The organism is Pseudomonas sp. FEN, assembly GCF_904067045.1.
Lineage (GTDB): Bacteria > Pseudomonadota > Gammaproteobacteria > Pseudomonadales > Pseudomonadaceae > Aquipseudomonas.
Genome location: NZ_CAJFDC010000016.1, coordinates 1 through 335,777, shown reverse-complemented (window position 1 = coordinate 335,777; position 335,777 = coordinate 1). Strand labels below are relative to the sequence as shown.

Genomic DNA, 335,777 nt, shown 5'->3' with positions numbered 1-335,777 from the left:
TTAGTGAGAATTATGGTCCGTTTCTTAGTATTTGTAATTGCTCTGATGTTGCGAGGCTAGAGGAGCTAATAGGTCGTAAGTATTATATTCCTTTCTGGACTGAGAAGAGGGGGCAGATTGATGGCGTTGATGTTATAGGATATTATTTTGGGCGTGCGGCTGACCCTAGAAAATTGCAAGAAATCTTGGATAGTGTTGATTAAGCAAGGTTGGTGTCCTTGGTGAGGTTTGTAGGGAAAGGTCTGACTGTTAGGTTAAATTAAGTATAAGTAGGGATTTAAGTAGGGATGGTGAGCTTTAATGGCTTCTATTTGTCGGTTAGCGGTCTGAGTTAAAGGTGGAGGTTGAATTGGTGGTCTTCTTGGTGATAGATCGCTAATAGGTCGAGCTGTGATTTCTATTTGGCCGGATTAAAGGTGATGATGTTGTTGTGAGTAAGCCTGATGGTTGGTTTGTAATCATTTTGAAAGATGGTTTGACTCAGGGCTCATCAGTAAAAAGTGCTCTTAAAGGAGTAGTGGAATAATGGCCGTCCCTGAACTGATAAGAACTTTGTTGCCAGGTGCTCTAGGCTAAATTTGTTATCGGTAAATATTTTGATGCATGTTTTTTCTGGGAAAAAAGATACATCTCCCCAGCAGGTGTGCCTTTTTTTTTGATGGTTACGTACCTATGCGAATGTATGGTGGTAACAATGGTGCGTCTCTGTGCTTGTCTTTGGGGGATGTTGTTGGAGTTGATCTTGGAGAGTATGGAGAACAGATTGTTGTTTGTGTTTCAGGTGAGCCTTGTTTTTCTCGTGTTGTGGGGCGATGCTTAGTGTCGGTTTCGACTATTCAATCATCAGTAGAAAATGAGTTAATTGGGTTGTTTTTTTTGTTTGATGATGAGGCGTGTTTGTCTATTCTGAATTTGGGTGATGAAATATTTGTTTATGGAAAAATTCCAGAGGATATTATCGCTGGTGAGGGGCTGAGTTTGACGTTGCTGAATTGATCGGTACAAAGGTTGCTGAGAATATCTAGACGCTGAAAGGGAGTTGTCTGGTTTTGTTGGGGGCAAGAGTCAGTCGTAAGCAGTTTTGAGGAATATTGATAGAGGTGGTTTTATGCCTAAATTTCGTGTTTTTTGTGGATTTTAGATTGCGACCGCCCAGACTATCGAGCTGCTTTCCGCGTCGTTGGCCGGTGGTGGAAGGAATAAATTTAGAGCTTATATTAAGGCGGAGTAAAGTTGACGCATTTGAATGGCGCTTGCTTAACCGTCATCGAGTATCAATTTTATCTGGTTAAGGCGAAAAGGAGACGCCCATTAGTTTGTCTCGAGTCAAGGCTGAAAGCCAACTCATCCTGCAGTTTTTAATTGCAGGACTTTCTCTCTTTCTCAACCTGACTGATTGAACCCGTCGAATCCGTTTCCTCGTCATTGGCTACGATCGAGTCGTGCCTGACACCCATGTGGATCAAGCAGTCGCGATACAGCGCGCGCCACCGTCCTCGAGACGCTGGTCCTGGAGCAGATAAGAGGGCTTCTGTGCAAGGACGACCTTGCGTTGATTGTGGGGCAGTATCAAGTCGTCAGGTTGCTGATCACATTGATCCACTTGTAGTGCAGTATTATCGGGATGGGGCGGTCGACTCGCAGGCTCAACGGTCGCTTGATGCTGTTCAGCCGCACTGCCCAAGTTGTTCGGCAAGCCAGGGCGGGCAGCTAGGGGCGTTTGGCAAGGCTATGAGAAAATATTTTGGATTCTGACGATGAAAGAGAATACGGAAGCGGTACAACGGGCAGTTTGTTTAAGGTTAGGCGTTGAATTTTTTTGGTGTGATCCGAATCATAAAGTTGGGATATCCCTTGACGTTAAGGATGGGGTACGTCCGTTGAATGGCATGCGAGTCAAACCCGAGCTTGGAACGTGCGGCTGGTATATATGGGCTGGAGAGGTACTTTCTGATGCTTCAGATTTTTTTGCTCCTTTGCATGTCTCGCACATTGAAAATTGGGAGCCCCTGCTGCTTCCATACTTGGGGCTTCCACCTGGATCAAGATTTCTCATCACGGAACAATACGAGGATGTCTGGTTCGACGACAAACTTCTCAGTATCTGACTGGTGATCGAGAAGACTAAAAAAGGAGGGACCGAAAAGGGGACGGATTTGAATGGCACTTACTTAACCCTTTCGGATTTCCATGTCTCCTGACCTCGCCCTTGCTGATCGACGCGTTTTCATCAGCATAGGGTAAGGCGTGGGTCTTCGCTTTGGAGTGCGTGGCTCAGCAGCGCTCAATCAATACGCGAAATGGCCTTCCGAAAAAACTCATATTTCCCACGCGTTTCAGTCGTGGGAGAATATTGCGTGCGCCAAACGCCAGGGCTACAGTCTGGTTGTCGCTGCAAATTCAGCGATACGGGTTTTGCAGCCCGGGTTTAAGAAGGCGCACAGTGCCGCGGAAGCGGTTTTTGTGCTCGCGTTATGGCGGGCTGTGCGCAGGAGGCTTCGGCCTACCGGTTCCTTCTTACCGGTCTGCAAACCTGTGTACGGCTCGCCACCTTTCGTTTTGCAGCGTGGAGATGACGAGTTCCCTAAGTTAAGAAGGAGCGTCACCATGTCAAAGAAAATCACCCCCGATCCACCGATCACCGGCAAAATCCGAAGTACCGCCGACAAAGACCTGTACCTGCGCAAACTCTCTGATACCTCTTCCAACGAGGCTGAGCCGGTCCCGACCGATACCCCTCGGCTGCTCGATACGCTGGCATTCACCTGCTCCAAACCCGTCACCCCTGAAGCCCCGTACAAACCCACGCTGTTCGCCATCCAACCCGGTATCAATGCCCAGGACGCGCTGACCTACGTGTCCAATCTGCTCGAAACGGCAGAACTCAATGGCGACGAAATCAGCCTGCATACCAACCCCGTCGAACGGGCGTTGTTCTGGGGCATGCTGCATTCGGTGGAAGTGGCCCGTGCGGTGGTGGATGCGCTGCTTGAGGACGCGCGCCCATCCAATCAGCCATCCCCCGGTAATGGACAACCAGCCAATTGATTGAACTCGTGAGAACATAAAACTGTTCACGGTTCTCCACTTATTAGAGAGATCAAGCGCTTGGCCGTTTGGTCTCTTTTTCGTTTAAGGTGGGTGCAACACTCCAACAAAAAACAAGGATCCGTTCATGACGTTCACTCTCCCTCGCACCGCACTGGCCACCACCCTCGGCCTGGCGCTCGCCTGTGGTTTCAGCGCCCCGGCCTGGAGCGCCGAACCTCACAAACCAATCCAGGCCGACGCCGAACAATACAAGGCCGAGGCTTTGAAGCTGCTGGAGCGCCTGGTGAATATCGATTCGGGTTCCGGCTACGAGCCGGGCCTGACCCAGGTGCGCGACATCGCCGTCGATGAGCTGAAAAAGCTCGGTGCCACTATCGAGTTGGTCCCCGACGCAAACGCCCACAACAGTCATGTACTCGCCACCCTCAAGGGCACCGGCAAGGCAAAAATCCTGTTGATGGCGCATATGGACACCGTGTTCAAGGAAGGCTCGGCCAGCGAGCGCCCATTTCACATCAAGGACGGCCGCGCCTATGGCCCCGGTGTGATGGATGACAAGGGCGGTATCGTCGCCGGGATCTATGCCCTCAAGGTGCTGAAGAACCAAGACTTCAAAGACTATGCGCAAATCACCTTCCTGCTCGACGCCAGCGAGGAAACCGGCTCGGAGAGCGCTTCCGAACTGATCCGGAAAACCGCCAAGGCCCACGATGTGACGCTGAACCTGGAACCCGGTCGTCCCGCCGATGGCCTGGTGGTCTGGCGCAAGGGCAGTGCCACTGCGCTGGTCGAGGTCAAGGGCAAGGCCGCGCATGCCGGCGTGGCCCCGGAACTGGGACGCAACGCGGCGATGGAGGCGGCCCATCAGATCCTGCAACTGAGCAAGCTGGGCGACGAAGAGAAGAAAACCACCATCAACTTCACCGTGCTCAAGGCCGGCGACCGGGTCAATGTGATTCCTGACCAGGCCACCGCCAAGGCCGATGTCCGGGCGGCCTTGCCGGAGGAGTTCGATCGGATCGAGAAGGATCTGGCGCGAGTCTCGGCCAACAAGCTGATTCCCGACACCGAGGTCAAGACCAGCTTGCTGCGCGGGCTACCGCCGATGCCGCAAACGCCTCAGTCCGACGCGCTGGTGACCATCGCCCAGGGCATCTACGGCGAACTCGGGCGCAAGCTGACCATCGAGGGCAGCGGCGGGGCGGCGGATGCCAGCCTGTCGGCCGGCGTGGGCACGCCGACGCTGGACGGCTTCGGGATTGTCGGCGGCAATATCCATACCCCCGAGGAATACGCCGAAGTGGAAAGCGTGGCCCCGCGTATCTATCTGCTGAGCCGGATGATCATGGAGCTGGCCAAGCGCTAGGTTTGGTTTTCTTGGATCGTTCCTGCTCAGCCGGGAACGATCTTGACGATGGGGCAGGGCGCGCCTCAGTTCACCTGGGCATAACGCTCGATAGGGGGTTGCTCACGATGTTCCGCCTGCCACAGATCGTAGTCTGCTTGGATGCTCAGCCAGAGACGTGCGGTACTGATCCCTGCACGCTCCAGTCTTACAGCGAGGTCCGGGCTGATGGGCGCATGACCATGTAAAATTCTCGAGAGCGTTTCTCGAGCAAAGCCCAGATGCCGAGCAAACTCGGTAATAGTGGTTCCCAGGCCAGGTATCACATCATCAAGAAGGATCCCACCAGGGTGAGGTGGATTGAACATGCCCATGAAGGACCTCCGTTCAGTGGTAGTCCAAGTAGTTGACCCATCCGACGCCTATTTCTCTTTCGAAGACCCTATGGGTTCCTTGAAAAGGGTTAACAACAAATCGAATTGATTCGAGCGAACCCATGATCCAGCCGAGACGGGCAGTTCCTCCATCAGACGCAGCCTAGGCCCTGGTGGAAATTTCTCTTATCGAAGCAGGCCAACGGTAAGTCGCGTGTAAGCCTCTTGTTGAGGACAGTGACGGGGCGGCGGATGCCAGCCTGTCGGCGGGACTGCCCCCTGAGCGCAGTTGCGATGCGCTATCAAATAGCGCCTTGGCCGCGTGCTATAGGGTGTACTATCAATATTCTGTCCATCAGATAGCCGTTAGCCATGTCCACGCTAAGCAAAGAGAGCCGCCAGATCGTAGCTTCTCTGGCGCACCGCGTTGGCCCCAACGCTGACATTGAAAAAGTCGCCCAGGCGATCATTGCCACCTTGCAAGAGATGGGCGCGGCCCTCACGCCTATCATTGGCCAGCAAGGCGTTGCCGCGCTTTATCGGCGCAGCCTCCACTTGTGCACCTCCACTCATCCACGCTTGGCCGGCACTTATGACAGTGCGCAGGCCGCCATGGAGCTGACGGTCCTCTCATCCGTACTCGTCGAGCAAAGCGAAACCGATGCGCTGTTTTTCGGTGAAGTGTTGCTGACCACTTATTACCAGTTGCTGACCACGCTGATCGGGCCCTCGCTTACCGCACGTTTGCTGAGTGGCGTGTGGGAACCTTCTTTGAGTGATACCCCTTCGCAGGAAAATTCCCCATGAGCTCCAAAGTGACTATCAACCGCCTGGCCACCGGCGTGCCAGGACTGGACGAGGTGCTGGGCGGAGGATTGCCGATTCGTTCCGCACCGTGGTGCTGGCCAGCCAGACCCAGGACAACCCGAACAACAACCTGCCGCAGTTCGTCCAGCAACTGGGCATGTTGATGACCACCTGGCAGGCGACGACCTTCCTGATCGGCGAGTACTTCACCGAAACCGATACCAAACCGATTTTTACCGTGGCCGACGGCCTGATAGCGCGGGGGTCAGTGTGTTGATGACCTCGGAGCTGGAAGACCGCTACACCGACCTGCGTTTCAGCCCTTACGGCACGGCGTTTCTCACCGATGCGATCATCGTCCAGCGCTATATTGAAGTACGGAGCCGCTTGTTGCGGATCATGGCCGTGGTCAAGGTTCGGGCCAGCGCCCACTCCGATGAGTTGCGTCTGTATCGAATCGACGATAACGGTTTGCAGATCGGCGAGATGTTGCCGGACCAGGAAGGCTTGCTGGGAGGGCGACCCACCTGGCGCGCGCCTCGAATCGACAAGGCGTGAGTCAAGCACATGAGCGAAGCCGATAGCAGGGAGGAAGGGGCGAAGACCATCGCCGTTCGCGAACTGCTCCTGCTCGGCCAGAAAACCGTTGAAGCACGCGCTGCGCTGGCGGCCCTGCAAAAGGAGTTGTGCGCTGTCAACAGCCGTCTGATTGACAGCCAGCAGGTCGAGCAACTGATCGAGGCCAACCAGCAATTGGTGTTGGCGATTCTCCTGGCGCAGTCCGATGCGCAAAAGCCCGAGCTTGCCTGGGAAGGACAGCGCTTGTACCTGGCGTTGCGCGAAGCCAACGAGCAATTGGTGATTGCCGCCCTCAGCGCCCAGCACCTGCAAGTCGCGGCCGAGCATGCGCTGGAACAGCAACGCAATGTGCTCACCCTGGTGGCCCATGAGCTGCGCAATCCACTGACCCCCATCAGCATGATTGCCGGTCGGCTGGTACGGGTGCCCAGCGAGGAACTGCCGCGCATGCAGCAGTTGCTCGAAGGCCAGGTGCGGCACATGTCTCGCTTGGTGGAAGACCTGCTCGACGTGTCACGTGCCAGTACCGGGAAGTTTCGCCTCGATCGTCGCCTGGTCGACATGGCACAGATTCTCCATGAAGCCATTGAAATCTGTAGCCCGGTGATGCTCGCTCACCACTTGCAGTTCAGCGCCGAGCTGCCCGAGTGCGGGTTGCTGATGGATGGCGATGCGGTCCGGCTCGCGCAGATTCTCGGCAACCTGCTGGGCAACGCGGCCAAATACACCCCCGCGGGGGGGACTGTCAGGCTTTCGGTCTCGACCGCGGCGGATGCGTTGGAGATCAGGATCTGTGATAGCGGCATCGGCATTTCCGCCAAGGCACTGCCCTTTATCTTTGAGCCTTTTGTGCAGGACGTTCATGCCATCGGTTTCAATGGCGCGGGCCTGGGTATCGGCCTGACGGTGGTGCGTGAGCTGGTCGAGGCCCACGGGGGAACCGTGACGGGCAAGAGCGAGGGTGATGGCAAGGGCAGCGAGTTTGTCGTGACGCTGCCGTTGGTGAAAGATTGAATTCTCATTAATACGAGCTGGCTGAAAGCCGCCGAGCGTCGCTGGCCGTGTTCAACCCGGATTGCTCGGCATCGGCTCCCGGGGCGCGGGGATCAGGTCGCGGGCGGCATAGAAGCCCTGCACCAGCCGGTTCTTGGCCCGGTACTCGCACAGCACCAGCAAGGTATCGGGGAGCTGGGAGATCGTCGAGCCGGGTCGGACCACCATGATCTTGCCGCCCGAGCGAAGTCGCACACGTGCCCCAGGTTCGAATGTCGTCATCTGCAATGACCTCACAAGGTTTTTTCGCTACGTTGCGTCCAGCCTCCGCCCAGTGCCTTGTACAGATTGACCTCGGCGGTCAGCTGGGCCAACCGGTCGGTGATCAGGGTCTGCCGGGCACTGAACAGCGAGCGCTGGGCGTCGAGAAAAGTCAGGCTGTTGTCGACGCCGATGCGATAGCGCCGTTCGGCCAGGCGGTAATATTCCTGGTTGGCCCGCACCAGATCGTTCTGCGCCTGCAACTGACTCTTGTAGGTCTGGCGTGCCGCCAGGCCATCGGAGACTTCCTGGAACGCGGTCTGGATCGATTTCTCGTACTGCGAGACGCGGATATCCTTCTGGATCTTCGAGTAATCCAGGCTCGCTCGCAGGCTGCCGGCGTTGAAAATCGGGAGATTGATCTGTGGTTGAAACAGCCAGCCTCCCGAGCCGCCCTTGAACAGTCCGGACAATTCGTTGCTGGAGGTGCCGGCGTTGGCGGTCAGGGTGATACTCGGGAAGAACGCCGCCCGCGCGGCACCGATGCTGGCGTTGGCCGATTGCAGCTGGTATTCGGCCTGGAGAATATCCGGGCGCCGTTGCAGCAGGTCCGAAGGCAGGCCCGCCGGCACTTCGGCCAGCCAGTCGGCGGCCAGTGGGCGGTCGGACGGGGTGTCCGCGACCGAGGCGCCGACCAGCAAGGTCAGGCTGTTGAGATCCTGGGCGACCTGGCGCTGAAAGGTCGCCAGGCTGGTCCTCGCGCTTTCCACCGAAGTGCGCGACTGGGCCAGGGCCAGGGCCGAAGTCGTACCGATCTGGTAGCTGCGCTCGGTCAGGCGCAGGCTCTGTTCGTAGGAGCCGAGAGTGTCCTGGGTCAATGCCAGCAGTTCCTGGTCGGCCCGCCAGGTCAGGTAGGCGTTGGCGACACTGGCCACCAGGCTCAACTGGGTACTGCGGCGCGCCTCTTCGCTGGACAGGTAGGTCAGGGCGGCCTGGTCACTGAGGCTGCGGATACGTCCGAACAAGTCCAGCTCGTAGGAACTGATACCCAGCGTTGCCGAGTAGCTGCCACTGGTCACCGCGCTGCCGGTTTGCGTCACGCTGGCCGGCTGGCGCTGGCGCGTGCCGGAACCCGTGGCGCTGATCGCCGGGAACAGGTCGGCGCGCTGGATGCGGTATTGCGCCTGATAGGCCTCGACATTGAGGGCCGCCACGCGCAAGTCGCGGTTGTTGAGCATGGCGCTTTCGATCAGTTGCTGCAGCAGCGGATCGCGGAACAGCTCGCGCCAGCCCACGTCCGCCGCCAGCGGGCCCGACAGGGCCGGGGCGTAGGCGGGGGCCTGGGGGTACTGTGCGGCGACCGGTGCAGTCGGGCGCTGGTAGTCGGGGATCAGCGAGCAACCGCCCAGGCTCAGCACGACGGCAACCCAGGGGCTCAGGGATCTGTTCATTATGCTCCTATCATCCACTTGGCCAAACCATGGCGCCCGCTGACACCCAGTTTGGCGGCGGAACGCTTGAGGTAGGTTTCGATGGAACTGTTCTTGACGCAGAGTTTTTCTGCGATCTCAGGTACCGTGCCGCCGGCCAGCAACCCCAGGCAGACCTCTTTTTCCCGCCCCGAAAGGTTGACCTCGCAGGCGTTCAGGCGCTCATTGAACTCGCGTTGCAGTTGCGTCTGTTCCACCGCCATCAAGGTGCGCGGGGTGGTCCCGGCAGGGCTTTTCGCAGTGGCTTGGCGGTGGGCACGGGCATGCCGCTCGGTCAACGGCAACAAGGTTTCCGAGAGGTATTTCAAAAAGGACAGCTCTTGCAGGGAGAAGTCGCGCTCCACCCGGGGGCGGTGCAGCGAGATCACACAACAACGGTTGGCCTTGCGCGAAATCAGGCTGCACTGATGGGAGGTGCCGAGGCAGTTATTGTCCTTCTCGTTTTTCATCCGCGCATTGAGGTGGATCAGCAGCGGGTCTTCCACTTCCAACACCCGCTTGACCAGGGGATGGTCGTTGCGGTGCTTGGCATTGGTCGGGCAAACCGCTTGCATTTGCGGGCTCAACTCCAGCCCCGCGGAGCCCAGCAGTTGTACATCGACAACCGCCGACTGGCTGTCGTCGACGGTCCATTCACTGAGTTCGACCCGGCTGACCGCCACCGAGGTGTTGATCAACTGGTGCATGTTGTTCAGAAAGTTCTCCTGTCCGACGCTGGAAACCAGTTTTCCCAGTTCCAGATAGAGATGGGCTTTCTCGACATCTTTGGTGTTCGTTCGTTGGTTCATATGCTGATCCTGCATATTTTAGAAGTGGCTTGCGATGCTGTCGTCGGGGTACGAAGTCCGTCCGTTCCCCCGGGACGCTCAAACCATTTCTTGCCTTGATACCCGGAAGTTCAGGTATCACCTGTGAATCCATCCACAAAAAACGATTCAGTCCGTAGTTGTAATTAAGCTCAGATAGGTAGGAAAAGTCTGTAGTGGAAAACAGGGACATCCTACGCTGCCGAGCTGGCGCTGTTTAGTTGTCGATGATTTTCTTGAGAATGAAAATTCTTCCCTGATACGACTCATGACCGGCCACCGTCTTTCAACGCCTGGGAAATGGCCTGCCCCAGCGCACTGACATAGGGCGTCTTGACCAACGTGTTGTGCGTCCCGGGCAGGGTTGTAAGGCTCACCGGGGTACCCAGCAGCGCGCCCCAACCGAGCATCGGGTCGTTGCGTTCCTGCCCACTCGCGGTAAACAGCGACAGCTTGAGCGGGGCGGGCGGGCTGACATAGGCGCCAATGGCCAGGCGTGTCGCATAGGCCACCGCGAGATGGCTGCGCAACAAACCGGCATCGACGTCCTGGGGCAGTTCCTCCGGCAGCAGGCGATGGGCCATGCACAGCGTCAGCATCGCCTCGATGGCCCCCTCCCGCGCCAGTTCGCGCAGTTGCCGGAGCAGCGTGGGATCGACCTGCTCGGGTAGCCAGGCCATCAGGAATTGCCCTTCGCTCAAGGACTCCGGCACCGCCTGATCCGGCCGGGCCGAGGCATCGATGATGCCGAGGAACTCCAAGGTCTCACCGCCGGCTTGCAGTTGACGGGCCATTTCATAGGCAATCAGGCCGCCGGCCGACCAGCCGCCAATCCGGTAGGGCCCTTGCGGCTGGACTTGACGAATCGCCGCCAGGTAGCGCGTCGCCATGGCCGCTACCTCGGTCAAGGGTATTTCTCCACTGGCCAAGCCACTGGCGGCGAGGCCGTAGACCGGCACCTGTGGGTCCAGCTCCGGGGCCAGATCGCGAACATATTGCACTTCGCCACCCAGGGGGTGGACCAGGAACAGCGGTCGCTGGGAGCCCGTGCGGCGGATCGGTACCAGGTTGCCGCGTGGACCCGAGCGGGCCTGGCCATCCAGGGTCCGGGCGAAACCGGCGATGGTCGGTTCGATGAACAGATCGCGCACCGCGATCGGCTTGCCGAGGACCTTGCGCAAGCGCGAGGCCATCTGCACCGCCATCAGCGAAATACCGCCGAGGCTGAAGAAATCATCATGCCGACTGACCTGTTCGAGCTTGAACAAGTCCAGCCAGAGGTTGGCGATGGCAATTTCGGTGTCGCCCCGGGGGGCTTCGTAAGGCTGTGCTTCGGACGGCGCGGCTTCGACAGTGGCGGGGAGCGCCATGGCATGGGCCGAGCGCGGCAGTGCCGGGGTGTTCTCCAGCACTTGGCCAATCGACTGCCGCGCGTCGCTCACCAGGTTTTCCAGGACCTTGGCAAACAGCTCGGCGATCGCCCGCGCGGTAGCGGTGTCGAACAGGTCGCTGGCGTATTGCAGGCTGCCGCCGATGTGTTCGGCGGTATCGACTAGCGACAACGACAGGTCGAATTGCGTGGTGCGGTGCGCGCTGTCCAGCGACTGCACTTGCAGCCCGGGCAGTTGCAGCGGCGCCGGTGGCGTGTTGTCCAGGCTCAGCATGACTTGGAACAGCGGGCTGTGGCTCATGCTGCGGGTCGGCTGCAGGGCGCTGACCACCTGTTCGAACGGCAGGTCCTGATGGCTGTAGGCCGCCAGGGTCAGGTCCTTGATCCGTCCGAGCAGGTCGCTGACCCGGGTGTCGCGTTCGGTGGCGACGCGCAGCGCCAGGGTGTTGGCGAAGAAACCGATCAAGGCTTCCAGCTCTGGACGCTGGCGGTTGGCGACCGGGGTGCCGACCACGATATCGGCCTGGCCGCTCAGGTGGCTCATCAGCACCGACCAGCCGGCCAGCAGCACCATGAACAGCGTGCTGCCCTGGGCCTGGCTGAAGGCCCGCAGATCGGCGCTCAAGGTCGGCGAGAAGACGCAGTTGACGATCCCCCCGGCATAGCTCTGGATGGCCGGACGCGGGCGATCCAGCGGCAGGTTCAGCAAGCTCGGCGCGCCTTCCAGGTGCTGGCGCCAGAAGTCGACCTGGGCTTGCAGCGCCGGGCCGTCGAGGGATTGGCGCTGCCAGGCGGCGTAATCCACGTATTGCAGGGCCAGGGCCGGCAACGGGTCCTTGTGGCCCTGGCTGAACGCGCTGTACAGCACGCTCACCTCATGGGCCAGGACGCTGTTGGACCAGCCGTCGGAGACGATGTGATGCAGGGTGATCAGCAGCACATGCTCGGCGTCGTCCATTTGCAGCAGCAGGCCGCGCAACAGTGGCCCCTGGTTCAGGTCGAACAGTTGGGTGGCATTGTCCTGGCCGAGACGCTCCAGAGTCGCCGCGCGTTTGTCTTGCGGCAGTGTGCGCAGGTCCTGCTGCGCCAGCGGGAAGCGGGTATCGGCCGGAGCGATTTTCTGCAGCGGTTCGCCATCCACCAGTTCAAAGCGGGTGCGCAGGGTTTCGTGGCGGGCCACCAGGCGATCCAGCGTGGCTTGCAGGGCCGCCTTGTCCAGCGAGCCGCTCAGGCGCAAGGCCATCGGCAGGTGGTAGGCGGCGCCGGCGGCGTGATCCAGGTGATCGAGGAACCACAGGCGTTGCTGGGAGAACGACAGCGGCAGACGCCCCGAGCGATTGGCCACGGGAATCGACTGTGCCTCGCTGGGTGCCGTGGCATTGACCAGCGCGGCCAGGCCGCGCACCGTCGGCGCATCGAACAGCTCACGCAGACTGATCCGCGCGCCGAGCTTGCGTCGCAGTCGCGAGAGCAACTGCACGGCCAGCAGCGAGTGACCGCCGAGTTCAAGGAAACCGTCGTTGCGCCCGACCTGATCCAGATGCAGCAAGCCTTTCCAGATTTCGGCGATAGCGATTTCGCTGTCGCCTTGCGGCGCCTCGTAGGCTTTGCTGGCCAGGGCGTCCTGGCCCGGCGCGGGCAGGGCACGACGGTCGAGCTTGCCATTGGCGGTCAGCGGCAGGGCTTCCAGATGGACGAAGGCGCTGGGCACCATGTACTCGGGCAGTCCGGCCAACAGCGCGCCGCGCAGTTGCTCGGCCGGCACCGGCTCGCCGCAGACATAGGCGACCAGGCGTTGGCTGTCCGATTCCCCCTGGCTGTCGTCGCGGGCGATCACCACCGCTTCGCGGATCCCCGGAACGGCCAGCAGGGCGTTTTCGATTTCACCCAGTTCAATCCGGAAACCACGGATCTTCACCTGGAAGTCGTTACGGCCCAGGTACTCGAGGGTGCCGTCGGCCAGCCAGCGGCCGAGGTCGCCGGTTTTGTACAAACGGGCATTCGCGACGTGGGAGAAGCGGTCGGCGATAAAACGCTCGGCACTCAGCTCAGCGCGATTGAGGTAACCACGGGCCACGCCGGCACCGCCGATATGGATTTCCCCGGCCACGCCCAGCGGCGCCGGTTCGCCACGGGCATCGAGGACATGCACCTGGACGTTGGCGATCGGCCGGCCGATGCTCGGTTTTTCACCGAGATCACGGATCAGGTCGAGGGTGGCGTCGACCGTGCATTCGGTCGGGCCGTACATGTTGTAGAAGCGGATGCTCGGGCAGTTGCGCAGCTTCTCCCAGGTGCTGGCATTGATCGCCTCGCCGCCCAGCAGCACGCTGATCGGCTGGTAGCTGCTGCGTTCCAGCAGGCCGGCGCAGAGCAGGGTATCGAGCTGCGACGGCGTGGAGTCGAAGGCGTGCACCTGATGTTGTTCGAGGAAGTCGAGCAACTCGCCGCCGCTGGCACGGATCAGTTGCGGGATGATCACCAGCTTGTGCCCGGAAAACAGCTGTGAGATGCCCTTGATCGACATGTCGAAGAAGAACCCGGCGTTGAGGGCCACGGTGGCTGGTGTCGGGCAATGCTGGTGGGTGGTGCGGCTCAGCACGTTCCAGAAGTTGAACACCGAACGGTGTTCGACCATCACGCCCTTGGACTGGCCGGTGGAGCCGGAGGTGTAGATGACGTAGGCGAGGTTTTCCGGCGTCAGGCCCGGGACTGTCGGGTTGTTATCGAAGGCTTCATCGTCGGCGGCACGCAGCGACTCGGCGGTATCGAGCCGCAACAGCGGCGTATCACCCGCTGGCAGGGTGAGTGCCGCCTGAGTCAGCAAGGCACGTGGCTGGCTGTCTTGCAGCATGAAGGCCATACGCTCGGCCGGGTGAGCTGGGTCGATCGGCACATAGGCGGCACCGGCCTTGAGCACGCCGAGCAGCCCGACAATCATCTCCAGGCTGCGTTCGGCGCAGATGGCCACGCGCTCGTCCGGTTGCACGCCGAGGGCCAGCAGTTGCCGGGCCAGATGGTTGGCGCGACGGTTGAGCTGGCGATAGCTGAGTTGGCGGTCTTCGCAAACCAGGGCGATGGCCTCGGGATTGGCGCGAACCTGGGTTTCGAACAAGGCATGGATCGGTTGGGCCTGGGCAAAGGTGCTGGCGGTGTTGTTGAAGTCCTTGAGCAGTAATTGCCGCTCGGCTTCGGGCAGCACTTCCAGGCTGCTGGCCAGGCGTGCCGGGTCTTGCTCAAGCGCATTGACCAACTCGGCAACGGCCTGGCCCAGATAGGCGGCGATGCGCCGTGGATCGATCCCGCTGATCGATTGCGCGGTCAGGGAGAAGCCGCTGGCCACGTTGGCCACGGCAATCTCGATCGGGTAGTTGGTGCGGGTTTCCGAGGCGATGAAGTGGATGCCCTCATGCTCGTCCATGTCCTCGACGTTCTCCCCGGAGGCGTTCACCAGGTCGCCGTGACGGCAGTTGAGGATCACCGTGAACAACGGCAACGACGCATCCACCGCGCTGCAACGCTGGGCCAGGGCCAATGGCGCCTGTTCGTGGGTCAAGAGTTCACTGAGCTGCTGGTAGGCGTCCTGGACGATATCGCGCACGCTGTGGTGTTGCAGGCGAATACGCATCGGCAAGGTATTGATGAACATCCCCAACGCATGGTCGGCACCGCTGGTGCCTTGGGAACGCCCGGACAGCACGGTGCCGAAAATCCCGTCGTCGCGTCCGCTGGTGGCCGCGACCACCAGGCCCCAGGCCGCATGGAACAGCACCGAGGTCGGTACCCCCTGGGCCCGCGCGGTGCGATAGACCCGGGCGCTGAGATCTTCACTCAAGTGCTGTACCGCGCGTTGGATCCCGGCGCCGTTGCCGTGCACATCGAGCACGCCATAGGGCGCGGTGGTAGCGTCGACATCGGCCAGCAGGCGGCGGAAGTAGGCCTCATGCTCGGCCTGGGAGACACTGGCGGCCTGGGCGATGAAGTTACGGTACGGCTGCGACGGCGGCAGGCTGTCGGCCTGGCCGGCGAGCACCGCCTGGATCTCCAGCATGATCAGGCGCAGGGTGACGTTGTCGCTGACCAGGTGATGGTCGAGCAACGCCAGCAGCCACTGTTCACGCTGGTCATCGTAGGTGATGTAGGCGGCAATCAGCGGCGCCTGTTGCAGGTCCAGGCGCAGATGATGGGTATCGGTGCGCTCGCGCAACTTCTCCAGGGCATCCTCACCGGGCGCGTTGTCCAGCGTGATCACCGGCAGTTGGGCGCGCCGATGGACCACCTGCACCGGTTGCGGCAGGCCGTGCCAGCGCAAGGCGCTGCGCAGGATGTCATGGCGGTCGATCACCACCTGCACCGCGGCGAGGAAGTTGTCGAGCAGCGCGCGGGTGCTGAAGGTCACCACGGTGCGCATCAGGTAGGCATCGCCTTCGGACTGCAACAGGTGGTGGAAGAGGATGCCTTCCTGCAAGGATGACAGCGGGTAGATGTCCTGTACGTTGGCCGCGCCGCCCGGAACATCGGCGGTTATTTGTTCTATTTCCTGCTGACTCAGCGTCACCAGCGGCAGCATCCGCGGGGTCAGCGCCGTGCAGTCGGCGGGGATCAGGTTGGCCGGGACCACCCGTTCGGCGCTGCCGCCGCCGGCGAGGACGGTGGCCATGCCTTGCAGGGTCGGCGCCGCGAACACGCTGCGCACATCCAGCAACAGGCCGGCCTGGCGCAGGCGCTCGATCAGGCTGATGACCAGGAAGGAATGACCGCCGAGTTCGAAGAAGTGATCCTGGCGACCGACCCGTTCGACACCGAGCAATTCCTGCCAGGCGCAGGCCAGGGTGGTTTCGATCGCCCCCAGCGGTGCTTCATAGTGGCGGCTGACGGCGGCGGACAGGTCCGGTGCCGGCAGGGCCGCGCGGTCAAGCTTGCCATTGGTGGTCAGCGGCCAGGCCGCGAGGGTCACGAAAGCGCTGGGCAGCATATGTTCGGCCAGCACGCTGGCCAGTTGGCTGCGCAGGGCCGAGGCCTCGGGAGCGCTACCGTCTTCGGCGATCAGGTAGGCCACCAGGCGTTTGTCGCCGGGCTGGTCCTCACGCACGATCACCAGGGCTTCGCGGACTTCGGCACAGGCCAGCAATTGCGCCTCGATCTCACCCAGCTCGATACGGAAGCCGCGAATCTTGATCTGCGAGTCGTTGCGGCCGACGTAGACCACGCCGCCATCGGCGCGGTAGCGGGCCACGTCGCCGGTGCGATACAGGCGCGCGCCGGGCACATCGGAGTAAGGGTCGGCGATAAAGCGTTCGGCGTTCAGCGCGTCACGGTTCAGGTAATGCCGGGCGACCCCGGCGCCACCGATGTAGATCTCGCCGTTGATGCCCACCGGCACCGGTTGCTGGTAGTCATCGAGGATGCGCAGGCACAGGTCCGGCAGTGCCGGGCCGATCAGGCTCGGCGCGCCGGCGTCGATCTCGGCCTGGCTGACCGGGTAGTAGGTGGCGTGCACGGTGATCTCGGTGATGCCGTACATATTCACCAGGCGGGTGCGCGACAGCGGGGTACTCGCGGTCCATGGCCGCAGGCTGCGGAAATCCAGGGCCTCGCCGCCGAAGATCACCTCGCGCAGGGCGTGCTCTTCCTCACTGCGGGCGCGGGCTTCGATAAACTGGCGGAAGGCACTCGGCGTCTGGTTCAACACGCTGACCTGTTGCTGGCAGACCAGCGCGTAGAAGTCATCCGGCGAACGGGCCACGTCGCTCGGCACGATCACCAGCTTGCCGCCATGACTCAGGGCGCCCCAGATTTCCCAGACCGAGAAGTCGAAGGCGAAGGAGTGGAACAGCGTCCAGGTGTCGTGGTGGTCGAAGTCGAACAGCTCGGCGCTGGCATCGAACAGCCGCGCGACGTTGCCGTGCTCCACCAGCACGCCTTTGGGCAAACCGGTGGAGCCCGAGGTGTAGATCACGTAAGCCAGGTGGCGCGGCGCCAGGCCCAGCTCTTGCGCTTGCGGGTTAAGGTCCAGGCTGCTGTCGGTGGCAGCGTCTTCGCGGTTCAGTTCGTCGAGTTTCAGTACCGGTACGTTGTGCGCCAGCAGGGTGTCAAGGCAGGCCGACTGGGCCAGCAGCGCCACTGGTGCGCTGTCGTCGAGCAGATAGCCGAGGCGCTCGGCCGGGTAGGCCGGGTCCAGCGGCAAGTAGGCGGCGCCGGCCTTGAGCACCGCGAGCACCGCGCAGAGCATGTCGACGCCACGCAAGGCGAGGATTGCCACCCGATCGTCCGGGCGCACCCCCTGGGCGAGCAGGGCACGGGCAATGCCGTTGGCACGGCGGTTGAGGGCCTGGTAAGTCAACGTCTGTTCGCCGAAGACCAGGGCGATTCGCTGCGGGTGATTGGCCGCCTGGGTTTCGAAGCGCTGGTGAATCAGTGGCCCCGTGCTGAATAGCGTCTTGGGTGGCAGCAGCGCCGGCGAGGCCAGGCGCTGCGCCGGGCTGAGCAATGGCAGCGCGAATACCGGCTGTGCGGCGTCGCTGATCATGGCGTCGAGGAGGATCTGGAAATGCTGGGCGAAGCGCTCGACGGTCGAACGGTCGAACAGGTCGCTGGCGTACTCGATCACCCCGGCCAGGCTGCCGTCGGCGTTGCCGAGTGTCAGCATCAGGTCGAATTGCGCGGTTTCATGGGCCTGGGCCACGGGCACCAGGCTCAAGCCCGGCAGGCTCAGTTCGCCGCCGGCCGGGGTATTGTCCAGCGACAGGGCGACCTGGCACAGCGGGTTGTGGCTCAGTGAGCGCGGTGGCTGCAAGGCCTCGATCACTTGCTCGAACGGAATATCCTGGTGTTCGTGGGCGGCCAGGGTGGTCTGGCGGACCTGTTCGAGCAGTTGCGCCACGCTCGGGTTCTGCCCCAGGTCGATGCGCAGGGCCAGGGTGTTGACGAAGAAACCGATCAGGTTTTCGGTTTCGCCGCGGCCACGGTTGGCGGTCGGCACGCCGATCACCACGTCGCGTTCGTTGCCCAGGCGTGCCATCAGCACCGACCAGGCGCTGAGCAGGGCCATGAACAGGGTGATGTTGTGGAACTGGCAGAAGCGTTCCAGGCGTTGGTACAGCGCCGCATCGATCTGCACCGGTACGTCGCCGCCACGGTAGCTCTGCACCGCCGGGCGTGGCCGGTCGGTGGGCAGGGACAGCAGCGCCGGGGCGCCGCCCAGGTGCCCGCGCCAGAACTCGGCTTGCTCGGCCAGGCGCTCGCCGGTGAAGGTGCGGCGCTGCCAGGCGGCGTAGTCGGCATACTGGATCGACAGGGCCGGCAGCGGGTCTTCCTGCTGTTGGCTGAAGGCCTGGTAGAGGGCGGCGAACTCCTTGACCAGCACTCCCACCGACCAGCCGTCGGAGATGATGTGGTGCTGGGTGATCAGCAGGATGTGCTCGTCATCCGCCAGGCGCAGCAGGCGCCCGCGAATCAGCGGGCCCTGGCCCAGGTCGAAGGGCGCCAGGGCCTCGCTGTTGCCGATGCGCGCGGCACTGAGGCTGGCCTGTTCGTAGGACAGCGTGCGCAGGTCCTGTTCGGCCAGGGTGAAACCGCAGTCCGCCGGGGCGATGACCTGCACCGGCTGTTCGCCGTGACGTGCGAAGGTAGTGCGCAGGCTTTCGTGACGCGCCACCAGGCGGTCGAGCGCGGCCTTGAGCGCGGCCCGCTCGAGATCGCCGCGCAGCAGCAGCGCCATCGGCATGTGGTAGGCGCTGCTGGCGTCGGGATCGAGCTGATCGAGGAACCACAGGCGTTGCTGGGAGAACGACAGCGCCAACGGCGCGTTACGCCCGATGGCTTCGATGCTGTCGCTCGCGGCCGCTGGCAGGCCGGTGACCACCCGTGCCAGTTCGGCCACGCTCGGATGACTGAACAGCTGGCGCAGCATCATCTCGCCGCCCAGTTGCTGGCGTACCCGGGCCACCAGTTGCGCGGCCAGCAGGGAGTGGCCGCCGAGTTCGAAAAAGCTGTCATGGCGGCCCACGCGCTCCAGGCCCAGCAGTTCCTGGAAGATCCGCGCCAGGGCCAGTTCGGTGGCGCCTTCGGGGGCGCTGTAGCCGCGTTCGGACATGGCGTCCAGGTCCGGTGCCGGCAGCGCGTCCTGGTCAAGCTTGCCGTTGCCGGTCAGCGGGTAGGCCGCCAGGCTGACAAAGGCACTCGGAATCATGTAGTCGGGCAGGGTCGCGCCCAGTTGCTTGCGCAACGCCGCCACTTCCAGGCGTACCGCCGCCCGGGGAATCAGGTAGGCGATCAGCCGCTTGCCCTGGCTGGCGTCATCGCGGGCCAGCACCCGGGCCTCGCGCACGCCGTCACAGGCCAGCAGCTTGGCCTCGATTTCCCCCAGTTCGATGCGGAAACCGCGAATTTTCACTTGGGCGTCCATCCGTCCCAGGTGAATGATCTCGCCGTTGTCGAGCAACTTGCCGAGGTCGCCGGAGCGGTACAGGCGCTCGCCGGGACGTAGCGGGTCGGCGATAAAGCGTTCGGCGCTCAGTTGCGCACGGTTCAGGTAACCACGACCGACCCCGAGCCCGCCGACGCAGATTTCCCCGGCCACGCCGATCGGCAGCAGGCGCTGCTGGGCGTCGAGGATATAGGCCACGGTGGTCGGGATCGGTTGGCCGACATTGGAGATGCCGGCGGCGATATCCGCCGCGTCGATGGCCTTGTAGGTCACGTGCACGCAGGTTTCGGTGATGCCGTACATGTTCACCAGCGCCACATGGGCGAAGGCCCGGTGGAAGGCGTCGAGCTTGCCCGGCTCCAGGCTTTCACCGCCAAAGATCACGTAGCGCAGGTGTTCCAGATGCACATCGGCGCGGGCCAGGGCGGCGGCGCTGAGCTGCAGGAAGGCTGATGGGGTCTGGTTGAGCACCGTCACCTGTTCGCGTTCGAGGAAATCCAGCAGTTGCGTCGGATCGCGACGCAGGGCCTCGGGGACCAGAGTCAGGCGGCCACCGTGGAGCAGGGCGCCGTACATCTCCCAGACCGAGAAGTCGAAGGCATTGGAGTGGAACAGCGACCAGACATCCCCTGCATTGAAGGCGAACTCCGAGCGACTGTTGTGCAGCAGGCGCACCACGTTGCGGTGCTCCAGCAGCGCGCCCTTGGGTTCGCCAGTGGAGCCCGAGGTATAGATCACGTAGCAGAGGTGGTCCGGGGCATTGCGGTTTGGCAGGTTGGCCGCGCCCTCGGCATTGTTGTATGCCGCTTCGCTCGACTCGGGGGCGAAGACTTCGATGCCGAGCGCCAGCAGGGCCGGGCTCATGTCCTGGCCAGCGACGGCCTTGCGGGCGCCGCTGTCGCGCAGCACATAGGCGATGCGCTCGGCCGGCGAGCCCGGGTCGATCGGCACATAGGCGGCGCCGGCCTTGAGCACCGCCAGGGTGGCGACGATCATCGCCAGCGAGCGCTCGAGGACAATCGCCACCAATTCCTGTGGCTGCACCCCGGCGTTACGCAAGCGATGCGCCAGGCGGTTGGCCTGCTCGTTGAGCTGGCGGTAGCTCAGGCGTTCCTCGCCGAGATTGACGGCGATATTGTCCGGGGTCAGGCGGGCCTGTTCCTCGAAGATCTGCTGCAGGGTCAGGCTGTCGGGCCAGGCGGCTTCGGTATTGTTGAAGTCGAGGATCTGCCGTTGGCGCTCGGCCGCATCCAGCAGGACAACGTCGTCGACGCGCTGTTGCGGCGTCTCGACAAAAGCCTGCAGCAGACGCACGTAATGGCGCATCAGCTGGCGAATGAATTCAGGGTCGAAGAAGTCGGCGTTGTAGGCCAGGTGGCCGTTCCAGTGCTGCTCGCCGGCACTGATCAGCAAGTGCAGGTCGTTCTTGCCGTAGCCCAGGTTGGTTTCCAGGCTGTTCACTTCCAGTCCGGCGACCAGGCTGCGGGTGTCGCGGCTGTACTGGAAGTTGAACAGCACATCGAACAGCGCGGTGCGGCTCATGTCCTTGGCCGGGTTGAGGGCCAGGACCAACTGGTCGAACTGCATATGCCGATGGCGGCGCGCATCGGCCAGGCTGCTGGCGGTCTGCTCGAGCAGGGCTTGCAGGGTGGTCTCGTTATCGCAGGCGGAGCGGATCACCAGCAGGTTATCGATGGGGCCGACCACGTCTCGCAGGACCGCTTCGCGGCAGGCCGCCGTGGTGCCGATGACCAATTCGGCATGCCCGGCGTAGCGTCGCAGCAGGGCGGTGAAGGCACTCAGGGCCAGGCTGTCGGCACTGACGCCGACTGCCCGGGCCAGGTCTTCCAGGCGCCGGGCCAGTACCGCCTCGATGACGAACTCGTGGGTGGCTTCGGCGAACACATGCACCGCCGCCCGTGGGCGGTTGAGTGGCAGTTCCAGGGCTTGCAGCTTGCCGCGCAGTTGATAGCGCCAATAGGCCCGCAGGTTTTCCTGTACGGCGGCCGGCAACTGGCGTTGCCAGGCGGCGAAGTCGCGGTAACCCAGGGACAGTTCCGGCAGCGTCGCCTCACGTTCGGCACAGGCGGCTTCATAGAGTGCCAGCAGGTCGCGTTTGATCAGTTGCATCGAAGTGCGGTCTGCCAGCAGGTGATGCACGGCTAGGGCCAGCACGGCGTTTTTCGCGTCGCCGCGTACCAGGGTCGCGCGCACCAGGCTGCCGCCATTCATCTCCAGCGGACGACGGGTTTCGGCCAGGGCGCGGCGGCTCATTTCTCCTGGGCTGCTCTGGAGCTGTTCCAGCGTGAGGCTGGCGCTACCATCGAAACTCTGCCAGGCGCTGGCGCCGTCGGAATGTACCCGGCAGCGCAGGATGGCGTGGCGCGCGAGCAACCCGTCGAGGGCGGTTTGCAGGGCCGCGACCTGCAGTTCGCCGTACAGCTCCAGCAACAGCGCGACGTTGTGGTAGACCGGGTTGGCCTCGTACAGGTAACCGCTTTCGAAGGTGTCGACGAACCAGACCCGTTCCTGGTGGTAGGACAGTGGCAGCCGCGCCGGGACCGGCGCCAGCGCGCTGATTTCTGGCAGGGCCAGGGCCGGGTCGAGCTCCAGGTCGCCGATACGGGTTTGCGCTGCTTCGGTGAAGCAGCGCAGCAGGCGCTCGAAGCGCGCCGCCAGGCGTTCGATGGTACTGGCGTCGAACAGCGCGGTGGCGTACGACAGGCTGCAGGACAGGCTCGAGCCGCCCTCGTCGATATGCAACGACAGGTCGTGCTGGGTGTTGTCCTTGTGCGATGACAGGAACTCCAGGCTCAGCCCCGGCAACTGCAACTGCCCGCCGGCACCGCCGGCGTTGGAGTAGAGCATGGTCTGGAACACCGGGCTGTGGCTGGCGCTGCGCGGTGGCTTGAGGGCTTCGACGATCTGTTCGAACGGCGTGTCCTGGCGGCTGGCGGACTCCAGCAGCAGTTCCTTGACCTGTTGCAGCACCTGGTCGAGGGTCGGGTTGGCGTCCAGGCGCACGCGCAGGGCCAGGGTATTGACGAAGCAGCCGATCAGCGCCTGCACGTCCTGGCGGTCGCGGTTGGCGGTCACGGTGCCGATCACCAGGTCCTGTTGGCCGCTGATCCGGCCGAGCAATACCGCCCAGGCGGCCATCAGGGTCATGAACGGGGTCGCGGCGCGGGACTGGGCGAAGCGCGTGATGGCCGCGGACAGTGCCACGGGCAGGTCGAAGCCGAGGGTTTCGCCACGGTAGCTCTGCACCGCCGGCCGTGGCCGGTCGGTGGGCAGCGAGAGCAAGGCCGGGGCCCCGGCCAGATGACTGCGCCAGAACTCCACGTGCTGGCTCAGGCGCTCACCTTCCAGGTGCCGACGTTGCCAGGCCGCGTAGTCGGCGTATTGCAGGGCCAGGGCCGGCAGGGGATCGGCCTGGCCGCTGCTGAAGGCCTGGTACAGCGCGGCGAATTCCTTGACCAGCACACCAATCGACCAACCGTCGGAGATGATGTGGTGCTGGGTGATCAGCAGGCGGTGCTCATCGTCGGCCAGGCGCAGCAGGCTGCCACGGATCAGCGGCCCGTGGAGCAAGTCGAACGCTGCCGTCGCTTCCTGTTCGCTCAGTTCGGCGGCCTGTGCTTCGGCCTGTTCCCGGGGCAGCTGGCGCAGATCGTGTTCCACCAGGCTGAAACCGCAATCGGCCGGGGCGATGACTTGCACCGGCTGCTCGCCGTCGCGGCGGAAGGTGGTGCGCAGGCTTTCATGACGGGCCACCAGGCGATCCAGGGCGGCCTTGAGTGCGTTGTGGTCAAGGCTGCCGCGCAGCACCAGGGATGCCGGCATGTGGTAGGCGGCGCTGGCCGTCGGGTCCAACTGGTCGAGGAACCACAGGCGTTGCTGGGCGAACGACAGCGCCAACGGACCTTCGCGGTCCACGGCAACCATGTCGTCCTGGGGGGTATCGACGCTCCGCGTCGCGCCGCGCTGCTTGAGCAGGCGCAGCATGGCGGCACGTTTCAACTGGTCGAGACTATCGTTATGTGAGTTCAATTTATCAAGCATCCTTGGAGACGATAGCGAGCAGTTCGCTTTCAGACAGCGAAGCCATTTCTTGTTGCAGGTCCAGCAGTTCGTCCGACTCGTACTGCGCCAGTTGCAGGGTGGTGACCAGGTCGGCCAGGGCCTGCAGCGACGGGTGTTCGAACAGGCCCCTCAGGGGCACTTCGACACCGAAGGTCTCGCGGGCCCGCAGGGTGACCTGCACCGCCAGCAGCGAATGCCCGCCGAGTTCGAAGAAGTCGTCATGCCGGCCGATGCGTTCCAGGCCCAGCAGGTCGGCCCAGATCGCCGCCAGCAGGGTTTCGGTCTCATCGTTCGGCGCTTCGTATTCGCGGTGGGCGAAGTCCTCGGCGGCCGGGGCCGGCAGGGCGCGACGGTCGAGCTTGCCGTTGGGGCTCAGCGGCAGTTGCTCGACCAGCACGAACGCCGACGGCAGCATGTAGTCCGGCAACCGCGAGCTGAGGTAAGGCCGCAATGTCTGGCTGGCATTGCGCCCGGCCAGATGCGGCTCGACGCTCAGGTAGGCCACCAGCCGCGTGCTGCCTGGAGCATCCTCGCGGGCAATCACCGCCGCCTCGCGCACACCCGGCAGGGTCAGCATCAGCGCTTCGATTTCACCGGGTTCGATACGGAAGCCGCGGATCTTCACCTGCTGGTCGTTGCGTCCGAGGAACTCGAGTACCCCGTCGGCGCGCATCCGCACCAGGTCGCCGGTGCGGTACATGCGTGCGTCGTCGCCGAGGCCGAACGGGTCGGCGAGGAAATGCTCGGCGTTCAATTGCGGTCGGTTCAGGTAGCCACGGGCAATCCCTTCACCACCGATGTACAACTCTCCCGAGACGCCCAGGGGCACGGGCTGGCGTTGCGGGTCGAGCAGGTACAGGCGGGTGTTGGGGATGGCTCGACCGATCGGCACCGTGCCTTGTTCATCGGCCGTGCAGCGGTGCACCGTGGCCCAGACCGTGGCCTCGGTGGGACCGTATTCGTTGTACAGGGTGATGGCCGGCTCGAAGTTGGCGCATTCCTGCACCAGCGATGGCGGACAGGCTTCACCGGCGACGATCATCTCGCGCAGGCTGGCGTGTCCCGGGCCGCTGGCCAGGCTGCCCAGTACCAGGCGGCCCAGGGATGGCACGCAGAGCAGGGTGGTAATCGCCTGGGCCGCGATGACACGGGCGACGGCTTCGGGGTCGCGGGCGGTCTCGGCATCCGCGATACACAAGGTGCCGCCGCTGAGCAGGGTGCCGAAGATCCCCGCCACCGAACTGTCGAAGGCAATCGACGACAGCAACAGGAAGCGTCGCTCCTCGTTCGCTGCGTACACCGCACGGCGAGCCAGGGTCGAAGCCACCAGGTTGCGGTGTTCGATCATCACGCCCTTCGGTTTGCCGGTGGAGCCGGAGGTGTAGATCACATAGGCCAGGTGCGCCGAGGTCAGGGCATCGCTGGCGAACCGGGGATTCTCCAGGTCGGTTGCCGGTGTCGGCGTATCGGCCTGTTCGAGTGCCAGGTAGCGGGTCGCGCCGCTCGGTTCGCCCACCGCCGCGCGTCCGAGCGGATCGGCCAGCAGCAAGCGCGGCTGGGCGTCCTCGACAATGGCCGCAAGGCGTTCGCCCGGGTAGGTCGGGTCCAGCGGTACGTAGGCGGCACCGGCCTTGAGGATGGCGAGGATGCCGACGATCATCGCCGCGCCGCGTTCGACGCAGATGGCGATCAGGTCACCCGGCCGGGTGCCGGCGTCGATCAGCCGTTGAGCCAGTTGGTTGGCCCGGGCGTTGAGCGTGGCATAGTCGAGGCTGCCCTGGGCGTCGACCAGGGCAATGGCCTCGGGCGTCCCGCGCGCCTGCTGTTCGAACAGTTGCTGGATGCAGACGTCCGTCGGGTAGTCCAGGCGGTTCTGGTTGAAGGTTTCCAGCACCAGGCTGCGTTCCGCGGGCGGCAGCACATCCAGTTGCGTGAGCGGGAGGTTCGGCGTGTCCATCAGCGCCTGGCTCAGTTGTTCCAGGGCGCGTTGCATCAGGGCGCAGAGGCGTCGCGGGGCCACCGGTTGGATGCTTTGCACCAACACACCAAAGTCATCGCCGTAATCGTTGACCGACAGGGTCAACGGGTAGTTGGTCCGTTCGGCGCTGTCGAGCATACGCATGCCCGGCCATTGCAACTGGCTGTCGTCACTCTGGTGGCGGTAGTTGAGCAGACTGGTGAACAGCGGCAGGGCCTTGGCCACGCCGCTGCAACGTTGGGCCAGGGCCAGGGACGCCTGCTCATGGGCCAGCAGTTCAGCGAGGTCGCGGTGGGTGGCCAGGAGCAGTTCATGGGCGCCTTGCGCGGCCAGTTGCACGCGTACCGGCAGGGTATTGATAAACACCCCGAGGGCCCGTTCGGCCCCCGCCGAACCCTGCAGGCGGCCAGCGACCACGGTGCCGAAGACCACGTCGTCGCGGTCGGTGCAACGGGCCAGGACCTGGGCCCAGGCGACATGGAACAGCACCGCCGGGGGCATCCCGCGTTCACGGGCCTGGGCCCGGATACGCCGGCTGAGCTCGTTGCTCAATCGCACCTCGGCCTCTTCGACGTGATTGCCGTCGCCCTGGACTTCCAGCAGGTCGAACGGCGCGGTGGGCGCCTCGACATCGGCCAGGCGGCGCCGGAAGTAGTCTTCATGGACTTCGGCCGGGGTGGCCTGGGTCTGGGCGATAAAGTCGCGATAGGGTTGCGGCGCCGGCAGGCTGTCGCCCTGGCCATGGAGGATCGCGTGGATTTCTTCCAGGACGATTTCCAGGGTCACATGGTCGCTGGCCATATGGTGATTGAGCAATGCCAGCAACCAGCGCTCGGAGTGCGGGTCACGGGCGATGCAGGCACGCATCAGCGGCGCCTGGCGCAGGTCCAGGCGCAATTGCCGTGGGTCGTTGAGGCTGCGCAACTGTTCCAGCGCGTCCTGGTCGCTGTCGAGGGTGACGCTGTGCACCGGCAGGCGTGCCTGGCGTTGCACCACTTGCACTGCCTGCGGCAGGCCATCCCAGTGCACGGCCGTGCGCAGGATGTCATGGCGTTCGATCACCTGCTGCAGGGCACTGATAAAGGCGTCCAGATTCGCGCGGTCGTCGAACTCGAGCAGCGAGCGCACCAGGTAGGCGTCGCCTTCATGGCCGAGCAGGTGATGGAAGAGAATGCCTTCCTGCAGCGGCGCCAGCGGATAAATATCCTGGATATTGGCGGCCCCACCGGGGACGGCGGCGACAATCCGTTCCAACTGCGCGGCGTTCAGGCTCATCAGCGTCAGCATGTCCGGGGTCAGTTGGGTGCAGTCGGCCGGGATACGGTTGGCCGGGGCCTGGAACCGCGCCGCACTGGTCTGGCCTACGGCCAGGGCCAACTCGCGCAGGCTCGGGGCACTGAACACCCGCCGGACATCGGCGTTCAGGCCTTGTTCGCGCAGGCGTTCGATCAGGCTGACCGCCATCAGCGAGTGACCGCCGAGTTCGAAGAAGCCGTCATGGCGACCGACGCGTTCCAGCCCGAGCAATTGCTGCCAGATCGCGGCGATGGCCTGTTCCACCGGGCCTTGAGGGGCCTCGTAGGCGCGGCTGGCATAGGCGTCCTGGCCCGGCTCCGGCAGGGCCCGACGGTCGAGCTTGCCGTTGGCGGTCAGAGGCAGGCTGTCCAGCACCACAAAGGCGCTCGGCACCATATGACTGGGCAGGTGGGTCAGCAGTTCGGCGCGCAACTGTTCGGCGCTGGCCGGTTCGCCACACAGGTAGGCAACCAGGCGCTTGCTGTCGGTTTGTCCGGTCTGCTGCTCGCGAGCGATTACCGCCGCCTCGCGAACCCCTGGCAGAGCGGCGAGGGCGGCCTCGATTTCCCCCAGTTCGACGCGCAGGCCACGGATCTTCACCTGATCGTCATTGCGCCCGAGGTATTCCAGAGTGCCGTCGGGCAGCCAGCGACCGATGTCGCCGGTCTTGTACAGGCGGGCGTTGGCCCGTGCGCGGAACGGGTCGGTAATAAAGCGCTCGGCACTCAGTTGCGGCAGATTGAGGTAGCCACGGGCGACGCCGACGCCGCCGATATGGATTTCGCCACGTACCCCGACGGGCAGCAACTGGCCGTGGCGGTCGAGCACATGCAATTGCATATTGCGGATGGGGCGGCCAATCGGGATCGGACGCTCCTGGTAGGTCGCCAGGTCCGTGTCCGCCGTGTGCCAGGCGACCACATCGCTGCACTCGGTGGGCCCGTAGCTGTTGATCACCGCCGGGCGTGGCTGGGCGAGTTTTTCCAGCATGGCGATCTGGATCGGCTCGCCTCCCAGGACCACGCGTTTCAGGCAGGCCAGGGCGTGCTCCGGGTCAGCGTCGACCAGGGCGTGGAAGGCACTCGGTGACAGGTTGAGGTGAGTGACGCCGGCCGCGGCGATCTGCGCGACGATGGCCGTGGGGTTGAACGGTTCTTCGGCCAGGTGCAGCGCCGCGCCGACCATCAGCGGTGCGAGGATGTTCTTCTGGGTCAGGTCGAAGTTGTAGGAGGAGGCCAGCAGCACCGCGTCCCCGGCATGCAGCGCGAGGTCGTCGAGGTACCAGTCGAGCAGATTGCGCAGGCCGCGATGTTCCACCATCACGCCCTTGGGCAAGCCGGTGGAGCCCGAGGTGTAGATCACATAGGCCAGGTGGTTGAAGTCCAGCGCGGGCACCTGCGGGTTGTGATCCGCCAGGTCGAGCAACGTCGGGTCGTTCAGTTCAAGGGTCGCCAGGCCCGCGGGCAGTGGCAGCTCGTCCAGCCCTTGCTGGAACACCAGGGCCCGTGGCGCGCTGTCGGCGAGCATATGGGCCAGGCGTTGCGCCGGGTATTGTGGATCCAGCGGCACGTAGGCGGCGCCGGCCTTGAGGATGCCGAGCAGGCCGATGACCATTTCCGGGCTGCGAGGGGCGCAGAGGCCGACGGTGTCGTCAGGCCGCACGCCGAGGGCGATCAGGCGATGGGCGATGCGGTTGGCCCGGGCATTGAGCGTGGCGTAATCGAGGGCCTGTCCGGCGCAGACCAGCGCCGTGGCGTGCGGGGTGAGCGCCGCCTGGGCCTCGAAGACCCGATGGGGCAAGCGCTGCGGCTGCTCGTCCAGGGGGGCTTGAGGCGGGTTGAAGGACGTCAGCAGTTGTTCGCGCTGCTCTGCATCGAGCCATGGCAGGCTGGCCAGCGCTTGCGTGGCGTCTTCGAGCAGGGCGCCGAGCAGGTGCAGCAGATGCCGGCTCCAGCGGGCGATGGTGCTGGCGTCGAACAGATCGGTGGCGTACTCGAACTGGCCACGGAGGGTTTCACCATCGTCGTTGAGCGACAGGCTCAGGTCGAACTGGGTGGTGCCGGTAGCCTGGGGCAGCGGGGTCAGTTCCAGGCCGGGCAGGGCCAGGGCCTGATCGCGTGGGGTATTGCCGAGTACCAGCATCGCTTGGAACAACGGGCTGTGGCCGAGGCTGCGCTCCGGTTGCAGGGTTTCGACCACTTGTTCGAACGGCAGGTCCTGGTGACTGTAGGCATCGAGGGTGATGGCCTTGATCCGTGCCAGCAACTGGTCGACGCGGTCATGGGCCTGGACATCGACGCGCAGGGCCAGGGTGTTGACGAAGAAGCCGATCAGCGCTTCGGTTTCCTGGCGCGGGCGGTTGGCCACCGGAGTACCGACCACCACTTCCGACTGGTTGCTCAGGCGCGACAGCAGGATCGACCAGGCGCCGAGCAGGGTCATGAATGGGGTCAGGCCTTGTTGCTGGCTGAACTGGCGTAGCTTGGCGCTCAGGTTCGCCGGCAGTTCCAGCGCCAGGGTCGCGCCGAGGTAGCTTTGCACCTGCGGCCGTGGATGGTCGCTGGGCAGCTCCAGCAGGCCCGGTGCACCGCCGAGGTGTTCGCGCCAGAAACGGGTCTGGGCTTGCAGACGTTCGCCTTGCAGGTGCTGTTGTTGCCAGGCCGCATAGTCGGCGTAGTGCAGGGCCAGGGGCGGTAGCGGATCGTCAAGACCCTGGCTGAAGGCGGCATACAGGCGGTTGAACTCGTCGATCAGCACGGCCACCGACCAGCCATCGGAGACGATATGGTGCTGGGTGACCAGCAGGATATGCTCGTCCTCGGCCAGTTGTAGCAGGCGTCCACGCACCAGCGGGCCCACGCTCAGGTCGAAAGGCGCGTGGGTCTCGGCCTGGCTCAGTTGCTCGACCTGCTGTTGCTGTGCCTCGCCAGCCAGGGCGCGCAGGTCGTGCTCGACCAGGGTAAAGCCGATATCGGTGGCGGCGATGCGTTGGCGGACTTCACCGTCAAGGCGTTCGAAGGTGGTACGCAGGCTTTCGTGACGCGCGACGATACGGTCGAGGGCGCGTTGCAGGGCGTTGCGGTCGAGCTGGCCGCGCAGGCGCAGGGCCGCGGGCATGTGGTAGGCGACGCTGGCGGCATGGTCCAGTTGATCGAGGAACCACAGGCGTTGCTGGGCCAGGGACAGTGGCAGGTCCTGGTCGCGGGATACCGCTGCAATCGGCTGGACCCGCGACTGGGCTGCCTGGTCCACGCACTCGGCCAGGCTCTGCAAGGAAGTCAGGCCGAACAGGCTGCGCAGGTCGATTTCGACGCCAAGGTCCTGGTGCAGGCGGGCTTGTAGTTGCACGGTGAGCAGCGAGTGGCCGCCGAGTTCGAGGAAACCGTCGTGCCGGCCAACCTGTTCCAGGCCGAGCAGGGTTTTCCAGATCTCGGCGATGGCCACTTCGGTATCGCCTTGCGGTGCCTCGTAGGCCTTGCTGGCCAGGGATCCCAGGCCAGGGGCGGGCAGGGCGCGGCGGTCGAGCTTGCCGTTGGCGGTCAGCGGCAGGGCGTCGAGGTGGACAAAGGCGCTGGGCACCATGTACTCGGGCAGGTGCTTGAGCAATTCGCCACGCAGCTGTTCGGCGGACGCCGGTTCGCCGCACAGGTACGCCACCAGCCGCTGGTCTTCCCGGGCGATAACCACGGCTTCGGTAATGCCGGCACTGTTCAGCAGTACATTTTCGATTTCACCCAGTTCAATCCGGAAACCACGGATCTTCACCTGGAAGTCGTTACGGCCCAGGTACTCGAGGGTGCCGTCGGCCAACCAGCGGCCGAGGTCGCCGGTTTTGTACAAACGGGCATTCGCGAAGTTGGAGAAACGGTCGACGATAAAACGTTCGGCACTCAGCTCAGCGCGATTGAGGTAACCACGGGCCACGCCGGCACCGCCGATATGGATTTCCCCGGCCACGCCCAGCGGCGCCGGTTCGCCACGGGCATCGAGGACATGCACCTGGACGTTGGCGATTGGCCGGCCGATGCTCGGTTTTTCACCGAGATCACGGATCAGGTCGAGGGTGGCGTCGACCGTGCATTCGGTCGGGCCGTACATGTTGTAGAAGCGGATGCTCGGGCAGTTGCGCAGCTTCTCCCAGGTGCTGGCATTGATCGCCTCGCCGCCCAGCAGCACGCTGATCGGCTGGTAGCTGCTGCGTTCCAGCAGGCCGGCGCAGAGCAGGGTATCGAGCTGCGACGGCGTGGAGTCGAAGGCATGGACCTGATGTTGTTCGAGGAAGTCGAGCAACTCGCCGCCGCTGGCACGGATCAGTTGCGGGATGATCACCAGCTTGTGCCCGGAAAACAGCTGTGAGATGCCCTTGATCGACATGTCGAAGAAGAACCCGGCGTTGAGGGCCACGGTGGCTGGTGTCGGGCAATGCTGGTGGGTGGTGCGGCTCAGCACGTTCCAGAAGTTGAACACCGAACGGTGTTCGACCATCACGCCCTTGGACTGGCCGGTGGAGCCGGAGGTGTAGATGACGTAGGCGAGGTTTTCCGGCGTCAGGCCCGGGACTGTCGGGTTGTTATCGAAGGCTTCATCGTCGGCGGCACGCAGCGACTCGGCGGTATCGAGCCGCAACAGCGGCGTATCACCCGCTGGCAGGGTGAGTGCCGCCTGAGTCAGCAAGGCACGTGGCTGGCTGTCTTGCAGCATGAAGGCCATACGCTCGGCCGGGTGAGCTGGGTCGATCGGCACATAGGCGGCACCGGCCTTGAGCACGCCGAGCAGCCCGACAATCATCTCCAGGCTGCGTTCGGCGCAGATGGCCACGCGCTCGTCCGGTTGCACGCCGAGGGCCAGCAGTTGCCGGGCCAGATGGTTGGCGCGACGGTTGAGCTGGCGATAGCTGAGTTGGCGGTCTTCGCAAACCAGGGCGATGGCCTCGGGATTGGCGCGAACCTGGGTTTCGAACAAGGCATGGATCGGCTCTGCCGGGGCGAACTCGGTGGCGGTGTTGTTGAAGTCCTTGAGCAGCAATTGCCGCTCGGCTTCGGGCAGCACTTCCAGGCTGCTGGCCAGGCGTGCCGGGTCTTGCTCAAGCGCATTGACCAACTCGGCAACGGCCTGGCCCAGATAGGCGGCGATACGCTGCGGATCGATGCCTTCGATGGCCTGGGCGGTCAGGGAAAAATCGACACCCTCATCGGCAACAGCCACTTCGATCGGGTAGTTGGTGCGCGCTTCGTTGCTCAGGAAGCGCACGCCGTCCCAGGCCAGTACCTGGTCCTGGTTGGCCAGGGAACCGCCATCGTTCGAATGACGGTAGTTGAACAGGCTGGTGAACAACGGCAGGCCCGCGGCCACGCCGCTGCAACGTTGGGCCAGGGCCAGGGAGGCCTGTTCGTGGACCAGCATTTCACTGAGATCGCGATAGGTTTCGTCGACCAGCGCGGCGACGCCGAACCGGGCCAGTTGCACCCGCACCGGCAAGGTATTGATAAACACCCCGAGGGCGCGATCCGCTCCGGCCGAGCCTTGCAGGCGGCCGGCGACCACGGTGCCGAACACCACATCGTCGCGCTCGGTGCAGCGCCCGAGCACCAGGGCCCAGGCTATATGGAACAACACCGCCGGCGTGACCCCGGCGGCCTGCGCGCGGGCGCGGACCTTGCGACTCAGGGCCGGATCGAGGCGCACGCTGGTTTCCGTGACCCGGGCTCCGTCGCCCTGGACATCCAGCACGCCAAAGGGCGCGGTAGGCTCATCGATGCTGGCCAGGCGGCGGCTGAAGTAGTCTTCGTGGACCTCGGCCGGCGTGGCGAGGATCTGCGCGACAAATTCGCGATAGGGTTGCGCGGCCGGCAGCTCGGCCGCCTGGCCCTGCATCAGGGCGCGGATTTCCTCGAGCACGATCCCCAGGGACACGTGGTCGCTGATCATATGGTGGTCGAGCAGCGCCAGCAGCCAGCGCTCGGAGTGCGGGTCGCGGGCGATGCAGGCACGCATCAGCGGGGCCTGTTGCAGGTCCAGGCGCAGGTGGCGTGGATCGCTCAGGCGCTCCAGCTGGCGACGTGGATCTTCATCCGGGCTCAGGGTAAGCGTCGCTACCGGCAGTTGCGCCCGGCGCTGGACCACCTGCACCGCTTGTGGCTGGCCGAGCCAATGCACCGCGCTGCGCAGGATGTCATGGCGGTCGATAACCGTTTGCAGGGCTTCGAGGAAGGCGTCGAGGCGCTGGCGCCCGTCGAATTCGATCAGCGAACGCACCAGGTAGGCGTCGCCTTCGTGACCCAGCAGGTGATGGAAGAGGATGCCTTGTTGCAGCGGCGCCAACGGGTAGATGTCCTGGATATTCGCGGCCCCGCCGGGCACGGCGCTGACGATCCGCTCCAGCTGCGCGGCGCTCAGTTCCACCAGCGGCAACATATCGGGCGTCAGTTCGTTGCAATCGAGCGGAATACGGTTGGCCGGGGCCTGGAACAGCGCCTGGCGGTCACGTCCGATGGCCTGGGCCATTTCCCGCACGCTGGGGGCGGTGAACACGCTGCGCACGCTGGCGTTCAGGCCGTGCTGGCGCAGGCGGTCGATCAGGCTGACGGCCAGCAGCGAGTGGCCGCCGAGTTCGAAGAAACGGTCGTGACGACCGACCTGCTCGATGCCCAGCAGATCTTGCCAGACAGCGGCGACAATCCGCTCGATCTCGCCGCGTGGTGCCTCATAGGCGCGGCTGGCAAAGGCGTCCTGGCCCGGTGCGGGCAGGGCCAGGCGGTCGAGCTTGCCATTGGGGGTCAAGGGCATGGCTTCCAGGTGGACATAGGCACTGGGCACCATGTAATCCGGCAGCGTCTCCAGCAACGCGGCACGCAATTGTTCGACCGGCACCGGCTCACCGCACAGGTAGGCGATCAGGCGCTTGCTGTCGGACTGACCGGGCTTGCTTTCCCGGGCCACCACCACGGCTTCGCGAACACCGGCACAAGCAGCGAGTACGGCTTCGATCTCGCCCAGCTCCACCCGGAAACCGCGAATCTTCACCTGGTCGTCATTGCGCCCCAGGTATTCCAGGGTGCCATCTGCACGCCAGCGCCCCAGATCGCCGGTTTTGTACAGGCGGGCGTCCGGGTCGGTGGTAAACGGGTCGGCAATAAAACGTTCGGCGCTCAGTTCGGCGCGATTGAGGTAGCCGCGGGCCACGCCAACGCCACCGATATGCAGCTCCCCGACCACGCCCAGCGGCGCCAGCTGGCCGGCGGCATCCAGTACATGCAGTTGAGTATTGCGCACCGGCGTGCCGATGGAGCGGAAATCCTCATTGTCGCGTTCCATCAGGCGGATCGAGGCGTTGACCGTGGCTTCGGTCGGACCGTAGGCGTTGAACAGCGCTGGGCGATGGCCCTCACGCTCGAACCACTGGGCCACGGCCTGCTTGCCCACCGCTTCGCCACCGATCATGAATTGACGCAGCGAGGTCGGCAGCGGTACATCGGCGTCGCGGCTCACCTGTTGCCAGAACACCGTCGGCAGGTTGGCCACGCTGATCGCGTACTGTTCGCAGAGGGCGGCAAAGGCGGCGGTGCCGGCGATCCAGGCATCGCTGCGCAGCACCAGGGTGGCACCGGAGAGCAACGCGCCGAAGATCTCTTCCACCGACATATCGAAGGTCATGGTGGCGAATTGCAGGACGCGGTCCCGCGGATTGAGGCCGTAGCGCTCTTGCAGGGCGCCGATCTGGTTGCACACCGAACGGTGTTCGAGCATCACGCCTTTGGGCTTGCCGGTGGAGCCGGAGGTGTACATCACATAGGCCAGGTGCCGTGAAGTCAGGCCGCTGACCCGTGGGTTGGCGTCGTTGCCCGGGCTGTCTTCCAGGCGCAGATGGGGAAGCGACAACTGCGGCAGTTGTTCGGCCAGGTCGCCCTGGCTCAGCAGGCCCCGTGGCGAACTGTCGTCGAGCATATGTTGCAGGCGGTCCTGCGGGTAGTTCGGGTCGAGCGGCACGTAGGCGCCACCGGCCTTGAGGATGGCGAGGATGCCGACGATCATTTCCGGGCCGCGCTCCACCAACAGCGCCACACGCTCGTCCGGGCGCAGGCCGGCGGCGATCAGGCGATGGGCGATACGGTTGGCCCGGGCGTTGAGTTCGGCATAGCTGAGGGCGATGCCTTCGGCCTGCACGGCAATGGCCTCGGGGCGTGCCTTGACCTGCTGCTCGAAAACTTCCTGCAACAGCAGGCTTTCAGGGAACGGCACCAGGGCCGGGTTGAAGTTGCCGAGCAGTTCGCGGCGTTGCTGGTTGTCCAGCAACGGCAGGCTGGCCAGCGCTTGCGTGGCGTCTTCGAGCAGGGCGTCGAGCAGGTGCAGCAGGTGACGGCTCCAACGAGCGATGGTGCTGGCGTCGAACAGATCGGTGGCGTACTCGAACTGGCCACGGATGCTTTCACCATCGTCGTTGAGCGACAGGCTCAGGTCGAACTGGGTGGTGCCGGTGACCTGGGGCAGCGGGGTCAGTTCCAGTCCGGGCAGGGCCAGGGCCTGGTCGCGTGGGGTATTGCCGAGTACCAGCATCGCCTGGAACAACGGGCTGTGGCCAAGGCTACGCTCCGGTTGCAGGGTTTCGACCACTTGTTCGAACGGCAGGTCCTGGTGACTGTAGGCATCGAGGGTGATGGCCTTGATCCGTGCCAGCAACTGGTCGACGCGGTCATGGGCCTGGACATCGACGCGCAGGGCCAGGGTGTTGACGAAGAAGCCGATCAGCGCTTCGGTTTCCTGGCGCGGGCGGTTGGCCACCGGAGTACCGACCACCACTTCCGACTGGTTGCTCAGGCGCGACAGCAGGATCGTCCAGGCGCCGAGCAGGGTCATGAATGGGGTCAGGCCCTGTTGCTGGCTGAACTGGCGTAGCTTGGCGCTCAGGTTCGCCGGCAGTTCCAGCGCCAGGGTCGCGCCGAGGTAGCTTTGCACCTGCGGCCGTGGATGGTCGCTGGGCAGTTCCAGCAGGCCCGGTGCACCGCTGAGGTGTTCGCGCCAGAAACGGGTCTGGGCTTGCAGACGTTCGCCTTGCAGGTGCTGTTGTTGCCAGGCCGCATAGTCGGCGTATTGCAGGGCCAGGGGCGGTAGCGGATCGTCAAGACCCTGGCTGAAGGCGGCATACAGGCGGTTGAACTCGTCGATCAGCACGGCCACCGACCAGCCATCGGAGACGATATGGTGCTGGGTGACCAGCAGGATATGCTCGTCCGCGGCCAGTTGCAGCAGTTGCCCGCGAATCAGCGGCCCCTGGCTCAGGTCGAAAGGCGCCAGGGCCTCGGTCCGGGTCAGTTGTTCGGCCGCCTGTTCACGGGCCTCGGCGGGCAGCTGGCGCAGGTCATGTTCGCCCAGGGCAAAGCCGCTATCGGTGGCGGCAAAGCGCTGACGGACTTCGCCTTCGTGGCGTTCGAAGGTGGTACGCAGGCTTTCGTGCCGCGCGACGATGCGGTCCAGGGCGCGTTGCAGGGCATTGCGGTCGAGTTGGCCGCGCAGGCGCAGGGCGGCCGGCATGTGGTAGGCGACGCTGGCGGCATGGTCCAACTGGTCGAGGAACCACAGGCGTTGCTGGGCCAGGGACAGCGGCAGATCCTGGTCGCGGGATACCGCTGCAATGGTCTGGACCGACGATTGCGCTGCCTGCTCCACGCACTCGGCCAGGGCTTGCAGGGACGTCAGGCCGAACAGGCTGCGCAGGTCGATTTCGACGCCAAGGTCCTGGTGCAGGCGGGCTTGCAGTTGCACGGTGAGCAGCGAGTGGCCGCCAAGTTCGAGGAAACCGTCGTGCCGGCCAACCTGTTCCAGGCCGAGCAGGGTTTTCCAGATCTCGGCGATGGCCACTTCGCTGTCGCCTTGCGGCGCCTCGTAGACCTTGCTGGCCAGGGATTCCAGGCCAGGGGCGGGCAGGGCGCGGCGGTCGAGCTTGCCGTTGGCGGTCAGCGGCAGGGCTTCCAGATGGACAAAGGCGCTGGGCACCATGTACTCGGGCAGGTGCTTGAGCAATTCGCCACGCAGCTGTTCGGCGGGCGCCGGTTCGCCGCACAGGTAGGCGACCAGGCGCTTGCTGTCTGCTTGGCTTGGGTCGTCCTCACGGGCAATGACCACCACTTCGCGAACACCCGCGCACAAGGCCAGGGCGGCCTCGACTTCGCCGATTTCGATGCGCAAGCCGCGGATCTTCACCTGGAAGTCATTACGGCCCAGGTATTCCAGGGCACCGTTGGCCAGCCAGCGGCCGAGATCGCCGGTCTTGTACAGGCGCGCTTGCGGGTCGCTGGAAAACGGGTCGGCGATAAAGCGTTCGGCGCTCAGTTGTGGCTGGTTCAGGTAACCCCGGGCCACGCCGATGCCGCCAATATGCAGTTCCCCGGCCACGCCCAGTGGTTGCACCTGGCCGAGAGCATCCAGCACATACATCCGGATATTGGCGATCGGCCGGCCGATCGGCACGCTTTCGCCCGGATCGCTTGGGCGGCACTGCCAGGCGGTGACGTCGATCGCCGCTTCGGTCGGGCCATACAGGTTATGCAGTTCGACCCCCGCCAGTTGCTGCTCGAAGCGCCGTTGCAGGCCACGGGGCAGGGCTTCGCCGCTGCACAGCACCCGACGCAGGTCGGGGAAGTCGCGGGCGGCGCGGTGTTCGAGGAACAGGTCGAGCATCGACGGCACGAAGTGCAGCAGGGTAATGCGGTTGTCGCGCATTGTCTGGGCCAGGTAGTCCGGTTCCTGGTGGCCACCCGGACGGGCCATGACCAGTTCGGCGCCGGCGAGTAGTGGCAGGAAGAATTCCCAGACCGAAACGTCGAAACCGAACGGGGTCTTTTGCAATATCCGATCATTGGCGTCGACGGCATATTCGTCGCGAGCCCAGAGCAGGCGGTTGACCACGCCGAGGTGTTCGTTCATCACCCCTTTCGGCGTGCCGGTGGAGCCCGAGGTATAGAGCACATAGGCCAGGTGGCTCGGCAGCAGGCCGAGGGCCCGGGAGTCCGGGTTGTGGCTGGGTTGCGCGGCCAGTTGCGCGCTGTCGGCGGTGTCGTCGAGGATCAGCACCGGCACCTTCGACGGCGGCAGGCTGTCGACCCACTCCTGGGTGGTGAGTAGCGCGCGTGGGGCGCTGTCGCCGAGCATATAGGCCTGGCGGGCGCTCGGCAGATCCGGGTCGATCGGCACATAGGCGCCGCCGGCCTTGAGAATCCCCAGCAGCGCCACGACCATTTCCGGGCCACGACGCAGGCTGACAGCGACGCGGCTATCCGGCGCCACACCCAGCTCGATCAGGCGATGGGCGAGCTGGTTGGCCTGGCGGTTGAGTTGCGCGTAGCTGAGCAACGGCCCGCCGTCGCCGCGCACGGCACAGGCGTCCGGACGCTGGGCGACCTGCTGTTCGATCAACTGGTGGATCAGCACATCGCGAGGATACTCGCGGGCGCTGGCGTTGAACTCGACCTGCAGGCGCTGGCGCTCGTCCTCGGCCATCAGCGGGAAGTGCGCCACCGGCGTGTCATATTGCTCCAGCACCGCTTCGAGCATCGCGAACAGGCGTTGCTGCAGGCGCTGGGCTTCTTCGAGGCTGTAGTAGGCGGTGTTGAAGTTGAAATCCAGGTGGACGTCTTCGAACGGGTGGTAATCGCGGACGAAGATCGCCATCGGCGTCTGTTCGTAGCCGTTGTCCATGGTGATTACCCGTGACGAGGTACCACCGAACTGATCGTCGCCGTCCAGGCTTTCGAACGACAGCGAAATATCGAACAGTTGCCGGCGCCCGGTCTGCGCCAGGCGCAGGGTGCGGTTGAGTTCGGCGATGGGGAAGCGCTGGTGGCGATAGCAGCGGCGCAGCTGTGCCCCGGCGGCGTTCATCAGGTCCAGCAGCGAGCCTCGCGGATCCACCGCCAGGCGAATCGGGCTGACCGAGGAAAACATCCCGGCGGTGGCCTTCTGGCGGGCGGTGGTGCGGTTGTGCACGGGCATGCCGATGACGATTTCATCGACCCCGACGGTGCGGCAGAAATAGGTGCCGACCACGCTGATCAGCACGTGGGCGACCGACAGGCCGCGCTCGCTGGCGAACTGCGTCAGGGCGTTGTAGAGCGCCCGTGGCAACATCGCCTGGACCTGCGCGCTGGGCGCCAGTTCGTTGGCCTTGCCGGCCTTGAAGTCGGCCCGGCGCTGCAGCAGCGACGGCGGCAACTGGGCGTAGGTCTCCTGCCAGAACTGGCGGTCGCGCTCATAGCGCGAGGACTGCAGGTAAGCCCGGTCTTCCTCGAGGAACGACAGGTAGGAATGACCTTCGGCGACCTCCTCGTTACCCGCCAGCAGACCGTTGTAGGCGGCGCCCACGGCGTGACCGATCAGGGCCACGCCGATACCGTCGGTGACCAGGTGATGGTAGCGGTTGAGCCAGTAATGGCGCTGCGGCCCGCAACGCACCAGGCGGGCTTCCCAGAGTTGTCCGGTCAGCGATTCAAAGGGTTGGCGAAAGGCCTCGCGCAGGTAGGCCATGGCCAGGCCGGCATCGTCGTCGGCCTCGGAAAACTCCACCACCTCCAGCTTGACCTTGACCGCGGGCAGGACCCGCTGGCGACCGATGCCGCCCTCGTGGCTGAAGCTCAGGCGCAGGGTGTCATTGCGGTTGGCGACCATCTCGATGGCCTTCTCGAACAATGGGATATTGATCTCGCCCTTGATCTCCAGGGACATGCCGATGTTGTAGTAGGGCAGGTCGGGGTGTGCGAGCTGATCGAGCCAGATGCCCTGCTGGACCGAGGCCAGTTCGTGGGACGCGCAGGCTTGCGCGGACAGCTTGTCGGTCGAGGAATCCATTTCGGCGCACCTGTTTGCAGAATTCAGTGGATTCGTCTCCGCTCAGGGGGCAGCGGTACGTAGGAGTCTGGACGACTGCCTGTAGGCGGGACGAAGGAGTAGCGTGGGAAAAAACTAGAGCATCCACTGGGCGATGTCTGTCATGGGAAGCAGGGACAACCCTGCGCGGCGGGCTATCGGCGCGTTTGGGAGGTCGCGCGCGAGTCTGTTATATCAACGGCCCTGAGTGTTCTTGCGAGGGTCGCACAATGTCATGGGTCGCCGAAGTGGATCGCCCTGAATCGAAGTTCTGGAGTCTGTCGCGTTTCCCCAATCATCCCCAGGCGGGATCGGTCGAGGTGATCGATGCGCTGACGATTACCCGGGAGCAATTCACCCGCCGCTACGTCAACCGCAATCGTCCGTGCCTGGTGAAAAATGCCGTGCGCCACTGGCCGGCGTTCGAGAAATGGCAGCGGCTGGACTACTTCAAGGCGCATTCGCGCAACAACCCGGTGGTGGTCCGTGCAAAGATTGTCTCGGAGGTCATCGGCTGGTCGAACCCCGAGGTCAAGGCGGCACTGACCGCGTATGCGAACACGGTCTACCGGGAGATGCCGTTTCACGAGTTTCTCGATAGCCTGAGTGAGGGCAGTGATCCGCTGGTGGCCGACAGTTGCCGTTTTTCCGAAGGGTCGGCCATCGAGCAGATGAAGGATGATGTCGGCGGACTGCCGTTCATGCCGCAATTGTCGAAGTCCCGGCACTACCCGACCCATCGCAGTTTTCTCTACCGCAACTCCTACACCGACTGGCATTTCCATGTCGTCGACGAGACCTTCATGGCCCAGGTGGTCGGGGCCAAGGAGGTGCTCCTGCTGCCGCCGGACGAGACCAGTTGGCGGGCGCTGCGACCGGTGATCGAGGAGGCGGGCTATCTGTATGACATCGATACCCGGCGCTTCCCTGGCGCTCGTGGTCTACAGGCGTTGCGCACGGTGGTGGAGCCGGGCGATGCGCTGTATATCCCGGTGTACTGGTGGCATGCGGTGCAGTCCATGGACGACGCGTTTGGCGCGACGGTTGCCGCGACCTTCCCGACCCCCTTGCATGTCAGTGGCGATATCCGTTCGCCGATTGCCCGGCGGGTGCTGCGCACCTATCTGTTTTCCCGCCTGGCGCCGCTGGTGCTGGGGGCCGTGGCCTACTCCCTGGCCTGGCGACTGGCGCAGCGGGTCAAGGGTGTGTTCACGCTTCGTGATGTGCGCCCATGAGCCGCGGGCGTCGTCAGCCAGCCTTTGACCTGGGGCGAAGTTTCTACTTCCTGTGGTGCGGTGAGTCCTTGGCGATCGTCGGCACGGCGCTGATGGAGTTCGCCCTCGGCGTCTGGGTCTATACCCACACCGGCTCGGCACTGGCCTTCGCCAACGTGGTGCTGGCGGCGACCTTGCCGGCGGTGGTGTTCCTGCCCCTGGCCGGGGGGCTGGCGGACCGGGTCAGTCACCGGCTGATCATTGTCTGTTGCGATGTGAGCCTGGCGCTGTTGCTGTTTGGGGTCATGGGCCTGCTCTGGTTCGACCGGCTGGAGCCGCTGCACCTGTATATCTTCAATTGCCTGGCCTCGATCGTCTCGGCGTTCCGCAAGCCAGCCTATCAGGCGGCGGTCAATTCGATTGTCGCCCCGGAGAAGTTCACCCGGGCCTCGGGCCTGATGGGCATCAGCAAGAACGCCTCGGCGCTGGTGGCGCCGTTGCTGGCCGGGGCGATCATGGCCCGCGCCGGCTTTGTGCCCATTCTGGCGGTGGACCTGATCACCTTCTGTTCGGGGACCTTGCTGGTGATCAAGGCGTTTTCCCACGTGCCGTGGGCGTCAGGAGCACCTGATGGGGTCGGCAAGGGCTCGGTGTTGCGCGGTTCGCTGAGCAATATCTCGGCCGCGCTGAAGTTCTTCGCCGCCAGCCATGTGATGGCCGGTTTGTTGTTCTACACCATGTTGCGCAACGCGCTGTTGTCATTGGCGACGCTGATGATGACACCGTTGCTGTTGTCCACCCTGGGCAGCCAGACCCTGGGCATGGCCTATACCTGGGCGGCCCTGGGCGGGCTGTCGGGTGCCGGGCTGCTGATTTCCATGGGCAATCCGCGGCGCCTGATGGTGTTGGTGGCGCTGGCCGATCTTATGTTGTCGATCTGCGTCGTTGCCATGGGGGTGGTCTCCCATGCCTTTGCCTATTGCGCTCTGGCTTTTGTCGCGATCACCGCGGCGAGTGTCGCCGATGCCAGCGTGAACTCGCTGTGGATGCGCAAGATCCCCAGCGGCAACCGCGCCAGTGTGTTTGCGCTGATCAGTATGTCGACCATTGCCACTACCAGCCTGGTGATCTTCGTCGCTGGCCTGCTGGTGGACCACTGGTTCCAGCCCGCATTGCTGCCCGGTGGCGCCTATGCCGAGTCGATCGGGCGCTGGCTCGGGGTGGGGGCGGGACGTGGCGTGGGCATGCTGTTCGTGGTGGCGGGGGCGTTCTTTGCGCTGTTGTCCCTGGCGGTCCTGCTCTACGGGCCGATGCGCCGCCTGGAGGGCGTGCCGGCGGCAGCGCCTCTGCGCGCGGGCGATACGCCCCAGGTCGACGCGCTGTGACAGCGGGTCGGGGCGGCCCTGTGCAACAGGTCGCCCCCACGGGTTGTACCGGATTCCCGTGACAGACAGGCCGGGTCTCGTGGGTCAACCTTTGCAAGCTCCCGCGCAAGCTCCCGGATTCGACAGGACTGCGCCCGCACCGCCATCCGAGCCGACAACAATCGATAAAGGAGGACCTATGCGTCCGTCGTTCTATGAACCCAGTCGCTTCCCCAAACTCAAGCATCTGGCCGATAACTGGGAAGTGATTCGTGAAGAGTTTCTCGCCCTCGATGCACCGACCCTGACCATCAACCGCGTGGGCAAGTCGATCACCGAGATCGTCGACGAAGTGGCCGCGCACATGGACGCTGGTGGCGAATATGGCTGGCTCTGGGGCTGGGGCGACGATATGGACGTCATGCCCGAGTGGACCCAGTACGGCCTGGTGGCCTACGACACGCCGATCCCCTATGCCCAGGCCGCCATGCCGGGGACCATCGAACTGTTGAAACAGATTCCCGGGATCAAACTGTGTGCCTTGCTGCGCATGGAGCCCAATGTGTTTCTCGGCACGCATTCCCATACGGGCACCTGGGAAGAGGGCCTGCTGCACATGCAGTTGACCATCGACGCACCCGTCACCCAGAACTATTCCTACCTGAACGTCAACGGCAGTTTCAACCAGAGTACCAATGGCAACCTGGTGATTTTCGACGGTTCCCTCGACCACTTCGCGGTCAATGCCTCGCGGGCATACCGCACTGTGCTCTACCTCGAATTCCATCGGGAAAAACACATGGTTGCCTGATATCCGGCGGAGCGGCCCGTGAGAGGGCCGCTCCTACAGAATCGGAGGCGTACCCCCTGTGGGCGGGGTTGTCAGGCGACAGCCGGCTGGAGGGTTTCTTCGAGGAAGCGAAAGGCGGTCTGCTTCGAGTACTGGGTGGAGGCGAAGAACGCCAGGTGGCTGCCGTCCTGTTCCACATGCAAGATGGCATCGTCGATCGACGCGGCGATATAGCGTGAGCCACCGATATGCGTGGTTTCATCGGCATCGCCGGCGACCACCAGGGTCGGCACCGCGATGCGGGCCAGCCGCGACGCCAGCTCGGTCTTGTTCAATGCGTTGTTCAGGCGTGCATAGCGATAGAACAGTTCCGGGTTGACGTAGGGGTAGAGCGCGACATGGGCAATCGGCTCTGGCGTGCTGGCCAGCGTCGCCTGGTCGAGGAACATCGCCTGCAGGTCGCTGGCCTCGTGGCGGTCATAGGCGGCGGCTTCCATCAGCCATTCGAAGTTCTGCTGATGGGTGGTGCGCAGGTTGTTGTCACCCAGATTGTAGTCGCCATGCCACAGACTCAGCGAGTTGACCCGGTCGCCGAGGGCGGCGGCGGCGCTGAGGGCGATCACCGCACCGCCACAGATACCCATCAGGTGCGCCGTCGACAGTTGGTAGTGATTCATTACACTGATCAGGTCGGCAACCTGGGCATCGGTGTCCACCGCGACCTGGTCGAAGGCCGCGCAGGAGCCGAACAGCCCGCGGGTCTCCCAGGTGACCACGAAGAAGCGCTCGCTGAGGGCGTTGAACCAGTCGCGACAAAGGTCAAAGGGCATGCCGCAGGGCAGGGCCAGGACAATTGCCTGACGTTCCCGGTCGGTGCTTGCATGCACCGACAGGGAGACGTTGTCGCGGGTGGTCAGGTGCAGTGTCTCAACCTCCGGCACCGCCCCACTGAACTCGAAGTGCTTGAGCAGTCGCCCGAACGCCTTGGTTGCTTCGGCACTGTCGAAGTGATCGTAGCGGTAATCGAGCGCCTGGCAGATTTTCCGGCTGATAAAGAATTCAAACGACGACAGTTGCGCCTCGCCGCCGTGCAGGTACTGCACGGTACGCACGCCGATCCGCGCAAAGGCGGCATTCACCGCCCGCTCCGTGGCCCTCACGCTGGGGGAGGCCTGCTCGGGGAGCAGGCCATTGTCCGCGGCGAGAAAACTCAGGCACATGGGGTCGGGCAGATGGATGGCAAGGTGCCTAAGCATCCTCACGGTCTCGCACAGGCGCATCGCGGCGTCGGTGGAAATAGTCATGGATTTCAACTCCTGTAGGCACGTTGCCAGGTCAACTGTCGCCTGGCGGATGCGGGTCAGACCGCTTCGAATTTCTTGCCGCGGGTGGTATGAGTGACGAGACGGTTGTATTCCGGTGTCTGGTTACCGATCACCTGCACCGCGCCGTATTTCTCCAGGCTGATGCGACCGCCGTACTCTTCGATATGCTCCGAGTCCGGGTAGATCTTCACGAACGATGGCACATAACGCGAGGCGAATCCCATGCGCATCTCCTCGGTTTCGCCGCTGTGCGGGTAGGAGGCGTGCATCAGGGTCGACCAGAAAATGATGAACTGGCCGGCCTTCATCTGCATTGGCACGGCTGACTCCTCGTCGGGCTTCCAGTCCTTGTCGATCTGCAACTGGCGATAGTCGTAGCCGAAGAAACCGCGGCGTACGCCATCCTTGACCACCGAGCTGTTGTTGGCTTCGGGGTCGTAGCTCATGCGCTTGGTTTCGTCGTAGTTCATGCTGTTCTGGGTGCCAGGAATGAACTGCAGGCAACCGTTGGAGATATTGGCATCGGTGAACGCGGTCCAGACGGTGATGGTGCCGCCAAAGTCCTCGTTTTCCGGCCAGAGGATCTGCGGCTTGCCGGAGGCGTTGGCAAAGGTGTCGGCCTGGTGCCAGTCGGTGCCTTCATCGCCGGGGTATTTGGGGAAGAACTCGGTGCGCCAGCACAGTACATCCGGGCCGAGGATGCTTTCGACGCGGTCGCAGATCTGCGCGCGGCAGATGTGGTTGGCGAGGAAGTCGTCATCCAGGTGGCGGTCGTAGTTGGCGATGTTGGTACCGGCGGAGATGGCGTCCAGGTCCTGGTAAGCCGCGGCGCTACGGTCGAGCAGGCGCAGGCGGGTACGTTTCCAGGCTTCTTTCATTTCTTCCGGCGAGTAGGCATCGAACGGGCCGATAAAACCATTCTTTTCAAACGAGGCTCGTTCTTCCGGGGTCAAGGCGAATTTTTTGCTCACGGGCTTTTCCTTTTCGGTCAATGGGCTTGAACAAGGGTGCGGGAGATGTAGCCGGCCAGGGCCTTGGCTGTTGCACCGTCCGCCAGGACAGCGGGATCGATGTTGATCCGGTAATGGTTTTTGAGCTTGCTCAGGGAGCGGATCAGGGCCAGGGAGGTGCCGCCGAAATCGAAGAAGTCATCGTTCAAGCCGATGTTCTTCAGGCCCAGGTCTTCACTCCATACCTTGAGCACGAACTGCTCCGGAGCAAGCGTGCGGGAGATGTAGTCGGCCAGGACCTTGGCGGTCGCGCCGTTCGCCAGGACACCCGGGTCGAGGTTGATCTGGTAGTGCGCCTTGAGCTTGCTCAGGGATCGGATCAGGGCCAGGGAGGTGCCGCCGAAATCGAAGAAGTCGTCATTCAGGCCGATGTTCTTCAGACCCAGGTCTTCGCTCCAGATCTTGAGGACGAACTGCTCCGGTTCGCTGAGACCCTGAGCGTTCATCGAGTGCGACGGGGTGATGCCGGCGGTGGGCGAGGGCAGCTGTTTCTTGTCGATCTTGCCGTGAGCGGTCACCGGTAGTTGTGTCAGCGCCAGATAGGCTGAGGGACGCATGTAGTCCGGCAGGCTGCCGGCCAGCAGGGCGGTAACTTCGGCGCGGGTCTGTTCGGTCCAGGCGTCGAGGCCCTGGGTCGGGACCACATAGGCCACCAGGCGCAGGTCGCCATCACCGTAGTCGTGCGCGCCGACATGGGCGGCGGCCACGCTCGGGCTGGTTTGCAGGCAGGCTTCGATTTCGCCCGGCTCAATGCGGAAACCGCGGATCTTCAGTTGTTCGTCGCAACGGCCGGCGTAGCGGTACTCACCGTCCTGGTCCAGGATCAGCAGGTCGCCGGTGCGGTAGGCACGGGTCGAGGTGCCGGGCAGTTGGATGAAGCGTTCGGCGTTGAGCGCGGCACGGTTCAGGTAACCCTGGGCCACGCCAGCCCCTTCGATGTACAACTCGCCGGCCGTGCCTTGCGGCACCGGCGCCTGGTTGGCATCGAGCAGGTGCAAGCACCAACCGTCCAGCGGTTTGCCGATGGAGACCATTGCGCGGCTTTCCAGGTCCTGGCCCAACACGCGCTTGAAGGTGCTGTGCACCGTCGCCTCGGTAATCCCGTACATGTTGATCAGCGCCGGCTTCTGGTCGCCATGGCGTTCGACCCAGGGGCGCAGCACGGTGGCTGGCAGCGCTTCGCCGCCGAAGACCACGTAGCGCAGGGCCAGGGGGCTATTGACACCGCGATCGGCCTCGTCGAGGCCACGGAAGGCCGACGGGGTCTGGCTGAGAACGGTCACCCGCTGCTGGGACAGCCATTGGCGCAGGGCGACGGGAGAGCGGGAGATATCATAAGGAACAATGGCCACTTGGCCGCCGTGGGCCAAGGCCCCCCAGATTTCCCAGACCGAGAAGTCGAAACCGATGGAGTGGAACATCGACCAGACGTCCTGGGCATTGAAGCCGTAGCTCCGTTGCGTGCTTTCCAGCAGGTGGCTGACGTTGCCGTGAGAAACCAGTACGCCCTTGGGTTCACCGGTGGAGCCGGAAGTGTAGATGACGTAGGCGGTGGACTGGTCCGGGTCGTGACGGTTGCCATCAACGCTCAGTTCCAGTTCCGGCGCGGATAGCAACTCATCGAGGGACAGCACGCGCAGCGAAGGGCTCTTCGGCAGGTTCGCGGCATCGCCGATCACCAGGCTCAGGCCGCTGTCGCGGATGATCTGTTCGACCCGCTTGCCCGGGTATTGCGGGTCGACCGGGACATAGGCGCCACCGGCCTTGAGGATGCCCAGCAGGCTGATGAGCAGATCGACGCTGCGCGGCAGGTACATGCCCACGCGCATGCCATGCTTGACGCCTTCATGGCACAGGCGCGCGGCCAGCTTCGACGACAGCGCGTCGAGCTGGGCATAGCTCAATGTCCGAGTAGCGTCGGACACTGCCGTTCGCTCTGGAAGTTCACGCGCCCGGGCACTGAATATCTCATGCAGGAAGGCCCCGGGCATGAGAGGGGCTGGCGCGGTGTTAACCGATTCGCCAGTGTTCTTGATCGGCATGACTAACGCTCCTGTGTAATAACCGGTGCGACCTGTTTTCGCCGTGGCGAAATGCGTTGCACTCGAGGCATCCCTGCGGCCTGGAGGATCCATTCGAAGAGCCGGCACGATCCGCAGTTGCCGCATTTCAGCACCGACCGCAGGCCTGCGTCTGTCGCGGGAAATGGGGACAAACCACGGCAGCGGCGATTGGCATGGATCAGCGCCGTGGGTGGTCGCTGTCCCGGTTTGCGGTGACAGACAGCCCCCCGCCATCGGTGTTTTTATCCTTGCGCGGCGGCGAAGCCTGTGATCTTGCCCCGTACAACGTGGATGTAAGGGGCTGTGGTCCAGGAGTTTTTTCATGAGTCTTCAAGCTAACGCTTCGCCGGTTTTCACCGCTGACCCACTGGCGGATGCGCCGGCCTGGCCCGATCGGACTGGCGATCCAGCGGTGCGTCTGTCCTTGCTGGCAGCCGGTATCAGCTTGCCCGTGGTGATCGAGCCGGCCGCGGCCGGTCTGGATCCGGTGCGTTGGGCCGGCGCGCAACGCGAGGCGATCGAGGCATTGTTGTGCCGTCACGGAGCGGTGTTGTTCCGCGGTTTCGACCTGGGTTCGGTGGCGGCCTTCGAGGCTTTTGCCGAGGCGCTGTCGCCCGGGTTGCACGGTAGTTATGGCGACCTGCCAAAGAAGGAAGGCGGACGCAATGTCTATCGCTCCACGCCTTATCCAGAGCGCGAGATGATCCTCTATCACAACGAGAGCTCGCACCTGGAAAGCTGGCCGCGCAAGCAATGGTTCTTCTGCGAACGGCCATCGCGGGTCGGTGGCGCGACGCCGCTGGCGGACATCCGCCAAGTACTCGCGCGGTTACCGGCCGAGGTGGTCGCGCGCTTCGAAAGCCAGGGCCTGATGTACAGCCGCACCTTTACCGCCGGGGTCGAACCGAGCTGGGAAGCGTTCTTCGGTACCTCCTCGCGTGACGTCGTCGAGCAGCGCTGCCGCGAACAGGGCACCGCCTTCGAGTGGCTTGACAGCGAGACCCTGCAAATTCGTACCCAGTGCCCGGCGGTGATCAGTCATCCGTTCACCGGCGAGCGTTGTTTCTTCAATCAGGTGCAACTGCACCACCCGTTCTGCCTGGGCGAGGAAATGCGCGAGGACCTGCTCGACATGTTCGGTGCCGATCGCTTGCCGCGGCTGGTCAGCTACGGCGACGGCTCGCCGATCGAAGACTCGGTCATGAGCTTGATCGGCGAAGCCTACGAGGCCTGTGCGGTGCGTTTCGACTGGCGCAGGGGCGATGTGGTGATGCTCGACAACATGCTCGCCGCCCATGCCCGGGACCCTTATGAAGAGCCCCGCCTGATCGTCGTCGCCATGGGTGAAATGACCGCCCGGGACGCTGTCTGGCAGCCGACCTGAGCGATCGAAGTCAAGTGTCCCAGGACTTTCAACGCCCGGCCATTACGCGGGCTAATGCATTCAAGGACAGCAACCAATGAAAAACGAGCAAGAGAAGAAGGCCAAACCTGGCTCGGTCATGCGTCTGCTGTGGAGCAACCATCCCTGGTTGACGTTCCTGACCCTGGTGACCGGGATCATCAGCGGCGTGGCGTCCATCGCGGTGATCAATGTGATCAACCAGGCGATTCACGAGGAAGGTTTCCAGAAACAGTCGTTGTACTGGTTCATCGGCCTGAGCGTGGTGGCGCTGTTGTTCCGTAATGGCGCCGCGCTGTTTCCGGCCTACGCCAGCATGCGCATCATGACCCGCCTGCGCATTGCCTTGTGCCGCAAGATTCTCGGCACGCCACTGGAAGAGGTCGACCGTCGGGGCCCGCCGAATGTCCTGACCATGCTCACCAGCGATATTCCGCAGTTGAACACTACCCTGGTGATCATGCCGACGGTGCTGGTGGAACTGGCGGTGTTTCTGTTCGGTATCGCGTACCTGGCCTACCTGTCCTGGGTGGTGTTCGCGGTGACCGTGGCCCTGATGGTGCTGGGGATTGCCCTGTACCTGTTCTTTTTTCTCAGTGGCGTGTCTTTCTCGCGCAAGGTGCGCGATGAGTTCACCTCATTCAACGAGTACACCCACGCCCTGGTCTTCGGTCTCAAGGAACTCAAGCTCAACGGCATTCGACGGCGCTGGTTCAGCCGCTCGGCGATCCAGGAGTCCTCGACCAAGGTGGCGCGCTACAACTTCACCGAGCGGCTCTGGTACACCGCCGCCGACAACGTCGGCCAGCTTACATTGTCGTTGCTGATCGGTTGCCTGCTGTTCGCCGCGCCGATGCTCGGGGCGATCGATGCCAAGACCATGACCGCCAGCGTGCTGGTGGTGTTGTACATCATGGGCCCGTTGTCGTTGTTGATCGGCGCCATGCCGCTGCTGGCCCAGGGGCGTATCGCCGGCAGTCGCCTGGCGGACTTCGGCTTCGCCATCAACGACCCGCACCCGGAACCGGAAGCGCTCGTCGGCGAAAGCGCCAATGTGCTGCTGCTGGATCACAAGCAGTCCTGGGACAGTATCCAGTTGCGGGACGTGCGGATGAACTACCTGGATCCGCTGGCGGTTGCGGGTTTTGCCCTGGGGCCCATCGACCTGACCGTGCGTGCCGGTGAACTGATCTACATCGTCGGTGGCAACGGCTGCGGCAAGAGCACCCTGGCCAAGGTCATTTGTGGCCTGTATATCCCGCAACAAGGGCAGGTGCTGCTCGATGGCACGGCGATCACCGAAGAGCTGCGCAGTGACTACCGCGACCTGTTCTCCGCGGTGTTCTCCGACTTCCATCTGTTCAACCGGCTGATCGGTCCCGACGAGGAGGGGGCCAGCACCGATCTGGCGCAAAAATACCTGGCGACCCTGGGCCTGGAAGACAAGATCAAGATCGAGGGACTCGGTTACTCCACCACCAAGGCCCTGTCCTACGGCCAGCAGAAACGTCTGGCCCTGGTCTGTGCCTACATGGAAGACCGGCCGATCTACCTGCTGGACGAGTGGGCGGCCGACCAGGATCCGCCGTTCAAGCGCTTCTTCTACGAGGAACTGTTGCCGGACCTCAAGCGTCGCGGCAAGACCGTGCTGATCATCACCCACGATGACCAGTACTTCCAGCTGGCCGACCGCATCATCAAGTTGGTCGACGGGCGCATCGTCTCCGACGTGAATTGCGCGGTGCAGGGCAAGCGCGCCTGATTTCCAGCGCTGTTTAACTTTTCCAGGGCCGGCTCTTCGCGAGGTTGAGCGAGGTCGGCCGGTGCCCTGGACCGGACTCAATTTCCAGCTGTCGCCGCCTTTTCGCGTGGTGAGGCTGACCCTTTGCGAGAAGAAATGTATGGCACTTGCCCTGACCGCCGCCCAACGCAATATCTGGCTGGACCAGATGACCCAGGGCGATTCGCCGTTATACAACATCGGCGGCTACCTGGAGATCGAAGGGCACCTCGATCCCGAGGTGTTCCAGCAGGCCGTGGACCTGTTGATCGAGACGCACGATGCCCTGCGCATGGTCTTGCTCGACCAATGTGACGCGCAGGGCATACCGCTACAGGCCTTTGCCGCGACACTGCCGGTGCGGGTGGCACCGCTGGACTTGCAGGGCCGGGCGGACCCGCGCGAGGCCGCCGCGAGCTGGATGCAGCGCCAGCTCGAACGGGTATTCAAGTTCGATGGTGGTCCGTTGTTCCGTTTCCATTTGCTCCAGCTCGAACCGCAGCGTTTCTACTTTGCCGTGCACGCCCACCATATCGTGCTCGATGGTTGGGGCATCGACGGGCTCTGCGCCTCTCTCAGCCAGATTTACAACGCCCTGTACGATCAGCGCACACCTGATCTGTCGGCACCTTCCTATGTCGATTTCATCCAGGATGATCTTGCCTATCGTCAGTCGCCGCGCTTTGGGCGGGACCGGGCGTACTGGTTGGAAAAGTACCGCGATATCCCCGAACCGTTGCTGCTCCCACGCTATCGCCAGGCCCATGATGCGGGCCCGAGCCGCAGCGGCCATTTCTCCTGCAGTTTTGCCCGCGACCTGGAGAACCGTATCGACGACCTGGCCGGGCGGCTGCAGGCCTCGCGCTTTCATGTCCTGCTGGCCGTGCTGTATGTGTATTTCACCCGGACCCATCAGCGCGATGAGTTGGTGATCGGCCTGCCGATCCTCAACCGCTCCAATGCCAGTTTCAAGAAGACTCTGGGGTTGTTCGCCCAACTCAGTGTGCTGCGCTTGCGGTTCAGCGCCGATCTGCCGTTCGCCGAGTTGGTGCAAGGCATCGCTCGGGCGGTCAAGCAGGATTACCGCAGCCAGCGTTTTCCGGTCAGCGATCTGAACCGCTTGCTGGAACTGCGCCGTACCGATCGCACGCAACTGTGCGACCTGACGTTCTCCTATGAGCAGCACCACCATCTGCTGCGCTTCGGGCCGGCGACCGCGCGCTCGGTGAAATGCTCGAACAATCATGAGCAAATGCCACTGGCGATTCACCTGCGCACCAACGCCTATGACGATGAGGCCCGGCTGCACTACATCTACAACGAGGCGTACTTCCAGGCGGATGAGATCGAGCCCATGGCCGAGCGTCTGCAGCATGTGCTGGACCAGGGGCTGGCGAATGAGCAGTTGTCCGTCCGTGCGTTCTCCCTGACAACCGTCGCTGAAACCCGGCAGTTGCAGGCATGGAATGCCGACCAGCGGTCGTTCGCCGCGGATCGCACGATCCATCGGCAATTCGAAGCCCGCGCCGCACAACGACCGCAAGCCGTGGCGCTGGTGTATCAGGAACAAAGCCTGAGCTACGGCGAACTCAATGCCCGCGCCAACCAGGTGGCCCATCGCCTGCTGGCCCTGGGGGTGCGCCCGGATGATCGGGTGGCGATCTGTGTCGAACGCGGGCCGGCGATGATCATCGGCCTGCTGGGGATCCTCAAGTCCGGCGCCGGTTACGTGCCGTTGGACCCGGCCTATCCGCGCGAGCGCCTGGCCTACACCCTCGGTGACAGCGCCCCGGTGGCCTTGCTGAGCCAGCGGGCGGTGCAGCAAGCCTTGCCAGCGGTGCGGGTGCCGGTGATCAATCTCGATGATGCGGATCTGCGGGACGAATCCGTCCAGAATCCGCAGGTGCCAGGGCTGACGGCTTCGCACCTGGCCTATGTGATCTACACCTCCGGTTCCACCGGCCTGCCCAAGGGCGTGATGGTCGAACACCGCAACGTCGCGCGGCTGTTCTCGGCCACCGAAGACTGGTTCGGCTTTGGCGAACAGGATGTCTGGGCGCTGTTCCACTCATTCGCCTTCGACTTCTCGGTCTGGGAAATCTGGGGCGCGCTGCTGCATGGCGGGCGCTTGCTGATTGTGCCGCAACTGGTCAGCCGCTCGCCCGAAGAGTGTTACGCGCTGCTGTGCAATGCTGGGGTGACGGTACTCAACCAGACCCCGAGCGCCTTCCGCCAACTGATCGCGGCCCAGGGCGAAAATGGCCAGCCGCATGCGTTGCGCCAGGTGATTTTTGGCGGTGAAGCACTCGAAACGGCGATGCTCAAGCCCTGGTATGCCCGGGCAGTGAACGCCGGCACGCAGTTGGTGAACATGTACGGCATCACCGAAACCACGGTGCATGTGACCTATTACCCGTTGCAGGCCGAAGACGCCCAGCGTGTCGGCGCCAGTCCGATCGGCAAGCGCATTCCCGACCTGCGCCTGTACCTGCTCGACGGCTACGGCCAGCCGGTGGCGCCAGGGGTGGTGGGGGAGTTGTACGTCGGCGGCGCGGGCGTGGCCCGAGGTTATCTCAACCGCGAGGAATTGAACGCCGAGCGCTTCCTCGACGATCCATTTGCCGCTACCCCCGGTGCGCGGATGTACCGTACCGGTGACCTGGGGCGCTGGCTGGCCGATGGCAGCCTGGAATACCTGGGGCGCAACGACGAACAGGTGAAGATTCGCGGTTTCCGTATCGAGCTGGGGGAGATCCAGGCACAGCTGGCGGCTTGCGAGGGCGTCCGCGATGCGCTGGTATTGGTGCGCGAGGACGAACCGGGCGACAAGCGCCTGGTGGCCTATGTCATCGGCACGGCCGGTGTCGAGCTGGACGCCGTGCAATTGCGCGAGCAACTGCGCCTGTCGTTGGCCGAATACATGCTGCCGAGCGCCTTTGTCAGCCTCGAGGCCTTCCCACTGACCGCCAACGGCAAGCTGGACCGCAAGGCCCTTCCTGTCCCGGCAATCGACGCCTATGCCCGGCGCGAATATGAGGCCCCCGAGGGCCCGGCGGAAACCCTCCTGGCCGGGCTGTGGGCCGAGTTGCTCGGTGTCGGGCAGATCGGTCGTCACGATCAGTTCTTCGAACTGGGCGGGCATTCGCTGCTGGCGGTGAAACTGATCGAGCGCATGCGCCAGGTCGGCCTGAATGCCGATGTCCGCGTGCTGTTCGGCCAGCCGACCCTGGCCGCGCTGGCGGCCGCCAGCGGTCATGCCGACGAGGTGCGGGTGCCGGCCAACGGCATTCCCGCCGGCTGCCGGCACATCACGCCGGATATGCTGCCGCTGGTGTCCTTGAGCCAGGTCGAGATCGACCGTGTGGTCGCCGGCGTGCCGGGCGGCGTGGGCAACGTGCAGGATATCTACGCGCTGGTGCCATTGCAGGAAGGCATCCTCTATCACCATCTGTCCAGTGACGAGGGCGATCCGTACCTGTTGCAGGCCCTGTTGCGGGTCGACAGTTTCGAGCAGTTGCTGGGTTTTGCCGAGTCCTTGCAGGCGGTGATCGACCGTCACGATATCCTGCGCACCGCCGTGGCCTGGGAAGACCTCGATGAGCCGCTGCAGGTGGTCTGGCGCGAGGCGCGGTTGCGGGTCGAAGCCTACTTGCCGCATCCGGACCAGGGCGACGTGGCCGCTCAGTTGCAGGCGCATTTCGACCCCCGGCGGATGCGCCTGGACCTGCGCCAGGCACCGATGATGCGCCTGCACTACGCCGAGGATGCCGTCGAGGGTGGCTGGGTCGCGGTATTGCTGTTTCATCACCTGATCGACGATGCCACCTCCCTGGCCTTGCTGGGCAAGGAGATCGAGGCCTTCAGCCAGGGGCGCGGCGGTGAGTTGCCAGCCTCGGTACCCTATCGCAACCATGTGGCCCAGACCCGGCTCGGGGTGAGCCGCGAACAGCACGAGGCGTTCTTCCGCGAGATGCTCGCGGATGTCGATGAACCGAGCTTGCCGTTCGGCCTGCAAGACGTGCAGGGCGATGGCAGCGGTGTCGAGGAAGCGCTGTTGCCGGTGGCCCCGGATCTGGCCCAGCGCCTGCGCGCCCAGGCCCGGCGCTTGGGGGTGAGCAACGCCAGCCTGCACCATCTGGCCTGGGGCCAGGTGGTGGCGCGTTTGTCCGGTCGTCGGGATGTGGTCTTCGGCACCGTGTTGATGGGCCGTTTGCACAGTGGTCAGGGCGCCGAGCGCGCGCTGGGCATGTTTATCAATACCCTGCCGTTGCGGGTCGACGCCGGCGGGCAAGGTGTCCAGGCGGCCGTGCGCATGACCCATGGGCGGCTGGCGGCGTTGCTCGGTCACGAACACGCGCCGTTATCGCTGGCCCAGGAGTGCAGCGGGGTGGCGGCGCCGACGCCGTTGTTCAGCGCCCTGATGAACTACCGGCATGTCGCCGTCGGCGCCCAGGAGCCGAAGGACGTCGGCCAGGCCCGGACCTGGGCCGGGGTCGAGGTGCTCGGCGGCGAGGAGCGGACCAACTATCCGTTGTCGCTGTCGGTGGATGACCTCGGCGAATCTTTCGGCCTGACCGTCCAGGCCGTGGCCGGGGTCGGTGCCGAACGGATCGCCGGTTACATGCATACCCTGCTGGAGCAACTGACCCAGGCTCTGGAGCAACAGCCCGAGGCACCCTTGCACAGCCTCGACTGGCTGCCGGCGAGCGAGCGCCGCCAGTTGTTGGAAGGCTTCAATGCCTTCGATTGTGCCTATCCGACGGACCTGCTGCTGCACCAACTGTTCGAAGCCCACGCGGCGGCTCGACCTGACGCGGTCGCTGTCACCTATGACGGACAGCGCCTGAGTTATGCCGAACTGAACCAGTGGGCCAACCAGATTGCCCATCGATTGATCGCCGAGGGCATCGGCGCCGACGACCGGGTGGCGATCTGCGTGGAACGCGGCCTGGAAATGATCGCCGGCCTGGTGGGCATTCTCAAGGCCGGTGCCGGCTACGTGCCGCTGGACCCCTCGTATCCGGCCGAGCGCCTGGCCTACATGCTGGAGGACAGCGCGCCCAAGGTGTTGCTGACCCAACGCGGCTTGCGCGAACGCTTTCCGCAGGCCGCCATGCCGGTACTGTTGCTGGAGGCCGAGGCCCGCGGCGAGAGTGGTATCGATAGCGCGCCCCGACACAATCCGCAACGGGCGGGGTTGACCAGGCAACACCTGGCCTACCTGATCTACACCTCGGGCTCCACCGGCCAGCCAAAGGGCGTGGCCATGCCCCACGGGCCGCTGGTCAACCTGATGCAATGGCAGATCGCCCAAACTGTCGAGCACGGCCGGCCGGGGCAACGGACCCTGCAGTTTGCCGCCCTGGGCTTTGACGTGGCCTTCCAGGAGGTTTTCAGCACCTTGTGCGCCGGCGGTGAACTGTCGTTGATCCACGGCGATCTGCGTCTGGATTTCCGCCGCCTGTTCCAGCATATCCGTCAGCAGCGCATCGAACGCCTGTATATGCCGTGCATCGCCCTGCAAGCCCTGGCCGAGGCCATGGCGGCCGAGCCGGAACAAGCGGCCTGCGCGTTGCAGGACGTGATCACCGCCGGCGAGCAACTGCGGATCACCGAACCGATGCGTCGCTTCTTCGCGCGCCTGGACGACGCGCGCCTGCACAACCACTACGGCCCGACCGAGTCCCACGTTGTCACGACGCTGACCCTGAGCGGCGATCCGCACGCCTGGCCGACCTTGCCCAGCATCGGTAGACCGGTGGCCAATACCCGCATCTACCTGCTCGACGAACAGTGCCGACCGGTGCCGGTGGGCGTGGCGGGGGAGATCCATATCGGCGGCGCCTGTGTCGCCCGTGGTTACCTGAACCGTGCGGAACTGACCGCCGAACGTTTTATCCGCGATCCGTTTACTGCAAGCGAAGGCGCGCGGTTGTACAAGACCGGCGACCTGGGGTGCTGGCAGCCCGACGGTCAGATCGAGTACCTGGGCCGTAACGACGATCAGATCAAGATCCGCGGCTTCCGTATTGAACTGGGTGAGGTCGAAGCTCGCCTCGGCCAGTACCCGGGCCTGCGGGACACGGCGGTGCTGGCCCGTGAAGACCGGCCCGGGGAAAAGCGCCTGGTGGCGTATTTCAGCGTGCAGGATGGCGGGACGCTGCCCACGGCCGACGACCTGCGTCTGCATTTGCAGGCGTTGTTGCCCGACTACATGATCCCGGTGGCCTATGTGCACCTGGATAAACTCCCGGTTTCACCCAACGGCAAGCTGGATCGCCGCGCGCTGCCGGAGCCTTCGGCCGATGCCTTCGTCAGCCGTGAATACCAGGCGCCGCTCGGTGATAGCGAAATCACCCTGGCCGCGCTCTGGTGCGACGTGCTGGGCGTGGAGCGGGTCGGTCGCCAGGATCATTTCTTCGAACTGGGCGGCCATTCGCTGCTGGCGGTGAAGCTGATCGAGCGCATGCGCCAGGTCGGCCTGAGTGCCGACGTGCGCGTGCTGTTTGGCCAGCCGACCCTGGCGGCGCTGGCGGCGGCCGTGGGCGGCGGGATCGAGATCGTGGTGCCGGCTAACGGCATTCACGCCGGCTGCGAACGTATTACCCCAGAGATGCTGACCCTGGTCAGCCTGGACCAGGACAGCATCGACCGGATCGTCGCCGGTGTTCCCGGCGGTATCGCCAATGTCCAGGATATCTACCCGCTGGCGCCGTTGCAGGAAGGCATTCTCTATCACCATATCGCCGCCGAGCAGGGCGATCCCTACCTGCTGCAAGCCACCTTCGCCTTGCGGGACCAGGAACAGCTCGGTGGTTTTGCCGAGGCCTTGCAGGCGGTGATCGACCGCCATGACATCCTGCGCACCGCGCTGATCTGGCAAGACCTCGAAGAACCGCTGCAAGTGGTCCTGCGCCACGCCGAACTGCCGCTGGAGCAGGTGTCGCTGGATCCGGCCGAGGGCGATATCCTCGGCCAGTTGCAGCAACGTTTCGATCCCCGCGAGTGCCGCCTGGATCTCGGCCAGGCGCCGCTGATGCGCCTGGCCTTTGCCCAGGACCCGGCCAACCAGCGCTGGGTGGCGATCCTGCTGTTCCACCATATCGCCCTCGATCACACCGCACTGGATGTGATGAGCGAAGAGATGCTTGCCCATCTGCATGGCGTGGCCGAGCGACTGCCGGCCGCGATGCCGTACCGCAACTATGTGGGGCAGACCCGTCTGGGCGTGAGCCGCGAGCAGCATGAGGCGTTCTTCCGCGAGATGCTCGGCGATGTCGATGAGCCGACCCTGCCGTTCGGCCTGTTGCAGGTGCAAGGCGACGGGCAGGGCCTCAGGGAGGTGCGTCGCGATCTCCCGGCGGACCTCTGTCAACGCCTGCGCGGCCAGGCCCGGCAACTGGGGGTGAGTGTCGCCAGCCTGCATCATCTGGCCTGGGCCCGGGTGTTGGGCAGTGTCAGCGGACGTGACGACGTGGTCTTCGGCACGGTGCTGCTGGGGCGCATGCAGAGCGGCCTGGGTGCCGACCGCGCACTGGGCATGTTCATCAACACCTTGCCATTGCGCGTGGATGTCGGTGCCGGCGCGGTACGCCAGGCGGTGCGCCAGACCCACGCCCGGCTGACCGCGCTGCTCGGCCACGAACATGCGTCGTTGGTGCTGGCCCAGCGTTGCAGCGCGGTGGCGGCTACGTCGCCGCTGTTCAGCGCACTGCTCAACTACCGTCACAGCCCGGTGCGCGAAGCCAGCGGTGGCGACTATTGGGCCGATACCCAGGTGCTCGGCGTCCGCGAGCGGACCAATTACCCCTGCACCTTGTCGGTGGACGACCAGGGCGAAGGCTTCCTGTTGAGCGTTCAGGTGGCTGCCGGGGTCGACGGCCAGCGCGTCTGTGGCTATATGCAGACCGTGTTGACCCATCTGGTCGAGGCCCTGGAATCCGCCCCCGATTCGGCGGTGCGCGACCTGCCGGTGTTGCCCGCCGCCGAGCGCGAGCAACTGCTGGAGGACTTCAACCGCAGTGTTGCGCCTTATCCGGCCGACCTGAGCATTGCCCGGCAGTTCGAAGCCCGGGTGCTGTCCAACCCCGATGCGCTCGCCGTGGTCCAGGCCGGCCGGAGCCTCACCTATGCCGAACTGAATCGTCAGGCCAACCAGTTGGCCCATCGGTTGCTCGGTCTCGGGGTGCGGCCGGACGACCGTATCGCTATCTGCGCCCGGCGTAGCCTCGATATGCTGGTCGGCCTGGTGGCGATCCTCAAGTCCGGGGCCTGCTATGTGCCGATCGATCCGTCCCATCCGGCGGAGCGCCTGGCCTATCTGTTGCGTGACAGCGCCCCACGGGTGTTGCTGACCCAAACCGAGTTGCAGGCGCGCCTGCCGGCGCTGGCGCTGCCGGTGTTGTTGCTCGACGCCGACGCGCGGACTGGCGCGGGTGTCGACGCGCTACCTGAGAGCAACCTGGACATAGCCGGGCTGACTCCGTCCAGCCTGGCCTATGTGATTTACACCTCGGGCTCCACCGGAGAGCCCAAGGGGGTGATGGTCGAGCACCGGCAACTGTCGAACCTGGTGAGCTGGCACTGTCAGGAATTCGCGCTGAGTGTGGGCAGCCACACCTCCAGCGTTGCCGGTGTCGGTTTCGATGCGATGGCCTGGGAAGTCTGGCCGGCGTTGTGCGCCGGTGCCACCTTGCACCTGCCACCGGCGGCTGCCGGCGGCGAAGACATCGACGGCCTGCTGAACTGGTGGCTGGCGCAGCCTTTGGATGTGAGCTTCCTGCCCACGCCGATTGCCGAATATGCCTTCAGCCAGTCGTTGCAACATCCGACGCTGCGGACCCTGCTGATCGGCGGCGACCGTTTGCGGCAGTTCCCTCAGGGGCAGCGTTTTGCGCTGATCAACAACTATGGCCCGACGGAAACCACGGTGGTGGCCACCTCGGGGCTGATCGACGAGCACGCCAGCACTCTGCATATCGGCAAGCCGGTGGCCAATACCCGGGTCTATCTGCTCGACGAGCACCTGCGCCCGGTGCCGATGGGGGTGGCCGGTGAGCTCTATGTCGGTGGCGCGGGGGTGGCCCGCGGCTACCTGAATCGCGCGGCACTGACCCGCGAACGCTTCCTCAGGGACCCGTTCAGCGGCGATCCCGAGGCCCGGATGTACAAGACCGGCGACCTGGCGCGCTGGCTGGACGACGGTCATCTCGACTACCTGGGGCGTAACGACGACCAGGTGAAGATCCGTGGCCTGCGTATCGAGCTGGGTGAAATCGAAACCCGTCTGGCCAGTCACCCGGCGATCCGCGAGGCGGTGGTCCTGGCTCGCGAAGACCAACCTGGCGAGCAGCGTCTGGTGGCCTATTACAGTTCCGCCGACGCGGGTCTGGAAATCGCAACCCTGCGGGCCTACCTGCAGGCGCGGCTACCGGACTATATGGTGCCGTCGGCCTATGTGGAACTGGACACGTTCCCGCTGACCGCCAATGGCAAGATCGATCGGCGGGCACTGCCGGCGCCAGATCTGGAGGCGTTGCCGAGCCGTGGCTACGAAGCGCCCACGGGCGATCTCGAGATCACCCTGGCGCGGCTCTGGGCCGAAGTGCTCAAGGTCGAGCGCATTGGCCGACATGACCACTTCTTCGAGCTCGGCGGTCACTCGTTGCTGGCGGTCAGCCTGATCGAGCGCATGCGTCAGGCGGGGCTGAGCACCGATGTGCGCGTGCTGTTCAGCCAACCGACCCTGGCGGCGCTGGCCGCTGCGGTGGGCGGTGGGCGGGAAGTGCTGGTTCCGCCCAGTGCCATCCCGTCCGGTTGCGAGTACATCACCCCGGACCTGCTACCGCTGGTCAATCTCGACCAGACAACTATCGATCGGATTGTGGCGAGCGTGCCGGGTGGCGCGGCGAACGTACAGGATATCTATCCGCTGGCGCCATTGCAGGAAGGTATCCTCTATCACCACCATCTGGCCGTGGACCACGCCGACCCCTACCTGCAACAGGCTTTGTTCACCTTCGACAGCCGGGCCCGGCTCGATGCCTTCGCCCTGGCCCTGCAAGGGGTGATCGCTCGCCACGACATCTTGCGTACCGCGATGGTCTGGGAAGGCCTCGACACACCGCTGCAAGTGGTCTGGCGCCAAGCCCCCCCGAGGCTGATCGAAGTAGCGCTGGAGCCACTTGTCGGCGATGTCGCCGAACACTTGCGCGCACACCTCGATTCCGCGCCGGTCCGCCTGGATATCCGCCGGGCCCCGATGCTGCAACTGGGCTATGCGCAGGATGTCTCCGATGGCCGTTGGCTCGGCGTGTTGCAGTTCCACCATCTGGTCAACGATGCCACCTCGCTGGGCGCGCTGGTGGCTGAAATCGAAGCCCATATGCGCGGGCGGCAGGCACAACTGCCGGCCTCGGTCCCATACCGCAACTATGTGGCCCAGTCCCGTCTGGGCGTGAGCCAGGCCGAGCACGAGCAGTTTTTCCGCGAGATGCTTGGCGATATCGACGAGCCGACTTTGCCATTTGGCTTGCAGGATGTGCAGGGGGACGGCCAGGACGTCGAAGAGGCGCAGTGTGCCGTTGACGCCGGACTCAGCCACCGGCTGCGGGTTCAGGCCCGGCAGTTGGGTGTCAGTGCCGCGAGTTTCTATCACCTGGCCTGGGCCCGCGTGCTGGGTTGTGTCTCGGGCAAGGACGAAGTGGTGTTCGGTACCGTCCTGCTCGGTCGCCTGCAAAGCGGCGAGGGCGCTGATCGGGCGTTGGGGATGTTCATCAACACCTTGCCGTTGCGGGTGACGCTGGGTGGATTGGGCGCGCGAGCGGGCGTCAAGGCCACCCATGCACGCCTCAGCGCCTTGCTCGGTCACGAGCATGCGCCGCTGAGCCTGGCGCAGCGTTGCAGCGGCGTGGCGGCACCGACGCCGCTGTTCAGCGCGCTGCTGAACTATCGGCACTTGGCAACGGCTGGCGCGGACCTGCCGCTCTGGGACGGGATCGAGGTACAGGGTGGCCAGGAGCGCACCAACTATCCGTTGGCACTCTCGGTGGACGATCTGGGTGAAGACTTCGCCCTGCGTGTCGGCACCCTGGCCGGCATTGGGGCGCAGCGGGTGTGCGACTACATGCTCAGTGCCCTGCAAAGCCTGGTCGAGGCATTGGAGCAGGCGCCACTGACACCGCTGTCCGCCCTGTCGGTGTTGCCGACTGCCGAGCGCGAGCAGTTGCTGGTGGGGTTCAACGCTACGGCGCTGGAATATCCGCAAGAGCAGACCATTCATGGCTTGTTCGAAGCGCAGGTTGAGCGCACCCCGGATGCCTTGGCGGTAGTGCATGGCGGGCAGCGCCTGAGTTATTGCGAGCTCAACGAGCAGGCCAACCGATTGGCCCATGCCTTGCGTAAACAGGGTGTGCAACCGGATTCGCGGGTGGGGATTTGCGTTGAACGTGGGGCGGAAATGGTCGTCGGCTTGCTGGCGATCCTCAAGGCGGGCGGCGGTTATGTACCGTTGGACCCGGCTTATCCGGCGGAACGGATTGCCTATATGTTGCAGGACAGTGCTCCGGCGGCCGTTCTCGCACAGACCGCGACCCAGGACCTGTTGGCGGGCGTTTCGGTGCCGGTGATCAATCTCGACCAAGGCACTTGGCAGGACGAATCCGTCCGGAATCCAGAGGTGCCGGGGCTGACCTCGGCGCACCTGGCGTACCTGATCTACACCTCGGGGTCGACTGGTTTGCCCAAGGGCGTGATGATCGAACACCGCAACACGGTGAACTTCCTGACCTGGGCCCATGCCGCTTTCAATGGCCTCCACACTAACGCGGGGCTGCTGGATCACAGGCAATCTAACTCGGCCTTGAGCAAGACGTTGTTCTCGACTTCGCTGAACTTTGACCTGGCGGTCTACGAGTGCTTCGCGCCCTTGACCTCCGGCGGCAGCATCGAGGTGGTGAAAAACGTCCTGGAGTTGCAACACGGCGAACACGATATCGGCCTGATCAACACCGTCCCCTCGGCCCTCAAGGCCCTGTTGGAAGTCGACGGCCTGCCGAAATCGGTGCACACGGTCAACGTCGCCGGCGAAGCCCTCAAGCGCAGCCTGGTGGAAAGCCTGTTCGAGAAAACCGCTGTCCAACGCCTGTGCAACCTCTACGGCCCCTCGGAAACCACCACCTACTCCAGCTGGGTGGCGATGGATCGCGAGGCGGGTTTCGCCCCTCACATCGGGAAACCGGTGGGCAACACCCAGTTCTACCTGCTGGACGAGCAACAACAACCCGTCCCACTGGGCGTCCCGGGTGAAATCTACATTGGCGGCGCGGGCGTGGCCCGAGGCTACCTGAACCGCGATGACCTGACCGCCGAACGCTTCCTCAAGGACCCGTTCAGCCCGGACAGCTCGGCCCGCATGTACCGCACTGGCGACCTTGGTCGCTACCTGGCGGACGGCAATATCGAATACCTGGGTCGCAACGACGACCAGGTAAAAATCCGCGGCTTCCGTATCGAACTCGGCGAGATCGATGCACGCCTGGCCAAACACCCGGCCATCCACGAAGCCGTGGTTACAGCCCGCGAAGACATCCCGGGCGACAAACGCCTGGTGGCCTATTACACCCTGGCCGCCGAGCCCACCTCGGTCGATATCGACAGCCTGCGTCGGCATCTGCAAGAGCAACTGCCGGAGTACATGGTCCCGGCCATCTACGTGCAGCTCGACGCGCTACCGCTGACCCCGAACGGCAAACTCGACCGCAAGGCCCTGCCGGCCCCGGATCTGGAAGCAATCATCAGCCGTGGCTACGAGGCCCCGCAAGGCGAAACCGAAACCACCCTGGCACGGATCTGGGCCGATGTGCTCAAGATCGAGCGGGTCGGTCGCCACGACCACTTCTTCGAACTGGGCGGCCATTCGTTGCTGGCGGTCAGCCTGATCGAACGGATGCGCCAGGCCGGCCTGAGTGCCGATGTGCGTGTGTTGTTCAGTCAGCCGACCCTGGCCGCGCTGGCCGCCGCCGTGGGTGGGGGCAACGAGGTACAGGTCCCGGCCAATGCCATCCCATCCGGTTGCGAGTACATCACCCCGGACATGCTGCCACTGGTCAACCTCAGCCAGGCGGCTATCGAGCAGATTGTCGCGAATGTGCCCGGTGGCGCGGCGAACGTGCAGGATATCTACCCGCTGGCACCGTTGCAGGAAGGGATTCTCTATCACCACCTGACGGCGGAGCAGGGCGATCCGTACGTTTTGCAGACGCTGTTCGAGATGGCCAGTCGCGAGCGCCTGAGTGCCTTTATCGATGCCTTGCAGAGCGTGATCGAGCGCCACGACATCCTGCGCAGCGCGGTGCTCTGGCAAGGTCTGGAGACACCGATGCAGGTGGTCTGGCGCCGGGCCCGGTTGTACTTGGAACAGGTAGAGCCTGATCCGGCTGGGGGCGAGATCGCCGAGCAACTGCATCGGTGCTTCGATGCCCAGCGCTCGCGCCTGGATCTGACCCAGGCGCCGCTGATGCGCCTGGTTTTCGCCGAGGATCTGGCGAACCAGCGCTGGGTGGCGATGCTGCTGTTCCACCACATGGTCCTGGATCACACCGCGATGGAGGTGGTTCGAGAGGATATGCAGGCGCACCTGCTGGGCCGGGCCGGGCAGCTTGATGCCGCCGTGCCATATCGTAACTACGTGGCCCAGGCCCTCCTGGGCGTGAGCCGCGAGGCCCATGAAGGGTTCTTCCGCGAAATGCTCGGCGATATCGACGAGCCGACCTTGCCGTTCGGGTTGCTCGATGTGCAGGGCGATGGTCGTGACATGGAGGAGGGTGTCCGGGCGTTGGACCGCCAGTTGGACCTGCGCCTGCGCGCCCAGGCCCGGCAATTGGGGGTGAGTGTCGCCAGCCTGGTGCACCTGGCCTGGGCCCAGGTGCTGGGCAAGGTCTCGGGTAAGCAGGAAGTGGTATTCGGTACCGTATTGATGGGGCGGATGCAGGGCGGCGAGGGGGCCGACCGGGCGTTGGGCATGTTTATCAATACCTTGCCGCTACGGGTGGACCTGGGGGTGGGGGTGCGGGACGGGGTCCGGGCGACCCATGCACGGTTGACCGCCTTGCTGGGGCACGAACATGCGTCCCTGGCCCTGGCCCAGCGCTGCAGTGGCGTGGCCGCGCCGCTGCCGCTGTTCAGCGCGCTGCTCAACTACCGCCATAGTGCTTCGCTTGAAAGTTCGAGCGAGGCCCTTGAGGCCTGGCGCGGTATCGAGGTACTGGGTGGCGATGAGCGCACCAACTATCCGTTGACCTTGAATGTCGATGACCTGGGCGATGGCTTCAAACTGACGGTGCTGGTGACCGGCACGGTCGGTGCCGGGCGGGTCTGCGGTTATATGCAGACGGCCTTGGAGCAGTTGGTCGAGGCCCTGGAGTCGGTGCCGATCTCGACACTCGACAGCCTGTCGATCCTGCCCGCCGATGAGCGCGAGCAGTTGCTGGTGGGGTTCAACGATACGGCACTGGAGTATCCGCGGGCGCAGACCATTCATGGGCTGTTCGAAGCGCAGGTTGAGCGTTCCCCGGATGCGTTGGCGGTGGTCCATGGCAGTCAGCGCCTGAGTTATCGGGAGCTCAACGAGCAGGCCAACCGATTGGCCCATGCCTTGCGTAAACAGGGTGTGCAACCGGATTCGCGGGTGGGGATCTGTGTTGAGCGTGGGGCGGAAATGGTCGTCGGCTTGCTGGCGATTCTCAAGGCGGGCGGCGGTTATGTACCGTTGGACCCGGCTTATCCGGTGGAGCGGATTGCCTATATGTTGCAGGACAGTGCTCCGGCGGCAGTTCTCGCACAGACCGCGACCCAGGACCTGTTGGCGGGTGTTTCGGTACCGGTGATCAATCTCGATCAGGGCACCTGGCAGGACGAATCCGTCCAGAATCCAGAGGTGCCGGGGCTGACCTCGGCGCACCTGGCGTACTTGATCTACACCTCGGGTTCGACCGGCTTGCCCAAGGGCGTGATGATCGAACACCGCAACACCGTGAACTTCCTGACCTGGGCCCATGCTGCTTTCAATGGCCTCAACGCTAACGCGGATCACACCAACCCTCTGGGATCCGGCTTGCCGGCGATGACGGCCGACCAGGCGATGCAAAACTCGCGGGCCTCATCGCCAGCAAGCTGGCTCCTACAGGGATCGGGGTCGGCCTTGAGCAAGACGTTGTTCTCGACTTCGCTGAACTTCGACCTGGCGGTCTACGAGTGCTTCGCGCCCTTGACCTCCGGCGGCAGCATCGAGGTAGTGAAGAACGTCCTGGAACTGCAACACGGCGAACACGATATCGGCCTGATCAACACCGTCCCCTCGGCCCTCAAGGCCCTGCTGGAAGTCGACGGCCTGCCGAAATCGGTGCACACGGTCAACGTCGCCGGCGAAGCCCTCAAGCGCAGCCTGGTGGAAAGCCTGTTCGAACAGACCAGCGTCCAACGCCTGTGCAACCTCTACGGTCCCTCGGAAACCACCACCTACTCCAGCTGGGTAGCGATGGATCGTGAAGCGGGCTTCGCCCCTCACATCGGCAAACCGGTGGGCAACACCCAGTTCTACCTGCTGGACGAGCAACAACAACCCGTCCCACTGGGCGTCCCGGGTGAAATCTACATCGGCGGTGCCGGCGTGGCCCGAGGTTACCTGAACCGCGATGACCTGACCGCCGAACGCTTCCTCAAGGACCCGTTCAGCCCGGACACCTCGGCTCGCATGTACCGCACCGGCGACCTCGGTCGTTATCTGGAGGACGGCAATATCGAATACCTGGGTCGCAACGACGACCAGGTGAAGATTCGCGGTTTCCGTATCGAACTGGGGGAAATCGACGCCCGCCTGGCCAAACACCCGGCCATCCACGAAGCCGTGGTCACGGCCCGCGAAGACATCCCGGGCGACAAACGTCTGGTGGCCTATTACACCGTCCAATCCACGGAAGCCGCGCCGGCTATCGACAGCCTGCGCGGCTGGTTACTGGGGCAACTGCCGGCCTACATGGTCCCGGTGGCCTACATGCGGCTCGACGCGCTACCGCTGACTCCGAACGGCAAGCTGGACCGCAAGGCCCTGCCGGCCCCGGACCTCGAAGCAGTCATCAGCCGTGGCTACGAAACCCCGCAAGGCGAAACCGAAACCCTGCTCGCCACCATCTGGCAAGAACTGCTGGGTGTCGCACAGGTCGGTCGCCACGATCATTTCTTCGAACTGGGCGGCCATTCGCTGCTTGCCGTCAGCCTGATGGAACGCATGCGCCAGGAAGGTCTGGAAGCCGATGTCAGGACCCTGTTCGAACACCCCACCCTCTCGGAATACGCGGCAACGACGGAAAGAATGGAGATTGTTCTGTGAGCGTGATCGAACTGTTGGCGATACTGAAAGAAAAGGATGTGCAACTTTCCGTCAAGGGCGACCAACTGGTCGTCAGCGGCAAGCGCCAGTCCCTTACCGAGCCCGCCGTGCTGGCGATGTTGCGCGAGCATAAACCGGCATTGATCGAACTGATCAACGCCGGCGGGTATCGCGCCGGCAAGGCCGGTCAGGTGGAGATTCCCGCCCAGGCGATCCCCGCCGGCTGCGTGCGTATCACCCCGGACATGCTGCCCCTGGTCAAGCTCGACCAGGCGGCTATCGAGCGCATTGTCGCCACGGTGCCCGGCGGGGTCGGTAATGTGCAGGATATCTACCCGCTGGCGCCGTTGCAGGAAGGCATTCTTTATCACCACGTCTCCAGCGAACGTGGCGACCCTTACGTTCTGCAGGCGCAGTTCGCGATTGCCAGCCGCGCCCGCTTCGAGGCGTTTACCCACGCCTTGCAGCAGGTGATCGACCGCCATGACATCCTGCGTACCGGCGTGGTCTGGGAAGGCCTCGACGAACCGGTGCAAGTGGTCTGGCGCCAGGCCCGGCTGGTGGTCGAGGAAATCGACATCGACCCTGCCGCCGGCCCGGCCACCGAGCAACTGCAACAACGTTTCGACCCTCGACACTACCGGCTCGACATCAGCCAGGCGCCCTTGCTGCGCCTGGCCTTTGCTCATGATGCGGTCAACCGGCGTTGGCTGGCGATGCTGCTGTTCCATCATATCGCCATTGACCACGCGGCCCTGGAAGTGGTGCAGCAGGAAATCCATGCACATCTTAACGACCAGGCCCAGGCGCTGGGCGCGCCGGTGCCTTACCGCAACTATGTGGCCCAGGCGCGTCTGGGCGTGAGCCAGGCTGAACACGAACAGTTCTTCCGTGACATGCTCGGCGATGTCGACGAGCCGACCTTGCCGTTCGGCCTGCAGGATGTCCGTGGTGATGGCCATGGTGTCGAAGAGGCGACTCGGGCGCTGCCCGCCGATCTGAGCCTGCGCTTGCGTGCCCAGGCCCGGCAACAAGGGGTGAGCGCGGCGAGCCTGCATCATCTGGCCTGGGCCCTGGTGCTCGGGCGCCTGTGCGGCCACGACGATGTGGTGTTCGGTACCGTGCTGCTGGGGCGGATGCAGGGCAGTCAAGGCGGCCAACGGGCGTTGGGCATGTTTATCAACACCTTGCCGTTGCGGGTTGCCGTGGGCGAGCAGGATGTGCGGGCCGGGGTCAAGGCGACCCATGCGCGCTTGACCGCGCTGCTCGGCCACGAACATGCGCCGCTGGCCCTGGCCCAGCGTTGCAGCGGGGTGGCCGCGCCGACACCGTTGTTCAGCGCCTTGCTCAACTATCGGCACAGTGCGGCGTCGGCGGTGAGCGGCGATGCGGGGCAGTTGTGGGAAGGTATTGAGGGGCTTGGTGGTGAAGAGCGCACCAACTATCCACTGATTCTGTCCCTGGATGACCTGGGTGAGGGTTTCAGCCTGAATGTGCAGGCTGTCGCCGGTATTGGCGCACAGCGGGTCTGCGGGTATATGCAGACGGCCTTGGAGCAGTTGGTCGAGGCCCTGGAGTCGGCGCCGACCTCGGCACTCGACAGCCTGTCGATCCTGCCCGCCGATGAGCGCGAGCAGTTGCTGGTGGGGTTCAACGCTACGGCGCTGGAATATCCGCAAGAGCAGACCATTCATGGCTTGTTCGAGGCGCAGGTTGAGCGCACCCCGGATGCCTTGGCGGTGGTCCATGGCGGGCAGCGCCTGAGTTATCGCGAGCTCAATGAGCAGGCCAACCGCCTGGCGCATGCCTTGCGCAAGCAGGGTGTGTTGCCGGATTCGCGGGTAGGGATCTGTGTTGAGCGTGGTACCGAGATGGTCGTCGGCTTGCTGGCGATCCTCAAGGCGGGTGGCGGTTATGTACCGCTGGATCCGGCTTATCCGGTGGAGCGGATTACCTATATGTTGCAGGACAGTGCTCCGGCGGCCGTTCTCGCACAGACCGCGACCCAGGACCTGTTGGCGGGCGTTTCGGTACCCGTGATCAACCTCGACCAAGGCACTTGGCAGGACGAATCCGTCCAGAATCCGCAGGTACTGGGGCTGACCTCGGCGCACCTGGCGTACTTGATCTACACCTCGGGGTCGACTGGTTTGCCCAAGGGCGTGATGATCGAACACCGCAACACGGTGAACTTCCTGACCTGGGCCCATGCTGCTTTCAACGGTCTCCACGATAATGCGGGGCTGCTGGATCACAGGCAATCTAATTCGGCCTTGAGCAAGACGTTGTTCTCGACTTCGCTGAACTTCGACCTGGCGGTCTACGAATGCTTCGCGCCCTTGACCTCCGGCGGCAGCATCGAGGTGGTGAAAAACGTCCTGGAACTGCAACACGGCGAGCACGATATCGGCCTGATCAACACCGTCCCCTCGGCCCTCAAGGCCCTGTTGGAAGTCGACGGCCTGCCGAAATCGGTGCACACGGTCAACGTCGCCGGTGAAGCCCTCAAGCGCAGCCTGGTGGAAAGCCTGTTCGAACAGACCAGCGTCCAACGCCTGTGCAACCTCTACGGCCCTTCGGAAACCACCACCTACTCCAGCTGGGTGGCGATGGATCGTGAAGCGGGCTTCTCCCCTCACATCGGCAAACCGGTGGGCAACACCCAGTTCTACCTGCTGGACGAGCAACAACAACCCGTCCCACTGGGCGTCCCGGGTGAAATCTACATCGGCGGCGCGGGCGTGGCCCGAGGCTACCTGAACCGCGATGACCTGACCGCTGAACGCTTCCTCAAGGACCCGTTCAGTCCAGATACCTCGGCCCGCATGTACCGCACCGGCGACCTCGGTCGTTATCTGGAGGACGGCAATATCGAATACCTGGGTCGCAACGACGACCAGGTAAAAATCCGCGGCTTCCGTATCGAACTCGGCGAGATTGATGCCCGCCTGGCCAAACACCCGGCCATCCACGAAGCCGTGGTTACAGCCCGCGAAGACATCCCGGGCGACAAACGCCTGGTGGCCTATTACACCCTGGCCGCCGAGCACACCTCGGTCGATATCGACAGCCTGCGTCGCCATCTGCAAGAACAACTGCCGGAGTACATGGTCCCGGCCATCTACGTGCAGCTCGACGCGCTACCGCTGACCCCGAACGGCAAACTCGACCGCAAGGCCCTGCCGGCCCCGGATCTGGAAGCAGTCATCAGCCGCGGCTACGAAGCCCCGCAAGGCGAAACCGAAACCACCCTGGCGCAAATCTGGGCCGAGTTGCTCAAGGTCGAGCGAGTGGGTCGTCATGATCACTTCTTCGAACTGGGCGGCCATTCGTTGCTGGCGGTCAGCCTGATCGGGCGCATGCGCCAGGTCGGTCTGAGTGCCGATGTACGCGTGCTGTTCAGCCAGCCGACCCTGGCCGCGCTGGCCGCCGCCGTGGGCAGTGGCCGTGAAATCGTGGTCCCGGCCAACGCCATTCCATCTGGCTGCGAGTACATCACCCCGGATATGCTGCCGCTGGTCAACCTCGACCAGGCGGCTATCGAGCAGATTGTCGCGAATGTGCCCGGTGGTGCGGCGAACGTGCAGGATATCTACCCGTTGGCGCCGTTGCAGGAAGGGATTCTCTATCACCATCTGGCGTCCGCGACAGGTGACCCCTACGTGCTGCATGCCCTGTTCACGGTGCCGGACCGCCAGCGCCTGGACGCTTTTGCCCAGGCACTGCAACAGGTGATCGAGCGCCATGACATCCTGCGCAGCGCGGTGCTCTGGCAAGGCCTGGACGAGCCGGTCCAGGTGGTTTGGCGCCAGGCCCGGCTGCATTGCGAAGCCCTGTCGCTGGACCCCCGCGCCGGTGACGTGGCGAGCCAGCTCAAGGCGCGCTTCGATACCCATCACTCGCGCCTGGACGTGAGCCGGGCACCGCTGATGCAACTGGTGTTTGCCGAGGACGAAGCCGAACGGCGCTGGGTGGCGATGCTGCGCTTCCACCATATGGCCCTGGACCATACCGCCCTGGAGGTGGTGCGCGACGAAATCCAGGCGCACCTGCTGGGGCAGGCCGCGCAGTTGGGGCGTCCGGTACCATACCGCAACTATGTGGCCCAGGCGCGGCTGGGGTCGCATCGGGAAGAACAGGAGGCGTTCTTCCGCGAGATGCTTGGCGATATCGACGAGCCGACGCTGCCGTTCGGTTTGCAGGATGTGCAGGGCGACGGTCACATCATCGAAGAAGCCACCCGGACCTTGCCGTCGGCCTTGAGCCTGCGCCTGCGGGCTCGGGCACGGCAATTGGGGGTAAGCGCCGCCAGCCTGCATCACCTGGCCTGGGCCCGGGTACTGGGCCAGGTTTCGGGGAAGCAGGATGTGGTGTTCGGCACCGTGTTGATGGGCCGGATGCAAGGCGGCGAGGGCGCCGATCGGGCGTTGGGGATGTTTATCAATACCTTGCCGCTGCGGGTTGCCGTGGGCGAGCAGGGTGTGCGCGCCGGAGTCAAGGCGACCCATGCGCGGCTGACCGCCTTGCTCGGTCACGAACACGCGTCCCTGGCCTTGGCCCAGCGTTGCAGCGGGGTGGCCGCGCCGACGCCACTGTTCAGCGCCTTGCTCAACTACCGGCACAGCGCTGTCGTCAGTGTTTCCGAACAGGCTGCGCAGGCCTGGCAGGGTATCGAGACCCTGGGGGCGGAGGAACGGACCAACTACCCCTTGACCTTGAACGTCGATGACCTGGGCGATGGCTTCAGCCTGAATGTGCAAGTCAGCGCCGAGATCGGGGCCATGCGGGTTTGTGGCTATATGGAGGCGGCGCTGGAGCATCTGCTGCAAGCGCTGGAGCAGGATCCAGAGGCGCCGCTGAGCAGTCTGTCGATCCTGCCCGTCGATGAGCGCGAGCAGTTGCTGGTGGGGTTCAACGCTACGGCACTGGAGTATCCGCGGGCGCAGACCATTCATGGGCTGTTCGAAGCGCAGGTTGAGCGTACCCCGGATGCTTTGGCGGTAGTGCATGGTGGGCAGCGCCTGAGTTATCGGGAACTCAACGAGCAGGCCAACCGCCTGGCGCATGCCTTGCGCAAGCAGGGTGTGTTGCCGGATTCGCGGGTAGGGATCTGTGTTGAGCGTGGTACCGAGATGGTCGTCGGCTTGCTGGCGATCCTCAAGGCGGGCGGCGGTTATGTACCGTTGGATCCGGCTTATCCGGTGGAGCGGATTGCCTATATGTTGCAGGACAGTGCTCCGGCGGCAGTTCTCGCACAGACCGCGACCCAGGACCTGTTGGCGGGTGTTTCGGTACCGGTGATCAATCTTGACCAGGGCACCTGGCAGGACGAATCCGTCCGGAATCCAGAGGTGCCGGGGCTGACCTCGGCGCACCTGGCGTACCTGATCTACACCTCGGGGTCGACTGGTTTGCCCAAGGGCGTGATGATCGAACACCGCAACACGGTGAACTTCCTGACCTGGGCCCATGCTGCTTTCAATGGCCTCAACGCTAACGCGGATCTGGGATCCGGCTTGCCGGCGATGACGGCCGACCAGGCGATGCAAGACTCGCGGGCCTCATCGCCAGCAAGCTGGCTCCTACAGGGATCGGGGTCGGCCTTGAGCAAGACGTTGTTCTCGACTTCGCTGAACTTCGACCTGGCGGTCTACGAGTGCTTCGCGCCCTTGACCTCCGGCGGCAGCATCGAGGTAGTGAAAAACGTCCTGGAACTGCAACACGGCGAGCACGATATCGGCCTGATCAACACCGTCCCCTCGGCCCTCAAGGCCCTGTTGGAAGTCGACGGCCTGCCGAAATCGGTGCACACGGTCAACGTCGCTGGCGAAGCCCTCAAGCGCAGCTTGGTGGAAACCCTGTTCGAACAGACCAGTGTCCAACGCCTGTGCAACCTCTACGGTCCCTCGGAAACCACCACCTACTCCAGCTGGGTGGCGATGGATCGCGAGGAGGGTTTCGCCCCTCACATCGGTAAACCGGTGGGCAACACCCAGTTCTACCTGCTGGACGAGCAACAACAACCCGTCCCACTGGGCGTCCCGGGTGAAATCTACATCGGCGGTGCCGGCGTGGCCCGAGGCTACCTGAACCGCGATGACCTGACCGCCGAACGCTTCCTCAAGGACCCGTTCAGCCCGGACACCTCGGCCCGCATGTACCGCACTGGCGACCTTGGTCGCTACCTGGCGGACGGCAATATCGAATACCTGGGCCGCAACGACGACCAGGTAAAAATCCGCGGCTTCCGTATCGAACTCGGCGAAATCGACGCCCGCCTGGCCAAACACCCGGCCATCCACGAAGCCGTGGTCACGGTCCGCGAAGACATCCCGGGCGACAAACGCCTGGTGGCCTATTACACCGTCCAATCCACGGAAGCCGCGCCGGCTATCGACAGCCTGCGCGGCTGGTTACTGGGGCAACTGCCGGCCTACATGGTCCCGGTGGCCTACATGCGGCTCGACGCGCTACCGCTGACTCCGAACGGCAAACTCGACCGCAAGGCCCTGCCGGCCCCGGACCTCGAAGCAGTCATCAGCCGTGGCTACGAGGCCCCGCAAGGCGAAACCGAAACCACCCTGGCGCAAATCTGGGCCGAGTTGCTCAAGGTCGAGCGAGTGGGGCGTCATGATCACTTCTTCGAACTGGGCGGCCATTCGTTGCTGGCGGTCAGCCTGATCGGGCGCATGCGCCAGGTCGGTCTGAGTGCCGATGTGCGTGTGTTGTTCAGTCAGCCGACCCTGGCCGCGCTGGCCGCCGCGGTGGGCGGTGGCCGTGAAATCGTGGTCCCGGCCAACGCCATCCCATCCGGTTGCGAGTACATCACCCCGGACATGCTGCCGCTGGTCAACCTCAGCCAGGCGGCTATCGAGCAGATTGTCGCGAATGTGCCCGGTGGTGCGGCGAACGTGCAGGATATCTACCCGCTGGCGCCGTTGCAGGAAGGGATTCTCTATCACCACCTGGCGGCCCGGGCCGGCGACCCCTATGTGTTGCAGACCCAGTTCGCCTTCGATAACCGCGAGCGCCTGGAGTCCTTTGTCCAGGCCCTGCAGATGGTCATCGATCGCCATGACATCCTGCGTACCGGGGTGGTCTGGGAAGGCCTCGATTCGCCCGTGCAAGTGGTCTGGCGTCAGGCGCGGTTGCATCTTGAAGCGCTCGAACTCGACCCGGCGGCCGGTGATATCGGTACGCAACTGCATAGCCGTTTCGATCCCCGTCACTATCGTCTGGACATCGGCCAGGCACCGCTGATGCGCCTGGTTTATGCCGAAGATCCGTGCAACCAGCGGATCAGCGCGATGCTGCTGTTCCATCACATGGCCCTGGACCATACCGCCCTGGAGGTGGTGCGCGATGAGATGCAGGCGCACCTGTTGGGGCAGGCCACGCGGTTGGGCAGTCCGGTGCCGTATCGCAACTATGTGGCCCAGGCACGCCTGGGTGTCAGCCAGGCCGATCACGAAGTCTTTTTCCGCGACATGCTCGGCAAGGTGGAGGAGCCGACCTTGCCGTTCGGCTTGCAGGATGTGCAGGGCGATGGTCACGATGTCGAGCAAGACAGCCTGGTGCTGGACCGCCAACTGGGGCGGCGCCTGCGGGCCCAGGCCCGGCAATTGGGGGTGAGCGCCGCCAGCCTGTATCACCTGGCCTGGGCCCGGGTGCTGGGCCAGGTTTCGGGGAAGCAGGATGTGGTGTTCGGCACCGTGTTGATGGGCCGGATGCAGGGCGGCGAGGGTGCCGACCGGGCGTTGGGGATGTTTATCAATACCTTGCCGCTGCGGGTTGCCGTCGCTGAGCAGGGTGTGCGGGCCGGAGTCAAGGCGACCCATGCGCGGCTGAGCGCCTTGCTCGGTCACGAACACGCGCCGCTGGCGCTGGCCCAGCGTTGCAGCGGGGTGGCCGCGCCGACGCCACTGTTCAGCGCCTTGCTCAACTACCGGCACAGCGCCGTTGGCAATGTTTCCGAACAGGCCGCGCAGGCTTGGCGGGGGATCGAGACCCTCGGTGGCGAAGAGCGCACCAACTATCCGCTGACGTTGAACGTCGACGACCTCGGCGATGGCTTCAAGCTGGATGTGCAGGCCGTCGCCGGTATCGGCGCACAGCGGATCTGCGGGTATATGCAGACAGTCTTGAGCCATCTGCTCGAGGCCCTGGAAAGCTCACCGGATTCGGCGCTGCGCGATCTGCCGGTGCTGCCGGCGGCCGAGCGCGAACAATTGCTGGTGGCGTTCAACGCCAGCTCCCGCGATTACCCACGCACACAGACCGTGCACGGCCTGTTCGAGGCCCAGGTCCGCGCCCGCCCCGAGGCGTGCGCGGCGATACACGATGGCGTGTCCCTGACCTATGCCGAGCTCAACACCCGGGCCAATCGCCTGGCCCGGCATCTGCGTGGCCTCGGCGTGCAACCGGGCGACAGCGTGGCGATCCTGCTGGCGCGCGGCCATGGGCTGCTGGTCAGCCAGTTGGCGGTACTCAAGTGCGCGGCGGTCTATGTTCCGCTGGACATCAACGCGCCGGTCGAGCGCCAGGGCTTCATGATCGAGGACAGCCAGGCTCGCGTCCTGTTGAGCGAAAGCCAGGTGCCTCTTGCCGCCAGCGTGCCGCGCGTGGACCTCGACCGCCTGGACCTGACACGCCTGGACGGCGCTGACCTGGAGGGTGCGCAGTCCAGCGAAAGCGTGGCCTACATCATGTACACCTCGGGTTCCACCGGCACCCCCAAGGGCGTGCTGGTGCCACATCGAGCGATCAGCCGCCTGGTGCTGAACAACGGCTATGCCGACTTCAATGCCCAGGACCGGGTGGCCTTCGCCTCCAACCCGGCGTTCGATGCCAGTACCCTCGACGTCTGGGCGCCGCTGCTCAATGGCGGCTGCGTGGTGGTGGTCGAGCAGGCGGTGTTGCTGAGCCTGGAGGATTTCCGTGCCTTGCTGCTGGCGCAGTCGGTGACGGTACTGTGGATGACCGCCGGGCTGTTCCATCAGTACGCTTGCGGCTTGGGCGAGGCCTTTTCGCGCCTGCGCTACCTGATCGTCGGCGGCGATGTGCTGGACCGGGCGGTGATCGCCCGGGTACTGGAAGACGGCACGCCCGAACATTTGCTTAACGGCTATGGCCCGACCGAGGCCACGACCTTTTCCACGACCTACGAGATCACTTCGGCTGGCGATGCTGCCATTCCCATCGGCCGGCCGGTTGGCAACAGCCAGGTCTATGTACTTGATACCCAGGGCCAACTGGTACCGCTGGGAGTGGTCGGCGAGTTGTATATCGGCGGCCAGGGCGTGGCCAAGGGGTACCTGAACCGGGAGGACCTGACCCGGGAGAAATTCGTTGCCGATCCGTTCGACAGCGACCCGCGGGCACGCCTGTACCGCACCGGCGACCTGGTGCGCTGGCGCGCCGACGGCAACCTGGAATACCTGGGGCGCAATGACGCCCAGGTGAAGATCCGTGGCTTCCGGGTCGAACTGGGCGAGATCGAAGCGCGCCTGGCTGAGCATCCCGAGGTCAGGGAGGCGGCGGTGTTGTGCCGCGAGGATATCCCCGGAGACAAACGCCTGGTGGCCTATATCGCCTCGACGGGCGAACCGACCCCGGTCGCGGCGCTGCACGGCTACCTGCAAGATCTGTTGCCGGAATACATGGTGCCCACGGCCTATGTGCACCTCGAGCGCCTGCCGCTGACGGCCAACGGCAAGCTGGACCGCAAGGCCCTGCCGGCGCCGGACGAGCACGCGCTGATCAGCCGTGGCTACGAAGCGCCGCAAGGCGAAGTGGAAACCCAGCTGGCGTCGATCTGGGCGGACGTGCTCAAGGTCGGACGGGTCGGGCGGCATGATCACTTCTTCGAACTGGGTGGTCATTCGCTGCTGGCGGTGACGCTGATCGAACGCATGCGCCAGGTAGGACTGAGCGCCGATGTGCGGGTGCTGTTCAGCCAGCCGACTCTGGCCGCGCTGGCCGCGGAGGTGGGCAGTGGCCGCGAGATCCAGGTGCCGGCCAATGATATCGGCCTCGATTGCGCGCGCATAACCCCGCGAATGTTGCCGCTGGCGGACCTCGACCAGGCCGCCATCGAGCGGATCGTCGCCACGGTCCCGGGCGGTGTCGCCAACGTCCAGGACATCTATGCCCTGGCGCCGTTGCAGGCGGGCATCCTCTACCACCACCTCAGCGCGGAGCACGGCGACCCCTACCTGCTACAAGCGCAATTCGGCTTTGACAGTCAGGAGCGCCTGGACGATTTCGCCAAGGCTTTGCAGTTCGTGATCCAGCGGCATGACATCCTGCGTACCGCGCTGGTCTGGGAAGGTCTCGACGAACCCGTGCAAGTGGTCTGGCGCCAGGCACGGCTGGTACGCGAAAGCCTCGAGCCGGACCCACTGGCCGGCGATGTGGCGAGCCAACTGCATCAGCGTTTCGATGCCCGGCACCATCGCCTGGATATTCGCCAGGCACCGATGCTGCGGTTGATCCAGGCCTGGGATGCGCCAAACCAGCGCTGGCTGGCACTGTTGCTGTTCCACCACCTGGCGATGGACCACACCGCGATGGACGTGGTGCAGCACGAGATGCAGGCCTATCTGCTGGGGCGGCAGGCACAATTGGGTGCGGCGGTGCCGTATCGCAACTATGTCGCCCAGGCCCGCCTGGGTGTGAGCCATGAAGAGCACGAGCGGTTTTTCCGTGAACGGCTTGGCGATGTCGACGAGCCGACCCTGCCGTTCGGCCTGCAGCAGGTACAAGGTGATGGCCAGGACATCGACGAAGCCCACCTGGCCGTGGGCGTGGGCCTCAGTCGCCGCTTGCGGGCGCAGGCCCGCCGGGCCGGGGTGAGTGCCGCCAGCCTGGTGCATCTGGCTTGGGCCCTGGTGCTGGGTCGGGCCGCGGGCCGCGACGATGTGGTGTTCGGCACGGTGCTGATGGGCCGGATGCAGGGCGGCGAAGGCGCCGATCGGGCCTTGGGGATGTTTATCAACACCCTGCCGTTGCGGGTGGTCCTTGGCGCTCGGAGTGCACGGGAAGGGGTCAAGACCACCCACGACGAACTGACCGCGCTGCTCGGACATGAACATGCTTCCCTGGCCCTGGCCCAGCGTTGCAGCGGCGTGAGCGCGCCGCTGCCGTTGTTCAGCGCCTTGCTCAACTATCGCCACAGCAGTATCGCCATGACCGACGAGGGGCTGACGGCCTGGCACGGCATGCAGTCCCTGGGGGGGGAGGAACGCACCAACTATCCGCTGACCCTCAATGTCGACGACCTGGGTGAGGACTTCCTGTTGGCCGCCCAGACCGTTGCGCCGATCGAGGCCGGACGGATCTGTGCCTATATGCATCAGGCCTTGCACAGTCTGGTCGATGCGCTGGAGCAATCGGGCGAAGCGCCGTTGCGGGACCTGTCGGTGCTGCCGGACGATGAACGTCGGCTGTTGCTGGAGGATTTCAATGCCACTGCGGTCGACTACCCGGGGGAACTGACCCTGCCGGGTCTGTTCGAGGCCCGGGTTGCCCTGTGTGGCGATGCGCTCGCGCTGGTGAGCGAGCAGGGCAGCCTGACCTATGACGCGCTTAATCGGCAGGCCAATCGTATCGCCCACCGCCTGATCGAGTTGGGGGTCGGCCCGGATGATCGGGTGGCGATCTGTGTCGAACGCGGCCTGGAAATGGTGGCGGGGCTGTTGGGGGTTCTCAAGGCCGGTGCGGCCTATGTGCCGCTGGACCCGTACTATCCGCTTGATCGTCTGGCCTATATGCTGGAGAGCTGTGCCCCGACGGTAATCCTCACCCAGGAAGCCTTGCTCCCGGTACTTCCGGCAGGTGCCGTGCCGGTGCTGTTGCTCGATCCCGAGCAGGCCGGGCGCGCGGGGTTCCTGGCGCAGCCCGAGGTCAATCCGCCGCGGGTTGGGATGCGCCCTGAACATCTGGCCTATGTGATTTACACATCGGGTTCCACCGGGCAGCCGAAGGGGGTGCAGGTAGCGCATCGGGGCTTGAGCAACTTCCTCCTGTCCATGGGCCGGGAACCGGGGCTTTCGGCGCAGGATCGCTTGCTGGCCGTCACCACGATTTGCTTCGACATCGCCGCGCTGGAGCTGTATTTGCCCTTGGTCAACGGCGCCTGTGTGGTCCTGGCCTCCCGCGAGGCGGCCATGGATGGCATGCAATTGCAGCGCCTGCTCGACGAGCAGCGGATCACGCTGATGCAGGCGACCCCGGCCACCTGGCACATGCTGGTGAGCAGTGGTTGGACCGGCAATCGGGAGCTGCGCATCCTCTGCGGTGGCGAGGCGCTGCCTCGCAGCCTGGCGCGTGAGCTGCTGTCGCGTGGCCGGGAACTGTGGAACCTCTACGGCCCCACGGAGGCCACCATCTGGGCCTGTGTCGAGCGCGTCGATGGACAGGGCGAATCGGTCATCGTGCCGATCGGCAAGCCGATGGCCAATACGCGGATCTATCTGCTCGACGCCAACCATCAGCCGGTGCCGCTGGGCGTGGCCGGTGAGCTGTATATCAGTGGTGTGCAAGTGGCCCGTGGCTACCTGAACCGCCCGGACCTGAGCGCCGAGCGCTTCCTCGACGATCCGTTCCATAGCGGGCGCATGTACCGCACCGGCGACCTCGGTCGCTATCTGCCGGACGGCACGCTGGAGTACCTGGGCCGCAACGACGACCAGGTGAAGATCCGTGGTTTCCGGATCGAACTGGGCGAAATCGAAGCCCGTCTGGCCGCTTGTCCCGGGGTCAAGGACAGCGTGGTCCTGGCACGGGAAGACCACCCGGGCGAAAAACGCCTGGTGGCCTATTTCACGGCACAACAACCCGAAACGCCGCTGGAAATCGAAAGCCTGCGCGATCATCTGCAAGGGGCGCTGCCGGAGTACATGATCCCGACGGCCTACGTGCAGCTCGATGCCTTGCCCTTGACGCCCAACCGCAAAGTCGACCGCAAGGCGCTGCCGGCGCCGGACGGTGCGGCACTGGTCAGCCGTGCATACGAAGCGCCGCAAGGTAAAACCGAAAGCGTGCTGGCACAGTTGTGGGCCGACCTGCTCAAGGTCGAGCGCGTAGGACGAAATGATCACTTCTTCGAACTGGGCGGCCACTCGCTGCTGGCGGTGACACTGATCGAACGGATGCGCCAGGCCGGTCTGAGCGCCGATGTCCGGGTGTTGTTCGGCCAGCCGACCCTGGCGGCGTTGGCGGCGGCGGTGGGCGTCAGCACGGAGATCGTGGTGCCGGCCAACCTGATCGCGCCGGGCTGCGCGCACATCACCCCGGAGCTGTTGCCACTGGTCAGCCTGACCCAGGCGCAGATCGACCGGGTGCTGGCGAGCGTGCCGGGCGGTGCGGCGAATGTGCAGGATATCTACCCGTTGGCCCCCTTGCAGGAGGGTATCCTGTTCCATCACCTGTCGGCCGGCGAAGGTGATCCTTATGTGCTGCAATCGCAGTTCGGTTTCGATAGCCGCGGTCGCCTGGAGGATTTCATCCAGGCGTTGCAACGCGTAATCGACCGTCACGATGTCCTGCGCACATCGATTGTCTGGGAAGGGTTGGAGACACCGCTGCAAGTGGTCTGGCGCCAGGCCCGGCTGGAGGTCGAGACACTCGGACTCGATCCGCGGGATGGCGAGCCGCTGGCGCAACTGCTGCAACGTTTCGATCCGGCGCACTACCGTTTGAATCTGCAGCAGGCGCCACTGCTGCACCTGGCCGTCAGCGAAGATGTGCTCAACCGGCGCTGGGTGGGTATCCTGCTGTTCCATCATATCGCCATTGACCACACCACCATGGCCGTGGTGCAACAGGAAATGCAGGCCTGCCTGCGTGGGCAGGCCCTGCCGCTGGCGCCGGCGGCGCCATATCGCAACTATGTGGCCCAGGCGCGCCTGGGGGTCAGCCAGCAGGAACATGAAGCTTTCTTCCGCGAGATGCTCGGTGATATCGACGAGCCGACCCTGCCGTTCGATCAGCAGGAGGTGCGTGATGAGGGGCGGGATGTCGCCGAAGTTCAGTTGGCGCTGGACCTTGGCCTGTCCCGGCGTCTGCGGGGGCGGGCCCGGCAGTCGGGTGTCAGTGCGGCAAGCCTGGTGCACCTGGCCTGGGGCCTGGTGCTGGGGCGCTTGTGCCGACGAGAGACGGTGGTGTTTGGTACGGTGTTGCTGGGGCGGATGCAGGGTGGCGAAGGTGCCGACCGGGCGTTGGGGATGTTTATCAATACCTTGCCGCTGCGGTTGGACCTCGGCGAACTGGGCACCCGGAGCGCGCTCAAGGCTGCCCATGGCCGGCTGACGGCGCTGCTCGGTCATGAGCATGCGTCCCTGGCGCTGGCCCAGCGCTGCAGCGGGGTGCCGGCGCCAACGCCATTGTTCAGCGCCTTGCTCAACTACCGGCATGCGGCCGCTGAGGTCAGCCAGCAGGCACTGGATGCCTGGCAGGGGATCGAGAGCCTGGGCGGTGGCGAGCGCACCAATTATCCGCTGATGCTTTCGGTGGACGATGACGGTGTCGGCTTGCGCCTGACGGTGCAGGCGACTGGCGGTATCGATGCGCGGCGGATCTGTGGGTATATGCAGGCCGCGTTGGCGAGTTTGGTGGGGGCGCTGGAGCAGGATAGCGACGTACCGTTGGGGCGACTGTCGATGCTGCCGGCGGTAGAGCGCGAGCAGTTGTTGTTCGGGTTCAACGCTACGGCGCTGGAGTACCCGCAAGAGCAGACTATTCATGGGCTGTTCGAAGCGCAGGTTGAGCGTACCCCGGATGCCTTGGCGGTAGTGCATGGCGGGCAGCGCCTGAGTTATCGCGAGCTCAATGAGCAGGCCAACCGATTGGCCCATGCCTTGCGTAAGCAGGGTGTGCAACCGGATTCGCGGGTAGGGATCTGTGTTGAGCGTGGTACCGAGATGGTCGTCGGCTTGCTGGCGATCCTCAAGGCGGGCGGCGGTTATGTACCGCTGGATCCGGCTTATCCGGTGGAGCGGATTGCCTATATGTTGCAGGACAGTGCTCCGGCGGCTGTTCTCGCACAGACCGCGACCCAGGACCTGTTGGCGGGCGTTTCGGTACCCGTGATCAACCTCGACCGAGGCACTTGGCAGGACGAATCCGTCCGGAATCCAGAGGTGCCGGGGCTGACCTCGGCGCACCTGGCGTACTTGATCTACACCTCGGGTTCGACCGGCTTGCCCAAGGGCGTGATGATCGAACACCGCAACACGGTGAACTTCCTGACCTGGGCCCATGCCGCTTTCAATACAGGCGCCACCCCTCCTGTAGGAGCGGTGGCGGGGTCGGCCTTGGGCAAGACGTTGTTCTCGACTTCGCTGAACTTCGACCTGGCGGTCTACGAGTGCTTCGCGCCCTTGACCTCCGGCGGCAGCATCGAGGTGGTGAAAAACGTCCTGGAGTTGCAACACGGCGAGCACGATATCGGCCTGATCAACACCGTCCCCTCGGCCCTCAAGGCCCTGCTGGAAGTCGACGGCCTGCCGAAATCAGTGCACACGGTCAACGTCGCTGGCGAAGCCCTCAAGCGCAGCCTGGTGGAAAGCCTGTTCGAGAAAACTGCTGTCCAACGCCTGTGCAACCTCTACGGCCCTTCGGAAACCACCACCTACTCCAGCTGGGTAGCGATGGACCGCGAGGCGGGTTTCGCCCTTCACATCGGCAAACCGGTGGGCAACACCCAGTTCTACCTGCTGGACGAGCAACAACAACCCGTCCCACTGGGCGTCCCGGGTGAAATCTACATCGGCGGCGCCGGCGTGGCCCGAGGCTACCTGAACCGCGATGACCTGACCGCCGAACGCTTCCTCAAGGACCCGTTCAGCCCGGATGCCTCGGCCCGCATGTACCGCACCGGCGACCTCGGTCGTTATCTGGAGGACGGTAATATCGAATACCTGGGCCGCAACGACGACCAGGTAAAAATCCGCGGCTTCCGTATCGAACTGGGAGAGATCGAAGCCCGCCTGGCCAAGCACCCCGAGGTGCGGGAGGCGGTGGTGATGGCCCGCGAGGATGTACCCGGCGAAACCCGCCTGGTGGCGTATTTCACTCCGGACAACAGCGCTGTGTTGCCGGACAGCGGTACTCTGCGCGCTTACCTGCAAGGACTGCTGCCGGACTACATGCTGCCGGCAGCCTATATGCCACTCGACGCCTTGCCGCTGACCCCCAACGGCAAGCTCGATCGCAAGGCCCTGCCGGTACCGGACAGCAGCGCCTACGCCTCGCGCGACTATGAAGCCCCGGTGGGTGAAGTCGAGACCCAACTGGCGGCGCTCTGGGTCGACCTGCTCAAGGTCGAGCGAGTGGGGCGTCATGATCACTTCTTCGAACTTGGCGGCCATTCGCTGTTGGCGGTGAGCCTGATCGAACGGATGCGCCAGGCAAACCTGGAGGCCGATGTCCGGGTGTTGTTCGGCCAGCCGACGCTATCCCAGGTGGCCGCTTCGGTGAGCCGCGTGCAACCGCGGGAGGTCCCGCGGACGAAGATTCCGACGCTCAATCGCAAACGCCGTATCTGAGGCCCAGGCAACGGCCCGTTCGATCGCGCATCGGTCGGGCCGTTGCCTTTCTCTTCCTTCCCTTCGCAATACCCCGGCCGGGCGCGCTCCTGAGGCGACTTGTCCCGGCTTCCCATGACAGACAGTCGCCCATGGATGCTCTAATTTTCGAGGCCTGTGGGGAGCATGGCGAATGGGATGTTTCGCATGTGTCAGTGGACCGCAACCCTTAGTTGCTGCGGACCCGATCACGCCTGCGCTCGGACTCCCGTGCTGTCTTCGATGCTCGAAGCCCCTCCATTTTTTATCGCGCGAAACGCTGTCTCCGACGCCGAACCTTTGGGTCGACAACCCTTTCCGAAATGATAAACAGCAGGTTATTCGATGCACTTCAGCGAATTGATGGCAGTTCTTTCCACGCACGCGATCCGTCTTCAGCAGGAAGAAGACGATCTGGTGATTCTCGGTGACGATGAGGGCCTTGATAGCGCCATACTCGACAGTCTCGGCGTGCACAAGGCGGAACTGCTCAAGCTGGTGGCTCGAAACGGTGGTGACTGGTTGAGCCCGGCGTTTCGCATAACCGCGGATATGCTGCCGTTGGCCAACCTCAGCCAGGCCGCGATCGACCGGATCGTCGACGTGGTCCCGGGCGGTGCCGGCAATGTGCAGGATATCTACCCGCTGGCGCCCCTGCAGGAAGGGATTCTCTACCATCACCTGGCTGCCGGGCAGGGTGATCCCTATGTGTTGCGGGCGTTGTTCGGGGCCGTGAGCCGCGAGCGTGTCGACGATTTCGCCCAAGCCCTGCAAGCGGTGATCGAGCGTCACGACATCCTGCGCACGGCCATGGTCTGGGAAGGTCTCGACGAACCGGTGCAGGTAGTGTTGCGCGAGGCGACGCTGGCGGTGGATGAGTTCGAGCTGGCGCCCGCCGACGGTGATATTGAAACCCAACTGCGTGAACGTTTCGATTCCCGGCACTATCGTCTCGACCTGCGCCAGGCCCCGCTGATGCGCCTGGTGTGCGCCGAGGACCGGGTCAACGCGCGCTGGGTCGCGATGCTGCTGTTCCATCACATCGCCATTGACCATGCGGCGCTGGAGCTGGTGAAGTACGAAATGCAGGCCTATCTGCTCGGTGAAGGTCACGCCTTGCCCGAAGCGGTGCCCTATCGCAACTATGTGGCACAGGTCCGGCTCGGTATCGGTGCTGATGTCCATGAAGGCTTTTTCCGCGACATGCTGGCGGATGTCGATGAGCCGACGCTGCCGTTTGGCGTGGTCGGAACCCCGGGCAGCGATGCGCTGATCGAAGAGGTCCACCTGCCCATCGCTACCGACTTGAGCCAGCGCCTGCGGATCCAGGCCCGGCAGTTGGGCGTCAGTGCCGCGAGCCTGCATCACCTGGCCTGGGCGCGGGTTGTTGGCGCGCTGTCGGGCAAGTCGGACGTGGTCTTCGGTACCGTGCTGATGGGCCGGATGCAGGGCGGCGAGGGTGCCGACCGGGCCCTGGGCATGTTCATCAATACCTTGCCGCTGCGGGTCAAGCTCGAAGGGCACGGGGTCCGCGAGGGGGTCAAGACCACCCATGCGCGTCTGACCGCGTTGCTCGGCCACGAGCATGCGTCCCTGGCGCTGGCCCAACGCTGCAGCGGCGTGGCCGCGCCGGCGCCGCTGTTCAGTTCGCTGCTCAACTACCGCCATAGCGGCAGCGAGGCGCTGGTTTCGGTCGAGACCGCCCGGGCCTGGTCCGGCTTGCGGAGCCTGGGCGGTGAAGAACGGAGTACCTATCCGATCACCCTGTCGGTGGATGACCTGGGCGAGGATTTCAGCCTGGCGGTCCAGGCCCTGGTGGAGATCGGTGCCCAGCGCGTCGGCGATTATATGCTGGCGGCCCTTGGTGCCTTGGTCGAGGCCCTGGAGCAGCAGCCACAAACGCCATTGCAGCATTTGGAGATCCTCTCGCCGGTCGAGCGCCAGCGAGTGCTGCACGGTTTCAACGCCACCGCGCGCGACTACCCGCGACATAGCAGCCTGCAAGCGTTGTTCGAACAGCAGGTGGCGGCGCGGCCCGACGCGCTCGCCGCAGTCCAGAATGAGCAGAGCCTGACCTACCGGCAACTCAACAATCGGGCCAACGCCCTGGCCCAACACCTGCTTGACCTCGGTGTGCAGCCGGGCGCGCGAGTGGCGCTGCTGCTGGAGCGCTCACTCGACCTGCTGGCCGGGCAGTTGGCGATCATCAAGTGTGGCGCGGCCTATGTGCCGCTGGATATCAACGCTCCGGCCGAACGCCAGGCATTCATGCTGCAAGACAGCGCCGCGCGGCTGCTGTTGACCCTGAGTGGCAACCGGGTGCCCGAAGGCATCCAGCGGCTTGACCTGGACCACCTGGCGCTGGACGCCGTCACAGCTGATCCGGCACTGGCCGCGGACGCCGAGTCGGTGGCCTATATCATGTACACCTCCGGCTCCACCGGTACGCCCAAAGGGGTCTTGGTGCCGCACCGGGCGGTCAGTCGCCTGGTGATCAACAACGGCTATGCCGACTTCAATGCCGGTGACCGCGTGGCCTTCGCCTCCAACCCGGCTTTCGATGCCAGCACCCTGGATATCTGGGCGCCGCTGCTCAACGGCGGTTGCGTGGTGGTGGTCGAACAGTCGGTATTGCTGTCCCTGGAGGCGTTCCGCGCGCTGTTGCTGGCGCAGTCGGTCAGCGTGTTGTGGATGACCGCGGGCCTGTTCCATCAATATGCCGGGGGCCTGATGCAGGCTTTCGGCCAGTTGCGTTATCTGATCGTCGGCGGCGATGTTCTGGACCCGGCAGTGATCGCTCGGGTGCTGGAAGAGGGCGCCCCTGAACATCTGCTCAACGGCTATGGCCCGACCGAGGCCACCACCTTTTCCACGACCTATGAAATCACCGTGGTCGGCAACGGCGGCATTCCCATCGGCCGGCCGATTGGCAACAGCCAGGTGTATGTCCTTGATGCCTTGCGTCAACCGGTGGCGGTGGGCGTGGCCGGCGAGTTGTATATCGGCGGGCAGGGCGTGGCCAAGGGGTATTTGAACCGCCCGGAACTGAATGCCACGCAGTTCGTCGCCGACCCCTTCACCGCCGAGGCCGGGGCACTGTTGTACCGTACCGGTGACCTTGCGCGCTGGACCATGGATGGGGTTGTCGAGTACCTGGGGCGTAACGACGATCAGGTGAAGATTCGCGGTTTCCGTATCGAACTGGGGGAAATCGAAGCACGCCTGTGCGCTTGCCCGGGTGTCAGGGAAGCCGTGGTGCTGGCCCGTCAGGACGAGCCTGGACACAAACGTCTGGTGGCCTACCTGGTCGGCGAGGATGAGCGTGCCTTGTCGGTAACGCAATTGCGTCGCGAACTGGCGGCGTCCCTGGCCGAATACATGGTGCCGAGCGCCTTCGTGGTCCTCGGGGCGTTCCCCCTGACCGCCAACGGCAAGCTGGATCGCCGGGCCTTGCCGACGCCGGATGCCGAGGCCTATGCCAGCCGTGAATTCCAGGCACCCGAGGGCGAGCTGGAAATCACCCTGGCGCGGTTGTGGAGCGAGTTGCTGAAGGTCGAACGGATCGGACGCCACGATCATTTCTTCGAATTGGGCGGCCACTCGTTGCTGGCGGTGAGTCTGATCGAACGCATGCGCCAGTTGGGCCTGAGTGCCGACGTGCGCGTGCTGTTCAGCCAGCCGACCTTGGCCGCGCTGGCCGCCGCCGTGGGCGGCGGCCGTGAAATCAGTGTGCCGGCCAACCTGATCGCGCGAGGTTGCGAGCGGATCACCCCGGACCTGCTGCCACTGGCCAAACTGACCCAGGCGCAGATCGACCGGGTGGTGGCGAGCGTGCCGGGCGGTACGGCCAATGTGCAGGATATCTACCCGCTGGCGCCGTTGCAGGAAGGGATTCTCTATCACCACCTGGCGGCCCGGGCCGGCGACCCCTATGTGTTGCAGACCCAGTTCGCCTTCGATAACCGCGAGCGCCTGGAGTCCTTTGTCCAGGCCCTGCAGATGGTCATCGATCGCCATGACATCCTGCGCACCGGGGTGGTCTGGGAAGGCCTCGATTCGCCCGTGCAAGTGGTCTGGCGTCAGGCGCGGTTGCATCTTGAAGCGCTCGAACTCGATCCGCAGGCCGGCGAAATGGGTGTGCAATTGCATAGTCGTTTCGACCCGCGTCACTATCGCCTGGACGTGACCCAGGCACCCTTGATGCGCCTGGCTTATGCCGAAGATCCACGCAACCAGCGGATCAGCGCGATGCTGCTGTTCCATCACATGGCCCTGGACCATATGGCGATGGAGGTGGTGCAGCACGAAATGCAGGCCTGGCTGCTTGGCGAAACCGCGGCCTTGTCGGCACCGGTGCCGTATCGCAACTATGTGGCCCAGGCACGCCTGGGCGTGAGCCAGGCCGATCACGAAGCGTTTTTCCGTGACATGCTCGGTGAGGTGGAAGAGCCGACCTTGCCGTTCGGCCTGCAGGATGTACAGGGTGATGGTCGTGATATCGAGGAAGCCGGTCAGGCGCTGGCGCGCGAGCTCGACCTGCGCCTGCGCGCCCAGGCCCGACAACTGGGGGTGAGCGTCGCCAGCCTGGTGCACCTGGCCTGGGCCCAGGTGCTGGGCAAGGTCTCGGGGCGCCGGGATGTGGTGTTCGGCACCGTGTTGATGGGCCGGATGCAGGGCGGCGAGGGTGCCGACCGGGCGTTGGGGATGTTTATCAATACCTTGCCGCTGCGGGTTGCCGTCGGCGGGCAGGGCGTGCGCGCCGGGGTCAAGGCGACCCATGCGCGGCTGACCGCATTACTGGGGCACGAACATGCTTCCCTGGCCCTGGCCCAGCGCTGCAGCGGGGTGGTCGCGCCGACGCCACTGTTCAGCGCCTTGCTCAACTACCGGCACAGTGCTGTCGGCAGTGTTTCCGAACAGGCCGTACAGGCTTGGCAGGGTATCCATGCCCTCAGTGGCGAAGAGCGGACCAACTACCCGTTGACCTTGAACGTCGATGATCTGGGCGATGGTCTCAACCTGACGGTTCTGGTGGCTACCGCGATTGGTGCGCGGCGGGTCTGCGGCTATATGCAGACGGCGCTGGAGCATCTGGTGATGGCCCTGGAGCAGACACCGCAAGCGTCGCTGCAAGGGCTGTCGATCTTGCCAACGGCTGAGCGTGAGCAGTTGCTGGTGGGGTTCAACGCTACGGCACTGGAGTATCCGCAAGAGCAGACCATTCATGGCTTGTTCGAGGCGCAGGTTGAGCGTACCCCGGATGCGTTGGCGGTAGTGCATGGTGGGCAGCGCCTGAGTTATCGGGAACTCAACGAGCAGGCCAACCGCCTGGCGCATGCCTTGCGCAAGCAGGGTGTGTTGCCGGATTCGCGGGTAGGGATCTGTGTTGAGCGTGGTACCGAGATGGTCGTCGGCTTGCTGGCGATCCTCAAGGCGGGCGGCGGTTATGTACCGTTGGACCCGGCTTATCCGGTGGAGCGGATTGCCTATATGTTGCAGGACAGTGCTCCGGCGGCTGTTCTCGCACAGACCGCGACCCAGGACCTGTTGGCGGGCGTTTCGGTACCCGTGATCAACCTCGACCGAGGCACTTGGCAGGACGAATCCGTCCGGAATCCAGAGGTGCCGGGGCTGACCTCGGCGCACCTGGCGTACTTGATCTACACCTCCGGTTCGACCGGCTTGCCCAAGGGCGTGATGATCGAACACCGCAACACGGTGAACTTCCTGACCTGGGCCCATGCCGCTTTCAATGGCCTCCACGATAACGCGGGGCTGCTGGATCACAGGCAATCTAATTCGGCCTTGAGCAAGACGTTGTTCTCGACTTCGCTGAACTTCGACCTGGCGGTCTACGAGTGCTTCGCGCCCTTGACCTCCGGCGGCAGCATCGAGGTGGTGAAGAACGTCCTGGAACTGCAACACGGCGAACACGATATCGGCCTGATCAACACCGTCCCCTCGGCCCTCAAGGCCCTGCTGGAAGTCGACGGCCTGCCGAAATCGGTGCACACGGTCAACGTCGCTGGCGAAGCCCTCAAGCGCAGCCTGGTGGAAACCCTGTTCGAGAAAACCGCCGTCCAACGCCTGTGCAACCTCTACGGCCCTTCGGAAACCACCACCTACTCCAGCTGGGTAGCGATGGACCGCGAGGAGGGCTTCGCCCCTCACATCGGCAAACCAGTTGGCAACACCCAGTTCTACCTGTTGGACGAGCAACAACAACCCGTCCCACTGGGCGTCCCGGGTGAAATCTACATCGGCGGCGCGGGCGTGGCCCGAGGCTACCTGAACCGCGATGACCTGACCGCCGAACGCTTCCTCAAGGACCCGTTCAGCCCGGACAGCTCGGCCCGCATGTACCGCACCGGCGACCTCGGTCGTTATCTGGAGGACGGCAATATCGAATACCTGGGTCGCAACGACGACCAGGTGAAGATTCGCGGTTTCCGTATCGAACTGGGGGAAATCGACGCCCGCCTGGCCAAACACCCGGCCATCCACGAAGCCGTGGTCACGGCCCGTGAGGACATCCCGGGCGACAAACGCCTGGTGGCCTATTACACCGTCCAATCCACGGAAGCCGCGCCGGCTATCGACAGCCTGCGCAACTGGCTGCAGGAGCAATTGCCAGCCTATATGGTCCCGGTGGCCTACATGCAGCTCGACGCGCTGCCGCTGACCCCGAACGGCAAGCTGGACCGCAAAGCCCTGCCGGCCCCGGACAGCGATGCACTGGTACGCCGTGGCTACGAGGCCCCGCAAGGTGAAGTCGAAACCCAGCTCGCCGCTATCTGGCAAGAACTGCTGGGTGTCGCACAGGTCGGTCGTCACGACCATTTCTTCGAACTGGGCGGCCATTCGTTGCTGGCCGTGAGCCTGATCGAGCGGATGCGCCAAGCCGGATTGAGCGCCGATGTGCGGGTATTGTTCGGTCAGCCAACCCTGGCCGCGCTGGCCGCCGCCGTGGGTGGCGGCCATGAAATCAGCGTGCCGGTCAACCTGATTGCACAAGGTTGCGAACAGATCACCCCGGACCTGCTGCCACTGGTCAGCCTGACCCAGGCGCAGATCGACCTGGTGGTGGCAAATGTGCCGGGTGGCGTAGCCAATGTGCAGGATATCTACCCGCTGGCACCGTTGCAGGAAGGGATTCTCTATCACCATCTGGCGTCCGCGACAGGTGACCCCTACGTGCTGCATGCCCTGTTCACGGTGCCGGACCGCCAGCGCCTGGACGCTTTTGCCCAGGCACTGCAACAGGTGATCGAGCGCCATGACATCCTGCGCAGCGCGGTGCTCTGGCAAGGCCTGGACGAGCCGGTCCAGGTGGTTTGGCGCCAGGCCCGGCTGCATTGCGAAGCCCTGTCGCTGGCCCCCCGCGCCGGTGACGTGGCGAGCCAGCTCAAGGCGCGTTTCGATACCCATCACTCGCGCCTGGATGTGAGCCGGGCGCCGCTGATGCAACTGGTGTTTGCCGAGGACGAAGCCGAACAGCGCTGGGTGGCGATGCTGCGCTTCCACCATATGGCCCTGGACCATACCGCCCTGGAGGTGGTGCGCGACGAAATCCAGGCGCACCTGCTGGGGCAGGCCGCGCAGTTGGACAGCCCGGTGCCGTATCGCAACTATGTGGCCCAGACGCGCCTGGGCGTGAGTCAGGCCGCTCACGAAGCATTTTTCCGCGACATGCTTGGCGATATCGACGAGCCGACGCTGCCGTTCGGTTTGCAGGATGTGCAGGGCGACGGTCACGCCATCGAGGAAGCCACTCGGACCTTGCCGTCGGCCTTGAGCCTGCGCCTGCGGGCTCGGGCACGGCAATTGGGGGTAAGCGCCGCCAGCCTGCATCACCTGGCCTGGGCCCGGGTACTGGGCCAGGTTTCGGGCAAACAGGATGTGGTCTTCGGCACCGTGTTGATGGGCCGTATGCAGGGCGGCGAGGGCGCCGATCGGGCGTTGGGGATGTTTATCAATACCTTGCCGCTGCGGGTTGCCGTCGGCGAGCAGGGTGTGCGCGCCGGAGTCAAGGCGACCCATGCGCGGCTGACCGCCTTGCTCGGTCACGAACACGCGTCCTTGGCCCTGGCCCAGCGTTGCAGTGGGGTGGCCGCGCCGACGCCACTGTTCAGTGCCTTGCTCAACTACCGGCATAGCGCCGTCGGCAGCGTTTCCGAACAAGCCGTGGAGGCTTGGCAGGGCATCGAAATGCTCGGCGGCGAAGAACGGACCAACTACCCCTTGACCTTGAGTGTCGATGACTTGGGCGAGGACTTCAGCCTGAATGTGCTGGTCAGCACCGAGATCGGGGCCATGCGGGTTTGTGGCTATATGGAGGCGGCGCTGGAGCATCTGCTGCAAGCGCTGGAGCAGGATCCAGAGGCGCCGCTGAGCAGTCTGTCGATCCTGCCGGCGGCCGAGCGCGAACAATTGCTGGTGGCGTTCAATGCCAGCTCCCGCGATTACCCACGCACACAGACCGTGCACGGCCTGTTCGAGGCCCAGGTCCGCGCCCGTCCCGAGGCGTGCGCGGCGATACACGATGGTGTGTCCCTGACCTATGCCGAGCTCAACACCCGGGCCAATCGCCTGGCCCGGCATCTGCGTGGCCTCGGCGTGCAACCGGGCGACAGCGTGGCGATCCTGCTGGAGCGCGGCCATGGGCTGCTGGTCAGCCAGTTGGCGGTACTCAAGTGCGCGGCGGTCTATGTTCCGCTGGATATCAACGCGCCGGTCGAGCGCCAGGGCTTCATGATCGAGGACAGCCAGGCTCGCGTCCTGTTGAGCGAAAGCCAACTGCCGTTCGCCGCCGGCGTGCCGCGCGTGGACCTCGACCGCCTGGACCTGACACGCCTGGACGGCACCGACCTGGAGGGCGCGCAGTCCAGCGAAAGCGTGGCCTACATCATGTACACCTCGGGTTCCACCGGCACCCCCAAGGGCGTGCTGGTGCCACATCGAGCGATCAGCCGCCTGGTGCTGAACAACGGCTATGCCGACTTCAATGCCCAGGACCGGGTGGCCTTCGCCTCCAACCCGGCGTTCGATGCCAGTACCCTCGACGTCTGGGCGCCGCTGCTCAATGGCGGCTGCGTGGTGGTGGTCGAGCAGGCGGTGTTGCTGAGCCTGGAGGATTTCCGTGCCTTGCTGCTGGCGCAGTCGGTGACGGTACTGTGGATGACCGCCGGGCTGTTCCATCAGTACGCTTGCGGCTTGGGCGAGGCCTTTTCGCGCCTGCGCTACCTGATCGTCGGCGGCGATGTGCTGGACCGGGCGGTGATCGCCCGGGTACTGGAAGACGGCACGCCCGAACATTTGCTTAACGGCTATGGCCCGACCGAGGCCACGACCTTTTCCACGACCTACGAGATCACTTCGGCTGGCGATGCTGCCATTCCCATCGGCCGGCCGGTTGGCAACAGCCAGGTCTATGTACTTGATACCCAGGGCCAACTGGTACCGCTGGGAGTGGTCGGCGAGTTGTATATCGGCGGCCAGGGCGTGGCCAAGGGGTACCTGAACCGGGAGGACCTGACCCGGGAGAAATTCGTTGCCGATCCGTTCGACAGCGACCCGCGGGCACGCCTGTACCGCACCGGCGACCTGGTGCGCTGGCGCGCCGACGGCAACCTGGAATACCTGGGGCGCAATGACGCCCAGGTGAAGATCCGTGGCTTCCGGGTCGAACTGGGCGAGATCGAAGCGCGCCTGGCTGAGCATCCCGAGGTCAGGGAGGCGGCGGTGTTGTGCCGCGAGGATATCCCCGGAGACAAACGCCTGGTGGCCTATATTGCCTCGACGGGCGAACCGACCCCGGTCGCGGCGCTGCACGGCTACCTGCAAGATCTGTTGCCGGAATACATGGTGCCCACGGCCTATGTGCACCTCGAGCGCCTGCCGCTGACGGCCAACGGCAAGCTGGACCGCAAGGCCCTGCCGGCGCCGGACGAGCACGCGCTGATCAGCCGTGGCTACGAAGCGCCGCAAGGCGAAGTGGAAACCCAGCTGGCGTCGATCTGGGCGGACGTGCTCAAGGTCGGACGGGTCGGGCGGCATGATCACTTCTTCGAACTGGGTGGTCATTCGCTGTTGGCGGTGACGCTGATCGAACGCATGCGCCAGGTAGGGCTGAGCGCCGATGTGCGGGTGCTGTTCAGTCAGCCGACCCTGGCCGCGCTGGCCGCCGCCGCGGGCACGCTCAGTGACCTGGCGGTCCCGGCCAACGGTATTGCCCCGGACTGCCGGCGGATCACCCCCGAGATGCTTCCACTGATCAGCCTGGACCAGGCCAGCATCGAGCGGATCGTTGCCGCGGTGCCGGGCGGCGCGGCGAACGTGCAGGACATCTATCCATTGGCGCCGTTGCAGGAAGGTATTCTTTACCATCACCTCAGCGCGGAACGCGGTGACCCCTATGTGCTGCAAGCGTATTTCGCCTTTGACAGTCGCGCTCACCTGGACGATTTCACCCAGGCGCTGCAAGCGGTCATCGAGCGGCACGATATCCTGCGCACCTCAATGCACTGGGAAAGCCTAGACGAGCCGGTGCAGGTGGTCTGGCGCCATGCCGAACTGAGCATCGAGGAGCTGCAGCCGGATCCGGGTGCCGGCGATATCGTCCGGCAATTGCAGGCGCACTCCGATCCCCGTCAGGTGCGCCTGGATATCCGCCGGGCGCCGATGCTGCGCCTGGTCTGCGCCGAGGACCCGGGCAACCAACGCTGGTTGGCCAGCTTGCTGTTCCACCATATGGTCCTCGACCATACCGCGCTGGACCAGGTACGCCATGAAATGCAGGCCTGGTTGCTCGGTCAGGCCGATCAACTGGGCGACTCCGTCCCCTATCGCAACTATGTCGCCCAGGCTCGCCTGGGAATGAGCGAACAGGACCACGAGGCGTTCTTCGAGGAAATGCTCGGCGATATCGACGAGTCGACCTTGCCGTTCGGCCTGCAGGATGTGCAAGGCGACGGCAATGCTATCGAACAGGCCCATCTGGCGCTGGACAGCGGCTTGAGCCAGCGCTTGCGAGCTCAGGCCCGTCAGCTCGGGGTCAGCGCGGCGAGTCTGGTGCACCTGGCTTTTGCGCAGATGCTGGGGCGGCTCAGTGGCCGTGACCAGGTGGTGTTCGGCACGGTGCTGCTCGGCCGGATGAAGGCCGGCGAGGGCGCCGAACGGGCCCTGGGCATGTTCATCAATACCTTGCCGCTGCGGGTGGATCTGGGCGAACAGGGTGTTCGCGACGGGGTCAAGGCCACGCATGCGCGGTTGACCGCCTTGCTCGGGCATGAACACGCGTCGCTGGCCTTGGCCCAGCGTTGCAGTGGCCTGGCCGCGCCGGCACCGTTGTTCAGCGCCTTGCTCAACTATCGCCACAGCAGCGTTGCCGTGACCGACGCGACGCTGGCGGCCTGGCACGGTATGCAGGCCCTGGCCTTGGGCGGCGAGGAACGGACCAACTATCCATTGACTGTCAACGTCGATGATCTGGGCGATGGCTTCTCCTTCACCGCGTTGGTAGCTGCAAGCATTGGTGCGCAACGTCTTTGTGGCTACCTGCAGGCGGCGCTGGACGGCCTGGTCCAGGCCCTGGAACAGGCGCCACAGAGCCCGTTGCAGGCGATCTCGATCTTGCCGGACGGCGAGCGCGAGCAGTTGCTCGAACACTGGAACCAGCCTGGCAAGACCCAGGCTGCCGAGGCGCTGATCCATCAGCAATTCGAAGCCCGCGCCGCACAACGACCGCAAGCCGTGGCGCTGGTGTATCAGGAACAAAGCCTGAGCTACGGCGAACTCAATGCCCGCGCCAACCAGGTGGCCCATCGCCTGCTGGCCCTGGGGGTGCGCCCGGATGATCGGGTGGCGATCTGTGTCGAACGCGGGCCGGCGATGATCATCGGCCTGCTGGGGATCCTCAAGTCCGGCGCCGGTTACGTGCCGTTGGACCCGGCCTATCCGCGCGAGCGCCTGGCCTACGCCCTCGGTGACAGCGCCCCGGTGGCCTTGCTGAGCCAGCGGGCGGTGCAGCAAGCCTTGCCAGCGGTGCGGGTGCCGGTGATCAATCTCGATGATGCGGATCTGCGGGACGAATCCGTCCAGAATCCGCAGGTGCCAGGGCTGACGGCTTCGCACCTGGCCTATGTGATCTACACCTCCGGTTCCACCGGCCTGCCCAAGGGCGTGATGGTCGAACACCGCAACGTCGCGCGGCTGTTCTCGGCCACCGAAGACTGGTTCGGCTTTGGCGAACAGGATGTCTGGGCGCTGTTCCACTCGTTCGCCTTCGACTTCTCGGTCTGGGAAATCTGGGGCGCGCTGCTGCATGGCGGGCGCTTGCTGATTGTGCCGCAACTGGTCAGCCGCTCGCCCGAAGAGTGTTACGCGCTGCTGTGCAATGCTGGGGTGACGGTACTCAACCAGACCCCGAGCGCCTTCCGCCAACTGATCGCGGTCCAGGGCGAAAATGGCCAGCCGCATGCGTTGCGCCAGGTGATTTTTGGCGGTGAAGCACTCGAAACGGCGATGCTCAAGCCCTGGTTCGCCCGGGCAGTGAACGCCGGCACGCAGTTGGTGAACATGTACGGCATCACCGAAACCACGGTGCATGTGACCTATTACCCGTTGCAGGCCGAAGACGCCCAGCGTGTCGGCGCCAGTCCGATCGGCAGGCGTATCCCCGACCTGCAGCTCTATGTCCTCGACAGCCGTCGTGAACCGGTACCGGTGGGCGTGGTGGGTGAGCTTTACGTCGGCGGTGCCGGGGTTGCCCGGGGCTATTTGAACCGTGCCGAACTCAGCGCCGAGCGTTTCCTCGACAACCCGTTCAGCGCCGAAGCGAACGCGCGGATGTACCGCACCGGCGACCTGGGGCGCTGGCTGGCCGATGGCAGCCTGGAATACCTGGGGCGCAACGACGAACAGGTGAAGATTCGCGGTTTCCGTATCGAGCTGGGGGAGATCCAGGCACAGCTGGCGGCTTGCGAGGGCGTCCGCGAAGCACTGGTATTGGTGCGCGAGGACGAACCGGGCGACAAGCGCCTGGTGGCCTATGTCATCGGTACGACCGATGTCGAGTTGGATGCCGCGCAATTGCGCGAGCAACTGCGCCTGTCGTTGGCCGAATACATGCTGCCGAGCGCCTTTGTCAGCCTCGAGGCCTTCCCACTGACCGCCAACGGCAAGCTGGACCGCAAGGCCTTGCCGGCTCCTGATCGTTCGGCGGTGGCCAGCCGTGGCTACGAGGCTCCCGAGGGTGACAGCGAGATCGCCATCGCACGGATCTGGCAGGATCTGTTGCAACTGGAGCAGGTCGGTCGCCATGATCACTTCTTCGAACTGGGCGGCCACTCGCTGCTGGCGGTGAAACTGATCGAGCGCATGCGCCAGATCGACCTCCGTGCCGACGTGCGCGTGCTGTTCGGCCAGCCGACTTTGTCGGCACTGGCCGCGGCGGTGGGTGGCAGCACGGAAATCGTGGTACCGGCCAACCTGATCCGACAAGGCTGCGAACGTATTACGCCGGATATGCTGCCGCTGGTGTCCCTGAGCCAGGACGATATCGACCGCGTGGTTGCGGCGGTGCCTGGCGGCGTGGCCAATGTGCAGGATATCTACGCCCTGGCGCCGTTGCAGGAGGGTATTTTGTATCACCACCTGGCGGCTGCCGAGGGTGATCCGTACCTGCAATACGTCCTGTTCGCCTTCGACAGTCTCGAGCGGCTGCACAGTTTCGCCCAGGCCTTGCAAGGTGTGGTGGCGCGGCACGATATCCTGCGTACCGCGGTACTCTGGGAAAGCCTGGATGCCCCGGTACAAGTGGTCTGGCGCGAAGCGACCCTGGGTCTTGAGCAGCTTGCACTGGAGCCATCGGAGGGCGATATCGCCGAACAGCTGCGCGAGCGCCTCGACCCACGGCATACTCGCCTGGATATTCGCCAGGCGCCGATGATGCGTATCGGCTACGCGCAGGACCCGGCGAACAATCGCTGGGTCGGCATGCTGCTGTTCCATCACCTGGTGGACGACGCCACCTCGCTGCGTATCCTCTGCGGCGAAATCGAGGCGCATATGCTGGGCCTGCAGGGCTCGCTGCCGGCCTCGGTGCCTTATCGCAATTACGTCGCCCAGGCCTGGTTGGGCGTCAGCCGCGAGGAACACGAAGCGTTCTTCCGCGAGATGCTCGGCGACATCGAGGAACCGACACTGCCATTCGGCCTGCGGGACGTGCAGGGTGACGGGCAGGGTATCGAGGAGGTCCGCCAGGTAGTGGACGGCGATTTGAGCCGGCGCCTGCGGTTGCAGGCCCGTCAGCTCGGGGTGAGCGCCGCGAGCCTCTATCATCTGGCCTGGGCCCGGGTGCTGGGGGCGGTGTCGGGCAAGGATGACGTGGTCTTCGGTACCGTGTTGCTCGGTCGCCTGCAGGGCGGCGCCGGGGCCGACCGGGCCCTGGGCATGTTCATCAACACCTTGCCGCTGCGGGTTACGCTGGGAGCACAGGGTGTGCGCAGTGGCTTGCAGGCCACCCATGCCCGACTCAGTGGACTGTTGGCCCACGAACACGCGTCGCTGGTGTTGGCGCAGCGCTGCAGCGGCGTGGCCGCCGCGACGCCGCTGTTCAGCTCCTTGCTCAATTATCGGCAGCTCGGCGGCGCCCCCGTGACCGAGCAGACGCTGGCTGCCTGGGAAGGGATCCAGACGCTGGACGGCGAAGAGCGCACCAACTACCCGTTGACCCTGTCGGTGGACGACCTCGGCGAGGGGTTCAACCTGACCGTCATGGCCGAAGGGCAGATCGGCGCCGGGCGAATCTGTGGCTATATGCACTGCGCCCTGGAAAATCTGGTGCAGGCGCTGGAGCATTCACCGCAAGCAGCGCTGGGCGGGGTGAATATCCTGCCGGCGAGCGAGCGCCAGCAATTGCTCGAAAGCTGGAACACCCCCCATGCGCTGTATGCCGATGACGCCCTGATTCACCGCACCTTCGAAGCTTGGGCGGTGGCGCAACCGGAGGCCGTGGCAGTGCAATATGAGGCGCGCACGCTGACCTATGGCGAGCTGAATGCCCGCGCCAACCAGGTCGCCCATCACTTGTTGGCACTGGGCGTGCGGCCGGATGACCGGGTGGCGATCTGTGTCGAGCGTGGCCTGGAGATGATTGTCGGCCTGCTGGGGATCCTCAAGTCCGGTGCCGGCTATGTGCCGATCGATCCGGCCTATCCGCTCGAGCGTATTACCTACCAGTTGCAGGACAGCAGCCCGGTGGCGGTGCTGGCCGATGCCGCCGGTCTTGCGTTGCTGGGCGGCTTCGACGGTCCCCGGGTGGATCTGCGCGGCCCGGCGCTGCAGGCTCGGCCGAGCAGCAATCCGCGGCTGGGCGGGCTCAGCCCGCATCACCTGGCCTATGTGATCTATACCTCGGGCTCCACTGGCCTGCCCAAGGGCGTGATGGTCGAGCACCGCAATGTCGCGCGGCTGTTCTCGGCCACCCAGGGTTGGTTCGAGTTCAATGAGCAGGATGTCTGGGCATTGTTCCACTCATTTGCCTTCGACTTCTCGGTCTGGGAAATCTGGGGCGCGCTGCTGCATGGCGGACGGTTGCTGGTGGTGCCGCAGTTGGTCAGCCGCTCGCCGCAAGAATGCTACGCGCTGCTGTGCGACGCCGGGGTGACGGTACTCAACCAGACCCCGAGCGCATTCCGTCAGTTGCTCAATGCCCAAGGCGAGAGCGACCTGCGTCATTCTCTGCGCCAGGTGATCTTCGGTGGCGAAGCCCTGGAGACCGGCATGCTCAAACCGTGGTACGCCCGGGTGGCCAACGCCGGCACGCAACTGGTGAACATGTATGGCATCACCGAAACCACGGTGCATGTGACCTACTGCCCGTTGGTGGCGGCGGATGCGCAGCGGTCGGGCGTGAGCCCCATCGGCGTGCGGATTCCCGATTTGCAATTGTACGTGCTCGACAGCCGGCGCGAACCGGTGCCGGTGGGTGCGGTCGGCGAACTGTATGTTGGCGGTGCCGGGGTCGCGCGGGGCTATCTGAATCGTGATGAGTTGACGGCCGAGCGCTTCCTGCCGAACCCCTTCAGCAAGGAGCCCCAGGCGCGGCTTTACAAGACTGGCGATTTGGGGCGCTGGATGGCCGATGGCAGTCTCGACTACCTGGGCCGTAACGACGATCAGGTGAAGATTCGTGGTTTCCGTATCGAGCTGGGAGAAATCGAAGCGGCACTGACGGCCTGCGAAACGGTCCGTGAGGCGGTGGTGCTGGCCCGCGAGGACGAACCGGGAGACAAGCGCCTGGTGGCCTACGTGATCGCCGCGCCAGGACAGGTCGTGGTGGCCGCCGAACTGCGTGCGCGGTTGTTGCTGTCGCTGGCCGACTACATGGTACCCAGCGCCTTCGTGACCCTGGAAACCTTCCCGTTGACCACCAATGGCAAGCTGAATCGCCAGGCGCTGCCGGCGCCGGATGCGCAAGCCCTGGTGCGGCGTGACTACGCGGCACCCGAGGGGGGCGTGGAGATTGCCATCGCGCAGATTTGGCAGGCCTTGCTACAGTTGCCGCAGGTCGGTCGCCATGACCACTTCTTCGAGCTGGGCGGGCATTCGCTGTTGGCGGTGAAGCTGATCGAGCGCATGCGCCAGGTCGGGCTGGCCGCCGATGTGCGGGTGCTGTTCAGCCAGCCGACCCTGGCGGCGTTGGCCGCGGCGGTGGGTGGACATCAGGATGTGCGGGTACCGGACAACCTGATCGTCCCGGGCTGCGAGCGGATTACTCCGGACATGCTGCCCCTGGCCGATCTGGACCAGGCGGCCATCGAGCGGATTATCGCCAGCGTGCCGGGCGGCGTGGCCAACGTGCAGGACATCTACGCCCTGGCGCCGTTGCAGGAAGGTATTCTCTACCATCACCTGGCGGCCCATGAGGGTGATCCCTATGTCTTGCAGGTGCTGTTCGCTTTCGACAACCGCGAGCGCCTGGGCGGTTTCGCCGAGGCCCTGCAGAGCGTGGTCGAGCGCCATGACATCCTGCGCACCAGCGTGGTCTGGGAAGGCCTGGACCAGCCGGTGCAGGTGGTCTGGCGCGATGCGCAACTGAGCCTGGAGGAGGTGACGGTCGAGCCGGCGGCCGATGTGCTGGAGCAACTGCATGAGCGCTTCGACCCGCGTCACTATCGCCTGGACATTGGCCAGGCACCGCTGATGCGCATTGCCTATGCCCGGGACCCGGCCAACCAGCGCTGGGTCGGCCTGTTGTTGTTCCACCACATGGCCCTGGATCACACTGCCCTGGAAGTGGTGGTGCAGGAAATGCAGGCCAGCCTGCAAGGCCTGGGCGGGCAATTATCGGCGCCCGTTCCTTACCGCAACCACGTGGCCCAGGCGCGCCTGGGGGTCAGTCAGCAGGAACATGAGGCGTTCTTCCGCGAAAGGCTCGGCGATATCGACGAGCCGACGCTGCCTTATGGCGTGCAGGATGTGCAGGGTGACGGCAGTGGTGTCGACGAAGTGCAACAGATGCTCGACCACGACCTGAGCCTGCGGCTGCGCGGCAGTGCGCGGCAGCTGGGGGTCAGTGCCGCGAGCCTGGTGCACCTGGCCTGGGCTCAGGTGGTGGGCCGGCTCTCGGGTCGTGAAGAAGTGGTCTTCGGTACCGTGCTGATGGGCCGGATGCAAGGCGGCGAGGGCAGCGACCGGGCCCTGGGCATGTTTATCAACACCTTGCCATTGCGCCTCAGCGTCGGCGCCCTGGGGGCGCTGGCCGGGGTCAAGGCCACTCATGAGCGGCTGTCGAGCCTGCTCTGGCACGAGCATGCCTCGTTGTCCCTGGCCCAGCGTTGCAGCGGCGTAGCGAGCTCGCTGCCACTGTTCAGTACCTTGTTGAACTATCGCCACAGCAGCAGTGGCGTGGCCTCGTCCGAGGCCTTGTCGGCCTGGCAGGGGATCCAGACCCTGAGCATGGAGGAACGGACCAACTATCCGTTGTGCTTGAACGTCGATGACCTGGGCGAGGACTTCATGCTCACGCTCCAGGCGGTGAAGCAGATCGATGCTCAACGGGTCGGCGGTTATATGCAGGCCGCCCTGGCGAGCCTGGTGGAAGCTTTGGAACAGCGACCACAGGCCGCGTTGAACAGCCTGTCGATCCTGCCCGCCGATGAGCGCGAGCAGTTGCTGGTGGGGTTCAACGCTACGGCACTGGAGTATCCGCGGGCGCAGACCATTCATGGCTTGTTCGAGGCGCAGGTTGAGCGTACCCCGGATGCTTTGGCGGTAGTGCATGGTGGGCAGCGCCTGAGTTATCGCGAGCTCAATGAGCAGGCCAACCGATTGGCCCATGCCTTGCGTAAGCAGGGTGTGCAACCGGATTCGCGGGTAGGGATCTGTGTTGAGCGTGGTACCGAGATGGTCGTCGGCTTGCTGGCGATCCTCAAGGCGGGCGGCGGTTATGTACCGTTGGACCCGGCTTATCCGGCGGAACGGATTGCCTATATGTTGCAGGACAGTGCTCCGGCGGCCGTTCTCGCACAGACCGCGACCCAGGACCTGTTGGCGGGCGTTTCGGTGCCGGTGATCAATCTCGACCAAGGCACTTGGCAGGACGAATCCGTCCGGAATCCAGAGGTGCCGGGGCTGACCTCGGCGCACCTGGCGTACCTGATCTACACCTCGGGGTCGACTGGTTTGCCCAAGGGCGTGATGATCGAACACCGCAACACGGTGAACTTCCTGACCTGGGCCCATGCTGCTTTCAACGGTCTCCACGATAATGCGGGGCTGCTGGATCACAGGCAATCTAATTCGGCCTTGAGCAAGACGTTGTTCTCGACTTCGCTGAACTTCGACCTGGCGGTCTACGAATGCTTCGCGCCCTTGACCTCCGGCGGCAGCATCGAGGTGGTGAAAAACGTCCTGGAACTGCAACACGGCGAGCACGATATCGGCCTGATCAACACCGTCCCCTCGGCCCTCAAGGCCCTGTTGGAAGTCGACGGCCTGCCGAAATCGGTGCACACGGTCAACGTCGCCGGCGAAGCCCTCAAGCGCAGCCTGGTGGAAAGCCTGTTCGAGAAAACCGCTGTCCAACGCCTGTGCAACCTCTACGGCCCCTCGGAAACCACCACCTACTCCAGCTGGGTGGCGATGGATCGCGAGGCGGGTTTCGCCCCTCACATCGGCAAACCGGTGGGCAACACCCAGTTCTACCTGCTGGACGAGCAACAACAACCCGTCCCACTGGGCGTCCCGGGTGAAATATATATCGGCGGCGCGGGCGTGGCCCGAGGCTACCTGAACCGCGATGACCTGACCGCCGAACGCTTCCTCAAGGACCCGTTCAGCCCGGACACCTCGGCCCGCATGTACCGCACTGGCGACCTTGGTCGCTACCTGGCGGACGGCAATATCGAATACCTGGGCCGCAACGACGACCAGGTAAAAATCCGCGGCTTCCGTATCGAACTCGGCGAAATCGACGCCCGCCTGGCCAAACACCCGGCCATCCACGAAGCCGTGGTCACGGCCCGCGAAGACATCCCGGGCGACAAACGCCTGGTGGCCTATTACACCCTGGCCGCCGAGCCCACCTCGGTCGATATCGACAGCCTGCGTCGGCATCTACAAGAGCAACTACCGGAGTACATGGTCCCGGCCATCTACGTGCAGCTCGACGCGCTACCGCTGACCCCGAACGGCAAGCTGGACCGCAAGGCCCTGCCAGCCCCGGACCTCGAAGCGGTCATCAGCCGTGGCTACGAGGCCCCCGAAGGCGATATCGAGATCGCCCTGGCCCGGCTCTGGGAAGAATTGCTCGGCCTGTCCCGGGTCGGCCGGCATGACCAGTTCTTCGAACTGGGCGGCCACTCGTTGCTGGCGATGCGTCTGATTTCGCAGATCCGCCAGCGCCTGGGCGTCGAATTGGGCCTGGCGCAGCTGTTTGCCCACCCGCAACTGACGGGCCTGGCCCAGGTTGTCGCCCAGGCCGGGCGCAGCACATTGCCGGAGATCGTACCGGTGGCGCGCGACCAGAGCTGGCCGTTGTCCTTCGCCCAGCAGCGCTTGTGGTTTCTCGCCCAGATGGAAGGCGCCAGCGCGGCCTACCATATGCCGGGCGGCCTCAGCCTGCGCGGCACGTTGGATCGCGCGGCCCTGCAACGGGCTCTGGAGCGCATCGTTGCGCGCCACGAAAGTTTGCGCACCACCTTTATCCTCGGCGCTGACGAACAGCCATTGCAACGGATCGGCTCGGCGGACGCCGGCTTCAGCCTGCAACTGCACGACTTGCAAGGGCTGCCGGCGGCCGCAGATAAACTCCAGGCCTTGGCCAGCGAGGAAACCGTGCAAGCCTTCGACCTGGAGCAGGGACCACTGATTCGTGGCCGCCTGATCCGTATGGCCGAGGACCACCATGTCCTGCTGCTGACCATGCACCACATTGTCTCCGATGGCTGGTCGATTGCCGTGCTGACCCGCGAGCTGGCCGCGCTCTATGCCGCGTTCAGCCAGGGCCGGGACGATCCGCTGGCCGCCTTGCCGCTGCAGTACCTGGATTACGCCGTCTGGCAGCGTCGTTGGCTCAGTGGCGAGCTGCTGCAACAGCAGTGCGGCTATTGGCAGCAAGCCCTGGCCGAGGCCCCGGCGCTGTTGATGTTGCCGACCGACCGGGTGCGCCCGGCGCAGCAGGACTATGCCGGCGCCGCGCTGCCGGTGGTCTTCGACGAACACCTCACCCGTGGCCTCAAGGCCCTCGGTCAGCGGCACGGCACCACCTTGTACATGACGGTCATGGCCGCCTGGGCGGCGTTGTTGGGACGTCTGGCCGGGCAGGAAGAAGTGGTGATCGGTTCGCCGGTGGCCAATCGCACGCGCAGTGAAGTCGAAGGCTTGATCGGTCTGTTCGTCAATACCCTGGCGATCCGCGTCGACCTCAGCGAACGCCCTACGACCGAGGCTCTGCTGGCACGGGTCAAGACCGCGACCCTGGGCGCCCAGGCGCATCAGGACCTGCCGTTCGAACAAGTGGTGGAAGTGATCAAGCCGGTACGCAGCCTGTCCCACAGTCCGGTGTTCCAGGCGATGCTGACCTGGCAGGACATGGGCGACGCGGACTTTGCCCTCGGCGATCTGCAACTGGAAAGCCTGAGTGCGAGCCAGACCCTGGCCAAGTTCGATATCTCGCTGGACCTGGGCGAAGCGCAAGGTTGCCTGTACGGTTCGCTGGAATACGCCACGGCGCTGTTCGACGAAGACACCATGGTTCGCTACCTGGGTTACTTCCAGCGTTTGCTGGAAGCCATGGTTGCCGATGACCGGCAAGTGCTGGAGCAGGTGTCGTTGCTCGATGCTATCGAGCGTGAGCACCTGCTGCAGGGGCTCAACGCCACCGAGGCGCCTTATCCGCGCGATTGCACGATTCATCGGTTGTTCGAAGAACAGGTCCGGGCACAGCCCGAGGCCATTGCGCTGGCCTTCCAGGCACAGCGCCTGAGTTATGCCGAACTGAACCGTCAGGCCAACCGTCTGGCCCACCACCTGATCGGCCTGGGCATCGGTCCGGATGATCGGGTGGCGATCTGCGTCGAGCGTGGCGTGGAAATGATGGTCGGCCTGCTCGGCGTGCTCAAGGCCGGTGCGGCTTATGTGCCGCTGGATCCGGCTTACCCGGCCGAACGCCTGGCCTACATGATCGAGGACAGTACGCCCTCGGCATTGCTGACCCAGCGCCTGCTGCGGGATCGTTTGCCCGCACTGGCCTTGCCGCGGGTGCTGCTCGACGACGATCAGCGCCAGGGCTTTGCCGAACGTGACGACAACCCCGTGGTGGCGAACCTCGGTGCGCGCAACCTGGCCTATGTGATCTACACCTCCGGCTCCACCGGCAATCCCAAGGGAGTGATGATCGAACACCGTGGTCTGGTCAACTACAGCGTCGATGCCGCGCGCCTGTTCGGCCTGAGCCCGGCGGACACCGTGTTGCAACAGAACACCTTGAACTTCGACCTGTCGGTGGAGGAAATCTTCCCGGCGCTGCTGGCCGGGGCCACTCTGGCGCCAAGCCGGGAGATCTTTGGCAGCGAGGGTACGGAGGATCACGGCATTCATCCGACCTTCCTGCACATGACCGCTGCTCACTGGCACACCCTGGCCGCCGAATGGCACAGCCAACCGCAGGTCGCTCAAGAGCGCCTGGCCGACGTGCGCCTGATCAACGTCACCGGCGATGCACTGTCGGCGCAGAAGCTCAGGCTCTGGGATGAAGTCCGCCCAGCGCACACTCGGTTGATCAACACCTATGGCCCGACCGAGGCGACGGTGTCCTGCACCGCCGCTTATGTCACCCATGATGCCGTGGCCGGCAGCGAAGGCAGCGGTAACGCAACCATTGGCAAGCCGATGGCCAACACCCGCATCTACCTGCTCGATGCTCATCAGCAACCGGTGCCGTACGGCGTGGCCGGGGAAATCTTTATCGGGGGCGATGGCGTGGCGCGAGGTTATCTGAATCTCGAGCAGGTCAACGCCGAGCGTTTCCTCGCTGATCCGTTCAGCGCCGGCCCGGATGCGCGGATGTACAAAACCGGCGACCTGGCGCGCTATATGGCCGATGGTCGTATCGAATACCTCGGCCGCAATGACTTCCAGGTCAAAGTCCGTGGTTTCCGTATCGAACTGGGGGAAATCGAGGCGCGTCTCGGCAGTTGCGCCGGGGTCAAGGAAGCGGTGGTGATCGCCCGGGAAGACCGTCCTGGAGAAAAACGCCTGGTGGCCTATGTGGTCGCCCAGCCCGAGGCGAGCCTGGATGCCGCCGGCTTGCGCGCCGAACTGGCGCCGCAACTGGCCGAATACATGCTGCCAAGTGCCTTTGTGATGCTCGACGCCTTGCCGTTGACGCCCAACCGCAAGCTCGATCGCAAGGCCCTGCCGGCCCCGCCGGACGATGCTTTTGCCAGTCGCGAACATGTTGCTCCGCAAGGCGCCGCCGAGACGGCCCTGGCGCAGATCTGGCAGAGCCTGCTGAACCTGGAGCAGGTGGGGCGTCACGACCACTTCTTTGAACGCGGTGGGCACTCGCTTTTGGCCATGCGCCTGATTTCCCAGGTGCGTCAACGCCTGGGCGTCGAGCTGAGCCTGACGGATATCTTCGCCCAGCCGGAACTGGCGGCGTTGGCCCGGATATTGGCGCAGGCCGCCGGCAGCAGCCAGCCGCCGATCGTGCCGGTATCCCGTGACCAGGCCTTGCCGTTGTCGTTTGCCCAGCAGCGTCTGTGGTTCCTCGCGCAACTGGACGGCGGCAGCGCCGCTTATCACATTCCGGCCGGGCTGCGTTTGCGCGGCGCCCTGGATCGTATCGCCCTCAAGCGTGCGCTGGATCGCATCGTCGCCCGTCATGAGTCGCTGCGCACCACCTTTGTCCAACTGCCGGGCCAGGACGCGGAGCAACGTATTGCTCCAGCCGATGTCGGCTTCAGCCTGCAATTGCACGTGCTGGCCGGGCAGGCGGAGGCAGAGGCCGAGCTCTTGTCCATCGCCGCCGAGGAGGCCGGTGAAAGCTTCGACCTGCTACGTGGACCGTTGGTGCGCGGGCGGCTGGTGCGCATGGCCGATGATGACCATGTGTTGCTGGTGACCCTGCACCACATCATCTCCGACGGCTGGTCCGCCGGGGTCCTGACCCGTGAACTCGGCGTGCTCTACGAAGCGTTCCGCCAGGGCGCGGACGATCCATTGCCGGCCTTGCCGGTGCAGTACGCCGACTATGCGCTGTGGCAGCGTTGCTGGCTGAGCGGTGAGGTCCTGCAACGCCAGGGGCACTATTGGCAGCAGGCTCTGGCCGGCGCGCCGGTGTTGCTGGCCTTGCCGAGCGACCGGCCACGTCCGGCGCAGCAGGACTACAGCGGGCATATGCTGGGTCTGGCCCTCGATGCCGAGCTGACCCGTGACCTCAAGGCCTTGAGCCAGCGCCAGGGCACCACCTTGTTCATGACGGTCATGGCCGCCTGGGCCGCGGTGCTGAGCCGGTTGTCCGGCCAGGATGACGTGGTGATCGGCACGCCGGCGGCCAACCGCCCGCGCGCCGAGGTGGAGGATCTGATCGGTTTCTTCGTCAACACCCTGGCGGTGCGCGTCGAGCTCTCGGTGCCGCTGAGCGTCGAAGCCTTGCTGCAACAGGTCAAGCGCCAGACCCTGGCCGCTCAGGCCAACCAGGACCTGCCGTTCGAGCAAGTGGTCGAGGTGGTCCGGCCCCAGCGCAGCCTGTCCCACAGCCCGATTTTCCAGGCGATGCTGTCGTGGCAGAACACCGAGGAGGTCGAGCTGGCGCTCGGCGATATGACTCTGCAAGGACTCGGGGTGACCAGCCGCACGGCCAAATTCGATGTGCTGCTGGACATGACCGAGGTCGGTGACCGTCTGTTCGGTGGCCTGGAATACGCCACCGCGTTGTTCGACGAAGCGACCATGCAGCGTTGCATCGGCTACCTGGAAGCGATGTTGCGCGGGATGGTTGCCGATGAGCGGGCGCTGGTCGCGCGGATTCCGTTGCTGGATGCGGATCAGCGCGGGCAGTTGCTGGAAGGCTTCAATACCACCACGGTCGCCTATCCGCGGGATCTCACCCTGCATGGCCTGTTCGAGGCGCGGGTGGCCACTTGCGGTGACGCGCTCGCGGTGGTGGCCGAGCAGGGCTGCCTGACCTATGACGCACTCAACCGTCAGGCCAACCGTATCGCTCACCGCTTGATCGGCCTGGGCATCGGTCCGGACGACCGGGTGGCGATCTGTGTCGAGCGCGGCCTGGAAATGGTGGCGGGGCTGCTGGGTATTCTCAAGGCCGGTGCGGCCTATGTGCCGCTGGATCCGGATTATCCGCGTGATCGCCTGACCTACATGCTGGAGAACTGTGCTCCAGCGCTGGTCCTGACCCAGGAAGCCTTGCGCGCGGTCCTGCCAACCAGCGCCGTGCCGGTGCTATTGCTCGATCCCGAGCATGCCGAGCGTGAAGGATTCCTCGCGCAGGCGGACAGCAATCCGCTGCGGGCCGAGGTCCGTCCCGAACATCTGGCCTATGTGATCTACACCTCCGGCTCCACCGGCCAGCCCAAGGGCGTGATGAACGAACACCGGGGCGTGGTCAACCGCCTGCTGTGGATGCAGGACGAATACGGCCTGGACGCTTCGGACCGGGTGCTGCAGAAGACCCCGTTCAGCTTCGACGTATCGGTCTGGGAGTTCTTCTGGCCGCTGTTCAACGGCGCGCGGCTGGTCATGGCGCGGCCGGGCGGCCATCGCGACCCGGGCTACCTGCGGCAAGTGATTCGCGAACAGGGCATCACCACCTTGCACTTCGTGCCGTCGATGCTCGATCTGTTCCTCGCCCATGGCGAGGCCGGGGACAGCGGCCTGTTGCGGGTGATGTGCAGCGGTGAAGCCTTGCCCGGGCATCTGGTTCGGCGCTTCAAGCAGCAGTTGCCGCAGGTTGGCCTGTTCAACCTGTATGGTCCGACCGAAGCGGCGGTGGACGTCACGGCCTGGGATTGCGCCGGGCCGCTGGAAGATACTCCGGACAACACGCCGATCGGCAAACCGGTGGCGAACACGCGGATTTACCTGCTCGACGCCAACCGTCAGCCGGTGCCGCTGGGTGTGGCCGGTGAGTTGTATATCGGCGGGGTGCAAGTGGCCCGTGGCTACCTGAACCGTCCGGAGCTGAGTGCCGAGCGCTTCCTCGACGATCCTTTCGATGCGCGGCAAGGCGCGCGCATGTACCGCACCGGCGACCTGGCGCGCTATCTGCCGGACGGCACGCTCGAGTACCTCGGGCGTAACGACGACCAGGTGAAGATCCGTGGTTTCCGGATCGAACTGGGCGAAATCGAAGCCCGTCTGGCCGCTTGTCCCGGGGTCAAGGACAGCGTGGTGCTGGCGCGGGAGGACAATCCTGGCGAGAAGCGCCTGGTGGCCTATTTCACGGCACAACAAGCCGAAACGCTGCTGGAGATCGAAAGCCTGCGCGGCCATCTGCAAGGGGCGTTGCCGGAGTATATGGTCCCGGCGGCCTATGTACGGCTCGATGCCTTGCCGCTGACGCCGAACGGCAAACTCGATCGCAAGGCCCTGCCGGCGCCGGATGGCGCGGCACTGATCAGCCGTGACTACGCGGCCCCGCAAGGCGAAACCGAACGGGTGCTGGCACAGTTGTGGGCCGAATTGCTCAAGGTCGAGCGTGTCGGACGGCATGACCACTTCTTCGAGCTGGGCGGCCACTCGCTGTTGGCGGTGACGCTGATCGAACGGATGCGCCAGGCCGGTCTGAGCGCCGATGTCCGGGTGTTGTTCGGCCAGCCGACCCTGGCGGCGTTGGCGGCGGCGGTGGGCGTCAGCACGGAGATCGTGGTGCCGGCCAACCTGATCGCGCCGGGATGCGCGCACATCACCCCGGAGCTGTTGCCACTGGTCAGCCTGACCCAGGCGCAGATCGACCGGGTGCTGGAGAGCGTGCCGGGCGGTGCGGCGAATGTGCAGGATATCTACCCGCTGGCACCGTTGCAGGAGGGGATTCTCTATCACCACCTGGCGGCGGAGCAGGGCGACCCCTATGTGCAGCAGGCGTTGTTCTACCTGGAGGACCGTGCGCGGCTGGCGGCTTTTGTCGAGGCTTTCGAGGCTGTGATCGAGCGCCACGATATCCTGCGTACCGCCGTATTGTGGGAAGGCCTGGAGCAGCCGCTGCAAGTAGTACTGCGCCGGGCGCCGATGGTACTGGAGAAATTGACCTTTGCCGCCGAGGACGGTGATATCGCCAGCCAGTTGCGTGGGCATTTCGATCCGCTGCACTACCGGCTCGATGTACGCCAGGCACCCTTGGTGCGTCTGGCCTGTACCTATGACGCCGCCCGGCAGCGCTGGGTCGCCTTGCTGCTCTACCATCACCTGGCTCTTGACCACGTCGCGCTGGACGTGGTGCAGCACGAAATGCAGGCTTATCTGCTGGGGCGCCAGGCGCAACTGGGGGCGGCGGTGCCCTACCGCAACTATGTGGCCCAGGCGCGCCTGGGTGTCAGCCAGGAAGCCCATGAAGCCTTCTTCCACGAGATGCTCGGTGATGTCGACGAATCGACCTTGCCGTTTGGCCTGCACGACGTACAGGGCAATGGCAGCGCCATCGACCAGGCCCGCGTGGTGGTCGACGAGGCCCTGAGCCTGCGCTTGCGCCAGCGTGCCCGTCAGCTCGGCGTCAGCGCCGCCAGCCTGCATCACCTGGCCTGGGCCCAGGTGATCGCCGCTGTCAGCGGTCGCGAGGACGTGGTGTTCGGTACCGTGCTGATGGGCCGGATGCAAGGGGGCGAGGGTGCGGATCGGGCGTTGGGGATGTTCATCAACACCTTGCCATTGCGCATCGAGGTCGGCGCGCAGGGGGCCCGGGCCGGTGTCCGGGCGACGCATGCGCGCCTGAGCGCCTTGCTCGGCCATGAACACGCTTCCCTGGCCCTGGCCCAGCGCTGCAGCGGGGTAGCCGCTCCGGCGCCACTGTTCAGCGCCTTGCTCAACTACCGGCACAGTGGCGGGCAGGTCGACAACGACGCCTTGGCGGCCTGGAACGGAATCGAAAGCCTGGGCGGTGACGAGTGGACCAACTATCCACTGGCCCTGAGTATCGACGATCTCGGCGAAGCCTTTGTGCTGAGCGTGCAGGTGGTGGCGGGAATTGGCGCCCAGCGTATCTGCGGTTACATGCATGCGGCGCTGGACAGCCTGGTGCAAGCCCTGGAGCTTACGCCGGAAAGACCGCTGCATGATCTGTCGATCCTGCCGCTGGCGGAACGTCGCCAGCTGTTGCTCGACTTCAACCGCACCGAGCGTGTCTATCCGCGGGGGCAACGGCTGCATCGGCTGTTCGAGGCCCAGGCAGCGGCACGACCACGGGCGCTGGCGGCGCGCCAGGGAGAGTTGACGGTGACCTACGGCGAACTCGATACCCGCGCCAACACGCTGGCCCACTACCTGCGCGAGCAGGGCGTGGTGCCGGGCGCCCGGGTGGCGATTCTGCTGGAGCGTTCGGTGGACCTGCTGGTGAGTTGGCTGGCGACGCTCAAATGCGGGGCCGCCTATCTGTCCCTGGATCACCTGGCCCCCGAGGACCGTCTGCGTTTCATGCTTGAGGACAGCGCGGCCATGCTGTTGCTGACCCATAGCCACCAGCCGGTACCCGAGGGCACGCCGCGGGTGAATCTGGACACCCTGGTATTGACGGCACCGGCCTTGGATCAGGCGCCGCCGGTGCTGGAAGACGGTACGGCGGGGCCGACGCCGGCCTGCATCATCTACACCTCCGGTTCCACCGGCCAGCCCAAGGGGGTGATGGTGACTCATAACGGTATCGCGCGGTTGGTCATCGACAATGGCTACTACGACTTCACCGCGCAGGACCGAGTCGTCTTCGCTTCCAACCCGGCCTTCGATGCCAGCACCTGGGAAGTCTGGGGGGCGCTGCTCAATGGCGGGCAGTCGGTGATTGTCGATCACCAGACCCTGCTGGAACCGCTGGCCTTCGCCGAACAGCTGGAGCGTTGCGAGGTGACGGTGATGATCCTGGCCACCGCGCTGTTCAACCTCTATGCCGGTCTGATTCCCGAGGCGCTGGCGCGTTCGCGCCTGGTGATGTCGGGGGGGGAACGGGCCGATCCGGAGTCGTTCCGCCGTGTGCGCGAATGCTCGCCAGGGGTACGCCTGATCAACGCCTACGGTCCGACCGAGACGACTACCTGCGCCAGTTGCCATACGGTGTCCGAGGTTCCGCCGGGGACACTCAGCTTGCCGATCGGCAAACCCAATGGCAATGCGCGCATCTATGTGCTCAATGCCCGGCGCGAGCCGGTGCCGGTGGGGGTGGTCGGCGAGATCCACATCGGTGGCGCCGGGGTGGCCCTGGGCTACCTGAATCGGCCGGAGTTGACCGCCGAACGCTTTATCGACGACCCCTTCGGCGAGCACGTCGGCGATCGGCTCTATCGTACCGGTGACCTGGCGCGCTGGCTACCGGATGGCAGCCTCGAGTACCTGGCGCGCAACGATGGGCAGGTCAAGATCCGTGGCTTCCGGGTGGAGCTCGGGGAAATCGAAGCCTGCCTGCATCGCTATGACGGTGTGCGCAACGCGGTGGCGGTGGCCCGTGAGGACAGTCCGGGGAATAAATACCTGGTGGCCTATTACACCGTGCAGCCTGACGGCGAAGTACCTGAGCCGGAGGTCCTGCGGGCGCGACTGGGCGCCGACTTGCCGGAATTCATGGTGCCGAGTGTCTGCATTCGTCTGGATGCCTTGCCCATGACGCTCAACGGCAAGCTGGATGTCCGCGCATTACCGGCACCGGAGGCGGATCAGTTCGCAACCCACGCCTTCGAGGCCGCGCAGGGCGATCTGGAACATCGGCTGGCGCGGGTCTGGGCCGAAGTGCTCGATCAGGAACGGGTCGGTCGGCACGACAACTTCTTCGCCCTGGGCGGTCATTCGTTGCTGGCCGTGCGGCTGGTCAGCCAGCTGTCCGCGGCGGGATTGCCAGTGTCGTTGGCCGAGCTGTTCCAGCACGCCAGTGTCGCGGCGCTGGCCGCGCTGCTGGATAGCCGCACCGCCGCGCCGCGCGTTGACGATCAAGTGGTACCGGTACGCACCACGGGTAGCCAGCGACCGCTGTTTCTGGTCCACGAGTTCACCGGCCTGGACTTGTACTTCCCGACACTGGGCCTGCACATCGACCACGATATCCCGGTCTATGGCCTGCCTGGCGTGGCTCTGGGGCAAGCACAGTTGCAGACCATGGAGTGCCTGGCGACCCGTCTGTTGAAGCTGATACGCGGCGTGCAGCCGCAAGGGCCGTATCGCCTGCTCGGCTGGTCATTTGGCGGGCTGTTGGCCTATGAGATCGCCATCCAGCTGGTTGGCCTCGACGAAGAGGTGGAGTTTGTCGGCCTGATCGACACCTATATGCCGCGCCTGGTGGATCAGGGCCGGGCTCGCTGGAATCCGGAAACCGCCCACGGACAGCATCTGCTGGAGCACTGCGAGCGGTTCTGGAACGGTCGTCCGGAAGGGGCGGATATCCTGGTTCTGCTTGAGGGCTTGCGTGCGACGTTGCCGTCCTTCGATTTCGAGGGGTTGCTACAGCGTTGCCGCGAGGGGGGAGTACTGCCACCGGCACTCGAGGTGTATGGGACCGACGCTATCTGGCAGTACCTGGATCGTGAAGTTGCCCATGGTCACGCCCAGGCCCATTACACGGTGTATGCCAACAGTGTGCCGGTGCATCTGTTCACCGCCAGCGAGCGGGCCCACGACGCCCCGGCACATAGTGGCTACCTGGGTTGGGACGAGGTGTTGCCGCTGAGCCAGTTGCACAGTATCAAGGTATCGGGCGATCACCAGAGCCTGATGCAGGCGCCGCACATCGAAGGCCTGGGGCAGGCGATCAACACGGCGTTGGCCGGTCTGGCCGGTCGTCCGCTACCGGCCCGCAGTGTCCACCAGCCATTGCTGACGATCCAGGGTGGCCGTGGCGATCACACGCCGCTGTTCTGCGTACCCGGGGCCGGCGACAGCGTGACGGGCTTTATCGGCCTGACCGATGCCTTCGGTCCGCACTGGCCGATCCACGGCCTGCAACCGCGCGGGCTGGATGGTCGCACAGTGCCGTACAGCCTGGTGGAGACCGCCGCCGAGGCTTATCTGCGGGCCATCGACAGCGTGCAGCCGCAAGGGCCGGTGCATCTGCTCGGTCACTCCTTTGGTGGTTGGGTGGCCTTCGAAATGGCCTTGCGCCTGACGGCGCGCGGTCGCCAGGTGGCTTCGCTGACCCTGATCGACAGCGAATCGCCGGGGGGCAACGGCGTGGTCGGTAAACCCTACACGGCGATCGGGGTTCTGGAGCGCCTGATCGAGACCATGCAACTGGCCGCCGGTAAGTCGTTGGGGGTTGATCGGGGCGCTTTCGCGGCGCAGGACGATGCCGGCCAGATGCGCTTGCTGCATGCCGGGATGGTGCGGGTCGGGTTATTGCCGCAACGCTCGGCGGTGGACTCGATGCGTGGGCCGGCGCGGGCTTTCGGTACCGCCTTGCGCACCCGCTATCAGCCGTCGGCGATCTACACCGGAGCGGTGCGTCTGGTGCTGGCCGACGACCCGGTGCTCGACGCGGCGGGCAACCAGCGCGAGCAGCAGTCAATGGTCGACGGCTGGCGCCGTTGTGCCCCGGACCTCACGGTCTGGCGTGGGCCGGGCAACCATTTCACCCTCCTCAAGGCGCCACATGTGCAGCATCTGGCGAGTTGGTGGCATGCCAATCAATAGCTCACGCTCTTCAAGCCCGGCGGCGGCTGCGCCGGGTCAACCCTCAACACATTCGTGGCTTTCTATGAAAAAGTTGAAGTTTCGCAAAGTGGTAATAGTGGTGGTGCTGCTGGTCCTGGCGGCAATTGTTCTCTACAGCGTACAAGCCCCGGCCAAACCGCCGGAGTACTTGACCGCCAAGGTCGAGCGCGCGGATATCGAGAACGCCGTCCTCGCCAGCGGGGTGCTGCAAGGCATCAAGCAGGTCGATGTCGGTGCGCAGGTTTCGGGTCAGCTCAAGTCGCTGAAGGTCAAGCTCGGTGACAAGGTTACCCAGGGCCAGTGGCTGGCGGAAATCGATCCGGTGGTGCTGCAGAATTCCCTGCGTCAGGCCCAGGTCAATGAAGAGAACCTGATCGCACAGAAGCAGGCCGCCGCTTCACAACTCAAGGATGCCAAGGCCACCTACGAGCGCTACAAGCTGCTGCGCCTGGATGATGCGATTTCCAAGCAGGACTTCGAGACCGCGCAATCGAACTTCGAGGTCAAGGGGGCCAACCTGCTGTCGCTGGAAGCTCAGGTCAGGGATGCGCGGATCCAGGTCGAGACCGCCCGGGTCAATCTGGGCTACACCCGTATCGCCGCGCCTATCAGCGGTGATGTGGTGGGTATCGTGACCCAGGAAGGCCAGACCGTGATCGCCAGCCAACTGACCCCGGTCATCCTCAAACTCGCTGACCTGGACACCATGACTGTCAAGGCCCAGGTCTCCGAAGCCGACGTGATTCATATCGTCCCGGGCCAGGAAGTGTATTTCACCATCCTCGGTGACGCCGACAAACGTTATTACGCCAAGTTGAGGGGCACCGAGCCCGCGCCGCAGAATTTCCTCGATGCCCAGGCCACCAGCGCCAGCAAGCAGAACACCGCGGTGTTCTACAACGCCCTGTTCGATGTGCCAAACCCGGATCACCGCCTGCGCATCTCCATGACCGCCCAGGTGCATATCGTCCGTGACCAGGGCAAGGCCGTGCTGACAGTGCCGGTCGCGGCGCTGGGCGACAAGAACCAGGACGGCAGCTTCCCGGTGCGGGTGGTGGACGACCAGGGGCAGGCGCAGATCCGCAACGTGCAGACCGGTATCAACAACAACGTCCGGGTCGAAATCAAGAGCGGCCTGGCCGAAGGTGACAAGGTGGTCATCGGCGAGCCGTCGGCAACGCCAGCGGTAGCGGGAGCCTGACCATGAGCCGACCTCTGCTGGAACTCAAGGGCATTACCCGCCGGTTCGTCGCCGGCGAGAAGGACTTTATCGCCCTCAAGGACATCAACCTGACGATCAATGCCGGCGAGCTGGTGGCCATTACCGGCGCCTCGGGCTCGGGCAAGTCGACCTTGATGAACGTGCTCGGTTGCCTGGACCACGCCAACAGCGGCAGCTACCAGGTCGATGGCCGTGAAACCAGTACTTTGAGCGATGATGAACTGGCGGAGTTGCGCCGCGATCATTTCGGTTTCATTTTCCAGCGCTATCACCTGTTGCCGCATCTGGGGGCGACCCACAACGTCGAGATGCCGGCGGTGTATGCCGGTACCGGCGAGAGCAAGCGCTACGGTCGCGCCCAGGAGTTGCTGGAGCGCCTGGGCCTGGCGGGACATCTGGGCCATCGGCCAAGCCAGTTGTCGGGTGGCCAGCAACAGCGGGTCAGTATCGCCCGGGCGCTGATGAATGGCGGCGAGATCATCCTTGCCGACGAACCCACCGGGGCCCTGGACAGCGTCAGCGGCAAGGAGGTGATGAAGATCCTGCTGGAGCTCAACAGCGCCGGGCACACGGTGATCCTGGTGACCCATGATGACAAGGTGGCGGCCCATGCCGAGCGCATCATCGAGATGCGTGACGGTGAGATCGTCAGCGACCGGGTCAACCCGAATCGCCCGCTGGGCAATGAAAAAACCACCCAGCGCCTGCCGGCCAAGCCCAAGCAGGGCAACCGGCTGATGGCCCGTTTCGCGCTGTTCCAGGAAGCCTTCGCGATGGCCTGGGTGGCGCTGATTTCGCACCGCATGCGTACTTTGTTGACCATGCTCGGGATCATCATCGGCATCACCTCGGTGGTGTCGATCGTGGCCATTGGCGAAGGGGCCAAGCGTTATGTGCTCAAGGACATCGAGGCCATCGGCAGCAACACCATCGAGATTTTTCCCGGCAACGACTGGGGCGACAGCAAATCGGGGGGCATCGAGACCCTGGCGCTGTCCGATGTGGCGGCCTTGAGCAGCCAGTACTACATCGACAGTGCCTCGCCGAACATCGGCCGCAACCTGTTGGTGCGCTACCGCAACATCGACGTGACGGCGACGGTCAGTGGGGTCAGCCCGAGTTACTTCCAGGTCCGCGGGATCAAGATGGGCTCGGGGGTGGCGTTCAACAAGGACGATGCCCGGCGCCAGGCGCAGATGGTGGTGATCGACCACAACACCCGGACCCGCCTGTTCGGCCCGACGGTTGATCCGCTGGGCCAGGTGATCCTGGTGGATAACCTGCCGTGCACGGTGATCGGCGTGACCGAGGACAAGAAGAGCATCTTCAACACCAGCAAGAACCTGAATATCTGGATGCCTTACGAGACCGCGGCGGGCCGGGTGCTGGGCCAGCGCTACCTGGACAGCATCACGGTGCGGATCAAGGATGGGCAGCCGAGCAAGGTGGTCGAGGACAACGTCAACAAGCTGATGGAGAAGCGCCACGGGACCAAGGATTTCTTCACCTACAACCTCGACAGCGTGATGCAGACGGTGCAGAAGACCAGCCAGTCGCTGGCCTTGCTGTTGTCGTTGATCGCGGTGATCTCGCTGGCGGTGGGGGGCATCGGGGTGATGAATATCATGCTGGTGTCGGTGACCGAGCGGACCCGTGAGATCGGCATTCGCATGGCCGTGGGGGCACGTCAGTCGGATATTCGCCAGCAGTTCCTGGTGGAGGCGGTGATGGTCTGCCTGATCGGTGGGGTGATCGGTATTACCCTGTCGTTCGGTATCGGCTATGTGTTTTCCCTGCTGGTCAAGGAGTGGCAGATGGTGTTCTCGGTCAGCTCGATTGTCACCGCGTTCATCTGTTCGACGTTGATTGGTATCGTGTTCGGCTTCGTCCCGGCGCGCAACGCCGCCCGACTGGATCCGATCGAGGCGCTGGCGCGGGATTGAGGGGGGGCTCCTACAGGTCTTGGCCCAGCGCGCCGATGTTGGAGACCCGGGCCGCGCTGCTGCGCTTGAGGGCCTGTTCGAAGCGATCGAGGACCATGCCGACTTCCGTTTCGGTAATGGTCAGCGGCGGCAGGAAGCGCAGGACCGCGCTGTGGCGTCCGCCGGTCTCGATCATCATGCCGTTGTCGAAGCACTCGAGCTTGATCGCCCGCGCCCGCGCACCATCGCCCAGTCCCGGCCGCGCGGCGCTGCCCGGCTTGACGATTTCCACCCCGAGCATCAACCCGCGTCCACGCACATCGCCAATAAACGGGAAGTGCCGGGCGATGTCTTCCAACCCGCTTTGCAACTGCTCGCCACGGCGCGCGGCCTGGGCCGCCAGGTCATGCTGCTTGATATAGCGCAGGGTGGCGGTGCCGGCGACCATGGCCACCTGGTTGCCGCGAAAGGTCCCGGCATGCATGCCCGGGCCCCAGGTGTCCAGGTGCTCGGCATAGACGATCACCGACATCGGGTAGCCACCGCCGATGGCCTTGGACAACACTAGAATATCGGGGGTGATGCCCGCGTGTTCGATGGCGAACAGGCTGCCGGTGCGTCCCAGCCCGGTTTGCACTTCGTCGACGATCAACAGGATGTCCTGTTCCCGGGTGATCTCGCGCAGGGCCCTGAGCCACTCGGCCGAGGCCGGTATGCAACCGCCTTCACCCTGGATCACCTCGACCACCACCGCCGCCGGTTTCGGTACACCGCTTTCCGGGTCGCGGAGCACGGTGCGGATGTAGTCGATGGAAAGCCGGTCGGTGTGCTCGCCGTCGGTGCCGAACGGGCAGCGGAAGCGGTAGGGGAAGGGCAGGAAGTGGGTGCCCTGGGGCACCAGGCCGACCTTGGGATTGAGGTTGCCCATGGCCGATAACGCCCCGGCGGTCATGCCGTGGTAGCCGCCGTGGAAGGCCATCAGCGTCGAGCGTCGGGTGTAATGGCGGGCCAGTTTGATCGCTGCTTCGACCGCGTCCGAACCGCTGGGGCCGCAGAACAGTATTTTGCTGTTATCCCGCAGACCGGCCGGTAGCGTCGCGAACAGTTCCTGCACGAACGCGTGCTTGGCCGGCGTGGCCAGGTCCAGCGCCTGTTGCAGATGATCGCTGTTGAGGAACTCGATCACCGCGTCACGTACCACGGGTGGATTGTGACCCAACGCCAGGGTGCCGGCATTCGACAGGCAATCGAGGTACTCCTGACCGTTGGCATCCTTGACCCGCATGCCCTTGCCGCTGACAAACAGACGTTGGAACGTCGCCGCGTAGGTGCGCGCGTTCGACTCCAATTTCTTGAGATTACTTAACTCATCCATAGTCGATCACTCATTGGCCCAGGTGCGAATTCATTGGCGGCTCATTTCGAGCTGAGCCCGATTCTGTATGGAGCCCATCGCTGATCGCCACTTTATCGCGCCCGGGATGTCCCCGTTTTCCATGTCAGACAGGTCGCCGGCCCTGGGATTAAATGCGTGCCACGAAAGGACTTTATGGCGTGGGGAAGAAAACCCCGGGTCTGCCTTCGTAGCCGTCTGCGCCGCCATCTGTTTTCCTATTTCCCAGGGTACCTGCACTCAGGTGTCTCCGAGAGCGTTATGCCTATCGCCAAACCTACTGCCCGCCACCTGCTGTCGATGTTGTTCGCGACGCTGCTGGGCGGCTGCACGCTGGGGCCGGATTACCGCCTGCCGGCGGTGCCAGTGGCCCGCCAGTGGTATGCGCCGTTGCCCCATGGCGCCTCGGTGGTTGGGTTGAACGATTGGTGGCAACAGTTCAATGACCCGGCGCTGGCGACCCTGTTGCGCCTGGCCGAGGCGGACAGCCCCTCCCTGGACCAGGCGCTGGCGCGTATTGCCGAGGCCCGGGCGACCCTGGATGGCAGCGTCGCCGCTGGCCAACCACAACTCAATGGCGGCTTGAGCAAGGCCCGCGCGGGCCTGCGCCAGAGCGGGCAGAATCAGCGCGGTAGCACCTCCGGTGCCACGCTTGACGCGACCTGGGAACTGGATCTGTTCGGCAAGTTGCGGCGCAACGACGAAGCCTCGCGCAGTTTGCTGCAGGCGCGGGTCGATGACTGGCATGAGGCGCGGGTGTCCCTGGCCGCCGAGGTCGGTGATGACTTCGTGCAGTACCGTGGCTGCCAGATGCTGGTGAACGCCTATCGCGACCAGGCGCAATCCCAGGACCAGACCGCGCGCCTGACGCGCTTGTCGTTCCAGGCCGGTTTCACCGCCGCCGCCGATGCCGCGCTGACCGATGCCAGTGCCGCCGCCAGTAACGCGACTCTGAACAATCAGCAAAGCGAATGTGATGTGCTGCTCAAGAGCCTGGTGGCCCTGACCGGCAGCCGTGAGGAGCAACTGCGTGAAGTGCTTGGCCAGACGCCAGGGCGTTTGCCGGAACCGGCACTGTTGGACGTGCGGGAAATACCCGCCAACCTGCTGCGCCAGCGCCCGGACCTGGCCTCCAGCGAACGCGAGCTGGCCGCGGCGAATGCACGGATCGGCGCGGCCCAGGCCGACCGCCTGCCCAGCCTGGGCCTGGTCGGCTCCTTTGTCGTGGGCAACACCACCGGTGCCTACAGCCGGACCTGGAGCCTCGGTCCGCAACTCAGCGTCCCGCTATTCGATGGCGGCAAGCGGCGTGCCGCGGTGGACACGGCCCGGGCCGGCTATGACACGGCCCTGGCGACCTATCGGCAGACCCTGCGCAAGGCGGTGATGGAAGTCGAGCAATCGCTGGTACGCCTGGATGCCGCACGGCGTTCGGAAACCGATGCGCAGCGCGCCACCGATGGTTACCAGGAATATTTCCAGGCTATCGATCGCAACTGGCACGCCGGCAATGCCAGCTTGCTGGATCGCGAACTGGCCCGGCGCTCGGCGCTGTCGGCGCAGATCGAGTTGATCACCCTGCAGCAGAATCAGGTGCGTTACTGGATTGCACTGTACAAGGCCCTGGGCGGTGGCTGGCGGGACACTCCTGACAGGTTGGCCAGCGGTGCGCCGGCACGAGGCGGGGCATGAAGGCGACTTTGGGTTATGGAGTGCTGGCGGCAGCCGCGCTGATAGTGTCGGGGTGGCTGATCTTTGGCCGCGCCGGGCTGGCGCCAGCGGCGCTACCCGCGCCGGCCACCAGCCTGAGCGTCGAGGCGGTGCAGCCACACCCTGAAGACTGGCCGCAGGAGTTGGTGGCCAGCGGAGCACTGGCGCCCTGGCAGGAAGCGGTGATCAGTGCCGAAACCGGCAGCCTGCGTATCGCCAGCCTGAACGCCGATATCGGCGACCGAGTGAAGAAGGGCCAGGTCCTGGCGACCCTGGCCGCTGACAGTGTGCTGGCCGAGGAAAACAAGCAGCAGGCCGCGGTCGCCCAGGCCCGCGCACAATTGCAGGAGGCTCGCTCCAACGCACGGCGGGCGGCGTTGGTCGGGCAGAGCGGGGCTTTGTCGGAGCAGCAACTGGAAGAGTATCGGGTCAAGGTGCAGACCGCCGAAGCCAACCTGGCCTCGGCGAACGCCGACCTGCGCAGCACCCGCATCAAACTGGCGCAGACCCGCATCGTAGCGGTGGACGATGGGGTCATCTCCGGCCGCAAGGCCTTGCTCGGGGATGTGGTGGCGGCCGGTGCCGAACTGTTCCGGATGATCCGCGATGGCCGTATCGAATGGCAGGCCGAACTGGACGCGCGGCAGCTGTCACGGGTGCGAGTCGGCCAGACCGCGCGCCTGCAGCTGCCGGGTGGAATAGCGGTCGAAGGTCGGGTGCGGCTGGTTTCGCCGATGCTCGACAGCAAGACCAGTCGGGCGCTGGTCTATGTATCCTTGCCCGTGGGATCGATGGCGCGGGCCGGCATGTACGCCAGTGGGCGCATCGAACTGGCGCCCAGCATGGCGCTGAGTGTTCCGGACACCGCGGTGGTGTTGCGCGATGGTCGCTCCTACGTGTTCGTGCTCGGCCCGGACCTGCACGTCAGCCAGCAGGGTGTCGAGGTCGGGCGCCGCCGCGGGCGGGCGGTGGAGATCGTCGCGGGCCTGGCGGAACAGGAGCAGATCGTCCGTAGCGGCGCGGCCTTTCTCAGTGACGGCGCCAGTGTGACCCTGGTCCGGGCCGAGGCACAGGCTCGATGAATATCTCGGCGCTGTCGATTCGCTATCCGGTCCCGGCGGTCATGCTGTTCGTGCTGCTGACAGTGTTCGGTGTGTTCGGCCTGGATCGACTCGGCATCCAGGACTTTCCGGATACCGACCTGCCCACCGTGGTCATCAGTGCCGCCCTGGAGGGGGCGGCACCCGAGCAGTTGGAAACCGAGGTGGCACGCAAGATCGAGGACAAACTGACGTCGCTGCGCTTGTTGCGGCATGTCACCACGTTGATTGCCGACGGCAGCGTGAGCATCAGCGTGAACTTTGCCATCGACAAGGATGGCAACGAGGCCCTCAATGAAGTGCGCAATGCGGTGGACAGCGCCATGCCGGAGTTGCCGGCGAACCTCAATACACCATCGGTATCACGCTTGACCAGCAATACCTCGGCCTTGCTGACCTATGTTGTGGCGGCCCCGCGGTTGGACGAAGAGGCCTTGTCATGGTTTGTCGACAATGAACTGAGCAAACAACTCCTGGCGGTGCGCGGGGTGGCGAAGATCGTCCGGGTCGGTGGCGTGGACCGCGAAGTCCAGGTCGATCTCGATCCGGCGATGATGGCCGGCCTGGGCCTGAGCGTGACGGACGTGGCCAGTCGCTTGCGGGCGATGCAGAAAGACAACTCCGGTGGCCAGGGCGACCTGGGCAGTGGCCAGCAGGCGGTACGCATCCTCGGCGCCATTGACGATCCGGCGGCTCTCGGCGACATCCGCATACCCATCGGCGAGGGGCGCATGCTGGCCTTGCAGCAGCTGGCCACGGTGCGTGACACCCATGCCGAGCGCAGCACTCGGGCTTACCGTGATGGCCAGCCGGTCATCGGCTTCCAGGTGATCCGTTCCCTGGGCTTTTCCGATGTCGGGGTGACGGCGGATGTGCGCCAGGCGATCAGCCGCTTTTCCCGGCAACACACCGATGTCCGATTCGAGGAGGCGAGCAATACCGTCGAGCCGGTGCTGGAAAACTATCGCGGTTCCATGGCGCTGCTGTACGAAGGGATGTTGCTGGCGGTATTGGTGGTCTGGTGGTTCCTGCGTGACTGGCGGGCGACCCTGGTCGTGGCCACGGCACTGCCGCTGTCGATCATCCCGACTTTCGGCGTGATGTATTTCGCCGGGTTCAGCCTCAACGCCATTTCCCTGCTGGCCCTGGCCCTGGTGATCGGCGTCCTGGTGGATGATGCCATTGTCGAAGTCGAGAATATCGCGCGGCACCTGCGCCAAGGTAAAAGCCCGCGTCAGGCGGCCATCGAGGCTTCCGCCGAAATCGGCCTGGCGGTGCTGGCTACCACCGTGACCCTGGTGGCGGTGTTCCTGCCCACCGCTTTCATGGGTGGGGTTTCCGGCAAGCTGTTCCGACAGTTCGGCGTGACCGCCAGCGCGGCGCTGTTGTTTTCTCTGCTGGTGGCCCGCTTGCTGACACCAATGATGGCCGCGTATGTGCTCAAGGCCAGGCCTCATGTCGAGCCCGACAGTGTCTTGATGACCCGCTATCTGGGCTGGATCCGGGCGAGCCTGAATCGGCGAAGGACCACCCTGGCCCTGGTCGGCGTGCTGTTCCTCGGCTCCCTGGCCCTGATCCCACTGCTGCCCACCAGCTTTCTGCCGGCCCAGGACAATGCGCGCAGTACCGTCAGCCTGGAACTGACGCCGGGCAGCAGCCTGGCGCAGACCGGCGCGATGACCTTGCGGGCCGACGCACGCTTGCGCGCCATTGCCGAAGTGGCCCATGTTTTCGCCGCGGTGGGCAGTGGCGATGTCGCCGGCGGTGGTAATCGCAAGGCGGTCCTGACCGTCGACCTGCTGCCGCGCGGTGAGCGTGCGCTGAAACAGTCCGTGGTCGAGGCGAAGATGCGCGACGCACTGCGTGGCTTGCCTGGGGTGCGGGTCAATGTCGGGGGGGACCGCAGCGGTGAACGCCTGGACATTGTCCTGGCCAGCGACGATGGTGATTTGCTCGAGCGTACCGCCGCCGCCCTTGAGCCCCAGCTGCGCCAGCTCAAGGGGATCGGCAACGTGACGTCGAGCACGGCGACGCAGCGCCCGGAAATCCAGATGCGCCCGGATTTTGCCCGGGCGGCCGAGCAAGGTATCAGCAGCCAGGATATCGCCGACACCTTGCGCATGGCTACCTACGGCGAATATTCATCATCCCTGGGCAAGATCAATCTGTCCCAGCGGCAAGTGGATGTACGGGTGCGCATGCAACCGCAAGTACGCAGCGACCTGGACAATATCGCCCAACTGCGGGTCAAGGGCCGTGACGGTCAGGTCGCGCTCGCGTCCTTGGGCGAAATCAGCATGGGCAGCGGGCCGGCGCAGATCGATCGGCTGGACCGCCTGCGCAATGTCAGCCTGTCCATCGAACTCAATGGTCGCAATCTGGGTGAGGTGATGGAGCAGGTCAGGCAGTTGCCGGTGATGCAACACCTGCCGGCACAAATAAAATGGGTGGAGCAGGGCGAGCTGCAGTTGATGAGCGAACTGTTCGGCAATTTCAGCCTGGCCATGGCCGTCGGCGTGTTCTGCATTTACTCGGTGCTGGTACTGCTGTTTCACGATTTCATGCAACCGCTGACCATCCTCTCGGCCTTGCCGCTGTCGCTGGGCGGCGCTTTGTTGGCATTGTTGATCGGCGGGATGAGCTTTTCCCTGGCCTCGGTCATCGGCTTGCTGATGTTGATGGGGATCGTGACCAAGAATTCGATCCTGTTGGTGGAGTACGCGATCATGGCTCGTCGGGACCAGGGCCTGAGCCGCTATGACGCCTTGATGGATGCTTGCCACAAGCGCGCCCAGCCGATTCTGATGACCACTATCGCCATGGGCGCGGGCATGTTGCCGACGGCTCTCGGATGGGGTGGGGAATCGAGTTTTCGCCAGCCGATGGCGGTGGTGGTGATCGGGGGCCTGCTCGCTTCGACGGTGCTGAGCCTGTTGGTGGTGCCAGTGATCTTTACTTATATCGATGATGGGCTTGAAGGGGTCAAGCGGTTTTTCCGCACACCTCGATAGTCGATACGGGCCGCTATCGAGGTGTTTTCACGAATGAGATCGAGATGTCAGAGGGCGTTTTGCAGAGGGGTGGAGGTCTCCAGGCCGGCCTTGGACTCCGCTGAATGCATCCAGCGGATCAACGAGCGTCGGCCGCCGATCCCCATCTTGATCGAAGCACGCTTGAGATAGCTTTCCACGGTATTGACCCGTAGCGCCAACTGCTCGGCCAGTTCCGGAGCCGTGCGCCCGGCGAGCAGGCCGACGCAGACTTCGGTTTCCCGGGAGGACAGATTCAGCCCGGACATCTCCAGGCGTTCGACGAAACGTTGACGCAACGCATCCATGCCACCGTTTTCCAGTTCCTGGGTTATCGAATAGGCTTCCTGGTGGACCGGAATCGGTAGCATGGCCTCGATATGCTCGCCGATCATGGGTAACAACAGACAGGAAAACTCCTGGAGGAACGCGCATTCCTGGGTAGAAAAACCCTGGGACGGATTGGACCGATAGACCGACAGTGCATAGCAGCGACTTTTCGTTCGACAGATCAGGTGCAGATGGTTCGGGGAGCTGTGCGATGTGGACGCGCGCTGGCAGCAAGCCAGCTCTGTCTGTGGCTGCGGGCAACTGCCTTCGTCGCCCGGCAGAAGCGGATGTTTGAGTGACGAAGCATTCCTTAGGGTGTCGATGCAGATCGGACTGATACCCACGCCGCCGATACTCGAAGTGATCGACTGTGTCGCATTCGTTGCATCGAGCTGTAACTCGGTGATGTGCGTGGCATCGACAGGTAGTTGCGCAACGATCAGCTCATGCAGCGCGCGCGGGAAATTGCGGTTACCGGTATTGGCAATCACTTTGCCGATAGATGGGAAAAGTCTTTGTAAGTTCATCCGCTCTCCATTTTATTCTGTGCGCAACGGCTGGCGCTGCCCACGGTTCCATGAGATTTTCTTGGTACGTATCGGTTGATTCAGGTCGCCGCGTGAGTCGAGGTGATTGAGTGGGTGACACCATAGTCGATAGTCGGCAATGCGACCATGCTCGGCAGGTCGTCATTCAGAGGTTGCATCTGATTTATCTTGAGCATGTTGTCGTAGATTCTTGACGTGCATTCCAGCGTGCCATAGATGACTTTTTCGCCTTTGCTGCCTTGCGCAACATTTCGTCGATGGAGGACCCAGCCGGAGCGCCTTAGAACTTTTTCCATCATGGAGTCGACAATAACTTCATAAGTATCGACCTCTTGAGTGCTGGCAAATTGTAACATTGCCAGGAAAAGTGCGGCGGTGCGAAAGTCAACTTTGGTCTTGGTAAAATCGCTGCTCGAGGTTTGGGTACTCAGCAGCGCAAATCGGGTGGCTTCCCAGCAGTCCATCGGATTGGGTCTGGACTGGCCATCGCTGAGCATGAAGCTCAAGGCACCACAAATCAGGGTGGGCTTATAGGAAGGGCGAAGTCTGACACAGCCGGTCACCTGCGAGCCTTTGTGGCTGTAGATATAGATCGCGTCATCATTGTCATACTCATCGAATTCATAGTCGCTGCCGGAGTAGCTTTCAATATCCCATTTTCTGCGGTCAATAAAGGCAGCTTTGCGGATGCTGAGTATTTGCTCTAATGCGCGTGAGGGGAGTTCGGAGTAGCTGGCGATAGCGATATGCACGTGGGAGGAGCTGTGCGAGTGGTCGGAGAAGGTGTACGAGTGAGGGAAATAGCCAATCATAAGTACATCGCAAATAGCGGAAAGGGGGAGGTATTTATAGGGGGCCTGTATACGTGCGGCAACTGTACTTAAGTGCAGGTGGCTGGCAGGGCCAAAGTGCTGTTTAATAGTCGCTGTGAGACTTTTGCGGATGCGTATATTTATCAGGGCCATGACAGTTGTACGATAACTGTGGGGGTATGGACGAATTCAAAGGCTGGCCTGCCAAAAGCGATGATATCACTCGCGAGTTGGTCCTCAGTTTGAATAGGCTGCTGTTGTTTCATCAAGTTGAAATAAAAGCAAGGGTGTTTCGCTTTTAAGAGTGCGGTAAGGAAACGCAAATTTCCAGTCTGGAAAATAAGTTGATTGGAAAATAAATCTATTTTGGAATGCACGGAGGAGCGACCATGTATTATATTGCAATTGCAATGCTCACGGTATTGTTGGTACCGGGGCCGACCAATTCGCTGCTGCTGCAATCAGGGGTCAGCCGCGGCCTGGGGGGCTATTCGTTGAAGTTGATCCTGGCCGAATGGGCGGCCTATCTGATCCAGATCAGCGCCTGGGGTCTATCCATTGATGCACTGACGGAGAATTACGGCTGGGTGGTGCTGGTAACGAAGATCCTGGCGGTAATCTTCCTGTTCTACATTTCGCTGAAGCTGTGGTTTTCGGTGCGGCTGGATACGTCTGGAAAGCCTTCTGCCATCTCGGTACCGGCGCTGTTCCTGGCGACACTGACCAATCCGAAGGGGCTATTTTTTGCCTCGTTCGTGGCCCCCGCTGGAACCTTCATGCAGCTGGACAGTTATCTTTCATTCATGGCGGTCTTTTCCCTGGTTATTCTTCCCGTGGGTATTGTCTGGGTGGGACTGGGGGCCGTTTTTGGACGTAACCTTCCATCGATAATATCGGGTAATCGAGTCAATAGATTTGTTTCATTGGTCATTGGGCTGTTTGCCAGTATGGCGTTGTATAACCTGGCCTCAAACGTGATATTGGCTTGAGCAGGGCTTGCGAGCCAACCTCACAAGTGATCAATCTGTGAGGCGCGGAATAGAGCTGGCTCGAACGGGATAAGTTAGAAAATATTGTGCCGAATGGCCTTGACCATGGCTTGCTTGATGTTGGTACAGCCCATTTTTTCAGTGATTTTCTTGGCGTAGAATTTCACCGTCCTTTCAGTGATATTCATAATCAGGCCGATTTCCTGGTAGTTCTTGCCGAGGGCCAGCCAGTGAAGGAATTCGATTTCCCTGGGACTCAGTGAGAGAAGTTCTTCCTGGCTGGCCTCAACAGGGCGGTATTGATGGGCAATGGTGCCGATGGCTTTGATCAGGAACATGTTCGACTGGACGATACGGTCAAAATCAAGGTCACCCTCAACGCACGGCAAATGCAGGGAGCCAAAGGCGCTACCGGGCTCATGAATGGGAATACTGAAGCCATGCTCAATGCCATAGCGAGCGGATTGTTCGAAGACTTTGTTGGGCGCATGAGTGCGGTCGTTTACAGCGCTCCAGAAAAATGGCCACGACGTGACGGCAGCATTGGCCATGACCGGGTCGGACTTGTAGAGGGCCTGCCTACGGTAGGTGTCGACCCACTCGTCGGGGTAGCTGCTATGGATGGAGATATCGCCATTATCAATTAAATGAGAATCGGCGTAGACATAGGCAAATCGCGTTATCTCCAGTTTGTAAAATACCCAGGTCAAGACATCTACATAGGTTTTTGCAGTCGCCCCAGGAATGTTGTTTTCAACTTCTCTAACCAAGTCAAACGTATGTTTGATTGTGCGGAGTTTAGGCATGACAAGCGGGCTCCGATTGGCTGGATGTGCTCTGTTATATGGATCCAAATGGGGTGTGTCTGACTTATAGCATCGCCAGAAATCCATTTCAATATGTGTCAAATAGAAAACATAAAATAATGCAGTGGTGATTGAATCACTTATTTTTGACGCTTTGGCGTTTCGCCGGGGCGATCGGATGGTCAATTCTTCTTCGATTATTAAGGGGGTATTAAGAGGGAAATCCGTCGCCCCTCAGTCTCCGCTAAGTTTCCCTGCGTAGTCTCCTCCTTGCGCCGCTTGTGGCGCCGTTAAGGAGACGTCCCCACATGAAAGCGCTGACCACGGCCGACTGGCTCAACAAGGTCCCGGAAGTAACACTGTCCTTCTGGATCATCAAGATCATGTCCACCACCGTGGGCGAAACCGCTGCCGACTTCCTCGCCGTCGACGCCGGCCTGGGGCAGGGCCTGACCAGCATCGGCATGGCCGTATTGCTGGCCATCGCCTTGTTCGGCCAACTGCGCACTCGTGCCTACAGTCCCTGGATCTACTGGCTCAGCGTGGTGCTGGTCAGCGTGGTCGGGACCCAGATCACCGATTTGCTCACCGACAAGCTGGGTATCAGCCTGTACATCAGCACGGTGATATTTTCAGTGTTGCTGGCGATCAATTTCGGCATCTGGTATGCCCGCGAACGCAGCCTGTCCATCCATGAAATCGTCACGCCGCGCCGGGAGTTGTTCTATTGGACGACAGTGCTCTGCACCTTCGCCCTGGGCACGGCCGCGGGCGACCTGGCCACCGAGGCGCTGGGCCTGGGCTTCACTCTCGGCTCGCTGATTTTTTCCGGGCTGATTGCCTTGACCCTGGTTGCCTGGCGCCTGGGCGGCAACGCCGTCCTGACCTTCTGGATCGCCTACATCCTGAGCCGTCCGCTCGGTGCTTCCCTGGGTGATCTGCTGACTCAGGCCAAGACCTACGGCGGCCTGGGGATGGGCGCTGCCTGGACCAGCGCCATCTTCCTCAGCGTCATCCTGATCCTGGTGCTCGTCGCGCAGTTCGGCGCCAGCAATCGCAAGCTCGCCACCCAGTAATCCGTTCAAACATATCCAAGGAGTCATTATGCTCAACGTTCAAACTGTTATGCGCCAAGCCGCTGTCCTCTGTGCTATTGCCGTGCTCGGCCTGGCTGCCGGCTGCTCGAAACCCGACGCCGCCGCCAAGGCCGGCGCGACAGCAGGCACGGCCAACGCGGCGGCGCCTGCAAGCCAGGCTTCGGCCTCGAAACTGGGTGACCTGTCGGCGTTCCAGGGAGTTGCAGTCGATGTCGCCAGGCTGGTCGACAAGAGCGACCTGGCGGGCGCCAAGACACGGATCAAGGACCTGGAACTGGCCTGGGACTCCGCCGAAGCCGGTCTCAAACCGCGTGCCGCCAGCGACTGGCACGTGCTTGACAAGGCCATCGACAACGCGCTGGATGCCCTGCGCGCCGGCAGCCCGAAGCAGACCGAGTGCAAGTCGACCCTGGATGAGTTGCTGAAAACCTTCAATGCCCTGCAAGGCAAGCAATGACTTCAAACCACGCGTGCTTGTTCCGCTAGGCAGATAAATCGCTTCGCGCGCACGGGAACTGGTGCTTCAATGCCGGCTCGGCAATCATCACGCAGGCGGCGCCTGGTATGAGTGTCGGGCCTGTTTTTTTCAGCGGAGAGGGACATGCGGATATTACTGGTCGAAGACGATCCCATGATCGGCGAGGCGATCCAGGGGGCGCTCAATGATGCCAGTTACGCCGCCGACTGGGTCAATAACGGGGCGACTGCTCTCACTGCGTTGGACACCCAACATTACGACCTGGTGCTGCTCGACCTCGGCTTGCCCGGCAAGGACGGGCTGGAAATCCTGGGGTGTATTCGCGCCCGCGACAACGGCGTGCCGCTGCTGATCATCACCGCTCGTGACAGCCTCGACGATCGCCTGCGTGGCCTGGATGGTGGTGCCGACGATTATCTGCTCAAGCCCTTCGATATGGCCGAGTTGCTCGCGCGGATGCGTGCCGTGCTACGGCGCAAGGGCGGCAGTGCGCTACCGCTGCTGAGCAACGGCGTGGTCTCGCTCGACCTGATCTCGAAACAGGCCGGCACCGCGCAACAGCCTGAGGTCCAGCTCTCCAGTCGTGAGTTCGCGTTGTTGCAGGCGTTGCTGATCCGTCCGGGGGCGATTCTCTCGCGTGGCGATCTCGAAGACCGTATCTATGGCTGGGGCAACGAAGTGGAAAGCAACGCGGTGGAATTTCTGATCCATGGCTTGCGGCGCAAGCTGGGCAGTCAAGTGATCAAGAACGTCAGGGGTATGGGATGGATGGTTTCAAAAAACGCCTGAGTGAGTCGGTGCGGCTCAGGCTATCGGTTTCCCTGTCGCTGGCGATCCTGATCGTTGCGGTGCTGGCCGGTATTTTTGCTTTTGTCTCGGCCTTCGACGAGGCTCTGGAAATGCAGGACAACACCTTGTATCAGGTGGGTGTGCTGTTCGAGCGCCAGCAGATGACGCTGGTCTATCCGCGGTCAGAGGGCGGGATCGCCGGCGACGATGAAGAGTCGCGGGTGGTCGTGCAGTATCTGGGTGACGGTAACCGAGCCCCGACCAATGTCGAAACCGGTGGCCCGCTACCGTTACCGGCGACGCTGGCCGATGGCTTGTCGACGCTGACTGTTGGTGGCGAAGCGTTCCGGGTGTTGGTCAGGACCCTGGGCAGCGGCGAGCGCATCGCCGTGGCCCAGGAAACCGGTGCCCGTGACAGGGATGCCCGGGAGAGCGCCTGGCGCGGCCTGTTGCCGTTTCTCATTCTGTTACCCGTACTGCTGCTGGTGGTGGCTGACCTGCTGCGCAAGTTGTTCCAACCTATCGCGGTGCTGGCGGCGGAGATTGACCGACGCGGCGAGCAGGAGCTGCACCCCATCGATGAAAACCACCTGCCTGCCGAAGTCCGGCCCTTCGTGTTGGCGATCAATCGCCTGCTCGGTCGTGTTGCCCAGTCGATGGAAACCCAGCGGCGCTTCGTCGCCGACGCCGCCCACGAGTTGCGTTCGCCGCTGACGGCCTTGTCCCTGCAGGCCGAGCGGCTGGCCGCCGCCGATATGTCGAACCTGGCCCGCGAGCGTCTGTTTGCCTTGCGCCGGGGGATCGAACGCGGCAAGAGCCTGATTGAGCAACTATTGGCGCTGGCCACCGCACAGGTGAGCGCGCTGCCGCCCAGCGCGCCGCTGTCGGTGCACGCGGTCTACCGCCGGGTGCTGGAGGATTTGCTGCCGTTGGCCGAACTCAAGCAGATCGACATCGGCGTCGAGGAGGAAGAGGACGTGCGTTTGGCGCTCAACGAGATCGACCTGCTGGCGGTGGTCAAGAACCTGGTGGACAACGCTATTCGCTACACGCCCGCGGGTGGACGGGTCGACCTGTCGGTGGGCCTGGAGCAGGGCGGAGTGCTGTTGCGGGTCAGCGACAGCGGCCCGGGTATCGCCGTCGCGGAGCGCGAACGGGTGTTCGATCCGTTCTATCGCAGCCTGGGCAGCCAGGAAGTCGGATCCGGGTTGGGGCTGTCCATCGTCAAGGCCATTGTCGAGCGTACTGGAGCACGCATTTTCCTGGGATATTCCGATGAGGTGGCGCAGCGCGGGCTGTGTATTTCGCTGTGGTGGCCGGAGACGCTTATCTGTCACGCGGCGAACCGGACTTGAACACACCGCTGAGGACAAACGCGTAGCGCTCCGGGCGGATAAGGAACGTCGTCCGGTCACAGCAGCGGCCATCGGCAAAATACGAGGTGCGCTCCATCACCAGCAGCGCCGCGCCACGTTTGACGTTCAGCGTTCTGGCCAGGTGCTTGTCGGCGTCCTGGGCACGAATCGCCATATCGGCGCGGGTCACTGCGGAGCCGGTGACCGACTCCAGGATCGAATAGATAGGTCGATTCTCAGCCTCGCTCCAGACCACATCCGCCAGTCCGGCCGGCAGGTAGCTGCGGCCCAGGGCGATGGGTTCGTCATCGACAAGGTGCAGGCGCTCCAGCCGCAGGCACTGCTCGGCCCCCGCAAACAAACCGCATAACGCCTCGGGAACCGACTGCAACTGATGGTCGAGGACGCGCATGCTCGGCTTGAGACCTTGCAACAGCAGCGCTTCATGAAAGCTGCGCAGGGCGTCGAGGCCATGACGAACCTGCTTGGTCGCGACGAAGGTGCCCTTGCCTTGCTTGCGTTCCACCACCCCGTCATCGCAGAGCTTGCCCACGGCCAGGCGGATGGTCACGCGGCTGACCGCAAAACGCTGGCCCAACTCGGCCTCGGAGGGCAGCTTGCCGCTGGGGTCGTAGGCACCGCGCTGAATCTCTTCCAGCAACTGCTGGGCGATCTGTTCGTAGAGCGAGGTGCTGCTGTCGCGAAGAATGGGCGTGGACACTGAGCGGTTCCGTGACCGAAGAAGCGTGGCGCTCATGGGAGGCCATCACTTCTAAGGTTATAAAAATCGGTTATTGGGACGACTTGTATTAATACGTATTATGTCGAGTATCCCCATTCTAGACGACCTGATGACACTTGCCATGCCAAAAACCTTCCTTCGTGCGCTGCCGCCGACCGATGCGCTGAGTGTCGAGCGCATCAGCTTCAGCTACCCCAATGGGCACCGGGTATTTTCCTCGTTCAGCCTGAGCGCCGCTCCCGGTGAGTTCGTCGCGATCCTCGGACCTTCCGGTTGCGGCAAGACCACCTTGTTGAACTTGCTCTCGGGCTTCGTCCAGCCACAGGCAGGGCAGATTCGCCTGAACCAGAGCGTGGTGAGTCCGGAGCGTTCGGAGTTGGGTTATGTATTTCAGGCACCGCAGTTGTTTCCCTGGCTGACGGCCCTGGAAAACGTGCGTTTCGGTTTGCGCATGGCCGCTGATGCCAGCGAGTCGCAGCAGCGCGAACAGGCCATGCAGTACCTGCGCCTGGTCGGGCTGGAGCAGGCGGCGCAGCGCTTGCCTCATCAGCTTTCCGGCGGGATGCAGCAGCGTGTCTCGCTGGCTCGCACCCTGGCACTGGAGCCCGAGGTGTTGCTGATGGACGAACCGTTCGCGGCGCTGGACGCCATCAGCCGCAACCACATGAATGAAGAAACCCTGCGCATCTGGGCCGAGCTCGGCCAGACCGTGTTGTTCATTACCCACGATATCGATGAGGCGGTGTTCCTGGCGGATCGGGTCATTGTCCTCAATATCGCTCCGGGCGGTATTCACAGTGAACTGAAGATCCAGTTGCCACGCCCGCGCTCCAATCTGAAAACCCGCCGCTTGCCGGCTTTCCTCGATTACCGCAATGAGCTGATGGAACGCATTTCTCAGGTCATGGCGCTGTCCGAAGCCGGCATTTCTCCCTCTCTCGCCCTTGAAACCGAGTCAATCCAATGATTCTACGTACACTGCTGGTTCTTTCATTGTCTGTTGCCGCCGTGCTCGGTAGTTCATTGGCCGTTGCCAACGAAACCCGACCGTTGCGGGTGGGTTATGTCTTTGCCATGGCCAATGCCCCGGCGCTGATCGCGGACAAGCAAGGCTATTACCGTGAGGAAGGTTTGGCGGTGGATCTCAAGGCGTTGGGCGATGGTCCGGTGATCCAGCAGGCGTTGGCCGCCGGCGAGCTGGACGTGGCCTATGTCGGTACGCCGCCGGTGTACCAGTGGTTTTCCCGTGGCTTGCAGAGCCGGATCCTGGCCAAGGTCAATTACGGCCAGGCGGCGGTGATTGTCAACAGCAAAAGCCCGATCAACGCATTGGCCGACCTCAAGGGCAAGAAACTCGCCGGGGTGAAGAAGGGGAGTGGCATGGACGTGCTGCTACGCGGCTATGTGCTCAAGGAACAGGCCGGGCTCAACCCCGACCACGACCTCGACATTATCGACATGCCTCCGGGCAATATGAACGCGGCCCTGGAACGCGGCATCGTCGATGCGGCGTTCTCCTGGGAGCCCTTTGTCAGCCAGTCGCTGCTGCGCGGCTCGAGCCGGGTCCTGTTCGATGTGAACCAGGCTTTGCCGCAATACCCCTGGTACGTGGTGATTGCCTTGCCGAAAACGCTGCAGGAGCGGCCGGACGACGTGGTGAAACTGCTGCGCGCCCATCGCAAGGCCATCGCCTTTCTCAACGAGCATCCCGAGGAGTCGAACCGGATCATCGCCGAGGCGTTCAAGCTCGAAGCGCTGCAAGGGGCCGACGGCAAGCGCATCGCCCCGGAAACCATCGTCGCCCAGGCCCGCACCCGACTGGGCTGGTCGGCGGACCTGGAGGCCGCGGACATCCAGTTTATCCAGCGCCTGATGAACTACTCGCGTGACCTGGGCTTCATCGACACCACGCTCAAGACCGAGCAGATCGTCGACACCTCCTACCTGGAAAAAGCTTCGCGTTGAGTCTGCCCATGTCCTTGCCAAAACCGAATTGGGGATGGGCCTCGCTGCCGTTCCTGTTGTTGATCTGGGTGGCCCTGGCCAGCCGTTTTCCAACCTACATCCTGCCGCAACCCTGGGACGTCGCCCGCGAGACCCTGCGCTGGCTCGGCGACGGCTCGCTCTGGCAGCACCTGCAAGCCAGCGTCCTGGAGGAACTCGGCGGGTTCTGCGCGGCGGTCATCGTCGCCGTGCTGCTGGGGGCGGCGGGTGGATTGTCGGCGCGTTTTCGCGACTTCATAGCTCCGCTCAACAGCCTGTTCATGGCCATTCCACCGATCGCCTGGGCGCCGCTGATCATGATCATCTTCGGCCTGGGCTATATCTCCATCGTGCTGGTGATCTTCATTGCCGCGGTGTTTCCCATGGCGGTGACCATCCAGGAGGGCGTGCAGGGTATTCGCGGTGGAGAAGTGCGTGCCGCCCGGACCTTGGGAGCCAATCCCTGGCAATTGCTGGCCCATGTCTACCTGCCAGCGTCGCTGCCGTTCGTCACGGCGGCGCTGCGCATCGGTTTCAGCCAGGGCTGGCGGGCGTTGGTGGCGGCGGAAATGATCGGTGCCTCCCAGGGCATCGGCTGGATGGTCTCCACCGGAGGCCAGATCGGCAACAGCAGTCAGGTGCTGTTGGGTATCGTCCTGATCGGGCTGATCGCCTGGTTGATGGAGAGTTTCGTGTTCCGGCGTATCGAGCGTCACTACCAGCAATGGCGCGAGCAATAAGTAGCCGATGCTGCCTTCAAACCTTCAATGAACCTGTATGAGGTGTCATGTGAGTCAGACATTCGATCCCCGCGAAGCCGGGCATTACATCGCCCCGCTGGGCCTGTATGAGCGCAACAAGCAACGCCCGTTCCTGGGTACGATCAGCTGCGATCGCCAGACCCTGCTGGCCGGTCAATGGGACGAGATCACCCTGGTTTACGAAGTCGGCGGCAGCGGGCTGGCGGATGGAGCCTGGCTGAAGCTGGCGTTCAAGTTCTACTCCGATTGGGCGTTGTTCCAGACCTCGAATCCGTCGGGTCCCAATTACGTCAGTGCCGAGTATCAGGCCGCAGAGTTGGTGCCCGGCCAGAGCCAGGCCACGGTGCAGCACCTGAAAGTGCGCTTTGACCAGAAGGGCCATGAGCGGCCATTCCAGAAAGCCGTGATCATCGATATTGTCGATGGCTACCTCAATCCCGGCGACCGCATCGTCATCCGCCTCGGTGACCGGCGCCAGGGCGGGGCGGGTACGCGGGTGCAAAGCTTCGTCGAAAAAGATTTCCGCTTCCGCCTGTTCATCGACCCGCTGGGCAGCTCGAAGTTTGCCGAGGTACCCGGGGATCCGCTGTTGGACATCGTCCCGGGACCGGCGCAAAGCGTTCAACTGATCGTGCCGCGGCTGGTCAGTGCCGGCGAGGCCTTCGACGTGTTGCTGCGGGTCGATGATGCCTGGGGCAATACCTGCCGGCAGTTACCGCTCGATGGCTTGCTGACCTTCACCGGTCCCGAAGGCGAGCAGCGGCAACAGCCGTTCCGCCTGGCGGCCGAAGGTTGGGCGATTGCGCGCCTTGAGGGCTTGGTGTTCGGCGCGGTGGGTGAGTGGCGCCTGTCGGCGGAGGTGCAGGGGGTGTTTGTGCGCGGAGCCCAGGCCTTTGTCACGGTCGATCCGGCCGGTAGCGCATTGCGTCCGCTCTACGCCGACCTGCATGTGCACTCCGACGACACCGTGGGCACCAACGACACCTTGTACAACCTCAGCTACGGGCGTGATGTCGCCGGGCTCGATGTACTCGGCTATACCGCCAACGACTTCAACATCACCGAGCAACGCTGGGATCAGGCGGTCAGGTTGATTCACGAGCTCAACGAGCCGGGTCGATTCGTCTGTTATCCCGGCACCGAATGGTGCGGCAACTCCTGCGCCGGTGGTGACCGTAACGTGGTGTTCCTGCATGACAGAAAGCCAGAGTTTCCGTTCGACAATCAAGGGCGGCTGGTGCGCTCGTTCGAATGGAACGAGTTTACCGCCGGGACCATCAAGCCCGGCGCCTGGCCGGTGGACGAGCTGTATGCCGCCTATGCCAAGGACCCCGAGGGCCATCTGATGATGCCGCACGTGGGTGGGCGCCGCTGCAACCTCGATTGGCACCATCCGGAACTGGAGCGCCTGATTGAAGTAGGGTCGGCCTGGGGGCAGTTCCATTGGGTCTACGCCGAGGCCCTGCAACGTGGCTATCGGGTGGGGGCGGCCGCCAACAGCGATGAACACCAGGGCCGTTGTGGCGGTGGTGTGCCGGCCACGGCGGTGTTCGGTTCACGGGGCGGGCTGACCGGGGTGGTCGCCGACGGTTTCGACCGCGCCAGTGTCGGCAAGGCGCTGCGTGCCCGCCGCACCTTTGCCACCACCGGCGAGCGCTCGTTCGCCAGCCTGCGCCAGGGGACGCATTTCATGGGCGAGGTCTTTACCGCTCGGGCGGATGCGACCCTGGATTATCGCTTGCTGGGGGAGGCGGGTTGGGAGCAGGTGGATCTGTTCGACGGCGAGCAACGGGTCTGGTCGCGCAATCTGCATGAGGAGTTGGGGTTTTCTGGTCACGGCATTCGCCTGCGGTTGGGTGGCGCACGGATCAAGGACCGTTATCGTGGTGCCTACTGGACTGGCGAGATTCAGGTTACTGGCGCTGTGATCAAGGGCTTCCGCGCCTTGGGGCTCGATCATCCCGAGCAGACCGTATGGCGCAAGGACGCGACGACACTGGCGTTTCGTACCGATACCAATGGCGATACCGACAGTATCGAAATCGACCTGTCGCAACTGGCGGGCGCGACCTTGCGGATTCACAGCCGTATCGACAACTACGTCAAGGTTGGCGATCCATCCGAACCGCAGCCTTATGTGCATGCGCCGAAGGTGCTGATGGAGTTGTCCGGTGAGCAACTGCTGGCGCAAGGGCAGGTGATCGAGGAACTGCCGGGGGCGGAGTTGAAGGTGTCTCTGGAACGGACCACTGATGCACCGCTGCCCCGTGAGGTGCATGGGCAGATCGAGCTGGTGGCGTTGCAGTTGGAGGCGGGGCGCGAACATCCGTTGTTCATCTGTGCCCGGCAGCGGGATCAGTCGAGGGGCTGGACTTCGGCGTTGTTTTTGACGGTATAAGGGGCAGCCTGGAAGCCAAGCGTATGCCGCCGATCCTGCTCATCTGTATCTATCCAGCCGCCTGGCGGCTTGGTACGGTCTGCAGCTCTTTTCGGCAAGGAACCGCGCCATGGATCTTACTGCTATCCCCTTTGGTACGACTGATTGGTCGACTATCGAGCCCGTTGCCCATCCAGGCCAGACGGGGACCGCCTATTGGCGGACCTGTCAGTTTGGCAGTACCCGTGTGCGGATGGTCGAGTACAGTCCAGGATACCTGGCCGATCATTGGTGCTGGAGGGGGCATATTCTGTTGTGTCTGGAGGGGGTGCTGGACACAGAACTGGAGGATGGCCGCCGGTTTACCCTGTCCGCGGGGATGAGCTATCAGGTGGGCAACAATAACGAGGGGCATCGATCGTCCACTACGAGTGGCGCGAAGTTATTCATTGTGGATTGAGCACTTCAGCTATTTGCCAACGATATAATCGAAGGCCGTCTTGGTCAATGGCAGCACTAAAGTGACGATGATAATGCCGAGCTGCCAGTACACGAGCTTGAATTTTGACTCGACCTCTTTGATGGATGCCTCGAGTTTCACACCGTGCAGTTGGAGAGCATTCTCATGTTTCTCTCCCATTTTATTCATTGCAGTTTCCTGCTCTTTGATTGCTGCTTGGAGTTCGACGCCTTGGTCTTTGATCAAGGTGCGAAGCTCGCTGTCCTGGTTCTTGATTTCGGCGCGAAGTTCGTGGCTTTGTTTTTCCATGGACATCCGAAATTCATGGCCCTGTTTTTCCATTGCAAGCCGGAATTCGCTGCCTTGTTCCTTGATTTCGGCGCGTAGCTCACTGCTTTGCTTTTCCATGGCGGAGCGAAATTCATTGCCTTGATCTTTGATTTCGGCACGTAGCTCACTGCTTTGCTTTTCCATGGCGGAGCGAAATTCATTGCCTTGATCTCTGATTTCGGCACGTAGCTCACTGCTTTGCTTTTCCATGGCGGAGCGAAATTCATTGCCTTGATCTTTGATTTCAGCGCGTAGCTCACTGCTTTGTTTTTCCATGGCAGAACGAAATTCATTGCCTTGATCTTTGATTTCGGCACGTAGCTCAGTGCTTTGCTTTTCCATGGCGGAACGAAATTCATTGCCTTGATCTTTGATTTCAGCGCGTAGCTCGTTACTTTGTTTTTCCATCACTAGATTGAAGTGGACACCCTGCTTTTCCATTGAGTCGCGAAGGGCGCTCCCCTGATTAATCAAAGATTGGCCGAGAACACTTATCTGCGCTCCTTGGGCTTTTACCGTGTCGTCGAGCTCCTTGACCGAGTCGCGAAGGTCCTTGATCGAACCACGCAGCTCTCGACCCAGATCTACGGTTTTTTGAATCATTTGTTTTTCCGTTCGTATCAGAGCGGATTTTGATGCCAGATTCTGCACTTCGGCCTCCCAAACCTCTACGATGGCTTTGGTTTTTTCAGGTGACAGATGATCAATGTGCTAGTTAGCACACCGTGGTCTTGAAGATCACGGCCACTTGGGGTGGTGCTGCCAACGACAGCGAACCGGAGCAAATCATCAATCCAAACCCATTGGGTGAGATAGCCAGTCGCTTCTTAGGTGGTTGTAGGAAATGGCTTAGCTCATTGCATGCAGAGACACGTATGCCGTGCTCAGAAGTTGGTTTAAACAAAGAAGTTGCATGCGGATTACCCATGCTGCAAGCCGTGGAGCTTGCGGGCAGAGGCAAGCCAAGGGCATCCACTTTTCTGGCAAGCGGGATCCCCCGCCAATCGAGCAGGGGCTTGCGGATTTCTCGCGTTACTTTATGTTGGGCATATGGAGTATGGAGCGGATGAAGGTGTCGTCGGCGCCACTCATGAGTTCGTATACGAACCACTCGCCTTTTATTTGCCTGAAGCCTACATACACACCGACTAACTGCCCGTCGTCGCGCTCGATCAGATAAGCCCGGTTTTCAAACACTTCACCTTTGGTTTCTTTGGGGCCCAGGTGGACTTTGTAGAGGTCATGCTTGCCGATCCAGGTTGAAAGCACGCCTTGGCTTTTGGCGATCAGTTCTTTTTCCTTGAGTTGCCCCGGCTCAAAGTGTCCGGAAAAGACTTTCCCCCAGCAGTCCGAAGCCAGCTTGTCTTGAATGCACTGAACGTATTGGTTCTCGAATTCGTCTTTGTAGGCAATGGCTTCGTTGGCGTGGGCGGAGCTCGCCGTGGCCAGGAGTGACAGGCAAAAAAAGGCTTTCTTGAGCATTCTGATCTCATCTTGGATTTAGGGCTTTGTCTTTCGGTTCGCCCCGGTATTGCTTAGCCATCGGCATTCACTTTGGTTCGTGCGGCCGCCTATGGATCACGCGTATTCGTCCTACAGTACCTCACCAGGTTCAGGAGTGGATAGCGGGTTTCCGAAACCCGTGACGACAGCACGCCTGGTGCTCTCCCACGGGGTCGGATGGAAGGGTTCGATCAGGCCGCGTTGGCTTCTTTCTTCAGACTGTTCATATCGATCACGAAGCGGTATTTGACGTCGCCCTTGAGCATGCGGCCATAGGCCTGGTTGATGTCTTGGATATTGATCATCTCGATATCCGAAACAAGCCCGTGCTTGGCGCAGAAATCCAGCATTTCCTGGGTTTCCTGGATACCGCCGATCAGGGAACCGGCCAGGCTGCGGCGCTTGAAGATCAGGTTGAACACCGAAGGCGAAGGATGAGGGCTGTCGGGGGCGCCGACCAAGGTCATGGTGCCATCGCGTTTGAGCAGCACGAGGAATGCGTCCAGATCGTGGGGCGCGGCCACGGTGTTGAGAATGAAGTCCAGGGTGTTGGTGAACTTGGCCATTTCGTCCGGGTTCCTGGATACCACGACTTCATTGGCGCCCAGGCGCAGGCCATCTTCACGCTTGTTCGGCGAGGTGGTGAACAGCACCACATGCGCGCCCATGGCATGGGCGATTTTCACCGCCATGTGCCCCAGGCCGCCGAGACCGACCACTCCGACCTTTTTGCCCGGGCCGACTTTCCAATGGCGCAGTGGCGAATAGGTGGTGATACCGGCACACAGCAACGGTGCGACCGCCGCCAGGTTGGCGTCGCCGTGGGAGATGCGCAGGACGAACTTCTCCTTGACGACGATGTTGTCCGAATAGCCGCCGAAGGTATTTTCACCACCGAACACCGGGCCGTTGTAGGTGCCGGTGAAGCCGCTCTCGCAGTATTGCTCCTCGCCTTCGGCGCAGGACGCGCAGTGCTGGCAGCTGTCGACCATGCAACCGACGCCGGCCAGATCGCCGACCTTGAACGTACTGACATGGGCACCGACCGCGGTGACCCGCCCGACGATTTCATGCCCCGGCACCGAAGGGTACAGCGTGTTATGCCATTCATTGCGTACAGTATGGAGATCGGAGTGGCAGACGCCGCAGTAGAGAATGTCAATCTGCACATCGTCGGCCCCAGGAGCACGACGCTCGAAGGTGAACGGCTTGAGTGAATCCTTGGGATCCTGGGCCGCGTAGCTATAAGTCTTGGTCATGGCTTTGTCACCTTGGTTTCATGGGACAGGAACTAACTTGACCAGCATAGCCAGTGAATCGTTCCCGCGAATGGCCCTATGGGAAGTGCGGCAGACCAGGCCATTCGCTTGCGCAAGCCCGGCCCCCGGCTTCAGCCTTGCCACATGGACAGTTCAACATCTTCGGCGAATGGCGTGGACAGGTAACCCTCGGCGTGATTGCGCACGCGGGCAAGGTACTCGGGACTATGGTCGGCATTGTCGGCGATGATCAACGCCCCGGGCCGCAGGCGCTTCTCCAGCAGGCCCAGGATATCGGGGTAGAGCGACTTGGCACCGTCGAGAAGCACCAGATCGATGCTTTCCGGGAGATCGGCGCTGAGGGTCTGCAGGGCATCTCCGACCCGTATCTCCACCAGATCGACAAGCCCGCCCGCCACCAGGTTTTCTCGTGCCCGCAGCACCTTGGATGGCTCGAATTCACTGGTGATCAAGCGCCCGCCGCCATTGTCCCGCAACGCGGCGGCAAGGTGCAGGGTCGAGAGGCCGAACGAGGTGCCGAACTCGACAATGCTTCGTGCAGCGCAACTGCGTGCCAGCATATAGAGCAGTGTTCCGGTCTCCCGCGAGACCGCCAGCGGAAAATCCTTCAGGCGTGTATAGAAGTCGAGATAGCCGGTCTTGCTGCGCATCAGCCGCACGCGCTCTTCTTCCGACACATCGCCAAAGGTGGCAGCCATCGTCGACCACGATTGCGCGGCCTCGGCGAACAGGCGATCCAGCAATGGCGCGAGGGGGGCTTGGGTCAGGGTTGTCATGGGGTTTTCCTGGTGGGATCAGTGAAGGGTTATAATGCGAATAAACCTTCATATTTTCTATTCGCATTGCGAGTCCGCCCCATGACCCATCGCCCAAGCACGCGGATTACCTCGCGCAAACAGCCCAGACAGGCCCGCTCCAATGACCTTGTCGCATCGATTCTGCAAGCGGCCATTCAGGTTTTGGCGAAGGAGGGCATGCAACGCTTTACCACCACGCGGGTGGCCGAGCGAGCCGGTGTCAGCGTCGGATCGGTGTATCAGTATTTCCCGAACAAGGCGGCGATCCTGTTTCGGTTGCAAAGTGATGAGTGGCGCGAGACCACCGAGATGCTGCGCGGCATTCTTGAAGACGTGCGCAATCCGCCCCTGGAGCGGCTGCGTCTGCTTGTTCAGGTCTTTATCCGGTCCGAATGCGATGAGGCCGAGGTCCGCGTGGCACTGGATGACGCCGCGCCGTTTTATCGCGACGCGCCCGAGGCGTGGGAGGTGAGAGCCGCGGGAAAGCAGATTGTCGAGGTGTTCATGCGCGAGGTGCTGCCCGATGCCACGGACGCGACGCGTGCCGTGGCCGGCGATCTGATCAAGGTGACGCTCAGTTCGGTGGGCAAGCAGTTTTCGGAAAGTCCACGCACCTCGGCTCAGATTGAAGCTTACGCCGACGCCATGGCTGATATGTTTTGTAGCTACCTGCGAAGCCTCGGGCACGTTGGAGCGTCACTCGATGAATCAAGGACTATCTGACCGTGGTTTTCGACGAGGCGACCGGTCGCCCGCGATGTGGGATGCGCGCCGTCAGGCGGCCTGATCCTCCACGACCGGTTCATCGAGCTCGGTATCGCTGTCATCCTCAACCGAGCCACGATCGAGAAATAGAAACACCACGGCCGCCGTCAGCACGGTGATGGCTGTCAGCACCCGCAGCAAGGTGCTGAACGCGGCGCTGTAGCCCTCGGCCAGAGCGACGCGTCCGGTGGCCGGCAGCAGTTGCGTGGCACCGGCCAGGTCACCGGTGGCCAGATGCTGGGCGGCGCCAACGATGTCCGGCGTCGCGGCAGCACCCAGGTGGCCGGCGGCGAACGCCGACAGCAATGCGCTGACTATGGCAATGGCCACGCCTTCACCGGCCACCCGGGTCGTGCTGAAAATCCCGGTGGCCATGCCGGCGCGCTCCTTGGGCACCACGCTGACCGCCATGCCATCCATCAAGCCCCAGGGCAGGCTGATGCCGACGCCGATCACGAACATCGGCCAGGCCAGTACCGTCGCCGCGCTGCCCACCGGCACATGGCTCAACCAGTACAGCCCTGCGGCACACACCAGCAAGCCGCTGCCGCACAAGGTCGAGGCCGACAGCCAGCGGGTCAGGTAGCCGGCGACGATCGGCAGCACCAACAGCGGCGCCGATAAAGCGATCAGCAACCAGCCGGCGGCGACTTCGCTCATGCCTTCGATGCCGACGAAACGGATCGGCAGCAGTATCAGCAGCACCACGAAGGAGTAGGCCGGCGCGGCCGCCAGCAATTGCACGCCGACAAAGCGCGGGAAGCGGAACAGCGTCAGGTCGAGCATGGGCTGGGCGATACGGTTTTCGATCATGACGAAGGCCACGACGGACAGCAGCGCGACGGCGAACAGGCCGAGCACCAGCGGATCGGCCCAACCGCTTTCCGGTGCCTTGAGGATGGCAAAGGTGAAGATACCCAGTGCCCAGGTGAAGGTGATCGCGCCAGGCCAATCGATGCCGGCGGCGTCGGGATTACATGACTCCTCCATGTAACGGCTGGCCAGTACCAGGGATATCGCCGCCAGCGCGGTGATCAGCAGGAAGATCACCTGCCAGCCAAATGCTTCGATCATCGCGCCGGCCGCCACGGGGCCGAAGGCCAGGCCGATACCGAAGCTGGTCCCGACGAAGCTGAACGCACGGATGCGCCCCGGCCCGTCGAAGACTTGCGCCAGGGCGGCCATGCCGCCGGAAAAGGCGGCCGCGGCGGCCAGTCCCTGGGCCGCACGCAGGACGTCGAACAGCGCCAGGCTGGGGGCGAAGGGCAATGCCGCGGCGAGCAGGGCAAAAGCGCTGACGCCTGCGAGGAAGACTTTCTTGCGGCCATAGCTGTCAGCCAGTGCGCCGGCCAGCATCAGGCAGCTACCGAAGGTCAGCATGAAGGCGTTGGTGACCCAGTTCAGTTCCATTGGCGAGCCACCGAAGGTGCGACCGATGGCGGGCAGGGCAACAGCTGGCGCGGTGAAGTTGAAGGGCATGGTGATGGCTGTGATGCACACGGCCAGTAGAATCAGCCGCTGTTGTAGCAAGAGTGGGATGGACATATTGAAAATTCCTTGTAGCGGGTGGATGTAGGCACCCTGGGTGAGCGTAACGACGGCGGCGATTCGTGGGTTTGCCGGGGCTGACGGAATATGCAAGGATTTTAAAGAACGAGTAATCTGGCAAAAAGCGGCAAATATTCCGCCCATATCGGAATAAAAGGATCGAATAGGAGGGCAGGTGGATCGACTGAGTGGTTTGATGGCCTTTATCCGCACGGCCGAGCTCGGCAGTTTCGTCGCGGCGGGCAGGGCGCTGGGTCTGTCGGCTTCGGCGGTCGGCAAGGGCGTGACCCGACTTGAGCAGCAACTGGGCGTGCGTCTGTTTCAACGCTCGACCCGTAGCCTCAGCCTGACCGACGAGGGCCGGGTGTTCCAGGAGCGTTGTCGGCGCATCCTCGATGACCTCGACGATGCCCAGGCCACCGTGTCGCAGTCCACGGAAATCCCCCGGGGGCGCTTGCGGATCAGTATGCCGGCGGCCAGTTATCAACTGTTCCAGTCGGTACTGACGGCGTTCATGGCGCTGTATCCCGATATCGAACTGGACCTCGACTTCAGCGACAAACTGGTGGATGTGATCGAGGAAGGGATGGATATCGTCATTCGCAGTGGCGACCTGCCGGACTCGCGCCTGATGAGCCGCCCCTTGCCGGGCGTGCAACCGGTGCTGTGCGCCGCGCCGGCATATCTGGAGCGCCACGGCACGCCGCAAACCCCGGCGGAACTGGACGATCACCTGGCGGTACGTTTTCGCTACTTCAAGAATGGCAAGCTGCTGGACTTTCCGCTGTTACGCGAGGAGGGCGCGCGGGAGCCGCGGACCCGCACGGTGATGGTCAGCAACAATATGGAAATGGTGCTTGGGGCGCTGGTCAAGGGCTTTGGCCTGGGAGTCATCCCGGATTTCCTCGCTCGCGAGGCTCTGGCCGACGGTTCGTTGCGTTGTCTGCTGCATGGTTATCTGATCCCGCCGGACCCCATGAGCATCGTCTGGCCTTCGAGCCGTCAACTGTCGCGCAAGATTCGCGTGTTCGTCGATTTCATGTGCGAGCACCTGGAACAGGAGGCGGCGCAGTTACGCGCGACCATCGCACGGGAATGCCTTTTTTCCCATCGCAATAGAGGGGAGGGCGTGACAAGCTGAACGGCACTTATTACAATTTGATTATCATAAGCGACTTCAGAGCCTCGACACCTCCATGGAAAACAAGACCGCACGCCTGACCGTGCTCATTGATCCGGTCAAGAAAAAGGCCCTTGAAGAGCTTTGCGCTTCTCAGGACCTGACGCCGTCGCAGGTGGTTCGCCAGTTGATTCGGGACTATCTGGAAACCCACGGTGTTTCCTACTCGACCAGAAGCAAGGTTGCCGGCAAGGGGTAATGTGCGGGCATTCGGCGCCGGGCAGGCAGGCTTACTGCCCGGGTTCGTTGGCGGTGTTCAGTGCCGACTTGAAGTCGGCATGGTAATCCCCGGGGCCGAGCGCCTCAAGTATCCCGGCCTTGCGCAGCTTGCCGAGAACTTTCTCGTTGGCTTCGCAGAGCTTCACGACAATGCTGCGCTTGCGTAATTGCTCGATGACTTCGAGCAGGGTCTGCAAGCCGGTGATGTCCATGAACGGCACGTGATTCAGGCGAATGATCAGGGTTCCCGGATCGGTATGGGTTTGCGCCAGGACACGTTCGAAGGTTTCTGCCGCACCGAAGAACAACGGGCCCTCGATGCTGTACACCAGGACATTGGGCGGCAGCTCGACCTGGCCATTGAGCTGTAGTTCGATCTCCAGGTCCTTGCCGACCATTTTCTGTACTTCAACCGATGACGCCATTCGCCGCATGAATTGCAGCATGGCGAGAATGACGCCGATGTTCACGGCAATGGTCAGGTCGCTGAAGACGGTCAGTATGAAAGTGATCAGCAGGATCGCGATATCGGCGCGTGGCGCCCGCTGGAGCATGCGCTTGAAGTGTTTCAACTCGCTCATGTTGTAGGCCACGACAAACAGGATGGCCGCGAGGGCGCACAGCGGGATATTCGAAGCCAACGGCGCCAGGAAGGAAATCAGCAGTACCAGGGTCAGCGCGTGCACCAGGCCGGCGATCGGACTGTTACCACCGTTGCGGATATTGGTCGCGGTTCGCGCGATCGCCCCGGTCGCGGCAAAGCCGCCGAACAAGGGGCTGAACAGATTGGCGATGCCCTGGCCCATCAGTTCCTGGTTGGAGTCATGGCGGGTGCCGGCCATGCCGTCGGCCACCACCGCGGACAATAACGACTCAATGGCGCCCAGCATGGCGATGGCGAACGCCGGGCCGATCAGTTCGATGATTCGCGGCAGGGTCACTTCAGGCAGGCTGAAGGTGGGTAGCCCTTGAGGTATCCCGCCGAACGCGCTGCCGATGGTGGCCACCCCGGAAAACTGGAAAACCGACTGTATGACGGTTGCCACGACCATCGCGATCAAAGGGCCGGGCACGCGTTGCATGCCGGGTAGCCTGGGGGTGAGCAGGACCAGCAGCAGGCTCAGCAGCGCCAGCAGGGTGGTCGCCGGGTGAAGGTCGGGCAATGCTTCGAGCAGGTGCCAGAGTCGCTCATGGAAATGCCCATCGGCGACTTTCGGCAGGCCGAAAAAGTCTTTCCATTGCCCTACCCAGATAATCACGCCGATGCCGGCGGTGAATCCGACGATCACTGGGTCGGGGATGAACTTGATAATGGCGCCCAGCCGGGTGATACCGAGCAGCAGCAGGATCGCCCCGGCCATGAACGAGGCGATCTGCAAGCCGTCGATGCCGTAGCGGGCGGTGACGCTGGCCAGGATGACGATAAAGGCGCCCGTGGGACCGGCAACCTGCACGCGGCTGCCGCCGAACAAGGACACCAGCAGACCACCGACAATCGCGGTGTAGATGCCTTGCTCGGGCTTGACCCCCGAAGCGATGGCGAACGCCATGGATAACGGTAGCGCCACGATCCCCACGATAACGCCCGCGACCAGGTTGCGTGGCCAGTGCTTGCGCTGCAGCAATCCGGATTTCCACGCTTCTCGTATCGCAATCATGACGCTTACTCCACATTGGTCATGTGCGTAACATTAACATGTAGTGATAACCCTGGAGCAACAAGCCTCCTCATATATCCGCCGATACAGTAGCGATGGCCGTCCCTCGCGCGGAATCAGCCACGGGATCTGCCGGCATGGCCGCCAATCAGTCGCAGCCAGGGCGACAGATGGACGGCGGCCATGATCAGGTACATCGTCACCATACTGTTGAGCGGCCATGGTCCCTGCATGGAGGCGCAGGCCATATCGAGGTCGGTGTTGGCGGCGGTGAGCACCGCCATGCTGGCGAAGGTTGGCGCGGCAGCCAGGCAAAGCCAGTCGGCGATATTCACGGTAACGCCCCCTGGCGCGCCTGTCGATTGACCTTCCTTCGCGTGGTTGGACGAGAGCATGCGGGTTACTCCTGGCCGTATTCGTCGTGGCGGCGCCACCAGATACCCTGTTCGTTGCGGCCCTTGGGCGCCCTGTCGAGCCACTGGTACATGCCCCAGATGCCGTCCACTCCACGGGCATAGGCGGAATAGGTATGGTAGACCTCGCCGTCTTCGAGCACGAAGGCGCTGATGCCGGGCCTGTCGCGGGTGTAGGTGGCAATGTCGGTGCCGGTCATGGCGGCGATGCGGGCAATCGGGCTTTCGCTACCGTGCAGTTGCCATTCCTGGACGTTCTGGCCCCGCTGCGGCCCCGCCAAAGGCGCCTCGCGCAGATAGTTGTAGACGATGCCGCCGTCGTGCTGCTGCTCCTCGCTGAACCAGACGTTGAAGTCGCTGTTGAAGTCGCTGCCGAACGAGCTGGCCCAGTCAAAGCTCCAGCCCATGCGCTGTTTGAACGCTTGCAGCTTGGCCAACGGTGCCCGCGAGATGGCGCTGAAGGCGACATCATGGTTCTCGAGATGGACGACGATGCCATTGAAGCCATCGGCGATCGCCGAGCAGGACGGGCAGCCGGCACTGTAATCGGGCCCGAACATGAAGTGATAGACGAGCAACTGCGAGCGGCCCTTGAACAGATCCTGCAGCGAGGCGCCGCCAGTCGCGGTGTCGAAGCGGTATGGCTTGTCGATCCGCACCCAGGGCAACGCCTGGCGCCGTTGGGCCAGTGCGTCGCCGCGCCGGGTCAGTTCCTTTTCTTCCGCGAGCAGCTCAAGCCGCGACGCCAGCCATTCTTTGCGGGTTGCTATCTTCGCTGTGGTCATGAGGGTTCTCCATTTGCCATGGCTCGTCGTACCATCGGTCGTGCGAGCCGTTACCGGGTGGTCGTGAGCAGACTAGGGCGGGCCCAGCAGATGGTGGGAGTGACAAGTTTGACGCGATTGCCATGGACGCGATGATCAGCGTCGCCGCGCGGCTGCTGGCGAGTGGCGATATCCTTGGTGCCTTGAAGCGGGTTGCCCTGCGCGATGACGGGCCGGCGCTGGCGCTGCGTGGTATTGCCATGGCGCGGTTGGGCGACCTGGTTCGCGCCAGGGGGCTGCTCAAGCTGGCCGCCCGTGCCTTCGGCCCGCAAGAGGCGTTGGCAAAGGCCCGCTGCATCGTCGCCGAAGCCGAGATTGCGCTGGTCTCGCGTGACTTGGCTTGGCCGGCCAAGACCCTGGCGGGGGCGCGGGCGGTGCTCGAGGCGCATGGCGATCGCTTGAATGCCGCGCACGCACAGCATCTTGAAATCCGCTGCCTGCTGTTGACCGGTCAACTTGACGCGGCCGAGCGTCGGCTGGCCGAACTTGAGCCGACAAGGCTTGCGCCGCCATTGAAAACCGCATACGAGTTGCTCAGCGCCGGGATCGCGATCCGACGCTTGCACACCGGAGCGGCGCGGGTTGCGTTGCTGCGCGCGGAAAATGCCGCTCGTGAGGCGGGTATTGCCTCGCTCGTTGCCGAAGTCGAAAGCGCCTTCCAAGCGCTGAAGAGGCCTGCGGCACGTTCGATCACCCGGGGCGAGGAGCGCTGTCTGCTGCTGGAGGAAGTCGAGGCACTGTTTGCCTCGACTGCGCTGGTGGTGGATGCCTGCCGCCACGCGGTGCGTGGGGCGGGCACGCAGGTATCGCTCAACACTCGGCCGGTTTTGTTCGCGCTGCTGCGCACCCTCGCCGAGAGCTGGCCGCGGGCTGCTACACGGCAAGCACTTATCGCCAGTGCTTTTCGCGGCAAGGAGGCCGATGAGTCGCACCGGGTCCGCTTGCGGGTCGAAATCGGGCGGCTGCGGGGGGAGGTTGGCCGATTCGCTCAGGTGAGGGCGACCCGGGACGGCTTCGTGCTCATGCCGCGACAAGCCCTTGAGGTGGTGATTCTGGCGCCGCCTGTCGAGGCGCGACATGCCACGCTGTTGGCGCTATTGGCCGATGGCGAGTCGTGGTCGAGCTCAGCCCTGGCGATAGCGCTCGGGACCAGCCCGCGTACCGTGCAGCGGGCGCTCGATACCCTGGCGGCGACGGGCAAGGTGCAAGGCTTCGGCCGTGGGCCGGCCCGCCGCTGGATGGTTCCGTCAGTACCGGGATTCCCGTCAACTTTGTTACTCCCAGGCCCGCTGGCCAGCGGCTAGACTGAGCCCATGAAAAACTCTCAAGCTGAAATACTGCGTGAATATGGGCCTTTTCCCGGCGTCGACCATGTGGCCGGGGTCACCCATGATGGCCAGTACGTCTGGTTTGCCTCGGGCGACAGGCTCAACGCCCTCGACCCGGCAAGCGGGGCGGTCGTGCGCTCGATCGATGTCGTCGCCCAGGCCGGCACCGCCTTCGATGGCCGCTACCTGTTCCAGATCGCCGAGGGGCGTATCCAGAAGGTCGATCCGCTGACCGGCGAGGTGCTCACATCGATACCGGCACCCGGCAATGGCGCTGATTCCGGGCTTGCCTGGGCCGAGGGAACGCTCTGGGTCGGGCAGTATCAGGGCCGCAGGATCCATCAGGTCGATCCCGAAACGGGGGCGACTCTACGCATTATCGAGTCGGACCGTTTTGTTACGGGGGTCACCTGGGTTGATGACGAGCTGTGGCATGGCACCTGGGAGGACGAGCAGAGCGATGTTCGGCGGGTGCATCCGCAAACCGGAGAGCTGCTGGAGCGTATCGAGATGCCCGCTGGCGTGGGGGGTTCGGGGCTTGAGTCCGATGGACAAGGTCGGTTTTTCTGTGGCGGAGGGAACAGTGGCAGGATCCGGGCTGTGCGCCGACCAAAATGAAGTGTAGGCCAGCCGGCGATAAGGCCCTTGAGTCTGGTGGCGCCTGTCCGGGCAGCATCGCCTTCGGGCATCAAACCAGGATGAGCTCCTTGACCCTGGCGTTAAGTGCGTCGAGCGCCGTCTCGCCGCTGGCTCTCTGATTGGTGACCAACACATCGATACGCTCAGGCGGGCAGAAACTGATACGGCTTTGCACGCCGAGCTTGCTGTAGTCGGCCAGAATCACCACCCGTGCGGCGTGTTCGGCCATGGCGCGGGCCACCTCGCTCTCACGAGGGTCGTAGTTGCTGGCGCCGTGCTGGGCGTCCACCCCCACCGGTGACAGCAGGGCGAGGTCGGCGCGATAGCGGCCGATCTCCGCCACCGTGATGGCGCCCACCGTGGCCGGCGAACGCTCGCAGAGTGATCCCCCGAGGACGATCACCTCATTGTGCAAGCTGCCCGCGGCAGTGCTACCGCGCAGGTGCAGCGCGACGTTGAACGAGTTGGTGATCACGGTCAGCCCGCCGAGCCTGGCCAACTCCTGCGCGAGGATCTCGGTGGTGGTGCCGGCGTCGATGAACACCGTCTGGCCATGGGACAGCAGGCTGACCGCGGCCCGGGCCAGGTCACGCTTGAACTTGACGTTGATATGGGCGCGCTCGGCAATCGGCGCCTCATCCTCGACGGTAATCGCACCGCCGTGTATGCGCTTCAACTCGCCGAGGGCTTCCAGCGCCACCAGGTCGCGACGCACCGTTTCGCGGGAAACATTCAGCTCCGTGACGATGCGGTCGGTGGTCACGCGCTGCAAGGTCGCCAGCAATGCGCGAATCCGCTGGTAACGCTCTTCTTGCCACATGCCTCATGTCCTTGCTGTTGGGATGATTCTCCGAGCACGCATTGTGGGAGGCGTGGGGATGCTGTCAAGTTCGGCATTCCCATGACCACTGGTCGGAAAGTGTCAATGTGCCATAAATGTGTAATGTTGTGGCATTGTTGTATTTTTATGTATTTGACGCTAGCCTCATCGCCGGACGCTTGTCCCTCTTGCGCCCTTGTCTTGAAACACGCTCTCGCCGTCGCCCCGTTTGCGACCATTCTTCTAATTCCAGGAGTTATGCCATGCAGCGTCGCCAGTTTCTGAATACCCTTGCCGCCGTTTCCGTTGTCAGTCCCTTGCTGTTGAGCGGCCGTCTTGCCGAGGCCTCCACCGCCAAGGCCACGCCGAGTGCGCTTGACCCGGCGCGTTGGTCGCCGCTGAACCAGAAGCGCCTGCAGGCGGTGATCGACCAGCACGGCGTGAAGAGTGCGTCCTATCACCCGGACAAGCGTCCATACGCGGTGTTCGACTGGGACAACACCTGCATCATGAACGACTGCGAAGAGGCGCTGCTGGTCTACCAGATGAATCATTTGCAGTACAAACTCAGCCCCGACGAGTTTGCCGCCGTGTTGCGCCAGGATGTGCCGAACGGCCCGTTCATGAAGGACTACGTCACGGTCGACGGCAAGCCGGTGAACATGGAAGACATCGCCGCCGACGTCGAAGCCGACTACCGCTGGTTGCACGCCAATTACCAGGGCCTGGCCGGCAGCAAGAGCCTGGAGGAAATCCAGGCCAGCGATCAGTTCAAGGACTTCTTCACCAAGCTCTACTTCATGTACGACGCAATCTGCGACAGCTACCCGGTGGAGATCGGTTACAAGTGGATCATCTATTTCTACAAGAACATGACCACCGCCGAATTGCAGGCGATGGCCGAGGCGTCCAACAACCACGATCTCGGTGATGGCCTGCGCAAGGTCAAGTACGAGAGCCCGCGCAGCCTGCCGGGCAAGGCCGGAGTGGTCGCCGACACGCACTTCCACGGCATCCGTATCCACGAGGAAATCCGTGGTCTGATGCACACGTTGCGGGCCAACGGGATTGACGTATATGTCAGCACCGCGTCCATCGACGACGTGGTGCGGGTGTTCGCCGGCCATCCCAACTACGGTTATGGCGTGCCGCCGGAAAACGTGATCGGCCTGCGCCTGGCCATGACCGACGGCAAGTACGACAGCAGCTATCTGCCGGGCTGGCACTTCAACTATGGCCCGGGCAAGACCGTGGGCATCAAGAATGTGCTGGTGGCGAAGAAGGGTTATGGTCCGGTGTTGGTGGCCGGTGACAGCGACGGCGATGCCTGGATGCTGCGCGATTTCAAGGACACCGCCGTGGGTGTGATCGTCAACCGCATGAAAAAGGGCGAGATCGGGGCCGATAGCCAGAAGGCCGCCGAGCAGTTGGGCAAGGCGGACGCCCGTTTCGTCCTGCAAGGCCGTGACGAGCAGACCGGCCTGATGATCCCGGATGAAAAATCGATCAAGTACGGCAAGAACGAGCGCAAGCTGCTGGCGTAAGTGTCCTGGTTCGCGGGGGCCCCGGATCCGCCCGCGAATCTACGCTTGGTCTCGCTTCGAGGATGCCCGGGCGTTGAAACCGATCTTTTGCGAGGGACGCACTACACTGGTGGAGTGATTGGCGTTCCCCGCAATTGAAAGTTCAAGCAGCCTGGCCTCGGAGTAGTGTCATGAACACAAGGAACATCAGGTTGACCTTCAGATCCCTCCTCGGTTTCGGGGTGATCTGCCTGCTGCTGATCAGCCTCGGGCTGACTTCGCTGTATCGGATGAAGGAAATCCACGACGCATCGCTGGAGTTGCAAAGCAACTGGTTGCCGAGCGTACGCCAGGCCGGCCGCATTCAAGATGCCGGGCAACTCTACCGACTCGATGCCCGTCGCTTTGTCATGGATGAAGACCGCCAAAGCAAAAGCTCGCTGGACAAACTACAGGCGCTGAAGGTGGTCTTGAGCCAGGAAACCGAAAAATACGCTTCACGGGTTTCCAGTCCCGAAGAAAAACAGCTTTATGAGCAGGTGGTCGTCAATGTGCGCGATTATCAGGACCTGATCGATCGGCTGGTGAGCATGAGCCCGAGCGCATCCTTCGAGACCATGACCCACTTCATTCGTGACACTACCAGCGAAGCGGCGAAAAAACTGCAGACTTCGATTCAGACGCTGATCCACCTCAACGAGGTGGGCGCCGAGCGATCGGGGCAGGTGGCGAACGACAGCTATGGCATCGCGCTCATGCTGACGCTGGTGTTCATGGTGTTGGCCCTGGTGATTACGTGCGTCGTGGCACTGCTGTTTACCCGCAGTATCACGCAACCGATCAGTGCCTTGCGTCTTTCCATGCAGAAGATCGCCGACGGCGATCTGAAGAGTGAAGTGGAGGTCACCGGCCGGGATGAAATCACCGACTTGCAGACCGTCGCCGCCGCCATGCGCCTGAGCCTCAAGAACACCATTGAACATATCGCCGACTCATCCCGGCAACTGGCCTCGGCGGCGGAGCAGATGAGCGCGATCACCCACGAGTCGACAGTGGGTATTCAAAAGCAGAGTATTGAAACCGACCAGGCCGCCACCGCCGTCAACCAGATGACCGCCGCCGTCGAGGAGGTGGCCAGAAATGCCGTTTCGGCCTCACAGTCCACCCAGGTTTCGGAAAGCTCGGCCCGGATTGTCCAGGATCGCGTGGGTGAAACCATCGGTTCCATAGAGCGTTTGAGCAGCCGCGTCGAGCAGACCAAAACCGATATAGAAGGCTTGGCCGGGCAAGCCCTGCACATTGCCAAGGTCCTTGATGTGATCGGCTCCATTGCCGAGCAGACCAACCTGCTGGCATTGAACGCGGCCATCGAGGCCGCCCGGGCGGGGGAGCAGGGCCGCGGCTTTGCGGTGGTGGCGGATGAGGTGCGCGCGCTGGCCCATCGGACCCAGCAGTCGACCCAGGAAATCGAGCAGATGGTCAAAGGTATCCAGATCGATTCGAAGAAGGCCGTGGAGTCCATGAACCACAGCAGCGAAGAAACCCGGGTGACCCGTTCGCTGGCCCATGAGACCGGCCTGGCGATCAAGGAGGTGACCCTGTCGATTGCCGATATCAATGAAAAGAACCAACTGATCGCCACGGCTTCCGAACAACAGGCGCAGGTGGCGCGCTCGGTCGACCGCAACCTGGTGAGCATTCGCGATCTGTCCATTCAAAGCTCGTCGGCCGCCAGCCAGACCTCTATCGCCAGCGGCGAACTGTCCAAACTGGCCGGCAGCCTGAGTCATCTGATCGCGCGCTTTTCACTGTAGTTTCTGCTCCGGTCAGGCGCTTGGGTGGGCGCAGAGAGTTGGGCATCCGTTCAGGCCGTGGCTTCCACCGCCAGCGCCTTGACCAGGAACTCGATAAAGGCCCGGGTCTTCTGCGGCACCCGGCGTGCCGACGGGTAGACCGCGTTGATGCTGATGGCCGGGGCCTGCCATTCGCACAGCACCGCTACCAGGGTACCGGCGGCCAGGGCGTCCTCGACGATAAAGTCGGGTAGCAGGGCGATGCCCATGCCGGCTTGCGCGGCCTGGGCCAGCAGGTCGCCGTTGTTGGCGTGCAGGGGCCCGGTGACGTTGACCCGTTGGGTTTCCTTGCCGTTGCTCAGTTGCAGGCTGACGCCGCTTTGCAGGTAGCCATAGTTCAGGCATTGGTGGCTCGTCAGCTCCTTGGGCGTTCGTGGCGTGCCGGCCCGGGCCAGGTAGGCGGGCGAGGCCACCATGATGCGCGGTGCGGGTGCGAGCAAACGGGCGACCATGGACGAGTCCGGCAGGCTGGCAATCCGGATGGTGACATCGAAGCCACCGCGTACCGGATCGACTTGCTGGTCGCTGAGCACCAGTTGCAGTTCGACGTTCGGATGCTGCTGATGAAACAGCGGAATCAGCGGCCCCAACCGACGCAGACCGAAGGACATGGGCGCGTTGACCCGCAGTACGCCGCGTAGCTCGCCGACACCGTCACGGGCGCGTTGTTCGGTTTCGTCCAGGGACGCCAGCAGTTCGCGCGCCGCTTCGTAGTATTCGGCACCGGCTTCGGTCAGGTGCAGGCTGCGGGTGGTGCGTTGCAGCAGTTGCACGCCAATGGCCTCTTCCAGCGCCTGGATCTGCTTGCTGACTTTCGAACGTGGTACATCCATGGCCCGGGCCGCCGCGGCAAAGCCATTGGCGCCCACCGTGGCGACGAAGGCGCGCATGCAGTCGATACGATCCATATTGTCCCTTTTCCAGAATCAATGCCTGCCGATTCTAGGGCCTTGCATTGAGGTTATCCAGTCTGCGCAAGGGCTCGCCCCGATTGTTTTCTTCAGCTGAGTATCCTGTAAAAAAATTCATGTTGTGGGGAACAGGCTGAAATGCACCGCTCTATAGGATGAGTCCAAGTCAGCAAGAACAGCAGCTGACTCAACCAAACTATTGGAGAGTGACTGATGAAATCCCTTAAAGCATTGTTGATCGTAACCCTGATGACGGCCTCTGTTGCGGCCATGGCCGAAGGCGGCGGTGAAAAAGTCATGGCGCGCATGGAGGCCGCCCGTGATGCCTCCATGGCCCATTACCAGCAGTCTGAAAAGGCCCAGGCCGTGGCGGCCGGCAAGTCGGCACCGTCCGATAGCGTCGAACGTACCAACTGACGGTGGCGGTCGGCGGTCGGGCCGAGTGGCCGACCGGATCGCCCCATCGGTGTTTGACGTCGAGTGAGGGGCGCCGGGCCAGGAAAGAAGAGGTATCCAGCGGGTCGCTGACTGGCCGTGTGGCAGCAGGACCTGAAGTAATCAATGTCCCGGGGAGCGGCGTAGCCGACTGCCCAGGGGGGAGAGCGGTGCTTGTCGGATCACCGCACCGCCGCGAAGTTTTTCTCGACCTCGAGGGCCCTTTCGCGGCGGTGCGGCTCTCACAGACAGGTCTGTCGAGTGAACAGTATCGAGGCCTTGTCAGCGGCCCAGCAGCGCTTCCAGTTTTTCCTGATCGCGAGCGAACTGGCGAATGCCCTCGGCCAGTTTTTCGGTGGCCATGGCGTCTTCGTTGGAGGCCCAGCGGAACTGTGCTTCGTTCAGGCTCAGGTGCGCTTCACCGGCCGCGCCCGGCACCAGTCGACGTTCCAGTTTACCTTCGTCCAGGGACAGTTTTTCCAGCAGGTCGGGGCTGATGGTCAGGCGGTCGCAGCCGGCCAGTTGCTCGATCTGGTTGATGTTGCGGAAGCTTGCGCCCATGACCACGGTCTTGTAGTCGTTGGACTTGTAGTAGTTGTAGATGCGGGTCACCGATTGCACGCCCGGATCGTCGGCACCGCTGTACTCGTTGCCGGTGGACTTCTTGTACCAGTCGTAGATACGACCGACGAACGGCGAGATCAGGAACACCCCGGCATCGGCGCAGGCCGCGGCCTGGGCGAAGGAGAACAGCAGGGTCAGGTTGGTCTGGATGCCATCCTTTTCCAGCTTCTCGGCGGCGCGGATGCCTTCCCAGGTCGACGCCAACTTGATCAGCACGCGGTCACGGCCGACGCCGGCCTTGTCGTACAACTCGATCAACTGCCGGGCTTTGCCCAGCAGGGCGGCTTCGTCGAAGGACAGGCGTGCGTCGACTTCAGTGGAAATACGCCCCGGAATCGCCTTGAGAATGCCACTGCCCACGGACACCGCGAAATGGTCGCAGGCCAGGCCCACATCACCCTTGGCGTGGGCCACGGCAGCCTTGAGCAGGTCGGCGTAGCCTGGCAGCGCAGCGGCCTTGAGCAGCAGCGAAGGGTTGGTGGTGGCATCGACCGGCTTGAGGCGGGTAATGGCCTCGAGATCGCCGGTATCCGCGACCACGGTGGTGAACTGCTTGAGTTGTGCAAGCTTGGAAGTCATGAGCATCTCTGTCGGGAAGGGCGTGGATCCATGCACTGATTGAGTGCGGCCGAGGTGAAAAGTTCTGTCAGTCGAAGGTTTTCAAGAATGCCGCCGAACCAGGGGGTTGTGCAACCCAAACTGTAGGGTGGTTCAGGTTTGCGCGCTGGGTATCAGCGTGGCGATCAAGGCGCCGACGGTGTGAAGGCGTTCGACATGCTCGGGCGAAAAGCGCAGCCGGGTGCTGCCTTTGTACAGGCCGATGTTCTGCTACGCGAGGGTTGGCCGAGCATGGCGCAAGTCGATCGCCACAGGACCGCGGCTGCTTGAACACTTCTTCCCGAGGGGGCCGGGAGTGTCACTGGCCCGCTGCTGGCCGTTGTGGTTTCACTGACGTGCCAAAGGTATTGCCCATACGGATGCTGGTGGCGGCTGGGGTTGCCAGACCCAGTTTGTTGGGGGCTTTTCTGGTGATATCGGGGTTCAGCGCTTCCTGGTTTTTCTGCCGTGCCTGGGTCTGATCCGGGTCGCTCATCTGCTGGCTCAAGCAGTTGTAGTCCGGGGCTTTGTAGCCACCGACGCTGACGTCGATGCAGCCGACCGGTCGAGCCGCCGGCTCCGCCGCAAGAACCGACCCCGAGAGCGCGGCGGCGATCAGTAACAGGGCCCCGAGGGGCGAAGGACATTTCATTGAAGCCTCCTGGCTACCCCGAAGGCGGGGTTTCTCTGTTCCTTAGTCTAGAGCAAAGCCTTTGGCCAGCGGGTGATGGTTTTTTTGCAGTGAACGTAACATCAGGTTCATAAACAGCCCTCAGGATGACGATTTTCAGGAACACGTCAGCTGTGCAGGGACTTCGATCCGTGGCGGTGCGTCTGTCGTTCTTTCGCTTTCCTCTGGTGGGCCTGGTCCTGGCCGCTTGTCTGCTGGGCGGGTTGTTGCCCTGCCTGGCGGCGGAGCCGGTGCGACTCGACCCCGAGGTGCGCCTTGATCTGGATATCGCCGCCCAGGATCTGGCCAGCGCACTGGACACGTTCAGTCGCCTGACCGGGATGGCGGTGCTGGTGGATCGCGACCTGACCCGCGCGCGCCGCTCGTTTGCCGTGCACGGGCGCTATCGGGCCAGCGAAGCCCTGAGTCTGTTGCTGACCGGCAGTGGTTTGATGGCGCTTTACACCCGCGCCGACGCCTTTACCTTGCAAGTGGCTCGGATCAGCGAGGGGCCCGCGGCCAGAGGTGTCGAGGGCGCGGTCGCGAAAGCCATGGCGAGCAGTTATGCCCGGGCGATTCAGGTGGCGATCGAACAGGCCTTGTGTGCGTTGCCGCTGACCCGACCGGGGACCTACCGGGCGGTATTGCAGGTGTGGATCGGACGTACCGGCGAAATCCAGTACAGCCGCCTGGTCAGTTCCACTGGTGATGTTCAGCGCGACGGGGCGCTGGTGGCCCGTTTGAGCCGCGTGCGGGTCAGGCGTCCGGCCCCGACGTCGCTGCATCAACCGATAACTCTTCTAATAACACCGGATTCAGCAGGAACGAGCATGGAATGCATAGAGCGGGAAGGGGCCTGGGGGGTATGAAGAATATCGGGCATAGTCCGATGGTCCGGCTGTTCCTGACCTCCTATGATGACTTCAAGGTTCGGCTGCGCCGGCGCCTGGGCTCCGAAGACATGGCCAACGATGTCCTGCACGAAACCTACCTGCGGGTCGACCGCATGGAGACGCCGCTCAACCTCACCCAACCCAACGCCTACCTCTACCGCATGGCGCTGAACATCGCCGCCGATCGCCGCCAGGCCGACGCCCGCCTGCTGACCGGCGAGGAAATCGAGGAGTTGCTGCAGGTCAGCGACGAGGCCCAGGACCCTGAGCGGGTCGTGGGTGGACAGAAGGAAATCCAGTTGTTGCTCAGCGCCCTTTATGAATTACCGCCACGGCGTCGGCGGATTTTTATCGCTGCCCGCCTGGAAGAGGCCCCGCACCTGGAAATCTCCCAGCGTTTCGGGATTTCCACGCGTATGGTCGAGAAGGAGTTGAAGGCGGCCCTGGGGCATTGCGCGGCGCGTCTTGAAAGAAAAGTGATTCAGCGGTTCGGTCCCGGTGCGGGAAAACCGTCTAGGTAATAGACCAGCTAAATTTTCTTGAGTACCTGCGCGCTTGAACACGACTTCCCTCACTGATTCCCGGGCCGGCGAGACCGCCCGACTGTACAGCGAAGCCCAGGATTGGCTGATCCTCCTGACCTCGGGACGGGCGACCGCCGCCGATGCCCGGGCCCTGCGCCAGTGGTGCGCGCAGAGCCCGGAACACGCCCTGGCGTTCGAACGCAGCAAGTCGATGTGGCAGTCGCTCAAGCCTGCCGCCTTGCAACTACAGCACCCGCCCGCGGCCCGGCATTTCGGTCGACGGGCCTTTCTCGGCGCTGCCATTGCGGCGTCGGCGGCGTTTTTCCTGGTGCGCGAAACGGTGCCTGGAGGTTTTTCCGGGCTGGGCGCCGATTACGTCACCGAGGTCGGCGAGCAACGGCGCATCGACCTGAGCGACGGCATCCGCCTGGAGCTCAACACCCAGACCCGGATCAATCGCCTGTCTTCGTCGGGCGGCAGCCCGCAGATCGAACTGGTCAGCGGCGAAGTGGAAGTCGTGGCACATTCGCGCGAGTTGATCCGCGTTCAGGCCGGTCCTGGTTGGCTGCAGGCCGAGCAGGCACGCTTCAACTTGCGGCACATAGATCGGAGTATCTGTGTGACCTGTATCGAAGGCGTGCTGACGGTGCAGGTGCAGGGCCGCAATTTCCGTCTGGAAAGTGGCCGGCAACTGACCTACGACACTCAGCATACCGGCGAGTTGCAAACGGTCGACGCCGCGAGCGTGATTGCCTGGCGCAGCAAGATACTGGTGTTCAACGACGCAACCCTGGCGTCGGTGATCGACGAGATCAACCGGTATCGTCCGGGCATGCTGGTGTTGCTCAATACCGCGCTGGGCAAGCGCAAGGTCCAGGCGCGTTTCAGTCTCGATCAGTTGGCGGGGGTGGCGTTGTTGATTCGCGATGCCTACGGGGCCAAGTGCACCGAGTTGCCGGGGGGCGTGGTGTTGCTCAGCTGATTCCGCTCCCACAAAGTACGCGTCGCGTGAATCCTGGTATCGCTATTCCAGGGGGCCCAGCACCTGCCGATAACGCTCCGTCCCCTGGGGCGTGTCACGCACCAGGGTAATCTCCAGGCCCCGCGGATTGTCCTGGCGATTGCCGCCCAGGTTGCGCCAGCCCTTGCCCGGTTGCCAGACCCGCAATGTCATTGCCCGCACCTGGCCCAACACCGCCACGCCATCCCTGGCCACCGGCAGCGGGAAGTGTGCGCGCGCCGGCCCCTCGGCCCGATACAAGGTGTCGCCCTGCAACCACCAGCGCACCCGTTGCAGGCTGCCGTCCTGTTGCGGCGCGGCGCGGATCAGTTCCAGGCCAAAGCCCTTGCGCTCGGCACTGCGTACGCTGAGGGCCGTGGGGGCGGGCGGTGGCTCATGCTCGACATCCACCACCAGCGGCTCGACCAGTTCGATACCGGCGCGCAACGCCACATCACGCTCCAGTTGCCCCAGCGCGGCGAGCAGCTCGCGGGTCTGGCCGGCGCTGGCCTTGAGGTGCTCATCGGCGCGGTTGACGCTGTCCAGTCCGCGCCAGGCAATCACGCTGACAATCGCCATCAGCATGATCGCGACCATCACCTCGATCAGGGTAAAGCCGTCCTGGTGCCTGCTCATTGCACCTTGACCTCGCCGGTGGCACTGCGTAGCACACTGATGCTGTGCTGGCCGTCGGAGAGGGACAGACGCAGGGGGACTCCGATCCACTCGGCGGTCAGCAGCAGGCTTTTGCCCGGTTCGATACGCACTTGCATCGGCGTGCTCTGCCAGGCGCGGGGCCGCAATTGTGGATCGTGGGAGAACTGCTCGACGCCGCCCTGGTCGTCCCGGCGGCTGAATCGATAGCCCTTGCTGTTGCTCAACCAGCGAATCGGCCGGCCATCCGCCTGGACTTCGGCCTGGGCCACCTGCAGGGCCTGGGCCAGGCTTTCGGCGTCCTTGCGCAGCAGGTGCAGCGGGTCCGGCTTGATGTTCAGACCGATGGCGGCACTGGCGATACCAATGATGACCAGCACCACCATCAGTTCGATCAGGGTGAAACCGGCCTGGGGGCGCATGACATCCATTCGACAAGGGCTCCTTGGGGGTTATTGCATGCTGCACCGCAAAGATGATGGGCATGTGAAATAAAAACGTGAGAATTGACAGGTAGTCTGATGCGAGCGCGTTTCCGTGGGGCCGGCTTGCCGACGATAGCGATGTTGAATGTGACATCGCCATCGCTGGCAAGCCGGCTCCCATAGAGCTGTGCGTTCGGATCACTGTCGGAAGGATCTCACCCATGCAATGGACTCATCGTTTCTCCCCGCCGCAGCTCATCCAGGCGCTGGCCTTGCTCGTCGCCCTGGCGGGGGCGCTGACCTGGTCCGGGCTGTTGTTGAGGCCGGTGCCTTCGCTATTGCCCGAAAGCCTGCCGCCGGCAGCCGGCAGCCGCGGTGACAATCCCGCGCTGCACTGGTTTTCCAACCAGCCGGCGGTACTCGATATCAAGGTCTCGGGGGTCATGGCCGGGGGGCATGGGGCGGTGGCGATTCTCAGCCTCAACGACGGTCCGCCGCGCAGCTTCCTGGCCGGCGAGACCCTGAGTCAGGGCGTGCGCCTGCTGGCCATCGAGCCCGAGGGCATTGTGGTCGAACGGGGCACGGAAAAGCTCCAACTGAACGTGACCCGCCTCAGCGCTGCGCCGTTCCTGCCGAAACTGACCCGTCCTTGAGTGCCGGGGCCGTACCCAGTACGGTCTCCAGTCGCGCCAGTGGCGGTGCCTCGCGGCTGCGATCGAGGACCAGTATCTCGACCTTGAACAAACCGGCGCCAGCGAAGGCGCCGATCACCTGGTCGCAACGCAACGCCAGCCGCCCCTGGTCACATTCGAAGGACTTGCGTCCGACGGGCAGGCGGCCTTCCAGGCGCAATTCCGCCAGGCGGCTCTGGGCTGCCAGCAAGGCGATGGATTTGTCGCGCAACAGCCCGTTGCTCTGGGTCATCACCCCGGCCATGCGCACGGCGGCGGATAGGGCGACGGCGATGATCGTCAAGGCCACCAGCACTTCGATCAGAGTGAAACCGCCTTGGCGTGGACGGGGCATGAAGTCGACTCGAGAAGGGAACCAGGGTCAAAGACTAGACGGCTTGTTTGACCTCCTGCTGACCGAAGCTCCCGAGGATTTTCAATACCGGTGACATATCTTCTTGCAACAATCCGCGGCGAATCGAATCAAGCCAAGGAATGTCGAGATGGATATCGCGCACGTCAGCTCCCGCTCCCGGATGGGTGCCCAGCAAGGCTTCACGCTGATCGAGATCATGGTGGTGGTGGTCATTCTCGGGATCCTCGCGGCCATCGTGGTACCCAAGGTGCTCGACCGCCCAGACCAGGCCCGGGTCACCGCTGCCCGGCAGGATATCGGCAGCCTGATGCAGGCCCTCAAGCTCTATCGCCTTGACCATGGCACTTACCCGAGCCAGAACCAGGGCCTGAAGGTGCTGGCCGAGCGGCCGGCGAATGCCAAGGACAGCAATTGGCGCTCCTACCTCGAGCGCCTGCCCAACGACCCCTGGGGGCGTCCATACCAGTACCTCAATCCCGGGGCCAACGGTGAAGTCGACGTGTTCTCGTTGGGCGCCGACGGCAAGCCGGGCGGTGACGGGACCGATGCCGACATCGGCTCCTGGCAGTTGTAGTCCGGGCCATGACCAACCGCCCACTGACAGCCGCCGGGCAGCGCGGCATGGCGATTATCAGTGCCTTGCTGATCGCCGCCGTGGTGGCGGTGATCGCCGGTGGCATGCTTGCTCGCCAGAGCGTCTTCACCCGCAGTCTCGAAGCCGAGCAGGCGCGGGTCCAAGGGGGCTGGTTGCTGCGCGGCGGCCTGGAGCTGAGCCGGCAATTGCTCTGGGACGCCCGCCAGCACGACCCGTTGACCCGCCTCGACCAGGCCTGGGCGCGGCCGCTTGCCGCCGCCGACCTGAGCGAGCAGGGCGAACAGTTCAGTGGCCACCTGGAAGACGAGCAGGGCAAGTTCAACTTGCGCAACCTGGTCCGCGACAGCCGGATCGATCCCGAGCAGGTGCGGGCTTTCCAGCAGTTGTGCGAATGGATCGGCATCAAGCGTGCGCTGGGCCAGCGGATTGTCCAGCGGGTGACCGCCGCCTACCCGTTGCTACCGGATAACGTACCCGTCGCGCCAGCGCTCAAAGGCAGCTTCGACAGTGGGCGTCTGACCTCGCCGGCGACGGCGCTCAAGCTGTTGCCAGCATCACGTCCGATGTTGCATAGCCTGGATGACTTGAATGCCCTGGAGGGCGTGGACGAGCAGGCGCTGGCGCTGCTGGCGCCGTATGTGACCATTCTGCCAGCCAACACCTGGGTCAATGGCAATACCGCCAGCGCCGAAGTGCTGGCCTCCCAGGTGCCGGGGCTGGCACTGCCGCGCGCGCGCAGCCTGGTTGCCGAACGCGATGCGGGGCGCTGGTTCATCAATCGCGGCGACTTCGTCAATCGTCTGCACATGCCCGAGCTGGTGGTCAGCGATATCAAGGTCGGGATCACCAGCGACTGGTTTCGTCTCAATGCCCGCTCCCACGGCGATAGTCGGCGGGTCAGCCTGGCAGTGCTGTTGTACCGCCAGGAACTGCAGATGCCCCAGGTGATCTGGTCGCGGGTGGGCGTATGAGCCTGTTGCGCCTGGCATTGTCGCCTTTGCAAACGCTGAGCCTGGACAGCTCGCTGGAGTTCGCCTGGCTGGATCGCCAGGGCCGGCCAATGGAACAAGGCCGCGGCAGCCTGGCGCGATTGGGCCAGGCACGCAAGGGCGCCGCCGTGGAGTGCTTCCTGCATCCCTGCGACAGTCTGCTGGCGAGTATCGAATTACCCAACCTGTCGCCAGCCAGGATTCAGGCGGCAGTGGGGTGTGCGGCCCAGGCGCTGATCCTCGGCGGTTGCGAGTCGATGCATATAGTCCATAGTCCTCGCGATGCCGAGGGGCTGGTGCAGCTTGCCTGGTTGCAGCGGGCACTGCTGGAGCGGCTCGGCGCGCTGCTGTGCGAGGCCGGGCTCAAGCTTCGCGGCGTTTACCCAGCGGCCTACCGCCTGGCGGTGGAGCCCGCACAGACGCCCGTGGTGGCGGTGCTTGATGAGCATCTGCTGATACGTCGCAGCCAGGACCAGGCCCAGGTTCATCCGGCGGTCGAGGCTGCGCTGGCGGATGTGCTCAACAGCGGCGGCGTGGTGTATTGGGTCGGCGCCTCGGCGCCGGACAACGCCCTGATCCAGACCTTGCCCGAGGAGCGCGCCTGGTCCGGCAAGGCCCCGGGCTGGGGGTTGCACGGGGCAGCCCAGCCGAGCGCGGCGAATCCCGGCGGTTGGCCGCGAGCCGTGGCCTGCACGGTGCTCGCGGTGGCAGTCTGGGCGGTGGGACTGAACTTCTATGCCGCCCGACAGGTGACGCAGGGACAGCAACTCAAGGCCTGGATGACCCAGCGCGTCCAGCAGGCGTTTCCGGCTTTGCCGATGGTACTCAACCCGCTGCAACAGGCTCGCCAGCAACTGGCCTTGCGTGACAACGGCACGCCCGGGGGCAGCGGTTTTGCCCGTCTGGTCCAGCAGGCCGGGAGCGCCATGCCGTTCATGGTCGGTAGCCTACAGGCGCTGGTTTTCGAACACGGCGAATTGCACCTGAGCCCGCTGCCGGGCGCCCCGGGCGGCGGTCGCGACAAGGCCTGGCAGGCGAGCCTGAACCAGGCTGGCGTGGAGGTTGCCCCGGTCGCCGACGGCTGGGTCCTGAAAGCCAACGGCCAACAGCCACAACCGCTGGCGGAGAACGACAGTGAATAAGGCCCTCATACAGCGCTATCGCAGCCGCTGGCGGCAGTTGGCGAGCCAGGCCCGGTTGTATTGGCAAAGCCTGGCACAGCGCGAACGACAGCTGGTGCTGGGCATGGCGGCGGGCGTCTGTAGCCTGCTGGTGTGGCTTGTGCTGATTCAGCCAGCGTTGCGGAAAATCGACTTCTGGCGCCTGGAAACCCCCAGGTTGCGCACCCAGGCGCAGACACTCGACGGCCTGCTGCAAGGGCTGGCCGCGCCGAATGCCGGGAACCTCGAGGTCGGTTTGCGTAGCAGCCTGGACGCTGGTGGCCTGGCCGGGCACTACCAGTTGCAACACGCCGGCGCGGGCTGGCTGCTGACCTTCGACGAGGCTCCGGCGGATGGGCTGCTGGGCTGGCTGTTGGGTAATCCCGGTTCATTCACCCTGGAAGTGGTCGAGGCCCGTTTGCGGCGCACGGGCACGACCGAACCCGATGGCACGGCGGGCAAACTGTCCGGAACCGTTCGCATGGATCAGGCGCTTGGCGCTAAGGAAGCTTCATGAAGTGGTCAGGTTCTTTATCGGCCCTGCGTTGTCGGCAGGCCGCGGCGCCCTGGTTATTGATGGCCTTGAGCGCCTGCAGCAACACGCCGCCATCCTCAGCGCCGCCGTTACTGGTGGAAAGCGAGTTGGGCCGGCCCCTGGCCTCGACGGTCAAGGGCGGCGATGCCGTGGCTGACCGGCAGCGGGTCCAGGCCCAACTGGAACAGCAACACCGCTCGCCGCGCACGCCGCTCAATCCCGCGGCGGGTAAGGGCCTGGCGGCCAGGAGCGCAACGCCGGCCAATCCCTTGGGCGACCAGCCGGTGCAATTGAATTTCGTCGACGCCGATATCCAGGCGGTGGTGCGGGCGCTGTCGCGTTCCACCGGGCGGCAGTTCCTGGTGGATCCGCGGGTCAAGGGCAACCTGACCCTGGTTTCCGAAGGCGAGGTCCCGGCTCATCGGGCCTACGACATGCTGTTGGCGGCCTTGCGCATGCAGGGCTTCAGCGTGGTGGACGTCGGCGGGGTCAGCCAGGTGGTGCCGGAGGCCGATGCCAAGTTGCTCGGTGGACCGATCTACAGCCCTGACCGCCCGGCCGAGGGCGGCATGCTGACGCGCACCTTCCGCTTGCAATACGAAAACGCGGTGAACCTGATCCCGGTGCTGCGGCCCATCGTCTCGCCGAACAATCCAATCAATGCCTACCCGGGCAATAACACCGTGGTGATTACCGATTACGCGCAGAACCTGGAGCGGGTCGCCACGCTGATCGCCAGCATTGATACTCCCAGCGCCATCGACACCGACGTGGTGACGATCCAGAACGGCATCGCCAGTGATATTGCCGGTATGGTCGCCGAGCTGCTGGACAGCCCCGGCAATGATCCGACGCAGAAAATCACCGTGCTCGGTGACCCGCGTTCCAACTCGATCATCATTCGTTCCGGCAGCCCGGAGCGCACGCAACTGGCCCGGGAGTTGATCTACAAGCTGGACAATGCCCAGAGCAACCCGAGCAACCTGCACGTGGTGTACCTGCGCAACGCCCAGGCCGGCAAACTGGCCCAGGCCCTGCGTGGGCTGCTCACCGGGGAGAGCGACAGCGGCGACGGCAAGGCCGATCCAGCCCGGGCCATGCTCAATAACGGCGGGATGAACAGTAGTAACCAAAATGGCCAGGCCAACCCACAGACTGCCAGCGGCACCGCGAGCGGCACTACCACCAGCGGCAGTCCGGCCTATGCACAGGGCGCCCGCACCGGCGGCGCCAGCCCGGCCGCGGACCAGAGCGTGGCGTTTTCCGCGGGTGGAGTGACTATCCAGGCCGACGCCACCACCAATACCTTGCTGATCAGTGCGCCGGACCCGCTCTACCGCAACCTGCGGGAAGTCATCGACCTGCTGGATCAGCGCCGGGCCCAGGTGGTGATCGAAAGCCTGATCGTCGAAGTCAGCGAAGACGATGCCAATGAATTCGGCGTGCAATGGCAGGCCGGAAACCTGGCCGGCAATGGCGTGATCGGTGGGGTCAACCTGGGGGGGACCAACCTGGTCAGCACCGCCAAGAACAGTATCGACGTACTGCCCCAGGGGCTGAGCCTGGGCTTGGTCAAGGGCTCGGTAAACATCCCCGGCGTTGGCCAGGTCATGGATCTCAAGGTCCTGGCCCGGGCGTTGAAAAGCAAGGGCGGCTCCAACGTACTGTCGACGCCCAACCTGCTGACCCTGGACAACGAGGTGGCGAGCATCTTCGTCGGCCAGACCATTCCCTTTGTCAGCGGCCAGTACGTCACCAATGGCAGCAGTTCCAGCAACAACCCCTTCCAGACCATCCAGCGCGAGGAGGTGGGCCTCAAGCTCAACGTGCGGCCGCAGATTTCCGAAGGCGGCACGGTCAAGCTGGATATCTATCAGGAGGTCAGCTCGGTTGACGACCGTGCCACGGCGACGGCCGCCGGCACGGTGACCAACAAGCGCGCCATCGACACCAGCATCCTGCTCGATGATGGCCAGATCATGGTCCTCGGTGGGCTGTTGCAGGACGGTTATACCCAGGCCAACGATGGCGTGCCGTTCCTGTCGAGCATTCCAGGGATCGGCGCGCTGTTTCGTCACGAGCGGCGCACGACCAGCAAGACCAACCTGATGGTCTTCCTGCGGCCCTACATCATTCGCGACGGCGCGGCCGGGCGCAGTATCACCCTGAACCGTTATGACTTCATCCGCCGGGCCCAGGGCAACTTGCAGCCGGAGCGCAGCTGGGCCATGCCGGACATGCAGGCGCCACAGTTGCCGAATGCGGCCCAGGCGATCCCGGGCTCCGCGCCGTCGACCCCGCAAACGCCACGGGCGGCGATTCGCGCGGTGCCGTTATCGGTCAATGAGCGCGCACAACCATGAGCGCGTTGCCGTATGCGTGGGCCAAGGCGCAGCGGGTCCTGCTGCGCGAGGGCGAGGAGGGGGCGGTACTGATCCTGTGTCCGTCGACCCCGGGCTGGGCCATCAGCGAGGTGCGCCGGCAGTTCGGCCCGGCGCGGCTGGAGCGGGTGCGTGACGACGAACTCGATGGCCTGCTCGCCAGCGCCTATGCCGACACCGGCAGCGCGGCGGCGGTGGTCGGCGCGGCGGAAAACGAAGTGGATCTCGACCGCCTGATGCAGGACATCCCGGAAATCACCGACCTGCTCGACACCCAGGACGGCGCCCCGGTAATTCGCATGATCAACGCCTTGCTGACCCAGGCCGCGCGGGACGAGGCCAGTGATATCCATATCGAACCCTTCGAGACCCATTCGGTGGTGCGCTATCGGGTCGACGGTACCCTGCGCGACGTGGTCTCGCCGCGCAAGGCCCTGCACGGGGCGCTGGTGTCGCGGATCAAGATCATGGCCCAGTTGGATATCGCCGAGAAACGCTTGCCCCAGGATGGCCGCATTGCCTTGCGCGTGGCCGGTCGACCGATCGATATCCGTGTCTCCACCGTGCCCACCGGCCATGGCGAACGGGTGGTGATGCGTCTTCTGGACAAGCAGGCCGGGCGCCTGCAACTGGAAACCCTGGGCATGGACCCCGAGGTGCTGGCCCGGCTCGATCAACTGATCCGCCAGCCCCACGGCATCGTGCTGGTCACCGGACCCACCGGCAGTGGCAAGACCACCAGCCTCTACGCCGCCCTGGCCCGGCTCGACGCCAGCACCAGCAATATCCTCACCGTCGAGGACCCGGTGGAGTATGACCTGCCAGGCATCAGCCAGATCCAGGTCAACGCCAAGATCGACATGACCTTCGCCCTGGCCTTGCGGGCGATTCTGCGCCAGGACCCGGACATCATCATGATCGGCGAGATCCGCGACCTCGAAACCGCGCAGATTGCCGTGCAGGCCTCGCTCACCGGACACTTGGTGCTGGCGACCCTGCACACCAACGACGCGGTGTCGGCGGTCAACCGCTTGATCGACATGGGCGTCGAGCCGTTCCTGCTGGCCTCGTCGATGCTCGGCGTGTTGGCCCAGCGTCTGGTGCGACGGCTGTGCCAGCACTGTCGCCAGGAAGATCCGGCCGCGCCCGGCACCTGGCGGCCGCTGGGCTGCAGTGTATGCAATCACACCGGCTACAGCGGCCGCACCGGTATCCACGAGCTGTTCTGCATTGACGATGACATCCGCACGCTGATCCACCAGGGCGCCGGCGAGCAGGCCCTGCGCCTGGCCGCGCGCGCGGCGGGCATGTTGAGCATGCGCGAGGATGGCGAGCGCTGGGTACGCAGCGGCGCCACCGCGCCGGAAGAGATCCTTCGCGTGACACGGGACACCTGATGAATCGCTATCGCTTCGAAGCCGCCGACGCCCTGGGCAAGATCGAAACCGGCCATCTGGAAGCCGACAGCCAGGGTGCGGCCATGGGCGTATTGCGCAGTCGCGGGTTGACTGCCTTGCTGGTCCAGGCGGATGGCGTTCAAGGCGCTGGCGGCGCCAGCGGGATGTTCAGCGCCAAGCTGTCGGACAACGACCTGGCCTGGGCCACCCGGCAACTGGCGAGCCTGCTGGGCGCCAGCCTGCCGCTGGAAGCCGCGCTGAGTGCGGCGGTGGAGCAGGCCGAGCGCAAGCATATCGCCCAGACCCTGAGCGCGGTGCGTGCCGATGTGCGCGGCGGCATGCGCCTGGCTGAAGCCCTGGCCAAGCGGCCACGGGACTTTCCCGACATCTACCGGGCGTTGATCGCCGCGGGCGAGGAGTCCGGCGACCTGGCCCAGGTCATGGAGCGATTGGCCGACTATATCGAGGAGCGCAACAACCTGCGGGGCAAGATTCTTACCGCGTTCATCTACCCGGGGGTGGTGGGGTTGGTGTCGGTGGCGATTGTGATTTTCCTGCTCAGTTATGTGGTACCCCAGGTGGTCAGCGCCTTTTCCCAGGCCCGCCAGGATCTGCCCGGGCTGACCGTGGCCATGCTCAATGCCAGCGACTTCATCCGCGCCTGGGGTTGGCTGTGTTTCGCCGTCCTGGTCGCTGGGTTCTGGGGCTGGCGCCTGTATTTGCGCAATCCAGCGGCGCGATTGGGCTGGCACAGTCGGATCCTGCGTCTGCCGTTGATCGGCCGTTTCGTGCTGGGGCTGAACACCGCGCGCTTCGCCTCGACCCTGGCGATTCTCGGCGGGGCCGGGGTGCCGTTGCTGCGGGCGCTGGAGGCGGCGCGCCAGACGGTGTCCAACGACCGCCTGAGCCTGAGTGTGAGCGAGGCCACGGCGCGGGTCCGCGAAGGGGTGAACCTGGCGGCGGCGCTGAAGGTGGAAAAGGTGTTTCCACCGGTGTTGATCCATCTGATTGCCAGCGGCGAGAAAACCGGCTCATTGCCGCCGATGCTGGAGCGGGCGGCGCAGACCCTGTCACGGGACATCGAGCGACGGGCCATGGGCATGACCGCGTTGCTCGAACCACTGATGATCGTGGTGATGGGGGCGGTGGTGCTGTTGATCGTGATGGCGGTGTTGCTGCCGATCATCGAGATCAACCAGTTGGTGCAATAGCCGGGGCAGGTGGGTTGCCTGGGCCGGCCTCTTCGCGGGCAAGCCCTGCTCCTACAGTACGGCGTCGTACACCAGCTTTGTACACGACACGAAACTGTAGGAGCAGGGCTTGCCCGCGAAGAGGGCCTTGAGGTCAACCTATAATCATGCCCCCTTGCGCCTGGCCAGCTTCGTCACCACCACAAAGAACACTGGCACGAACAGCACCGCCAGCGTCGCCGTGATCATCCCGCCAATCACCCCGGTACCGATCGCCTGCTGGCTCGCCGAACTGGCACCGGTGGCGATCGCCAGCGGTACCACCCCGAGGATAAACGCCAGCGAGGTCATGATGATCGGCCGCAAGCGCAGGCGCGCCGCCTGTACCGTGGCGTCGAGCAGATCATGCCCCGCGTCATGGAGGCTCTTGGCGAACTCGATGATCAGGATCGCATTCTTCGCCGACAGGCCGATGATAGTGATCAGGCCGACTTTGAAGAACACATCGTTGGGCATCCCGCGCAAGGTCACCGCCAGGACCGCACCGAGCACCCCGAGCGGCACCACCAACAGTACCGAGGTCGGGATCGACCAGCTTTCATACAGCGCCGCCAGACAGAGGAACACCACCAGCAGCGACAGCCCCAGCAACATCGTCGCCTGGGAGCCGGACAAGCGCTCCTGCAACGACAACCCGGTCCACTCCAGGCCGAGCCCGGTTGGCAATTGTGTGACCAGTCGCTCAATCTCCTGCATCGCCTGCCCGGTGCTGTGCCCGGTCTTGGGTTCTCCGGAAATGGCAATTGCCGGGTAGCCGTTGTAGCGGGTCAGCTGAGCTGGGCCCTGGGTCCAGTGCGCCTGGACAAAGGCCGAGAGCGGCACCATTTTCCCGCTGCTGTTGCGCACATTGATCTTCAGCAGATCGGCCACCTGGCTGCGCTGGTCGCCTTCAGCCTGGATCACCACTCGCTGCATGCGTCCCTGGTTCGGGAAGTCGTTGACATAGGTCGAGCCCAGCGCGGTGGAGAGCAGGGCGCCAATATCGGCGAAGGACACGCCCAGCGCATTGGCCTGCTGTCGATCGACTTCCAGCTGTACTTGCGGCGCTTCGGCCAGGGCGCTTTCGCGGACATTGGCCAGCACCGGGCTCTTTTCCGCTGCCGCCAGCAACTGGCTGCGGGCGTTCATCAGCGCTTCATGACCAACGCCACCACGGTCCTGCAAGCGGAACTCGAAGCCGGCGGAGGTGCCTAGGCCATCCACCGGCGGTGGCAGAATGGCGTAGGCCACGGCATCCTTGACCTCGCCCAGGACCAGGTTGGCGCGCTCGGCAATGGCTTGCGCCGAGTCCTTGGCGCCACGCACCGACCAGTCCTTCAAGGTGGTGAAAGCCAGCGCGGCGTTCTGCCCGCTGCCGGAGAAGCTGAAACCGAGGATCATGGTGGTATCGCCAACACCCGGCTCCGTGGCGTTATGGGCTTCGATCTGTTCCACCACCTTGATCGTGCGGTTCTGGCTCGCCCCGGGCGGCAGCTGGATATCGGTGATGGTATAGCCCTGGTCTTCCACCGGCAGGAAGGAGGCGGGCAGACGCGTGAAGCACAACCCCAGCAGCACCAGCAGCAGGCCATAGACCAGCAGGTAGCGGCCGCTGCGTTTCAGGGCATACACCACCCAGCCTTCATATTTATTACCAAGCTGCTCGAAACGTCGGTTGAACGCGCCGAAGAAACCGCCCTTGGCGTGATGCTCGCCCTGGGCTATCGGCTTGAGCAGGGTGGCGCACAGCGCCGGGGTCAGGGTCAGGGCGAGGAAGGCCGAGAACAGGATCGAGGTCGCCATGGACAATGAGAACTGCTGGTAGATCACCCCCACCGAACCCTGCATGAAGGCCATGGGAATGAACACCGCCACCAGCACCAGGGTGATACCGACAATGGCGCCGCTGATCTGGCCCATCGCCTTGCGGGTGGCGTCCCGCGGTGACAGCCCTTCAGTGGCCATGATCCGCTCGACGTTTTCCACCACCACAATCGCATCGTCCACCAGGATACCGATGGCCAGCACCATGCCGAACATGGTCAGCACGTTGATCGAGAAGCCCAGGACCAGCATGGTGGCAAAGGTGCCCATCAGCGCCACCGGTACCACCAGGGTCGGGATCAGGGTGTAGCGGATGTTCTGCAGGAACAGGAACATTACCGCGAACACCAGCAGCATGGCTTCACCCAGGGTGTAGAGCACCTTGGTGATCGAGACCTTGACGAACGGCGAAGTGTCGTAGGGGATCTTGTATTCGACCCCGGCCGGGAAGTAGCGCGCCAGCTCGTCGAGCTTGGCGCGCACCAGAGTGGCGGTGCGCAGGGCATTGGCCCCGGGGCTCAATTGCACGCTGAAGGCCGTGGACGGCTTGCCGTTCAGGCGGGTGCCATACTGGTAATCCTGGCTGCCGATTTCCACCCGGGCGACATCGCCAATGCGCACGCTGGAGCCGTCGGAATTGGCCCGCAGGACAATATCGGCGAACTCCTGGGGCGTGCTCAATCGGCCCTTGACCAGCACCGCCGCAGTGATTTCCTGGGTTGGGCGGGCTGGCAGGTCGCCAATGCTGCCCGCCGAAACTTGAGCGTTCTGCCCGGCCACGGCGGCGCTGACGTCTGCCGGGGTCAGGTTGAAACCCACCAGCTTTTGCGGGTCGATCCAGATCCGCATGGCCCGTTCGGCGCCATACAGCTGGGCCTTGCCGACACCGTCGAGGCGCTTGATCTCGTTCATCACGTTGCGCGCCAGGTAGTCGCTGAGGGCGCTTTCGTCATACTTGCCGTCGCTGGAAGAGAGCGTCGCGAGCAACAGGAAGCCGGAGGAGACCTTTTGCACCTGCAGGCCTTGCTGGGTCACGGCGGCGGGCAAGCGCGACTCCACCGCTTTCAGGCGGTTCTGCACATCCACCTGGGCCATTTCCGGGTTGGTGCCCGGCTGAAAGGTGGCGGTAATCGTGGCACTGCCCAGGCTGCTCTGGGATTCGAAATACAACAGGTGATCGACGCCGTTGAGCTCCTGCTCGATCAGGCTGACCACACTTTCGTCCATGGTCTGTGCCGACGCGCCGGGGTAGACGGCATAGATTTCCACCTTCGGTGGCGCGACGTTAGGGTACTGCGCCACTGGCAACTGCGGGATAGCCAATACGCCCGCCAGCAGGATGAACAAAGCGACCACCCAGGCGAAGACCGGCCGGTCGATAAAGAAATGCGGCATGCTCACTGTCCTTTGGACTGGGCGAGGGGAAGAGGGCTGTCGTCGATCCGGACCTTCTCTCCGACACGGGCGTGTTGCAGACCCTCGACGACGACGCGGTCGCCAGGCTTGAGGCCTTCGTTGACGATCCAGTGATCGTCCTGCACCGCTCCCAGCTGCACCGGCTGTTGGCGGACCCGTTGTTCGGCGTCCACCAGCAGTACCTGGGCGATCCCGGCGCTGTCGCGCTGGATGGCTCGTTGCTGCACGGTAAGCGCTTCATGGTTCACCGCCTGCTCGACGCGCACCCGGACGAAACTACCGGGCAACAGGTCGAGGTCGGGGTTGGGGAATTCGCTGCGCAGGATCACCTGGCCGGTGCCGGGGTCGACGCTGATATCGGTGAACAGCAACTTGCCTGGCAACGGGTAGGCACTGCCGTCGTCCTGGATCAGCGTGGCTTTGGCCTGATTCTGCCCGACCTGCTGCAACTGCCCGGCGCGCAGGGCGCGGCGCAGCTTATTGAGCTCGCGAGTCGACTGGGTCAGGTCGGCGTGGATCGGATTCAACTGCTGGATCAGCGCCAGCGGCGTGGTTTCACTTTGGCCAACCAGGGCGCCTTCGGTTACCAGCGCCCGACCGATGCGCCCGGAAATCGGCGCGGTGACGGTGGCATAGCCGAGGTTGAGTCGGGCCCGTTGCACGGCGGCCTTGTTGGCGGCGACATCGGCGGCGCTCTGGCGCGCGGCGGCTATGGCGTTGTCATAGTCCTGGCGGCTGACAGCGTTGCTTTCCACCAGGTCGCGATAGCGCTGCTGCTGTAGCCGGGTCTGGAGGGCGTTGGCCTCGGCCTTTTGCAGACTGGCGACCGCGCTGTCGAGGTCGGCCTTGAACGGCGCCGGGTCGATGCGGAACAATACGTCGCCCTGCTTCACGTCGCTACCTTCGCGAAATACCTGTTGCAGCACCACACCGGCCACGCGGGCGCGGACTTGGGCAATGCGTGGCGCGGCAATGCGTCCGCTCAGTTCGCTATTGATGGACAGGCTGCGGCTTTTGAGTGTCTCGACCCGAACCGTGGGCGCTGGCGGTGTTTCCGGGGCTTTCGGGGATTTGTCACAGGCGCTCAGGACCAGCGCCAGGCCCGACACGCAAAGCGGGGCAAATAGCTTCTTCAACATAACAGAGTTCCAGTAATGACCTCCGCATGCTAAGGGGCGCGCCCAGACGGTGTTGTTAACCTATGTAGGGCGTTGGTGAAAAAGTGTGAAGCTTCTGCTCGTTGGGGCCTACAGGCGTATATCCTCCACGGTTTCCGCTTTGTAAATTTTACTATGCCTAACATTCTACTGGTCGAAGACGACAACGCCCTCAGTGAATTGATCGCCAGCTACCTGGAGCGCAACGGCTACCACGTCAATGTGCTGACCCGTGGCGACCAGGTGCGCGAACATGCTCGAAAGACTTCGCCGGACCTGGTGATCCTTGACTTGATGCTGCCGGGCCTCGACGGCCTGCAAGTGTGTCGCCTGTTGCGCGCCGAATCGGCGACGCTGCCGATCCTGATGCTCACCGCCCGCGATGACAGCCACGACCAGGTGCTGGGCCTGGAGATGGGCGCCGACGACTACGTGACCAAGCCCTGCGAACCACGAGTGCTGCTGGCCCGGGTGCGAACCCTGCTGCGCCGTAGCAGTCTGGGCGATTCTCCGCTGGCCAGCGACCGGATCCTGATGGGCAACCTGTGCATCGACCTGTCGGAGCGCACCGTGGTCTGGCGCGAGCAGACGGTGGAGCTGTCCAGTGGTGAGTACAACCTGCTGGTGGTGCTGGCCCGACACGCCGGCGAAGTGCTCAGTCGCGACCAGATTCTCCAGCGCCTGCGCGGTATCGAATTCAATGGCACCGACCGTTCGGTGGACGTGGCGATTTCCAAATTGCGCCGCAAGTTCGATGACCATGCGGGTGAAGCGCGCAAGATCAAGACCGTATGGGGCAAGGGCTACCTGTTCAGTCGCTCCGAGTGGGAGTACTGAAGCGATGCTGAAGATCCTCGTGCGGCTTTACCTGATCACCATTGTTACCTTTAGCGCGGCAAATTATCTGGTGCCCGTAGTGGTGATCGGGCTCTTCAACGATCGTTTCATGCGCTACAACCTGGAGCAGTCCCGGGGCTTTCAGAGTCTGTTGAACGAGCAGTTTCATCGCGTCCCGATAGATCAGTGGTCGGCACTGGCCAGCAGTCTGGACCAGCGTTTCGCACCCTTGCAGGTCAGCTTGATCCGCATTGATGACATGACTTTCAGCGAGCCGGAGCAAAAACGGCTGCGCAACGGCGAGGATGTGATGCGCCTGGGCGACTGGGGGACCACAACCCTCGGAGTATCGCCACTGGATAAGCAATGGGCGGTAGCCCTGCGGGTGCCGCCCGATCCGCTGGACATGAATCTGTTGTTCTGGAGCATGAATGTGTTGATCGGCGCCGCATTGCTGGCCTGCCTGTTGTTCTGGCTGCGCCCGCACTGGCGCGACCTGGAGCGTCTCAAGCAAACCGCCAGGTACCTTGGCCAGGGCCGGCTCAGCGAGCGCACGAACATCTCGCCACGTTCCAACATTGGTGAGCTGGCGGCGGTTTTCGACACCATGGCCGCCGATATCGAGCACCTGCTCAACCAGCAGCGTGATCTGCTCAACGCGGTGTCCCATGAACTGCGCACACCCTTGACCCGGCTGGATTTTGGCCTGGCCCTGGCCTTGTCCGAGGAGTTGCCGCTGGCATCCCGCGAGCGCCTGCAAGGGTTGGTGGCGCATATCCGTGAGCTGGACGAGTTGGTACTGGAGCTGTTGTCCTATAGCCGCTTGCAGAACCCGGCCCGGCAGCCGGAACGGGTCATGGTGTCGCTGGACGAGTTCGTCGACAGCATCCTCGGCAGCTTCGATGAAGAGCTGGAAGCGCCGGATACCGTGTTGGACGTGTTGATGCACGGGTCGCTGGAGCGCTTTGCCCTCGATCCGCGCCTGACCGCACGAGCGGTGCAGAACCTGTTGCGCAACGCCATGCGTTACTGCGAGCGACGGATCCAGATTGGCGTCAAGGTCAACCCGGAAGGCTGCGAGCTGTGGGTCGATGACGACGGCATCGGCATTCCCGAGTTGGATCGGGAGCGGATTTTCGAGCCGTTCTATCGCCTGGACCGCAGTCGCGATCGCGCCACCGGCGGTTTTGGCCTGGGCCTGGCCATCAGCCGGCGCGCACTGGAAGCCCAGGGTGGCACGCTGACCGCCGAGCAATCGCCGCTGGGGGGCGCGCGTTTCCGCTTGTGGCTGCCAACCGTGGCAGAGACTGCGGTATCTTGAGCGAGTCGCTGGCGGCGGCCTGGGAAGTTCAGCGCCGCGCCGCGAGCACCCGTTTCGCCCCTTCCAGCACCAATACCAACACCGCCAGCCAGATCGGCAGGTAGGTCAGCCATTCTTCCGGCCCGATGCTTTCCCCCAACAACAGGGCGACGATCACCAGCAACACCGGCTCCACATAGCCGAGCAAACCGAACAGCCCGAAGGCCAGCATCCGGCTCGCCAGCAAGTAGCAGATCAGCGCCGCGGCACTGATTGCGCCCAGCAACGGGATCAGCGCATACAGTGCCGGCCGCTGGTTGACCACGGCAAAACCCTGTTCGCCGTGCTGCACGAACCACCACGCCACCGGCAGCAGCAACATCATCTCGAGCCACAGGCCGCCGAGGTTGTCGGTTCTGTTGCGTCGCCGCAGCACAAAGTAAATCGGATAACCGATGGCCACCAGCAGAGTGGTCCAGGAAAAGCTGCCGACCCGATACAACTCGTTGAGCACGCCACAGAGGGCGAGCAGCGCGGCAATGGTTTGCAGCCGCGACAGACGTTCACCGTAGACGATGCGTCCGGTGAGCACCATGCTCAGTGGCAAGAGGAAATAGCCGAGGGACACATCCAGACTGTGTCCGTTGAGCGGCGCCCAGAGGAATACCCACAGCTGCAAGCCGAGCAGGGCCGCCGACAGCAGCAACTTGAGCGGCAACAGCGGCTCCCGGCGTACCCTGGTCAGGATGGCCGGCACGAGCTTCCAGTCGCCGGAGACCAGCATGAACACGGTCATGCAGGGCGCGGTCAGCAGCATACGCCAGCCGAAGATCTCTTCACCGTTGAGGGGGCTGAGTACGGACGTATAGAAATACATGATGGCGAACAGGCAGGACGCCAACACCGAAAAAACAATACCTCGGGACACTACAGCCTCACGAAACGCAGGGTTCGGTTTTTGTCGGCAGGATAGCACCCTGCTTGAACAACAAGGCCTTCAATCCGCTTTCGGCGTCGATATCGGGAAATTCCGGTGGGTTGTCCAGGCGTCGTTCGAACACCAGCCCCGGTGCTTCACGGGTCACGCCATCGATAAGAAAATCCGGGCCCACGGCCGGATCGTTCATGCAGGCGAGGACGCTGCCGTCGGGACCCAGCAGCTCCGGCAGGCGGCGCAAGACGCGCTGGTAATCCTTGCTCAGCAGGAAACTGCCTTTTTGGAAGGAGGGTGGGTCGATGATCACCAGGTCGAAAGGCCCGCTGCCGATGACCTTGCCCCAGGACTTGAACAGATCGTGGCCGAGAAAGCCGACCTTGCTCAGGTCATGCCCGTTCAGCCGATGATTGTCGCGCCCGCGGCTCAGGGCCGCACGGGACATATCCAGGTTGAGCACATGCTCGGCACCGCCGGCGAGCGCCGCCACGGAAAAGCCGCAGGTGTAGGCAAACAGGTTCAACACGCGCTTGCCCCGGGCGTTGGCCCGCACCCAGTCGCGACCATAACGCATGTCGAGAAACAGGCCGTTGTTCTGTTTCTTGCCCAGGTCCACCTGATAGCGCAGACCGCCTTCAGTGATCACCCACTCCTCGATGGCCTGGCCCACCAGCCATTCGGCGGGGCTAAGGGGCAGGTAGCGATGGTGCAGCAACAGGGTGTGCGCGCCGCTGGCCAGCCAGGCGGGCGCTTGGCCCGTCGCCATCAGCAGGTCCTTGAGGGCCTGGAGCTGCGCGGGCTCCGGCTCCTTGAACAGCGACACCAGCACCACGCCTTGCAGCCAATCGACGGTCAATTGCTCCAGCCCCGGCCAGCAGCGCCCGCGCCCGTGGAACAGGCGCCGGGTCTCCGAGGGGGCGGCTGTCAGGGCCGTGAGCAGGTGATGCTGGAGGAGGGACAAGGCGTCGGGGTTCATCAGGCGGTGCCGGCTGGGAAAGGGTCGGCATTTTAAGCATATTTGCCGGCGTGCGCCGGCTGGTGCTTGCAGAATATGCTGCGGTCACTGCGCCGCAGGCTATTGATTAATGCGCGCCCGCGCGCTTGAGCAAGCGCTTGCAGCGCTCGGACAAGTGCAACACGTGCAGTTGTTTGCCGGCCTTCGCGTAGCGCTCGCGCAGCGTCTTCAACGCGGCAATGGCCGAGTAGTCGATGAAGTTCAGATGGCGACAGTCGAGGGTCACCCGGGATGGATCGTTGACAGGCTCGAACTGCTCGAGAAACAGCGTCGTCGAGGCAAAAAACAGCGTGCCGTGCAGGCGATAGAGCTTGCTGCCGTCGGCTTCCAGATGTGTGTCGGCGTACAGCTCCCGGGCCTGCCGCCAGGCGAAGTTGAGCGCGGCGATGACGATCCCGCAGAGCACGGCGGTGGCGAGGTCGGTGAACACGGTAATGCCGGTCACCGCGACGATCACCAGGACGTCATTGAGCGGTACTTTGTTGAGCGCCCGCAGCGAGGCCCAGGCGAAGGTCTGTTGCGCGACCACGAACATGACTCCGACCAGGGCGGCCAGCGGAATGCGCTCGATAAAAGGTGACAGGAACAGGATAAACAGCAGGATCATCAGCCCGGCAACCACTCCTGAGAGCCGCCCCCGACCGCCGGAACTGAGGTTGATCACGGTCTGGCCGATCATGGCGCAGCCGCCCATGCCGCCAAACAGGCCGCTGACCATATTGGCCACGCCCAATGCCGCGCATTCGCGATCCGGATAGCCGCGGCTTTCGCTGATTTCATCGGTCAGGTTCAGGGTCAGCAGGGTTTCCAGCAGGCCGACCAGCGCCATCAAGAATGCATAGGGCGCGATGATCCGCAGGGTTTCCAGGCTCCACGGCAGTTGCGGCAGGGCCAGCACTGGCAAGCCGCCAGCGATATGCGCCATGTCGCCGAGGGTCCGGGTCGGCAGGTCGAGCAGGTACACCGCCAGGCCTACACCGAGGATTGCCACCAGCGCCGGTGGCACGCTGCGGGTCAGGCGCGGCAGCAGGTAGACAATGGCCATGGTCAGGGCCACCAGTCCCATCATCAGGTAGAGCGGCGTGCCGCTCAGCCAGCTTTCGCCGCTCTTGAAGTGTTCCAGCTGGGCCAGGGCAATGATGATTGCCAGGCCGTTGACGAAACCGAGCATCACCGGGTGCGGCACCATGCGCACCAGCTTGCCCAGGCGCAGAAGGCCGAAGGCAAGCATGATCAGTCCGCCCAGCAGTACCGTAGCGAGCAGGTACTGCACACCGTGCTGTACCACCAGCGCGACGATTACCACGGCCATTGAGCCAGCGGCGCCGGAGATCATGCCGGGCCGTCCACCCAGCAACGCGGTGAGGGTGCAGATAATGACGGCACCGTACAGTCCCATCAGCGGATTGAGATGGGCGACCAGGGCAAAGGCGATGCATTCGGGCAGCAGGGCGAAGGCGGTGGTCAGTCCAGCCAGGGCGTCGACGCGAAGGTGTTGGGGTTTCATGGCATACCTGAAAGACGTGCCGGCGGCAGCGGCGGTGAAAATAGGGGGGCGGATGGTACGCAGTTGAATGAGCGGCGGCCAGCTATCGGCGTTCGGCGAGGCTCGCCTGGATCAGCTCGGACAATTGTCGCACGGCGGCGGTTGGCGCTTCCGCGGCCTGGTGCAGTACATAGCCGAGCCTGGGCAGTGGGGGCAGGTCGTCAATCACGGCAAGGTGGGCGGGAAGACCGATGCGGGTACGCAAGGTGATACCGAGTCCGGCTGTCACGGCGGCCCAGATGCCACTGACGCTCGGGCTGGTGAGCGCCACACGCCAGGGGATGCGCGCCTGGTCCAGTGCCTGGGTGGCGATGCTACGCAAGATACACGGCGCGTCGAACACCACCAGGGGTAACGGCAGGTTGTCGGCCTGAGGCGGTGCGGACAGGTCGCGTGGGCCTATCCACTGCATTGGCGTTTCTCCGAGGCGCAGGGCGTGGGGCGTGCTCGCACCGGCGTCCCAGGCCAGCGCCAGATCCAGGCGACCACTCTCGATCAGTGCCAACAGCTCGGCGTTGCGGGCGATACTGACTTCCAGGCTGACCCCTGGATGGACCCGGGCAAAGCGCCGCAGTACGTCGCTGAGCAGGTGTTCGGCAAAATCGTCCTGCAACCCGATACGTAGCGTTCCTTCGATACGGGCCTCCTGCAAGTTGCTGAATATCTCGTCGTTCAACTCCAGCAACCGCCGGGCCTGGCCGAGCAAGGACTCGCCGGTCGGTGACAGGATCAAGCCGCGGCCTGACTTGACCAATACCGCACTGCCGACCTGGCTTTCGAGTTTCTTCAACTGGGCGCTGACCGCCGAGGTCGAACGGCCAAGACGCTCGGCTGCCTTGGCAAAGCTGCCGAGCTCGACACCAGCGACAAAGGTGCGCAGTACATCAAGATCGAAGGTGGGGTGACGCATGGGGGAGATCATCCACTTATTTAGGACTATATGTTCTATCTAATCTGATATTCGGAACTATCGTCGCTGGTTAACCTGCCTCCGTCAAATCGACAGTTCTGTTGGAGGTTGTATGCCTTTCGCCCGTATTTCCCTGCTTCGCGGCAAGTCCCCCGAGTACCTTCGCCAGCTATCCGAAGGGCTGCATGAGGCCCTGGTGGAAAACTTCGAGGTGCCGGCGGCCGACTGCTTCCAGGTCATTCACCAGCATGAGGTGGGTGAGTTGGTTTTCGACAGCCACTATCTCGGCGGACCCCGCAGTGCGGACTTTGTGCTGATCGCGATTACGGCTGGTCGCTCTCGAGATACCGCCACCAAACAGCGCTTTTATCGGCGGCTGGTTGAGCGCTTGAGTACGGCGCCGGGGATTGATCCGGAGGATGTCATGGTGGTGATCAGCACTACCCAGGCGGATGAGTGGTCGTTTGCGGGAGGGCGTGGTAACTGACGAGCCGAGCAACGCCATTCGCACCTTGTGGGCATCAGGACGGGTTATCATGCTCGCGCCCTTTGCTGCAGACTGCCAAGGGTGCGCCTCAACCCTCGGAGCCCGATGTTCGATGTCCACGATCACCTTGTTTGAAACCCCGCCCCCGGAGCCGATCCACAGCCAGATCCAGCAAATGGTCGTCGATTACGTCACCGATATCAGCCAGGTGGCCATCGCGCCGAGCAACCCACTCTACAACCTGTATCAATACGGCGTCGGGTATGAGGTTCATCTCTACTTGCAGGCGATGGAGGGCGGAAAGGGGCTTGCCGTTGAACTGATCGTCGCAACGGATGCGCAGGATCCCGGGAAGCTCGTGGGTTTCCTGCTTTATCTGCCGGTCAAGGATGATTCGCAGGCGTGCTCGGTGGCCTATATGGCGGTGCGCGAAGGTCATCGGCGCCAGGGTGTCGCGCGGGCGATGATGCGGCGGATGCTCGAACGCTATCCTCACGCGGAGCTGGCCTGCGTCGTCGGCAAGGTGCCGGTGTTCGAGGCCATGGGTTTCCAGGTGTTGGCCGCGCGTGGGCCGCAGGTGTTGATGAATACCCGCGACCATGGCACGGACGGCCTGGTGGCGGTGCTGGACATCGCGCCCATTTATCGTTCGCTGGAGGTACGGCAGATTCATGCCTACTTGCTGCAGCAACATGGCAAGCGCGCGATGGTCGACGCCGAGAAGCAGCGTGACCGCCAGCTCGACCAGATGACCCGCCATGCCAGGGCCTTTGTCCTGGAACGGCTGGGCGAGGCTGGATAAAACCGTCAGTCAGCCAGCGGGGGGCTTAGCCGCGCTATCCCTTGCCCCTTGCAGGAGCCAGCTTGCTGGCGATGAGGCCCTGGAGTCTTGCATCGCCCTTGCGGCCGCCATCGCCAGCAAGGGGGCGTTCCCCGAATATCTATTGGCTGCCGAACATCGCGGTCCAGTAGATCCCCGCATCGCTCTTCGGGTCCACCGCGTAGGCGGCGCCCAGCTCGCGGAATTGTGGATTCATCAGGTTGGCGCAGTGGCCGGGGCTGGCCAGCCAGCCGTCGACCACCTTGCGCGCGGTGTCTTGCCCGGCGGCGATGTTCTCGCCGATCAACTGGCCGTTGTAGCCTGCCAGCTCAGCCCGATCGCCGGGGGTACGACCGTCGCGGTCCTTGTGGTCGAAAAAGTTGTTGTTGGCCATGTTCCGCGTATGGCTTTCAGCGGCACTCGCCAGCACGGCGTTCCAGGCCAGGGGTGTCGTCGCGGCAAATGCCTGGCCGCCGCATTGGCGTGCTTGCGTACGGGCGCTATTGATCTGCTCGAGCAGCTTCTGGCCTTCCGCCTGCCAGTCACCCAGGCGCCCGCTCAGCAGCGGCCGCGCCAGCACAATGCGCCACTCCCGGCCTTCGCGGTTGACGCCAATATCGACGAACTGCGGGTTCAATACCACCTGGCAGAAACTCTCCTGCACCGCTTTCATGGCCGCCGCCGCGTCACGTGGTCCGGACAGGCTGATCGCCTGCACGGTGACCATTGGATAGGCATTGGCGGCCATCGCCTGCTGCAAGTCGCCCGGGTTGTCGATCGGCAGCACCAGGCGAGGATCGGCGACCAGTGGCGGCAACTCCAGCGATGCCTGGCTCGCGCAGCGCTGCGCCTGGCTGCGATAGTGGTTGATCGAGTCAACCAGTTGCGCCTGTTCGGGGGCCGCGGCGCTGGCGCTGAATGCCGGACCCAGTGCCAGTGTGACCAGACCGATAAGCGATGGTATGAAGCGCATGGGCATCTCCCTTGGACGAACTGCGGCCATGATGCCGGATTTTACAGGCCAGGAGCACTTGAACATCAGCTGGCTTATCCTACTTTTTAAGTAGGTTATTTCTTTGTAAAGACGAGGCATTTTCATCCACTCGAGTAGCTGAGGTATTATGTCGCAGCAAGGAAGCGTCTAGCGTGCCTATCCGAGGTGACCAAACGTCGAAGGATCCGCGAACAAGCCCGACGAGCTTCGTTGAACGAGCTGATTGACTCCGCTCTTTGACCAGGTTCGAGCAAGGGCTAACAAAATGAGTGTCACCCAACGTAGCTGAAGCCAATGACTAATAAAAAGTCAGCGCAGGAGGGACATGAAAGTGAGGCCGGTGGTTGCCATGGGCCTTGTGTGTCTACCTATCCTAGGTATTACTGAATGTTGAAGAAACTGAACACAGCGCTGCTGGGGCTGGCGGTGTCGATGGGCGCGATGTCCGCGCACGCGGCCGAGGCAAAGAAAGTCGATGTGTTGCTCATCGGCGGGGGCATCATGAGTTCGACCCTCGGGGTCTGGCTCAATGAGTTGCAGCCGGACTGGTCGATGGAAATGGTCGAGCGCCTGGATGCCGTCGCCGAGGAAAGCTCCAACGGCTGGAACAACGCCGGTACCGGCCACTCCGCGCTGGCCGAGTCGAACTACACGCCCTACGGCAAAGACGGCAAGATCGATATCTCCAAGGCGATCGAGATCAACGAATCGTTCCAGATCACTCGCCAGTTCCTGTCCTGGCAGGTCCGTCAGGGCGTATTGAAGAACCCGCATTCGTTCATCAATTCGACGCCGCACATGAGCTTCATGTGGGGTGATGACAACGTCAAGTTCCTCAAGGATCGCTACGCGGCCCTGCAGACCAGCCCGCTGTTCAGCGGCATGCAGTACAGCGAAGATCAGGAGCAGATCAAGAAGTGGGTCCCGCTGATGATGCAAGGGCGTGATCCGAAGCAGAAGATCGCCGCGACCTGGACCCCCATCGGCACCGACGTGAACTTCGGCGAGATCACTCGCCAGTATGTTGCCCATCTGCAGACCCAGCCGAATTTCAAGCTGCAGTTGTCCAGCGAAGTCGAGGACATCAAGCGCAACGAAGACGGCTCCTGGCGCGTGGTCTACAAGAACCTGAAAGACGGTACCCAGACTGAAACCGACGCCAAGTTCGTGTTCATCGGTGCTGGTGGCGGCGCGTTGCACCTGCTGCAGAAGTCCGGCATCCCTGAAGCCAACGACTACGCGGCGTTCCCGGTAGGCGGTTCGTTCCTGGTCACCGAGAACCAGGACATCGCCCTCAAACATATGGCCAAGGCTTATGGTATCGCCTCGACTGGCGCGCCACCCATGTCGGTTCCGCACCTGGATACCCGCGTGCTGGATGGCAAGCGCGTGATCCTGTTCGGGCCCTTCGCGACCTTCTCCACCAAGTTCCTGAAGAACGGTTCGTACTTCGATCTGCTGACCAGTACCACCACGCACAACGTCTGGCCGATGACCCGCGTTGGCATCGAGCAGTACCCGCTGGTCGAGTACCTCGCCGGTCAGCTGATGATGTCGGATGACGATCGCTTCAACGCCCTGAAGGAATACTTCCCCGAGGCGAAGAAGGAGGACTGGCGCCTGTGGCAGGCCGGTCAGCGCGTGCAGATCATCAAGCGTGACGAAGAGAAGGGCGGCGTGCTGAAACTCGGCACCGAAGTGGTGACCGCCAAGGACAACAGCATCGCCGGTCTGTTGGGGGCATCGCCAGGTGCTTCCACCGCTGCGCCGATCATGCTGACGGTTCTGGAAAAAGTCTTCAAGGACCAGGTCGCGACGCCTGCCTGGCAGGAAAAGCTGCACCAGATCGTTCCAAGCTACGGCACCAAGCTCAACAGCAGCCCCGAGGCGGTGCAGAAGGAATGGAACTATACCGCCGAGATCCTGCAACTGACCAAGCCTCCGCTGATCGGCCAGACCGTAGCTGCGCCTGCTGCGCCAGCGGCACCTGCCGCGGCCGCCAAGCCAAAGGCCGAGGGCAATCCAGCGGCTGACATGGCGCTGTAAGACCCCGCGGTGCCAGACAAGGTCTGGCGGGGATCCGGAAACACCCACTGAGCGGTCACCGCGCAGTGGGTGTTTTTTTTGGGCAAGAACTTTCGCCTGGCCGACGTCCGCGCGAAACGGAGTGCCTGTGAGCGACCGAGGGGCGCCCCAGCGTCAACATCATTTGCGCCCGGTCAGACGTTGGTCGTATTTGTCTGGATATTATTCGATGCCCGCGCAATGATCGACGGCAAAAGGCCATCCGAGTATGGCCGAGCGAACGAGTCAGATTGACGACTATGGGTACTGATGAGAAAACTCACGACAGTTGAGCAGATGTTGTTGCGCGATCGCGAAGAAGAGGAGCGGCTCGCCGCCCTGCATGCGTTCGACTTGATGGACGTAGCACGCGAAGAGTGTTTCGAGCGGATCTGTCGCTTGGTCGCCTCGCGATTTCAGGCGCCGGTGGCGATTGTCAGCCTGATCGACAAGGACCGGCAGTGTTTCCTGGCCACCACAGGCTTTTCCGGTCGGGAAACACCGGGGCTGGAACTGTCGTTCGGCGCCCACACGATCCGCCAGAGCGGCGTGTTCGTAGTGGATAACGCCCACCTGGACCCTCGCTTCGCGGATTTCCCCCAGGTCAAGGGTGAGGATGGCCTGAGGTTTTATGCCGGTGCGCCCTTGCGCACGGAAGGCGGCTACGCCATTGGCAGCGTCTGCATCCAGGATACCGTCTCGCACACATTGACGCCGGCCGACCACGCCGCCCTTGAGGATTTCGCCGCGCTGATCATGCAACTGATCGAGCGCCAGCACCTGCTCAAACGCGTGGATGCGGTCAGCGGCTTGCCCAATCGCACGCAGTTTCTTTCCGACCTGCAGGGCTTGCTCCAGGCCGGCGATGCGCGCAAGAGAGTGTTGGTCACGGTCGATGCCCTGGACACGGATTGGGCGCATCGGTTGACGGTGGCGGAGGGCATGCTGCCCTTCGAAGCGGTGCTGGGGGATATGGCCTCGCGCATCCAGGCGTTTATCGGCACGGGCATCAAGATCTATCACGTGACGGTCAAGGGGTTTGCCTTCACGATGCAGATGGACGCCGATGAGGCCCGCGGCTTTTTGCCCCGCCTGGTGGATTGGCTGCGGCGAGCGCCCATCAGCGAGAATCTGCCGATGGTTCCCACGGTTTGTGCGGGGTTGCTGGAGTTCGAGAACGACTCGGACACGGCCCGGGAATTGCTGCGCAAGGGCCTGTTCGCTCTGGAGACCGCGCGGCAGAAAGGCCAGCCCTATGCCTATTACAACCGGCACGACGATGCGGTGTTTCGGCGTCTGTTCAGCCTGCTGCCGGACATTACGCCGGCCCTGAAGTCCGATGATGTGTTCCTGGTCTACCAGCCCCGGTTCTTGTTGCGCGATGGCGCGCATGTCAGTGCCGAGGCGCTGATTCGTTGGAATCATCGACAGCATGGCTTTATCTCTCCGGCGGAGTTCATTCCGATTGTCGAGAAAAGCTCGCTGATCCATTCGGTGACGGACTGGGTGATCGAGCGGGTCGTGACGCTGATCGCCCGCACGGGCTACGCTCAGGACAAGAAAATCTCGCTCAACCTGTCATCCCGGGATTTTTATGGGCGCAACGTGGCCGATCTGATCGTGCAACGCTGCGCCGCCCACGGGGTCGACCCGGCAATGCTTGAAGTGGAAATTACCGAAGGCGAGTGGCTGCGTTCCAGCGCCGGGGTCATCGAGCAGCTCCAGCAACTGAGAAATATGGGGGTCGATGTGGCCATCGACGATTTCGGCACGGGCTATAGCAACTTCTCTTATCTGCACAAGATCCCGGCCAATATCCTCAAGCTCGACCAGTCGATGATTTTCGACCTGGAGCACAGCGCCCAGCATCAACGGGTCGCGAAGTCGATCATCGGCGTGGCCCGGGACCTGGGCTATCGAACGGTGGCCGAGGGGGTGGAAAGTTTCGCTTGCCTGGAAATACTCAAGCACTTCGGCTGCGACGAAGCGCAGGGTTACTTTCTTTCCAGGCCGGTCGAAGAGGTGCGTTATTTCCAGCAGGCGGCGCTGGATCGTTTCCCTCTGAAGGCCGGTTGACGGCGTTCTTCAGACCCCGCGAGGGACGCGCCCGACGCGTGGCAATGCTCTGACCGTTCGTCGGAACTGTTAATTATGACAAGTTGTTACCGCGGCTCGGTCTAAAGTCATATATAGCCAAGGAGCCCGCTTGTCCGGCGGGTGCTGCTGTAGTGGCCATCAGGACATAACCCCGTTCAAGATGGAGAGACATGATGCTCAATTCGAAACGTCTTAAGGCGCTGGCCATGGCGATCGTCGTTGCCCAGGCGGGCGTGGTCCCGATGGTGATGGCGCAGGCGCAGGTGGCGCCGACGACCCAAACCCAGAAGGTCACCGCCGAGAAGGGCGACATGCAGCTTGCTGCGAAGAAAAAGCACAAAAAACACAAGAAAGCCAAGAAGAGCGCCGCGATTCAAAGCGTGAGTGTGAACGCCACCGCCTGACAGTATTTATTGGGGGCGACGAGCCCGAGGGCGACAGCGATGTCGAACCTCGGGCTTTTTCATTGGCGCCGCTTCACGGCGCACGCAAGGTGCGGGTCATGCGCAGGGCCAACAGGCTGCCAGCGACGATCACCGCGGCCAATACATACAAGGCGGCGTCGGTGGAGCCGCTGGCATCCTTGACCCAACCGACCAGGTACGGGCTGAGGAAACCGGCCATCTGGCCCATGGAATTGATCAGCGCCAAGCCGCCGGCCGCCGCGCCAGCGCTGAGCAGGGCGGTAGGCACCGGCCAGAACATCGGCAGGCCGGTAAGGGCGCCCATGGTCGCAATCGTCAGGCCGAGAATCGCGATGGCCGGCGAGGTGGCGAAGTTGACCGCGATCAACAGGCCGATGGCGCCCATCAGCATCGGTATCACCAGGTGCCAACGGCGTTCCTTGCGCAGGTCGGCGGAGCGCCCCACCAGCAACATGAACAGCGCCGCCAGCAGGTAGGGAATCGCGCTGAGCCAGCCGATCACCAGATTGTCGGCAAAACCCAGGTTCTTGATGATCGACGGCAGCCAGAAGTTGATGGCGTAGACACCGCTCTGGATGCAGAAGTAGATCAGGCCGAACGCCCAGATGGCCGGGTTCTTGAACACTTCCCCGAGCGAGTCGCTGACGGTTTTCGGCTTGTTGGCCGCATCGAACGCCTGGTCGGCTTCCAGTACGGCGCGCTCCTCGGTGGTCAGCCACTTGGCGTTGGCAAACTTGTCCGCGAGCAGAAAAAACGCCCCAATGCCCAAGGCAATGGTCGGAATACCCTGCAACAGGAACATCCACTGCCAGCCAGCGAGTCCGCCCTGGCCGGCGCCAAAGTGGTTGAGGATCCAGCCGGAGAAAGGGCTGCCGAGCAGGCCCGAGACCGGGATCGCCGACATGAACAGGGCCATGATCCGCCCACGGCGGAAACTTGGGAACCACTGCGAGAGGTACAGCACCACACCCGGGAAGAACCCGGCTTCGGCGGCCCCGGTGAACAGGCGCAGGCTGTAGAACTGGGTCGGCGTACTGACGAACAGCAGACCGCTGGACAACATCCCCCAGGTAATCATCATCAGCGCGATCCAGCGCCGTGGACCGAAGCGGTTCAACGCCAGGTTGCTCGGTACGCCGCACAACACGTAGCCGATAAAGAAAATCCCGGCCCCGAGGCCATAGATGGTTTCGCTGAACTTCAATGCGTCGAGCATCTGCAGCTTGGCGAATCCAACATTGACCCGGTCGAGGTAGTTGAACAGGTAGCAGATGAAGATGAAGGGAATCAGGCGCAGGGTGATGCGCTTGTATACGGCGTCTTTCAAGTCAGCGCTGGCCTGGGATAACGCGGCACTCTGTGACATGGCGGTCTCTCTTTATTATGATTTTTTTGCGATGCAAGGGTAACGTTGATCGCCCTATGAGTCTCGGTCACCCCAGCCTGGCTGTCTTTGTGCTGGTGCACAGGGTTTGCCGGTGTACCCTGTGCTGCTGAACAAAGGCTTGCCGCCCCATCTGAACCAAGGACCTTACCGCTATGTTCGAGCTGGACCATGACCTTGCGCAGGATATCGTCGACCGGACGATGGCCATTCTGCCGTACAACGTCAATGTCATGGACAGCCAGGGCCTGATCCTGGGCAGTGGCGAGCCGGAGCGGATCAATACCCGCCACGAAGGCGCGCAACTGGTGCTGGCCAACGGTCGGGTGGTGGCGATCGATGAGCAGGCGGCCAAGTGCCTGAAGGGCGTGCAGCCGGGGATCAACCTGCCGTTGTTGCATGACGAACGGCTGATCGGCGTACTGGGCATTAGCGGTGAGCCGGAGCAATTGCGTACCTACGCCGAGTTGGTGCGGATGACCGCCGAGATGTTGGTGGGCCAACGTCACCAGCAAGCGGAACAACAATGGCGGCGCCAACGTTGTGACGATCTGCTGGCCTTGTTACTCAGTGATGAAGGCGACTCGCCGCGCTTGATCGACGAGGCCCGGCAGATGGGGCTCAAGCCGCAATTGTCGCGTATTCCCTACCTGTTCGAGCTGGACCCGGGGCAGAGTGCCGAAGCGCTGATGGCCTGGCTGCAATCGCGTTATCCCGACAGTTGGTGTGTGAGCGCCTCGACCGCCTCGCTATTGTGGTGTCGGCCGGCGACCGTGGTCCTGGACGATCAGCGCCTGCTGGAGAAACTCGACAGCCTGGGCTGGAAAGTCGCCCGAGTCGCCGCGGGCGGGCAGGCTGACGGTTTGCACGGTTTGCGCCGTTGCTATCGGCGAGTCGGTGATTTGCTGGCCTATGGGCGGGAGGTCCTGCCCCATAGCCGCCTGCTGCACCTCAATCGCTATCGCTTGCCGGTGATGCTCTGGCGGCATCGTAGCGACGACGCCCTGGAGGAACTGCTCAAGCCGTTGCGCAAGGTGATCGCCAAGGACAGTAACGGCCAGTTGCTCGCTACCCTGCGCAGTTGGTGCGAGCATGATGGCCAGAGCCAGGCCTGTGCCGAGGCGCTGGGGATCCACCGCAACAGCCTGCGCTACCGGATGGAGCGGATCGCCGAGGTCAGCGGTGTCGACCCGTTGCGTCTGGACGGAATGCTGGCATTGTACCTGGGGGTGCAATTGCTGCCGCACCGCGAATCGCCCTTGTAGGAGCCAGCTGGCTCCTGCAGGGGATTGCGCCGGTCGCGGATGAGCCGGTTTGTGGGAGTGAACAATAAAGCCCGTCCGGGCTTGTGCGGCGGACTGGCGTCATTCCCTGTTTCAACTGGCAGCATGGACGCCACAAGAACTGGAGATCATCCCCATGAAAATCATCATCGCCCCCGATTCGTTCAAGGACAGCCTCAGTGCCGAAGGCGTGGCCCAGGCGATTGCCGAAGGCCTGGCGCGGGTCCTGCCGGCGGCGCGGTTGATTCAATGCCCGATGGCCGACGGCGGCGAAGGCACGGTGGCCTCGGTGCTGGCGGCGTGCAACGGCGAGTTGCGCCAGGCACGGGTGCGTGGTCCCCTGGGCACTCCGGTGGACGCGCATTGGGGCTGGTTGCCGGCCACCGCCACGGCAATCATCGAGATGGCCGAGGCCAGTGGCTTGCAGTTGGTTCCGAGCGGTCAGCGCGACGCTTGCATCACCAGCACCTTCGGTACCGGCGAGTTGATCCGCGCGGCCCTGGATGCCGGGGCACAACGTATCATCCTGGCCATTGGCGGCAGCGCCACCAACGATGCCGGCGCCGGCGCCTTGCAGGCCCTGGGCGTCGGCTTGTTCGAGGTCCGCGGGCAGGTCGTGCAACCGGGTGGCCTGGCCCTGGCCGGGGTCGCGCGGGTAACGCTCGACGGTGTCGATCCGCGGCTTGCCCGGGTAAGTTTCGAGATTGCCGCCGACGTGAACAATCCGCTGTGCGGCGAGCATGGCGCCTCGGCGATCTTCGGCCCGCAGAAAGGCGCGACGCCGGCCCAGGTGCGTGAGCTGGATGCGGCCCTTGGGCATTTTGCCGACCTGTGCGCGCAGGTGCTGGGCCACGACAGGCGCGACGAGCCGGGCAGTGGCGCGGCGGGCGGCCTGGGCTTCGCGGCCAAGGCCTTCCTTGGGGCACGCTTTCGTCCCGGCGTCGAGGTGGTGGCGGAACTGGTGGGCCTGGCCGACGCGGTGCGCGGTGCCGACCTGGTGATTACCGGCGAGGGTCGCTTCGATGCCCAGACCCTGCGCGGCAAGACCCCGTTCGGCGTGGCGCGGATTGCCCGCGAGCAGGGCGTGCCGGTGATCGTGCTGGCGGGCACCCTCGGCGAAGGCTATGAGCAGATGTATGAGCACGGGGTCGATGCGGCCTTTGCCCTGGTGCCCGGGCCCATGAGCCTGGAACAGGCTTGTCGCGAGGCGCCACGCCTGCTGAGTGCGCGGGCCGGGGACATTGCCCGGGTCTGGAAGCTGGCGGCCGATTCGCGGAGCTGACGCATTGCTGTGAACGCTGGATCGCCTTGTAGGAGCCAGCTTGCTGGCGATGGCGACTTTTCAGGCGACGCTGATGTTGATCAGCAGATCGTATCGCCAGCAAGCTGGCTCCTACAGGGTCATCGACCTGGCGATGAAGAATGATGATGCGTGGTGTTTCCTTAGCCCATTCAGGGCTAAGCTTGCGCTCAGTCCAAGCTTTCGGACTTGTCTGCCTGGAGATGTTCAATGGCTCGTGCCCGCCCGCAACTGATCAGCGCAAAGCTTGCAAAACTGCATCCCACCCAAGTCACTGTCGGCCTGCAAGAGGTCGCCCTCAAGCAAGCCCAGTGGCAGCAACTCAAACGCAAGGAACGCGCCGCCGCCCTCGATAATCACTGGTTTCCCTGCGTCCTCGGGCCTGAAGGCCGCCACTACATCGTCGATCACCATCATTTCGGCCTGGCCCTGATGCAGGAGGAGGTGAAGACGGTGTCGTTGGTGGTGCTCAAGGACCTTTCGTTCGTCGAGCCCGCCAGCTTCTGGACCATCATGGATTTCCACCAGTGGGTCCATCCCTACGATGCCAAGGGCATCCGTCGCGGTTACGACAAGGTGCCCGAGCGTATCAGCGACCTGCAGGACGATCCCTATCGCAGCCTGGCGGGGGCCTTGCGCCGAGCCGGTGGTTTTGCCAAGGATGTCACGCCCTTCAGCGAGTTTCTCTGGGCCGACTTCTTCCGTACGCGCATTGCCGCCACTGAAATCAGCGCGCGGAGCGAGCAGGTGCAGGAAACCGCGCTGAAACTGGCGCGCAGTCAGGCTGCCCGTTACCTGCCGGGTTGGAGTGGTCCGATCGATGCCTGATCCGTCCAAGCCATCCATTGCCGTGCCTGCCAGCGAATCCAAACGCGGTTGGACAGATCTCATCGCCGGGCTGTCGATTGCCGGTCTGTTGCTGCCCGAAGCGGTCGCCTATTCGAGTATCGCCAACGTGCCGCCCCAGGCCGGGGTCATCGCGCTCTTCGCCGGGCTGCTGTGCTACGGCCTGTTCGGCACCAGCCGTTATGCGATTGTCTCCGCCACTTCGTCGTCGGCCGCGGTGTTGGCGGCGGCCACTGCCTCGGTGGCCGGCCCCGACATGGCGCTGCGCCTGATCATGGCCATCGGCCTGGTGATGATCACCGGCCTGATGTTCCTGCTCGCGGGGCTGTTCAAGTTGGGCAGCGTCACCTCGTTCATTGCCAAACCGGTGTTGCGGGGCTTTGCCTTCGGCCTGGCGGTGACCATCATCCTCAAACAGGTCGCGAGCATCGTCGATGTGCATCCCAGCCACGGCGACCTGATTCACTTCGTCCCCGAACTGCTTGGCCAGTTGCCGCGCTGGAACTGGGCCGGTGCCGCCGTGGCGTGCGTGGCCCTGGTGCTGCTCTCGGTCATGGGCCGCTACCGGCGCCTGCCGGGCGGGTTGTTGGTGGTGATGCTTGGCGTCGCCGCCGGCAAGTGGCTGGACCTGCCCAGCTACGGCGTCAGCCTGATTGGTGTGATCGATTTGCAACCGACAGTGCCGTCGCTGCCGCGCCTGCTGTTCGCCGACTGGCTGAAGCTGGTGGAACTGGGCTTTGCCATGGTGATGATTCTCTACGCCGAGTCCTACGGTTCCATCAGCGCCTTTGCCCTCAAGCATGGTGACCGGGTGACATCCAACCGCGACTTGTTGGTGCTGGGTGGTGCCAACCTGCTGTCCGGGCTGTTCCATGGCATGCCCACCGGCGCCGGCTACTCCGCGACCTCGGCGAATGAGGCCGCCGGCGCCACCTCGCGAATGGCTGGCGTGGTGGCGGCCTTGGTGGTGCTGCTGATCGTGCTGACCCTGTTGCCGCTGATCGCCCTGACGCCGGCGCCGGTGCTGGCGGCCATCGTGATCCATGCCTTGACCCGCGCCCTGAGCCTGGAGCCCTTGCATCGTTACTTCGTCTGGCGCCGGGATCGCTTCCTGGCGATCTGCGCGGTGGCCGCGGTGCTGGCGCTCGGGGTGCTGGACGGCTTGCTGGCGGCGGTGGCGATCAGCCTGATGCTGATGTTGCGACAAATGTCCTCGGCGTCCATCCAGGTGCTTGGGCATATCGCCGACGGCCATGATTTCGTCGATTGCCAGTTGCATCCGCTGGCACGGGAGGTGCCCGGATTGCTGATTGTGCGGCCGGGCGAGCCACTGTTTTTCGCCAACGCCGAACGTATCCTCGGCAGCGTCTCGCGGCTGGTTCGCCAGCAAGGCGCGGCGGTGCATTCGGTGATCCTCAGCCTGGAGGAATCACCGGATCTGGACGGCACCAGCCTGGAAGCCCTGCAGGACTTCATCGTGCGCTTCCAGGCCGAGGGCAAGCGTCTGTTGTTCGCACGCTTGAAGCACGAGGCGCACCAGGCCTTGCTGGCGATGCCGGCCGAGACACTGGCACAGGTGACGCTCAGTGACTTGAGCGTGTATGCGGTGGTGCAGCAGGTGAATCAACCACTCGAGACTGTCGACGGGCACTGATTCTGCCGAGCCTGCTCCCATCACGGCCTGGGGTCGACCGCTGATCATTGTCGTACCCAGGTCCCGGTAGGAGCCAGCTTGCTGGCGATAGCGGCGGTACAGCTGGCTCATCGCTGGCACGGCGCGCCTGGTTCAACTGGCGAAACGCTGTCTGAGCAGATCAGCCATGTTGTTCAGCTCCGCCACCGGGTTGTGTCCGATCAGCATGTAGGCATAGGTCGGCCCGGACCAGAACACCACGTTCATGCCATGGCGGACTTCCTGCGCGACGGCCCGGGCACCGGTTTGCGAACGGGTGATGCACAACGCCAACGGTCCGTGCCGAGGGTCCAGGTAGTTGATCTGGGCAATCGGTGTCTGTTCGTACTCCAGCATCTGTGCGCGCTTGAGTTGCACGACCGGCAGTTGCACCTGGACCGGTTCAAGCGTCAACCCCAGGCGCTGTTTGACACCCTGCAACTGGGCCCGGTGAGCCGCTTCGTCGCCGGGCAGGTTTTCCAGGGTTTGCGCCGTGTAGAGCGCCATATAGTCAGCCACCAGCCCGCGCCAGTTGCTGTCGCTGGGCGGCGCGGGCGTGCGCCAGGCCTGGAACAGCCGATCCGCGGCAATTCCCGCGAGCATGAAACTGGCGGCCACGGCGAGGAAACCGCGCCGACTCATGGGCGCCGCTGCCTGGTGTGCCGGCAGCGTCGCGAGCATCGCCGTCAATCGGGCCCGGGGCGCCTGTTCGAGCAGCTCGTCATAGGTCTCCTGGAACGGCAGCTCGCTGCGCATCAACCACTCGAGACGTTCGGCCACGGCTTCGTCATGGGCAAGGGCGGCTTCGATCCGGTTGCGCTCCTCGGCATCCACTTCGTCATCGAGAAAGGCCACCAGTTGTTCATCGGTCGGGGTGTAGTGCGAAAGCTGGTCGGTCATCGCCGTTCTCCGCTGTTTGTGCTGGGCACGGCACGCAGGGGTGGATGTTCCGCCAGCTTCACGCGCGCGGCGGCCAGTCGGCTCATGACCGTGCCGATGGGCACCTCGAGCACCTGCGCCACTTCCTTGTAGGACAGGCCTTCGACATAGGCGAGAAATACCGTTTCGCGCTGGGCGTCGGGCAGGGCATCGACGCGTTTGATGACCTGCGCGGCCAGGACGTGGGTCTGCGCCACCTGTTCGCCGTCGAAGCTCAGCGCTTGGTCGGCATCCACCTGGCCCTGGCCCCGGCGAACCCGCTGGGAGCGCACTTCATTGAGCCAGATCGAATGCAGGATGCTCAGCAACCAACGATCCATGCGCGTGCCCGAGACGAACTGTTCGCCTCGCTCCAGGGCGCGGACACAGGTGGCCTGCACCAGGTCTTCGGCGAGATGCCGCTGGCACGACAATACCAGCGCGTAACGCCACAGGCGCGGCAGGTGCTGGCCCATCTCGGTGCGTATTTCCTTGTCGCTGGCGATGACAACCTCCGCCTTTAACGGTGATCAGCTCTGGGTCGGGTGCGCGATGGCGTCGGCCAGGTCTTCATATTCCTCGCAACCGGTGCCGCAGAGCGACTTGATGGTCTGCAACTGCGCCTGGGCCAGGTCGATGCGACCTTTGATTACATAGGCTTCGCCGAGGTATTCACGTACCTGGGCGTAGGCCGGGTCCAGCTTCACAGCCTGCAGATAATAGCCGATGCCTTCGTCGGTGCGGCCCAGTTTGCGGGTGGCGTAGCCGCGATAGTTCAGGGCCTTGGCGGTATTGGGCTGCTTGAGGGTGTCGAGCAGGTCCAGGGCCTCCTGGTACTGACCGTCCTTGGCCAGGCGATAAGCGTAGTCGGCGCGGTCTTCGTCGGGCGTCAGGCCGCTGACCAGAGGGATGCAGGCTTTCTTGGCTTTGTTCCAGACCTGGCCCTTGGGGCAGATCGGTGGCATGGATTCGGTTTTTTCGCCTGACGCGAATGCTGGCGTGCTCGACAGGGCAACGCTCAGGCAACTGGCAATCAGCAAGGGAACCGCGAAGGTAGCTGTACGAATGTTCATCGGCAATACTCCGGTGTCTGCAGGGTAGTAAACGCTTGTGTAGCGGGTTCTATGCACGGCTGCTGAAAATTATTATCGACGGCATGTCGCAAACAGTCGTGATTGCTGCTGTGGCTTGAACACCCGGGGCGCGGAATTTATTCATCGCCGTGGAAAAAATGTTCCCCCGGCGAATTTTTTGCAAAGACGATCATTCCCACCCGAGGGCAGGAATGATCGGGTGTTGAGTTACAGTCCCAGCGCCGAAAGCCCGGGGTGATCGTCTGGACGACGTCCCAGCGGCCAGTGGAACTTGCGCTCCGAGGCCTTGATTGGCAGGTCGTTGATGCAGGCATAGCGGTTGGACATCAGGCCGTTCTGGTCGAACTCCCAGTTTTCGTTGCCATAGGAACGGAACCAGTTGCCCGAGTCGTCATGCCATTCATAGGCGTAGCGCACGGCGATGCGGTTGTCGGTAAAGGCCCAGAGTTCCTTGATCAGGCGGTAATCCAGTTCCTTGGCCCACTTGCGGGCCAGGAAACCCTTGGCTTCCTCGCGGTTATGGGCGAATTCGGCGCGGTTACGCCATTGGGTGTCCAGGGTATAGGCCAGCGATACCCGTTCCGGGTCCCGGGAGTTCCAGCCGTCTTCGGCCAGGCGGACCTTCTCGATCGCCGATTCACGGGTGAAGGGGGGAAGTGGCGGGCGAACGTCAGCGTCAGATGACATGGCAATGTCTCCAATTGAGTAGGGTTCAGACTAGTTGTCGCGCTTGGGTCAAGTGGTCGCGGGCCCGTCGGCCACTCGCTCATCCAGAGCGTAGTGGCGATTCGGGGCGCGACTCAGAGCGCCAATAACGTTCGCGCCATGCATTGCGCATTATCGGCTGCACCGAGGTCACCCATGACCAGTGCAACGGTAATGGCGCCGTCGATCAGGATCAGCAACTGTTTGCCGGTTGCCTGGGGATCGGCGATGCCATGTGCTTCACAGAGCTCGACCACATAGTCGAGCAACTTCTGTTTATGTTCCTTGGCCAGTTGACGCACCGGGTCCTGGGGGTCGCCCGTTTCACCGGCGGTATTGATAAAGGCGCAGCCGCGAAAGCCCTCGCTGGCGAACCAGCCGCCCAGCACGCTGAACAGGGCGAGCAAGCGCTCGCCGGAGCTGGGGGCCTGATCGACCTCGCCGCGATACCACTGCATCCAGCGGATATCTCGACGGCGCAAGGCTTCCAGGGTCAGCTCGTCCTTGGTACCGAAGTACTTGTAGAGGCTTTTGCGCGCCACGCCGGAGGTTCGTACCAGAAGATCGATGCCGGTGGCATGGATGCCACTCTGATAGATCAACTGCTCAGTGGTATCCAGCAGGTTTTCGCGGGTCTGATTCGGAGTGATTTCGTTCATGGGAAGGAGAGTAGAACGATCGTTCTCCATCGTCAATCGTCTTGTTCAAAACAATCCGTGAAAAGCGTGCGAGGCAAGGGTTGGGGGCCTGAAAATCCTTCCAGGGCCGCGGTGCGGGTTGTTGGCAAAGCCTGTTCGAAGGCAGATCCAAGAGCAGCGCATGGTGTAGACTTGCGGATCTTTCGCATTCGACCCTAGCGAGCCCTATGCCTTCGCTCTTCAAACGCTCTCTGTTGCCCAAACTGCGCGGCTTCCCGCTGGCTGCCGAGGACTTGACCATCCTGCCTTCGGCCACCGAGTTCCGGCGCTGCCTGCTGGAGAAGATCGCCACTGCCCGGCGACGCATCACGCTGGTGGCGTTGTACCTGCAGGAAGACGAAGCCGGTCAGGAAATCCTCGATGCCCTGCACGCGGCCAAAGCAGCCCGTCCGGAGCTGGATATCATCGTCGTGGTGGACTGGCTGCGGGCCCAACGTGGCCTGATCGGCGCCGGCAAGCAGCCGGGCAACAGTGCCTGGTATCAGGCGCAAACCCGCGACCACGGCACTGAAGTACCGATCTACGGAGTGCCGGTACAGACCCGCGAGCTGTTCGGCGTGTTGCACCTCAAGGGTTTCGTGATCGACGATTGCGTGATCTACAGCGGCGCGAGCTTGAACAACGTCTACCTGCACAAGTTCGACAAGTATCGTTTCGACCGTTACCACCTGCTGCACAACGCGGCCCTGGCCGACTCGATGCAGGGGCTGGTGCGCAACGAGTTGCTGGCCTCCCGCGCGGTACGCCGTCTCGACGTGCCGGAACTGCCGACGACCCGCAGCCTGCGTGGCGACATCGGCGATTTGCGCAGCCGACTGAAGAAGGCCGGCTATGACACCACGGCCGGCAGCGAGCCGACTTTCGGTCTGTCGGTCAGTCCACTGGTGGGGCTGGGCAAGAACAATCCGCTGAACCGCCTGGTCTGCGAGCTGATCGCCTCCAGCCAACAGCAACTGACCATCTGCACGCCGTATTTCAACCTGCCGCTGGCGGTGACCCGGGAAATCAACCGGGCCCTGGAGCGTGGGGTGAAGATCGATATCATCGTTGGCGACAAGACCGCCAACGACTTCTATATCCCGCCGAGCCAACCGTTCAAGGTGATCGCCGCCTTGCCGTATCTCTATGAGATCAGCCTGCGGCGCTTCGCCAAGCGTCACCAGGCGGTGATCGACAGCGGGCAGTTGAACCTGCACCTGTGGCGTGACGGCGACAACACCTATCACCTCAAGGGCATGTGGATCGACGAGCGCTATACCTTGCTGACGGGGAACAACCTCAACCCGCGAGCGTTCCGGCTCGATCTGGAAAATGCCTTGCTGATCGACGATCCGCGTCGCGAGCTGCTGGAGGCGCGGGCGAAGGAGTTGGCGTCGATCATGGAAAACACCCGGCGGGTCGACAGCTTCAAGAGCCTGGAAACCCTGGTCGACTACCCGGAAGCGGTGGGCAAGTTCCTGCGGCGGGTCAGTCGGGTAAGGATCGAGCGGTTGTTGTATCGGATGTTGTAAGGCGGGAGGACGGCAGGGGTACCGCGTTATCGTTCATCGCGAGCAAGCTCGCTCCTACAGTATTGGGTCGTTCGCGATAGCCGAGTTCAACCGAACCATTGGAGCCAGCTTGCTGGCGATGGGGCCATCCCAGGCGAAATCAATCCCCCGGGATGAATACCGGCCTCAGTTCAGGCCCAGCTTGCCACGCAGCGTCGAGAGGTCTTCGGCCAGGGTCGTGACCGGCCCCACCAGCGCCTTGCGGTCGGCGTCCTTGACCTTGTCATAGGTTTCAAAACCGCCATCCTTGGTCTTGTACTTGGCCAGGATCTTGTCCACGGCGGCGAAGTTCTTGTCCACCTTGGCGGCGAAAGCCTTGTCCTGCTTCTCGATCTGCGGACGGAACAGGTCGACGATCTTCTTTGCACCGTCGATGTTGCCCTGGAAGTCATACAAGTCGGTGTGGCTGTAGCGGTCTTCCTCGCCGGAGATCTTGGTCGCGGCCACTTCTTCCAGCAGCGCGGCGGCACCCCCCACCACTTTCTCTGGCGGGAAGGTCAAGCCGGCCACGCGGGCTTGCAGGTCCTTGACGTCCTTGTTCAGGCCGTCGGCCAGTTCACCCAGGCCATCGGTGCTGTTTTCCGAGAACAGGCTGTATTCGATGCGGTGGAAACCGGTGAAGTCTTCAGCCTTCACGCCTTTTTCATGGTCGTTGACGCGGGAGTCGATGGCGCCGTCCAGGTCGTTGAACAGCTCGGCGATCGGCTCGATCTTCTCGTAGTGCACGCGAGTCGGCGCGTAGAGCTTCTTGGCGGTGGCCAGGTCGCCTTTCTTAACCGCGTCGGTGAACTGCTGGGTCTTGCTCGCCAGTTCATCGAGTTCTTCGCTCACATAGATCTTGTAGTCGGACACCGGTCCCACCAGATCCAGCGGCGCGGTGGCCGCGAAAGCCGAAAGCGGTGTATGGAACAGGCCAAGGGCCAACAACAAAGCAAGAGGCGACTTCTTCATGGGACGTTTCCTGGTGAGTTAAGGGTCAAGCAGTGGTTTTTTGTTTTGCCGCTGAAAGCAGTGAGCGACCGATGAAGTCCTGATCGCCCGTGACCCCGGGCAAGGTGAAGAAATAGCCGCCGCCGATAGGCTTGAGGTATTCCTCCAGGGGCTCGCCATTGAGCCGGGTTTGTACGGCGATGAAGCCTTGCGAGAGGTCCGACTGATAGCAGATGAACAGCAGGCCCATTTCCAGTTGGCCGTTCTTGCTCACACCGTTGGAGTAGTTGAACGGGCGACGCAGGATCAGGTTGCGCTGGGTTTCGGCGGTGCGCGGGTTGGCCAGGCGGATATGGGCATCAAGCTTGGTCAGCTTGCCTTGCGGGTCCTTGGTGTAATCGGGAACCTGGGTTTCCTTTTGGCCATCCATGGGCGCGCCGCTGCTCTTGACCCGGCCGATGATGCTTTGTTGTTCCTGCAGGGGGGTACGGTCCCAGCGTTCCACCAGGTTGCGGATGATCCGCACCGCCTGATAGCTGCCGGCCACTGCCCAGGCCGGTTCGTTGGCGCCGGGCTGGACCCAGACAATGCGCTCCATGGTGCTGGCATCGTTGGAGTCCGGGTTGGCCGAACCGTCGCGAAAGCCGAGGAAGTTGCGTGCGCTCTGGGCCGGTTCGCCGGCCTTGAGTGGTGCCTGGGCCGGTACCGTGCCTTCCTGTTTCCAACGCACCAGCAGCAGGTCCGGGGTGTTCTTGACGATGTCGCGCAGGGCGTGGATGTTGGTGTCCGGGGTGTTGGAGCAGAACTGCAGGCTCAGGTCACCGTGACACAACTCCGCTTGCAGGGCGTCGTTGGGGAAGCCGACCATGCGGATCAGTTGCTTGGGCTTGACCGCGGCCAGGCCATAGCGTTCGTCGAACAGCGACTCACCCACCGCGACGGTGATGGTCAGGTTGTCCGGGGTGACCACCGGGCCGAGAATCCCGGAGTCCAGGGGCGGTAGTTTTTCATCAACCTGTTTCACCGCGCCGCCGCTCATGAGGAAGGCGATGCGCTTGTTCAGGGTACGGAACAGGCGTTCGAGCTCGTCGCGGTCGCTGGCCAGGACGTCGAAGGAGACGATCATGCCGGCGGCCGGACGTGGGGTGACGATCCCGGTCTGGTGCTTGCCGTGGAAATCGTGACGGTCCTGGGTCTTGTCACTGCTCGGGGCTTCGGTCACCTGGGCCTGGACCTGGTTGGCGGCCATGGCCGGGCAGCTCAAGGCGCTACCGGCCAGGGCGGCGCCGGCCACGCCCATGCCCAGCAGGACGCGACGGCGTTGGGCGGAAAATTCGGCGTTGCTGTGTTCTGAATCGCTCATATTCGTATCGTCTGCTTGGTTACAGGCCGGAAAGGCCGAGGGCGGGATCGATTCCATCGAGTGCATCGGCCAGAGCCTTGGCCTTGTCGCTGATTTGTTGGCGCCGCGCGGCAGCGACGGTGTCGTAGCTGACATAACCTTCGGCAGCGCGCAGGCCGTTGAACTGGGCGTCGAGAGCCGCGGCGGCGCTGTCGATTTTCATCAGCAGGTCGCCGGACGACCTGGCAAGCAGGGGGCGCAACAGCTCGATCACCTTGCGCACGGCTTGCAGATTGGCGGCGAAGCCGCCCAGGTCGACGTGGCTGTAGCGTTCTTCCTCGCCACTGCCGGCACGAGGATCGGCCATGCCGTGCAGGTTGCGGATGACGCCGCTGACCAGTTGTTCCGGTGACAGCGACTGGGCCAGCAGTTGCTGCTTGAGGCTGGCGACATCGGCTTGCAGGTGCTGGGCAACTGGCACCAGGCCGTCGAGGTCGCGCTGCTGGAACAGGCCATATTCGAGGCGGTGGAAGCCGCCGAAGCCCGGGTCCTGTTCGCGTTGTTCGTAATAGTCGGCGCGGGCGTTGATCGCGTTGTCCAACTCGGCGAAACGCTGCGCGGCCGGAGCCAGGCGCTGATAAGCGGCACGGGCCGGCGCATAGAGGGCCTGGGCCTGGCTCAGGTCGCCGGCGGCGATGGCCTGTTCCAGCGCATCGACCGCCTCGATCAGTGCGCTGCCCTGGCGACTCAAGTACACCCGGAACTCCGACAGTGGGCCGATGAAGGCCGTCATCGACGGGCGTGCCTTGGCCGCGGCCGTGGAAGCCGCCGTAGGCGTCACGTGCAGGGTGCCACGCGGATTGCTCAACAGCCCGCAGGTAATGCTGTAGTCACCGGGCATCAGGTTGGCATTGATCACCTGGCTCAGGCCCGGGGCGATATTCTCGCGTTCCTCGACCACCAGTACGCCATCGAGGATTTCCCACTCGACCGCGCGTTGCGAACCATTGAGGATGCGGAAGCTGTTCTGCCCGGCCGGCACCGTCAGGGCGTTCGGCTCACAGCCGTGGGCCTGGATGGTCACGGTGATTTCGTTGTGAAGGGCCTGACGTTTGCTCGCGGCCAATTGCGAGGCGTAATAGAACAGTCCACCGGCCGCGATCATCACGATCACCGAGCCGGCTACCGCCCAGCGCAGGGCCTGGGGCGGTTTGCCAGTTGCAGGGTTGGACATGGGTAACCTTACTGATTGGGAACTGAAGAGGTGTGCTTGGGCGCGGGGGGCGCGACCGGGATGAAGAACAGCAGCAGGGTGAACGCCAGGTAGAGCAGGTAGGCGCCCAGAACGCTGACCGTTGGCGCGTCCTGGTAACCGAACATACCGGCCAGTACCGAGCCCGCCGGGCCGTCCATCGGCAGCATGGCGCTGATGTCGAAGACCACGCTCTGCAGGTGGTTCCACAGGCCGGCCTCATGCAGGGCTTGCACCGAGTTGGCGAGGATGCCGGCGGCGACCACCAGGATGAACAGACCGGTCCAGCGGAAGAACCGGCCCAGGTTCAAGCGCATGCTGCCGCTGTAGATGGCGAAACCGGCGAAGATCGCCAGGGCCAGGCCGAGCAGGGCGCCGACGGGCGCACCCGGCCCTTCGCTCTGTTGGAACACCGCCAGCAGGAAGAACACGGTTTCCAGGCCTTCGCGAGCCACGGCGAAGAACACCATGGCGATCAACGCCCAGACCTGGTGCCTGGAACCGGCGAGCGCCTGGTCGAGGGATTCATGCAATGTGTGCTTGATGGAGCGGGCGACCTTGCGCATCCAGAACACCATCGAACTGAGGATGCCGACGGCGACCAGTCCGACAATGCCTTCGAAGAGTTCCTGCTGCTTTTGCGGGAATTCGGCACTCATCAGCTCCAGGCCTCCACCGACCAGCAGGGCGAGGGCGGCGGCGAGGAACACGCCGATCCACACGGCGGGCATCCACTGGCCGCGTCCGGTCTGCTTGAGGTAGCTGGCGATGATGCCAACGATAAGCGCGGCTTCAATGCCTTCGCGCAGCATGATCAGGAAGGGAACCAGCATTCGGTGACGCACCCATGTTAGAGAGGATGCTAATTTGTAACATAATGATACTCATTACTAAACAGGTTTGATTGCTAATTGCTGAACGGTGGCTGAATGAGCGGGGCAGAGGAGGGAATACTGTGTTTGCAGCCAGCAATTGCCGTGCGGCGAAGGTGCCCTATGTCGGGGCAGGAATCGACGCGATCCGGCGGGCTTGTCTGCGAAAGCGATTTCATGGCGCCGAAATCTATGCTGGAAGGCCGCTTGCAGCGGTTCGCGAGCAAGCCCTGCTCCTACAGGCTGATGTCGGACACAAGATTCGTATTCGACGTCGCACTGTAGGAGCAGGGCCTGCCCGCGAAGCTTTTGACGTCCTCAAGAGCGCCTGCACAGGCGGAATCAGTTATTGAAATTGCAGGCGTCCGACAGTTTGAGATAGCTGATCTCCTCGGGCTTGCCGGCGGTATCGATGAACTTCATGTCGGCCGTGATGACTTTGCATTCCTGGCTCGGTGGCTCGGTCATCGAGATGACCTTGGCGACGTGCAAGGGCATGCCGTAATGATAAGGCACGGCTTGGGTGGTGCCGGTGTTGTCGGCCTGGGCCAGGCCGGCAAAGGCCGAGAGAGCGAGGGCACCCGTCACCAGCAGGGTACGTAGCTTCATGGTGTTTCTCCGAAGCAGACTTGAGGTTCCATCCAGCGCCATGCTGGCGTTGGACGTGCCGCGGAGGGCGTCAGGGGAAATCTGCGCGAACGCGGTCGATTTCACTTTCCGTGTGCAGGATTAATCCTGAATTAAGTGTAGGACTTTTATTAGCTTGCTAATGGAATAGCTGGAAAACTGCCCCGAAACCACCCACCCCCGCACCCCTTTGGGGCCTTCACACCCATTCCTGCGTAGCCTTCCGTAGCACCCGGCGGTGCTATCTCTGGCGACATCGAACGCTCGAAAAAATCTATCCCATTGATTTTAAATAAATTTCAAACGCGGGAGCCATCGAGCCGAATTCGATGGCATACTTTCTGCTGTCTATTCCGTTGTTACATACCAAGTTCCGCTATAGCGGAATACACATCATCGGAGTGCAACGTCATGCAGCGTGGACTTTCCTTGTTTAAAGCCTGTGTCTTTCTCCTTGCGGCTTCGGCGGCAGTCGCTGCGCAAGCAGCCGACAGCAAGCTCGATAGCGTGCTCAAGCGCGGTCACCTGATCGTCGGCACTGGCAGCACCAACGCGCCGTGGCACTTCCAGGGCGCGGACGGCAAGTTGCAGGGGTTCGATATCGATATCGGCGGCATGATCGCCAAGGGCCTGTTCAACGACCCGAGCAAGGTCGAGTACGTGGTGCAGTCTTCCGATGCGCGGATTCCCAACCTGCTGACCGACAAGGTCGACATCAGCTGCCAGTTCATCACCGTCACCGCCAGCCGCGCCCAGCAAGTCGCCTTCACCCTGCCGTACTACCGCGAGGGCGTCGCGTTGCTGTTGCCGGCCAATAGCAAATACAAGGAAATCGACAGCCTGCGCGCCGCCGGTGACGGCGTCACCGTCGCCGTGCTGCAGAACGTCTATGCCGAGGAACTGGTGCACCAGGCGCTGCCCAAGGCCAAGGTCGATCAATACGATAGCGTCGACCTGATGTACCAGGCGATGAGCACCGGCCGCGCCGATGCCGCCGCCACTGATCAGTCTTCGGTCAAGTACCTGATGGTGCAGAAACCCGGCATGTACCGCAGCCCGGCCTTTGCCTGGAGCCCGCAGACCTATGCCTGCGCGGTCAAGCGCGGCGACCAGGACTGGCTGAACTTCGTCAACACCACGCTGCATGAAGCCATGACCGGTGTCGAGTTCCCAACCTACGCGGCGTCCTTCAAGAAATGGTTCGGTGTCGATCTTCCTTCGCCAGAAATCGGTTTCCCTGTCGAATTCAAGTGATCCGTTAAGGGCGGGGCGTCGACTACGGCGCCCCGTCGAAGGTACCGCGAACCATGAACTATCAGTTGAACTTTGCCGCCGTCTGGCGCGATTTCGACACCTTGCTGGCGGGACTCGGCCTGGGCCTGGAACTTGCCCTGGTGTCGATCGCCATCGGCTGTGTGATCGGCCTGATGATGGCGTTTGCCTTGCTCAGCAAGCATCGCGCATTGCGGGCGTTGGCCTCGGTGTATGTGACGGTGATCCGCAACACGCCGATCCTGGTGTTGATCCTGTTGATCTACTTTGCCATGCCGGGCTTGGGGATCCGGCTGGACAAGATTCCCTCGTTTATTGTCACGCTGTCGCTGTACGCCGGGGCGTATCTGACCGAGGTGTTCCGTGCCGGCCTGCTGAGCATTCCCAAGGGCCTGCGCGAAGCCGGGTTGGCCATCGGCCTCGGTGAATGGCAGGTGCGCGCCTATGTCACGGTGCCGGTGATGCTGCGCAACGTGCTGCCGGCGTTGTCGAACAATTTCATTTCCCTGTTCAAGGACACCTCGCTGGCGGCGGCCATCGCCGTGCCGGAGCTGACCTATCACGCCCGCAAGATCAACGTTGAAAGCTATCGGGTGATCGAAACCTGGATGGTCACCACGGCGCTCTATGTGGCCGCCTGTTACCTCATTGCCCTGATGCTGCGTCACCTCGAGCAGCGTCTGGCGATTCGCCGATAGGAGGCACTCATGTACGAAGCGCAAAGTTGGTGGCATGAGTTGTGGATCGCCCGGGAAACCCTCTGGGCGGGCTTCCAGACCAGCGTCGCCTGTTCGGCCCTGGCGATTGTCTGCGGCACCCTGATCGGCATTGTCGCCGGATTGGTGCTGACTTACGGCAAGTTCTGGATGCGCGCGCCGTTTCGCCTGTATGTCGACCTGATCCGCGGCACGCCGGTCTTCGTCCTGGTACTGGCCTGCTTCTACATGGCTCCGGCCCTGGGTTGGCAGATCAGCGCCTTCCAGGCTGGCGTCCTGGGCTTGACGCTGTTCTGTGGCTCCCATGTGGCGGAGATCGTGCGTGGCGCGCTGCAAGCCATCCCCCGTGGCCAGATGGAGGCCAGCAAGGCCATCGGCCTGACCTTCCACCAGGCCCTCGGTTACGTGCTGCTGCCCCAGGCGCTGCGGCAGATCCTGCCGACCTGGGTCAATTCGTCCACCGAGATCGTCAAGGCTTCGACCCTGCTTTCGGTGATCGGGGTCGCCGAGCTGCTGCTCAGCACCCAGCAGGTGATCGCCCGGACGTTCATGACCCTGGAGTTCTACCTGTTCGCCGGTTTCCTGTTCTTCATCATCAACTACTCGATCGAGTTGCTCGGTCGGCATATCGAAAAGCGGGTGGCCTTGCCATGACGACTGATTCCCAAGCGCTGCTCAGCATTCGCGGGCTGCACAAACAATACGGCAAGCTCGAAGTGCTCAAGGGCGTCGATCTGGACATGCAGCGCGGCAACGTGGTCACGCTGATCGGCTCCAGCGGCTCGGGCAAGACCACGCTGCTGCGCTGCGTGAACCTGCTGGAAGAGTTCCAGGGCGGGCAGATCACCCTGGACGGCGAGTCCATCGGCTACCGCGAAGTGAACGGCAAGCGCGTGCGTCATCCGGAAAAAGTCATCGCCCAGCATCGGGCCATGACCGGCATGGCGTTCCAGCAGTTCAACCTGTTTCCGCACCTCACGGCCCTGCAGAACGTCACCCTGGGTCTGCTCAAGGTCAAGAAACTGCCCAAGGACCAGGCCGTGGCACTGGCGGAGAAATGGCTGGAGCGGGTCGGCCTGCTGGAGCGGCGCAATCACTTTCCCGGGCAGTTGTCCGGCGGCCAGCAGCAACGGGTCGCGATTGCCCGGGCCATTGCGATGAACCCGAGCCTGATGCTGTTCGACGAAGTGACCTCGGCCCTCGACCCGGAGCTGGTGGGGGAAGTGCTGGCGGTGATCAAGGGCCTGGCCGAAGAGGGCATGACCATGTTGCTGGTCACCCACGAGATGCGCTTTGCCTTTGAAGTCTCGGACAAGATCGTGTTCATGAACCAGGGGCGTATCGAAGAACAGGGACCACCCAAAGAACTGTTCGAGCGTCCGCAGTCGCCGCGTCTGGCGGAATTTCTCAAGAACACCCGTTTTTAATTTTCATTCAAGGAGAACAGTATGAGCATTACTCGTTATGGCACCGGCAGTACCGCGGGTGGCGGTCAGCCGCGTCCTTTCGCCCGCGCCGTCGAAGCCGATGGTTGGTTGCATGTGTCCGGCCAGGTGCCGGCGCTGAATGGCGAGATCATCGTTGGCGGCATTGTCGAGCAGACGCACCAGACCATGAAGAACCTGATCGCGATTCTCGAAGAGGCCGGTTATGGCCTGGAGGATGTGGTGCGCGCTGGTGTCTGGCTGGAAGACCCGCGGGATTTCTGGAGTTTCAACAAGGTGTTTTCCGAGTACTTCGCGCCCGAGCACGCACCGGCGCGGGCCTGCGTGCAGGCGAACATGATGGTTGACTGCAAGGTCGAGATCGATTGCATCGCGTACAAGAAGAAGTGATGAAACCCTGATGGCCTGTTCGCGGCGGTGCGGCGATCCGACAAGCTCCGCTCCCACCGTGTCGGTGTCGAACCGGACAGTGTGATCAGCACAAAACCTGTGGGAGCGGAGCTTGTCGGGACGCCGCACCGCCGCGAAAGCGATCTAACAGTCGCCGCAGGACTCTGGGTACACTCCCCGGCAATTTTTCCAATGGGATGGCACTGACAATGACCGAAGACACCATCAAGCGTCGGGCAAAAGGACTGGACCGGGCGTTCGATATCCTCGATTACCTCAAGGAAGTCGGCCAGCCGCTGCGTCCCAACGATATCGCCAGCGGGATCGGCAGCCCGAAATCGACGGTCTACGAGCTGGTGGCGTCCTTGCTCGAGCGGCGCATTCTCGAGTCGGTCGGCAAGGAAGGCCATGTCTACCTGGGCCGTCAGCTGTATTTTCTCGGCCAGGCGCACCTGCGTCACTTCGACCTGAGCCGCGAAGCCGACCACGCCTTGCAGGAGATCGTCAGCCAGACCCGGGAAACCGCGCAGATGTGCCTGCTCAACGGGCGCAAGTACACCGTGGCGCTGATGAAGGAAGGGGAGCGGCATTTCCGGATTTCCTCGGACATCGGTGAAAACGCGCCGATTCCCTGGACGGCTTCCGGTCGCCTGTTGTTGGCGCATCTGAGCGACCAGGCAATCATCGATCTGATCGACCCCGATGACTTCATCCTGCCGGACGGTCAGCGCCTGCCGTTGGCGGTCTTCCTCAAGGAAATTCGCCAGGCCGGGCTCGACGGGTTCTTTTCCTTCGACAGCGTCGCCGACACCTTTACCCATTGTTTCGCCGCGCCGGTCAAGGACGAGCGTGGCATCTGTATCGCCACCTTGTGCATTGTCGCCCCACGGGCCGATGCCAAGAGCAACTACAACGACTATCGCCGGGTCCTGATCGAGAGCGCGAACAACCTGGCCCGTCGCATCAACGACTAGCGCGGCTGCCAAGGGCGCCGCCGATAAGGAGTTTGAAATGTCTACTGCCGTGAACTTCGCCGCCGTGGAAAAAGGCGCCGCCAGCGTCGGCGCGCAACTGGTGAGCGACGTCAGCTTGCCGGCCCTGGTGCTCCACCGTGACGCCCTGGAGCACAATATCCGTTGGATGCAGGACTTCGTCAGCCGTAGCGGCGCCGAACTGGCGCCTCATGGCAAGACCAGCATGGTCCCGGCGCTGTTTCGTCGGCAGCTGGCCGCCGGGGCTTGGGGGATGACCCTGGCGACCGCCGTGCAGACCCGGGCTGCCTACGCGGCGGGTGCGCGTCGGGTACTGATGGCCAACCAACTGGTGGGCGCGCCGAACATGGCGCTGATCGCCGGGTTGCTGGCCGATCCGCGGTTCGAGTTTCACTGCATGGTCGATCACCCGGACAACGTCGCGGCCCTGGGGGCCTTTTTCGCCGAGCGCGGCCTGCGTTTGAACGTGATGATCGAGTATGGCGTGGTCGGCGGGCGTTGCGGTTGCCGCAGCGAGCGGGAAGTGCTGGACCTGGCCCGGGCGATCAAGGCCCAGCCGGCGCTGGCGCTGACGGGTATTGAAGGTTATGAAGGGGTGATTCACGGCGACCAGGCCGAGAGCGGGATACGTGCCTTTGCTGGCTCGCTGGTGCGACTGGCGGTGGAGCTGCACAACAGTGGCGCCTTTGACATCGGCAAGCCGATCATTACCGCCTCGGGCTCGGCCTGGTACGACCTGATTGCCGAAGAGTTCGAGGCCCAGGATGCCGACGGGCGCTTTCTCAGTGTGTTGCGCCCGGGCAGTTATGTCGCCCACGACCATGGCATCTACAAGGACGCGCAGTGCTGTGTGCTGCATCGCCGGGGTGACCTCGGCGAAGGCTTGCGTCCGGCGCTGGAGGTCTGGGCCCATGTGCAGTCGATGCCGGAGCTAGGGTTCGCGGTGATCGCCCTGGGCAAGCGCGACGTGGCCTTCGATGCGGGGCTGCCGGTACCATTGCGGCGCTACAAGGCCGGGGTCATGCCGGCGGTGGGCGAGGATATCGGTGCTTGCAAGGTGACGGCGGTAATGGACCAGCATGCATTCATGACCCTGGCGCCGGGCTGCGAGCTGCGGGTCGGGGATATCGTGGCGTTTGGTACCTCGCATCCGTGCCTGACCTTCGACAAATGGCGGGTCGGCTGCATTGTTGATGAGCAGATGAGGGTGATCGAGACCTTCGAGACCTGTTTCTAAGCGGATACCGCTTTCGCGGGCAAGCCCCGCTCCTACAGGTTCAGGCCGTACCCGAGATTCAGGTACGACCCGGTCCTTGTAGGAGCAAGCTTGCTCGCGATGGCGTCCTGACAGACACCACGAGACTCTCTGAATGAACCCCCGGAACCTGCCCCCACCACGCATCGCCCTGATCGGCGAATGCATGATCGAACTGCAACAACACGCCGACGGCAGCCTGCACCAGAGCTTTGGTGGCGACACCCTGAACACTGCCGTCTACCTGTCCCGCGAACTGGGCGAGCGAGCCTCGGTGGACTATGTCACCGCCCTGGGCGATGACAGCTTCAGCGACGGCATGTGCCGGATCTGGCGCGAGGAGGGCATCGGCCTGGAGCTGGTCCAGCGCCTGCCGGGGCGTTTGCCCGGCTTGTACTGCATCCAGACCGACGCCAAGGGCGAGCGCCGCTTCCTCTACTGGCGCAACGAAGCGGCCGTGCGCGACTGCTTTACCGCACCCACCGCGGCCCCGGTGCTGGCCGCCCTGCCGGACTACGACGTGTTGTATTTCAGTGGTATCACCTTGGCGGTGCTCGGTGAAAGCGGGCGCGAGAAGCTGATCGGTGTGCTTGAACTGGCCCGCCAGGGCGACACCCGGGTGGTGTTCGACAATAACTACCGAGCGCGTCTGTGGACCGATGTCGAGCAGGCGCGGATCGCTTATCGGTCGGTGTTACCCTATGTCGACACAGCTCTTTTGACCCTGGAAGATGAACAGGCGCTGTTTGATTATGCCGATAGCGAGGCGCTGTTCAGCGCCTACGAGAACATCGGCACGCCGGAAGTGGTCGTCAAGCGCGGCGCCGAAAGTTGCTTGATTCGCTGCGCGGGCGAGGCGTTCGAGGTGCCGGCGCGCAAGGTCGAGACGGTGGTGGATACCACGGCGGCGGGGGACTCGTTCAGTGCCGCGTATCTGGCCAGCCGCTTGACCGGCGGCGATCCGCGGCAGGCCGCCCTGGCCGGGCATGCGCTGGCGAGTCGAGTGATTCAGGTGCGTGGGGCCTTGATTCCGCGCAGTTGACGGTCCAAGCCTGAACCTGTGGCGAGCGGGCTTGCCCGCGCTCGGCTGCGAAGCAGTCGCTAAATCAGCTACTTCGTTTCACCTGAGACACCGCGGTCACCGATTTGAGGGCCGCTTCGCGCCCCGGAGCAGCGTCCCGACAAGCCCGCTCGCCACAAGTGATAGCGGCCTCAATCGCGGTAAAAAACCTGCACCAGGTGATAACCGAACTTGCTCTTGATCGGCCCGTGCACGGTGCGCAGCGGCTTCTTGAAAATCACCTGGTCGATGGCACCGACCATCTGCCCCGGGCGAACCTCCCCCAGGTCGCCGCCGCGCTTGCCGGACGGGCAGGTGGAAAATTTCTTGGCCAACACATCGAAAGCTTCACCCTTGGCGATGCGTTGCTTGAGTTGTTCGGCTTCCTCGGCGGTCTTGACCAGGATGTGGCGGGCTTGGGCTTTCATCAATTCGTTACCTTGGAGCGTTGGCGCATGTGACGGGCGCGGCATTATGCCTGAAGGTCAAGGCGCCTGCCCGATCATGTCGCGTACCCGGTTCGCCAGGGCGTCGAGGGTAAAGGGCTTGGTGATCAGGTCCATGCCCGGCTCCAGGAAACCCTGGCGTTCGGCGGCCTTCTCGGCATAACCGGTCATGAACAACACCCTGAGTCCCGGACGATGCTGCCGGGCGACTTCGGCCAGTTGCCGGCCATTCATCCCCGGCAGGCCGACATCGGTGACCAGCAGGTCGATCCGCAGGCTCGACTCCAACAACGGCAGGGCCGTCCGTGCATCCGCCGCCGGGTGCACGGTATAACCCAGTTCGTCGAGGACGTTGAGCACCAGCATGCGTACCGCCGGGTCATCCTCCACCACCATCACTGACTCGTCGATGGCCGCCAGCGGCGACTCCGCGGGTTGCCGGGAGGGTCGCGGCGCTTCGGCTTGCGGCGCGTGATAGCGCGGCAGGTACAAGCGTACACAGGTGCCTCGACCCGGTTCGCTTTCCAGGGTGACATGTCCGCCGGACTGCTGGACAAAGCCGTAGATCATCGACAAGCCGAGGCCGGTGCCCTGGCCGATGGGCTTGGTGGTGAAGAACGGGTCGAAGGCCTTGGCCAGGATCAACGGGCTCATGCCGGTACCGTTGTCGCTGACGCCGATCATCACATAGTCGCCGGCCTTGACCGGCTCCAGGGTGCGGAGGTCGCCGCCGTCGAGGTAGCAATTGGCGGTTTCGATGCGCAGTTCGCCGCCGTCGGACATGGCGTCGCGGGCGTTGATCACCAGGTTGAGCAGCGCGCTTTCCAGTTGCCCGGTGTCGCTGTTGACCGGCCACACGTCCCGGCCCAACTCGACCTTCAGGCTGATATGAGCACCGGTGGTGCGGCTGAACAGATCTTCCAGCGACTGCACCAACTGGTTGGGGTCGATACGCTTGCGGTCCAGCGATTGTCGCCGGGAAAACGCCAGCAGGCGGTGGGTGAGGGCCGCGGCCCGCTGCGCCGAAGTCACGGCGGCGTCGGCAAAACGACCGATTTCGTCGCTGCGTCCGGCGGCAATATAACGTTGCATCAGGTCCAGGCTGCCGATGATGCCGGTTAGCATGTTATTGAAATCATGGGCAATGCCGCCGGTCAGTTGTCCCACGGCTTCCATTTTCTGCGCATGGCGCAGGGCTTCTTCGGCGCGTTCGCGTTCGACCATCTCGTTCTGCAGGCGCTGATTGGCCTCGGCCAGCGCCCGGGTCCGCTGGGCGACACGCTCCTCCAGGGTCTCGTTGAGATTGCGCAGGGCCTCTTCGGTGCGTTTGTGTTCGGTGATATCCAGGGCCGCGCCGACAAAGCGCCGCGCCCGGCCATCGGGCCCGAGGTGGCAGCGGCCACGAGCGAAAACCCAACGCACCTGGCCGTCGGCCTGCAATACCCGGTATTCTTCGGCGTGCTCGGTGTGTTGCTCCAGGCACTGCTTGATACCTTGGGCCACCAGGGCACGGTCTTCGGGGTACACGCTGTCCAGGTAGACGCTGATGGGGGTCTGGCTGGCCCGCGCCGGGTCGACACCGTGCAATTGGGCGAAGTGGGCGTCGGCGACAAACAGGTCCTGGTCGATGTCCCAGTCCCAGGTGCCCAGTCGGGTGGCGGTGTTTCCGCCGAGAGATCCATTCATAAACCTGCCTTGAAGGTGAAGCTTTGAGTTGCGCCGCAGCTTATTATCCCGACAAGCTGTAGAAATTCGACACATTGATATGACACAAGCTTAATCGCTCAACCTCTTTTTGACTGTATTGCGGACACCTTTGCCATGGATATCCACGCGTTGCTGAAAACCCTGGCGGCCCAGGACGGTTCGGACCTGTACCTGTCCACCGGTGCGCCGCCCTGCGCCAAATTCAATGGCGTGCTCAAGCCGTTGGGCGGTGAGTCGCTGAAGCTCGGAGAGGTGGCAGCCATTGCCGAAGGTATCATGGACTCCGAACAACGCCTGCAGTTCGAACGGGAACTGGAAATGAACCTGGCGTTGTCCTTGCCCGGTGTCGGGCGGTTCCGCATCAATATCTTCAAGCAACGCAACGAAGTATCCATCGTGGCGCGCAATATCAAGTTGGAAATCCCTCGTTTCGAAGACCTCAAGCTGCCGCCGATCCTGCTCGAAACCATCATGGAAAAGCGTGGCCTGGTGCTGTTCGTCGGCGCCACCGGTTCAGGCAAGTCGACTTCGCTGGCGGCGCTGATCGACTACCGCAACCGCCATAGCAGCGGCCATATCATCACGATCGAAGACCCGGTGGAGTATATCCACCGGCACAAGAAGTCGATCATCAACCAGCGTGAAGTCGGGGTCGACACCCGCAGTTTCCACGCGGCGCTGAAAAATACCCTGCGCCAGGCGCCGGACGTGATCCTGATCGGTGAGATCCGTGACCGCGAAACCATGGAGCACGCCCTGGCGTTCGCCGATACCGGGCACCTGGCGATCTCTACCTTGCACGCCAACAATGCCAACCAGGCGCTGGACCGTATCATCAACTTCTTCCCGGAAGACCGCCGGCCGCAGTTGCTCAACGACCTGGGCAACAACCTCAAAGCGTTCGTTTCACAGCGCCTGGTCAATACCCTGGATGGCAAGCGCCGGGCAGCGGTGGAGGTGATGCTGGGCACGCCGACGGTACGTGACTTTATCAAGCGCAATGAGTTTTCCGAGCTCAAGGGCATCATGGAAAAGTCCGAGCTCATCGGCATGCGCACCTTCGATACGGCCCTGTTCGAACTGGTGGTGGAGGGCGCGATCGACGAAGAAGAGGCGCTGAAGAACGCCGACTCGGTGAATAACCTGCGCCTGCGCCTGAAGCTGCACCAGGATACCGCCGCCCTTAGCGTGCAAAAGACGCCTCCCGCGCCGCCGATCGCGGCGAAGGAGTTGGACGCCAAGGATTGGGGCTTGGTGGACGACGGCAACTCACCGCAAGGCTGATCCGACGTCGACCGGCCTTGCGCGCGGTGCAAGGCCGGAGCGCTCCCCGCGCCAACCGTTTGCCGTCGAGAGCGGTGCCGGCGGCGTCACTCCCCGCGGTGTCAATGTCGACGTTCGAAGGCGGCCACGCGGCTTCGTGCTCACGACACCTGATGGCGATAGGGCAGGTCCGGCCCGGTCCGGCCGCAGGTAATCGCGGCGGCGCTGACGGCGAAGTCGAGCATCGCCTCGATCTGCGCCTTGTCCAGGCGTTGCAGTCCCGCCACCGAGTCCAGTTGCTGTTCGCTCAACCAGGCGATCAACGCGGCCTGGAAGGTATCGCCGGCACCGACGGTATCGGCGGTGACGACTTCGCGGGCCGGCACCGACCAGTGGCCATGTTGGCGGCTATAGACGCTGGCACCCTGGGTGCCACGGGTCAGGAACACCAGTTGGCAGCGTTGGGCCAGCCATTCCTGCGCGATGCTCTGGGGATCGCGGCCAGGGTAGAGCAGGCCCAGGTCCTCATCGCTGACCTTGATCATGTCGGCATGTTTGGCCAGGGCCGCAATGCGTTGGCGCCATAATTCGATGTTGGGCTCCGGGTTGAGCCGCACATTGGGGTCGAGCGTGATCAGCCGCCGGCCGCTTTCCCGTCGCACCAGGGTCAGCAGGGTGTCGGCAATCGGCTGCACCACCAGCGAGAACGAGCCGATATGCAGGCCGCGGACCTCGTCGCCGAGTTTGGGCAGATGGCCCGCCAGCAACTGGCGGTCGGCGCAGCCTTCACCGCGAAAACTGTAATGGGGCGAGCCATCGGCGCCCACGGCGACCATCGCCAGGGTGGTGGGCGCATCGAAGTCCAGCAGGTAATCCATACGAACACCTTCTTCCTGCAGGACCCGCCGCAAACGACGCCCGAGATAGTCGGTGGACAGCCCGGCAAACAGCGCCGTGTCGATACCCAGGCGACTCAGGCCGACTGCGACGTTGAACGGCGAACCCCCGGCAATCGCCTTGAAATTCACCGTCGAAGTTTGCCCACTTGCATCATCACTAAAAAAATCGAACAGCGCCTCACCACAGACCAGATACATGTGAACTCACTCTTGAAGGGCTGCTACCTGTTGACGGTAGCGTTGATAAACGGGTTGGTAGGCGGCGACGTTGGCCGCCAGCGGCCGGGTTTCGCTCGCCGCATCCAGGCTGACGCAACGTTCGCACAAGTCGGCCAGACTTTGCGTTCCGGCGGACTCGCACCAGGCGGCCTGGATCGCGGCGCCGAGGGCCGCGGCTTCGCTTTGCCGGGTGCAGACCACCGGGGTGTCCATGATATCGGCGACCATCTGCCGCCATATCGGGCTTTTCGAACCGCCCCCGGTCAAGCGGATGGCGTGGCTCCGCAGACCGGCCGCGCGCAGCAGGTCGAGGCCATAGCGCAAGCCGAAGGTGGTGCCCTCGACCGCGGCACGGCACAGGTTGGCCTGGGTCAGATTGGTCAGGGTCAGGCCCGACAGACTGCCAGTGGTCTGGGGCAGGGCGGGCACCCGTTCGCCGTTGAGAAAGGGCAGCATGCTGACCCCGTCGGCACCGATCGGCGCTTGTTCGACCCGGGCGTTGAAGTCATCGAGCCCGAGATCGAACAGCTCGCGCACCGCACCGGTGGCGTTGGTCAGGTTCATCGTGCAGATCAGCGGCAGCCAACCGCCGCTGGAAGAGCAAAAAGCCGCGACCGAGGCATGCGGGCTGAGCAGTGGCTGGTCGGCATAGGCATAGACCGTACCGGACGAACCCAGGCTCATGGTGATGATCCCGGCCTGGATATTGCCGGTGCCGATGGCGCCCATCATGTTGTCGCCGCCACCACTGGAAACCAGGGCGTTCGGGTTTATGCCCAGCAACCCGGCGATCTCGGGAAGCACCCGGCCCACCGGCTGGTGGGCTTCGATCAGCTCCGGCAAGGCGGCTTGCAGACGCCCGCTGGGATCGATATCGCGTAGCAGTTGCAGGTCCCAGCAGCGCTGGCGCACATCGAAATAGCCGCTGCCGGAGGCATCGCCATATTCCGCGCGGCTACGACCGGTCAGCCAGTAGTTGAGGTAGTCGTGGGGCAGCAGGATATGCGCGATACGAGCGAACAGTTCGGGGTGCTGCTCCCGGGTCCACAGCAACTTGGACACCGTATAACCGGGCGCGATCACCAGGCCGAGGCGTTCGAGCGAACCCGGTTCGCCTCCCAGGTGTTCCAGCAGGCGCTGGTTTTGCGGGGTGGTTTCGGTATCGCACCAGAGCTTCGCCGGGCGCAGGACTTCGCCCCGTTCATCGAGCAGGACCAGGCCATGCTGCTGGCCGGAGACGCCGATGGCGAGGATTGCCTGGCCGTCGACAGCCGCCGCCGCCAGCGCTTGTCGGGTGGACTGGACGGCGGCGTCCAGCCATTGGCTGGTGTCCTGCTCGCGACGACCGTTGGCGCCGCTGATCATCGTATGCGCCGCCGCGCCCTGGCCCAGGACCCGCCCGCTGACGCTGTCGAGGACGATGGCCTTGGTGCCCTGGGTGCCGCAGTCGATACCGAGATAGAGTTTCTGATTCATGACGGTGCCCGTAGTTGGAACTGGATCACTGCATCATTGTGGGAGCGGAGCTTGCCCGCGAAGCTTTTGGCGGTCTTACGGACGCCTTCGCGAGCAAGCTCCGCTCCCACAGGTTCATGTTTCGCGCTATATCAGCGTGTAGCCGGGAGCTTGGCCAACAAATGTTCCAGCGTCTTGCTCACGCCCAGATCCCGCAAACTGTTGAAGCAGCGTTCGAATGTGGCGACAAACTCGGTCGAACGGGGAATCGCACTGCCGAAGATCTCTTCCACCGCCAGCAGCCGTTGCACGATCAGCTTATCATCGGCCACCAGCGCCTGGCAGAACTCGGCCCGTGGGTCTGGAATGCTGTAGGTCGTGCCATTCTCATCGACCCCCTTGAGGTACAGCGCCCAGGCCGCCACCACCAGCGCCGCGCGCTCGGTCTCGCGACCGTCGGCGATCAGCCGGTTGAGGGTCGGGATGGTGAACTTGGGAAACTTCGACGAACCATCGGAACACACCCGCTCCAACTGGTCGGCAATCGCCTGGTTGGAGAAACGCTGGACCAGGGTGTCCTTGTACACGGCCAGGTCGATTCCTGGCACTGGCGCCAGCTGTGGCGTGACGTCCAGGTCCATGTAGGCGCGCATGTACTTGACGAACAGCGGATCGTTCATGGTTTCGTGGACGAACCGATAACCCTTGAGAAAACCCAGATAGGTCAGGGCCAGGTGGCTGCCGTTGAGCAGCTTGATCTTCATTTCTTCATAGGGCGTGACGTCGTCGGTGAACTGCACGCCGACCTTTTCCCAGGCCGGACGGCCATTGACGAATTTGTCTTCCAGCACCCATTGCACGAACGGCTCGCAGACCACCGGCCAGGCATCGTCGACGCCGTGTTCGTCGTGCAGTTGCAGGCGATGGGCGGTGCTGGTCATCGGCGTGATGCGATCAACCATGGCATTGGGGAAACTCACCTGGGTGGCGATCCACTCATGCAGGTCGGGGTCGCGCAAGGCGGCGAAGGCCAGTAGCGCCTTGCGGGTCACCGCGCCGTTGTGGGGCAGGTTGTCGCAGGACATCAGGGTAAACGCCGGGATGCCAGCGGCCCGACGCTTGGCCAGGGCGGTGCAGAGAAAGCCGAAGACGGTCCGCGGTGCCTCGGGGTGGGCGAGGTCGTGCTGGATCTGCGGCAGGTGCGTCATGAACTCGCCGGTACTGTCGTCGATGCAGTAGCCACCTTCGGTGATGGTCAGCGAGACGATGCGAATCGCTGGCGAGGCGAGCTTGTCGATCAGCGCCTGGCGGTCGTCCTCGGCCAGCAGCATATCGTCGATGGCGCCGATCACCCGGACTTCGGTGTCGTCGCCATCGCCCAGCTCGTACAAGGTGAACAGATAGTCCTGCTCGGCCAGGTCGTCGCGGGCGCGGCGGTCCTCGCTGCGCAGGCCGACTCCGCAAATGGCCCAGTCGAGGCCTTCGCCGGTGTTCATCAGGGCGTCGGTGTAGTACGCCTGGTGGGCACGGTGGAAGCCGCCGACGCCGATATGGGCGATGCCCTGGCGGATGTCGGCGAGGTTGTAGAGCGGCAGGCGGACTTCGGGCGCCAGCCGATGAAGATTCTGTTTATTCAGTTTCATTGCAAGGGCTCTCGGCAATCAGGCGGCGGCGCGCAGCGGACGGGCAACCGCCACACCGTTGGCATCGAATAAGTGGCAGTGGCTGCTGTCCAGGTGCAGGTTGAGGGTTTCACCGTACTGGCTGGCCATATCCCCGCGGATGCGCATGGTCAAGGCTTCGCCGGAGGCGGTGCGCACGTGGCAGAAGGTGTCGCTGCCCAGGCGTTCGCCGACGTCGGCGGTGACCTGCAAGGTGCAGTCGCCGGGCTTGGCCAGTTCCAGGTGTTCCGGGCGAATACCCAGGGTTACCGGGCTGCCGACGCTGAGCCCGGCGTCGCTCAGCGGCAGGCTGATACGCGTGCCGGCCTCGAGTTCAAGCTCACAGCCCCGGCCGTCGAGGCGGCTGACCTTGCCCTTGAGAAAACCCATTTTCGGCGTGCCGAGGAAACCGGCGACGAACAGGTTGGCCGGTGCATGGTAGAGCTCCAGGGGCGAGCCGACCTGCTCGACGCGACCGCCGTTGAGCACCACCACCTTGTCGGCCAGGGTCATGGCTTCGACCTGGTCGTGGGTCACGTAGATCATGGTGGCCTGCAACTCCTTGTGCAGGCGCGCCAGTTCCAGGCGCATCTGCACCCGCAGGGCGGCATCGAGGTTGGACAGCGGTTCGTCGAACAGGAAAATTTTCGGCTGGCGCACGATGGCCCGGCCGATGGCGACCCGTTGGCGCTGGCCGCCGGAGAGTTGTTTGGGCTTGCGCTCCAGCAGCGGGCCGAGTTCGAGGATCCGCGCGGCTTCATTGACCTTGCGTTCCACCTCGGTCTTGGCCACGCCGGCCAGGTCGAGGGCAAAGGACATGTTTTTGCGCACGCTCATGTGCGGGTACAGGGCGTAGGTCTGGAAGACCATGGCCAGGTCGCGTTTGGCCGGGCTGACTTCGGTGATATCGCGACCGTCCAGCTCGATGGTGCCGGAGGTGACTTCCTCCAGGCCCGCGATCAGCCGCAACAGGGTCGATTTACCGCAACCGGACGGGCCGACGAAGACCACGAACTCGCGGTCGTTCACTTGCAGGTCGATACCCTTGATGATGGACAGGCCTTCGAAGCCTTTTTGCAGATTCTTGATTTTCAGGTTGGCCATGGTGAGGCTCCTTTTGAGTATTTATTTCACGGCGCCGAAGGACAGACCGCGGACCAACTGCTTCTGGCTGATCCAGCCGAAGATCAGGATCGGCGCACAGGCCAGGGTCGAGACGGCCGACAACTTGGCCCAGAACAGGCCCTCGGGGCTTGAGTAGGAAGCGATCAACGCGGTCAACGGCGCGGCCTGCGAAGAGGTCAGGTTCAGCGACCAGAACGCCTCGTTCCAGCACAGGATCAGCGACAGCAACAGCGTCGAGGCCAACCCGCCCTTGCTGATCGGCAGCAGCACCCGGACCATCTCCTGCCACAGGGTCGCGCCGTCGAGACGGGCGGCCTCGAGGATGTCCTTGGGGATGTCCTTGAAGTAGGTGTAAATCATCCAGACCACGATCGGCAGGTTGATCAGGGTGTAGATCACGATCAGCGCCAGGCGGGTGTCCAGCAGACCGAAGGACTTGGCCAGCAGGTAGATCGGCATCAGCACCCCCACTGGCGGCAACATCTTGGTGGAGAGCATCCACAACAAAGTGCGCTTGGTCCGCTGGGTTTCATAGAACGCCATGGAATAGGCCGCCGGTACCGCGATCAGCATGCACAGCAAGGTCGCGCTGAAGGAGATCACCACCGAGTTCCAGGCGAAGTGGAAGTAGTCGCTGCGCTCCTGGATATGCAGGTAGTTTTCCAGCGTCGGATGGAAGAAAAACTGTGGTGGCGTGGCGAACGCGTCGATCTCGGTCTTGAAGCTGGTCAGCACCATCCAGAAGATCGGGAAGAAGATCAGGATCGCGATGGCCCAGGCCAGGAGGCCGAGCAGAACGCTTTGCAGGCGCCGGGATTGTTTGAGTGTGAGGGTCATGGCGCGGGCCTCAAGGCTTGTCTGTCAGGTTTTTGCCGATCATCCGCACCAGGATGATCGCGGCGATATTGGCAATGATCACCGCGATCAGGCCGCCGGCCGATGCCATGCCGACATCGAACTGCACCAGGGCCTGGTTGTAGATCAGGTAGGCCAGGTTGGTCGAGGCGTAGCCCGGACCGCCATTGGTGGTGGTGAAGATTTCCGCGAACACCGAGAGCAGGAAAATGGTCTCGATCATCACCACCACGGCGATCGGCCGGGCCAGGTGCGGCAGGGTCAGGTGCCAGAAGATCGCCAGCGGACCGGCACCGTCCAGGCGCGCCGCTTCTTTCTGTTCCTGGTCGAGGGACTGCATGGCGGTCATCAGGATCAGGATGGCGAAGGGCAGCCACTGCCAGGAGACGATGATGATGATCGACAGCAGCGGGTAGTGGGCCAGCCAGTCCACCGGCTGCGCGCCGAACACTCGCCAGAGGGCGGCGAGAATCCCCGAGACCGGGTGGAATATCAGGTTTTTCCAGATCAGCGCGCCGACGGTGGGCATGATGAAGAAGGGGGAGATCAACAGGACCCGGACGATGCCGCGCCCGAAGAACTCACTGGCTTCCAGCAGCGCGGAGATCAGCACGCCGAACACCACGCTGATCAGCAATACGCTGCCCACCAGCAGCAGGGTGTTGCTGGCGCCGGGGAGAAAACCCGAGTCGGTCAGGAAGTAGGTGTAGTTTTCCAGGCCGACGAACTGGTTTTCGCCCGGGTAGAGCAGGTTGTAGCGGATCAGCGAAAAGTAGATGGTCATGCCCAGGGGCACGATCATCCACAGCAGCAACAGGCCGACCGAGGGGGAGACCAGAAACCAGCCGGGGTTGCGCAGACGGCTTCTGCGCAGCGGCTGGGGTATATCCATATGGACTTTGGCAGCGGAGGTATTCATGGTGTTCAAAACCGATTAAGTGCAAGGAGCGGGCAATCTCAGTCCTTCGGGAGGCGAGCTTGCGTGGGAGCGGAGCTTGTGGGACGCCGCACCGCCGCGAAGCTTTTAGCGATCTTGAGGCCGCCTTCGCGAGCAAGCTCTGCTCCTACAGGGACAGTGTGTTGTCCCCGAACCGAGTTACTTGGGGTAGCCCGCGCGTTTCATTTCCCGTTCGGTGAAGGTCTGGGCGTCGGCCAAGGCCTTGTCGACCGTGGTCTGGCCGGTCAGCGCGGCGGAAAACTGCTTGCCGACCTGGGTACCGATGGCCTGGAACTCGGGAATGGTCACCAGTTGGATCCCCACATAAGGCACGGGCTTGGCGCTCGGGTCTTTCGGGTTGGCGGTCTTGAGCGATTCCAGGGTGATCTTGGCGAACGGCGCGGCCTGCATGTAGGCCTCGCTGTAGGTCGAGGCGCGCGTACCTGGTGGCACGTTGGCAATGCCGTCTTCCTTGGCCACCAGGGCCCCGTATTCCTTGGAAGTGGCCCAGCTGCTGAAGACTTTCGCCGCGTCCTTGGCCTTGGAACTGGTCGGGATCGCCAGCGCCCAGGAGTAGAGCCAGGCCGAGCCTTTCTCGGTGACCTGGTGCGGCGCATAGGTAAAGCCGACGTGGTCGCTGACCTTGCTCTGGGTCTTGTCGGTGACGAAGGAGCCGGCCACGCTGGCATCGACCCACATCGCGCATTTGCCGCTGTTGAACAGCGCCAGGTTTTCGTTGAAGCCGTTACTCGAGGCGCCCGGCGGGCCGGCCTTTTTCATGGTGTCGACGTAGAAATTCAGGGCGTTCTTCCATTCTGGAGTGTTGAATTGTGGCTGCCATTTTTCATCGAACCAGCGCGCGCCGTAGGCATTGGCCACGGTGGTGATCAGGGCCATGTTCTCGCCCCAGCCGGCTTTGCCGCGCAGGCAGATACCGTATTGCTCCTTGTCGGGATGGTTGAGCTTGGCGGCGAACTCGCCGATCTGCTCCCAGGTCGGACGCTCGGGCATGGTCAGACCGGCCTCCTTGAACAGGTCGGTGCGGTAGTAGGTCATGGAGCTTTCGGCGTAGAACGGCAGGGCGAACAGGGTGCCTTTGACGGAAAGGCCGTCACGCACCGATGGGAACACATCATCGATATCGTAGGCGGCGGGCAGGTTGTTCATCGGCTCCAGCCAGCCCTTGGCGCCCCAGAGTGCGGCTTCGTACATGCCGATGGTCAGTACGTCGAACTGGCCGCCCTGGGTGGCGATGTCGGTGGTCAGGCGTTGGCGCAGGACGTTTTCTTCCAGCACCACCCAGTTGAGCTTGATGTCCGGATGCTCGGCCTCGAAGGTTTTCGACAGCTTCTGCATGCGGATCATGTCGCTGTTGTTGACGGTGGCGATGGTCAGGGTCTGGGCTGCAAGGCTGACACCACTGAGGGTGAGGCCGGTGGTGACGAGCAGTGCGGTGGCAATGGCTTTCATCGAACACTCCTCTTCTGGCGCACGGAGGCGCTTGAAGGTCAGTTTATTGTTGTTGTGTCTTCCGGTGCCCAGGAAGAATCTGGCACTGATTACAGCCCTCAAACGCGGTCCTGACAAATCCTTGACGACACTTCAATCGGTACTTTTTTGCACTGAGGCAGAATGTCGCAGGTCGACGAAATGGCTGAACGAGATAGGGGGATGTGGATTTGCGGGGCTATCGGGGAGTGATTCCGTACATATTTGTAGGAGCGAGCTTGCTCCTACAATGGCGTGCGAGGCTCTTTCAGTGCCGTTTCGGATTCAGCCAGCTTGAGTTCAAGCGCTTGGCTTCGTCCCTGCTGATCTGTCAGCTCAAGCTTTAGCGACTCACTTTCCGCCAGGGCTACCCGCAGGCGTTCCTGAAGCAGGGTGCCGGCATTCTCCAGCGTTCGCGCGTGCTGAATCTGCTGCTCCGCACGTAGCTGCTCTTTATTCAACTGCTCCTGCGCCAGTTTGAGCGCCTTTGAGGTGCCCCGGCTCTCGGCCAGCAGCCGTTCATTGTCGCGGTGCAGTTGGGTGATCTCGTCCTGGCGCACCAGCGCGCTCTGCTGGGCCTGGCGCAACTCCATCTGCACCTGCTGCACCTGGGCCTCATGTCGACGTTGCTCCTGGTCACGCTGGTCGCGCGCGGCACTGCGGAAATGCTCCAGTGCCTCGCGGGCATGCAGGTGCTTGTCTTCCAGCGAGCGGATCTGCTGGTCCTTGTCCTTGAGGCGCAGCTCGTAATCGTCGCAGGCCTGATTCAACCCGGCATTGCGGGTCTGTTCGGTCTGCAGCATCGAGCGGGTGGCTTGCAGGTTGCGTGATTCCTCGGCGAGGGCCACGGCCTGGATTTCGAACTGGCGCTGCTGTTGCTCAAGCCGCTGCGTCATCTCGGCCAATTGCGCCTGCCATTCGGCCTGTTCCGCCGCCAGTTGCGCCCGGGCCTGTTCGACGGGTTCCCGAGCCTGTTCCTGAAGGCGTTGCGCCAAGCGCGAGACCAGCTCGCCCAGTTCTTCATCGACTGACTCAGTGGGCACCGCGCGGCGCAGGTCACTCTCGTCCAGTTCCTTGAGGTAGCGGTGGATGGTGGTCTTGGAGCCGGTATTGCCGATTTCGATACGCACCGCATCGATGCTCGGGTGCTCGCCGCGGGCGAGGATCGCCAAGCGCGCCGTTTGCACCACTGCCTTGTTTACGCCGCCACGAGCCATGTTCTCTCCTACGATTTCGTACTGTGGTATGTACCATGTATTTACATAGCATATAGATAAAACAGAGAAGCCGATATTTGAAATTATTAACACGGGATATACTGGTATTACCCCGTGTGATAAGCGTTTTTCGCGCTTTGGCATGGCGAATCGGTACGAATGTCGGGAATCGAGGCAATGAACGAGCTGGAGCGCTACCTGCAAGCGGCGACGCGGGATAACACTCGTCGCAGCTATCAGGCCGCCATAGAACATTTCGAAGTGAGTTGGGGTGGCTTCCTGCCGGCCACCAGCGACAGCGTGGTGCGCTACCTGATGGCCCATGCCGGCGTGTTGTCGATCAACACGCTGAAGCTGCGGCTCTCGGCGCTGGCGCAATGGCACAACAGCCAGGGTTTCGCCGATCCGACCAAGGCGCCCCTGGTGCGCAAGGTGTTCAAGGGTATCCGGGCCCTGCACCCGGCCCGGGAGAAGCAGGCCGAACCGCTGCAGTTGCAGCATCTGGAGCAGGTTGTCGGCCGGCTCGATGCGCAGGCGAGCCAGGCCCTGGCCGCCGCTGATCGACCGATGTTGCTGCGCGCCAGGCGGGACAAGGCGCTGATCCTGCTGGGCTTCTGGCGGGGCTTTCGCAGCGATGAGCTCTGTCGCCTGGAGGTCGAGCATGTGCGCGCTATCGCAGGCACCGGCATGACGCTGTACTTGCCGCGCAGCAAAAGCGACCGCGAAAACCTCGGTCGGACCTACCAGGCTCCGGCCTTGCAACGCCTGTGTCCGGTGCAGGCCTATATCGACTGGATCAATAGCGCCGCGCTGGTCCGTGGCCCGGTGTTTCGCGGTATTGACCGCTGGGGGCATCTGCGCGAGGAAAGCTTGCACGCCAACAGCGTCATTCCCTTGCTGCGCCAAGCGCTGGAGCGCGCCGGGATTGCCGCCGAGCACTACACCAGCCATTCGCTGCGTCGCGGCTTCGCTACCTGGGCCCACCACAGCGGCTGGGACCTGAAGTCGCTGATGAGCTATGTCGGCTGGAAGGACATCAAGTCAGCCATGCGCTATATCGAGGCCAGCCCTTTTCCTGGCATGGGACTGATCGCCGAGAAGCCGCTGGATCAGGGCGCATAAGATTTCTTCTATTGATAGTGCCTGCTCATAGCGAAAGCCAATCGTGAGCATCAGCTTTGCCAATGAGCCAGAGCGCGAAAGAATGGCTAGGATTCTCCCATCAACTTCTTAACCCATGACGGAGAGTCAACGATGCCTATCATCAACAGCCAAGTTAAACCGTTCAAAGCAACCGCTTTCAAAAACGGCGCATTCGTCGAAGTCTCGGACGCTGACCTGAAAGGCAAATGGTCGGTGGTGTTCTTCTACCCAGCCGACTTCACCTTCGTTTGCCCGACCGAACTGGAAGACCTGGCCGATAACTACGCCGAGTTCCAGAAACTGGGCGTGGAAATCTACAGCGTGTCGACCGACACTCACTTTGCCCACGCCGCCTGGCACAACACTTCGCCAGCCATCGGCAAGATCCAGTACACCATGATCGGCGACCCGACCCTGAACATCTCGCGCAACTTCGACGTGCTGATCGAAGAAGCCGGCCTGGCCGACCGCGGGACCTTCGTGATCAACCCTGAAGGCCAGATCAAAATCGTTGAACTCAACGATGGCGGCGTAGGTCGTGACGCTTCCGAGCTGCTGCGCAAAATCAAGGCTGCCCAGTACGTTGCCGCTCACCCGGGCGAAGTCTGCCCGGCCAAGTGGAAAGAAGGCGAGGCCACCCTGGCTCCGTCCCTGGACCTGGTCGGCAAGATCTAAGTCCGTGAGTGATTCAAGGGCGGTCATCCGCACCTCATAAGTCAGCCGCACCGCCCAATAACGCCCGGGTGGTATCCACCTGGGCGTTGTTATTTCTAAAGCATTGAAAAAGGGAAATCGCCCGCATGTTGGACGCCAATCTTAAAGCCCAGTTGAAGTCGTACCTGGAACGGGTTACACAGCCGATCGAGATCGTCGCCTCCCTTGATGACGGCGCGAAATCTCAGGAAATGCTCGCGCTGCTCAAAGACGTCGCCAGTCTTTGCGCGGACATCACCTTGTTGGACAACGGTACCGATGCGCGCAAGCCGTCGTTCTCGTTGAACCGCCCGGGCGCCGATATCAGCCTGCGTTTCGCCGGTATCCCCATGGGCCACGAATTCACTTCGCTGGTGCTGGCCTTGCTGCAAGTCGGCGGCCACCCTTCGAAGGCCAGCGTCGAAGTGATCGAGCAGATCCGCTCGCTCAAGGGCGAGTTCAACTTCGAGACTTATTTCTCGCTGTCCTGCCAGAACTGCCCGGACGTGGTCCAGGCGCTGAACCTGATGGCGGTACTGAACCCGAACATCCATCACGTCGCCATCGACGGCGCGTTGTTCCAGGGCGAGGTCGACGAGCGCAAGATCATGGCCGTGCCGAGCGTCTACCTCAACGGCGTGAACTTCGGCCAGGGCCGCATGGGCCTGGAGGAAATCCTCGGTAAGCTCGACACCGGGGCCATTGAGAAGCAAGCGGAAAAAATCAGCGCCAAGGACGCCTTCGATGTCCTGGTGGTCGGCGGTGGCCCCGCTGGTGCCGCGGCGGCGATCTATGCCGCGCGCAAAGGCATTCGCACCGGTGTCGCGGCCGAGCGTTTTGGCGGCCAGGTGCTGGACACCATGGCGATCGAGAACTTCATCTCGGTCCAGGAAACCGAGGGGCCGAAACTGGCCAGCGCCCTGGAAGAGCATGTTCGCCAGTACGATGTCGATATCATGAACCTGCAACGCGCCAGTGCCCTGGTGCCGGCGAAGAATGCCGGCGAGCTGCACGAAGTGCGTTTCGAAAGCGGTGCCAGCCTCAAGGCCAAGACCGTGATTCTGGCCACTGGTGCCCGCTGGCGTGAGATGGGCGTCCCGGGCGAGCAGGAATACAAGGCCAAGGGCGTGTGCTTCTGCCCGCACTGTGACGGCCCGCTGTTCAAGGGCAAGCGGGTCGCGGTGATCGGTGGCGGCAACTCCGGTGTCGAGGCGGCCATCGACCTGGCTGGTATCGTCAGCCACGTGACCTTGCTGGAGTTCGACAGCAAGCTGCGCGCCGACGCCGTGTTGCAACGCAAGCTCTACAGCCTGCCGAACGTCAAGGTCATCACCACCGCGTTGACCAGTGAAGTCAAGGGGGATGGGCAAAAGGTCACCGGCCTGGTCTACAAGGACCGCGACTCAGGTGAGTTCCACACGGTCGACCTGGAAGGCATCTTTGTCCAGATCGGTCTGTTGCCGAACACCGACTGGCTCAAGGGCAGCGTCGAACTGTCGCCGCGCGGCGAGATCATCGTCGATGCCCGTGGTGAGACTTCGCTGCCTGGCATTTTCGCCGCCGGTGACGTCACTACCGTGCCGTACAAGCAGATCGTGATTGCGGTGGGTGAGGGCGCCAAGGCTTCGCTGAGTGCATTCGACCACCTGATCCGAACCTCCGCGCCGGCTTGAAATACGCAGGCATTGTGGGAGCGGAGCTTGCCCGCGAAGAGGCCCTTAAGGCCGCTAAAAGCTTCGCGGCATCCCGACAAGCTCCGCTCCCACAGGTTCGCTAGGTAGTGCCTGAAGTGCGTATGGAAAAAAGCCCCGTGAATCGTCGATTCATGGGGCTTTTTTGTAACAAAATATTATCAGGCCTCTTGCAGCGGCGCCGGCTGGATGATTTCAACCCAGTAGGCGTCCGGGTCCTTGACGAAGGCCAGGCTTTTCATGCGTCCGTCGCTCAGGCGTTTCTGGAACTCGACGCCCAGGGCTTCGAAGCGCTCGCAGGCGGCACGAATGTCCGGCACCGAGATGCAGATGTGGCCGAAGCCGCGCGGATCGGTGTTGCCATTGTGGTAGGCAAAGTCCGGGTCGTTTTCAGTACCGTGGTTGTGGGTCAGTTCGAGGATGCCGGGAATCGACTTCATCCACTGGGTCCGTTCGGCGGCATCGGCCGGGATCCGGGCCTTGTCCACCAGTGCGAGAAAGTACAGGCTGAATTCAGCTTCAGGGAAGTCACGCTTTTCCACCAGGGAGAAGCCCAGCACGCGGGTATAGAAGTCCAGGGAACGGGTGGCGTCCTTGACCCGCAGCATGGTGTGGTTGAACACGAAGCCCTGGGTGGCGGTGTCGGGGTGGGCGGTAACGCCGGGAAAGGTGTTCAGTTCTTGCAGGCTCATGGGCTCTCCGCAAAGCAGGTAGAAAAGCGGGCGATCAGGGACGCGCAGGCACGCTCGTCGATTCCGATCCTATGGGGCCAGGATCATACTGAAGCGGGACGCGGGCGCCAAATTCGGACGGATGGATTTTAGCCCCGAGCACAACGGCAGCGGGTAATAGCGGGTTACTTCGATTTTGGCGGGAAGTTATAGCGAAGTGTATAAACGTCGCCAAACAGGCATAAAGAAGCCCGCCGAAGCGGGCATTGGGGCGCTAATCCTTTAGCAGCCTTCATCCTGTAAGAGTGGATGTGAAAAATGTGTGAAGGGGATGTACAGGCTGTTTTTCATCCGACAAACGTAATAGATGCAGGACATCTACTCGCGGCTGTGTGAGAAATTCTTTACATGCAATAAGAAAAGGCGAAACGCCTCGAGGTCAGTTAATAACGGAGATTGTGTCGTTTCCGGATTCTGTTTTTACGACGTCTGGTAGAAAGTCGGAACCCCAGGCTGAAATGCTTGTCGTGGTTATGAATAGTGGGCTAACTGTAGGAGCGAGCTTGCTCGCGATGAATGTCAACGATAACGCGGAGTGCCTGAAAAAACGCAGCGTCCTTGCAATCATCGCGAGCGCGCTCGCTCCTACAAGGGTAGTGGCGTATAGCTATCTTGCTCGGGGCGATGTCGCAGGTACACAGATGACGAAATAGCCCTGCCTGGGCAGGGCTATTGCGCAATGGCAAAAAATCAGCCGCGCAGCCAGGAATCCACGGTTGCCGCACCGTATTGTTCTTTCCAGGCTTTGAGACCGCGGTGATTGCCACCCTTGGTTTCGATCAGTTCACCGGTGTGAGGGTTCTGGTAGACCTTGACCACCCGGGCACGGCGCTGCTTCGGCGCCACCGCGACCTGCCGACCCGGGTTCGGGTCGAGGATCGCGATGATGTCGCGCAAGCTTTTGTCGTAGGTTTTCATCAGGCCCTTGAGCTTCTCCTCGAACTCGAGTTCCTTTTTCAGCCCGGCATCGTTCTTCAGGGTTTCAAGCTGGGCGAGTTGGGCTTCCAGGGCCAGTTTTGCGGCACGAAATTGAGCGAGTTTGGACAAGATATTTATCTCCACGAGTTGTATTCGGCTGCCATCTACCTAAAACAAAACGACAAACCAATGCTTGCAACGGCTTTCGTTACGCGTATGCACCTTGGCGTGGCAGTGCGGGAAGTTACTTATAAGCCTTGGGGCTTCCTGTCAAATTGAAGCTGGCAGGAAAAAGTGTAGTAGTTATCAAGCCAAGAGTAAATAAGCTGTTTAGATGTTGCAAAAAACCGGATAGACAAGTGCCCGTGACTTATTCCGACACTGCGATACTAATCTCTTCTAGGCTCAGCTGTCGTTTGAAATTGTTGAAAAAGTCTGCCGCTGGCAGCGGTTTGCCAAACAAGTAACCCTGGAGGAATCCAACGCCGTGGGCGGTCAGGTAGTCGCGTTGCGCAAGGGTTTCGACACCTTCGGCGACGATGCCCAGTTCAAGCTTGGCGCTCAACTCGATAATGCTCTCCAGAATATGCACTGACAACGCATCGGCGCCGATCATGGCGACGAAGCTCTGGTCGATTTTCAGGTAGTCGACATTGAACTGGCGCAAATAACTGAGGCTCGAATGCCCGGTGCCGAAATCGTCAATGGCAATCATCACGCCCATATCGCGCAACTGGCTGAACAGTTGCTGGGCAACGGCGCTGGGCTCGATCAGTTCCCGTTCGGTCAATTCCAGTACCAGGCGCACCTGGCCTGGGGCAAAGACGGCGAGAAAGTCGCGGCAGTCGTCCAGCAGTTCGAGGTCCTGGCAATGTCGTGCGCTAATGTTCACACCCACGTGAAAGCCGGGGTCGAAGGTCGCCGCGTGCGGGGCGAGCAGGGCAGCGGTCTGTTGCAACAATGAACGGGTCATCGGCACGATCAGGCCCGAGTGTTCGGCCAGGGGAATGAACAGGTCCGGGCGCACCAGTCCCTCGCTGGGATGCTGCCAGCGCATCAATACTTCCGCCCCGGCCCATTGCCGGGTCTCGCTGCGGACCACCGGCTGGAAATACGGAATGAATTCCCCGGCTTCCAGGGCCCGCTGCAGTTCCTGGGTCGGCGCACTGGAGCGTTTGTGCAAGCGCCGCGCCGTGGTCCCGGCCAGAATTCCGAACACCAGCAGCAGGGCCATCAGGGCCGGGTACTCCTTGACCACATAACGCCAGACCTCGCCCGCGGGGAAGCCGGCGCTGACGCTGAACGGGAAGTGGCTGGACGACAAGCTGGCCTGTCCGACGGCAAACCCGGGGGCCGCACCCTCGCGCACCTGGCCCTGGCTGGAGAGCCAGACCTCGCCGACTTGCAGGTACAGGCCGGCTTCATGTCCGATCAGGCGTAGTGCATTGGCCAGGTGATAGCCGTCGATGCTTACCATCGCGGCGCCCTTGCCATCCTGCAGGCGGTAGACCAGCAGCGCGGACTTGGGGGTGATTGCATTACCGTCCATCAGCCAGAGCGTGCCGTCGACATAGTCGGCCGGGTCGATTTTTTCCTGATAAGGCCCGAACAACGAAGTGCAATACAGGTTGTTGTTCCAGGCCAGGTTCGCGGCCCGGACGAAGGGCTGTCGGGTGACCTGCTCGCGCAAGGTCAACTTGACTTCGTCGCAGGGCTGGCCGGCCAGGGGCAGGATGACATTGGCCGACTCGGCGGCACTGTCGAGCATCAGGTCGAATTGTTTCAGGGCTTCGCCGGCGGTTTTTCCGGCATTCTGGCTCAAGGTGTGGCCGGCTTGCCAATACAGGATGGCGATCCCCGAGAGGATCGGCAGCAGGCCGATCAGCAGGCTCAAGGCGTAACGGGCGATCCAGGAGCGAGATCCTTTGGCGGTCAATGGCATTGAAAGCAACCTGTAGTGGCAAGTGCGCCTGGAAGCGCAATGCTGACACAGCCTATCTATATTCGAATCGACTGGCCAGGTCGATAAAGGCCTGGGTCGCCGGGGAGACTTGGCGCCGATCAAGCACGGCGATACCGATCTGGCGCCTGACCCTTGGCGACAACGGTCGGCTGACATAGCCGGGGGCAGGGTGTTCCGGCAGGGATTGTTCGGCCACCACGCTCACGCCTTCGCCACGGGCAACGGTGGCCAGGGTGCTGAGCAGTTGCGCGGTGCGGTAGCGGATGTCCGGGACCAGCCGCTCGGCCGCGAACAGCTGGGATACCAGCTCCCCGGAGCCGGCCCCGGTGAGGATGAACGGATCCTGGCACAACGCCTTGAGCTCGACGGCCGACTGCGCGCATAACGGGTGGCCGACGGGGAGCAGGGCGACCATCTGGTCCTCCACCAGGGCAAAGGTGTCGAAGCGCTCCTGTGGCAGGACCACGAAACCGACGTCGACACGCCGCTCTTCCAGCCATTGCAGGACCTGGCGGTCGGGGCCTTCATCGATCTGTACCTGGATTCCCGGATGGGTCAGGCGATAACTGGCCAGCAGCGCCGGCAGCAGCTTGGTCGAGGAGGTCGGGCCAAACGAGCCGATACGCAGGGTTCCGCGTTTCATCCCGCGGGCGTCGGCGGCTTCCTGGCGCAGGGTGTCCGCCAGGCCAAGCATGGCCCGCGCCCGCTGCAGCAATTGCGCGCCGATATCGGTCAGTTCCACCTGGCCCTGGTGCCGGCGCAGCAGCTCGACCCCCAACTCCTGTTCCAGCCCCTTGAGGGCATGGGAAACCGCCGACTGGCTGATCCCCAGGCGCAGGGCGGCGCTGGTGAAACCGCGCAGTTCGGCGATCTGGGAAAATACTTCCAGTTGAGTCAGGGTCATGAGCTTTTACTCATTTTACGATGAGTCGACATAAATAAAATAATGCGGGCCGTTTGACAACCGTCCTTCTCGATCCGCAGGAGTAATCATGCATACACAGGTCCCCACTTTCGCCGCCGGCAGCGACCTGCGGGTCTACTGCAAGCTCGCCGGGGTTTCGATGATCTGGGGCGGGACCTTTGTCGCCGGGCGTTTCCTGTCCAGCGATATCGCGCCGCTGCTGTTGGCCAGCTTGCGCTTCCTGTTGGCCAGCGTGATCCTGCTGGTGTTCATCCTGGTGATGCGCATCCCGCTGGTACTGCCCGGCAAGAAGCAGTTCGCCCAATTGCTGCTGCTGGGCTTTTTCGGCATCTTCTTCTACAACCTCTGCTTCTTCTACGGCCTGCACTACATCAATGCCTCGCGCGCTTCATTGATCGTGGTGCTGAACCCGGCGGTGTTCGGGTTGGCGGCGTGGCTGTTTTTCAAGGAGCGGCTGAGCACCGCGAAAGTCCTTGGCATCCTGGTCTGCATGGGCGGCGCGGGGCTGGTGATCATCAGTGGCAAGCGGACAGTCTTCGAAGGCACGACTCAAACCTGGCTCGGCGATCTGCTGATATTCGGCTGCGTGCTGTCCTGGGCGGTCTACTCGCTGTTCTCGCGCAACCTGACCCGGGTGCTGGGGCCGCTGACCACCGTGACCTATTCGATCTGGCTCGGTACGGCGATGCTCTGGCTGGCGACCTGGATGCGCGGGGAGGTGAGTGTTGCGGTGATCGGCGCCTTGAGTCCTGCGCAACTGCTGAGCCTGGTCTATCTGGGTGGCCTGGGGTCGGCGCTGGCCTACATCTGGTATTACGATGGTATCCAGCGTATCGGCGCGACCCGCTCGGGGGTGTTTATCGGCCTCAACCCGCTGACCGCGGTAATCTGTGGCGCGCTGTTGCTGGGCGAGCAATTGACCCTGATCATGTGTCTGGGCGGCGGACTGATCCTGGTCGGTATCTACCTGTGCAACCGCCCGGCGTTCCAGCTGCCCGGGAGGAAATGAAAAGGGATACGGACAAACCTGGTTACGCCATGTAGAATCTGGTTACGCATACAAGAATAACGTCTTCTGGCAGCAGAAGCCTCGCCCTGAGAGAATGGGTCGATAATGAAGATACTTGGATTCCAACTGATCTACGGCGACTTTCTTGCCCGCAGCGTGCGGGGAATCTCCTGCGCGCCACCCGCCAACGTCCGCATTGATAGCAATTAACTGACCGTTACTTGATAAAAATGATGAGGCGTCACCATGACCGATATCTTCGAAAACCCGATGGGCCTGATGGGCTTCGAGTTCATTGAATTCGCATCGCCGACCCCGAACACCCTGGAACCGATCTTCGAGATCATGGGCTTCAGCAAGGTTGCGACCCACCGTTCCAAGGACGTGCACCTGTATCGCCAGGGCGCGATCAACCTGATCCTCAACAACGAACCGCATAGCGTGGCTTCGTACTTTGCCGCCGAGCACGGTCCGTCGGTGTGTGGCATGGCCTTTCGCGTGAAAAACGCCCAGCAGGCCTATGCCCGTGCTCTGGAACTGGGGGCGCAGCCGATCCATATCGCCACCGGGCCGATGGAGTTGAACCTGCCGGCGATCAAGGGCATCGGCGGCGCGCCGCTGTACCTGATCGACCGTTACGGCGAAGGCAGCTCGATCTACGATATCGACTTCATTTTCCTCGACGGCGTCGAGCGCAATCCTCAGGGGGCGGGCTTGAAGATCATCGACCACCTGACCCATAACGTGTATCGCGGGCGCATGGCCTACTGGGCGAACTTCTACGAGAAGCTGTTCAACTTCCGCGAGATCCGCTACTTCGACATCAAGGGCGAATACACCGGCCTGACCTCCAAGGCCATGACCGCGCCGGACGGCATGATCCGCATCCCGCTGAACGAGGAATCGTCCAAGGGCGCCGGACAGATCGAAGAGTTCCTGATGCAGTTCAACGGCGAGGGCATCCAGCACGTGGCGTTCCTCACCGATGACCTGATCAAGACCTGGGATCATTTGAAGAAGATCGGCATGCGCTTCATGACCGCGCCGCCGGCGACTTACTACGAGATGCTCGAAGGCCGCTTGCCGAACCATGGCGAGCCGGTCAAGGAACTGCAAGCGCGCGGGATCCTGCTCGATGGTTCCTCGCAGGAAGGCGACAAGCGCCTGCTGCTGCAGATCTTCTCGGAAACCCTGATGGGACCGGTGTTCTTCGAATTCATCCAGCGTAAAGGCGACGATGGTTTCGGCGAAGGCAACTTCAAGGCGCTGTTCGAGTCGATCGAGCGTGACCAGGTGCGTCGTGGTGTACTCGCGACCGAGTAACGACCCCCCCCGTTTTCTAAAGGGATACGCACCCCTGTAGGAGCAGGGCTTGCCCGCGAAGCTTTTGGCGCCCTTAAGGACACCTTCGCTGGCAAGCCAGGCTCCTACAGGACGGTGTTCCCCCGCAAAAATATCCTCGGCCGCGCCCTCAGCCAAACAACCCCGCCGCAATATTGATCGAAAACCCCAGAATCGCCGTATTGAACAGAAAACCTATCAACGATTGCGCCAGCACCACCTTGCGCAATGCTTTTGTCGCTACGCCGACATCGGAAGTCTGTACCGCCACGCTGATGGTGAAGGAGAAATACAGGAAGTCCCAATAGTCCGGATGTTTCTCGCCATCGGCAAAGCGCAGGGGCGACTCTTCAGGTTCGCCCAGATAAAACTGCCGCGCATAATGCACGCTGAAAATCACCCCGATCAGCAACCACGAGCCCATCACCGTCAGCCCGGTAAAACCGTAATGCAGCAGGCGCGTGTGCATCTCCAGATCCTTGCTGCCCGCCAGTTCGACGGTGATCGCCGCCAGGCTGGCAATCGCCGCAATCGACACGATCAACAATACCGTCCCGGCATTTTCATCCTCGCGCTCGACGAAGCGTTGCACGTCTTCGGGGCGCGAGCGCACGGTCAGCCAGAGCATCATGGCCAGGTAGGACCAGACACCGATATTCCAGCCGACGAGGATCTTGGTCAGTACCGGAGCGACCGGAGCCAGCGCTCCGACGGCCAGGCCGAGGAGGGCGGCGATGCTCAAGCGTGGATGGGTTCGGGCGAGATGGGGCATTGGCGCGCTCTGTTTCCAAATATCCGCGCACCTTAGCATGGTCCTCGGCGTACAGAATCGTCGCGCACCTGTGTCGTGAATCAGAAGAACTCGGGTTCCTCGTTCTGTCATATCCCGACGACCACGTCCCGTGTCTCGCCGCCTGCAGCGCAAGGCTCTTTGCCACTCCCGTAAAAAACCGGCCATTACGTGGTGAAAGCGCCGCGAACACCCGAGAATTTATTTAAAAATCAATAGGATTCACCCGAGGTTTTTTCCTTTATCTGTCACCGGAACTTGAGAAGTTCTCATTCATGGCCTCACCCCACAAGTCGTCTGGAACTAAGGCGACGCCTCGAGCGCCATGGCGTCATGAACGAGCAACCCACTCTACGTACGAACACGACGAAAGGAGATTCTTCATGTTTAAGCGCAACGTTCTCGCGATTTCCCTGACCCTCGCTGCCCTGTGCTCCGCACAAGCGGCCATGGCTGCTGTCAACGGCGGTGGCGGTACCCTCGCGGCTCCGTTCTACAACACTTCTGGCGTTTTGCCTTCTGGTTTTGCTGCTTACATCGGTGTTGGCAGCGGCGCGGGTAAAACGGCGTTTCTGAACAACGATGCAACCCAGTTCGGCCTGACCGCCGGTACCACCGTGCACTGGGCTGGCAGCGACTCGAAACTCGCGGCTAGCGATATCACCACTTACAACACCAACCACGGCGCTGCCTGGGGCCCGCTGATTCAGGTGCCGGCAATGGCAACTGCAGTGACGATCCCGTTCAACAAGGCCGGTGGCAATTTGAACCTGACCACTGATCAACTGTGCGGTGTTTTCTCTGGTCGCCTGACGGACTGGAGCAACATTACGGGTTCTGGTCGTACCGGCACCATCACTGTGGCCTATCGCAGTGACAGCAGTGGTACCACTGAACTGTTCACCCGTTACCTGAACGCCAAGTGCACCAACCCGCTTGATGGTTCTTTCGCCGTCACCACCACCTTTTCTGCCAGTCACACGGGTAGCACCTCGCCAACCGTCGTCACCGCTAAGGGTAGCCCGGCTGTCATGGCCCTGGTAAACAGCACCGATGGCGCCATCACCTACATGAGCCCCGACGTTGCAGTGACCACCACAGCCGGTCTGGACGACGCAACCAAAATCGCCACCATCAACGGTGTAGCCCCCAACCTTGCCAACGTCGGTACCGCCATCAGCGGCGTCAATCCACCGGTACCGGGCAACCGTTCCAACCCGAACAACTGGGTACCGGTGTTTGCTGCTAGCACCAGCTCGACTGATCCAAGCGTCGTTCCATTCCCATCTGCAGGCTATCCGATCATTGGCTTCACCAACATGATCTTCAGCCAGTGCTACATCGATCCAACCCAAACCGCCGCAGTGCGTGCCTTCTTCAACCAGCAATACGGCACCGCCAACGACGCGGCAGTTGCCAGCAACCGCTTCGTGAAAATGTCGGACAGTTGGAAAACCGCGATCGTCAATTCGTTCGTGACTTCTACCAGCAGCCGTGCCATCGGCAACACCAGCGTCTGCAATGCCATCGGTCGTCCGCTGTAACCCTCGCATCAACGTAACGCAATACCAAGTCAGCAACGGCGCCAGCCGTTGCTGATTTTTTGCGTATGCCTACAACTCGATATCGCTCATATGAATATTCGATGACAAAGGTTCGGTCCCGATCCTCGGCATCCGCCTTAGTCATATAAGCGACACCAGCCTGCGACAGGCTGGCGTTGGCAGCCCACTGTGCAACAGATAAGGAAGGGTAGTGATGCTCCGCTGCAAACCTCCGGCAAGACTTAATGCTCAAGCGCGCCATGGTGAGCCGTCGATATGGGCGCTCAAGCCCGTGGCCCAGGCGATTGCCCTGTTAATGGTGGCCGGTAGTGCCCAGGCGCAGACAGCATTCAGTTCCGGCTGGTTTGCCGACAAGGGCGCTGCCCAGGCCGCGAGTGCCGGTCAGCCGGCTGTGCAGTTGCCGGGCATGCCACCGCCGTTGGCGCAACAGCAGCAGGCCAATCAGCAGTTGCAGCGGTCGTTGGCCAACTTCAATAACAGCGTCGCGGCGATTGCCGCGCAGCAGGCTGCGCAAGCAGCCGGTCGTCAGGCGGCCCTGGCTCGTCTGCCGACAGTGCCGGATGGTCTGGGCGAGGGCGGCCTGAAGGTCGATACCGGCCTGACCCAAGGCTGGCTCAACGCCAAGGCCCCGGTGCAGACCCAGACCGATGGCAAGACCACCGTCAGCATTACCCAGACCGCCGACAAGGCCATTCTCAATTGGGAAACCTTCAACGTCGGTCGCAATACCACTGTCGATTTCGCCCAGCAGTCGAACTGGGCCGTGCTCAACCGCATCAATGACCCCCAGGCGCGGCCGAGCCAGATCCAGGGCCAGATCCAGGGCAATGGCACGGTCATGCTAGTCAACCGCAACGGGGTGATCTTCAGCGGCACCAGCCAGGTCAACGTGCGTAACCTAGTGGCCGCTGCCGCGACCATTAGCGACTCTCAGTTCAATAAGGGGCTGTATGTCGACAGTTCCGGCACACAACCGACCTTCACCGATGCCGTGGGGCAGATCCAAGTGCAGCGCGGGGCGCAGATCCAAACCTTGAATCCCGCCTCGTCCACCGATTCGGGCGGTTATGCCTTGCTGCTGGGCAGCGAGGTGCTCAACGACGGCAGCCTGGTTACCCCGAACGGCCAGGTCACCCTGGCGGCGGGCGACAACTTCTATATCCGCCAGGGGCAGTCCACTGCCGGGAACCCACGGTCGACTACCCGTGGCAACGAGGTGGTCAGCACCCTGAACAGCGGCAGCAGCTCCGGGACGCTGATCAACAGCGGCTTGATCACCGCGTCCACCGGCGATATCACCCTGACCGGTCACCAGGTGCAGCAGAACGGCGTGATCGCCAGCAGTACCTCAACCAATACTCGTGGCACGGTGCACTTGCTCAATTCGGCGAGCGATAGCACCGGCAGTATCGTCCTGGGCTCGGGCAGTACCACCGCGATCCTGCTCGACGCCAGTAGCACCGGGCTGGACAGCCAGCGCGCCGCCGCGCTGGCCGCACTCAATGGCAATCCAGGCAATCTGATCACCGGCAAGTTCAACAACCTCAGCACCGTGGTGGACCGTATCGAACAGTCGCGGGTCGAGATCGTCAGCGGCGGTATCGTGGACTTTCAGAAAGGTTCGCTGACCCTCGCCACCGGCGGTCAGGTTGCGGTCAGCGCCGGGCAACGCAGCCTGGTGCGCGACGGCTCGATCATCGATGTATCCGGCGCGGTCGGGGTCAAGGTGGCCATGGAGGCCAACTCGATCAAGGTCAACGTGCAGGGCAACGAACTGCGTGACGCGTCGGGCAACCGTGATGCGGGCAAGCTGAGCAGCAGCGATGTCTGGGTCGATGTGCGTGACCTGGTCTACGTCCCGGCCGGTACCGACGGTTACCCCACGGCGCGCTGGTACACCGCTGGCGGTTTGCTCGAGGTCAGCGGTTACCTGGGCACCCAAGGACATGGCGTTGGCGAGTGGATGGCCCAGGGTGGCTCCGTGACGTTTACTGGCAAGGATGTGGTCACCCAGCAGGACGCCCAGATCAATCTGTCCGGTGGCACCCTGGATGTACAAAGCGGTTATATCAAGCAGACCTGGCTGACGGGCTCCGATGGGCGCCTGTATGAACTCTCCAGCGCGCCGGGCGACCTGCTTTACACTGGAGTTTACAAGGGTTATGCCGACGCGAGCCAGCGCTGGGGCCAAACGGACTATTACTACAACCCGTTGATCGCGCCGCGCCAGCGTTACGAGCTGGGTTACACCGTGGGTCGCGACGCCGGCAACCTGGTGATCTCGACTAATAGCGCGGTGCTTGAAGGCCAGGTGATCGGCGATGTGTATCACGGGCCGCAACAGAACCAGGCCGCCAACCCGACACTCGACGGTTATCAGCAATCGCAGACGGCGGTGGCTCGTCGCGCGCAATTGATCGCCGGCACCTACACACCGATCTACGACCCGATAGCGGGCGTGGTCAATTTCAATCTCGGCGCGAGCCTGAATCAGGTCACCTTCGCGGCGAATCCGACAACCGTCGCTGCGGGCGTGGACCTCAGTTCAGTGGTCCCGGCAAGCCGGCAGGGCAAGTTGGTGCTAGACACCAACCAGCTCAACGGTTTCCAACTGGGCGCAATCAAGGTCGCCGCCAAACAACAGATCGAGGTCGATAACAACCTGAGTGTCACCAATGGCGGCACCATCACCCTCTATGGCCCGCAGGTCACGGTAAATGCCGACCTGACGGCCCGTGGCGGTACGCTGCAATTGGGCAACGTGTTGAATCAGATCGACCCTAATCAGTCGTTCAAGCTGCAAGACACGCTGATCGCGGCTCCCGGCAGTTCAGTGGCCAGTACCACCGTGGCCGCGGGTGTAACGCTCAACACCGCGGGCCTGTGGACCAACCAACTGCTGGACTCGACCGACAACCTGGGCCTTCCCTATGTCAATGGCGGCCTGGTTTCCCTGCGCAGCAGCGGCAATCTGAGCCTGCAGGCCGGAAGCCTGATCGATGTGTCGTCCGGCGCGGCGTTGCAGGCCAATGGCAAGCTCCTTGGCGGCAAGGGCGGCAGCCTGATCCTGGCGGCCAATGCCGGGGGCTTCGGTGTGGGCGGTGTGCTGAGCCTGGGCGGTGATATTCGTGCCGTGGGCGTCAACGGCGGCGGCACCTTGACCCTGCAAAGCAGCCAGGTGGTGATCGGTACGCCGACAACACCGGTAAGCGGTGCGGTCGAACTGGACGGTGACTTTTTCAAGCAAGGTTTCTCGGCCTACGACATCACGGGGAACGAGGGGCTGACCGTCGCCGACGGTACCCAGGTGGACGTGACCCAACCGGTCTATCGCCTGGGCGACAATGCCACCACCCTCGTTTCCGGTAGCGACCCGGCGCAGGCACTGCAAGTCTGGACACCTGACCTCTATCAACAGGATCCGCTCAAGGGTGTGTTGACTCAACGGCGCGGTGCCAGCTTGAGCCTGCAGGCCGGTACGCTCAATCCCACGGATGCACGGCGGGCTACCACGGTACTGACCGTTGGCAGTGGCGCGGTGATCAGTGTCGACCCAGGTCAGGCCATCAGCCTGGGCAGTATTGGCCAGTTGACCTTGAACGGCACCCTGAATGCCTGGGGCGGGAAAGTCAGCCTCAATGAAATCGGTGCCGTGAATCCTTCGCAGGATGTAAATGGCGCAGGTAACAGTCGCTCTATCCTACTTGGCGATGAGGCGCTGATCGATGTCGCGGCAAGGGCGGCCACCGCAGTGGACATGCGTGGGCAAGTCTACGGCCAGGTGTCCGGCGGCGGTTCCATTGTCATTGGCGGCGGTGCAATCAATGCGGCGGCCGGCACTGCCACGGCGGCCGATCTTTTTATCGTGGTGAGCAAGGGCGCTCGCCTGGATGCCTCCGGTACCCAAGCCAATCTGGATATCGCCGGTCAAGGCCTAACGCGGGTGGCCAGCAATGGCGGCAGTATTTCCCTGGGATCCAACAATGGTCTTTATTTGCAGGGGAGCTTCGTCGCTCGGGCTGGCGGTCAGGGGGCGGCGGGTGGCGCTCTGTCGGTGGTGTTGCAGACACCGATGTACTCGCGCTTAGTCTCACCGGCAACTGATCGCGTGATGCAGGTTCGAGAGCTGGTACTGGGGCAGACCACTGACTCCGACCCTCTTCCAGATATTAATGCCCTGGCCTACGGCCATGGACAACTGGCCGCCGATCAAGTCCTGGCGGGTGGATTTGGCAATCTGGCGGTCTACAGCAACGGTTTCCTGTCATTCAATGGCAATCTGAACTTAAGTCTGAGCCAGAGCCTGCAGCTCTATGCCGGCGCCTTCACTTTGGCGCAAAATGTGCCAGACACCTTCCACGTCAATCTTTCCGCGCCTTCCTTGCTGCTGGGCGGCATCCGCCCTCCTAATCTTAGCAGTACCTATGAGGTTTCTCCCGTATCTACAGGATCTTCCTTCAGTTCGCAATTGCCGAGCCAGGCCGAGTTTTTTGCTGAGGGAGCGGTGATTGATGTGCGCAACAATGTGGTATTTGGCTCCAGAGGATCCTTTAACGATGCCAGCGGCAACCAGGTGCAGGTCCAGAGACGTGGCTTCGATCAGGTGAATTTGACCAGCCAAGGCGACTTGCGCTTTCTGGCGGGTATACCAAACGGCGCAGGCACCATCAATCCAACGACGCAACTGATTACTGCTGGCGATTTGCATTTGAATGCCGCGCAACTGTATCCCGAAACGGGCAGTATCGCGGCGGTGACAGCAGGGGCCGAGAATACGTTGGGTACGCGACTCTTGACCATCGGTCGCACTACCCAGACGGTTTCCCAACTGCCTTATTCGGCGTTTGGCAGCCTGACCCTGCTAGCCCCGACTATCGAGCAGGGCGGCGTGGTGCGCGCGCCGCTGGGACTGATTAAGCTTGGCAATGGCAGCACCAGGCGCGTGGAGTTGCTGCCCGGTAGCCTCACTTCTGTCAGCGGTGAGGGCCTGATCATGCCTTACGGCGGCACTTCGGACGGGCAGACCTATCTGTACAACGGCCAGAATGTCACCTTGTATGGGCAGACTGGCTTGAGTGGTGGCAGCGGGATCGGCGTGGTCATGGGCGGCCAATCGGTCGTGGTTTCGGCCGGTGCCACTTTGGACCTCTCCGGTGGTGGCGACCTGCTTGGCGCCGGATTCGTATCCGGCCGTGGCGGCTCCACCGACGCGCGCTACAACCCGCTGGTGCAAGTCAACCCCAACGGCACCTTCTCCTTGCCGGGCCTGGCGACCAATCCAGTCTATGCCATCGTACCCGGTGTGCAGCAGGTGTATGCGCCGTCGGCGGGCAAGTCCGGCGCGCAGGATCCTGTGCTCGGTCAGCAAATCACCATTGGCGCCGGGGTACCGGGGTTGGCGCCGGGTACCTATACGCTGTTGCCTTCCACCTACGCACTGCTGCCCGGCGCTTTCCGGGTCGAATTGAACGGTCTGGCGGGTGTCGGCACGGGGGCCGGTGCGTTGGCCATGCGCAATGGTTCCTGGAGCACTGCCGGGCAGCTGTCGATCGCCAATACCGGTATACGCAATAGCGCTGCCAGCCAGGTCATCCTGACATCGGCGAATGTGTTGCGCACCTATTCGCAATATAACGAAACCAGCTATGACCAGTTTGCTATCGCCGATGCCGCCAGATTGGGCGTACCGCGCCCGATGATCGAAGCGGATGCGAAAAGCCTGCAACTGAACCTGGTGCAAGGTGCGAGCGGCAGCGCCTTTTCGTTCAACGGCATCGGTCTTTTCGGTGCCGCTGAAGGCGGCCATGCCGGGACGGTCGGGGTGATCAGTTCGGGAGGCGCAATTGAGGTGGTATCAGCAGGAACACTCGCTCCGGCATCCTTTGTCGGGGTGATGGTAGATGATCGTAGCCTGAATGCCCTGGGCGCCGCGAGCCTGACGATTGGGGGCATGCCGGCGATCAGCTATGGACAGGGAGGAAATTCCATCGGACTGGGTTCTCAGCTCAGCGGCAGCGTGGTGTTGCGCAGCGGCGTGAAGTTGGCTGCTCCGGAGGTATTGCTGGTGTCCAGCGGCGGAGCGATCACGGTCGAACAGGGCGCCTCGATCAGCACCCTCGGCATGGGGCCTACGGCATATGATGCCAATCAAGGTTATATCTACGATCTGACGACTTCGTCCAATGGAACCGCTCGATATAACTTCCTCGGGATTTCCAACGGACTGCTTCAGGTCCTTACGCCTTCATTGCCAGGTGCCGCGGGCATTCACGTCGGCATGTGCAACTCGGCACCTTGCACAGGCCAGACCGAGCTGTATTCCTCGGGCTCCATCGTTGTGGGCACGGGCAATGATTTCGTACTCGCCGATAACGTGCGCTATGGCACGCGCCACCTGACCCTGGCCCTGAGCGCCATCAACCTCGGCAGCGACCAGGCCCTGGCCGATGCCGCCAGCCGCAACCTGTTACCGGCCGGCCTGAGCTTGAGTCAGAGTGTGCTGACACGTTTGCTCAAGGGCGATACTCAATACGGCGCTCCGGCTCTGGAAACCCTCGAACTGGCCGCTCACGATGCTTTGAATATCTATGGCAGTGCGACTCTCGATACCTATGACCCGCTGACCGGAAAGTCGCTGCTCAATAATCTGGTCCTCAGTACCCCGGCCATTTATGGTGCCGGCAGTGCTGCGGATGTCGCGACCATCCACACCGCCGACCTGATCTGGAATGGTGCCGCCAACCCGGCCGGCAGCGTGGTCAGCGGCGGCGCCGGTACTGGCAGCGGCCGGCTGAACCTGCAGACCGAAACCCTGGAGTTCGGCTATGGGCCGTACAGCCAGCCAAACTCGGTCGCCAGCCTGGACCGGCTGCTCCTTGGCTTTTCCGAAGTCGATATCAGCGCCAGCCAGCGCGTGACCGCCAACCACAAGGGCAGCCTGTCGGTGTACCAGAGCCAGGGCGTTTATCAGGCGGGCTCCGGCTTTGCCTATAGCGGTGGCAACCTGAATATCTCCACGCCCTTGTTGACGGGCGAAGCCGGCTCGGTGAACACCATCACTGTCGGTGGCGCGCTCAATGTCACGGCACTGTCCGGCACCCAGACTCGCACTGGCGGCCAGGGTGCAAAACTCTCGTTGAATGCCAACAGCCTGGCCCTGGATACCGCCGTGGTGTTGTCCAGCGGTCAATTGAACCTGACCGCTACGCAAGACCTGACACTGGGAGATGGCGCACAGATCGATATGGCTGGCCGTGCGATCAAATTCAACGATGTGACGCAATACAGCTGGGGCGGTGACGTCACTCTGAAAAGCACCACGGGTAATATTTACCAGGCTGCGGGGTCGCATATCGATCTGTCGGCGCAGAATAACCGTGCTGGTCAATTCACCGCCCAGGCCGTGGACCCGACCGAAGGCTTGGTCGACCTGCGGGGCAGCATCCTTGGCAGCAGCAGCGGCTTCTACGATGCCGGTGGTACCTATCTGCCTTACCTGGGCGGTTTTGCCAATATCCAGGCGCAGCGTCTGGGGGCCAGTGGCGCCGAAGACGCTTCATTTGCTGCCCTCAACCAACGCCTGAACGCCGGGCAGGTTTATGGCGCCCGTACCTTCCAGATCAAGCAGGGCAACCTGACTATTGGTAACGACCTCAAGGCCAATGCCATTGTGGTCTCGCTGGATAACGGCAGCCTGCTGGTCAACGGCAAGGTCGATGCCAGCGGCGTTCAGGTGGGCAGTATCAACCTGTCGGCCCGCCAGGGCCTGACCCTGGCGGGGGGCGCGGTGCTGGATGCCCACGGCAGTGGTTTGCAGGTCGATAGCCAAGGCAAGATCATCGATTCGCCAAACCGCGCGATGGTTGAGCTGAACTCCGGCCAGGGCCTGCTGACCTTGGCCAGTGGCACCATCATCGATCTACGGGCCGGCACCGGCGTGGCGTTGGGCAGCGGACCGGGTCAGAACGATGGTCGGGCACGCGGCACCCTGGAGCTCGATGCGCCACGTTTGGGCGGGGTCTCGGCCGGCGATATTGCCATCGATGCCAGCGGCAACCTGGCGATTCGCGGGGCGCGCTCCATTGCTGTCAATGGCACCTGGCAGTACAACGATGCGCCATTGGGCACCGATCCGGCGGCCAGTGGTCGACCTTACCAAGTGATCAACCAGGCTTATCTGGATGGTATCGATCAGCAAAGCAGCGCGTTTGTCGATGCGGCGCTGCTCAACAACAACCTGCTGCAGAACAAGCTCGCGGGCTTGTATAACGCCACTTATGCTGATGTTCTGCACCTGCGCCCAGCAGTGGAGATTGTCAGTGCTACGCCAAACGGTGACCTGGTGGTTCAAGGTGATATCGACTTGTCCGGTTATCGTTATGCCAGCCTCAACCCTCACTCTCAGAAGACCTCCGTGTACGGTTCAGGTGAAGTGGGCAAGCTGGCCTTGCGCGCCGGTGGTGATCTGAATATCTACGGCAGTGTCACCGATGGTTTTGCACCGCCACCGAAAACCCAGGATGACAATGGCTGGTTGCTGCTGTCCGGTATCGATTTCAGCGGCGGCAATATCGTCGTACCGGCAGCGGGTGTAACCCTGGCCAATGGTACGACCTTCCCAGCCGGCTCGGTGCTCAACTATGCCTTGCCGATCCAGGCTACGACGCTGGTAGCGGGTACTCGTTTACCCGTCAGTGTCACCTTGGACCAGACCTTGGTTCTACCCGCCGGCACCGTATTGTCCGCCGCTATACGTGACAGTGGCGGCAACCTGCTGTTTGCTGCCGGCACGCTATTGACCCAGGCCCAGAGCCTACCGGCCGGGACGCAGCTGGATGCCGGCACGCTGTTGAACGTCGATACCGCGCTACGTGCATTCAGTTGGCCCAAGGGTGTGGCGTTGCCGAGTATTGCCGGTGGCTATATGGCGTCGAACAACCTTCTTACGCTCAATGGCGATCTGGCGCTGGGCAGCGGGGCATTGATCCCGTCAGGCACCAATGTGCAACTGCCGGGCGGGGGCGCTTCGGTGCAATTGCGTCCTGAAGTCGCGGGGCGTCAGGGCGCGCTCTGGGGGATTGCGCCGATGCTCGCCGAGGGTTCCCAATCATGGTCGCTACGGATGGTGGCTGGCGCGGATACCACGGCGGCAGACAATCGTGTCGTGCAGATCAACCCGATTCATGGCGACCTGCATCTGGCCGATAGTCATTACGGCCTTTATGGCAAGCCATCGGCCAATCCGGCGATGATATGGACCACTCAAGGATCTCTTGATTGGTATGGAGACCTCAGTCATGCGGGCCTGCCTGTTGACCCCGTGGATGCCCAGGGCCCTCCCACCCTTTGCGCGGACTATCCCAAAGACTGTGTCCCGGACCCCAACTCGTCATTCGATCTGGCGGCAGGCGGCACGCGTTTCAGCGTGATTCGTACCGGTGCCGCCGATCTGACGTTGAGCGCGGGAGGCAGCTTGAGCATGGACTCCCTGTTCGGTGTCTATACGGCTGGAACGTCTTCGTCACCGACCTATACCAACGATCCCTACAATCTGCCTAAACCCCGGAATCCCCAAGGCACGGTGCTCAGCAATCCCCTGGGTGGCTATGAATCACTGGTCAATGGGGGCGCGGACAGCGTTTACCGTGCCTGGTACCCGGACGCGGGCGGCAATCTGACGATCAAGGTGGGGGGCGATCTGACGGGGAATATTCTGACTCCGGTCGTTTTCGGTGTCCGCCCCTGGGGAGATGCCGGCTACGATTCGGCCAGTGTCGCGGACTGGCTCTGGCGTCAGGGCAGCGGCACCGTTAATACCGGGACCTCGACACAGGCAACGGCTTGGTGGATCAACTTTGGCAGCTATACCGCGTCGTCCGATCCCAACCATACCGCTGACCAGATGATCGGGTTTACCGGCTTCGGTACCCTCGGCGGCGGTAACCTGGATGTGCAGGTAGGGGGCAACGCCGGCCTGTTGAACACAATGGCCGGCAACGCCTTGGACGGTAACGTCAACCCCCGCAATCAAGGCCTGGTACTGGCCGTCGCCAGTACTGGCCGGGTCATGGCCGATGGCAGTCTCCAGTTGACCGGTGGCGGCAATCTTTCGCTACGTGTGGCAGGGGCCTTGAATCCGGCCGGTATTGTCACCCAGGACGATCAGAACGGGGTGGTGACGAACTTGAGAGGGCAGGCTCAACTGCTCAGCGACAGCAGCGGGACGCTGGCACTGGTATATGGTAGCAATGGCCGGACACAGGCTCCCGGCGAAACCCGTGGTTATACCTCGTTCAATTCAACCCGCAGTGTTGCCGCCGGAGGCTTGACGTTGGTGCCGGGAGACGCCACTTTCGATCTGTCCACCCTGGGCGATCAGGTGGTGCAAACGGTGGTCGATCCCGGCCGTGTAACGTCCGTAAGTGCCACGCCCTATACGCTTGGCGATGGGACGCAGGGCAATGGGCTCAGTTGGTTTTCGTTATGGACCGATCGGACGGCCATTCACCTGTTCTCGGCTGGGGGCAACCTGACGCCTTATGTTCAGGGCGGTCTGAGCGATAACGCGGCGGTTTATCCGTCGATCCTGAGCGCCGTGGCCGATAACGGAAGCCTTTACTTCGCTGACGCCGCCAACGTCAGTAATAACCTGACCATAGCCAATGCGCTGACACTGGCGCCTTCGGCCAACAGCCAGTTGCAGCTTCTGGCCGCTGACTCCATCTATGGCGGTAATCTCACCATCAGCCAGTCCAGCGCGGCCCCGAGTGTCCTGGCGACGCCTGTGCGGCCGGCGTTTATCGCGACGCAAGGTAGTGTTCCAGTTGCCGGGGCAAGCAATCTCTCTCCGGATGGGAATACGGTTTTCAACAACAATTATCCCTTGTTCGCATTTGGTCCTAATAGCGCTTCTGGACAATGGAACGCAGATGCCCAGCCTGCACGCTTCTATGCGTTGAGCGGAGACCTCGTCGGGGTAAGAAGTGGTCGCACCGTCACCTTTACGGAGCCCTCCGACTCTCGTTTTGGTCAAACCTGGTATGAAGGTGGGGGGGCGGTCTGGATGCAGGCGGGGCGAGATATTGTCAGTAGTGGTACTTTGCCGGCAGGGGAAAACAACGGTACTGGCTACCAGGCTGTCGGCAACCTCTTCGTCCAAAACAACCCCACCGACATCTCCCAGGTCTCGGCCGGTCGCGATATCCTCTACAGCAACTTCAACGTCGCCGGTCCCGGCACCCTGGTGGTCAGTGCCGGGCGCAATATCCTGATGGCGGACAAGACCAGCATCACCAGCCTCGGCGCGGTGGTACCTGGCGACTCCCGCCCAGGCGCCAGCATCGTTATGCAGGCTGGCGTCGGCCCCAACGGCCCTGACTACCAGGCATTTATCGCCCCCTACCTGGACCCATCGAACCAGGCCCAGGCCGGAACGCCGCTGGCCAGTCAACCGGGCAAGGTAGTCAAGACCTACGACACCGAACTGGTAGCCTGGCTCGGCGAACGTTATGGCTTCACCGGCAGCGTCGACGAGGCGCGGGCCTATTACGCCGCGCTACCGCCCCAGCAGCAGGACATCTTCGCCCGCAGCGTCTACTTCGCCGAACTCAAGGCCGCCGGCCGCGAGTACAACCTGGTCGGCGGTGTTCGCCAGGGCAGCTACCTGCGCGGCCGTGAGGCCATTGCCGCGCTGTTCCCGGAGAAGGACGTCGCCGGCAACCCGATCCTCTACCAGGGCGCAATCACCCTCTACGGCCCGTCGGGCGTACACACCAACTTCGGCGGCGATATCCAGATGCTTGCCCCCGGTGGCGGGCTGGTGTTCGGTATCGAAGGCGCCGCACCGCCGTCCACGGCGGGGATCATCACCCAGGGCCAGGGCAATATCCAACTCTTCGCCCAGGACAGCATCCTGCTCGGTCAGAGCCGGGTCATGACCACCTTCGGCGGTTCGATCACCGCCTGGTCGGCCGCCGGTGACATCAACGCCGGTCGCGGTTCCAAGACCACCGTGGTCTACACCCCGCCCAAGCGGGTCTATGACTCCTGGGGCAATGTGACCCTGTCGCCGGTGGTGCCGAGCACTGGTGCCGGTATCGCCACGCTGAACCCGATTCCGGAGGTGTTGCCGGGGGATATCGACCTGATCGCGCCGTTGGGCACCATCGATGCCGGGGAGGCGGGGATCCGGGTTTCGGGCAACGTCAATATCGCCGCCTTGCAGGTGGTGAACGCGGCGAACATCCAGGTGCAGGGCAAATCCTCGGGTGTACCGGTGGTGGCCTCGGTCAATACCGGGGCGATTACCTCGGCCAGCGCCGCGGCGACTTCGGCGGCCCAGGCGGCGGATAACGTGGCGCGTCAGCAGCAGGCCAGCGCGCGGCAGAACCTACCGTCGGTGTTCAGCGTGCAGGTCCTGAGCTTCGGCCAGGAACGCCTGGAGCCTTCGCGCGACGGTGCCAGCCGCACGCCGACCTACAACCCCGACAGCCCGGTGCAGGTGCTGGGCGCCGGACCGTTGAGCGAACAGGCCCGGGCGCGTCTGACCGAGGAGGAGCGGGGCAACCTGACCTTGTAGTCAACCGATGTTTATCCTCGGGGGCGGCCGAAATGGCCAATGCTGGTCGTTTAACGAAATGTACAGTCGAGCGCGGTCTTGTGGCGAGCGGGCTTGCCCGCGCTGGGCTGCGGAGCAGCCCTGAAACCTGTGCCTGAGTTCTGCCTGACACAATGAGATCGCTGATTTTAGGGCCGCTCCGCAGCTCAGCGCGGGCAAGCCCGCTCGCCACAAGGCCGCGCTTGGCGTCAACCCTCCTTAACTGACAGGCATTGGCCGCAATGGCCACTTTTTTTGCCTGCGAAAACCTCCTCCACACACCGCCAACGCCGCCGCGGAATGAAGCTTTTATGACAAAAGTTCGGTAGCACAAGGCCAGCCCGGTCATGGATATGTGAAGCGGTCAAGAGCGCGCGAGGGGGCTTGTTCCCCCGTCCATGACAAGGCCGGGAAGAGACGAGGAGAACTATGGAACGTTACTCGAAAGTGGGCATGCAGGAACTGGATCAGCGTCTGTCGAAGATCGTCGAGGCGGCCCGCAAGAAGCCCGTCTCGGTCTATCGCTACGGCGCGCCCTGGGTCTGGATTGTCTCCCAGGACGATTGGCAGGGCGCCCTGAAGGAAGTCTCCAGCTATATCCCGCCGGGCCATTCACTGGTGTTGCTGCGTCCGCAGATCGATGACCTGCTCGACGACGATCGCGAATTCCTGCGTGGCCTGCATGCCGACTCCGGCATGCAGATCGCCCCCCAGACCGTCATGCATATCCTCTTGCTGCAACTGCTGTATTCGGTCCCCAGCGAGCAGCAACTCTACGAGCAGCTCAATTACAACCTGCTGTTCCGCTGGTTCGTCGGCCTCGACCTGAACCAGAAGGTCTGGAGTTTCAGCGTGCTGAGCAAGGACATCGCCACGCTGCTGGACGATCCGCGGGCGGTGCTGCTGATCCAGAAAATCATCGGCGAAGTGTTCTGCGGCGCCTTGCTGCAGATGCCGGAGTTCTCGCTGAACTTCGCCCAGTTGCATACCTGGTTGGCCCGGCACCCGTCGATCTCGACCGTGAATAACTGAAAGCGTCCGGGGCATTGACCCGGGCCCGTGCGGCCTCGACTGCGTTCGAGGTCATTTTGAATCAAGGGGGCGGTGTGGAGCATTTGTTCTTCAAAAGAGCGCGACCGGGACTGGCCGGGCACTGGCTGCCGGTGTGCGGCGGGCTGGTCCTGGCATTGCTGGGGCGCCCGCTGCTGGCCGATGACGCGCCGGCCAAACTGGTCGACGTCAACGAATACATCGTGCGTGGTAACACCGTGCTGCAAGCGCGGGATATCGAGGAAGCGGTGTACCCGTTCCTCGGTCCGCAAAAAGCCCTGAGCGATATCGAGGGTGCCCGCGAGGCCTTGCAGAAAAGCTACCAGGCCAAGGGTTACCAGTCGGTGTACGTCGAGTTGCCGGAGCAGAAGGTCGAGGGCGGCATCGTCTATCTGCAGGTCAGTGAAACCAAGGTCGGGCGGGTCCGCGTGGTCGGTGCCCAGCACTATTCTCCGGTGGCGATCCGTGACGACGTGCCGGCGTTGAAGGAAGGCGACGTGCCGAACTTCGCCCAGGTCCAGAGCGAGCTGGCGGCGCTGAACAAGAGTCCCGGCCGCCAGGTCATGCCGCTGGTCCGCGAAGGCCAGCGTCCAGGGACCATGGACGTCGACCTGCAAGTCGACGACAAGAATCCCTGGCACGCCAGCGTCGGCCTGAACAACGACCACAGCGCCGATACCAAGGATCTGCGCGCCGTGACCTCGATCGGCTACGACAACCTCTGGCAATTGGGTCACAGCATTTCCCTGACCTATTTCACCGCGCCCGAGGAGCAGAGCAACGCCAAGGTCTGGTCCGGCTCCTACAGCGCGCCGCTGAATGACCGTTGGGCCGTGCAGTTTTCCGGTTACCAGTCCGACAGCAACGTCGCCACCATCGGCGGCAGCAATGTGCTGGGCAAGGGCCATTCCTACGGTGTCTCGGGCATCTACACGGTGCCGGCGGCTGGCAGCTGGTCCAACTCGCTGTCGCTGGGGGTGGATTTCAAGGACTTCGAAGAACAGCTCAAGCTCGGCGGCAGCAGTGACAAGGTGCCGCTCAAGTACGCACCGCTGACCTTCGGCTACAACGGCTATCGCTACACCGAGAAATCCCAGCTGGGCCTCGGCCTGAGCCTGGTGGTCGGGACCCGGGCGTTCTTCGGCTACGGCAGCAACGACCAGGACTTCGACAACAAGCGTTATCGCGCCAGCCCCAGCTTCGCCCTGCTCAAGGGCGACCTGAATTACACCCAGGACATTTTCGGCGACTGGCAGAGCGCGTCCCGGGCCTCGTTCCAGCTGGCCTCCGGTCCGCTGATTTCCAACGAACAGATGTCCGCCGGCGGCGCCACCTCGGTGCGCGGCTACCTGGCCGCCGAGGTCACCGGCGACCAGGGCTACCTGTTTTCCCAGGAGCTGCGCACGCCGTCCCTGGCCAAGTATCTGGGCAGCTATGTCCAGGAGTGGCGCTTGTATGCCTTCGCCGAGGGCGCCCAGTTGTACCTGCGCGAGCCACTGCCTGAGCAGAAAGCCGACTACAGCCTGGCCAGCGTCGGTCTCGGTACCCGGGCCAGCTTGAGCAAATGGCTGTCCGGCAGCCTCGACTGGGGTTATCCGCTGGTCAATGGACCGAACACGCAGAAGCAGGACTCGCGTTTGCACTTCAGCCTGCAAGCGACTTTCTGAACCTTATTACGGAGCAATTTTCATGCAGCGCCTGATGATATCCCTGTTGATCTGCCTGGGCCTCGTGCTCCCGGCGACCGCCAATGCCTGGTGGCAGGACGACTGGCACTACCGCAAGCAGATCAGCGTCGACACCACGCCACAAGGCGCGGCGATCAACGACGCCCCGGGCCGCACCAGCCTGTTGGTGCGCCTGCACACCGGCAACTTTACCTTCGACGGGGTCAAGGAGGACGGCTCGGACCTGCGCTTTGTCGCGGCCGACGACAAGACCCTGCTCAACTACCAGATCGAAAGCTTCGACCCGCTGATGGGCATGGCGCTGATCTGGGTCGATGTGCCCAAGGTCGAAGGTGCCCAGCGCCAGGACCTGTGGATGTACTACGGCAATGCCAAGGCCCCGGCGCTGAGCAACGGTCAACTGGCGTTCGATCCGAACTACACCGCGGTCTATCACTTCGATGGCGCGGCGGGTACGCCAGCCAAGGATGCCAGCGCTTTCGCCAACAACGCCCTGAACGCCAGCGGCAACCGTATCGACGGTGTGATCGGCGCTGCCCTGCAGTTGACCGGCCAGGCCTTGTCGTTGCCGGCCAGTCCGTCGCTGCAATACAGCGCCGGCGGCGCCCTGACCCTGAGCACCTGGGTACGCCTGGACCAGGCCACCGGCGAGCAGTCGCTGCTGGCCCGCCGCGAAGGCGCTCACAGCTTTGTACTCGGCGTCAGCCAGGGCACGCCGTTCGTCGAGGTCAATGGCCAGCGCGGGGTTTCGACCCAGGCGCTGAACCCTGGGCAATGGCAACACCTGGCACTGACCGCCCAGGGTAGCAAGGTGACCTTGTTCGTCAACGGTCGCGAAACCGCGAGCCTGGCCCAGGAAATCCCGGCATTCAACTCGCCGATCGCCGTCGGCGCCGAGCTGCCGGTTGTGGTCACTGATCCGGCGGCCCCGGCGGCAACGCTGTATCAGCCGTTCCAGGGCGCCATCGACGAACTGCGCCTGTCCAAGGTCGTGCGTCCGGCCGCCGCGCTGCTGGCCGATGCCATGTCCCAGGGCGCCGAGTCGAAGCTGGTGCTCTATGGCGCCGACGAAGAACAATCGGGCTTCGGCTTCGGCAGCCTGGGCTTCCTGCTCAAGGCCGTGCCGGCGGACGCCTGGGTGATCATCGCGATCCTGGTGCTGATGATGTTCCAGTCGTGGTTCATCATGATTCGCAAGAACAGCGCCCTGGGCCGCGTCAGCCGGGCCAACCAGATCTTCCGTGAGCAGTTCGCGCAGATCGGCACGCGCCTGGAAATGTTCGCCGACGACCAGGACCTGGCCCGACGTCTGCAACATTCCTCGCTGTGGCGCCTGTACCTGGTGGCGGTCAAGGAGATCCGCACCCGTCGCGCCCAGGGCGCCGACACCTCGTCGGTCTCGGCGGCGACCATCGAGGCGATCCGCTGCTCCATGGACGGCGTGCGTACCCGGGAAAACCAGCAACTGAGTTCGAAGCTCTCGAGCCTGTCCAACGCCATCGCCGGCGGCCCCTATATCGGCCTGCTCGGTACCGTGCTGGGGATCATGGTGGTGTTCCTCGGCACCGCCATGGCCGGTGACGTCAACATCAACGCCATCGCGCCCGGCATGGCGGCGGCCTTGCTGGCCACGGCCATGGGCCTGTTCGTCGCGATCCCGGCGCTGTTCGGCTACAACCGCCTGGTCACCCGCAACAAGGAGGTCAGCGCCGACATGCGCGTGTTCGTCGACGAGTTCATCACCCGGCTGGCGGAAATGCATGGTGAAAGCCAGTCCCACGATAGCGGTCGCGGGCGCGCTGCGTCCGCCGATCAGCACGTCGCCAACACTTCGCTTCCGGCCTGAGGGAAACAGCCATGGCTTCTGTAAACACCTCTCATGACGATGATGACGATGCCGCCGTGGACAGCATCAACATCACGCCCCTGGTGGACGTGCTGATGGTGGTGCTGGTGATGTTCATCCTCACCGCCACCGCCCAGGTCTCGGGCATCCAGATTCACCTGCCCAAGGCCAGTGCCTCGGTGTCGTTGTCCCAGGCCAAGACCAAGGCCATCTCGGTCAACGACGGCGGCCAGGTGTTTCTCGATGCCTATCCGGTGACGCTGGCGGAGCTGGAAGAGCGCCTGCGCATCGAGAAGGCGCAGAGTCCGGACTTTCCGATCATCGTGCGTGGCGACGCCACGGTGCAGTACCAGAAAGTCGTCGAAGTACTCGACCTGCTGCGGCGCCTGGAGTTGTCCCAGGTCGGGCTGGTCACCGGCAAACCGACCCAGGGCTGACCATGACCGCGAAATTACCGATCAGCCCCGACCCTTTGCAAAAGTCGCCGTTGCGCCTGTTGAAGTGGGGCGCGGGACTGCTGCTGGGGGCCGTTGCGGCCTGGTTCCTGTGGCAGTGGGCCCATGACATGAGTGGTGTGCGCCGGGAAGCGCCGAAGGTGCCGATGCTGATTCCGTTGCCGCCACCTCCGCCACCGCCACCCGAGCCGGAAAAACCCAAGGAGCCGGAAACCCCGGTGGAGGAGAAGATCCCCGAACCGACCCCGGAACCGGAACAGGTCAAACCCCAGGACGAAGCGCCGCCGTCACCGGTCAACGACCTGGAAAACCCGATGCAGATCGACGGCGACGCCCAGTCTGGCGGCGATGCCTTCAACATCGGCGCGGGCAAGGGCGGCGGCATGGCCGGAGCTGGAGGAGGGCGCCTGGGTAACGGCACCTATAGCCAGTTCCTGGCGTATTCGTTCCAGCGTTTGCTCAAGGAAGACCCGCAACTGCGCAACCTGGCTTTTTCGCTGCAGACCGATATCTGGCTGAGCGCGGCCGGGGAGATCACCCGGGTCGAGCTGGTCAAGTCCAGCGGCGATCCGAAGCTCGACGCCCAGGTACTGGCCGCCCTGCGCGGGGTGCCGCGCTTGAGCGAACGGCCGCCGGCGTCGATCACCCTGCCGGTGCGTATTGCCTTGCAAGGCCGGCGTCCCGGCTAGTTCACCCCATTCGCAGTCTTGTCATAGGAGTTGTGTGCAAATGATTTCCAATGTGAATCGATTGAGCCTGGCGGTCGGCCTGGTCATCGCGACCCTGGTGGGCCAGGCGGCAGCGGCAACGCCCGCGGCGCCGTCGGAAAACGCCACGATCAACCTGATCCGCCTGCTGGTGCAGCAGGGCGTGCTCAAGCAGGAACAGGCCGATGGGCTGATCGCCCAGGCCGAGAAAGAAGCCGTCCAGGCGCGCCAGGCCAGCGCCGTTGCCGCCAGCGGGCCGCCAGCGACCCCGGGCGAGGTGCGGGTGCAGTACGTCCCGGCCATCGTCCGCGATCAGATCCGCGACCAGGTCAAGGCCGAAGTCATGGCCACCGCCAAGCAGGAAAACTGGGCGCAGCCCAATACCTTCCCGGATTGGGTCTCGCGCATCAGTTTCGACGGCGACCTGCGCCTGCGCGACGAGTCGCGCTATTACTCCAGCGGCAACAGCAACCAGATTGTCGACTTCGCCAAGCTCAATGCCAACGGCCCTTACGACGTCAACCCGAAAAGCAGCACCAGCCTGCCGCCGCTGCTCAACACCCGGGAAGATCGCGAGAACTCTCTGCGGGTCCGCGCCCGGCTGGGCATGAAAGCCGTTATCGCCCCGGACTGGACCGCCGGTATCCGCATCGGCACCGGCACCGACAACAACCCGGTCTCGACCACCCAGGCGCTGGGCGGTGGTTTTGCCAAGAAGGACCTCTGGCTCGACCAGGGCTACCTGACCTGGAAATATTCCGATCGCCTGAGCCTGACCGGCGGGCGTATCGCCAATCCGTTCTTCTCCACCGACATGCTCTATTCGCCGGACCTGAACTTCGACGGCGTGGCCGCAATGTTCAACCAGAAACTCAACGCCGATTGGGGCGTGTTCGGCACCGTCGGCGCCTTCCCTATCGAGTACAGCTCCGACACCGCCAGCAGCAACGGCTTCGACAAGCAAAAAAGCGCCGACAAGTGGCTGTATGGCTTGCAAGCGGGGGCGACGTGGCGGTTCAGCCAGCACAACAAGCTCAAGGGCGCACTGGCCTATTATCGTTTCGACGATATCGAAGGCCAGCGCTCCGACACCTGCAAGCCTTGGGCCGGGGATCCGGGCTGCAGCTCCGATGGCACCCGTGCCGCGTTCATGCAGAAGGGCAATACGGTGTTCCTGTTGCGTGACATCGCCATCAACCCGTTGACCCCGACCACCACGGCGCAACCGCAATTCGTCGGGCTGGCCTCGAAGTTCAATTTGCTCGACTTGAACCTGGTGCTCGACAGCGACCTGCCGGAAGACTTCAAGCTGCGCAGCCAGGCCGACTATGTGCACAACCTGGGCTACGACGAAGGCGAAATGAACCGCCGCGCCGCCGGCCAGATCGTCAACAACCTGGACAACAACGGCAAGATCCAGAGCGGCGCCAACGCCATGATGGTGCAGTTCACCCTCGGCAACGCCCTGGACCTCAAGCGCCAGGGCGACTGGAACGTCTTTGCCGGCTACAAGTACATCCAGCCGGATGCCTTGCCCGACGGCTTCAACGACAACTCGTTCCACCTCGGCGGGACCAATGCCAAAGGCTATTTCCTCGGCGCCAACTACGGCCTGGACAAGAACGTGATCGCCACCGCGCGCTGGCTCAACTCGGAGGCGGTGTATGGCGCGCCATTCGATATCGATGTCATGCAGCTTGAAATCAACACGCGTTTCTAAGCGCGAGGGAGAACCCATGAACATGCGAGCCCAGGTGCGTTGGTCGACGCTGCTGCTGATGGTCGGCGTTGCGCTGGCCAATGGCGCGTCCGCCGAAGGCATGGAGGAGCGCCTGCGCACCCAGTTGCGCAGCACCACCCAGCAACTGCAGGCGTTGCAGAGCGAACAGGCGCAGGCTGGCGCGGCACGGATTGCCGCCGAAAACCAGACCAAGGCGGCCCAGGCGCAAATCAAGCAGCTCGAAGCCGAACTGGCCAAGGCCAAGGGCTTGAGCGAGCAGCTGGCCGGCCAGCAGCAGAACCTGCAAAGCCAGGCCCAGGCATTTGCCGCGGCCAGTAACGAGCAGTTGGGCAAGTTCAAGAAAGCCTATGACGAGCTGTTGATGCTGGCCAAGGCCAAGGAAGCCGAGCGCGCGCGTCTGCAGGCGCAACTGACGGAACGTGACACACAAGTGCAGCAATGTTCAGTCAAGAATCAACAGATGTACGGGGTCGCCAAGGAGATCCTCGCCGCCTACGAAAAAATCGACGTGGCCGAGGTCATGAAGATTCGCCAACCCTTTGCCGGCGGCGCCCGGGTCAAGTTCGAGGAAATGGCCCAGGTGTTCGGTGACAACCTCTACAAGAACCAGTTCGATGCGACCCACGCATCCCTCAGTCAATGACCCGCAAGGAAGAACAGCTCATGAGCGAACAACTGATCGAACACGTGACTCCAGACAGCCTGACCGAGCTGCTGCAAGGCGCCGGCTACCGGGTCAATCGCACCGAGCAGAACGGCATCGTGCAACTGCTCAGCGCCAGCCAGGGTATTGGTTACGCCGTGCGTTTCGGTAATCCGGCGGCGGAGCAGGGCGGTTATGTCGACTTCACCTACAGCTGTGCCCTGCGCGTACAGGGCGAGTTGCCGGCCGGTCTGGCCGAGTTGTGGAATGCCTCGCGGCGCTTTGCCCGGTTGTCCGTGCAGGGCGAGTTCCTGGTGATGGAAATGGATGTCGTGGTGGCCGCCGGCGTCAGCGTGAATTACCTGCGCGGCAACCTGGAACTCTGGGATCGCCTCCTGCAGGAGTTCATTGTCTATCTACGTGAGTACAGCCAACACGCCGCCCAGTTGAGTGCCGCGGCCCCGCTGGCGAACGAGGCCGTTGTGGGGACGGAGGAGGTGGCCCTGTGAAAAAGAGCACTTTCCTGGCCAGCGTCGGGGCGTTGGCCTTGCTGGCCGGGGCGGTTGCCCTGGTCATGCGCCCTGGCAATCCGCCGGTGGCCGCGCTACAGCCGGCGCCCGCCGTGGTGCAGCCGGTGTCGAATGTGGCGGTGGTGGCGCGCCTGGGCAACCAGCAAGTCGATGCCCTTGAACTGAAAGCCGTGTTTGCCGCGCTGCCGAGCGAATCCCGCGAGCAAATGCGCGGCAATCGCGTGGCCCTGGAAAGTTGGATCCGCACCCGCCTGGCGGAAAAGGCCCTGATCGAACAGGCCGATGCCCAGGGCTGGCCACAGCGTCCGGAGATCGAGCAGCAAACCCGTGCCGCCGCCGAACAGATCGTCTTTCGCAGCTACCTGGCATCGGTCAGCCAGGTGCCGGTGGATTACCCCAGCGCCGAGGAACTGCAGCAGGCCTATGACACTGGCAAGTCGGCCTGGCAGACCCCGCCGTTGTACCGGGTCAGCCAGATTTTCCTGGCGGTGCCGGACCCGCAGTCGCTGGAAAGCGTGCGTAAACAGGCGCTGGAGTTGAGTCGTCGGGCTCAGGCCGCCCCGGGCGAATTCGCGGCGCTGGCGGGCCAGTACTCGCAGGATCGCGACAGCGCCAAACGCGGTGGCGATGCCGGCCTGCAACCGTTGCAGCAACTGCTGCCGGAGGTGCGTGGCGCGGTGTCCCGGCTGAAGATCGGCGCGGTGGCCGATCCGGTCCAGAGTCCGGCGGGTTTCCATATCGTCAAGCTCAACGAATTGCAGCCGGCGCGCAGCGCGACCCTCGACGAGTTGCGCGAGCGTCTGCGTGAGGCCTTGCGTAGCCAGCGCCAGGAGCAGATTGCCAAGGCTTACCTGGCGGGCATGCTCAATACCGCCACCTTGAGTATCGATGGCGCGGCCTTGAACCAGGTGCTGGAAGAAAAACCCTAACGAGCAATTGCCATTGGATGGTTGGGCGTCGTCGGATGCCGACAGGGAGTCAGGATTATGTCGTTGAATGAACACGTCCCGCGCGTGGACTTCATGGAGTACCGCAGTCCTCGCGAGTCGAGTGAACCCTGGCGGGCCTTGGCCAGGCTGATCGAGCCGCAGACGGCCCAGGCCTTTCTGGCCAGCGCCCGTTGCGGCTGCTTCATGCAGGCGGCCCGGAGCCTGAATATCAAGTCGACCCAACTACGCAAGCAGTTGGCCTTGCTGGAAGAGCGCCTCAATCGGCCGTTGTTCGTCTATCAGGGCAGCGCCCTGGTCCTCAGTCAGGACGGCCAGCAACTGCAGGCGCAACTGATTGCCCTGGCCCACCAGCGGCGCCTGCCGGTCCTGGAGCAGCCGCTGGTACGCCTGGCGATTGCCGAGTCGATCCTGCACGACATCCTCGGTCGCGACCTGATCGCGTTGCTGCGCCGCAATGCCAGCATCCGCCTGGAAATCATCCCGGTGGACAGTGTGATGTCCTTGCAGGCATTGAGTGCCGATGTGGTGGTCTGGCTGTGCGCTCCGGACTCGCCGGTGTCGGCGCCGAGCTTCGCCATCAGCGCGCCGCAGCCCCTGGCGCGGCTGGATTACCTGCCGCATATCGCCAAGCGTTATTCGCGGCTGGCGGCGCGCCCGGACACCCTGGCCGACCTCGAGGACTACATGCTGGTGCAATGGCAGCACGACCGTCAGATCGACGACTTCCAGCCGTGGAACCATCTGCTGGAGCAGCGTCTGGCTGGCGTGGTGCAGGTCCACTCCTATGAACTGATGCTGGAAATGATCCGCTGCAGCGCCTGCATCGGCTTGTTGCCTGGCTACATCACCCGTTTCGATCGGGGGCTGGCGGCGCTGCCGGGCTTGTTCGACGAGCGCATGCAGCGCCGCGCCTGGCTGGCAACCCACCGGGAAGCCGAGGGTCGAGGCGAAGTGCAGTTGATCGTTGACCTCATACTGAACACCTTCAGGGAGCGACGGGAGTGGTTTGAGTAGCGACCGTGCCAGCTCATGCGTTTGCAGTTTGAGACGAGCGGTCAAAAAATTGGCTTTTCTGGAGGGCTGGTTAAAAAATATAAAAAGTATCGACATATTGTTGACGGTTGCAATTTGATATCTCACTATGGCGGCCTGAGTGATTGACTTTGCTCATGTTTTTTTGACGCCAGGGTTCTGAAAACTCTCCATGAAAAGGCGACACAGTCCTTAAACGAGAGTGGGCACAGCGGGAACGATCAGTCATCGAGGCGAATAGCCGTGGTGTGTTCCCAGTGCTGCCAGCTTCAGGCGATGAAGATTGCGATACTTTTTTCTTTGGGGTGATTCATGTCTGCCGAACGGATACTGGTAACAGGGGGCGCTGGTTTCATTGGTTCTCATCTTGTGGATGCGTTGTTGGCCAAAGGCTACGCCGTTCGGGTACTGGATGATCTTTCCAGCGGCAAGGTGAGCAACCTGCCAATGGACCATGCTTGCTTGAAGCTGGTGGTGGGCGATGTCGCCGATGCCGCCACCCTGGCCGCCGCCATGCAGGATTGCGCCGCGGTGGTGCACCTCGCCGCCGTGGCTTCGGTCCAGGCTTCGGTGGAAGATCCGGTGCGTACCCATCAGAGTAATTTCATCGGCACTCTGCGGGTTTGCGAGGCAATGGTCGCCGCCGGTATCCGGCGCGTGGTGTTTGCCTCCAGCGCGGCGGTGTACGGCAATAACGGGGAGGGCACCGCGATTGATGAAGACACGCCCAAGTCGCCGTTGACGCCTTATGCGGCGGACAAACTGTCCAGCGAGTACTACCTGGATTTCTATCGCCGCCAGCATGGCCTGGAACCGGTGATCCTGCGCTTCTTCAATATCTTCGGGCCTCGCCAGGATCCGTCGTCGCCGTACTCGGGGGTGATCAGCATTTTCAGCGAGCGGGCGAAAAACGCGCGACCGATCACGCTGTTCGGTGACGGTGGGCAAACCCGCGATTTCGTCTATGTTGAAGACTTGGTGAAGATTCTTGTCCAGGGCCTCGAGACTCCGCAACCCAGCGCCGATGCCACCAACGTTGGCCTCGGCGGCGTGACCACGCTCAATGATCTGATCGCCGCCCTCGAAACGATCAGTGGCCAGGCGCTGATCGTGGGGCATGCCCCAGCCCGCTCTGGAGACATCCGGCATTCCAAGGCCGACAACCGCCGGTTGCTCGAGCGCTTCGACCTGGGGACGTCGACCGCCATGGCCGAAGGCTTGGCGCGGCTTTATCGCAGTCTCTAGTTTCATCGCCTTGCGGGCGCCCGATGGCGGGGTGTCGGTAGTCTGATGGTGCGTGGATTGATCTACTGAAGAGTGAGTTATGGAAATCGAGTTTCCCGGGGCGCGCGCGTGCAAAGTAGTGCGACGCCTGTTTACCGCTTTGGCGTTGTGCGCGACGAATTCAGTGGTACAGGCCGCGCCGGCGGCTCCCGCCAGCGTCGGGTTCTGGTACGCCGAGCAGCCGCCACTGGCGGAACTGGCGCAGTTCGAATGGGCCGTGGTCGAACCGGGCCATATGAGCAGCGTCGATGTCGCCACCCTGCGCAAACTCGGCAGCCAGCCGTTTGCCTATCTGTCGGTGGGCGAGTTCGATGGCGACCGTGCCGCCCTGGACAAGCAAGCCCTGACGCCAGGGGCGAGCACCACTCGTAACAAGGCCTGGGACAGCCAGGTCATGGACATCGCCACGCCGGCCTGGCGGGAACATCTGTTCAAGCGCGCCAAGGCGTTGCAGGAACAGGGATATGCCGGGCTGTTTCTCGACACCCTCGACAGCTTTCAATTGCTCCCCGAAGCCAAGCGTGAACCGCAGCGCAAGGCGCTGGCAGCGTTCCTGCGCGAACTGCACAACCGCCAGCCGAGCCTCAAGTTGTTCTTCAACCGCGGCTTCGAGGTGCTGGGCGAACTCGATGGCGTGGCCTCGGCCGTGGCCGTCGAGTCGATCCATGCCGGTTGGGATGCCTCGACCAAGCGTTATCGCCCGGTGTCCGAGTCCGACCGCAGTTGGCTTGAAGGTGAACTCAAGCCGCTGCGGGCCCGCAACATTCCGCTGGTGGCCATCGACTATCTGCCGCCGACACGGCGTGAAGAAGCCCGCAAACTGGTCCGTCAGTTGAGCCAGGAAGGCTTTATCCCGGTGGTCACGACCCCGGATCTCAACGCCATCGGTATGAGCACCGTGGAAGTCCAGCCGCGGCGTATCGCCATGCTTTACGACCCGCGTGAAGGCGAACTCTACGATCACGCCGGCCACCGAATGCTCGGTGGCCTGCTGGAGTACCTGGGATATCGGGTGGACTACCTGCCGGTCGACGACAGCTTGCCGTCCTACAGCTTCGCTGGCTTGTACGCCGGCGTGGTGCTGTGGATGACCAGCGGCCCGCCCGAGGACAGCCGTGCCTTTAATAGCTGGATCGGCAAGCGCCTGGACGAGCAGGTACCGCTGGCGATCATGGCCGGTCTGCCGATCGAAGACCGCGCGCTGCTCAAGCGCCTGGGCCTGAACCTTGCCGCGCCGGGCGCGCGCGGTGCGCTGCAGGTACTCAGCCAGGACAAGACGCTGATCGGTGCCTTTGAAGCGCCGGTGGTTCCGCGGGCTCGCGAGCTGACCCGGGTCACCCTGCTGGCCGACGGTCCGAAACCGGCCCTGTTGCTGGGCGACGACAAGGGCGGCAAGTTCGCCCCGGTGGTCACCGGCAACTGGGGTGGCATGGCCCTGGCGCCTTATGTCGTGGAGGCCAACGTCGAACGGAGCCGCTGGATTCTCGATCCGTTTGCCTTTATCCAGAAAACCCTGCGCCTGCCGGCTCAGCCGCACCCGGACAGCACCACCGAGAACGGCCGGCGGATCGCCACGGTGCATATCGATGGCGACGGTTTCCCGTCCCACGCCGAAGTGCGCGGCACACCCTATTCCGGGCGCCAGGTGCTGAACGACTACATTCGTCCCAACCCGTTCCTGACTTCGGTATCGATCATCGAAGGCGAGGTCGGGCCCAAGGGCATGTCACCCTTTCTGGCCAGGGAGCTGGAGCCGATCGCCCAGGAGATCTTTGCCGATCCCAAGGTCGAGGTCGCGACGCACACCTACAGCCACCCGTTCTATATGCAGCCGGACAAAGCCAGGCAGGACGAAGATTTCCACGCCGAATATGGCCTGCGGCTGAATATCCCGGGCTACAAGAACCTCGATTACCAGCGCGAGATCGTTGGCTCGCGGGACTACATCAACAGCCGCCTGACCACGGCAAAAAAACCGGTGAAGATGATCTTCTGGCCGGGCGATGCCTTGCCGAGCGCGGAAACCATCAAGATGGCCTATGACGCCGGGTTGAAGAACGTCAATGGCGGCCAGACCATCCTGACCAAGGCCAATCCGTCGCTGACCGGCCTGTACCCGTTGCTGCGTCCCACCGCGGGCGGCTTGCAGTACTACGCACCGGTGATCAACGAGAACATGTACACCAACCTGTGGAAGGGCCCGTATTACGGTTTTCGCGATGTGATCGACACTTTTGAACTGACCGACAGGCCACGGCGCCTGCGCGGCATTCATTTGTATTACCACTTCTATTCGGGCACCAAACAGGCGTCGATCAAAGCCATGACCGACATCTACCAGTTCATGCGCGGTCAGCAACCGATGTCGTTGTGGATGAGCGATTACCTCGATCGGGTTCATGGCTTGTACCAGGCCAGCCTGGCCCGCACCGTCGAGGGTGACTGGCAGGTGCGCGGGATGGATGGGCTGCGCACCTTGCGCCTGGATCCGGCGCTTGGCTGGCCGGATCTGGGCCGCTCCCGGGGCGTGGCCGGTGTCCGTGATCTACCCCAGGGTCGTTATGTGGCGCTGAGCAGCGACCAGGCGCTGTTGGCCTTGCGCCCCGAGCGCGACCCGCGCCCGGCGCTGGAGCTGGCGAATATTCCGTTGCTTGACTGGCGCTATGTGAATGATCGACAGGTGAGCTTCGCCTTCGCCGGCGAATTCAACCTGGAGTTTTCGGTGCGCTCGAGCGGCGCTTGCCGGGTCGAGGTACAGGGGCAACGTTACGCGGGCAAGTCCGAACAGGGCCTGTGGCATTTCCAACTTCCACTGAAGCAGGTGAGCGATGCCCAACTCCTCTGCAACTAAGCCCAAAAGCACGCGGCTGCTCAATCCCTGGGCGTTGCTGTTGGTGGCGATCGCTGTCGGCGTACTGCTGTGGGCGACCTTTCACAACGAAGAAGCATTCAGTCCCAAGGGTGGCGAGCCGGACGAGGTCTCGGCCAGCTACGCCGAGGTGCTGTTGGCGGCACATCCCGAGAACAGCGAACTGCGCACTCAGTTGCTCGACCTGCTGATCCAGCTGGGTGAATACCCACGAGCCGAAAAGCACCTGGCCGATTGGCCGCAAGCCGAGCCGACGTTGAAAGCCTATTATCGCTTGCAACTCGATGCCCTGGCATTGAACAACAGTAGCGATAGCGCGGCATTGCGGGCCCTGGCCGAACGCTTCAAGGCCTTTGACTATAAAGCGTTGCCAACGCCCCAGCTCGAACGCCTGGCCTCGTTGGCCCTGAGCGCCCAGGCCCCGGGCCTGGCGGCGGATGCCTATGCCGAACTGGCCCGTCGCGATCCGCGGCAGCGTGATAAATGGCTGCCTGAAGCCGCGAAGTGGTACCTGGCCAGTGAACAGCCGGGGCGGGCGGCGGATCTGTATATACAGTTGCTCGATGGCAGCCAGAAACCGCAAGAGCGTCGTCAGTTTCTCCAGGAAGCCTTCACGGGCCTGGTAGCGGCGGACCGTGGCGATCAGGCGGCCGAGTTGCTGGCCAGGGAATTGGCCGCGCAACCTGATGCCGAGTTCAATCCGACGCTGCTTGACCAGGGCGTCGATGTCGCGGTGGCGCATAATCGCGCGGACCTGGCACAACAGTTCTTTACCGAATGGCGCAAATTGCAGCCCGACAGCCCGCAAGTCCTGGAAAAGGAGTTCAAGCAACGCCTGGCCTTCGGTGACCTGCAGGGTGCGCGGACGGTGGGCTTGCAACTGCTCGAACAGCACCCGGACGACCCGGCGCTGCTGGAGCAGATGGCGCATATCGCCGAATGGCAGGATGACTCGGCAGCCGCACTGGGCTACTGGATCAGCCTGAGCCGGCTGCGTGACAATCCCGCTGAACTCGAGCACACCTGGCGCCTGGCGATGCAGGACTACGACTTCGATCGGGGTATCCCGGTACTGGCGGGGATCATGAACAGCCGGCCACTGAGCGACGTCGAGCTCGATGCCCTGGTGTACGCCGAGGAGTCGCGGGGGACCCCCGAACAGGCTGAAACCTGGCTGCGCGGCTACCTCGCCAAGCACCCGAGACACCGCCTGGCCTGGGTCCGCCTGTTGCAGAACCTGGAAAATACCGAGCAGTACCCGGCGCGCCTGGAGGTCTGGCGGAACTTCGCCAAGCGGTTCCCGTTGAGCAGCACCGAACGGGTGGACTGGGCCAACAACCACCTCAAGCTGTTTGACAGCCAGTCGGCCTGGAAGGTGATCACGGCGGTCGACGCTACCCCTATCAACGATCTCAACTACTGGCAGTCCCGCGCGGCGCTGGCCTGGGACCTGGAGCTGGATGACGAGCTGCGGATCGCGCTGGAGAAAATGCGCGCCATCAAGGGTTCGCTCAATACCGGTGACGAGAGTGAGCTGATTGCTCTCTATCGTACCCGGGATCCGCGCATGGCCCTGCAACTGAGCGTCGACAGCTGGAAGCGCGGTCACGATCCGCAGCGTCTGGTCGGTGCTTTGCAATTGGCCCAGGAGCTTCAGGACTGGCCACTGGTGATCGATCTGCTCAAGGATGCCGAGCGGTACCCGGATGCTTCCGACCGTCCCCAGGTCCTCGCGGCCCGTGGCGCGCTGGCGGTACAGCAGGGACAGAGCGAGGACGCCTTGCGTCTGTATCGCCTGGGCTTGAGCCGTTTCCCGGATGACAACACCTTCCGCGAGCGCCTGCTGTGGTTGTATGTCGACCTGGGCCGCACGGCTGAAATCAAGCCGCTGCTGCAGCAATGGCGTGCCCTGGCCCGCGCTGACAGCAGCCTGTGGCTGCCATTTGCCGCTGCCAGCCAGTTGGTCGGGCGCAATACCGAGGCCCTGGCCTGGTATCGTCTCTACCTGCAAGCCAATCCCGAGGACTGGATGGTCCAGGCGGCCTACGCCGATGCGCTGGAAGGCGCCGGTTCCGTCGATGCGGCCCAGCGCTTGCGGCTCAAGCTCAACCGCGAAGTGACGCCAGAGCAGATTCGCGCCACGCCGCAGGGTTATGCCACCTGGTTGCGTTTGCTGGCCAGCAGCTATTCGTCGCGCAAGGCGCAGAACCAGGCGATGCAATGGCTGGACGGCTCCAAACCGATGTTGCAGCTGTGGTTCGATCAGTTGCTGGCGCGTCTGGACAGTCTCAACCAGTCAGCGCAGAAAGATGACTGGCTGGCCTGGGCCCGTAGCCGTGGCCTGAAGATCAACGGCTACGAGCAGATCCAGGAAGCGCTGCGCGGCAGCAATCGTAGCGTTCTGGAACGTCTGGTGCGCAGTGGCGAGCTGGACCCGGCGCAGCAGGTCGAGGCCCTCAATAGCCTGGGACGCGGTGCTGAAGCCTTGGCCGTGGACCTCTCATCGCTGGGTGACGAGCAGCCGCCGGCGATCCGCGAGCAATTGCGCCGCCAGGCCATTGAAATGACCGAGCGCACCCCGCAAGGCGTGCTGATCTCTTGGGAGCATCAGGACTACGGTGGACTGGTGTTCAACGGTCCGCGCCTGACCACCGCGCATTATCTGAACGACAACTGGTACGCCAAGCTGGTGTTGGAGCAAGGCCAATACAGTGGCGATACCCTGGAACCGTCGCGTCTGGGCAGCGAGACCAACACCGAACTGACCCTGCAGCGGCAACTGGAGAGCGGCAATTACAAGTTGATCTTCGACAGCAGCCTGCGCAAGGACGATGACCGCAACGGCCTCGGTGTCAGCCGGACCTGGCAGGTGGACAGCGGCAACGAGCTGGATGCCGGTGCCGACTGGCATCGCAAGAACGAAGACAGCGGATTGATGCGTGCCTTCGGCCGGCAGAATGATCTCTGGGCGGGTGGCCGGCATCGCTATTCGGCCCGTGACCAGTTGTCCTGGAACCTGGCCCAACGTTGGTTCGCGACCCGCGGCGGCGATGACCTGGGCAACGGCCAGGCACTGAAGATCGAGTTCGACCACACCTTGCAGTTCGAAGGGCCGAACTGGGAGCTGCGCAGCGGCATCGACTATCAGCAGAACAGTTTGAACAACCGCTCGCTGGCCAACTTGGCCAATACCCTGGGCGGCGGCATTGACCTGGCCGGGCTCGAACTCGACGACCCGAGCCAGATCACCAGCCAGACCCTGCTGCAGAAACAGTACGGCCAGTGGTTCTTCGGCAGTTCGTGGCGGCGCGGTTTCCCGGGCGCACTGAACCGCACACGCGGGCAGTACACCTGGTTGGTGGATCTCAGCACGGGTTGGCAGTGGACCGATAACACCATCAACTACGCCATCAGTACCGGTGTCGGCACCGAGCTGTTGGGCAATGACGAATTGGCCGTGACCTTCGGCTACCAGTCGGCGCCGCAAGGTGGCACAGGCAAGTCCGGCGGTACCGCGGGTGTCAGTTACAGCGTGCGTTTCGGACGCTGATCATGGAATTTTAAGAGGAGTTAACCTTATGCAATCGATTCGTTGCGTGAGTCTGGCGATGGCCGCCGTGTTGATGGCCGGCTGCAGCAGCTTCACCGGTCAAAGCAGTCCTGAACTGTCCAGCAAAGCCCGTTGGGGGGTGTTGCCGCTGGTCAACTATTCCCAGACGCCACAGGCCGGCGAACGCAGCGAGCAGATCCTGCTCAGTGTGCTGAGCAGCCGCGGCCTGCAACCGCAGGTTTATGCCGGCACGCCAGGGCAGGGCGAACAGGCCTTGCTCGACGATAACGAACGTCTGGCCGGAGCGATGGATTGGGCCCGTGAGCAGAAGCTCGACTACGTGGTGTCCGGCAGCGTCGAAGAGTGGCAGTACAAGAATGGCCTGGATGGCGAGCCGGCGGTGGGTATCAGCCTGCGGGTCGTCGAGGCCGGTACCGGCAAGGTCCTCTGGAGCAATAGCGGCGCCCGCGCCGGCTGGTCCCGCGAAAGCTTGGCCGGCGCGGCCCAGAAGGTCCTCGACAAGCTTGTCGGTGGCCTTCGGATCGAGTGACCGCGATGAACTCTCCACACATGGACTACGCGCTGGCACCACGCGCCAGCGGTCCGGCGTCATGGCTGGAAACCTTCCTGGTGACTGCGTTGGTCATCGGTTTCGGTCTCTGGTTGACCCCTGAAGACCCTCTGCAGGTGCGGGGCGAGTTTCCCTGGTCGCTCCTGGCGCCGCTGTTGCTCGGGGTCCGCTACGGCTTTGTTCGTGGCCTGATCAGTGCCAGCCTGCTGGTGGCGGCGTTCTTCGTCCTGCGCCAGTCGGGGCTGGCAGCCTACGCGCAGATCGCGCCGTCCTACATTGTTGGCGTACTGGTCTGCGGCATGCTCGTGGGCGAAGTGCGGGACCTGTGGGAACGCCGGCTGCTGCGCTTGCAGATGGCCAACGAGTATCGCCAGTACCGACTCGACGATTTCACCCGGGCGCACCAGATTCTGCGGGTGTCCCATGATCGTCTGGAGCAGCGTCTGGCCGGCAGCGACCAGAGCCTGCGCAGCTCGTTGCTGGGGCTGCGCGAGCGTCTGCGTGGCGTGCCCAACGGTGAGGATTCGCTGGTCCTGCTGGCCGAACCGGTACTGACTTTGCTCGGTCAGTACGGCTCGTTGCGGGTAGCCGGATTGTACCGTGTGGCGCAGGCCCGCAACGCAGCGCCGACACTGACCCTGTTGGCCGCCACCGGGACCATGGGCCCCCTGGACAACGAGGACCTGCTGGTCCGCTTGTGCCTGGAGCGTGAGGAGCTGGTCAGCGTGCGGGAAGAGTTGATCGATTCCGGCGGACAAGCCACGGTGTCGTCGTTGCAAGCCTGTATTCCGCTGGTGGATACCCAGGGGCGGATACTGGCGATTCTCGCGGTACGGCAGATGCCGTTCTTTGCTTTCCAGGAGCGGACCCTCAGCCTGTTGGCCTTGCTGGCCGGGCATATTGCCGACCTGTTGGAGCATGATCCACAGGTGTTGCAACTGGAAAACGCCGACGCTCAGAACTTCACCCGCCAGCTCAAACGTTCGCTGGTGGATGTCGAGCAGCACGGGTTGTCCGGCTGCCTCTATGCCTTCGAGCTGACCCGGCCCAACGATGAGTTGGCGCGCTTGTTCGAACGTAGCCAGCGCGGTCTCGACTTGCACCTGACTCTGTCCAACGAGCGTGGGCATGCACTGTTGCTGGTGCTGCTGCCGCTGACCAGTGCCCAAGGTGCCGAGGGCTATCTGGCGCGCCTGGGCAAGCTGATCCACGAACACTTCGGCATGAACGTGGAACTGCCCGACCTTGGGGTCAATGTCTTGCCTTACGATCTGGAGTCGGCCCGGGAACGGGACGGGCTGCGTAACTTCCTGCATAACGAGTGTGGCCTGAATGTTCAGCAAGTGGCTGTTTAGCGGGGCGCTGTTTTTCGAAGTCGGCAGTTGGGCCAGTCTGACGGCAGGGCTGCCCGATCTGCAGATCGCGCTCCTGTATGCAATGACCCATGGCATCGCCTGCGGCCTGTTGACCGCGGCGGTGTGGCTGTTGCTGCCGGCGCGTTATCGCCGGCCGTTGCCCTGGAGCCCGCTGTTTATCTTCAGCGTGGCATTTTTTGTGCCGCTGATCGGCGCCGTGGGAGTGATTACGGCGATCTTTCCGGCGCTGTACCTGCCACGCAAGCGTGAAACGCAGATGTGGCAGGCGACGGGCATTCCCGAGCTGCCGTTTCGCGCGCAGACCCAACTGCACTCGCCGACCTTTGGCGACAGTGGCTTGCAGGATGTGTTACGCCATGCCCCGGACCCGGACCAGCGGCTGGCGGCATTGCTCGCTACCCGACGGATGCCGGGCAAGGAAGCCGTACCGATTCTCAAGCTGGCCCTGGGCGATCCGAGCGACGATGTGCGCTTGCTGGCGTACTCCATGCTCGACAAGCAGGAAAGCGACATCAACCTGCGTATCCAGTCTTCCCTCGAACAGCTATCCGGCGCATCGCCACGCAAGACCGGCGCCTTGCACGCCACGCTGGCTCGCTGGTACTGGGAGCTGGCCTATCTCGGTCTGGCCCAGGGCAGTGTCCAGCAGCACGTCCTCGGGCAAGCCGGTGAACACGCCGAGCGGGCCTTGAAGGCGGGCGAGGGCGGTGAGTTGCTGTTGCTGGCCGGGCGTATCGCCCTTGAGCGCGGCGATATCGGCAAGGCCCGGCTGCATATGCACCAGGCCGAAGAGGCGGGCATGGACCCGGCCAAGGTCTTGCCGTTCCGCGCCGAAATGGCCTTTGAAAGCGGGCGCTATGCCGAGATTCCCGGGCTGCTGAAAAGCCTGCCGCCGCAGTTGCAACAACGCCCGCCCTTCGCCGGGCTGGTAAGGACCTGGACATGAAAAAGCCCGTCAATCCAACGCCGATCGCCGATGTCTGCCTGTTGCTCGAAGGCACTTGGCCGTATGTCCGCGGCGGTGTGTCCGGCTGGATCCACCAGATGATCCTCGGGCTGCCGCAACTGACTTTTTCGGTGCTGTTTATCGGTGGCCAGCGGGAAGCCTATGGCCAGCGACGCTATGAAATTCCGCCGAACGTGGTGCATATCGAAGAGGTGTACCTGGAGGAGGCCTGGCGCAATCCGAAGCACAAGCGTGTCGCGCACACGGCGTCCTTCGAAGAGCTGAGCCAGCTCTACCGTTACCTGCACAACCCGCAGAAACCCGCGCCCGAGTTGGGTTTTGGCGTGCTCGACGCCCTCGCCCAGGGGCGGATTACCCTGGATGACGTGCTCTACAGTCGTCCCAGTTGGGAGGCGTTGACCGAAGGTTATGAGCAGCATTGCGCCGATCCGTCCTTCGTCAACTATTTCTGGACCTTGCGCACCATGCAGTCGCCATTGCTGATGCTCGCCGATGCCGCCCGACGGATGCCGCGAGCGCGGGTCCTGCACTCGATTTCCACTGGTTACGCCGGGTTGGTGGGCTGCATCCTCAAGCAATTGTGGGGTTGCCAGTTCCTGCTCAGCGAGCACGGCATCTACACCAAGGAGCGCAAGATCGACCTGGCCCAGGCCAGTTGGATCGCCGAGAGCAGCAACCAGGCGCTCAACGACAGCATGGACGCCGGCTCCGGTTATATCCGCATGCTCTGGGTACGGTTCTTCGAGCGTATCGGCCATCTGGTGTACGAGAGTGCCGACCAGATCATTGCCTTGTACGACGGCAATCGCCAGCGGCAGATCAAGGATGGCGCGCGGGCGGAGCGCACCCAGGTGATTCCCAACGGCATCAACCTGGAGCTCTGGACCCAGGCCCTCAACGCCCGTGCCGAAGGCATCGCCCCGGTGGTCGGGCTGATTGGTCGGGTGGTGCCGATCAAGGATGTGAAGACTTTCCTGCGCGCCATGCGCGGAGTGGTCAGCGTGATGCCCCAGGTCGAGGGCTGGATCGTCGGACCGGAAGAGGAAGACCCCGAATACGTCGCCGAGTGTCGCAGCCTGGTGGCCAGCCTGGGCCTGGAAAAAAAGGTGCTGTTCCTCGGCTTCCAGAAAATCCAGGAGATCCTGCCACAACTGGGGCTGATGGTCCTGACCTCGATCAGCGAGGCGCAACCCCTGGTCATTCTCGAGGCCTGGGCCGCCGGCACGCCGGTGGTGAGCAGCGACGTGGGTTCCTGTCGCGAACTGATCGAGGGCGGCGAAGCGGCCGACCGTGATCTCGGTCTGGCCGGCAAGGTGGTGGCGATCGCCGACCCGCAGGCGACGTCCCAGGCCATCATCGACCTGCTGCGCAGTCCCGAGCGCTGGAAGTCCGCCCAGGCCGCGGGTTTGCTGCGGGTTCACCGTTACTACAGCGAGACCTTGATGATCGACCGTTATCGCACGCTTTATCAAACTGCCATGGGGGCTGTGTAAATGGCCGGCATTGGTTTTGAACTGCGCAAGATCCTCTCGCGCGACTCCTACACGGCGACGCTGCATGCGTATGTCTATGCGGGCCTGATCAGTTCCGGGCCCTGGGTCCTGTCGATTCTCAGCGTGATGCTGGTCGGGGTCATCAGTCTCGGCTTGGTGGTCCCGGAGGTACTGATCCGCCAATTTCTGATCACAGTGACCTACCTGATGGCCACGTCGCTGATCCTCACCGGTGGCTTGCAGCTGTTTTTCACCCGTTTCGTCTCCGACCGCCTGTTCGAGCGCAAGTACGAGCAGATCCTGCCGAACCTGGTCGGCGTGCTGCTATTGGTGACCCTGGGTTCGGGAATACTGGGCATCATCCTGTTGGTCACGCTGTTCGAGCAGTCGCTGATCTACCGGTTGCTGGTCCTGGCCAATTTCGTGGTGCTCTGCAACCTATGGCTGGTGATCATCTTCCTCTCCGGGATGAAGGCCTATAACCGCATCCTGCTGGTGATGCTGGTGGGCTATGCGCTGATGGTCGGCAGTGCGTTCGCCCTGCGCTACATGGGGATGGAAGGGTTGCTGCTGGCGTTGCTGTTGGGCCACAGCACGCTGTTGTTCCTGTTTCTCTACGACATCCTGCGCGAGTACCGGGCCGAGAAGCTGGTGGCCTTCGACTTTCTTGATCGGCGCCAGGTGTTTGTCAGTCTGTTGCTCACCGGGCTCTGCTACAACCTGGGAATCTGGATCGACAAGTTCATCTTCTGGTTCAACCCGGACACCTCGAGCCAGGTGATCGGGCCGATGCGCGCCTCGATTCTCTATGATTTACCGATCTTCCTCGCGTACCTGGCGATCATTCCCGGGATGGCGGTGTTCCTGGTACGGATCGAGACCGACTTCGCCGAATGGTACGACCGCCTGTTCCGCGCGGTACGCGATGGCGAGACCTTGCAGCATATCGGTTCGTTGAAAGCCGAAATGACTTTTTCAATTCGCCAGGGCCTGCTGGAAATCTGCAAGGTCCAGGGGTTGACGGTGGTCCTGCTGTTCCTGTTCGGCCCGCGCCTGCTGGAGTGGCTGGGCATTTCCAGCTATTACCTGCCGCTGTTCTATATCGACCTGATCGGGGTGAGCATCCAGGTGGTGTTCATGGCGATTCTCAACGTGTTTTTCTACCTCGACAAACGGGCGATCGTGCTGGAGCTGTGCCTGTTGTTCGTGGTGCTCAACGCCGCGTTGACCGTGCTCAGCCTGTACCTGGGGCCGAGTTTCTTCGGTTATGGTTTCACCTTTTCGCTATTGGCCTGTGTGCTGCTGGGGCTGGCGCGGTTGTCGACGGCGCTGGATGACCTGGAGTACGAGACTTTTATGTTGTCGCGCTGAGGGGGGGGGGACAGTGCCCAATCGAGTTAATCGGGCATCCCGCGGTGCGATCTGCGATGATCAAGGCTTCGATTCAGGTTCACCCGAGGAGCGCTCCAATGAATGGTGTACAGCAACTGGGGGAAATGCTTCGGCACTACGCCGATACTGAGGCACACAAGAAGCAACTGTTTGAAAAACAATCGGCGCACTGGACGGCACGCATCGTCGAGTTGTTCGATCGCATGGAGCAGTGGCTGGCCCCGATAAAGAGCCCGAACCTGCTCGAGACGCAACGTGAAGCTTATGTAGCCTTCGGTCCCAACCTGGCGGTGGAGGTCTCGACCTTCAAGACACAGAAGCTGACGATCCAGATCGCCGGAAAAACGATGGAGTTCGTACCGGAAGTGATGGGCGCCGGCGGCGCGATCTCCCTGGCGGTCATGGGGCACACGGCGGCACGTCATGGCAGCGTTTCGCTGGTGGGCGTACCCGGTACCAGCGAATGGCAATGGCGCAAGACCAATGGCCTGAAAGACCCGGACGTCTATGCGTTCGACGCCGACTTTCTAGCCATGCAGTTGCAGAGCCTTATTCCTCGCGAATATCACTGACTCCGCTGCCTGCCTGGACACAACCTTCGACTGTGGCGCCCGGCCAGCCTCGACGCTATGCCGACGGCCGGAGCGTACAGACGTTGTCGTGGGCAGATTCCCACAACAAAAAAAGCCAGGGAGGATTTGCCGGGTCGCAAATCCTGTGACACTTTGTCTTCCCCAGAGGTTGGGTGGCATTCTCGTGTTCAACTCCGGCCTCTTTACCGAAACCGTTTAGAAGGATCCAGCTCATGGCTCAAGTCACCCTCAAAGGCAACCCGGTTACTGTCAACGGTCAATTGCCGCAGGCCGGTGCCCAGGCTCCAGCGTTCTCCCTGGTGGGCGCGGGTCTGGCTGATGTCACCCTGGCCAGCTTTGCCGGCAAGCGCAAGGTGCTGAACATCTTCCCAAGCGTCGATACCCCGACCTGCGCGACCTCGGTGCGCAAGTTCAACGCCCAGGCCAACGATGTGGCCAACACCGTGGTGCTGTGCATCTCGGCTGACCTGCCATTTGCCCAGGCGCGTTTCTGCGGCGCCGAAGGCCTGGAAAACGTCCAGAACCTGTCGACCTTGCGCGGGCGCGAGTTCATTCGTGAGTACGGCGTTGAAATCGCTGACGGCCCACTGGCCGGCCTGACCGCGCGTGCCGTGGTGGTACTGGACGAGAACGACAAGGTGCTGCACAGCGAGCTGGTCAAGGAAATTGCCGAAGAGCCCAACTACGAAGCGGCCCTGGCTGTCCTGAAGTAAAGGAAAGGCCGGTTTGCGGTGAGTGTGAAATCGCCATCGCAGCGATAGCGGTGTCACATTCACCGCTATCAGCGCCGACAAAAAAGTATTTCAAGACGTGATTTTACGTTTACAAGGAGACAGGCAGATGGCTCAAGTCACCCGCAGGGGCGTAACGGTGCGGATCAACGGACAATTGCCGCAACCCGGCTCCCAGGCCCCGGCGTTTTCCCTGGTGGCCAAGGACCTCTCCGATGTCACCCTGGGCAGCTTCGCCGGCCAGCGCAAGGTGCTGAATATCTTCCCCAGCGTCGACACACCGACCTGCGCCAAATCCGTACGCCAGTTCAACCAGCGCGCCGGCGAACTGGCCAACACCGTGGTGCTGTGTATTTCCGCGGACCTGCCGTTCGCCCAGGCGCGCTTTTGCGCCGCCGAGGGGCTGGAGCATGTGCTCAATTTGTCCACCCTGCGCGGTCGCGGGTTCATGCGTGACTACGGCGTGGAAATCGCCGACGGCCCCCTCGAGGGCCTGACCACCCGTGCGGTGCTGGTCCTCGACGCCGACGACAAGGTACTGCACAGCGAATTGGTGGCGGATATCGGCCAGGAACCGGATTACGAAGCGGCGCTTGCGGCGCTGGAATAAACGGTTCTGAAACAAGCGGTTTATAATTATTCACAGCCTGACACTGTCCAGGCTGTTTTTATTTGTGCTTCAGTGTTTTATCCGAATCCTGACAAAAGTGCTCCCAAGGTAAATTGCCGGTAAAGGCGCTTTTCCTGAAACAATGCAGTGCTTATCTTGCAGCCTCCCCAAAAAGAAGTTCTCGCGCACAATGGTTGATCACTCCATGCAATCTTCTGTTTCCCACAAGTCTCGTCGCTGGCTGTTCGCCCTGTTGATTCTGTTGGTTATCGGCGCGCTGTGCTGGCATTTCTGGCCGTCAAGCGCGCCTCAGAAAAATGGCCAAGCCCAGTCCGCCGCGCGCACGGGCAAGTCGGGCATGATGCGGCCGGGCTTTGGCGCATCCGCGGGCCCGGTGCCGGTGCGGGTAGCCGCGGCGACGGTGGGGGACTTCCCGGTCTACTACAAGGCCCTGGGGACGGTGACCGCGCTCAACACGGTCAATGTGCGTACGCAAGTAGCCGGGCAACTGGTCAAGATCCATTTCCAGGAAGGTCAGATGGTCAAGGCCGGTGACGTGCTGGCCGAGATCGATCCGCGCAACTACGAGAGCGCCTTGCTCCAGGCCCAGGGCACCCTCCTGCAAAGCCAGGCGCAGTTGAAGAACGCCCAGGTCGATTTGCAGCGTTATCGCGGGCTGTTCGCTGAAGACAGTATCGCCAAGCAGACCCTGGACACCGCCGAGGCGCTGGTGCAGCAGTACCAGGGCACGGTCAAGACCAACCAGGGCGCGGTCGAGGCGGCCAAGTTGAATCTGGACTTCACCAAGATCCGCGCACCAATTTCCGGGCGCCTGGGCCTGCGGCAACTGGACGTCGGTAACCTGCTGGCCGCGAACGACAGCCAGGCGCTGGTGGTGATCACCCAGACCCAGCCGATCAGCGTGGCCTTCACCTTGCCGGAAAACAACCTCGATACCGTGCTCACGCGCTTTCGCGGCGGGGCGAAACTGCCCGCCGAAGCCTGGGACCGTGGCGATGTGAAGCAGCAGGCCAGCGGGGTATTGCAGAGTCTCGACAACCAGATCGACATCACCACCGGCACCCTCAAGTTCAAGGCTCTGTACGAAAACCGCGAGCAGACCTTGTTCCCCAACCAGTTCGTCAATGTGCACCTGCTGGCCGACACCCTGAAGAACGTGGTGCTGGCGCCGAGCGCGGCGATCCAGTTCGGCAACGACGGTACCTTTGTCTATGTCATGGACGGCGACAAGAAGGTCAAGATCCGGCCGCTGAAAGTTGGTTCCAGCGACGGCAATGTCACGGTGATCAAGGACGGCCTGGCCGCTGGCGATCGCGTGGTCCTGGAAGGCACCGACCGCTTGAAGGATGGCGGTGAAGTGGACGTGGTCAACGACAGCCAGGATGTGCCCAAGGCGCCTTCCGAGCAGTTGAAGGAAGGCGCGACGTCCAAGGCACCGGCTGAAGCCGGCAAGGCGAAAAAGGTCGGCGCATGAATCTCTCGCGGCTGTTCATCCTCCGTCCGGTGGCGACCACCTTGAGCATGCTGGCCATTGTCCTGGTCGGCCTCATTGCCTATCGCCTGCTGCCGGTGTCGGCGCTGCCCCAGGTCGACTATCCGACCATTCGGGTGATGACCCTTTACCCGGGGGCCAGTCCCGACGTGATGACCAGCGCGGTCACCGCGCCCCTGGAACGTCAGTTCGGGCAGATGCCCGGCTTGACCCAGATGGCCTCCACCAGTTCCGGCGGGGCATCGATCCTGACCCTGCGCTTCAACCTCGAAACCAACATGGATGTCGCCGAGCAGCAGGTCCAGGCGGCCATCAACGCCGCGACCAACCTGTTGCCCAAGGACCTGCCGGCACCGCCGGTGTACAACAAGGTCAACCCGGCGGACACCCCGGTATTGACCCTGGCGATCACGTCGAAAACCATGCTGTTGCCCAAGCTCAATGACCTGGTCGATACCCGCATGGCGCAGAAGATCGCCCAGATCAGCGGCGTGGGCATGGTCAGCATTGCCGGCGGCCAGCGCCAGGCGGTGCGGATCAAGGTCAATCCCGAGGCCCTGGCGGCCAACAGCCTGAACTTGTCGGATGTCCGCACCCTGATCGGCGCCTCGAACGTCAACCAACCCAAGGGCAACTTCGACGGTCCGACCCGGGTGTCGATGCTCGACGCCAACGACCAGTTGCGTTCGCCCAAGGAGTACGCCGAGCTGATCCTGGCCTACAAGAACGGCGCGCCGTTGCGGCTCAAGGATGTCGCGCAGATCGTCGACGGCGCCGAGAACGAACGCCTTGCCGCCTGGGCCAACGAAAACCAGGCCGTGCTGCTGAATATCCAGCGCCAGCCCGGGGCCAACGTGATCGAGGTGGTGGACCGGATCAAGGCCTTGCTGCCGTCGATCACCGATAACCTGCCGGCGGGCATCGATATCACGGTGTTGACCGACCGCACCCAGACCATCCGCGCCTCGGTCACCGATGTACAGCACGAACTGTTGATCGCCATTGCCCTGGTGGTGATGGTGACGTTCCTGTTCCTGCGTCGGGCCAGCGCCACCCTCATTCCTTCCGTGGCCGTGCCGCTGTCGCTGATCGGTACCTTCGGAGTGATGTATCTGGCGGGCTTTTCGATCAATAACCTGACCCTGATGGCCTTGACCATTGCCACCGGCTTCGTGGTCGACGATGCCATTGTCATGCTGGAAAACATCTCGCGCTTCATCGAGGAGGGCGATAGCCCGATGCAGGCGGCGCTCAAGGGCGCCAAGCAGATCGGTTTCACCCTGATCTCCCTGACGCTGTCGCTGATCGCGGTGTTGATACCGCTGTTGTTCATGGCCGATGTGGTCGGGCGGCTGTTCCGCGAGTTTGCCATCACCCTGGCCGTGGCGATCCTGATTTCCCTGGTGGTGTCGCTGACCCTGACGCCGATGATGTGCGCGCGCTTGCTCAAGCGCGAGCCCAAGCCCGCAGAGCAGGGCCGCTTCTACCGGGCCAGCGGGGCCTGGATCGACTGGTTGATCGAAGCCTATGGGCGCAAGCTGCGCTGGGTACTCAATCACCAACCGTTGACCCTGCTGGTAGCGGTCGCGACCCTGGCCCTGACCGTGTTTCTCTACCTGATGGTGCCCAAGGGGTTCTTCCCGGTGCAGGACACCGGGGTGATCCAGGGCATTTCCGAAGCGCCGCAGTCGGTGTCCTTTGCCTCCATGAGCCAACGGCAACAGGCCCTGGCCAAGGTCATCCTGGCCGATCCGGATGTTGCAAGCCTGTCGTCCTATATCGGCGTGGACGGCGACAATGCCACGCTCAACAGCGGTCGCCTGCTGATCAACCTCAAGCCGCGCCATCAGCGCAGCCTGACCGCGACCCAGGTGATCAACCGCCTGCAGCCGGAAGTCGACAAACTGGCGGGGATCCGCCTGTTCATGCAGCCGGTGCAGGACCTGACCATCGAAGACCGGGTCAGCCGTACCCAGTACCAGTTCAGCCTGTCCTCGCCGGATGCCAACCTGTTGGCCGAGTGGAGCGCCAAGCTGGTGGACGCGCTGGCCCTGCGCCCGGAACTGAGGGACGTGGCCAGCGACCTGCAGGACAAGGGCTTGCAGGTCTACCTGGTGATCGACCGCGATGCCGCTTCACGCCTCGGCGTGGCGGTGTCGGATATCACCGATGCGTTGTATGACAGTTTCGGCCAGCGGCAGATTTCCACCATCTACACCCAGGCCAGCCAGTACCGAGTCGTGCTGCAGGCCCAGGCGGGGGAGAGGATCGGGCCGCAGGCGCTGGAGCAGATCCACGTCAAGACCACCGGCGGCGGGCAGGTGCGCCTGTCCAGCCTGGCCCGTATCGAGGAGCGTCAGGCTCAGTTGGCCATCTCCCATATCGGCCAGTTCCCGGCGGTGATGATGTCGTTCAACCTCGCGCCCGGTGTGGCGTTGGGGCAGGCGGTGCAGGTCATCGACCAGGTCAAGCAGGAGATCGGCATGCCGATTGGCGTGCAGACCCAGTTCCAGGGGGCGGCCGAAGCTTTCCAGGCCTCGTTGTCGAGTACCTTGTTGCTGATCCTGGCGGCGGTGGTGACCATGTACATCGTGCTCGGGGTGCTCTATGAGAGCTACATCCACCCGGTGACCATTCTCTCGACCTTGCCCTCGGCGGCGGTCGGCGCCTTGCTGGCATTGATCCTGAGCGGCAACGACCTGGGCATGATCGCGATCATCGGTATCATCCTGCTGATCGGTATCGTCAAGAAGAACGCGATCATGATGATCGACTTCGCCCTCGACGCCGAGCGTAACCAGGGCATGGCCCCGGAGCAGGCGATCTACCAGGCGGCCCTGTTGCGCTTCCGGCCAATCCTGATGACCACCCTGGCGGCGTTGTTCGGCGCCATTCCATTGATGCTCGCCACTGGCTCCGGTGCCGAACTGCGTCAGCCCCTGGGCCTGGTGATGGTCGGCGGGTTGCTGGTGAGCCAGGTGCTGACGTTGTTCACCACCCCGGTGATCTACCTCTACTTCGACCGCCTGGGACGGCGCTGGGGCGGCATTCGAGCCTGCTTGAGCAGGTGGATACATGAATCTGTCGGGGCCTTTCATCCGTCGGCCGGTGGCTACCATGCTGCTGAGCCTGGCGATCATCCTGCTGGGCGGCGTGAGCTTCGGCCTGCTACCGGTTTCGCCGCTGCCGCAGATGGACTTCCCGGTCATCGTGGTCCAGGCCAGCCTGCCCGGCGCGAGCCCGGAAGTCATGGCATCCACCGTCGCCACGCCGCTGGAGCGCTCGTTCGGCGTGATTCCCGGTGTCAACACCATGAGCAGCCGTTCCAGCCAGGGCTCGACCCGGGTGATCCTGCAGTTCGACCTCAATCGCGATATCAACGGTGCCGCGCGGGAAGTCCAGGCGGCGATCAACGCTTCGCGCAACCTGCTGCCCAGCGGCATGCGCAGCATGCCCACCTACAAAAAGGTCAACCCGTCCCAGGCGCCGATCATGGTGCTGTCGCTGACCTCCGATGTGTTGCAGAAAGGCCAGCTCTACGACCTGGCCTCGACCATCCTGTCCCAGAGCCTGTCCCAGGTTCCGGGGGTGGGCGAGGTGCAGATCGGCGGTAGCTCGCTGCCGGCGGTACGCATCGAGCTTGAACCCCAGGCGCTCAACCAGTACGGCGTGGCCCTGGACAGCGTGCGTACCGCCATTGCCAACGCCAACGTGCGTCGGCCCAAGGGCTCGCTAGAGGATGCCGAGCGCAACTGGCAGGTGCAGGCCAACGATCAGTTGGAAAAGGCCAAGGACTACGAGCCGCTGATCATCCATTACCAGAACGGTTCGGCCTTGCGCCTGGGCGATGTGGCCAAGATCAGCGACAGCGTCGAGGATCGCTACAACGCCGGTTTTTTCAACAATGACGAGGCGGTCCTGTTGGTGATCAACCGCCAGGCGGGCGCCAACATCATCCAGACGGTGAATGAGATCAAGGCCCAACTGCCGGCCTTGCAGGCGGTGCTGCCGGCCAGCGTCAAGTTGAACCTGGCCATGGACCGCTCGCCAGTAATCAAGGCCACGCTCCACGAAGCGGAGATGACCCTGCTGATCGCCGTGGCCCTGGTGGTGCTGGTGGTGTATCTGTTCCTCGGCAACTTCCGTGCATCGCTGATCCCGACCCTGGCGGTGCCGGTGTCGCTGGTGGGCACCTTTGCCGTCATGTACCTGTATGGCTTCTCCCTGAACAACCTGTCGCTGATGGCACTGATCCTGGCCACCGGGCTGGTGGTGGACGACGCCATCGTGGTGCTGGAGAACATTTCCCGGCATATCGACAATGGCATCGCGCCGATGAAGGCCGCGTACCTGGGGGCCAAGGAAGTCGGCTTCACCTTGTTGTCGATGAACCTGTCGCTGGTGGTGGTGTTCCTCTCCATCCTGTTCATCGGTGGGATCATCGGCAGCCTGTTCCGCGAGTTTTCCATCACTTTGGCGGCCTCCATCCTGGTCTCGCTGGTGGTTTCCCTGACCTTGACACCGATGCTTTGCGCGCGCTGGCTCAAACCGCACCAGCAGGGTGAGCCGACCCGCCTGCAACGCTGGAGTGAAAAAGCCAACGACCGGATGATAGCCGCCTATGCCGTCAGCCTGGACTGGGTCCTGCGGCACAAGCGCCTGACCTTGCTCAGCCTGTTCGTCACCATCGGGGTGAACGTCGCCCTGTACGTAGTGGTGCCGAAAACCTTCCTGCCACAGCAGGACACCGGGCAACTGATCGGTTTCGTGCGGGGCGACGACGGTATGTCGTTCGGCAATATGCAACCGAAGATGGAAATCTTCCGCAAGGCGGTGCTGGCCGACCCGGCGGTGCAAAGCGTGGCCGGCTTTATCGGCGGCAACAACGGCACCAACAACGCCTTCATGCTGGTGCGCCTCAAGCCGATCAAGGAGCGCAACGTCTCGGCGCAGAAGGTCATCGAGCGCCTGCGCACGGAAATGCCCAAGATGCCCGGCGCCCGACTGATGCTGATGGCCGACCAGGACCTGCAATTCGGCGGCGGCCGCGAGCAACAGACCGCGCAGTACTCCTACATCCTGCAAAGCGACGATCTCGGGGTGTTGCGCGAGTGGTACCCGAAAGTGGTCGCGGCCTTCAAGGCCCTGCCGGAACTGACCGCGGTCGATGCGCGGGAAGGTCGTGGCGCCCCGCAGACCACCCTGGTGGTCGATCGGGATACCGCCAAGCGCCTGGGCGTGGACATGAGCACCGTCACGGCGGTGCTCAACAACGCCTATAGCCAGCGGCAGATCTCCACCATCTACGACAGCCTGAACCAGTACCAGGTGGTAATGGAGATCAATCCCCTGTACGCCCAGTCTCCGGAAACCCTCGATCAGGTCAAGGTGATCGGTTCAAGCGGGCAACGCATCCCGCTGTCGGCCATTGCCCACTACGAGAACAGCCTGCAGTCCGACCGGGTCGAGCATGAGGGACAGTTCGCCTCCGAAAGCCTGTCGTTCGACATGGCCCCCGGAGTGACGGTGGAGCAGGGCACCGCCGCCATCGAGCGGGCCGTCGCCAAGCTTGGTTTGCCGGAAGCGGTGATCGCCAAGATGGCCGGTACCAACGATGCCTTTGCCGCTACCCAGAAAAGCCAACCGTTCATGATCCTCGGCGCGCTGGTGGCGGTGTACCTGGTGCTGGGCATCCTCTACGAAAGCTACATCCACCCGCTGACCATCCTCTCGACATTGCCGTCGGCCGGGGTCGGGGCCTTGCTCGGCATCTACCTGCTGGGGGGCGAGTTCAGCCTGATTTCGCTGCTGGGCCTGTTCCTGCTGATCGGCGTGGTGAAAAAGAATGCGATCCTGATGATTGACCTGGCACTGCAACTGGAACGGCATTCGGGCCTCGATCCGCTGGAGTCGATTCGCCAGGCCTGCCTGCTGCGCCTGCGACCGATCCTGATGACCACCCTGGCGGCGATCCTTGGTGCCTTGCCCTTGCTGTTGAGCACTGCCGAAGGCGCGGAAATGCGCCAGCCCCTGGGCCTGACCATTATCGGCGGGCTGATCTTCAGCCAGATCCTGACCCTCTACACCACCCCGGTGGTTTACCTTTATCTCGACCGTTTGCGCCACCGTTTCAACCAATGGCGTGGCGTGCGCACTGATGGTGCTCTGGAAACTCCGCTATGACTGACCGATTGCAATGCAAAGGGCCACTGGCCGCCCAACGCCTGGAGACCGCCCGTGGCTCACGCCTGCTGAGCCTGACCCTGTGCGGGCTGATGCTCAGTGCCTGCGCCGTGGGCCCGGACTATAAGCGCCCGGAGGCCGCCGCGCCGGCACAATACAAGGAAGCACCCGGCTGGCGTCAGGCCCAACCCAGTGACTCGCTGGCCCGCGGCGCCTGGTGGGAGCTGTACGGCGATCCGACGCTCAATGCGCTGGTGGAAAAGCTCAACAGTGCCAACCAGACGGTGGCGCAGTCCGAAGCCCAGTACCGTCAGGCCCAGGCCCTGGTCAAGAGCTCTCGCGGGGCGTTTTTCCCGAGTGTCGACCTGAGCACCGGAAAAACCCGTTCCAGCCAGGGGACTGGCAGTAGCAGCTCAAGCCTGAGCCGGTCGTCCAGCGGGATTCAAGATACCTATAACGCTCAACTGGGCGTGAGCTGGGAAGCGGATATCTGGGGCAAGCTGCGCCGCGACCTGGAGGCCAAGGATGCCAGCGCCCAGGCCAGCTTTGCCGACCTTGCGGCCATGCGCTTGAGCCAGCAGTCGAGCCTGGTGCAGAACTATCTGCAACTACGGGTGATCGATGAACAGAAGCGCCTGCTTGAGTCAACGGTGCAGACCTATGAGCGCTCGCTCAAGAATACCGAAAGCCAGTACCGTTTCGGCGTTTCCGGCAAGTCGGCGATCGCCCAGGCGCAGACCCAGCTCAAGAGCGCCCAGGGCGACCTGATCGACCTGATCTGGCAACGGGCCCAGTACGAAAACGCCATTGCCGTATTGACCGGCCAGGCCCCGGCGCAATTCCAACTGGCGGCCACCACCAGCGTTCCGGCCTTGCCGTCGATTCCGTTGGGCGTGCCCTCGCAACTGCTGGAGCGGCGTCCGGACATTGCCTCGGCGGAGCGCTCGGTGATCAGCGCCAACGCCAATATTGGCGTGGCGAAGGCGGCTTATTATCCGGACCTGACCTTGAGCCTGTCGGGCGGTTACAGCAGCAGCACCTATGCCAACTGGATCAGCTTGCCGAACCGTTTCTGGTCGGTGGGTCCCAAGCTGGCGACCACCTTGTTCGACGGCGGCCAGCGTTCGGCGGAAGTGGAGCGCACCGAGGCGGTGTACGACCAGACGGTGGCCAAGTATCGCCAGACGGTGCTGGATGGTTTCCGCGAGGTGGAAAACTACATGGTCCAGCTCAAGGTCATGGAAGACGAGGCGGCGGTGCGTGCCCAGGCGCTGGAATCGGCTCGCGAGTCCCTGCGTCTGACCGAAAACCAATACAAGGCCGGTCTGATCACCTACCTGGACGTGGTCACGGTGCAGACCACGGCACTGACCAACGAGCGTAGCGTGTTGAGCCTGTTGCAGAGCCGGCTGATCGCCAGTGTCCAGTTGATCGCGGCACTGGGCGGCGGTTGGGATGGCAATACCGATATGAGTGCCAAGCGCTGATCGGTATTTGGCTTGGCTTTGATGTTGGGCTCACCGACGCCTTCGCGGGCAAGCACCGCTCCCACAGTACCCGGGGCGTTCCGCAGCTTTGTGGCTACCCTGGAGCCTGTGGGAGCGGTGCTTGTCGGACCGCCGCACCGCCGCGAAGAGGCCCTCAAGACCACCAGAAAACCTACCCGAAGCCCCCCTGTTTCTGCAACGAAGGCACCCTGCGGCCGGCCAGAAAACACAGGCTGCCGCCAAGCGCGGTGAGGCCGCTCAAGGCATAGAACATCGTCTCCGGCGCCGTATGGATCAGCAGGTAACCGCAGATCACCGGACTCAACGCACCGCCCAGGGCCGCGAGGTTCTGCGCCCCCAGATAACTGCCGCGCAGCGCCTCCGGGGCGATGGTGTCGACGAACAGGTATTCGGACGGGTAAATGATCATCTCCCCGAGGGTGAAGATGAACATCGACGCGCACCAGGTCAGCAGGTTTTGCGCAAAACTGAAGCCGATCAGCCCGACGATGAACAGGCTGGTGCCGATGGCGATCCAGTAGCGCAACTGCTCGCGCTTGAGAAAACGGCCGATCTGGTATTGCAGCAGGATCACGCTGATGGCGTTGCAGGCCAGGATCGCTGACAACGTGGTCAGCGCGTCCTGGTTGCTGTGGGTCACCAGCAGGTATTGCGACAGATACAAGGTGTAGCGGCCATGGACAATGGTACTGAGCAAGCTGCCACAGGTGAACAGGATCAGGCTCCGATCGTTGCGCAACGTCGCCAGGGTTTTGATGAAACTTTGCGGCTTGCCGAACAGCACCTGGCCGCTCGGCGCGATACCGAGCATCAGGAACACGCTGCAAAAGGCGATGCCGGAGGCGATCAGGAAGGGCGCCTGGGGTTGCACCCCGGCGATCACCACGCCGAGCATCGGGCCGGTGGCGTAACCGAGGTTGGTCAGGGTGTAGCGCAAGGAGAAAACCCTGGCCCGCTGGTCGATGGGCAGGTTCTCGCTGATGATGGCTTTGGAACCGATGAGAAACAGCGCCGACGCGGTTTCGGTGATCACCAGGGTCAGGGTGGTCAGGTACAGGTCATGGGCGAACGTCAGCAGGGTGAAACCGATGGCGCTGGAGAGCATCGCCAGGATCATCAGGCGGCGTTTTTCCAGGCGATCGATGATGTAGCCGCCATACAGCGAGAGCAGGGTGGCGATAAACACCGCGATCCCCAGTAGCAAGCCGACGTCCTGCTGATTCAGCCCGAGCTTCTTGCTGAGAAACAGCGTCAGCAGCGGGCTGGTGATAGCGCGGCTGACGACGATGGTCACGGAGCAGATCATCAGCCGGCGGATAACGAGGGAGTAGGTGGCCACGGTGGTGCTTATATCCTTGTTTTAGAAACGTCTCTGTCAGACCGCTAAAAGCTTCGCGGGCAAGCCCTGCTCCTACAGGTTCGTGTCGTACACAAAATCAGTGAACGACTACGTACTGTAGGAGCAGGGCTTGCCCGCGAAGAGGCCGGTAAGACCACTGCAACATCACGGAAGGCACTTGCGGTAGTGGCGCTCATAGACCGCCGCCGGATGCTCCGCCGTCATGGCGCGACCCTGATCGTCCCACCACTGGGCCACTTCGGCGCCCGTGGCAATCCACACGTCGTCATGTTGCTGGATCCCCTTGAGCAACTCCCGCAGTACGCCGATGCGACCCGGGGTGGCGATGACTTCCGGGTGCAGACGCAGGACATAGCACAGCCCGAACCGGTGAAAGCCGGCAAAGTCCATCTGCAAGTTGCCCAGGGTATGGCTGTAGGAAGCGATCCGCGATTGTGCCGGTGGCACCGCCGGGCTGAGGTTGAAGGCGAAGTAGGGCTCGTCCTCCAACTCATAGTGCAACGGCAGCTCGATCACCTGTGGCGCCGTCGGATGAGCGAAGGGCAGGTCGTCGCCACGCCAGGAGGACGACCAGAGGATGCCCTCGTTGTGCAGCGCCTCGGTGAACCCTGGCAACCAGTTGCCGGCCGGAATCCGAAATCCCTTCGGCCGCTCGCCCGTCAGTGCGGCCAGCGCCTGGCAACCTTGTTTGAGCGCGGCTTTCTGTTCATCAAGGGTCAGGTTGTCGTAGTTCTGGTGGCGGTAGCCGGCACAGGCGATTTCATGTCCGCCGGCCTGGATCGCCCGGATATGCGCCGGCTGTTCCTCGGCGACGATACCCGGGATGCACCAACTGCCGCGGACCCGCAACTCGTCGAACAGGCCGAGCAGGCGTTCGACCCCGCGCTGGCTGCCATAGCGCCAGACCGACAGGCTCTTGTCGCGCCCGGCGACCTCAGGCGCTTGGGTAAGAATGCCATGTATATCATTGTAATCAATGGTAATAACCACCGCGCAGCGATAAGGCGCAGGCCATGGGCTATGGAATGCGGGACGCTGGAACTCAGCCATGATGATGCTCCTTCAGCCACCAATGGGCGACATCGCGGCAGGTGGCAAACCAGACGTCATCGCGCTCGCGCATATGTTCGAACAGTCGCTCCAGCAGCAGGATACGCCCCGGCTTGCCGGTGATTTTGGGGTGAAACAGGCTGGTCAGGCACAGTCCTTCATCGACGGCGCCATCGAATTCGCGACACCAATTGTCCAGGGTCAACTCGTAGCTGGCGGTACGATCCAAATGCTGCCCCGTTGGTGGCCAAAGGCTTATTGCGAGCCTTGATGCCGGAGCGGGTCAGCTATCGCACGCCATTCAACCTGATCCTGCGCCACAACACGACGCGCAGCCCGTTGGTCAAGGCTTTCGCCCAGGCCCTGGGGGTAGATCTCAAAGCGCCGTTGTAGCGCTAACCGTGGGCCGGAGGGGGCACGCTCGTGGCTTCTCACGTTCGCTTGCCCAGCACCCGTTCGTGGACTTCATTGTTGAGCAGCACGCTTTCGATCACCCGACGAAAGCCAGGCTCGTCGGACAACGGGCCTTTGAGTGCGACGAGTGCATCGCGCAGTGCCATCAGTTTGTTCAAGGGTAGCGCCGAGTTCGCGGCGGTGCAGTCGCAAGGGCTTGGTTCGAACGTGCCCGGAATGTCCGCCTCGATGGCTGAAGGCGGGAGCGGGGCGGATTCATGATTGGACATGACGGGTTCTCTACAGAATGTGTGCACTGCGCAAGGAGAACACAGGGTAAAAAGCTCGACTCGTTTAGTCTAAAGCAGACTGGGCCAGGTACTAGTTATGAGCGGATTTTAATAGCCGTCATATTTACGGATATATATGTAGGAGCTTTCCAAGAGCCCAGTTTGCTTGTAGGTAATCAACATCGTTTTCAAGAGAAAGCCCATCACCAGAAGCAGGACGTTTCAATACCCCTGGAGAATCGGCAACCGCCAGCACCGCGTCACTCCAGCAGGCGCACAAACCCCGGTTGCAAACCGAATACCTCGACACCCTCCGCGGTCGCCTGGCCGGTCGTCACCGCCACGCGCCTGGCCGGCTGGTCCGGCGCCTCGCGGTAGTCCACCGCCAGGCCGTTATCGACATGCTGGATTGCCGCGGGTGGCAGCACGATCGCCCGCTCGTTGCGGTATGTGATGATGGTCAGCCGCGCGCTCATGCCCAGTCGGACCCGCTGCAACTGCTCCTTGCTCAGCTTCGGTACCGAGAGCGTGACCGGGAACTGCGCGCTACCACCGGGCGCATCGCCGGGCAGCGCCAGGCTGCTGACAATGTCGACGGCGCCGTCGAGCCGCACGCCGTCGAAACCGTCACCCAGTATCTCGACGCTCTGGCCTTGATGCAGTTGGTTGATGTCCAGTTCCGAGACCTTGCTGACGATTTTCAGTTGTTCGATATTGGCCAGGCCGAATAGCACCTGTCCCTGGCTGACCCGACTACCGCTCTGGACCGGCCCGGAGTTGTTGCTCGTCGAGCCTTGCGCGTTGTTCGCCCCGGGGGCCGGCACGACAATACCGGCAAACGGCGCCAGCAGATTCTTGCCCTCGAGCAGGCTGCGCAAGGCTTCGTACTTCACCGTGGCGTTGGTCAGTTCCATGTCGGCGATCTGACGATATTCGCCCTTGCCCTGGTCCAGTGCCTGTTGCAGGTCGCCCTGGGCCGCCACCAGGTCCAGGCGCTGGCTTTGCAGTTGCTGCTGCAGATCGTCCAGTTCGTTGCGGGCGATGATGCCGCGCTGGAACAGAACCTGGCTTTCGCGCAGCTTGCGCTCGTTGTTGCTCACGGACATTTGCGCAGCCCTGAGCGAGCGCCGGCTGCGAGCCACCTGCTGGCTGTTGTTCCAGTCCTGTAATTCCTGGACGGCACGGCGGGCCTTGAGCTGGGCGGACAAGGCATCACGCAGCTGGATTTCCAGCAATGCCGGGTCCATCTGCAAGAGTGTCTGCCCGGACTCGACCCGTTGTCCCTGTTCCACCAGCACGGCGCGAACATTGCCGTCGAAGGGCGCGGTCAGGGTTATGGTCTTCTGCGGTTCGATCTTGCCCACCAGGCCGATCTGGTGAACCAGCGGCGCGGCCTGCACGGGTATCCACTGGCCGCTTTTCGGCTGATCGGCGGCGGGCGCGCGATAGCCGATCAGCGCCACGCCGGCCATGACCACCAGGACCAGCGCGGAGCCTTGCAACCAGCGTTTGCGGGTTGTTCTGTCAATAGTCATTGAGCGCAATGTCCCAGCTCTCCAGTGTCATGCCCAAGGTCAGATCCAACTGGGTCTGGGCGTTCAAATAGGCAATCAGGGCGTTGAGCCGGGCGTTTTCGGCGTTACGCAAATCACCTTCATAGCTCAGGACCTGGAAGTTGCTGGAACGCCCGGCGCTGAGCTTTTCCCGCTCGATATCCAGCTTGCGCCGGGACAGGTCGACGGCGCGCTGGGCAATCTCGTATTGCCGCCAACGGCTGCCCAGGTCGCGCACTACGTCGTTGACGCTGCGCTCCAGCGCCTGACGGGCATCGGCGAGGAGGATCTGTTGATTTTCCACATCGACCCGGGCATGGACTTCAGCCTGGCGGGTACTGAGGTCGCCGATGGGGATCTGCACCTGCACGCCGGCATAACTGTCCCAGCGGCGGCTGCCTACGTCACCGTTGTCATTGTCGGTGCGAGCGCGAATCTGATTGGCCCCGGCGACCAGCGAGACATCCCAGCGGCTCTGATCCTTGGCGATCACCAGGTTCAGGTCGGCCTGCTGGCTACCCAGCAGGGACGCGAGGTAATCCGGCTGCTGGACCTGAGCCACGCGAAAGGCATCCTGTTTGTCGATGGTCACCCGGTTGGCCTCCAGGGCTTCGGTGGCGTGGATCGGCGTGGACAGGTCGAGGGCCAACAGGCGCAACAGCGACAGGCGATTGATATCGACCTGGTTGCGGGCTTCTTCCACGCCCAGTTCCTGGGTGGCGATGTCGGCCTCGGTCTGGACAATTTCGAACTCGGCCATGCGTCCCGCGGCGATCAGTGCCTTGTTCACGTCCAGCAGGGCCCGGGCGCGCTTGAGGGCCTCCTGGGCAATGGTCAGTTGCTCCTGGGACCTGAGCATTTCCCGGTAGGCGGTGATGATGTTGCTGATGGTCTGCGCGACGTTGGACTTGAGGTTCAGCCGGTTGATCTGCTCGGCGATCCGCGCCAGGCGCAGTGGCGCGGTGGTCACCTCCCAGCCGGCGCCACGCAGCAGCGGTTGGATAATCGCCAGGTCGAGACCGTCGCTGCGATAGCGGCCGGCGACGTCGGCATTGTTCAGTTGTCGGGTCCAGGCCATGCTCAAGCGGGTACCGTACTCGCTGAGCAGGCTGGTGGTCGGCGAGAGGCTGGCATTGCGCGAGCTGTCCTGGGACCCCCGGTTCGCCTGATAGGTGCCGCTGATCAGCAGCTTGGGATTGAAGACATCTTCGGAAACCCGCAGGTCGAATTTCTGCGCGATACGTTGCAGGTAGGCGCTGCGAATGCCGGGGTTGTTGCGCAGCCCCAGGTACACCGCGTCCCCCAGGGTCAGCTCGGTGCTCTGCTGGCTGAGCAGTACGCCACGGGCCGGATTGTTACGCAGGCTGGGGGCTGACGGTCGACCGACGAGATCGCTGGCGGCCAGTGCGGGGTAACAGAACCAGCAGAGCAGCAGCGCCATCCATGGCCCGGGCCTATTCATCGCGCAGGGCCTCCACCGGTTGCAGTCGCGATGCCGAAATCGCCGGGTAGAGGCCGAAAAACAGGCCCACCAGCAGGGTGCTGCCGACCCCCAGCGGCAGCGACAGGAGCGCCAGGGAAAATTCCCAGCCGGACATCCGTGCATAGAGGTAGGCCGCGGCCAGGCCCAGCAGCGCACCCGATATCGCGCCGACGGCGGTCAGGCTGACCGCCTCCAGCAGAAACAGGTTGCGGATGTCCTTGCGCCGCGCGCCCAGCGCCATGCGCACGCCGATTTCCCGACGGCGCTCGGAGACGTTCATCAGCATCACGTTCATCACCCCGACACCGCCTCCGACCAGGGAGATAGCGCCCAGCGCCATCAGCAGATAACCAAACGTGCGGCTTTGCCGGGTCATGCCGTCGATCATCTGCTGCGGCACCTGGACCTCGACCTCCCGGCTCCCGAGGCTTTGTTTCAAGACCTGGGTCAAGGCCTCGGCGACCCGATTGGTGTCCTGGCCGGCGGCAACCCGCACGATCAGGTTGCTGATCTGTGGCGCACTGATGATCCGCCGCAGGCCTTCAAGGGGCAGAAACAGTGAATCGTCGGCCTGTACCGGAATCAGGATGGCCGGCGGCTGGCTGTGGGCGATGCCGATCACCTGGAACAGGTAATCGTTGATGCGAATGCGCTCGCCCAGGCGCAGCGGATCGCCGGGCTTGCTCAACGCCAGGGCAATCTTGTGCCCGACCACGACATAGGTTTCGCTGTGATCGAAGTCGGAGATGAAGCGACCTTCCTTCAGTTGCAGGCGCATGGCGCCCATCAGCTGTGCGGTGCTACCCACCAGATTGGCGTTGCTGGCTCGGCCGTGAAACACCACCGTGGCGCTGGACAGGGTGAGCGGGGCGATGTACAGCAGGCCCGGTAACGCCTTGCTCAACGACACTGTATCGAAGGTCGCCGGCATCGGCGTGCGCGCATCGCCATTGCCGGGAAACTGCACCGCCAGCGTATCGGTGCCCATGTCCTTGAAAATCGCCGAGGCTTCCCGTGCCGCGTTGTGGCCAATATTGATCAGGGCGATTACCGATGAGCTGCCGATGACAATTCCGAGCAAGGCCAGGAGCGAGCGTTTACCCAGTGTCCTCAGGCTGACAAAGGCTTCGTGGAGCAACTGGCTGGCACTTTGTTCGGCCTGCGCGCTCATGCCGGGCAGGCCTCGCGGACCACGCCGTTGTGTACCCGGATCTGTCGACTCAGGCGCTGGGCGATTTGCGGGTCGTGGGTGACGATGATCAGCGTGACCTGGCGGACGCGATTGAGCTCCAGCAACAGCTCCATGATTTCCCGGGCCGTGCTGCTGTCCAAATTGCCGGTGGGCTCATCGGCGAGGATGACCGAAGGTTCGCCCACCAGGGCGCGAGCAATGGCTACCCGCTGGCGTTGACCGCCGGACAGGTCCGCGGGGCGATGGTGCGCGCGTTGCGCCAGGCCGACCTGCTCCAGCATGGCCATGGCCCGGATCAGTGATTCGCCTCGAGGGATCCCGCGATAACTCAAGGGCAGGGCGACATTGTCCAGGGCGCTGAGGCGCGCCAGCAGGTTGAAGCTCTGGAAGACGAAGCCGATCTGCCGGTTGCGAATGGCCGCCAGTTGGTCGGGACTGGCCTGGAAAATGTCATGCCCGGCAAAACGATAATGGCCGCCGTCAGGCCGGTCGAGCAGGCCAAGGATATTGAGCAGGGTGCTTTTGCCCGAACCGGAAGCCCCGAGAATCGCGCAACTTTCACCCGCCTCGATGGACAGCGAGACATTGTCGAGAATGGTGAGTGTTTGCTCGGCGAGGCGGTAACGCTTGCCGATGCCTTGCAGGGAGATGAAACCTTCGTGAGCAATCGTGTCTGTCATTGCTGATCGCACCAACCGGCTCGACCTGACAGGAGCCACCGGCCCCGGGCGATTGCTGGAGCGCTCAGGCGGTTCTCGGGCAGGAACGGACCCAGGGTTTATTTTCTTATTTTAAAAATTTGTTTGAATAGTAGTCGTGATCCTGGGGCGGCGCTAGCCCTCTGTCGCGAGGACGGCGCAGGCCGTTCGAACGGGGCTTTGTGACATCCTGAAACATTTTATCGGACAGCCAATGCCTTGCTCTCTTTAATGCTGAAGCCACCCGGGTTTGCATAAAGAGGGCGGCGATGCCGACAAATTGTGTCTGAGTGTGTCCTTTTTGAGACTCGACAGAATGATTTTCAAACCCCCGCCAGGGCGGGCGCCACGGTGTAGAGGCTTGCTTTCAAAGGCTTTCACAGGTATAAAAAATCAAATTTATTTTTAAAACACTATTCGCCCGGTCAGACTTTTACCCGCAAAGGCTCCTCACCTATGGTCGCAAAGAAACTCAGTGCCCCCAATGTCACCAAGACCCGACTGCTGGATGCCACGGAGGCTCTGTTTATCAAATACGGCTACGACGCCGTGTTATTGCGCCAGATCACCGAGCGTGCCCAGGTCAACCTCGCCGCGGTGAACTACCACTTCGGGGACAAGGATTCCCTGATGACCGCCTTGCTGATGCAGCGGCTCGGACCGCTCAATGAGCAGCGCCTGGAACTGCTGGCCAAATGCGAGGCGCAGGCTGACGGCCCGTTGGACTGCGAGACCCTGCTGGGGGTCCTGTTCGCTCCGGCCATGGGCCTGGAGCGCAGTGGCGACGGCGATGAGAGCCGTTCCTTCATTCGTTTCCTGGGCCGTGTCTACAGCGACACCTCTCCCTTTATCCAGGAATACCTCAAGGCACATTACCAGCCGGTTTTCGAACGTTTCTTCAATGCTTTCGCCCTGGCACTGCCGGATCTGCCACGCAATGAGGTCGGGTTGCGCCTGCAATTCGCCCTCAAGGCCATTTCCGGGGTGATTGCCGGGACCGAGCTGCGCTTCCTGATGCAGGCCATGAGTCTGGGGCGTCCGGCCACCGATGCCGAAGTCATGACCAAACTGATCAGCCTGGTGTCGGCGGCCATTCATGCGCCGCTGCAAGACCACAAGGCGGAGCTGGCGCTGGAGCGCGTGCTGCAAACCCAGCGTTCGATCCGCCAGCACGCCGTACCGGTCACGACCAAGCTCGCCGGCAAGTAACAGCGGCTCTCGAAAACACCGCACGACCTGTATAGGCGCCAGCTTGCTGGCTCCCGCATATCCTGTGGGGATCGCCGATGATCAGGTCGCGGCGCACAATCGCCAATCTTGGCTAGAGTGAAACTGACGGCAATCACGCCAGCCGCGTGACTGTTCCAGAACCCCGGCATCTGGCCGGGATCTTCACCAGATCGGGAGTACGCGATGGATCTCAACCGTCGTCAGTTCTTCAAGGTCGCCGCCATCGGCCTTGGAGGCTCGAGCCTGGCCGCGTTGGGCATGGCCCCGGCGCCGGCCTTCGCTGAGCAAGTGCGCCACTTCAAACTCACCCATACCCATGAGACCCGCAATACTTGCCCGTATTGCTCGGTCGGTTGCGGGCTGATCATGTACAGCCAGGGCGATACCGCCAAGAATGTCGCCCAGAGCATCATCCATATCGAGGGGGATGCCGACCATCCGGTCAATCGCGGTACCCTGTGTCCGAAGGGCGCGGGCCTGCTGGACTTCATTCACAGCCCCGATCGCCTCAAGTACCCGCAGGTGCGCAAGCCGGGTAGCCTGGAGTGGACGCGAATTTCCTGGGATGAAGCGCTGGACCGCGTCAGCGACCTGATCAAGGCCGACCGTGACGCCAACTTCATCGAGAAGAACGCCTTGGGACAGACAGTCAATCGCTGGCTGACCACCGGCTTTCTCGCTGCCTCGGCGGCGTCCAATGAAGCCGGTTACCTGACCCACAAGGTCATTCGCAGTCTGGGCATGCTGGGGTTCGACAACCAGGCACGTGTCTGACATGGCCCGACGGTGGCAAGTCTTGCCCCGACGTATGGCCGTGGAGCCATGACCAACACCTGGACCGATATCGCCAACGCGAATCTGATCCTGGTAATGGGGGGGAATGCCGCTGAAGCGCACCCCTGCGGTTTCAAGTGGGTGACCGAAGCCAAGGCTCATAACCAGGCCCGGCTGATCGTGGTCGACCCGCGTTTTACCCGGACCGCGTCGCTGGCCGATTATTACGCGCCGATCCGTACCGGCAGCGACATCGCCTTCATGGGCGGGCTGATCAACTTCCTGCTGAGCGAGGACAAGATCCAGCACGAATACGTGCGCAGCTACACTGACGTGTCGTTCATCGTCAAGGCCGGCTTCAGTTTCGAGGACGGGCTGTTCAGTGGCTATGATGCGACCAGCCGTACCTACACCGACAAGTCCTCCTGGGGCTATGAGCTGGGCGCGGACGGCTTCGCCAAGGTCGACCCGACACTGCAGGACCCGCGTTGCGTCTATCAGTTGATGAAACAGCACTACAGCCGCTACACCCTGGCGCTGGCAAGCCAGACCTGCGGCATGCCGCAGGAGGCCATGCGCAAGATCTGGGACGAGATCGCCACCTGCGCGCAACCGGGCAAGACCATGACGATTCTCTATGCCCTGGGCTGGACCCAGCACTCCATCGGTTCGCAGATGATCCGTAGCGCCGCCATGGTCCAGCTGTTGCTGGGCAATGTCGGCATGCCTGGCGGTGGGGTCAATGCCTTGCGTGGTCACTCCAACATCCAGGGCCTGACGGACCTGGGGTTGTTGTCCAACTCGCTGCCCGGCTACCTGACCCTGGCCTCCGACGCCGAACAGGACTACGACGCCTACATCGCCAAGCGTGCCCTCAAGCCCTTGCGTCCCGGCCAGTTGTCCTATTGGCAGAACTACGGCAAGTTCCATGTCAGCCTGATGAAGGCCTGGTACGGCGCCAATGCCACGGCCGAGAATCACTGGGGCTATGACTGGCTGCCCAAGCTCGACAACCCTGGCTATGACATCCTGCGCATGTTCGACCGGATGGGCCGGGGGCTGGTCAACGGCTACATTTGCCAGGGCTTCAACCCGATTGCCGCGTTGCCCGACAAGAACCGGGTGAGCGCTGCGCTGGGTAAACTCAAGTGGCTGGTGATCATGGACCCCCTGGCCACCGAGACCTCGGAGTTCTGGCGCAATGCCGGGCCTTACAACGATGTCGACAGCGCCAGTATCCAGACCGAAGTCATCCGCCTGCCCACCACCTGCTTCGCCGAGGAGGACGGCTCGCTGACCAACAGCAGCCGCTGGCTGCAATGGCACTGGAAAGGCGCCGAAGGACCAGGGCAAGCCCGCACCGACGTGAAGATCATGAGCGAGTTGTTCCTGCGTCTGCGCCAGCGTTACCAGGCCAATGGCGGCGCTTTCGCCGAACCGATCCTCAAGCTCAGTTGGCCCTACAGGATTGCCGATGAACCGTCGCCGGAAGAGCTGGCCCGGGAAATCAACGGCTACGCCAGCACGGACTTCACCGATGCCTCCGGGACTACGACCAAGGCCGGCCAGCAATTGGCCGGGTTTGCCCAGCTCAAGGACGACGGCAGCACCGCCTCGGGTTGCTGGATCTTCTGCGGCAGTTGGACCGAGCAAGGCAACCAGATGGCCCGGCGCGATAACAGTGACCCCTATGGCATGAAACAGCACCTGGGCTGGGCCTGGGCCTGGCCGATGAACCGGCGCATCCTCTACAACCGCGCGTCCGCCGACCTCCAGGGCAAGCCCTGGTCAGCGGAAAAACGCCTGGTATGGTGGAACGGCAAGCTCTGGGGCGGAACCGATATACCCGACTACAAGCCCGATGTGCCGCCGGAAGCCGGGATGAATCCCTTCATCATGAACCCCGAGGGCGTGGCCCGCTTCTTTGCCGTCGACAAGATGGCCGAAGGGCCGTTTCCGGAACACTACGAGCCATTCGAAACCCCGATCGGCATCAACCCGCTGCACCCGGACCACAAAAAGGTCACCAGCAGCCCGGCGGCTCGGATCTTCGATTCGGTCTGGGACACGCTGGGGCAGGCCAAGGACTTCCCTTATGCGGCCACCACCTACCGGCTGACCGAGCATTTCCACTTCTGGAGCAAGCACTGCAAGCTCAACGCCATTGCCCAGCCCGAGCAATTCGTCGAGATCGGCGAAGTGCTGGCCAAGGAGAAGGGCATCGCTGCCGGCGACCGGGTGCGGGTCAGTTCCAAGCGTGGGCATATCGAGGCGGTGGCGGTGGTGACCAAGCGGATTCGGCCGCTGCAGGTCAACAACCAGGTCGTGCACCATATCGGCATCCCGCTGCATTGGGGGTTCACCGGGGTGGCGCGACATGGCTACCTGACCAACACCCTGGTGCCGTTCCTTGGCGACGGTAATTCACAGACCCCGGAATCCAAGTCGTTCCTGGTCAACGTGGAGAAAATCTGATGGCCAGCCAAGACATCATTGCCCGTTCGGCGACCACCACCGTACCGCCCTCCGTGCGCCAGCAGGAAGCCGTCGCCAAACTGATCGACACGACCAAGTGCATCGGCTGCAAGGCTTGCCAGGTGGCGTGTTCGGAATGGAACGAGCTGCGCGACGAGGTTGGCCACAACCACGGCACCTACGACAATCCCCAGGACCTGAGCGCCGAAAGCTGGACCCTGATGCGCTTCACCGAGCATGAAACTCCGACGGGCAACCTGGAATGGCTGATCCGCAAGGACGGTTGCATGCACTGCGCCGACCCCGGCTGCCTGAAGGCCTGTCCCAGCCCGGGGGCGATCATCCAGCACGCCAATGGCATCGTCGACTTCAACCAGGACCATTGCATCGGTTGCGGCTACTGCATCACCGGCTGTCCCTTCGACATCCCGCGGATCTCGCAGAAGGACCACAAGGCCTACAAGTGCACGCTGTGTTCGGACCGGGTGGCGGTGGGGCTGGAGCCGGCCTGTGTGAAAACCTGTCCGACCGGGGCGATTGTCTTCGGCAGCAAGGAAGACATGAAGGAACACGCCGCCGAGCGCATCGTCGACCTCAAGTCCCGGGGCTTCGACCAGGCCGGCCTGTACGACCCGGCCGGCGTGGGTGGTACCCATGTGATGTACGTGCTGCACCACGCCGACCAGCCGTCGCTGTATGCCGGCCTGCCGAACCAGCCGAGTATCAGCCCCTTTGTCGAGCTGTGGAAAGGCCTCAGCAAGCCGTTGGGGCTGCTGGCGATGGGCGCGGCGGTGCTGGCGGGGTTTTTCCATTATGTGCGCATCGGCCCGCAACGGGTCGAAGAAGACGAGCCTGCGCCGCCCACGGACGGCGGCGTCCACCAGGTCGCCCCTGGCGTACAGGTCTTTGATCCGAAAACCGCTAAGGAGCCTCGGCCATGAACGACAAGCCGATCCTGCGTTATACCGCCAGCCAGCGCAGCAACCACTGGCTGGTGGCGATCCTGTTCGTCATGGCCGGCCTGTCGGGGCTGGCGCTGTTTCATCCGGCGTTGTTCTGGCTCAGCGCCTTGTTCGGCGGTGGTCCCTGGACCCGTATCCTGCATCCCTTCATGGGCTTGCTGATGTTCGTGCTGTTCCTCGGGCTGGTGATCCGTTTCTGGCGGGCCAACTTGTTTATCGCCAACGACCGTCCGTGGCTGCGGCGGGTGGGGCGAGTGATGCGCAACGAGGAGGAGGGCGTGCCGCCGATCGGCAAGTACAATCCCGGGCAGAAGCTGCTGTTCTGGACGCTGCTGGCCTGCATGCTGGTTCTGCTGTTCAGCGGGGTGGTGATCTGGCGGGCGTATTTCAGCCAGTACTTCGGCATCGCCAGCATTCGCCTGGCAGTGCTGCTGCATGCGCTGGCGGCGTTGGTGCTGGTGTTGAGCATCATCGTGCATGTTTATGCCGGCATCTGGATCAAGGGCTCGGTCGGGGCCATGCTGCATGGTTGGGTCAGCCACGCCTGGGCGCGCAAGCACCATGAATTGTGGTACCGCGAAGTGACCCGTGGCGAGACCTCGACCGCCGAGCCAGCAAAAAAGGGGTAAGCGCTTGAGCACGATATTGGAACCTGGACAGATCGAGGCATCGGCCAGCTCTGTGCCGTTCCTGCATTTGCCGCCACCGACGCTGTTCGCCCTACGGGCCGCCCGACTGGAAAAACTGGCGCTCGGGCATCCGTTGGCCGAGTACCTCGGCCTGCTGGCCGGGATTTGCCGGGTACAGCAGCAACTGCTGGAGCAACCGCCGACAATGCTATCTACCGACGCCGCGCGCCAGCAGCTGTGTCTGGAACATGGCCTGCCACCACTGGCCGCCGACAGCCTGGTGCGTGAGGACCTGTGGTTGCCCTGGCTCGACGCCTTGTTGTCGGGGTATACGGCCACGACCCCGGCCGTGCGCCAGGCCGTTGACACCTTGCAGGCGAGTCGTGGCGGACAACGCAAGGTCTGGGCGCTGGCCTTGCTGGGGGGCCAATACAGCGGGCTGCCGGCGGCTCTGGTGCCTTTTCTCGGGGCTGCCTTGCAGGCGGCCTGGAGTCATTGGCTGCTGAATGTGCCGGCCCTCGCGCTGAAACCCGGCGACAGCCTGTCGCAGTGCCCGGCCTGCGGTTCGCCGGCCATGGCCGGAGTGATCCGGCATCGGGGCAAGTTCAACGGCTTGCGCTATCTGGTGTGTTCGCTGTGTGCCTGCGAGTGGCATGTGGTGCGGGTCAAATGTATCTATTGCGAGCAGAGCAAGGGCCTCAAGTACCTGAGCCTGGGCGATGACGGCCATGCCGCCGGTCATGCGCCGTTGCGGGCGGAAATCTGCCCGGGCTGCAACAGCTATCTGAAGTTGCTCTATCTGGAAGAGGATGCCGAGGCCGAGGCGCTGTCGGCCGATATCACCAGCCTGGCGCTGGATATTCGTCTCGATCAGGAAGGTTACCTGCGTCAGGCCCCGAACCTGTTGCTGGCACCGGGGGGCGATTGAACAGGGCTGGCTTGCAACTGGGCGTCTACACTCAGGTTTTCGCATCGCGCATTCAGGAAACCGCTGATGTCCTCGAGTCTTGCCGCCGTTCCACCCCGCCTGCCGTCCATCGATAGCCTTTTGCGCGACCCCGCCTGCCAACCCCTGGTCGAGCGCTACGGGCGCGATGTGTTGTTGGCGACCCTGCGGCATTTGCTCGACGAGCTGCGTGAACCGGCCCGCTTGGGCCAACTCACAGCCAACGAACTGACCCCGCCGGTCCTCGCGGGCCGGGCCGGCGAACGTCTGTTCAACCAGCACCGCAGCCGTGTGCAACGGGTATTCAATCTCACCGGCACGGTGCTGCATACCAACCTCGGCCGGGCGCTGCTGCCCGAAGCCGCCATAGACGCCGTGCAAATGGCGGCCCGTTACCCGCTCAACCTCGAATTCGACCTGCATAGCGGCAAGCGCGGTGACCGTGATGACCTGATCGAGGGCCTGATCCGCGAACTGACCGGCGCCGAAGCCGTTACCGTGGTCAACAACAATGCCGCCGCCGTGCTACTGGCCCTCAACAGCCTCGGGCAACGCAAGGAAGGCATCATTTCCCGCGGCGAACTGATCGAGATCGGCGGCGCCTTTCGGATTCCCGACATCATGGCCCGCGCCGGTGTCCGCCTGCATGAGGTCGGCACCACCAATCGCACCCATGCCCGTGACTATGAAAGCGCCATCGGCCCGCGCAGCGGCCTGTTGATGCGGGTGCACGCCAGCAACTACAACATCCAGGGTTTCACCGCCCAGGTCCCCACCGCCGAATTGGCGCGGATTGCCCATCGCCATGCTTTGCCGCTGCTGGAAGACCTGGGCAGCGGCAGTCTGCTGGACCTCAGTCGCTGGGGCCTGCCCGCCGAGCCTACGGTACGCCAGGCGCTGGAGGACGGTGCCGATATCGTGACCTTCAGTGGTGACAAGTTGCTCGGCGGCCCCCAGGCCGGGTTGATCGTCGGTCGCAAGGAGCTGATCGCGAAGATCAAGAAAAACCCGTTGAAACGGGCATTGCGGGTCGACAAGCTGACCCTCGCCGCGCTGGAGGCGGTACTGGGGCTGTACCGCAACCCGGACCGCCTGGCCGAACGCCTGCCCAGCCTGCGCCTGCTGACCCGACCTCAGGCCGAGATCCTCGCCCAGGCCGAACGCCTGCGCCCGTTGTTGGCCGGCGTGTTGGGGGAGGGCTGGAGTGTTTCGGCGCTGCCGGCGCTGGGCATGATCGGCAGCGGCAGCCAACCGCTGGCACGACTGCCCAGCGCGGCCCTGTGCCTGCGGGCCAATACCTCGAAACGCCTGCGCGGGCGCAGCCTGCATGGCCTGGAGGCGGCCCTGCGCGCCTTGCCGATTCCGGTGTTGGGGCGTATCGATGACGATGCCTTGTGGCTGGACCTGCGCCAGTTGGATGATGAGGCGGCGTGGGTCGAACAGCTTGCGGGCTTACACCTTGGGATTGCGTTGTCGTTCATCGCGAGCAAGCTTGCTCCGGCAAAAAGCGCGCTGGTGGAGAGTCCGGAAGCGGTGCGGCAAGGGTGTCCGGCCGAGGGGCGCGCAGGGTGATCGTCGGCACGGCGGGGCATATCGACCATGGCAAGACGAGCCTGCTCCAGGCGCTGACTGGCCAGGCCGGTGACAAACGACGAGAGGAGCGTGAACGCGGTATCACCATCGACCTGGGTTATCTCTATGCGCCGTTGGCGGCCGGTGCCGCGCTCACCGGCTTCATCGACGTACCCGGCCACGAGCGGTTTATCCATAACATGCTGGCCGGTGCCCAGGGGATCGACCTGGTGATGCTGGTGGTGGCCGCCGATGACGGCGTGATGCCACAGACCCGCGAGCACTTGGCGATTGTCGAGTTGCTGGGCATCCCCCGGATGCTGGTGGCGATCAGCAAATGCGATCGGGTGGAACCCGCGCGCCGGCTACAGGTGCGCACGGAGATCCAGGCGTTACTGGCCCCTGGCCCTTATGCCGAGGCGCCGCGGGTCGAGATTTCCAGTATTACCGGCGAGGGTATCGAGACGCTGCGCCAAGCCTTGCTCCAGACCCAGGACGAGGTGCGCCGGCGCAGTGACGAAGGCGGCTTTCGCCTGGCCATAGACCGCGCTTTCAATGTCGCCGGTAGCGGTATTGTGGTGACTGGCACGGCCTTGTCCGGCCATGTCGGCAGCGGTGATGTCCTGGCGCTCGGGCCCACGGGTAAAACCGTGCGGGTTCGCGGCCTGCATGCGCAGAACCAGCCGGGGAGCGAGGCATTCGCCGGGCAGCGGGTGGCCTTGAACCTGAGCGCCGAGCGCCTGGCGCTCGAACAGATTCATCGCGGCCATTGGGTGCAGGCCGAGTGGTTGCACGCACCCAGTCGGCGGCTGGACATCGAGTTGCGACTGCTTCCCAGCGAAACCCGTCATTTCGAACATTTCAGCCCGGTGCACATTCATTTGGGCACCCAGGATGTGCTGGGCCGGGTAGCCTTGCTGGACACCACGCAGGTGGCGCCGGGTGGACGGGCCTTTGCCCAGTTGCTGACTCAGGTACCGTTGCAGGCCGTGCACGGCGATCGCCTGGTACTGCGCGATCAAAGCGCACGGCGAACCCTGGGCGGGGGCCGGGTGCTGGATCCCTTTGCGCCAACCCGTCAGCGCCGCAGTCCAGAGCGTCTGGCGCAGTTACAGGCCCTGGCGCAGGCGCAGAGCCTGGAGGCGGTGTTACCGACATTGCTGGCCGCTGCCGCTGGTGGTCTTGATCCGCAACGACTGGAGCGCCAGTTCAATCGCCCGCGTGATACCTGGAACCTGCCGGCTGATGTCAGTGTGATCGCCACGCGGCAGGGGGCGCTGCTGTTCAGCGATACCGGCTGGCAAGCCCAGAAGGACAGCTTGCTGGCGCAACTGGCGCGCTTTCATGTCCTGGAGCCCGACCAACTGGGGCCGGATCGTGATCGGTTGCGCCGATTTGCCGCCTTGCCACTGGAGCGCCCGGCCTTTACAAGTCTGCTGGACGCACTGCTTGACGATGCCGCGTTGGTTGCCAGCGGACCCTGGCTGCATTTGCCCGACCATCAGGTACGCCTGAGCGAAGACGACGAAGGTTTGTGGCGACAACTGCGGCCGCTGATGGAGCAGAGCCCTGTCGATCCGCCGTGGGTCCGCAGCCTGGCAGCGTCCACCGGCCAGGACGAAGCTGTAGTGCGCTTGTTGCTGCGCAAACTGGCCCGGCTCGGCCAGGTGTACCAGGTGGTGCACGACCGCTTTTACACGGAAGCCGCGGTCCTGCAATTGGCGGCTATGCTGGTGCAATTGGCGGCGGATAGCACGGAGGTACGGGTGATCGCCTTTCGTGATCGGCTGGGACTGGGGCGTAAACGCTGTATTCAGCTACTGGAGTTCTTCGATCGTATCGGCCTGACCCGGCGTGTCGGCAACTTGCGCTTCATTCGCACCGACAGCGCGCTGGCGAATCCCCGAACTTGAGTACAAAGGAAGGCAATCGCGCCCGGTGGCGCGGCCGGGCTTCAAACCCGGTTGGGGACGGCATCCGTTCCCGGGCAGGTTCGACTCCGGCTGCCTTCCGCCAATTACTTCATTCATCGTCCGAATGGCGTTGGCGCGGCGCTCGCTGTGCCATTTTGTCGCACCTCCCGCCCCATCGACGATGGTACATTCTGCGCCCATGAAAGCCATCCCGTCCCTTCGACTGCCCGGACGCCGCCGTGGCGGAGCCTGGTTGAGCCTGTTGGCCATGTCCGCGTCGGCCCGTTGATCGGGTAGGACATGAGCCTGGCCCTGGCCCACGGCGCTTCACAGGAAGACTACCGAACATGAATGAATTGCTGACTCGCCGCCAGGTCGTGGCTGGCCTTGGCCTGCTCGGCCTCGGCATGCTGAGCGGTTGCGACAGCTCCAACGGCCTGTCGTACAAGTACGGCAAGGACCTGAGCGACGAGATCCTCGGACGCACCTTCAAGCTGAAGGATACCGCCGGCAACGTCAAAACGCTGTCCAGTTTCCGCGGCATGATGCCGATGGTGTTTTTCGGTTTCACCCAGTGCCCGGCGGTCTGCCCGACCGCGCTGGCCCGGGCGGTACAGGCCAAGAAGCTGATGGGCCCGGACGGTGATCGGTTGCAGGTGATCTTCATCACCCTGGACCCGGAACGCGATACGCCCAAGGTCCTCGACGCCTATGTAAAGGCCTTCGACCCGAGCTTTGTCGCGCTCTACGGCACCCTGGAGGAAACCGCGGCCACGGCCAAGGAATTCAAGGTGTTCTACGAGAAGATCCCTAGCGGCTCGACCTATACGCTGTCCCATACGGCGACCAGTTTCGTCTACGACACGCGGGGCGTACTGCGCTTGGGTCTGTCGCCGTCGCTGTCGGCGAAACAGTGTGCGGAGGATCTGCTCACGGTGATGGAAGTCTGCTGATGAATACTCGAATTGATAAGGTCACTGCCATGAAACCCTTGAACGCCCTGGTGTTTTCCCTGCTCGCATTGTCGAGTGTCCCGGCCTTTGCGCAAACCAGCGTGGAGGACGCCTGGGTGCGGGCCACCGTCGCGGGGCAACCTTCGACCGGGGCCTTTATGCGGATCACTTCCAGTGACGACGGCAAGCTGCTGGAAGCGAAATCACCAGTGGCCAAGATCGTGCAGATCCACCAGTCAAAGATGGAAAACGATGTCATGAGCATGCAACCGGTGGACTTCGTGCCGCTGCCGGCGGGCCGGACCGTGGCCATCGAGCCCGAGGGCTATCACGTGATGCTGATCGACCTGCTGGGGCAGGTGAAGGAGGGCGACGAAGTGCCGCTGACACTGATGGTGGAAAACGCCAAGGGCGTCAAGCAGTCGATCGAGGTCAAGGCCCGGGCGCGGGCGCTGAACAGCATGGCTGACCACGGCGACATGCACGGCGACATGCACTGAACGCCGGAGTAGTACCCTTTGAAGCCGATCGCGTACCGGTGGCGAGCGGGCTTGCCCGCGCTCGGCTGCGAAGCAGTCGCAAAACCGCTCATTCAGGTCTGCCTGACACACTTTAGCTGGTTTCAGGGCTGCTTTGCAGCCCAGCGCGGGCAAGCCCGCTCGCCACATGCTCAGCCAGACTTGAGAGCGTTCTCAGTTAGTCGACACTAAGGCAAGACCCCGAGCAGCCGCCAGATCCGCTGGATATCGGGGTCGGCCTTGATCAGTTCGCCGAGCAGCTCGGGCAGTTCCATGTTGCCCCAATCAACCGCGCGGTTGATCAGGTAGGGCACCGGGCTGTGGGGCTCGACCCGTTTCAGGTAGTCGGAAATGACTTTCAACTGACGGTAGGCCGCCTGGCGAGATTCGGGCAACGACAGTGGCAGCGGCGCGGTTGTCGCGGCCGGCTGCTCAAGCGTCGGTTCGGCGACGGGCAGGCTGACCGGCACAGGCAAGGGTTCCGGGTGCATGGCGATAAACTCCCGCAAGGCAAGCACGTGTTGATCGAGAAGGGTTTGCAAGGCGGCAAAGCTGGGCGCTTCTTCCCCCAGTTGACTGTCGCCCCAGCGGTTCAGGCGCTCAACGCTTTGCCGGCAGCTATCGAACATCTCCAAGCGGGCATCAAGCTGCTCGAGGGGAATCCGCAGGACCGCCTCGCGCCAGTCACGCAACAGCTCCTGTGACTCCTGCGCCAAGGCCTTGGCCTTGCGCTCCTCGCTGTTGTTCAGTGCCTGTTTCTGCGCCCGCATCCACTGTTCCAACGTCAGGCTCTCGCGCCCCCGCGCCGCCGCGCCAAGCAAGGGCAGGCGGATATTCAACAACAGGCTGTACTGGCGCACCAGCAAGGCCAGTGGCGGTGCCAGCCAGCTGGCGTCGCCACCCTGGCCACGGGGGTGGAGCGCCAGGCCGTAACGCTCGCAAAGTCCCACCACCAGCTCCAGCGCCACACACAAACCGGGCAACTGATAGCGCTGCAACCAGGCCTCGCCAAGCCAGGTGGCCAGCAGCAGGTCCTTGCTACGTTGGGTCAACAATTCACTGGCCAGGGTTTCCACCTGGGACCAGTCCGCGCGCTTGAGGTCGGTCTGCCAGATCCCCGTGGGCAAACTGGCGTCGTCTTCGCGGCGGGCCTCGCGCAACAGGTCCATCTCGGGTGCCTCGCGCAGGCTGGCGCCCGCCGGATCGGCGCCGGGCACGGGGGCGATCAGGCCCGGCAAGCGCAGGCGCAATTGCTCCAGGGAGGGGTCGATAGTCATGGCGGGCTCTCGGTACTGGCCACTGGCAGTGGGAAGACCGACCCGTAGGGCGAGGCCGGGACACGAGTCGGCAAGGTACTCAGGGTCAGCGGCTGTTTGCCACCGACGGCCTTGAGCGACAAGCGCAGGAACATCAGGGCGTTGGCATTGCCCGGCAGGGGCGAACGCAACGGCAGTCGCAATGCCAGTGGCCGGTCACCCTCATCCTGGGTCGCGAAGTAATTGCCGGCCTGGTTGGCGTGGATAAAGCGCAGCAAGGCCCAACTGCCCTCGTATGACCAACTGGCTTGCAGGTCGGCCACGGCCAGTGCCGGTTGTTTCGGATCGTCCTGCGGCCGTTGGCTGCTGCCCTTGGCCCAACGCAGCGCCAGGCGGACCGGTTCGCCGACCGTCCAGTTGGCGTGACTGAGGCTTTCGGCCGGATAGCCGATTTCCCGCGCGCCGGTGCTCAGGCTCCAGTCAATCACCTGGTCGGCGCCACGCTCTTCCTCACGGTCGGTGCGCCAACGCACCTCCAGGTCCAGGCCGCGCACGCCGTCCTTGTCGCGCAGCAACAACGGCCCGAGCCAGGCCCGGGCGTTTTGCAGATTGAACAGGAACTCGGCCGCCGCCGAGGCTTGCGCCGAGCGGTTGTTCTCCAGGCCGCTGAACGCGCTGGGCAGGTTCTTGTCGATCAGGTCGAGGAATTCGCGAACCCGGTCGGGATTGGCATCGATCAGCGTGTCGTCGTGGCTGAATGGAAAACGCCCGGCCAGGTAAGTCGTGAAGTAGTCGCCCAGGCGCTTCCAGGCCACCGCGGCAGCGTAGTTCTGCAAGCTCTCGCAACGCTGGCGCGCCCGCTCATGGCTGCTGCGGGCGAGCAGGGCGATATTTCCCTGGCCCATCGGCAGGATTGCCTCGGAGAGGATCTTGGTGCAGTTGCCCAGGTCCATGTCGTTGAAGTCGCGCAGAACCATCTGCTGGTATTGCAGCGGCGAGCTGGCCGGGTTCTGGTCGTTGTATTTCTTGAGTTCGGCGCTCATGTCGACAAAACTGTCGAGTGTCTCGCCGTCGCTGGCCGACAATCGCTCACGCTGCTGATTGAGCCATTCGATGGCCGGACGCGCGGTGCTCAACGAATCGCCGATCAGGGTGAATTGTCGGCTCAAGTCCAGTTTCAATGCCTGCGGATCGCTTTCCCGGAAACTGCGCAGCGAGAGGTTGCGGGTGCCGTCCCATTGGCTGAAGTCGATGGGCTGGCGAAACAGCGGAAGGGCATTGATCTCTGCCGTGGCGCGGCGCAGATCGTTCAGTGCCCGGGTGTTCAATTCCTGGCGCAGTGATTCGGTCTGGCGCGTGTCGCCAATGTCGCTGAATACTTGCAGCACCTGCAAGGCCTTGTCGGCGGGCAGGTTGAACGTCGCCCCCGGATTGGCCATGGGTTTGCCGCCGCCCAGGCTGGAGACACTGTTCAGGCTTTGCCACATGGCCGTGGTGGTCGCCGAGCGAGCGGCGCTGATCAAGGCCTTGCGGTAGGGCGCGGGCAGCTCGGCAACACTCTGTTGCAGCCAGAGTTGGTAGCTGTCGTGATAGTGCAGTGCCGCGTCGAGCTTGCCACTGTCCAGATCGTGCAGGCCCCCGGCTACTGGCGGAGTGTCGCCCTGGTTAAGGGCCATCTGGCTGAATTCCTGATGCAGCAGTGCGGAGACCACCTGGCCAAGCTTGTCGACATTGGCCTGCAGCTCCAGGCCACCGCTGCTTTGCAGCCGCAGAATACCCTGGTCCTCGTCGCCTTGTTCCAGCCAGCGGTCGTGGAAGGTCCGTTTGGAGTTCTCGGCATAATGTTCGACCTGGTCGACGGCGACGGTGCCGATCAGCGCGCTTTGCCGGGCCTTTTCCAGTCCTTCCTGATAACCGGGCGCCAACTGCGCGCCATTGCCCTGGCTCCAGGCGGCGTTGGTCAGGGCCAGCAGTTGGCGTAGCTGGGCGATGCCGGCGTCCAGTTCTTCAAGCTCGGCCAAGCTGTTGCGTTGGCCGCCTTGCAGGGCGCGCAATTGACTGTTCAGGGCGCCGGCGGTGCTGCTGAAGTCGGAACTGGCGAACAGGCTGTCGAGCCATAAACGCATGCTATTGACGTAGCGCGCGGCGATCCGCGACTTGAGCGGGTCCAGTTGCAAGGGGCTGGCCAACGGCACCTCTGTCGTGGCCAACAGGCTGTTGTAGTCATCGGCCAACGGCAGGCCCTTGGTCTGGAAATTGAAGCCGAACAGTTCGTTGGCCAGGGCGATGGCGTCGTCCAGGGGGCGTTCGTCGCCTTGCAGGCTGAGGGCGAAGCGTTTGTTGTGGCGCTCCACCGCCAGGGCCTGGTCGAGCACCAGCATGGCTTGTCGGTACGCCTCTTCGCTGTTGCTGCTGCCGGCCCGGGGACGAATCGCCGCGCGGGGCGTGATCAAGCTGTCGAGTTCATCCTGCAGTTTGCTTTTGAGCGGTGTGAACAATTGCCCCCGCGCTCGGCCCCGCAGCTCCTGCGCCAGTTGCCGGTCCAGCGCGGAAAACCACGAGCCGGGCAGAATCGAGGTACGCATATGCCAACGCGGCGCGGCCTCGAGCAGGTGCCAGAAACTGGCGATGCGCTCGCGCCGGGCTTCGTCATCGACGGTCAGCGGGTTGTGCATCTGGTCATCGTGCAGCAGCGTGTTCAATTGAGTGGCGGCCTCGCTGCGCGCATGCCAGACCCAGAGCATGCCGATCACCCAGACCAGCCCGATCACGCCCACGGCCAGTGCCGTCAGGCGCTGCCAGCGTTGGCGCAATTGCAGGATGCGGGTAATCGGCTGGGCCAGTCCTTGTTCGGCGATGAACCGTTGCCGCCACAGGCGCGGGGTGAACAGTGGCGGCGCGGGGATCGGTGCCGGGCCTTCGGCAAAGGGGTCGGCATCCGCCGCCGCCGCGGGACCGGCCTGGGCGCTGAAATACAGCCCACGCAAACGCGGGGCCTCGCCCATGGCGTTGCCCTGGAACACTGGATCGCACAAGGAGCGCAGGGGGTCATGCAAGCCTTGTAATTGCCGGGGCAGCAAATACAGCTCGGCGGCCATCTGGCCACGCAGCGTGCCGATTTCCACCAACAGGTCGGCGAGGGTCTGTTCGACCTGGCCCAGGCCCTGGTTGATCCAGTCCGGGTGCCAGGGCGTTTGCGCCGTGTAAGGCGAGGTCCAGCCAAAGGCGGCGTCCTTCGCTGCCGTCGGCAACACTTCCAGCAGGTTGCTGGCGCCGGGCAGGCTCTCGAAACCACTGAGCAGCATATACACCGGCAGGCTCAGGCCGAGACGCTGTTGCATATCGATGAACTTGCGCCGGGCCGCCAAGCCGGCGGCGGCGGTGTCCTGATCGGGCGTCAGTTGTTCCAGGTCGCACAGCCAGATGATGCCGTCCGCCGGCCGATTGGCCCTGGCCTGCAGCAGCAGTTCGAGGAGCTGGCGCCAAAGCTTGAGCTGTACACTGGCGCGCTCGCCATGGCTGAACAGGGCCGCGGGCACCACCAGCACCGCGCCGTCGGGACCGTACCACCAGCGTCCGAACCAGGCCGGTTGCGCGGTGCTGGTCAGCCCCCAGCCCCTGAGCAGGGCCTCGAGCTGCGGCGTGTCGCCGAGCATCAGCAACCAGGGCGTCTCATAGCGGTCGTGCACGCCCAGTGCCTGCTCCCACTCGCTCACCGCGGCATAGAAACTGCGATTGGCGCCGCTCAGTCGCGCGGAGTATTTCCACAACAGTGCCGCCAGCAGCACCAGCAGGAGCAGGGCGGCGAGAATTTCACCGAGGTAAGCCATCAGCGCTTGAGCTCCGTGGCCAGTGTCTGCCGATCCTGCTCAATACCGGGCTGCACCCGGTATTGAATGTTCAACCAGAACAGTTGGCTGATACCGAGCAACAACAAGAGCCCCAGACCCAGCGCCAGACCCAGCCGGTAACCGTCGGGCAGGCTGCGGCGCACCGGTAGCTGTTGCGGGGCGATGGCGCTCGGGCGTTGCAGTTGCACGGCGATATCGTTGGCGTTGGCGCTGCGTTGGCGGATAAAGGTAAACAGGCTGCGCCGCCATTTTTCGTGCAGGGCCGGGCCGCTGCCATTGCGCAAGCGGCCCTGGAAACCGAGGATCAGGCAGTACAGGTAGACGCTGCCCAGGTCGCGCAGGGTCGGATCGCGGGCTTCCAGGAGTTTCTTGATGGCGACTGGAATCCGGTCGCCGGCCGAGCGACTGCCGAACAGCCGGGTTTCCATGGGACGCTCCTGCCAGGCCGCCTGGCCGGCCCAATCGTCGAACAACAGGTGCTCGTCGATCAGGCCGACAAACGCGAACAGGGTCGCCTTGGCCTGCTGGCCCTGCGCCTCGCCCACCGCGGCGAACGCGCTGCGCCACAAGCGCCGGGCAATCTGGCTGACCTGCTCGGCGACCTGCGCGACCTGCACTGGCGCGCCGGTGGTGCGTGGCAGGGCCTGCCAGAACGTCAGCCACTCGCTCCAGGCCCGGTTGAAGGCGCTGCTCAGCGGTGCGCTCTCGAAGGTAGCCTGCGCTGGCAGTGAGTCATTATCCAACATCGCTCATCAATCCCTGATCAGGTTCAGTCCGCGCTGGCGTCAAACATGAGTATTTCCACCGGTTCTACCCAGCCACTGCCGGTCGGCATGAACAGGCACAGGTCGGTATCGGGCAAGAACCATTCCCCCGCGGCCTGCAAGCTGAACAGGCGAATGTCCTCGGCAACGCCATAGGCGACCTGATCGTTGCGCCCCAGGCTATTGAACGCCAAGCCGTGCATGCGCTGTTTGAGCAGGCTGGGCAGTTGCGGTCGCGAGGACCTGACGGCGCGCTCCAGCCATTCGCGTGCGGCCTGGGGCGTGGCGCCGGATGGCATGCGCAAACCGATCACCAATTGCTGGACCGGCGTCTGGCGGTCAGCCAGGGCAATGGAGAAGTGCGCGTCCTTGTATTCGAAACTGCGGCGACTGTAGCCGGCGCGAATATTGCCCAGTTGTGCCTCGATCCAGTCCAGTACCGGCTCGAATCCCGACAGCAAGTCTTCGAATTTCAGCGGGCTGAAGGCTGGCACCACCAACTCCGGTTGCAGGCCGTACAGCGCCCCGGCAAAGCCGATCAATTGCAGGTACAGGCTGGCCGGCGCTGCGATCCCGGTCTCCAGTGTCGCCTGCAATTCCGGCAGGCGCGCCCAGATGGCGACCAGTTGCGCGCGTAGCTCGGCGCTTTCCAGGGCCTTGCCGGCCTCTTGCGCCTGGCGCCAGCGCCCACCGAGAAACTCGCACTTGCCGCGGGCCATGGCGCACACGTCGCTGATCCGCTTGCCGATCAGCGAATCGGCATCCAGCACCGGGCAGGGTGGCACATAGTCCAGTTGGCTGATGACGCCGCCGGAGTTGCTGATCTTGAACAACGGCAGGCATACGGAGTCGGAGCGACGGCTGCTGGTGACCAGGCGCAGGATCGGTCGCCAAGCGGTCAGGGTTTCGACCCTGGGATTTTCCCGGTCGCTCAGGTCCACGGCATCGATGTCCAGCGAACGCAGGCGCCCGCTGATTTCACCGAGCAAGCCGGCGCGCCACAATGGGTCCACGGCCAGGTAGATCATCAGGGTGGTCTGGTCCTGGAAGTCCTCGGGCTTGACCTTGAGTTCGAGCGGGTAGTGGTCCTTGTCCTTGAGCGGGTCGAGATTGACCACCAGGCCATCGGGCATCACCGCGTCCAGGGCCTTGACAATGATTTCGCCGCTGCCCAGGACCTGCTGCTCAAGGTTCTGCACGCCCCAATACCAGGGCTGGGCATTGGCGGCGAGACGGGCACTGAGGCCCTCGGCACGCAAGTTCTGCAACTGGAAATGTTGCGGCAGCAGATGCATGCCTTCACTCCAACAGATCGCATCCGGTATTACGTCCGGTATAGCGCGCATCCTTTACTCCTAAACCTTCCTGGAATACGGGTTTCACTGGCCTTGGGCATCAAGCAGGCGCATCTCGCGGGCGCCGATCTTGAGCCAGATATCAGATTGTTTCTCGAGCAGCAAGCGGTGTGCGCCTGGAGTGCTGTAGCCGGCGAACAACATCACGCCTTCGGCCTTTTGACCTTGCAGCGGATTGCTCGCGAACGTTACCAGTTGCCCGGGAACCACCTCCAGGCTCCATACGTTCAAACCTTGCGGGAAATCACGGCGCATCTGCTCGCGCTGGGCGAACCACTGGTTGGCCGGCGTTCCCTTGAGACGCTCCAGCAGTTGCGGGTCGGCGACGGCGACGAAATCCAGTGCCAGCGGTGTATCGCTGTTGGCTTTGGGCTCGACATCGACTATGACTTTCTGCAGCGAGACCTTGGGTGCAAACAAGCTGCAACCACTTATCTGAAACATCATGAAAAAAGCTAGCGCACAGCAGCTACCGAGGAACTTAATTCGCTTCATAGGCTTCAAATGTGGGTTTTGCCAGATATTTCTTGCTTGTCTTATAGACCTCTTCTAAGGTTTTGCACAGTCGATTGTCCTACGGAAAGATCGCACTCGAGCTGTCGGAAAGGTTTATACCACCAGGAGCGCGTTGCCGTTCGGTAGGCGCGCCAGAAGGAGAAGGGCATGGCCGCTGATCAGGAAAGCAAGCAGAAGTATTTGGGCCGTAATCGGCCGCCGCGTGTACAAATCACCTATGACGTCGAAATCGGTAACGCCTTCAAGAAGGAAGAGCTGCCGCTGGTAGTGGGCATCCTGTCCGACCTCTCCGGCAACAACCAGCCGAACAAGCCCGACCCGCTGACCACGCGTGGTTTTGTCGACATCGATCGGGACAGCTTCGATACAGTGTTGAGCCGGATCAACCCGCAGCAGAAATTCAAAGTGGCGAACGTGCTGGATGGCGCTACCGGCAACCTGTCGGTCGAGTTGTCCTTCAAGCGCTTTGAAGATTTCAGCCCGGAAAATATCGTCGCCCAGATCGATGGCCTGAAAGACCTCTACGACAAGCGCCAGAAACTGCAGGACCTGCTGATCAAACTCGATGGCAATGACGAACTGGACAAGAGCCTGATCGCCAGCCTGCATGATGACACCGCGGTCCTGGCCTTCCAGGCCGACCTGCAAAAGGCCCTGGCCCCGCCGGCCAACGACCCGGTTGCCGTCGTCGAGCCGGTCAAGCCCGATCCCGTGGCTCCCGTCGTCGATCCCGTTACGCCCGTGGATCCCGTGCCACCTGTCGACCCCACCAAATCCTAGTTGATCCGCGCCCCTTCATGGAGGAACCGCGATGCCTAATGACAGTACTTCGACGACCACTAGCACACCGACCGTAAATGCACCGGCGGCTGGCCAGACACCCCAGACCCCGTTGCTCGAGACCATCGTCGAAGCGATGATCCGCGGAGCCGAGGATGATGCCCAGAAGAAGTATGCGCAGCAGATGCTGAGCGTCTTCGCTGGCGAAGTCAGCGATAAGAAAGTCGAGGCCAGCGACAATATGCTGACCACCATCAGCAAGCGCATTGCCGACCTCGACCGGCAGATCAACGCCCAGCTCAACCTGGTGCTCCACGACCCGTCGTTCCAGACCCTGGAAGCTTCCTGGCGCGGCCTGCACCAACTGGTGATGAACACCGAAACCGGCGAGTCGTTGAAGCTGCGCCTGTTCAACGTCGCCAAGGAAGAGCTGCGCCTGGACCTGGAGAAAGCCATCGAGTTCGACCAGAGCGTGCTGTTCAAGAAGGTCTACGAGGAAGAATACGGCACCTTCGGCGGCAGCCCGTTCAGTGTCCTGATGGGGGACTACGAGTTCGGTCGCAGCAGCATCGATATCAAGATGATCACCAACCTGTCGAACGTCGCCGCGGCGGCCCACGCGCCGCTGATCACCGCCGCCAGTCCGGGGCTGTTCGATCTCAAGTCCTTCGCCGATCTGGGCGTGCCGCGCGACCTGACCAAGGTCTTCGAAAGCGGCGCACTGATCGAGTGGAATGCGTTCCGCAAGACCGAGGACTCGCGGTATGTCTCGATGGTCCTGCCGCACTACCTGTCGCGCCTGCCTTATGACCCGATCAACAATCCGGTGCAGGGCATGTCGACCTTTGTCGAGGACGTCAGTACGACCTCCGCGACAACGACCACCGCCACGCCAGGCAGTGCCGATGCGAAGAAGATCATCGACCCTGATTCGACCAAGTTCCTCTGGGGCAACGCCGCCTGGCTGCTGACCCAGCGCATCACCGACGCGTTCGCGCAGTACCGTTGGTGTGCGGCGATTCGCGGACCGGAAGGTGGCGGTACGGTCAGCGGCCTGCCGGTGTACCAGTTCAATACCCTGGCCGGCGACCTGGCGATCAAGTGCCCGACCGAAGTGGCGATTACCGATCGCCGTGAAAAAGAACTCGACTCCCTGGGTTTCATTGCCTTGTGTCACCGCAAGAACAGCAATGTCGCGGTGTTTTTCGGTGGCCAGACCACGAACAAGCCACAGACCTACAACACCTTCGAGGCCAACGCCAACGCACGGATTTCCGGCCTGCTGCCGTATATCCTGGCCGCATCGCGTTTTGCCCATTACCTGAAGGTGATCTTGCGCGACAAGGTCGGCAGCTTTGCCACCCGCGACAATGTGCAGACCTACCTCAACAACTGGATCGCCGACTACGTGCTGATCAACGACAACGCGCCCCAGGAAATCAAGGCGCAGTATCCGCTGCGTGAAGCCCGGGTCGATGTCAGCGATGTGCCCGGACGTCCCGGCAGCTACAGCGCCACGGTGTTCCTGCGGCCGCACTTCCAGCTGGAAGAGCTGACCGCTTCGATCCGCCTGGTCGCCGCGCTGCCGGCGCCTGCCGCGGCCTGATTCGTGCCATGCCGCCCGCCGTGACCCGGCGGGCTCTCCATTTTGCAGTCGTGCAAGGAATAACACCCAATGGATGCAATTATTCTCGACCTGGGCTCCACGATCAAAGGCGACTCCCTGCTGGAAGGTTACGCCGACAAGATCGAAGTCATGTCCTATAGCCACAACGTGGCCATGCAAGTCACCAACGACGTCAGCAACTCGGAACGTACCTCCGGCAAGCCGCATATCGGCGAGTTCACCCTGACCAAGTTCATCGACTCCGCCACACCGAGCATCAACGAGTACTGCTGCGCCGGCAAGCCGATTGCCGAGGTCAAGGTGACCGTCGGCCGTAACGCCGCCGAGAGCACCGGCCAGTTGATGCCGTTCATCATCTACACCTTGAGCAACGTGGTGGTGTCCAACGTCAGTGTCAGCGGTGGTACCGGTGGCAAGCCGGTGGAAACCCTGTCGCTGAACTTCACCAAGATCAAGTGGGAACTGACCGCCCAGAAAGACGACGGCACCAAGGAAGGCACCGCGGCCTCGACTTGGGACCTGGCGGCGAACAAACTTATCAAGGGTTGATCGCCTGTTTTCATCCGGCTGGAGATTTTCATGCGTGTTGCGCTGTTCGACCTCCTCGCGGGGGACACGGAGGCTGGCTTCGATGCCCGTGACCCGGTGCGGATCGTCGAGTCCATTCGCCTGGAGTTGGAGCGCCTGCTCAACACCCGGCGTACCGAACGGGCTCACCGGTTCGCCCCGAGCATCATCGACTACGGGATGAGCGACTGGAGTGTCCTGTATGCCGATCGTGAAGAGGATCACCGCGTATTGATTCGCGATATACGCGCTGCCATTACCCGCTTCGAGCCGCGCCTGGCGCTGGAAGATGTCGACGTGCAGGCGCTGCCGGGACAACGCACACGCATGACGGTGCGGGTGAGCGGGCATGTCCGGGGGCTCGACTCGACCCCGAACATGTCGTTCGTCCTCGACCTCGGTGAAGGCGGCTTCGAGGTCAGGCATGAGCGATTCGATTGATGCCCGACTACTGGATTACTACCAGCGCGAGCTGACCTGGCTGTACCGTGCCGGCAGCGAGTTTGCCGACAACCATCCGACCCTGGCCAACAGCCTGAAGCTATCGTCCAACGGCTCCCAGGACCCGCATGTCGAACGCTTGATCGAAAGCTTCGCCTTGCTCGCCGCGCGCCTGCAACGCCGGCTCGATGACGGCTACTCGGAATTCACCGACGCGCTGCTGGAGCAGCTGTATCCGATGGCGTTGCGCCCGATGCCTTCCTGCGCCATCGTCCAGTTCGGGCCGGACCCGACCAAGGGCAGCCTGGCCGCCGGCTACCGGCTGCCACGTGACATGCAGGTGTTCAAGGCCCCAGAGAAAGAACAACTCGACAGCCTGTATTTCCGCACCTGTGCCGAGGTAACCCTGTGGCCGGTGGAAGTCCAGGAGGTCAGCCTGCTGGAAGGCAGTGCCGCGCAGTTGGCCACCGGGATCGCCAATGCCGAGGCGGCGCTGTGCCTGACCCTGAAGTGCAATGGCGAAAAAACCTGGTCCGAATTGCCGATCCAGACCTTGCGTATTCACCTGGCGGGCCCCGCCGGCAATCGCGCGCGGCTCTATGATCTGTTGGCCGCCCATAGTCTGGACATCGTCTGTGGTCTACCCGACAGTCCCGGACAAGCCATCAATGCCCGGCCGTTAGCGGTCGGCTTTGACGATGCCCAGCGGTTGTTGCCGGAGGAAGATGGCGTGCATCCCGGGTTGCGCCTGCTGGTGGAATACTTTGCCTTCCCGGAGAAGTTCGCCTTTTTCGATCTCGCGCTGCGGATCCCGCCACTGGCCACGGATCTGATTGAGGTCTACATCGCCTTTGACCGTGTCCCCGAGAGCCGTATCAGCCTGCAACGCGAGGACATCGCGCTGGGCTGCACGCCAGTGATCAACCTGTTCCCCCGCACCGCCGAAACCCTGCGCCCGGACGGCACGCAAAGCGAATATCGCCTGGTGGCCGATTCACACCGCGACAACAGTGTCGAAATCCATAGCATCCGCAAGTTGGTGGCCGGTACTCCAGACGGATTCCATAACGTACCGTCGTACTATGGCTACCAGCACGGGCAAGAGCAGGGCGGCCTGTTCTGGCACGCCAGGCGGATCAGCGCGACCACCCCCTCGCGGCCGGGCACCGACTTGATGCTGAGCCTGGTGGACAGCCAGTTCCAGCCGCGCAGCAGCGCGCCAGGGGAGACCTTCACCGCGCAGGTGTGGTGCACCAATCGGCATATGGCGCAGAACCTGCTGACCGGCAGTGCCTTGAAGTTCGAACGCAGTGGTCCGGTGGCCACCATTACCTTGCTGAAAAGCCCCACGCCGCAATCGTTGCCCGACCTGGAAGGGGCGTCACGCTGGCGGCTGATCTCGCAGCTCAACCTCAACCATCTGTCACTGACGGAAGGCCCCGGGGCACTGGAGGCGCTCAGGGAAATGTTGATCCTGCATAATCTGCGCGACGAGCCCGCCGCTCGCTTGCAGATCAACGGTATTCTCGCGCTGCGTACCGAACGGGTCGTCGGTCGTGTCGGCAAGGATGCCTGGCGCGGCTGGCGCAACGGCCTGGAGGTGCGCCTGGAGCTGGATCCGAGCAAGTTTTCCGGCAGCAGCCGGGTACTGTTCTCCGGCGTGCTGGCGCACTTTTTCGCGCTGTATGCCAATGCCAACTGTTTTGTTCGCACCCTGCTGGTAGAGGGCGATAAGGAGATCAAGCTATGGAGCCCGAGCAGCAGCCCGATCCTGGCTCTCTAGGCGAACTCCTGCGTCAGGCCCCGCAGCATTTCGAGCTGCTGCAGGCGCTGATGATCCTGGAGCGCGAGCGGGACAACGCGTCGTCGCTGGGGACCGGCAGCGATCCGCAGCGCGAGGTGGTGCGCCTGCGCGGGCCGCTGTTGCCGGAGTTCGCCCCGAGCGAGATCAGCAGCCTGCGGCAGGTCACCAATGCGCAAGGAACCGCGTCCCGGTTGACCTTGCATACTCAGGTGTTCGGCCTCGGTGGCCCGGACGGTCCTTTACCCTACGCCTATCAGGAATGGTTGCAGCAACGGGCGCGCAATCACGATTACGGCACGGTGGCGTTTCTCGATCTGTTCCAGCACCGGTTGTTGAGCCTGCTGTATCGGGTACAACAGCGCCAGCGGATCGCCTTGCCTTACCGGGAGCCGGCACTCAGCCCGGTGTATCAGCAATTGCGCGCTTTGTGCGGGTTGTCGTCCAACTCGGCGCGAGAGACGCTGCTGCCGGAACGAGCCCTGATCGCCCGCGCCGGCTTGCTGGCCAACGGGCGGCGCTCCCTGGCCGGGTTCCAGAACCTGCTCAAGCATTACTTCGATCTGCCCGTGCAACTACGGGGTTACCAGGGCGCCTGGCGCCAGATCGCCAGCAGCGACCAGAGCGTGCTGGGGCGCAAGGGGCGCAACCTCAGCCTGGGGCGCAATGCATTGTGCGGCACGCGGGTCTGGGATGAGCACGCCGGCATTCATATCCGGCTCGGCCCACTGGAACCGGAAATCGCCGAGCCTTTCCTGCCAGGAGGGGATTCCCATCGACAGTTGGCGGCGCTGGTGGCGTTCTATTTTGGCGCGCAACTGCAATGCGGCGTGTCCGTGCACGTGACTCGCAGCGCGATACTGAAGATCGGGCGCGAGCAGCACACGGCGCTGGGCCAGGGCACCTGGTTGAACCGTGAAGAGCACAGCGGGGATTTCCGCATCGACCTGCGCCTGCACGACGCGGAAGAGGCCTGAGATGGAAATCGCCGTACTGATCTCGCGCCTGAATCACCAGTGCCGCGATGCCATGGAACGGGCCGCCCAGCGCAGTTGGCAGCGCAACCAGCACTTTGTCGAAGTCGAACACCTGCTGTTGGAGCTGCTGGAGATCGAAGGTGGCGACCTGGCCTGCCTGCTGCCAGCCCTGGGGTTGGAGCGCGACCGTCTGGCGAACGAAATCAACCTCGCCCTGGAGCTGTTCCAGACCGGCAACACCCGCACACCGACACTGTCCCGGCAATTGCTGGCCTTGATCGAGGACGCGGTGGTCCAGGCCAGCGTGCTCGGCGCCACCGGGGTGCGCTCCGGGCTGCTGTTGCTGGCGCTGCTCGACCGCGACGAGTACCGGGCGCTGTTGCAAGGCAGCATCCCCTCATTGCTCGGCATTGCCCGGGACCAACTGCGCAGCCAGTTCGCCAGCTTGACCGAGCACTCCTGCGAAACCGGCCTGCCGGCGCGCCCCGGAAAAACCCCAGCGCGCGCCGGCGGCATCGACACCTCGTTGCTCGAGCAATACACCCAGGATCTGACGGAAGACGCCCGCCAGGGGCGCATCGATCCGATCATCGGGCGCGATGCGGAGATTCGCCAGTGTGTCGATATCCTCCTGCGTCGACGACAGAACAACCCGATCCTGGTGGGCGCCCCTGGCGTCGGCAAGACCGCGGTGGTCGAGGGCCTGGCGCTGCGCATTGCCCTCGGTGACGTGCCGCCGCCCTTGCAGGACGTCAGCCTGCGGGTACTCGACCTGGGGCTGCTGCAAGCCGGGGCGGAGATCAAGGGCGAATTCGAACAGCGACTCAAGGGCGTGATCGAAGGCGTCCGTAATGCCGCCGGCAAGGTCATCCTGTTTATCGACGAGGCCCATACGCTGATCGGTGCCGGTGCCGCCGAAGGACAGAATGACGCGGCCAACCTGCTCAAACCGGCGTTGGCCCGGGGCGAACTGCGCACCCTGGCCGCCACCACCTGGCTTGAGTACAAGAAATACTTCGAGAAAGACCCGGCATTGGCGCGACGCTTCCAGCTGGTCCAGGTCGAGGAACCGGACGAGCAGACCGCCGTGCGGATGTTGCGCGCGGTGGCCAGCAAGCTGGAGCAGCACCATGGCGTCGAGGTCCTGGACGTGGCGATCCAGGACGCGGTGAAGCTCAGCCAGCGCTATATCTCCGGGCGGCAGCTGCCGGACAAGGCCATCAGCGTGCTCGACACCGCCTGTGCCCGGGTGGCACTGGCCCAGCATGACGTACCTCCGGCCCTGGAAAGCCTGCGCCATCGCCAGGCGGCGACGCTCGATGAACTGCAACGCCTGCGCCGCGAACAAGCCATCGGCCATGATCATGACCTGCGCATCCGCCCGCTTGAACTGCGGGAGCATGAGGACGGCCAAGCCATCGTCGAGTTGGAAAGCCGCTGGCACAAGGAGCGCGAAGCGGTGACCGAGTTGCTCCGAGCCCGCCGCGAGCTGCTCATGCTCAACGAAAGCGTCGATCCGAGCCGCGATGACGAAGAGCTGGATAACCGTCTCGAACAACTGGCCAGTGAGCTGGTGCGTCTGGAAAGCGGCCTGAATGCCATTCGCGAGGACGATCCGTTGGTCCCCGAGCAAGTCGATTCGAAAGTCGTCGCCTCGGTCATTGCCGGTTGGACCGGTATTCCCCAAGGCAAGGTGCTTGCCGACGAAGCCTATGCGTTGCGGACCCTGGCCGAACGCCTCGGCCAGCGGGTGATGGGGCAGGGGCCGGCGTTGGGCGCGATCGCCCAGCGGCTGCAGGCCTATCGCGCCGGGCTCACCGACCCGCAAAAACCGGTCGGGGTGTTCCTGCTGCTGGGCCCCACGGGCGTCGGCAAGACCGAAACCGCCTATGCCCTGGCCGACGCGCTGTACGGTGGCGAGCGCAATCTGATCAGCATCAACCTCTCCGAATACCAGGAAGCCCATACGGTCAGCCAGCTCAAGGGCGCACCGCCGGGTTATGTCGGTTATGGCAGTGGCGGCGTGCTGACCGAGGCGGTGCGGCGCAAACCCTACAGCGTGGTCTTGCTGGATGAAATCGAGAAGGCCCACCCGGATGTGCTCGAAGCCTTCTACAACGTCTTCGATAAAGGCCTGATGGAAGACGGCAGCGGCCTGGTGGTCGACTTCAAGAACACCGTGATGCTGGCCACCAGCAATGTGGGCGCTGAACTGATCCTCGACAGCGTCGCCGAACAACCAACATCCGAAGCCTTCAATCAGCAGTTGCGCAACGTGCTGTTGCAGGCATTTCGCCCGGCCTTTCTGGCGCGCATGACCGTGGTACCTTACCGTGCTCTCGACGATGCGACCCTGGAAGGGATCGTCCTGGCCAAGCTGGAGAAACTGCGCGCCCGTTACCTGGCGGCCACCGGCAAGCGTTTCGACTACGACGACGGTATCGTCAAGGCCGTCCTGGCCCGTTGCAGCACGGCGGGCGCGCGGGACGTGGAGCATGTGCTGATGGAGCAGGTCGCGGGGCAGTTGGCGCAATGGGTGCTGGAATGAACACAGGTAGTCAAAGATGATCGTCAAGGAAAACCATGCCCCGTCCCACTGATACCAACACCACGCTGTCGTTGAGCGGTGCGGTCATGGCGCCGTTGTTCCCCGAATCCCTGAGCGGTGAAGAAGCGCTGAATCATCTGGGCGAGTTCACCGTCACCGGCTACTGTGTCGAGGCGTTGTCCATCGCCAGCGCCGTGGCCTCCCATGTGACCCTGACCCTGCATAACGACGCCCAGAAGCGCCCCCTGGACGGGCTCTGCGCGCAGATTCGCCAGTTGCCGGCCGATGCCACCGCCGAACGCTATGGTCTGCAATTGCGCCCCTGGCTCTGGTGGCTGACCCTGGCCAGCAACAATCGGGTATTCCAGAACCTGTCCACCAGTGACATCGTCACCAGCATTTTCAAGGCCCATGGTTTCAGCGACTACGATTTGAAGCTCTCCGGCAGCTATGAGCCGCGCGAATACTGCATCCAATACGGTGAGAGCGATTTCGCCTTTGTCTGCCGGCTGCTGGAGGAGGAGGGCATCTTCTGGTTTTTCAGCCACGCCGAAGGGCGTCATACCCTGATCCTGGCCGATAGCAATGGCGCCTTTGTCGCCTGCCCGAACGGCGCCAGCATCGCCTACCTCGGCCAGCAGATCGGCCGTCGGGAATTGCAGGGCATACGCTCGGCGCAACTCAGCCAGCAGGCGGTGTCCGGTGTCTATAGCGCCACCGACTACCAGTTTGTCACGCCTACCACTTCGCTGTACGGCCGGGCCGAAGCCGAGGCAGGGCCGTTGTCGGTCTATGAACACCCCGGTGGCTACACCGCCAAGGCGCGGGGCGATGCCCTGGGCAAACAGCGCATGGACGCCTTGCGTACCCAGGCGCTGCGCCTGATCGGTGAAAGTGACTGCCGCTGGTTGCAGCCCGGCTATACCTTCACCCTGACCGGGCACGATGACCCGGCCGCGAACATTGAATGGCTGCTGACGTCGGTCAGCCATGATGCCAGCCACGAACACTATCGCAATCGCTTCGAGGCGATTCCCAAGAGTGTCAACTACCGGCCCTTGCGCCTGACCCCGAAGCCGACCATGCATACCCAGACCGCCAGGGTGGTGGGCAAGGCGGGCGAGGACATCTGGACCGACGAGTACGGGCGGATAAAGATCCAGTTCACCTGGGACCGCGAGGGTGAAAAGAACGAGAACAGTTCGTGCTGGGTCCGCGTCGCCCAGGGCTGGACCGGCAAGGGTTTCGGCATGCAGTTCATTCCGCGTATCGGCCAGGAAGTGGTGGTGACCTTTATCGACGGCGATCCAGACCGTCCGCTGGTCACTGCCTGTATCTACAATGGCGAAAACACCTTGCCCTATGCGCTGCCGGCGAACCAGACCCAGTCCGGGATCAAGACCCAGTCCTCCAAGGGCGGCGAGGGTTTCAACGAACTGCGTTTCGAGGACAAGAAGGATGGCGAGGAAGTCTTTCTCCAGGCGCAGAAGGACCTCAAGATCAATGTGCTCAACGACACTAGCGCCATCGTCGGCCACGACGAAACCCTCACGGTACAGAACGCCCGCACGCGCACGGTCAAGGAGGGCGATGAAACCGTCACTCTGGAAAAGGGCAAGCGCACGGTGACCCTGCAGACCGGTAGCGACACCCTCGACGTCAAGGGCGATCGCACGCTCAAGGTTGGCGGCGACCAGACCCACACCACCGGCGGCAACTACAGCCACAAGGTCACGGGTAACTACCAACTGACGGTGGACGGCAACCTGACGATCAAGGTGACCGGCACCCTGACCCTGCAAAGCGGCGGCGACTTCAATGCGAAAAGCGATGCCAATCTCAGTGCCCAGGCCGGGATGGCGCTGAGCAACCAGGCCGGGACATCGTTGAACAACAAAGCCGGGACTTCCCTGGAAAACAAGGCCGGTACCACGCTGACCAACGACGCCGGAGTCAGCCTGATGAACAAGGGCGGCGCCGAGCAGACCGTGGACGGCGGGGCGATGCTGACTATCAAGGGCGGCCTGGTCAAGGTCAACTGAGGAGGGCATATGGACAAACCAGCCAAGGTCGAAGTCGTCAGCGGCGACAGCCAGCTCAACGCCACGCTGATCGGCGGCCAGTTGGAAGGTCCGGCCCGGGTCACGGAGAGCGGCCGGCCACAAGCGCTGCTCAGCTATCGCCAGGGCACGCTGGAGGGACCGATGCTGATTTATCACCCCAACGGCCAACCCTCGGCGCGGCTGAATTTCCGCAAGGACAAACTCGACGGCCAGGCGGTGTTCCACAGCCCGCAAGGCGCTTTGATCCGCGAGGCGCAGTACCGCGCGGGGTTATTGCATGGGCAGGTGCTCAGTTACTTCGAAGACGGCACCCTGGCCTCTCGCGAACACTATCGACAAGGGCAATTGCAGGGGCTTTACCAGCGTTTTCATGGCAACGGCCAACTGGCGGCGCGGATTGAATATGACAAGGGCCGGGCACTGGAGGGCGCACAATCCTATGCCGCGGACGGCCGGCCACTGGAAGCGTCGGGAAAACCCATGGCGCGTTGGAAGGCCTGGTGGTTGAGCTGGCGACAGCCGCCCGATGCCTGATCAGGGAATCAGCATCTGCACCTGGCCTGGGAAAAGGATCTTGATCACCCCGGCCCAGTTACACATCAACGTACCGTTGGCATCCAGCGCCGGCATCGGCCCCAGCAGCATGGTCGGTGCGCCACCCGGTATCCAGGGCGTGGCGGTCACGGGAATACAGGGCATCGGCACCAGCACCCCGAGTGCCGCCGCCGTGGCGGCCGCCACCGTGGGATTGGCCAGGCTCTGGCACATGCCGAACGGCATGATGTTGACCAGAGGAATATGGTCGAGCAGATTGGCTGCCGGCACGCCGGACACCAGGGTGCGGTTCTGTGGCAGCACGTTGAGCACACCGGGCGCCAGACCGAAACTGCATTGCAAGGTGGCGCCGGAACAGACTTGCGGACAGCCCATGTAACCCCCCTTGTGTCAGGCAGTCATCACTCAGTGCGGTGCCCGATGAATCGTCTTGAGCAGGTCTTCAGGGCTGATATGGCCGACGACTTGCTGCACGCCGCTGCCCGGTTGCGGCAGGTCGAGGATATGGCCCTTGATCTTGCCGATCACGTGCATCTCGCAAGGCTTGCAATCGAACTTCAGGGTCAGCACCTCGTCACCCTGTATCAGTTGCATCGGTGCGACCTTGGTACGCACGCCAGTGACCCCCTTGGCCTGCTTGGGGCAGAGGTTGAAGGAAAAACGCAGGCAGTGCTTGGTGATCATCACCGGTACTTCGCCAGTTTCCTCGTGCGCCTCGAAGGCTGCGTCGATCAGCTTGACGCCGTGACGGTGATAGAAGTCGCGGGCCTTCTGGTTGTAGACATTGGCCAGGAACGACAGGTGCGACTCCGGGTACACCGGTGGCGGAGTGGTTTCGGCCTTGCGGCCGCCGCGTGGGTGCGCGGCGATGCGCGCCGCGGTCAGCGCTTCGATGACTTCGCGGCGCAAGGTTTTGAGCTGCGAGTTGGGAATAAAGTACGCCTGTGGCGCATCCAGCTTGACACTGGTGGCATGGTACTGGGTAGTTCCCAGTTGGCCGAGCAGGTCCTGCAGTTGCTCCAGGGCCTGTTCCGGTTTGTTGGCAAGGCCGAACGGTCCGTCCAGGGCCACGCTGGCGCTGACGCCTTCCTCGCTGGTAGCGGTCAGTTCCAGGCGTTCCTCGCGCAGGCGAGCGATCCAGGAAAGGCCGACCCGGCGCTCGGCGGAAGTTTTGAGCAGGGCCTGCTGCCAGTTGTGGTCCAGGTTACGGTTCAGTGGATGGTTCGGCCGCAGGCCGTGCAGCCCGGCGGGCATTTCGTTGGGCTCGACGCGATAGCGGTAGCGCTTCTCGCCGTCTTCTTCGAACTCGCCCTTGGGCTCGGCGATATTGGCGCGGAAGCCAACCACCTCGCGCTTGACCTGCACATTGAGGCCGTCGCCATTGGACAGCGGATCATGTGTCACCACCTGCAGGTCGCGCTTGCCGACTTTCTCCACCACGCCTACCGGCAAGCCGGTGAAGGTTGGCGTGTCAAAGGCGCCAATGTCGATCTTGCGGTCGCTGACAAAATAGTCGGTGCTGCCGCGATGGAAGGTTTTTTCCGGATCAGGCAGGAAGAAGTGCGCGGTGCGGCCGCTGGAAGCCCGGGCCAGGTCCGGGCGGTCTTCGAGGACAGCGTCCAGGCGCTGGCGATAGTAGGCGGTGATGTTCTTCACATAGCCCATATCCTTGTAGCGCCCTTCGATCTTGAACGAACGCACGCCGGCCTCGACCAGGGCGCGAATATTGGCGCTCTGGTTGTTGTCCTTCATCGACAGCAAGTGCTTTTCAAAGGCAACCACGCGGCCCTGGTCGTCTTTCAGGGTGTAGGGCAGGCGGCAGGCCTGGGAGCAATCGCCACGGTTGGCGCTGCGGCCGTTTTGCGCATGGGAAATGTTGCATTGGCCGGAGAACGCCACGCACAACGCCCCATGGATAAAGAATTCGATCGCCGCATCGGTCTCGTCGGCGATGGCGCGGATCTCTTGCAGGTTCAGCTCGCGGGCCAGTACCAGTTGGGAGAACCCGGCCTGATCGAGAAACTTCGCCCGCGCCAGCGTCCGGATGTCGGTCTGGGTACTGGCGTGCAGCTCGATCGGCGGGATATCCAACTCCATCACACCCAGGTCCTGGACGATCAGCGCGTCGACGCCGGCATCGTAGAGTTGGTGGATCAGCTTGCGGGCCGGCTCCAGCTCGTTGTCGTGCAGGATCGTATTGAGGGTGGTGAACACCCGGGCGTGATAGCGCCGGGCGAACGTCACCAACTCGGCGATATCGCTCACCTCGTTGCTGGCGTTGTGGCGGGCGCCGAAGCTCGGGCCACCGATGTACACGGCATCGGCGCCATGCAGAATGGCCTCGCGGGCAATGGCGACGTCACGGGCGGGGCTGAGCAATTCCAGGTGATGCTTGGGTAGGGACATGTTTTTTTAGTCAGGCTTCACGGTCAAGGCGTGCATTGTAGCGGCGAAACGCTTGACCGGCACCCGTGTACTGCCCGGAGGTGCCCCTTCAGCGGGCGGGACCGCCGGATAAAGCCGCGGTCTCAGCCCTTGGCCGCCATCGCGGTGACTTCCACGCGCATGCCTTCGACCGCCAGGGCGGCTACGCCAACCGCGGCGCGCACCGGCCAGGGCTTGGCGAAGAAGCGCTTGTAGACCTCATTGAAAGCAGGTCGGTCAGCCATGTCGGTGAGGTAGATGGTCAGGTGCAGGACCCGCTCCATGGAACTGCCGGCGCGCTCCAGGGCGACCTTGAGCGCCTGCAGGGTGCATTCGCTCTGCAAGGCGATGTCGCCCAGTTCGAGGCTGCCGTCGGCACGAGTGGGGATCTGGGTGGAAACCAGCAGGCCGCCGAAACCGGCGACATCGGAGGAGATGGATTCCGAATCGGGGTCGGGGAGGAACGTGAGGTCGTGGTTGGCCATGGGGATCTCTGGATTGAGGTGGAATAGCGGAGAGTATGCCGACTTGCTCGACCTGTCCGCTATCCATCCCCTCCAGCCGTCGGGCGCAGGGGCCGGGCTTATCGGCTGCGTTCGAGTCGGCTGCGCACCGTCGCCAGGTAGTCCGCGCGGAATTGACGCAAGATATAGTCTTGGAAGTTCTCCTGTTCCAAGTCTTGCCAGGCAAGCTTCCTGGCGTCGCCTGAACGTTCGGTGGCGGCCACCGACATATGCGTGTCAAAGGCGAAATTGGCCTCCGTCATGGGCTCATATCCATAGCGCGACATGAATTCCTTGGCCAGGGTCTCGATAATTTCGATCTCCTGGGTTTTCAGCTGTCCTTTGAATTTATCAATGTTGGTGGTAATCGGCGCAAAGCAGTTGGATGACCAAAGCGCCGACATTTTTGAAATCTGCCGAGCCTCCTGTGACTCGGAGATATCGAGCATTTTATCGAGGAATTCAATTTCGAAAAAATGGCAGATCTGCCTGAGGGTCGCTTCTTCATTAAGAAGAAAGTCTTCATAGCGTATGGTCAGTACGCGTTCAGGATATTGCTCGATCAAGGATTGCGCCGCTCGATGCGCGGCCACCCATGTTTGTGCGTTGATCAATGTATCAAAGTCATGAATGATCGCGCGATTCATCGAGGCGACCTGGGCGCGCGGATCGCGTACAACGTTGAGCAGCAGCATCCGTGGGAAAAGTTGCATGAGCTCATGGGCGTAGTGCACATCGTCGAGAGACTTGTCCATCACCACTCGCGCTTGATGCTGCTCACCGGCACATAACAACAGTTCCCAGGCAATTCGATGCACGCTTCGCGGCTCGTGGCGGACGCGCTCAAAAATATCGACCGGATCGAAGGCGCTACCCGGCCATTTGACGATACTTGCCGCCTGCAGACCGACAATATCGACCACCATGCGAAAATAGGCATTGTCATCGGCAAGATCACCGTACAGCGGGACAATCGGCATGAAGTCAGCGAGGTGCAGTGGATAGGGCGAATAGAACTGTGGGTTCAGATTGAGACGTAGCCGCAGTGCGTGACTGCCGCATCGGCGCAAGGGGATCATCAATACGGGCCGCGGACGTGCGTTGCCATTGGACGCCGGTTTGTCAGTGACGTTCACATCGTTCTCCTTTGGAGAGCAGCGAGCTCAATATATTTGGAAGGTCATCAAACTTGCATACAGCTATTGCGGTTCAGGGCACATGCAGCATGGAGGAGGGGAGATAGCCGAGTTCGACCAAGGTGGAAATGATCAGTTCTACTGCCTGGCTCGCACTCAAACAGGCAGTATCAATGCGTAAGTCGGGACAGAGCGGTGGTTCGTAGGGCGCGTCGATCCCGGTCATCCCAGGCAGCTTCCCGGCCCGCGCCTTGGCATACAAACCCTTTCGGTCACGCTTCTCGCAAACGGCCAGATCCGCCGCGATGTGGATCTCGAAAAAGGCCGTCTTGTGCGTCATGGCCAACTCTCGAACGACCTGACGCGTGCTCGCATAGGGGGAAATACACGCGCATATCGCGACACCACCGGCTCGTGCGATCTCGATCGCGACAAAACCAATGCGCTCGACGTTGGCCTCACGATCCTCCTTGGAGAAACCGAGCCCCTTGGAGAGGTTATGCCGGACAACATCGCCATCCAGCAGGCTGACGGTTCGTCTGCCATCTTCGCGCAGTCGCACGGCAATGCCATTGGCGATCGTGGACTTGCCGGCGCCAGACAGTCCGGTAAAGAACAGCACAAAACCTTGTTGCTGTTTCGGGCGGTATGACTGACGCAGTTCCGCGACGATATCGGGCGTACTGAACCAATCGGGAATCTCGACACCGCTGGCCAGTTTTTCTATAACGGCTGTTTCCGACAAGCTCAACACGGCAGCGCCAGGTGGCACTTGCGAGGCAGGAACATAACGCCGCTCTTCCTTGAGATATGACATTTCCTCAAAGGCAAGCACCTGCAGGCCAATTTCCTGCTCATAGGCCAATGCCAATTCCTGGGCGGCGTAGGGGGGATAAAATGCGTTGCCGTGCTGATCGCTGCCAGGGCCGGCATGATCGCGCCCGATGATAAAATGCGTCGCTCCAAAATTCTTGCGAATCAGTGCATGCCAAACCGCTTCGCGGGGGCCGCCCATGCGCATGGCCAGCGGCAGTAATGACAGCAGGACGGTATCGGCGGGGTAAGATTTCAAGGCGTGCCTGTAACACCTGACCCGGGTGTAGTATTCGATGTCGTCCGGTCTGGTCAGTCCCACTACCGGCTGTAACAACAACGCCGCATTGGCCTGTTGCATGGCGCGCCGTGTCAATTCGATATGGGCACAATGCATCGGGTTACGGGTTTGAAAAGCGACGACTGCGTCCCAGCCACGACGTGCAATTTCGCGTTTGACTTGAAGGGGCGATAACCGCAGATCAGCAAAGTCATAGTGCGTAACCGGGTCAACTTTCCTGATGACGCCACCGACATTGAAAGCATGCTGACGAAACAACGCCGCCACGCCAGGATGGCTCTTATCCAGGGTGCCAAAAACCTGCAGCGCCTCGATGTGGTGGTCCGGTTGGTAAATGGAGTCGATCGACAGCACGGCCAGGGTAAGGCCTTCCGGATCACGTAGAGCCAACTCGCCTCCCAGCACCAGCTGCTCAGCCAATGTCTGCGGGATATCCAGGGTAATGGGCATTGGCCACAGCGCGCCGGAGCTCAATCTCATGTGGTGAACGACGCTGAGATAATCTCCCAGGCCCAGAAAGCCGGTCAGCGGGGCAAAGGCTTCGTTGACGATCAACTCCAGATCACAGAGCTGTCTCGCCGATAGCACCCAGAAAGGAAGGGAGGAGATTCTATGCTTCTCTTCGTAGTGCTCCATGATCCGTGTCTCCCTTTGCCCGTCCGAATTGGTCCGTTCCAGCGCGCAGCGCAAACCACGGTGTATCTATAACTCATTTGGGAGCACTTTGCCGCTTTCCTTCGGACACGACATAGTGAAATACAAACACCCGCCGCAGGCGAGAGTGCATTAGGTATCAGCTGGTTTCAGAACAACACTGCTGGGAGGGAGAGGCTCGGGTATTTCAGCGTCCGTGCTCATCCACGTGTCCCTTATATCGATAATAGATGGCCTTATGCCAGTCAGATTAGGGCTGATCTCGAAGGGCTGTCAATGGAAGCGCATAGAACAATACGGAATTGATTTTTATTAATTTAGTTATCAAAAAACCGGTTTCTCTGTGGATTTGACCTGGCTGCCAACGGTGTACGGGCCGATTTCCCGCGCGTCGAATTCGAGGTGTTTGAGCCGGCTCGGCACTTCGCCTGCCTTGCGCGGGCACTTGATATAAATCAACGCCTAGGCGCTATCAACGGAGGACTCTGGACGCAAAGCGCTATTGCCCGCGCCAGCGAGGCCCTCAAGGTTGTCGCTGGGTAGCGGCAAGCGTTGCCGCCCCTTCTGCCCGGAGCCAGATCATGAGCCAGTATCAGCGGTTGTTATTGATCATCAACCCGTCCCTGCGCCACTCTCAGGCCATCAGCCATGCCGCGGCTCTGGCCAAGGCCAGCGGTGCGAGCTTGCATATTGCCGCTTTGGTTAAATCGCTGGACATGTTGTCGCTGCTCGCGGAAGGCGATCGGGAAAAGGCTCGAGCCGGGCATTTGCAAGATCATCGCGAATGGCTGAAGGAGCAGGCGGAAAATCTCCGTGACAGGGGGATCGAGGTGACGGCGGAGGTGAGTTGGGCCGATGACATGCAGCAAGACATTCTCGATCACGTCGCGGAAATGCAGCCCGATCTGTTGATCAAGCAAGTGCAGCATGAGTCAGCACTTAAGCGTGCGTTCTTCACCCCGCTGGATTGGCGCTTGCTGCGCCACTGTCCGGTACCGGTCTATCTGATTGCTGGCGGTGGCCATGCCTTGCCGCGCAAGGTCGTGGCAGCGGTGGACGCTTCGAACAGCAAGCCACAGGACAATGAGCTCAATGAGCGGATCATCAAGCAGGCTTCAGATCTCGCCTTGCAGTGCGAGGCCGAGTTGCACTTGCTGTATGCCTGCGATATTTCAGCCGCCTATCTTGGAGACATGGGCGGCGGCGGTCTGACACTGTCGGAGCTTACCAGGCAGTTGCGCGAAGATTTGAAGAAATCATTCCTCAGGCTGGCGGGTCGATATGGTGTGCCCTCTGACCGTCGGCATTTCATTCAGGGACACCCTGTTTCGGTGTTGAGCGAGTTCGCCAATGAGCATCATGTGGATGTGATCGTGATGGGCCGAGTCCAGTCTCACGGCCTGGATAAGCTTCTGGGCAGCACGACCGAACACATCCTCTACCAGGTGCCTTGCAGCATTCTGGCGGTTTAGGGGGATGGTTTCTACGGAGTTCCAGACAGCCTGAGCGAGCTGGCGCCACGGCGCGATACTGGTTGCGCGAATTGTCACAGCAGGATCAGTTGCAGATCCTCGCCTTGATCAAGAGCGCGGACAACCTGGCGTATTTCTGGCAGGGCAGTTGGGTACAGGTTGCGCGAGCGGGTGCTCGCGTCGACTATTTTTTCGACCATACGACTTCATCGTCGACCGCATAAGGTCGACAGCCTCGATGGACTTTTGCACATTCATCCAAAGTAGCTTGCAGTGGTTCGTTACCGCCGGCCGAGGCATACCACGCGCCATCGGGGGCGATGGTAAAAGCGCGCGGTTTTTTAAGTGCCAGAAACTTTCGATAGCCCTCTCGGGCCACCGTGTTGAGGTAGGGAATGGCCGTCACATCCTCTAGTGCCGCAAAATGCGTGGGCGGAGGAGTTGGTGCGGGTTTAACCCATACCACCTCATTGTCCACGGCGTAGGGCCGGCAATTTCGCCCGGCTTTTTTACATTCGGCTAATCCCCTGCCAAGCGGATCAAAACCACCTTGTGTTGAAACCATGGTGCCATCGCCTGCAATCAAAAAGGCGCGAGGAAGCCGTTTTGTTAAAAACTGCTGATAAGTTTGCCGGCTCTGAGCGTTGATATACGGCACAGCATTCGTGTCATCGAGTGCCGCGAAATGCGTCGGTGGCGGAGCTGGTGTCGATAATGGCTTCACCCATACCACCTCGTTATCCACCGCATAGGGGTAGCACTTAGTGCCTTTATTTTTACAGGCGCGAAACCCGGCTCCGAGCGGATCGAACCCCCCGTGCATAGAAGCGACACCACCGTTTTCACCGATAAAAAAAAACACGCGGCATGGGTTGGGTTAAGAACGCTCGGTATTGCTGTCGCTCTTGGTCATTCATAAGCGGCACGGCGTCCACATCCTCGATGGCGGCATACCGAGTCGGCGGCGGCGCGGGTATGGGCAGGTACTCGGGGTGGACCAGTTGGCTAGGCAGCCCCAATTGGGTCAAGAAGGTGTCTACTTTTGCCCCCCAAATCGCCAGCCCCTCCGGAAAACCCAATAGATTATGCGAGTCTTCCATGAAGTCACCATACGCCACTAACTTGGCCGCACCACCTGCGGCGGTATACTCCGCATATGCAGTGCGCCAGGTCGACTCAGAGAACACTTTGTCATTGCTGCCATAAAACCAGATTGACGGAATGCTGGTATGTGCTCCGTCGTAGGCGGCGGCAACGGCCATGCTCTGTTCTGAGCTGGCACAATCAGATTCTTTGAGCCCGCCTGCAAAGTTAATTAAACCTTTGACGTTGGGGACATTGAGCGTGCCGAGTGCTAATGTGTTGAAACCACCAAAACTTTGGCCTGCAACAACAATACGTTGACCATCGATGTAAGGTTGTGCCGTCATATACTGGATGACTGCACGGATGTCTTTGGCATTGTTGATAGCGGTCGATATAAAGTCGCAACCATGGTGCTCTAGTTGCCCGCCCGACCCGGCAAAGCCACGCATCATGGGCAGCGCCACGGCATAACCGCGCGACAGAAAATAATAGGCGGAAAAAGTGAGGTGGTAGCGGGGATTATCCCTCGGCTTTTTTTGGCCGTCGGAACCGTGATTCATCACTACCAAGGGAAACGGGCCAGGACCATTGGGGGTCAGTACCGTCAATTGCAAGACAACAGGGCGCTCGTTATCACCGGGAATATTGAGCACGCGTTCATTCATGGAGGCCGCAGGCATCTTGCTAGCATCAAGCTCCTCATTCGCGGCGTAGGCAGGATTTGGCCCTTGTAAAATGACACAACACAAGATGGCTATTATTTGTTTAAATCGTGCAGGCATAAGTTACTCACCGCAACATTGTCGTTCTGCCCATTCTTTCAAGTGGAAGTACTGTGGTCAAGCGGCATATTGCCATTATTGCGAATAATGCAGGTCAAGGTGCCTTGAAGAACAGGCTTCAGCCCGCAAAGTCAAAGTCGGTCGAGAAAAAGGCAGTGAAGTGTTGACTAGAACGGTACCGGTACTGATACCTGGCGTAGAGGCGTGCGTCAGTGCCATCCAGATCTGCGGCAGGCGAAACGCTCAAAGCGTCTTTGCCCCTGGGCATCAGCGCCACATTCAGTTTTTTGGCAGGTGCTCGGTGTGCTATGTGGGAGGTTTGGCTGCTTTTGCAGCGTACCCTTAAGCAGATGAAATAATCAATATAAACGCTGGCTTTATATTTCAAATTTATCCAAAGGTGGAAGGTTTCTTGGGGTGAGAGTTTTTTTCTAGGCTATACTAAATTGATTAAGTGTACTGGTGGGTACTTTCGGATAACGGACTTATAAGTTTCGCTAGTCGCACAAGTTGTTATGTT

199 protein-coding genes, 1 tRNA gene and 7 pseudogenes are annotated in these 335,777 nt (G+C 63.0%); 124 read left to right on the top strand and 83 right to left on the bottom strand.

Translation table 11 applies throughout. The annotated features are described in order from the left end of the window. The 5 genes from PFEN_RS30715 to PFEN_RS19980 form a co-directional block, all read left to right on the top strand. On the top strand, positions 1-203 hold a 203-nt coding region (locus tag PFEN_RS30715; protein ID WP_224771015.1), incomplete at its 5' end, for a hypothetical protein. A 469-nt stretch (positions 204-672) separates the two neighbouring features. Further along, on the top strand, positions 673-996 hold the full coding sequence (locus PFEN_RS19995; RefSeq protein ID WP_224771014.1) for a hypothetical protein: 324 nt from the start codon (positions 673-675) through the stop codon (positions 994-996). A 761-nt stretch (positions 997-1,757) separates the two neighbouring features. Then, entirely contained in the window at positions 1,758-2,108 is a 351-nt protein-coding gene (locus tag PFEN_RS19990) for a hypothetical protein (protein WP_191488532.1), read from the top strand. Between the two features lie 499 nt (positions 2,109-2,607). Beyond that, positions 2,608-3,048, top strand: a complete 441-nt coding sequence (locus tag PFEN_RS19985) for a hypothetical protein (RefSeq protein WP_191488531.1) — start codon at positions 2,608-2,610, stop codon at positions 3,046-3,048. Positions 3,049-3,175: 127 nt separating this feature from the next. Next, positions 3,176-4,417, top strand: a complete 1,242-nt coding sequence (locus tag PFEN_RS19980; RefSeq protein ID WP_191488530.1) for a M20/M25/M40 family metallo-hydrolase — start codon at positions 3,176-3,178, stop codon at positions 4,415-4,417. A 65-nt stretch (positions 4,418-4,482) separates the two neighbouring features. On the opposite strand, the gene PFEN_RS19975 is transcribed toward PFEN_RS19980, so the two are convergent. Beyond that, positions 4,483-4,770: a HigA family addiction module antitoxin gene (locus PFEN_RS19975; protein WP_191488529.1), complete on the bottom strand. Its 288-nt coding sequence runs from the start codon at positions 4,768-4,770 to the stop codon at positions 4,483-4,485. 372 nt (positions 4,771-5,142) lie between these two features. On the opposite strand from PFEN_RS19975, the gene PFEN_RS19970 reads away from it, so the two are divergent. The 3 genes and pseudogenes from PFEN_RS19970 to PFEN_RS19960 all read left to right on the top strand — a co-directional run bounded on the left by PFEN_RS19970 (position 5,143) and on the right by PFEN_RS19960 (position 7,170). Further along, complete coding sequence (locus tag PFEN_RS19970; protein ID WP_224771013.1) at positions 5,143-5,577, top strand: hypothetical protein; 435 nt, start codon at positions 5,143-5,145, stop codon at positions 5,575-5,577. 73 nt (positions 5,578-5,650) lie between these two features. Next, positions 5,651-6,135: pseudogene (locus PFEN_RS19965) on the top strand (RAD55 family ATPase); the annotation flags it as partial. Between the two features lie 9 nt (positions 6,136-6,144). Beyond that, the gene (locus PFEN_RS19960) at positions 6,145-7,170 is read left to right on the top strand and encodes a sensor histidine kinase (RefSeq protein ID WP_191488528.1); all 1,026 of its coding nucleotides are present in this window, start codon (positions 6,145-6,147) and stop codon (positions 7,168-7,170) included. Positions 7,171-7,221: 51 nt separating this feature from the next. On the opposite strand, the gene PFEN_RS19955 is transcribed toward PFEN_RS19960, so the two are convergent. The 5 genes from PFEN_RS19955 to PFEN_RS19935 all read right to left on the bottom strand — a co-directional run bounded on the left by PFEN_RS19955 (position 7,222) and on the right by PFEN_RS19935 (position 39,718). Further along, positions 7,222-7,431 (bottom strand): hypothetical protein, encoded by a 210-nt coding sequence (locus PFEN_RS19955; RefSeq protein WP_191488527.1) that lies wholly within the window; start codon positions 7,429-7,431, stop codon positions 7,222-7,224. An 11-nt stretch (positions 7,432-7,442) separates the two neighbouring features. Continuing rightward, the gene (adeC, locus tag PFEN_RS19950; protein ID WP_191488526.1) at positions 7,443-8,861 is read right to left on the bottom strand and encodes an AdeC/AdeK/OprM family multidrug efflux complex outer membrane factor; all 1,419 of its coding nucleotides are present in this window, start codon (positions 8,859-8,861) and stop codon (positions 7,443-7,445) included. Next, entirely contained in the window at positions 8,861-9,688 is an 828-nt protein-coding gene (locus tag PFEN_RS19945; RefSeq protein WP_191488525.1) for a helix-turn-helix transcriptional regulator, read from the bottom strand. Before PFEN_RS19945 ends, adeC begins: the two co-directional genes overlap by 1 nt. 284 nt (positions 9,689-9,972) lie before the next feature. Next, the gene (locus PFEN_RS19940) at positions 9,973-23,574 is read right to left on the bottom strand and encodes a non-ribosomal peptide synthetase (RefSeq protein ID WP_191488524.1); all 13,602 of its coding nucleotides are present in this window, start codon (positions 23,572-23,574) and stop codon (positions 9,973-9,975) included. Between the two features lie 4 nt (positions 23,575-23,578). Beyond that, positions 23,579-39,718 (bottom strand): non-ribosomal peptide synthetase, encoded by a 16,140-nt coding sequence (locus PFEN_RS19935; RefSeq protein ID WP_191488523.1) that lies wholly within the window; start codon positions 39,716-39,718, stop codon positions 23,579-23,581. A gap of 248 nt (positions 39,719-39,966) precedes the next feature. On the opposite strand from PFEN_RS19935, the gene PFEN_RS19930 reads away from it, so the two are divergent. From PFEN_RS19930 to PFEN_RS19920, 3 genes are all read left to right on the top strand, one after another. Next, positions 39,967-40,971 (top strand): cupin-like domain-containing protein, encoded by a 1,005-nt coding sequence (locus PFEN_RS19930; RefSeq protein ID WP_191488522.1) that lies wholly within the window; start codon positions 39,967-39,969, stop codon positions 40,969-40,971. Next, positions 40,968-42,335 (top strand): MFS transporter, encoded by a 1,368-nt coding sequence (locus PFEN_RS19925; protein ID WP_191488521.1) that lies wholly within the window; start codon positions 40,968-40,970, stop codon positions 42,333-42,335. Before PFEN_RS19930 ends, PFEN_RS19925 begins: the two co-directional genes overlap by 4 nt. Positions 42,336-42,513: 178 nt before the next feature. Further along, a complete protein-coding gene (locus tag PFEN_RS19920; protein ID WP_191488520.1) occupies positions 42,514-43,125 on the top strand; it encodes an aspartyl/asparaginyl beta-hydroxylase domain-containing protein in 612 nt (203 codons plus the stop codon). 71 nt (positions 43,126-43,196) lie between these two features. On the opposite strand, the gene syrC is transcribed toward PFEN_RS19920, so the two are convergent. From syrC to PFEN_RS19905, 3 genes are read right to left on the bottom strand one after another with little or no spacing between them, the layout of a single operon-like run. Then, entirely contained in the window at positions 43,197-44,408 is a 1,212-nt protein-coding gene (syrC, locus tag PFEN_RS19915; RefSeq protein ID WP_191488519.1) for a syringomycin E biosynthesis aminoacyltransferase SyrC, read from the bottom strand. Positions 44,409-44,464: 56 nt separating this feature from the next. Next, positions 44,465-45,400 carry a syringomycin E biosynthesis L-threonyl-[L-threonyl-carrier protein] 4-chlorinase SyrB2 gene (syrB2, locus tag PFEN_RS19910; RefSeq protein ID WP_191488518.1) on the bottom strand — a complete coding sequence of 312 codons (936 nt, stop codon included), beginning with the start codon at positions 45,398-45,400 and terminating at the stop codon, positions 44,465-44,467. A 17-nt stretch (positions 45,401-45,417) separates the two neighbouring features. Then, positions 45,418-47,481 (bottom strand): amino acid adenylation domain-containing protein, encoded by a 2,064-nt coding sequence (locus PFEN_RS19905; protein WP_191488517.1) that lies wholly within the window; start codon positions 47,479-47,481, stop codon positions 45,418-45,420. A 343-nt stretch (positions 47,482-47,824) separates the two neighbouring features. Here PFEN_RS19905 and PFEN_RS19900 point away from each other — a divergent pair, with 343 nt between their 5' ends. The 7 genes from PFEN_RS19900 (at position 47,825) to PFEN_RS19870 (ending at position 118,163) form a co-directional block, all read left to right on the top strand. Beyond that, positions 47,825-48,886 carry a TauD/TfdA family dioxygenase gene (locus PFEN_RS19900; protein ID WP_191488516.1) on the top strand — a complete coding sequence of 354 codons (1,062 nt, stop codon included), beginning with the start codon at positions 47,825-47,827 and terminating at the stop codon, positions 48,884-48,886. A gap of 76 nt (positions 48,887-48,962) precedes the next feature. Continuing rightward, positions 48,963-50,666, top strand: coding sequence for a cyclic peptide export ABC transporter (locus tag PFEN_RS19895; protein WP_191488515.1), 1,704 nt, complete (start codon positions 48,963-48,965; stop codon positions 50,664-50,666). A gap of 139 nt (positions 50,667-50,805) precedes the next feature. Continuing rightward, complete coding sequence (locus tag PFEN_RS19890; protein ID WP_191488514.1) at positions 50,806-67,071, top strand: non-ribosomal peptide synthetase; 16,266 nt, start codon at positions 50,806-50,808, stop codon at positions 67,069-67,071. 38 nt (positions 67,072-67,109) lie between these two features. After that, complete coding sequence (locus tag PFEN_RS19885; RefSeq protein WP_224771017.1) at positions 67,110-83,618, top strand: non-ribosomal peptide synthetase; 16,509 nt, start codon at positions 67,110-67,112, stop codon at positions 83,616-83,618. Positions 83,619-83,981: 363 nt separating this feature from the next. After that, positions 83,982-114,977, top strand: coding sequence for a non-ribosomal peptide synthetase (locus PFEN_RS19880; protein ID WP_191488513.1), 30,996 nt, complete (start codon positions 83,982-83,984; stop codon positions 114,975-114,977). Between the two features lie 64 nt (positions 114,978-115,041). Beyond that, positions 115,042-116,199: a macrolide transporter subunit MacA gene (macA, locus tag PFEN_RS19875; protein WP_191488512.1), complete on the top strand. Its 1,158-nt coding sequence runs from the start codon at positions 115,042-115,044 to the stop codon at positions 116,197-116,199. Positions 116,200-116,201: 2 nt separating this feature from the next. Then, the gene (locus tag PFEN_RS19870; RefSeq protein WP_191488511.1) at positions 116,202-118,163 is read left to right on the top strand and encodes a MacB family efflux pump subunit; all 1,962 of its coding nucleotides are present in this window, start codon (positions 116,202-116,204) and stop codon (positions 118,161-118,163) included. 10 nt (positions 118,164-118,173) lie between these two features. On the opposite strand, the gene PFEN_RS19865 is transcribed toward PFEN_RS19870, so the two are convergent. Then, on the bottom strand, positions 118,174-119,517 hold the full coding sequence (locus PFEN_RS19865) for a diaminobutyrate--2-oxoglutarate transaminase family protein (RefSeq protein WP_191488510.1): 1,344 nt from the start codon (positions 119,515-119,517) through the stop codon (positions 118,174-118,176). A gap of 279 nt (positions 119,518-119,796) precedes the next feature. Between PFEN_RS19865 and PFEN_RS19860 the strand changes: the two genes are divergently transcribed. The 3 genes from PFEN_RS19860 to PFEN_RS19850 are packed head-to-tail and all read left to right on the top strand — an operon-like array spanning position 119,797 to position 125,356. Continuing rightward, positions 119,797-121,227 carry an efflux transporter outer membrane subunit gene (locus PFEN_RS19860; RefSeq protein WP_191488509.1) on the top strand — a complete coding sequence of 477 codons (1,431 nt, stop codon included), beginning with the start codon at positions 119,797-119,799 and terminating at the stop codon, positions 121,225-121,227. After that, a complete protein-coding gene (locus tag PFEN_RS19855) occupies positions 121,224-122,327 on the top strand; it encodes an efflux RND transporter periplasmic adaptor subunit (protein ID WP_191488508.1) in 1,104 nt (367 codons plus the stop codon). Before PFEN_RS19860 ends, PFEN_RS19855 begins: the two co-directional genes overlap by 4 nt. Next, entirely contained in the window at positions 122,324-125,356 is a 3,033-nt protein-coding gene (locus PFEN_RS19850) for an efflux RND transporter permease subunit (RefSeq protein ID WP_191488507.1), read from the top strand. Before PFEN_RS19855 ends, PFEN_RS19850 begins: the two co-directional genes overlap by 4 nt. Before the next feature lie 47 nt (positions 125,357-125,403). Here PFEN_RS19850 and PFEN_RS19845 read toward each other — a convergent pair whose 3' ends face one another. Continuing rightward, positions 125,404-126,231, bottom strand: coding sequence for a helix-turn-helix transcriptional regulator (locus PFEN_RS19845; protein WP_191488506.1), 828 nt, complete (start codon positions 126,229-126,231; stop codon positions 125,404-125,406). Between the two features lie 80 nt (positions 126,232-126,311). Beyond that, on the bottom strand, positions 126,312-127,217 hold the full coding sequence (locus tag PFEN_RS19840) for an acyl-homoserine-lactone synthase (RefSeq protein ID WP_191488505.1): 906 nt from the start codon (positions 127,215-127,217) through the stop codon (positions 126,312-126,314). A 236-nt stretch (positions 127,218-127,453) separates the two neighbouring features. Between PFEN_RS19840 and PFEN_RS19835 the strand changes: the two genes are divergently transcribed. Beyond that, positions 127,454-128,053, top strand: a complete 600-nt coding sequence (locus PFEN_RS19835; RefSeq protein WP_191488504.1) for a LysE family translocator — start codon at positions 127,454-127,456, stop codon at positions 128,051-128,053. A gap of 74 nt (positions 128,054-128,127) precedes the next feature. On the opposite strand, the gene PFEN_RS19830 is transcribed toward PFEN_RS19835, so the two are convergent. Continuing rightward, positions 128,128-128,859 (bottom strand): helix-turn-helix transcriptional regulator, encoded by a 732-nt coding sequence (locus PFEN_RS19830; protein ID WP_191488503.1) that lies wholly within the window; start codon positions 128,857-128,859, stop codon positions 128,128-128,130. A 308-nt stretch (positions 128,860-129,167) separates the two neighbouring features. Here PFEN_RS19830 and PFEN_RS19825 point away from each other — a divergent pair, with 308 nt between their 5' ends. The 4 genes from PFEN_RS19825 to PFEN_RS19810 all read left to right on the top strand — a co-directional run bounded on the left by PFEN_RS19825 (position 129,168) and on the right by PFEN_RS19810 (position 132,578). Further along, positions 129,168-129,935, top strand: coding sequence for a hypothetical protein (locus PFEN_RS19825; RefSeq protein WP_191488502.1), 768 nt, complete (start codon positions 129,168-129,170; stop codon positions 129,933-129,935). A gap of 28 nt (positions 129,936-129,963) precedes the next feature. Next, positions 129,964-130,413, top strand: a complete 450-nt coding sequence (locus tag PFEN_RS19820) for a hypothetical protein (protein ID WP_191488501.1) — start codon at positions 129,964-129,966, stop codon at positions 130,411-130,413. A 144-nt stretch (positions 130,414-130,557) separates the two neighbouring features. Beyond that, positions 130,558-131,223, top strand: coding sequence for a response regulator (locus PFEN_RS19815; RefSeq protein ID WP_191488500.1), 666 nt, complete (start codon positions 130,558-130,560; stop codon positions 131,221-131,223). Then, entirely contained in the window at positions 131,199-132,578 is a 1,380-nt protein-coding gene (locus tag PFEN_RS19810) for a sensor histidine kinase (RefSeq protein ID WP_191488499.1), read from the top strand. The genes PFEN_RS19815 and PFEN_RS19810 overlap by 25 nt, the downstream gene beginning before the upstream one ends. Here PFEN_RS19810 and PFEN_RS19805 read toward each other — a convergent pair. Further along, positions 132,550-133,299: a GntR family transcriptional regulator gene (locus PFEN_RS19805; protein ID WP_191488498.1), complete on the bottom strand. Its 750-nt coding sequence runs from the start codon at positions 133,297-133,299 to the stop codon at positions 132,550-132,552. The two genes, PFEN_RS19810 and PFEN_RS19805, sit on opposite strands and share 29 nt — an antisense overlap. Positions 133,300-133,441: 142 nt before the next feature. On the opposite strand from PFEN_RS19805, the gene PFEN_RS19800 reads away from it, so the two are divergent. The 5 genes from PFEN_RS19800 to PFEN_RS19780 all read left to right on the top strand — a co-directional run bounded on the left by PFEN_RS19800 (position 133,442) and on the right by PFEN_RS19780 (position 138,901). Then, positions 133,442-134,287: an ABC transporter ATP-binding protein gene (locus PFEN_RS19800; protein ID WP_191488497.1), complete on the top strand. Its 846-nt coding sequence runs from the start codon at positions 133,442-133,444 to the stop codon at positions 134,285-134,287. Further along, on the top strand, positions 134,284-135,285 hold the full coding sequence (locus tag PFEN_RS19795) for an ABC transporter substrate-binding protein (RefSeq protein WP_191488496.1): 1,002 nt from the start codon (positions 134,284-134,286) through the stop codon (positions 135,283-135,285). The genes PFEN_RS19800 and PFEN_RS19795 overlap by 4 nt, the downstream gene beginning before the upstream one ends. Before the next feature lie 8 nt (positions 135,286-135,293). Continuing rightward, a complete protein-coding gene (locus PFEN_RS19790) occupies positions 135,294-136,043 on the top strand; it encodes an ABC transporter permease (protein WP_191488495.1) in 750 nt (249 codons plus the stop codon). Positions 136,044-136,092: 49 nt separating this feature from the next. Continuing rightward, entirely contained in the window at positions 136,093-138,462 is a 2,370-nt protein-coding gene (locus PFEN_RS19785) for a hypothetical protein (RefSeq protein WP_191488494.1), read from the top strand. A gap of 109 nt (positions 138,463-138,571) precedes the next feature. Further along, a complete protein-coding gene (locus tag PFEN_RS19780) occupies positions 138,572-138,901 on the top strand; it encodes a DHCW motif cupin fold protein (RefSeq protein WP_191488493.1) in 330 nt (109 codons plus the stop codon). A 9-nt stretch (positions 138,902-138,910) separates the two neighbouring features. Here the strand turns inward: PFEN_RS19780 and PFEN_RS19775 are convergent, their stop codons facing one another. The 4 genes from PFEN_RS19775 to PFEN_RS19760 form a co-directional block, all read right to left on the bottom strand. Further along, a complete protein-coding gene (locus tag PFEN_RS19775) occupies positions 138,911-139,834 on the bottom strand; it encodes an apolipoprotein A1/A4/E family protein (RefSeq protein ID WP_191488492.1) in 924 nt (307 codons plus the stop codon). 429 nt (positions 139,835-140,263) lie between these two features. Beyond that, on the bottom strand, positions 140,264-140,713 hold the full coding sequence (locus PFEN_RS19770) for a hypothetical protein (protein WP_191488491.1): 450 nt from the start codon (positions 140,711-140,713) through the stop codon (positions 140,264-140,266). Between the two features lie 212 nt (positions 140,714-140,925). Continuing rightward, a complete protein-coding gene (locus tag PFEN_RS19765; protein WP_191488490.1) occupies positions 140,926-141,993 on the bottom strand; it encodes an NAD(P)-dependent alcohol dehydrogenase in 1,068 nt (355 codons plus the stop codon). Between the two features lie 131 nt (positions 141,994-142,124). Further along, positions 142,125-142,790: an O-methyltransferase gene (locus tag PFEN_RS19760; protein WP_191488489.1), complete on the bottom strand. Its 666-nt coding sequence runs from the start codon at positions 142,788-142,790 to the stop codon at positions 142,125-142,127. Positions 142,791-142,871: 81 nt separating this feature from the next. Here PFEN_RS19760 and PFEN_RS19755 point away from each other — a divergent pair, with 81 nt between their 5' ends. Further along, a complete protein-coding gene (locus PFEN_RS19755) occupies positions 142,872-143,534 on the top strand; it encodes a TetR family transcriptional regulator (protein ID WP_191488488.1) in 663 nt (220 codons plus the stop codon). Between the two features lie 51 nt (positions 143,535-143,585). On the opposite strand, the gene PFEN_RS19750 is transcribed toward PFEN_RS19755, so the two are convergent. Next, entirely contained in the window at positions 143,586-145,121 is a 1,536-nt protein-coding gene (locus PFEN_RS19750; RefSeq protein ID WP_191488487.1) for an MFS transporter, read from the bottom strand. 178 nt (positions 145,122-145,299) lie between these two features. On the opposite strand from PFEN_RS19750, the gene PFEN_RS19745 reads away from it, so the two are divergent. Both PFEN_RS19745 and PFEN_RS19740 read left to right on the top strand, forming a co-directional pair. Further along, positions 145,300-146,265, top strand: a complete 966-nt coding sequence (locus PFEN_RS19745; RefSeq protein ID WP_191488486.1) for a LysR family transcriptional regulator — start codon at positions 145,300-145,302, stop codon at positions 146,263-146,265. 55 nt (positions 146,266-146,320) lie between these two features. Next, positions 146,321-146,503: a ribbon-helix-helix protein, CopG family gene (locus PFEN_RS19740; RefSeq protein ID WP_191488485.1), complete on the top strand. Its 183-nt coding sequence runs from the start codon at positions 146,321-146,323 to the stop codon at positions 146,501-146,503. A 31-nt stretch (positions 146,504-146,534) separates the two neighbouring features. Here the strand turns inward: PFEN_RS19740 and PFEN_RS19735 are convergent, their stop codons facing one another. The 3 genes from PFEN_RS19735 to PFEN_RS19725 all read right to left on the bottom strand — a co-directional run bounded on the left by PFEN_RS19735 (position 146,535) and on the right by PFEN_RS19725 (position 149,379). Then, complete coding sequence (locus PFEN_RS19735) at positions 146,535-148,181, bottom strand: SulP family inorganic anion transporter (RefSeq protein ID WP_191488484.1); 1,647 nt, start codon at positions 148,179-148,181, stop codon at positions 146,535-146,537. 116 nt (positions 148,182-148,297) lie between these two features. Next, on the bottom strand, positions 148,298-148,576 hold the full coding sequence (locus PFEN_RS19730; RefSeq protein ID WP_191488483.1) for a hypothetical protein: 279 nt from the start codon (positions 148,574-148,576) through the stop codon (positions 148,298-148,300). Between the two features lie 5 nt (positions 148,577-148,581). Continuing rightward, the gene (locus tag PFEN_RS19725) at positions 148,582-149,379 is read right to left on the bottom strand and encodes a DUF899 domain-containing protein (RefSeq protein ID WP_191488482.1); all 798 of its coding nucleotides are present in this window, start codon (positions 149,377-149,379) and stop codon (positions 148,582-148,584) included. Between the two features lie 122 nt (positions 149,380-149,501). Here PFEN_RS19725 and PFEN_RS19720 point away from each other — a divergent pair, with 122 nt between their 5' ends. Together PFEN_RS19720 and PFEN_RS19715 are read left to right on the top strand one after the other, a co-directional pair. Beyond that, positions 149,502-150,722 carry a helix-turn-helix domain-containing protein gene (locus PFEN_RS19720; RefSeq protein WP_191488481.1) on the top strand — a complete coding sequence of 407 codons (1,221 nt, stop codon included), beginning with the start codon at positions 149,502-149,504 and terminating at the stop codon, positions 150,720-150,722. Between the two features lie 9 nt (positions 150,723-150,731). Next, positions 150,732-151,364: a glutamine cyclotransferase gene (locus PFEN_RS19715; RefSeq protein ID WP_191488480.1), complete on the top strand. Its 633-nt coding sequence runs from the start codon at positions 150,732-150,734 to the stop codon at positions 151,362-151,364. 70 nt (positions 151,365-151,434) lie between these two features. On the opposite strand, the gene PFEN_RS19710 is transcribed toward PFEN_RS19715, so the two are convergent. Beyond that, positions 151,435-152,205 carry a DeoR/GlpR family DNA-binding transcription regulator gene (locus tag PFEN_RS19710; RefSeq protein WP_191488479.1) on the bottom strand — a complete coding sequence of 257 codons (771 nt, stop codon included), beginning with the start codon at positions 152,203-152,205 and terminating at the stop codon, positions 151,435-151,437. A 263-nt stretch (positions 152,206-152,468) separates the two neighbouring features. Here PFEN_RS19710 and PFEN_RS19705 point away from each other — a divergent pair, with 263 nt between their 5' ends. Further along, positions 152,469-153,749 carry an HAD family hydrolase gene (locus PFEN_RS19705; RefSeq protein WP_191488478.1) on the top strand — a complete coding sequence of 427 codons (1,281 nt, stop codon included), beginning with the start codon at positions 152,469-152,471 and terminating at the stop codon, positions 153,747-153,749. A gap of 170 nt (positions 153,750-153,919) precedes the next feature. Further along, entirely contained in the window at positions 153,920-155,542 is a 1,623-nt protein-coding gene (locus PFEN_RS19700) for a methyl-accepting chemotaxis protein (RefSeq protein WP_191488477.1), read from the top strand. Positions 155,543-155,592: 50 nt separating this feature from the next. Here PFEN_RS19700 and PFEN_RS19695 read toward each other — a convergent pair whose 3' ends face one another. Next, positions 155,593-156,489, bottom strand: coding sequence for a LysR family transcriptional regulator (locus tag PFEN_RS19695; protein WP_191488476.1), 897 nt, complete (start codon positions 156,487-156,489; stop codon positions 155,593-155,595). A 216-nt stretch (positions 156,490-156,705) separates the two neighbouring features. Here PFEN_RS19695 and PFEN_RS19690 point away from each other — a divergent pair, with 216 nt between their 5' ends. After that, positions 156,706-156,909 (top strand): co-regulatory protein PtrA N-terminal domain-containing protein, encoded by a 204-nt coding sequence (locus tag PFEN_RS19690; RefSeq protein WP_191488475.1) that lies wholly within the window; start codon positions 156,706-156,708, stop codon positions 156,907-156,909. A gap of 300 nt (positions 156,910-157,209) precedes the next feature. On the opposite strand, the gene tal is transcribed toward PFEN_RS19690, so the two are convergent. Both tal and PFEN_RS19680 read right to left on the bottom strand, forming a co-directional pair. Beyond that, entirely contained in the window at positions 157,210-158,130 is a 921-nt protein-coding gene (gene tal / locus PFEN_RS19685; protein WP_191488474.1) for a transaldolase, read from the bottom strand. A 337-nt stretch (positions 158,131-158,467) separates the two neighbouring features. Beyond that, positions 158,468-158,800 (bottom strand): hypothetical protein, encoded by a 333-nt coding sequence (locus PFEN_RS19680; protein WP_191488473.1) that lies wholly within the window; start codon positions 158,798-158,800, stop codon positions 158,468-158,470. 152 nt (positions 158,801-158,952) lie between these two features. Between PFEN_RS19680 and PFEN_RS19675 the strand changes: the two genes are divergently transcribed. The 3 genes from PFEN_RS19675 to PFEN_RS19665 are packed head-to-tail and all read left to right on the top strand — an operon-like array spanning position 158,953 to position 161,217. Beyond that, on the top strand, positions 158,953-159,687 hold the full coding sequence (locus tag PFEN_RS19675; protein ID WP_224771012.1) for a TonB-dependent outer membrane receptor: 735 nt from the start codon (positions 158,953-158,955) through the stop codon (positions 159,685-159,687). Next, positions 159,684-160,232: a sigma-70 family RNA polymerase sigma factor gene (locus tag PFEN_RS19670; protein ID WP_191488472.1), complete on the top strand. Its 549-nt coding sequence runs from the start codon at positions 159,684-159,686 to the stop codon at positions 160,230-160,232. The genes PFEN_RS19675 and PFEN_RS19670 overlap by 4 nt, the downstream gene beginning before the upstream one ends. 34 nt (positions 160,233-160,266) lie before the next feature. After that, positions 160,267-161,217 (top strand): FecR family protein, encoded by a 951-nt coding sequence (locus PFEN_RS19665; RefSeq protein WP_191488471.1) that lies wholly within the window; start codon positions 160,267-160,269, stop codon positions 161,215-161,217. A 42-nt stretch (positions 161,218-161,259) separates the two neighbouring features. Here PFEN_RS19665 and PFEN_RS19660 read toward each other — a convergent pair whose 3' ends face one another. After that, positions 161,260-161,871: a prepilin-type N-terminal cleavage/methylation domain-containing protein gene (locus PFEN_RS19660; protein ID WP_191488470.1), complete on the bottom strand. Its 612-nt coding sequence runs from the start codon at positions 161,869-161,871 to the stop codon at positions 161,260-161,262. Next, complete coding sequence (locus tag PFEN_RS19655; RefSeq protein WP_412071457.1) at positions 161,868-162,311, bottom strand: GspH/FimT family pseudopilin; 444 nt, start codon at positions 162,309-162,311, stop codon at positions 161,868-161,870. The genes PFEN_RS19660 and PFEN_RS19655 overlap by 4 nt, the downstream gene beginning before the upstream one ends. A gap of 224 nt (positions 162,312-162,535) precedes the next feature. On the opposite strand from PFEN_RS19655, the gene PFEN_RS19650 reads away from it, so the two are divergent. Then, positions 162,536-162,967, top strand: coding sequence for a general secretion pathway protein GspC (locus PFEN_RS19650; RefSeq protein WP_191488468.1), 432 nt, complete (start codon positions 162,536-162,538; stop codon positions 162,965-162,967). Here the strand turns inward: PFEN_RS19650 and gspI are convergent. Continuing rightward, complete coding sequence (gene gspI / locus PFEN_RS19645) at positions 162,927-163,340, bottom strand: type II secretion system minor pseudopilin GspI (protein WP_191488467.1); 414 nt, start codon at positions 163,338-163,340, stop codon at positions 162,927-162,929. The genes PFEN_RS19650 and gspI overlap by 41 nt on opposite strands. Positions 163,341-163,488: 148 nt before the next feature. Here gspI and gspG point away from each other — a divergent pair, with 148 nt between their 5' ends. From gspG to gspF, 7 genes are read left to right on the top strand one after another with little or no spacing between them, the layout of a single operon-like run. Further along, the gene (gspG, locus tag PFEN_RS19640; protein WP_318192849.1) at positions 163,489-163,935 is read left to right on the top strand and encodes a type II secretion system major pseudopilin GspG; all 447 of its coding nucleotides are present in this window, start codon (positions 163,489-163,491) and stop codon (positions 163,933-163,935) included. An 8-nt stretch (positions 163,936-163,943) separates the two neighbouring features. Further along, positions 163,944-164,927, top strand: a complete 984-nt coding sequence (gspK, locus tag PFEN_RS19635) for a type II secretion system minor pseudopilin GspK (protein ID WP_191488466.1) — start codon at positions 163,944-163,946, stop codon at positions 164,925-164,927. Continuing rightward, positions 164,924-166,087: a type II secretion system protein GspL gene (gene gspL / locus PFEN_RS19630; protein ID WP_191488465.1), complete on the top strand. Its 1,164-nt coding sequence runs from the start codon at positions 164,924-164,926 to the stop codon at positions 166,085-166,087. Before gspK ends, gspL begins: the two co-directional genes overlap by 4 nt. Next, the gene (gspM, locus tag PFEN_RS19625; RefSeq protein WP_191488464.1) at positions 166,080-166,622 is read left to right on the top strand and encodes a type II secretion system protein GspM; all 543 of its coding nucleotides are present in this window, start codon (positions 166,080-166,082) and stop codon (positions 166,620-166,622) included. The genes gspL and gspM overlap by 8 nt, the downstream gene beginning before the upstream one ends. Further along, positions 166,619-169,003 carry a type II secretion system secretin GspD gene (gene gspD / locus PFEN_RS19620; RefSeq protein ID WP_191488463.1) on the top strand — a complete coding sequence of 795 codons (2,385 nt, stop codon included), beginning with the start codon at positions 166,619-166,621 and terminating at the stop codon, positions 169,001-169,003. Before gspM ends, gspD begins: the two co-directional genes overlap by 4 nt. Further along, complete coding sequence (gspE, locus tag PFEN_RS19615) at positions 169,000-170,418, top strand: type II secretion system ATPase GspE (protein ID WP_191488462.1); 1,419 nt, start codon at positions 169,000-169,002, stop codon at positions 170,416-170,418. Before gspD ends, gspE begins: the two co-directional genes overlap by 4 nt. Further along, positions 170,418-171,629, top strand: a complete 1,212-nt coding sequence (gspF, locus tag PFEN_RS19610) for a type II secretion system inner membrane protein GspF (protein WP_191488461.1) — start codon at positions 170,418-170,420, stop codon at positions 171,627-171,629. The genes gspE and gspF overlap by 1 nt, the downstream gene beginning before the upstream one ends. Positions 171,630-171,773: 144 nt before the next feature. Here gspF and PFEN_RS19605 read toward each other — a convergent pair whose 3' ends face one another. Together PFEN_RS19605 and PFEN_RS19600 are read right to left on the bottom strand one after the other, a co-directional pair. Then, a complete protein-coding gene (locus PFEN_RS19605; protein ID WP_191488460.1) occupies positions 171,774-174,866 on the bottom strand; it encodes an efflux RND transporter permease subunit in 3,093 nt (1,030 codons plus the stop codon). Positions 174,867-174,868: 2 nt separating this feature from the next. Beyond that, positions 174,869-176,026, bottom strand: a complete 1,158-nt coding sequence (locus PFEN_RS19600; protein WP_191488459.1) for an efflux RND transporter periplasmic adaptor subunit — start codon at positions 176,024-176,026, stop codon at positions 174,869-174,871. A gap of 153 nt (positions 176,027-176,179) precedes the next feature. Between PFEN_RS19600 and PFEN_RS19595 the strand changes: the two genes are divergently transcribed. Then, positions 176,180-176,881 (top strand): response regulator transcription factor, encoded by a 702-nt coding sequence (locus PFEN_RS19595; protein ID WP_191488458.1) that lies wholly within the window; start codon positions 176,180-176,182, stop codon positions 176,879-176,881. A gap of 4 nt (positions 176,882-176,885) precedes the next feature. Beyond that, the gene (locus PFEN_RS19590) at positions 176,886-178,202 is read left to right on the top strand and encodes an ATP-binding protein (protein ID WP_191488457.1); all 1,317 of its coding nucleotides are present in this window, start codon (positions 176,886-176,888) and stop codon (positions 178,200-178,202) included. A gap of 28 nt (positions 178,203-178,230) precedes the next feature. Here PFEN_RS19590 and rarD read toward each other — a convergent pair whose 3' ends face one another. The 4 genes from rarD to PFEN_RS19570 all read right to left on the bottom strand — a co-directional run bounded on the left by rarD (position 178,231) and on the right by PFEN_RS19570 (position 182,586). Further along, entirely contained in the window at positions 178,231-179,109 is an 879-nt protein-coding gene (rarD, locus tag PFEN_RS19585; protein WP_191488456.1) for an EamA family transporter RarD, read from the bottom strand. 7 nt (positions 179,110-179,116) lie between these two features. Then, the gene (locus PFEN_RS19580) at positions 179,117-180,091 is read right to left on the bottom strand and encodes a class I SAM-dependent methyltransferase (RefSeq protein ID WP_191488455.1); all 975 of its coding nucleotides are present in this window, start codon (positions 180,089-180,091) and stop codon (positions 179,117-179,119) included. 106 nt (positions 180,092-180,197) lie between these two features. Next, a complete protein-coding gene (locus PFEN_RS19575) occupies positions 180,198-181,637 on the bottom strand; it encodes a SulP family inorganic anion transporter (RefSeq protein WP_191488454.1) in 1,440 nt (479 codons plus the stop codon). Between the two features lie 82 nt (positions 181,638-181,719). Further along, positions 181,720-182,586 (bottom strand): LysR substrate-binding domain-containing protein, encoded by an 867-nt coding sequence (locus PFEN_RS19570; protein WP_191488453.1) that lies wholly within the window; start codon positions 182,584-182,586, stop codon positions 181,720-181,722. A 112-nt stretch (positions 182,587-182,698) separates the two neighbouring features. Between PFEN_RS19570 and PFEN_RS19565 the strand changes: the two genes are divergently transcribed. Both PFEN_RS19565 and PFEN_RS19560 read left to right on the top strand, forming a co-directional pair. After that, the gene (locus PFEN_RS19565; RefSeq protein WP_191488452.1) at positions 182,699-183,073 is read left to right on the top strand and encodes a tautomerase family protein; all 375 of its coding nucleotides are present in this window, start codon (positions 182,699-182,701) and stop codon (positions 183,071-183,073) included. Between the two features lie 112 nt (positions 183,074-183,185). Then, on the top strand, positions 183,186-183,875 hold the full coding sequence (locus PFEN_RS19560; RefSeq protein WP_191488451.1) for a GNAT family N-acetyltransferase: 690 nt from the start codon (positions 183,186-183,188) through the stop codon (positions 183,873-183,875). A 139-nt stretch (positions 183,876-184,014) separates the two neighbouring features. On the opposite strand, the gene PFEN_RS19555 is transcribed toward PFEN_RS19560, so the two are convergent. Continuing rightward, on the bottom strand, positions 184,015-184,866 hold the full coding sequence (locus PFEN_RS19555; protein WP_191488450.1) for a CAP domain-containing protein: 852 nt from the start codon (positions 184,864-184,866) through the stop codon (positions 184,015-184,017). Between the two features lie 408 nt (positions 184,867-185,274). Between PFEN_RS19555 and mqo the strand changes: the two genes are divergently transcribed. The 3 genes from mqo (at position 185,275) to PFEN_RS19540 (ending at position 189,452) form a co-directional block, all read left to right on the top strand. After that, complete coding sequence (gene mqo / locus PFEN_RS19550) at positions 185,275-186,933, top strand: malate dehydrogenase (quinone) (protein ID WP_191488449.1); 1,659 nt, start codon at positions 185,275-185,277, stop codon at positions 186,931-186,933. A 288-nt stretch (positions 186,934-187,221) separates the two neighbouring features. After that, complete coding sequence (locus PFEN_RS19545) at positions 187,222-189,027, top strand: sensor domain-containing phosphodiesterase (RefSeq protein WP_224771011.1); 1,806 nt, start codon at positions 187,222-187,224, stop codon at positions 189,025-189,027. A gap of 191 nt (positions 189,028-189,218) precedes the next feature. After that, a complete protein-coding gene (locus tag PFEN_RS19540) occupies positions 189,219-189,452 on the top strand; it encodes a hypothetical protein (protein WP_191488448.1) in 234 nt (77 codons plus the stop codon). 73 nt (positions 189,453-189,525) lie between these two features. Here the strand turns inward: PFEN_RS19540 and PFEN_RS19535 are convergent, their stop codons facing one another. Next, on the bottom strand, positions 189,526-190,839 hold the full coding sequence (locus PFEN_RS19535; RefSeq protein WP_191488447.1) for an MFS transporter: 1,314 nt from the start codon (positions 190,837-190,839) through the stop codon (positions 189,526-189,528). A 173-nt stretch (positions 190,840-191,012) separates the two neighbouring features. Here PFEN_RS19535 and PFEN_RS19530 point away from each other — a divergent pair, with 173 nt between their 5' ends. The 4 genes from PFEN_RS19530 (at position 191,013) to PFEN_RS19515 (ending at position 195,940) form a co-directional block, all read left to right on the top strand. Next, a complete protein-coding gene (locus PFEN_RS19530; RefSeq protein WP_191488446.1) occupies positions 191,013-192,122 on the top strand; it encodes a sugar diacid recognition domain-containing protein in 1,110 nt (369 codons plus the stop codon). Between the two features lie 154 nt (positions 192,123-192,276). Then, positions 192,277-193,422 (top strand): glycerate kinase, encoded by a 1,146-nt coding sequence (locus PFEN_RS19525; RefSeq protein WP_191488445.1) that lies wholly within the window; start codon positions 192,277-192,279, stop codon positions 193,420-193,422. A 228-nt stretch (positions 193,423-193,650) separates the two neighbouring features. Beyond that, a complete protein-coding gene (locus PFEN_RS19520; protein WP_191488444.1) occupies positions 193,651-194,268 on the top strand; it encodes a ParB-like protein in 618 nt (205 codons plus the stop codon). Continuing rightward, a complete protein-coding gene (locus PFEN_RS19515) occupies positions 194,261-195,940 on the top strand; it encodes a SulP family inorganic anion transporter (RefSeq protein WP_191488443.1) in 1,680 nt (559 codons plus the stop codon). Before PFEN_RS19520 ends, PFEN_RS19515 begins: the two co-directional genes overlap by 8 nt. Before the next feature lie 132 nt (positions 195,941-196,072). On the opposite strand, the gene PFEN_RS19510 is transcribed toward PFEN_RS19515, so the two are convergent. From PFEN_RS19510 to PFEN_RS19490, 5 genes are all read right to left on the bottom strand, one after another. Next, entirely contained in the window at positions 196,073-196,858 is a 786-nt protein-coding gene (locus tag PFEN_RS19510) for an anti-sigma factor family protein (protein WP_191488442.1), read from the bottom strand. Then, the gene (locus PFEN_RS19505; protein WP_191488441.1) at positions 196,855-197,352 is read right to left on the bottom strand and encodes an RNA polymerase sigma factor; all 498 of its coding nucleotides are present in this window, start codon (positions 197,350-197,352) and stop codon (positions 196,855-196,857) included. Before PFEN_RS19505 ends, PFEN_RS19510 begins: the two co-directional genes overlap by 4 nt. 54 nt (positions 197,353-197,406) lie before the next feature. Continuing rightward, positions 197,407-197,949, bottom strand: a complete 543-nt coding sequence (locus PFEN_RS19500; protein WP_191488440.1) for a tetratricopeptide repeat protein — start codon at positions 197,947-197,949, stop codon at positions 197,407-197,409. A 228-nt stretch (positions 197,950-198,177) separates the two neighbouring features. After that, positions 198,178-198,657, bottom strand: a complete 480-nt coding sequence (locus tag PFEN_RS19495; protein ID WP_191488439.1) for a DUF1348 family protein — start codon at positions 198,655-198,657, stop codon at positions 198,178-198,180. 113 nt (positions 198,658-198,770) lie between these two features. Then, positions 198,771-199,334 (bottom strand): TetR/AcrR family transcriptional regulator, encoded by a 564-nt coding sequence (locus PFEN_RS19490; protein ID WP_191488438.1) that lies wholly within the window; start codon positions 199,332-199,334, stop codon positions 198,771-198,773. A 206-nt stretch (positions 199,335-199,540) separates the two neighbouring features. Here PFEN_RS19490 and pssA point away from each other — a divergent pair, with 206 nt between their 5' ends. Beyond that, complete coding sequence (gene pssA, locus PFEN_RS19485; RefSeq protein WP_191488437.1) at positions 199,541-200,884, top strand: CDP-diacylglycerol--serine O-phosphatidyltransferase; 1,344 nt, start codon at positions 199,541-199,543, stop codon at positions 200,882-200,884. A 165-nt stretch (positions 200,885-201,049) separates the two neighbouring features. Here pssA and efeO (PFEN_RS19480) read toward each other — a convergent pair whose 3' ends face one another. From efeO (PFEN_RS19480) to PFEN_RS19460, 5 genes are all read right to left on the bottom strand, one after another. Beyond that, positions 201,050-201,874: an iron uptake system protein EfeO gene (gene efeO / locus PFEN_RS19480; protein ID WP_191488436.1), complete on the bottom strand. Its 825-nt coding sequence runs from the start codon at positions 201,872-201,874 to the stop codon at positions 201,050-201,052. Positions 201,875-201,899: 25 nt separating this feature from the next. Next, entirely contained in the window at positions 201,900-203,216 is a 1,317-nt protein-coding gene (gene efeB / locus PFEN_RS19475; protein WP_191488435.1) for an iron uptake transporter deferrochelatase/peroxidase subunit, read from the bottom strand. A 19-nt stretch (positions 203,217-203,235) separates the two neighbouring features. Next, the gene (gene efeO / locus PFEN_RS19470) at positions 203,236-204,429 is read right to left on the bottom strand and encodes an iron uptake system protein EfeO (RefSeq protein ID WP_191488434.1); all 1,194 of its coding nucleotides are present in this window, start codon (positions 204,427-204,429) and stop codon (positions 203,236-203,238) included. Positions 204,430-204,437: 8 nt separating this feature from the next. Continuing rightward, complete coding sequence (gene efeU, locus PFEN_RS19465) at positions 204,438-205,280, bottom strand: iron uptake transporter permease EfeU (protein ID WP_191488433.1); 843 nt, start codon at positions 205,278-205,280, stop codon at positions 204,438-204,440. 381 nt (positions 205,281-205,661) lie between these two features. Continuing rightward, the gene (locus tag PFEN_RS19460) at positions 205,662-205,928 is read right to left on the bottom strand and encodes a DUF2790 domain-containing protein (RefSeq protein ID WP_191488432.1); all 267 of its coding nucleotides are present in this window, start codon (positions 205,926-205,928) and stop codon (positions 205,662-205,664) included. Between the two features lie 429 nt (positions 205,929-206,357). Here PFEN_RS19460 and PFEN_RS19455 point away from each other — a divergent pair, with 429 nt between their 5' ends. The 8 genes from PFEN_RS19455 (at position 206,358) to PFEN_RS19420 (ending at position 213,058) form a co-directional block, all read left to right on the top strand. Beyond that, positions 206,358-207,200, top strand: a complete 843-nt coding sequence (locus tag PFEN_RS19455; protein WP_191488431.1) for a transporter substrate-binding domain-containing protein — start codon at positions 206,358-206,360, stop codon at positions 207,198-207,200. A 53-nt stretch (positions 207,201-207,253) separates the two neighbouring features. After that, positions 207,254-207,916 carry an amino acid ABC transporter permease gene (locus PFEN_RS19450; protein ID WP_191488430.1) on the top strand — a complete coding sequence of 221 codons (663 nt, stop codon included), beginning with the start codon at positions 207,254-207,256 and terminating at the stop codon, positions 207,914-207,916. A gap of 9 nt (positions 207,917-207,925) precedes the next feature. Next, entirely contained in the window at positions 207,926-208,588 is a 663-nt protein-coding gene (locus tag PFEN_RS19445; protein ID WP_191488429.1) for an amino acid ABC transporter permease, read from the top strand. Further along, positions 208,585-209,361: an amino acid ABC transporter ATP-binding protein gene (locus PFEN_RS19440; protein ID WP_191488428.1), complete on the top strand. Its 777-nt coding sequence runs from the start codon at positions 208,585-208,587 to the stop codon at positions 209,359-209,361. The genes PFEN_RS19445 and PFEN_RS19440 overlap by 4 nt, the downstream gene beginning before the upstream one ends. Before the next feature lie 21 nt (positions 209,362-209,382). After that, positions 209,383-209,769: a RidA family protein gene (locus PFEN_RS19435; RefSeq protein ID WP_191488427.1), complete on the top strand. Its 387-nt coding sequence runs from the start codon at positions 209,383-209,385 to the stop codon at positions 209,767-209,769. 209 nt (positions 209,770-209,978) lie between these two features. After that, positions 209,979-210,743, top strand: a complete 765-nt coding sequence (locus PFEN_RS19430) for an IclR family transcriptional regulator (RefSeq protein ID WP_191488426.1) — start codon at positions 209,979-209,981, stop codon at positions 210,741-210,743. 37 nt (positions 210,744-210,780) lie between these two features. Then, positions 210,781-211,998, top strand: a complete 1,218-nt coding sequence (locus PFEN_RS19425) for an amino acid deaminase (protein ID WP_191488425.1) — start codon at positions 210,781-210,783, stop codon at positions 211,996-211,998. 133 nt (positions 211,999-212,131) lie between these two features. Beyond that, positions 212,132-213,058: a sugar kinase gene (locus tag PFEN_RS19420; protein ID WP_191488424.1), complete on the top strand. Its 927-nt coding sequence runs from the start codon at positions 212,132-212,134 to the stop codon at positions 213,056-213,058. A gap of 170 nt (positions 213,059-213,228) precedes the next feature. Here the strand turns inward: PFEN_RS19420 and PFEN_RS19415 are convergent, their stop codons facing one another. Continuing rightward, positions 213,229-213,504: a peptidylprolyl isomerase gene (locus tag PFEN_RS19415; RefSeq protein WP_008369722.1), complete on the bottom strand. Its 276-nt coding sequence runs from the start codon at positions 213,502-213,504 to the stop codon at positions 213,229-213,231. 57 nt (positions 213,505-213,561) lie between these two features. Beyond that, positions 213,562-215,172 (bottom strand): annotated as a pseudogene (locus tag PFEN_RS19410) (ATP-binding protein); the annotation flags it as partial. Positions 215,173-215,343: 171 nt separating this feature from the next. Between PFEN_RS19410 and PFEN_RS19405 the strand changes: the two are divergent. Next, positions 215,344-216,513 carry a PilT/PilU family type 4a pilus ATPase gene (locus PFEN_RS19405; RefSeq protein WP_191488423.1) on the top strand — a complete coding sequence of 390 codons (1,170 nt, stop codon included), beginning with the start codon at positions 215,344-215,346 and terminating at the stop codon, positions 216,511-216,513. 140 nt (positions 216,514-216,653) lie between these two features. On the opposite strand, the gene PFEN_RS19400 is transcribed toward PFEN_RS19405, so the two are convergent. The 8 genes from PFEN_RS19400 to PFEN_RS19365 form a co-directional block, all read right to left on the bottom strand. Continuing rightward, a complete protein-coding gene (locus PFEN_RS19400) occupies positions 216,654-217,589 on the bottom strand; it encodes a carbohydrate kinase family protein (RefSeq protein WP_191488422.1) in 936 nt (311 codons plus the stop codon). 6 nt (positions 217,590-217,595) lie between these two features. Beyond that, positions 217,596-219,086 carry a xylulokinase gene (gene xylB / locus PFEN_RS19395; RefSeq protein WP_191488421.1) on the bottom strand — a complete coding sequence of 497 codons (1,491 nt, stop codon included), beginning with the start codon at positions 219,084-219,086 and terminating at the stop codon, positions 217,596-217,598. A 131-nt stretch (positions 219,087-219,217) separates the two neighbouring features. Then, positions 219,218-220,708: a mannitol dehydrogenase family protein gene (locus tag PFEN_RS19390; RefSeq protein WP_191488420.1), complete on the bottom strand. Its 1,491-nt coding sequence runs from the start codon at positions 220,706-220,708 to the stop codon at positions 219,218-219,220. An 18-nt stretch (positions 220,709-220,726) separates the two neighbouring features. Beyond that, entirely contained in the window at positions 220,727-221,830 is a 1,104-nt protein-coding gene (locus PFEN_RS19385) for an ABC transporter ATP-binding protein (RefSeq protein WP_191488419.1), read from the bottom strand. Between the two features lie 21 nt (positions 221,831-221,851). Next, positions 221,852-222,688, bottom strand: coding sequence for a carbohydrate ABC transporter permease (locus PFEN_RS19380; protein WP_191488418.1), 837 nt, complete (start codon positions 222,686-222,688; stop codon positions 221,852-221,854). A 10-nt stretch (positions 222,689-222,698) separates the two neighbouring features. Further along, entirely contained in the window at positions 222,699-223,625 is a 927-nt protein-coding gene (locus tag PFEN_RS19375) for a carbohydrate ABC transporter permease (protein WP_191488417.1), read from the bottom strand. A gap of 177 nt (positions 223,626-223,802) precedes the next feature. Beyond that, complete coding sequence (locus PFEN_RS19370; protein WP_191488416.1) at positions 223,803-225,113, bottom strand: ABC transporter substrate-binding protein; 1,311 nt, start codon at positions 225,111-225,113, stop codon at positions 223,803-223,805. Positions 225,114-225,376: 263 nt separating this feature from the next. Next, on the bottom strand, positions 225,377-226,348 hold the full coding sequence (locus tag PFEN_RS19365; protein ID WP_191488415.1) for a DNA-binding protein: 972 nt from the start codon (positions 226,346-226,348) through the stop codon (positions 225,377-225,379). A gap of 177 nt (positions 226,349-226,525) precedes the next feature. Here PFEN_RS19365 and PFEN_RS19360 point away from each other — a divergent pair, with 177 nt between their 5' ends. The 3 genes from PFEN_RS19360 (at position 226,526) to ahpF (ending at position 229,857) form a co-directional block, all read left to right on the top strand. After that, complete coding sequence (locus PFEN_RS19360; protein WP_191488414.1) at positions 226,526-227,470, top strand: site-specific integrase; 945 nt, start codon at positions 226,526-226,528, stop codon at positions 227,468-227,470. A 132-nt stretch (positions 227,471-227,602) separates the two neighbouring features. After that, positions 227,603-228,166 (top strand): alkyl hydroperoxide reductase subunit C, encoded by a 564-nt coding sequence (gene ahpC / locus PFEN_RS19355; protein WP_191488413.1) that lies wholly within the window; start codon positions 227,603-227,605, stop codon positions 228,164-228,166. Positions 228,167-228,291: 125 nt separating this feature from the next. Next, entirely contained in the window at positions 228,292-229,857 is a 1,566-nt protein-coding gene (ahpF, locus tag PFEN_RS19350; RefSeq protein WP_191488412.1) for an alkyl hydroperoxide reductase subunit F, read from the top strand. A gap of 179 nt (positions 229,858-230,036) precedes the next feature. Here ahpF and gloA read toward each other — a convergent pair whose 3' ends face one another. The 4 genes from gloA to PFEN_RS19330 form a co-directional block, all read right to left on the bottom strand. Continuing rightward, entirely contained in the window at positions 230,037-230,567 is a 531-nt protein-coding gene (gene gloA / locus PFEN_RS19345) for a lactoylglutathione lyase (RefSeq protein WP_191488411.1), read from the bottom strand. Between the two features lie 729 nt (positions 230,568-231,296). After that, complete coding sequence (locus PFEN_RS19340; protein WP_191488410.1) at positions 231,297-231,653, bottom strand: histone-like nucleoid-structuring protein, MvaT/MvaU family; 357 nt, start codon at positions 231,651-231,653, stop codon at positions 231,297-231,299. A gap of 241 nt (positions 231,654-231,894) precedes the next feature. Further along, positions 231,895-233,466 carry an EAL domain-containing protein gene (locus tag PFEN_RS19335; protein WP_191488409.1) on the bottom strand — a complete coding sequence of 524 codons (1,572 nt, stop codon included), beginning with the start codon at positions 233,464-233,466 and terminating at the stop codon, positions 231,895-231,897. Positions 233,467-233,518: 52 nt separating this feature from the next. After that, positions 233,519-234,391, bottom strand: coding sequence for a LysR family transcriptional regulator (locus PFEN_RS19330; RefSeq protein WP_191488408.1), 873 nt, complete (start codon positions 234,389-234,391; stop codon positions 233,519-233,521). 88 nt (positions 234,392-234,479) lie between these two features. On the opposite strand from PFEN_RS19330, the gene PFEN_RS19325 reads away from it, so the two are divergent. Both PFEN_RS19325 and hppD read left to right on the top strand, forming a co-directional pair. Next, positions 234,480-235,421, top strand: a complete 942-nt coding sequence (locus tag PFEN_RS19325; RefSeq protein ID WP_191488407.1) for a DMT family transporter — start codon at positions 234,480-234,482, stop codon at positions 235,419-235,421. Between the two features lie 246 nt (positions 235,422-235,667). Beyond that, positions 235,668-236,744: a 4-hydroxyphenylpyruvate dioxygenase gene (hppD, locus tag PFEN_RS19320; protein WP_191488406.1), complete on the top strand. Its 1,077-nt coding sequence runs from the start codon at positions 235,668-235,670 to the stop codon at positions 236,742-236,744. Positions 236,745-236,892: 148 nt separating this feature from the next. Here hppD and PFEN_RS19315 read toward each other — a convergent pair whose 3' ends face one another. Continuing rightward, a complete protein-coding gene (locus tag PFEN_RS19315; RefSeq protein ID WP_191488405.1) occupies positions 236,893-237,534 on the bottom strand; it encodes a DUF1345 domain-containing protein in 642 nt (213 codons plus the stop codon). Positions 237,535-237,935: 401 nt separating this feature from the next. Here PFEN_RS19315 and PFEN_RS19310 point away from each other — a divergent pair, with 401 nt between their 5' ends. The 27 genes and pseudogenes from PFEN_RS19310 to PFEN_RS19180 all read left to right on the top strand — a co-directional run bounded on the left by PFEN_RS19310 (position 237,936) and on the right by PFEN_RS19180 (position 286,973). Further along, on the top strand, positions 237,936-239,096 hold the full coding sequence (locus PFEN_RS19310) for a substrate-binding domain-containing protein (protein ID WP_191488404.1): 1,161 nt from the start codon (positions 237,936-237,938) through the stop codon (positions 239,094-239,096). A 214-nt stretch (positions 239,097-239,310) separates the two neighbouring features. Continuing rightward, the gene (locus tag PFEN_RS19305; protein WP_191488403.1) at positions 239,311-251,694 is read left to right on the top strand and encodes a filamentous haemagglutinin family protein; all 12,384 of its coding nucleotides are present in this window, start codon (positions 239,311-239,313) and stop codon (positions 251,692-251,694) included. 447 nt (positions 251,695-252,141) lie between these two features. Then, positions 252,142-252,744: a transposase gene (locus PFEN_RS19300; protein WP_191488402.1), complete on the top strand. Its 603-nt coding sequence runs from the start codon at positions 252,142-252,144 to the stop codon at positions 252,742-252,744. Positions 252,745-252,818: 74 nt separating this feature from the next. Further along, complete coding sequence (locus PFEN_RS19295) at positions 252,819-254,429, top strand: ShlB/FhaC/HecB family hemolysin secretion/activation protein (RefSeq protein ID WP_191488401.1); 1,611 nt, start codon at positions 252,819-252,821, stop codon at positions 254,427-254,429. Positions 254,430-254,451: 22 nt separating this feature from the next. Further along, positions 254,452-256,296 (top strand): DUF2341 domain-containing protein, encoded by a 1,845-nt coding sequence (locus tag PFEN_RS19290; RefSeq protein WP_191488400.1) that lies wholly within the window; start codon positions 254,452-254,454, stop codon positions 256,294-256,296. Between the two features lie 11 nt (positions 256,297-256,307). After that, positions 256,308-256,733: an ExbD/TolR family protein gene (locus tag PFEN_RS19285; RefSeq protein ID WP_191488399.1), complete on the top strand. Its 426-nt coding sequence runs from the start codon at positions 256,308-256,310 to the stop codon at positions 256,731-256,733. Between the two features lie 2 nt (positions 256,734-256,735). Continuing rightward, a complete protein-coding gene (locus PFEN_RS19280; protein ID WP_191488398.1) occupies positions 256,736-257,440 on the top strand; it encodes an energy transducer TonB in 705 nt (234 codons plus the stop codon). A gap of 40 nt (positions 257,441-257,480) precedes the next feature. Beyond that, positions 257,481-259,178 carry a putative porin gene (locus PFEN_RS19275; protein ID WP_191488397.1) on the top strand — a complete coding sequence of 566 codons (1,698 nt, stop codon included), beginning with the start codon at positions 257,481-257,483 and terminating at the stop codon, positions 259,176-259,178. A gap of 16 nt (positions 259,179-259,194) precedes the next feature. Beyond that, a complete protein-coding gene (locus tag PFEN_RS19270; RefSeq protein WP_191488396.1) occupies positions 259,195-259,842 on the top strand; it encodes a DNA repair protein in 648 nt (215 codons plus the stop codon). Positions 259,843-259,862: 20 nt separating this feature from the next. Further along, positions 259,863-260,351 carry a YbjN domain-containing protein gene (locus PFEN_RS19265; RefSeq protein ID WP_191488395.1) on the top strand — a complete coding sequence of 163 codons (489 nt, stop codon included), beginning with the start codon at positions 259,863-259,865 and terminating at the stop codon, positions 260,349-260,351. A gap of 65 nt (positions 260,352-260,416) precedes the next feature. Next, positions 260,417-261,301 carry a peptidylprolyl isomerase gene (locus tag PFEN_RS19260; protein ID WP_412071456.1) on the top strand — a complete coding sequence of 295 codons (885 nt, stop codon included), beginning with the start codon at positions 260,417-260,419 and terminating at the stop codon, positions 261,299-261,301. 57 nt (positions 261,302-261,358) lie between these two features. Then, positions 261,359-262,336: a LysR family transcriptional regulator gene (locus PFEN_RS19255; RefSeq protein ID WP_191488393.1), complete on the top strand. Its 978-nt coding sequence runs from the start codon at positions 261,359-261,361 to the stop codon at positions 262,334-262,336. A gap of 330 nt (positions 262,337-262,666) precedes the next feature. After that, a complete protein-coding gene (locus tag PFEN_RS19250; protein WP_191488392.1) occupies positions 262,667-263,599 on the top strand; it encodes an NAD-dependent epimerase/dehydratase family protein in 933 nt (310 codons plus the stop codon). 79 nt (positions 263,600-263,678) lie between these two features. After that, a complete protein-coding gene (locus tag PFEN_RS19245; RefSeq protein ID WP_191488391.1) occupies positions 263,679-266,489 on the top strand; it encodes a bifunctional glycoside hydrolase 114/ polysaccharide deacetylase family protein in 2,811 nt (936 codons plus the stop codon). Continuing rightward, complete coding sequence (locus PFEN_RS19240) at positions 266,467-270,057, top strand: tetratricopeptide repeat protein (RefSeq protein ID WP_191488390.1); 3,591 nt, start codon at positions 266,467-266,469, stop codon at positions 270,055-270,057. Before PFEN_RS19245 ends, PFEN_RS19240 begins: the two co-directional genes overlap by 23 nt. A gap of 28 nt (positions 270,058-270,085) precedes the next feature. Beyond that, on the top strand, positions 270,086-270,607 hold the full coding sequence (locus PFEN_RS19235) for a penicillin-binding protein activator LpoB (protein WP_191488389.1): 522 nt from the start codon (positions 270,086-270,088) through the stop codon (positions 270,605-270,607). A gap of 5 nt (positions 270,608-270,612) precedes the next feature. Further along, entirely contained in the window at positions 270,613-271,983 is a 1,371-nt protein-coding gene (locus PFEN_RS19230; protein WP_191488388.1) for a PelD GGDEF domain-containing protein, read from the top strand. Then, the gene (locus PFEN_RS19225; protein WP_191488387.1) at positions 271,961-272,950 is read left to right on the top strand and encodes a HEAT repeat domain-containing protein; all 990 of its coding nucleotides are present in this window, start codon (positions 271,961-271,963) and stop codon (positions 272,948-272,950) included. Before PFEN_RS19230 ends, PFEN_RS19225 begins: the two co-directional genes overlap by 23 nt. Beyond that, positions 272,947-274,464, top strand: coding sequence for a GT4 family glycosyltransferase PelF (gene pelF / locus PFEN_RS19220; RefSeq protein ID WP_191488386.1), 1,518 nt, complete (start codon positions 272,947-272,949; stop codon positions 274,462-274,464). The genes PFEN_RS19225 and pelF overlap by 4 nt, the downstream gene beginning before the upstream one ends. Further along, a complete protein-coding gene (pelG, locus tag PFEN_RS19215) occupies positions 274,465-275,835 on the top strand; it encodes an exopolysaccharide Pel transporter PelG (protein WP_191488385.1) in 1,371 nt (456 codons plus the stop codon). A 98-nt stretch (positions 275,836-275,933) separates the two neighbouring features. After that, entirely contained in the window at positions 275,934-276,428 is a 495-nt protein-coding gene (locus tag PFEN_RS19210) for a hypothetical protein (protein WP_191488384.1), read from the top strand. 233 nt (positions 276,429-276,661) lie between these two features. Then, on the top strand, positions 276,662-277,162 hold the full coding sequence (gene tpx, locus PFEN_RS19205; protein ID WP_191488383.1) for a thiol peroxidase: 501 nt from the start codon (positions 276,662-276,664) through the stop codon (positions 277,160-277,162). Positions 277,163-277,289: 127 nt separating this feature from the next. Next, a complete protein-coding gene (gene tpx, locus PFEN_RS19200; RefSeq protein ID WP_191488382.1) occupies positions 277,290-277,790 on the top strand; it encodes a thiol peroxidase in 501 nt (166 codons plus the stop codon). Positions 277,791-277,980: 190 nt separating this feature from the next. Then, positions 277,981-279,285 (top strand): MdtA/MuxA family multidrug efflux RND transporter periplasmic adaptor subunit, encoded by a 1,305-nt coding sequence (locus PFEN_RS19195; protein ID WP_191488381.1) that lies wholly within the window; start codon positions 277,981-277,983, stop codon positions 279,283-279,285. Next, a pseudogene (locus PFEN_RS19190) lies at positions 279,282-282,347 on the top strand (MdtB/MuxB family multidrug efflux RND transporter permease subunit); the annotation flags it as partial. The gene PFEN_RS19195 and the pseudogene PFEN_RS19190, both read left to right, overlap by 4 nt. Before the next feature lie 31 nt (positions 282,348-282,378). Beyond that, a complete protein-coding gene (locus PFEN_RS19185) occupies positions 282,379-285,486 on the top strand; it encodes an efflux RND transporter permease subunit (protein ID WP_191488380.1) in 3,108 nt (1,035 codons plus the stop codon). Continuing rightward, positions 285,483-286,973 carry an efflux transporter outer membrane subunit gene (locus tag PFEN_RS19180; RefSeq protein ID WP_191488379.1) on the top strand — a complete coding sequence of 497 codons (1,491 nt, stop codon included), beginning with the start codon at positions 285,483-285,485 and terminating at the stop codon, positions 286,971-286,973. The genes PFEN_RS19185 and PFEN_RS19180 overlap by 4 nt, the downstream gene beginning before the upstream one ends. A 172-nt stretch (positions 286,974-287,145) precedes the next feature. Here PFEN_RS19180 and PFEN_RS19175 read toward each other — a convergent pair whose 3' ends face one another. From PFEN_RS19175 to PFEN_RS19165, 3 genes and pseudogenes are all read right to left on the bottom strand, one after another. Then, positions 287,146-288,333 carry an MFS transporter gene (locus tag PFEN_RS19175; protein ID WP_191488378.1) on the bottom strand — a complete coding sequence of 396 codons (1,188 nt, stop codon included), beginning with the start codon at positions 288,331-288,333 and terminating at the stop codon, positions 287,146-287,148. A gap of 165 nt (positions 288,334-288,498) precedes the next feature. Next, the gene (locus tag PFEN_RS19170) at positions 288,499-289,404 is read right to left on the bottom strand and encodes a polysaccharide deacetylase family protein (protein WP_191488377.1); all 906 of its coding nucleotides are present in this window, start codon (positions 289,402-289,404) and stop codon (positions 288,499-288,501) included. After that, positions 289,397-289,636 (bottom strand): annotated as a pseudogene (locus PFEN_RS19165) (polysaccharide deacetylase); the annotation flags it as partial. The pseudogene PFEN_RS19165 and the gene PFEN_RS19170, both read right to left, overlap by 8 nt. On the opposite strand from PFEN_RS19165, the pseudogene PFEN_RS19160 reads away from it, so the two are divergent. Next, a pseudogene (locus PFEN_RS19160) lies at positions 289,636-289,797 on the top strand (LysR family transcriptional regulator); the annotation flags it as partial. The pseudogenes PFEN_RS19165 and PFEN_RS19160 sit on opposite strands and share 1 nt — an antisense overlap. Positions 289,798-289,835: 38 nt before the next feature. On the opposite strand, the pseudogene PFEN_RS30710 reads toward PFEN_RS19160, so the two are convergent. From PFEN_RS30710 to PFEN_RS19135, 5 genes and pseudogenes are all read right to left on the bottom strand, one after another. Further along, positions 289,836-289,976, bottom strand: a pseudogene (locus PFEN_RS30710) (type VI secretion system contractile sheath small subunit); the annotation flags it as partial. A 371-nt stretch (positions 289,977-290,347) separates the two neighbouring features. Then, positions 290,348-291,622 (bottom strand): efflux RND transporter periplasmic adaptor subunit, encoded by a 1,275-nt coding sequence (locus PFEN_RS19150; RefSeq protein WP_191488375.1) that lies wholly within the window; start codon positions 291,620-291,622, stop codon positions 290,348-290,350. After that, positions 291,612-293,102, bottom strand: a complete 1,491-nt coding sequence (locus PFEN_RS19145) for a TolC family protein (protein ID WP_191488374.1) — start codon at positions 293,100-293,102, stop codon at positions 291,612-291,614. The genes PFEN_RS19150 and PFEN_RS19145 overlap by 11 nt, the downstream gene beginning before the upstream one ends. Further along, positions 293,095-294,294 (bottom strand): ABC transporter permease, encoded by a 1,200-nt coding sequence (locus PFEN_RS19140; RefSeq protein WP_191488373.1) that lies wholly within the window; start codon positions 294,292-294,294, stop codon positions 293,095-293,097. The genes PFEN_RS19145 and PFEN_RS19140 overlap by 8 nt, the downstream gene beginning before the upstream one ends. Next, a complete protein-coding gene (locus PFEN_RS19135; protein WP_191488372.1) occupies positions 294,291-294,995 on the bottom strand; it encodes an ABC transporter ATP-binding protein in 705 nt (234 codons plus the stop codon). The genes PFEN_RS19140 and PFEN_RS19135 overlap by 4 nt, the downstream gene beginning before the upstream one ends. A gap of 474 nt (positions 294,996-295,469) precedes the next feature. Between PFEN_RS19135 and PFEN_RS19130 the strand changes: the two genes are divergently transcribed. The 10 genes and pseudogenes from PFEN_RS19130 to PFEN_RS19085 all read left to right on the top strand — a co-directional run bounded on the left by PFEN_RS19130 (position 295,470) and on the right by PFEN_RS19085 (position 306,967). Beyond that, on the top strand, positions 295,470-296,222 hold the full coding sequence (locus PFEN_RS19130; protein WP_191488371.1) for a TetR/AcrR family transcriptional regulator: 753 nt from the start codon (positions 295,470-295,472) through the stop codon (positions 296,220-296,222). A gap of 204 nt (positions 296,223-296,426) precedes the next feature. Next, positions 296,427-299,492 carry a formate dehydrogenase-N subunit alpha gene (gene fdnG / locus PFEN_RS19125; RefSeq protein ID WP_191488370.1) on the top strand — a complete coding sequence of 1,022 codons (3,066 nt, stop codon included), beginning with the start codon at positions 296,427-296,429 and terminating at the stop codon, positions 299,490-299,492. Further along, positions 299,492-300,433: a formate dehydrogenase subunit beta gene (fdxH, locus tag PFEN_RS19120; RefSeq protein ID WP_191488369.1), complete on the top strand. Its 942-nt coding sequence runs from the start codon at positions 299,492-299,494 to the stop codon at positions 300,431-300,433. The genes fdnG and fdxH overlap by 1 nt, the downstream gene beginning before the upstream one ends. Continuing rightward, positions 300,430-301,083 (top strand): formate dehydrogenase subunit gamma, encoded by a 654-nt coding sequence (locus PFEN_RS19115; protein WP_191488368.1) that lies wholly within the window; start codon positions 300,430-300,432, stop codon positions 301,081-301,083. The genes fdxH and PFEN_RS19115 overlap by 4 nt, the downstream gene beginning before the upstream one ends. A 4-nt stretch (positions 301,084-301,087) precedes the next feature. Next, positions 301,088-302,011: a formate dehydrogenase accessory protein FdhE gene (gene fdhE / locus PFEN_RS19110; protein WP_191488367.1), complete on the top strand. Its 924-nt coding sequence runs from the start codon at positions 301,088-301,090 to the stop codon at positions 302,009-302,011. A gap of 66 nt (positions 302,012-302,077) precedes the next feature. Continuing rightward, a pseudogene (gene selA, locus PFEN_RS19105) lies at positions 302,078-303,484 on the top strand (L-seryl-tRNA(Sec) selenium transferase); the annotation flags it as partial. A gap of 113 nt (positions 303,485-303,597) precedes the next feature. Next, positions 303,598-305,514, top strand: a complete 1,917-nt coding sequence (gene selB, locus PFEN_RS19100; RefSeq protein WP_191488535.1) for a selenocysteine-specific translation elongation factor — start codon at positions 303,598-303,600, stop codon at positions 305,512-305,514. Positions 305,515-305,521: 7 nt separating this feature from the next. Then, positions 305,522-305,617, top strand: a tRNA-Sec gene (locus PFEN_RS19095). A gap of 244 nt (positions 305,618-305,861) precedes the next feature. Beyond that, on the top strand, positions 305,862-306,467 hold the full coding sequence (locus tag PFEN_RS19090; protein ID WP_191488365.1) for an SCO family protein: 606 nt from the start codon (positions 305,862-305,864) through the stop codon (positions 306,465-306,467). 29 nt (positions 306,468-306,496) lie between these two features. Continuing rightward, positions 306,497-306,967: a copper chaperone PCu(A)C gene (locus PFEN_RS19085; protein ID WP_191488534.1), complete on the top strand. Its 471-nt coding sequence runs from the start codon at positions 306,497-306,499 to the stop codon at positions 306,965-306,967. Positions 306,968-307,173: 206 nt separating this feature from the next. Here PFEN_RS19085 and tssA read toward each other — a convergent pair whose 3' ends face one another. Genes tssA through PFEN_RS19060 form a run of 5 tightly spaced genes read right to left on the bottom strand, consistent with a single transcriptional unit; the run spans position 307,174 to position 314,631 of the window. Then, on the bottom strand, positions 307,174-308,262 hold the full coding sequence (gene tssA / locus PFEN_RS19080; RefSeq protein WP_191488364.1) for a type VI secretion system protein TssA: 1,089 nt from the start codon (positions 308,260-308,262) through the stop codon (positions 307,174-307,176). Then, the gene (locus PFEN_RS19075) at positions 308,259-312,071 is read right to left on the bottom strand and encodes a type VI secretion system protein (RefSeq protein ID WP_191488363.1); all 3,813 of its coding nucleotides are present in this window, start codon (positions 312,069-312,071) and stop codon (positions 308,259-308,261) included. The genes tssA and PFEN_RS19075 overlap by 4 nt, the downstream gene beginning before the upstream one ends. Continuing rightward, positions 312,071-312,838, bottom strand: coding sequence for a DotU family type IV/VI secretion system protein (locus tag PFEN_RS19070; protein ID WP_191488362.1), 768 nt, complete (start codon positions 312,836-312,838; stop codon positions 312,071-312,073). Before PFEN_RS19070 ends, PFEN_RS19075 begins: the two co-directional genes overlap by 1 nt. Positions 312,839-312,861: 23 nt before the next feature. After that, positions 312,862-314,202, bottom strand: coding sequence for a type VI secretion system baseplate subunit TssK (gene tssK / locus PFEN_RS19065; protein ID WP_191488361.1), 1,341 nt, complete (start codon positions 314,200-314,202; stop codon positions 312,862-312,864). A 33-nt stretch (positions 314,203-314,235) separates the two neighbouring features. Next, positions 314,236-314,631 carry a type VI secretion protein gene (locus PFEN_RS19060; RefSeq protein ID WP_412071455.1) on the bottom strand — a complete coding sequence of 132 codons (396 nt, stop codon included), beginning with the start codon at positions 314,629-314,631 and terminating at the stop codon, positions 314,236-314,238. 243 nt (positions 314,632-314,874) lie between these two features. Between PFEN_RS19060 and tssB the strand changes: the two genes are divergently transcribed. From tssB to PFEN_RS19015, 9 genes are all read left to right on the top strand, one after another. Then, positions 314,875-315,507: a type VI secretion system contractile sheath small subunit gene (gene tssB / locus PFEN_RS19055; protein WP_191488359.1), complete on the top strand. Its 633-nt coding sequence runs from the start codon at positions 314,875-314,877 to the stop codon at positions 315,505-315,507. 31 nt (positions 315,508-315,538) lie between these two features. After that, positions 315,539-317,113 (top strand): type VI secretion system contractile sheath large subunit, encoded by a 1,575-nt coding sequence (tssC, locus tag PFEN_RS19050; RefSeq protein WP_191488358.1) that lies wholly within the window; start codon positions 315,539-315,541, stop codon positions 317,111-317,113. 69 nt (positions 317,114-317,182) lie between these two features. After that, complete coding sequence (locus PFEN_RS19045) at positions 317,183-317,683, top strand: Hcp family type VI secretion system effector (RefSeq protein WP_191488357.1); 501 nt, start codon at positions 317,183-317,185, stop codon at positions 317,681-317,683. Between the two features lie 30 nt (positions 317,684-317,713). After that, positions 317,714-318,142, top strand: coding sequence for a type VI secretion system baseplate subunit TssE (gene tssE / locus PFEN_RS19040; protein ID WP_191488356.1), 429 nt, complete (start codon positions 317,714-317,716; stop codon positions 318,140-318,142). Next, on the top strand, positions 318,126-319,925 hold the full coding sequence (gene tssF, locus PFEN_RS19035; protein ID WP_191488355.1) for a type VI secretion system baseplate subunit TssF: 1,800 nt from the start codon (positions 318,126-318,128) through the stop codon (positions 319,923-319,925). The genes tssE and tssF overlap by 17 nt, the downstream gene beginning before the upstream one ends. Then, the gene (tssG, locus tag PFEN_RS19030; RefSeq protein ID WP_191488354.1) at positions 319,889-320,920 is read left to right on the top strand and encodes a type VI secretion system baseplate subunit TssG; all 1,032 of its coding nucleotides are present in this window, start codon (positions 319,889-319,891) and stop codon (positions 320,918-320,920) included. Before tssF ends, tssG begins: the two co-directional genes overlap by 37 nt. Position 320,921: 1 nt before the next feature. Beyond that, on the top strand, positions 320,922-323,468 hold the full coding sequence (tssH, locus tag PFEN_RS19025; RefSeq protein ID WP_191488353.1) for a type VI secretion system ATPase TssH: 2,547 nt from the start codon (positions 320,922-320,924) through the stop codon (positions 323,466-323,468). A gap of 35 nt (positions 323,469-323,503) precedes the next feature. Beyond that, complete coding sequence (gene tssI, locus PFEN_RS19020; RefSeq protein WP_191488352.1) at positions 323,504-325,510, top strand: type VI secretion system tip protein VgrG; 2,007 nt, start codon at positions 323,504-323,506, stop codon at positions 325,508-325,510. 9 nt (positions 325,511-325,519) lie between these two features. Next, positions 325,520-326,065: a toxin-antitoxin system YwqK family antitoxin gene (locus tag PFEN_RS19015; protein ID WP_191488351.1), complete on the top strand. Its 546-nt coding sequence runs from the start codon at positions 325,520-325,522 to the stop codon at positions 326,063-326,065. Here PFEN_RS19015 and PFEN_RS19010 read toward each other — a convergent pair whose 3' ends face one another. The 5 genes from PFEN_RS19010 to PFEN_RS18990 all read right to left on the bottom strand — a co-directional run bounded on the left by PFEN_RS19010 (position 326,066) and on the right by PFEN_RS18990 (position 331,899). Then, positions 326,066-326,461, bottom strand: coding sequence for a DUF4280 domain-containing protein (locus tag PFEN_RS19010; protein WP_191488350.1), 396 nt, complete (start codon positions 326,459-326,461; stop codon positions 326,066-326,068). 30 nt (positions 326,462-326,491) lie between these two features. Beyond that, a complete protein-coding gene (locus tag PFEN_RS19005) occupies positions 326,492-328,492 on the bottom strand; it encodes a peptidase U32 family protein (RefSeq protein ID WP_191488349.1) in 2,001 nt (666 codons plus the stop codon). Between the two features lie 122 nt (positions 328,493-328,614). Beyond that, complete coding sequence (locus PFEN_RS19000) at positions 328,615-328,995, bottom strand: RidA family protein (protein WP_191488348.1); 381 nt, start codon at positions 328,993-328,995, stop codon at positions 328,615-328,617. Positions 328,996-329,093: 98 nt separating this feature from the next. Beyond that, on the bottom strand, positions 329,094-330,149 hold the full coding sequence (locus PFEN_RS18995) for a sulfotransferase family protein (RefSeq protein WP_224771010.1): 1,056 nt from the start codon (positions 330,147-330,149) through the stop codon (positions 329,094-329,096). A 73-nt stretch (positions 330,150-330,222) separates the two neighbouring features. After that, positions 330,223-331,899 carry a bifunctional sulfate adenylyltransferase/adenylylsulfate kinase gene (locus PFEN_RS18990; RefSeq protein ID WP_191488347.1) on the bottom strand — a complete coding sequence of 559 codons (1,677 nt, stop codon included), beginning with the start codon at positions 331,897-331,899 and terminating at the stop codon, positions 330,223-330,225. Between the two features lie 599 nt (positions 331,900-332,498). Here PFEN_RS18990 and PFEN_RS18985 point away from each other — a divergent pair. Beyond that, positions 332,499-333,389, top strand: a complete 891-nt coding sequence (locus tag PFEN_RS18985; protein ID WP_191488346.1) for a universal stress protein — start codon at positions 332,499-332,501, stop codon at positions 333,387-333,389. Positions 333,390-333,463: 74 nt separating this feature from the next. On the opposite strand, the gene PFEN_RS31075 is transcribed toward PFEN_RS18985, so the two are convergent. Genes PFEN_RS31075 through PFEN_RS18975 form a run of 3 tightly spaced genes read right to left on the bottom strand, consistent with a single transcriptional unit; the run spans position 333,464 to position 335,257 of the window. Beyond that, on the bottom strand, positions 333,464-333,589 hold the full coding sequence (locus tag PFEN_RS31075) for a hypothetical protein (RefSeq protein ID WP_263596617.1): 126 nt from the start codon (positions 333,587-333,589) through the stop codon (positions 333,464-333,466). Then, the gene (locus PFEN_RS18980; RefSeq protein ID WP_191488345.1) at positions 333,574-334,212 is read right to left on the bottom strand and encodes a hypothetical protein; all 639 of its coding nucleotides are present in this window, start codon (positions 334,210-334,212) and stop codon (positions 333,574-333,576) included. The genes PFEN_RS31075 and PFEN_RS18980 overlap by 16 nt, the downstream gene beginning before the upstream one ends. 19 nt (positions 334,213-334,231) lie before the next feature. After that, complete coding sequence (locus tag PFEN_RS18975) at positions 334,232-335,257, bottom strand: dienelactone hydrolase family protein (protein ID WP_191488344.1); 1,026 nt, start codon at positions 335,255-335,257, stop codon at positions 334,232-334,234. Positions 335,258-335,777: the final 520 nt, after the last annotated feature.

Bases quoted from the DNA above. Each gene is read 5' to 3' on its own strand.
- PFEN_RS19770 (WP_191488491.1), bottom strand. From the start codon at position 140,713: ATGCTCAAGAAAGCCTTTTTTTGCCTGTCACTCCTGGCCACGGCGAGC.
- PFEN_RS19795 (WP_191488496.1), top strand. From the start codon at position 134,284: ATGATTCTACGTACACTGCTGGTTCTTTCATTGTCTGTTGCCGCCGTG.
- efeO (WP_191488434.1), bottom strand. From the start codon at position 204,429: ATGTCCAACCCTGCAACTGGCAAACCGCCCCAGGCCCTGCGCTGGGCG.
- PFEN_RS19015 (WP_191488351.1), top strand. From the start codon at position 325,520: ATGGACAAACCAGCCAAGGTCGAAGTCGTCAGCGGCGACAGCCAGCTC.
- PFEN_RS19830 (WP_191488503.1), bottom strand. From the start codon at position 128,859: ATGCCTAAACTCCGCACAATCAAACATACGTTTGACTTGGTTAGAGAA.
- PFEN_RS18985 (WP_191488346.1), top strand. From the start codon at position 332,499: ATGAGCCAGTATCAGCGGTTGTTATTGATCATCAACCCGTCCCTGCGC.
- PFEN_RS19435 (WP_191488427.1), top strand. From the start codon at position 209,383: ATGAGCATTACTCGTTATGGCACCGGCAGTACCGCGGGTGGCGGTCAG.
- PFEN_RS19895 (WP_191488515.1), top strand. From the start codon at position 48,963: ATGAAAAACGAGCAAGAGAAGAAGGCCAAACCTGGCTCGGTCATGCGT.
- PFEN_RS19365 (WP_191488415.1), bottom strand. From the start codon at position 226,348: ATGGCTCGTGGCGGCGTAAACAAGGCAGTGGTGCAAACGGCGCGCTTG.
- gspG (WP_318192849.1), top strand. From the start codon at position 163,489: ATGGATATCGCGCACGTCAGCTCCCGCTCCCGGATGGGTGCCCAGCAA.
- PFEN_RS19285 (WP_191488399.1), top strand. From the start codon at position 256,308: ATGGCTTCTGTAAACACCTCTCATGACGATGATGACGATGCCGCCGTG.
- PFEN_RS19140 (WP_191488373.1), bottom strand. From the start codon at position 294,294: ATGAGCGCGCAGGCCGAACAAAGTGCCAGCCAGTTGCTCCACGAAGCC.
- tpx (WP_191488383.1), top strand. From the start codon at position 276,662: ATGGCTCAAGTCACCCTCAAAGGCAACCCGGTTACTGTCAACGGTCAA.
- PFEN_RS19235 (WP_191488389.1), top strand. From the start codon at position 270,086: ATGCAATCGATTCGTTGCGTGAGTCTGGCGATGGCCGCCGTGTTGATG.
- PFEN_RS19370 (WP_191488416.1), bottom strand. From the start codon at position 225,113: ATGAAAGCCATTGCCACCGCACTGCTCGTCACCACCGGCCTCACCCTC.
- PFEN_RS19300 (WP_191488402.1), top strand. From the start codon at position 252,142: ATGGAACGTTACTCGAAAGTGGGCATGCAGGAACTGGATCAGCGTCTG.
- PFEN_RS19045 (WP_191488357.1), top strand. From the start codon at position 317,183: ATGGATGCAATTATTCTCGACCTGGGCTCCACGATCAAAGGCGACTCC.
- PFEN_RS19400 (WP_191488422.1), bottom strand. From the start codon at position 217,589: ATGTATCTGGTCTGTGGTGAGGCGCTGTTCGATTTTTTTAGTGATGAT.
- gspL (WP_191488465.1), top strand. From the start codon at position 164,924: ATGAGCCTGTTGCGCCTGGCATTGTCGCCTTTGCAAACGCTGAGCCTG.
- PFEN_RS18980 (WP_191488345.1), bottom strand. From the start codon at position 334,212: ATGCACGGGGGGTTCGATCCGCTCGGAGCCGGGTTTCGCGCCTGTAAA.
- PFEN_RS19515 (WP_191488443.1), top strand. From the start codon at position 194,261: ATGCCTGATCCGTCCAAGCCATCCATTGCCGTGCCTGCCAGCGAATCC.
- PFEN_RS19325 (WP_191488407.1), top strand. From the start codon at position 234,480: ATGCATACACAGGTCCCCACTTTCGCCGCCGGCAGCGACCTGCGGGTC.
- PFEN_RS19990 (WP_191488532.1), top strand. From the start codon at position 1,758: ATGAAAGAGAATACGGAAGCGGTACAACGGGCAGTTTGTTTAAGGTTA.
- PFEN_RS19440 (WP_191488428.1), top strand. From the start codon at position 208,585: ATGACGACTGATTCCCAAGCGCTGCTCAGCATTCGCGGGCTGCACAAA.
- PFEN_RS19975 (WP_191488529.1), bottom strand. From the start codon at position 4,770: ATGGGCATGTTCAATCCACCTCACCCTGGTGGGATCCTTCTTGATGAT.
- PFEN_RS19660 (WP_191488470.1), bottom strand. From the start codon at position 161,871: ATGAGCAGGCACCAGGACGGCTTTACCCTGATCGAGGTGATGGTCGCG.
- PFEN_RS19855 (WP_191488508.1), top strand. From the start codon at position 121,224: ATGAAGGCGACTTTGGGTTATGGAGTGCTGGCGGCAGCCGCGCTGATA.
- PFEN_RS19680 (WP_191488473.1), bottom strand. From the start codon at position 158,800: ATGAAATGTCCTTCGCCCCTCGGGGCCCTGTTACTGATCGCCGCCGCG.
- PFEN_RS19390 (WP_191488420.1), bottom strand. From the start codon at position 220,708: ATGAAACTGAATAAACAGAATCTTCATCGGCTGGCGCCCGAAGTCCGC.
- PFEN_RS19075 (WP_191488363.1), bottom strand. From the start codon at position 312,071: ATGGCTTACCTCGGTGAAATTCTCGCCGCCCTGCTCCTGCTGGTGCTG.
- PFEN_RS19560 (WP_191488451.1), top strand. From the start codon at position 183,186: ATGTCCACGATCACCTTGTTTGAAACCCCGCCCCCGGAGCCGATCCAC.
- PFEN_RS19385 (WP_191488419.1), bottom strand. From the start codon at position 221,830: ATGGCCAACCTGAAAATCAAGAATCTGCAAAAAGGCTTCGAAGGCCTG.
- PFEN_RS19920 (WP_191488520.1), top strand. From the start codon at position 42,514: ATGCGTCCGTCGTTCTATGAACCCAGTCGCTTCCCCAAACTCAAGCAT.
- PFEN_RS19375 (WP_191488417.1), bottom strand. From the start codon at position 223,625: ATGAATACCTCCGCTGCCAAAGTCCATATGGATATACCCCAGCCGCTG.
- PFEN_RS19240 (WP_191488390.1), top strand. From the start codon at position 266,467: ATGCCCAACTCCTCTGCAACTAAGCCCAAAAGCACGCGGCTGCTCAAT.
- PFEN_RS19505 (WP_191488441.1), bottom strand. From the start codon at position 197,352: ATGGGCCAGCACCTGCCGCGCCTGTGGCGTTACGCGCTGGTATTGTCG.
- PFEN_RS19565 (WP_191488452.1), top strand. From the start codon at position 182,699: ATGCCTTTCGCCCGTATTTCCCTGCTTCGCGGCAAGTCCCCCGAGTAC.
- pelG (WP_191488385.1), top strand. From the start codon at position 274,465: ATGGCCGGCATTGGTTTTGAACTGCGCAAGATCCTCTCGCGCGACTCC.
- PFEN_RS19775 (WP_191488492.1), bottom strand. From the start codon at position 139,834: ATGATTCAAAAAACCGTAGATCTGGGTCGAGAGCTGCGTGGTTCGATC.
- PFEN_RS19090 (WP_191488365.1), top strand. From the start codon at position 305,862: ATGAATGAATTGCTGACTCGCCGCCAGGTCGTGGCTGGCCTTGGCCTG.
- PFEN_RS19750 (WP_191488487.1), bottom strand. From the start codon at position 145,121: ATGTCCATCCCACTCTTGCTACAACAGCGGCTGATTCTACTGGCCGTG.
- PFEN_RS19265 (WP_191488395.1), top strand. From the start codon at position 259,863: ATGAGCGAACAACTGATCGAACACGTGACTCCAGACAGCCTGACCGAG.
- macA (WP_191488512.1), top strand. From the start codon at position 115,042: ATGAAAAAGTTGAAGTTTCGCAAAGTGGTAATAGTGGTGGTGCTGCTG.
- PFEN_RS19735 (WP_191488484.1), bottom strand. From the start codon at position 148,181: ATGATTGCGATACGAGAAGCGTGGAAATCCGGATTGCTGCAGCGCAAG.
- PFEN_RS19595 (WP_191488458.1), top strand. From the start codon at position 176,180: ATGCCTAACATTCTACTGGTCGAAGACGACAACGCCCTCAGTGAATTG.
- efeO (WP_191488436.1), bottom strand. From the start codon at position 201,874: ATGAAGAAGTCGCCTCTTGCTTTGTTGTTGGCCCTTGGCCTGTTCCAT.
- PFEN_RS19690 (WP_191488475.1), top strand. From the start codon at position 156,706: ATGAAATCCCTTAAAGCATTGTTGATCGTAACCCTGATGACGGCCTCT.
- gspK (WP_191488466.1), top strand. From the start codon at position 163,944: ATGACCAACCGCCCACTGACAGCCGCCGGGCAGCGCGGCATGGCGATT.
- PFEN_RS19730 (WP_191488483.1), bottom strand. From the start codon at position 148,576: ATGCTCTCGTCCAACCACGCGAAGGAAGGTCAATCGACAGGCGCGCCA.
- PFEN_RS19845 (WP_191488506.1), bottom strand. From the start codon at position 126,231: ATGAACTTACAAAGACTTTTCCCATCTATCGGCAAAGTGATTGCCAAT.
- tssF (WP_191488355.1), top strand. From the start codon at position 318,126: ATGAGCGATTCGATTGATGCCCGACTACTGGATTACTACCAGCGCGAG.
- PFEN_RS19535 (WP_191488447.1), bottom strand. From the start codon at position 190,839: ATGTCACAGAGTGCCGCGTTATCCCAGGCCAGCGCTGACTTGAAAGAC.
- PFEN_RS19490 (WP_191488438.1), bottom strand. From the start codon at position 199,334: ATGAACGAAATCACTCCGAATCAGACCCGCGAAAACCTGCTGGATACC.
- PFEN_RS19865 (WP_191488510.1), bottom strand. From the start codon at position 119,517: ATGGATGAGTTAAGTAATCTCAAGAAATTGGAGTCGAACGCGCGCACC.
- PFEN_RS19605 (WP_191488460.1), bottom strand. From the start codon at position 174,866: ATGCCGCATTTCTTTATCGACCGGCCGGTCTTCGCCTGGGTGGTCGCT.
- PFEN_RS19765 (WP_191488490.1), bottom strand. From the start codon at position 141,993: ATGACCAAGACTTATAGCTACGCGGCCCAGGATCCCAAGGATTCACTC.
- PFEN_RS19510 (WP_191488442.1), bottom strand. From the start codon at position 196,858: ATGACCGACCAGCTTTCGCACTACACCCCGACCGATGAACAACTGGTG.
- PFEN_RS19705 (WP_191488478.1), top strand. From the start codon at position 152,469: ATGCAGCGTCGCCAGTTTCTGAATACCCTTGCCGCCGTTTCCGTTGTC.
- PFEN_RS19905 (WP_191488517.1), bottom strand. From the start codon at position 47,481: ATGCCGATCAAGAACACTGGCGAATCGGTTAACACCGCGCCAGCCCCT.
- tssI (WP_191488352.1), top strand. From the start codon at position 323,504: ATGCCCCGTCCCACTGATACCAACACCACGCTGTCGTTGAGCGGTGCG.
- fdxH (WP_191488369.1), top strand. From the start codon at position 299,492: ATGGCCAGCCAAGACATCATTGCCCGTTCGGCGACCACCACCGTACCG.
- PFEN_RS19070 (WP_191488362.1), bottom strand. From the start codon at position 312,838: ATGTTGGATAATGACTCACTGCCAGCGCAGGCTACCTTCGAGAGCGCA.
- PFEN_RS19575 (WP_191488454.1), bottom strand. From the start codon at position 181,637: ATGAAACCCCAACACCTTCGCGTCGACGCCCTGGCTGGACTGACCACC.
- PFEN_RS19530 (WP_191488446.1), top strand. From the start codon at position 191,013: ATGTTCGAGCTGGACCATGACCTTGCGCAGGATATCGTCGACCGGACG.
- gspF (WP_191488461.1), top strand. From the start codon at position 170,418: ATGAATCGCTATCGCTTCGAAGCCGCCGACGCCCTGGGCAAGATCGAA.
- PFEN_RS19540 (WP_191488448.1), top strand. From the start codon at position 189,219: ATGATGCTCAATTCGAAACGTCTTAAGGCGCTGGCCATGGCGATCGTC.
- PFEN_RS19460 (WP_191488432.1), bottom strand. From the start codon at position 205,928: ATGAAGCTACGTACCCTGCTGGTGACGGGTGCCCTCGCTCTCTCGGCC.
- tssA (WP_191488364.1), bottom strand. From the start codon at position 308,262: ATGACTATCGACCCCTCCCTGGAGCAATTGCGCCTGCGCTTGCCGGGC.
- PFEN_RS19000 (WP_191488348.1), bottom strand. From the start codon at position 328,995: ATGGCCAACCACGACCTCACGTTCCTCCCCGACCCCGATTCGGAATCC.
- PFEN_RS19420 (WP_191488424.1), top strand. From the start codon at position 212,132: ATGAACCCCCGGAACCTGCCCCCACCACGCATCGCCCTGATCGGCGAA.
- PFEN_RS19790 (WP_191488495.1), top strand. From the start codon at position 135,294: ATGTCCTTGCCAAAACCGAATTGGGGATGGGCCTCGCTGCCGTTCCTG.
- PFEN_RS19210 (WP_191488384.1), top strand. From the start codon at position 275,934: ATGAATGGTGTACAGCAACTGGGGGAAATGCTTCGGCACTACGCCGAT.
- PFEN_RS19115 (WP_191488368.1), top strand. From the start codon at position 300,430: ATGAACGACAAGCCGATCCTGCGTTATACCGCCAGCCAGCGCAGCAAC.
- PFEN_RS19955 (WP_191488527.1), bottom strand. From the start codon at position 7,431: ATGACGACATTCGAACCTGGGGCACGTGTGCGACTTCGCTCGGGCGGC.
- PFEN_RS18975 (WP_191488344.1), bottom strand. From the start codon at position 335,257: ATGCCTGCACGATTTAAACAAATAATAGCCATCTTGTGTTGTGTCATT.
- PFEN_RS19380 (WP_191488418.1), bottom strand. From the start codon at position 222,688: ATGACCCTCACACTCAAACAATCCCGGCGCCTGCAAAGCGTTCTGCTC.
- PFEN_RS19330 (WP_191488408.1), bottom strand. From the start codon at position 234,391: ATGACCCTGACTCAACTGGAAGTATTTTCCCAGATCGCCGAACTGCGC.
- PFEN_RS19850 (WP_191488507.1), top strand. From the start codon at position 122,324: ATGAATATCTCGGCGCTGTCGATTCGCTATCCGGTCCCGGCGGTCATG.
- PFEN_RS19185 (WP_191488380.1), top strand. From the start codon at position 282,379: ATGAATCTGTCGGGGCCTTTCATCCGTCGGCCGGTGGCTACCATGCTG.
- PFEN_RS19135 (WP_191488372.1), bottom strand. From the start codon at position 294,995: ATGACAGACACGATTGCTCACGAAGGTTTCATCTCCCTGCAAGGCATC.
- PFEN_RS19245 (WP_191488391.1), top strand. From the start codon at position 263,679: ATGGAAATCGAGTTTCCCGGGGCGCGCGCGTGCAAAGTAGTGCGACGC.
- tal (WP_191488474.1), bottom strand. From the start codon at position 158,130: ATGACTTCCAAGCTTGCACAACTCAAGCAGTTCACCACCGTGGTCGCG.
- adeC (WP_191488526.1), bottom strand. From the start codon at position 8,861: ATGAACAGATCCCTGAGCCCCTGGGTTGCCGTCGTGCTGAGCCTGGGC.
- PFEN_RS19700 (WP_191488477.1), top strand. From the start codon at position 153,920: ATGAACACAAGGAACATCAGGTTGACCTTCAGATCCCTCCTCGGTTTC.
- PFEN_RS19935 (WP_191488523.1), bottom strand. From the start codon at position 39,718: ATGGATTCCTCGACCGACAAGCTGTCCGCGCAAGCCTGCGCGTCCCAC.
- pelF (WP_191488386.1), top strand. From the start codon at position 272,947: ATGAAAAAGCCCGTCAATCCAACGCCGATCGCCGATGTCTGCCTGTTG.
- PFEN_RS19430 (WP_191488426.1), top strand. From the start codon at position 209,979: ATGACCGAAGACACCATCAAGCGTCGGGCAAAAGGACTGGACCGGGCG.
- PFEN_RS19415 (WP_008369722.1), bottom strand. From the start codon at position 213,504: ATGAAAGCCCAAGCCCGCCACATCCTGGTCAAGACCGCCGAGGAAGCC.
- tssK (WP_191488361.1), bottom strand. From the start codon at position 314,202: ATGCGCGCTATACCGGACGTAATACCGGATGCGATCTGTTGGAGTGAA.
- PFEN_RS19925 (WP_191488521.1), top strand. From the start codon at position 40,968: ATGAGCCGCGGGCGTCGTCAGCCAGCCTTTGACCTGGGGCGAAGTTTC.
- gloA (WP_191488411.1), bottom strand. From the start codon at position 230,567: ATGAGCCTGCAAGAACTGAACACCTTTCCCGGCGTTACCGCCCACCCC.
- PFEN_RS19600 (WP_191488459.1), bottom strand. From the start codon at position 176,026: ATGTTGAAGAAGCTATTTGCCCCGCTTTGCGTGTCGGGCCTGGCGCTG.
- PFEN_RS19760 (WP_191488489.1), bottom strand. From the start codon at position 142,790: ATGACAACCCTGACCCAAGCCCCCCTCGCGCCATTGCTGGATCGCCTG.
- PFEN_RS19310 (WP_191488404.1), top strand. From the start codon at position 237,936: ATGTTTAAGCGCAACGTTCTCGCGATTTCCCTGACCCTCGCTGCCCTG.
- xylB (WP_191488421.1), bottom strand. From the start codon at position 219,086: ATGAATCAGAAACTCTATCTCGGTATCGACTGCGGCACCCAGGGCACC.
- PFEN_RS19860 (WP_191488509.1), top strand. From the start codon at position 119,797: ATGCCTATCGCCAAACCTACTGCCCGCCACCTGCTGTCGATGTTGTTC.
- PFEN_RS19195 (WP_191488381.1), top strand. From the start codon at position 277,981: ATGGTTGATCACTCCATGCAATCTTCTGTTTCCCACAAGTCTCGTCGC.
- ahpF (WP_191488412.1), top strand. From the start codon at position 228,292: ATGTTGGACGCCAATCTTAAAGCCCAGTTGAAGTCGTACCTGGAACGG.
- PFEN_RS19930 (WP_191488522.1), top strand. From the start codon at position 39,967: ATGTCATGGGTCGCCGAAGTGGATCGCCCTGAATCGAAGTTCTGGAGT.
- PFEN_RS19580 (WP_191488455.1), bottom strand. From the start codon at position 180,091: ATGAACCCCGACGCCTTGTCCCTCCTCCAGCATCACCTGCTCACGGCC.
- PFEN_RS19305 (WP_191488403.1), top strand. From the start codon at position 239,311: ATGCTCCGCTGCAAACCTCCGGCAAGACTTAATGCTCAAGCGCGCCAT.
- PFEN_RS19085 (WP_191488534.1), top strand. From the start codon at position 306,497: ATGAAACCCTTGAACGCCCTGGTGTTTTCCCTGCTCGCATTGTCGAGT.
- tssH (WP_191488353.1), top strand. From the start codon at position 320,922: ATGGAAATCGCCGTACTGATCTCGCGCCTGAATCACCAGTGCCGCGAT.
- PFEN_RS19405 (WP_191488423.1), top strand. From the start codon at position 215,344: ATGGATATCCACGCGTTGCTGAAAACCCTGGCGGCCCAGGACGGTTCG.
- PFEN_RS19590 (WP_191488457.1), top strand. From the start codon at position 176,886: ATGCTGAAGATCCTCGTGCGGCTTTACCTGATCACCATTGTTACCTTT.
- PFEN_RS19270 (WP_191488396.1), top strand. From the start codon at position 259,195: ATGAACATGCGAGCCCAGGTGCGTTGGTCGACGCTGCTGCTGATGGTC.
- PFEN_RS19960 (WP_191488528.1), top strand. From the start codon at position 6,145: ATGAGCGAAGCCGATAGCAGGGAGGAAGGGGCGAAGACCATCGCCGTT.
- efeU (WP_191488433.1), bottom strand. From the start codon at position 205,280: ATGCTGGTTCCCTTCCTGATCATGCTGCGCGAAGGCATTGAAGCCGCG.
- PFEN_RS19815 (WP_191488500.1), top strand. From the start codon at position 130,558: ATGCGGATATTACTGGTCGAAGACGATCCCATGATCGGCGAGGCGATC.
- PFEN_RS19725 (WP_191488482.1), bottom strand. From the start codon at position 149,379: ATGACCACAGCGAAGATAGCAACCCGCAAAGAATGGCTGGCGTCGCGG.
- PFEN_RS19715 (WP_191488480.1), top strand. From the start codon at position 150,732: ATGAAAAACTCTCAAGCTGAAATACTGCGTGAATATGGGCCTTTTCCC.
- PFEN_RS19945 (WP_191488525.1), bottom strand. From the start codon at position 9,688: ATGAACCAACGAACGAACACCAAAGATGTCGAGAAAGCCCATCTCTAT.
- PFEN_RS19800 (WP_191488497.1), top strand. From the start codon at position 133,442: ATGCCAAAAACCTTCCTTCGTGCGCTGCCGCCGACCGATGCGCTGAGT.
- PFEN_RS19170 (WP_191488377.1), bottom strand. From the start codon at position 289,404: ATGGCTGAGTTCCAGCGTCCCGCATTCCATAGCCCATGGCCTGCGCCT.
- PFEN_RS19740 (WP_191488485.1), top strand. From the start codon at position 146,321: ATGGAAAACAAGACCGCACGCCTGACCGTGCTCATTGATCCGGTCAAG.
- PFEN_RS19695 (WP_191488476.1), bottom strand. From the start codon at position 156,489: ATGGATCGTATCGACTGCATGCGCGCCTTCGTCGCCACGGTGGGCGCC.
- PFEN_RS19670 (WP_191488472.1), top strand. From the start codon at position 159,684: ATGAAGAATATCGGGCATAGTCCGATGGTCCGGCTGTTCCTGACCTCC.
- PFEN_RS19755 (WP_191488488.1), top strand. From the start codon at position 142,872: ATGACCCATCGCCCAAGCACGCGGATTACCTCGCGCAAACAGCCCAGA.
- PFEN_RS19970 (WP_224771013.1), top strand. From the start codon at position 5,143: ATGTCCACGCTAAGCAAAGAGAGCCGCCAGATCGTAGCTTCTCTGGCG.
- PFEN_RS19780 (WP_191488493.1), top strand. From the start codon at position 138,572: ATGGATCTTACTGCTATCCCCTTTGGTACGACTGATTGGTCGACTATC.
- PFEN_RS19005 (WP_191488349.1), bottom strand. From the start codon at position 328,492: ATGTCCCTACCCAAGCATCACCTGGAATTGCTCAGCCCCGCCCGTGAC.
- PFEN_RS19445 (WP_191488429.1), top strand. From the start codon at position 207,926: ATGTACGAAGCGCAAAGTTGGTGGCATGAGTTGTGGATCGCCCGGGAA.
- gspI (WP_191488467.1), bottom strand. From the start codon at position 163,340: ATGCCCCGTCCACGCCAAGGCGGTTTCACTCTGATCGAAGTGCTGGTG.
- PFEN_RS19500 (WP_191488440.1), bottom strand. From the start codon at position 197,949: ATGAACATTCGTACAGCTACCTTCGCGGTTCCCTTGCTGATTGCCAGT.
- PFEN_RS19455 (WP_191488431.1), top strand. From the start codon at position 206,358: ATGCAGCGTGGACTTTCCTTGTTTAAAGCCTGTGTCTTTCTCCTTGCG.
- PFEN_RS19145 (WP_191488374.1), bottom strand. From the start codon at position 293,102: ATGAATAGGCCCGGGCCATGGATGGCGCTGCTGCTCTGCTGGTTCTGT.
- PFEN_RS19275 (WP_191488397.1), top strand. From the start codon at position 257,481: ATGATTTCCAATGTGAATCGATTGAGCCTGGCGGTCGGCCTGGTCATC.
- gspD (WP_191488463.1), top strand. From the start codon at position 166,619: ATGAAGTGGTCAGGTTCTTTATCGGCCCTGCGTTGTCGGCAGGCCGCG.
- PFEN_RS19555 (WP_191488450.1), bottom strand. From the start codon at position 184,866: ATGCGCTTCATACCATCGCTTATCGGTCTGGTCACACTGGCACTGGGT.
- PFEN_RS19450 (WP_191488430.1), top strand. From the start codon at position 207,254: ATGAACTATCAGTTGAACTTTGCCGCCGTCTGGCGCGATTTCGACACC.
- PFEN_RS19995 (WP_224771014.1), top strand. From the start codon at position 673: ATGCGAATGTATGGTGGTAACAATGGTGCGTCTCTGTGCTTGTCTTTG.
- PFEN_RS19150 (WP_191488375.1), bottom strand. From the start codon at position 291,622: ATGACTATTGACAGAACAACCCGCAAACGCTGGTTGCAAGGCTCCGCG.
- PFEN_RS19280 (WP_191488398.1), top strand. From the start codon at position 256,736: ATGACCGCGAAATTACCGATCAGCCCCGACCCTTTGCAAAAGTCGCCG.
- PFEN_RS18990 (WP_191488347.1), bottom strand. From the start codon at position 331,899: ATGGAGCACTACGAAGAGAAGCATAGAATCTCCTCCCTTCCTTTCTGG.
- tssE (WP_191488356.1), top strand. From the start codon at position 317,714: ATGCGTGTTGCGCTGTTCGACCTCCTCGCGGGGGACACGGAGGCTGGC.
- syrC (WP_191488519.1), bottom strand. From the start codon at position 44,408: ATGACTATTTCCACCGACGCCGCGATGCGCCTGTGCGAGACCGTGAGG.
- PFEN_RS19425 (WP_191488425.1), top strand. From the start codon at position 210,781: ATGTCTACTGCCGTGAACTTCGCCGCCGTGGAAAAAGGCGCCGCCAGC.
- PFEN_RS19315 (WP_191488405.1), bottom strand. From the start codon at position 237,534: ATGCCCCATCTCGCCCGAACCCATCCACGCTTGAGCATCGCCGCCCTC.
- PFEN_RS19710 (WP_191488479.1), bottom strand. From the start codon at position 152,205: ATGTGGCAAGAAGAGCGTTACCAGCGGATTCGCGCATTGCTGGCGACC.
- PFEN_RS19570 (WP_191488453.1), bottom strand. From the start codon at position 182,586: ATGCGTCACCCCACCTTCGATCTTGATGTACTGCGCACCTTTGTCGCT.
- PFEN_RS19525 (WP_191488445.1), top strand. From the start codon at position 192,277: ATGAAAATCATCATCGCCCCCGATTCGTTCAAGGACAGCCTCAGTGCC.
- PFEN_RS19985 (WP_191488531.1), top strand. From the start codon at position 2,608: ATGTCAAAGAAAATCACCCCCGATCCACCGATCACCGGCAAAATCCGA.
- PFEN_RS19230 (WP_191488388.1), top strand. From the start codon at position 270,613: ATGAACTCTCCACACATGGACTACGCGCTGGCACCACGCGCCAGCGGT.
- PFEN_RS19130 (WP_191488371.1), top strand. From the start codon at position 295,470: ATGGTCGCAAAGAAACTCAGTGCCCCCAATGTCACCAAGACCCGACTG.
- tpx (WP_191488382.1), top strand. From the start codon at position 277,290: ATGGCTCAAGTCACCCGCAGGGGCGTAACGGTGCGGATCAACGGACAA.
- PFEN_RS19495 (WP_191488439.1), bottom strand. From the start codon at position 198,657: ATGTCATCTGACGCTGACGTTCGCCCGCCACTTCCCCCCTTCACCCGT.
- PFEN_RS19255 (WP_191488393.1), top strand. From the start codon at position 261,359: ATGTCGTTGAATGAACACGTCCCGCGCGTGGACTTCATGGAGTACCGC.
- PFEN_RS19010 (WP_191488350.1), bottom strand. From the start codon at position 326,461: ATGGGCTGTCCGCAAGTCTGTTCCGGCGCCACCTTGCAATGCAGTTTC.
- tssB (WP_191488359.1), top strand. From the start codon at position 314,875: ATGGCCGCTGATCAGGAAAGCAAGCAGAAGTATTTGGGCCGTAATCGG.
- efeB (WP_191488435.1), bottom strand. From the start codon at position 203,216: ATGAGCGATTCAGAACACAGCAACGCCGAATTTTCCGCCCAACGCCGT.
- PFEN_RS19835 (WP_191488504.1), top strand. From the start codon at position 127,454: ATGTATTATATTGCAATTGCAATGCTCACGGTATTGTTGGTACCGGGG.
- PFEN_RS19900 (WP_191488516.1), top strand. From the start codon at position 47,825: ATGAGTCTTCAAGCTAACGCTTCGCCGGTTTTCACCGCTGACCCACTG.
- mqo (WP_191488449.1), top strand. From the start codon at position 185,275: ATGTTGAAGAAACTGAACACAGCGCTGCTGGGGCTGGCGGTGTCGATG.
- PFEN_RS19545 (WP_224771011.1), top strand. From the start codon at position 187,222: ATGAGAAAACTCACGACAGTTGAGCAGATGTTGTTGCGCGATCGCGAA.
- PFEN_RS19655 (WP_412071457.1), bottom strand. From the start codon at position 162,311: ATGCGCCCCCAGGCCGGTTTCACCCTGATCGAACTGATGGTGGTGCTG.
- gspE (WP_191488462.1), top strand. From the start codon at position 169,000: ATGAGCGCGTTGCCGTATGCGTGGGCCAAGGCGCAGCGGGTCCTGCTG.
- pssA (WP_191488437.1), top strand. From the start codon at position 199,541: ATGCCTTCGCTCTTCAAACGCTCTCTGTTGCCCAAACTGCGCGGCTTC.
- PFEN_RS19225 (WP_191488387.1), top strand. From the start codon at position 271,961: ATGTTCAGCAAGTGGCTGTTTAGCGGGGCGCTGTTTTTCGAAGTCGGC.
- PFEN_RS31075 (WP_263596617.1), bottom strand. From the start codon at position 333,589: ATGGTCGAAAAAATAGTCGACGCGAGCACCCGCTCGCGCAACCTGTAC.
- ahpC (WP_191488413.1), top strand. From the start codon at position 227,603: ATGCCTATCATCAACAGCCAAGTTAAACCGTTCAAAGCAACCGCTTTC.
- tssG (WP_191488354.1), top strand. From the start codon at position 319,889: ATGGAGCCCGAGCAGCAGCCCGATCCTGGCTCTCTAGGCGAACTCCTG.
- PFEN_RS19290 (WP_191488400.1), top strand. From the start codon at position 254,452: ATGCAGCGCCTGATGATATCCCTGTTGATCTGCCTGGGCCTCGTGCTC.
- PFEN_RS19810 (WP_191488499.1), top strand. From the start codon at position 131,199: ATGGATGGTTTCAAAAAACGCCTGAGTGAGTCGGTGCGGCTCAGGCTA.
- PFEN_RS19520 (WP_191488444.1), top strand. From the start codon at position 193,651: ATGGCTCGTGCCCGCCCGCAACTGATCAGCGCAAAGCTTGCAAAACTG.
- PFEN_RS19840 (WP_191488505.1), bottom strand. From the start codon at position 127,217: ATGGCCCTGATAAATATACGCATCCGCAAAAGTCTCACAGCGACTATT.
- PFEN_RS19650 (WP_191488468.1), top strand. From the start codon at position 162,536: ATGCAATGGACTCATCGTTTCTCCCCGCCGCAGCTCATCCAGGCGCTG.
- PFEN_RS19360 (WP_191488414.1), top strand. From the start codon at position 226,526: ATGAACGAGCTGGAGCGCTACCTGCAAGCGGCGACGCGGGATAACACT.
- tssC (WP_191488358.1), top strand. From the start codon at position 315,539: ATGCCTAATGACAGTACTTCGACGACCACTAGCACACCGACCGTAAAT.
- PFEN_RS19820 (WP_191488501.1), top strand. From the start codon at position 129,964: ATGCTCAACGTTCAAACTGTTATGCGCCAAGCCGCTGTCCTCTGTGCT.
- PFEN_RS19870 (WP_191488511.1), top strand. From the start codon at position 116,202: ATGAGCCGACCTCTGCTGGAACTCAAGGGCATTACCCGCCGGTTCGTC.
- PFEN_RS19980 (WP_191488530.1), top strand. From the start codon at position 3,176: ATGACGTTCACTCTCCCTCGCACCGCACTGGCCACCACCCTCGGCCTG.
- PFEN_RS19720 (WP_191488481.1), top strand. From the start codon at position 149,502: ATGGACGCGATGATCAGCGTCGCCGCGCGGCTGCTGGCGAGTGGCGAT.
- hppD (WP_191488406.1), top strand. From the start codon at position 235,668: ATGACCGATATCTTCGAAAACCCGATGGGCCTGATGGGCTTCGAGTTC.
- PFEN_RS19180 (WP_191488379.1), top strand. From the start codon at position 285,483: ATGACTGACCGATTGCAATGCAAAGGGCCACTGGCCGCCCAACGCCTG.
- PFEN_RS19825 (WP_191488502.1), top strand. From the start codon at position 129,168: ATGAAAGCGCTGACCACGGCCGACTGGCTCAACAAGGTCCCGGAAGTA.
- PFEN_RS19890 (WP_191488514.1), top strand. From the start codon at position 50,806: ATGGCACTTGCCCTGACCGCCGCCCAACGCAATATCTGGCTGGACCAG.
- PFEN_RS19880 (WP_191488513.1), top strand. From the start codon at position 83,982: ATGCACTTCAGCGAATTGATGGCAGTTCTTTCCACGCACGCGATCCGT.
- PFEN_RS19260 (WP_412071456.1), top strand. From the start codon at position 260,417: ATGCGCCCTGGCAATCCGCCGGTGGCCGCGCTACAGCCGGCGCCCGCC.
- PFEN_RS19335 (WP_191488409.1), bottom strand. From the start codon at position 233,466: ATGCCATTGACCGCCAAAGGATCTCGCTCCTGGATCGCCCGTTACGCC.
- PFEN_RS19250 (WP_191488392.1), top strand. From the start codon at position 262,667: ATGTCTGCCGAACGGATACTGGTAACAGGGGGCGCTGGTTTCATTGGT.